Source organism: Amycolatopsis plumensis, assembly GCF_042652605.1.
Lineage (GTDB): Bacteria > Actinomycetota > Actinomycetes > Mycobacteriales > Pseudonocardiaceae > Amycolatopsis > Amycolatopsis plumensis.
The window spans coordinates 4793441-5245185 of sequence record NZ_JBHSJY010000001.1; the positions used below are offsets into that span (position 1 = coordinate 4793441).

Consider the following 451745-nt stretch of genomic DNA (forward strand, 5'->3'; position numbering starts at 1 on the left):
TCATCGTCGGCCTGTTCCTCGTGCAGCGACGCGGTACCGCCGCCGTCGGCCGGGTGTTCGGGCCGGTCATGATCGCCTGGTTCGTGACGATCGGCGCGTTCGGCGTGGCCGGCGTCGCCGGGCACCCCGACATCCTCAAGGCGCTCTCGCCGACCTACGCCATCGGATTCATGGCCGGCCACTTCGATATCGCGTTCTTCGCACTGGCGGCGGTCGTGCTCTCGGTCACCGGCGCCGAGGCCCTGTACGCCGACATGGGCCACTTCGGCCGGCGGGCGATCACCCGCGGCTGGCTGCTGCTGGTGCTGCCCGCGTGCGTGCTCAGCTACCTCGGCCAAGGCGCGCTGATCCTCGACAACCCGGCGAACATCAGCAGCCCGTTCTTCCTGCTCGTCCCCTCCTGGGCGCGGCTGCCGCTGGTGGTGCTCGCCACGGCGGCGACAGTGATCGCGTCCCAGGCGGTGATCACCGGCGCCTACTCGGTCGCCGCCCAGGCCGCCCAGCTCGGCTACCTGCCCCGGCTGCGCATCGCCCACACCTCGGAGACCGAGCGGGGCCAGATCTACGTCCCGTGGATCAACTGGCTGCTCATGGTTTCGGTGCTCACGCTGGTGTTCGCGTTCCGCAGTTCGGCGGCGCTGGCGTTCGCGTTCGGCATGGCGGTGACCGGCACGATCACGATCACGACGCTGCTGTTCCTCTACATCGCGCGGTCGCGGTGGGGCACCCCGGCGTGGCTGATCGGCCTCGGCGCGTCCGTGCTGCTGCTCGTGGACCTGCTGTTCGTCGCGGCCAACCTGACCAAGCTGGTGCACGGAGCGTGGCTGCCGCTGCTGATCGGCCTGACGGCGTTCACGATCATGACGACCTGGCAGCGCGGCCGGCGGATCGTCACCGCCGAGCGGGAACGCCGTGAGGGTCCGCTCCCGGAGTTCATCGAGAACCTGCGCGGAACGCCGGTGCAGCGGGTCCCCGGCACGGCCGTCTTCCTCAACCGCGGCGGGCAGACCGCCCCGCTGGCGCTGCGGGCGAACGCCGAGCACAACCACGTGCGGCACGACCAGGTCGTCATCCTGTCCCTGGAGACCGAGCCGGTGCCGCGGGTGCCGGTCGAGCAGAGGGCGACCGTCGAAGACCTGGGCCACACCGACGACGGCATCGTCTTCGTCACCGCCCGCTACGGCTACATGGAGACACCGGACGTCCCGGGCGCGCTGGCCCGGCTCGACCCGGCCCAGACCGAGGGGCGGCTGCAACTGGACGAGGCGTCCTACTTCCTGTCCAAGATCGAGCTGCAGCGCGGCCCGGAACCGACCATGGCGGGCTGGCGCAAACGGCTGTTCATCGCCACCTCCTACATCACCGCGGACGCCGCTGAGTACTTCGGCCTGCCCCGCGATCGCACGGTCATCATGGGCTCCCACATCGACCTGTGAGCCACGACCGCGCCTTCTGTGGCTCTTGTCCCTGTCCACGCCGTCATGGACCGCGAAGTACCCGGATTGTTGCCGGACGCCGCCCGAGGCGAGATCACGCCTCGAGCGAGTGTCGTGGCGTTGGGTGTCGGGGGACTTCGGCGATGAACCGGTAGCGGTACATCATCGATCCATCTCGGGTTCTGGCTGACAGCGGTTATTCGACGATCTTGATGCCGGATGTGCCGCAGTGGCAGCCGGCGCCGGGGCCGGCGCTCGCGGTGGCGGCGACGATCACCGGGTTACGTGTGTACCTGGCGTACGCGTCTCCGATCCGGCCCGCGTGAATCACCGCGTGGGAGGCCCGTCCGTGCTCACCGCGCTGGCCGCGAGGGTAGGCGTTAACACGCCGGTGGCAGCGTCGGTGTGCGCGACCGACCGTCGACGGTATGCGACAGCCCCGGTCGGCCGAACCGGCCGCGAGTCAGCGAGTCGGCAGGTCGATTTCGGTGTGGCGGGTCGCCAGCGTCGATGCCACGTCGGCCAGCTTGACGTTGAGGTCCTGCGAAGTGCGCCGCAGGACGTCAAAGGCTGTTTCCGCCGAGACGCCGCGGCGGGCCATGATGATGCCCTTGGCCTGGCCGATGACATCGCGGCTTTCGATCGCTCTGCGCAGGTGTGCGGCCTGGAGTTCGGCGCGGGTGACGGCGTCGGTGGTGGCCAGGGCCAGCGACGCGTGTGTGGCCAGCAGCAGGAGAACGTCCCGGTCGGCGTCGCCCAGGCCGCCGGCGGTTTTCGAGAACACGTTGAGAGCGCCGACGGAACTGCCGCTTGGCGCGCCGGGCAGCAGGGCGGTGGCGATGACGGAGCGGATGCCCAGGCCGATCGCGGCCGGAGCCCACCGTGGCCAGCGCGGCTCGTGGGCCAGATCCGGGCAGATGGCCACCGCGGGGCCGTCCGGGACGGCCGCCGCGACGCAGGGGCCCTCACGGAAGCGGTACTGCAGCACGTCCAGGTCGGTGGCCAGGTCCTGCGTTTGGGCGGGGGTGTGGAAGCCGCCGTCGGGGTCGAGCAGAGTGAAGCTGGCGACGTCGGCGGCCGGGACCATCACGGTGGTGGCGTCCAGGACCCGCTGAAGCACGTCCTTGACCGAGGGAGCGGCCAGCAACGTAGCCGTCAGCTGGGCGAACTGCGCAGCCAGAGAATTGTCGACCTGCCGATCACGCGCACCGGTCATGCCCATCCTCCTGATGACTCACGAAGGATGGCTGCCTGCTCAACCATCGTCGTCACCAATCTAACCCCACGTGCGCCGATGCCCGGGGCCACCACCGGGGTCGCCGGCACGATGCCCTGACACGCGTCACGGGCCAGTTCATCGGGATGATCATCTGGCAGGCGGGCGCCGTCCATGACGGCAAACCACTACGGTCCATGACATGTGTTTCGGTGGGTGGACTCGAGGGTAACGGGTTGATGGATCCGGATCTCCCGTACGGGCTCCTTCGGATCTAGGGCCTGTATCGAAGTGGGTCAGAGCCATTCGTTGATCGCGGCGACGTGCACGGTGGCTTCGTAGCGGACGGCGAGTTTGTCGTAGCGGGTGGCCACGCCACGGTGGCGTTTGAGCCGGTTGATGCCGCATTCCACGGCGTGCCGCTGTTTGTAGGTTTCGGGGTCGAAGGCCGGTGGCCGGCCGCCCTTCGACCCCTTGGCCTTGCGGTGCGCGTCCTGATCAGCCTTGCTCGGAATGGTCGCCTTGATCCCACGTCCGCGCAGGTGAGCCCGGTTGGCTTTTGAGGTGTAAGCCTTGTCCGCCAGGACCCGGTCCGGACGCGTCCGCGGCCGCCCACCACCGGTCAGCCGAGGCACCCGGATCCCGGCCAGGACGGGGATGAACTGCGGGCTGTCGCCGCGCTGCCCGGCGGTCAGCACGATCGACAACGGCTTCTGGCCCTGCTCACAGCCCAGATGCAGCTTCGTGGTCAGGCCACCGCGAGACCGGCCCAACGCATGATCCTCCGGCTCGACGGTGACCCCGCCCGGCGGCTCGACCTGCAGATCCCCCTTTTCCGCGCCCCCGCGGCATGCTGATGAGCCCGCGCGATCGTGGAATCCACGCTGACATCCCACGTGATCCGCCCCTGGGCTTCGGCCAGAGCCTGCAACGCGGTCAAAATCCGCTGCCAGACCCCCGCCCGCTGCCACCGCCGAAACAACCCATAAACCGCCGCCCACGACCCATAAACCTCGGGCATGTCCCGCCACGGCGCACCGGTGCGCACCCGCCACCGGATCCCATCGATCAACTGCCGTCTGCTCCACAACGACGGCCGACCCGGCCGCGACGGCACCGGCAGCAACGGCTCCAGCACCGCCCACTGCTCGTCAGTCAGGTCGAACCGCCCCGCCACCGCTAAGGTGTCCACGAGGTCTCCGGTAGTACTTAGGTTCTTCTTGGTCGACGAACCAACTACCGGAGACCTCACCCATTTCCGGTCACCAACACGCCCAACCCAGCCGACTCCAGCTCAACTGCCCGAGCCGACTTCGATACAGGCCCTAGACCCTGTCGGCTCCAAACCGAGGGGCCGACAGGGTCGACTTCCGTGATCAAGCTGCACCGACCTGGCGGGCCGCCGGCTCCGAACACCTTTGTGTGGATGCCCCAACCAGCGAATCGCGGCAGAATGCTGACGCCCGGCAGGCGAGCATGAGAGGCCTTGAGTGCGTTCTGAAGCTGCTGACGGCAGTCCGTTGAGCGAGGTGTTCGCCGCCGACGACGAGATCGGGCGTGACCTGGCGCGGGTGGATTGGACGTCGACGCCGCTGGGCGCACCGGCGGCCTGGCCGCAGAGCTTGCGGACCGCCGTGAGCATCCTGCTGTCGTCGCGGTTTTCGATGTGGATGGCCTGGGGCCCGGACCTGACGTTCTTCTGCAACGCCGCCTATCGCCGGGACACCCTGGGCCGGAAGTACCCGTGGGCGCTGGGCCGGCCGGCGAGTGAGGTGTGGGCGGAGATCTGGGACGACATCGGTCCCCGGATCCAGACGGTGCTCTCCACCGGCAAGGCGACCTGGGACGAGGCGTTGCTGCTGTTCCTGGAGCGCTCGGGCTATCCGGAGGAGACCTACCACACGTTCTCCTACAGCCCGCTGCGCGACGACACCGGCCAGGTGGTCGGCATGCTCTGCGTCGTCGCCGAGGAAACCGAGCGGGTCATCGGCGAGCGCCGGATGGCGTTGCTGCGGGACCTCGGCTCGGACCCCAGCGTCGTGCAGACCGAACAGCAGGTACTCGCCTTCGCCGGCCGACAGCTTCACCAGGATCTGCGCGACCTGCCGTTCACCCTGATCTACCTCTTCGACGGCCCGGACGCGGTGCTCGCCTCGGCGACCGGCATCGAGTCCAGTCCTGCGGCCACCGCGTGGCCGGTCGAGGCCGTGGCCGAGGGAGAGGCGGTGCTGGTCGAGCTGGACAGCGCGGTCCTGCCGGAGCTGCCGACCGGTGCGTGGCCGGAGCCGCCCACCCGCGCGCTGGTCGTGCCGTTGCGGCAGCAGGGCAGCCGTCCCTACGGGTTCCTGGTGGCGGCGTTGAACCGGTACCGCGAACTGGACGCCGGCTACCGCGGCTTCATCGATCTGGTGGCCGGGCACATCGCCGCCGGGATCGCCAGCGCCCGCAGCTACCAGGCCCAGCAGCGCCGTGCGGAAGAACTGGCGGAGCTGGACCGGGCGAAGACGACGTTCTTCTCCAACATCAGCCACGAGTTCCGCACGCCCTTGACTCTGATCATGGGTCCGGTGCAGGAGCTGCGTGGCCGTTGGGCCGAAGGCGACGAGCGGGCCCGCGAAGAGCTCGAGGTCGTGCACCGCAACAGCCTCCGGTTGAGCAAGCTGGTCAACACCCTGCTGGACTTCTCCCGCATCGAAGCCGGCCGCATGCAGGCGCGGTACGAGCCGGTCGACCTGGCCGCGGTCACCGCCGAGCTCGCGAGCGTGTTCCGGTCGGCCGTCGAACGAGCCGGGCTGACGTTCACCGTCGAGTGCCCGCCGCTGCGCGAGCCGGTGTACCTGGACCGCGGGATGTGGGAGAGGGTGGTCTTCAACCTGCTCAGCAACGCCCTCAAGTTCACCTTCGACGGCTCGGTCACCGTCAGCGTCGGCCACGATGACGAACGCGCCGTCGTGAAAGTGACCGACACCGGCGTCGGCGTGCCCACCGCGGAGATGCCGCGGCTGTTCGAGCGGTTCCACCGGATCGAGAACATCCGCGCCCGCTCCGGCGAGGGCAGCGGTATCGGGCTGGCCCTGGTCCGGGAGCTGGTCGAGCTGCTCGGCGGCACGATCGCTGCCGACAGCACCGAAGGCGCGGGCACCACGTTCGTCATCCGGCTGCCGTTCGGCTCCGCCCACCTGCCCGCCGAGGCCATCGCACCGGCCGCGGCCCGGGACGCGCCCTCTGCCATCGCCGACCAGTACGTCCAAGAAGCTTTGCGCTGGCTCCCGGACGAGGTTCGCTCCGACGATGCGCCGGACCCGGCGCAGACCGGCGCTGCCGTTCCCGCGCGCGTCCTGGTCGCCGACGACAACGCCGACATGCGCGAATACCTGACCCGTCTGCTGACCGACGCCGGATATCTGGTCACCACCGTCGTCGACGGCAGGAAGGCACTCGAGGCCGCCCGTATCGATCCGCCGGATCTGGTGATCAGCGACGTGATGATGCCGGCGTTGGACGGCCTCGCCCTGGTGGCTGAGCTGCGCCGGGATGCGCGCACGACGGCTGTGCCTGTTCTCCTTCTGTCTGCCCGCGCCGGGCAGGAAGCTTCCATCGAAGGACTGCAGGCCGGGGCCGATGACTACCTCGTCAAGCCGTTCGCCGCCGCTGAACTGCTGGCTCGGGTCCGGGCCAACGTCGAACTCGCGCGCCTGCGCAATCACCACGCCCGCTGGCGCACCGCATTGGTGGATTCGCTGCAAGAGGCGTTCTTCGTCTGCGACGAGAACGGCTCGGTCATCGAGATCAACGCGACGTTCACCGACATTCTCGGGTTCGGCCCGGAAGGCCTGCCCTACGAGCCGCTCCACCCCTGGTGGCCGGACGCCGCCACCGACCCGGACGCTCACGAACAGGCTGGCGAGGCGTTCGCCATGTTGGTGGGCGATCCGCACGGCAGCTACACCGTTCCGGTCACCCATCGTGACGGGCACCGGGTGTGGGTCACAGCGAATTTCAACCACGTCGATGATCCGGAAACCGGCCGCCAGGTGACGGTGGGCACATTCCGCGATGTCACCGCCGAGCACTACACGGTGCAGCGCCAGGCCGCGCTGTCCGCGCTCGGCCAGCAGCTCGCGCAAGCCGACACGGTGGCCGATGCGGTGACGGCATCGGCTGAGGAGCTGTGCCGCGTGTGGAAGGCACGGCGCGTCGTCGCTGTGAGGTTCGCCGAGTCCGCCGCCGAAGGCGCCGAGCCACAGCTGGTGTGCGCCGGTGAGCCGGCCAGCTGGACCGAGCTCACGCCCAAGGCGCGGGAGACGATCGAGGCGTTGCGCGGGGGTGACCTGCTCACCCCCGCCGCCGGCGATCCCAAGGCCGTCGGCATCGCGCTGCAACATCCCACCGGGGTGCTGGTCCTGTGGCTGGAACTGGCCGAGCGGCGGCGGGTCACCTCGGAGGACGAGACGTTGCTGACGGTGCTCGCCGGCCGGCTCGGCCAGGGGCTTTCGCGGGTCCACCAGCACGACCAGCAGCGGGAAACCGCGCTGGCGCTGCAGCACGCCATCCTGGGCCCGCAGCAGCTGCCGGGTGGTTTCGCCGTGCGGTACCAGCGGCCACGCGGCCCCTCCAGGTGGGCGGCGACTGGTACGACTTGGTCGACCTCGACGGCGGACGCATCGCCCTGGTCGTCGGCGACTGCGTGGGGCACGGCTTGGCCGCGGCCACGGTCATGGGACAGCTGCGCAGCGCCTGCCGCGCCCTGCTGCTCGAGCACCCCACGCCGGCCGCGGCCTTGGCCGCCCTGGACCGGTTCGCCGCGAGGCTGCCCGGGGCCACCTGCACCACCGCCTTTTGCGCGGTACTCACCCCGGAAACCGGCGAGCTGGCTTACTCCAGCGCGGGCCACCCGCCGCCGGTCCTGGTCCACGCCGATCGCACCACCCAGCTGCTGGAGGACGGCCACTCCATCCCCCTCGGGGTGCGCACCGGACTGGACCGGCCGGAAGCGCGAGTCGTCATCCCGCCCCGCGGCACCCTGCTGCTCTACACCGACGGCCTCGTGGAACGCCGGCGCGACCCGCTCGACGAAGGCATCACCCGCGTCGCCGAGCTCCTCGAAAACAGCGCCTCCGCGACGCCGGACGAACTGGCCGACAAGCTCATGACCAGCCTGGCGCCCGCGGCGGGCTACGAAGACGACGTCGCTGTACTCCTCTACCGCCAGCCCGGCCCGTTGGAGATCGGGTTCCCGGCCGACGCCGGGCAGCTGGCTCCGACCCGCCGGGCCCTGCGCGGCTGGCTCGACCGATGCGGCCTGGGCGCCGAACAGGTCCAGAACGTCCTGGTCGCCACCGGCGAAGCCGTGGCCAACGCCATCGAACACGGCCACCGGGACACCCCCGGAGGTCCCATCCGGCTGAACGCGATCGCCCTCGCCGACCGGGTGCACGTGACCGTCAACGACACCGGCACGTGGAAGCCACCGCAGGCCGCCGCGACCTTCCGGCGCGGCCGCGGCATGATGCTGATGCGGGAACTGGTGACCGAGGTCGACGTGCACCAGACCACTGATGGCACCACCGTCCACCTGCACGCGAGGATAACCGCATGACGACACCGCTCGCGCTGGAGACATCCCGCCGCGACGACGGCCACCGCGTGCTGACCGCGACCGGCGAAATCGACCTCAGCAACATCGCCGACTTCAGCCGCGCCCTCGATGACGCCACAGCCGACGGCCCGCTCATCGTCGACCTGAGTGCGGTGGGATACCTCGACAGCGGCGCGATCAACGCCCTCTTCGCCCACGCCGACCAGGTGAGCCTCATCATCAACCCGGTGCTCAAACCCGTGCTCACCATCAGCGGCCTCACTTCACTGGTGCACGTCGAACAGTCACCCGATTGAGTCCGTTCCGCAGCGGGTATTCCGCCCCGGTCCCACGGGAACGAGGGTGAGAAGGGGGACGACATGCCGTCAGGGGCTTTGCTGGACACGATCGGGGCGCGTCCTGCCTTCCAGGCGGCGCGTGCGCCCTATCTCGTTCTGGACACCGACTTGCGTATTCACGCGGCGAACGCGGCCTATACCGCGGCGACCTTCACCACCGAGGCCGACCTCGCCGGGGCGTACATCTTCGACGCGTTTCCCGACAACCCGGCCGACCCGGACGCCGACGGAACGACGAACCTGTCGGCCTCGCTCGAGCAGGTGCTGCGCAGCGGCCGCCGTCATCACATGGGCATTCAGCGCTATGACGTGCCCGACGCCGACCACCGCGGCCGCTTCGTCAAGAAGATCTGGTCGCCGCTGAACGTGCCGCTGACCGACGCCGACGGCCACCTCGTCGGAGTGCTTCACCACGTCGAAGACATCACCGATCTCGACGCCCTCCTCGCCGCCGACGACAGCACCGCCCTCGACGCGGCCGCGGCCGACCCCACCGGTGAGGCCGTACTGGCCGAAAACCGCAACCTGCGAGCGGCTCTGCGCACCCGCGGAGTCATCGAGCAAGCCAAAGGCATCCTGATTGCACAACGAGGCTGTACGCCAGACGAGGCGTTCATGCTGCTCGTCGGCCTGTCACAGGACACGAACACCAAGCTCCACATCGTGGCGCAGACCCTCATCGACGACACACTCCGCCGCGCCGGCAACCGGTGACTGCGCCGTCAACCGAGAGGTAGTCGGTGGCCGCACGACCGCGCGGGCCGGCCGCCGGCAACCGCCCGGGAGTGATCCGGCGGTGACGGCGGCCGGCGGAACGCCGCCGCTTTCGGCGTCCCCCAACGGCGGCTCTCCTGCAGCCCGCCGCCGGTCGGAGCCACCCGCGTCCCGCTTGGGGACGTTCGGTGGATGTAGCACGGCCGCCGCAACTCCTTCGTGGGCTGGAGTCGCGGCGGCCGCACGTCCGGGCCTCCCGCGGAGGAAGGGTGTGTGCCCGGCGGTCGGTGCTACTTGTTGGTGCCGGGGGTGAGGACCTTATCGATGACGAAGACGGTGGCGTTCTTCGTGGGGATGTTGCCGCACAGGATCTTCGCGCCGTTGATCGTCATGTTCTCGCCCGAGCCCTCAATCTTCACCGGGCCGCCGGCGGTGTTGAGCGTCTCGACCGAGCCGGCCGCGGCAAGACCCTTGGCGTCGTAGCGCTTGCCGACGACGTGGTACTGCAGGATCGGCGCCAGCTCGGCGGGCTTGCCGGCCAGCTCGTTGAACTTGGCGTCACCCAGGGCGGCAAACGCCGGGTCGGCCGGGGCGAACACGGTGATGGCCTGCTGGCTGTTGAGGGTGTCGACCAGGTTGGTGGCCTTGACCGCGGCGACGAGCTTGGTCAGCAGCGGGTTGGTCGACGCGGCGGAGGCGACCGGCTGCGGGCCCATCGAGTCCAGCGAACCGGGCGCGGAGCCCTGCGGCAGCTGCGAACAGGCCGGACCGAAGACGTCCGCGTTGGTGGTCACGCCGTCGGGGGACCCGGTCGAGCCGGCGCTGGTCATCGGGGCGGACATCGACGACGACGGCGCCATCGAGCTGCTGCTGGCGTTGCTCGACGAGCCGGAGTCGTTGCCGCACGCGGTCAGGGTCAGCGCGGCGGCCGCGGTGATGCCGACGCCGGCGACACGAAGCTTGTTCACAAAAATCACTCCATCGAGAGCGGCTTGCACATTCCGAGGCGGAAGTGTCTGTCACCGGTCATTCGGTTCTGACGAGGACGCGGATTGGTGATACACCCCATTGGGTGATACCGGTGGTGCGACGTTTGCCCCGTCAGGTCAGGTAAACGGAGGTGACCGCCGGGCTTGTGGGTTCACGGGAACCACCAACCGGTTCGACAGTGATGGCCACATACTTGGTACCGACAGGGATATCGGCGACCATGGGACCCGGAGGGACGGATTCGCAGCATCGCCGACCATCCACAATTGATACACATGCTGTGGATCGAGAACAGGCAGAGAGCCGGCGAGGAATACGGCCCGCCGCTGACTGCGGGAGACGATGACGGTGGCCGCGGTGGTTCGTCCGTCGCCGGCTGGTGCGGTCACTGTTTTTGCGTCCGGCGCGGTCAGCACGGATTCCACGCTGTGGTCCTGTTGCGCGCTCGGAAACTGCCGATCCGACGAGATGGCTTGCACGCCCAGCACCACGCTGACGACCGCGGCGGCCGCCGCGACGAGCCACGCGATCCACTGTCCCCGCCCGCGGCCGGCTTTCCGACCGGCGATGTGCGGCGGCCGCTGCCGGGTGTGCGTGACCCCGGCCAGTACTGCAGAGCGCAACCGCGGCGAGGGCTCAACCCGCACGGCGATGCCCAGGTGAGCCGCAGTGGCCTGAAGTTCCCCGACTTCCAGACGGCACGCGTCGCATTCGCCGAGGTGCCGTTCGAATCCGATACGTTCCAGGTCCGACAGTGCGTTCACCGCGTACGCCCCGGTGAGGGTGTGCAGATCGGCGGTCGTCATTCCACCCCCAGGCAGTCTCGCAGCCGGATCCAGCCGTCGCGGATCCGGGTTTTCCCGGTGCTCGGGGCCACCTTCAACACGGCGGCGACCTCCGTATAGGTGTAGCCGTTGAAGCAGGCCAGAAAGGCGGACTCGCATTGCAGGTCGGGAAAAGCCCCCAGCATTGCTGCACACGGTGACGGTCGAGCCTGGTGAACGTGGATTCGGAGACGTCGTCGAACGGTCGGCGCGCAATCATCCGGCCGGCTCGGTCTTCCCGGTCGGCTCGGGCTTGCTCGGGGCGAACCCGGTCCACCGCGCGGCGGTGGGCGATGGTCAGGAACCATGTGGTCGCGGTGCCTCGAGCAGCGGCGAACTGCGAGGCTTTTGTCCTCGCGGGGCCGGTCTTGGGGCTCGCGACCCGGGTACTGCGCAACCGGCCCAGCAGGCCTTCCGGGCGGTTTACCGTCGCGGGCGTGCCGCCCGGGTGTAGCCGCAGCAGTCCACGCTCACCCACGCCTCGACCTCCTCCGCGCACGCAATTACTCCTTCAGAGCCAGTTCGTAACCCCTGGCTGAGCGGACTGGTCCACAGCGTCGTTGTCCGGCGTATCCCTCGATCGGACGCCCATCCGTTCCCCCGAAGGTGACGAACATGAATCAGGTGGAGTGGAAGGAAGCGACGGCGTGACGTTCAACGACAATCGTGGAAACGGGCCGATGGCAGGATCAACGGTGGATGTGACGATCAATTTGACCGGCCGCCCGGATCTGCGGCAGGTCCGGGCGGCGATGACCGAGGCGTTGCTGCCGGGCGCTGAGCCTGACGACCGGTTCGGTGCGGTGTTGCTGGTGGTCGACGAGCTCGTCGGCAACGCCTATCGTCATGCGAGGTCACCGAAGTGGCTGCGGGCCGGCCGGACGTCGGAGAACGTGCTGGTCGAGGTGAACGACGGTGACGCGGTGGCGGGCGCGGTGCGGGTCGTCGCCTTGCGGTACGGGCTGCGGCTGGTGGGCCAGTTGTCGCTGGATTGGGGTGTCCGCACCGACAGCCGCGGCAAGGTGGTGTGGGCGCTGGTGCCGGTGAAGGTCTTCCCAGCTGAACTGTAGGCCGGCGGGTATATGTCAGTTGGCGGTGATGGTGGCGCTGTGCCAGCCGGTGGCGCCGTCGGGAACGGTGCCGGCGCGGTCGGCGGTCTGGGTGTAGCCGGATCGGTCGGTGGCCCGGCACTCGATCTGGTGCACGCCTTTGCCGAGTTCGAATTCGATCCACCACATGCGCCAGGTGTTGACGTTGACTTCGTGGGAGAGGGTGGCTTCTTGCCACGGTCCTTGGTCGGCGCGGACTTCGACTTTGGCGATTCCGGTGTGCTGGGCCCACGCCGTCCCGGCCACCCGTACGGTGCCTGCGGGGATGGTCGCGAATCCTTTCGGGGTGTCGATGCGCGACTCGGTCTTGATCGGCGCTTCCTGGCTCCAGCCGCGCTTGAGCCAGTACGCCTGCTTGGCCGCCCAGGTGGTGACCTCCAGATCGATGACCCACTTGGTCGCCGAGACGTAGCCGAACAGGCCGGGGGTGACCAGCCGGGCGGGGAATCCGTGTTCCAGCGGCAGGGGTTCGCCGTTCATGCCGATCGCCAGCATCGCGCCGCGGCCACGGTCCATGACTGCGGCCACCGGGGTGCCGGAGGTCCAGCCGTCGACGCTGGTGGAGAACAACTGCTCCGCGTCGGCCTGCACGCCGGCTTCTTCGAGCAGGTCCGCCAGGTCGATCCCGATGAAGTTCGACGTGGACACGTAGTCTCCACCGACCTCATTGGACACACACGTCATGGTGATCGTGCGTTCCACCAGAGGCCGATTGCGGATGTCGCTGTAGCGGTATCGGCGTTCGTGGCCGACCATGCCGTGGATGCGCAGACTCCAGTCCTCGGTGCGCACCTGCGGTACCGACAACGCGGTGTCGACCCGGTAGAAGCGGGAGTTAGGGGTCAGGAACGTCGGCGTGCCGAGTTTGGCGAAGTCGGCATCGGCCGGGATCGCCGGGGCGGTCCGCGCCGGCACGAGCTTCCCGACCGCCTCCCGGGAAGCGGTCGCGTTACGGGTGCCGCTGAGCAGCTGCCCACCAGTGCCGAGCACACCCGCGCCGACGGCGACACCGGCACCACCGATCAGGAAGGCCCGCCGCGGAGTGCCCGTCTTGGCACCGGTGTCGGGGTCGCGGCGCACCCGTGACGCGAGGCGGTGCAGCAGCACGAACACCGCGACGCCGACGACGAGGCTGGCCAGCGGGGCCAGCAACGCCACCGCGGTCAAATCCGGACGTGCGTAGACGGCAACGAGCCCGACCACGCCGAACAACGTGATCACGACGACCCCGGGCCACCGGGATCGCAGTGACAACAGGGCGGCGACTGCGGCGGCCAGGACCATCACCACGGCCATGCCCGAGAGCAGCACTAGCTTGTCGTAGACGCCGAAGGTACGGACCGCGAAGTCCTTCAACTCGACCGGGGTCAGGTCGATCGCGCCGTTGCCCACCGCCAGATACGGGGAAGCGTTGATGTTGACGAAACCGGCGACCAGGTGTCCGGCAGCCAGAGCGGCAGCCAATGCGAGCACTCCGGCTGCGGCCGCGGACATCGCGCGCAGCCGTGGCCGCTGCGGTGGCGATGTCGCGGGCGAGGAAATTTCAGTGGCAGCCATATCCGGAATTCGAATCCGGGGCCTGTCCGTCTTGGTCTTGGGAAGCGTGTCACACGAAAACCACCCGGCAGGGTGGCGATGGACGTCCTCGTGACTCCCGGAGGAGACGGCGCTCGTCGATAGGAGGACTGCGGCTTGGCGTCAGCTCGCGGTACGTGCGGACGCCAAGCCGCCGGGATATTCGTTCAGCGCCGAACCTGCGGGGCCGGCAGGCGGCCGCTGATCAGGCCGAGGGCGATCATCCCGACGCCGAGGCCGAAGTGCAGCCAGTTGTCGGCGGTGTTGACCGGGACGAAGTTGGCCGCGCTCATCTGGTCAATGACCAGCCCGTAGATCCAGAGCACGAGATACACGATGCCGCCGCCGATGAGGAAGCCGCGGGCACCGCGGTGGGTGCGGGCGAGCGCGAAACCGGCCACGCCGAACAGCAGGTGGACGATGTTGTGCAGAACCGACACCATGAACAGCCCGAGCAGCATCGCCATCGAGTCGTGTCCGGCGAAGCTGAGCTGGTCGTAGTGGGTGGTCAAGCCGGGGATGAAGCCGAGGATTCCGACCAGGAGGAAAACCGCGGCCACCGCGATGGCGACGATTTGTGCTGCGGAGCGGTTCGTCCGGGTCGCTGAGGATGCCGACATGTTCTTGCCCTGCCTTTCGCGGGCTGTTCGTGGGGGATCTGGGTGGGGCAGCCGGGCCGCGCCAGGTGCAGCCCCGGCGCGGCCCGGCGCCCGATCAGCCGTTGCCGGCGCTGGTGTTGACGTCGCCGTTGACGCCCTGGGGGAAGAAGCCGCCGGAGGTCGCTGCCTTCGGGGTCAGGTAGACGATGTTGAGAACCTGGCCGGGGCTACGGCTGTAGGCGATGCCGTTGGCGTCGGTGGGGACGATGTTGGCGTTGCCGCGGTTGTCGATGACGCCCTGATCGTCGTCGGCGGGTCCGTCGAGGCTGTCGCGGGCGTTGGACAGCTTGACGCTGGCTTCGCGCAGGTCGCGGCCGAGCAGGCCGAGGCCGAGGATGCCGCCGCGGCGCTCGTAGAGTTGCGAGCGGATGTTGCCGGCGTGGTAGGCCTCCACCGCGAGGATCCCGGCGGCGGCTTCGAGGTAGGCCTTGTTGGAAATCAGCGGAGCGGCGCCCTTGTAAGCGGTGACACCGACATCTTCGAACAGGAACGCCGCGAGCAGGAAGTTCTCTTCGCAAGCGAAGGCGTCGAAGCTGTGCCCGGGCTTGACCAGACCAGCGGCCTGGGCGGCGGCGGTGAAACTGGACTGCAGGTCGATCGCCGGGCGCGCGACCGCGGCCGAGCCGAGGGCCGAGCGCAGGAACTGGACGTGGTCCTTTTCGTCGGCGGCGATCTCCCGGGCGTACTGGCGAACCGTCTTGCTTTCGAAGCGGACCGCACGGCCCCCGGTGACGCCGCCACGGAGGCCGGTGCCGGTGGTCATGGAGTCGGCCAGCCCGCGGCCGGTGACCGCGTGCAGGTAGAACTCGGCTTCCAGGTACTCGAGGTTGAGGGCGAAGTTGAGGACCGCCCCGTCGCTGACCTCGGCGGCGGCTGCTGCAGCCGCGGGCCGGGCGGTGGCCGCGGCGGCCGGACCGGCGGTGAGACCACCGAGGGCACTGGCGCCGACGACGCCGAGGCCGGTCATGCCGGCGGCTTTGAGGAAACGCCGGCGATCCTGATCGTTCTCCGCGCTCCGGGTGATCATCGAAGCGGCATAGCGCTTGCCAAACACGGACGAACTCCTCCCCGCCCGCGCGCGTACGGCGGGCGTCACCCACCACCGAGAGTCCCGGCGCTGGGACGGATCCTTCCTGGACACCTCCCGTTCGAGGCCGGTCGGGCAACGGATGGGTGGATGCTCCGCCCAACTGGCCGACGTTGTCCCGGGGTACGAACAAAACCTCCGCGTTTACCCGCTACTGAGCGATAACAAACCCGCTTCGGGAAAAGAAAAAAATTCGAATTACACCCAATCCGGTGAGGTCTTCGGCCCCGAAACACGACTGACGGTGAAGTTCACACCCGAAAGGGGGTGAGATGGATGAATACTTCCCAGACGGACACCGCGCCGGCGCAGCATCCGGTTGTGCTTCGGGTGCTGGTCGTGGCCGGTGCGTTGTTCGGGTTCACGGTGCTGGCGCTGCTCGCGTCGCACACTGCGGACGCCTCCGAGGAGCCGCCGCCGGATCGGCCGGGGTTGCTGACGGGCGCGGGCCCGGCTGTACACGATCCGCTCAAGCCAGGCACGGAGCGCGTCAACGGTGTGCTCAAGCCGGTGGAGGCGGTGTTGACGCCGGTTTCCGAGCCGGTTCATGCGTTGTCGGCGGAGGCGGCACGGGTGGTGCAGCCGGTGAAGGATGTACTCGAGCCGGCGGTCGCTCCGCTGACGCGTCCGGTGCTGCGGACGGCGGAGCCGGTGTTGTCGGCTTTGCGGCCGGTCACGGAGCCGGTTTTGTCCGTGCTGGAGCCGGTGACGGATCCGGTGCGGAGGGCCGCGGCTCCGGTGACCGACCCGCTGGCGCGTGCGGTCGGAGCCGATCGGATGCGGGCGGTGGTCGGAGATCCGGCCGGCCTGCGCCCGCGCGAGGACATCACGGCCGCGGCCGTGGTCCAAACGCCCGATCGAGCCGTTCCGGTGGCCGACCACGGGCAGCCGCAGGTAGCCGACGGTGCATCGGTCGGCATCTTGCACGTCGACGGGCATCAAGCGGCGCAGGCCGTCAGCACTGGCGACCCTATGCGCGGGTCCGGCAATGGCGGTACGCCGGCGGGCCCGTCCGGGCTGGCCGGTTCGACGTCGGCGAGCCCGGGCGATGCGCACGGCGGTGAACTGGTCGTGACACCGACCGGAGCACGCGGAATCGGACCCGACCGGGCTTGGCGGGCACCGCCAGGCGGCCGCACGTCGCTGTACTGGCTGGTCTTCTACGGCAACGACCATCCGAGCTGACGGACCCTTTCCACCCCTCAACTCCACATTGGACAGAAGGTCTAAGGAAAGGGAAGTTCATGCACAAGTACGTGCGACGCGGCCTGACCGCCGCGTTCATCTCCGGTGGGTTCGTCCTGCTGGGATCAGCGGTGGCCAGTGCGGACACCGGCGACTCGGGCCCGCTGGGCGGGCTCGGCACCACGCTGCACTCCGTGGTCTCCGGCGCCTCTGCCGGCGGCGCCGGCGGGGACTCCGGTTCCGGCGGGAACGCGCACAGCGGCAACACCGCGGTGAGCGGGGACTCCGGCAACTCGGGCGACTCCGGCTCGACCGGGCACAACAGCGCCTACGGCGTCTGCGTGCTCGCCAAGTGCAGCACTTCGGTGTCCTCGGGCAATTCCGGGAACACGGGCGCGACCGGTTCGACCGGGAACGCCTCGAATACCAGCACCACCACCGGCGGCAGCTCCGGGAACGCCGGTCACGGCGGCTCCGGGGCCACCGCGGCCACGGGCAAGAACAACGCAGGCGGGAACTCCTCGCGAAGCGGGATCCTCGGCTCCGTGCTCGGGACTGCCAAGGGCGGCAACGGTGGCGATTCCGGTGACGCCGGGAACGCCACCAGTGGCAATTCGGCAGTCTCGGGGAACTCCGGCAACTCGGGGAACTCGGGCTCGACCGGCGGTAACAGCGCCTACGGCCTGTGCGTGCTGGCCCAGTGCGACACGACGGTGACCTCGGGAAATTCCGGGAACACCGGCGCCACCGGCTCGACCGGTGACGCGACCAACACCAGCACCACCACCGGCGGGAACTCCGGCAGTGCGGGCCACGGCGGCGACGCCACCACGGCCGCGTCCGGCGACAACTCCGCCACGAACACCGGTGGCGACAGCTGGGGCCGGCACCACCAGGGTGGCGGCATTACAGGTGTTGTGGGCTGGGTCATCGGGACCGCGAAGGGCGGCAACGGGGGCGACTCCGGCGACGCCGGAAACGCCACCAGCGGCAACAACGCGGTGACCGGTCACTCCGGCAACTCGGGCGACTCCGGCTCCACGGGCGGCAACACCGCGATCGTGTGGACCATCGGCGGCGAGCGCGACGGCCGCGGCCACGACGACTGCGGCTGGAACCACCACGAAAACGGCACCACGTCGGCCACCACGGTGACCTCGGGCCACTCCGGGGACACCGGTGAAACCGGGATGACCGGTGACGCGACCAACACCAGCACCACCACCGGCGGGAACTCCGGCTGGGCAGGCCACGGCGGCGACGCCGCCGTCGTCTCCACCGGCCAGAACACCGCCACGAACACCGGTGGCCACAGCTGGGGCCGGCACCACCAGGGCGGTAACTCCGGTGTCCTGGGCACGGTTCTCGGCACCGCGAAGGGCGGCAACGGTGGCGACTCCGGCGACGCCGGAAACGCCACCAGCCACAACAACGCGGTGACCGGCGCGTCCGGTGACTCGGGCAACTCGGGCTCGACCGGCGGCAACACCGCCGTCACCTCGACCCGCGGGCACGAGCAGCAGGGCCGCCACCACGGCGGCTGGCAGCACGAGAACGCCACGACGTCGCACACCGCGGTGACCTCGGGCAACTCGGGTGACACCGGCGCCACCGGGGCCACCGGCGACGCCGGCAACGACAGCACCACCACCGGCGGGAACTCCGGCTGGGGCGGCAACGGCGGCAACGCCGACGTGACCGCGTCGAGCTGGAACACCGTCGCGCACACCCCGCACACCGTCTGACGGTCTGCGGCTCGATCGAGGAGCGGGGGCACCGGATTCCGGTGCCCCCGCTTTGCCGTGCACCGGGAAGCCGCCGGTCAGCCGGCAGGTTCTACGCTGCTGTAGGACGAGAGTGCGAGGTCACTCGGCGCGCCACCGGAACGGTCAGGAAGGGTATGAGGGTGACACCAAAGGCCAGCGATATCGGTAGGGCGGTCGGCGTGCTGCGCGCCGGGGGACTGGTCGCCGTTCCGACGGAGACGGTGTACGGGCTGGGGGCCAACGCCGAGGACCCCGTTGCCGTGGCGCGCGTGTTCCAGGTCAAGGGCCGCCCGCCGACGCACCCGCTGATCATCCACCTCGCCGACGCCACGCAGCTGGGTGACTGGGTTGCCGACGTGCCCGAGGCGGCGCTGGCGCTGGCCGGGCACTTCTGGCCCGGGCCGCTCACGCTCGTCCTGCGCCGCGGTTCCAGGGTGCCGCTGGAAGCGACCGGCGGGCTGGAGACGGTGGCGGTGCGGGTGCCCGCCCACCCTGTCGCGCTCGAGCTGCTGTCGGCCTTCGGCGGCGGTGTCGCGGCGCCGTCGGCCAACCGCTTCGGCTCGGTCAGCCCCACCACAGCGGACCACGTCCGCGCCGAACTCGGCGACGCCGTCGACTTCGTACTCGACGGCGGCCCCTGCAACGTGGGCGTCGAGTCGACCATCGTCGACGCCACCGGCGACACCCCGAACATCCTGCGGCCCGGCGGGGTGACACCGGAGGAACTGGAAGCAGTGCTCGGCCGCCCGGTTTCGGCCGTATCGACGAGCCGCATCCGGGTCCCCGGCCAGCATCCGTCGCACTACGCGCCCCGCGCGCGGGTCGTCCTCGTCGAGCCGGAGGAGATCGCCGCCGAAGCGCAGGCCGCGCAGGAACGGGGGCACCAGGTGGGTGTCTTCCTCCCACCCTCCTGCGCTGACGTTCCGGTGAAGGCGCACGCCGCGGTGGCGATACCGGAGTCGATGGCCGACTACGCGCGCGGGCTGTACGGGTTCCTCCGGGAGCTGGACGAGCTGGGATGCGACCTCATCGTCGCGTCCGTACCGGTCGAGGAAGGACTGGGCCTGGCGATCGCCAACCGGCTTCGCCGCGCGGCAGGGCCACGCGAAACGCATCGACCAGCGCCGGAGACCGTCAGGATGCGGTGACTTCGAGGCCGCGGGCCGCCACCACGTCCGCGCGGCCGTCGGCCAGCCGGTAGCACAGGCCCACGACCGCGGCCTGGCCCGCGTCGACCCGGTCGGCGAGCACCCGGGAGCGCTCCAGCAGCAGGTCAACCGTGCGCCGGACGTGCTCGGCGAGGATCTCGTCCGGTTCTGCCCGCCCGGCGGCCCGGGCCGCCAGCACGCTGGGCGTCACGCGCTCGACGACGTCCCGGATGTACCCGCCGGGCGTCACCCCGTCCTCCAGCGCGGCCGACGCGGCGCCGACCGCGCCACAGGAGTCATGGCCGAGGACCACCACCAACGGGCAGTCCAGCACCGCCACGCCGTACTCGATGCTGCCCAGCACCTCCGAGCCGGCCACGTGCCCCGCCGTGCGGACGACGAACAGGTCACCCAGACCGCGATCAAAAATGATCTCGGCGGCCAGCCGGGAGTCAGAACATCCGAACAGCACCGCGAACGGGCGCTGGCCGGGCGTCACCTCGGCGCGGCGTGCCGCGTCCTGGTTCGGGTGCTCCGGGGCGCCGGCGACGAAGCGGCGGTTGCCGGCGAGCAGCAACTCGAACGCTTCAGCAGGGGGCAACGATTCGATCTTGGGCATGGCCGAAGCCTAGGCCAAGACCGGTGCAGCGGCCGATCCCCGCGGTGGTGTGCCGGTGGATCACCGGCCCTGGCTGAATGGGAAAGCGGTAGCCCCGCACCGGGAACGGCTCAGAGCGGGAGGCCCGGACCAGCACGATCAGCCACACGGTGCCCGCGATGGCGATGAGCGCCTGGCCGACGAAGGCGGGCAGGAGGCGCCCGGTCAGCAGGAAGTGCTCCGGGTGCTGCGGGAGAACAGCACCGCCGAGGACCGCGGTCCACAGGCCGTGACCGAACAGGGCGAGCAGCCCGCGCAGCAGTTCGGTGCTGACCAGGTTCGTGAGGGACAGTCCGAGTTCGGCGACGGCGGCGGTCAACGCGTATCCGGCGGGCTCGGTGACGGGGCAGCAACGCCAGCGCGCCGAGCTTGACCGCCTCCTCGATCGACTCTGGTCGAAACCCCGGGTCATCGCCATTGTCGACGGACGCCGTCCGGCTACGCGGTTATCCCGCCGACAGGCCGCATCACCTGTTGGAGGCTGTCACGGCCGAATCCGGCGATTGCTGTAACTGCGGGCGTGCGGACGACGACTGACAGCCCGTGCTGATTCAGTTGAGTGGACACATGGATCGGGTGACCGGATGACCGAGATGACCCACCCGGAGGACGTGGGCTCGGGCGGGGCGGCTTCGGGCCGCCTCGTGGTCGGCTTCGCGGATCTCGCGCGGGAAGTCGTCGCCGAGGTGGCGCCCGACCAGTTGCCTTACCTTGCGCTGGTCACGGCCGAGTGGGCGGCGGGAAAGGACTCTCGCAAGCCTGCCGGCGCCTGGACCGGCGGCGAGGTCGGCCTGGGCGGAACCGATCCCTCGGTGCTCAGCGACATCATCTACCCGTTGCTGACCGGAACCGCTGCGCAGGTACTAGGCGCGGCGGGGTTCGCCGGTCTGCAGCGCCGCCGATGGTGGCGCCGCCGCTCGAGAACGACGAAGCCGGCGCAACTGGCCTTGGACGTCGACCGGATCGACGAGGTCCGGGGTGTGTGCCTCGTCCATGGGCAGACGTTGGGCCTGAATGAGGCTGAGGCGGCGTTGCTGGCCGATGCTGTGGAGGCTGCGCTGCGCCGAGCCGCGAAGGGCGAACGCCGTTGATTGCCGGTGTACCCGTGGCTCTGGATGAGCCCGCGTTCTTGCGTCCGGTGCCCGCGCCACCACGCCTTTGGTGGGTGTACGTGCTGGTCATGCTCGCTCTGGCGGTCACCGGCGCGGGCGCCGCGGAAGCCCTGTTCGTGACCCACGACTTCGGCGATTACACCGCGGCGCAGGCTTGCCTGGCTCGCAACGGCATCTCCGTCTCCGACGTGCAGCCGACCGCTTCGATCGGTCCGCTCTACACCGCCTGCACCCACGACTACGACGAGCGACTGGGCTTCACCAGCCTCGCCGGGGCCGTCGCGCTTCCGGTGACGGCGTGGCTGCTGATGATCATCGGCAGCCTGGGCACGCGTCGGCGGCTGCGCAAGCGTCGGCTTGGCGGGGTACCGCCGTCTGACCTCGACCGGCTCACCCGGCGCTTCACGATGTTGTGCGACAGCCAGGGACTGCCCGAGCGCCGACGGCCAAGACTGGTTCTCGCTCCGCCCGCAACGGGCGTGAGGGATGCATTCACCACGGGCCTTCCGGGCGCGCGGCCGTGGGTTGTCGTGCCGCAGGCCTACGCTTATACCGACCGGGCCGCGTTCGACGCCGTCGCGCTGCACGAACTGGGGCACGTCCGTGCCCGGGATGTCCGGTGGGCGTCGGCTGTCTGGTGGGCCGGCTGGTTGACACTGCCGGCTTTGGTCCTGGCGCTGGTGCCGATCCTGAACGCGCCCGCGACGATGTGGACCTTCTACGGCGGATCGCTGGTCGTCGCCGCGGTCACCGCCGTGTCTCTGCTGGTGGTCCGCGCGGCCCTGTTACGCCGGCGTGAGCTGGCTGCCGACCGGCACGCGGCCGATGCGACCGGAGACCCGGACGCCATGGCCGTCGTCCTCGACTCCGCAAGCAGCCGGATTTCGTGGATTCACCGAGTTTTCGCCACGCACCCGTCGGCGTCGGACCGGCTCGCCCCAGATGGCCGCGACGGGAACTGGGACGGCGGTTTTGTCTACACGGCTGTCGCCGGGATCGTGGCGATGTTGACTTACCACGGGGTTCACGCCGTGCTCGGGAACCTCCTCGGGTCCCTCGACGCCGGTTCCCGGCTGGCGGCCGATGTGGCGATGGCCGTGGCGGCGGTGCTCTGGACCTCGGTCGTGCTCCCGGCGTGGACGCGCCGGGCAGCGCTGACGAAGCCTGGATGGCCGTCTTCCTGGGCGGGTGCGGTGTTCGGGCTGGTCGCCGGATTCTGCCTGCAGGCGCCGGGTGCGTCCGCGGCGCTCACCGCGTTCTTCGCCCCGGAACGGCCGCTGCTGGTCCTCGCCCTGTCCGTGACTGCGTTCGCGATCAGTGTGCTGACGTCAGCGACGGCGACTGGTCTCTCCGTGCCGGCGGACAGCCTGCTGCGTCGGCGGGTGAGCTGGGTCGGCGCCGTGCTCACGGTCGTGGTGGCACTGACCGCCGCCGTCAGCGGGACGGTGTCCTCGGTGACGACCTACCTGCTGTTCCGCGACCCGGCGCTCGTGCGCGGTCATGTCCTGGGACTCGGCAGCGATCGGGCGTGGCAGTACGCCCCGGTCCTGATTCTGTCCGGGCTCGTCTTCGTCGGCGCGCGGCCGCGGTGGCGCCGGCCCCGGCCGGTCGTTGTGGCGGTGGCCGGGGTAAGCGCGGTGGCCGGAGGCGCGGCCGCGGCTTTGTCCGGGCTCCTGCGCCTGCAAGCCGGCCAGAGCAACGATGTCCGGTATGTGCTGGCTTACCAGCGATGGTGGATCTGTGCGTTTGCCGGCTTGGTTGCGGTGGTCGCCGTCGTTGTCGCGACCCGGCGTCGGGGCGCAATCCTGGCCGGTGTGCCGACGGCTGCGGTGAGCGGGCTGCTCGTCACCGCCGTGGCCGGGGCCATTCAGTACACGGCTGTCCGGATCGCCGGCTACGCCAGGGAATCATCGGTGTTTCAGCAGTCGGTGCAAGTGCCCGGCTGGTTGCTGCTGGTCACGCTGATCGCCACGCTTCCGGTGACGTCACTGCTCGTCCTGATTCGGGCACGTTCTGACTTGCGGCGCGGAGCGACGTCATGGGCTTTGGGCGCCGGTTCTGCCACTTCGCTGCTCGCAGTGGTCCTGGTCGGCGGGCAGCTCTCGGCGGTGACCGTTGCGGAGCAGGACTACGCAGCCGGGCAAGCGGTTGTCGCGCCGCCTGCGCCGACGCCGACGCCGACGCCGGCGCCGGTCTCCCCGGTGGCGGTGGTGGACCATGGTCGCCCGCTGGACGAATCGGCCGCCACTGCGGCACTCGGCCGCCTGCCCGCCGTTCTCCCACCCGATGCGAAACCCGAGGACAACGAACCTTCGACCTCGGGAACGGTGACTCCTCCGGCCTGCGACGCAGCGGACAAGAAGTTCGCCGCAATGGAGAAGGCGATGCCGCGGACCGCCGATGTCGAGCGCAGCTTCGCCTTCGCCGCCGACGGCACCGTCGGCGGAGGACACGTGTCGGCCTCGGTCACCTCCTATACCGGCGTCGAGGACTTGTTCGTCCCCATGGACGAAGCCACGCGCGCGTGCGCCCAGTTCCGTATGCAGCAGAAGATCTATGACGGCGGATATCTCGACGGTGTTCTCACTTCGGGACCGGTATCCGCGTTGCCCTACCCGGCTCGTACGCGCAACCGGTCGTTCACCGGTCGATTCCACGGGAAACCCGCGGTGGTGGTCAGCCGGGAATTCAGCGTCCGCATTGGACATAATCTCGTCGACGTCGAGGTGTTCTTCGGATACATCCAGACACCGCCGCCGCAGGCCGTCCTGGAACGGACCGACCGGATCCTGACCGACGTGGTGACCGAACTCGCCGGAGCACTGTAAGCGCGTCGACCAGCGAGCCCGTCGGCGGCAGCTGAGCGGCTGTGCGGGTCGGCGATTCCTAGAAGGGCGTGGTCCAGGGCCCGACGGGGTTGAGAGCCGGACCGGGTGGGTAGGTCATCAATACTCGGGACGGGGTCTCGGGAAGAAGCGGCGGCGGCACGCGCTTCTCACATTGTCGGTGCTCCTTGGAGACGTGACACCGCGGCGAATCCATGCAAGATGTGCTCATCAGCGATTAGTCGCCGTGTCCGGAGACCGCGTCGCAGAGGGCAGGCGGTGAAGGACACGGGTGAGAGCCGACAAGCTTGGGTAGTTGGTGGATGAGGCTCGCGACTACGGGGGCGCGAGCAGCTGAGGGAAGGAGTAGATCGTGCGACGACATGCTCCCGAACCGCGAATGAAAAGGAGCGACGCCACCAGTGCCGACCGGGTCTCTGCCGGTTTCAGCACGCCGATCGATCCATCGGTCCGGTCGCGCTTCGAAGAACTCGTTCCGGCATCACTGCGCGAGGCGGCCGTGCTGCGCCGGAAGCTGGGAGACTGGCTGGGGGAGCTGCCGCTGGATGCCGGCAGCAGCTATGACATCTTGCTCGCCACGTACGAGGCGTTGGCCAATGTCGCGGCGCACGCGTATCCCGATCGGGATGGGTGGGTCCGGCTGTACGCCGATTGGGCCGGTGACACGGTCACGACCACCGTCACGGACACAGGCTGCGGGATTGCCGCGGAGGGGCACCGGCCTCCGACCTCAGGCGGCCGCGGCCTACGCCTGATCGACGAGGTCACCGACCGGATGACGGTCGACACCGGCGAGCACGGCACGCAGGTGACGATGATCTGGCGTCCGGCCGCGCTGCGGCAGCACTCCGCGTCCTGATCTTCGGCCGCTACCGCTGCCGGACGGCAGCGAATTTCACTGCGACGTGCCGGGCACTGTCATCGATGCAGTGGTGCCGGCGTCCGGCAGCGGTGTCGGCCCGAACCAGTCCAGGCACACCACCATCGCGTCGTCCTCGGCCTGTCCGCCGTGGCGGCGTGTGCTCAATTCCCGAAGCATCGCACCGGGCACGTGCGCGGCGGGCAGGTCCGCGGTGGCCGTCACGGCTTCGCTCAGCTCGCGGTCGCCATAGCGGTCCCCGTGCGGGCCGGCAGCGTTGTAGACGCCGTCGCTGACGAAGACGAACCGGTCTCCGTCGAGGGCCTGGAGCTGGTGGACGGCGTACACGGTGTCTTCGAACGCGCCCAGCGGCAACTGCTCCTCGAACAGGACGCGTTCGGCTTTGCCGTCGCGCAGCCGCCACAGCCGCGGAGAACCTGCGTCGACAACGTCGACCTGACCGGTGCCGAGGTCGAATTGCAGCAGCAATGCCGCGACGTGCTGGCTGCCGCGGTAGTGGGAATAGAGGGCCTGGTCGGCGAGTTCGGCTTGGGCGTCGAGCTGGACTCCGGCGCGGCGGGCGTTGCGCAGGGCGTTGACCGCGAGATTGGTCAGCAGCGCGGCTTCGCTGCCGTCGCCCATGCCGTTGATCAGGGTGACGGCAAGGCTGTGTGCGGAGGCCGACCAGTCGAAGCAGTCGCCGTAGATGGCGTAGGCGGGTTCCAGCTGGCCGCCGAGGGCGAACTCGGCGCGGGTGCAGGCCCGGCCGGGCAGCAGCTGCCACTGCATCTCCGCGGCCAGCGTCAGCCGCGAAGACCGCCGGGCCTGGGTGTAGAGGTCGGTGTCCCGGTCGGCGACGAGCAGCTCGTGGGCCACCGCCTCGGCGATCCGCTCAAGTTCCGCCCAGACGGGTGGCTCGGGTTCAGTCGGCAGGGTGACGGCCAGGATGCCGAGGCGGTCGCCGCGGACGCTGACCGGCAGGTACCCGGTCACGCCCGAACCGTTGTGCTCGAAGGTGGCGGCCTGGGCAACGAACGCGTCGCCGGGCGTGGTGCTCTGTACCGGGATGGGTTCGTTCGTGTACGGCAGGGTGCTGACCTGGCACAGCTCGGTCAGGGCGTAGTCGGCCATGAGCAGCTCGACCGCCTCGGCGCCGAAGTGCTCGGACAGCGCCGAGCGCAGTGCAGCGGGGAGGTCGTGGGGCGGAACGTCGCGCAACCGGCGTTCGACCGCCAGAGATCTGTCCACGACTTGCCTCCTGCTCACGGGACCGTGGGCGGAGAGGCTCACGATCAGTCTGTCGAGTGTGCGCCGCTCCGGCGTTGCCGGTCTACGGCGGGTCGCGTGAGCTGTGCTGCGGGTTCAGCATAGGGATACCACTGTGGAGTCGGCGGATCGATCCTGCGGGCAGCCCGCCCGGGCCGGGTAGTGGGCGGCGGCGTCGGAGCACCGGCCGCCATGGAATGGGACGCCGACGGGTCCGCGTGTAGCCGCGGACTTGTCCTCGGTAGTCTCAACCATTGTCATATGACAAACAAGCCACAGGCGTACGGCGGAGCGCCGTGCTCGCCCTCACTCGGACCGGATCACCTGATGCACCCTGAACTCGCCCGGCTCCGTCGAGAGCTGCGCGCCGCCTGCGGCGAAGCGGGTCTGCCGGCCGGTGAGCGTGCTCGCCTGGTCCTCGCGGCGACCCTGCTCGCCGAACCAGCTATCGAGACCGGTCAGGAGATGTCCCTCGAGACCGCCATGGCGGATCGTCGGCTGGCCGTCACCTTCCGGCTCCCCGAGCCGGTCGAGCAGGTCCGGCGCAACACCCTTCCGCTACTGCCCGGCGCCGGAGACGGTGCCACTCTCTCCTGGCACCTGACCGCGGGACTCAGTCCTCAACCGGCGCCTCTGGAAGACGATGCGGCGACCCGTGAGGAGATGCTCGCGTTGATCGCCCGCGCCGACGCCCTCGCTCAGGAGCAGCGGGAGCTCAAGCACGAACTCGCCGAAACCAACAGCGGCGTACTGGCGATGTACGTCGAACTCGAGGAGCGGGACGAGCAGCTCCGCCGCGCGCACACGGTGATCTTCCGTGAACTGGAGGACGCGCTACGCCCGCGGCCGCCGGCGGTGCCGAGCTGGGAGCTGGCTGTCCAGTACTCGCCGACCGGTACCGGCTCCCCGACCGGAGGTGACCTCTACGACTGGTTCGTCCTGCCTGACGGGCACCTGCACGTGACCGTGGTCGACGCGGTCGGCCACGGCGTCACTTCCACCCGGCACGCCCTCACCGTCACCCACGCCATCCGGACCCTCGCGCTCGAAGGCCACCCGTTCGCCGGCCTCATCGCCCGCACCGCCACTACCCTCGCCACGATCGAGCCGGACCTGATGGCCACCGTGCTCCTGGCTCGCCTCGACCCCGCATCCGGGAAAATGGTTCTCGCCAACGGAAGTCGCCCGCCGCCGGTGCTGGTCACCGCGGCCGGCGACGCCCGGCTGCTGCGCGCCCCGGTCGTCGGCCGTGGCGTCGGCTTCCCCGATCCCGGCAGTCCCGAGCTGATCCAGCACACGCTCGGCCAGGGGGATGCCGTGCTGCTCTACACCGACGGTCTCATCGAAAGCCGCCGCGACCTCGAAGAAGGCCAGATCCGGCTCCTGGGTCACGCCCGTGCGCTTGCCGGCCACCCGATCGACACGCTACCGGCGGAGCTGGTGACCCGCATGCACGACGTCGTCCTGGACGCTGATGACACCGTCGTGCTCGCCATTCGCCGAACCACCACGAACGCTCTGGACGTCAACCGGGGTCGGCCACCACACCGCTGAACTCCGTGAAGAGCGAAACGGCGCGATTACCGCTGGCTGTCGCCGATTTCCGGGTGGCGGGGACCCGGAAACTCCGGCGCGCCGAGGTGTTCGACGGCGGCGTCCACGGTGGGATGGATGTCGAACAGGTCGTCGACCCGGGTGAGCGCCAGCGGCCTCAGCACACTGCGCTGGGTCGCCACCAGAGTGACTTCGATGCCCGCCTCCCCGGCGGCTCCGTGCAGCCAGGCCAGTGCGGAGAGACCGGCCGAGGCGAAGAACGCCACGCGGCTCAGGTCGACCACCAGCGCCCGAGGGCCGCGGGCGAGAGCCGCCGCCATGGCCGCACGCAGCATGGTCCGCACGACGTGGTCCACGTCGCCGTCCGCTTCGAGGACCGCGATGTCGCCGATCGATCGCACGGCGACCGCCAGTGTCGGCGGGGTTGGGGGTTCCATGAGCTGTGCTCCGAGTGAAGACCGGTTCGATCGACCGGGAACGACGACTGCGTGCTGCACGTCATGGCTGACGGCTGAACCGCGACGTGAGAACGACCTGGCGCAGCGGAGGACCCGTCACGTCAGTTGTCGTATGACAACAGTGACCCTACTGTCCCGCTGCGCGGTTGTCATCCTCGGCGAGATCACGATTGGCTGCGGCCTGGAACGCGCGTAGCCCGCTCGCAAGAGCGTCTCGTTCCTCGGTGGTCAGTGCGGCGAGAACGGTGTGCAGGCTTTCCCTGCGACGCGCACGCAGGTCCTGCAGATAGGCGCGGCCGCTGTCGGACAGGCGCAGGGCCAGTTCCCGGCGATTCTGGGAATGGGGAAGCCGTTCGATGAAGCCCACGGCTTCCAGACGGTCACACAGCCGGCTGGCCAGCGGCGGGGTGGATCCGAGCAGTTCCGCCAAGGTCCGAAGGTTCAGTCCTTCGTAACGGTCGAGTGCGACGACGGCTCGCACCTGCGACACCGACAGCGGCCTGGGAGAGGCGTCGCGGGCTTGCTCGAAGAGGATTTCGAGCAGTTCGGCGGTGTCAGCCACCGCCGCGGCCACCTGGTCGGCAGCGCGCGTCCTGCGCGAACGGTTCACTGTGGCATCCCTCGGTCGAGCCGTCGGCGCAGCCTACCGCGCACTGTCACCGGATCGGAGTGGCATCCGACCCGGATCGAGGCCCATCGAGGGCGATCCATATCCGACTGTTGTCACACGACAACAGTTGTCGTACGGTATCCGCGTGGTCAGGAATCTACTCCTCGCCCGCGGCGAGCGGCGGCGCGAAACGCGGTCAGCCCGGCGAACAGCGCCTCACGGGCTTCAGGAGACAGCGCGGCGAGCACGGCCGCGATGTGCTTCTTCCGACGCGCGCGCACCCGGCTCAGGTGGGCCCGCCCGCGTTCACTCAGGCGTAGCGACAGCTCGCGCCGGCTGTGCTTGCTGAGCGTGCGTTCGACGAACCCGGCGGCCTGGAGGCGGTCGCACAGGCGGCTGGCCAATGGCGGCGTGGTCCCGAGCAGCCCGGCCAGCGAGCTCAGGTTGATGCCTTCGTGGTGATCGAGCACCACCAGGGCCCGGAACTGCGAGGCCGGTAAGGAGTCGTCGGAAACCTGCCGGGCGTAATCCCACAGGAATTCGAACGAGTCGCTCAGGTCGGCAGGCTCGGCCGCGACGGCATCAGCCTGCCAACGTCTCGACCGGTCCACAGATCCGATTTTCGCATCCGAACCACCATTCAGCAGCGCCACCAACGATCTTCGACGCTCTGACGAGCGGACATAACATCGACAGGAGCCCGGAACCTCGGGTTCCAAGGAGGACACACCGCGGTGAAGACGACGGCGGTCGACCGGCTGCTGCGCGAAGCCGCGCCGCACGAACTACTCGCGGTGCTGCGAGCCGTCCTGACCGCGGGATGGGACGCCCAGGCCGTCGAGCTGCTGCTCGCCGACTACGGCATGACCGAACTGCAGCCGGTGGCAGACCTTCCCTACAGCCGGGAGCCGATGCCGGTGCACGGCACGGTCGCGGGCGCGGCGTTCGCCGGTCAGCAGGTGACGTTCGAAACGACCGCGCGCACGGTCGCCGCGTACGTCCCGGTTTCGGTGCGCGGTGACCGCCTGGGCGTCCTGGCGGTCAGTTTCGCGGCGGCTCCGGACCCGGCGGTACAATTCGAACTGTCCCGGATCGCTGAAGCGCTCGCCCACGAGCTCCTGGTCGCCGGCCGGGACACTGATCTGTACCTGCAGGCGCAACGGACCAGCCGGCTCACCCTGGCCGCGGAGATGCAGTGGCAGCTGCTGCCGGGCCGCTCCTGTACCAGGCCCGAGTTCGCCCTCGGTGGGCAGCTCGAGCCTGCCTACGCCGTCCACGGCGACAGCTTCGACTGGTCCGCAACAGCCAGGTCGCTGGCCGTCACGCTGGTCAACGGCATGGGACACGGTGTCGACGCGGCCACGGTGACCCATCTCGCGGTCAACGCCCTGCGCAACGCCCGCCGCGCCGGCGTGCCCCTGACAGTCCAAGCCGAACTCACCGACCAAGCCCTGCACGGCCACTACGACGGACGCGAATACGTCACCGCCCTGCTCCTGCAGCTCGACTTGGTCACCGGCGCACTCGATGTCGTCGACACCGGCTCGCCGCGCGTGTGGCTGCTGCGCGACGGCGATGCCCGCCGCGTCTCCTTCGACGAACAGCTGCCCTTGGGCGCCTTCGGCGACACCGACTACGTCACTCAGCGCCTGCAGGTCAATCCCGGTGACCGGCTGGTCTTCGTCAGCGACGGCGTTTACGACGCCATCGGCCCCACCGGCGACCTCTACGGCGACTCCGGCCTCGCCGACACAGTCATCGACACCGCCGAACTCACCGCCGCGCAAGTTCCGGGCGCGGTCCTGGCCGACCTCGCCCTTCGTCGCGCAGCCGCCGGGACCACCGACGACGCCATGGTGGTTTGCCTCGACTGGTTCGGCCCCGACCCGAGCCGCAATACCGCGCCGTCGAACGGTGGATAACCCGAGGGCCGAACCGCCTCAGGACGACCTGCGGCTCGTCTTCATGTCGTTGCGCTGGGTGCCGAGCGGTCGCTCGCGGTGAACGCGGTCAGTTCTTCGGTGGCGGCTGCAGAGCGACGACACCGGCAACGCCCAGCAGCACCAATTTCCGCTGCACGGAGTCCGACGGACGCAGTACCAGCCGGCTGCCGTCCAGCGTGGCCGCGCGAGCGCGACGCAACAACACCGCGACGACCTCATTCGTCACCACCTGGGCGGCGGTGGCGTCGACCAGGACAGTCCCGCCCGCACACCGCGCCGCCGCCACGTCCAGCGCGGCAGCCAAAGCATCAGCCTCATCGAGATCGCCGGTTCGGACGGTGATGGTGACCGTCCCGTCGACGGCGGGGCTGACCTCGACGACGTGGCGCCATGCCACATCGGGCTCAGCCGGTTCAGGAGCGGCCGGATCGGCAATGGCGCTCAACGTGGACGACCTTTCGCCGATGCTCCGGGTGGGCCTGCACTCGGGGTGTCGTGAACCGAGCGGTGTTCGTTAGCACGCGCGACGAGCGCGTGTGAGGGGCCGATGCCGGGCGTGAGCCGATGAGCCTCGAGTCGCCGCCCGGCCGAACCGCACTGTCCAGGTGACGCGGGGACGTCGTCCATCCACCGGGCGGCAACGCTGGAGACGATCTCACCCGCCGATGTCACGCGAGCGCACATGCAGACCGAGCCGGTTCACGACCACGTTTGCTTGCGATGTAGCCGTTAGATGGGCCGCTGCTGACCCAGGTGAGCGCGTCATCTGGCATCCGTGCCCGGTACAGCCCCTCTCGTTGGGAGGAGTGGTGTGCTTCACACGATCGGGTCGTGACGATCTTCCGAACCGGGTGTCTGTCCTGTGTGGAGGAAACAATCGAAGCTGGTTCCTCTGCCACCGCAAGACATCCGATTTGTGCGAAGGAGACACCACGATGACCGCTGCAGCCACCAAGGTTCCCGCGCAGACCACCTCGTCTCAGCCCGCGAAGACCGAAGGCGCGCTGGTGAGCGCTCAGGGCTCGACGTCGATCTCCGACGTCGTGGTGCAGAAGATCGCCGGCCTGGCCACCCGCGAAATCCCTGGCGTGCACGCCCTCGGCGGCGGCGCCGCGCGGGCGTTCTCGGCCATCCGTGAGCGCATCCCGGGCGCGACCGCTTCGGCGGGTCAGGGCGTGTCGGTGGAGGTGGGCGAGAAGCAGGCCGCCGTCGACCTGCAGATCGTCGTCGAATATGGCGTCTCCATCGCCGACCTCTCGCGCTCGGTGCGCCGTAACGTGATCACCGCGGTCGAGCAGATGACCGGCCTGGAGGTGGTCGAGGTCAACATCCACGTCGGCGACCTGCACCTGCCGTCGGACGACGAGGGCGAGAACACCGACACCGGCCGGGTGCAGTGACCTCCGAACCCGACGCCGCCCGGATCGCCGCCGCCGTGCTGGCCGTGCCCGGCGTGGCCGGCCTGCACGGCGGCCGGTTCGGGGAGATCGCCACCCTCGACCCGCCGCGGCGGGTCAAGGGCGTCCGGGTCCGTGAGGGGGACGTCACCGTCGCCGTCACCGCGCACTTCCCGGTGGTGGCCGCTGAACTCGCCGCGGCGATCCGGGCCGCGGCCGGTGTCACCGGGAGGGCCGTGCACGTCGTGCTGGCGGACCTCGCCGAACAGTCCGTTCTGGAGCAGCAAGCGAAGGAGAAGGTGTCGTGAATTCCACCCAGCTCGGCCTCTTGACCGGCCTCGTGCTCGGCCTGGCCGTCGCCTTCGGCGGGTTCGGCGCGTTCGCCGCCGTCGCCGTCCTCGGCGCGATCGGGTTCCTGGTCGGCCGCGTCCTCGACGGCAAGCTCGACCTGTCCCAGCTGTCCGGGCGCGACCGGGGCTGAGCACCGTGACCGCCACCCTCGAACGCGGCACGCTGACCATCGCCGACCAGGCCGTGCAGCGCCTGGCCGCCCACGCGGTGCGGGAAATCGACGAGGTCGGGGGCGCCGCCGGCCGGGTGCTCGGTGTCAGCCTCGGTGCCGAAGACCCCGACCGGTCCGCCAAGGTCACCGCCCACGTCACCGGCGGCGGCGTGACGCTGGACGTGCGCCTCTCGATCACCTACCCGGCCTCGGTGGCCCGGACGACCGAGCGGGCTCGCGAGCACCTCGAGCGACGCGTCGAGGAGCTGACCGGGCTCACCGTCACCCGCGTCGACATCACCGTCACCGCCCTGCACACGCCCGTCGCCAAGTCCCGGAGGGTCGAATGAAACGCCGCCCGCGCCGCAGCGTCCCGGCCCTGCTGAGCGCGGTCGTGCTGCTGGGCTTGTGCGTGCTCGTCGCCGTGAGCGCCATCCAGCGCCTCCTCGGCGAACGCGCCTGGATCAGCTACGACACCGTCGCCGCCACGCTGCACGACCTGCGTTGGACCGACGTCGCGACCGCCGTCGCCGGAGGTGTTCTCGCGTTGGCCGGAGTGGTGCTGCTGCTGGCCGCGATCCTGCCCGGGGCGGCCACTGTGCTGCCGCTGGCCGGGCGCTTCGATTCCGGCGTCGCCCGCGGCGGCTACCGCACGACCCTGCGCACCGCTGCGGCTGGCGTCGACGGCGTCGCCGCGGCCCGGGTGAAGCTTGGCCGGCGGCGGGTCAAGGTCTGCGTCGACACCGCCCGCACCCGTCCCGATGGCCTCGCCGACGCCGTCCGCGCCGCGGTCGCCGACCGGCTGGACCGGATCGGCCCGGCCACCCACCCTGCGGTGGCAGTGCGGGTCCGCGCCCCGAGGAGGACGACATGACCGACTTCAACCGTCCGGCGCGCCTCAACCGCACGGTCCTGGCCCTGCTCGGGCTGCTCCTGCTGGCCGCCGGCGGATTCACGATGGCGACGCACTTCGGGCGCCTGCGCGTGCTCGACCCGGCCGCGACGCTGGTGCCCGGCACGGCCGCGCCGCCGACGTGGGTCTGGTACGTCACCGCCGCGGTCGCGGTGCTGCTGGGGTTGCTGGCGCTGCGCTGGATCCTCGCCCAGCTGACCCGCCGGCCACCGACCCGGACCTGGCGCTTCGACACCGACCCGGACCGCGGCCGCACCGAACTGGCCGCCGACACCGCCGTCGTCCCGTTCACCGAAGAACTGCGTGCTCACCCCGGCGTCCACCAGGCTCGTGCGACGCTGGCGGGAACCCGCGAAGCCCCGAGGCTCGCCTTGGTCGTCACCTTGGCCCACGACGGCGACCCGCAGGAGATCCGGGAACACCTGGCGACGGAGGCCCTACCCCGGTTGCACCAGGCGCTCGACCTGGAAGCTTTCCCGGTGAGCGTGGAGTTCCGCTTCGCCGCGACCACCGGGCGCAGCCTCCGCTGATGGGACGCGGGCAACGGCCTGGCGAGGTGCCAACTGTGAAGGCGGTGGCCGGAGGGCTGGTTGTTCAACCGTCCGGCCACCTCGTGTCCTTTACCCGCCGATCAACGTGCCAATCGTGTGCATCGGGCACCCATCGTTCCAGCCGTCCGAGACGGCGCGGGAAAGCCGGAATCGATGCGGAATCGCTCGATTGTCCGGTCGGCGCATCGGGCGATGCCGGCTTCAGCGGCCTCGCGTCGCGGTGCCTGGTGGGGCTGGATGAGGTGAAATGAGCGCATGACGTCGTGGAGATCCCCGGACAACCCGGCCGACGAGCTGGCCCAGCTGCGGGACGCCCTCGACACGCAGCCGGTCATCGAGCAAGCCAAAGGCATGCTGATGCTGGTGCGCGGCTGGAACGCCGCGACCGCCTTCACCGCGCTGCGCACCATCTCCCAGCGCACCAACGTCAAGTTGCACGAGGTCGCCGCGGTCGTGGTCGCGGCAGGCAGCCGCACCGAAGCCGGCACCGTGAGTGCGGAAACCTTCGCCGTGGTCCTCGACCAGCTGCGGCAGCACGTGCTCGGGTCGGCCTTCGACACCGCCAACCAGGAAGATCAGTCCGAGGCCGGTTGAGCGGGCGGCCGGATGGGCTGTACGTGTCTGGCCCGGTCCGTGTTCTGCGCGCCATCCGGGCCGTGGCGCTTCGCTGCAGTACCCGGTGTCGGCCGGGGTGCGGTGCGGCGTCGCGGTTGAGACCACCAGCCGCCACCGAACCGGAGTTCGGCCTGCCCACCGGCAGCCCGGCACCGCGGGGGCACGGCACATCCGGCTCCCCCGCGTCGACGAGGAGGCCACCACATGCGCGCCACCGTCAACCCCGGCAGTCGCCGTGACATCCACACCGTCCCTCTTGCGGGTACCCGCTTCACCGTGACGACCACGGCCGACGCGGCCATGGTCGCGGTCATCATCGATCTCACCGCGGTCGGGTTCTGCTCTTCCGGCGGCCTGTCGGTCCTGGTCAACGCTGTGACCAACGCTCATTCACGTGGCATCGCCTGCGCCGTCATCGCCAGCCAGCGCGCCGTGGTCCGCCCGATCAAGTTGCTGCTCCTTGACCGCATCCTGCCTGTCCATGCCGACCGGGCCGACGCCGAGGAGTGGTTGTCTCTGGTGGCGCGGCTGCGCTGATCAAAAGTCCTGGTTAACCAATCGGCTATTCGGGTACTCGTCGGCGCCGCGGAAGTGGCTGCCGCTGGTTGGGGTGCCCGGAGAAGGGAACGAGCTGATGGCCAGGAGATCGGAAACGCGCCGGTGAACGACGACGTCGCCGACCACACCCAGATCGACGACGCCCTGCGGCTCTCTTTGCGCGAGGAGGCATCCTCGGGGGCGCTGGTACTTGCCGCGGCGGGCGAAGTTGATCTCCTTACCGCCGACCAGCTGACCGACGCGGTCGCCGCCGCACTCGCCCAGCGACCCGCCGTGCTCGTGATCGACCTGACCGCGGTGACCTTCCTCGACTCCTCCGGCCTGTCGGTGCTGGCCAAGGCCCACGCCACCGGCGGGCAGCGCACCACGGTGCGGGTCGCCACGATCTCCGACAGCTTGGCCCACCGCGCCATCACCCTTACCGGGATGGATCAGCTGCTCCCGGTCTTCCCCAGCCGGACGGACGCGCTGGCCGCAGATCACTCGCGATGACCTGCGCCGCCGACAGCTCAGCCGACGACACCGCCACCGCGCCGGATCTGCTGCACGAGGACGTGCCTGCCGAGCCGGCCCGGATCAGCCCCCTGCGCGACCAGCTCGCCGGCTGGGCCACCAGTACCGGCTTGGCGCCGGAACGAGTGCAAGATCTGCTGTTGGCGGTGTACGAAGCCATGGCCAACGTCGTGGTCCACGCCTACCCAGATCGGCCCGGCTCCTTCACCGTGCACGCCCGCCACGTAGGTGGCGCTGTGACCGTCACCATCCGCGACTCCGGTCAGTGGCAAGCGGTTCCGCGCTCGTCCCTGCTCGGCGGCCGCGGATTGCCCCTGATACACACCCTGGCCGACCAGGCGCTGGTCGAGACGAGCGTGGCCGGCACCACCGTCACCATGACCTGGACGCGTAACGATCAGCCCGCAATGCCTGCCGCCGATTCTCCAGCCGGGTGAACGGGAAACCCTAGTCGGCGACGATGTGCGCGCGGAGCTGTTCGAGGGTCTTGGCCAGCAGCCGCGAGATATGCATCTGGGACACGCCGATCCGCTTCGCGATCTCGCGCTGCGGCAGCTCATCGACGAACCGCATCTTGACGATCGCGCGTTCCCGGGCCGGCAACTTCGCCAGCGCAGCCTGCAACGCGACACGGTTGTCAAAACGGCTGAACCCGGATTCCTCGACCGCGAGCTGGTCAGCGACCGTCACCGTGTCCTCGGCGCCGCGAACGGGAGCGTCGATCGAATGTGGCCGGTACGCCTCCGCCGCCAGCAGGCCTTCCCGCACGAAGTCGACGCCCATCCCCAGGTGCGCCGCCAGCTCGCTCGGCGTGGGCGCCCGGCCCAGGTCGCGCGCGAGGGTGTCGGTCGCCGTGCTGAGCTTCTGCTGCAGCTCCTTCAAGGAGCGAGGAACACGCATCGACCAGCCGGTGTCGCGGAAATGGCGGCGAACTTCGCCCATGACCGTCGGCACCGCGAAGGACAAGAAGTCCGCGCCCCGCTCGGGATCGTAGCGGTCGACGGCCCGGATCAGGCCGGTCCGCGCGACCTGCAGCAGATCGTCGAACGGTTCGCCGCGGCCGCTGAAGCGCCGGGCGATGTGTTCGGCCAGCGGGAGGTGCTCGGTGATCAACCGCGCCCGCAGTTCGCTGCGCCGAGTGTTCTCGTCGCCGAGCCGGCTCCGTTCGGCGAACAGCGGAACACAGTGGGAGTACTCGTCGGAACGGCGCTGGGACTGCACAGTGGGTGTCGCGACAGACGGATTTCGTTCGGGCGCTTGGACAACCATGCGCTCCTGGTACCCAATCGCTGGCGAAACCACACGATCCGCTACTCCTTCGCCCAACATTACGGCTCCAAAAGGAAAGCTGACTACGTTTGCCGCCGAGACCGGGACCCGAGCCGGACACGCGAACGGCGCAGGCGCCGGATCATCAGGTTCCGTTGTACGGGATCAGACCGCGCGGTGCTGCATTGTGTGCTCGTCGGTTGTACGGTCAGTGTCCAACGGCTCAGTCCGGTGGCCATCGCACCTCATCGACCCGGGTGCCGTGGGGCCCAAAGCGCAGCGGCAGTGAGTCTTGCCAATGGTTCGAGGAGGCCCGAGGTCGTTGCCAACACCATCGACCTGATCGTCCACGTCGACCTCGCGTACGAGCCCGGCCGTCTCGATCGCCACGTTGCCGAAGTCGTCGCTGTCGAGCCGGGGGAGTACGGCCGTCCGGCCCGGACCTTCCTGTTCACCCCGGAGGACGGCCGACGTTCCGTGCCGACCGGCAACCTGCCGACTGACATCGAGGACTACGAGCGCGGCGGCTTCGACCGCAGTTGGCTGACCAGCAGCGGCGACGGCGGCTGGCTGACCGATCGGAGCCCGCGATGACCGAGTTCGTCCTGACGCTGGCCGGCGCAGGTGCCGGCCTGGGCCTCACCTTGGCCTTCATCGGCCTTCACGGTCTTGAGCCGAACGGTCTGCCGACGTTCCGGCGCGGCCGGTGGCTTCTGGCCTGGTGGTCGACCAGGCGCCGCAGCTCCGCGCGATGGACTGTGGCCTGCGGCGCGGGTGCGCTCGTCTGGCTGGTCAGCGGCTGGCCGGTCGCCGGACTTGCCATCGCCGCAGCCGGCGTCTTCCTGCCGTGGCTGTTCGGCGCAGGCAAGCTCGCCACCGAGCGCATCGAGCGGCTGGAGGCGCTCGAGGACTGGCTGCGACGCCTTGCCGACGTTCTGCGCGCAGGCAACGCCGGCCTCGTCGGCGCGCTGCAAGGGGCCGCCCATGAGGCCTCGCCGGCGATCAGCGCCGAGGTCACCGCGCTCGGGCAGCGCCTGCGCACCTGGCACGTCGCCGACGCCCTCCTGCGGTTCGCTGACGACCTCGACGACCAGATCGGTGACGCTGCCGCGGCGGGACTGTGCGTTGCACACCGGCAGGGGACCGGCACCGCCGAACTGTTGACCACCCTTGCCCGCCAGATCGCCGCCGACGTCGCGGCGCGCCGGGACGCGGAGACCGAACGGGCTCGGAGGCGGTCCGCGGCGCGGATCCTGCTCGGCCTCTGGGCCGTGATGTTCGTCGGCTTCGCCGCCTTCGGCAGCGACAGCTACACCTCGGTCTACAACTCGGTCGGCGGGCAGCTGGTGCTCGCTGTCGTGCTGGGCGTCGTCGGCGTCGCGATGGTGTGGTTGCGACGGCTCGGTGTCGAGCCCGCGGCCCCGCGGTTCCTTCGCGAACGGTCATGAACACCGAAGCGGCGCTGATCATCCTCGCCATCACGGCCGCGATCGGCGTGACGCTGGCCGTGGCGGCCTTCGCGCCGACGCGGCCACGGCTTGCCGACGTTCTTCACGAGAGGCCGCAGAAGCCTGCGCCATGGTCTCGTCGTGCGGGCAGACCGGATGAAGCTGATCGCGAAACCCGCTGACCTGGCGCTGGTCGGGCAGTCTCGGGAATCGTTCGTGGTCCAGCGGGTCGGCTTTCTGATCGTCGGCGCCTTGTGGATCCCGGTCCTGACCGTTCTCTTGGCGATGATCGGCGCGGTGCCGCCGATCGTGCTGACCGGTGCGGCGTCCGTGGGGTGCGCGCTTCTCGGCTGGCAGCTGCCGGTGATCGTGCTGAAGAGCAAGGTCAAGCACGCCCGGGCAGCGTTCGCCGGCGCACTCGCGGCCTACTGCCGGCTTGTCGCGCTGGGGCGGCTCGGCGACCGCGGCCCGACGGCCGCCTCATCGTTGAAACCACGATTACCCGGCCGACTGTCTTCCTCGGCTCGATCGGCGTCTCCGAGTTCACCGTCCACGGCACCGGAGCGGCGGTCGTGGTGTCCGCAGGATAGGAGGAAGTGCGATGCGAACCGCGAGACTGTTGGTCGGCGTCGCCACACTGATCGCGATCATCGCGGCGCCACCGACGGCATTGTGGCACTTCCGGTCCGCCTACCTGCCCGACCACCTGCCCTCGATGTCAGAGGTCGCCGAGTGGCTGACCAGTGAAGACACTGGCCAGGTCTTCCTTCTGCTGCTAGTCGGCGCGGGCTTCGTCGCGTGGCTCCAGCTGGTGATCGCGATCGCGCTGGAAGCGGTTGCCCGGCTCCGCGGCGCCACCGTGCCCCGGCTCCCTGGCTTCGCATGGGCACATCGCATCGCTGCCGCCTTGGTGCTTTGCGTGCTGACCGGCACGGCGGCCGAGGCCGCGGAGCCTACCGGCGACGGAACTCCGTCCACGCACGTGGTCATCCCCGGCGACAGCCTGACGAAGATCGCCGCCGGCGAACTCGGCAGCGCGGCCCGCTACCAGGAGATCTACGACCTCAACCGCGGCGCCCGCCAGCCTGACGGCCGCTCCCTCCAGAACCCTGGCCTGCTGCGGCCCGGTTGGGTCCTGCGCTTGCCGCACGACTCCGACTGTGAAGAAGTCGTCGTGCGGCCTGGTCAGACGCTGACCCAGATTGCCCGCGAACAGCTCAGCGACGCTCGACGGTACCGCGAGATCTTCGACCTCAACCGCGAACGACCTCAGCCGACCGGACACCGGCTGGACGACCCCGACGCCATCCACCCCGGCGACGTCCTGCGCATACCCCGCCCACCGAAACCCGCCGCCGGGGGTGGTGGCGCTCCGTCCGCCGCCGTATTCGTCCGCGGCCCCGAGTCGTGCCAGACCACCGAGCCACCGGCGCCTCCGCCCGTGCCCGTGCAACCGCCGAAGCCACCTGACGTGCGGACCCCCGCACCGCTCTCGACGGCGATGACGCCGGCCGTCGAGGATGGGTCCTCGATCGCGCTGACGAGTGTTGGCGGTGTCCTCGCCGCCGGTCTGCTCACCTTGCTGGCGGTCCGGCTACGCCGCGCGCAGCGGCGCCGCCGTCCCGGCTACCGGATTCGGCCCAGGGAGCCCGGCCCGCTCGAACAGGCGCTCCACGCCGCCGCCCAACCCGCCACAGTCGGCGATCTCGACCTTGCGCTGCGAACTTTCGCGGGACACCACAAGGGCGACCTGCCGCGACTGCGGGCCGTCAAGATCGACTCTGAGGGAATCAGGCTGCAGCTCACCGAGGCGAGCGAGCCGAGCGAGCCGTTCGTCGAATCGGGACCGGCCGAGTGGAAGCTGAACCCGTCGGCGAGCCTCGACGGCGACGACGTCCCACCGCCGTACCCGGCCCTCGTGTCCCTCGGCCACACCATGAATCGCGACCTCGTGCTGATCGATCTGCGCGAAGCCGGTGTGGTCACCTTGGCCGGAGGTCGGGACGCCATCGAGGCCGTGGTGCTGGCGATGGCCTGGGATCTGGCGGCAGCTCCGTGGGCCGCGCGGACGCGGGTCACCCTGGTGGCCGTCGGCCGGATGTCGGCCGAGCGCCATCCGGGCCGGATTCGGTACGCGGCAGGATGGGACGAAGCCATCGCTGGGCTGGAGCCGCAGCCAAACAGGCCTCAGGTGCTGTTGTCGGCCATCCCGTTGAGCGAAGACGTCACTCAACGGCTTCTGCAGTGCGGGCCGGACGCCGTCGTGGCGGCTCACCACCCCGACGTCTTGTTGCCGGGGGCCTGGTGCCTTGACGTCCGAGGCCCTCGCACCGCTGTAGAGGACCTCGGCGTGGACGTGGAACTGCAAAGGCTTTCGCCGGAGCAGCTCGACGAACTCGTCGCGGCTTTGGCCGACGCTGATGACCCCGTCGAAGTCGTGGCCGACGAGTACCGGAACGTCCCGCCGGAAGAGAGCGGCGTGCCAGAACCTCTCGCGGCGCGAGGACCGACGGTCTCGGTCAGGCCGCGCCCTCTCACTCCGGCGGCGCCCTCGCTCCTGTTGCTGGGGCCCGTTCGGCTGGTCGGAGCCGACCCGCAGGCCGTGGAGGGCAAGAAGCTCAACCGCCTGACGGAGCTGGCTGCGTCCCTTTCTCTCGACCCGGGAGTGACGGCCGACGAGATCTCCCGCCGACTCGGCACGGATGCGCAACCCTGGTCGGCGGCAACCCGGCAGGGGTACATCTCCCGCCTGCGGACCTGGCTCGGCCGGGACGAGAACGACGAGCTGTACGTACCGAACGTCGACGCGCGACATGGCGGATACCGGATGGCGGGCTCGTTCACCTCCGACTGGCAGGCGTTCCGGGACCTTGCGCAGCGCGGTCTCGCTGAGCGGGAGTGCGTCGTCGAGCATCTGCAGGAAGCACTGGAACTGGTCCGGGGGACGCCGTTCGCCAACGTCCCGCCCGGCAGGTACGCATGGAGTTCCTGGCTGCAGCGGGAGATGCTCGACGCGATCGTGGACGTGGCCCACACCTTGGCCGACGCCTGCCAGAAGGCGGGCGACCTCGTGGCCGCGCGCCGGGCGACGATGCGCGGTCTGCTGGCCGAGCCCCTAAGCGAACTCCTGTACCGGGACCTGCTCCGGATCGAGTACCGCGCCGGAAACCACACCGGGGTGCGGGAGACGGCGGACAAGCTCACCGTGCTCGCGGTGTCCCTCGACGTGGAGCTGGACGAGGAAACCACCGCCCTGGTGGGGGTGTTGCTGGCGCGTCGGCCATAGAACGGTTGTGGCTAAGAGTATTTCTTCGATGAAGTGTCGATCATGTGTTCGAGTTTCTGATCGTCCTGTCCGGACGGTCGTGGTATCCGGCACATGTCCTATGAGGACCGTTTGGCTTACAATGGCATTGGTAATACGCTGTGCGCTGTCGGCCGTGATGGGCCTGACTGGTGGTTCCACTTTGGAGGACTGGAATGACGAACAAGGCCCAGCTGATCGAGGCGCTGTCGGAGCGTCTGGGCGATGACAAGAAGGTGGCTGCGCAGGCCGTGGACGGTCTGGTGGACATCATCATCCGGACGGTCAATAAGGGCGAGAAGGTCAACATCACCGGGTTCGGGGTGTTCGAGAAGCGCGCTCGCGCGGCTCGCACGGCGCGGAACCCGCGTACCGGTGAGGCCGTGAAGGTGAAGAAGACCAACGTGCCCGCGTTCCGTGCCGGCACCACGTTCAAGGACGTCATCTCCGGCACGAAGAAGCTCCCGAAGGCGACCCCGGTCAAGCGCGCGGCGGCTTCGACGTCGACGCGTGCGACGGCGACCAAGACCGCGGCGGCCGCTGCTCCGGCGAAGGCGGCGACGACCCGCACCACGCGGGCGGCGGCGGCGAAGCCGGCCGCGACGACCACGCGGACCCGCGCGACCGCGGCGAAGCCGGCGGCCAAGGCGACCACGGCGACGAAGGCGGCCCTGAAGACCACGGCGGCCAAGACGACGGCGGCCAAGGCCACCACGGCGAAGGCGACCCCGGCGAAGGCGGCCACCACGCGCACCCGGACTGCTGCCGCCAAGCCGGCCGCGGCCAAGACCACCGCGGCGAAGGCCCCGGCGGCGAAGGCCCCGGCCAGGCGGACTTCCGCGGCCAAGAAGAAGTAACCGGATCCTTCCGGCGAAGGGCCCCGCACCGAGTGGTGCGGGGCCCTTCCGGTCAGCGGCGGCGGAGAGCCCGCGGTAAACAAGCCAGGATGGAACCGAACACAAGCCAGCCGAAGGCGTTGATGAGCGTGACCACCCATTGGCTGGTGCCCTCGATGAACGTCCACTTGCCGTCCTGGCCGAGGTCGATGATGGGTAGCGCCAGATCCGCAGTGAAGACGAGGGGGTTCCAGGTGATGGAGTCCTCGGAAATCGAGTGCGGAGGGGGCTGAGCAACGAAGAAGATCGTTCCCATCACGACGACGAAGAGGAGCCAGTTCAGGGCTCTTGCCGGCCGGTACCCGTAGCCGACGAACGACCGGAGTATCCAACTCCAGGCACGCACGACGGGTCCCGCCACGAGCAAGCTGTCGGCGCGGGCCGCGTAACGCTGATGCTCCTTCTCCATCAGAACGAGTTCGGAGTCAGTCTCGTACCCTTCGTCGTAGTACGCAGCCGCGAGCCGGTCATAGTGCCTTGGGATGAACCGTGGGCTGCGGCGGCGTAACTCCTTCAAGCTCTCCCTGGCGGGAACGTAGTTTTCCCGGGAAGTCGCGGCGTCGACGCGAACTGGCTCGCCCGTCGCTGTCGGCAGCCGTAGTTCAGGAGCAGTGCCGCTGGTGAAGGCGGCGTTGCGGACGAGGGCCAAGTGCCCGGCGGTGTCCTTGGTCTGCTGGTGAGGTTTCGGCAGGCCTGCACGGACCAGCAGGTTGTGCAGATATGGGAATAGGTAGGAGCATGTCAGGAACTCCGGCCCACCGATGACGCCGCCGCGCAGGAGCTGCAGGAAGACGTCAGTGAACGCCGTGAACTCAGCGCCGTCCAGTACGCGAGCGGCTTGACTCGGGCCGGAGGCCGTCAGCACGTGCGTTCCCTCGATGTCGACCTGGTTCAGCGCCGCGGTCACGCCGCCGCCGCCGAGTCTGCCCAGCCTGGTCATCGCCTGGCCACTATGGCAGCAGTCGAGTACGAGGATCCTCGTCTTGGCGGGGCTGTCGAGGAAGGCTCGTTTGATCCAGGCGAAGGGGACCCCGGTCCGGTGGATCCGGTTCTCGTCGCTGCTCGCGACGGTCAGGTACAGCTCTTCGTCCTCGCCGACGCGTCCGTGGCCCGCGTAGTACACCAGCAGTAGGTCTTCGGCCTCGCGCACGATCGGCTCGAGCCACTCGTCGAGCTGCGCGGGCGTCTCCGGATCGAGCAGCATCGCGACTGCCGCTCGGGGCATACCGCCGAGCTCGGGATCGACGAAGATCTCCTTCAACGCGGCGAGGTTGTTCGCGATGGCCGGCACGTCCGCCAAGGAGCCATCTGCATAGGTCGACGTGCCGATAAGCGCGATCCGCGATGTCGTAGCGTCGCCCAGCCGCATCAGCCCGCATCCTCCTCCAGGAAGCCTTTGATCTGTTCGAGAATCTTGGTCGCGTCATCAGGGCTGCTTGCGTCGAGGCTAAGCTCCTTGCCCTTCCGCTTGAGGCGGAGCTTGACGGTCCTTCTCCGAGTCGTCAGCCAGGTGGTCAGTACGCCGGCGACACCGGCGATCACCTTGGGGTCGATCGCGACCCGGATGACCTCCTCGGCGACACCCAGTGTCCCCGGCGCCGGTTGTCCCCGGATCAGCTCCGGGACGACTCCCCGAAGGTCATCGTCCCGCAGGGCGGCCAGCAACGACCGGAGCTGCGCGAACTGCTCGTCAGCCGTGACCTCGAGATCGAGCGAATCCAATTGCCTCTCCCTTGCCCGGGCGTCAAGTAATCGTTGATTTAGAGGGCTCTGTTACTCGCAGGACGCGACCGGGGGCCGTCTACCAGGTGACGTCATCAAGGGCAGGGTTCAGGTGTGTCTCCTGGTTCGTCGGTGGTCCCGAGTACGCCGTCGCATCCGCCTGCAAAGCGTCGAGGGCTCCTGGCAGCTCGGTGCTCGCCGTGACCAGCGCGGTCGATCTGCTCGCGTCGAGACGCCATCGGACACGCCGAGCCGGGTTGGCCGTCAGACGGCCTGGCCGGCGAGCTTCCCGAGCGCGCTCAGGAATGCGTCCTCGGAGACCACCGGGACACCGCATTCGCGGGCTCGCTTGGCCTTGCCCGACATGGAGTCCGGGTCGGCCGCGGCCACGACTCTCGTCTGCCTGCTGACTGATCCGATGACCCGGATGCCTGCTGCGGCGGCTTCAGCCACGATGTCGGCCCGCTCGCGTTTCATGTTGCCGGTGAGTACGACCTTGTCTCCCGGTCGCAGGACGAGTCCGCCGACCTTCCGCGCCTGCGCTGGTGCCGGCGCCTGCGCAGCGTCGCGTTCCTCGTCGAGGATCGTCTCGACGACCGTTGGGTCGAGCGCCAAGAGGGTGGCGACCGTGAGCAGGTCGTTACGTTCCTCGTCGGTGATCACCTGGTCGGCCCACGCTTCCCGCGCCAGGTCGCGCAGGTAGCTCAGGTGCAGGGCCACCACCTCGTTCTTGTGCAGTCCAAGGTCGTGCGCAACTTCGACGAGCGCGTCGCCTTCGGTAGCCGAGATCTGCCGGTCGAGCAGGGCGGCGTCGAGCATGGCGTAGTACGCGTCGACCGCCGGTTCGCCGTCGCGCGGCATCCGCTCGACGAGTCTTGCGAGGAAGTGCGGCTCGACGTGACCGACCGCAGCCCTGCGAACGGCGCGGACGCGACCTCGCTCGAGTCTCGGCCAGGCCCAGCTCGCGGCTCGCAGCTGGGTATCGGTGACACGCACGGAGTCGGGAGCGTGCCGCAGGAGGAAGCCGAGCAGTTCGCCAGCTCCTCGTGCGTCGTCCAGTGCGGTGTGCCAGGAACGTCCAGGCAGGCCCGCGGCCGCGCAGCAGTCGATGAGGGAGCGCCCCGAACTGAGCCTCGCTCGACCCGCGGCTCGCATGGTGCACAGGCCGGCGTCCGGTTCGAACGGCGTGTCGATGCCCAGACGGCCGAACTCCGCGCGGAGGTGCATCGCATCGAACGTCCAATTGTGGGCCACCACCACGCGCCCCCTGAGGCGCTCCACGAGCTCACCGGCGAGCCGCTCGAACCGGGGTGCCCGGCGTGCGTTCGCGGCGCGGATGCCGTGGATGGCCTGCGGGCCGAGATCGCGGTCGGGATTGACGAGCGTCACCCACTCGTCGGTGACCTGCCCGTCCGGGGCCACGTGGACGACCGCGATCTCCGCGATGCGGTGGTGCCAGCCGGTGAGGATCCCGGTGGTCTCGGTGTCGATGACGGCGTAGCCGTGCGTGCTCTTCACAGCGGCAGCCGGTTGGTGCTGGCGGCCTGGACCGCGGCCAGCCACTGGGGAGGCAGTGGATCGGGCTCTCCGTGCTCGTCCCGAACGTAGCGGCGCCGGTTCTTCACCTGCTCGGTTTCCGCCCAGACCGAGACCAGCCACCGCAGGGTGCGGGCGATCGAGAGGACCTCGGAGACCACCGGCGTTCCCGGCGCGTCCGAGATGCGCGCCGCCCGCTGTACCGAAGCGAACTCCTCGACATCGGTCTCGTCGGCCAAGTCGTGCGTCCACTCCAGCGGAGTGATCGATTTGGTGGTCTCGCGCGCGGCCTCGGCCGTCCGGACATACCGCTGCCGTCGCTCAGCCGTTTCGCGGTACGCGTCCACCGGCGAGAACAGCTGCCGTTTCCACCAGCCGTCTTCGACCTGTACCTCGGCTGCGATGGTCAAGCGCTCGAGCGATTTCTCCAGGCCTTGTGAGTGGATGGCCGCGATCGCGCGCCGTTCGACAAGCGTCAGGAGCCGTCGCGCGACCTCCCGGGAGCTGAAGGCCCCGTCGGCGGGAACGATCCAGGCGCCGGTCGCGGCGCCGGCAGGACTGACGTGCCAGACGGCCACCGACTCGAGATCGTCTTGACCTGAACCGACGCAGAGCACGGCGGTCCCCGGCGCCCGCAACGCCGCCAGCTCCTCGAGCGGTTCTACTGCAGTCAGGTCTGTCATCGACTGCCTCCTTCGTCGTCGACCAACATCAAGTCGTCGACATTCGGCAGCTGTTACACCGTCGCGGGCGAATTGCGCGGTGTCAGAGCGTGAAGTCTCAATATGCGGACGTTCTTCGCAGGACGTCTGGAAGGCGCGGGGTCCGGAACCCATCGGTGATGTCACGACGTGCACGCTGACACGGCGCGATTGAAGGGTAACGCTCGGCTCTTCCCTAGCGATTTGATGTAGGTGTGTCAGCAACGATCGACTACGTGGGGTGTGGACGTGACTTCGGAACAACACCAGGAAGTCTTGGAAGTCGAACCCGGAGAACTTACGGAGATCCGACGTCTCGCCGAGGAAAATGGCGTCGAGCTCCAGGACGTGGAGGTCGACGGTCTTGAGTTGGTCACGGCGGCCCTTGTGGTGCTGGTGGGAGTTCCCGCAGCAGTGCACAAGGTCCTTCGTGAGATTGACTACTGGCGAGGCGGGCAGGTAATCGACCGCCGGGAGGGTGCTGAGCGGGTCGTGTACCGTACGCGCTCCCTGCGACACGATCTCCTGGTGGTGCTCGCGAACGACGGCGACGTCAAGATTCAGTACCTGCGCAGTGATGGAACCCCAACGCGAACGATGGAATCTTTGACCAAGGTTATCTTGAGCCTGCGCTCGGCCGATTCGGAGACTATCGTCGGGGTTGCCGAGTCTGTGATGGGCTCGGCGGCTTCCGTTACTATGTCACCTGCGGGCGCAGAACTTCCGGCGGCCACTGAATGAATCACCCGTCATCTTTGGCTCGCGGCGTCATTAATCAGATTCAGCGCAGGCAGTACCGCAAACTCGGATGGCTGCCCCGACCTATCGGGGAAATCGACTTGGACTTGCGTGTGGTCCTGAGTCAGTACACTGGTGCCAGGGCTCAAAGAATGCGCGAATACGGGGATGAAATAAAGAAGATCTCGACTCTGATAACGGAGTATGAGCATCCTGCGTCCTACTGGTACCTCAGTTCCGTGATGCGGGACATCAACTCGGTTGCCCCTCGAGTCGACGTCGACCTTGGGGCTGGTGCGTTGCCGGCGACTCTTCCGCTGGGTGAAGTCAACGCAATGACGGTGAAGCTTCCAGTAACCGGCGAACGAATCATTTTTCTAGACAGCGGACTCGTCATGTTCGCACACATCATGGCCGAGGCTGTCGCCAGGGCGATGCCTGCAAAACGTAATGAGGTCGGTCAGCCATACCTTGACCTTGGCGCCGGGGGTGCGGACGAAATCGGTCAACGGCTCGCATCCGTAGATCAGGCACGTCAGGCGATCGCCCGAGCGGTGATCATTTACGCTACGGATCCGCAACCACGGCGACTCCTTGAACTTGCGGTTGCCGGCCTGCGCGAGACTGAGAATCGGCCAACTGTCAGCCTGCTATTCGAGGGCGCGATCGGATTCGTTGTGGGACACGAATATGGCCACATAGTTCAAGGGTATGCGTCCCATGATAATTGGGAAAATGAGGCTATGGCGGATGCTTATGGTGTTTTACTTTCCACTGCCGCGATGCACGAAACCGGTGGACATGACGTCAGAATAGCTTCGATCGGCGTCGATTTTTTCTTTGGGTGCCTTGATCTCGTGTACCGGGCGGTTTCCATTCTGCGTTATGGCGATGAGGATCACTTGTCAAGTCGGACTCACCCGGATCCGGCCACGAGGCTCGCTCATCATCGCGCTATGATGAGGAAGAATCCTGACAAGGAAGCAACTGCGGCGGTCACTACTGTCGGCCGGAGTATTGAACGCATGCTCTGGGTGGTTTGGGAGAACATGCGACTGGAGGTCATGGCTATGCGGGCCGCCGGAGTTCGGCCGAGCTCGATCTGGCATCTGTAGTCGGAATGTCTGGTGAAGTCCTTCCGCAGCGCAGTCTGCTCGCTGGCTTCGCCCGCGTTCCGATGAACTGAAGGTCTGAATATCTACGATTACGCTCAGTCCTGTGGATAACCGCGGATCAGGGTTGCGCCGACATTGGTGAGGAGCGTGTGGCCAAGAGCGCTGTGGCCAGAGCTTCATCCGATCCGACCGCGAACCACGACTGCTTGACCTGCGACTCTGTCTTCCGGTGTCAAGAGGTCGACCCACTCGTCTCGGCCAGGGCCGAATGAGGGGTGCAAGATCGTGGCGAAACGCCTCGTCAGGTTCCTGAGGTCGACGGATGTGCGGTCCGGCCCGAACCGTAGCCACTCAGTGGCATCCGCAAGCGGCTCGGTGATTTGCGGTCCGAGTGAGTTGTCCGACGAATCCACCGCGAAGAACCAGGCCAGCGGCGGGAACACCACGTCGGCGAACGAGAAATGTACGCAGCGCTCGGTCAGCACACGCATCGTCCACACACCGCTGGAAAGCAACGCCTGGTGCCGGGCCGCGGGGTGAGTCAGCCCCACGCGAAGCGTGGCTTTCGTGGGCAATTGGAGCGAAGCGCTGTCGGCGGCTAGATCGCGCGCAGTTTCCGGCAGGATCAAGCGGAGCCGCGGGTTGATGCCGAACATGCCGAACAGCACGCATTGGGCGACGAGCCTGGGGGCGAAGAACACGGGTGGCGGCTCATGAGGCATCACCTGAAGTGCGCGTGCGATCGGCGTCGAGGTGCGAGCGACCTGGCGGGCGAAGTCCGCATACGCTGCATCGAACTTGGAGCCCGACAGGTTGTTGCAGGTAGCGCACAGTCCGCGCACCCACATGCCCCCGCCTTGCCAGCGACCGGGCCGACGCACTCGGTGCGCATCGATAACCTCGGGCGCTCGACGCACCGCCGCGCCATTTCCCGCGGCCTGCGGCGGGACGTGAGTCCGAGAGAGGCTTTCAACTCTTCCGCACAGCCCGCAGGGGCGAGCGCCCTTCGCTGCCAGGGGACTCCCAATGGTGCTGAGCGTAGTCATCGAACTCCTACTGGATCATGGTAATTCCTGCCGCAGGTCCGACCGAGCCGGTGTCGAGCATAACGATCGTACATCGATCCGCTGTAGGCCTTGTGGTGCGGCGCCATCGTCACAGGAGGCGACCAGGGGGTTCACGTGGCTGGCTGGCCACCCCTCTGCGGTGACCCGTCCGCTCGCGCGCCACTTGCGCAGGATCCGGCGACCGTAGTTGTGCGTTCCTGCGAGTCTGTCCAGCTCGGCGCCTGAGGGAGTATGGCCACGGCGGCTCGCCGCGTCGTAGAACTCCCACATGCGCTGCTCAGCGGTTTGCTCCACAGGCTCGTCCGCACCTGTGGACAATTCACTCGGGTCCAGCATCTCGATGTTCGCTGTAGCCGGAATCGGCGTCGCCCGGTGGCGTTTCAACGCCCGGTTGAGTAACTCGACCGCCAGGAGCAGGGCCAGCGGTGGGCAGGCCGCGACCATGATGCCAAAGGCACTCAGCTCGGCCGCCGAGGCGATGTTGGCGCAGAGGGAGAGCGAGATCCCGAAGACGAAGGCGAGCCAGGCCTGCCACCGGCTGCCGCTGCCGGACTTCCACAGCTCGACCGTGGCGATCGTGAGCAGACCGTCGACGATGAGGGGCCAGATCCAGGCCGTCGTCTCGTCGGCGCCGAAGCGGAGGGCGAAACGGAGTCCGTGCCGGTAGGAGGCGAAGGCCGCGCCGAGCGCGACGAGCACGGTGAAGAAGCACTGGACGCTGAGGGCGACGCCGTCGCGGGATGGCTTCGTCACCGCCGCCTCCGGCCGTACTCGACGAGCGTTAGGGTGGCAGAAATCTGCAGTTCAGAGGCAGGTGAAGCCGGGTGGTTGCTGTCCGTACCCGGTCGGGGGTACCAGCAGTAGCACCGGAGCGGGACTGACCAGGTCAGTCCCGCTTTTTGCTGTCCGGATGCCCTGCGGCCGAGCCCGAGGAAGATCGCAGCGTTTCCGCCGCTCGAGGGGTGAGCATGACGACGGCGGCCTGCTGCGATGACCGTCGAGCCCAACACCGCCCCGACGGTGCGAGGCGGTCATCCCGGCAGGCCGCCGTCTCGTTCCCGAGACCCCGTCCCGAGTACTGGGGAACTACCCAGCCGGGCTGGGCGTCAATCGCTCCGGAGCGAATCGGCTGGAACCGGTCGACGCCGCTGCGGATCGCCTCGACGATCGACGAGTACCCGTTGCCAGCCGCCACTTTGTACACATTGGACGCTCACCGCAGCGGTTCTCGCGTGGCCTCGGGCCCTTCGGCGGCCAGGGGCGGCGACCTTCGCGGTCGGACAGAAAGCGCTTTCTGGCCCGCTGCGCGACGGCGCTCCGGCTCCGCAAAGTCGATCAATTGTTCGAATTCCCCGGCTGTCCTGTCTGGACGCCGGTGGCGTCGGGCGCACGGCTCGCGCGTTCGCCTTCGGTTCGGGCGGCAACCCGTGCGACACAACAGGGTTGAGGTCCTGCCCCTGTTTGGATTTGCGCGGTGCTGGTAATAGTCTATGGCGTGTCGGCCGTGATGGGCCTGACTGGTAGTTCCACTTTGGAGGACTGGAATGACGAACAAGGCCCAGCTGATCGAGGCGCTGTCGGAGCGCCTGGGCGATGACAAGAAGGTGGCTGCGCAGGCCGTGGACGGTCTGGTGGACATCATCATCCGGACGGTCAACAAGGGCGAGAAGGTCAACATCACCGGCTTCGGGGTGTTCGAGAAGCGCGCTCGCGCGGCTCGCACGGCGCGCAACCCGCGTACCGGTGAGGCCGTGAAGGTGAAGAAGACCAACGTGCCCGCCTTCCGTGCCGGCACCACCTTCAAGGACGTCATCTCCGGCACCAAGAAGCTCCCGAAGGCCACGCCGGTCAAGCGCGCCACCACCGCGACCCGGGCCACGGCCACGAAGACCGCGGCCGCCGCGGCTCCGGCCAAGGCGACCACGACCCGCACCACCCGCGCCGCCGCGGCGAAGCCGGCCGCGACGACCACGCGGACCCGCGCCACCGCCGCGAAGCCGGCCGCCAAGGCCGCCACCGCCACCAAGGCGGCCCCGAAGACCGCCGCGAAGACCACGGCGGCCAAGGCCACCACCGCCAAGGCCACCACCGCGAAGGCGGCCACGGCGAAGGCGACCACCACGCGTGCCAAGACCGCCGCCGCCAAGCCGGCCGCGACCAAGACCGCCGCGGCCAAGGCCCCGGCCAAGCGCACGTCGGCCGCCAAGAAGAAGTAACACCGCTTCACCACCGAAGGGCCCCGCACCGGATCCGGTGCGGGGCCCTTCGGCGTCTCGTCGCCTGGACGACGTCTGCGACGCCCGTCCACTGTGGACTCCCGAGAGAGGCTTGACAGCCGCCGGTCGTCATTCATACATTCGGTGTCTCTTTGTATGAATGACGGGAGTTGATCCGCATGCGGCTCGGCAAGACCGCCGTCGTCCTCGGGGGCAGTGCCGCCGGTCTTTGCGCGGCCGGCGCGCTCGCCCCGCACTTCGACCGCGTGCTGGTGCTGGAACGCGACGAACTGCCCGACGGCGCCGAACACCGGCGCGGCGTCCCGCAGAGCAAGCACCCGCACTTCCTGCTCAACTCGGGCCGGCGCGCGATCGGCGCGCTGTTCCCCGGCTTCGAGGACGACCTCATCGCGGCGGGCGGGCTGCTGCTGATGCCGTCCATGGACGCCGCCTACCTCGACGGGCCGGGCTGGTCGGCCCGCAAGCGCAGCGCCATGACGATGATCTACGGCTCGCGGATCCTCATCGAACGCGTCCTGCGGGACAAGGTCCGGGAGCTGGCGAACGTCGACGTCCGCGAAGGGATCTCCGTGCGCGGCCTGACCATCGCCGACGGGGAAATCACCGGCGTCGGCTTCAGCGCCGCCGACGGCGAAGAGCACGTCGACGCCGACTTCGTCGTGGACGCGATGGGCCGCGGGTCCCCGGTTTCCGGGTGGCTCGCGGCGGCCGGCTGGCCCGAATCGGAGGTGCAGACGCTCGACGCCAAGGTCACCTACACCTCGCGCTGGTACGACCTGCCTGCCGAACGTCCCGCGTCCTGGTGGTGGCGGCACCTGGTGATCATGCCGACGCCCGACAAGGGCGAGCACCCCGCCGAGCACGAGTTCCTGGTCAACTTCTTCCCGATCGAGGGCAACCGCGTCATCGCCTGCATGGGCTCGTGGGGACTGGAGATGCCCAGCACCACCGACGCGTTCCTCGAGACGGCGCGCCGGGTGCGGACGCCGTTGTTCGCCGAAGCCATGGACCGGTGCGCTCCCGCCTCGCCGGTCCACCTCACCCGCTCGACCGGCAACAAGTGGCGGCGCTACGACCGCCTGCGCACGCGGCCGCGGCGGCTGGTGTTCGTCGGCGACTCGATCTGCGCGTTCAACCCCTTCTACGCCCAGGGCATCAGCTCCGCGTCGGCCTCGGCGTTGCTGCTGCGCGAGCACCTGTCCCGCGCCGAGCGGCTCGACGCGAAGTTCTCCGCGCGCTTCTTCACCGCACAACGCGGATTGCTGCGCGTGCCGTGGCGCCTGGCGATGGCCCGCGACCAGGGCTACGCGTGCGCGGTGGGCACCGAACGGCTGCCGGAGTGGCGGCGGCGCCTCGTCGCGGCGATGTCGGCGCCGGCGTTCAGCCTCGTCGTCGGCGCGGCCCGCGAGGACGACGTGGTCGACGAGCACTTCGCGAAGGTGTTCAACCTGGACGAATCGCTGGGGCAGATGCTGCGCAACCCGCGGGTGCTCGCGGGCCTGGTGCGCTACCGCGTCCGCGCGGCGCTGGGACGGCACCGCGTGCCGTTCGGGTTCGACCCCCAGGCGGAACCGCCGGCCACGGACTACTCGCCGGCGACGGCGACCCCGCGATGAGCGCGGCGTGCGGGCCGGACGCCGAAGCCGTCACCCGCGGACTCGGCTTCGACTGCCACGACGTCGCGCCGGTGGTTTCGGTCCGGCCGCCGTGGGCGCTCGCCCACTGGACGATGCCGCTGCTGGAGGTGCTGATCGTCGGCGGCGCGGTGTTCGCTCTGGTGCACGCGCTGCGCCGTCGCCGCGAGGGCGATCCGGTGAACCTGGCGCTGTGGTGGGCTTCGCTGGTCTACCTCTTCGTCACCGAGCCGCCGCTGTACTTCCCGGAGTGGTTCGGGCTCGACCGGCTCTACGGCTTCATCTTCGCCCACAACCTCTTCACCGTGCAGTTCATGGGGGACCGGCTGCCGCTCTACATCGTGGCGTTCTACCCGGTGATCAGCCAGCTCGCCTACGAGCTCGTGCGCTCGCTCGGGCTCTTCCGGCGCGGTGCGCTGCGGGGTGCGGTGGCCGTCGCCTTCGTCTGCCAGGTGTTCTACGAGGTCTTCGACCACCTCGGCCCGCAGCTGAAGTGGTGGGCGTGGAACCCGGCCAACGCGATCGTCAACCACCCGGCGCTGGCGTCGGTGCCGCTGAACAGCATGCTGCTGTTCGCTTCCGTCTCGATGGCCGCCATGACCTACCTCGTCGTGCGGCTGACCGGTGGGCCGCCGCGGCGCCGGCTGACCCCGCGGATCCTGCTGGCCGGCGTGCTCACGCCGCCGACCATGGCGATCGCCGGAATCCCGTCGAGCCTCGCCGGTGACGACACCACCGCGCGGGCGTGGATCCTCGGCGTCGAACTCGGCCTGCTGTGGCTGGCCGGTGCCTGGATCGTCGTCGCGCACCTGCGTGCCGGGGAGCCGCGCGAGCCGCTGTCGGCGTTCACGCGGGTCTATCCCGCTGTTTACCTCGGCGGGATGGCGGTGTTCTGGCTCGGCGCGCTTCCGGGCCACCTGGCCGCGAAGGACGGTGTCACCGCGGACGGCACCCCGGTCGGCAGCGGGCTGTACGCGCTCGCCTGCTTCGCCGGAGCCGGCCTGCTGGTGCTCGCGCTGTACCGGCGTGAGCGCGCCCCTGTCCCCGGCTGAGCGCGCCGCTCGGGGAAGATGGCGGGATGGGGCACCACGGCTGGCAGGGCAACCCGCCCGAAACCGAAGACGAGGCACGCCGCCGGATCGTCGAGGCGGCGACGGCGTGCCTCGACCGGGCGGGCCTGGCCAAGACGAGCCTTTCCGACGTCGCCGCCGAGGCGGGCGTCACCCGGCAGACCGTCTACCGCTACTTCCCGGGCCTGAAGGACATCCTGCGCGCGGTCGCGCTGGCCGGCGTCGAGGAGTTCGCCGGGCGGATGGAGCGGCACCTGGCCGCGTTCGGCACGGCGGCGGAAGCGGCGGTGGAGTCGGTGGTGTTCGCCGTCCGGACGCTGCCCGGCGAGCCGCACATGGGCCTGCTGCTGCAGGCGGGCGAAGCGGACTTCTTCACCGACGGCGTCATTTCGCCGCTGGCGTTTTCGTACGGCGCGCGGATCCTCCGCAACCTGCCGGTCGACTGGGCGGCCGCCGGGATCGCGACCGACGAAGAGCTGCGTGGCCTCGCCGAGGTCCTGATGCGGCTGTTCCTGTCGTTCCTGCAGTACCCCTCGACCCCGCCGCTCACCGACGACGAGCTGCGCGCCCTGGTCCGCCGCTGGATCGGCCCGGCGCTGCGCGGGTGAGTTTCCGGAAAACGCCTGCCCGGAATGCGCTGACAATTCCTGACAACGCGGGCGTGTGATGCCTCCCACGTCCGGCCCGCAAAAAGCCGACGGCGGTGGCGGGGGACGTTCCGCCCCCGCCACCGCCGCTGCGGTGATCTCTCCCCAGTGATCTCCCGGCCACCGGGGTTACTTCTTGGCGGCGGCGACCTTCTTGCGGGGGGCACGCTTGCGCGGCGGCGCGGCGGGCGTCTCGGCCTCTTCGACCTGGGCCTGCTCGTAGGCGGCGATCACCTCGGAGGACAGGCGTCCCCGCTCGGAGACCTCGTAGCCGTTCGCGTTGGCCCAGGCACGAATCTGCTGGTTGCGCTCGCGGTCGGTCGTGCTGGTCGTGGTCGACTGCCCGGTGGCGACGCGGACCTTGCGGCCGCCGATGCGCCGTCCGGCCGCGATGTAGCGGGCCAGTTCGTCGCGCAGGGCGGTGGCGTTCTCGTCCGAAAGGTCGATTTCGTAGGTGACGCCGTCGAGGCCGAACTGAACGGTCTGGGCGGCGGTGCTGCCGTCGATGTCGTCCAGGATCTCGACGAGGACTTTCTGGGCCACGGGAATGCTCCTCAGCTGGATGTGCGTCCGGGGGAACGCGACGTGTGACAAGTTGCACAATGGTCGGCGTTCTTCGGTGGAGTGTATCCACCCGAGGAGAGGTACGGCAATTTCCTGCCGGACGCGCGGAACGGCGGCGGCCCGGGGTGGTCCTGATAGGACCGGCTGCCGCCGTTCCGGCGGGGTCGTGGCATTCGCCCGGCACCGGCCGCGGCGACGGCAATACCGGCGTAAATGCGGCCCGGAATCTACGTTCCGGACGGCGTGGAGCCCTGCTCGCCGTGGTGGTAGGGCGGATCCGTGACGAGCGCCTCGTCGGCGGCCCCCTCCGCGGGGTCGGCCAAGTGGGCCTCCGCGGCGGCTTCTTTCGCCTCTTTGATGAGCTGCCGGCTGTGGTCGAGGTCCGCTTCGGGCCGGTTTTCGTTCTCCGTCATCGCGACTCCTTGCGGTCGGATTGCGTTCCGTGCCGGAGGGCTACCCGCGAAGGCTCGAAGGCAACCGTCGGCGTTCACCCCAAGGAGTGGCCGCGGTGCATTGTTCGGCCGTCGGCGGGGGACCGGGTGCGGGATTACCGGGACCGGTTCCGCGGGTGGGGAATCCGCGGTGGAATCGGTGGCGGGCGGGTTCAAGCCGACGGAGAGCGGTTCGGGCCGATCGGTGGCCCCGAGACGGCTCAGGCCGCCCGGGAAGCCGTGAGCGGCGATTTGAGGCTGGTTTGCGCGCACTCGGGTCTGCCGCGGTCCCGAGTGGTCGCCGGGCTCGGCCGCGCGGCGATCCGCCCGCGGGGACCCGGAACGCCGGAAGGGCCCCGCACCAGGCAGGTGCGGGGCCCTTCCGAGTCGCCAGAGGGGTGTTACTTCTTCTTGGCGGCCGACGTGCGCTTGGCCGGGGCCTTGGCCGCGGTGGTCTTCTTCGCCGCGGCGGTCTTGGTCGCGGCCGGCTTGGCGGCGGCGGTCTTGGCCCGCGTGGTGGTCGCCTTCGCCGTGGTGGCCTTGGCCGCCGTGGTCTTGGCGGCGGTCTTCGGGGCCGCCTTGGTGGCGGTGGTGGCCTTGGCGGCCGGCTTCGCCGCGGTGGCGCGGGTCCGCGTGGTCGTCGAGCGCGTGGTGGCCGGCTTGGCCGCCGCCGCGCGGGTGGTGCGGGTCGTCGTCGCCTTGGCCGGCGCGGCGGTGGCGGCGGTCTTGGTGGCCGTCGCCCGCGTGCTGGTGGCGGCGGTGGCGCGCTTGACCGGGGTCGCCTTCGGGAGCTTCTTGGTGCCGGAGATGACGTCCTTGAAGGTGGTGCCGGCGCGGAAGGCGGGCACGTTGGTCTTCTTCACCTTCACGGCCTCACCGGTGCGCGGGTTGCGGGCGGTGCGAGCGGCGCGGGCGCGCTTCTCGAACACCCCGAAGCCGGTGATGTTGACCTTTTCGCCCTTGTTGACCGTCCGGATGATGATGTCCACCAGACCGTCGACGGCCTGCGAAGCCACCTTCTTGTCGCCCAGACGCTCCGACAGCGCCTCGATCAGCTGGGCCTTGTTCGTCATTCCAGTCCTCCATAGTGGAACTACTAGTCACGGCCCATCTCGGCCGACACTGCACACGGTATTACCAATACCGCACAAAATCCAACCGGGGGTCGAAATATTTCCTTGTACGAGGGCGGGTTCCGCCGCCTTCGCGGGGGCCGCCGGAAGTCGGCCGGAACGCGGGCCGGACCCTCGCCATGCCTCTGAGCAGGCAAAATACCGGGTGAGGGCCGTCCACAGTGGTCGTCCATAAAGGACCCGAGGCCCTTCCGGAGAACTTTTTGCGCGACACGCCGGGTTGGGGGTGTCGCGGCGTGTGGGGGAGGCCACCCGGCCCCGATCCTGCGCCACGGCGGGGGATCACGGGCCCCTCCCGGCGCGCTTCGCCGTGGGAGCCAGCGGAAGCGGCGCCCGTGACGCCGCGGCCGTCCGGCCCGCCCCCGCGGCACGGCGTTGCGGCGCAACCGGTCCGCCCCCGGCGAAGGCCCGCGCCGGGGGCGCAAGAGCCTCCCCGACGGGTGAGCTCACTCGTTCGGCGCAGTCCCGGCCTGCGGTGACGCCGGTGGCGCACCGTCGTGTTGGACGCGGGACTGTCGTACCGGCGGGCTAGTCTGCCGCGGGAGGAAGCGCCGGGCGAACAGGGAGAACCGTGGACCAGGAGACGCTCACCACCGTGGTCGGACGGGTGGCAGGCACCGAGGATTCGACGCCGCTGCAGTTCTGCGTGGCCATCGATCCGGAGGCCTACCTGCAGCTCGACGACGTCGTCGTGACCCGGCGGGAACTGCCCGGGCTGGGCCAAGTCACCTCCTACGGCGTCGTCACGCAGGTGACCGCGCGGCACGAAGGCGCCAGCTTCGGCAGCGACGTCTTCCTGATCTCCGACGGGGTCCTGCCCGCCCAGGTGCAGGAGATCGCCGAGATCGCCACCACCCGCGTCGAGCCCGAGTGCTACGTGCCGCCGAAGCCGGGCAGCCGGGTCGAGCGGGCCGTGGGAGAGGATCGCGCACAGGCGCTGTACTTCGACAACATGACCCGCCGGGTGGCGGTCGGCCTCGGCCGCGACGGCGAACCCGTCTACCTCAACATGGACTTCCTCGACGGCACCCGCGGCGCGCACGTCAGCATCAGCGGCGTCTCCGGCGTGGCCACGAAGACGTCGTTCGCGTTGTTCCTGCTGCACTCGATCTTCCGCGGCGGTGCCCTGCCCAACGCCCACAACGCCAAGGCCCTCGTCTTCTCGGTCAAGGGCGAGGACCTGCTGTTCCTCGACACGCCCAACCGCGCTCTCGACGAAAACCTCAAGGCCGAGTACGCCAAGCTCGGCCTGCCCGCGGAGCCCTTCGCGTCCGTCGGCTTCTACGCCCCGCCGACGCCGTCGGACACCACGGGGAAGCCTTACGTGACCGGGCGGACCTCGGGCGTGGGCGCGTTCTGGTGGACCATCGCGGAGTTCTGCGCCAAGGACCTGCTGCCCTACGTCTTCGCCGACGCCGAGGACGAGCGCAACCAGTACACGATGGTCATCCACCAGGTCGCGAACCGCCTGCGCCTCGACAGCACCCCGGCGGGCAAGGACGGCGCGGCGAACGTCGACGGCGTCCTGTGCCGTACCTACGCCGAGCTCGTCGACGTCATCTGCGAGCGCGTCACCGACGAGGAAACCCGCGCGAGCTGGGCGGGTGCGGTCACCGGCGCGGGCACGGTCAACGCCTTCATCCGCCGCCTGCGCTCGAGCCAGCGCGCCCTCTCCGGCCTCATCCGCGGCGACCTCGCCGACCACCCCGCACGCCAGTTGTCCACGGAGAACCAGCAGGTGACCGTGGTGGACATCCACAACCTCGTCGAGCGCGCGCAGCGGTTCGTCGTCGGCGTGACGCTCGCCGCGGAGACCGCGCGCAAGGAGGCAGCCGGCCCGGGCGGGCTGCTGTTCACCATGCTGGACGAGCTCAACAAGTACGCGCCGCGCGAAGGGAGCAGCCCGATCAAGGAGGTGCTGCTGGACATCGCCGAGCGCGGCCGTTCCCTGGGCGTCATCCTGATCGGCGCGCAGCAGACCGCCAGCGAGGTCGAGCGCCGGATCGTCAGCAACAGCTCGGTGCGCATCGTCGGCCGGCTCGACGCCGCCGAGGCGTCGCGGCCGGAGTACGGCTTCCTCCCGGCCAGCCAGCGGGTCCGCGCGACCCTCGCCACGCCGGGCACGATGTTCGTGAGCCAGCCGGAGATCCCGGTGCCGATCGCCGTCGGGTTCCCGTTCCCGGCCTGGGCCACGCGGCTTTCCGAGGCCGGGCAGGTCCCGGCCACCGCAGGGCCGTCCACGTCGAAGAAGAGCGATCCCTTCGCCGGCCTCCCGTCCCGCGGCAGCGACCCGTTCGGCGACGACCCGCCGCCGTTCTGAGCCCACCGCCCACCACCCGAACGGAAGGACGAAGGGTGAAGTTCCTGCACACCTCCGACTGGCACATCGGCAAGACGCTCAAGGGGCGCAACCGCCTCGACGAGCAGCGGGCCGTGCTCGGCGAGATCGTCCGGATCGCGCGGGACGGGCAGTTCGACGCGATCCTCGTCGCGGGTGACCTCTACGAGACGTCGGCGCCGTCGGCGGCCGCGCAGGAACTCGTGGTTCGGGCGCTGATGGCGCTGCGTGAAACCGGTGCCGAGGTGCTCGCCATCGCCGGGAACCACGACCACGCCGCGACGTTCGAGGCGTACCGGCCGTTGCTCAAGGCCGCGGGCATCCAGCTCACCGGCGACCCGCGCCCGGTCCACGACGGCGGTGTCGTCTCGTTCGACGCGCGTTCGACGGGCGAGCGCGTCAACGTCGCGGTGCTGCCCTTCCTTTCCCAGCGCTACGCGGTCCGCGCCGCGGAGCTGCTCGCCGGGACCCCGGCCGACAACGTCGGCCAGTACGACCAGCGCGTGCGCGACATCCTGGAGCACCTCAAGTCCGGGTTCACCCCGGGCGCGGTGAACCTCGTCATGGCGCACCTGACGGTGACCGGCGGGACGATGGGCGGCGGCGAACGCGCGGCGCAGTCCATCTTCGAGTACCACGTGCCAGCCACGGCGTTCGGCGCCGATCCGCACTACGTGGCGCTGGGCCACCTGCACCGGCGCCAGTCGCTGCCCGCCCCGTGCCCGGTGCACTACAGCGGTTCGCCGTTCGCCGTCGACTTCGGCGAGCAGGACAACACCAGCGTCGTGCTGTCGGTGGAGGTGAGTCCCACCACGCCCGCGAAGATCACCGACATTCCGCTGACCGCGGGCCGGAAACTGCGGACCGTCCACGGCACGGTGGCGGAACTGACCGGCCGCGCCGCGGAGTTCGGTGAGGACTACCTCCGGGTGTACATCCGCGAAGCGACCAGGGCGGGGCTGCGCGAGGAGATCCAGGAAGCCCTGCCGAACGCCCTGGAGATCCGCATCGACCCGGAGTTCGCCGCGCCGGTGACGACCTCGGGCGGCGACCGCGCGGTCGCGGACCGTTCGCCGGGGGAGCTGTTCGCGAGCTACTGCGCGGAACGCACGATCGAGGACAAGCGCGTGCAGGCGCTCTTCGCGCGGCTGCACGACGAAGAGACGAGCGGGGTGTGACATGCGGCCAGTGCTGCTGGAGATGACCGGCTTCGCGTCCTTCCGCGAGAAGACCGAGATCAGCTTCGAAGACACCGATTACTTCGCGCTCGTCGGGCCGACCGGTGCGGGCAAGAGCACGGTCATCGACGCGCTCACCTTCGCGTTGTACGGGTCCGTCGCCCGGTGGGACCACGAAGGCCTGGTCGCCCCCGCGCTCGCGCCGACGGTGAACCGCGCGACCGTGCGGCTGGTCTTCGACGCCGGCGGCGCGCGCTACCACGTCGTGCGGGAAGTCCGGCGCAGCGGCGGCAAGAAACCCACGGTCAGCGTCAAGAACGTCCGCCTGGAACGGCTGATCGACCCCGCCGCGCTCGGCGGCCCCGAAGACGACGCCGACGCCGTCGCCGCGGACTCCGAGGTCACCCCGGCGGTCGAGCGCCTGCTCGGGTTGACGTTCAAGCACTTCTGCACCTGCGTGGCGCTGCCGCAGGGCGACTTCGCCGAGTTCCTGCACGCGAAGGCCGCCGACCGGCAGAAGATCCTCATCAAGCTGCTGGGCCTGGAGGTCTACGAGCGGATCGGCCGCCGGGCCGGGGTGACGGCGGAGCAGCAGAAGCAGCGTGCCGCCGTCCTCACCGAACAGCTCGGCAGCTACGCCGACGCCACCGAGGAAGCCGTCGCGGAGCTGGCCACCCGGGTGACGGCCCTGGAGGAGCTGGACGCGCGGGTGAACGCGGCCCTGCCGGCGTTGAACGACGCCACCCGCGCACACGACGAAGCCCGCCAACGCGTCGCCACCCTCACCGCGGAGCTGAGAGTCCTCGACGCCGTCGAACGCCCGGACGGCGTCGAAGACCTCGAAACCCGGCGCCGCGACGCAGTGGACGCGGCCACCGCCGCCCGGCGCGCGCTGGAGACGGCGGAAACGGCGGACGAAGCAGCTCGCGCCGCCCTCGCCGCGGCGCCCGAGCGCGGTGGACTGGAACGGATCCGCGCCGACCGCACCGAACTCGAGGCCACCGAGAAGGCCCTCCCGCGGCTCGAAGAAGCGGCGAAAGCGGCGAAGGAGGCGAAGGAAACTGCCGCCACGGCAGCGCGCGAAGCGGTGTCCGTGCTCGACGCGGCCCGCGAGAACCGCGACAAGCTGGCCCGGGCAGCGGAGGACACGGCCGCCGAAGCCGCCCGCGCCCGGCAGGACCGGGATCGCCTCGCCGGCCTGCGGCCACCGGCGGAGCTCGAGGACCTGTCGGCGGAATCGGCGCGGGTGGCGAAGCGCACGGCGGCCGCCGACACGCGCCTGCGGGCCGCCGAGGCTGCCGACGCCGAAGCACGCCAGGCCCTGGAAGCGCAGCCCGACGTGGCTCCGCTCGCGGCCGCCCGGTCCGACGCCCGCACGCTGTACACGATCTGCGACGCGCAGCGCAAAGCCGCGCCGGAGCAGACCGCCCGCCGGGCCGAGCTCGCGGCGGCGCGCACGGCCCTCGCCGCGGCCGACGCCGAACTCGCCGCGGCGAAGGCCGCGCTGGCGGAAGCCGAGCAGACCGGGCAGGCGCTGGTGCTGCGGGCCGGGCTCGCCGTCGGGCACCCGTGCCCGGTGTGCGAGCAGGAGGTCGCCACGCTGCCGGACGCCGGTGGGCACGCGCACCTGGCCGAGGCGCGCGAACGCGTCGACCACGCCGAACGCGATCGCGCGGCGGCCGAAGCGGGCGTGCGCAAGCTGGAGCGGGCCGTGGACCGCGACGCCGACTCGGCCGCGTCGGCGGCCGCCCAGGCGGAAGAACTGCGCGTGGTGCTGGCGGAAGTGGCCGGTCCGCCCGAGTCCGCGGTGCTGCGGCGGCCGGTCGAGGCGGCTTTCTCCGAGCAGGACTACGCCGAACTCGTCGCCGCCGTCCGCGAACGCGGCGAATGGCTTTCCGCGACGATCGACCGCCGCGCCCGCGTCGCCGAGGCCGCCCGCGCCGCCGACGCGGAACTGGCCGCGGCCCGGGCCGAACGCGCGGCGGCACAGCAAGACGCCGATGTCGTGGCGAAGTCGTTCACGGCGGCGCGCGAGGCCCTGCGGGCGGCGCGCGATCCCCTGGTGGAACTGGGGGCGCCCGCTCTCGACGGCGACGACGTCCCGGCGGGGTGGCAGCGCCTCACCACCTGGGCGGCCGCCGCACTGGAGGAACGGCGCACCGTGCTGGCCGCGCTCGAAGCGGCCGCCGAAGCCGCGGGCAAGGAAGCCGTCGTCGCGGCGGAGGAGTTCCGGACCGCCGAGCGGGACGCCGAGCAGCGGCGCACCCGCGCGGTGGACACGGGGCTGGCCGAGCAGTCGGCGAGCACCGAACTGGCGACCGCCCGGCGACGGCAGGCGGAACTGACCGCGGCCCTCGACGGCGCACCGTCCGCCGAGGTGGTCGCCGAGCAACTGGCGAAGGTCGCTTCCCTCGAAGAAACCGCGAAGCAGGCGGACGCGGCCTTGCGGGCCGCCCGCGCGGCCGCGAAGCAAGCCCTCGACAACCAAGCGGGCATCGCGAAGGAGGTCGACGCCGAACGCCAGAGGCTGTCCCGAGCCCGCGATCCACTCGTTGGCCTTGGCGCTCCGCCGATCGACGGCGAAGGCCTCCTCGTTGCCTGGACCGCGCTCACGGATTGGGCCGCCGGCCAGGCGAAGTCCCACCGCGAGCAGTTGGCCGTCGCGAAGACCGCCGAAGGCGAAGCCGCCGAAGCGTTGCAGGCGGCCGAACGCGCGGTCGCCGTCGACGTCACCGCGCTCGGGGTCGTCCTGCCGGAGGGGCCGGTGCGCGACCGCGTCCCGGTCGCCGTCGCGGCCGCCCGGGCCCGCGCCGAAGCCGACCGCACCGACATGGAACGGCGGGTGGCCCGGGTGGCCGGGCTGCACGCCGACATCGCGGCCGCGGAGTCCGACGCCCAGGTCGCGCGGCTGCTCGCGGATCAGCTGCGGTCGGACAAGTTCCCGCGCTGGCTGATCGCCGGCGCGCTCGACACGCTGGTCGCGGAGGCGTCGGCGTCGCTGCTGGAACTGTCGGGCGGCCAGTTCGAGCTGACCCACGACAAGGGCGACTTCCTGGTGGTGGACCACAACGAGGCCGACGCCCGGCGCCCGGTCAAGACACTGTCCGGCGGCGAGACGTTCCAGGCGTCGCTCGCCCTGGCCCTGGCGCTGTCTTCGCAGCTGGGGGCCCTCGCGGCGGAAGGCGCGACCCGGCTGGAGTCGATCTTCCTCGACGAGGGTTTCGGGACGCTGGACGAGGCCACCCTCGACGTCGTGGCGTCCACTTTGGAAAACCTCGCCGCGTCCGGCTCCCGGATGGTCGGGGTGATCACGCACGTGCCGGCGCTCGCCGAGCGCGTCCCGGTGCGGTTCCTGGTCACCCGGGACGGCACCGGCTCGCACATCGCCAGGGAGGGCGCATGACCGTTCCCCCGTTCGACACGGTGGCCGGGATGAACTTCAGCATCGACGCCTGGGACCCGGGCTACGGCAGCTCGATGGAGGCCGAGGAGCTCGGCCGCTCCCAGGCCGAGGTCGAACTCGACGTCGAGGTCCCCGAGGCGGAGTGGGCGCCGATCGACCCGTCGCCGGTGTCGCCGCCGGAAGCCGTGCTGTTCGTCGACGGCGTCCGCCGGATCGACGCGCGCGTCTGGATCGACGACCCGGCCGGGACGAACTCGGCGTCCATCGGGATCTGCGCGTCCTACGCGGCGGGCGTCGTGTGCTGCTGCGAGGGGCAGGCGCACGTCGTCGGCACCGACGTCCGGCGGGGGCTGTTCACCGTCGCTCCGCAGGCGGACGACATCGTCACCCCGGCCGGGATCTACACCGCGCACCGGGCGGCGGCCAAGGAGGACAAGCCGCTGCCGGTGGTGCTGTCGTCGGCGCTGCAGGAGCAGCTGGCCGAAACCGAGCTGGACACCGCGATCCGAGCGCGCACGGCGATCGCCGGTCACGTGGGCGACGACCTGCTCGTCGTGGACGGCCCGCTGCGCGGCCGCGCGCACCTCGACCGGGCCGTCGGGTTCATCAAGAGCCACCAGACGACGTACCTGCCCGGCGAGCTCAACGCCATGGTCGGCCGGCTCGGCCCGCACCAGCGCACGCCGGTGTTCCTGATGGGCACGACGTGGGTGCGGCACTCGTGGTACCTGCGGCTGCCGTCGGTGGGCGGGCCGCCGTGGTCGGGCGTCGTGCGGGTGGAGGCGGCCCCGCACCTCGGGCGCGACCAGGTCGCCGAGCTGGCGAACGTCACCCAGTCGGTGCTGGGCCGGTTCGCGTCGGTCGCCTACAAGGACTCGCGGGCGCCGCAGAACCTCTACCCGATCGCGGGGCTGGAGCGCGACCTGCGCCACCGGCTCGGCGACCAGCAGTTCGTCTACCGGGCACTGCGCCTGGCCGCGACCCGCGGCTAAGACCCCTGCCGCGGCCGGTCGTGAGTGGTAAGGAGGGTTCTAACCCTCCTTACCACTCACGACGGTGGGCCTGCGGTGTCCTTTGTGGAGGATCAACTCCGGGAGCCGTCCCCGGTCTGCGGCGCTCCCGCCGGCTTGGCCGCGACCTGCGGTTTCGCCGGTTTCGCGGGCTTCGACGGCTTCGGCTTCGGCTGGGTGGCCGGCGGCTTGGGCTTCGTCGTCGGGTCCGGCGGCGGCGTGCCCAGGATCGTGAAGGTGAGGGTCGGCGACCGGCCGTCCGAGCACGGGTAGGAAGCGGTGTACTTGCCGGGGCGCTTGATCGCCGTCGTGCTGCCGCCCATGTGCCCCCAGTTGCCCATGCCGACCATCTTGATCGGAGCGGTGAAGCCCGCCGACGTGACCGGCCCGGTCGGCGTGCACGCCGAGTGGCCCAGCCCGGTGTACACGTCGGCGTCGATCCGGCCGCCCGGCTCGACCTTCGAGGTGAGGCTCCACCCGCCTTCGTCGGCCGCACTCGCCGGGGCCCACAGCGCGAGCGTCGCCGCGCTCGCCGCCGTTAGGCCGATCAGGGTTTTCTTGACCATGACCCGTCCCCTCTCGTTGGTGCCCCTCCCACGCTTGAGCCGGGGAAATGGTTGAGTCCAATTCCTGTTCAAGTACGTGAACGTAAATCGAGTCTATGTTTTGTTGTCACGTATGGATTAGCTTGGCCGGATGCGCAGAAGCCCGCTCGTTCTCGTGGTGGTCCTGGGGTTGTCGCTGGCCGCACCGGCGGCCGCGCAGGCGCAACCCTGGCGCGACGCCCGGCAGTCACCCGATCGCCGGGCCGCCGCCCTCGTCGCGGCGATGACGCTCGACGAGAAGATCTCCCAGCTGCACCTGCAGCCCGACGCCGAGCACCAGCGGTTCGTGCCGCCGATCCCGCGGCTGGGCGTGCCGGGGTTCCGCATCGCCAACGGCCCGGCGGGCATGGGCCCGGCCGACGACAAACCGCAGAAACCGGCGACCGCGCTGCCGGCCACCATGGCGCTGGCGTCGACGTTCGACACCGGTCTCGCCCGCCGGTACGGCCGGCTGATCGGCAGCGAAACCCGCGCGCTCGCCCACCACGTCTCCGAGGCGCCGGACATCAACATCGCCCGCGTCCCGCGCAACGGCCGGACGTTCGAAGGCATGGGCGAGGACCCCTTCCTCGTCGGCGCGCTGGCCGCCGCCGACATCCGCGGGATCCAGGAGAACGGCACGATCGCCGAGGTCAAGCACTACGCGGCCAACAATCAGGAGACCCAGCGCTTCACCATCGACGAGCACATCGACGAGCGCACCCTCAACGAGATCTACCTGCCGCACTTCGAGCAGGCCGTCACCGAGGGCCGCGCGGGCTCGGTGATGTGCGCCTTCCCCAAGATCAACGGCGTGTTCATGTGCGAGAACCCGGCGCTGCTGCAGGGCAAGTTGCGCGACGACTGGGGCTTCAGGGGGTTCGTCCAGTCGGACTGGGGGGCCGCGCACAGCACGCTCGGGTCGGTGAACGCGGGCATGAACCTGGAAATGATCGACGGCACCTGGTACGGCGACAAGCTGAAGCAGGCCGTGCTGGCCGGGCAGGTGACCGAACAGCGCGTCGACGAGCTGCTGCTGCCGCGGTTCCGCACGATGTTCGCCTTCGGGCAGTTCGACCACCCGCCGGTGCTTTCGCCGTTGCCCACCGCGCAGCACGACGCCGCCGCGAAGGAGTTCGCCGAACGCGGCATGGTGCTGCTGCGCAACGAGCACGCGCAGCTCCCGCTCGACGCGGGCGTGCGGTCGATCGCCCTCATCGGGCCGTTCGCGACCATGGCCAAGACCGGCGGTGGCGGCAGTTCGGCCGTCATCCCGACGTCCACAGTGGACCCGCTGCCGGGCCTGCGGCAGCGCGTGCCCGGTGCGCTGGTGACCCTCGACGACGGCAGCGACGTGGCGCGCGCGGCCGCGCTGGCCCGGACCGCCGAGGTCAGCGTGGTGATGGTCGGGGACAACGAGACCGAGGGCAAGGACCGGCCGAGCCTGGCGCTGGACGGCGACCAGGACGCCCTGGTGACCGCCGTCGCCGAGGCCAATCCGCACACGGTCGTCGTCGTGAAGAGCGGCGGCCCGGTGCTCATGCCGTGGGTCTCGCGCGTGCCGGCGATCCTGCAGGCGTGGTACCCCGGCCAGCAGGACGGCGCGGCGGTGGCGGGCGTGCTCTTCGGCGACGTCAACCCGTCGGCGAAGCTGCCCATCACGTTCCCCGCCGCGGACGCCGACACGCCGGCGAACACGCCCCAGCAGTTCCCCGGTGTCGACGGCGTGGCGACGTACTCCGAGGGCCTGCAGGTCGGTTACCGGTGGTTCGACGCGCAGGGGCGTGCGCCGCTGTTCCCGTTCGGCCACGGCCTGTCGTACACGACGTTCGCCTACTCGGGTCTGTCGGTGCGCAACACCGGCGACGGCGCCACGGCGACGTTCACGGTCCGGAACACCGGGCCGCGGGCGGGCGCCGAGGTCGCCCAGCTGTACCTGGGCTTCCCGGCGGCCGCGGGCGAGCCGCCACGGCAGCTCAAGGGCTTCGAGCGGGTCGCGCTGGCACCCGGGCAGGCCCGGCGGGTGACGATCCGGCTGGACGCGCGCGCATTCTCCGTCGGGGACACGGCGGCCCACGCGTGGCAGCCCACGCGCGGGACGTTCACCGTGTCCGTCGGCGGCTCGTCGCGGTCCCTGCCGGTGCAGGCCCCGCTGGTGCGGCGCTGAGGTTTCAGGCCTTACAGCCGGGCGCCGTGGCGGCGGCGCGCATCAGCTCCGGGGACGCCGTGATGGCCCCGACCGGGTCGTAGGTGCCGTCGATGTCCCGCTGCGCCTGTTCGATGGCCTGGGCGGCGGGGCCCTGGGAAGCCTGGTTGCCCGGCTTCGCGCGGTCGAGCTCGGCCTTCGCACCGGCCGCGCGGTCCCGGGCCTTGGTGAACTTCGCGACGAACCCCTGGCGCACGGTGTCGCCGAGCGGAACCGGCGCGGGCGGCAGCGCGGCGAGCTTGCCGGCCGCCTCGCCGGTGCGGGCCGCGATGCCGCCGAGTTCCGCGCTGAGCGCCTTCTGCGCTTCGGCGACGGTGCCGGGCGTCGGCGGCGTGAGCTCGGCTTCCCGGTTGGTGCGTTCCCGGTAGTCGTGGATGGCGGTGCAGAAGCCGTCCACCCAGCGCACGGCGGCCGGATCGGCGGACGGCGAGGACGTGACGGTTTCGACCGGGCTCAGGCTCCGGGACGGCGGTGCCTGGGCCGGCGTCGTGCCCCCGCACGCGGTCAGCAACAGGCAGGTGCCGAGCAAAGCAGCGGCAATCTTCATGGCTCCCCCTCGCGTTTGCCGGGTACACGCGTGAGCGGGCCCGCGGGTTGCGTCACGCGGCGGCGAGGGTGCCGCCCAGCACCCGCAGGCCCTCGGTGGTGAGCTCGGCCCGCGTCCACTGGCCGACGGCGACGGCCCGCACGGGCCGGATCAGGCCGGCCCGGGCCAGCTGGTGCGCGGTCGCCTGGTCGCAGCAGGGCAGGCCGTCGACCCGCAGGTCGGGTTCGCAGCTGCAGGTGAGTTCGGCCCGCCCGGCCCCGACGGCCCGCAGCATCGCCATCGCCCGGCGGTTCAGTTCGGTGTGCATGGTGGTCATCCCCCTCTGGTGGTGCTGACTAAGAGGAGACGTGGCCGCCGTCACCGAATACGCGAGTTCGCCGACGGTCACCCGAACGGCGCTACTTCCCCCACCGCTGGTCGTCCGGCTCCTCGCCCCGCGCGACGGCTTCCAGGTAGGCCCGGTCGACGGCGAGCCGGGCGGCGATCTCCGGTTTCCCGGCGACGGCGCCGTGGCCGGGAATGAGGACGTCGACGTGCCGGGCGGCCTCCTCCAGCCGGTCGAGCGAGGCCAGGTAGGAGGCGGGCGGCTCGCCACGGCGGCGGTCGAGGAGCGGGATCAGGACATCGGAGAGCATGTCCCCGGCGATGAGCACACCCCGATCGGCGAGGAGCAGGGCGGCGTGGCCCACGGCGTGCGCGTCGTGCTCGATGACCTCACCGGGGATGGGCCCGTGGTCTTCGGGCAGCGGGGTGAGGAGCGCGATCGGTTCAAGAGGGATGTCGGGCGCGGTTTCCTTCGCCATGGCCTGGGCTCGTTCGCGGGCTTCCCCGGCGATGCGGGCGTTCGCGGCGGTGGCGTACCGGGGGACGTCGCCGAAGCGGGGGTGCCAGAGCAGGTGGTCGAAGTGCGGATGGGTGGAGAACCCGGCGACGACGGGGATCCCGAGCCGGTCGAGGTCGTCGGCGAGCTGCTCGAGTTCGGAGCCGCGGATCCCGGGATCGACGAGAACGAGACCGGCGTCCGTTTCGACGACGGTGGTGTTGCTCCAGACCCACTCGCTCTGCCGCACCCAGACACCGTCGGCCACTTGATTCAGCATCGGGCCACGGTGCCAGGTGGACCTGCCGGGCGCAATCGGTTGCGGGTTTGCCGCCGCCGCCCCGGGGGCGCCCCCCGGGTCCAGCGTATCGGCCGCGCCGACAAGATTGCCGGGAAAGCCGCTGTCCGGGGTTGTTTGTCCACATCCGGACCGGGCTGGGGAAAGCCGGGCGAAACCTCAGATGCGCTCCTGCGGATCGTCCACATCCGGACCAGCCTGAGGGACCGGACCCGGCGAACTTCAGAGCCGCTCCTGCAGAGCGTCCACATCTGGACCAGCTGGGAAACCAGGCTCGGCCAACACCGGAGGCGGTCTTGCAGAGCGTCCACATCCGGACCAGCCCAAGGGAACCGGACCCGGCAAATTTCAGAGCCGCTCCTGCAGAGCGTCCGTCGCGGCGAGAAGGTCCGCTGCCCATCGGGCTTTCGGCCGATCCGCTCGATCAGCCCCCGCACTCAAATCGCCGCCGCCGCCCCGGGGGCGCCCCCCGGGTCCAGCGTATCGGCCGCGGCCGACAACATTGCCGGAAATCCCGCCGCCCAGGCCCGTTTGTCCACATCAGGACCGGCCTGGGGACAACCGGGCAAACCTCAGAGGCGCTCCTGCAGAGCGTCCGCCGCGGCAAGAAGGTCCGCCGCCCACCGGGCTCCCGGCTTCCGGCCGATCCGCTCGATCGGCCCCGACACCGAAACCGCCGCCACGACCGTGCCCGCGGAATCCCGCACCGGCGCCGAGATGCTCGCCACACCCGGCTCGCGCTCCGCCACGCTCTGCGCCCAGCCCCGCCGCCGGACTTCGAGGAGCGTCCGCTCGCCGAAGACCGCGTCCGCCAGGATCGTGCGCTGCGTGTGCGGGTCCGCCCAGGCCGCGAGCACCTTCGCGCCCGATCCGGCCGTCATCGGCAGGCGCGAACCCACCGGCACCGTGTCGCGCAGGCCACTCGGCGGCTCCGCCGTCGCGACGCATACGCGCTGCACGCCGTCGCGCCGGTATACCTGGACACTCTCGCCCGTGACGTCGCGCAGCTTCGGCAGCACCACGCCCGCGGCGTCGAGCAGCGGGTCCGTCGAACCGCCCGCGAGCTCGGCCAGCGCCGTACCGGGGCGCCAGCGCCCGTCCGGACCGCGGCGCAGCAGCCGGTGCACCTCCAGGCCGACCGCGAGCCGGTGTGCGGTGGCCCGGGGGAGGCCGGTCCGCGTGCACAGTTCCGCGAGGCCGCAGGGGTCGTCCGCGACCGCCTGCAGGACGGCCACTGCTTTGTCCAGTACTCCGATACCGCTATGCTGTCCCACGAACCGATACTAGCGTCCCGCACTTTGGGAAGTCCAGTATCTGGGAAAACCCTGAACTCGAGCTGCGCCCTCCTTCGCGGCTCGCACCCGATCACGCAGGTGCGCGCCCGAGTTCGTCGACGAACCGTGGAAGGAGCCGGAGATGACCAGCCCGACCGGCAAGGCCCGCACGCTGGCGGAGAAGGTGTGGGAAAGCCACCTCGTGCGCCGAGGCGAAGGCGCCGAACCGGATCTGCTCTACATCGACCTCCACCTGCTGCACGAAGTCACCAGCCCGCAGGCCTTCGACGGCCTCCGCCTGGCCGGGCGGCAGCTGCGCCGCCCCGACCTGACCATCGCGACCGAGGACCACAACGTCCCGACCGTGGACATCGAGCTCCCCATCGCCGATCCGGTCTCGCGCACCCAGGTCGACACCCTTCGTCGCAACTGCAAGGAGTTCGGGGTCCGGCTGCACCCCATGGGTGACGCCGAGCAGGGCATCGTGCACGTCATCGGCCCCCAGCTCGGCCTGACCCAGCCCGGCATGACCGTGGTCTGCGGCGACAGCCACACCTCGACGCACGGCGCGTTCGGCGCCATCGCCTTCGGCATCGGCACGTCCGAGGTCGAGCACGTCATGGCCACCCAGACGCTGCCGCTGCGTCCGTTCAAGACGATGGCGATCACCGTCGACGGCGAGCTGCGCCCCGGCGTCACGGCCAAGGACATCATCCTCGCGGTGATCGCCAAGATCGGCACCGGCGGCGGCCAGGGCTACGTCCTGGAGTACCGCGGCAAGGCCATCGAGGCCCTCTCGATGGAGGCCCGGATGACCATCTGCAACATGTCGATCGAGGCCGGCGCCCGCGCCGGGATGATCGCGCCGGACGACACGACGTTCGAGTACCTGAAGGGCCGTCCGCACGCGCCGCAGGGCGCGGACTGGGACGCGGCGGTCGAGAACTGGCGGCAGCTGCGCACCGACGACGGCGCCGAGTTCGACGCCGAGGTGCACCTCGACGCGAGCGCGCTGACGCCGTTCGTGACCTGGGGCACCAACCCCGGCCAGGGGCTCCCGCTGGGCGCCGAGGTGCCCGACCCGGAGCAGATCCCGGACGAGAACGACCGCATCGCCGCTGAGAAAGCCCTGTCCTACATGGACTTGAAGCCCGGCACGCCGCTGCGCGAGATCGCCGTCGACACCGTCTTCCTCGGCTCCTGCACCAACGGCCGGATCGAGGACCTGCGGGCCGCGGCCGAGGTATTGCGTGGTCGGAAAGTGGCGGACTCGGTCCGGATGCTGGTGGTTCCCGGCTCGATGCGCGTCCGCAAGGCCGCCGAGGCCGAGGGGCTCGACCAGGTCTTCACCGAGGCGGGTGCCGAGTGGCGCCAGGCCGGCTGCTCGATGTGCCTGGGCATGAACCCGGACCAGCTGAAGCCGGGCGAGCGCAGCGCGTCGACGTCGAACCGCAACTTCGAGGGCCGGCAGGGCAAGGGCGGCCGGACGCACCTGGTCTCGCCGCTCGTGGCCGCCGCCACGGCCGTGCGGGGCACGCTGTCGTCGCCGGAAGACCTGCTGACCGCCGCCCGCTGACCACCCGAGGAGCTACAGCCATGGAACCGTTCACCCAGCACACCGGCGTCGGCGTCCCGCTGCGCCGGTCCAACGTGGACACCGACCAGATCATCCCGGCGGTCTACCTCAAGCGAGTGACCCGGACCGGGTTCGAGGACGGCCTGTTCGCCGCCTGGCGCGGCGACGAGGACTTCATCCTCAACCAGGAGCCGTTCCGGAACGGGAGCGTGCTGGTCGCGGGACCGGACTTCGGAACCGGTTCCTCCCGCGAGCACGCCGTCTGGGCGCTGATGGACTACGGCTTCAAGGTCGTCATCTCCGCCCGGTTCGCCGACATCTTCCGCGGGAACTCCGGCAAGGGCGGCCTGGTGGCCGCGCAGTGCGAGCAGCACGACGTCGAGCTGCTCTGGAAGCTGCTGGAAAACGAGCCCGGCACGGAGGTCACGGTCGACCTCGAAACCAAGACCGTGCGCGCCAAGGACTTCACCGCGCCCTTCCAGATCGACGACTACGTCCGCTGGCGGCTGCTGGAAGGTCTCGACGACATCGCGCTGACGTTGCGCCATGCCGGTGAGATCGACAGCTTCGAGGCGAGCCGCCCGTCCTGGAAGCCGACGACGACTCCGGTGGTGGCGAGCTAGCCTGGTTCCGGGGCGGAATCCTTTGTGTCACAGAGGGATTCCGCCCCTTTTTGTTTTCCGGACTGTCCTCTGGCCGGGGTGAGGGGCGAGGCGGAACCCGTCCCGGCGCAAGGGAAAGTTCCGCGGGCCGGTTGGATTTGCGCTGGCGTGGTAATACCGTGTCGCTAGTCGGCCGACGCGGCCGTGGATCCTTCCTGGAGGACTGGACATGGCCAACAAGGCCCAGCTGATCGAGGCGCTGACCGAGCGCCTGGGCGACAAGAAGGCCGCCGCGGAGGCGGTCGACGGTCTGGTCGACATCATCATCCGGACGGTCAATAAGGGCGAAAAGGTCAACATCACCGGCTTCGGGGTGTTCGAGAAGCGCGCCCGCGCGGCCCGGACGGCCCGCAACCCGCGCACGGGCGAAGCGGTGCGGGTGAAGAAGACGAATGTGCCCGCGTTCCGCGCCGGCACCACCTTCAGGGACGTCGTTTCCGGAGCGAAGAAGCTGCCGAAGGCCACCCCGGCCAGGCGCACGACGAGCAGTTCCCGGACCGCTGCGGCGCCGAAGCCGGCGACCACGCGAACTGGTTCGGCGGCGGCGAAGCCGACGGCCACGAGGACTCGCGCCACGGCAGCGAAGCCGGCCACGACCAAGACGACGGCCGCCAAGACGACGGCCGCCAAGACGACGGCCGCCAAGACGACGGCCGCGAAGAGCGCTGCCGCGAAGTCCCCGGCTGCGAAGAGCACTACCGCGAAGAGCACCGCCGCGAAGACGACCGCGACGCGCAAGGCCCCGGCCAGGACCACCGCGGCCAAGACCACCACTGCTGCCAAGTCCACCGCGGCAAAGACCACCACCGGAACAAAGACCACCGCGGCAAAGACCCCGGCCAGGCGAACCTCGGCGGCGGCGAAGAAGGACTGAGCCGCCCAAAACTGTCGTACCCCTGCGGTAACGTGAATTCCGGGGGACCCCCAGGGGGCGACCCCCAGCTGAACGAGCTTTCCGGCAGGGCCCCGCGCGACATGCGCCGGGGCCCTGCCGCATGTCCGGGCTGCGGCAGAAGTGATCCGACCCTCGAAAGACAAAAGCCGACCGTCCAGGTACGCAAGCCGACCGCCGGGGTACGCAGACCGACCCTCCCGGTACGCGAGCCGACTGTCCGGGCTCGCGAACGGACTCTCGCGATACGCGAGCCGACTGCCCAGGTACACCCTCCGACCGTCCCGGTACGCGAGCCCGACCGTTCCGGTAGAGCGACCGCCGCGTCCGGCGACCGTAGGCGGGTGGCAAGTCACCCACTGCCGACCGCAGCCTCCCGAATGGACACCCCGCGTCACCCACCTGGCGCAACCCCCGGCCCGGGACCGGCTCCGTCCAATTTCGCAAAGTTGCTTGAGCGCCCGGCCGAGTGATGCCACGCTGCGTTCCTCGGGGCCCGCATGCGGCGTGGGCCCGGCGGTGCGCGACGGCTTACCTGGGGGCGACCACCATCGACATCCGGCTGCTCGGCCCGTTCCAGGTGCTCGTCGACGGTTCGCCGGTCGTGCTGACCAGTTCCCGCCAGCGTGCGCTGCTCGCGACGCTCGCGCTCGCCGCCGGCCGTCTCGTGTCGATCGATGCCCTCGCGCGCGGGGTCTGGGGCGAGACCCCGCCCGCGCACATCCGGGGCAGCCTGCAGACCTACGTGATGCGCCTGCGCCGGCTCTGCGGCGAAGACACCGTCGTCACCGAACCGGACGGCTACCGGCTGGTCGTCGACCCGTCCCGGGTGGACGCCCTGCGCTTCCTCCAGACCCTCGACCAGGCCGCCGCCGCGACGGAACCCGCCCGGCGCCGCGATCTGCTCACCAGCGCGCTCGACGGCTGGGGCGGGGTCCCCCTCGAAGGCGTCGGCTCACCCACCCTGGCCGCCGAATGGGAGCCGCTGCTGACCGAGCGGTACCTCTTCGCCGTCGAGCAGCGGATCGACCTCGACGCCGGGCTCGTCCCCGACGCGCGGCTGATCGCCGAACTCACCGACCTCGTCGCCCAGCACCCGCTGCGGGAGTCGTTGTGGGAACGGCTGGTGCGCACCCTCGCCCGGGCCGGGCGCCGCGCCGAAGCGCTGGCCCGCTATGCCGGCCTGCGGGCGTTGCTGGCCGACGAACTGGGCGTCGAACCCGGCGAAGACCTCCGTCGCCTGCACGCCGAACTGCTCGCCGCCGATGCCGATCCGGCCGTCCACACCGTGCCGCGACAACTGCCTTTCGACGTCGCCGGCTTCACCGGCCGCGGCCCCGAACTCGCCGAACTCGACCGGCTGCCGCCCGGCGGCGCGTCCGGCATCGTCGTCATCGAAGGCACCGCCGGCGTCGGGAAGACGTCCCTGGCCGTGCACTGGTCCCACCGGGTCCGCGACCGCTTCCCCGGCGGCCAGCTGTTCCTCGACCTGCGCGGCCACTCCGCGGACACCCCGGTCACACCCGGCGCCGCCCTGGCCGGCTTCCTGCGCGCCCTCGGCGTCCCGGCCGAGACCCTGCCCTCCACCGTGGAGGAACGCTCGGCGCTGCTGCGCAGCAGGCTGGCGGGCAGCCGCACCCTCATGCTCCTCGACAACGCCCGCGACGCCGACCAGGTCCGCCCGCTCCTGCCGGGGCCCGGCAACCTCGTCGTCGTGACCAGCCGAAACCAGCTGCGCGGTCTCGTCGCCCGCGACGGCGCCCGCCGCATCGCCCTGCGCTCCTTCGACGACCGCGACGCGACCGCGCTGCTCGCCGGGAGCGTCGGGTCGCAGCGCCTCGCCGCCGAACCCGGCGCCGTCGCCGAACTCGTGCAGCTCTGCGGCCGCCTGCCGCTGGCACTGGCGCTGGCCGGGGAACGCGCTTCCCGGTTTTCCGGCGTCTCGCTCGCCGGCATCGTCGAAGAACTCCGCGACCAGCGGCTGCGGCTTGACACCCTCCGCGACCCGCAGGACGCCGGGACCGACCTCCGGGCCGCGTTCTCCTGGTCGTACAAGGCACTGCGCCCGGCCGCGGCCCGCTTCTTCCGGCTGCTCGGCCTGCACCCCGGCCACGGCTTCAGCCTCTCCTCGGCCGCCGCGCTCGCCGGTGCGGACCTGCGTGAAGCGCGCGAACTCGCCGACCAGCTCGCCGCCGCCCACCTGCTCAACCAGCCCGGCACCGACCGCTACCAGTTCCACGACCTCCTGCGCGTCTACGCGGGCGAACTCGTCGAAACCGAAACGACGGAGGCCGAGCGCGCGGCGGCGCTGCGCCGGCTCGTCGACTGGTACCTCGCCAGCGTCGCCGAGGCGAACAAACTGGTCCGTCCCGACCTGCTCACCGACGACATCACGCTCGACCCCCCGCCGCTGCCGCCCGTCGGGTTCGCGCAGCACGAGCAGACGATCGCCTGGTACACCACCGAACGCCAAGCCCTCACGGCGCTCGTCGGCATCGCCGCCGGTCGCGGGTGGACCGCGCACGCCTGGAAACTCGCCTGGCTCCTGCGCGGCTTCTTCGCCGAGCGCCACGACCGCGACGACTGGATCACCACCGCACGCGCGGCCGTCGCCGCCACGCGGGAGGCCGGCGACGGGATGGGGCTGCAGTACAGCGCCAACAACCTCGGTTCGGCCTACCTGCGCACCCTCCAGCCCGACAAGGCGATCGAAGCGCTGGAGGAAGCGCGGGCGGCGTCCGAGGGCGGCGACGGCACCGCGTTGACGGTGGCGATCCTGTCCAACCTCGCCGGCGCCTACTACGTCCGTGCCGAATACGCCGAAGCCGAGCGCTACGCCCTCAAAGCCGTCCACCTCGCGCGCGACCACGGTCAGCGCACGTTCGTGCCGCACGCGCTCCTCAACGTCAGCGCCAGCCGCATCGGCCTCCGCGACTACGACCACGCCGCCGAAGCCGCCCAGGCAGCCCATGAAGCCTTCGCCGAACTCGGCGATCGCTATCACGCGGCGCTCGCGCTGGGGAACGTCGCCGAGGCGCTCGAAGGAGCCGGCCGACACGGCGAAGCGGAGCGGGCGGGGCTCGACGCGCTCGCCGAGCTGAAGGAGCTGAACGCCGACTACGGGACGATCGACGTCCACATCACCCTCGGCCGGCTGAAGCGCCGCACCGGCCGCTCGGACGAGGCCGGTGGCCATTGGGCCGAGGCGCTGACGGTCAGCCAGCGCCTCGGCGACCCCCGCGCCGCGGAGGTCCAGGCCCTGTTGGCCACGGTGCCGACAGAAACCCCCTCGCCCGGGGATGCGCCGTACCCCTAGCCCGGCGCAGCCCAGCGGGACCCGGGACAAGTACACCAAGATCGACTGTCATGCCGCTGTCTTGTCGTGACAGCGGGGTTCTTGGGGAGGGTTTCGGCGAAGTCGGTCGCTGTTGCGGTGGTGAGTGGGGGGCTGCTGGTTGGGCTCGGTCTGAATGTGCGGCTGAGCTGGGTGGTGTCAGGTCGCCTTGGGCGATGAGCCGGGGTGCCTTGGCCGATGGTAGGTGGGTGCCCACCACCCCGAGCCACAATTGTGACGACGGCCGGCAGTACCGCGTCAAGGCGGGAAAGCGTGCCTTGACCCGGCACTGCCGGCCGTGTTGTGGCTTCGGATCGGGGCGGTGGGGAGGTCTGGGTGGGGTGCAGGTTCGGGCGGCAGCGTCCCGTTCACGGCGGTGAAGCCGCAAAGCAGGCCCGGAAGCTCCCCCACCCTCTCCGGGGGGCGTCCCCAGGTCCAGTCTATCGGTGGTGGGCGACGAAACCGGCGGATCGGCCTCTGTTGGCCGGAGCTGTCCACAGCATCGGCTGGATGTGGACAGACGGCTCGGAGTGGCTGGGGGACAGACGGCTCGGAGTGGCTGGGGGACAGACGGCTCGGAGTGGCTGGGGGACAGACGGCTCGGGAGTGGCTGGGACAGACGGCTCAGGAGTGGCTGGGGGAGGGGGCCGGGAGGGCGCTCGGGTGGTAGTCCGCCGCCAGGAGCACCGGGCCTTCCGAGTCCGTTGGCGGGCGGAACGACAACACCCAGAACGAGCCCTTCTTGCTCGGCACCACCCCGCCGCGCGCCGCCGACAGCTTCACCCCGTCGCGGTCCGCCAGGGCGCTCACCAGGTCCGGGATCACTCCGCCTTGGCTGCAGACCACCGGTGTTCCGCCGTCTCCGGCCACCGCCAGGAGCCGCGCTATGCCCAGGACCGGGTCCGGCCAATAGCCCTCTTCCGAGAACAACGGCTCGTGGCGGACCTCGGCCGTGACGTCCTCCGCCACTCCGTGAACCGTCTGCACGCAGCGCAGCCTCGGCGCCGACAGCACGCGGTCCGGGCCGAACAACGACAGGACCCGGCGCAGCGCCACCGCCTGGCGCTGACCCGCCTCGGACAACGGCCGGAGGTCGTCGTCGCCGGACCACTCGTCGCGCTTGCCCGCCTTGGCGTGCCGCACCAGCAACAGCGTCGTCAACCCCACCGGCAGCTCGCCGAACGCCCGCAGCACCCGGACGTCCTCCGGCCGCGTCAGCAGCTTTTCCGCCGCCATCGGGTCGAGCCAGCGCAGCTCGTCGACCTCGTCGTTCGCCTCGAACTCGCCGGAGACCGCTTCCGCCGCGAAGTAGTCGACCGTCTTCGGCACCGTGCCGGAGCCGGTGCGCGACGGCACCCGGTACGCCGTGCGGGCCAGGGAACGGCCGAGGACCGCCGTGAACCCGGTCTCCTCCCGCACTTCGCGCACCGCGGCCTCGGCGATCGTCTCGCCCGGGTCGAGTTTGCCCTTCGGAAACGACCAGTCGTCGTACCGCGGGCGGTGCACCAGCGCGACCTCCGTCGCGCCGCCGGCGACGCGCCACAGCACCGCGCCGGCCGCCCGTACCTCCTGGGTCATCCGGCGGCCCCGTGCAGCTTCGCCAGCTCCAGCTGGTGGTCACGCACGCGCGAGCCCTCGGCCGGGAACGGCGACCACTCGCCGCTCGCGGTCAGCACCCAGCAGCGCGTCTCCGGATCCAGCGCCGAGTCGAAGATGTTGTCGAGCTGCGCGGTGAGCTTCGGGTCCTTGACGCGCACCAGCGCCTCGATCCGCCGGTCCAGGTTGCGGTGCATCATGTCCGCGCTGCCGATCCAGTGCGTCCCGCCCGCGCGGAAGTTGAAGATCCGCGAGTGCTCCAGGAACCGGCCGAGGATGGACCGGACGTGGATGTTCTCCGACAGCCCTTCGACGCCGGGTTTGAGCGTGCAGATCCCGCGCACCACGATCTCGACCGGCACCCCGGCCTGCGACGCGTGGTAGAGCGCGTCGATGACCTGCTCGTCGACCAGGGAGTTGCACTTGATCCGGATCCCGGCGGCCTGCCCGGCCCGCGCCAGCTCGATCTCCTCGCCGATCGCGCGCACGATGCCGCGGCGGATGCCGTGCGGCGACGTCAGGATCGTGCGGTACGTGTCCTGCCGCGAGTAGCCGGTGAGCACGTTGAACAGGTCCGTGACGTCCGCGCCGATGCTCGGGTCGGCGGTGAACAGGCCGATGTCCTCGTACAGCCGCGCTGTCTTCGGGTTGTAGTTGCCGGTGCCGATGTGGCAGTAGCGGCGGATGGTCGAGCCCTCCTGGCGCACGATCATCGACACCTTGCAGTGGGTCTTCAACCCGACCAGGCCGTACACGACGTGCACGCCCGCGCGCTCCAGCGTCCGCGCCCAGGTGATGTTCGCCTGCTCGTCGAACCGCGCCTTGATCTCCACCAGCGCGACGACCTGCTTGCCCGCCTCCGCCGCGTCGATCAGCGCGTCGACGATCGGGGAGTCACCCGACGTCCGGTACAGCGTCTGCTTGATCGCCAGCACCTTCGAGTCGGCCGCCGCCTGCTCGATGAAGCGCTGCACGCTGGTCGAGAACGAGTCGTACGGGTGGTGGACCAGCACGTCGCCCTCGCGCAGCGTCGCGAAGACGCTCTTGGGCGTCTCGCGCTCGCCGAACGCCGGGTGCGTCGCCGGGACGAACGCCCGGTCCTTCAGCTCCTTGCGGTCCACAGCGGACAGCTGGTGCAGGCAGGTCAGGTCGAGCAGGCCGGGCACCTCGACGACGTCGGCCGGGTCGACGTCCAGCTCGCGAAGCAGCAGCTCGAGCATGTGCTCGCTCATGTCCTGCGCGACTTCCAGGCGCACCGGCGGGCCGAAGCGGCGCTGCGCCAGTTCGCGCTCGAGGGCCTGGAGGAGGTCCTCGTCACGGTCTTCGTCGACCTCGAAGTCGGCGTTGCGGGTGACGCGGAAGACGTGGTGCTCGGTGACGTCCATGCCGGTGAACAGCTCGCCCAGGTGCGCGGCGATGAGCTCTTCGAGCGGCAGGAACGTCGCCGTCCGGCTGGTGCGCTCGGTCTCGACGCGCATCAGGCGCGGCACGTTGCTCGGCACCTTCACCCTGGCGAAGCGCTCGGTGCCGCCCTCCGGGTCGCGGACCGTCACCGCGAGGTTGAGGGAGAGGCCCGAAATGTAGGGGAACGGGTGCGCCGGGTCGACGGCCAGTGGCGTCAGCACCGGGAAGATCTGCTCGGAGAAGTAGCTGGACAGCCGCAGCTGGTCGGCGCCGGCCAGGTCGGCCCAGCCGACGATGTGGATGTCCTCCTCGGCCAGCCGCGGGCGCAGGTGCTTCTCGAAGGCGCCGGTTTGCCGCTCGACGAGGTCCTGGTTGCGCTTGGCGATGTAGCCGAGCTGCTCGCGCGGGGTGAGCCCGTCCGCGCTGCGCACCAGCAGGCCGGTCTCGTCGCGGCGCTTCAGGCCGGCGACGCGGACCATGTAGAACTCGTCCAGATTGGACGCGAAGATGGCGAGGAACTTCGCCCGCTCCAGCAGCGGCTGCGACTCGTCCTCGGCCAGCGCGAGCACGCGCGCGTTGAAGTCCTGCCACGACAGCTCGCGGTTGAAGTACCGGTCGTCGGGCAGCGTCTCGACGGCTGTCGGCGCCGCGGTGACCGCGGGCGGCGCCGACGGGACGGCCCGGAACTCCTCTGCGCCGCGCGGGTTGCCCTGCGTGGAGCTGCGGCGCCGCGTGGTCGTCGCCGCCGGGGACGTGGTCTTGCGGGTGCGGGCCTTGCCGGCGGTGGCACGGGCGGCGGTGTCGCGTGCGGTGGACTTCGACGGGACCTTCTTGGCGGTCGCCGGTTTGGCGGTGGTGGACTTCTTCGCCGTCTCGGAAGATCCGCTGGCCGGGTTCCGTCGCCTCCGCGGTGCGGGCGTGCCGCCGTCGTCTGTGCTCACGGCCCCCATTCTTCACTACGTGAAGCGGAATTGCGCGGACCGCGGTGAAGGTCAGATGAACAGCTCAGCGCGGTATGCCGAGGTGTGTTTGCCGACACCCAGGGCGCGGACGTGAGCGAGATCATCCGGGGTGTCGACGTCACTGCGCAGGGTCGGCAGCGCTTGGCTCAGCGGGACCGCCCCGGACTCGGCGTGCTTGCGGGCCGAGCCGGGCCCGAACCGGGGCTCGAGGGGCGCGCCGGATGCAGCGAGCAGCAGGGTGGTGCCGGTGCCCTGCCGATCGGCGACGAAGGCCCTGCGCCCCGCGGCCTCGGCGAGGGCCGCGGTGAGATCCCCGGCGCGCAGGGCGGGCAGGTCGGCTTGGAGGGCGCCGACGACGGCGGCCGGGTCGTCGGCTTTGAGCAGGGCTTCGCCGTGGCGGAAGGCGGCGTTGAGGGACTTTTCGGCGGGTTCTTCGACGATCTCGACGCCGAGTTCGGCCAGCTCGGCGACGGCTCGGGGATCGGCGGCGACGAGCAGGACCCGCCTGATCTGCGCGCTGGAGGTCACGGCGGCGAGGGTGTCTTTGGCGAGGGCGAGGACCAGGCCGGGGTGGTGCTCGGTTTCGACGGCACCACGCAGCCGCGACTTGCCGTCGCGGGGGTGCTTCAGGGGTACGACCAGATCGACGTCCACGTGTCCATCTTTACCCGAAAGCCGGGCGGGCCGGGGGCGGGTGGGGCGGGTTGTCCACAGGCGACGGGTGTTGTGGACAGGGGCAAGGGTGGGTGGGTTTTGCGTGGGGTTTTGTCGGGTGGGGGCGATAGCGTCGAAATCGGGGGTTCCCCGTTGGGGGATGGTGGCCCCCTTGGGTGGGCGGGTTGTGTGGGTGGGCGGGTTGTGTGGGTGGGCGGGCTGTGGCGTTCGAACTCCGCGGCCACGCCCAGCTGACAGCGGCACGCCGGTTCAGGCGAACTCGCCCCGAACCCGGCAGGGGAGCGCCGGACCCGGAAGTACCCCTGGTCAAAACCCCGCGACCATCGCTGAACCGGCCCGTCGCCAGCGCACCACAAGCCCTGGTGAGACCGTTTTGTCCGGTTGGCCGACCCTCTGGCCTCCCGCCGTGACCACGACAGCCGAAACGCCCCCAGCCTGGTCACACCGCTCAACCGACCCTCCCTGGACCGCCCCGAGCCCGGCGCGGCAGGATCAACCCCGGACGTGACCTGAGCTAGGAGGAGATCGTGGCCCGGCGTGAGAAGGGCGGCTTCTGGGTGGGGCTCGCCGCCGTACTGTTCTACCCGCTCACCCACATCGGACGGCGGGTCTACGTCGGTGCCGAAAAGATTCCGCGGCAGGGGCCCGCTCTGCTGGTCATGAACCACATCTCGCACTTCGATCCCGCCGTCGACGCCGTGTTCGTGCACCGGCAGAAGCGCGTGCCGCGGTTCCTCTTCAAGGAGAGCCTGACGCGCGCGCCGATCCTCGGGCCGATCGTCTCCGGGTCCGGGCAGATCCCCGTCTCGCGGGGGTCGGCCGCCGCCGGGGACTCTCTCAAGGCCGCTCACCAGGCTCTCGAAGAAGGCAAGATCGTCGTCATCTACCCCGAGGGCACCATCACCAAGGATCCCGACGGCTGGCCGAAGGAGTCCTTCACCGGCGCCGCGCGGCTCGCGCTGCAGAACGACGTCCCGGTCATCCCCGTCGCCCGGTGGGGCACCAGCCAGATCTTCAACGGCTACACGAAGAAGTTCACGCCGTTCCCGCGCAAGACCATCACCCACTCCGTCGGCGACCCGATCGACCTGTCCGCCTACCGCGGCGGCAACACCCGCAGCGCGACGAAGCTGCGCGAGGTCACCAAGGTCATGATGGACGAGGTGACCCGGCTCCTCGCCGAGATCCGGCACGAGGAACCGCCGGCCACGAAGCCGGAGGACCCCGCCTGATGCGCGCCGACGTGCAGCGGGTCACCGTGCTCGGGGCCGGCTCGTGGGGCACCGCCTTCGCCAAGGTGCTCGGCGACGCCGGGCGGGACGTCACGATGTGGGCGCGCCGCGAGCAGGTCGCCGAGGACATCCGGGACCGGCACACCAACAGCGCCTACCTGCCCGGCGTGACCCTGCCCGAGAACATCACCGCCACCAGCGACCCCGCGGAAGCGACGAAGAGTGCCGAAGCCGTCGTCCTGGCCGTGCCCAGCCAGAGCCTCCGTGCGAACCTGACCGCGTGGCGTGGGCTGCTGCCGAAGGACGCCATCCTCGTCAGCCTGGCCAAGGGCGTCGAACTCGGCACGCTCAAGCGGATGAGCGAGGTGATCGGCGAGATCGTCGGCATCGCCGCCGACGACGTCGTGGTCGTCACCGGGCCGAACCTGGCCAAGGAGATCGCCGCCGGGCAGCCGTCCGCCTCCGTGCTGGCCTGCGCCGACCACGAACGCGCCGTCGCGATCCAGCGCGCCTGCGCCAACTCCTACTTCCGCCCCTACACCAACACCGACGTCGTCGGCTGCGAGCTCGGCGGCGCCTGCAAGAACGTCATCGCGCTCAGTACCGGGATGGCCGCGGGCCTGGGCCTCGGCACCAACACGATGGCGACGCTCATCACCCGCGGCCTGGCCGAGATGGCCCGGCTCGGCGCGAAGCTCGGCGCCGACCCGCTGACCTTCGCCGGGCTCGCCGGCGTCGGCGACCTGGTCGCGACCTGCTCGTCGCCGCTTTCGCGCAACCGCACCTTCGGCGAACGCCTCGGCCGCGGCGAGACGCTCGAACAGGCGCAGGCGGCGGCCGGCGGGCAGGTCGCCGAGGGCGTGATGTCGTGCTCGTCGATCCGGGCGCTGGCCCGGAGCCTGGGTGTCGACATGCCGATCACCGACGCCATGCACCGCGTCTGCCACGAGGGCGTGGACCCCCGCCAGGCCGGAGCCGAGCTGCTCGGGCGGTCCCAGAAGCACGAGTGGTCCTGACCTCCCGTCAGGTGAGACGTCTTGACCGCGCGGGAGGCGGCTGCGACTCTTGTCGCATGTTCGCGTACGCCGTGTCCGAGTCGTGGGGCCTGATGAGCCTCCGCTCGAGCGTGCGCGCGTGTCGCTGTTGTCGGTGAACCCAGCCCCGGCCCAGCTCGACACCCTTTCTTCTGCGTGAGGACCCTCATGTTCGCCGTTCCGGACAACACCCTGCTGCGTCCCGAAAACCCCGCGCTGCGCCACCCGGTGCGCGTCGCCATCGAGGTCGCCGCCGATCGCGACCGCTGGCGCCACCTGCTGCGCTACGACCCCGACGAGCGCTTCGCGACGCTCGTGTCGAGCGACGACCAGCAGGAAGTGTGGCTGATGAGCTGGCTGCCCGGCCAGCGCACCGACCTGCACGACCACGCGTTCGCCAGCGGCGCGTTCACCGTGGTCGGCGGCCACCTGACCGAGGCGGTGGCGCGCCGCGCGCCGGACGGCCGGGCGGTCACCGAGCTGCACGCCCTGTCGGCGGGGCAGTCGCGGGTCTTCGGGCCGGGGTACGTGCACGAGGTCCGCAACGACGGCCCGGACCCGGCGATCTCGATCCACGTCTACCGTGACGCCGGCCGCGCGATGCGCCCGTACCACCTGGACCCGGTCGACGGCCCGATCCGGGACTAACGGTCCAGGTCGCCGCGAGCCCGGAACTCCTGCTCGATCCGGGCCCGGTCCGCGCCGGAGGCCAGCAGCGCGTGCAGCAGGATCCGCGACTTCCGCGCGTCGAGCCAGCCCGCCATGGTCGCGCCGATCGCGATCAGGCTCGACTCCGAACCGTGGAAGCCGTACGTCGAGCGCAGCGTCGGACCGGCCCCGGTCCGCGAAGCGACGACCACCGGCAAGGACGTCACCAGCCGCGAGATCACGTCGGCCGTGCCGGACGAAACGTGCCCGACGCCCGTCGCGGCGATCACAACGCCGCGCACGTCCGGCTGCGAAGCCGCGTGCTCGAGGAACGCGCCCGAGTCGTCCAGACCGGTTTCGACCACCGGGACCAGGCCGCCGAAGTCGCCGCCGTCGAGGAACGGCAGCCGCGGCGGCGACGGGTGGAACCAGTGCACCGCGTGCTCGACGACCATGCCCAGCGGTCCGGCCGGCGCCGACGAGAACGCCTCGAGGTGGCTCGAATGCGCCTTCCGCACCCAGCGCGCGGCGTGGACGTCGTCGTTCAGCGTGACCAGCACGCCCCGCCCGCGGCTGCGCGGATCGGCGGCGACGGTCAGCGCGTTGCGCAGGTTCGCCGGGCCGTCCGGGCTGAACAGGCCGGCGTTGCGCATCGCCCCGGTGACCACCACCGGGGTCTCCGACGGCCAGTGCAGGTCCAGGAAGTAGGCGGTTTCCTCGAGCGTGTCCGTGCCCTGGACGACGACGAACCCGTCGGCGTCCTGGCGCAGGCCCCATTCGCGGCACCGCAGCAGCGTCGCGAAGTCCAGCGACGCGCTGCCGATCCCGGCCAGGGTTTCGGCCAGGACGTCCATCGGGACGTCGCCGAGCCCGCCGAGCAGCTCGGCCGCGCCGAGCCGCGGGACGGCGCCGCCTCCGCCGCCGACGGGAGCCATCGAGATGGTGCCGCCCAGCGTGGCGACGGCGATCAGGGGACGTGCCATGCCCGCCACCCTATTCAGCCGGGTTTGACCGCCGGCGAGTCCGTCACGAAGTCGCCGCGCGCTCGGCCGCGCTGCGCAGCACGCAGAATTCGTTGCCCTCCGGGTCGGCGAGCACCACCCAGCCCGTGCCGTCCGGGTTGCGGAGGTCGTCGTACAGCGTCGCGCCGAGGCCGAGGAGCCGCTCGACTTCCTCGTCGCGCGGGACGTCCGGCTGCAGGCACAGGTGGAGGCGGTTCTTCACCGTCTTCGGCTCGGGTACGCGGATGAACAGCAGGTTCGTCCCGTCGTTCAGCTCGAAGCCGACCTCTTCGTCGCCGGGCTGGTCGGTGTCGGGCATCGGTTTGCCGGTGACCTGGCTCCAGAACCGGCACAGCGTGTACGGGTCGGCGCAGTCGACGGTGACGTTCAGCACGGACGACGGCATGGCACTCCTCGATGTCGGGTGGGCCCGAGTCTGGCCCAGCTGCCCGAGGAGGGCGAACCGATTTACGACGCCAGTGCCAGCCCCGCCGTCCGGTGCACGCGGCGGCTGTCGTCGACGATGAGGATCTCGCAGTCCGGCCGGTCGGCCGCCCAGGTGATGCCCTCCGCGCCCATCGCGAACGCCGCCGTGGCCAGTGCGTCCGCCGTCACCAGGTCGCCGGCCACGACCGTGACGCTCATCAGGCCCGTTGCCGGGGTGCCCGAACGGCCGTCGAGGATGTGGGAGCCGCGCTCGTACGCCGCCGACGTCGCGATCGCGCCGTTGCGCGACTCCAGGACCGCGCACACGGCCAGGGGCTGCTCGGGGTGGCGCACGCCGACCCGCCACGGCCGTCCCGGCTCGGGCTCGCCCGCGGTGACGACGTCGCCGCCGGCGTTGAGGCAGAACGTCGCCGCGCCCTCGGCCTTCAGCATGTCGGCCGCGCGCTGCACCGCCCAGCCCTTGACGACCGCGCACGGGTCGAGGCCACGGCCGGGCAGCCGCGCGCGGAACGCGCCGCCGGAGAGCTGCTCGTAGTACGCGCAGAGCTCCAGCACCTCCAGGAGGTCGTCGCTCAGCTCGGCCGCCGTCAGCTCGCCGCGGTCGTACCGGCTGACCTCGCTGTCCTCCTTGAACGGGCTGAACCGGGCGTCGACGTCCCGGAACCACGCGAACACGTCGTCGACGACCTCGGCGAAGTCGCCCTCGTCCCGCAGGTCGAGCGAGATCGGCAGGCCCATCACCTGTTCGACGCGGGTGGTCATCGCTGCTTCCCCCTCGCGTCGATCGCGGCCTGCAAAGACGTCTTGTACGACTCGCTGGTCTCGGTGGCCCCGGTCACCGTGTCGATGTCGGCGCTCTGCGCCTTGATCGCCTCTTCCTGCAGCTTCGGGAGCGCGGTCAGCGACCGGCCGCCGTCCGGGGCCTGCAGCAGGGTGATGACGGCGATCCGCGAGCCGGTGAACGTCACCTGCACCTGCACGGTGCCGTACCGGCTCGACTCGGCGCTGCCCTGCGTGGTCACCGGCTCGTTCGTGGTGTCCCTGGTGGCCGGAACCTCCGAAGTGGACGGAGCGGGCGAGGTGGCCGACGACGGCGATGTGTCCGAAGTGGACGGTGGCGCCGAAGTGGCCGGCGTGGACGTGACCGGGGCGGGCGGCGGCGCCTGTGCGACGGCGGAAGTGTTGTGCGCCGGCCCCGGCTCGAACCGCCAGACCGAGATGAACCCGGCGATCGACAGCGCGACGACGAAAATGGTCTTCTTCACAACGATCCCCTAGGCCGCAAGGCTGAAACGTTCGGCGTGCACCTGTGCGCTCGGCACCTTCAGCTCGCGCAGGCTGCGCAGCACGGCCGAGGTCATCCCCGGCGGGCCGCAGACGAACACGTCCCGCTCGTGCACGTCCGGCACCATCATGTGCAGGTTCGCCGGCCCGAGCATCACCCCGCGCGGCCCGACCGCCTGGTCCGGTCCGGTGAGGACACTGACGCTGGCGCCGCGGGCCTTGGCGAGCTCGTTCAGCTCCGGCAGCAGCACCGCGTCGGCCTGCGAGCGCACCCGGTACAGCACGACGACGTGGCCGTCGATGTCCTCCAGCAGCGCGCGGATCGGCGTGATCCCGACGCCGCCCGCCACGAGCAGCGCGTTGGGCCGTCGCTGGTGGATCGTCGTGAAGGCGCCGTACGGTCCTTCGGCGAACACGCGCGTTCCGACGCGCAAGTTCCGCAGCCCGGCGCTGGAATCGCCGAGCGCCTTCGCGGTCAGCCGCAGGGAACGGCCGTCGGGCGCGGCCGACAGCGAGAACGGGTTCGCCTGCCACCACCGGTCCTTGGTCAGGAACCGCCACAGGAAGAACTGCCCGGCCTTGGCCGGCATCTTGTCCAGGTGCTTGCCGGACATGTACACCGAAACGACGTCCGGGGACTCGGAAACCACCGCCGTCACCCGCAGCTGGTGGCGCAGGTTCCGCCACAGCGGCAGCACGACCCGCCCGGCCAGCACGGCCGCGCCGGCGCCGAGCCAGAGCGTCCACCAGTACGCCTTCGCCGGTTCCGAGCCGGCGAACGACTGCCCCAGCGCGATCTGGTGGGTGAAGGCCAGCAGCACCGCGGCGTAGGTGTAGAGGTGGATGAAGTGCCACGTTTCGTAGGCGAGACGCTTGCGCGCGAACTTGGCCGAGGCGGCGCCGACGATGAGGATCACGGCGAAGGCGACCAGTGCCCGCAGGATCCCCTCCAGGGTGTTGGCCATCTCGACCAGCTCGTCGACGACGCCCTTGTCCGAGACCTCCGCGTAGCCCATGGTGATGAACACCAGGTGCGCCAGCAGGGTCCAGAGGATCGTGAAACCGGTCCAGCGGTGCCAGGTGGTCAGCCGGTCCATCCCGAGCCGGCGGTCCAGCCAGGGCAGCCGGGCCACCAGCAGCAGCTGGAACGCCATCGCCAGCGCGCCGTACATCCCGGCGAGCCTGCCGATCGTGATCAGCACGTTCTGCGAAACCCCGGCCTGCACGAACAGGACGGTGACGGCGGCCACGTTGGCGCCGAGGAAGAGGAAGAGGCCGGATTTTGCGGCGATCCGGGGGCGGATCGCCGGGCGCGCGGCCTCGGCGGTCTGCGTCATGGTGGTCACACGGATCCCCCTTCGGTTCGGTTCACGAAGGCCAGCCTCGCCGCCCGTCCTGTGGCGAATCTGGGTGCCGGCTGTCGGATTCCTGTCGGCCGCCGCCTCGGCTCGCCCGGCGCGCCCGCGGCGGGAGAAGATGCGGGGGTGCAGACTCCCGACCAGGTGCGCCTGCTCGTCGTCGACGACGAGCCGCACATCGCCGACCTCGTCGCCACCGTCGCCCGGTACGAGGGCTGGCAGGCGGTCACGGCCGGCACCGGGCAGGCCGCGCTCAACCGGGCTGCGGAGTTCGGGCCGGACATCGTCGTGCTCGACCTGATGCTGCCCGACCTCGACGGCTTCACCGTGCTCGACCGCCTGCGGGCGGGCGGCAACGCGGTGCCCGTGGTGTTCCTCACGGCCAAGGACGCGACGGCCGACCGGATCGCCGGGCTCACCCGCGGGGGTGACGACTACCTCGTGAAACCGTTTTCGGTCGAGGAGCTGATGGCGCGGCTGCGGGCGGTGCTGCGGCGCAGCGCCGGTGTCGCGCACCAGCCCGAGGCGCGCGGCGCGGTGCTGCGGGTCGGTGACCTGACCCTGGACGAGGACACCCGCGAGGTCCGCCGTGGCGACCGCCTGGCCGAGCTGACGCCGACCGAGTACGAGCTGCTGCGCTACCTCATGCGCCGCTCGCCCGCAGTGTTGACCAAGGCCCAGATCCTCGACCACGTCTGGGAGTACGACTTCGGCGGCCGGTCCAATGTAGTCGAGCTGGTCATCTCGCACCTGCGGCGCAAGGTCGACGCGGGCGGCGGCGAGCCGCTGATCCACACCGTCCGCGGCGTCGGGTACGTCGTGCGGCAGGCGCACCGGTGAAGGGGTTCTTCACCCGGTGGTACGGGGCCTGGCAGCGCACCCGGCTGGGCACCCGGATCACCCTCGGCCTCGGCGCGCTCGCCCTGGTGGTGTTCGCGGCCGTCGGCGTCACGACCGTCGGGATCATGCACGGCTACCTCGACCGGCGGCTCGACGAGCAGCTGTCCAAGACGCAGAACACGCAGCTGCCGCTGCTGCGCGAGACGCACGGCTCGCCGCAGTCGGTGTACTCCTGGTACTCGGCGCTGTACAAGGTCACCGACGGGGTCGCCGTCCCCGAGCCGGGCGGCCAGCTGCCGGGCGACGCCAAGCAGCTGGCGAAGATCGCCGCCGAAGCGGTGGGCGGCGACGTCACCCGGACCATCTACCTGCGCGACGACGGCCCGTACCGGGTGCGGGCGTGCCCGGTCGACACCGACTCGGTGCTGCTGTCGGCCGCGCCGCAGAAGGACCTCGACGGCACGGTCCGGCAGCTGATCGGGGTCGAGGTCGCCGCCTTCGCGCTCGCGCTGGGCGTGCTGGTGGTCGTGGGACGGCTGGTGCTGCGCCGCGGCCTGCGCCCGCTGGCCGACATGGCCGGCACCGCGCACGACATCGCCTCGCACGACCTCACCGCCAACCCGGACCTGCCGGTGCGCGCGGCGGGCACCGGCGGCGGCGCCGAAGTCGAAGAGCTGCGGACGGCGTTCAACGTGATGCTGGCCCACATCGACACGTCACTGGCGGCGAAGACCGAGGCCAACGAGCGGCTGCGCCGGTTCGTCGCGGACGCCTCGCACGAGCTGCGCACACCGCTGACGTCGATCCGCGGGTACGCCGACCTCTTCCGCTACGCCGCCGCGAACGAGCCGGCCGAGCGCGAGGCGCACCTGGCGAAGATCCGCGAGGAGACCGCCCGGATGACCGTGCTCGTCGACGACCTCCTGCTGCTGGCCCGGCTCGACGCGCGGGCCGCCGAGACGCCGTTGCGGCCCGAGCGCGTCGACCTGGCCGAGCTGGCCGGGGACGCGGCGGACGCGTTCGCCGCCGGACGGCCCGACCACCCGCTGACCACGTCGTTCTCGACGGCGTTCGTGGACGCCGATCCGGTGCGGCTGCGGCAGGTGCTGGACAACCTGCTGGCCAACGCGGCCGTGCACACCCCGCCCGGGACGTCGGTGCACGTCTCGGTGACGGCTTCGGACGGTCACGCCGTGGTGCAGGTGACCGACACCGGGCCGGGTATCGCGGTGGCAGACCAGGAGCGGATCTTCGACCGGTTCTTCCGCGTCGACGACTCCCGCACCCGCGGCAACGGCGGCACCGGGCTCGGGCTGTCGGTGGTCCATTCCCTGGTCACCGCGCACGGCGGCACGGTCTCGGTGGCTTCGGAGCCGGGCCGGACAACGTTTACCGTCCACCTCCCGCTCGCCCCGTCGTGAGTGGTAAGGCGGGTTAGAACCCTCCTTACCACTCACGACCGGTGACGTGCGGGGGTGTCGTCCAGCCGGGGGAGAGGTCTTTGGACGGCTCGGGTTCGCCGTAGACGGTCCGGACCGGGAGGACGCCCGCCCAGGCGGTGTCGGCCTCGACGTCTTCGGGCTCGTCGTCCGGGCCTTCGGCGCGCATCTTCACCGACGCTTCGGCGAGGTCCAGCGCGAGCACGGACACCGCGGCGAACTCCTTGGCGTTGACCTCGCGTGCGTGTTCCCAGGAGCCGGGCGCGAGATGGTCGGTGAGCACCTTCAGGCCGTGCATCTTCGCTTCGGCGTCGAAGACCGGCTTCGCTTGGCCGAGGATGACGGCGCTGCGGTAGTTCATCGAGTGGTTGTTGACCGAGCGCGAGTAGACGATGCCGTCGAGGAGGGTGACGGTCACGCAGACGTCGAGGCCGTGCGCCGCGGTGCGGAGGCTGGTGGCGCCGGTGGAGCCGTGCAGGTAGAGCGTGTCGCCGTCGCGGCCGTAGCCGGTCGGCAGGACCAGCGGCACGCCGTCGCGGACGATCCCGAGGTGGCAGATCAGGCCTTCGTCCAGGACGGCGTGCAGCGCGGAGCGGTCGGTCACGGCGCGGTGCTTCTTGCGGCCGAGCGTGGTGCGGGGCGTCGTCGACAACATGCGACCAGCGTCTCCCGAAATAGTGGCATGGCAAAACGTCCACTTCTCGTACACTTGTGAAGTCCACTTCCGGCGGAGGAGGTTCCGTGTCCGACACCGCGCTCCCGGTCAGCCTGGATCGTGCGGCGGTGACCCCGCTGGCGGTGCAGCTGGCGGACGCGCTGCGCGAAGCGGCGGCGAGCGGCCACCTGCGCGGCGGCGACCGGCTGCCGTCGACGCGGGCGCTGGCCGGACGCCTCGGCGTCAGCCGCACGGTGACGTCGGCGGCGTACGAGCAGCTGCACGCGGAGGGCTGGATCGCCGGGCGGCACGGCTCGGGCACCTACGTGACGACGCCGCCTTCTTCTTCGGCTTCCTCGGTTCCGGCGCCTTCTGTCCCGGCGCCCGAGGCTGTTTCCCCGGTGCTGCTGGACCTCGGGCCGGGCACGCCGTGGGCGGCGGGGCTGGACCGCGCGGCCTGGCGCCGCGCGTGGCGGGCGGCGGCGGACCCGGAGCCGCTGGTCCGGGCCCACCGGGCGGGCCTGCCGGAGTACCGCGCGGCGGTGTCGGAGCACCTCCTGCGCCACCGCGGTCTCGCGGCCGGATCGGTCCTGGCGACCGGAGGCACGACGGCGGCGGTCGTGGAGCTGGCGGCAGCGGTGCTGGAACGCGGGGACGTCGTCGCCGTCGAGGAGCCGGGATACCAGCGGGCGGTGCAGGCGTTCCTCCGCGCGGGGATGCGGGTCGTGGGTGTGCCGGTGGACGACGAAGGTCTGCGGCCTTCGGCGATTCCGGCGGGCGCGCGGGCGGTGTACTGCTCGCCGGCGCACCAGTACCCGATGGGCAGCAGGCTGAGCGCGGCCCGGCGGGTCTCGCTGGTGGAGCGGGCGCGTTCGTCGGGCATGCTGGTCATCGAGGACGACTACGACGGCGAGCTGCGGTTCGACGTCGCGCCGCTGCCGATGCTGGCTTCGCTGGCGCCGGACGTCGTGGCACACCTGGGGACGACGTCGAAGATCCTCACGCCGACGTTGGGGGCGGGGTGGATGGTGGCACCGGAGGCGATCACGTCGGCGGTGCTGGCGTACCGGGATTCGACGGGTACGCGCCCGTCGCCGGCGGGACAGCGGGTGTTGCACGAATTCGCGCGGAACGGGGATCTGGGCCGTCACCTGCGAAAACTGCGGCGGGAGATGGCGGAGCGGCGGACCTTGCTGGCGGGGGCGTTGTCGGCGGCGGGGATTCCGGTGCGGGGTGACGACGCCGGGGCGCACCTGGTGGTGCCGTTCTCGTCGGCTTCGGTGGAGGCGTCGGTGATCGCTTCCGCTGAGCGGCGGGGGATCCGGCTGGACGGGCTGGCGCGGCATTTCGCCGGACCGCCGTCTGCGCACGGGGTGGCGATCGGGTACGCGGGGTGTTCGCGGGAGGCCTTGGTGGCGGCTTTGCCGACGTTGGTGGCTTTGCTGCGCTGAGGCTTGTCCACAGTGCGCCTGTGCTGTGGACAACGTGGGCACGGGAGGGCTTTTCCGGGCTTTGGTGTCCGGTGAGGGCGATATTGTCAATTCGGTGGTGGTTCCCCTTGGGAGGGCGGGTGCTGTCTCGGGTTCCGGGTCGCAGCGCCTCAGGCGCCCCATCGCCGTGAACGGGACGCTGAGGGCATGACTGGCACCCCGCCCAGACCTCCCCCGCCACCCCGATCCGAAGCCTGCTCGCGGACGGTGGTGCCGGGTCAAGGCACGCTTTCCCGCCTTGACGCGGTACCACCGTCCGTAGTGACAATCGGGCTTCGGGGTGGTGGGTCGACCAGCGCTGTCTCTTTGCCGAAGCCCTGCCTGGAGGGCGGGGGATGGTGGGCTTCTCGGCGGGTTCCGCCCGTCGGACGTGATCAAGCGACTGGGCTTGGCGCATCCGGTCCGCCGAATTCGCTTGGCGTCGCGCGGTGGGCTCGGCCGAGCGACGCCGAGCCCGGAGGGCTTGGCTGTGCGGGACGTGGCTTCGGCGGACTCAGCCCGGCGGACTCACCGCAGCCGGCTCGGCCGGGCAGACCCGGCCCGCCGGGCCCACCGCAGCCGGGCAGACCTGCCTCAGCGAACCAGCCACCAAACCCCAGAACCCGCCAGCCCCACAACCCACGAAAACCCCTCGACTCACCAGACGTGCCAACCCCGTCACCGGTTGCGTTCACCGCTCCCCACCGTCCGCCCGCCGTACCGGGCTGGGCTGTTCCGCGAGGTCACCGGGTACGGTGGCTCACCATGAGCGAGAAGATCCGGGTGGCCGTCGTGTTCGGTGGGCGCAGCAGCGAGCACACCATCTCGTGCCTTTCCGCCGGCAGCGTCCTCGGCCACCTCGACCCCGAACGCTTCGAGGCCGTCCCGGTCGGGATCACCCGGGAAGGCCGGTGGGTGCTCGGCACCGGCGACTCCGCCCAGCTCGCCATCCGCGGCCGGGAACTGCCCTCCGTCGACGACGGCAAGGGCCTCGTCCTCGCCGGGGACCCGTCCAGTCAAGGCCTCGTCGCCGCGGAACCGGGGCGGGAAAGCGAGATGCTGTCGCGGGTCGACGTCGTCTTCCCCGTCCTGCACGGGGCCTTCGGCGAAGACGGCACCATCCAGGGCCTGCTCGAACTCGCCGGCATCCCCTACGTCGGGCCCGGCGTGCTCGCCAGCGCCGCCGCCATGGACAAGGAAACCGCCAAGAAACTCCTCGCCGCCGAGGGGCTTCCGGTCGGGACCTACTCCGCGCTCAAGCGGGGACAGTCCACTTTGGACGAGCGAACCAAGGAGACCCTCGGCCTCCCCGTCTTCGTCAAGCCGTCGCGGGCGGGCAGCTCCGTCGGCATCTCGCGCGTCGCCGCCTGGGACGAGCTGGACGCCGCCATCGAACTCGCGCGCGCCACCGATCCCAAGGTCCTCGTCGAGGCCGCCGTCGTCGGGCGGGAGGTCGAATGCGGGGTCCTCGAGTTCCCCGACGGCCGCGTCGAAGCCTCGCTGCCCGCCGAGATCCGCGTGCTCTCCGAAGACGAGAACGCCTGGTACGACTTCGAAACCAAGTACCTCGGCGACGACGCCGAACTCGACATCCCAGCCAAGCTCGACGACGCCCTCACCGAGAAGCTCCGCGCGATGGCCGTCGAAGCGTTCCGGGCGCTGGACTGCCAGGGGCTGGCCCGCGTCGACTTCTTCGTCACCGAAGACCACGAGCTGATCATCAACGAGGTCAACACCATGCCGGGCTTCACGACGAAGTCCGCCTACCCGAAGATGTGGGAGGTCACCGGCATGGACTACGCCACGCTGCTGACCACCCTCGTCGAGACGGCCATCGCCCGCGGAACAGGACTGCGTTAGCCGAACCGCAGCGGCTGCGGAGCCAGCTTCGCGGCCACCGCGTCCGAAACGGCCTGCAGCGGCCCGGTCCCGGCGCTGTCCGGCACCGTCAGCGCCGCGTAGACCTCCCGGTCCACCACGTACCACGTCGACGCGCCCTCGCCCGGCACCTGCAGCCACTGCACCTTGTCCACCAGCCGCAGCTGCGCCGTCGGCGTCAGCTCCGGGGGCCGGTCGAGGCCGCAGCGCAACACCACGGGATCACCGGCACCCCAGGCCACCGTCGCGGGCGGCGCCGGCGCGGCCAGGGAACGCACCTTCAAAGAAGTCCCGTTCGAGGTCAGCTCGGTCGGCACCGCGCCCAGCAGCGTCGTGCAGCCCGGCGACCCCGCGGCCGGCGCCGGCACGGCGACCAGCGGCAGCGGGCCCGCGGAGTCCGCGGGGGACGGCCGGGTCAGCGCGAAGACGGCGACGGCGACCGCCAGCGCCACGGCGAGCGCGGCCGCGGTGACGAGGACCACCCGGGGTGGCGCACCGGTGTCGGAGTCAGGCACCGGACCACTACACCATTGCTCAGAGGTGGACCACCGGGCAGGTCAGCGTCCGCGTGATGCCCTCCACGTTCTGCACCTTCGCGACCACGAGCTGACCCAGCTGGTCCACGTTGTCGGCGGCCGCGCGGACGATCACGTCGTACGGTCCGGTGACATCCTCCGAGCTGGTCACACCCGGGATGCTGGAGATCTCGGCAGCCACCGCGGCCGCCTTGCCGACCTCGGTCTGGATGAGGATGTATGCGTGGACCACGGCGCGCCCTTTCGTCGGGATCGGAGGCTCAAGGTAGGAACGTCTTCAGCAACGTATCGCCAGCTCACGGAAAAACATAGGGCATCCGACTATCGGTGATCGATCTTTGTCCCGGTAGAGAAAGCAGAGGTGACCGGTGTCACCGAACAACGGAACGGTCGCCGAGACCGGGGAGTTCGCGCTCATCCGCGCCGTCACCGAAGGACGGCGCCAGCCCCCGGGCACGCTGCTCGGCCCGGGCGACGACGCCGCCGTTGTCGCCGCCCCGGACGGCCGCGTGGTCGCCAGCACCGACGTGCTCGTCCAGGGTGTCCACTTCCGGCTCGACTGGTCCTCGCCTGAGCACGTCGGGCGCAAGGCCGTCGCGGTCAACCTGGCCGACATCGCGGCCATGGGCGCCACCCCGACGACCGTCCTGGTCGGACTCGCCTGCCCGCCCGACACCCCGAGCGAGGTGGTGAAGGGGCTCACCGACGGCATGTGGGCCGAAGCCGAACGCGCCGGGGTCGGCGTCTCCGGCGGCGACATGGTCCGCGCCGACCAGCTCGTGATCAGCGTCACGGCGCTGGGCGACCTCGGCGACCGCGAGCCGGTGACGCGCTCGGGCGCCCGGCCCGGTGACGTCCTCGCGGTGAACGGGCGGCTCGGCTGGGCCGCGGCCGGCCTGGCCGTGCTCGGCCGCGGCTTCCGGTCGCCGGTGGGTGTCGTCAACGCCCAGCGCTGCCCGGAACCGCCCTACGAAGCCGGGCCGCGGGCCGCGCTCGCCGGGGCCACGGCGATGATCGACGTCTCCGACGGCCTGCTCGCCGACCTGGGCCACATCGGCGAGGCCTCCGGCGTGGGCATCGACGTCCGCACCGCCGACCTCGACATCCCCGCCCGGCTCACCGAGGTCGGCGCCGCCCTCGGCGCGGACCCCCTGGACTGGGTGCTCACCGGCGGCGAGGACCACGCACTGGCCGCGACCTTTCCGCCGTTCGCCGAGCTCCCGGACGGCTGGCGCACCATCGGCGTGGTCACCATGGCCGGCTCCGGGATCACCGTCGACGGGAAACCGTTTTCGCGAGAAGGCGGATGGACGCACTGGCGCTGATCTAGGCTCCGGAAGCGTGAGAATCGTTCCAGTCCCCTACGACCACCCCGACGCGGCCCAGCTCATGGCCGCGGTGCAGCAGGTCTACGTCGAGCGCTACGGCAGCGAGGACGCCACCCCGATGAGCCCCGCGGACTTCGATCCGCCGGAGGGCCTGTTCCTCGTCGGCTACCAGGGCGACGAAGCGGTCGCCTGCGGGGCCTGGCGCGCCCACGACGGCCCCGCGCCGGACTTCCAGGACGGCGACGCCGAGTTCAAGCGCATGTACGTCGCCGATTCCGCGCGCGGCCGCGGGTTCGCGCGGATGATCCTGTTCGAGCTGGAGCGCACGGCGGCGCTGTGCGGCCGCAAGCGCGCGGTCCTGGAAACCGGCACCAAGCAGCCGGAAGCGATCGCGCTCTACACGTCGTCGGGGTACGTCGAGATCCCGAAGTTCGGCGTCTACAAGAACGAGCCGGAAAGCCGCTGCTTCGGCAAGGACCTCACCTCGGCGTGAGCTTCAGCAGGACCGCCGCGTGGGGCCGCAGGGTCGCCGACACGGCGGTCCCGACCTCCCGATGGGCCCACAGGTCGCGGACGTTCCACGAACCCGGGATCGACGCGGAGACGGTCGCGGTGGTGCTGCCGGTGTTCAGCAGCACCACCGCGAAACCGCCGTCGCTCAACGGCTTTCCCCACACCTGGTAGCCGGGGCCCGCGTCGAGCTGCCGCCCCTGGCTGCCCGCGAAGTCCTGGTCGACGGCGATCGCCTCGGCGTTGCCCAGCGTCGCGAGGTCGGTGCCGCTCAGCTTCGCCGGGTCGGTGCCGGCGAACAGCGGCGCGTTCAGCACGGCCCAGACGCTGAAGTGCGCCCGCGACTCGTCGGCGGTCAGCGTCCCGTTGCCGACCTGCAGCATGTCCGGGTCGTTCCAGCCGCCCGGGGCGCCGCTGTGGACGGCGACGCCGGCCTGCCGGTCGATCGTCTCGAGCACCGACTCCCAGGTCGGGACCAGGTCGTAGGTGGTGCGCCACAGGTTCGCCACCGGCCGGGCCCAGGTCCAGGGGCTCGAGACGCCGTACTCGGAGATCGCGTAGGCGATCGGGCGGGGCAGCGCGGCCAGTTCGTCGCGCATCTTCTCGAACGCGGTCTTCCGGTCGAGGCCGTCGACGGTGTCGGCGTTGCACCAGTCGTACTTGAGGTAGTCGACGCCCCAGCGGTCGAACGTCTCGGCGTCCTGGCGCTCGTGGCCCAGCGAGCCGATGCCCGAGGCCGGGTAGGCGTCGTTCGCCATGGCGCAGGTCCGGCTGCCGGGCACGGCGTAGATGCCGAACAGCAGACCCCGCGAGTGCACGTAGTCGGCGAGGTCGGTGATGCCGTGCGGGAACCGCTTCGGGTCCGCCTGCAGCGACCCGTCGGCGGCCCGCGTGGGTGCCTGCCAGCAGTCGTCGACGACGACGTACTGGTAACCCGCGTCACGCAGGCCGGTGTCGGCGAGCGCGTCGGCGGCGTTGCGCACGACGTCTTCGGTGAGGTCGTAGCAGCGGACCTGGTTCCAGCTGTTCCAGCCCATCGGCGGGGTGCCGGCCAGGCCGTTCGCGAGCGCGGGCGCGGCGACCGGCAGGCTGAGCAGCCAGGTCAGCACGACGAGGAGGAGCACGAGTGCCGTGCTTCCCGGACGGGTCTGTGGCTGAGCGGCGATGCCGTGATCCAATCGCACGGGAAGTGAAACCGCGGTCACCCGGAGGCGGCATGCCGATCTACGCACTCGGTTCGCTCGAGCCGACGATCCACCCCGACGCCTACGTCCACCCGGACGCGACGGTCATCGGCGACGTCCGGATCGGCGCGCACGCGTCGGTGTGGCCGCAGACCGTCCTGCGCGGCGACCACGGGTACATCGAGATCGGCGAGCGCTCGAACGTCCAGGACGGCTGCGTCCTGCACTGCACCGGGCGGCACCCGACGATCCTCGGACCGTCGTCGGCGATCGGGCACGCGGTGCACGTCGAAGGCGCGACGATCGGTACCGGCTGCCTGATCGCGTCCGGCTCGGTGGTGCTCAACGGCTCCGTGATCGAGGACGGCGGCATGGTCGGCGCGGGCGCGGTGCTCTCGTACGGCTTCCACGTCAAGACCGGGGAAATCGCCCTCGGCGTCCCGGCGAGGGTGCGGGAGAACAAGTCGTTCGGGCCGGAGAACATCGCGATGGTGGTGGAGTCCTACGTCGAGCGCGGCCGCCGGTTCAAGGCGGAGCTGAGGCGGCTCGACCCGCTCGGGTGACGCCGGCCACGCCCGGTAGGCTTGCGCGCCGTGACCGCACGACCGCTGCAGGACATCGTCGAGGCAGGCTGGGCGAAAGCCCTCGAACCGGTGGCGCCGCAGGTCGCCGCGATGGGGGAGTTCCTCCGCGCGGAGATCGCCGCGGGCCGGACCTACCTGCCGGCGGGGGAGCACGTGCTGCGGGCGTTCAAGCAGCCGTTCCACGACGTGCGCGTGCTGATCGTCGGCCAGGACCCGTACCCGACGCCGGGGCACGCGGTGGGCCTGAGCTTCTCGGTGGCGCCGGACGTCCGGCCGATCCCGAAGAGCCTGATCAACATCTACAAGGAGTACTGCGACGACCTCGGCCACCCGCTGCCGTCCAACGGCGACCTGACGCCGTGGGCCGAGCAGGGCGTGCTGCTGCTCAACCGGTCGCTGACCGTGCAGCCGGGGAAGTCGAACTCGCACCAGGGCAAGGGCTGGGAAGCGGTCACCGAGCAGGCGATCAAGGCCCTCGCGGCCCGCTCCGAGCCGATGGTGGCGATCCTGTGGGGCCGCAACGCCCGCAACCTGCGGCCGATGCTGGGGGACGTCCCGTGCATCGAGTCCGCGCACCCGAGCCCGCTCTCGGCGCACAACGGCTTCTTCGGCTCGCGCCCGTTCAGCCGGGCCAACCAGCTCCTGGAGTCCCAAGGTGCGGCGCCGGTGGACTGGAAACTGCCGTAGGTTCGGTGTCCGGATCCGCGTGACGGCTCCGACCAAGGGGAAACGCACCCTTTCCGGAGGAAACCATGAACGTCACCTCGGCCGACGGCACGACCATCTTCTTCGAGCAGCGCGGCGACGGCCCGCCGGTGATCCTGATCGGCGGCGCGTTCAACGACCGCACGACCACGGTGGGCCTGGCGGAGGTCCTGGCCGGCGACTTCACGGTGGTCAACTACGACCGCCGGGGCCGCGGTGACTCCGGTGACGCTTCTTCGTATGCCGTCGAGCGCGAGATCGAGGACCTGGCGGCGCTGATCGCCCACATGGGTGGGACGGCGTCGGTGTTCGGGCACTCCTCGGGCGCGGTCCTGGCCCTCGAGGCAGCCGCGGCGGGCATCGGGATCGATCGCGTGGTGGCGTACGAGCCGCCGTACGCGACCGACGAGCACCCGCGGGCCGACGTCGTCGACGAGGTGCGCGCCCGGCTGGCGGCGGGGGACCGGGATGGTGCGGTGGCGACGTTCCTGCAGGTGGCGGGCACCCCGGCGGAGATGATCGAGGGGATGAAGCAGGCTCCGGTGTGGGGCTGGTTCACGGCGCTGGCGCACACGCTGCCGTACGACCTGACGATCTGCGGCCCGGACGCCCGCCCTTCGCAGAACCTGGCCCGCATCCAGGTGCCGACCCTGGTGATCGGCGGCGGCGCGAGCGACGACGCCCTCCAGGCTGGCGCCCGCGCGGCGGCCGCGGCAGTGCCGGGGGCCCGTCACGAGACCCTGGAGGGCCAGGACCACGGCGTCCTCCAGTACCCGGAGACACTCAAGGAGCTGCTGACCGGCTTCCTGAAGTAGCCCCGGCACTTGCAGTGAATGACTCATTCCTGGCGTCCGACGCCAGGAATGAGTCATTCACTGCGTCCGGCGCCGGGCATGAAAATGGCGGGTGCTCCGAGAAGCACCCGCCATCCCAAACTTCGCTTCAGCGTCAGCCTCGAACGACCTTGCCCGCCTTGATGCAGGAGGTGCACACGTTCAGGCGCTTGCGCTGGGACACACCCACCTTGGCGTGGACGGTCTGGATGTTCGGGTTCCACCGGCGGTTGGTACGGCGGTGGGAGTGCGAGACCGCCTTGCCGAAGCCCGGTCCCTTGCCACAGACGTCGCACACGGCAGCCACGTCGAACTCCTTTGGATCTGGGTCATAGAAATGAGCCCAGATGCACTGGGCAACTCGACCATAGTAACTACTGCGTTCCGGCCCCCCGGCACCGGGTCGATACGCTGCCCGGGAACCGGGTAGGAGGTTACGGGGTGCGGGTGCTGGACACGGCGGCGGTGTCGGCCTGGGCTGCGGGTTGTGTGCGCAGCCTGGCGAGCCTGCGGCCGGCCATCGACGAGATCAACGTCTACCCCGTGGCGGACTCAGACACCGGCTCCAACATGCTTTTCACGATGACCGGCGCGGCCCGGGAACTCTCCGAAGCGACCCCGGAAACAGCGGCCGACGCGCTGAAGATCCTCGCGCGCGGCGCGGTCGCCTCCGCCAAGGGGAACTCGGGCGTGATCCTCTCCCAGGTCGTGCGCGGGCTCGCCGACCGCGCCGAAGGCGAGCTGGACGGCGCGTGGCTGGCGGACGCGCTGGGGCACGCCGACGAGGTCGCCACCGGGGCCGTCAGCCGCCCGGTCGCCGGGACCATCCTCACCGTCCTGCACGCCGTCGCCCTCGCCGTCCGCGGCGACACGAGCCCGCTGCCCGAAATCGCCGCGAAAGCCGCGAAAGAGGCCGCGCACGCCCTCGAGAAGACGCCCGAGCAGCTGCCCGCGCTGGCCAGGGCCGGAGTCGTCGACGCCGGAGCGCGCGGCCTCGTCGCCGTGCTCGACGCTCTCGTCGGCGTGCTCACCGGGGCCCCCGTCGAGCACGACCACGCCCTCGAGGCCCCCGCGCACGCCGAGGCCTACGCGTGGGAGGTCATGTACCTCCTCGACGGCGTCGACGAGGCGAGCCTGCCGACCCTGCGCAAGGAGCTGAGCGGCCTCGGCGACAGCGTCACGGTGGCCGGCGACGGTTCGGGCAGCCACGCCGTGCACGTCCACTGCGCCGACATCGGCGCCGCCATCGAGGCCGGGCTGGCGCTGGGCCGCCCGCGCAAGATCCGCGTCGAACCCCTGCTCACGCCGACGCCGATCGAGCCGGGCGGCGGGATCGACCGCACGGTCGTCGCCGTCGTCCACGGCGGGGCCCTGGCCGAGCTGCTGCGTGCCGAAAGCATTCCGGTGCTGGCCGTGCCCGAGGGCGGGACGCCGAGCGTCGAGGACATGATCGGCCTGCTCAACGAGGCCGCCGGGCAGCAGGTGACCGTGCTGCCCGGCAGTGTCGCGCTCACCGCCGCGGCCGACGCCGCGGCCGGGCACGCGATGGCCGCCGACCGGGACGTCGTGGTCATCCCGTGCGCGTCGCCGGTGCAGGTGCTGGCCGCCCTCGCCGTGCACGACGCCGGGCGCCGCACCAACGACGACGTCGTCGCGATGGCCGAAGCGGCCGCCGCGACCAGGCGTGGCGAACTGCGGATCGCCCGGGAGGAGTCGCTAACCTGGGTGGGCCGGGCCCAGTCCGGCGACGTGGTCGGCCTGGTCGACGACGAGGTGGTGCTGATCGAGCCCGCGCCCGCGTCCGAGACGAACCTGGTCGCGGCCGCGATGAAGGTGCTGAACCGGATGCTGGCGCTCGGCGGCGAACTGGTGACGGTGCTCAGCGGGGCGGCGGCCCCGCCGGGGATCGCCGAGGAGCTCGAAGAGCAGCTGCGGGTCGAGCACCCGGAGGTGGAACTGACCAGCTACGCCAGCGGCCAGACCGGCGCCGTGCTGCTGATGGGAGTCGAATAGCCGATGGCCGGACTGCGCGACAAGCTGCCGTTGCTGCTGGGCGCCAAGACGGCGAAGGCGCTCGCCACGTCGCTGGGCATCGAGACGGTCAGCGACCTGCTGCGCCACTACCCGCGCCGCTACGCCGAGCGCGGCGAGCTCACCGACATCCACGGCCTCGAGCTGGGCGAGCACGCCACCGTGCTGGCGCGCATCGAAAAGGTGAGCAAGCGGCGGATGAAGGCACGCAACGGGACCATCCTCGACATGGTCATCACCGACGGAAAGCGGCGGCTGACCTGCGCGTTCTTCAACCAGGCCTGGCGGGAGAAGGAGCTCGTCCCCGGCAAGACCGGCCTGTTCGCCGGCAAGGTGTCCGCTTTCCGCGACACCCTGCAGCTGACCAACCCGGAGTACGAGCTGTTCGAGGCCGACCGCGCCGAGGAGGCGATGGACGACTTCCTCGCCGCGATCATCCCGGTCTACCCGGCGGCGCAGGGCATGCCGACCTGGTCGATCGCCAAGTGCGTGCGCCAGGTCCTCGACGTCCTCGAGGTCGACGACGACCCGATGCCCGCCGAGCTGCGGAGGCTGCACAAGCTCGCCGACCTCGACAACGCGCTGCGCGGCATCCACCGCCCGGAGAACTGGGCGCACCTGGAGGCGTCGAAGAAGCGGCTCAAGTGGGACGAAGCCATGGCCGTCCAGCTGATCTTCGCGCAGCGGCGCCACTCGGCCATCTCGCGCCCGGCGAAGGCGAACCCGCACGTCAGCGGCGGCCTGCTCGACGCCTTCGACAAGCGGCTGCCCTTCGACCTCACCGCCGGGCAGCGGGGGATCGGCGACGAGATCGCCGCGGACCTGGCCTCCGAGCACCCGATGAACCGGCTGCTGCAGGGCGAGGTCGGCTCGGGCAAGACGGTCGTCGCGCTGCGGGCGATGCTGCAGGTCGTCGACAACGGGCGGCAGGCCGCCATGCTGGCACCGACCGAGGTCCTGGCCGCGCAGCACGCGCGGTCGCTGCGGGAAATGCTCGGCGACCTCGGCCAGGCGGGCGAGCTGGGCGCGGCGGAGAACGCCACGCGCGTGACCCTGCTGACCGGGTCGATGGGGGCGAAGGAGCGCAAGAAGTCGCTGCTGGAGATCGTCAGCGGCGAGGCGGGCATCGTCGTCGGCACGCACGCGCTGATCCAGGACCACGTCGAGTTCGCCGACCTCGGCCTCGCCGTCGTCGACGAGCAGCACCGCTTCGGCGTCGAGCAGCGGGACGCGCTGCGCACCCGCGGCGCCGGCGACACCAGCCCGCACGTCCTCGTCATGACGGCGACGCCGATCCCGCGCACGGTCGCCATGACCGTGTACGGCGACCTGGAGGTCTCGGCGCTGCGCGAGATGCCGGTCGGGCGGTCGCCGATCGCCACCACGGTCGTGCCGGTCGCCGAGAAGCCCGCGTGGTTCGAGCGGATCTGGCAGCGCGTGCGCGAAGAGGTCGGCAAGGGACACCAGGCGTATGTCGTGTGCCCGCGGATCGGCGACGAACCGCCGTCGGACAAGAGCGACAAGCGGCCGCCGCTCGCGGTCCTCGAAGTCGCGCCCGAGCTGGAGCACGGCCCGCTGCAGGGGCTGAAGATCGGCGTGCTGCACGGCCGGATGCCGCCCGACGACAAGGACGCCGTGATGCGGGCGTTCTCGGCGGCCCAGCTGGACGTCCTCGTGGCCACGACGGTGATCGAGGTCGGCGTGAACGTGCCGAACGCGACCGCGATGGTGATCATGGACGCCGACCGGTTCGGCGTCAGCCAGCTGCACCAGCTGCGTGGCCGCGTCGGCCGGGGCAGCGTGCCGGGGCTGTGCCTGCTGGTCACCGAGGCCCTCGACGGCACGGCGACCCGCGAACGGCTGGCGGCGGTCGAGTCCACGACGGACGGTTTCGAGCTGTCCCGCCTCGACCTGGAGCTGCGCCGCGAAGGCGACATCCTGGGCGCCGCGCAGTCCGGGAAGCGGTCCACGCTGAAGCTGCTGTCGCTGCTGCGCGACGAGGACGTGATCGCCGCGTCGCGGGCGTTGGCGCAGGAACTCGTCGGCAAGGACCCGGAGCTGACGAAGTACCGCGGCCTGGCGCAGATGGTCGCCGACGTCGTCGACGTCGAGCGCGCGGAGTACCTGGAGAAGAGTTGATCCGCCCGGCCACGGTGGCCGAAGGCACCGGGCCGGTGCCGGTCGTCGTGGTCAGTCGTTCGTCGCCGTGAACACCCCGGCTTTGGCCGCCGCGGCGGCCGCGGCGGCGGCGACTCCGGCGTCCCGCGGGGTGACGCCTTCGCGGGAGACGAACAGGCGGTAGAAGATCGGCCCGCAGGCCACGCGCACCGGCTCCACGGGATCGGTGCCGGGCGGGACCTCGCCGCGCTCGATCGCCCGGGTCACGGCGGCCGCCGAACGGGCGTGGCGGTCGACGTAGAACTCGCGCAGGGCGTCGGCCGCGCGCGGGGAGAGGAACGCCGCCGAGATCGACGCCGTGGGCAGCTCGCGCTCGCCCGGGGTGGTGAAGTAGCGCACCAGCTCCAGGTTGATCGCGCGCAGGTCGCCTTCGAGGGAACCGGTGTCCGGCACCGCCCACTCCTGCTCGGCGCCCATCAGCAGGGCGGCCGCGACCAGGCCCTCGGCGGACTCCCAGCGCCGGTACAGCGTGGTTTTGTGCACGCCGGAGCGTTCGGCGACCGCCTCGACGGTCAGCTCCGCGTACCCGCGTTCGCCGAGCAGTTCGAGGGTGGCCTCGAGTGCGGCGAGACGGGTCCGCTCGGTGCGGCCGCCCGGACGCTTCGTCCCGGAAATCTCGGTTGCCAACTGCTACTCCTGTTGCGTTAGTGTGCCCAGTATGACAGGAACCGTCGCCGTTGCCGAGATCGCCGAGCTGGTCGGCGACGCCGAAGTCGTCGCCATCGGCGAGAACAACCATCACATCCGCGAGTTCGGCGTGCTGCGCGACCGCCTCCTGCGTCACCTCGTCACCGAGTGCGGGTTCACCGTCCTCGGGTTCGAAGGCGGCTTCCCCGAGGGGCACCTGGTCGACGCCTGGCTGCAAGGCGGGCCGGGCGAGGTCGCCGACATCGCGCGTGACGGCTTCACCTTCGGCCTCGGCGACTCCGCCGAGGTGCACGAGATGCTGACCTGGCTGCACGGCCGCGGGGTCCGGTTCTTCGGGCTGGACGTGCCGAGCTCGGCGGGGTCACCGATGCCGGCGCTGCAGGCGGTGCGCGAAGTCTTGACGCGGGTGGATCCCGCCAATGTGTCCGTGGTGGACAACGCGGTGGCGGCCTGCGAACCGTACGCGTCGGTGAGCAGTGCGGTCGCGCCGGGCCGGTACGGGGAGCTGAGCGTCGCGGCGCGGGACGCGGCCACCGTGGCGCTGACCGTCCTCAAAGGACACGTGGAGTCGCTGGCGCCCGAAGCGGCGCACCACGCGGAAGGTGCCCTGCGCGTCGATCTGTACCTTCGGGAGCTCGACGCGCTCATGGCGGGCCGCGCGCCCGAGCCGCAGAGTTCGTCGCGGGACACCTACATGGCGGCCACCGTGCGGATGCTGCGGCGGCGGTTCCCCGGCGAGAAGATCGTGCTGATGATCCACAACGGACACCTCCAGCGCGTCCCGTTCTCGCCGATGCCGGGCATGACGGCGCCGTCGGCGGGGACGCACCTGGCCGCGGAGCTGGGGGACAAGTACTTCGCGCTGGCCCTGACCGCTGTCTCCGGGACGACGACCGGCCTGGCGCCCGACCCGGCGTTCCCGCTGGGGTTCCGGATGTTCGAGCAGACTTTGGAAGATCCGGCGGAAGGCAGCGTCGAGGCGGTGCTGGCTTCGCGGGCGCCGTGCGTGGTCGCGCACCCGGCGGCGACGGGCGTCCGGCACGCGCACATGGCGGTTCCGGTCGATGTCGCCTCGGCGTTCGACGCGGTGGTGTGCCTGGAGAAGCAGGAAACGATTTTCGGCGGCGCGGCCGGGTAGGTCTGCCCGTTCGGCTGATTGCCGTAGTACCGGCCGTGGGCGTTTCCTACCGGTATGGCCGGGCGGAGGCGCGCGCTGATCGTCGCCAACGGCGAGTACGACAACGCGGGGCTGCAGCGGCTGGGCTCGCCCGCGGCGGACGCCGACGCCCTGGCCGGGGTGCTCGCCGACCGGGCGATCAGCGACTTCGCCGTGTCCGTCGTGCGGAACGAGACCGCGCACGTGGTGCAGGCGGAGATCGAGGACCTCTGTCTCGAGGGCAAGCCCGACGACGTCCTGCTGCTGCACTTCTCCTGCCACGGTCTCAAGGACGACGCGGGCGGGCTGTACTTCGCCGCCCGCAACACGCGGCCGGACCGCCTGCGGTCGACGGCGGTGTCCGCGGAGTTCGTGCAGCAGTGCATCCGGCAGAGCCGCTCGCGCAGCATCGTCCTGCTGCTGGACTGCTGCTACGGCGGGGCGTTCAGCCAGGGCGTGGCGGTCCGGGCGTCGGGCGAGGCGAACGTGCTCGACAGCTTCCGCGGCGGCCGCGGCCGGGCGGTGATCACGGCGTCGAACTCGATCGAGTACGCGTTCGAGGGCGCGACACTGGCCTCGGACGGGCCGGCCCAGCCGTCGGTGTTCACCGCGGCGCTGGTGGAGGGCCTGCGCACGGGCGAAGCGGACCGCGACGAGGACGGCTGGATCGCGCTGGGCGAGCTGTACGAGTACTTGTTCGACCGGGTCCGCGAGCGCAACCCGAAGCAGACGCCGAGCCGCGACATCGAGATGCAGGGCGAGCTGTACCTGGCGAAGAGCCGGCGCCGCCGCATCAAGCCGTCCGCGATCCCGCCGGACCTGGCCGCGGCGATCGGGGCGGAGAACCCGTTCACCAGGCTGGGCGCGGTGGCGGAGCTGAGGCGCCGGTTGTCGAGCGCGAACCTGCCGGTGGCGATGGGGGCGTTCGAGGCACTGCGAGCAATGGCCGCGACGGACATCGAGCACGTGGCTGCGGCGGCTTCGGACGCGATGGCGTTCGCGGCGGTGCGGGCGGACGAGGGTGCGTTGCGCTTCACGGGGGACGTGGTTCGCCGGCGGATCCGGTTGCTGGGGCCGCCGGTGGCGCGGGCCTGCCGGTTCGAGGCTTCGGCGGGGTGGATCCAGGTCCGGGAGGTCGGCGGGGGAGCCGAGGTGACGGTGCGGTCGGGTGCGGAGGCCCGGCAGGGGAAGGTGGTGGTGACGGGCCCGACGGGCGAGACGGCAGTGGAGATCGAAGCGGCGCCGGACGCTGCCGCCGAGGCTGGGGTGGCGGGCCCGGAGTCGGGTGCGGTGGCTGAGCCGGGGTCGGCTGCCGAGGTCGGTGTGGCATCGGCTGGGGTGGCGGACCCGGTGGCTGAGCCGGGGTCGGCTGCCGAGGTCGGTGTGGCATCGGCCGGGGTGGCGGGTCCGGAGCCGGCCACGGTGGCTGAGCCGGGGTCGGCCGCTGCCGAATCCGCGAAGGCCGAGCCGGAGCCGGCAGTGCCGGCCGAAGTCTCGAACCCCATTGCCGCCCAGACCGCCGCGGGGAGTGCGCCGCCCGCTTCTCGGCCCACCGCGACCCGCGATCCCGCCGCCACCCTCCTCGGGCTCCTCGCCGTCGGCGGTGGTGCCCTGATGGCCGCCAGTCTCGCCTTCGAATACCAGTACAACCTGAGCGACTACAGCCACACGCTCGCCGGCGCGCTCCCCGGCCTCGAGTGGTACGTCTGGCCCCTCGCCCTCGTCGCGATCGTCTCCGGCGTCCTCGACACCGCGTCGGCCGCCGCCTCCGGCCGGACCGCCGGAGTCGCCGTGGCCGCCCTGTGGGGTCTTGTCATGACCTACGCGACCGGTCGCTCCCTCACCGTCGAAGACGGGCACCACCTCGGGGCCGCGTTCGGGTTCCTCTTCGCCGGGTTGCTCGCCGTCTTCGCGGCCGGAGCCGGGGGTGCCTGGCTCGTCCGGCGGCAGATCGGGTTCCGGCGGCCCGGCCGGGTCGGCTGGGCCGCGATGACGCTCGGCCTGCTCGGGGCGATCGGCCTTGTCGTCCAGTACGCCGCCGACAGCAGCGCCGGCGCGTCAGGCATTGGCGGCACCTTCGCGCTCACTGCCGTCCTCACCGTCGCCGTGCCGGTGGTGGCCGGCGTGACCGGGGCCGGCCGGTTCGCCGTCGGCTGGTCGGTCGGCGCGCTGGGCGTGGTGGTCGCCATCGCCCGGTCCGAACCCGAAGGCGCCCACCTCACCGGGCTGATCGTCTTCGGGAGCTCGCTCGTCCTCGGGGTCGTGGCCGGCGCCCTGCTCGCACGGGATCAGCCGAACGAGCGACGTCTCTGAGTTGTCGCCCGGGCAGCGCAGGGGTACCACGACGATCATGAGGATGCTTCTCGCGGCCGTGGCCGTGCTCGCCGGGCAGGTCTCGAGCGGCGGGGTGCAGCCCGACCCGCCCAGCTGGGGGCTCGACCGGATCGACCAGCGGACCGGCCTCGACCACGCCTACCACTACGCGAGTGACGGCTCGGGCGTCACGATCTACGTGATCGACAGCGGCGTCGACGCGAAGCACCCCGACTTCCAGGGCCGCGTCGCACCCGGGCGCGACTTCCTCAACGGCGGTTCCGACACCTCGGACCTGAACGGCCACGGCACCCGCCTGGCCGGCATCGCGGCGGGCAAGGCCTACGGCGTCGCGAAGGGCGCGCAGGTCGTGCCGGTGCGGGTGCTCGACAAGGACGGCGGCGGCGCGACCGACCAGATCATCGCGGGGATCGACTGGGTCGCGCAGAACGCCCAGCAGCCCGCGGTCGCCCTCCTCGGCATCGGCGGGGCGCCGAACGACCAGCTCGACGCGGCGGTCCGGCGGCTGGCGACGGTGGTGCCGATCGCGGTGCCGGCGGGCAGCGAGACGGCCGACGCGAGCGGCTTCTCGCCGGGCCGCGTGCCGGAGGCGCTGACGGTCGCGGCCTCCGACGCCCAGGACCACCCGGACAAGACGTCGAACTCGGGGGAGGACGTCGACCTGTACGCCCCGGGCGCCGACATCCCGTCCCCGATCGCGGGCGGCACGGGCGCCGGGCCGGAATCGGGGACGTCGATGGCGGCGGCGTTCGCGGCCGGGGCGGCGGCGCTGTACCGGGGGCAGCACCCGGCGGACACCCCGGCCCAGGTGGACGACGCCCTGATCCGCGCGGCGACGCCGGATGTGCTGAAGGGGGTGCCGGTGGGGACGGCCAACCGGTTGCTCTACGCGGCGCCGGGCGGGTGAGGCGGCGGGTGCTCTACGTGCTGCGGGATGGGTGACTCGCCGGTTGTCTTGTGCGCTTGGTGGCGGAGGTGCCGGTTGTGCACAACTCAGCCGGGGTGTGGACAGGCGGCCTGATCTGCGGCTTTTCCGGCTTTTGGGTCGGCCGGGCGCGATAGGATGGACACGGGATGGTCCCCCTGGGAGGGTGGGCGCTGCTCTGGGGCTGTCGGTGTGCACAGGCCTCCCCGCGGGCGTTGGCCACGGCGGGCAGACCCGGCCAAACCGGCGGTGCTCGGGCTCTGGCGTTCGGGCGCACCGGCCGCTCGCGCCGCACAGCGTCCGGCCGCACCGGGGCCCGGCCACGTCGGCGAGATTTTGATCCAAGTCACCCACCCAGTTGCGCCCCGCGCCATCTGGCGGCCGCAGCCGGACTCCGGAAAGCTGGTCCCGGAGGAGGTGCGCCATGCCCGGGTTCCCGTTCGAACGTCGGCGGCCCTCGTTCGACCCGGCCGAACTGATCGGCCGGAAAACCGAGGACGCCAGGCAGCGCTGCGAGCGCGAGGGCTTCGAGGTGCAGGTCGCCGACCTCGGGCGGCGCTCGTGGGTCACCCTGGAGCTCAAGCCGAACCGCATCCGGCTGACCGTGCGCCGAGGTGTCGTCGAGGACTGCCACCAGGGGTGACCACTGAACCTCCTGGTCCGCATGATGTCCATCACCCGGGACTGAACTCCCGCAGAGCGGGAAGAACCGGGTAACGTGCGTTGACTTACCGATCCAAGAGGGAAGGACCGGGCATGTTCCGCAAGGTTCTGGTGGCCAACCGCGGGGAGATCGCGATCCGGGCGTTCCGCGCCGGCTACGAACTCGGTGCCGGCACGGTTGCCGTGTTTCCGCACGAAGACCGCAACTCGCTGCACCGGCTGAAGGCCGACGAGGCGTACGAGATCGGCGAACCCGGTCACCCCGTGCGCGCCTACCTCTCGGTCGACGAGATCGTCGCCGCCGCCAAGAAGGCGAAAGCCGATGCCGTCTACCCCGGCTACGGCTTCCTCTCCGAGAACCCCGATCTCGCGCGCGCGTGCGAGGAAGCGGGCATCACCTTCGTCGGGCCGAGCGCCGACATTCTCGAACTCACCGGTAACAAGGCTCGCGCGGTCAAGGCCGCGCGCGAGGCCGGTGTGCCCGTGCTCGGGTCGTCCGAACCCTCCAGTGACGTCGACGCGCTGGTCGCCGCGGCCGATGACCTCGGTTTCCCGGTCTTCGTCAAGGCCGTCGCCGGGGGTGGCGGGCGCGGGATGCGCCGGGTCGAGGACCCCGCCCTGCTGCGCGAGTCCATCGAGGCCGCCGCGCGCGAGGCCGAGTCCGCCTTCGGCGATCCGACCGTCTTCCTGGAGAAGGCCGTCGTCGAGCCGCGGCACATCGAGGTGCAGATCCTCGCCGACGGCGAAGGCAACGTCATCCACCTCTACGAGCGCGACTGCTCGGTGCAGCGGCGCCACCAGAAGGTCGTCGAGCTCGCTCCGGCGCCGAACCTCGACCCCGAGTTGCGCGACCGCATCTGCGCGGACGCCGTCAAGTTCGCCCGCCAGATCGGCTACCGCAACGCCGGCACCGTCGAGTTCCTGCTCGACAAGCAGGGCAAGCACGTCTTCATCGAGATGAACCCGCGCATCCAGGTCGAGCACACGGTCACCGAAGAGGTCACCGACGTCGACCTCGTGCAGTCTCAGCTGCGGATCGCCTCCGGCGAGACCCTCGACGACCTCGGCCTGAGCCAGGACAAGATCTACCTGCGCGGCGCCGCCCTGCAATGCCGCATCACCACCGAGGACCCGGCCAACGGCTTCCGCCCGGACACCGGGATGATCTCCGCCTACCGCTCGCCGGGCGGCTCGGGCATCCGGCTCGACGGCGGCACCGCCTTCTCCGGCACCGAGATCAGCGCCCACTTCGACTCGCTGCTGGTCAAGCTCACCTGCCGCGGCCGCGACTTCAAGACCGCCGTCGGCCGCGCGCGCCGCGCCGTCGCCGAGTTCCGGATCCGCGGGGTCGCCACCAACATCCCGTTCCTGCAGGCCGTCCTCGACGACCCGGACTTCCGCGCCGGCCGCGTCACGACGTCGTTCATCGAAGAGCGTCCGCACCTGCTCACCGCGCGCACCTCCGCCGACCGCGGCACGAAGCTGCTGACCTACCTCGCCGACCAGACGGTCAACAAGCCGCACGGCGAGCGCCCGAAGACGCCGGACGCCACGCTCAAGCTGCCGAAGCTCCCGAAGGACGCCCAGCCGGCGCCGGGCTCCAAGCAGAAGCTCGTCGAGCTGGGCCCGGCCGGGTTCGCGCGCTGGCTGCGGGAGTCGCCGCACATCGGCGTCACCGACACGACGTTCCGCGACGCCCACCAGTCGCTGCTCGCCACCCGCGTGCGCACGAAGGACCTCCTCGCGGTGGCGCCGGTCGTCGCGAACACGCTGCCCGAACTGCTGTCGCTGGAGTGCTGGGGCGGCGCGACCTACGACGTGGCGCTGCGGTTCCTCGCTGAGGACCCGTGGGAGCGGCTGGCCGCGCTGCGCGAGGCCGTGCCCAACATCTGCCTGCAGATGCTGCTGCGCGGGCGCAACACCGTCGGGTACACGCCGTACCCGACCGAGGTGACCACCGCCTTCGTCGAGGAGGCCACGAAGACCGGCATCGACATCTTCCGGATCTTCGACGCGCTCAACGACGTCGAGCAGATGCGCCCGGCCATCGAAGCCGTGCGCGAGACCGGGACCGCCGTCGCCGAGGTGGCGCTCTGCTACACCTCGGACCTGTCCGACCCGGGCGAGAAGCTCTACACGCTCGACTACTACCTCAAGCTGGCCGAGCAGATCGTCGGCGCCGGGGCGCACGTCCTGGCGATCAAGGACATGGCCGGGCTGCTGCGCGCGCCCGCGGCGACCAAGCTGGTCACCGCGCTGCGCAAGGAGTTCGACCTGCCGGTGCACATCCACACCCACGACACCGCGGGCGGCCAGCTGGCCACCTACCTCGCGGCGATCAACGCGGGCGCGGACGCCGTCGACGGCGCCGTCTCGTCGATGGCGGGCACGACGTCGCAGCCGTCGCTGTCGTCGATCGTGGCGGCCACGGACCACTCCGCGCGCACCACGGGTCTGGACCTGCGGGCGATCGGTGACCTGGAGCCGTACTGGGAGAGCGTGCGCAAGATCTACGCGCCCTTCGAGGCCGGGCTCGCGTCGCCGACCGGGCGCGTCTACGACCACGAAATCCCCGGCGGGCAGCTGTCGAACCTGCGCACCCAGGCCATCGCGCTGGGCCTGGGCGACCGGTTCGAGGACATCGAGGCGATGTACGCCGCCGCGGACAAGATCCTCGGCCACCTGGTGAAGGTGACGCCGTCGTCGAAGGTCGTCGGCGACCTCGCGCTGCACCTGGTCGGCGCGGGCGTCTCGCCGGCCGACTTCGAGGCCGAGCCGAACAAGTTCGACATCCCCGATTCGGTGATCGGCTTCCTGCGCGGCGAGCTGGGCGACCCGCCCGGTGGCTGGCCGGAGCCGTTCCGCACCAAGGCCCTGGAGGGCCGCGCGGCCGCGAAGCCGGTCGTCGAACTGTCCGAAGAGGACCGGGCCGCGCTGGCGGCGGAACCGCGCCGGACGCTGAACCGGCTGCTGTTCCCCGGGCCGACGAAGGAGTTCGAGGCGCACCGCGAGGCCTACGGCGACACGTCGGTGCTGGCCAGCAAGGACTTCTTCTACGGGCTGCGCCCGGGGGAGGAGTATCCGGTCGACCTCGAGCCGGGCGTGCGGCTGCTCATCGAGCTGGAGGCCATCGGCGAGGCCGACGAGCGCGGCGTCCGCACGGTGATGTCGACGCTGAACGGCCAGCTGCGCCCGATCCAGATCCGCGACCGCTCGATCGCCTCGGACGTCCCGGCGACGGAGAAGGCCGAGAAGGGCAACCCGAAGCAGATCGCGGCGCCGTTCGCAGGCGTGGTGACGCTGCAGGTCGCCGAGGGCGACGCGGTCGAGGCCGGTGCGACGGTTGCGACGATCGAGGCGATGAAGATGGAGGCCTCGATCACCGCGTCCACCGGCGGCAAGGTGACCCGGCGGGCGATCACCGCGGTGCAGCAGGTCGAAGGCGGCGACCTCCTGCTCGTCCTCGAGTGAACTGCAGTGAATGACTCATTCCTGGCGCCGGACGCCAGGAATGAGTCATTCACTGCGTTGCGGTGAGCGATACGCTCGGCGGATGCTGATCAACGCGGTACCGCAACGACAGGGCGCGGTGGGGCCGCGCGCGGCGGAGCTGCCGGACGGCTGCCTGGCGCTCGCGGAGCTGGCCGGGCACGTGCTCGGCCGGCCCGTCCACCACGTCCGGCAGACGCGTGCGGTGTCCGAAGTGGACCGTGGAATCGCCTCGCGCGCCGTCCTGACCGGCGAGAACCGGGCGGCCCAGCTGGCGGCCCTCGAGGCCCCGGGCGGCCCGGTCCTGACGGTCGGCGGCGACTGCGGTGTCGAGCTGATCCCGATCGGGGTCGCGCGGTTCCGGCACGGGCCCGGTCTGGGCGTGGCGTGGTTCGACGCCCACCCGGACCTCAACACGGCGGAGTCGTCGCCGTCGGGGGCGTTCCACGGGATGGTGCTGCGCTCGCTGCTCGGCGAGGGCGACCCGGAGTTCGCGGCTTCGCCGGCCGTAGAGCCCGGCCGGGTGCTCCTCGCCGGGACGCGCGTGTTCGACCCGGAAGAAGAGGCGGCGGTTTCACGCGGCCTGGCGGTGACGTCGGCCGACGCGCTGAAGGGCGTGGAGAAGCTGTACGTGCACGTGGACCTGGACGTGCTGGACCCGGGCGAGTTCACAGGGCTCAACTACCCGGAACCGGACGGCTGGACGATCGAGCGGCTGGTGTCCGAGCTGGACGCGCTGGCCCGGTTCGAGGTCGTCGGCGCGGGGATCACCGAGTGCGTGGGCACGCCGCGCGAGGTCGAGGTTCTGGAGCCCGTCCTGGCCGCGCTGGGCCGGCTGCTCGTGAGTGGCAAGTAGGGTTCTAACCCGCTTTACCACTCACGAGCGGTAGGCCGCGCGGACGGCGTCGAGGGTGGTGGTCAGGTCGGCGCCGAGGTCGCGGGCCTGGGCCGCGAACTCCGCGGCCGCCGCGGCCAGCAGGGCCTCGCGGTCCGGGCGGCCCGACGGGACCGTCACCACCGTGCCGCGCGCCCGGGCCGTCGCCACCCAGCCCGCCGCCTCCAGCTCGCGGTACGCGCGGGCCACCGTGCCCGAGGCCAGGCCCAGGTCCCGCGCCAGCTGGCGGATCGGCGGCAGCCGGGTGCCCTCCGGCAGCGCTCCCGCCGTCACCGCCCGGATCACCTGGTCGTGCACCTGCCGCCACGGCGGCACCCCGTTCTCGGTGTCGACGACGATCTTCACGCCGCCGCCGGCAGCCGTTTCGCCGGGGCCGTCACCGCCAGGAACGCCGCCAGGCCGGCCACGACCGCCAGGAACGAGACGAAGTCGCCCACCGGCCAGCCGACCGACGTGCACGCGCCGATGCCCAGGCCGACCGCCACCCGCGCACTGCGGCAGCGCAGCGCCAGGTCGGCGCGCGGGGCACCAACCGGCGGACGGCGCACCGCCAGCAGCGTGATCGCCGCGCTGACCAGAACCGTGCCCGCGGCCACCGCCAGCAGCTTCCACTGCGCCGTGAGGCCCAGGTGCAGCAGCGATCCCGCGGCCGCCAGCCCGCCCAGCACCAGGATCCACGCCGGGACGACGCCCAGCAGCGTCCGCGGCGCCAGCTCGGCCTCGCGGCGCGGGCCGCGGGACGGGCGCTGCGCCAGCAGCTCGGCGATCAGGGCGCCCAGCAGCAGCGTGGCGAGGATCGAGCCCATTCCGCCGTTGTCGAGCAGCGGCGGGATCGCGAGGAACAGCCACGGGTACCAGAGCCGGCGCCGCTTGAGGTAGCGGACGGCCAGCGCGACCTCCCCGGCGTCGGGGTCGGCGACGCCCCAGCGGGTGAGCAAGCGCTTTCCGTGCTTCTCGCCCGGCCAGAGCACGATCAGGATCGCCAGGCCGACCAGTCCCATGACGGCCGCGACCCAGAACAGGTTGTCGAGCTGCAGCATCGCCGCTCCTCTCGCTTGTATCAACCACACGATACAAGATCCAGGCGTAACCGCAGCGCGGGCCGGTCGTTGGAGGTTCGTCCGTTCGTACGCACGTGAAGGTGCAGTCGGCGGGACACTTGTCAGCTGATCGCAGCCGGACCTCGTGAAATTGTCACCGAGATGACAAGAAATCGGTTTTCCTTCACGGGGGTGACACGTTTGGCGTTAGTTTTTCGATGTGTCGGTTGTCACCCGGCAACAGGTTCGGGTGCCCGGCCGCGGGGTGCCCGCGGCCGGAGTCCCGGGGCGGAGCGAAGGAGCTGCGATGTCGGTGGAGCGCGGATTCGATCAGGCTGCGCCGCCGCCGACCGCCGCCCTGCCGCGCAAGCTGGCCGACATCCTGCGGCCCGAGCTCGCCAGCCTCGCTGCCGAAATCGTCGAAGAAATCCGCGCGACCATCCCGGCGTACGCGCGTCCGCTCGACGGGCCCTACGGCAAGTCGATCCGGGCCGGCGTCGAATACGCGATCACGCTGTTCGTCGCGCAGATCGCCGACCCGACGGTGTCGAAGGAACAGTCCCACGAGGTGCACCACCGGCTGGGGCAGAACGAAATGCGCGAAGGCCGCAGCCTCGACACGCTGCAGTCGGCCTACCGCGTCGGCGCGCGCGTGTCGTGGCGCCGCATCATGCGCGTCGGGCGCCGCAGCGGCCTCTCGTCGGCGGTGATGTCCCAGCTGGCCGACGCGATGCTGGCGTTCATGGACGAGCTCGCCTCCGTCGCGCTCGACGGCTACCTGGAGGCGAAGGCGCGCACGGCGGGCGCGCTGGACACCTGGCGCCGCAAGCTGCTCCACCTGCTCCTCGAGACGCCGCCGGCGTCCCCGAAAGCGATTGCCGAGCTGGCCCAGCTGATCGGCTGGCCGGTGCCGGTGGACGCGACGCCGGTGGCGGTCCACCCGGCCGGCGGCGTCGCCCCCGCCCGCCGGCACGCCGGGCTGGACGCGGACGTCCTCGCGGAGCTCGACACCGCCGACCCGAAACTGGTCGTCCCGGGCGAGCTGAGCGGCCCCCGCCTGGCGGCGCTGCAGGTGGCGCTGCCGGACTGCCGCCTGGCGATCGGCCCGTGCGTCCCGCTCGCTTCGGTCGCGGATTCCCTGCGCTGGGCCCGGAATTCGCTGCAGCTGGCCGAGCGCGGCGTGCTGGCGGCGCGCCCGGTGCTGCGCGCGGAGGAGCACCTGGCGACGTTGCTGGTCAATTCCGACACGGGGCTGGTCGGCACGCTGCGGCACCGCCTGTTCGCGCCGCTGGCGGAGATGACGGGCAAGCAGCAGGAGCGGCTGCTGGAGACGCTGCGGGCGTGGCTGGACAGCCAGGGCAACGTGGTGGAGATCGCCGAGCGCCTCGGCGTCCACCCGCAGACGGTCCGTTATCGCATGCGCCAGCTGCAGGCGACCTTCGGCGAGAGCCTGAAGGATCCGGCGGCGCGGTTCGAGATGGAGCTGGCCCTGCGCGCGGGCGCGGCGCCGATGCCGCTGCGGTTCCCGGTCAGCGAACTGCTGCCGTCCCCGCGGTCGGGCGGGTCGCGTCCACAGTGGACGTCGCCGTAGCCGGGGTTCGCGCGGACCCCGGCCACGGCGGGCGTCACGGGGCGTCGACCAGCCAGGAAGCATCCGCCGCGTAGCCGTTCGGGGTGTCGTAGGGGTGGCTGCCGCCGGTGTCCGCCGCCCAGACTCCGGTGGCGTACTGGCGCAGGAACTTTCCCCGGGCGCTGTAGGACTCCAGCGTGACGCCGGTGCCGGACAACCCGGCCTTCGAGCACCAGGTCGCGTCCGCGCGGAACCCGTCGGTACCGTCGGATGGGGCGAGCACGGCGCGCAGGCCCTGCTGCCGCAGGTAGTACTCGGGGTGGGCCACCGATTCGAAGGAGTGGCAGCTCGCGTCGGCCTTGCCGGGCACGACCCGCCAAGCCGTGTCGGGTCCGGCGCCCGCGCCGACGACGGCGTCGGTCAAGCCGCGCAGGTACCAGCCCTGCGCCCCCGCGCTCTGCGAGCGGAGGGACTGGACGAGTGCGGTGTCCTCGTACTGGCCCAGGCGCAGGAATTGCGCGACGTCGTTGTCGGTGCCGGCCATGGCGGCGTTCGCCCCGGCGACGAGCGCGGGGTGTACCCGGCTCTGCTCGGCGCGCGTCCGCAGCTCGAACAGCAGCCGGCGGTCCGCTTCGCCCTTCTTCCGGACCCAGATGAGCCAGTCCTGCAGGGCCGCGCTCTGGATGCCGGTGTCGATGTAGGCCCGCAGCTGCGCGGGGTCCATCGTCCGCAGCGCCCGTTCGGCCGCCGCCTGCACCTCGGTGCCCGCCTTGGCCGCCTGCCAGAGGTCCAGCACGAAGTTCACGTCCGGTTCGATGAGCTGGCCTTCGGTGGGCTGGAGGGCGACCCACGCGGCGGCGCGGATCCGGGCGTTCCGCGCCGCGTCGGCCGCTTTTCGCGCGGCGTCCTTGGTGGCGTCGGCGTCGATCAGGTCCTGCTGGTCGGCCGCACGGGCGGTGAAGATGCCGGTGAGGATGAAGTCCTTCTGCGCGGCGGCGTCGCCCTGGTAGGCCGCCAGCGCCGCGGCCTTCAGCTTCGGCCCGGAAGCGTGCTCCCACATGGCGAAGGCGAACTCCTGGTCGCTCTGGATGAGCAGCACCGGCGACGCGACGATTTCGTTGACCAGCGCCGCCCGCTGCTTGGCCTCCCGGGCCACCCGCGCGGCTTCGGCGTCCCGCTGGATGTGGGCCTGGTCGCGGGCGTTGGCGTCGCGGATCCCGGTCTTGATCCACTGCGTCCATTCCGGCGCGGTGCCGGCGTAGGCGAGTTCGGCCGACGCCCGCACCTCGGTGCCGGTCGCCCGCTGCCACAAGGCGAACACGAAGTTCCGGTCGGTGAGGATCAGCAGGTCGGGGCCCGCGACGATGCCGATCTCCTGCGCGGCCCGGACTTTGTCGTCCTGGGTGGCGCTGCGCGGCGTGTCCGCCGTGGCCGCGGCTTCCGCCCGCGGCGCGAGGGCCGGGGCCACGGACCCGAGGAGCGCGAGAGCCGCGGCGCCCGCCGCCAGCCCCAGCCGGGTTCTGCCTGTCATCGTCGGCTCCTTCAGCTCGCCGGGTACACGGTCGCCACACCGGTGGCCGTGTCGTAGTCGATGCGGCCGCGTTCGAACGTGCTGCGGCGGCCGCCGGGGATGGCGACCTCGTCGGAGGTCGGGTAGCCGAGGGTGGACTTCTCCCCGCCGAGGGAGAGCCACTTGGTGCGGATCGCGCCGAAGACGGCGTGCGCACCGGCGCGGTCGATCGAATAGATCGAGCCGCCGCCCGCGAGGTTCACGAACCGGCCGGCCTTGTCGGATGTGCAGGCCTCGTCCGTGACCGGCACGCCGAGCGCGGGATGGCCGCCGAGACGCAGGTAGACGGCCAGGATCTCCGGCGACGCGCAGGCCGTGCCGCGTCCCGTCGTGAGCGGGTGGACCGCGCCGCCGCGGCTCCAGTAGCTGCGGAAGGCGACCTGCCCCGGCGCGGTCCGGCGCTGGAAGTCCCGGTACCGCACGGTACCGTCGATCTGCTCCGGCCCCAGCGGCGAGACCAGCAGGTCGGTGTAGGGGTCGTAGTCGGGCAGGTACTTGTTCAGCCAGTTCACCGTGATCTCGGTCGAGTCCGGCAGCGGTTCGGTGACCCACCAGTAGAACTCGATGCCCACGCCGGCGCGGCCGTCGGCTTGGCGGGTCAGGAAGTCGGCGCCGCCCCGGAGGGTCACCCCGGCGCCGGGCAGGATGTTGTCGACGCACCACGTGGCGTTCCAGCCGAAGTCGACGGTCCCGTCGGTGGGCAGCACGGCGACCTGCGTCTTCTTGCCGTCGTAGTACCGCGCGAGGTAGTGGTTCGGTTTCGTGGGCGACTCCAGCGAGAAACAGCCTTCGCCCGCCTGCCCGGCGACGACCCGCCAGGTCGCGTCGAGCCCCTCACCCGGCGCGGGCTCCGCCGCCCCCGGCTTGACGACCACCCCGTCGGCGGTCTCACGCAGGTACTGCCCGGCGATGTTGCCGTTGATGGCGTTGCGGCTGAACGACTGCGTCAGCGTGTCGTACTGCCCTTGGTCGAGGAAGGACTGGACGCCGCCGACCCCTTCGGCGAGAGCCCGCTCGGCGGCCCGCGCCAGCCGCGGCTGGATGCCGCCCACGACGGCCTTGTGCCGGATCTCGTCGACCAGCGCCCGGTCCGCCTCGGCCTTCCGAGCCAGCACGGCAGCGACGTCCCGCCAGTTGGCCTCGTAGACGTCGGTGTCGATGAAGCGCTTCCAGTCCGCCCGGACGCGGCTGCGCAGTGCGGCGACCGCGGCCTTCTCGATCTCGCTGCCCGGGCGGGCGCCGTCGGCGATGACGCGGAGGACGTCGTCGTCGGGCAGGCTCACGATCTCCGGCGTGGGGACCACCAGCACCACGCTGACGGCCCGGCCGCGGGCACCCTCGGCGGCGTCGCGGGCTTTCTCGGCTTCGGTGGCCTCCGTCTTGGCGTCGATGGCGTCCTGCTGGTCCTGGGCGTGCGCGGCCCGGGCACCGTTGGCGATGAACTCCTTCTGCGCGGCGGCGGGCGCCCCGAACGCGACGAGCGCGGCGGCCCTGACCCGGGCCCCGCCCGCCCGTTGCGTGATCTGGTAGATGAAGTCCCGGTCGCTCTGGATCACCAGCTCGTCGTCGGGAGCGATCCCGACGACGATGGCGGCCTGCTCCTTGGCCTCCCGGGCGACCCGCGCGGCTTCGGCGTCCCGCATCCGCTGAGCCTGGTCCCGTTCGTTCGCCGAGAGGATTCCGGACTTGATCCACTCGGTGCAGGCGAGATCGGTGCCGGCGAAGGCGAGTTCGGCCGAGGCCCGGACTTCGGGGCCGGTGGCCTGCCGCCAGAGCGCGATGACGAACTCCTTGTCCCGCAGGAGCAGCATGGCGTCGGTGGGCACGATGCCGAGGGTCCGCGCGGCGCGGAGTTTCTCGGGCTCGCTGGCGACGGGTGGGACTTCGGCGGCCGCGGTGGCGGCGGGCGCTGGGGTGGCGGCCGCGGTGGTGACCGGGACGGTGAACGCCGACGCCGACGCCGCCACGACGGCGACGGCCAGGGTGGTGAGCGCTCTCACGGTGTCTCCTGTTCCTCGGCCGGGGACTGGCCGGTGCCATGGTGTTCGTCCCCTCGTGGCCAAGGGGTTCGCTCGGATTCCGGGACGCCGCTCGACCGGCTGAGGACGTCCTGCCAGGCTCGGTAGGTGTCGAGATCGGGACCGGGTGGGAAGAGGTGCTCCACCCGGCGCAACTGGGGCATCAGCAGCATCGGCAGGTGCAGTTCGGGAAGACCGGTGCCGAGCCGCGGCTCGGCTTCCGCCGGCGAGTACGGGAAGCCGTCCAGGAAGGCACGCAGGAGGCGTGCCGGATCGGTCAGGGGAACCTCGATCCGGGGTCCTGCTTCCAGGAGTAGCTCGGTGAAGAGGTGGAACCGCCTGCTCCGGGCATGCCACGGCGACAACCCGCCGTGGGACACCACCAAGGCCGAAAGCTCGTCAGCGACTTCGGCGCACTCCCGCCACCCGGCGCTGTCGAGTGTCCGCCAGCGGGTGAGGAACTCGGTGCGGAACCGTTGTTCCAGCAGCAGCCAGTAGCCCTCGTGCGGTGGCGGGGACAGGCGAGCCGGGTCGAGTCCCCGGAGCCGGCCGGCCAGCTGCCGGAGGTCCAGTCGCTTCCATTCGCGGATTTCGGGGATCACGGGAAGACGTACCCCAGCACCAGGAACGCGTCCTTGCCGATGGCCAGATAGCCGCGGCCGCGGGAACCGCTCATCGGTGGCAGGTAGTGGCCGCTGTGCAGGTCGATGTAGCGGGGAACGATCTTTCCGTCGACGATGTCGAACGTACACTGACCGGCGGATCGGACCTTCTCATTACCGCTCAGGACGGCGTGGGTGATCTCCTGGCCCTTGACGCGTTCCGGAGTCACCACCAGCGAGCCGTCCATCTTCACCACCCACTTCACCACACCGGGCCCGGACCGGACCATCGTGATGAATTCCGGTGAGTTGACCGCGATCGGCTTGGCCCCGACGGACAGGGCGCGAGCCAGTTCTTCGGGGTAGGTTTCCCAGCCGAGGTTGGGAAGGGGGTCGCACTGGAACCGGGGCGCCATCGCGGTGGCGGCCGGCGGTTTGCCGCCCGGGTGCGCCGGCGGGCCGGTCCGGGCCGGTGTCCCGCTCGGAGAAGCGGCGGCGTGGAATCCCGGAGCAATCTGGCAGACCCGCCGCAGCCGATCGAGCAGAACGGTCATCTTCTCGGTGAGCTGCGCGATCTTCTCGGACTTGGCGAGGTACTTGCCGATGTTCGCGACAACGGCCCCGATCGCCTTGACGATCGCCTTGCCCTTGACGAACGGCAGAACCAGCCCGACGACGTTGACGACACTCCAAAGGCAGGCCTCGATGTCGCCGGAGCCGAAACAACGCTTGAGGTCGGGGATTCCGATGAACTCGAGGAGCACTTCACCACCGGCCTCGGCGAGGAAGCTGATGACGTCCTCGCCGTTCATGCACCCCTGCTGGGCCGACCGGTACTCCGTGAGGGCCGCTTCGCTCACCGGCTCGGCGACGAGCTCGTCGATGTCCTCGACCGAAAGGCCGGGCAGGCAGCCCGCCAGCACCATCGCCTTGGTCTGCTGGATCTCCGCGTCCCGTTGCCGTTGGTCAGCTTCGGCCTTGTCCGCGGCACGCTGCGCATCCGCGGCGGCGTCGCGGGCCCGCTGGGCCGCGTTCGACGTCTCCTGCGCGTGGGCCCTCGCCCGTTCCGCCGCCGCCGCGGCTTCGGCCGCGTAGGTCTCGGCCTGCGCCGCTGCCGCGTGCGCTGCCGTCGCGTCGGTTTCCGCCTGGGTGGCCGCGCTGCGCGCCGCCGCTGCCTGGCCTTCGGCGGCGTCCGCGGCCAGTCCCGCGATCGCCGCGTCGGCGTTCGCTTCGTTCGCCTTCTGACGAGCCTTGACCGCGTTCTCGTGCGCTTGGACGTCGTAGCCGTTGGCCATGTCCGCCGCCGATCGGGCACTGTCCGCCGCCGACGCCGCGGTGGCTGCTGCCCGCGCCGCCTCCGCCACCGATTGCGCGGCCTGCGATGCCGACTTGGCCGCGTTGGCCGCCGCCTGGAACGCCGCCTTCGTGTCGGCCGCGGCGTTGTCTGCCGCCTGCTGGGCTTGGTCGGCGGCCGACTTCGCCTCGTCCGCCCGGGTCTGCGCGGCCTGTGCCTGCTCGTCGCCCGCGGCCTGGGCCTGCGCCGCGACCTCGGAGACGAAGTCGGCGTCGAGGTCGGCTCCGGTGAAGGGCGCGACCACGACGATCGCCGTGTTCGCCGGTGCCGTGATGGCGGCTGACGACGACCTTGCGGCCAGCGCGGCCCGGCCGGCGAGACCTGCCTGGGTCGCGGCGGAAACGGCTTCGCGGAACGACTCGCCGGTGTTCTGACCCGCTCTCGTGGCGGCAACCGTGGCCTGCCGCGCTTGTTCCGTCGCCTGCTCGGCGAGCGCGGCGGCGTTGCGGGCGTTGGCCGCGGCCTTGACCTCTTCCGCCGTCGCGGTGGCGGCCGCGGCGTTCGCGCGGGTGGCGGACGCGTGGGTGTCGGCCGCGGCGGATTCGGTGTTGTCCGCGGCCAGGTCCGCGTTGGCCGCGGCGTGCTGTGCCTCTTCCGCCGCGGCACGGGACGCGGCGGCGGCCGCAGTGGCCTTGGTCGCCGCTTCGCGGGCCCGGGCGGCGGCGCCGGTCGCCCGGTTGGCGGCATCCCGCGCGGCCCCGGCGGCGCTCGCCGCGGCGCCTGCGTCGGCGCGGGCTTCCCGCGCCGCGGCCCAGGCCGGTGCTTCCTGCTCGGTTCCCCGCGCAGCCGCCGCGGACGCCTCGAGCGCCTGGGCGCGTGCCTCGGCAGCGTTCCCCTGGCGCTGTGCTTCCCACGCCAGGTCACGCGCGGTCTTGGCGTTCGACTCCTCCCGCCGGGCGGTGTCTTCGCACCCGGCGGCGATGTCTTCCTGGGCACGGGCGCGCGCCAGGTAGGCGGCGGCTTCGCGCTTCTTCGCCTCCGCCTCGCCTCGCGCCTTTCTCGCCTCGGCCGCGGCCTGGTCGGCCTGCTCGCGGTAGCGGGCCGCCTCGTCACGCCGGCGCTCGGCTTCCATGCGGGCCGTGCGGGCGTTCCCCGCTTCCTGCTCCGCCGTGTGGAGGGCGTCGTAGGTGCGTTGCAGGTCCTGGAAGGCCTGGTCACGAGCCGTGTAGGCGGCCACCCGGGCCTGGCTCGCGCGTTCGGCCGCGTCCTTCGCTGCCTTGGCCTGGTCGGCGGCCGCCGCGGCCAGGGCCGCGGCCTGGCGGGCGTGCTCGTCCGCGTGCAACCGCCACTGCCGGGCTTCCTCCGCCCGGGCCGTCGCCTCGTCGTGGTGGCCGATGGCCGCGTCCGTGGCCGTCGTCGCCTCGACGGCGTGCTGCGCGGTCTGGCTCGCGAGCGCCGCCGCCTGCGCGGCCGAGGACATGCCCTGGGCCAAGCGGGCCCAGTCGGCGCCGTAGGGCAGGCCCACCTCGATCAGGATGTTCGCTTCGGCGGTCGCCGCGACAGAGGCGCTCTGGGCCTCGGACGCCGCCTGGCCGGCGAAGTCCAGCTGCCGCTGCACCTCCTGGCGGACCAGGCTGAACGACCCGGGGGAGTGGTGGCCGCCCGCGGTGTTCGCCGCGAGGATCTGGGCGGCCTGGCGGGCCGCGGTGCCTGCCGAGACCATCGCGTTCGCCGCGTGCTGCAGCGACCGGATGCCCCGGCCGTTCGCCACCAGCAGGTTCTGCCGGGCCCGCGACGCGCGGGCCGCCCGCTGGGCGAGGTCGCTGGCCGCCTCGGCGGCCTTGTTCCGCTCTTCGAGGTCCTTCAGGTACTGCTCGCGGGCCGCGGCGTCCCGCTGCGCGGCCGCGAGGTAGCCGCCGTTGAAGAAGGCCACGATGGCCGCATCCCCGGCCGCCAGTGCCTGCTGTGCGGCGAGCTTGACCTCCGGGCCCGCCGAGCCGGACAGCGCCGTCACCCGCGCCCGCAGCTCGTCGGCGCGGGCCTGGGTGTTGCGCCGGGTGCGCTCGTCCCGCTCGGCGGCGATGCCGCGGCCGTAGTCGAGGAACGCGGCCCGGTCGGCGTCTGAGCCGGCCAGCACGCGCTCGACCTCGGCGTTGAAGATCGGGCCGCCGGTGCCGCGGAGGTTCAGCACGGCTTCGCGGTTCAGCCGGGCCGTCTCGTCGCGGCGAGCCTGGGCGCGTTGCTGCGCTTCGACCTCGCCGGTGTCGAGGAACTCCCAGATCGCGTCCTCGGTGCCGGCGTCCAGCGCGGCCTGCGCCGCCGTCCGGACCTCGGGCTCCTCGGAGAGCTGGGCGATGTCGGAGACCAGCTTCCACAGCCGCGGGTCGAGCGGCTCGCCCATCCCGGTCTCGCCGTCCCAGCCGGGGTACTCGGTGTGCGGAATCGGGCGCGTGCCGGTCGGTGGTGGGTCGTCGGCGGTGACCGAAACGGGTGCCGGGGTGACCACATCGACGTCGGTCGTGGCGAACACGGTGCACGCCAGCATGAGCGCGAACACCTTCGTGACGAATCCATGCGCCATTTCGGCGTCCTCCGGGAGCGGTTCGGACAAATAAATGGAAAGCGCTTACTTGTTCGCCGGATTCCGCATCCGGGTTTCCCCGTCGACGGCTTGGGCGAGCAGGTCGTTCCAGAAACCGGCCTGCTCGGCCGCCCAGCTCTGTTCGGCCGCCCAGGCGGCCCGGACGGGATCGGCCGCGTCGCGCACGGCCTGCCAGTTGGGCCCGGTGGCGGCCTGCGCCGCCGCGGCGACCGCGGCCCAGTTCGCGGCCTGGTCGCGAGCGACCTGCGCCGCATCCGCCCAGGCCACGCGCGGCGCGCCGGTCTGGGCGCCGACCCGCTGCCACGCCCGGGCGGCGGCCTCCCGCAGCTGGACCTCGAGCTCGCCGGCGGCTTCGAGCGCGGCCCGTTCCGCCTCCCGCGCGTCGACGACGAGCCGTCGGACCGCAGCCAGCCAGCGGGCTTCCTGGTCCGCATCCCGCAGGCGGTGGGCTTCCAGGTCGAGCTCCGCGCCGGTCGCCCAGCCGTAGGCGAAGAACTCGACGACGTCCGCGTCGGTGGCTCCTGACCTGATCGCCCACCCGGCAGCGGCGCGGACCTGCGCGCCGGGGTCGTGCATGGCGAGCGTGCGGACGTACTGGCGATCCGCTTCGGCGAGGGCTTCCCGCTGGCTGCCGTTCGCCTCCCTGGCGAGCCGGTCGCGTTGCTCCGCGGCCGCGAATCCCTGGCGCACGAACAGGTCCCGGTCCGAGTCGGTGCCCAGCAGCGCGCGTTGCGCGGCGGCGTTGACCTCGGGCGCGTACGCCGCGGTGTAGGTCGCCAGGATCCGGCGGCAGAAGTCCGCGTTCACCGCCGCGGTTTCCGCCGCGCGTTGCTCCGCGGCGGCGAGCCCGTGGTCGAGGAACTCGAAGACGACGTCGTCGTTCTCGTCGGCCCACGCCACCCACGCGTCGGCCCGCACCGCGGCCCGCGGGTCCTTGCCGGCCAGCCGCCGGACGAGTTTGCGGGCGGTGGTGGCGGGATCGGCAGCGAGCACGGAAGAGTCCGAAGTGGACGAAGCGACGGCGGGAACCTCGCCGAGCCCGGTGATCGCGGCGGCGGCCAGTGCACCGCTCAGCAGGACGCGCAGCCTTGACATCGTTGCCTCCCCCATGGCGATCGGGCGGGGCAAAACGCCCAATCGGTGTCAACGTAACACCGCGGTGAAGGGGTGATCAATCGACCGTTCGGCCCCACGTTCGTTTTTTGTCGTGATCCGATGAAAGAGCGGAATTGCCTTGTCCGCCCGTCGATTTTGTGGTTAGCCTCCGATAAGAACGATTCCGAGGGGGAGTCACGGTGGAACCCGTATTCAAAAGACGCTCCGCGCTGCGCGGAGCGGCGGTGCTCGCCGCGGGCGCGGCCATGCCGGCAGGCGCCGTCGCGGCCGCCGACGAGTTCCCGGAGCTCACCTGGCGGGCCAGCGGACCCGCGGCCAGCCCGCCGCCGTTCCGGGTGCGGATCATCTCCGGAATTCCCGCCGTCGTCGGCTACGGGACGATCGTGACGCTCGGTCCGGTCATCGTGCAGGCGATCAGCGACCGGGCCTTCCCGCTGTTGCTCCGGACCGCCGGATACAGCTCACTGACCGTGACAGTGACCGGCACGGTCATGGTGGCCGACTCCCGGGGCCTCTCCGGACGCCTGCCGGTGACGATCGTCTTCCCGCGGGTCACGATGCCGACGACCGCCGTCGAGACCGTGCTGACCGGTACCGCCACCTTGACCGGATCGCCTCAGCTTCCCGCGGTTCGCAATCCCGGGACGATGACGATCAAGGCGGAGTCCGGCGCCAAGGGCGCCGTCACGGTCTTCAAGGACAGCGGGGTCAGTACTTCGTTCCCCACCACCATCAACCTCATGGGACCCAGCCCGGTTCCCCCGGTCGCGACGATCGAGGTGCGCTGACCGTGCGCATGGACGCGAGAACGGCGGCCGCGCTCGACGCGGCGAAGGCCCGGCTGGCCGAGGACCACCTGACCGACCCGAACGTGGTCGGCGTCGCGAAGGGCTTCCGCACCCGCGGCGGCGAGCTCACCGACGAGCCGGTCGTGATCGCCCTGGTCCGCAAGAAGCGCCGCGCCGCCTTGGTTTCCCGGAGCCGATTGCTGCCGGCCACGATCGGCGGCCACGGTGTGGACGTCGTCGAGACGGGGGAGTTCCGGTTCTCCGGCGCCACCAAGGCGGCCGCGCCGTCGCCGATCGCCGAGCGCTTCCGGCCTCCGCTGCAGGGCGCCGGCCTCGGTTCGCTCGCCGACGGCACCCTGGGCACCCTCGGCTGCCTGGTCCGCGACCGCACCGACGGCTCAATTTGCGTGCTGTCGGCCAACCACGTCCTGGCGAACTTCGGCGCCACCGCACCGGGTACCGCCATCCTGCAGCCCGCCCCGCTCGACGGCGGCGCGGACGCCGGGAACACCATCGCCCGGTTCAAGCGGTCCATCCCGCTCGTCAAGGGCGTCGCGAACAGCGCCGACGCCGCCATCGCCCAGCTGGAGCCGGGCATCGGCGTCAGCTCGACGGTGGCCCGCAATCTGATGGCGCCGATCTCCCCGACGCACCGGGCGATCGGGCTGGCGTTCCTCGCCAGCGTCCACGGCGGCACTTTCATGGCCAAGATCGACACCGTGCTGGCGCAACTGGACGTCGAGCTGCTCACGGCGGACTCGACCACCCAGGTGGTGGAGGGCAGCCGGATCGAGAAGGTGGGCCGCAGTTCGGGGTACACGTCGAGCGTAGTGCTGGACACGACCGCGAGCGTGTTCGTCGACGGCTACCACTTCACCGACTTGATCTACGCGCAGCGGTTCTCGCTCGTCGGCGACTCCGGTGCGGTCGTGTGTGAAGGTGGCAATGGCAAGACCTACACGCCGATGCCGGCGATCGCCTGCCGGATGCTCGGTGCGGCCGGTTCGCTGTACGACCTGCCGCTGGCGAACGACAACGGGTACGTCGACCAGGCCCGGGACGAGTTCTTCGGCCAGAGCGTCGTCGGCAACCTGGTCGTCCAGCTCGTCTACCGGAACCTCGACGTCGCGGTGAACCGGCTCGAGGCGGCGACCGTGAGCCCGGAGGAAAAGGCCGAGGCGCGGCGGTACTACGACAAGTACCGCGCGCTCGTCATCGGCCTGCTCGGTGATCCCGGCTCGACCGTGCAGCTGACCCAGGAGAACGTGGACGACGTGCGCGCGGTCTTCGCCGGGCTGTCCCCCGAACTGGTCACCCTGCCGGAGAAGCAGGGGCTGTGGGTGATCTTCGACGACGTCATCGCGCCTTCGGTCGGCCGCACGCGCGCCCAGCTGCTCGACTACATGAACGACCTGGCGGTGTACCAGCGGGTGGTGAACGCGCTCCGGCAGATCCCCGGTCTCGAAGTCGACGAGACCTTCGGGTTCTCCTCGCGGTGACCTCGGCCGCGGACCCGGTCCGGTACCACCTCGTGCGGCTCGTCGGCGGCCTTTCCGCGCCACTGCGCGACACCGTCGGCGGGCTCGTCGACCGGCCGGGGAAGCTGGTGCGGTCGCGGCTGCTCACCGCCTGCGCCGAGTTCGGACGGCCCGACGCCGGGCGGGTGGCGCGGCTCGGTGCGGTCGTCGAGCTCGTGCACCTGGCTTCGCTGGTGCACGACGACGTGATCGACCGAGCGGCGATCCGGCGGGGCGGACCCGCGGTGCACCGGGCCGCCGGACCGGAACTGGCGGTGCTCGCCGGACTCGCCTGCCTGTCGGCGGCCGGGATGGAGGCGGCGGACCTCGGCGAGGGTGTCGCCACGGCCGTGAGCCGGACGGTGGCCGAGCTGGCCCACGGCGAGCTGCTCGACGTCGAACGCGGCTTCGACACCGGGCTGCCCCTGCCGGACTACGTGGATCTCGTGCGGCGCAAGACCGGCGTGCTGTTCCGACTGTGCTGTCTGCTCGGAGCCGTGGAGTCCGGGGTGGACAGCGCGGCCGTCGCCGCGCTCGCCGAGTTCGGCGTGGAGTGGGGGATCGCCTTCCAGGTCCTCGACGACTGCCTCGACCTCGAAGCCGCGGGAGACGACAAGCCGGCGGGCACCGACCACCTGCTCGGCCTGTTCGGCGCGCCGACCTTGGCCGCCCTGCGCAGGGACACCACGGGAGAACTGCACCGGCTCCTGCTCACGCCGTCGTTCTCCGGCGGCGACCTGCCGCGGGTGCGGGAGCTGGTCACCGCGCACGGCGGGCTGCGAGCCGCGCGCACGCTCGCCGACGTCCACTTCGGACGCGCGCTGGCGGCACTGGGCCGCACTCCGGACGGTCCCGCGCGCCGGGCGCTGGTGCGGATGCTCGAAGCGAGCCGTCCTTGAGCCACGCCGTCGTCGTCGGTGCCGGACCGGCCGGTGCGGTGGCCGCCGCCGTGCTGGCGCGCGGCGGCATGCCGGTCGTGCTGGCCGGGCGCGACGACGACGAGCCGCGGTACGACGTCCTGCTCAGCGGCCCGGCGCGCGAGATCCTGCGCTCGATCGGCGTGGCCGTCGACGGCTGGCCGGTTCACCCGGTGACGATCGCCTTCGACGCCACCGTTTCCCACGCCGTTCCCGAAGCGGGATACGCCGTTGTGGACAGTTCCGTGCTCCGGGACACCCTGCGGGACCACGCCGTCCGGTGCGGTACCGACTACCGGACGACGGTGCCGGACGCCCCGCACGTGGTGCTGGCCGGCGGCGCGGGTCACCTCGGCGAGCCGCCGGCGGAAAGCACCGGCGTGAGCTGTGCGCGACGGTTCACCGGACCCCTCGCGGGAGACGGGGTCGTGTTGAGGTTGCTCGCGCCGCCCGCGGACGACCCCCGGGGGCGGCCCCGCTGTGCGTGGCTCGCTCCCGTGCCCGGCGGTTGCACGATCGGCGCGTCGGCCCTCGGCGCCGTTTCCGCCGATGCCCTGATGGACGAGGCGGTCGCGGCCTTGGCCGAACTCGATCCCCGCGTGCGGGACTGCGTTCCGGCTGGTCCTCCGGTTTCCGGCCCGCTGTCCTGCGGGTTCGGCCCTGGTTCGGCGGCCGGCCCGGGCGGGCTGCGGGTCGGGGACGCGGCGGGCCTGGTCAACCCGTTCACCGGCGAGGGGCTCAGCGGCGCCGTCCAATCAGGACGGCTCGCCGCCCGGGCCGTCCTGGCCGCCCGCGACGATCCCGCCGCCGCCCGCCGGGAATACCGGCAGCTGCTGGAATCCTCGTTCGTCGGCTACTTCGAGACGGCGCGGCACGCGGCCCGCCGGTACCACCTCGCCTGGCGTGTGCTCGCGGCCGGCGCGGGCAGCGAGCACCCCTTCCACGCGAAGGGTCGGCGGGCCGTGGTGCTGCCCGAAGGCGTGTCGGCGCTCGCCGGAACCGAACCCCTGGACCTGCCGCCCGCCACCCGTGTCCGGCTGCTGCCGTTCCTCGCCGCCTGCGACGAGGTGTGCCTGTCGCTCGTCCGGGGCGATTGGCCGTTCCTGGCCCGGATGTTCACCGCCGACCGGGAGGACAAGCTGCTGCTGCGGCCCGCGATCGGGTTCTTCGCGGCCCTCGTGGCGGGCGGGGATGTCCCGGCGCGCGGGGCCGCGACGGTCGCCGCGGCGATCGAGCTCGCCACGCTCGGTGCGCTGGCTTTCCTCGGTCCCGCGGTCACGCCGCGGGAAGTGCGTGGCGTGGACTGGGACTCCGCGACGACCGTCCTCGCCGGTGACTACCTGCTCGGCCAGGCGTCCCGGCTGATCGCCGAGGCGGCGCCCGGGCTTTCCTGGTCCTTTTCGGACTGGCTGGGCGAGCTGACCTCGCTGCGGGCCGCCGTCGTGACGACGGGCGCCGGCGCGGAGGCGGTCTTCGCCTCGCTGTTCGAGTTCCCGCTGCGCATCGGGGCGGCCCTCGGCGGGGCCGACGCCGAGGCGTTCCGGGCCTGCGGCGCGACCCTGGGCCGGTTGTTCCTCCGCCTCGAAGACGTCCTGGCCCTGCGGGGCGACCGGACGAGGCTCGACGCCACCCTCCCCGACCTGCTCGACGGCCGGATCTCGGCACTGCCCGAGCTGCTCGCCGTGCCGGGCCTGACGGCCGGGGCGCTTCCGCCGCACGCGCGGCCGGCCGCCGTGGCGGCGGCTCGGGACGCTTCCGCGGAGTTCGAGCGGGAGTGCGATCGGCTCCCGGACCCGTTCGCCCGGAGCCTGTTGAGCGCCGTGGGGGCCTGGGTGGCCGCACCGGCGAAGTGCCCGTGACCTGTCCGGGCGCTCAGCGGCTCTTGCGGAAGGTCTCCGGCGGGATCTGCGCGACCGGCGGGCACTTGCGGTGGTCCGCTTCCGCGCACAGCGGGATGATCGTGAGCCGTGCCGAAGCCTGGTTGCCGGGGCCGGAGTTCTGCCCGGTGAACAGGGAGCTCAGCTTCTCCGCCGCCCCGCAGTTCTTGAACGGCGGCAGGGTGAATCCCCGGAACTTCGGGTCGGGGTTCTTCGGGTCGGTTTGGATGAAGCCACCGCCGAACGGGTCGTACTCGCCGATCATGTCGATCGCCATCGGCGTCTCCGACACGCAGTCCGGACCGGCGTCCAGCGGGACACCGTTCACCTTGACGTTGCTTAGCCGCGAGACCACGTCGAGGTGGTTGCGCAGCAACCCGTCCAGCAGCGTGCCGAAGGAGTGGATCATCGTGCTGCGCTGGTAGTCGACCGGAAGGAACTCCACGGTCGCGCTGATCGGCAAGAAGCCGTAGCCCAGGTAGGACACCGTCACCGGGGCGAAGGCCAGCTCACCGGTGACCTCGCTGCGGACGGGGAATCCCTCGGCGTCGGTGATGTTCAGCCAGACCCCGTTCGCCAGCGCGGCGGGCTTGCTGCGGATCGTGGCGCCGGTCTTGGCGATCGTGCTCGTGTTGTCGACCTGGTTCGGCTGCAGCGGCAGCACCATCGTGGTGGTGTCGTCCGGCGGCGGTTCTTCGGCGATCAGCGAGTGCTTCTGCGGGCCGGCCGGCCGCGGACCCGGCGCGGCCTTCTTCTCCGGTGCCGGCTCGTCCGCCGCGGGAGGGCCGGCCGCCAGGACCGCCACCGAGCCGAACGAGAGGTCCTGGCCGCCGTCGGCCGAGCAGGTCACCTGCTCGGCGGGCTGCTCCGGGGGCGCGCCGGTGACGCCGAGCGCGAGTTTCGGTGCGGTCACCCGGATTCGCAGCACGCCGGCGGCGGATGGGGAAAACGCCGGGAGCTTTCCGGTCGCGACCAGGGAAAGATCGCCTTCGCCGGGCAACCCGGTGGCGGCGATGGTCATCGGGACGGTGAGGGCGTCCTTGACCTTCCCCTGCTCCAGCAGCAGCTGGAAGGTCAGGCCGCCTTCGAGGGTGCTGCCGGTGCCGAGCAGCTGCTGGGCGGCGGCGCGCGGGAGGGAGAACGACACGACCAGGCCGTCGATGGTCACCGGCTGCCCCACGGTCATCGAGGCCGGCAGCGACGCGGTCGTCTTCGCGGCGAGCTCGAGCGGCCCGACGGGGTCGGCGAACGGGCACGTCGTGGCCAGTGTCTTGGTCAGCTCGTGCCGTCCGGACGCCGCGTCGCCGTCCGGTTCGCCCGGTGCGGCGGAACCGATGCCGGTGAACGCGCCGGTGGTGACCGATACGACGCACATCAGCGCGATCGCGCCGCGGGTCGCCGTCCGCCGGGTCAGCCGCAAGGCCATGCCGTACTCCTGTCAGTGCCGCTGGGGAACGAACCGTAGGGATGGCCGGGGCCCCGGCCATCCCTACGGCTGCTTCACCCGGTGATCAGGGGGTGATGACGAAGTCCGGCGAGAACGCCGGGTTCTGCGCCGGGGTGGTGGTCTTCAGGGTGCAGGTCATGTTCCAGTTCGCCCAGGTGTCGTTGGACTTCTTGTGGAACTGCAGCGCCGCGGTGATCGGCGAGACGAGGGACAGCGTGTCCGTGCCGTCGGTCGCCGGGGCGGTGTAGGTCGGGATGGTCGAGTTCGCGTCCTGGGCGATGTTGACGGTGATCGGCCCGCCGGCCGGGTAGATCGTCTCCGGGATGTCCAGGCCGGCCGCCGGTCCGGACACCGAGCCGCGGGCGGCGGCGACCGGGACGGTCGCCTTGCCGCGGATGCCGTCGTAGCCGACCGCGGTCAGCAGCGAGTGGACCGCGGCGGAGATCGTCGCGGTGCCGCCGACGTTGGTCGGCACCGCGGTGCCGTTGACCGGGATCGAGTCCGGACCGGTCAGGAACGCGGTGATCGCCACGTCCTGCTGCGGGATGCCGGGGAACGTGCACCGGTGCGTGGCCGAGGCGGTGTAGGCCGTGTCGGCCGCCGCGACACCCGCGGTGAGCAGACCCACGGTGCTGACGATGGCTGCGGTGGTGACTGCCTTGAGGGACAAGGTCCTGAGTCGGGTCATGACTGTCAATCTCCTTCGATCATCCAGTTGACGTCTTGGCGCCGGCGCGGCCCACGCGCCTCGCGGACCGATCGGTACCGCGAATTCCCCCGGTATTTCCGTGGCTCAGCCCTGACCCTCGCGAGGTGGCTGTGAGAAATAAGGTTACTCGCCAGTCGGTTGCGCAACAAGCGTGTGACGTACCGGACCCGGCGGTGGTCCTCACGGCCACGTTTTTTGTCAACAGCGGAGTATGTGCGGAGGACTCTTGGTTGACGCTTGACAAAGAACTCGACGGGTGTCGTCCGGCGATTCTCCGGGTTAGTATCTGAGTGCGCGCGTGCACCCTAACCGCGCGAATCGATTCAGCGAAAGAAGATACCCGTGGCCGAAGTCTTCCGTTTCCGGAGCGCATCCCGGCGGTCCGCCGTGCTGGCGGCCGCGGCACTGGTCGCCGCCCCGTTCGTGCCGTCCGCGGCCGCTTCGGCCGAGGACACCGGCGGTGTCCTGGAGTGGGGTTACTCGAACTACATCTCGGGGCCGTCGCCGGACGCTCTCGAGGGCGTGACCGCGGTGTCCATGGGCAGTATGGACGCGATGGCCCTCAAGGGCGGCGGGGTCCTGGTGTGGGGCGACAACAACTTCGGCCAGACGGAGGTACCGCCGGCGGCGGCGTCCGGCGTCAGCGCGATCGCCGCCGGCTGGGCCCACGAGCTCGCGCTCAAGAACGGTGGCGTGCTGGCCTGGGGAAACGACTGGTACGGCCAGACGGACGTGCCCGAGGAGGCGAAGTCCGGCGTCGTCGCCATCTCCACCAGCGCCATGCACAGCCTCGCGCTCAAGGCGGGCGGCCGCGTCGTCAGCTGGGGCCTGCGGTCGGACGTCCCGGCCGCGGCGACGTCCGGCGTCACCGCCGTTTCCGCCGGTGGTGACCACAGTCTCGCCCTGAAGAACGGCGAGGTCCTCGCGTGGGGCAGCGACAACTTCGGCCAGTCGGACGTCCCGGCCGACGCGAAATCGGGTGTCACCGCCGTTTCCGCCGGTCACCAGCACAGCCTCGCGCTCAAGGACGGCCGGGTGATCGCCTGGGGCCGCAACGACAACCACCAGGCCGAGGTCCCGGACACCGCGCTGTCCGACGTCGTCGCGATCGACGCGGGCTGGACGTTCAACCTCGCGCTCAAGAGCAACGGCGACATCGTCGGCTGGGGGTCCAACGACCAGCTGGAGAGCGACCCGCTGAGCAACGGCATCTGCGGCCCGCTGCAGGCGGTCTCCGCCGGTGACCGGTTCAGCGTCGTGCTCAAGGCGGATCCGTCCGCACCCTGCTGACCAGGCACGGAAAAAGTGGGGCTTCCCGGCCGGGAAGCCCCACTTTCCGTCCGGTGGATCAGCCTTCGGTCTTGGCCGCCAGGTCCAGCGAGATCGTGTTGCCCGGCCCGGAGACCAGTGCGCCCAGCGCCAGGTCGGCGATGAAGCAGTTCTTGAACTCCGGGATGGTGTAGGTGCCGGTGACGGTGAACTTCGGGGCGAAGATGTCGACGTCCTTGGCGCTCAGGTCGAGATCGAGCGGCTTGCTCGCCTTGCAGCTGCCCGGGATCGTCGGCAGCGGGATCACCGGAACCAGCAGGCCGGCCCAGATGTCGTAGATCTCCATGTTCGCCTGGGCGTGCGTGGTCAGCGTGCCGTCGGCGAGGGTGCCGGTGGCCGGGCCGGTCGGGGTGATCTTGACCTTCGCCTTGATCTTGAACAGGCCCGACACCAGGGAGATGTTCGCCTGCGACGGCGGCAGCGCCAGGTTCGCGTTGAGGCCGACCGAGCCGGTCTGGTCGTCGATGATCAGGTTGCCGTCGAGGGTGCCCGGGCCGAGGGTCATCGCGCTGCCGGTCTTCTTGACCACCGTGTTGCCGGTGACCGTGTAGCCGACCGGGATCTCGACCACGTCGGCCGAGGCGGGTACGGCGGTGACGACGCTCATCGCGGCGCCCGCGGCCGCCACGACCGCAGCCGCGCGTGCCCATTTCCGGCCGTTCTTCCGAGTGCGCAACAAAGTGGGCATGCCAACTCTCCTTCGAATTGTGCAGCGTGCTGAAAACTGGGGTCAGCGGGGGGTGAGGCCGGTAATCTTCCAGGTATTGCCCTCGCGTTCCGCGGTCACCGAAAGCTGCGCGGCCGCGGAACTGCTGGAATTGTTGTCCGCGCGGGTGGCGAACTGGTCGAGGAACACGAGAAGCCGGGCGCGGCCGTCGCGTAGATCCTGCACTGCGGAAGACGTCACCCGCGTGGTCAGCACCAGTTTCTGGGCCGGTGCTTTGTCCTTCACCTGGGCGAACAGCCGGTCGTAGGTGGTGCGGGCGTCACCGCGCAGGACGTCTTGGGCGGCCTGGCCGGTGACGTCGGTCTTGTCGTAGGAGTAGGAGAAGATCCGGTTGAGCGCCAGCGTCACCGCCGAGGTGACGTCGGCGGTGGCCCCGACGTCGGTGAGCGCGTGGTTGGCCGCGGCCGGTTCGCCGGCCGCGGAGTGCGCCGCCACGGTGAACACCACGCCCGCCGCGGCCAGCAGCACCGAGACGGCGATCAGCAGGGGGAGCAGGATCGGCCGCCGCCGCGGCCGTTCGGCGTCCTCCGGGATCTCCGGAGCGGGTGCGCCGGTGTCGTCATCCGAAGGGGAGGTGGTCACTTCGGGCTCTTCTTCGGTGGCGGCCGGGGCGTCGGTGGTGCTCATCGGGCCCCCACCGGCAGCTCGTCGAGCGCGCTGAGCTTCCAGCCGTCGTCGGTCCGCGTCAGTCCCGCCGCGAAGCGGTTGCGCTTGGTCGCCGGGGCGACGCCGTCCTTCTGGGCGGTGATCTCCACCGAGGCCAGCAGCTTCGCGGTGCCGGCGTGCTCGTCGAGCTCGCTCAGGGCCGCGTCCAGCACCTTGCCGGTGGACACCGTCGCGTCCTGGGCGAGGGTCTTCTTCGTGGTGTCGTCGGTGTGGGCCAGCCGGTCGTGCAGCGGGCCGGTCGACGCGTCGAGCCACTGCGCCAGCCCCTGGTCCAGCCGGTGGTAGTCCAGGGTGCACAGCCGGGCGACCAGCTCCCGGCCGCTGGCCAGCGCCTCGTCGCGGGCGGTGCCGTAGGTCAGTTCGGCGCTGTGCGCGGTGCGGTACCAGGACAACCCCGCCCAGCCCGCGAAGGCGGCGGTGACGACGACCGCGAGCACGGCGGCCCGCAGCGGCCACTTCACTTTCCCAGCCACAGCATCTCCTCGATCGTCGGGGACACCGCCAGGCCGGGCGACGCGGGCAGCGGAGCACCGGAGGCGGGCGCCGTGAGGGACGGCACCGGCGGGTGCGGCACGTTCTGCGAGCCCCGCACCGACGTCGCGTCGCCCTTTTCGAGCGTGCAGGACGCACTGGTGTTGAACGGCAGCGGCGAGGTGTCCGTACTGGGCCGGTACCGCGTGCTCTCGTACCCGGCCCGGCAGGGGACGGGGTCGTAGTACGTCAGCGCCATGGCGAGGTTGCCGTCTCCCCCGGGGAAGGCCGTCGACGTCGCCGCGACCATCTTCGGCGTCGCCACCAGCAGCTGCTCCAGCTGGCCGGTGCGGGCCTGGATCACCTGCGCCGTGGTGAGCAGGTTGGCCAGCAGGATCGGCAGCCCGGGGTCGGTCTCCCGCAGCAGGGTGCCCAGCTCGGTCGCGGCCGGCGGTGCGGTGGCGATCAGCCGCCGCAGATCACCGTCCGAATCGGACAGCTGGGCGGCGAACAGCTTGGCGTTGCCGGCGAACGAGCGCCACTCGGCGGACGAGTCGAGCTGGGTGCGCAGCACGGTCGAGCCGTCGTCGATCAGCTTCGTCGTCTGCGGCAGGTTGGCCGACGCGTCGTTCGTGAACGACGTCGCGGTGTCCAGCAGCACCTGCAGATCCGGCCCGGTGCCGCGCAGCGCGTCGTCGAGCTCGTCGACGACCGTGCGCAGGTCGCCGGTGGGCACGGACGCGGTCAGCGAGTCGAGGTCGCCGAGCAGGTTCTGCACCGGCATCGGCAGCGTGGTCTTCTCCCGCGGGATGACCGAGTCGCCGTCCAGGAACGGGCCGTCCGACGTGCGGGGCTGGAGGTCGACGTACTGCTCGCCCACCGCGGACCGGTTGGCCACCACGGCCTGCGTGTTCGCCGGGATCGGCGGGGCCGAGCGGTCGATGATCAGGTCCGCCTCCGTCCCGGACGGCGTCAGCCGCAGTTCCCCGATCCGCCCGACGGCGACGCCGCGGTAGGTCACTTCGCCGTTGGTGAAGATGCCGCCGCCCTCGGCGAGCTCCAGCTTGACGGTGTACCCGTCGTTGCCGATGAGCCGGCCGATCCCGGCGTAGTTCGCGCCGACGAACGCGACGGTGACGAGCGAGATCACGACGAACGCGATGACCTGGACCCGGACTCTGGTGGTCAGCATCAGCGCCCTCCCGGTGTGGTGACCTGGCCGGCGGCCGGGAGCGGAAGCGGCGGCAGGGTCGGGAGGCAGGGCGGGTTGTTGCCCGTGGCACCCGGCTGGCAGACGGGTGGGACGCCTTCGCCCTGGTTCGGCAGCGGCACGCCCGGCGCCGGGATGACCGACAGGTAGACGTTGAGGTAGTCGCCCTTGATCGCCGGCAGCACCGCGTCGGTGTACGGGAAGGACGGCAGGATCTCCAGCGCCTTCGGCAGCGACGCTCCGGCGTCGGCCAGCCGCTGCAGGATCGGCGCGAGCGCCCGCAGGTCGGCGACGAGGTCGGCCTGGCTCTTGTGGATGACATCGGTGGCGACGCCGGAGAGGTCGTCGAGCGACTGGAGCATCGCCACGAGCTGGGTGCGCTGGTCGGTCAGCGTGCGCAGGCCCGGCGTGAGGTCGGTGAGCGCCCCGGACACCTGCTCGTCGCGGTCGGCCAGCGTCGTGGCCAGCCGGTTGACGCCTTCGAGGGCCGCGGTGATGTCCTGGCGGTGTGCGTCGAGGTCGGTGGTCAGGGTGTTGACGCCGGCGAGGAACGAGCGGATCTGCGTCTCGTTGCCGGTCATCACCTTGCCGAGCTCGCGGTTGATCGTCTGCAGCTGCCCGATGCCGCCGCCGTTGAGCAGCAGCGAAAGCGCGCCGAAGACCTCCTCGACCTCCGGGTTGCGGTTGGTGCGCGACACCGGGATCACCGCGTTGTCGGCCAACCGGGCCCGGTCCTTCGCCTGGCCGTCGGGTGCGGCGAGTTCGACGAACTTCTCGCCGAGGAGGCTGGACTGCCGCAGCCGGGCGACGGCGTCGGCGGGCAGCACGACGTCGCCGTTGACCTCGACGACGGCTTCGGCGGTCCAGCCGTCCGCGCCGAGGCGGATGGTCTGGACCCGGCCGACCGGGACGTCGCCGACCTTCACCGCGGCCTGCGGGACCAGGTCGAGGACGTCGGCGAACTGGACGGTGACGTGGTACGGGTGGTCGCCGACGTCGGCGCCGCCGGGCAGGGACAGGTCGTAGACGCCCTTGAACTCGCCGGAGCAGCCGGTCAGCACCAGGCAGCAGCCGGCCGCCAGCGCCGTGACGCGTCGCAGTCTTCTCATTTGCCGCCCGCCTCGTTCGTGTAGACGTCCCCGGTCACCGGCAGCGGCAGGTAGTCGATCAGGTCGGTGCGGGTCTGCAACGTGCCGGTGGCGGGGTCGACCGTCTGGATGAGGTTGGTCGCGGCCAGCGGCGCGGTTTCGAGGTACTCGGCCAGCGACGCGCGCTGGTCGACGAGCGTCTGCGTGGTCACCGCCAACTTGTCCACATTGGACTTGATCATGGCTCGGTTGTCCTTGAGGAAACCCTGGATGTCGCCGAGGGCACTTCCGAGCGAGCGCAGCGCCGAGGCCAGCTCGTCGCGGTTGGCGGACAGCGTTCCGGACACCGACGCGAGCTGCTGGTTCACCTGCGTCACCTGCTCGTCGTTGGCGGCCAGCATGCTGGTGAACTGCTGCAGCTCCCGGACGGTGGCGAACAGGTCGCCGGAGTTGCCGGAGAGGGTCCGGGCCAGCTGCGCGAGCTGCTTGACGGAGTCGTTGAACGCGGTTCCGTTGCCCCGCAGGTTGTTCGCGCCGGTGGTGAGCAGGTCCGACAGGGCGCCGTTCTTGTTCGCCCCGTCGGGGCCCAGCGCCTTGGTCAGCGAGTCGAGGCTGGCGTACAGCTGGTCCAGCTCGACCGGGGTCGCGCTGCGGTCCAGGCCGATGGTCGCGTTGTTCACCAACCGGGGCCCGCCGCGGGCCGGCTTGGAGAACTGGACGTACCGGTCGGCGACGACGCTGGGGGCGATGACGACCACGTCGGTGTCGGCCGCGATCGGTGCGGAGCCGTCGTAGGTCAGCGTCACCTCGACCTGCTCGCCGCGCGGGGTCACCGACTCGACCTGGCCGATCCGGACGCCGAGCAGCCGGACGTCGGAGCCGCTGTAGACGCCGACCGCGCGGGAGAAGAGCACGGTGGCGCGGTCGAGGCCGGTGCCGGAGAAGATCCACCACAGCGCGGCCACGACGACGAGCGTCAGCACGAGTGCGGTGGAGAGGAACCGGTACGTGCGGGTGTCGTTCACTTCGGGGCTCCCGTCTGCTTCGGCGGCACACACGGGTCACGGTTTTCGGGCAGCAGGCCGCAGAGGTAGGAGTCCAGCCACCGGCCGTTGCCCAGCGCGTTGTTGGCGAGCCGGAAGTACGGCCCGGCGGCGGCCAGGCTCTTGGCCAGGTTGTCGTTCTGCCGGGTCAGCAGGTCGGTCACGGTGTTGAGCTGGCTCAACGCCGGCTTGAGCGCGCCGGTGTTGTCCGCCACCAGGGCGGAGAGCTGGGTCGCCAGCGTCTGCGCGCCGGTCAGCAGGTCGTGGATGGCCTGGCGGCGCCGGTCGAGCTCGCCCAGAAGCAGGTGGCCGTCGGAGAGCAGCTGCTCGAAGTCCTGGTTCGAGTTCGCCAGTGTCGTGGTGATCTTCTTGGCGTTGGCCAGCAGGCCGGCGAGCTGGTCGTCGCGGGAGGACACGGTCTTCGACAGCGCGGACAGCCCGTCGAGCGTGGTGCGCACGTGGGCCGGGGCGTTGCGGAAGGTGTCGCTGATCGCGGTGAAGCTGTCCGCGAGCTGCCCGGTGTCGATCGAGCCGGCGGTGTTCGCGAGGCCGTTGAACGCTTCGGTGACGTCGTACGGGGTGACCGTCCGCGTGCGCGGGATCGTCCGACCTGGGTCCTGCACGGCGTCGCCGGTCGGCTTGAGCGCGAGGAACTTGCGGCCCAGCAGCGTCTTGATCCGGATCTCCGCCGACGTCCGGTCGCCGACCCAGGCGTTCTTGACGCGGAAGGTGACGAGCACGTGGTCGTCGGCCAGTTCGACGTCGCGGACCTCGCCGACCTTGATGCCGGCGACGCGGACCTCGTCGTCGGGCTGCAGCCCGGCCGCTTCCGAGAACTCGGCGCGGTAGGTGGTGCCGCCGCCGACGACCGGCAGGTTGTCGTAGTTGAACGTCACGGTCAGCAGCGCCGCGAGGACGACGCTCCCGGCGACGCCGAGGACGAGCGGATTGCGTTCCTTGAAGGACTTCACGAGCCGCACCTCTCGGCGGTCACGGGCGTTCCGCGGGGCGGCTGGGTCCGGAGGACGGCGCTGCAGACGTAGAAGTTCATCCACGAGCCGTAGGAGCTGATCCGGCCGAGGCTGTTCAGCTTCTCCGGAAGCGTGCTCAGCGTCTGCTCCAGGCCGGGCAGCGTCTGCTCGTCCGCGAGGTTCTTCGTGACGCCGTCGAGGCCGGTGATGCTGTCCTTCAGCGGGGTCCGCACGTCGCCGAGCAGTCCCGCGGTGGCCGTGGAGAGATCGCCGATGCCGCCGATCGCGTCGCCGATCACGACGCGGTCGGCGGCCAAGCCGGAAACGAGCTCGCGCAGCGTCGAAATCAACGTCGTCAGTGCGGTTCCCTTGCTGTTCACCGTGCCGAGCACGTGGTTGAGGTTGGTGATCACTTCGCCGATCAGGTGGTCGCGGCTCGCGAGCGTCGAGGTCAGCGAGCCGGTGTGCGCGAGCAGCTCTTCGACGGTGCCGCCCTCGCCCTGCAGCACCTGCACGATCTCGCCGGAGAGCTGGTTGACGTCGGTGGGCGAAAGCGCCTGGAACAGCGGCTTGAAGCCGTTGAACAGGTCGGTCAGGTCCAGCGCGGGGGTGGTGCGGTTCAGCGGGATTTCCCCGCCGGCCGGGAGGGTGCCCTGGCCGCCGGCGCCGCGTTCGAGCGCGATGTAGCGCTGCCCGACCATGTTGCGGTACTTGATGACCGCGCCGACGTCGGCGGGCAGCTGCCGCCCGGCGTCGAGGGAGAACCTGACGTGGGCCAGGCTGTGGTCGGCGATCTCGAGTTCCTCGACCTGCCCGACGCGGACCCCGGAGATCCGCACGTCGTCGCCGACGTTCAGCGAAGTCGCATCGGTGAAGGTGGCGCCGTAGAGGTCGGTGCGGCCGAAGCCCGTGTTGGCGATCGAGACCGCCAGCAGCGCGGTCGCGGCCGTGGTGACCAGGACGAAGATCAGGCTCTTGAGCAGCGGGGCGGCGAACTTCCTCACTTCAGCGTCACCTCCGTGCCGCGGTAGAGCGGGCCGACGAGCACGCTGCTCCAGTCGGCGACCTCCCCGGTCGGCACGCCCAGCTGCGGGGCGAGCACCGTGGCCAGCAGCTCCCGCTCCTGCGGGGAGTTCGCGACGCCGAGGTCGTCCTGGGTGCCGACCAGCAGCGGGTGCTGGGGCGTGCCGGGCGCGACCGCGGCGGTGCCGGTCGTCGGGGCGACGCCGCTGGGGTAGCAGCGCGGGCCGCCGGCCGCCGGGTACGCCGGGTCGTCCTTGCCGGGCACGTACTTGCCGCGGGACTGGGTGACGGTGACGGCGGCGTGCATGCCGGGCTGGTTCGTGCCCTTGCCGAGCGCTTCGTCGACCGGCTTGCGCAACGCGTCCATCGCCTTCAGGGTGCAGGGGAAGCTGGGAGAGTACGCCGCCGCGACCTCCAGCGCCGAGCGGCTGTCGGCCGACAGGGCGATGAGGTTGTTCTTGTTGCGGTTCAGGAACTGCTGGACCTCGCCCGCCGAGCTCCGCACCTCCTGGTAGACCGAGGCGAGTTCGGGTGCCTTGTCGTGCACCGTGCCCAGCGTGACGGCCGAGTCGGTGAGCGCGTCCAGCAGGTCCGGGGCGATGTCACCGTAGAGCCGGGAGACCGAAGCGAGGTCCTGGACGTCCTTGGTGAACTTCGGCAGTTGCGGGTTCAAGCCGGTGAGGTAGTCGGCGGTGGTGGACAGCGTCCGGCCGAGCTGCTCGCCGCGCCCTTCCAGGGCCGTCGACACCGCGGTGAGCGTCGTCGCCAGCTTCTGCGGCTGGACCGCTTTCAGCAGCGGCAGGAGGCTGTCGAAGACCCGTTCCAGCTCGACCGCGTTCGCCGAGCGGTCCTGCTCGATGACGTCCCCGGCGACCAGGTGCGGGGCCCGGGCACCGTCCGGGATGGACAGCTGGACGTACCGCTCGCCGAACAGCGTCTTCGGCACGAGCAGCGCGGAGACGTTGCGGGGCAGCATGTCCACCTTGCCCGGCTCGAGAGCAAGCGCTATCTCGGCGCCCTGCGGCGTCGCCCGGACGTCGCGGATCTCGCCGACGAGCACGCCACGGGCCTTGACCTGACCGCCGGGGGAGAGCTGGTTGCCGATCCGGCTCGCCTTGAGTGTCACCGGGACCGTGGTGACGAAGTCCTTGTCGTAGACCTTGATCGACAGCGTCACCAGCACGCCCATCACCACGAGGAACAGCACGCCCGCGGTGCGGACCCCGGCCTTGCGGCGGGTTTCGCGTCTCATCCGGCCACCTGCACGGTCGTCGTCGCGCCCCAGATCGCCAGGGACAGGAAGAAGTCGAGGACGCTGATCGCGACGATCGCGGTGCGCACCGCGCGGCCCACCGCGACGCCGACGCCGGCCGGGCCGCCGCTCGCGCGGAAGCCGTAGTAGCAGTGGGCCAGGACCACCACGACGCTGAACACCAGGACCTTCCCGAACGACCACAGCACGTCGCCGGGGGGCAGGAACAGCAGGAAGTAGTGGTCGTAGGTGCCGGCGGACTGGCCGAAGAACCACACGGTGACCTGCCGCGAAGCAAGGTAGCTCGACAGCAGCCCGATCGCGTAGAGCGGGATGACGGCGAGGAAGCCGGCGATCACCCGGGTCGTCACCAGGTACGGGACGCTGGGGATGCCCATGACTTCGAGGGCGTCGATCTCTTCGGAGATCCGCATCGCGCCGAGCTGCGCGGTGAAGCCGCAGCCGACCGTGGCACTCAGGGCGAGACCGGAGACGAGCGGGGCGATTTCACGGGTGTTGAAGTAGGCGGAGACGAACCCGGCGAACGCCGACGTCCCGACCTGGTTCAGCGCGGAGTAGCCCTGGAGGCCGACGACCGTGCCGGTGGCGACGGTCATCCCGATCATCACGCCGATCGTGCCGCCGATGACGGCCAGCGCGCCGCTGCCGAAGCTGACCTCGGCCAGCAGGCGGACGACCTCGCGCAGGTAGCGGTGCAGGGCCCGCGGGGTCCAGGCGATCGCGCGGAGGAAGAAGAGGATCTGGTCGCCGAGGGTGTCGAGGAAGCCGAACCGGCGGTCGACGGCCTCGCGTACCCGCGCGGCTCTCGGGAGTTCCGTGGTCGTCACTTCAGCTCCCCTTGGGCGGAACGAGTTGCAGGTAGACGGTGGTGAGGATCAGGTTCAGCACGAACAGCAGCAGGAACGTGATGACCACGGACTGGTTGACCGCGTCGCCCACGCCCTTCGGGCCGCCCTTGGGGTTGAGGCCGCGGTAGGAGGCGACGACCCCGGCGACGAAGCCGAAGATGATCGCCTTGATCTCGCTGATCCACAGGTCGGGCAGCTGGGCCAGGGCCGAGAAGCTGGCCAGGTAGGCACCCGGGGTGCCGTGCTGCATGATCACGTTGAAGAAGTAGCCGCCGAGCACGCCGACCACGCTGACCATGCCGTTGAGGAAGACCGCGACGCCCATCGCGGCGAGCACCCGCGGCACGATCAGGCGCTGCACGGGCGAGACGCCGAGCACCTCCATCGCGTCGATCTCTTCGCGGATGGTGCGGGAGCCGAGGTCGGCGCACATCGCGCTGCCGCCGGCGCCGGCGATGAGCAGCGCCGTGACGATCGGGCTGGCCTGCTGGATGATCGCCAGCACGCTCGCCGCGCCGGTGAAGGACTGGGCGCCGATCTGCGTGGTCAGCGAGCCGATGTGCAGCGCGATCACCGCGCCGAACGGGATCGAGACCAGCGCCGTCGGCAGGATCGACACGCTCGCGATGAACCAGAACTGCTGGATCAGCTCCCGCACCTGGAACGGGCGGCGGAAGGTCAGCCGGACGACGTCGAGGCCGAGCCCGTAGAGCCGTCCGGTCTGCCGCAGTGCGGCCGCCCCCGGGAACGACGCCGTCGTCGTCCGTTCGGCCATTCGTGTGCCTCCAGCGGTTTCGGCGGCACGACGAATACGCCCGAGAAGGCCAATGGGAAATGGTCCGAATGGGTCAACGAATTCCGGCCATTCACGGTCTCGGGGGCACCGTGCCGTTTCCTACTGGTCGGTACGCTAACGACGGCCCTGCTGGGAGACAAGAACTTGAGCAGGATCACGGGGTCACGGGCTGGTAACCCCACATTTCTTGTCCGGTGCTGACAAACGGGTCCGATCTTGTTGTCAGCGAGGGAAAAGAAACGCGGTCCCGCGGGCGGTGGCTGCCCATTCGGCCCAACCGGAACGGACGGTGCGTCCCCGTCCGTTCCGGGGCCCGGTCAGGATTTGAGGTCGGCGAGGAGTTCGTAGGAGCGGACGCGGTCGGCGTGGCCGTGGACCATCGTGGTGACCATCAGCTCGTTCGCGCCGGTGTCGGCCAGGAGCTGCTCGAGTCCCTTTTGGACGGTCTCCGGCGAGCCGACGACGCTGGACCCGAAGCGCTCGGCCAGGAACGCGCGGTCCATCTCGGTGTACGGGTACTCCGCGGCCTCTTCCGGTGTCGGCAGCGCGATCGGGCGGCCGCGGCGGAGGCTGAGGAACGTCAGCCCGGACGGCCCGGCCAGGAAGCGGGCGCGCTCGTCGGTTTCCGCGGCGACCACGGACACGCCGAGCATCACGTACGGCTCGTCGAGCACCCCGGGCCGGAAGTTCTCGCGGTACAGCTGCACGGCCGGGATGGTGTTCTCCGCGGCGAAGTGGTGCGCGAAGGAGAACGGCAGCCCGAGCCGTCCGGCCAGCTGGGCGCTGAAACCACTCGAACCGAGCAGCCACACCGGCGGCTGGTTGCCCTCGGCCACCACCGCGTTGACCCCGCGGGCCTCCGAGTGGGTGAAGTAGCCGATCAGCTCCTGCAGGTGCTCCGGGAAGTTCTCCGCCGACAGCCCGCCTGGGCCGCGCAGGGCGAGGGCCGTGCGCTGGTCGGTCCCGGGCGCGCGGCCGATGCCGAGGTCGATCCGGCCCGGGTGGAACGCCTCCAGGGTGCCGAACTGCTCGGCGACGACCAGCGGTGCGTGGTTGGGCAGCATGATCCCGCCCGAGCCGACGCGGATGCGCTCGGTGGCGTCGGCGACGTGCCCGATCAGCACGACCGTGGCCGAGCTGGCGATGCCGGGCATGTTGTGGTGCTCGGCGAGCCAGTAGCGGTGGTAGCCCAGCCGTTCCGCGGCGCGGGCGAGGTCCAGGGTGTTGCGCAGTGTCTCGCCGACGGTGTTCCCCTCCGAAACGGGGGACAGGTCGAGCACGGACAGCGGCACGTCAGGCAGTGAGCTCACAACCGGGGTCAACGCCCCGGTGCCGCCAATGCTTCCCGGAGCGACGCCGGATCGTCGCCGCTGAACGTCACAACGCCGTCCGGGCGCACCAGGAGCGCGTCGGCCGGGGCGTCCGGGCAGGACGCCGTGACGATCTTCACGTCCGGTCCGGCGGCGTCCCGCAGGTCGGCGCGGTCGGCGAAGTCGAACAGCACGGTCCGCGCGGCACGCATGATTTCCGCCACGCGGGTCGGCTCGCCGTCGACCGTCAGCGGCAGGTCGGTGACGTAGGGCAGCTCGTCGGCGTCCCGCAGGAGCTCGCCGAGGTGCCGGCTCGCGTCGGGGAACGCGGCCAGCTCGCCGAAGAGCGTCCGCAGGGCATCGCCGTCCTCGCCGGTCTGGCGGTCGAGCAGGGCCTGGACGCGGGTCTGCGTCAACGTCCGGGCCGCCACCGGGTGGCGTTCGGCGTGGTAGCTGTCGAGGAGGCTCTCCGGAGCCGAACCGCGCACGACGGCGGCGAGCTTCCAGCCGAGGTTGACCGCGTCGAGCAGCCCGACGTTGAGCGACGACCCACCGGCGGGGAAGAGGTGCGCGGCGTCGCCGGCCAGGAACACGCGGCCGGCCCGGTACCGCTCGGCGAGCCGGGCGGAGCTGACCGTCCGCGACAGCCAGAGCGGTTCGCCGAGCGGCAGGTCTTCGCCGAGGACCCGGCGGATCGCGGCGCGGAACTCCGCCAAGGTCGGCTCGCCGGCCGGCTCGGGCGCCATCTCACGGACACCGGCGACCACCACGCCGGGTGCCAGCGACGTCACCAGCACGCGGCCGCCGGGACGACGGTTCCAGCCGCGCGCCAGCCCGGAGCCGAACAGCGGAAGGTCCCCGCGGAAGTGCCCGAGGCGCATCAGCTCGCCGTCGGTGGTGCCGGGGAAGCCGATGCCGGCCAGTTCGCGGACCCGGCTGCGCGCGCCGTCGCAGCCGACGACGTACCGCGCGTCGAGGCGGTATTCACCGTCCGGACCTCGCACGGTGTCGAGAGCGACGAGTTCGTGCCCGCGCCGGATTTCGGCGCCGAGTTCGCGGGCGCGTCCGGTCAGCAGCGCCTCCATCCGCGGCTGCTGCAGCATCAGCCCGGGCACGGGCGTGGTCACCGGCACCGGCCCGAACGGCAGGCCGGGGAACGGCCCGGTGAACGCCGCTTCGGCCCGGAACCGCTCCAGGAGCCCGCGGTGGTCGAGCTGCTCGACGATCCGGCCGACGAGGCCGTTGGCCCGCGGCCGCTCGTCCGGCGCCGCCCGCCGGTCGAACACCACCACCTCGGCCCCGCCGAGCCGCAGCTCCGCCGCCAGCATCAGGCCCACCGGGCCCGCTCCGATCACCGCGATCTCCATGACACCCTCCCTGTCTGTCAGTTCAAACTGACGTTCATGTCAGGCTAGACTGACACACCGTGAAAGCGGAAGAGGTTTCGGGACGCGTCTCGGAAACGGACCCGGCGGTGGCGCTGCGGGCGGTGGGCGCCCTGCACCGGCTCGCCGAGCAGGTGGAAGCGGCGGCCGTCGCGCACGCGCGCGAGCGCGGCTGGTCGTGGGAGCAGATCGGGGACGCGCTCGGCGTCGCCCGCCAGTCCGTGCACGCGAAGTACGGGAAGTGAGGTGCCCGTGCTCGACCGGCTGATCGCCAAGAGCCCGTTCGCCGCGGTGGTGACGGCGGCGCTGGAGGAGTCGCGCCGCCGCGGCGACCGACGGCTCGGCACCGAACACCTGCTGCTGGGCCTCCTGCACGACCCGGACTGCGCGCGGGCGCTCGGCACGGACCTGGCGGACGCCCGCGCGGCACTGGACCGGCTGGACCGGGCCGCGCTGGCCGCGCTCGGCATCGACGTGGAAGGCCTCCGCCCGGCCGGAATCCCGGCGAGGCGCGGGAAGCTGACCCCGGGCGCGCTGACGTCGGGGGCGCGCGCGGTCGTCAACGAAGCCCTCCGCGGGACGCCGCGGCCCCGCGATCCGGCGCGGCTGCTGCGGGTGCTGGTGCGGCTGGCTCCACCGGACCCGGCGGCCGCGCTCCTGGCGGAGCTGGGGGTCGACCGGGAGGCGGTTCGCCGGTCTTTCGATTCGCCCACCTGACCGCGCGTCATTGGCTACGGTGGGCAAATCGGAAAATGAACAACAGGAGGACCGGGTGCCGCGTCCCGAGCGACCCTTGGATCCCGGGGACGATCTGCTGACCGAATTCGCCGCCGATCTGCGGCGGCTGCGCGAGAGCGCCGGAAATCCGACCTACCGCGAGCTCGGGCGCCGGGCGCACTACTCGGCCGGGACGCTGTCCGAAGCCGCCGGCGGGCGGAAACTCCCCAGCTTGGCGGTCACCTTGGCCTACGTCCGGGCCTGCGGCGGCGTACCCGGGGAATGGGAGGAGCGCTGGCACGCCGTCGCCGAAGAGTCGCGCACCGGCGGTGCCGATTCACCGCCCGAGCCGGAATCCGGGGAAATTCCGCCGTACGTCGGGCTGGCCGCTTTCACGCCCGCCGACGCCGGTCGATTTTTCGGCCGCGAACGACTTGTCGAAAAACTTGTCGAACGCCTCGCGAGACAACGTTTTCTCGCCGTCCTCGGTGCGTCCGGCTCCGGGAAGTCGTCGCTGTTGCGGGCCGGTCTGCTGCCTTCGGTGAAGGGGCCGGTCGTGCTGCTCACGCCCGGGCCCCGGCCGCTGCAGGAGTGCGCGGTCAAGTTCGCCGCCGCGCTCGGCGTCGCCCCGGGCGCCCTGCTCGACGACTTCGCCGCGCACCCGCGCAACCTCGGTCTCGCCGCCCGTCAGCTGGCCGACCGCGAGGAAGAAGACGTCGTGCTGGTCGTCGACCAGTTCGAAGAGGTCTTCACGCTCTGCCAGGACGACCGGGAGCGCGCCCGGTTCCTCGACGCGCTCGTCACCGCGACCACCGAACCGGGCAGCCGCACCCGGGTGGTCCTCGGCATCCGCACCGACTTCTACACCCACTGCGCGCGGCACGCCGAACTCGCCGAGGCCATGCAGGACGCCCAGGTCCTGGTCGGCCCGATGACGACCGAGGAACTCCGGCAGGCCATCTCGCGGCCCGCCGTCGACACCGGGTACCGCGTCGAGAACGCCCTGGTCTCCCGGCTGGTCGCGGACGCCACCGGCCAGCCCGGCGTGCTGCCGCTGCTTTCGCACGCGCTGCTGGAGACGTGGCGGCGGCGCCGCGGCACCACGCTGACCCTCGCCGGGTACGAGTCCACCGGCGGCATCGAGCGGGCCATCGCGCAGACGTCCGAACGCACCTTCGCGAAGCTTTCCCCGCGGCAGCAACGGCTGGCGCGGCAGATCTTCCTCCGGATGACCGCGCTCGGCGAAGGCACCGAGGACACCAAGCGGCGCATCGCCCGCGCCGAGCTCGACACGGGTGAGGACACCGCCGTCGTCCTCGGCGAGCTGGCCGCGGCGCGGCTGGTCACCCTCGACGACACCGGCATCGAGATCGCCCACGAAGCCCTCATCCGCGGCTGGCCGCGGCTGCGCGAGTGGCTCACCGAAGACCGCGAAGGCCTGCGCGTCCACCGGCAGCTCACCGAGGCGACCGGCGCCTGGGAAGCCGTCGATGAGGATCCCGGCTGGCTCTACCGCGGCACCCGGCTGGCCATCGCCCGGGAATGGGCCGCGCGCCAGGACTCGGCGCTGTCACGGCGTGAACGGCGCTTCCTCGACGCGAGCCTCGCCGTCGAGCACGCCGAGCGGGAACGCGACCGCCGTCGCACCCGGCGCCTGCGCCAGCTGGTCGCGCTGCTCGCGGTGCTGCTGGTCTTCGCCGTGGCCGCCACCGCCTACGCGGTGCGCGCCGAAACCACGGCCACCGAGCAGCGCAACGACGCACTGGCCCAGAAGGTCGCCGGCCAGGCGCTGGCCATGCGCGCCACGAACCCCGCGCTGGCCGCGCAGCTCGCGCTCGCCGCCTACCGCCTCGATCCCGGGGCCGAGGAGCGCAGCGGCCTGCTCGGCATGTTCGGCTCGCCGTACGCGACCCGGCTCACCGGGCACACCGGCCGGGTCAACACCGTCGCCCTCCGCCCCGACGGGCAGGTCATCGCCACGGCCAGCTGGGACGGCACGGCCCGGCTCTGGGACGTCCACGACCCGCACCACCCGGTGCCGCTGGGCGTGCTCGCCGGGCACGAAGGCAACGTGAACAACGTCGCCTTCGCGGCCGACGGCCGGACCGTCGCCACCGCGGGCTACGACGGCACCGTCCGCGTCTGGGACGTCGCCGACCCGGCGCGGCCGGGGCCCGGCACGACGATCGAGCGGCACGAGGGCAAGGCCTACGCCGTCGCGTTCAGCCCCGCCGGGCCGCTGCTGGCCACCGCCGACGTCCAGGGCACGATCCGGCTCTACGACACGACCGACCCCGCCCACCCGCGGCCGTCGGGGGAGCTGACCGGCCACACCTCCTACGTCAACAACCTCGCCTTCAGCGGGGACGGCCGGCTGCTCGCCTCGGCGTCGGCGGACAAGACCGCGCGCGTCTGGGACGTCGCTTCGCGGAGCCAGCTCGGGGTCGTGGCGGGGCACACCGACGTCGTGCACTCGGTCGCGTTCAGCCCCGGCGGGCCGGTCCTGGCCACGGCGAGCCAGGACCAGACCGCGCGGCTGTGGGACATCGCGGACCCGGGCCGCCCGGCGCCGCTGGCGTCGCTGACCACGCACAAGGCGATCGTGCGCTCGGTGGCGTTCACCGCCGACGGCCGCACGCTGGCCACCACCGGCTTCGACCGCACGGCCCGGCTGTGGGACGTCGCCGACCCGAAGCAGCCGCGCGAGCTGCAGTCGCTGCCCGGGCACACCGGCGCGGTCGTCTCCGCGGTGTTCACCCGCGACGGCCGCACCCTCGCCACGGCCAGCGACGACCAGTCCGCCCGGCTCTGGGACCTGCCCGGCCCCGCCGTCTCCGCGCACACGGCCGAGGCGTGCCACGTCGCCTTCGGGCCCGGGGGCAAGCTGCTGGTCACCGGCAGCTACGACCAAACCGTCCGGCTGCACGACCTCACCGACCGGCGCGCGCCGCGGGCGCTGGCCACCATCGACGGCTTCGGCGACGCGGTCTGCGGCGTCGCCGTCAGCCCGGACGGCCGGACACTGGCCACCGGCAGCTGGGACCACACGATGACGCTGCGGGACATCACCGACCCGGCCGCGCCGGGGCCGCCGGTGGTGTTCAACCGGCTCCACGACGACGTCGACGCGGTCGCCTTCAGCCCGGACGGCCGGCTGCTGGCCACCGCGGGCGACGGCCACACCGCCCGGCTCTGGGACCTGGCCGACCGCCTGCGTCCGGTGGAGATCGCGAAGCTCGAGGGCCACGACGACGACGTCCACACCCTCGCCTTCAGCCCCGACGGCCGGACGCTGGCCACCGCGGGCTGGGACCACACCGCCCGGCTCTGGGACATCTCGGCGCCCCGGGCCCCACGGCCGCTCGCGAAGCTGGCGGGGCACACCGACACGATCTTTTCGATCGCCTACAGTCCCGACGGCCGGCACGTCGCCACGGCGAGCGCCGACCGGATGGTGCGCCTCTGGGACGTCACGGACCCGGCGCACGTGCCGCCCCCGGTGGTCCTGGACGGCCACGCCGACGTGGCCGTGTCGGTGTCCTTCAGCGGCGACGGCCGGACGCTGGCGTCCGGCAGCTACGACCGGACGATCCGGCTGTGGGATGTCGCCACGGTCACGCCGTACGCGGTGCTGCCCGAGCAGCGCGACCGCGTGTACGCCGCGCAGTACGCCCCGGACGGCCACACCCTGGCCGGCGCGGGCGCGGACGGCACCGTGCGCTTCTGGGAGGCCGATCCCGGGCGGGCGGCCGAGCGGATCTGCGCGGCGGTGTCGCCGCGGATCACCGAGGCCGAGTGGACCGAGAGCTTCCCGGACCTCGACTACACGCCGCCCTGCCCCTGACCGGGTTGTTCGGCGTTGTTGTTCGGTGGGTGAGCGCGGACACCGAACAACCCGGATCGACTAGACATGCCCTCGGACGGTGTCGTCCCACGACGTTCATTTCACCGGGGGTCTGAAGGGCTCCTTCGAGGGCACGGGAACCCGCCTCCCCGCCTCGCGAAGGGGCCCTTCAGCGTGTCCAGGCGACGGGCCCGGCCGTCTTGAATGACTCATTCCTGGCGTCGGACGCCAGGAATGAGTCATTCACTGCACCCGGAGCCGCACCCGGGGCCGAGGTCAGGCGGCCGGGATCCAGTCCGGGTTCGAAGCCAGCACGATCAGCTGCTGCGTCGCCCGGGTCAGGGCCACGTACAGCACCCGCCGCCCGGTCGTCGACTCGGTGATCAGGTCGTTCGGCTCGACGAGCACCACCGCGTCGTACTCCAGGCCCTTCGAGTCCAGGCTGCCCACGACCTTCAGCCGCTCGTCCGCCTGCCCGGCCAGCCAGCCCGCGATCTCCGGCACCCGGTCCATCGCCGTGATGACGCCGACCGTGCCCTCCACCGCGCCCAGCAGCTCCTTCACCGCCGCCTGCGTCGCCGCGGCCAGGCCGGCCGCCTCCACCGGGCGGACCTCCGGCTCCACCCCGGTGCGGCGGACCGCCACCGGCAGCTCGCCGGCCTCCGCGTGCCCCGCCACCACCTTCGCCGCCAGGTCGAAGATCTCCGCCGAGTTGCGGTAGTTCGTGCGCAGCGTGTACCGCCGCCGGGCCGTCTTGGCGCCGAACGCCTGGTCGCGCGCCGAAGCCGCCTCCGCCGGGTCCGGCCAGGAGCTCTGCACCGGGTCGCCGACCACCGTCCAGCTCGCGTACTTGCCGCGCCGGCCCACCATCCGCCACTGCATCGGCGAAAGGTCCTGCGACTCGTCGACGACCACGTGCGAGTACTCGTCGTAGTGCTCCGGCCGGGTCGGCGCCCCGCCCGAGCGCTCCGGCTCGACCTCGATCACCTGACGCCGCTTGCGCTTCGGCGGCGGCCCGATCAGCACGCGCAGCTCGTCCAGCAGCGCCACGTCCGCGATCGACCAGCCCCGCGACCGGTCCGCGAAGTCCGCGGCCAGCATCGAGATCTCCTGCCGGTTCAGCACGCCCTTGGCCGCCGACGCCAGCCGCTTCTCCTCGCCCAGCCACTTGAGGATCTGCGCCGGGTACAGCACCGGCCACCACACCACCAGGAAGCGGTGGAAGTCGATCCGCTCGCCCAGGTCGGTGATCAGCTCGGCGCGGTCGAGCTGCCTGCCGTCGTCCTTCGCGTGCTCCTCGGCCTTCGCGGCGAGGGCGTCCAGCAGCATTTCGGCCGCCCGGATCCGCGACCGGTTCGGCGGCGCGCCCTGCGTGTGGGCCTTGCGCCGGATCTTCTCCAGCTCCCGCGCGTTCAGCTTCAGGACCTCGCCGCGGTAGACGATCCGCATCTCCTCCGGGGCCTCCGGCGGCGTGTCGCGCAGCGCCCGCAGCAGGACCTTGCGCATCCGCAGCGACCCCTTGACGGCGGCGAGCGGCGCCGCGTCCTGCCGCGTCGCCTCCAGGCCGTCGAGGACCTCGCCGAGGGCGCGCAGCTCGACGTTCGTCTCACCCATCGAGGGGAGAACCCGCGAGATGTAGCTGGTGAACACCCCGGACGGCCCGATGACCAGCACGCCGGCCCCGCCGAGCTGCCGCCGGTAGCGGTAGAGCAGGTAGGCGGCGCGGTGCAGCGCGACGGCGGTCTTGCCGGTGCCCGGCCCGCCGGTGATCTCGGTGACACCCCGCCAGGGCGCCCGGATGACCTCGTCCTGCTCCTTCTGGATGGTCGCGACGATGTCGCGCATCTTCTCGCCGCGCGAGCGCCCCAGCGCGGCCATCAGCGCGCCTTCGCCGACGATCTGCATGTCCTCGGGCACGGCGTCGGCGATCAGGACGTCGTCGTCGACGTCGAGGACGTTCTGGCCCGAGCACCGGATCACGCGCCGCCGCACGACGTCCATCGGTTCCTCGGCGGTGGCCTGGTAGAACGCCGCCGCGGCGGGCGCGCGCCAGTCCGTGACGAGGTTGTCGAACTCGGCGTCGCGGATGCCGAGCCTGCCGACGTAGGTGCGTTCCCCCTGCCGGTCGTCGAGCCGTCCGAAGACGAGGCCTTCGTACTCGGCGTCGAGCGTCTGCAGCGTCTGGTTGGCGTGGTAGACCATCATGTCGCGCTCGAACAGCATCGACGCCTGCTCGAAGATCGCCTCGCGCTGCGCCCCCTGGCCGATCTCGTAGCCCTTCGTGCGCATGGCCTCGGCCTGGACCCGCAGTTCGTCCAGACGGGTGTACACGCGATCGACGTGGGCTTGCTCGATGGCGATCTCGGCCCGTCTGACCCGAGGTTCGGACACGCATGGCTCCTTGACAGCTTTGGGATCGCCTCCGAGGGCGAAGAACGACTCTACGCGGTGGTCCCGGCGGGGACACCCGTGTCCCGGTCATCCGCGCGGTGCGCCTTCCCCGCACAATCGGGGGGTGACCAGGATCGTGGCCGGGACGGCGGGCGGGCGGCGGCTGAAGGTGCCGCCGAAGGGCACCCGGCCGACGTCGGAACGCGTGCGGGAAGCCCTGTTCAACGCCCTGGAGACGGCGGGCGAGCTGGACGGCGCCCGCGTCCTGGACCTCTACGCCGGGTCCGGCGCGCTCGGCCTCGAAGCCCTTTCCCGCGGCGCCGCGGACGCCCTGTTCGTGGAGGCCGACCGGCGGGCCGTCGACGTCCTGCGCGGCAACGTCGCGGCGCTGGGCCTGGGCGGCACGGTTCGGGCCGGGCAGGTCGAGGCGGTGGTCGCGGCACCCGCACCCGGTCCGTTCGACCTGGTGCTGGCCGACCCGCCGTACGCCGTGGACGCGGCGGCGCTCGGGTCCGTGCTGGCGGCGCTGGCCGCGGGCGGCTGGCTGGGGTCGTCGGCCCTGGTGGTGATCGAGCGCGCCGCCCGCGACGGCGAGCCGGACTGGCCGCCGGGCTTCGAGCCGACGCGCGCGAAGAAGTACGGCGACACCGCCGTCTTCTGGGCGGAGTACGCGGCTGTGGCGTGAGCCACGCGGCGGAGACCGGGCCCGGCACGGTAGCGTCCGCGCCATGCGGCGTGCGGTCTGTCCCGGTTCCTACGATCCGGCCACCAACGGGCACCTCGACATCATCGAACGGGCCAGCCGGCTGTTCGACGAGGTCGTCGTCGCGGTGGGGGTGAACAAGAACAAGAAGGGCCTCTTCGAGATCGAGGAGCGGCTGGAAATCCTGCGGGAGATCACCGCGAAGCTGCCGAACGTGCGGGTCGATTCGTGGGAGGGCCTGCTCGTCGACTACTGCCGCGACAACGACATCGTGGCGGTCGCCAAGGGCCTGCGCTCGGTCAGCGACTTCGACTACGAGCTGCAGATGGCGCAGATGAACCGCGAGCTCACCGGCGTCGAGACGCTGCTGATGGCGAACAACCCGGCGTACGGCTTCGTGTCCAGCTCGCTGGTCAAGGAGGTCGCGGCACTCGGCGGCGACATCGAGCCGTTCGTGCCGCCGACCGTCTACGAGCGGCTTTCGGAGAAGTTCCCCAAGCTCGGGCGCTGACCCTCTACAGAGGAGTGTCCGGTTCCCGTCGTTCGGCCCCCTCCGTTCGTCGGGACTTCGGCCCGGAGCTGCGGGAGTTCACGTCGTCGTCTCCTGACGATCACCCGGCCGGGTTACGGTCCGAAAATGACCAACTACCGATCGCGCCTGACTGCCGTCCTGGTGGCGCTCTTGGCGACGCTGTTCGCCGGGGTCACCGCGCCGTCTTCCGCCGTCGCCGCGCAGAACGCCTGCGGCAACCTCTCCGGCTTCTCGCACACGACGCTCTCGGCGCTCCCGGCCGAAGCGACGACGACGTACCGCCTGATCCAGACGGACGGCCCGTTCCCGTACCCGAAGAACGACGGCGTCGTCTTCGACAACCGCGAAGGGGTGCTCCCGGCGTGCGCGTCGGGCTACTACCACGAGTACACGGTGCCGACGCCGGGCTCGAGCACTCGCGGCACGCGCCGCATCGTGACCGGCAGCGCGGGCGAGTACTTCTACACCGGCGACCACTACGCGACCTTCAAGGTCATCGACGTCGGCGGTGGCACGACGCACGCCTGCGGCGACCTCTCGGGCCTGGCGAAGATCGGCTACTCGCAGCTGTCGTCGGCGGCGAAGACCGTCGTGAACAACGTGCGGAACGGCACGTCCGCGGGGACGACGTACGAGAACCGGGAGGGCGTGCTCCCGGCCTGCGCGTCCGGCTACTACAAGCTCTTCGCCGTCGGCACGAACGACCGCGTGATCTCCGGTAAGGCGGGCGAGCTGGCCTACACGCCCGACCGCTACGCCACCTTCGAGCGGATCGACCCGAATTCCTGACCCGCGCGCCGGGCGTGGTCCCGGGGGACACGCCCGGCGCCGGTGGCGTTCACCGCTTCGGCGCCCGATGCGGGCAGACTGGGCACAGCGACAGGGGATTGGAGTTGCCGTGTACCGGGTTTTCGAGGCGCTCGACGAGCTCGTCACCATCGTCGAGGAGGCGCGCGGCGTCCCGATGACGGCCAGCTGCGTCGTGCCCCGCGGCGACGTGCTCGAACTCCTCGACGACGTCCGCGACGCACTGCCGGCCGAGATTGACGACGCCCAGGACGTCCTCGACAAGCGCGACGACCTCATCCACGCGGCCCGCAAGGAGGCAGGCGAGACGGTCGCGGGCGCGAACGCCGAGGCCGAGCGCACGATCGCGGAAGCGACGGACGAAGCGGAGCGCATCCTCGCCGACGCGCGCGCCCGCGCGGAGCAGATGCTCGCCGACGCGCACGACCAGGCCGACCGCACGGTGGCGGCGGGCCAGGCGGAGTACCAGAACCTCACCGACCGCTCCCGAGCCGAGTCCGAGCGCATGATCCAGGCGGGCCGCGACGCCTACGATCGCGCCATCGAGGACGGCCGTGCCGAGCAGGCCCGCTTGGTCGCGCAGACCGAGGTCGTCCAGGCGGCCCACGCGGAGTCGGCCCGGATCGTCGACGAGGCCCACGCGGAGGCCGACCGCCAGCGCGCGGACTGCGACGCGTACGTGGACGGCAAGCTGGCGGAGTTCTCGGAGCTCCTGGCCACGACGCTGCGAACGGTGGACTCGGGCCGCAACCACCTGCGCTCCCCGGCGAACCTCCCCAGCTCGAGCGGCCGGCCGACGCTCTACGACTACCAGGTGTGACGAGGTTCTCAGGCTACTGAGGGGGTGGGCTCGCTCGCGAGCTTCGGCGGTTGTCCACATCGCTGACCCGGTGTGGACAAACCCTGCCTGACGTGCGGTTTTCCGGCTTTTCGTGGGGCGGCCTCGATAGACTGGAAGCGGGGGCAGCCCCCAGGGAGGGCGGGCCGTGTCCGGGCCAGTCGCAGCGCCCTCCTCGGGCCCCGCAGGCCTAACGGGACGCTGACGCCCGACCCCGCACCCCACCCAGACCCCTCCCTGCACCCCGATACGAAGCCAGAACACGGCCGGCAGTGCCGGGTCAAGGCACGCTTTCCCGCCTTGACGCGGTGCTGCCGGCCGTAGTCACAATCGCGGCTTCGGGGTGGTGGGCACCAAGCTTGCCGGCCACAAAGCCCTGGACCCACCCAGGCCAGCCGCACCTGAGGATCAAACCCAACCAGCAGCCCCCGGCTTCCACCACGGAAACGCCACAACACGACCGACTTTGCCGGGTGGCCGACGTACCCAGACGGTCGGTTTGCGTACCCAGAGGGTCGGCTTGCGTACCTGGACAGTCGGATCCCCGCGGGGGAGCTTCCGGCTCGGCCTTCTCCCGCAAAGGGCGACTTCCGCTCGCCGTCGTGGTCACCGCAAGCCCGTAGCAAGCCACTGAACTGGGCAAACCGGCCCCGAACGGGTCTCGCAGCGTGCCAGTAACGCCATGAATGACCCATTCACTGCGTCTGACGCCAGGAATGGGTCATTCACGACGCCGCCCAGGCCCCGCCCAGCTCAAAAGCGGTGGCGGAGCGTGCGTACCCTGGACTGGATGTCCGAGAACAAGACCCCCCAGCTCGACGACCGCAGCCCGTGGGTGATCGACACCCGCGAGCTCGGCCGTCACGCCGGCCTCAGCCGCGCCGTCAAGCGCAGCGTGCCGGTGGAGACGCCGCTCGGCGTCCCCGATGTCATCACCATCGAAGCCGGCTCCGAGCTGGAACTCGACCTGCTCCTCGAGTCGGTCGTCGAAGGCGTGCTCGTGAGCGGCACCGCGAAGGCCACGGCCAAGGGCACCTGCGCCCGCTGCCTCGACCCGCTGACCGAAGAGGTCGAGGTCGAGGTCCAGGAGCTGTTCGCCTACCCGGGGTCGGCCACCGAGGAGACCACGGACGAGGACGAGATCCCCCGGCTGGTCGACGACCGGATCGACCTCGAACCCATCGTCCGCGACGCCGTCGTGCTGGCCCTGCCGCTGGCTCCGCTGTGCACCGAGGACTGCGCCGGCCTCTGCACGGACTGCGGCGTCAAGTGGGCCGATCTCGAGCCCGGACACGGGCATGAGAAGATAGACCCTCGGTGGGCCGCACTCGTGGAGCGATTCGACGAGAACGCGGGCGAAAAGCCTGCGCAGGGCCCAGCTGAGCAAGCCTGACGAGCGTCCAGCTCGTTCCGGAGGAAAGTTCGCTCGCACGACCGCGAGCAGACCGTCATAAGGAGATCTACTCGTGGCCGTCCCGAAGCGGAAGATGTCGCGATCCAACACGCGCTCCCGCCGCAGCCAGTGGAAGGCGGCTCCGGTGCAGCTGGTGCCCTGCTCCAACCGCGCCTGCAAGCAGCCGAAGCTCCAGCACGTCGCGTGCCCCTCGTGCGGCCAGCACAACGGCCGCCAGGTCGTCGAGCCCGCCTGATCGGCTAGCCGATATGGGGGGCAAGACGCCCAGGGGACCCGCAGCCGATCCGGCGCCGTTGCTCGAAGCGCTCGGGGTCACTCTCGACCCCGAGCTGCTCCGGCTTTCGCTGACCCACCGTTCGTACGCGTACGAAAACGGGGGGCTGCCGCCGAACGAACGGCTGGAGTTCCTCGGTGATGCCGTGCTCAGCCTCGTCGTCACCGATCACCTGTACAACACGCATTCCGACCTGCCAGAAGGTCAGCTCGCGAAGCTCCGCGCCAGCGTCGTCAACATGCACGCCCTGGCGCGGGTGGCCCGCGGGCTCGGCGAGGGCGGGCTCGGGGCGCACCTGCTGCTCGGCAAGGGCGAAGAGCTCACCGGCGGCCGGGACAAGGCGAGCATCCTCGCCGACGGGCTGGAGGCGGTGATCGGTGCCGCGTACATCGAGCACGGCATCGAGATCGCGCGCAAGCTCGTGCACCACCTCTTCGACGGCCTGCTCGCCGAAGCGCCGCTGCGCGGGGCCGGGCTCGACTGGAAGACGAGCCTGCAGGAGCTGACCGCGTCGGCCGGGCTCGGCGTGCCCGAGTACAAGGTCGAGGACACCGGGCCGGACCACCGCAAGGAGTTCACGGCCACGGTGCTCATCGCCGGCCGCCCGCTGGGCCACGGCACCGGGTCGACGAAGAAGGAAGCCGAACAGAAGGCCGCCGAGACGGCCTGGCGTTCGCTGTCCGCCGAACTCGAGGCGCAGAAGCAGGCCGAACCGGAGTCCTGATCAGCGGGAACCCCCGTTGACGGCGCCGTCCTCCTCTCCGTAGCGTGGTGATCATCCGCCGCGTTCGTACTCAATGGAGAGGCAGGGCGGATGCGTCTGTTCTTCGTACCCCTGATCGCCGCGGCGCTCGTCATCGTGCCCGGCTCGCCGGCGTCGGCCGCGCAGATCCGCGTCACCTCGCTGGCGGCCCTGCAGTCCGCGATGGACAAGGCGAACCCGGGTGACACGATCGCCCTCGCGGACGGGAGCTACTCCGCGGGCGCGACGCTTTCGATCAAGCGGTCCGGCACCGGCTCGGCACCCGTGACGATCGCGGCCGAGCACACCGGGCAGGCCACCCTCACCGGCTCGAAAACCTTCGCCTTCGCGAGCGGCGTCTCGAACGTCGTGCTGCGCGGGTTCAAGTTCCGGGGGAGCGCGACGCTGAGCGTGCCGGCCGGCGCGCCGGGCAACCGCCTGACCCGCAACGACTTCCAGCTCGCGACCGACGGCAACTGGGTCACGGTCAGCGGCGACGACACGGTGGTGGACCGCAACGTCTTCCAGAACCGCACCAGCGAGGGCGTGTTCCTGCAGATCCTCGGTCCGTCCGGCGCCATGGCGAAGCGCGTCCACGTGCACCATAACAGCGGGTCGAACGGCGGCGAGTCGATCCGGCTCGGGCTGAGCGACCGCCAGTCGTACTCGGCGAACGCCCTGATCGAGAACAACCTCTTCGAGAAGGCCGACGGCGACAGCGAGGCGATCTCCGTCAAGTCGTCCGACAACGTGGTGCGCTACAACACGATCCGGGACAGCCGGGGCTACCTCGTGCTGCGCCACGGCAACCGCAGCACCGTCGAGGGCAACGTCCTCTTCGGCTCGGGCATCCGGTTCCACGGCAACGACCACCGGATCGTCAACAACTACGTGGCGAACTCCGGCGACCGGGCGATCGTCTTCGGCTCCGGCGACGAAGCCGACAGCGGCCCCACGAGCAAGCTCCACGACCGGCCCGACCGGGTGACCGTCGCCTACAACACAGTGCTGGGGTCGAACAGCGTGATCGACGGCGACGGCGGGGACTTCAAGCCGAAGGACTGCGTGGTCGCGGACAACATCGTCAAGGGCACCTCGGGGACGCTGGTCACGCTGCCCGGCGGGTCGACGGTGAAGTACGAGGGCAACATCACCTTCGGCGGCACGGCGGGCATCCCGTCGAAGTCCGTCGACCCGAAGCTGGTCAAGGACACCGCCGGGCTCTACCGGCTGGCGGCGGGCAGCCCGGCGATCAACGCGGGTGTCGGCTCGTACCCGTCCGCGGCGAAGGACTTCGACCTGCAGGCCCGCTCGGGCGTCTTCGACGTCGGCGCGGACGAGTACTTCGCCTCGGGGACCACCCGGGTTCCGCTGACGAAGGCCGACGTCGGACCCACCGCTCCGTAGGTGCCTTTTCCAAAACTGTCGGACCCCCCGGGCACAATGGCCGCATGCCCGAACTTCCCGAGGTCGAAGTCGTCCGCCTGGGCCTGCAGGCGCACGTCGCGGGGCGGACCATCCGCGATGCGGAGGTCATGCACCCGCGCGCCATCCGCCGGCACGCCCTGGGCGCGGAGGACTTCACGCAGCGGCTGGCCGGCACCCGCGTCGAGGCGGCGCGGCGGCGGGGCAAGTACCTGTGGCTGGAGCTGTCCGACAAGGAGGCGCTGCTGGCCCACCTGGGGATGAGCGGGCAGATGCTCGTCCAGCCGGAGGGCGCGCCGGACGAGAAGCACCTGCGGGTGCGGCTGCGCTTCGAAGACGACGGGCCCGAGCTGCGGTTCGTCGACCAGCGCACGTTCGGCGGCCTGGCGCTCGACGACCTCAGCGACATCGGCGGCGACATCCTGCTGCCGGACACGATCGCGCACATCGCGCGCGACCCGATGGACCCGGAGTTCGACCTCGACGCGGCGGTGCGCGCGCTGCGGTCGCGGCGCACCGAGGTCAAACGGGCGCTGCTCGACCAGACGCTGGTTTCGGGCATCGGCAACATCTACGCGGACGAAGCGTTGTGGCGCGCTCGCCTGCACTGGGCCCGGCCGACCGAAAAGCTGACCCTGGCCAAGGGCCGCGAGCTGCTGTCCGCGGCGTCGGACGTGATGAACGAGGCGCTGGGCGCGGGCGGAACGTCGTTCGATGCCCTGTACGTGAACGTCAACGGGCAGTCGGGGTACTTCGACCGCTCGCTGGACGCGTACGGCCAGGAGGGGATGCCGTGCCACCGGTGCGGCACGGCGATCCGCCGGGAGCCGTTCATGAACCGTTCGTCGTTCTCGTGCCCGCGGTGCCAGCCGCGGCCGAGGGCGAACTCGGGTAGATAAAGGGGGTTTGCCTTTCAGCTAGGATGAATACGCCTGGTAGCTGAGGGAGAGCATCGTGGTCAAGGAGCCTGGGAAGTCGACGCTGGCCGACAAGATCGACCGGCTGTTCCACGTGGTCCGCAGGCCCGACCGCGAGCCGTACAGCAACGAAGAGGTCGCCAAGGCCTGCCGCGAAGCCACCGGCGAGAGCTTTTCGACGACGTACTTGTGGCAGCTGCGCACGGGCCGCCGCGACAACCCGACCAAGCGGCACCTCGAGGCGCTGGCGCAGTTCTTCGGAGTGCCCCCGGCGTACTTCTTCGACGACGAGCAGAGCAGGAAGATCGCGGAGGAGCTGGCCTTGCTGGGCGCACTGCGCGACGCGGGAGTGCGGGATCTGGCGTTGCGAGCGGTGACGCTGTCCTCGGACGGCCTCGACACGATCAGCGACATGATCGACGCGATCGCCCGGAGGGAGGCCGGCCGCGGCGGCCCGAAGAAGGAGAGCTGAGGGTGGCAGGTGCCTTGACCCCCGAGGGGTGCGAGGTGGCCGGGGTGCGAGCCCGGACGGCGGCGGTGATCAGGTGCGGCCCTGCGCTTGCGGGAAGTGCGGCAGGTCCGGTGCGGCCCGGCAGGGCGCGCGACCGGATTTCGAAGTTTTCGCGCCAGGCGCGTAACTCCGCCGGACCCGCCGCGTTGAACCAGCCGTTCGGCCGCGGCGCGGGGAAGGAGGGCTGAGGTGGCGCGACCAGCGTGGCGCCGGCGACCGGCCCGCTCGCTCTGGCAGCGAGCCCGTCAGGTCGCCGACGGCGTCAGCCTGCCCGAACCGTTCGACGCCGAGGGTTTCGTCGCGGGCCTGGCCGCCGAACGCGGGCGCCCCATCGAACTCATGCCGGTCAGTGCGCCCGAAGGCGCGCCGTGCGGGCTGCTGATGAGCACCGAGCGCGCCGACTACATCCTCTACCCGACCAACACGACCGCCCTGCACCGGCGGCACATCCTGCTGCACGAGGTCGGACACCTGCTGTGCGGCCACGTCGGCGCCGACGTGGGCGCCGACGGGGTGGCCATCGACGCCGCCGCCGGGCGGCAGCTCATGCCGCACCTTTCCCCCGAGCTCGTCAAGCGGGTGCTCGGGCGCACCACCTACTCCGAGGTCGACGAGCGCGAAGCCGAACTCGTCGCGAGCCTGCTCGCGCAGCGCGTCGTCCGGCCCGCCGAGCCGCGCGGGCCCGAGCCGGGGATCCCGGACGGCGTGCGGCGCTTCGATTCCCTGTTCGGCCGCCGCACGCCGTGATCGAAACCTTCGCCTACTACCTCTGTACGGCGGGCTTCGCCGGGTTCGGCTATAAGCTGATCGAAGCGCGGCGCAGCCAGCCGGTGCGCACGATGTGGTTCCTCGCCGGCTTCGGCATCTGCATCGCCACCGGCATCCTGGTGCTGACCCCGGCGATGTCGGCCCTCGCCGGTCCGGGCCCGGTCGCCGAGTGGGTCCTGAGCCTGGCCGGCGACGAGCTGAAGCTGGGCGCGATCGGGTTCGCGGTGGCCTTCACGCAGTCGGTGTGGCGCGGCGAAGGCGCGCGGCTCGCACCGCATGCCCTGTTCACCGCGGCGACGATGGCGCTGCTGGCGGTGTGCTTCGCGCTTTCCGCGCCACAGCGGGTGGGCGACGACACGGTCTTCCCGGCCGCCGGCCTGCCGTTCGCACTGGCCGACAAGGTGCTGTTCCTGGTGTACAGCCTGATCAGCCTCGGCCTGCTGTTCGCGGTGTTCGTCCGCAGCGCGTGGCACGCGGCGCCGGGGCCGCTGCGGGCGGGGTTGTGGCTGCTGGTCGTCGGGGTGGGCGGGGCGGCCGCGTGGACGTTCTGGGACGTCGACGACGTCGTGCAGCTGGCCCGCACGGCCCGGATCGGCGCCCGCGAAGACGTGCCGTCGTCAGTGCTCGCGGCGGTGACGATCGGATTCGTGGCGGCCGGGGCGACCCTCAGCGCGTGGTCGCCGGCGGTGTCGTCGGTGATCGGCCGGTTCCGCGCGTACCGGGCGTACCGCCGCATCGAGCCACTGTGGACGGCGTTGCGCACGGCGGTCCCGGGGATCGCCCTCGACCCGGGCCGCGAGCTGGCCGGGGGAGCGGAGTTCGCGCTGTACCGCAGGGTCATCGAAATCCGCGACGGCCACCTGGCGCTGCGCGCCCACTTCGACCCGGACCTCCCGGCCCGGGCCGAGGCGGCGGCCCGCCGGGCGGGAGTCCGCGAGGCCGAGGTGGCGGCGACGGTGGAGGCGGTCACCCTGGCGGCGGCGATCGAGGCGGGCCGGGCGGGCCGCCGCTTCGACCGCGAACCCGACCCCGTGGCGGAACCGGACACGGAAGCGGACGTGGCCGCCGAGGCGGCTTGGCTGGTCCAGGTCAGCCGCGCCTGGCGCCGCAGGGAGGCAGTGGCCGAGCGGGTGGAGGCGGCCACGCCCGGCTGATCGCCGCGATCAGCTCGCGTGGTGGCCGGGGTGGCGGTTCCGCCGCGGTCACCGCACCTGGCCCGCTTCTCAGCGCGGGTACCGAGCCCCGTTCACCGTCACCCTCAGCGTGTACACCGAGCTCGAAGCCGTGATGAACAGCTCGTTCCCGCGCGCGCCGCCGAACGTGAAGTTCGAGCAGATCTCCGGGATCCGGAGCTTGCCGATCCTCGTCCCGTCCGAAGCGAAACAGTGCAGGCCGTCGTGGGCCGCGGCCCAGACCTGCCCTTCGCTGTCCACCCTCACGCCGTCGAAGCCGCCGCTGTCGCTGGTCGCGAAGATGTCGCCGCCCGTCAGCTTTCCTTCGGGGCCGACCGAAAACACGCGGAGGTGGCTCGGCGTCTGCCGCGTGTCGGCGATGTACAACCGCGACTCGTCCGCGGAAAACGCCAGGCCGTTCGGCCGGCTGAAGTCGTCCGCGACGATCTCCACCGAGCCGTCCGGAGCCGCCCGGTACACGTGGCAGGCGCCGATCTCGCTCTCCGCCCGGTACCCCTCGTAATCGCTGTCGATGCCGTAACTCGGGTCGGTGAACCAGATCGACCCGTCCGAGTGCTCGACCACGTCGTTCGGGCTGTTGAGCCGCTTCCCCCGGTACTCCGACGCGAGCACCGTGATCGAGCCGTCGTGCTCGGTGCGCGTCACGCGGCGGGTGCCCTGTTCGCAGCTGATCAGCCGGCCCCGCCGGTCGACCGTGTGGCCGTTCGCGTAGTTCGACGGCTGCCGGAAGACGCCGACCCGGCCGGTCGTCTCGTCCCAGCGCAGCGTGCGGTCGTTCGGGATGTCGCTGAACACGAGGTAGCGGCCCGCCGGGAAGTACGCCGGTCCCTCCGTCCAGCGGCAGCCGGTGTGCAGGCGCTGCGTCCACTCGTCGCCGTTGACGCGGGTGAACCGCTCGTCCAGCACTTCGAAGTCCGTCTTGATCTGGTCCATCAGCCGCTCCTCATGAGATTCTGCGAAAAGCATGGTGCACCGAACTTGATATGGTCAATCCGTGGACGACGTAGATCGCATTCTGCTCACTGAACTCCAGCGTGACGCGACGCAGGCGTACGCCGCCCTCGGCAAGGCCGTCGGGCTCTCCGCGGGCGCGGCCCACGAGCGCGTGCGCAAGCTGCGGGACCAGGAGGTCATCCGGCGGACCACCGTGGACGTCGACCCGGCCGCGGTCGGCCGCGGGGTCGCGGCCTTCGTGCTCGTCGAAGCGAACGCCTGGATGGGCGACCACCCGGTGCGCGAAGCCCTCGAAGCGCTGCCCGAGGTCGTGGAGGCCCACGTCATCGCCGGCCCGGCGTCGCTGCTGGTCAAGGTGCGGACGGCGACGACCGAAGACCTCCAGGCGTCGCTGCGCCGGCTCTTCGCGATCGACGGCGTCACCGGCACGCAGACGATCGTGGTCCTCGAATCCTTCTTCGAGCGGCCGGTCGACACCCGCGGCTGAACACCAGGGCACGCGCATGACCCCCGCCGTGCACACTACTGTGCAATGCGTGGTACCTTTCCAAGCGTAAGACTGGAGGGTGCAGTGGAGATCAGTCAGCTGCTCAAGGGTGTGCTCGATCTGGCCGTCCTCGCGGTGCTCCGCGAAGAAGACGGCTACGGGTACGACGTACTGCGAAGACTCCGGGCCGCCGGCCTGGACGAGGTGGGGGACGCGTCGGTGTACGGGACGTTGCGCAGGCTCTACAAGGCCGGGCTGCTGACCTCGTACGTCGTGCCCAGCGAAGAGGGGCCCCACCGCAAGTACTACAGCCTGAACGAGCCGGGCCGGGCGCGGCTCGCGGAGTCGGGCAAGACGTGGCAGAGCTTCGCATCGACGATGAACGGGCTTTTGGGAGAGGCAGCATGAGCGACAAGCCGACCGCCGTGCGGGTGTATCTGGCGCGGGTCCGGACCGCGCTCGCCGACCTGCCCGCGAGCGAGATCGAAGAGATCCTCGAGGACGTCCGCCCGCACCTGGCCGAACTCGAGGCCGAGCTCGGGGCGGGCGCCCGCGTCGAGGCCCTGATCGAACGGCTCGGCTCGCCGGAGAGCTACGCCGCCGAGCTGCGGGCGTCCGGCGGGTACCCGGCGCCGAGCGAAGGCGCCACGCAGGTGCTCGCGACGGCCGCCGCGCCCAGCCTGGCCAAGCCGCGGATCGCCCTGTGGGGCCTGGTGCTCTGCGGGCTGGCGGTCGCGCTGCTCGCGTTCGGGGCCGGCGTTTCCATCCACGCCGAAGTGCTGGCGGGCCTGCTGCTGTTCGCGCCGGTGTTCCTCGTCAGCCTGGTGCTCCTGCTGCGAGGCGGGGTCGAGCCGGTGCTGGCGCTGCCGGAAGTCGTCTGGCTGCGCTCCACGCTGGCCAAGGGCCGCGAGCAGGACGACACCGGCAAGCTCCTGCGCTACCTCGGTTCGCTCAAGCCGGCGTGGTGGGTGTTCTGCGCGATCGTGCTCGTCGGCTTCGGGCTGCTGCTCATGCTGCGGGAACGGGACGCGGTGATCCTGCTGCCGTTCCTGATCCTCGCGGCCGTCGCGGCGGTGTGGGCCGGCCCGCGGGTGCGCGCCGACCGGCGGCTGCTGTGGGTGGCCGTGCCGATCTCGGCGTTCGTCATCGGCGGCGCGCTGGGCGGCTTCGGCGCCGCGGTCGACGTCCTCACCCGCAACGCCTACGCGGGCCCCTCGTCGTACTACCCGTCTTCGGCCGACAGCTACGGCAACGACCAGTTGACCTACGGCGGCCGCGACGTCGACAACGTCTACGCCTTCGACGCCGAGGGCAAGCCGCTGACGGAGGTCTACCTCTACGACGAAGAGGGCAGGCCGATCACGATCACCCGCTACGGCTGCGAGCGTTCGAGCGGCAGCCGGCAGAAGATCGGCGAGGACAACCGGTTCCCCCGGCCGAAGATCGAGCAGGGTGTCACCGACGACCAGGGCAACTACAACGGTTACAACGGCTACCGCGGCGCCTGCCGCGAGCTGGCGGGGGTGCCGTTCAGCGCGGCGATCCCGAAGGTGACCGTGCCGCTCACGACGACCACCGCGCCGCCGGCGTCACCGTCGGCGACACCGACCAGGTAGGGGGACGGGAGCGGTCGGGGCCGCTCCCGTCGTTCACCTGATCCGAACGCGCCCGAAACGTTCCGCCAACGCGGGCCTGGTGAGCTGGGCCGGTGCTTCCGGAAGCCTTCGCCCCGCGGACCCGGGTGGTCCACGGCTACGAGCGCGCCTACCGGATGGCCGGGCGCGGGCCCGTGCTGCTCTTCCTGCACGGCATCGGCGACGACTCGTCGACGTGGCTGGAGCTGCTGGAGTCGCTGGCGGACGACTTCACGGTCATCGCGCCCGACCTGCTCGGCCACGGCTCTTCGGCGAAACCCCGTGCGGACTACTCGGTCGCCGCCTACGCCTGCGGCATGCGCGACCTGCTGACCACCCTCGACGTCGACCGGGTGACGGTGATCGGGCACTCCCTCGGCGGCGGCGTCGCGATGCAGTTCGCCTACCAGTTCCCGGAACGCTGCGAACGCCTGGTCCTGGTGGGCTCGGGCGGGGTCGGTGCGAGCGTCCACCCGCTGCTGCGGCTGGCCGCGGCGCCGGGGGCGGGGCTGCTGCTGCCGCTGCTGGGAGCGCAGCCGGCGTTGCCGGTGCTGCGCAAGCTGGCCGAGTCGCTGCGGATCTCCGACGACCTCGACTACGTGGTCGCCCGCTACCTCCGCCTCGTCGAGCCGGGCACGCGGTCGGCGTTCCTGCGGACGCTGCGCTCGGTCGTCGACTGGCGCGGGCAGGTCGTCAACATGCTGGACCGGTGCTACCTCACCCAGGGGATCCCGACGCTGCTGGTGTGGGGCACGGAGGACCGGGTGGTGCCGAGCGGCCACGCGCTGCGCGCGCACCGGGCGATGCCGGGCAGCCGGCTGGTGCTCTTCGAAGGGGTGGGCCACTTCCCGCACCGCTCGGCCCCGGAGGAGTTCCTGGAGGTCCTGCGCGAGTTCTTGGGGTCGACACCCCCGGCGGAGTACGACCGGACCCGCTGGGGCGAGCTGCTGCGGGCGGGCCGCCCGGTCGAGCAGCCGCCACCGGCGGAGATCCCCGGCGCGCCGACGGTGTCCTCGGGCACCTGAGCGGACACGGCGAAGGCCGCCTCCCGCAGGAGACGGCCTTCGCGGACTACCGGATCAGTGGCCGGACGAGCTGCCGGATCAGTGACCGAACGCGCTGCGCGCCGCGAGGTCGGCCAGCAGCGCGCGGCCCTTCTCGGCGTTGCGCGGCTGGGACAGGACGTCGTAGCGGCGGGCCACCAGCTGGCTCTGCGAGATGAACCCGCGCTTGTTGCGGTTCACCGCGTAGCCCAGCGCGCCGAAGAGCAGGTTGAACCCGAGACCGGCGACGAGGCCGATCACGATCGGGACCAGGCCGGCGCCGGGGTTCAGCAGGCTGAGCATCAGGCCGAGGAACAGGCCGAACAGCGCACCGGACGTCGCCGCGCTGCCGAGGACCTTGCCCCACGACATCTTGCCCGCGACCCGCTCGACGAGCATCGGTTCCACGCCCACGATCGTGACGTCGGTGACGGGGAAGTCCGCGCCCGCGAGGTGGTCGACCGCTCGCTGTGCCTGCTCGTAGGACTCGTACGAACCGATCGGCCAGCCGGTGGGCAGGGTCGGCAGCTGGGGCCGGGCCTGCGGCTGTCCGATCGTGGTCTGCTGCGTGAATGCTGTGGTCATCGATCTCACCTCTCTTGTCCCGTTCAACGTGCGGGCACCCTCGTTTTCCTCCCGGTCGGGCGAATTCACAGGCTCTTCTCAGCCGGGCATCCCGGACAATCCGCCGCGCGCGGCCCGAGCCGGCGGGACCTTCCCCGGCGGCCGCTCGCCCACCGCGGTGAATGACTCATTCACGGCTTCCGACGCCAGGAATGAGTCATTCACTGCACCGCTGCCGTCGAGCGGACGCCCGCCGCTGCAATGGGTCAAAAAGATACCTTTGTTCCGGTTGACCCTGCGCGGCTCGCCGGGTAGGAAGAACCGGCAAAGGATTCATACCAAACCTTTGGGGCGACGATGGCACGCAGGCGAGGCATGCTCACGCTCGACGAACTCCGCGCGCGCGTGGACGCGGGCACGATCGACACCGTGCTCGTCGCGATCACCGACATGCAGGGTAGGTTGCAGGGCAAGCGCTGCTCGGCGGAGTACTTCCTGGACGAAGTCGTCGGCCACGCCACCGAGGCCTGCAACTATCTCCTCGCCGTCGACGTCGACATGAACACGGTCGGCGGCTACGCCCTCTCCTCGTGGGACAGCGGCTACGGCGACTTCGTGCTGCGCCCCGACCTCGAGACGCTGCGCGAGATCCCCTGGCACGAGGGCACCGCGCTCGTCCTCGCCGACGTCGAACGCGTGCAGGGCGGCCCGGTCTCGGTGTCGCCGCGGCAGATCCTGCGCCGCCAGCTCGACCGGCTCGCCGAGCGCGGGCTGACCGCGTTCGTCGGCACCGAGCTCGAATTCATCGTCTTCGACGACACCTTCGAGACCGCCTGGGACAAGCGCTACCACGGCCTCAAGCCCGCCAACCAGTACAACGTCGACTACTCGATGCTCGGCACCGCGCGGCTGGAACCGCTGCTGCGCCGCATCCGCAACGACATGGCCGGCGCCGGGCTCTACCCCGAGTCCGCCAAGGGCGAGTGCAACCCCGGCCAGCAGGAGATCGCCTTCCGCTACACCGACGCGCTCGCCACCTGCGACAACCACAGCGTTTACAAGAACGGCGCCAAGGAGATCGCCGCGCAGGAGGGCAAGAGCCTCACCTTCATGGCGAAGTACAACGAGCGCGAGGGCAACTCCTGCCACATCCACATCAGCCTGCGCTCCACCGAGGGCCGCGCCGTCCTGGCCGGGGACGGCGAGCACGGCTTCTCGAAGCTGATGGAGCAGTTCCTCGCCGGCCAGCTCGCCGGGCTGCACGAGCTGACGTACTTCTTCGCGCCCAACATCAACTCCTACAAGCGGTTCGTGCCCGGCAGCTTCGCCCCGACCGCCATCGCCTGGGGCACCGACAACCGCACCTGCGCGCTGCGCGTGGTCGGGCACGGTGAGTCGCTGCGCGTGGAGAACCGCGTGCCGGGCGGGGACGTCAACCCGTACCTCGCCGTCGCCGCGCTCATCGCCGCCGGGCTGCACGGCATCGAGAACGAGCTGGAGCTGGAAGAGCCGTTCACCGGCAACGCCTACCACTCCGACCGCGGAACCGTGCCGACCACGCTGCCCGAGGCCGCCGCGGCCCTGGCGGAGAGCGACCTGGCGCGGGCGGCCTTCGGCGACGACGTCGTCGACCACTACCTCAACGCGGCGAAGATCGAGATCGACGCCTACAACGCCGCCGTCACCGACTGGGAGCTGATCCGTGGCTTCGAACGGCTCTGAGCCCGTCATCGGGCTGACCTCCTACCTGGAACCCGCGAAGTTCCTGGTCTGGGACACCGAAGCCGTGCTGCTGCACCGCGTCTACGTCGACTGCGTCGTCGCGGCGGGCGGTATCCCGGTGCTGCTGCCCCCGGTCTCCGACGCGTACGAGAAGCTAGTGTCCACTGTGGACGGGCTCGTGCTCACCGGCGGCGCCGACGTCGAACCCGGGCGCTACGGCGCCGAGCCGCACCCGGCCACCTACGTCCGGCCGGAACGCGACGCCTTCGAGTTCGGCTTGTTCGCCGCCGCGCGCCGAGCGGGTAAGCCGGTGCTCGGCGTGTGCCGCGGCCTGCAGGTGATGAGCGTCGCCCTCGGCGGCACGCTCACCCAGCACCTGCCGGAAACCAAGGGAACGACCGACCATCAGCCCGCCCCCGCGACGTTCGGCCGGGGGACCGTGACGTTGGCCGAGGGCAGCCGGGCGGCGGCGATCCTCGGGCCCGAGACCAAGACCCTCTGCTACCACCACCAGGCGATCGACCGGCTCGGCGCCGGGCTGGAGCCGGTCGGGTGGGCCGCCGACGGCACGATCGAGGCCGCTGAACTACCTGGTGAGTTCACCCTCGGCGTCCAGTGGCACCCCGAGCAGGACAGCGACGACGTCCGGCTGTTCCAAGCTCTCGTCGAAGCGAGCAAGGAGACCCGATGACCACGAGTTTCGACGTCCTGAACCCGGCCACCGAGGAGGTGGTGCGGACCGTCCCCCTGACCAGCGCCGAAGAGACGGACGCGGCGATCGCCCGCGCCCACGCGGCCTTCCCGGCCTGGCGTGACGTCACCCCGGGCGACCGCGCGCGGCTGCTGCGCCGCTTCGCCGACGCCGTCGAGGCCGACATCGAGCACCTCGCCCGGCTGGAGGTCGAGAACTCCGGGCACACCATCGGCAACGCCCGCTGGGAGGCGGGCAACGTCCGGGACGTCCTCAACTACTACTCCGCCGCCCCGGAACGCCTGATCGGCAAGCAGATCCCGGTGCCCGGCGGCATCAACGTCACCTTCCAGGAGCCCCTGGGCGTGGTCGGCGTGATCGTGCCGTGGAACTTCCCGATGCCGATCGCCGGCTGGGGCTTCGCGCCCGCGCTCGCCGCGGGGAACACCGTCGTCCTCAAACCCGCCGAGCTGACCCCGCTGACCGCCATCAGGCTGGCCGAGCTGGCGCGCGAAGCGGGCATCCCGGAGGACGTCTTCCAGGTGCTGCCCGGCAAGGGGTCCGTCGTCGGGCAGCGGTTCGTCGACCACGGGGGAGTGCGCAAGGTCGTCTTCACCGGCTCCACCGAGGTCGGCAAGCAGATCATGGCGGGCTGCGCGGCGCAGGTGAAGCGCGTGACGCTGGAGCTGGGCGGCAAGAACGCGAACATCGTCTTCGCCGACTCCGACCTGGAAAAAGCCGCCGCGACCGCGCCCTACGGCGTCTTCGACAACGCCGGCCAGGACTGCTGCGCGCGGTCGCTGATCCTGGTGCAGGCGAGCGTGTACGACCGGTTCATGGAGCTGCTGGAACCCGCGGTGCACGGCGTCGTCGTCGGCGACCCGGGCGACGAGAAGACCGAGATGGGCCCGCTGATCTCGGCCGCGCACCGGGCGAAGGTCGCCTCCTACGTGCCGGACGACGCGCCGGTCGCGTTCCGCGGCACTGCGCCCGAGGGCCGCGGCTTCTGGTTCCCGCCGACCGTCGTCACCCCGCCCGACCTGCGGCACCCGGTCGCCGCGGAGGAGGTCTTCGGCCCGGTCGTCGCCGTCGTGCCGTTCGCGGAGGAGGCCGACGCGATCCGGATGGCCAACGCGACCGAGTACGGCCTGTCCGGGTCGATCTGGACCCGCGACGCCGGCCGCGCGTTCCGGGTTGCGCGCGGCGTCGAATCCGGCAACCTCTCGGTGAACTCGCACTCGTCGGTGCGCTACTGGACGCCGTTCGGCGGCTTCAAGCAGTCCGGCCTCGGCCGCGAGCTCGGCCCGGACGCCGCCGCGGCGTTCACCGAAACCAAGAACGTCTTTCTCAGCACGGAGGAGTAATGGTCCAGCGTTTCGAAGGCCGCGTCGCGGTCATCACCGGCGGCGCCAGCGGCATCGGGCTCGCCTCGGCCCGGCGCCTGGCGAGCGAAGGCGCGAAGGTCGTCATCGGGGACCTGACGCCGGACTCGGGCAAGGCCGCGGCCGACGAGATCGGCGGCGCGTTCATCCAGACCGACGTCACCGACGCCGAGCAGGTCGAGAACCTGTTCCACAGCACGGTGGAGCAGTTCGGCTCGGTCGACGTCGCGTTCAACAACGCCGGCATCTCGCCGCCGGAAGACGACTCCATCCTCACCACCGGCATCGAGGCGTGGGAGCGCGTGCAGCGGGTCAACCTGACGTCGGTGTACCACTGCTGCAAGGCCGTCCTGCCGCACATGCAGCGCCAGGGCAAGGGCTCGATCATCAACACGGCGTCGTTCGTGGCGGTGATGGGCGCGGCGACGTCGCAGATCTCCTACACCGCGTCCAAGGGTGGCGTGCTCGCGATGAGCCGCGAGCTCGGCGTGCAGTTCGCGCGGGAGAACATCCGCGTCAACGCCCTGTGCCCGGGACCGGTGAACACCCCGCTGCTCAAGGAGCTGTTCGCCAAGGACCCGGAACGCGCGGCCCGCCGCCTGGTCCACGTCCCGGTCGGCCGGTTCGCCGAGCCGGAGGAGATCGCGGCCGCGGTCGCCTTCCTGGCCAGCGACGACGCCAGCTTCATCACCGCGTCGCAGTTCCTGGTCGACGGCGGCATCTCCGGCGCGTACGTCACCCCGCTCTAACGGCGCGTCTTGACGCCGTAGACGTCCTTGAGGAACTTCCAGGCGGCGTTGAGGCGCTTGCGTTCCTCGGAGATCGCTTTCTCGCGCCGGCGAAGGACGCGGGTGGCGACTTCGGAGGCGAGGAAGGCACCGGCGGCGAAGGTCAGGACGCCGACGATCAGGGTGAGGGCGATGACGGTGGTGGTCATGGTGACCAGCGTCGGAGCGCCGTGGGCGGGTTGTCCCTGCGCAAAGCTAGCGGGTTTCGTTAGCTTTGTGAGGTGACGCACTGGCGCGCCGGCGAGTGGGCGGAAGCGGTCCGGACGGGCATCCGCTCGCGGGGCCTGTCCCTGGACGAGGCCGCGCGGCGCATCGGCGTTCCGACGTCGACGTTGCGCAGCTGGATCGAGCACCGGCACGCGCCGAAGGTGACGGTGTTCGACCACTGGGCGCAGCTCGCCGAGGTCACCGGGCTCGGGGAGGCCGAGCTGCTGCGCGTCGCCGGCGTCCTGCCGGATTCGCTGGCTTCGCCGGTGCACGTCGCCCAGGCGGCGAAGGCGCTGCGGGAGGGCATCGACCGGGCCGGGCAGTTCCTCCGGCAGGCCACCGCGCTCGTCTACTCCTCGCCCGGCACGCAGGTCGCCAACGCGATCGCGGCGTCGCCGATCGACTGGGAGATGCGGATCCGCTCGGCCACCCGCGGCGACGAGGTCCGCGTCACCTACCACCACTACGTCGGGATCGTGCCGCCGCGGGACTTCCCCCACGACGACGCCGAGGTGCGCCGCATCATCGAGCACGACGTCCTCGGCGAGCTCTGGCGGCCGCTCGGGCTGTACTGGCGGGTCGCCGAGGTGCACGACTGGCACGAGCCGCCGCGGCTGGTCATCCAGGTGCCCGAGCAGGAGGCGACGCGGCCGTCGGTGCCGTCGCCGGTCGTCGCCGCGCCGCCGGTGGTCGTGCTGTCGCCGATCTGGGGGTACGGCGAGCTGCTGGCCTCGCTGATCGCCGACGGCCTCGGGTTCGGCAACGTCGACTTCCGCTACTTCGGCCTCCCCGACGCGATGGCCGACCGGGTCCGGATCACCGCGCGCGAGCTGGCCGAACCCGCGCCGCGGCTGGTGCACTCGGTGCCGCCGATCATGCTGCTGCACGGCCTGGCCGTGCCGGACCTGACCGGACGGCTCCCGGTCGTCGTCCGCTACGGCCCGCGGATGCGCGCGCGAGCGGCCCGCATCTACCGGTCGGCGCTGCGTGAGGCGGGGTTCGAGGACCCGCTGGAGGGGGCCCGGGCGATCGAGGAGGCGGTCGCGGTCCCGCCGGGCTGCGCGCACTTCGAGGTGACCCTGGCCGACGAGGACGTCTTCGACGGCGACCGGCCGTCCCTGGACCGGCTCAACGACTCGGTGGCCTGGCACGCCGAGCAGATCGTCGAGCAGGTCCTGCTGGGCGCGGGCCTCCCGCCGGTGCCGCTCGGCGGCCCGCTGAAGCGCCTGGTGCTGCCCTCCGGCCGGGTCCGGCGGCCGCCGGTGCTGGCGGGAAGCGTGGTGCGTCGCGTCGCCGGAACGCAGTGAATGACTCATTCCTGGCGTCCGACGCCAGGAATGAGTCATTCACTGCATGGGGGGCGCGCCGTCGAGCCGCGCTCGAAGACTGATGTGGTGTTGCCCGGGTGAAGTAGACGGCCGCGGGAAGCGGCAGGTACCGTGACCGTCACAACTGCAGATCGGGCCGTCGAGCCGAGGCGGGAGAGCCCTCACGAAGTCGGTGGGGCACCGAAGGAGCAAACTCCCCGGAATCTCTCAGGTACCTGCTACCGCTTCGCGCGAGGCCACTCTGGAAAGCAGGCGCACCCGCGCCTCACCCAAGGTGAAAGCCGCTGCACAGGCGGTGAAACTCTCAGGTGCCATGACAGAGGGGGAGTTCCCAGCGCACCGTTCTGCCCGGTGCCCGGCCCGAGGAGCTCCCCATCACTTCCACGCAGTTCGACGCCCGCCACATCGGCCCGTCCGAGGCCGAACGCGCGAAGATGCTGGCCGAGTGCGGCTACGGCAGCCTGGACGCCCTCGTCGGGGCCGCTGTCCCGAGCGCCATCCGCGCCACCCGTGACCTGCGGCTCCCGCCCGCCGCGTCCGAAGAGGACGCCACCGCGGAGCTGCGCGCCCTCGCCGCGCGCAACCGGCCGATGACGCAGATGATCGGCCTCGGCTACTCCGACACCGTGACCCCCGGCGTGATCCGCCGCAACGTCCTCGAGAACCCGGCCTGGTACACCGCGTACACGCCCTACCAGCCGGAAATCTCCCAGGGCCGTCTCGAAGCCCTCCTCAACTTCCAGACCATGGTCGCCGACCTGACCGGCCTGGCCACCGCGAACGCCTCGCTGCTGGACGAGTCGACCGCCGTCGCCGAAGCCGTTACGCTGATGCGCCGCGCGTCGAAGTCGAAGTCCAACAAGGTCGTCCTCGACGCCGAGTGCCTGCCGCAGACCATCGCCGTCGTGCGCACCCGCGTCGAGGCCCTGGGCATCGAGGTCGAGGTCCGCGACCTGCTCACCGGCCTGCCCGAGGACTTCTTCGGCGTCGTCGTCCAGTACCCGGGCGCGTCCGGCGTGCTGCGCGGCCGCGGCTTCTACCACGCGATTTCCGAGTCGGCGAAGGCCGCGGGGGCGCTGTTCACCGTGGCCGCCGACCTCCTCGCGCTCACCCTGATCACCTCGCCCGGCGAGTTCGGAGCCGACGTCGCCGCCGGCTCGACCCAGCGCTTCGGCGTCCCGCTCGGCTACGGCGGCCCGCACGCCGGGTACATGTCCGTCCGCGCCGGGCTCGAGCGCTCGCTGCCGGGTCGCCTGGTCGGCGTCTCGGTCGACGCCGACGGCAGCGCCGCCTACCGCCTCGCCCTGCAGACCCGTGAGCAGCACATCCGCCGCGAGAAGGCGACGTCCAACATCTGCACCGCGCAGGTCCTCCCGGCGGTGCTGGCCGCGATGTACGCGGTCTACCACGGCCCGGACGGCCTGAAGAAGATCGCCCAGCGCGTCCACGGCCTCGCCGCGGGCTTCGCGGACGCCCTGCGCCGGACCGGCGTCGAGGTCGTGCACGAGTCCTTCTTCGACACGGTCGTCGCGCGCGTCCCGGGTCAGGCCGCCGAGGTCCACGCGGCCGCCCGCGCGGCCGGGATCAACCTCGGTCACGTCGACGGCGACCACGTCCGCGTCGCCTTCGACGAGGTCAGCACCCCCGCGATCACCGCGAAGGTCCTCCGCGCGTTCGGCGTCGAAGAAGAGGTCAGCGATGGTGTCGCGCTGCCGAACGGCCTGGCCCGCGAGAGCGGCTTCATGGGCCACGAGGTCTTCGGCACCCACCGCTCCGAGACGGCGATGCTGCGCTACCTGCGGAAGCTGTCCGACCTGGACTACGCGCTCGACCGCGGCATGATCCCGCTCGGCTCCTGCACGATGAAGCTCAACGCCACCACGGAGATGGAGCCGATCAGCTGGCGCGAGTTCGCGGGCATCCACCCGTTCGCGCCGGCCGAGGACGCCGAGGGCTACCACGTCCTCGTCGCGCAGCTGGCCGAGTGGCTGGCCGAGGTGACCGGCTACGACAAGGTGTCGCTCCAGCCGAACGCGGGCAGCCAGGGCGAACTCGCCGGCCTCCTCGCGATCCGCGCGTACCACCGCGCGAACGGTGACGAAGCTCGTGACGTCTGCCTGATCCCGTCGTCCGCGCACGGCACCAACGCCGCGTCCGCGGTGCTCGCCGGGATGCGCGTGGTCGTCGTCAAGTGCACCGACGAGGGCAACGTCGACCTCGCCGACCTGCGGTCCAAGGTGGACACCCATCGCGACACCCTGGCCGCGATCATGGTCACCTACCCGTCCACGCACGGCGTGTACGAGCACGACATCGACGAGCTGGCCAAGATCGTCCACGACGGCGGTGGCCAGGTCTATGTCGACGGTGCGAACCTCAACGCCCTGCTGGGCCTGGCGAAGCCGGGCGAGTTCGGCGGCGACGTCTCCCACCTGAACCTGCACAAGACGTTCTGCATCCCGCACGGCGGTGGCGGCCCCGGTGTCGGCCCGGTCGCGGTGCGCGCGCACCTGGCGCCCTACCTGCCGAACCACCCGCTGCTCGACGCCGCCGGCCCGGAAACCGGCGTCGGCCCGATCAGCGGCGCGCCCTACGGCTCGGCGTCGATCCTGCCGATCTCCTGGGCCTACGTCCGGATGATGGGCGCGCCCGGCCTGACCGCGGCCACGAAGGTCGCCGTGCTGGCCGCGAACTACGTCGCTTCGCGGCTCGCCCCGCACTACCCGGTGCTCTACACGGGCCAGGACGGCCTGGTCGCCCACGAGTGCATCCTCGACCTGCGCCAGCTCACCAAGGAGACCGGCGTGACGGTCGACGACGTCGCCAAGCGGCTCATCGACTACGGCTTCCACGCGCCGACGATGTCGTTCCCGGTCGCCGGCACGCTGATGGTGGAGCCGACCGAGTCCGAGGACCTGGGCGAGATCGACCGGTTCTGCGACGCGATGATCGCCATCCGCGCCGAGATCGACGAGGTCGCTTCCGGGAAGTGGACTGCCGAGGAATCGCCGCTGCGGGGTGCCCCGCACACCGCGGAGACGCTGGTCGGCGAGTGGGACAAGCGCTACGACCGCGAGCTGGCCGTGTACCCGGCGGGTGTTTCGCGCAAGAACAAGTACTGGCCCCCGGTGCGTCGCATCGACGGCGCCCGCGGCGACCGTAACCTCGTGTGCTCCTGCCCGCCCCTCAGCGAGTACGGCTCGTGAGTGTGAAACAGGGTTAGAACACTGTTTCTCACTCACGACCACCTACGGAAGGCGACCTTTTCCCCATGTCTCGCGAAACCTCGCTGCACGGAGTCCACAAGGGACTCGGTGCGCTGTTCACCGACTTCGCCGGCTGGTCCATGCCGGTCCGCTACGCCAGTGAGCTGGCCGAGCACAAGGCCGTCCGCGAGGCGGCCGGGCTGTTCGACCTCTCGCACATGGCCGAGATCCACGTCACCGGCAAGCAGGCGGCCGACGTCCTGGACTTCGCGCTGGTCGGCAACCTCACCGGCGTCAAGGCGGGCCGGGCGCGGTACACGATGATCTGCAATGCCGAAGGCGGTGTCCTGGACGACCTCGTCGTCTACCGCCTGGCCGACGAGCACTACCTCGTCGTCGCGAACGCGGGCAACGCGCAGGTCGTCGCGGACGCCCTCGCCGAGCGGGTCGCGGGCTTCGACGCGAAAGTCGACGACAAGTCCGAGACCACCGCGCTGATCGCCGTCCAGGGCCCGAAGGCCGTCGAGATCCTGGGCGCGGTCACCGACGCCGACCTGGACGCGCTGAAGTACTACGCCAGCGTCCCGACCTCGGTGAAGGGCCACGACGTGCTGCTGGCCCGCACCGGCTACACCGGCGAAGACGGCTTCGAGCTGTTCGTCGACGCCGACGAGGCACCGGCGCTGTGGCGCCTGCTGCTGGAGGCCGGCGAGCCGCACGGCCTGGTCCCGGCCGGCCTGGCCTGCCGCGACACGCTGCGGCTCGAAGCCGGGATGCCGTTGTACGGCAACGAACTCACGGTCGAGCAGAGCCCCTTCGAGGCGGGACTGGGCCGCGTCGTCAAGTTCGAGAAGCCGGGCGACTTCGTCGGCCGCGCGGCGCTCGAAGAGCGGTCCAAGGCCGACGTCCCGCGCGTGCGGGTCGGGCTCAAGGGCGCCGGTCGCCGCGCCCCGCGCCACGGCTACGCGGTGCTGGCCGACGGCACCGAGATCGGCGAGGTCACCAGCGGCGCGCTGTCGCCCACCCTCGGTTACCCGATCGCCATGGCGTACGTCGATCGGGCGTACGCCGAGCCCGGCACCGAGCTCTCCGTCGACATCCGGGGCAGGATCGAGCCCGTCGAGGTCGTCGCCCTGCCCTTCTACTCCCGCGCGTAAGGACTGAACGAACCGTGAGCATCCCCGAGAACCTGCAGTACACCAAGGAACACGAGTGGCTGAAGGTCGAGGACGGCATCGCCACCGTCGGCATCACCGCCTTCGCCGCCGAGTCGCTCGGTGACATCGTGTTCGTCCAGCTGCCCGACGCGGGCTCGGCGATCACCGCCGGCGAGGTGTTCGGCGAGGTCGAGTCGACCAAGTCGGTCAGCGAGCTGTACGCGCCGGTCTCCGGCGAGGTCGTCGAGGTGAACGGCACCACATCGGACACCCCCGAGGTCATCAACTCCGACCCGTACACCGAAGGATGGCTCCTGAAGGTGCGTCTGACCGGGGACGTGCCGGACCTGCTCGACGCCGCCGCCTACGCCGCGCACACCCAGGAGAACTGATGACGACGTTCGACCAGCACCTGTCCGAAGTCGACCCCGAGGTCGCCGCGGCCGTCGCGGACGAGCTGAACCGCCAGCAGTCGACCCTGGAGATGATCGCCTCCGAGAACTTCGCCCCGGTGGGCGTGCTCGAGGCGCAGGGCTCGGTGCTGACCAACAAGTACGCCGAGGGCTACCCCGGCCGCCGCTACTACGGCGGCTGCGAGCACGTCGACGTCGTCGAGCAGCTCGCGATCGACCGCGCGAAGGCCTCTTCGGCGCCGAGCACGCCAACGTCCAGCCGCACTCGGGCGCGCAGGCCAACGCGGCCGCGATGTTCGCCGTGCTCAAGCCGGGCGACACGATCCTCGGCCTCGACCTGGCCCACGGCGGTCACCTGACGCACGGGATGAAGATCAACTTCTCGGGCAAGCTCTACAACGTCGTCGCCTACCACGTCGACAAGGAAACCGGGATCGTCGACCTCGCCGAGATCGAGCGGCTGGCCGTCGAGCACGAGCCGAAGCTGATCATCGCCGGCTGGTCGGCCTACCCGCGTCAGCTCGACTTCGCCGAGTTCCGCCGGATCGCGGACAAGGTCGGCGCTCGCCTCATGGTCGACATGGCGCACTTCGCCGGGCTGGTCGCGGCCGGGCTGCACCCGTCGCCGGTGCCGCACGCCGACATCGTCACCACGACCACGCACAAGACCCTCGGCGGCCCGCGCGGCGGACTCATCCTGTGCCGCGAGGAGCTGGCCAAGAAGATCAACTCGGCGGTGTTCCCGGGCCAGCAGGGCGGACCGCTCGAACACGTCATCGCGGCCAAGGCCGTCGCGCTGAAGATCGCCGCGAGCGAGGAGTTCAAGGAGCGCCAGCAGCGCACTCTGGAGGGCTCGCGGATCCTGGCCGAGCGGCTGTCCCAGTCGGACTGTGCCGACGCCGGTGTCCGAGTGCTGACCGGCGGCACCGACGTCCACCTGGTGCTCGTCGACCTCGTCCAGTCCACCCTGGACGGCCAGCAGGCCGAGGACCGGCTGCACGAGGTCGGCATCACGGTCAACCGCAACGCCGTCCCGTTCGACCCGCGCCCGCCGATGATCACCTCCGGCCTGCGCATCGGCACGCCCGCCCTGGCCACCCGCGGTTTCGAAGCCGAGGACTTCGCCGAGGTCGCCGACGTCATCGCCGAGGCGCTGAAGCCGGACTTCGACGACGCCGTGCGGGCGAAGCTGCGCGACCGCGTCGAGACCCTCGCGAAGAAGCACCCGCTGTACGCGGACCTTTCCCGATGAGCGCCCAGCCCGAGGGCCGGAAGCTGCTGCGTCTCGAGGTGCGTAACAGTGAGACGCCGATCGAGAAGAAGCCGTCGTGGATCAAGACGCGGGTGCGGATGGGGCCGGAGTTCACCGAGCTCAAGGGTCTGGTGCGTCGCGAGGGTCTGCACACGGTGTGTGAAGAGGCGGGTTGTCCCAACATTTACGAGTGCTGGGAGGACCGGGAGGCGACGTTCCTGATCGGTGGGGATCAGTGCACCCGGCGGTGTGACTTCTGTCAGATCGACACGGGCAAGCCCGCCGCTCTCGACCGCACGGAACCCCGGAAGGTCGCGGAGTCGGTGCAGGCCATGGGCTTGCGGTACTCCACGGTCACCGGTGTCGCCCGGGACGACCTTGAGGACGGCGGCGCCTGGCTGTACGCGGAGACTGTCCGGCAGATCCACGCTCTCAATCCGGGTACCGGCGTCGAGCTGCTGATCCCGGACTTCAACGCCGACCCGGAGCAGTTGGCGGAGGTGTTCGGGTCGCGGCCGGAGGTGCTGGCGCACAACGTGGAGACGGTGCCGCGGATTTTCAAGCGGATCCGGCCTGGTTTCCGGTATGCGCGGTCGCTGGAGGTCATCACGAAGGCTCGTGAGGCTGGTTTGGTGACGAAGTCGAACCTGATCCTCGGCATGGGTGAGACGCCCGACGAGGTGGCTCCGGCGATGCAGGACCTGGTCGACGCCGGGTGCGAGATCCTGACGATCACGCAGTATCTGCGTCCGTCGCCGCGGCATCACCCGGTGGACCGGTGGGTGAAGCCGGAGGAGTTCGTCGAGCACTCGAAGGCGGCCGAGGCGATGGGTTTCGCCGGGGTGATGGCCGGGCCGCTGGTGCGCTCGTCGTACCGCGCGGGACGGCTCTACGCGCAGACCAAGCGTTACCGTGGAGAAGAGCTGCCGGAGAACCTGGCCCACCTCGCCGACCAGGGCCCGGCTTCGCAAGAGGCCAGCTCGCTGCTGGCCCGATAGGAAGGGGCGGATCAATGGCGATCAGCGTCTTCGACCTGTTTTCCATCGGCATCGGCCCGTCGAGTTCCCACACCGTCGGGCCGATGCGGGCGGCACTGACCTTTGTGGACGGACTCGGCGACGACCTCGCGCGGACCTCCCGGGTCCAGGCCGAGCTGTTCGGCTCGCTCGGCGCGACCGGGTTCGGCCACGGCAGCGACAAGGCCGTCCTGCTCGGGCTGTCCGGTGAGCGTCCCGAAGAGATCGACACGGACACCGTGCCGGGCCGCATCTCGTCGATCCGCGAGTCGGGCCGGTTGCTGCTGGCCGGCACGCACGAAATCGCGTTCGACGAGGACACCGACCTCACCATGCACCGCCGCAAGTCGCTGCCCGCCCACCCGAACGGCATGGTCTTCCGCGCCTTCGACGCCGAGGGTGCGCTGCTGCGCGAGCGGACGTACTACTCGGTCGGCGGCGGTTTCGTCCGCGACGAGTCGTACGAGACGGACACGGTGTTCGTCGAGGACTCCACGCCGGTGCCGTACCCGTTCCGCACGGGTGCCGACCTGCTCGCGCACTGCGCGTCGACGGGCCTGCCCATCAGCGAAATCATGCTGGCGAACGAACTGTCCTGGCGCACCGCGGACGAGGTGCGGTCGGGGCTGCTGGACATCTGGGCGGTCATGGCGGAGTGCGTCCGCAACGGCTGCACCCACGAAGGGGTGCTGCCAGGCGGCCTGAAGGTCCCGCGGCGGGCGCGGGCGCTGCACGAGAAGCTGCTGGCCGAGGACGGCGCGGACGACCCGCTGTACGCGATGGACTGGGTGAGCCTGTACGCCCTCGCCGTCAACGAGGAGAACGCCGCGGGCGGCCGGGTGGTGACGGCCCCGACCAACGGCGCGGCCGGGATCATCCCGGCGGTGCTGCACTACTACCAGCGCTTCATCCGCCATTCGAACGACGACGGCATCGTGACGTTCCTGCTCACCGCGGGCGCGATCGGCTCGATCCTCAAGCAGACGGGCTCGATCTCGGGCGCGGAGGTCGGCTGCCAGGGCGAGGTCGGTTCGGCCTCGGCCATGGCGGCGGCGGGCCTGACCGAGGTGCTGGGCGGAACCCCGGCGCAGGTCGAGAACGCGGCCGAGATTGGGGTCGAGCACCACCTGGGCCTGACGTGCGACCCGGTGGGCGGCCTGGTCCAGATCCCGTGCATCGAGCGCAACGCGGTGGGAGCGTCGAAGGCGATCCACGCGGCGAGGATGGCGATGCGCGGCGACGGCAGCCACGTGGTGACCCTGGACAAGGCGATCAAGACGATGCGCGAGACGGGCGCGGACATGAGCGTCAAGTACAAGGAAACGGCCCGCGGCGGCCTGGCGGTGAACGTCATCGAGTGCTGAGACCGCACTTTCCCTACGAAAGTGACGCCAGGGAGCGCTGGGACCGCACTTTCCCTATGAAAGTGACGTGTCAGACCCGTAGTCCTCCGGCTCCACGGCCAGCTTCAGCCCGACCGCCACGAGCGTCCACCCGAGCTGCTGCTTCCTCGTGCCCGCGCGGCGGCGAGGGGTCGCGCGGCCCGGCGGGCGGTTGCGGACGCCGTGGCGCAGCTCGTTCTCGCGTTCGTGGACCAGGTCCTCGGCCATCAGAAAGTGCACCGGATCGCCCCCTGCGTCGATGTTCGGTGTCGGTGGTCCCATGGTCGCCGAGAGTGCCCGCCGTGGCCACCGGTTTTCCGCACCGCGAACACAGGGTGAGGGCCACCCCGGCGCCGCGGCCTAGACTCGCGGGATGGAGTCGACCTCGGTGGTGAACGCCGGCGAAGCGCTGTTCCGGCCGGTGCGCACCGGCAACGCCTTCGAGGAGACCGTCGAGCGGCTGCTGCAGGCGATCCGGCTGGGTGTCGTCGGCGCGGGGGAGCGGCTGCCGTCCGAACGCGAGCTCGCCGAACGGCTCGGCGTCAGCCGCGTCACGCTGCGCGAGGCCATCCGCGCCCTCTCCGACGCCGGTTACGTGGAGTCACGACGGGGCCGGTACGGCGGCACGTTCGTGCACGACACCCTGCCCGCCCCGCCCGAGCCGGGCGGCGAGGTCGACGCCGTCTCGCTGGAAGACGCGCTGAGCCTCCGCTACGTCCTCGAGACCGGCGCCGCCGAGATGGCCGCCGCGCGGTCGCTGAGCCCGGCCGACCGCCAGCACCTCACCGGCACGCTCGCCGAGGCCGCCGGCGCGGAGCTCGCCGACTACCGCCGCAAGGACTCCCGGCTGCACCTGGCCATCGCCGAGGTCACCGCGTCGGGCTCGCTGACCACGGCGGTCGCCGACGCCCGCAGCCGCGTCAACCAGCTGCTCGACCGGATCCCCTTGCTCCCGCCCAACCTCGAGCACTCGAACGCCCAGCACGAAGCGATCGTGGACGCGATACTGGCCGGCGACGCGCCCGCCGCCCGCCGGGCGATGGCGGAACACATCGAGGGCACGGCCTCGCTGCTGCGGGCCTTCTTGTCCTGAGCTTGTCCGGCTCCTTCACAGGATTCGAACAACCTCCGTTGCTTTTCCACCGAACTTTGTCCCCCGTCCGGTCGTCATCCGTTCGTGACCTTGCCGACCGAGAACGAAGACAAGCCCGGCCACCCGCGATGGCGCCGCGCCCGGCGGATCACCGGCTGGACGCTCGGCGTCCTCCTCGGCGGGCCGCTGATCGCGTTCTGGGTCGCCTACCTGGTGCTCGACGTCCGCAGCCCCCAGGAAGTCCTGGCCGGGCTCGACAAGACCGTCGTCCTGCAGTACGCGGACGGGTCCGAGCTGCTCAAGGTGACCCCGGCCGACGGCGACCGGACGTTCGTTCCCTACTCGCAGGTGCCGTCGAAGCTGCGGGACGCGATCATCGCCACCGAGGACCCGACCTTCTGGGACAACCAGGGCTTCGACCCGACCGGCATCGGCCGCGCGTTCCTCACCGGCGTCGGCGGCGGGTCCGGGATCACCCAGCAGTACATCAAGAAGTCCACCGGCGACGAAGACGCGACGCTCGGGCGCAAGTTCGCCGAGCTGGTGCTGGCCACGAAGATCACCCAGGAGCAGGGCAAGGAGCAGATCTTCGAGAGCTACGTCAACATCATTTCCTTCGGCCGCGGCACGTTCGGGCCCGCCGCGGCGATGAACGCCTACTTCGGCCGGAAGCTCGACGACTCGATCACCTGGAGCGAAGCCGCCTTCCTCGCCGGGATGATCCAGTCCCCGTCGGTGCACGACCCCGCCGCCTCGGGCGATCTCCACGCGAGCCGGCGCTGGCAGTACGTGCGCGACAAGCTCGTGAGCCGCGGGTACGTCGGCGGTGACGAGCCGATGGCCTACCCCGGCGGCGAGATCCAGCCGCCGTCGGAGACCCGCGCCGGCCGCGTCACCTACGACGAGTTCCACGTCAAGCAGCAGGTCCTCGCCGAGCTCGAACAGGACGGCTTCCCGCTCGGCCGGCTCCAGCAGGGCAACCTGACCGTCGAGACGACGCTGGACCGCGGGATGCAGGACGCCGCGAAGAAGGCGTTGCGGGACAAGCTGAACGACGAGCCGAAGGAGTTCCGAGGCGCCGTCGTCGCGGTCGACCCCGGTACCGGGGCCGTCCGCGCCTACCAGGGCGGTGACCAGGGCGTCCGCGACTACGCGAGCACCCCGCACGCGCTCGGCTCGGCGTTCCACCCGTTCACGTTCACCGCGGCGCTGCTCCACGGCTTCGGCCCCGATCAGCCGATGCCGGGGTTCTCGAAGGTCGACTTCCTCGGCGAGACCTTCCAGTACCCGGACCCCTGCGGCAAGAAGTGCACCCCGCGCCGGGCGGTCGAAACGCACGCCGCCGCCACCCTGGTCGCGCTGGCGAAGAAACTCGGCCCGGAGGCGGTGAGCGACGCCGCCCGGCGGGCCGGCATCCCGGACGCCGTGGACGGCGTCCCGACCCTGCGCGAGAAGGACGGCTTCCTCATCGGGCCGGGCATCGCGATCGGCCGGTACCCGTTGCGGCCGCTGGACGTCGCGGGCGCCTACGGGACCTTCGCCGCCGGTGGCCGGCGCAGCACCCCGCACCTGGTGGCGAAGATCCGCGACGAAAGCGGCGCGGTCGTCTGGGCGCACCAGGACACCGCGAACCCGGCGTTCGGCGACGACGGCACCAGCCGCCGCGTCGCCGCGGAAGTCACCGCGACCCTGCGCACCGGCGGCGGCCCGGCGGCGCTGTCCACCGGCGAGGCGGAGCACGGCACCAGCCCGGACTACCAGGACGCCTGGGCCGTCGGCTACACCCCGCAGCTGGCGACGGCGGTCTGGATCGGCTCCGACGACGAGCGGCGGCTCAAGGACGCGAGCGGCCGGAAGCTGACCGGCGACGTCGTCCCCGCCGACGTCTGGCGGGCGTTCACGACGGCCGTCCGGCCGCGCTGACTCACCGCACCAGGGCCAGCACGAACCCGTCGTACCCTTTGCCGCCGACGGTCTGGACCGCGGTCGCGTCGATCCGGTCCTCGGCGGCGAGCAGCTCGAACATCTCGCGGGCGCCGCGGACGTTCGGGTCGTCGATGCCCGCGTCGGCCACCCGGCCCTGCCGGACGACGTTGTCCACGACGATCGCCGTGCCCGGCCGCGCCAGCTCCAGCGAGGCGCGGACGTAGTTCGCGAGGTTGACCTTGTCGGCGTCGATGAAGACGAAGTCGAACGGCCCGCTCAGCGTCGGCAGCGTGTCGAGCGCGGGGCCGACGCGGATGTCCACGACGTCCTCGCCGAAGCCCGCCCGCGCCAGGTTGGCCTTCGCGACTTCGGCGTGTTTCGGCTCGTATTCGCAGGTCACCAGCTTGCCGCCGGCCGGCAGCGCGCGGGCGAGCCAGATCGTGCTGTACCCGCCGAGCGTGCCGATCTCCAGGATCGTGCGTGCCCCGGCCAGCCGGGCCAGCAGGTGGAGCAGCTTGCCCTGGTTGGGCGCGACGGCGATGTGCGGGAGCCCGGCGGCGTCGGCGTCGGCCAGCGCCGAGTCGAGCACCGGGTCGGGGGCGAGCAGCGCGCCGGCGAGGTAGTCGTCGACGGCGGTCCAGGTCTGGTCGGTCATGGCACCTCCACGGCCAACATAGCCCGGGTGGGATCATGCTCGCCGACGGCGTTTCCCGGCGGGAAGGTGAGCATGGACGACTACCGCGTCGTCGCCGACGCCATCGCCGCCGACATCGAAGCCGGCCGCCTCCGCCCCGGCGACCGGCTGCCGCCCCAGCGCCGCTTCGCGCGGCAGCGGGGCATCGCCGGCTCCACGGCCGCGCGCGTCTACGGCGAACTCGTCCGGCGCGGCCTGGCCGTCGGCGAGGTCGGCCGCGGCACGTTCGTCCGTGCGGCGAAGCCACCGCCCGAACCCGCGCTCGCCGAGCCCGGCGAAGCCCGCGTCGACCTCGAGCTCAACTTCGCCGTCCTGCCGGAGGAGTCGGCGCGGCTGGCGCGCGCACTGGAGCCGTTGCTGCGCGACGACGTCCTGACCGCGGCTCTGCACCCGATCGGCGCGGCGGGCACGCGAGCGGCCCGCGAGGCGGCGGCCGGGCTGCTCGCCCGCGGCGACTGGCGCCCGGACCCGGCGACGGTGCTGTTCACCGGCAACGGCAGGCAGGCGCTCGCCGCTTCGATCGCCGCGTTCGTTCCGGTCGGCGAGCGGCTCGCGGTGGAGTCGCTGACCTACCCGGTGGTGAAGGCACTGGCGTCGCGGCTCGGCGTGGAGCTCGTGCCGATCGAAACCGACGAGTCCGGCCTGGTCCCGGCGGCCCTGGAAGCGGCCGGGCCGGTGCGCGCGCTCTACGTCCAGCCGACGCTGCACAACCCGCTCGGCACGACGATGCCGCCGCAGCGCCGTGCCGAGCTCGCCGAGGTGGTGGGCCGCCTGGACCTACCGGTAATCGAGGACGGGATCTACACGTTCCTGCGCGACGACGTACGCCCCTTCGCCGCGTACGCGCCGGAGCGCACGATGTTCGTCGACAGCCTCTCCAAGCGCGTCGCACCCGGTTTGACGGCGGGGTTCCTCGTCTCGCCCCCGGCTTGGACGGCGCGTCTGGTGTCGTCGGTGCGCTCGGGTGCCTGGGCGGCGTCCCGGTTCGCCGTCGAGGCGGCGACGCAGTGGATCGTGACGGGCACCATCGCCAGCATCGAGGCGGCGAAACGCCGTGACGCGGCCGCCCGCGCGGTCGTCGTGGCCGAACGGCTGCCGGGCCTGCGCGGCGACCCGGCGTCGTACCACCGCTGGTGGGAGCTGCCGGAGCGCTGGCGGGCGGAGACGTTCGTCGCGGCGGCGGCCCGCCGGGGGATCGCGCTGTCCCCGGCGGCGGCGTTCGCGGTCCTGCCGGGCCACGCGCCGAACGCGGTCCGGATCGCGGTGTCGGCCCCACCGGTGGAGACCCTCGCCGCGGCGCTCGACGTGCTGGCCGGCCTGGCCGCCGGCAGCCCGGACGACCTGCTGGCCGACTGACAGCGCCTGGCAGCGCGTGCCAGCATCGCGTCAGCCGGGTGTGCGCCCGGCGCCAGCGATCTTCGCCAGCCTTCGGGAGTCACACCGAAACCCGGAGGAGCAACGCATGCACGTCACGATCGTCGGCGCCGGCCTCGGCGGCCTCACTCTCGCCCGCGTCCTGCACGTCCACGGCATCCCGGCCGAGGTCTACGAAGCCGAGCCGTCCCCGACGGCGCGGAGCCAGGGCGGGATGCTCGACATCCACGACTACAACGGGCAGGTCGCCGTCGAAGCGGCGGAGCTGATGGAGGAGTTCCGCGCCCTGATCCTGCCGGGCAGGCAGGCGATGCGGGTCCTCGACCGGCACGGAACCGTGCTGTTCGAAGAGCCCGACGACGGCACAGGCGGTCGCCCCGAAGTGCAGCGCGCCGATCTGCGGCGGATGCTGCTCGACGCGCTGCCGGACGGCACTGTCCACTGGGGACACAAGGTGACCGGTGCCCGCGCTCTCGGCGACGGCCGCCACGAGGTCACCTTCGCCGGCGGTGGCACCGTCGTCACGGGGCTGCTGGTCGGGGCCGACGGCGCGTGGTCGCGGATCCGGCCCCTGCTCACCGACGCGACGCCCGCGTACGCCGGCGAAGCCTTCGTCGAGACCTACCTGTACGACGCGGACACCCGGCACCCCGCCGCCGCGAAGGCGGTGGGCGGCGGCTCGCTGATGGTGCCCTCGGCCGACAAGGGCATCCACGCCCACCGGGAGAGCGGGGACACCCTCCACACCTACGTGTCGCTGATCCGGCCGCTGGAGTGGTTCGACGCGCTCGACTTCACCGAGCCCGCCGCGGCCGCCGCGCGGGTCGCGGCGGAGTTCGACGGCTGGGCGCCCGAACTCACCGCGCTGATCACCGACGGCGACACCGCGCCCGTCCTGCGGCCGCTCCGCACCCTGCCGATCGGGCACCGCTGGGCGCGCGTTCCGGGGGTGACGCTCGTCGGCGACGCGGCCCACCTCATGCCGGCCAACGGCGAAGGCGCCAACCTCGCCATGCTCGACGGAGCCGAGCTCGGCCTCGCCCTCGCCGCGCACCCCGGTGCCGTCGAAACCGCGCTCGCGGAGTACGAGGAAGCCATGTTCCCGCGCAGCGCCAAGGTCGGCCAGGAAGGAAAGCGGTTCGACGAACTCCTCGTCGGCGTCGCGGAGGACGACGTCCCGCGGGTCTTGATCGACGCGTTCCGGGAGTTCACCGGCGCGGTGCGGGAGTCCTAGGGGGCGTACTTCCCGACGAAGCTGCCGCAGGTCACGACGCGGCCCGTGAGCCGGGCCTGGATCGCCTTCTCCAGCCCCAGGTAGTCGAACACCGGCGTGTCGGCCGGGATCGACTCCGGCACCGGGCCGCCCGTCGCCAGCATCCGGTACGAATCCGTCTGGAACAGCACCAGGTAGCCGCCCTCGCGGTTCAGCCGGTCCGCCGTCGCGAGCATGCGCCCGGGTGCGTCGCCGACGATCTCCAGCGGCAGCGGCCACTCGAGGGGGAACGGGTTGCGCAGGCCGAACGCGGGGTAGGCGAACGGGCTGTCCGGCAGGATCGCCGTCCGCGCGGCCGGGAAGCGGTCCAGGCAGGCGCGGATCTGCCGGACGAAGGCGAACGTCGACGGGTTCGTGCGGATCCCGGCCATCGCCGGGGTGACCGCGCCGAGGTCCTCGGTCAGCCGGTCGTGGCTGACGTCGAGGTAGGCCGCCTGGTCGTGGCGCGCCACGACGACCCAGCCGCAGACCGCCACCGCCAGCAAGCCCGCTGTCGCCGTCACCGCGCTGTGCCGGCTCGGTCGCGGGCGAGCCGGGACCAGCTGGCCCAGCAGCAGCAACGTCGTCAGCGCGAGGGTGCCGCAGAGCAGCGTCGGGGTGTCGTTGCCCCACGACAGGCTCGTCATGAACCCGGTGGCGAGCACGAGCAGCCCCGCCCACGGCACTTGCCGCCGCACGGCCGCGTGCACCGGCACGCTGACCGCGACGATCCACCACAGGACGTCGGCCCAGCGCGTGGACCCGGTGAGCCGGCCGTCGACGACGGTCCACACCACCGCCGTGGCGCCGGCGAGCACCAGCACCCAGGACGCCACCCGCCCGGCCGCGCCCAGCCGGTCACCCGGGAGCCGGACGGCCAGCAGCACCACGGCGATCGCGGCGAAGAAGCCCAGCTCCCGCACCGGCGGCCGGGTCAGCACCTCGGGGTCGTCGAGCCACAGCCCGAGCAGCCGCTCGCCGTACGCGGGCAGGCCGCCGGTGAGCTGCCCGACCATCTCCGTGAAGCCGCCGCCGAGGCTCACCCACGCCACGTACGCCATCCCGGGCGCGCCGAGCGCGAGGAGGTCGAGAACCAGCCGGACCGCGCGGCGCGTGCCGGTCCGCGTCGCCGGGTGCAGCAGCAGCCAGCCGAGGCCGATCACCGCGGCCGGCGCGAAGCTCTGCTTGACGAGCACCGCGCAGCCGAGCAGCACCAGCCCGCCGCGGCGGGCGAAGACGTGGCCGCCGCGCAGGCCGGCGTCCAGGGCCCAGGCGCCGCACGCGGTGAGGAAGATGCCGTCCACGGTGTGCCAGGCCATCAGCGGGAAGGCGTTGAGGTTGAGCAGCGACGCGGCCGCGACCAGCGCCGTCAGCCCCGGGCCCCACTCGAGCACCCGGCGCCGGGTGACCAGCGTGGCGAACGCGATGGTGGCCACGACGAGCTCGATCATGGCCAGGAAGCCGGAGCCGAAGAACAGCGGCATCGGCAGCGCGTAGTCGGCGACGTGCAGCACCGCCGAGCCCAGCGGGCGGGCGGAGATGATGTCGGCGTGCGGGACTTCGCCGTGGAGCACGCGCCACGCCTGGGCGAGGATGAAGCCCTGATCGGAGGGGTGGAAGCCGAAGCGGCCGACGCGGAACTCGGTGGCCAGCGCGAGCACGAGCACCCAGCTCGCGTGGAGGCTCCAGCGCAGCAGCGGCCGGGTCTGCCGGGGTGGTGCGGTCGCGACGGGCGCAGGACTCATCACGTCCACGCCGTGCCGCCTTCCGTGTCCGATCACGCCCGGAAGCGATGGTAGCGGCCGGGTGCCGCCCTCGCGGGACCGGTGCGGACGCCGCCCCGGCGGACCGGGGCGGCGTCCGCCGGGCTCACCTCGCGGTGCCGATCACGGCCGTCTTGTCGGCGCTGCGATGCCCGCCGCTGAACACGCTGGATACGCTGAATACCGGCATTTCGAACTCCCCAGTCAGAGCCCGTACGGGTGTACGGGACTCGCGCGAGGGTAGAAGTACCGTCGCGTCCGTGCCAGCGTTTCGGCGGAATTCGCGGGAATCAGGCACGACGGCGCCAGATCAGCCGGGTCACCGCCCCCGCGACCGACGACGGCGCGGACCGGCGGGGCAGGCCGCGGGCCTCGGGCGCGGACTCCGGCGTCGCCCGGTAGGCCAGGTGCGCGGCGAACCGGGCCAGCCGCGGCGCGGCGAGCGTCGCCAGTTCGGCGGCGCGGCCTTCGGGGAGGCTCAGGATCTCCGGCCGCTCCTCGCACGCCTTCACCACCAGCGCGGCGGCCCGCTCCGGGCTGCTGGACGGGATCCCGCGGTAGCCGGTCGGCGCGATCATCGGCGTCCGGACCAGCGGCATCCGCACCGACGTGAAGGTGACGCCGTCGGAGAGCGTCTCCCGCCCGGCCGTCAGCCCGAACTCTTCGAGCGCCGCCTTCGAGGCCAGGTAGGCCGAGAACCGCGGGGTGTCGGTCTGCAGGCCCTGGGTCGTCACGTTGACGACGTGGCCGAACCCGCGCTCGGTCATCGACGGCAGGAAGCCGAGGATCAGCCGCACCGGCCCGAAGTAGTTGATCGCCATCGTGCGCTCGAAGTCGTGGAACCGCTGCGTGGACAGCGTGACCGAGCGCCGGATCGACCGGCCGGCGTTGTTCACCAGGACGTCCACCGCGCCGTGGTCGCCGAGCACGTCCTTGACCAGCGCGTCGACGGCGTCGCCGTCGGTGAGGTCGCACGGGTACGCCGCGGCGGTGCCGCCGGCCGCGACGATCTCGGCCCGCACCTCTTCGAGCTCGGAGGCGCGCCGGGCCACGAGGATCACCTTCGCACCCTTGCGCGCCACGGCCAGCGCCGACGCGCGGCCGATCCCGGAGGACGCGCCGGTGATCAGCACCGTGCGCCCGGCCAGGCCGTGGGTGCGGCGCGCGCGGTCGGGGTCGAGGTGGGCCTGCCAGTACCGGTAGAGCGGCGCCGCGTAGTCCCGCAGCTCCGGGAGCTCGATGCCGCTGCCGAACAACGCCGTCGTGGTGCGCGCGGTGTCGAAGACGACGTCCATGGTCAGGTGCGGCAGCACGGCAAGGGGGACGCCGAGCTCGTCGAGGACGGCCGCGCGGGCGCCCCGGCCGCCGGGGACGCGGTCGATCCCGGCCGCGGCCGCGTGCGCCAAGCGGGCACCCACCCGCCGGAGCGCGCCGGACGGCTTCTCCGGGAGCACGGCCCGGATCGTCGGACCGCCGGCGGCGCGCGCGAAGGCGTTGTAGACGGAGTTGAGCGGCTGCGGGCGCGCGGCGGCGAGGTGGTAGGTCGTCCCCGAAGGCGCGTCCTGGTGCATCAGGTGGTCCATCGCCTCGACGACGTAGTCGACCGGCACCAGGTTCGTCGCGCCCAGATCGGGGGCGGCCAGGGGCAGGCGTGCGGGCAGGGCCGCCAGCCGCGAAATGGCCGGGAGGAAGTAGTAGGGCCCGTCGACCTTGTCCATCTCGCCGGTGCGCGAGTCGCCGACGACGGCGGAGGGCCGGTAGACGCGGAAGGGCAGCAACTGCTCGCGGACGAGCTTTTCGGCCTGGAACTTCGTCGCGTGGTACGGCGAGCCGAAGCGCTGGCCGAGGTCGAAGTCGGCTTCGGTGAACCGCCCGGCGTGGTCGCCCGCCACGGCGATCGACGACACGTGGTGCACCAGCTCGGCCCGCGCCGCGGCGGCGAAGGCCAGCAGGTGCCGGGTGCCCTCGACGTTGGCCCGCCGGTTGGCTTCCTCGTCGGCGGTCAGGTCGTAGATCGCGCCCAGGTGGACGACGTGGTCGAGGTGGGGGAGGCCGGTGGGGTCGGCGCCGAGCCGGGGTTCGGCGAGGTCGCCGGGCACCGGGTGCAGCTTGTCCGCGCCGGGCCAGTCCCGCGCCAGGCCGGCCAGTCGTTCGCGGGAGGTCTCCCGCACCAGCGCGTACACCGCGGACGTCTCCGGCCGCTGCAGCAGCCGGGCGACCAGGCGTTTCCCGATGAAGCCCGTCGCGCCCGTCACGAAGTAGGTCGTCATGGCCGGTCCCTTCTCGTCGGGCCCGACTCTAACCTACTGGAAAGTAGGAACGGTAGTTGTCAGCTTTCTTCTTCGTCGGCCGTCGCGACGACGGCGTCCCGCAGGGCGGCCCGCAGCCGTCCGACGTCGAGCGGCCCGAGCACCGCCGCCTCGCCCGGCGGCGCGACCAGCACCACCTTGTCGTTGCTGACGAACACCGTCACGTCCCTGCGCCTGCCGGCCAGATCCCGGCAGCCGATCGACCACTCGCCCCGACTCATGGTCGCCGCCCTCGCTTCCTCGTCGTGGTCGTGCTCCGTGCGAGGGTGGGAGCGGACCCCGGCGGCGCTATGACGCGGGTTCACCCGATCTGCCTACTCGCGGGTTTTGTCTTGCGTTCTGCGGGTTTTCGGCGTACTCCCCGGTCGTGGCGCGGCCCGCTCGGGAGTAGCGTCCGGTGCACGAGCCGTCCTCGGGAGGTCTGGATGTCGGAGCCGCGGAAGATCGTCATCGTCGGTGCGGGCCTGGGTGGGGCCTCCGCGGCGGCCGCGGTGCGCGAACGCGGTTACGGTGGCGAAATCCTGCTGCTGGGCTCGGAACCGCACCGCCCGTACGAGCTGCCGCCGCTGTCGAAGGGCGTACTGCTGGGCAACGCCGACGAACCCGACTGGGTGCACGAAGAGAAGTTCTACGCCGAGAAGGACATCCGCTTCGGCGCCGGCGTCACGGCGACCCGCATCGAGCTCGGCGCCCGCCGGGTTGTCGACGACGCGGGCGGCGAGCACCATTACGACCGGCTGCTGCTGGCCACCGGCTCCCGCCCGCGCCGTCTGCCGGTCCCCGGCGGCGATCTTCCCGGGCTGTACACGCTGCGCACCCTGGACGACGCGCTCAAGCTCCGCTCGGCGTTCGCCGCGGCCGAGCGCGTGCTGATCGTGGGCGCCGGCTGGCTAGGCTCCGAAGCGGCCGCGGCGGCCCGCACGCACCACGCGGAGGTGACGGTCGTCGACCCGGTGCCGGTGCCGCTGGCGAACGTGGTCGGCGAGACGGTCGGCGCGGTCTTCCGCGACCTGCACATCTCGAACGGCGTCCAGTACCGCCTGGGCCAGCAGGTCGCGGAGATCACGGGCGGCCCGGACGGCGTCCGCGGCGTCCGTCTCGGCACCGGCGAAGAGCTGACGGCGGACGTGGTCCTGATCGCGGTGGGCGCGGCCCCGCGCGTGGAGCTGGCCCACGCGGCGGGCCTGGAGCTCTCCGACAACGGCGGCGTGGCGGTGGACGCGGCCCTGCGCACGGCGGCGCCCGAGGTCTACGCGGTGGGCGACATCGCGGCCCACTTCCACCCGCGGTTCGGCCGCCGAATCCGTGTGGAGCACTGGGCGAACGCGAAGGACCAGGGCACGCACGTGGCACAGAACCTCCTGGGCGGCGACGAACCCTTCCTGGCCTCGCCGTACTTCTTCACCGACCAGTACGACCTGGGCTGCGAGTACCGCGGCCTCGCCGACCCGGCGGCGGACGAACTGGTGATCCGCGGCGACCTGACCGCCCGCGAGTTCACAGCGTTCTGGCTGCGCGAGGGCGAAGTGGCAGCGGCGATGAACGTGAACATGTGGGACGACGGAGACGCACTGGGAGCCCTGGTAGACGGCCACACGAAGGTAACGGCGGACCAGCTCAGGACGGCGGACCTGGCGTCCCTGGTGTAGAGCCGAAAGGCCGCGGCAGAGAACCCCGACCGCGGCAGAAGACCACGGCAGCACCCCGACCGGAGGCCGTAGTCACAATCGGGCGTCGGGGTGGCGAAATCCCAGACGTTCCCGCACCAGCAAATCGACCCGCCGCCAGGCAGGCGAAGACGCATTAACCGCCCCCTGCACCAACGCCGGAATCGCCGAACCCCGCTCATAAGCAGGCAACTCACCGCCGTACCGCGCCCGGGTAGCCGAAACAAGCTTCAAAGCCAGAGCGTCAACCCGCGGGTCCTCCGAATCGAGATCATGCACCCGGTCATACTCGAGAACCAGCGAGAGCAGCTCCGGACTGTCGAGCATCCCCGCCTGATCGCGGAAGTTCCTCCGAGCCGTCTCCGGATGGGTGGCGAACACAAGAGTCCACAGATCGTTCTGCAGCGCCACCCACCGTTCGCTGAACCCGAGCCCCGGCAACCGGTCGAGGTAGGCCACCACCTCATCCGGCAGAGGCGACAACCGCCCAGAAGCCAGCCGCCGCAGCCGGGAGCGAGTGGCCTGCAACCCGGCAATCCGGGCAGCGAGGTCGTCGTCAATCTGCCGAAGCGCCGCAGCGAACCCCTCCCCGGCGCGGAGTTCGCGGATACGGGCCAAGGGGACACCGGCCTCGGCGAGCGTACGGATCTTGATCAGCTCGACCGCGTCGGAAGCGCGATACCGGCGATACCCGGACCTGTCGCGCTCCGGCTCGGGAAGCAGGCCCTTCGCGTGGTAGACGCGAATCGTCTTGGCCGTCACCCCGACGTACCCGGCAAGCTGTCCGATGGTGAGCACCCGGCCATCCTCGCACTTGACCTTGCCCCAGGGGCAAGGTTGCACGCTGGCGGCATGACCGATCACGAGACCCTGCGCGCGCTGGCCGACGAAGGCAACGAAACCGCACTGGACCGCCTCGCCGACCTCGCCGACACGCGCGGCGACGTCGAGGAGCTGAGCGAGCTGCTGGACGAAGGCTCCAACCGGGCCGGCGAGCTGCTCACCCGCCGCGCGGTCGCCGCAAAGGACCTCCTGGAACTACAGCGCATCGCCGACGCAGGCCACGAACCAGCCGCCGCCGAACTGGAGCGCCTCCTCGCACGCCCCTCGTGAGTGGTAAGGCGGGTTCTAACCCGCCTTACCACTCACGAGGGGGCGGGCGAGGGTGAGGTAGGCGACCAGCGCCAGGGCGGCGAACCCGGCCATGGTCGCGGCCATCGGTACCGCCGTCCCCGAGCCGCCCAGGCCGACCAGCGGTGTCGCCACCGCGCCCACCACGAACTGCAGCACGCCCAGCAACGCCGACGCCGCTCCGGCCGAACGCGCGTGTGCGGCCAGCGCCAGCGAACTCGCGTTCGGCATGACCAGGCCGATGCTCGACACCAGCAGGAACAGCGGCACCAGCAGCAGCGCGAGCGGCCACCGCGCCCACGCGGACAGCAGGACCAGCGCCCCGCCCGTCACCCCGAGCAGCAGCCCGGACAACAGCAACGCCCGCTCCCGGACACGCCCGACGAGACGGCCGTTGAGCTGCCCCGCCAGCACGATCCCGACGCCGTTCACCCCGAACACCACGCTGTACGCCTGCGGGCTGAGCCCGTACACGCCCTGCAGCGCGAACGACGACCCCGAGATGTAGGCGAACATCGCCGCGAACAGCAGGCCCGACGCCAGCGCGTACCCCGCGAACGAACGGTCGACCACCAGGCGCCCGTAGGTGCGCATCACCCGGCCGAGCCGCAGCGAAGACCGCGCCGCCGACGGCTCCGGCAGGAAGAACACCACCACGGCCAGCAGCAGCGCGCCGAACGCCGTCAGCACGACGAACACCCCGCGCCACGACGTCCAGGTCAGCAGCTGCCCGCCGAGCAGCGGCGCCAGGATCGGTGCCAGCCCGCTGACCAGCATCAACGTCGAGAAGAACTTCGTCATCGCGGTGCCTTCGAACAGGTCCCGCACGGTGGCGCGCGCGATCACGATGCCCGCCGCCGCGCCGAGGGACTGCACGAGCCGCGCCGCGACCAGCAGCCACGCGTCCGGGCTCACCGCGCACAGCACCGAGCCCACGACGTACAGCGCGAGCCCCGCGAGCAGCGGGCGGCGGCGGCCCAGCGCGTCCGAAAGCGGGCCGATCACCAGCTGGCCCAGGGCCAGCCCGGCGATGAACGCGCTGAGCGTCAGCTGGATCGTGCTGTCCGCGGCGTGCAGGTCGGTCGCCATCCGGGGCAGCGCGGGCAGGTACATGTCGATCGAGAGGGGCCCGAACGCCGTGAGGCCGCCCAGCACCAGGACGAACTTCAGCTGCGCGCGCCGGCTCGGCGCGGTACGTTCCGCCGTGGAGGTCATGCACGTCCTTTCGTTCCCTCACCGGGACCAGCGGGCCGAGCGGCGGCGCTATTCCGGCTGTGATCGGTGACACCCCGTGGTCACCCGAGCCGGAACCGACACTGATCCGACCAATTTTGCCACCGTTTCGGCGATGACTCTGGATCGACGGTCACTCGTGCGATATACATCGGATGTCTGGTCGGTGTGGGTGAAGGGAAACATCCGTGCAGCTTGTGCGCCTCGGAGAGCCGGGAAGTGAGCGCCCGTTCGTGCGCGCCGGTGACGGCACGACCTACGAACTGGGCGGCCTCACCGCCGACATCGACGGCGGCTTCCTCGCCGCGGACGGGATCGCGCGGACCGCCGCCGCCCTCGTCGCCGGGGAGCTGCCGAGAGCCGACGTCCAAGGCGTGCGCGTCGGTGCCCCGATCGCCCAGCCGGGCAAGGTCGTCTGCATCGGCATGAACTACCGCCGCCACGCCGAGGAGACCGGCGCGACCCCGCCCACCGAGCCCGTCGTCTTCATGAAGGCGCCGGACGTCGTGGTCGGCCCGGCCGACGACGTCCTCATCCCGCGCGGCTCGGTCAGCACCGACTGGGAGGTCGAGCTCGGCGTCGTCATCGGCAAGACCGCCCGCTACCTCGAGAGCGTCGAGGAAGCCCTGGAGTACGTCGCCGGCTACGTCGTCTCGAACGACGTCTCCGAGCGCGAACTCCAGTTCCGCACCGCCCAGTGGGACAAGGGCAAGTCCTGCGAGAACTTCAACCCGCTCGGCCCGGCGCTGGTCCCCGCGAGCGAGGTGCCCGACCCCCAGGACCTCGGCCTGCGGCTGTGGATCAACGGCGAGAAAAAGCAGGACTCGTCCACGAAGGACATGATCTTCAGCGTCGCCGAGATCGTGCACCACCTGTCCCAGGTGATGGTGCTGCGGCCGGGCGACCTGATCAACACCGGCACCCCGGAGGGCGTCGCGCTCGGGCAGCCCGATCCGAAACCGTACCTGCGCGACGGCGACGTCATCGAGCTCGAGATCGACGGCCTCGGGCGGCAGCGCCAGACCGCGAGGCAGGCCTGACCATGGCGAAGATCATCGGCATGGAGGTCCTCGACGTCCGGTTCCCGACGTCGAAGGAGCTCGACGGCTCGGACGCGATGAACCCCGACCCCGACTACTCGGCCGCGTACGTCGTGCTGCACGCCGACGAGGGCCCGGACGGCTACGGCCTCGCGTTCACCATCGGCCGCGGCAACGACGTCCAGGCCGCCGCGATCCGCGCGCTCGCCCCGCACGTCGTCGGCCGGGACGTCCCGGAGGACGCGGCCGCGCTCGGCGACCTGTCCCGCACGCTCGTCGGCGACTCGCAGTTCCGGTGGCTGGGCCCGGAAAAGGGCGTCGCGCACATGGCCGTCGGCGCGATCGTCAACGCCGCCTGGGACCTCGCCGCCCGCCGCGCGGGCCTGCCGGTCTGGCGGTTCGCCGCGCGGATGACGCCCGAAGAACTCGTGTCCCTGGTCGACTTCCGGTACCTGACCGACGCGCTCACCGAAGCCGAGGCCCTCGACATCCTCCGCCGCGCGGAACCCGGCCGCGCCGAACGCGCGAAGCAGCTGGAGGAGAAGGGCTACCGCGCCTACAGCACGTCTCCCGGCTGGCTCGGGTACGCGGACGCCAAGCTTGTGCGGCTCGCCGAGCAGGCCGTCGCCGACGGCTTCGAGATGATCAAGCTCAAGGTCGGCGGCAACCTGGAGGACGACGTCCGCCGGATGAAACTGGCGCGGGAGACCGTCGGCCAGGACGTCCGGATCGCCGTCGACGCCAACCAGCGCTGGGACGTCTCCGCCGCGGTCACCTGGATGACCGCGCTGGCGCCGTACGACCCGTACTGGATCGAGGAACCCACGTCCCCGGACGACGTCCTCGGGCACGCGGCGATCGCGAAGGCCCTCGCGCCGATCAAGATCGCCACCGGGGAGCACGTCCAGAACCGCGTGATCTTCAAGCAGCTCCTGCAGGCGGACGCCATTTCGGTGCTCCAGCTCGACGCCGCCCGCGTCGGCGGCTTCAACGAAAACCTCGCCATCCTGCTGCTGGCCGCCAAGTTCGGCGTCCCGGTGTGCCCGCACGCCGGCGGCGTCGGCCTCTGCGAGCTCGTCCGGCACCTTTCGATGTTCGACTTCGTGGCCGTGTCCGGCACCGACGCGGACCGCTCGATCGAGTGGGTCGACCACCTGCACGAGCACTTCACCGACCCGGCCGTCGTCGAGCGCGGCCGCTACCTCGCCCCGACCGCCCCCGGGTTCTCCGCGCGCATGCACGACGCCACGCTGCGCCGGTTCCGGTTCCCGGACGGTCCCGAGTGGACGGAGACGGCCAGTGAGTGAATTCGAGGGCCTGGTGGCCGCCGTCACCGGGGGCGCCTCGGGCATCGGCAAGGCGGCCGCGGACCTGCTGGCCGAGCGCGGCGCCCAGGTGGCGATCCTGGACCTGAATCCCGGTGACGACGGTTTCCGCTGCGACGTCTCCTCCGATCAGGAAGTGCGCGAAGCCATCGACGCCGTCGTGGCACGCTTCGGACGCCTCGACATCCTCGTGAACAACGCCGGGATCGGCGCCCAGGGTGACGTCACCGGCAACGACGACGACGAGTGGCACCGCGTGTTCGACGTCAACGTCGTCGGCATGGTCCGGCTCGCCCGGGCCGCGCTGCCGCACCTGAAGAACTCGCCGTCCGCGGCGATCGTCAACACCTGCTCCATCGCGGCCTGGGCGGGCCTGCCCAACCGCGCTCTCTACTCGGCCAGCAAGGGCGCGGTGCTCTCGCTGACCCTGGCCATGGCGACCGACCACCTGCCCGATGGGATCCGCGTCAACTGCGTCTGCCCGGGCACGGCGGACACCCCGTGGGTGGGCCGGCTGCTCGACGCCGCCGAAGACCCGGCGGCCGAACGCGCGGCCCTCGCGGCCCGCCAGCCGATGGGCCGGCTGGTCACCGCCGGCGAGGTCGCGAACGCGATCGCCTACCTGGCGAGCCCCCTTTCCGCCTCGACCACCGGCACCGCGCTCGCGGTCGACGGTGGCATGTACGGCCTGCGTCCTCGCGGCCCCGTTCACCACGACTAAAAGACTTTCCCCGCCGTCATCAAGGAGGATGCTGTGCGCACTGTGCCGTTCGGTAAGAGGGTGATCAAGGTGGCCGCCGTCGCCGCCTGCGGCCTGGTACTGGCCGCCTGCGGGTCCACGAAGGACAACGCTTCGGCGCCCGCGGCGGGCGGCGGCGCGGGCGGCAAGGTCGGCGCGACCCTGCCGCTGCTGACCTCGCCGTTCTGGCAGGCCTACAACAACTACGTGCCCAAGATGGCCAAGGAAGAGGGCGTCGACGTCCTCCCGACGGTCAACGCCGACAGCGACCCCGCGAAGCTGATCACCGACATCGGCACCTTCCTCAACCAGGGCGTCAAGGGCCTGGTCGTGACGCCGCTGGACTCCGCGGCCATCGTCGCCGGGCTCAAGCAGGCCGAGAACAAGGGCGTGCCGGTGGTCGCGGTCGACGTCGCTCCCGAGAGCGGCAAGGTCGCCATGGTGGTGCGGGCCGACAACAAGGCCTACGGCACCAAGGCGTGCGACGCGATCGGCGAGAAGGTCAAGTCCGGCAAGGTCGTGCAGATCATGGGCGACCTGGCCTCGGTCAACGGCCGCGACCGCTCGGAGGCCTTCCGCGACTGCATGAAGCAGAAGTACCCCGGCATCCAGGTGCTGGAGATCCCGGCCGAGTGGAAGGCCGACAAGGCGTCCTCCGGCCTGGACAGCATGCTCACCGCCAACCCGGACATCAAGGGCGTCTACATGCAGGCCGGCGGCGTCTACCTGGCCCCGACCGAGCAGGCGCTCAAGCGCAAGAACCTGTTCTTCCCGGTCGGGGACCCGAAGCACGTCGTGCTCGTCTCCAACGACGGCATCCCGCAGGAGCTGGCCGCGATCCGCGCCGGTGAGCTGGACGCCACCGTGTCCCAGCCGGCCGACGCGTACGCGAAGTACGGCCTGTACTGGCTGAAGAAGGCCATGGCAGGCGAGACGTTCGAGGCCGGGCCGACCGACCACGGCAGCACCATCGTGGAGATCAGCCCCGGCATCCTCGAGGACCAGCTGCCCGCGCCCGTCATCACCAAGGACAACGTGGACGACAAGGCCCTCTGGGGGAACAACCTGTGACCGCGCTGCCCGCCGGCGAATCCGCCGTCCCGGTGGTCAGCGCGCACGGTGTCGGGAAGCGCTACGGCCCGACCGTGGCGCTGCACGACGTCAGCCTCACCGTGCACCCCGGCGAGTCGCACGCGCTCGTCGGGCGCAACGGGGCCGGCAAGTCGACGCTCGTCTCCATCCTCACCGGCCTGTCCGCCACGGACACCGGGCACGTCGAGTTCGGCGGCGAGCCGGCCCCACCACTGTCCAAACAGGACTACTGGAAGGCTCGTGTGGCCTGCGTGTACCAGCACGCGATGGTCGTCCCGCAGCTCACCGTGGCCGAGAACCTGTTCCTCAACCGGCAGTCCGGCGGCGGGTTCTCGATCGGCTGGAAGTCGTTGCGGCGCAAGGCTCGCGACCTGCTGGAATCGTGGGACGTGCACGTCGACGTCGACACGCCGGCGGGGGAGCTGTCGGTCGAGGACCGGCAGTTCGTCGAGATCGCCCGCGCGCTGTCCTACGGCGCCCGGTTCATCGTCCTCGACGAGCCCACCGCGCAGCTGGACAGCCAGGCCATCGAGCGGCTCTTCGAGCGCATGCGCCAGATGCAGGCGGGCGGGGTGACGTTCCTGTTCATCTCCCACCACCTGCACGAGGTCTACGAGGTCTGCCAGGCGGTGACGGTGCTGCGGGACGCGAAGCACGTGCTCACCGCGCCGGTGTCCGAAGTCGGCAAGGCCCAGCTGGTCGACGCGATGACCGGCGAACCGGGCGGCCTCTCGGTGCGTGACGCCGCTTCCCGGGAGTCGCTCGAAGCGGACGCGGCGGAGATCCTGTCGGTCGAGGGGCTCTCCGGCGACGGCTTCCGAGATGTCTCGTTCCGGCTCCGGCGGGGCGAGGTCGTCGGGCTCGCGGGCAGCAACGCCAGCGGGAAGCACCAGGTCGCCGAGACCGTCTACGGTCTGCGGTCACCGTCGGCGGGCACGATCCGCGTCGACGGCTCGCCGCTGCGGCCCGGGGACATCCCGGCCGCGCTGAAGGCGGGCATCGGCTGCGTGCCGCGCGACCGGCACCACGAAGGGCTGGTCCTGGAGCACTCGATCGCCGACAACGCCACCATGTCCATTCTGGACAAGCTGGGCCGCGGCGGGATCGCGTCCCCGTCGACGCGGTACGCGAAGGCGTCGCAGGCCTTGAAGGACTACGACATCGTGGCCGCGGGGGCCGACCAGCCGGTCTCCGACCTGTCCGGCGGCAACCAGCAGAAGGTCGTGCTGGCGCGGGCGTTGCTGAGCGATCCGCGGGTGGTCGTGCTGATCAACCCGACCGCGGGCGTGGACGTGAAGTCGAAGGAGGCGCTGCTCGCGGTGGTCGACCGGGTGCGCGCCGAGGGCAAGGCGGTGCTGATCGTCAGCGACGAGCTCGACGACCTGCGCCTGAGCGACCGGGTCCTGGTGCTGCGCGCCGGGGCCGTGGTCGCCGAACACCAGGCCGGGTGGTCCGACGGCGACCTCGTGGCCGACATCGAAGGAGTCGAGCTTTCGTGACCGACGTGATGACCTCCCCGCAGACGCAGCTGCCCGCCCCACCCCGGCGCCGGAAAGCCGTCTGGCTGCGCGAACTCGCGCTCCTGCCCGCCCTGGTCGTCGTGTTCGTCATCGGCGGCCTGGTCGACGACACGTTCGTCGGCTGGAGCAACATCGTCAGCATCCTGACCGCGTCGGCCGCGCTGTCGCTGGTCGTGCTCGGCGAGTCGCTGGTGCTGATCACCGGGAAGTTCGACCTGTCGCTGGAATCGACGATGGGCCTGGCGCCCGCGCTGGGCGCGATGGTCGTGATCCCGGCGGCGTCGGCGGGCTTCGGTGTGGAGCTGCCCGCCGCGGTCGGGCTGCTGATCATCCCGCTGTGCGGGGCGCTGGTCGGGTTCGTCAACGGCTTCCTGATCGTGAAGCTGAAGCTGAACGCCTTCATCGTCACCCTCGCCATGCTCACCGTGCTCCGCGGGGTGCAGGTCGGCTCGACCAAGGGCAAGACGCTGTTCAACCTGCCGGACTCGTTCACGAACCTGGCGACGACGACGTTCGCCGGGCTGCCGATGTCGGTGTGGCTGGCGGCGCTGCTGTTCGCCGTGGCGGGCTGGGTGCTGCGCTACCACCGCGTCGGCCGCGCGCTGTACGCGATCGGCGGCAACCGCGAAGCCGCGCGGGCGGCGGGGGTGCGCGTCGACCGGATCGCGTGGGCGGTCTTCGTCGTCGCGGGGATCCTCGCCGCGATCGGCGGGCTCGCGTACACCGGTTACGTCGGGGCCTTGGGCGCGAACCAGGGATCCGGGATGATCCTGCAGGTGTTCGCGGCGGCGGTGATCGGCGGCGTCTCCCTCGACGGCGGCAAGGGCACGCTCGTCGGGGCGTTGACCGGCGTCCTGCTGCTGTCGTCGGTGTCCAGCCTGCTCAACTACGCGCACGTCACGGCGGAGTGGCAGGGGGCGATCTACGGCGCCATCATCCTGGTCGCGCTGATCATCGCCCGGTACGCGGGCGGAAAGCCCCAAACCTGACGCCCGCCCGGTGAAGATCCGACGTGTTCCGAGTCTGCCGCGGCACCTCGTGAGTGGTAAGGCGGGTTAGAACCCGCCTTACCACTCACGAGGGCGAGGAGGTGGTGAGTGGTGCTACGAGGCTTCGGCGGCGGGTTCGTCGGTCGAGTCGGGCACGGTCGGGTCGTCCGCGGTGCCCAGGGCGTTGCGCAGCCACTGCTCCACGCCCGCGACGTGCACGGTCGCCCACGAACGGGCCAGTTCCGGCTCGCGCGCGGCGATGGCCTCGTAGATCGCCGTGTGCTGTTCGCGGGTCTTCGCGACCGCGCCTTCCTGGGTCAGCCCGCGCCAGATCCGGGCGCGGGCGGTCGGCCCGGAGAGGCTGTCGAGCAGCGAGCAGAGCACCGGGTTGCCGGAGCCGTCGGCGATCTTGCGGTGGAACTGCAGGTCGTTGGCGACCAGCGCTTCCACGGTCGGCGAGTCCTCCAGCTCGTGGAGCAGCGTGCCCAGCTCCGCGATGTCCGCGTCGCTCATGTGCAGCGCGGCCAGCGCGGTCGCGGCCGGCTCCAGGATCCGCCGCACAGCCAGGAAGTCGAGCACGGTGTCGTCGCGGTGGAAGTCGACCACGAACGTCATGGCGTCCAGCAGCAGGTTGGGCTCGAGGCTGGTGACGTACGTGCCGTCGCCCTGCCGGACGTCGAGGACCCTGATCAGGCACAGCGCCTTGACGGCCTCGCGCAGGGAGCTGCGCGAAAGCCCGAGCCGCTGGGCCAGTTCGGCTTCCTTGGGCAGCCGGTCGCCCGGCGTCAGCTCGCCGGAGATGATCATGTCCTTGATCTTGTCGATCGCGACATCGGTGACGGGCATCGCGTCCGCCCTCCCTGCAACAGACCTCGGATGTTTCGTGGTACTGCCCAGCGTGCCATGTCTCGGCGGAGGAAGGGCGATGACCCACCAGCGCACACCACAACGAGTGGCCCCCGTAACGGTCCCGGCCTCTTCCACGTCCTCGAAGACACCGGCGTCGGGCCGGTCCGCGAACGGCCGGTGAAGGAGTGACGGCGTTGGAACTCTCCCTGTCCCCGCTCGGGCTCGGCTGCGCTCAGCTGGGCAACCTGTACCACGCGATCAGCGACGAGACCGCGGCCGCGACCGTCCGGCGCGCCTGGGACGAGGGCGTCCGCTACTTCGACACCGCGCCGCACTACGGCCTCGGCCTGTCGGAGGCGCGGCTGGGCACGGCCCTGCGCTCGTACCCGCGGGAGGAGTACGTGCTCTCGACGAAGGTCGGCCGGGTGCTGGAACCGAACCCCGGCGGCGCCGGTGACCGGGACGACCAGGGCTTCGCCGTCCCGGCCGCCTACAAGCGCCGGTGGGACTTCAGCCGCGACGGCGTCCTGCGGTCCCTGGAGGACAGCTTGACGCGGCTCGGGCTCGACCGCGTCGACATCGTCTACGTCCACGACCCCGACGACCACTTCGAGGAGGCGCTCTCGGGGGCGTTCCCCGCCCTGCGCGAGCTGCGGGAGCAGGGCGTGATCGGCGGGTTCGGCGCCGGGATGAACCAGGCGCCGATGCTGGCCGAGTTCGTCCGCCGCACCGACCTGGACGTGCTGCTGGTGGCCGGCCGCTACACGCTGCTCGACCAGCCCGCGCTGGACGAGCTGTTCCCGCTGTGCGCCGAGCGGGACGTCCGGGTCGTGGTCGGGGGCGCGTTCAACGGCGGAATCCTGGCCACGGCCGAACCGGGCCGGGTCTACGACTACGCCGAAGCGCCGGCGGAGCTGGTCGAGCGGGCCGGGCGGATCGCGGAGGTCTGCGCGCGCCACGGCGTCGAGCTGCCCGAAGCCGCGCTGGCGCTGCCGATGGCGCACCCCGTGGTGGCGTCGGTGGTCGTCGGCGCGCACGATCCGGAGCAGGTCACCGTCAACGCGCGGCGGGCCCGCGCGGTCGTGCCACCGGCGTTGTGGACCGAACTGGCCGACGCGGGACTGCTGCGCGCCGACGTCGTCATCGCCGAAGGAGTCTCATGATCGACGCGCACCACCACCTGTGGGACCCCTCGCGACGCGAGTACCCGTGGATGGCGGGGGAGGCGATGGACCCGATCCGCCGCCCGTACACCGTCGAGGACCTGCGCGCGGTGACGAAGGCGGCGGGCGTGCACGCGACCGTCCTGGTCCAGACGGTGTCCTCGGACGAGGAGACGGCGGAGTTCCTCGCGACCGCGGCCGCGGAGCCGGTGATCGCGGGCGTGATCGGCTGGGCGGACCTCACGGCACCGGACCTCGCCGACCGGCTGGCCGCGCTCGACGGCCCGCTGGTCGGGCTCCGGCACCAGGTGGAGGGCGAGCCGGACGACGACTGGCTGCTGCGTCCCGAAGTGGTGGCCGGGCTGAGCACGGTGGCGGCGGCGGGGCTGGCGTTCGACCTGCTGGTCCGCCCCTCGCAGCTGCCGGCCGCGACCGAGGTGGCGTTGCGCCTGCCGGAGCTGCGCCTGGTTCTCGACCACGCGGCGAAGCCCCCGATCGCGGCGGGGGAGTGGGAGCCGTGGGCGTCCGGCGTGGCGGCGCTGGCGGCGCGCGAAAACGTCGTGTGCAAGCTGTCCGGGCTGGTCACCGAAGCCGACTGGCCGGGGTGGGAGGTCGCGCACCTGCGCCGGTACGTCGACCACGTCCTGGACGTGTTCGGCCCGGACCGGCTGCTGTTCGGCTCGGACTGGCCGGTCTGCGAACTGGCGGCGTCCTACGAGCTGGTCCTCGACGCGGCGATCGCGCTGACGGGCTCGCTGTCGGACGCCGAGCGCCTGGCCGTCTTCGAGCACAACGCCCGCACGGCCTACCGGCTGGATGCGGGCGGGGCGACCTCCTCCAGGGGGTAAAAGAAGTCACCCCGCCCGCCCGCGATGTGGTCTGTCAGAACTCTTCGTCGCGGATCATGCCGCGCAGCCGGGTGAGGGCGCGGTGCTGCGTCACGCGGACGTTGCCCGGGGAGATCCCGAGCGCTTCGGCGGTTTCGGTCGCCGAGAAGCCGACGGCGATGCGCAGGGTCAGGATCTCCTGCTGCACGCGGGGCAGGGAGGCGAGCAGCCGGCCGAGGCGGGCGCCGAGGTCGAGGTGCAGCGCGTGCGACTCCGGTTCGTTGCCGGCGACCAGCGGGCGCTCCGGGAGCTCGGGGACGGGCTCGGAGCGGTCGCGGGCGACGGCGCGGTAGGCGTCGGCGACCTTGTTGGCCGCGATGGCGTGGACCAGGTAGAGGAAGGAGCCGCCGCGGTCCTGGTAGTCGGGCAGGGCCTTGAGCACGGCGAGGCAGACTTCCTGGGCGACGTCGTCGGCCGACAGGTAGGACAGGTCGCGGCCGCCCATGCGCGCGCGGCAGTAGCGGACCACCACCGGCTCGATCATCTGCAGCAGCGAGTGGATCGCCGCCGGGTTGCCCTCGCCCGCGTCCTTGACCAGGGGGTCGAGGTCCTCCTTGGTGAGGCGTCCGCCCGGGCGGGGCAGAGTCTCGGGGGTGCGATAATCGCGAAGGCTGGAAGCGGATTCTTCGGTGGTCCTCGGCGGTGCTGTCATGGTCGTCTCCCCGGCCGACCCTCGACCGTCGCTGCCGGGGGTTCAACACTCCGTAACTGATCCATCGCAGATGCTCCGGTGGATCGGGGCCGATCTGCGGTCCGTGCGACGCAGGGTAATCGTAAGCACCTCCAGGCGGGTCAGTCCAGATTTCAACGACCAATACCCCGTTAGCAGTATCGACCGTGATGTTCCCGCGACCCTCGCCCGCACATTGCGATTAATCGGTTTCAGGATGTGTCGAGTTCACTCGTCAGTGGAAGACGAGCACGGAAGCGGCTGTCGCGATCACGGCCAGCGACGCGATCGCGGGCAGCAGGCGGCTCGGAGGCCCCGGTTCGGCGGCGCGCAAGGCCCGTTCGCGGTGCCTTCCGATGGCCGCTAGCAGGGCTGATGTGCCTGCGGCGAGCAAAACCGGGATCAGCGTGCCACCCCAATGGCGCTGGGCGGCGGAGTGCAGGAGCAGTACCGTGCAGGCGGCGGACGAGAGTGCCGTCCGCCGCCAGGCGAGGCCGGTTCGCTCGGCCTGAGCGCCGCGAGGGGTGGTCACGGCCGGATCTCGGAGGGTGTGTCGGCATTTTTGACGTCACGATAATCGCGAACCGGCGGTATTCGCGTCCGGTGCGACTCCTCGTCCGGGGTCGGCGAGCCGGCTTGCCGGGACGCCCGCCCGGCCGGACCGGTTTTCCCGGCCGTCACCGTCCGCTGCCTTCCGTGTCACTCACGAGACCACCAGCAGCACGGCCGCGGCGACGATGAGCGCCAGCAGGCCGCCCGTCAGCGCCAGGATCATCCGGCTGGGCGGCAGCGGTTCGCCGGCCCGCATCGCGATCTGCACCCGCCGCCACCGCGGATAGGCGGTCGCGGCGAGGATCGCGGCCAGTGCGACGCACAACCCGGCGAGCACCGCACTCGCGGCGGCCGGCGACGGCACCAGCTGGTGCACCGCCACGCCGCCGGCGAGCAGGCCGAGGGCGGTGCGGAGCCAGGCGAGGAAGGTGCGTTCGTTGGCCAGCGTGAACCGGTAGTCCGGTTCGGTGCCGCCCGAGTGCGGCTTGATGTCGTCCCGCTCGATGTCGTCCCCGGCCACGTCCGCAGACGCTAGCCGGTGTGGGCCGCCGCGGCCGGTTCGGTGCGGTGCGCGAAGACCCACCAGCGCAGCACGGCGAACCGCACGAACCCGCCGACCAGGCTGGCCAGCAGCAGCGTGCCGGTCTCCTCCCACGACGTCGGCCGGTCGACGAAGGCGTCGAGGAGGGCCAGCACGGCCGAGCCGTACAGGGCGTAGAAGGCGAAGGTGAGCACGTCCTGCAAGTGCCGCTTCCCGGCGTTGCTGGGACGACCGGCGAAGGTGACCCGGCGGTGGAATTCGGTGTTCCCGACCGTGGTGAGCGCGATCGCGACCAGGTTCGCCACCTGGGAGCCGAGTTCGTCGCGCAGGAGGAGGAACAGGACGGCCTGGACGCCGGTGGTGACCACGCCGGCCACGACGTACCACGCCGCGTGGGTGCCGAGTTCGTGGTGGCGGTCCGGGTCGGTGGCGAGCAGCCGGTGCTCCGGTGCGCACCTGGTGGTGGCCATGATCCCAACCTACCCGCATTTACAAAATTGTGAATGTGTTAAACCCTGTGATCCCTGCGACACCGCGGGGTTTCGCCGCCCCGCCGCCCGGGGTAGGTCACCGGCGTGAGATGTTCCCGACGCGCCAGGAGGGCCAGTGAGTGACCGTGACTCGGCCGAACCGCAGAGCTTGAGCCCCAGCGAGGCGCTGGACGAGGACGAGCTGCGGGTGGACTCGCTCGAGGAGGGCATGGAGCCGCCCGAGCACTGGAGTGCCGCCGACCGGTACGGCACCACGCCGCGGGAGATCCGCGAAGGCGAGCCGATGGACTTGCGCCTGGCCGAAGAGGTGCCTGACGCCGAGCCGGAGCCGGTCCCGGAGCGCCCGCTCGCGGCGACGCCGGCGGCGGAGCTCGACGAGTCGATCGAGGACGCCCCGCCGGACTTTGAGCCCGTGGTGCCGGAGGACACCGTGCCGCGTCGCCATTCGAACCAGGGCAGGCGCGAGACCACGGACTACGCCGGCGAATCGGTGGCGGACGCCATTCGCGCGGCACGCGAGGGCTGATCCGCTCAGACTGCACGTCCGTTCGGGCGCCCCTAGCGTGGGGGAAATTATCGGACCGCGACGAAGGGAAGGCCGAAAATGCTGACCGTGACCGAAGCCGCCGCCGAGGCGATCACCGCACTGACCAGCCAGGGGGACGGCGAGGCCGGGCTGCGCCTGGCCGTCCAGGACGCCGACGGCGAGAGCGCCCAGCTGGCGCTGTCGGTGGCCCCCGAGCCGGCCGAGGGCGACAGCGTGCTGGGCGAGGCCGAGGGACCGAAGGTGTTCCTCGAGCCCCAGGCGGCCGCGCTGCTGGACGACAAGGTGCTCGACGTCCAGGAGGACCAGTCGGGCGGCGTGGCGTTCGCCGTGCTGCCCCAGCACACGAGCTGACCGCGGCGGACGGGCCTTTCGCGCCTCGGGTGCGGAAGGCCCGTCCGCTCGCGCGGCGGACGGCGGGGCAGGTCGTCGGGTTCGGCCCGGATGCCTCTGGTTCCCCGCCGCCCGAAGCCCGTCCGCTATTTGTCCCGCCAGGCGCGAACCAGCTCCGCCGCCCGTTTCCGCAGCAGCTCCGCCGCGTGCTTCCGCGCGTGATCCAGCGAAGGGGCGTGGTCGATCAGCGCGCTGCTCCCCACCACCCCCAACCGCGCCAGCCCCGCCGCGTCGAGCTGGATCCGTCCGGCCAGCGCCAGCAGCGGCACCCCGCGCGGCCGCGCCCGGTCCGCGATTCCCGCTGGGGCCTTGCCGTTCAAGCTCTGCTCGTCCAGCGATCCCTCGCCGGTGATGACCAGATCCGCGCCCTCCAGCGCCTGATCGACTCCGGTCAGCCCCGCGATCAGATCGAACCCGGACTCGACACTCGCGCCGAGGGCGATCGCGGCCGCCGCCACCCCGCCGCCGGCGCCCGATCCCGGCACCCGCGTGACGTCCGGCGCGCCGCCCACCTGCAGCGCGTGCGCCCACCGGCCCAGCCCCTCGTCGAGCAGCGCCACCTCTTCGGGCCCGGCTCCCTTCTGCGGCCCGAACACCGCCGCCGCGCCTTCCGGGCCCAGCAGCGGATTCGTCACGTCGGTCGCGACCGCCACCCGCACGCCGTCCAGCCGCTCCCGCACCGGCGCCAGCTCCGTCGAGGCCACCCGCGTCAGCGTCCCGCCGCCCAGGCCGACCGGCGCACCGAACGCGTCGAGCACCCCGGCGCCGAGCGCCCCCAGCATCCCGGCCCCGCCGTCGGTGCTGGCCGTGCCGCCGACCGTGAGCACGAGCCGCTTCGCGCCGTGCACCAGCGCGTCCGCCAAGAGCTCGCCGACACCCCAGGTGTGCGCGGCCAGCGCCGTCGACGGCGAAGGTTCGACGAATTCGATGCCACACGCGCGCGCCGACTCCACGTACGCGGTGCCGTCCAGCACCGCGTACCGCGCCCGGACCGATTCCTCGAGCGGCCCGCGAACCGTCATCCGCACGATGTGCGCGCCCGCCGCCTCGAGCACGTCCAGCGTGCCTTCGCCGCCGTCGGCGATCGGGCAGGTGACGATTTCCGCGTCCGGCAAGGCATCGCGCACGCCGAGCGCGATCGCCTCCGCGGCCTCGACCGCGGTGAGACTGCCCTTGAACTTGTCGGGCGCGATGACGACCCGGGTCACGGCTTCACCTCCGTCAGCGGGGGACGCCCGGCGAGCACCGCCGCGACGTTGCGCGCGGCCAGCACGGCCATCGCGGTGCGGGTTTCGACCGTCGCGGACCCCAGGTGCGGGCTGAGCACGACGTCGTCCCGGCCGAGCAACCGCGGTTCGACCTCGGGTTCCTTCTCGAACACGTCGAGCGCGGCGCCGGCGATCTCCCCGGCTTCCAGTGCGTCGGCCAGCGCGGCTTCGTCGACGACCGGGCCGCGGGTGGTGTTCACCAGGTACGCCCCGGGTTTCATGGCGCGCAACGCGGCGGCGTCGATGAGGTGCCGCGTCTCGGGTGTCAGCGGGCAGTGCAGCGAGACGACGTCCGAACGTGCCAGCAGCTCCTCGAAGGACACGTACTCGGCCTCCGTGTCCTGTTTGGACCGTCCGGAGTAGACGACGGACATCCCGAACGCCGCGGCCCGGTGCGCCACCGCCCGCCCGATCTGCCCGAACCCGACGATGCCCAGCGTCTTGCCCTGCAGCCCGGAGCCGAGCAGGAAGCCGAGGTGGAACGACCACGGCGTGCGCGACCGCAGCAGCCGTTCGCCCTCGCCGAGCCGCCGCGTGACGGCGAGCAGCAGCCCGAAGGTGAGATCGGCTGTGGCGTCGGTGAGCACACCGGGTGTGTTGGTGACGACGACCCCGCGCGACGCCAGCGCGGCGACGTCCACGTTGTCGTACCCGACGGCGACGTTCGCGACCACCTTCAACTGCGGCCCGGCGGCGTCGGCCAGCGCGCCGTCGAGCCGGTCGTGCAGCATCCCGACGACCGCCGACGCGCCGCCGACGAACTCGTGCAGTTCCGCAGGCGTCAGCGGACGATCGGCGGGGGAGACCTCCACGTCGCCTGCTTCGGCGAGGAGCTTCACCGCGTCGTCGGGAATCCATCGGGTCACCGCGATCTTGGCCACGACGACAGCCTAAATCAAGGCACCGACAGTTTTCGGGGGTTCGGGTGGCGGAGCCCCCGACCTGGGGCGAAGCCCCAGATGTCACCGACAATTCAGCCCACCCGCGTCAGCCGCACCACCGCGCTCGCGTACCCGCTGCCGGGGAACTCGAGGTCCCATCCGTGGCTCAGCAACACCGCGCCGTAGTGCACCACTCCGTCCTGATCGCGGTACAGCCCGGCCGGATCCAGCCCCGCGAGCCGTGGCGGCGTGAACGGCCGCGCGAACTCGGTGGGCCGCCGCCAGAAGAACACGACCACGGAATCGCCAAGGACGTACTGCACGGCCGTCAGCGCCGAGACCGCCGGATCCGCCAGCCGGTACAGCGTGCCGTGCTGCACCACCGGCCGGATCTCCTTGTACAGCGCCACGAGCGACGCCGCTTCGGCGAGTTCGTCCGGTGTCCAGCGCGGCAGATCGCCGCCCAGGCCGAGCACGCCCGCCATCGCCACGTGGAACCGGAAGCTCAGCGGTGCCTCCCGCCGGGTCGCCGGGTTCGGGCTGTCGGTCACCCAGGCCGACATCGTGCCCGCCGGGTAGATCTGGCCGTAGCCGTGCTGGATGGTGATCCGGTCGGCCGCGTCGGTGTTGTCCGACGCCCAGATCTCGTCGGTGCGCGCGAGGATCCCCAGGTCGGTGCGTCCGCCACCGCCCGCGCAGCCCTGGATCCGCAGGTTCGGGTGGTCGGCGCGCAGCCGGTCCAGGATTGCGTACACCGCGCGGATGTGCCCGGTCCACAGCCGCTGCGCGTCCGGCCCCGCCTCCGGCCAGCCGGCCTCGGTGAACGCGCGGTTCATGTCCCACTTGAGGTAGTCGATGCCGTGCTCGCCGACCAGCTCGTCGAGCCACCGGTGGGCCCAGTCCGCGACGTCCGGCCGCGCGAAGTTCAGGACGAGCTGGTTGCGCAAGGTCGTTCGCGACCGGTTGGCCATGTGCAGCACCCAGTCCGGGTGTGCGCGGTAGAGGTCGCTGTCCGGGTTGACCATCTCCGGCTCGACCCACAGCCCGAACTGCATCCCGTGCGCGTGCACGGCGTCGACCAGTGGCCGCAGCCCGCGCGGGAAGCGCCGGTCGTTGGCGATCCAGTCGCCGAGCCCGGCGGAGTCGCCGGTGCGGGCGCCGAACCAGCCGTCGTCCATGACGAACAGTTCCGCGCCGAGCTTCGCGGCCGCCGCGGCGAGCTCGGTCTCGGTGCGCTCGTCGACGTCCCAGCCGGTGGCTTCCCAGGAGTTGTAGACGACCGGCCGCACTTCGTCCGGGTGCGGCTGGACGAACTCGCGGACATACGCGTGCCACCGGCGGCTGGTGCCGCCGAAGCCGTCGGCCGCGTAGAGCCCGGCGAACACCGGCGTCTCCCACGTCTCGCCCGGGTGCAGCCGCCAGGCGACGTGCTCGTGGCCGAACCCGCCGGTCCACGTGACGCGCCCGGTGTGCGTGCGCTCGACGGTGATCCGCCAGCTGCCGCTCCAGGCCAGTGCGCTGCTCCACACCTCTCCTGCGCTCTCCGTCGCGTCGCCGTCGTCGAGCATCACCCACGGGTTGGCCTGGTGGCTGGAGGAGCCGCGGCGGCTGGTGAGCGTGGTTTCGCCGACCGGCAGCGGTTCGCGCAGCACGCGGTACTCGGCGTTCCACGCGCCGGAGGTGTGGCTCAGCCGCGCGCCGTCACGCCGGGGGAGCGTCCACGATGCGGAATCCGTGCGCAGCAAGGCGATCGGCTCTTCGGAGCCGGTGTGCCGCAGCGACGTCCACCGCTCGACGACGTCGCCGCGGACGCGGTAGTGCAGGGACAGGGCGAGCGGGTAGTGCCGGTCGGTGAGGCGTACGACGAGCGTGTCGTCTTCGAACGCGAAGCCGTCGTAACGCCACTCGAGCGCCGAAGTCCCGTCGGCGTACCGGACGGCCAGCGCCGCGACGCCGAAGAACGCGCCGCCCTCGGCCGGGAGCTCCTGCCGCTCGTCGCCGGGCTCGTCGAAGCTGCTGTCGGCCGGGTTGCGCCGCGCGGCGACCTGCGTGGCCTGCTCCAGGGTCAGCGGCGGGCCCCAGTGGACGTGCTGCGGGCGGTCGTCGGCGTCCAGCCGGAAGGCGTACGAGCTTTCGGGCGTGCGCAGCAGCCAAAGCCGGCGCGCGGGGTCGTGTTCGACGAGCGACATGCCCGACAGCGTAGAGCCGACCAGGGCAAAAATAAATTCTTGACGAAGTTAATTAAATCTACTTACCCTTCCGGCCATGCCTCGCAGTGCACCGGCAAGGGCGCCGATCACCAGCCCCGCGGCCGCGACCGTGTTCACCACTGTCCTGACCGAAGGGCCGGTGTCCCGCGTCGACGTCGCCCGCCGCACCGGCCTCTCCTCCGCCGCGGTCACCAAGGCCGCCCGGCCCTTCATCGAAGCCGGTTACCTCGAGGAACTCGCCTCCGAAGGGCGTACCGCGCCGGGGGCGGGCCGTCCGGCGAACCCTCTGGCCATCCGGCCGGACCGCGAGTACTTCGTCGGCGTCAAGATCACCGGTGACGACCTGATCGGCGTGGTCACCGACCTGCGTGCCGATGTCCGGGCCGGCGCCCGCCACGCGTTGACGAGCCACGACGTCGGTCACGTCGTGCAGGCGCTGGCCGACCTCGTCGGCGAGCTGCTGACCGGCGCGCTTCGCGAGCGCGCCTACTGCCTGGGGATCGCGGTGTCGGGCGACGTCGACCGGGCGTCCGGCGTCGTCCGGTACTCGCCGTTCCTCGGCTGGCGGGACGTGCCGCTGGCCGAACTCCTCGAGGAGGCCACGGGGCTGACCGTGACCTTGGAAAACGACGTCAAGGCCCTCGCCGTCGCCGAGCAGTGGTTCGGGGAAGGCGTCGGGGTGTCGTCGTTCGCGCTGGTCACGGTGGGGACCGGTATCGGCAGCGCGCTGGTCGTCAACGGCGATCTCGTCCGCGGCGCCCACGGTGTCGCCGGGGAGATCGGGCACGTCCCGGTCGCCGACGGCGGCCCGTCGTGCCACTGCGGTGGCCGGGACTGCGTCGAGGCGATCGCGTCCACCGAAGCAATTCTGACGCGCGCCCGGCAGGTCACCGGCGAGCCCGGGTTGTCGATGGACGACGCCGTGACGCGCGCCCGCGGCGGCGACGAGCCGCTCCGGGAGGTCTTCGCCGGGGCGGGGCATGCGATCGGCCTGGGGCTGGCCGCGCTGGTCAACTTGTTCGGGCCGGAGCGGGTGGTCGTCTCCGGGGAAGGCGTCGCCGCCTACGACCTGTTCGAAGACCGGATCCGCCGGACCTTCGCGGTCCAGGCGTTCGGCAGCGCCGCCCGGTGCGGCCTGGTCATCCGGCCGCTGCCGTTCGAGGAGTGGGCGCGGGGCGCGGCCGCCGTCGCCATCCAAAGCCTTTTCGTCGCCGGGAGCGGCTGAAAAGCCCCTTCCGCCTGCCTTCGTCATCCATTGGGTGGAAGACGTCTGGTCGGGGCCCGAGCCACCGTGCTATGTTCGGTTGCAGAACGAGTGTGCGTAATGCGAACGGATGCGGAGCGTGGGATGGCGGAGCTGCTGTCACTGGAGGAGGCCGTGGCCCGGCTGGTGCACGACGGCGACACCGTCGCGCTCGAAGGGTTCACGCACCTCATCCCGGTCGCGGCCGGGCACGAGATCATCCGGCAGCGCAAGCGTGACCTCACGCTGGTGCGGATGACCCCGGACATCGTCTACGACCAGCTGATCGGCGCCGGCTGCGCGCGCAAGCTGATCTTTTCGTGGGGCGGCAACCCGGGAGTCGGCTCCCTGCACCGGTTCCGGGACGCCGTCCAGCACGACTGGCCGGTGCCGTTGGAGATCGAGGAACACAGTCACGCGGGCATGGCGAACCGGTACGTGGCCGGCGCGTCCGGCCTGCCGTTCGCGGTGCTGCGCGGCTACACCGGCACCGACCTGCCGGCGCAGACGGCCACGATCAAGCCGATCACCTGCCCGTTCACCGGCGAGCGGCTGACGGCGGTGCCGGCGCTGAACCCGGACGTCTCGATCATCCACGCGCAGCGCGCCGACCGCGGCGGCAACGTCCAGCTGTGGGGCATCACGGGGGTCCAGAAGGAAGCGGTCCTGGCGGCGAAGCGGTCGATCGTGACGGTCGAGGAAGTCGTCGACGAGCTGGAACCCCGCCCCGGCGCGGTGGTCCTCCCGGCGTGGGTCGTCACGGCGGTGGCCGAAGTGCCCGGTGGCGCGAAGCCGTCGTACGCGGCGGGGTACTACGAGCGGGACAACTCGGCGTACCAGGCGTGGGACGAGGTCGGGCGCGACCGCGAGGAGTTCACGAAGTGGCTGAACGAGCTGACCGGGGTGACGGCATGAGCGCGGGGTACACCTCCGACGAGATGATGAGCGTCGCGGCCGCCCGCGCCCTCGGCGACGGCATGTCCTGCTTCGTCGGCATCGGCCTGCCGAGCAAGGCGGCCAACCTGGCCCGCCGCGCGCACGCGCCGAACCTGACGCTGATCTACGAATCCGGCTGCCTGGGCGCCAAGCCGTCCCGCCTGCCGCTGTCGATCGGCGACGGCGAGCTGGCCGAGACCGCGGACGCGGTGATCAGCGTGCCGGAGGTGTTCAATTACTGGCTCCAGCCCGGCCGCATCGACGTGGGCTTCCTCGGCGCGGCCCAGCTGGACAAGTTCGGCAACATCAACACCACGGTGATCGGCTCGGACTACCACGACCCCAAGGTCAGGTTGCCGGGCGCGGGCGGCGCCCCGGAGATCGCCGCCTCGTGCGGCGAGGTGTTCATCGTGCTGCGCCAGAACCCCCGGGCGTTCGTGGAGAAGGTGGACTTCGTGACGTCGCTCGGTCACGGGACGGGCAAGGGCGACCGCGAGAAGCTGGGCCTCCCCGGCCGCGGCCCGACGCTGGTGGTGACCGACCTGGGCCTCCTGCGCCCCGACCCGGAGACGGCCGAGCTGACGTTGACGCAGCTCCACCCCGGCGTGGACCTCGACAGCGCCATCGCGGCCACGGGGTGGAAACTGAAGGTGTCCGACGACCTCGAGACCACCCCGGCCCCCACGGAGCAGGAGCTGACCCTCCTGCGAGACCTGGAGAAGGCGAGCGCATGACCGACGTCTACATCCTCGACGCGATCCGCACCCCGTTCGGCCGCTACGGCGGCGCACTGGCCGGTGTCCGTCCCGACGACCTCGCCGCCGGCGTGCTCAAGGCGCTCCAGCAGCGCAACGACCTCGACCCGTCCACAGTGGACGAGGTCACCCTCGGCGACGCGAACGGCGCGGGCGAGGACAACCGCAACGTCGCCCGCATGGCCGCCCTCCTCGCGGGCTGGCCGACGACCGTCCCCGGCAGCACGGTCAACCGCCTCTGCGGCTCCGGCCTCGACGCCGTCATCCAGGCCAGCCGCGCGATCCAGACCGGCGACGCCTCCCTCGTCGTCGCGGGCGGCGTCGAGTCCATGACCCGCTCGCCGCTGGTCATGCCGAAGCCGGAAAAGGCTTTCCCCACCGGCAACCAGACCCTCTACAACACCGCGCTCGGCTGGCGCATGGTCAACCCGGCGATGCCGTCGCAGTGGACGATCTCCCTCGGCGAGTCCACCGAGCAGCTCGCCGAGCGCTACGGCATCGGCCGCGACGAGCAGGACGCCTTCGCCGCCCGCAGCCACGTCAACGCCGCCAAGGCCTGGGACGAAGGCTTCTACGACGACCTGGTCGTCCCGGTCGAAGGCGTCGAACTGGCCCGCGACGAAGGCATCCGCGCGGACTCCAGCCCCGAGAAGCTCGCCAAGCTGAAGCCCGCGTTCCGCAAGGAAAACGGCACCGTCACCGCGGGCAACGCCTCCCCGCTGAACGACGGCGCCTCGGCCCTCCTGCTCGGCGACGAAGCCGCCGCGGGCCGGCTCAACGCGACCCCGCTCGCCCGGATCGCCGGCCGCGGCGCGGCGGGCGTCGACCCGGACGTCTTCGGCATCGGCCCGGTGCGCGCGGCGGAGATCGCCCTCGAGCGCGCCGGGATCGGCTGGGACGACCTGGCCGCGGTCGAGCTCAACGAGGCCTTCGCCGCGCAGTCGCTGGCCTGCCTGCGCGACTGGAAGGACCTCGACCCGGAGATCGTGAACACCCACGGCGGCGCGATCGCCATCGGGCACCCGCTCGGCGCGTCCGGCGGCCGGATCCTCGGCACCCTGGCGCACGACCTGCACCGCCGCGGCGGGGGCTGGGGACTCGCCGCCATCTGCATCGGCGTCGGCCAAGGGCTGGCCGTCGTGCTCGAAGGCCGGTAAGGGAGAAGAGAACGTGGCCACTCCGACCGAATTCAGGCTGCCGCGCTACGGGCAAGATCCCGAAGGCACCCACCCGCCCCTCGACTCCAGCGGCTACCGCTCCACGGCGCTGCGGCACCCCAAGCAGGACCTCGTCCTGCTCCCGCAGATGCTGACCGAGGTCACCGGCCCGCTGCTCGGGCCCGGCCGCCTCGGCGAGCACGACAACGACCTCACCCGCCAGCACGCCGGCGAGCCGCAGGGCCAGCGCATCATCGTCACCGGACGGCTCCTAGACGGTGACGGCCACCCGGTGCGCGACTCCCTCGTCGAGATCTGGCAGGCGAACGCGGGCGGCCGCTACCGGCACACCGGCGACCGCTGGCCGTCCCCGCTCGACCCCAACTTCGACGGCGTCGGCCGCACCCTGACCGACAGCGACGGCCGCTACACCTTCACCACCATCAAGCCCGGCGCGTACCCGTGGAAGAACCACGACAACGCCTGGCGCCCGGCGCACATCCACTTCTCGGTGTTCGGCTCGGCGTTCACCCAGCGGCTGGTCACCCAGATGTACTTCCCGGACGATCCGCTGTTCTCGCAGGACCCGATCTTCAACTCGATCCCGGACGAGAAGGCCCGGCAGCGGATGGTCTCGCGCTACGACCACGACATCACGCAGGCGGAGTGGGCACTGGGCTTCCAGTTCGACATCGTGCTGCGCGGGCGCGACGCGTCGGTGTTCGAGGACGAGGAGGACGAGGACGAATGACCAAGCTGCTGCCCACCCCCTCGCAGACCGTCGGCCCGTACCTGTCGATCGGGCTGCCCTGGCCCGACGGCCCGCACGTCGTGCCCGAGGGCACGCCCGGTGCGTTCTGGATCCGCGGGACCGTCCGCGACGGCAACGGCGACCCGGTCCCGGACGCCATGATCGAGACCTGGCAGGCCGACCCCGAGGGCGGCTTCCGCCACCCGGACGACCCGCGCGGCGCGGCGAACGGCGAGTTCCGCGGCTTCGGCCGCTGCCCGACGGAGACCGACGGCACCTACGGGATCTTCACCGTGCTCCCGGGCGTGGTGCCCGGCGAGGGCGGCACCACGCAGGCCCGGCACATCGACGTCTCGGTGTTCGCGCGCGGCCTGCTCAACCGGGTCGTCACGCGGATCTACTTCGAGGACCAGGACAACACCGGTGACCCGGTGCTGGCGACGGTCCCGGAGGAGCGGCGGGGCACCCTGATCGCGGCGAAGACCGAAGACGGGTACCGCTTCGACGTGCGGCTGCAGGGAGACGGCGAAACCGTCTTCTTCCGGGTATGAGCGCCGTGAAGCTGCACCGGGTCGCGGAAGGCCCGGAAGACGGGCCGGTGGTCGTGTTCGGGGGGTCGCTCGGCAGCGACCTGCGGATGTGGGAACCCCAGGTCGCGCCGCTGGTCGAGCGCGGGTTCCGGGTGGTCCGGTACGACGCGCGCGGGCACGGCGGGTCGCCGGTCCCGCCGGGGCCGTACGAGCTCGAAGACCTGGGCACCGACGTCCTGGCGCTGCTCGACGAGCTCGGCGTCGAGCAGGCGCACCACGTGGGCCTGTCGCTCGGCGGCATGACGGGGATGTGGCTCGGCATCCACGCGCCGGACCGGATCGCGAGCCTGGTGCTGTGCTGCACGTCCGCCAAGCTCGGCCCCCCGTCGATGTGGGTGGAGCGGGCCCGCACGGTCCGCGCCGAGGGCACCGCGGCGGTGGCCGAGGCGGGGGTGCAACGCTGGCTGACCCCGGGCTACCGCATACAGCACCCGGACCGGGCGGAGTTCCTCCGGGCGATGATCGCGGCGGTCCCGGCCGAGGGCTACGCGGCCTGCTGCGGCGCGATCGAGCGGATGGACCTGCTCGACCTGCTCCCGAAGATCACCGCGCCCACCCTGGTCATCGCGGGCGAGCACGACCCGGCCACCTCGCCCGGCGAGCACGCCCGGCCGATCGCCGAGGGCATCCCCGGCGCGCGGCTGGAGATCGTGGCGGACGCCGCGCACCTGGGCAGCTACGAGCAGCCGGCGGAGTTCACCCGGCTGATCCTGGACCACTTGGAGCGAACGTGACGGACCGCCACGAGCAGGGCATGAAGGTGCGGCGGGAGGTCCTCGGCGACGAGCACGTCGACCGCGCGGTCGCGGGCACCACGGACTTCAGCCGCCCGTTCCAGGACTACATCACCGAGGGCGCGTGGGGATCGGTGTGGGCCCGCGACGGCCTGGACCGCCGCACGCGCAGCTGCGTGACGCTGGCCGCGCTCACGGCGCTGCAGGCGCACAACGAGCTGGCGATGCACGTCCGGGCGGCGGTCCGCAACGGCCTGACGGCGGCGGAGATCGGCGAGGTCCTGCTCCACACGGCGGTCTACGCCGGAGCACCGGCGGCGAACGCGGCGTTCGCCATCGCCCAGCGCACCCTGGCCGAGCTCGGCGAGCCGAGCGCGGTGCCGAAGGACGCCGGATAGGGTGCCGGGCATGGACGTGACGAGGCCGCCGTTGGACGTCCGGCTGGACAGCGAACCGGCGCACCGTGGAGCCCACCACGTGCAGTCGCTGGAGCGCGGGCTGGCCGTGATCAAGGCGTTCCACGCGGGCGCGTCCGAGCTGACCCTGAGCGACGTGGCCCGCGCGACGGGCCTCACCCGCGCGGCGGCGAGGAGGTTCCTCCTGACCCTGGCCGACCTGGGCTACGTCCGCACCGACGGCAAGTACTTCTCGCTGACGGCCCGCGTGCTGGAGCTGGGCTACGCGTACCTGTCGAGCATGACGCTGCCGGAGGTCGCCCAGCCCCACCTGGAAGAGCTGTCGGCGCGGGTCCACGAGTCGAGCTCGGTCTCGGTGCTGGAGGGCACCGACATCGTGTACGTCGCGCGGGTGGCGGTGTCCCGGATCATGACGGTGAGCATCAACGTGGGCACCCGCTTCCCGGCGTACGCGACGTCGATGGGCCACGTCCTGCTCGCGGGACTCGGCGAGGCGGACCTGGAGGCGTATTTCGAGGTGGCGAGCCTCGACCGCCTGACGGACCACACGGTGACGGCCCCCGCCCACCTCCGCCGGGAGCTGGCCAAGGTGGCCGGCCAGGGCTGGGCGATGGTGGACCAGGAGCTGGAGGAAGGCCTCCGCTCGGTGGCGGCCCCGATCCGCAGCCGCACGGGCCAGGTGGTGGCGGCGGTCAACCTCTCCACCCACGCCAGCCGCACGACGGCCGAGTCGGTGCGGGAGGACCTGGTCCCCCCGCTCCTGGAGACGGCCAGGGCGATCGAAGCGGACTTGGCGGTCGGAGCCCCGGACCGTGCCCGTGGCTGACCCGCCGTACGGCACGCACCAGGCGCGAGTAGCCGACAAGCTCCATCAAGCAACGGCGGGGCTGTTGAGCGAGTCGCTTCAGCGCGCCGGACAAGTGGCCGTGCTGCTCGCGATCGCGGCAGGCTTGTTCTCATGACCGCCTCCCCGCCCGTCGCCGGGCTGTTGCTCGCCGCCGGTGCAGGCAGACGGTTCGGCGGCCCGAAGGCCCTCGTCCGAATCCACGGCGAACCCCTCGTCCTCCGGGCCCTTCGCACCCTCACCGCCGCCGGGTGTGAGCCCGTCCGGGTTGTCGTCGGGGCCTCCGCCGACGAAGTGCGCGCCCTCCTGCCCGACCCGGCCCAGGCCGTCACCGCCGAAGACTGGGCCACCGGCATGGGCGCCTCGCTCCGTGCCGGGCTCGCCGCCCTCGAAGCCACCGATCGGTCCGCCGCGCTCGTGCACCTCGTCGATCTGCCATGGGTCGGCTCCGACATCCTCGCCCGTGTCGCCGCCCGCGCCACCTCCGAAACCGTGGCCCGCGCCGCCTACGATGGCGTTCCCGGTCACCCCGTGCTGCTCGGCCGCCGGTGGTGGGGGGAGGTCACGAACAGCGCCCAGGGCGATCGCGGTGCCCGGGACTGGCTCGCCACCCGCGCCGACCTGACCTTGATCGAGTGCGGTGACCTCGGCAGCGGCCGGGACGTCGACCGCCCCGGCGATCTGGCGGGCCCCGCGTGAAGACCTACGATCGACAGCGTGACGGACTCGCCCGAAGACCTCGCCGCCGCGCTCGACGCGACCGGTTACCTCGCCGATGACGGGCTGGCGACCGCCGGCTTCCTCGCCCTGCGGATGGGCCGCCCGCTCTTCTGCGAGGGCGAGCCCGGCACCGGCAAGACGTCCCTCGCCCTGGCCCTGGCCACCGCGCTGGACCGGCCGCTCGTCCGCCTCCAGTGCCACGAAGGCATCGACGCCGCCCAGGCCCTCTACGAATGGGACTTCCCGCGCCAGCTCCTGCACCTGCGCGCGCTCGAGGCGGCCGGTGGCGGGCAGCTCGACGTCGAGGCCGCGGAACGCTCGCTCTACACCGAGCGGTTCCTCCTGGCCCGGCCGCTGCTGCAGGCCCTGATCACCGCCCCCTGCGTCCTGCTGATCGACGAAATCGACCGCGCCGACGACGAGTTCGAAGCCTTTCTGCTGCAATTGCTCGACGAATACGCCGTGGCCATCCCCGAATTCGGCGAAATCCGCGCCGACCAACCGCCGCTGGTCGTCCTCACTTCCAACCGGACCCGCGAGGTGCACGACGCGCTGAAACGCCGGTGCCTCTACCACTGGCTCGAACACCCGGACCTGGTGCGGGAGGTCGCCATCCTGCGCCGTAGGATTCCGCGGATAAGTGAAGATCTGGCTCGGCAAATTGCCGAGGCGGTGCACCGGCTCCGTGAAATGGATTTGCTGAAACCACCGGGAGTGGCGGAATCACTCGATTGGGCGCGGGCGCTGTTCACCCTTCAGCGTGACGAGCTGGACGCGGCAACGGCGGCGCGAACACTCGGCGCCGTCCTGAAATACAGCGAAGACCTCGACCGGGTCCGGGCGAAACTCGACGCCTTGTTCGCCTGACCGCCCCGGTCGGGGGGCCGGGCGTGGCGATGCGAGGGGAGAACCTGTCGATGAGCGTGGCGGAGACGACGGAGACGAGGCCGCCGTCCGAGGTGGAGCCGGAGCGGCCGGCCGGTCCGCCGGCCACCCGGCCGGGGTGGCGGGGCAAGCTCGCCGCGGTGGCCGCGGTGCTCGGCGGCACCGCGCTGATCGCCGTGCACGCCGCCCTCTACGGCCACTGGATGATCGACGACGCGGCCATCACGTTCGCCTACTCGCGCAACGTCGCCGACGGCTTCGGGCCGGTGCTGCAGCCCGGTGCCGCGCCGGTCGAGGGATATTCCAACCCGACCTGGATGATCCTGCTGGCCCTCGGCAAGCTCGTCGGCCTGTTCGACCACGGCACGCTCTTCGGGGTCTCCGACCAGATCCTCTTCCCGAAGGCGCTCGCGCTCGCCTGCTGCGCGGGCATCCTCGTGCTGTTCTACTTCGGGGCGAAGGTGCTGAGCCGCCGACCGGCCCTGATCACCTTCGTCGCCGGGGCCGCGCTCGCCGCGATCCCGTCGTTCGTCATCTGGTGCTTCTCCGGGCTGGAGAACTCCTTCTACGCCCTCACGGTCGCCGCGCTCGCGGTGGTGATCGTGCGCGCGACCCACAGCGGCCGGCTGCTGGACACCCAGGTCGCCCTCGGCACCGGGCTGATCGCCGTGCTCGCCGCGCTGACCCGGCCCGACGGGATCATCTACGCCGGTGCGTACCCAATCGTCCTCCTGCTGTTCCTCAAGCGGGACCTGCTCGGCCGCAGCGTCCGCGCGGCCGTCGTCTCGGTCGCCGCTTTCGCCGTCCCGTTCGGCGCCTACATGATCTTCCGCTGGTTCGAGTTCGGCCGCCTGGTGCCGAACACGGCCGTCGCGAAGGGGCAGGAGCCGCCGACGGTCGAGGACCTCGCCCGCCCCGGCGAAATCGTCTCCTACGTGGGCTGGCTGATCGTCGCGGTCGCCGTCGCGTGCCTGGTGCTGCTGATGGTCCGGCCGTCGCGCTTGCGCACCGGGCTGATCGCGCTGATGGTGCCGTTCGGGCTCACCGTGGTGGCCTACATCGTCCTCGAGTTCGACTGGATGGGGCAGCTGCGCTTCGCCACGCCGGTGTGGACGCTCGGCGCGTTCGGCGGCGCGATCGTCGTCGTCGAGGCGCTGGCCGCGGCCCGGCTGCGCGGCCGGATCGTGCTCGCGTGCCTGCTCGTGGTGGCGCTGGTCAGCTCGGTGAGCGGGCTCTACGACCAGGGCACGTCCTACCGCGCCAACGTCAAGACCGCGTTCTGCATCGTGGCCGAGCGCGACGCCCGGACCATCAACGGCCTCGCGGACATCCTGAAGCTGCCCGACTCGGCCCAGGTCGGCCTGATCGACCTCGGCGGAACGTCGCTGGGCAGCCGCCTCCGGGTGCTCGACCTGGCCGGCCTCGGCGACAAGCAGGTCGCCGACTACCTGCACGAGTCCGACGTGACCGGCGTCCGCAACCTCGTCTTCACCAAGGCCAAGCCCGAGCTGATCACGTTCATCGGCTCGTGGATCGCCACGCTGGGCTTCGACCAGGACCCGCGGTTCGAGCGCGAATACGCGACGATCTTCGTCAACCCGCCGATCGGCAACCTGACCGTCGATTCGCGCAACTGGGTCAGCTACCACGTCCGGCGCGACCTGGTCGACGACGCGAAGCTCGCGGAACTCAAGGCCTACACGCAGAAGACGCTGCCGCCGCTGCTGGAGCTGAACAAGGGGGCCGGTCTGCGCGGCTGCGCGAACGTCCAGCCCGGCTTCAAGGCCGCCGCCTGACCCGAGAACCCGGCGCCCGCCTCGATGGTCCACAAAGGACTGCCGAGGCGGGCGTTTTAATTGCGTTGCCCCGCCTGCGGGACTGAGGCATTCTTTTCCCAGCAGAACCGAGACCACCGAGAGGAGGAGATCGTGACCCGACGGCAAGACCGGAACCCCTGCGGCGCGATCTCCCGCGTCGTTCGCTGAAATTCCCTTTTCTTTCCGAAGAGCTCTTCGCGCCCACCCGCCGCTACCTTGGGTCGGCCGCGGCGAAGAGCGCGGTCTGCGCGTCTGCCCGGGGAGGGGCGGGCGTGCAGACCGCCCCGTTCCGGTAGCTCAGCTGGAGAGAGCGCGGCGCTACGAACGCCGAGGTCCGAGGTTCGAATCCTCGCCGGAACGCCGAAGAGGCGCACAATGGAAGTGTGACCACTGCCGCCGATCCCGTAGCCGGGTACGCCGGGTTCGCCGCCGCGCTGCGCGAAGCCGGTGTCGCCTGCGATGCGCACCGCGTGCAGGCGTACCTCACCGCGGTGGCCGAGATCGACGTCGCCGAACCCACCCAGCTCTACTGGGCCGGGCGGCTGACCCTCTGCTCCAGCCCGGACGACCTCCCGTACTACGAAGAGGCCTTCAGCCAGTGGTTTTCCATCGAGACCACCACGCCGAAGCGGGCGACGTCCGCCGCGCCCAAGAAGGCCCGCATCGCCCCGCTCGCCGACGCCGCAGGCACGGACGCCGAGGGCGGCGAAGGCGCCGACCAGCTGAAAGTCGCCGCCAGCGCCCACGAAGTCCTGCGTCACCGTGACCTCGCCGAGCTCACAACCGCCGAGCGCGAACACCTCCGCGAGCTGCTGGCCACCCTGAAGCCCGCGCTCCCGCAGCGCCCGGCCGCCCGGCGGACGCCGTCGCGGCGCGGCCGCCTCGACCCGTCGCGGACGCTGCGCGCCATGCTGGCCAGCGGCGGCGAACCCCTCCACCTCGTGCACGCCCGGCGCGGCAGGAGGCCACGGCGGGTGGTGCTGCTCATCGACGTCTCCGGCTCGATGAGCCCGTACGCCGACGCGCTGCTGCGGTTCGCCCACGTCCTGACGCGGTCCGCGCCGCCGTCGGTCGAGGTGTTCACGCTCGGCACGCGGCTCACCCGGGTGTCGCGCCAGCTGCGGCAGCGCGACCCGGAACGCGCGATGCTCGCGGCGGGCTCGGCCGTCCCGGACTTCGCCGGCGGGACCCGGCTGGGGGAGACGCTCCAGGCGTTCCTCGACCGGTGGGGACGCCGTGGGGTCGCGCGCCGCGCCGTGGTCACGGTGTTCTCCGACGGCTGGGAACGCGGCGACACCGGCCTGCTCGGCGAGCAGCTCGCACACCTGCGCCGGCTCGCGCACGCCGTGTTCTGGGTGAACCCGCACGCCGGCCGTGCGGGGTACGCTCCGGTCCAGTCGGGCATCGTGGCCGCGCTGCCCCACATCGACCGGCTCCTGGCCGGGCACACCCTGGCCACCTTGGAACGACTGCTCGGGGAGATTTCCGATGCGTGACGTACTGGACGACGTGTTCCGCCGCTGGTCCGCGGGCGAAACCGTGGGGCTCGGCACCGTGGTCGCCACCTTCTCGTCGGCGCCGCGCGCGCCCGGCGCCGCGATGGTCGTCGCGCCGGACGGCACCGTCGCCGGCAGCGTGTCCGGCGGTTGCGTCGAAGGCGCGGTCTACGAGCTCGCGCGGGAGGTCGTCGCCGAGCGCAAGCCGGTGCTGCAGCGCTACGGCGTCAGCGACGACGACGCCTTCGCGGTCGGCCTGACCTGCGGCGGGATCATCGACATCTACGTCGAAGCGGTCGACCGCGAGTCGATGCCGGAGCTCGGCGAGGTCGTCGAGTCGGTGCGCGGCGGCGAGCCGGTCGCGGTCGTCACGATCATCGAGCACGAACACGAAGGCCTGGTCGGCGAGCACATGATCGTGTGGCCGGACCGCACCGCGGGTTCGCTGGGGTCGTCGCGGATGGACGACGCCGTGGCCGACGACGCGCGCGGCCTGCTGGCCAGCGGCCGCACCGGCACCCTGCACTACGGCCCGGACGGCCAGCGCCGCGGCGAGGGCATGGCCGTGTTCGTCAACTCCTTCGAGCCGCCGCCCCGGCTGCTGGTCTTCGGGGCGATCGACTTCGCCGCCGCGATGGCGCGCATGGGCGCCTACCTCGGCTACCAGGTCACGGTGTGCGACGCGCGGCCGGTGTTCGCCACCACCAGCCGGTTCCCGGACGCGCACGACGTCGTCGTCGACTGGCCCCACCGCTACCTGCAGGCGGAGGCCGAGGCGGGCCGGATCGACCGGCGCACGGCGGTCGCGGTGCTCACCCACGACCCGAAGTTCGACGTGCCGCTGCTGGAGGTCGCGCTGCGCCTGGACGTCGGGTACGTCGGCGCGATGGGGTCCCGCAAGACCCACGACGACCGGTTCGCCCGCCTGCGCGAAGCGGGGATCACCGAGGCGGAGCTGGACAGGCTGGCGTCGCCGATCGGGCTCGACCTGGGTGCGCGCACGCCGGAGGAGACGGCCGTGTCGATCGCCGCGGAGATCATCGCGCTGCGGTGGGGCGGCGGGGGCAAGCGGCTCGCGGAGCTCTCGGGGAGGATTCACGGCTGAGCCGCCGGGTGGGCCACAAAGTTCACCCATCCGGACCCTCGCAGATTCGGTTTCCCGGCGCGGATTTTCCCGCATCTGCGGAACAGGTAGTTGAACGTGTGACATCAGGGCTTGTCCGCGCGAAGGTCGCGTAGCACGCTCGGGGATTGTGAGCCCGATCACGGTCGGGCGGGCCGTTCCCGAACCGGCTTTTGGAGGCCTGATGCGCATCACCGTCACCGTCGACGGGACGAAATACACCGACGAAGTCGAGCCCCGCACGCTCCTTGTGCACCACCTACGGGAAAAACTCGGCAAGGTCGGCACCGTCGTCGGCTGCGACACCAGCAACTGCGGCGCCTGCACCGTCCACCTCGACGGGCACAGCGTGAAGTCCTGCTCCGTGCTGGCCGTGCAGGCCGACGGCTGCGAGGTCACCACCGTCGAAGGCCTCGCCCGCGACGGCAAGCTGCACCCGGTGCAGCAGGCTTTTCACGACAACCACGCGCTGCAGTGCGGGTTCTGCACGCCGGGGATGATCATGCAGTCGATCGACCTGCTGGCCGACAACCCCGACCCGGACGAGCAGGCCGTCCGCGAGGGCCTCGAAGGCAACCTGTGCCGCTGCACCGGCTACCAGAACATCGTCCGCGCGGTCCGCGATGCCGCCCAGCACATGAGCCCGGGCGCCGGACCCGAAGCGGAGCGGATCGCCGAGAACAAGCACGTCGGCGTGGGTGGTGACTGATGACCGCCACGATCGAACCGGAGGTCGGGAAGTCCCGTCGCCGCAAGGAGGACGAGCGGCTGATCACCGGCCGCACCCGCTGGACCGACAACATCGCGCTGCCCGGGATGCTGCACCTGGCCGTGCTGCGCAGCCCGTTCGCGCACGCCAAGATCGTCTCGATCGACACGGCCGCGGCGAAGAGCGCGCCCGGCGTCATCGCCGTCTACACCGCGCAGGACCTCGACCCGGACGGCTCGATCGGCATGCCGTGCGCGTGGCCGATCACGCCGGACATGAAGGCGCCACGCCGTCCGGTGCTCGCCGCCGGGACGGTCAACTTCGCCGGTGAAGGTGTCGCCGTCGTCGTCGCGCGCTCGTCCGCCGAAGCGCACGACGCGCTCGAGGAGATCGACGTCGAGTACGACGAGCTGCCGGTCATCCTCGACATGGAAGCCGCCATCGCCGACGGCGCGCCGCTGGTCCACAAGGACCTCGGCACCAACACGAGCGCGGTCTGGAAGTTCGACTCCGCCGAGGCCGGCACCGGCGGCAACGTCGAGGACGCGATCAGCTCGTCGGAGGTCGTGCTCAAGCGCCGCTTCCGCCAGCAGCGGCTCGTCCCGGCGTTCATGGAGCCGCGCGCCTGCGTCGTCGACCCGACCGGCACGCAGATCACCATGTGGTCGGCCACGCAGATCCCGCACATCCTGCGCGTGATGTCGGCGCTGACGCTCGGCATCCCCGAGCACAAGCTGCGCGTGATCGCCCCGGACGTCGGTGGCGGCTTCGGCGGCAAGATCGGCGTCCTGCCGGAAGAGATGATGGCGCTGCTGGTCGCGCAGAAGCTCGGCAAGCCGGTCAAGTGGAACGAGACGCGCTCGGAGACGATGCTCGCCGCGCACCACGGCCGCGACCAGATCCAGGACATCACCATCTCGGCGACCCGCGACGGCCAGGTCACCGGCCTCAAGGTCGAGCTGCTCGCCAACCTCGGCGCCTACAACGGCCTGGTCGGGCCGGGCGTGCCGATCCTCGGCGCGTTCATGTTCAACGCGATCTACAAGATCCCGGCGTACCACTTCGCGTGCACCAACGTGTACACGACGACGACGCTGACCGACGCCTACCGCGGCGCCGGCCGCCCGGAGGCGACGTTCGCGATCGAGCGGATCATGGACGAGCTCGCCGTCGAGCTCGGCATGGACCCCCTGGAGCTGCGCGAGAAGAACTGGATCAAGCACGAGGAATTCCCGTTCACGACCGTGTGCGGGCTGACCTACGACTCCGGCAACTACGAGGCCGCCACCGAGAAGGCGAAGCAGCTCTTCGACTACGAGGGCCTGCGCGCCGAGCAGGAGAAGCGCCGCACGTCGAAGGACAAGGTCCAGCTCGGCATCGGCATCTCGACGTTCACCGAGATGTGCGGGCTCGCGCCGTCGCGGGTGCTCGGCTCGCTGGACTACGGCGCCGGCGGCTGGGAGTACGCGTCGATCCGGATGCTGCCCACCGGGAAGGTCGAGGTCACCACCGGCGCGTCCGCGCACGGCCAGGGCCACGAGACGGCGTGGAGCCAGATCGTCGCCGACCAGCTCGGTGTCGCGTTCGAGGACGTCGAGATCCTGCACGGCGACACGCAGTCGTCGCACAAGGGCCTGGACACCTACGGTTCGCGGTCGCTGGTCGTCGGCGGGATCGCCATCGTCAAGGCCGCGGAGAAGGTCGTCGCCAAGGCCAAGCCGATCGCGGCGCACCTGCTCGAATGCGCCGAGGACGACCTCGAGTTCGCGAACGGCAAGTTCACCGTTCGCGGCACCGAGACGGCCACGACGATCGGTGACGTCGCGCTCGCGGTGTTCGCGGCGCACAACCTGCCCGACGGCGTCGAGCCGTCGCTCGACTCGGACGCGACGTTCGACCCGGAGAACTTCTCGTTCCCGCACGGCACGCACCTGTGCGCCGCCGAGGTGGACACCGAGACGGGCCGGATCAAGCTGCGCTCGTACGTCTGCGTCGACGACGTCGGGGTCGCGGTGAACCCGCTGATCGTGGAGGGCCAGGTGCACGGCGGGCTCGCGCAGGGCATCGCGCAGGCGCTGTTCGAGGGCACCGAGCACGACGAGAGCGGCACGCTGACGACCGGCACGTTCGCCGACTACCTGCTGCCGTCGGCGGCCGACCTGCCGTCGTTCACCACCGACCGCACGGAGACGCCGTCGACGACGAACCCGCTCGGCGCCAAGGGCGTCGGCGAGGCGGGGACCATCGCGTCCACCCCCGCGGTGGTCAACGCGGTGATCGACGCCGTGCGGCCCTTCGGCGTGAACGACATCGAGATGCCGTTGACCCCGATGCGGGTGTGGCACGCCATCCAGCACGGCACCACCGACGCGGGCGGCCCCGGCCGCGGCGAAGCCGGTGGTGGCCTCGGTTCGATCGACGCCACCGGAGGTGCGCAGTGATCCCGGCTCCCTTCGACTACGTCCACCCGTCCACAGTGGACGAAGCGGTCCAGGCGCTGGCGGCGGCGGGCGAGGACGCCAAGGTGCTGGCGGGCGGGCAGAGCCTGCTGCCGGTGCTGCGGATGCGGCTCGCGGCGCCGACCACGCTGATCGACCTCGGGCGCGTCGCCGAACTGCGCGGCGTCCGCGAGGAGAGTGACGACCTGGTGATCGGCGCGATGACCACGCACTACGACGTCCAGCGGGACGCCTTGGTGGCCTCGCACGCGGCGTTGCTCAAGGAGGCGACGGACACGGTCGCCGACCCGCAGATCCGCCACCGCGGGACGTTGGGCGGAGCAATCGCCCACGCCGACCCGGCCGGCGACCTGCTGGCGCCGGTGCTGGCGCTGGACGCCTCGCTCGTGGTGGCCGGGCCGCAGGGACGCCGGACGGTCCCGGCCGCGGACTTCTTCCGCGACCTGTTCACCACCGCGCTGGCACCCGACGAACTGCTGGTCGAGGTCCGCATCCCCAAGCACACGGGGTGGCGGGCGCACTACGAGAAGTTCAACCGCGTCGCCCAGGCGTGGTCGATGGTCGCGGTCGCGGTCACCGTCCGCACCGAAGCGGGGGTCATCGAGGAGGCCCGGGTCGCGCTGACGAATATGGGCTCGACACCGGTCCGCGCCTCGGGTGTCGAGGCGGCACTGGTCGGCGTCCGAGCCTCGGCCGATTCGATCACGGCGGCGGCTTCGCACGCGGCGGAGGGCACGAATCCGCCGGTCGACAGCAATGCCGACGTCGAATACCGCCGTCACCTCGCGGAAGTCCTGACGGGCCGCGCGATCGCGGCGGCCGCGGGAGCCTGACGCTTCACCCTGGCCGCCGCTTCGGCGGCGGCTAGGGTGGGCAGCGGACCCGTCCGCTTTCAGGAAGGAGGTCGGCCCGTGCGGCTCGACCACGAATTCACCGTCCCGGCTCCGATCGGCGAGGTCTGGCAGGCGGTCGTCGACCCCGAGCGCGTCGCCCCGTGCATGCCGGGTGCCACGCTGACCAAGGTCGAAGGGGACAAGTTCAGCGGAACGGTGAAGGTCAAGCTGGGGCCGATTTCGTTGTTGTACAAGGGGAACGGTGAGTTCCTGGAGAAGGACGAAGCCGCGCACAAGGTGACGATCAAGGCCTCGGGCAAGGACTCCCGCGGAGCAGGCACGGCGGCGGCCACGGTGACGCTGACGTTGACGGAGACGGACGGCGGAACCCGCGGAGCGGTGGCGACCGACCTGGCGATCACGGGCAAGCCGGCCCAGTTCGGCCGCGGTTTGATCAGCGAGGTGGGCGGCAAGATCCTGGACACGTTCGCGGGCTGCCTGTCGGGCAAGCTCGCCCCGGCGAAGGAAGCGGCGGCCTCGCAGGCTTCGGCGGGACAGGCAACCGCCCAGGCTGCACCGCCCGAGACGGCGGCGAAGGGCGGTTCGGCTCAGGCCGCGACCGGGAGCGCCGGGGCGAAGGGCGGTCCCGCCCAGCCTGCGCCGGCCGAGACGGCGGCGAAGGGTGGTTCCGCTCAGGCCGCCCCGGCTGAGGACGCACCGGCGGAGGGCGGTCCCGCTCAGGCCGCGAGCGGGAGTGCCGCGGCTAAGGGCGGTTCCGCTCCGGGCGCGTCGGCTCGGGGTGCGTCGGCGAAGGGCGCTCCCGCTGAAGCCGCGTCGGCGAAGGAAGCCTCCTCGGCTGCCGCCGGGGGTGTGCCGGTGGCTGAGGCGGCTGCGAAGCCGGTGGCGGAGCAGGGCACGCCGGCGGCTGCGGGCGAGCCGGTGGCCAAGCCGCAGCCCGCGGTCAAGCCGGCGCCGACCACTCCGGAGATCAACACCGAGCCGAAGGCCAAGGCGGCGGAGCGGCCCGCGCTGCACAGCGTCCCGGCGCCGCCCGAGACCGAAGCGATCGACCTGCTCGACTACGCGGGGCAGTCCGTGCTCAAGCGGGTGGTCCCGGTGCTGGTCGCCGTTACCGCGGTGGCCGGGCTGGTGGCGGTCGTCCGCGCGCTGCGCAAGTGACCGGCCCGCGGCCGGAGGCGCGATTCGGCCTACCCCGATGGTGAGCGGCGCTGACCTGCGCCGATCTACTTAGCGCGGGTCTTCGGGTCGGGGCAATGCCCGCAATTCGCCCGGACTGGCGACGCGGCACGCCGGAACGGCTACGCTGGGCTACCTGGTCGGCCGAACTTCGCGCAAGGGGTACGTCACGATGCCGGTTCGTCACGTCTGTGGCCTCGGCTCTTGAGAGCCCAGGCCGCCGTGCGCCGGGATGCGCTTTCCACCTGGCCGGGCTGGCCTGCGCGATGGGCGATGTGGGGCGGGGCGAAAACCCGCTGGATCGCCTACGCCCTCGGCTGCGAGCTGCTCGCCGTCGTCGCGACCGGTGCCGCGCTGGCGACCGGGTTCGGTGGGCCGGTGCGCCCGGGTTGGTTCGCCGTGCTGGTCGCGCTCGGGGTGGTGCAGGCCGAGATGTCGCGCCGCATCGAGCGGCTGCGCCGGTGGATGAGCGGGCAGACGCACATCAACGTCACGTCCGTCTGGTACCTCGCCGGTGTCGTCCTGCTCCCGCCGGCCTGGGTGGCGCTGCTCGCCGTGGTGCTCTACTCGCACCTGTGGGTGCGGGTGTGGCGGCAGGTGCGGACGCGGCCCGCGCACCGGTTCGTGGCAAGTACGGCCTGGGCGATGCTCTCGTGTTTCGCTGCTTCCTCCGTTCTCGCGGTGCTGGGATTGCACGGAACGCCGTTGCAGACGCCACGCGGGTTGTTCGCGCTCTGCCTGGCGGCCGCGGTGTTCGAGCTGGTGAACGTCGGCCTCGTGGCGGCCGGCATCTACCTGTACACCAGCAAGCGCTCGGCAGCCGACCTGATCGGCACGTGGGAGGACAACGCCTTCGAGCTCGCGACCCTCTGCCTCGGTGGGCTCGCCGCGCTCGCGCTGGTCGAGCAGCCGGTGCTGGTCGTATTCGTCGTGGCGCCGTTGCTGCTGCTGCACCGGTACCTGCTGTTGAAGCAGCAGTTGCAGGTCGCGGCCGTCACGGACGAGAAGACCGGGCTGCTCAACACCGCGGGCTGGCACGAATCCGCGACGCGCGAGCACGCCCGCGTCCAGCGCCGCGGCACCGGCGGGGGTTTCGCGGTGCTGATGATCGACTTGGACCACTTCAAGCGGATCAACGACACGTACGGCCACCTGACCGGCGACGACGTGCTGGCGGCGGTCGCGGTGGCGATTTCGAATTCGGTGCGCCAGGGCGACACGGTCGGCCGGTTCGGCGGTGAAGAGTTCGTGGTGCTGCTGCCGGGTATCGGCCGCGCGGACGTGCTGGCGATCGCCGAGCGGGTGCGGGTGGCGGTGGGGGAGCTGAACGTGGTGATTTCGACGGGCACGGGGACGGTCCGGGTGAGTGGCCTTTCGGTGTCGATCGGGGTGGCGCGGTATCCGGACGCCGGGCCGGCGCTCGATGATGTGCTCCGCACCGCTGATGCCGCGCTGTACCGGGCCAAGGAGGCCGGGCGGAACCAGGTCGCGGTGTAGGACGACCGGATGCGCGAGTGGGTGGCTCGCGGTGGCGAGTCGCGGTGCGCGCGGTGCGCGCGGTGCGGAGGCTGGTCACGACCGGGCTGGGGTTTCGGTCCGCTCGGGTGTGCTGTGGGGGCCTTGCGTTGGCGCGGTTGGTTGGCGCCACCCGGTGTGGAAGGCGGCGAAGGGTGATCGGCGCGATGTGTGCGGGGCGGAGATGCGGTCGCGATAAGCGAGGACGGGTAGACGGCCCGAGCGAGGATGTTGGCCGCGGCTGGTGAGGGTGCGGTTCTAGCTGCGGAGCGAAGGGGCCGGCCTGACCGCGGCCGCTGTGACGTAGGGCGCGAAATACCCCGCCGCGGTGGTCGTTGGACCCTTTATGAGCGGCGCGGATCACGAGACGGATGTTGTGGTCATCGGGGCCGGGCAGGCCGGGTTGTCCGCCGCCTATCACCTGCGGCGGGCCGGGTTCGGGAACCGGAGCGGGTTCGTTGTGCTCGACCACGGGAAGCGGGCCGGGGGTGCCTGGCAGTACCGGTGGCCGTCGCTGGTTCTGGGGAAGGTGCACGGCATCCATGACCTTCCCGGGATGGCTTTCGGCACTCCGGACGTGACGCGTCCCGCCTCCGAAGTCGTCTCCGAGTACTTTGCGCGCTTCGAAAGCGTCTACGACCTTCCCGTGCTCCGGCCCGTCGACGTCCAGTCCGTGACGCGGGCGGGGGAGCGGCTCCTCGTCTCCAGCCCGGCCGAATCGTGGGCCGCGCGGGCCGTCATCAGTGCCACCGGAACCTGGGACCGTCCTTTCTGGCCGCGCTATCCCGGCCAGGAGACCTTCGCCGGGCGGCAGCTGCACACCGCCGACTACGCGGGGCCCGAAGACTTTCGCGATCGACGAGTGGTCGTGGTCGGCGGGGGCGCCTCCGCCGGTCAGCTGCTCATGGAGTTCGCCCCGCTCGCCCGGGCGACCGCCTGGGTCACGCGCCGGCCGCCCGTGTGGCGGGACGAGCCCTTCAGCGAGAACTGGGGACGCAGTGCGGTCGCCAAGGTGGCCGAGCGCGTCCGCGCCGGACTGCCGCCCGAAAGCGTGGTCAGCGTGACGGACCTGGCTGTGACGCCGGAAGTGCGCGCCGCCCGCGCCGCCGGGATCCTCGACCGGCGGCCGATGTTCGAGCGGATCACGCCCGCAGGCGTCGTCTGGGCGGACGGCGAACGGTTCGACGCCGACGTGATCCTGTGGGCCACCGGCTTCCGCGCGGCGATCGATCACCTCGCGCCGCTGCACATCCGGGAGCCCGGTGGCGGGGTCAAAATGGACGGCACGCGGGTGGTGCTCGAGCCACGCCTGCACCTCGTCGGGTACGGGCCCTCGGCGAGCACGGTCGGCGCCAACCGGGCCGGCCGGACCGCGGTGGCGGAGATCCGGAAAATGCTGGGCTGAGGGTCTTCGCCGAAGAGCGAAGTTGCGGGTCGAAGGAGCCATAAACCCAAGCTACCGAACATCTGTGCGAACGCCATCGCTGAATCGGGTGATCGTCGGAATCCGTTGCGCCGCAACGGAAACTCAAGTACAGGAGATCCGCGTAAGCCTTATCGGCGCCGGAACCGGCCGCATCGATTCTCCGCAAGCCAACGATGAGGCATGATCGGAGCATGACCGACGGGACGTACGGCACCCAGCGCAAAGCCGCCGCGCGCAACCGTGTCGCGATCATCGAAGCCGCCCACGAGCTGTTCGCCCAGAACCCGCTGGTGCCGCTGAGCGAAGTCGCCAAGCGCGCCGGGGTCGGCGCGGGAACCCTCTACCGCCACTTCCCGACCCGCGAAGACCTCATCCTCGCCGCCTACCAGCACGACATCGAACGCCTGACCGCCACGGCCGACGAAGTGCTGGCCCGCCATTCGTCCGCGAAGGCCGCCTTCGTCGAGTGGTTCGAGACCCTCGCCGCCTACATCCGCATCAAGCACGGCCTCGGCGACGCGCTGCACAGCGCCGCGGCCCAGGAGCTGATCGACGCTTCCTGGGGGCCGACCTCCGCGGCGGTCAAGAAGCTCGTCGACGCGTGCGTGGCCGAGGGCACCATCGCACCCGGGCACGATCCCGCCGACATCATCATGCTCATGAGCTTCCTGTGGCGGGTCGCGAACAACGACGACGGCGCGGCCCAGGGGCGGCGGCTGATCGCGGCCGTCTTCCACGGCCTCCAGGCGCCGCCGCAGGCCGGCTGACCACCGCCGGTCCCGCGCCACGGAGCAGTATGCCGCTCACCGGCACACGCGCTGAGCTGTGGAAACCGTGAAAAACTCACCCTCTTGACCGATTCAAGGGCAAGACAAGTCTTGTCAGCCGGAACAGGGTCTCGTTACAGTCCGCTTAGTTAGGAAAGTTTCCTAACTGATTCCGACGCCGCAGCCCACCAGCCACCGCCAGGCCCGTAAGGAGCGCGACGTGCCGTCGACCCGACTACGTCCTTTAGCCCGACTCACCCCGGTGATCGCCGCCGTGGTTCTGCTGCCCTCCGCGATCGCCGCGGCCGCCACCACCCAGGCCGCCGATGTCCTGCTGTCCCAGGGAAAGCCCGTCGCCACCTCGACGGTCGAAAGCTCGTCGTACACCGGCGCCAAGGCCGTCGACGGCAGCACCACCACCCGCTGGGCCAGCGCCGAGGGCTCCGACCCGCAGTGGCTGCGGATCGACCTCGGCCAGCCGGCGACCATCCACCGCGTCGTCCTCAACTGGGAGGCCGCGTACGCGAAGAAGTACCGCATCGAGGTCTCCGACGACGGCACGACGTTCACCACCGCCGCCACCATCGACACCGGCGACGGCAAGATCGACGACCTCGGCGGCCTCACCGCCCGCGGCCGTTTCGTGCGCTTCGTCGGCCTCACCCGCGGCACCAGCTACGGGTACTCCTTCTGGGAGATGCAGGTCTTCGGCACCGCGGACTCCTCCGGCGACACCCAGGCCCCGACCACCCCGGCCGGCCTCACCGCGGGCACGGCGACCGCCACAAGCGTCCCGCTGACCTGGGGCGCCGCCACGGACAACGTCGGCGTCACCGGGTACGACATCCTCCGCAACGGCAGCGCGGTCGCCACCAGCGCGACGACGTCCTACACCGACACCGGGCTCGCACCGGCCACGAGCTACACCTACGCGGTCCGCGCCCGCGACGCCGCGGGGAACGTCTCCGCCGCCAGCACGCCCATCACCGTCAAGACCGCCGCCGGGAGCGCGGGGTTCGTCCTCGCCGCGGCCGGTGACATCGCCGAACAGTGCACCGCGAGCAGCTCCAGCTGCGTGCACCCGAAGACCGCGAAGCTCGTCGAAAACATGAACCCCGCGGCCGTGATCACCATGGGCGACAACCAGTACGACGAGCCCACCCTGTCGGACTTCAAGAACTACTACGACAAGACCTGGGGCAAGTTCAAGAGCATCACCCACCCGATCCCGGGCAACCACGAGTCCTACTCCGGGTTCACCGGCTACGACCAGTACTTCGGCGCCATCGCCAAGCCGCAGGGTCAGCGCTACTACAGCTGGGAAATGGGCAACTGGCACTTCATCGCCCTCGACTCCAACGACTTCGTCACCCACGACGAATTCGCCGAGCCGCCCCAGATCACCTGGCTGAAGCAGGACCTGGCCAACAACAAGAAGGGCTGTGTCGCCGCGTACTACCACCACCCGCGGTGGAGCTCCGGCGACCACGGGGACAACACCGACAGCACCGAGCTGTGGAACCTCCTGGTGGACAACAAGGCCGACCTCGTCCTCAACGGCCACGACCACGACTACGAGCGGTTCGTGCCGCAGAACGCCGACGGCAAGGCGGACGCCAACGGGCCGGTCGAGATCGTCGGCGGCAGCGGCGGCGCCAACCTGTACGACCTGAGCCCGGCGCACCCGACCACGGCCAAGCTGCTGAAGACCTTCGGCGTCCTCAAGCTGTCGATGACGGACACCACGTTCCAGACGCAGCTTATCGGCGTCGACGGCAAGGTCCTCGACAGCAGCCCGACCTACACCTGCCACTAGGAGGCCCGGGCATGTACATCGCGGCGAGCCGTACCTCGGACCTGGCGTCCGGGACCGACCGCAAACCGGCGCTGAAGCGGGTGTCCGCCAACGTGGTGGCGCTCGGGATGGTCAGCCTGGTCACCGACGTCTCGTCGGAGATGGTCACCGCCGTCCTCCCGCTCTACCTGGTGCTCGGCCTGGGCCTGAACCCGCTGCAGTTCGGGCTGCTCGACGGGCTCTACGCCGGCGCCACCGCGGTCGTGCGGGTGCTCGGCGGCCACCTCGCCGACCGGTGGCGGCGGCTCAAGGCGGTCGCCGGGTTCGGGTACGGCTTGTCCGCGGTGTGCAAGCTCGGCCTGGTCGCCGCCGGTTCGTCGGTCGCGGCCATCGGCCTGGTCCTCGCCGCCGACCGCACCGGCAAGGGGCTGCGCACCGGCCCGCGTGACGCGCTCATCTCGCTGTCCAGCGAGCCGGCGACCCTCGGCCGGTCGTTCGGGGTGCACCGGGCGATGGACACCGTCGGCGCGTTCCTCGGCCCGCTGGTGGCGATGGCGGTGCTCGCGCTGAGCCTCGGCAGCTACACCAGCGTGTTCTTCACCAGCTTCTGCATCGCGGCCATCGCGGTCCTGCTGCTGGCCCTGTTCGTCCGCGACCGGCCCGGCAGCGTCGACCGCGCGGCGGTGTCCGCACGAGCCGCGTTCGGCCTGCTGAAGCAGCAGGACTTCCGGCGCGTGGCGCTCTGGGCGGCCCTACTGGGCCTGGTCACGGTCGGCGACTCGTTCGTCTACCTGATCCTGCAGCGCCGCTGGGAGATCGCGGCGACGTACTTCCCGCTGCTGCCACTGGGCACGGCCGGGGTCTACCTGCTGCTGGCCGTGCCGCTCGGCAAGCTCGCCGACCGCGTCGGCCGCTGGCCGGTGTTCCTCGGCGGGCACGCGGCCCTGTGCCTGGCCCTGGTGCTGCTCTGCGGCCCGCGGGCGGGGCTGTGGCTCGCCGTCGTCGCGCTCGGCCTGCACGGCGTGTTCTACGCGGCCACCGACGGCGTCCTGATGGCCGCGGCCGGTCCGCTCATCCCGGCCGGCCTGCGCGCCACCGGGCTGGCCGTGGTGCAGACGGGCCAGGCCGTGGCCCGGATGCTCTCCTCCGTCCTCTTCGGACTGGCGTGGACGCTTTGGGACCTGCGGCCCGCGGTGCTCATCGCCGCGGTCTGCCTGGCCGCCGTCGCCCTCGCCGCCGCCTTGGCGAAACCGGTGCGCCCGTGAAGAAACTCGTCCTCGCCCTCGCGGGTTCGGCCCTCCTGGTCGCCGCGGCCGTCACCTACGCGGTCAGCGCCCGGCACGACACCGCGGCGGCCGAACCCGCCGCCGCGGTGACCCTGGCGCCCGGCCAGTTGCTGTTCCGCGACACGGCGACCGGCCGCGTCGGCGCCGTCCCCCTCGGTCTGCCTGATAAGAAACCGCAGCTCAGCGGCCTGAAATGCGATCGCTTCGCGGTGGCGAAGCAGACGGCGGTGTGCCTGGCCGTCCGGCCCGGCACGCTCCCGGCCATCACCGACGTCTCCGTCCTCGACGACCACCTCGCCGTCCGCCACACCGAAGCCCTGCCCGGCACGCCGAGCCGCGCGCGTGTTTCGCCGGACGGCAAACGCGTCTACTGGACGCTGTTCGTCACGGGTGACTCCTACGCCCAGACCGGTTTCTCGACCCGCGCCGGGCTCTACGACGTCGAGACCGGGCGCCTGGTCAAGACGATCGAAGAGCTGCCGGTCTTCAAGGACGGCAACCGCTACTTCGCGGCCGACGTCAACTACTGGGGCATCACCTTCGCCCCCGACGGCAACCGCTTCTACGCCACCCTCGGCAGCAAGGGCCGGACCTACCTCGTCGAAGCCGACTTCGGGCGGTACCGGGGCAAAACCCTCCGCGAGAACGTCGAATGCCCGTCGCTGTCCCCGGACGGCAAGCGGATCGCCTTCAAGAAGAAGGTCGGCGACGGCGTCTGGCGGCTGTCGGTGCTGGACCTCGCGAGCATGAAGGAAACCGAGCTCGCCGAGGCCCGCAGCGTCGACGACCAAGCTCTCTGGCAGGACGACCGCACAATCCTCTACGGGCTGGACAACGCCGTCTGGGCGGTCCCGGCCGACGGCTCCGGCGCGCCGCGGCAGCTCCACGCCGGAGCGGCGTCGCCGGCCGTCACTCAGGACCCGAGGTAACGCACCTGGCCGCCCTTTCCGCGCTCGTACTCGTCGCGCCCGGCCAGGTGCTCCGGCACGCCGACCTCCCACCAGGCCCCGGCTTCGGTCCAGGTCGACGGCTGCGTCTTCACCACGACGACGGCCGGGCGCCGCTCCGCGACCGCCGCCTCACGAGCCGACGCGTAGGCCGATCGCAGTGAATCCACAGTGGACGCCGTGAACACCAGGCAGCCCAGGGATTCCGCGTGGCGGGCGAAGTCGACTCGCGGCGGCGAAGCGTGCGAAGTGGTGCAGTCGGCGTAGAAGTTGTTGAACGGCTTGCCGCCCTGGCCCTGCTGGAGACGGGCGATCACCGCGTACCCGTCGTTGTCGCACACCACCGCGACGAACGGATGGCCCGCGAACGCGGCCGAGAACAGCTCCGAGTTCAGCATCAGGTACGAGCCGTCACCCAGCAGGGTCGTCACCAGGCCCGGGTGGGCGATCGCCGCGCCCCACGCGCCGGACAGCTCGTAGCCCATGCAGGAAAACCCGTACTCGACGTCCATCGAGACCGAGCCGGACCCGCGCCAACCGCCGATCAGCTCACCGGGCAGCCCGCCGGAGGCCGTCATGACGTAGTCGTGGTCGTCTGACAGCGTGTTCACGACGCCGATCACCTGCGCGTACGACGGCAGCTCGCCCGAAGGGGAGCGCAGCGAGTCGATGTGCGCGTCCCAAGACGCCCGCTCGGCGGCGGCCCGGGACGTCCATTCCGCGTCCACGCGCCAGCTCTCCAGCTGGGCGGCCAGGTCGGCCAGGCCCGCGTCGGCGTCGCCGACCACCGACAGGGCGCCGTGCTTCACCGCGTCGAACCGGGCCGCGTTGAGCGACACCAGCCGGACGTCGGGGGCGAAGACGGTCCAGGACGCCGTCGTAAAGTCCTGCAGCCGCGTCCCCACCGCGAACACGACGTCCGCGGCCGCCGCGACGACGTTCGCCGACGTCGAGCCGGTGATGCCCAGCGGCCCGGCGTGCAGCGGATGCTCGTGCGGCACCAGCGTCCGGCCCGCCGTGGTCTCCACGAGCGGGATTCCGTGGCGCTCGGCGAACTCGAGCGCGCGCTGTCCGGCGCCGGAGTACCGGACGCCGCCGCCGAGCACCAGCAGCGGCCGCTTCGCCGCCCGCAACACCCCGGCCGCCTCGGTGACCGCACGCCGGTCCGGGCGGGGGCGCAGCGGGCGGTGCGTCACCGGCTCGAACAGCGCGTCCGGGAAGTCGTAGGTCTCGGCCTGGACGTCCTGCGGCAGGGCGAGGGTCACCGGTCCGGCGTCGGCCGGGTCCGTGAGCACCCGCGCGACCTGCGGAAACGTCGAAATCAGCTGTTCGGGCCGGGTGATCCGGTCGAAGTAGCGCGAGACCGCGCGGAAGGCGTCGTTGACCGTTGCCGTCGCATCGCCGAACGGTTCAATCTGCTGCAGCACCGGGTCCGGCGCCCGGTTGGTGAACGTGTCGCCCGGCAGCAGCAGCACCGGCAGCCGGTTCGCGTGGGCGACGCCGGCCGCGGTGACCATGTTCAGGGCGCCCGGCCCGATCGACGACGTCACGACGCCGACCTGCCGCCGGTGCGTGGCCTTCGCGTACCCGACCGCGGCCAGGGCCATGCCCTGCTCGGTGTGCCCGCGCCAGACCGGGAGGTCGCCGCGGTGTTCCTCCAGCGCGGTGCCGAGGCCGAGGACGTTGCCGTGCCCGAAGATCGCGAACACGCCGGGGAACAGCGGGACTTCGCGCCCGTCGAGGGTTTCCGAGCGCTGGGCGAGGATCCAGCGGACCAGCGCCTGAGCCGTCGTCAGCTTCACTGAACACGTCCTTCGTGACTCGTGACGGGACAACGCGGGTCGAAGTCCTGCGTTGCCCACGTGTCGCGGACCCAGCCGTGCGCGGGGTCGTCGCAGAACGCCATGGACCGCTCTTCGGCCGGCCCGGCCAGGACGTTCAGGTAGTACATCGGGTAACCCGGCGCGGCCACGCACGGCCCGTGGTAGCCGCGCGGGATGAGGAAGACGTCGTGGTCGCGCACGGCGACGTCCTCGTCCAGCTCGCCGTCGGCGGTGTACGTCCGGTGCAGGCCGAAGCCTTCTCGGGACGGTGTCACGCCGTCGCGGCCGGCGATGCGGAAGTAGTAGATCTCTTCGTTGACGACCTCGCACTCGGTCGCTTCGTCGTGCTTGTGCGGCGGGTAGGACGACCAGTTGCCGCCCGGCGTGATCAGCTCGCACGCGTTGAGCTTGTCGGCGTGGTCCCACACGCCGGGCACGCCGAAGTTGGTGACCTGCCGCGTCGCCTGCCCGGCGCCGCGCACCTCCACCGGCACGTCTTCGGCGGGGCCGTACTTCGGGTCGAGACGCCGGGTGCAGCGCGCCATCGGCAGGGCGACTTCCAAGCCCTCCTTTGTCGACAACTCGACTTCGGCCTCCCGGGGGACGTACGCGAAGTCCGTCACGCGCGTGAAGACCGAGTCGCGGCCGCGGAGTTCGAAGACCTGGCCGTCGACCCGGACGGTCGCGGACCCGGCCAGGGGCAGCACGAAGGCTTCGAACTCGCCGGTGTGCAGAAGTCGCGTCTCGCCGGGGGCCAGGGAGAGCACCCGCAGCCCGGAGTACCGCCACCCGGCGGTGTCCGGGGTCAGCCGGACCGGGTCGGCGTCGTCGGACAGTGTTCCGAGTGGACGGTGCAGCTTGCTCACTTCGCGGCCTCCAGAGCTTTCGCGGCAGCTTCGACATTTCCCGCAGTCGTCCCGGGTGCGGACGCGAGAGTGACCGACGGCGCCAGGGCCTCCGGCAGCTCGATCAGGGCGACCAGACCGTACGCGGCCAGCTCGGTGACCGCGTCGGCGCAGGCCTGCCGGACCGCGCCCGGGTTCGTGGCGCGGACGTGCAGGAGCTCCTGTCACCGCTCGTCCGTGAGGATCACAGCAGTTCCTCGATCTCCCCGGCGGTCGGCATGGCGTCGGCGCAGGCCAGCCGGGACGCGACGAGCGCGCCCGCGGCGTTCGCGTACTCCGCGATCCGCACCGGGTCCCAGCCCGACAGCAGACCGTGGATCAGCGCGCCACCGAAACCGTCGCCGGCACCGAGGCCGCAGACGACCTCGACGCGCTGCGGCGGCACCGTCCAGCGGCCGTCCGGGGTCGCCACGAGGACGCCTTCGGCGCCCTTCTTGATCACCGCCAGGCGCAGCCCGCGCGCCAGCATCCGGTCCGCGGCCTCGTCCGGGTCCGCGGTGCCGACGGCGACCTCAGCCTCGGTGCGGTTGCCGACCGCGACCGTGACGTGGTCGAGCAGCCCGCCGATCTCGGCGCGCGCCTGCTCGACCGACGGCCAGAACATCGGCCGGTAGTCCAGGTCCAGGACGGTGTGCTCCCGCCGCCCGCGGGCCTCGAGGATCTTTCGCTGGGTCGCCCGCGCGGGCTCCACGGAGACGCCGGTGCCGGTGACCCACAGCAGCGGCACCGACTCGACGACGTCCCAGGGCACGTCCTCGTCGGTCAGCGTGAGGTCGGGCGCGATCGGGGAGCGGTAGAACAGCAGCGGCGGGTCCGCGGGCGGGTTCAGCTCGCAGAACACGACCGGCGTCTGCAGGTCCGGCGAGGTGCCCACGAACTCCGGCGAGACGCCGAAGCCGTCGAGGGCCTGCCGCACGTAGTCGCCGAAGCCGTCCGGGCCGACCTTGGTGAGCACCGCCGTGCGCCGGCCGAGCCGCGCGGCGGCGACCGCGACGTTGGTCGCGGTCCCGCCGAGCGACTTGGCGAACGTGCTGACCCCGGCCAGCGGGACGCCGCTCTGCTCGGGGTACAGGTCGACCCCCACCCGGCCGATCGTCAGCGCTTCGAGACTCACGCCTTCTCCACCTGCCGCAGCTCGTGTTCGAGGGCTTCCAGTTCGGCACCGCCCGCCATCTGCCGGGTCAGCTCGTTGATGTCGATCTCGGACTTCTCGTAGTGCCCGAGCGCGGCACCCCGCTTGAGCAGCAGGAACCGGTCGGCGACCGGGTACGCGTGGTGCGGGTTGTGCGTGATGAGCACGACGCCGAGGCCGCGATCCCGGGCCTGGGCGACGTACTTCAGCACGACCCCGGCCTGCTTGACCCCGAGGGCCGCCGTCGGCTCGTCGAGGATCAGCACCTTCGCGCCGAAGTACACCGCCCGCGCGATCGCGACGCACTGGCGCTCGCCACCCGAGAGCGTGCCGACCGGCTGCTCGACGTCACGCAGGTCGATGCCCATGTCGGACAACGCCTTCTTCGTCGTCTCACGGCCCTTCTTCCGGTCGAGCATCTTGAAGGGTCCGAACCCGGTCGTCGGCTCGGAGCCGAGGAAGAAGTTGCGCCAGACGCTCATCAGCGGCACCACGGCGAGGTCCTGGTACACGGTCGCGATGCCGCGGTCGAGGGCCTCCCGCGGCGAGGAGAACCGCACCGGCTCGCCCTCGACGAGGAACTCGCCGCGGTCGTGCTGGTGCACCCCGGCCAGGATCTTGATCAGCGTGGACTTCCCGGCGCCGTTGTCGCCGAGCACGCAAGTGACCTCGCCCGCATTGACCACTGTGGACACATCGCGCAGCGCGATCACGCTGCCGTACGTCTTCCCGATGTCGCGGACTTCCAGCAGGCTCATCGGCGTACCCTCTCCGCGCGGCGCCGGAACGCGTTGTTGACCAGGACCGCGGCCAGCAGCATGACGCCGAGGAACAGCATGAACCAGTCGCTGTTCCACTGCGCGAACACGATGCCCTGGCGCGCCATGCCGAAGATCAGCGCGCCGATCGCCGCGCCCACCGCCGAGCCGAACCCGCCGGTGAGCAGGCAGCCGCCGATCACCGCCGCGATGATGTACTGGAACTCCAGCCCGATGCCCTGGTTCGCCTGCACGCTGGCGAAGCGCAGGATGTTGATCGAGCCGACCAGCCACGCGCCGAGCGCGGTGCCCATGAACAGCAGGATCTTCGTGCGCACCACCGGAACGCCGACCGAACGGGCCGACACCTGCGACCCGCCGACCGCGAAGATCCAGTTGCCGAACCGGGTCCGCACCAGCAGCCACGCGGCGATCGCGGTGACCACGATCCACCAGACGATCGAGGACTGGAATTCCGTGCCGCCGATGGCGAACGTCGAGGCGAACAGCCCGCCGGCCGACTCGTAGCCGCTGGTCGAGCGCATGCCCGAAACCTGGACGGTGTTGGTGACCAGCCGCGTCACGCCGAGGTTGAGCCCCTGCAGGGCCAGGAACGAGCCGAGCGTGACGATGAAGCTGGGCAGCCCCGTCTTCATCACCAGCCAGCCGTTGAACGCGCCGACGCCGAGCGCGAAGGCCAGCGACGCCAGCAGCGCGAGCCAGACGTTCCAGCCCGCCTGCGTCGCCAGGATCGCGGTGACCAGCGACGTCGACGCCGTCATCACGCCCGCCGAGAGGTCGAACTCGCCGCCGACCATGAGCAGCGCGACCACGACGGCCATGATGCCCAGCGTCGAGGAGTCGTCGAGCCAGGTCGCCACGCCCAGCGGGCTGAGGAACTGGCCGGTGACCACGGAGAAGAAGACGAAGACCAGCACGGCTCCGAGGAGCGCGCCGATTTCGGGGCGGACGACCAGGCGGTCGGTCAGCCCTTTCTTGGCGACGCGCTCGTCGGGCTGTGCCTGGATAGCTGCGGTCATCGCGTGCCGCGCTGCGCGTACGGGGCGATGGTGTCGATGTTGGTCTTGTCGACGAAGCCCGGGCCGGTCTGGACGGGCTTGCCGCCGCCGATGGTGTTGCCGTTTTCCTTGTACAGCTTCAGGAACACGATCGGCAGGTAGCCCTGCTCGTACTGCTGCTGGTCGACGGCGAAGAGGATGCTGCCGTCCTTGATGGCCGCCACGACGTCGGCGTTCAGGTCGAAGGTGGCCACCTGGGCCTTGGAGCTCGCTTCCTTCGCGGCGGCGACGGCACGGGCCGCGACCTGCGAGTTCAGCGCCAGCACGGCGTCGATCGACGGGTCGGACTGCAGCGCACCGCGGATCCGCGCTTGCGCGTCGGTCGGGTTGGAGATGTCGACCTGCAGCGTCGTGACGTCGCCGAAGGCCTGCTTCGCGCCGTCGCAGCGCTGGTTCTGGCCGATGTTGCCGGCTTCGTGGATGACGCACAGCAGCTTGGTCTTGCCTGCCGCCTTGAGCCGCTGGCCGGCGCCCTGGCCCGCCAGGCCTTCGCTCTGCCCGACGTGCGCGATCGCGCCGAACTGGGCGCTGAAGTCCTCACCGGAGTTGATGGTGATGACCGGGATGCCCGCCTTCACCGCGTTCTGGATCGACGTCTGCAGGGCCTGGGGGTTCGCCATCGAGACGACCAGGCCGCCGACCTTCTGCGCGACCGCGTTGTCGATCAGCCGGGCCTGGTTGCCCGGGTCGCCGTCGGCGAAGTAGTCGACGCCGACGTTCAGATCCTTGCCCGCCTGCTCGGCGCCGTTCTTGACGACGTTCCAGAAGGCGTCGCCGGCGCTGCCGTGGGTGACCACGGCGACCTTCAGCGGGCCGCCCGCGTTCGGGGCCGCGGCGGTCGCGGAGCTGGGGCTGCTGCTCTTCGAGTTGTCGGCGGTGGGGCCGCTGCAGGCGGCGAGGACGAGCCCGGCGGCGGCGATCGCCGCCACACCGGCCAGCTTCTTGAGAGGGAACACAGTCACTCCTTTGGGACCAGGATTCAGAGGGAGTCGGTGATCTTCGCGAGGTGGGCCAGGCTGCGCTCGGTGTCCCGCCGGGGTACGTCGTCGGGGCTCTCCTCGCCGAGGGCGGTGTCCTGTTCGAGGACGTACCAGCCGTCGTAGCCGGCGGCCTGGACGGAGCGCACCATCGCCGCCACGTCCACGTCGCCCTCGCCGAGCGGGGTGTACATGCCCCGCCCGACCGCGTCGGTGTAGGCCAGCCGGCCCGCGCGGACCTCGGCCGCCAGGTCTTCCCGGACGTCCTTGAGATGCACGTGTCCCACCCGTTCGGGGTACCGCTTCGCCAGCTCCACCGGATCCGTCCCGCCGATCATCAGGTGCCCGGTGTCGAGGCACAACCCGAGATCGGAATCGGCGAGGAAGCGCTCGACCTCGGCCTGCTGCTCCACGTGCGTCCCGACGTGCGGGTGCAGCACCGTGCGCAGGCCGTGGGCGGTGGCGATGTCGCGGATCTTGCCGGCCGTCTCGACGAGCGTCGCCCATTCGGCGTCGCTGAGCCGCGGGCGCTCGTCGTAGCCGTCGAGGCCGGTCGCGGCGGCGAGGACCAGGACGTCACCCCCGCAGGCGGCGAAGAGCGCGGCGGACTCTTCGGCTTCCTCGAGGGCGTTCTGCTGGTTCTCGTGGAGGACGACGGCGAGAAAACCGCCGACGAGCGTCAAGTCGTACCCGGCGAGCAGCTCGCGCAGGGCGGCGGGCTCGCGCGGGAGGTACCCGGGCGGCCCCAGCTCGGTGGCCTGGACGCCGAGCGCCGCCATCTCGCCGAGCACGGTGGCCGCGTCCAGCACCCGGCCCCAGCCCGGGACTTCGCAGACACCCCAGGAGATCGGCGCGGCCGCTACTCGGATCGTCGCTGTCACAAGGGGCCTCCGTTGGTCCGTTGGAGCGCTCTATTGATTAGAGCGCTCTAATCTTGTAGCGTCCGTCACAGCAAAGTCAAGGCCGAGTTTTCCGAGATCAGGGGAGGTGCGCGTGGTCCGTCCGACCATGGAGGACGTCGCCGAACGGGCGGGAGTTTCCCGCGCGCTGGTCTCCCTGGTGATGAACAATTCACCGAAGGTCTCCGAAGCCCGGCGGGCGGCGGTGCTGCGCGCGGCCGAAGAACTCGGCTACCAGCCGCACGTGATGGCGCGGTCGTTGGCCAGCCGGACCTCGACCGTGCTCGGCGTGATGGTCAACGACCTGCGCAACGCCTTCTTCGCCGACGTCGTCGAGGGGCTCGACGCGGCCGCGCAGGCCGCGGGCTTCGACCTGATCCTCAACACCGGCGGCCGCAGTCCCACCCGCGAGTGGAACGCCCTGCACAACCTGCTTTCCTTCCGCCCGGCGGGGATCATCCTGCTTTCGCCGGTCGTTCCGGCGGCGTCGATCCAGGTCGCGGCCAAGCAGTGCCCGGTCGTGCTCGTCTCGCGGACGATCCGTGCGTCCACAGTGGACACGGTCAACGACGACGGCGAGGCGGGCTCCGCGCTGGCCGTCGACCACCTCGTCGGCCTCGGGCACCGGCGCATCGCCCACCTCGACGGCGGCGGCGCGGCCGGTGCGGCCCAGCGCCGCCGCGGCTTCGAGGCGGCGATGCGGCGGCACGGACTGGAGCCGATCGTCGTGCGCAGCGAGCACACCGACACCGGCGGGGAGAAGTCGGTGCGCGAGCTGCTGGCGACGTACTCGCGCGCCGAGCTGCCCACGGGTTTGGTGGCGGGCAACGACTTCAACGCCGTCGGGGCGATCTCGGCCCTGGAGGAAGCCGGGTTGCGCGTGCCGGAAGACGTGTCGGTCGTGGGGTACGACAACACGTCGCTGGCGGCGCTGCGGCACCTTTCCCTGACCACGGTGGACCAGCCGCGCACCGAGATGGGGCGGCTGGCCTTCGAGGCGCTCATCGAGCGCGTCCGCGGGGAGCGCACGGAGCCGGTCCGGCACCTGCTGCACCCGTCACTGGTGGTCCGCGCGACCACCGCCGAGTTTTCTGCGACAGGAGGAGCTTCACGATGAGGTTGGGACTTGCGGGCACCGGCCGGATCGGTACCGCGCACGCGGAGACGCTGAAGGGCTTCGACGAGGTCGAGTCGGTCGTGGTGGCCGACGTCGACACCGCGCGAGCCGCGTCCGCCGCCGCGAAGCTCGGCGTCGAGTCGGTTCCCCTCGGCGACCTGTTCGCCGCGGGGCTCGACGGCCTGGTCGTCACGGCGGCCACGGACGCGCACCCCGGCCTGATCATCGCGGCGGTCGACGCGGGCATCCCGGTGTTCTGCGAGAAGCCGGTGGCCGCGGACATCCCGGGCACCCTGGCGGTCATCGATCGCATCGGCGCCTCGGACATCCCGGTGCAGATCGGCTTCCAGCGCCGGTTCGACGCCGGTTACGCGGCGGCCCGGGCGGCGGTCGCGTCCGGCGAGCTGGGCTGGCTGCACACGCTGCGCGCGACGACGTTCGACCCGGCACCCCCGCCGGCGGAGTACGTCGCCCATTCGGGTGGGTTGTTCCGCGACTGCGGCGTGCACGACTTCGACATCATCCGCTGGGTGAGCGGCCGCGAGGTCGAAGAGGTGTACGCGATCGGCGCGAACCGCGGCGAGCAGTTCTTCGCCGACGCGGGCGACGTCGACACGGCGGCGGCCACGCTGACCCTGGACGACGGCACCCTGGCCACGGTGTCGCTGACCCGCTACAACGGCGCGGGGTACGACGTGCGCCTGGATGTGCTGGGTTCGGTGTCGGGTGTGGTGGTCGGCCTGGACGACCGGGCGCCGCTGCGGTCGGTGGAGCCGGGAGTGGCGCCGCTGCCGGGGCCGGCGTACCCGGGCTTCATGGAACGGTTCCGCCCGGCGTACACGACGGAGCTGAAGGCGTTCCTGGACGTCGTCGCGGGCCGGGCCCCTTCGCCGTGCGGCGCGGCGGACGCCTTGGAGGCGTTCTACATCGCGGAGGCGTGCGAGGTCTCACGGCGCGAGCGGCGTCCGGTGAAGCTGGCGGAGGTCCGCCGCTAGTTACGGCCCTGATCGCGGGGGTCACGGGCGAAGAAGTTTGCGCACCGTGCGTTCGACCAGGGTGGCGGCCTTCGGCGGGGGAGTGCGGCCGGTCGAGAGGTAGCGGTGGACGACCGCGCGCGGAATCTCGACCAGGGCGAGCACGACTTCCTCGTCCGTGGCGCCGGTGAGCGGCGGCAGGTTCAGCGTGGCGCGCTTCAGCACGTCGTGCAGTTCCTGTTCCGCTTCGGCGAGGGCCGTGACCGTTTCGGCCGACCAGTCGGCCGGGCCGAAGGCCTGCTTGCCCGCGTCGAGGACCCGGGCGCCGTCGGGGTGCTTGCGGCACCAGTGGACGACACTCGCCGCGGCCGCGACCGCCGCTTCGACGTCGGTCGCGTCGCCGAGCGCCGCCGTGAACGTGTCCTGGAAGCCGCGCAGAGTGCGGAGCCAGAGCCGCGCCAGCAGCGCCGGACGGTCCGGGAAGCGGTGGTAGATCGAGCCGTTCGGGGCGCCGGTGGCCTTCGCCGTCGCGGCCATCGTGACCGCGCGGGCACCCCCGGCGGCGAACAACGCCGCCGCGGCGTCGAGGAACTGCGCTGTGGTGTGCGTCGCGGGCCGGCCCATGTTGTAGAGGTTATGCTCTAAGAGCTTGTCTCATGTGGTGAGTTTGCGGAGTTTCTTGTAGCAGATGAGGCTGGCTCCGAGGAGGAGGAAGGCGAGGAAGTGTTCGGCTTTGCGTTCGTAGCGCAACGTGAGGCGGCGGTATCCGGTGAGCCAGGCCACGGTTCGTTCGATCACCCAGCGGTGCCGGCCGAGTTTGTCCTTGGCTTCGATGCCTTTGCGGGCGATGCGGACCTTGATGCCGCGGTCGCGGACCCAGCGGCGCAGGCCGGGCTGGTCGTAGGCCTTGTCGGCGTGGAGCTTGGCCGGCTTGCGCCGGCGCGGGCCACGGCGTGATTTGATCGCCGGGATCGCCATCACCAGCGGTTTGAGCGCGGCCGAGTCGTGCGTGTTCGCGGCGGAGACCGCGACGGCCAGCGGCAGTCCGGCGCGGTCGGACAGGGCGTGAATCTTCGAACCGGGCTTGCCGCGATCCACCGGGCTCGGACCGGTCAAAGATCCCCCCTTTTGGCCCGCACGCAGGCACCGTCCACGATCGCCCGGCTCCAGTCGATGAGGCCCTGGCTGCCGAGCTCGTCCAGCAGCGCGTGATGCAAGCGCCGCCACAGCCCGGCTTTCGTCCACTGACTGAAGCGGCGGTGCGCGGTCTGAAACGGCACCCCGAACGACGGCGGCAGATCCCGCCACGCACAACCGCTGGTCAGCACGTACACGATCGCCGTGAACACCGCACGAGCATCCACCGGCGCCGTGCCACCACCCTGCGGACGCGGCGCGAACACCGGAATCAACGGCTCCACCAACGCCCACAGCTCATCCGGCACCAACCGCAACGACAACCGATCAACCACAGCAAAGATCATCGCTCACCAGCGACCGATCACCACGTAAGACACGCTCTAATACGTTCTGGAGGACAGTCTCCAGGAAGCGAGGGCGCCACCATGGTCCGCAACGTGCACACCCGCCGGTTCCCGGGAGCCCGGGCCGAACTCGCCGGGCTGCTGGACACGCTCGGCACCCCGGGCGACCGCCTGTGGCCGGTGGCGGACTGGCCGCCGACCCGCCTCGACGGCCCCCGCGTCCCGGGCACGCCGGCCGGCCACGGCCCGGTCCGGTACGTGCTCGAGGACGCCGCCCCCGACCGGCTGCGGTTCCGGTTCACCGCGCCCGCGGGCGTCCACGGCCACCACGAGTTCACCCTCGACGGCGACGCCCTGACGCACGTCCTCGTCGCCTCCCTGCACGGCTGGGCCCGGCTGACCTGGCCGTTGTTCTTCCGCCCGCTGCACGACGCGCTGCTGGAGCAGCTGCTCGACCGGGCGGAGCTGGCCGTGACCGGGCGGGTCGAGCGGCCGGTCCGCTGGTCGCCGTACGTCCGCTTCCTGCGCGGGCTGGGCAAAATCGGCTCGCGCGGGAAGCGTCCGGACGTGAGACTGCGAGCGTGACCAGCCTGACGCCGTTGGACGAGGCCGCCTTGGCGCGGCTGCTCGAAGCCGCCGAAGCGGGCGCCGACCCCCTGGAGGTCATGCCCCCGGTCGACGGTCCGCCCGGCTGGACACCGGCGCGCCGTGAAGCGTTCCTGGCGTTCCACCGCGCCCGGTCACTCGACCCCGTGACGGCGGTGGAACGCACCTGGGTGATCGACACCGACGGCACGGCGGTCGGGGCGGCCCGCCTCGAGCCGCACGGCGACGCGGTCGAGGCCGGCATCTGGCTGGCCCGCGCCGCGCGCGGCCGCGGCATCGGCAGGCAGGTGACGGCGCTGCTGCTGGCCGAAGCCCGGGCCGGGGGCGCGGCGAGGTTCATCGCCTCGACCACGGCGGGCAACCGTGGCGCCCGCGCCCTGCTGAGCGGCGTGGGCGCGGCGCTCACCACCGAAGGGGACGAGGTCGCCGCCGTGCTGCCACTCAGGCCGTGACGCGCCAGTGCTCGACGATCCGGCCGTCCCGCAGCCGCTCGATCTGCATCTGCCGGGCCGGCTCCGGCCCGAAGCCGTGCACCAGCAAGTGCGCGGCCACGAACTCGCCGTCGGCCAGCAGGTGGACCTCTTCGAACCGCAGGTCCGGTGCCTGCCGCCGCAGGTCCTCGACGATCGGCTTCAGACCGGCCGGCCCGCGTGGCAGGTCCGGCAGGCTCGGGCTGTGGTTGACGTACCCGGGGTCGATCAGCTCGTCGAACGCGGCGAGGTCGCCGCGGTTGAAGGCGTCCAAGTAGCGGCGGACGACGTCGATGTTGGTCATGGCACCAGGCAACCAGCGCCGCGGCCGGAGCGGAAATACGCCATCTATGCTGGATGCGCATGAATGGGTTCGAGGCTTTCGTCGCGGTCGCCGAGGAACTGCACTTCGGCCGGGCCGCCGACCGGCTGGGCGTCAGCCAGCCGACGCTCTCGCGGGCGGTCGGCGGGCTCGAGCGGACGCTCGGCGTGACGCTCTTCGAACGCACCACCCGCCGCGTCGCCCTGACGCCCGAAGGCGAGGCGATGCTGCCCGACGCCCGCACCGCGGTGGCCGCGACCCAGGCGGCGCGACGCCGGGCGCGGCGCGCGGGCGGCCTGGTCGTGGTGTCCAAACCGGACGGTGACGGCGGGCTCCTGCCGGGCATCCTCGCGGCCCTGACCGAGCCCGCGGAACTGCTGTTCGCGACCACGGGCGACGAGGCGGCGGCCATGCTGCGCGACGGCCGCGCGGACGTCGCGCTGGTGGCCGCGCCCTTCGACCGCGCCGGCCTGGATGTCGAGCAGGTCGCGGCCGAGCCGCGCGTGGCGGCCCAGCCGCGCGGCCGAGAAGCGACGACGTTGCGTGAAGTGCTCGCGCGCCCGGCCGTCACGTGGCCCGGCGTGGACGAGCGGCTGGACGCCTACTACCGCGCCCGGGATCCCCGTACGGTCGTCGCCGATCCGCCGCCCGCCCGGCTCGGTCCACCCGCCAAGGACCTCGCCGAGGCGTTGCGGCTGGTCGAGCTGGGCCAGGCGGTGACGTTCGTGCCCCGGTCGGTCGCCGGCCGCTATCCCCGCGAAGGCGTTGCCTACCGCGAGTTCGACGGCCTCAGCGGGGCACGGCTGCAGGTGGCCTGGCCGGAGACCTCCCGCTCGCCGCGCGTGGCCGCCTTCGTGCGGGCGGCCACGCGCGGGCGGTGACTCAGGCGAGCTGCAGCTCCGGGGAGTACATCTCGATCCAGTGGTACAGGTCGAGCAGCCGGTCCAGGCCGATCCGCATGGCCGGGTCCATGGTCGCCGAGTCCAATTCGGACGCTCGGTGCGCCCACGCGCGGTCGACCAGGTCGAACACCTGGTGGCGCGGCTCGGCCAGGACCTCCTTGGCCTGCTGCTGCAGCGCCGCCGCGTAGCCCGGGTCCTGCGTCGACGGGTACGGGCTCTTCACGCGGTCGCGCACCGAGTCCGGCAGGACGTGCTTGGTTGCGTGCCGCAGGAGGCTCTTCTCGCGGCCGTCGAACGTCTTCAGCGACCACGGCGTGTTGTACACGTACTCCACCAGCCGGTGGTCGCAGAACGGGACGCGCACCTCCAGGCCCACCGCCATCGACGCGCGGTCCTTGCGGTCCAGCAGCATCCGCACGAACCGGGTCAGGTGCAGGTGGCAGATCGTCCGCATCCGCGCCTCCTGGGCAGACTCGCCGTCCAGGTGCTCCACGCCGGCGACCGCGGTGGCGTACTGGTCGGCGATGTAGGACTCGACGTCGAGCTTCTTCACCAGCTCCGGCGTGTACAGCGACGAGCGCTCGTCCATCATCGACGTGCGGAACGCCAGCCACGGGAACGTGTCCGCGTTGACCGCCTTCTCGTCGTGGAACCAGCGGTAGCCGCCGAACACCTCGTCGGCCGACTCGCCCGACAGCGCCACCGTCGACTCGCCGCGGATCGCCTTGAACAGCAGGTACAGCGACGTGTCCATGTCGCCGAGGCCGGCCGGGATGTCCCGTGCCCGCAGCACCGCGCGCCGCACCTCGGGGTCGGTCAGCTCGGCCGGGTTGAGCACGACGTCCTGGTGCGCGGAATTCACCATGGCGGCGACGTCGCGGACGAACGGCGAGTCCGCCGTGTCGCGCATCTCGTCCGGTTTGAAGTTCTCCTCCTGGCCGAAGAAGTCCACGGAGAACGTCCGCAGCTGCTCACCCTGCTCCGCCAGGTGCGCGGCCGCGAGCCCGGTGACGGCGCTCGAGTCGAGGCCTCCGGAGAGCAGGACGCACCGCGGGACGTCGGCGACGAGCTGCCGGTGGACGATGTCGGTCATCAGCTCCCGGACGCGGGCGACCGTGGTCTCCTGGTCGTCGGTGTGCTGCTTCGCGTCCAGCTTCCAGTAGGTACGGGTCTTGATGCCCTCGCGGGACACCGTGACGATCGTGCCCGGCTGGACCTCTTCCATGTCCTTCCACAGCGACCAGCCCGGCCGCTTGGTGAAACCGGCGAGCTCGCGCAAGCCGTCGAGGTCGACGACCTTCTTGGCCAGCGGGTTCGCCAGGATCGCCTTCGGCTCCGAGCCGAACAGCACGCCGTCGCGCGTCGGGTAGTAGTAGAACGGCTTGATGCCCATCCGGTCGCGGATCATGACCAGGCGGTCGTCGCGCTCGTCCCAGATCGCGAAGGCGTACATGCCGTTGAGGTGGTCGACGACCGCGTCGCCCCACTGCAGGTAGCCGTGCAGGACCACTTCGGTGTCGCTGTCGGTTTCCCAGGTGTGGCCGAGCTTCGTCAGCTCTTCCTTCAGTTCGGTGAAGTTGTAGGCCTCACCGCTGTAGACCATCGCGATGGCGCCGTTCGGCGTGGACACCGTCATCGGCTGACGGCCGCCGGGCAGGTCGATGATGGCCAGGCGCCGGTGCCCCAGCGCGACGTGCGTGCGGACCCACGTCCCGGAGTCGTCCGGCCCGCGGCAGGCCATGGTCCCGGTCATGGCGTCGACCACGTCCTGGCGGCGGGTGAGGTCGGCGTCGTAGGAAACCCAGCCGGCGATACCGCACATAGGTGATCCCCTCTCCCAAAGATTTGCTTAGCCGATACAACTATCGGTAACACAGGTGTAACACGCACCGAAGATCTTGTCTGCCCGAATTGCACGTTCCGCACTTGTTCGGTCACGCGTTGTGTCGCGAGTCACTCACCAACTGCATGCGGTGACATCGAGGCAAACGTTTGCGTGATCGCCGCCACCAGCCATCAAGGCGCCGTAAAGGCGTGTCAGGACCGCATCAAGAGGCCGTCAGCCGGGAGCCGGGACGAGGTTCCGGAACCGCACAGTGAACGTCGTCCGGTCCCCGAACCCGGTGACCCGTCTTGAGAGGTGCTTGTGGCCGACTTGCTCTACGCCGTGCTGCTGATCGGCGTTTTCGTGGTGCTGGCGCTGGTGCTGCGCGGCTTGGAGAAGCTGTGAGCGGCGCCGGAACCCTGGCCAACGTCGTCGGCGGGCTGCTGGCGCTGGGCTTGCTCGTGTACCTCTTCGTCGCGCTGATCAAGCCGGAGAAATTCTGATGTCCGACACGACGGCCGGGCTGATCCAGCTCGGCCTGCTCCTCGCTGCCCTCGCCGCGGTCTACCGGCCGCTCGGCGACTACCTGGCGCGCGTCTTCTCCACCGAGAAGCACCTCAAGCTCGAGAAGGGCCTCTACCGGCTCTTCCGCGTCAACCCGGACGCCGAGCAGCGGTGGCCGACCTACGCCGCGGGCGTGCTCGGCTTCTCGTTCGTCTCGGTCGTCCTGCTCTTCCTGCTGCAGCGCCTGCAGCCGCTGCTGCCGTGGAGCCTGGGCCGCGGCTCGGTGAGCCCGGCCGTCGCCTTCAACACGGCGATCTCCTTCGTCACCAACACGAACTGGCAGTCCTACGTCCCCGAGACGACGATGGGCCACTTCGTGCAGATGGCCGGCCTGACCGTGCAGAACTTCCTGTCGGCGGCCGTCGGCTTGGCCGTGGCCATCGCGGTGACGCGCGGGTTCGTCCGGGCGAAGACCGACCGGCTCGGCAACTTCTGGGTCGACCTCACGCGCGGCACGGTCCGCGTGCTGCTGCCGATGGCGTTCGTGTTCGCCGTCGTGCTGGTCGCGCTCGGCGTCGTGCAGAGCCTCAAGGCCGGTGTCGCCGTCACCCACCCCGACGGCAGCCCCGGCACCGTCGCCCTCGCCCCGGCGGCGAGCCAGGAGGCGATCAAGGAACTGGGCACGAACGGCGGCGGCATCTTCAACGCCAACTCCGCGCACCCCCTGGAAAACCCCAACGCCTGGACGAACCTCGTCGAGCTGTTCCTCATCCTCGTGATCCCGGTCAGCCTGACCCGCGCGTTCGGCACGCTGGTCGGTCACCGCCGCCAGGGGTACGTCCTGCTGAGCGTGATGGGCCTGCTGTGGGCGGCTTCGCTGGCGCTCATCTGGTTCTCCGAGGCCAACGCGGACAACCCGGCGGCGCTGGCCGCGGGCGCGAGCATGGAGGGCAAGGAACAGCGGTTCGGCATCGGGCTGACGTCGCTCTTCGCCGACACCACCACCGGGACGTCCACCGGCGCGGTCAACGGCGCCCACGACAGTCTCTCCGGACTCGGTGGCGGGGGACCGCTGCTGAACATGCTCTACGGCGAGATCTCGCCCGGCGGCGTCGGCACCGGCCTGTACGGCATCCTCGTGCTGGCGATCATCGCGATGTTCCTGGCCGGGCTGATGGTCGGGCGCACCCCGGAGTACCTGGGCAAGAAGCTCGGCAGGCGCGAGGTCACCTGCGCGGCCATCGCGATGCTGGCGATGCCGACCGTCGTGCTGCTCGGCTCGGGGATCGCCCTGCTGCTGCCGGGCACGGCGGGCGCGCTGGGCAACACCGGCGCGCACGGGCTGTCCGAGATCCTCTACGGCTACGCGTCCACCGGCAACAACAACGGCAGCGCGTTCGGCGGCCTGACCGCCACGAACGACTGGTTCCAGTCTTCGTTCGGCGTCGCCATGGCGTTCGGCCGGTTCGTGCCGATCCTCGCCGTGCTCTGCCTGGCCGGGTCACTGGCCGCCCAGCGCAAGGTGCCCGAGACCGCGGGCACCCTGCCCACCACCGGGCCGCTGTTCGCCACCCTGCTCACCGGCACGGTGGTGCTCGTCGCGGCCCTCACGTTCATCCCGGCGCTCGCGCTCGGGCCCATCGCGGAGGCACTCGCATGACCGTCGGCGCCGGGGTGTTCAGCCCCCGCCAGCTCTGGACGTCGCTCCCGGAGGCGTTCCGGAAGCTCAACCCGAAGCACCAGCTCGGCAACCCGGTGATGTTCGTGGTGTGGGTGGGTTCCGCGCTCACCACAGTTTTCGCGGTCACCGACCCGAGCGTGTTCACCGTCCTGATCGCCGTCTGGCTGTGGTTCACGGTCCTGTTCGCGAACCTCGCCGAGGCCGTCGCCGAGGGCCGCGGCAAGGCCCAGGCCGAGAGCCTGCGGCGGTCGAAGAAGGAGACCGTCGCCCGCCGGCTCACCGAAACCGGCTCCGAGGAACAGGTGCCCGGCGTCGAGCTGAAGATCGGCGACCTGGTCGTCGTCGAGGCGGGCCAGGTGATCCCGGGTGACGGCGACGTCGTCGAGGGCATCGCGACCGTCGACGAATCCGCCATCACCGGCGAGTCCGCCCCGGTCATCCGCGAGTCCGGCGGCGACCGCAGTGCCGTCACCGGCGGCACGACGGTGCTGAGCGACCGCATCGTCGTGCGGATCACCACCAAGCCCGGCGAGTCCTTCGTGGACCGCATGATCGCGCTGGTGGAAGGCGCTTCCCGGCAGAAGACGCCGAACGAGATCGCGCTGACCATCCTGCTCTCGACGTTGACGATCATCTTCCTGCTCGCCGTCGTCGCGCTGCAGCCGATGGCCCGCTACTCCGGCTCCGAGCAGTCCGTGATCGTGCTGACCGCGCTCCTGGTCTGCCTGATCCCGACCACGATCGGCGCGCTGCTGTCCGCCATCGGCATCGCGGGCATGGATCGCCTGGTCCAGCGCAACGTCCTGGCCACCAGCGGCCGCGCGGTCGAGGCCGCCGGCGACGTTTCGACGCTGCTGCTCGACAAGACCGGCACGATCACCTTCGGCAACCGCCGCGCCACCGAGCTGATCCCGGTCGGACCGTCCACACCGGACGAACTCGCCCGGGCCGCCCGGCTGGCGAGCCTGGCCGACGAAACCCCCGAGGGGCGCAGCGTCGTCGAGCTGACCGCGGAGTACGCGGCCGAGGACGAGCACGGCGAGTTCGTCCCCTTCACCGCGCAGACCCGGATGAGCGGCCTGGACATCGGAACCCGGCGCATCCGCAAGGGCGCGGCTTCCGCGGTCCGGGCCTGGGTGCGCGACAACGGCGGCGAGTTCCCCGACGAGACCGAGCGGGTGGTCGACGACATCAGCGCTCAGGGCGGAACCCCGCTGGTCGTCGCCGAAGACACGGTGGTGCGCGGCGTGATCCGGCTGTCCGACGTCGTCAAGCCCGGCATGAAGGAACGCTTCGAAGAACTGCGCTCGATGGGCATCAAGACGGTGATGATCACCGGCGACAACCCGCTCACCGCCAAGGCCATCGCCGCGGACGCCGGCGTCGACGACTTCCTCGCCGAAGCCAAGCCCGAGGACAAGATGGCGCTCATCAAGCAGGAGCAGGAAGGCGGGCGGCTGGTCGCGATGACCGGCGACGGCACCAACGACGCTCCCGCGCTCGCGCAGGCCGACGTCGGCGTCGCGATGAACACCGGTACCTCGGCGGCCAAGGAAGCCGGGAACATGGTCGACCTCGACAGCGACCCCACGAAACTGATCGAGATCGTCGAAATCGGCAAGCAGCTGCTGATCACCCGCGGCGCGCTGACCACGTTCAGCGTCGCCAACGACCTGGCCAAGTACTTCGCGATCCTGCCCGCCATGTTCACCGGCATCTACGCCCAGCTCGGCGGGCTGAACATCATGCACCTGGCCACACCGAAGTCGGCGATCCTGTCGGCGGTCGTGTTCAACGCGCTGATCATCGTCGTGCTCATCCCGCTGGCCCTGCGGGGCGTGCGGTACAAGCCGTCGTCGGCCTCGGCCCTGCTGCGCCGCAACCTGCTCGTCTACGGCCTCGGCGGGATCGTCAGCCCCTTCCTCGGGATCTGGCTGATCGACCTGCTCGTGCGCCTCATCCCCGGAATCGGGTGAACTTAGTGAACACGCTCGTCAAACAGACCTGGGCCGGGCTGCGCGTCCTGCTCGTCATGACCGTCCTGCTCGGCGTCCTCTACCCGCTGGGCGTCTGGGCCGTCGCCCGCATCCCCGGGCTGGCGGGCCCCGCCGAAGGCTCGATCGTCACGCAGGACGGCCGGGCCGTCGGCTCGTCGCTCATCGGCGTCGACCCGGTGCCCGCCGACCCCGCGCACGACCCCTGGTTCCACACCCGGCCCACGGTGGTCACCCCCGATCTGCCGTCCGGGGCGTCGAACAAGGGCCCGTACGACGAAGACCTCGTGAAGACCATCGGGGAGCGCAAGGAAGCCGTCGCGAAACGCGAAGGCGTGACGCCCGATCAGGTACCGCCGGACGCCGTGACGGCGTCGGGGTCGGGCCTCGACCCGGACATCAGCGTCGCCTACGCCGAGCTCCAGGCCGCGCGGGTCGCGCGGAACACCGGCCTGCCCCTCGACCGGGTGAAGCAGCTGATCGAGCAGAACACGAGCGGGGCGGGGATCGGCGTCCCCGGCGTGGCTGTGCTCCCGCTCAACTTGGCCGTGCGCGCGGCGGCCGGAGGGGCACACTGACAGCGTGACCACGGAGAACGCACCCGCGAAGCCGCGCCGAGGGGAGCTGAGGATCTACCTCGGCGCGGCTCCGGGCGTCGGCAAGACCTTCGCCGTGCTCGGCGAGGCGCGGCGCCGCCTGGACCGCGGCACCGACGTCGTCGTCGGCCTGGTGGAGACGCACGGCCGCGAGAAGACCGCGGCGCTGCTCGACGGCCTGGAGGTCGTCCCGCGGCGGCGCGCCGAGCACCGCGGCCGCGCGTTCGAGGAGATGGACGTCGACGCCGTCCTGGCCCGCGCGCCCGAGGTCGCCGTCGTCGACGAACTGGCGCACACCAACGTGCCGGGGTCGCGCAACGCCAAGCGCTGGCAGGACGTCGAAGAACTCCTGGAAGCCGGGATCGACGTGCTCTCCACGGTCAACGTGCAGCACCTGCAGAGCCTCAACGACGTCGTCGAGCGGATCACCGGGGTCACCCAGCAGGAAACCGTGCCGGACGAGGTCGTCCGCCGCGCCGAGCAACTGGAGCTGGTCGACATCACGCCCGAGGCGCTGCGGCGGCGGCTCGCGCACGGCAACGTCTACCCGGCCGAGCGGATCGACGCCGCGCTCGGCAACTACTTCCGCCCCGGCAACCTCACCGCGCTGCGGGAACTGGCGCTGCTCTGGGTGGCCGACCAGGTCGACGTCGCCCTGCAGCGCTACCGCGCCGAGCAGCGGATCACCGACACGTGGGAGGCGCGCGAACGCGTCGTCGCCTCGATCACCGGCGGCCCGGAGAGCGAGACGCTCATCCGCCGGGCCAGCCGGGTCGCCACCCGCGCCGGCGCCGAGCTGCAGGTGGTCCACATCCTGCGTGGCGACGGACTGGCGGGGATCAGCCCGGCCGCGATGGCCCGCTACCGCAAGCTCGCCGAGGAGGTCGGAGCGACGTTCCACACGGTCGTCGGCGACGACGTTCCCAGCGCCCTCCTCGACTTCGCCCGCGGCGTCAACGCGACCCAGCTGGTGCTCGGCACTTCGCGGCGCTCGCGGGTGGCGCGGCTGTTCGACGAGGGCATCGGCGCGGCGGTGGTCCGCCGGTCGGGGCCGATCGACGTGCACATGGTCACCCACTCCGAGGCCGGCGGGCGGCTGCGGACGGGGCTGACCGCGAGCCCGCTGGGGGTCTCGCGGCTGGTGACGGGCTGGGTGCTGGGCATCGTCTTGCCGGTGCTGGTCACCCTCGTCGGCGTCTCCCTGCCAAGCGGGCTCGACTTCGCCACGGACGTCATCGCCTACGTCCTGGTCACGGTCGTCGTCGCCCTGGTCGGCGGGCTCGGCCCGGCGCTGGTCGCGGCCGTGCTCGGCGCCGGGCTGCTCAACTTCTTCTTCACGCCCCCGCTGTACACGCTCAACGTCCACACGCCGCAGAACCTCGTGACGCTGATCGCGATGGTCGTGGTCGCGGTGCTGGTCGCGCTGGTCGTCGACCAGGCCGCGCGCCGGGCGGCGCAGGCGGCGCGGGCGCGGACCGAGGCGGCGCTGCTGGCCTCCTACGCCCGGACCGTGCTCACCCACGCGAACCCGATCGAGCGGCTGCTGGCGAAGGTGCGCGAGAACTTCGCGCTGACGTCGGTGACGCTGCTGGAGAAGCAGGACGGCGTGTGGCAGTGCGTGGCGACCGCGGGGGAGCACCCGTGCGCCGATCCGGACGAGGCCGACGCCGACATCGCCGTCACCGCCGACGTCCACCTGACCCTGCGCGGCCGGGCGCTGCCCGCCGCCGACCGGCGGGTGCTGGAAGCCGTGGCGGGGCAGGCGTTCCTGGCCCTGCGGCAGCAACGGGCCGCGGCCGCGGCGGCGCGCGCCGAGCGCAAGGCAGAGGCGACCGAGCTGCGCACGACGCTGCTCTCGGCCGTGGGGCACGACCTGCGGACGCCGCTGACGTCGATCAAGGCGTCGATCGGTAGCCTGCGTGCGGCCGACCTGGAGCTGTCCGAAGAGGACACCGCGGAGCTGATGGAGGCCATCGAGCTGTCCGCCGACCGGCTCGCCGGGCTGATCGACAACCTCCTCGACTCGTCGCGGCTGGCCACCGGCGCGGTCCGGCCGCACCTGCGCCCGGTGGGCTACGACGAGGTCGTCGCGCACGCGCTGTCCAATGTGGACAACTCGGACGACGTGGTGGTCGCGGTCGACGACCGGCTCCCGTCGGTGCTCGCCGACCCCGGCCTGCTGGAACGGGTGGTGGCGAACGTGCTGGACAACGCGCTGCGCCACGGCGCCGCGCCGGTGTCGGCCCGGGCCAGCGCGCACTCCGGGCAGGTCGAGCTGCGGATCGTCGACCACGGCAAGGGGCTGCGCAAGGGGGCCGCGGACTCGGCGTTCGCGCCGTTCCAGCGGCTCGGCGGCGACCGGGACACGACACCGGGCGTCGGGCTCGGGCTGTCGGTGGCGAAGGGGTTCACCGAGGCGATGGGCGGGACGATCCGCGCCGAGGACACCCCGGGCGGCGGGCTCACGATCGTGTTGTCCCTGCCCGCGTTCAGTGTGGAGTACGAAGAAGAGGGGGTGCGATGAGCGACCCGGGTGCCACCGTGCTGGTGGTGGACGACGAGCCGCAGATCGTGCGGGCACTGCGGATCAACCTGACCGCCCGCGGCTACAAGGTGATCACCGCGCACGACGGCACGGCCGCGCTGAAAGCCGTGGCCGAGACCAAGCCGGACGTGGTGGTCCTGGACCTCGGCCTGCCGGACCTCGACGGCACGGAGGTGATCGCGGGCCTGCGCGGCTGGACGACGGTCCCGATCATCGTGCTCTCGGCCCGCGGCGACTCGGCGGACAAGGTCGAGGCCCTCGACGCGGGCGCCGACGACTACGTGACGAAGCCGTTCGGCATGGACGAACTGCTGGCCCGGCTGCGTGCGGCGGTCCGCCGTTCGGCGGTGGCGGGCGCGGACGGCGCGGACGCGGTGGTGGACACGGCGTCGTTCAGCGTCGACCTGGCGGCGAAGAAGGTCCGCCGCCACGACGGCGTGGAAGTCCACCTGACGAAGACGGAGTGGGGCGTGCTGGAGCTGCTGGTCCGCAACCGCGGCCGGCTGGTGGCGCAGAAGCAGCTCCTGCACGAGGTGTGGGGCCCGTCGTACGAGACGGAGTCCCACTACCTGCGGGTGTACCTGGCCCAGCTGCGGCGCAAGCTGGAGCGGGAGCCTTCGCGGCCGCGGCACCTGCTCACCGAACCGGGAATGGGCTACCGCTTCGAGGTCTGACCCCCGGGTCGTGAGTGAATAACAGTGTTCTAACCCTCTTTTTCACTCACGACGGCTGCGGCAGGCCGTCTGAAGGCGGGGGCGGGCGGGTAGTCCTCCCGCATGACCACTGGGGTGCGGAAGAAGAACGTGTGGGGCAGAACCGCGGTACTGCTGGTGCTGGTGGCCGCCGGCTACCTCGTGGGCGTGGGGGTGGCGGCGGTGCTGGGCAGTGCCGACCCCTGGAGCTTCGGACTGATCGGGGTCGGCCCGGCCGTCGCCGGGTACTTCGCCGACGACCTGCGCCGCCGCGTCCGCGGTGGCTAGAACCAGAAGGTCGGCTGCTCGATCCCGAAGCGCAGCTTCGCGTACCGCTTCGACGCCGCGGCCGAGAAGTAGATGTGCTGGGCCGCCGCGTGGAGGTCGCGGAAGCAGCGCTGCATCGGCTGGACCGCGTGCAGCGCGCCCGCCCCCGCGTACCCGGCCGCGATGCTCACCGCGCTCCCCAGCGGCCGGTGAGGGCGAACTTGCCGTGGCCGTCCGGAGTGAGGCGGCCCATCGGGGCGAACACGCCGCCGCCGATCGGGTCGGGGGGCGGGCCACCAGGTCCGCCGCGACGGCCGGGTCGACCCAGGCGACGAACGCCGGGGCGGTGGCCTTCGGGACGGCTCGCGTCACTGCGCGTGCGTGGGGCTCCCGGTCGAGCCGGACGGCGCTTCGCTGGACGTGCCTGTCGGCGCGCCACCGGTGCTCGGGTTGCCTCCGCTGGGCGTCGTCGGCGTGGTCGTCGCCGCCGGAGTGGTCGTCGCCGCGGTGGACGATGACGGCGGCTTCGAATCCGAACTCGGGGGAGGCGTCGGCGTCGACTGGGTGGCCGGCGGCGGGTTGCCGCCGGTGTCGATGCGGGGCGGCGGGGGCGGCGCGGGCTGGGTGACGACCGTGGTGGTCGTCTTGCCGTCCGGGCTCACCGACACGACCGTCGTCGGCACGCTCGGCGACGTCGGGTTCGACGGGGCCGGGGCGCCGCTGGAGGTCGCCGGATCGGTCGACGACGGCGTGGCCGGCAGCGTCCGGACCCCGGCCGGGACGGTGCCCTGGCCGCCGGGGCCGCCCGTGCCGCCCGCGGTGGAGGCGGGGACCGGCCCGGCGAGCTCGGCCACGGCGGCGAACGCGGTCGCGACGACCAGCCCGGCCACCCCGAGCACGACGTACCCGGTGCGGTTCGGTTTGCTGCTCTTGGGCGGCGCGGTGTCGATCCTGGTGATCCGAGAGCTCGAATCCGACCCGGCGGGGCGGGGCATACGGGGCTCCTTGGGGAATTCGGGGAGGCGCGGTGCTGAGGCCGGCAATCGGGCGTGTCTCGTCAAACCGAACGAGCACGGCCACGGCGGGGGAGCGACCTCGGCGGCGAGGTTATCACCGGCGTGCGGGTATTCGCCCAGGTAGTGGCCTTGATCCGTTACTGTGCGCGGTCGGTTGACCCGGAAGGGAGGAAGTACGTGAGTGAGGAAGAAACCCACACCCGGCTGACGGCGTGGGTGCGCGGCCGCGTCCAGGGCGTCGGTTTCCGCTGGTGGACGCGCAGCCGTGCGCTGGAACTCGGGCTGGTCGGAAGCGCGAGCAACCTGGCCGACGGCCGTGTCGAGGTGATAGCGGAAGGTAGTCGTGACCACTGTGAGCGGTTGTTGGCCGCGTTACGGTCGGGAGAATCACCCGGAAGTGTGGAGCACGTCGCCGAGCGCTGGTCCGACCCGAAAGGGGGACTCCGGGGCTTCGTCGAGCGGTAGGCCGTCCGGGGCCGGTGTGGCTCCTGGTGTTGCTGGGGCCGCCTCGGGTGTGCTAGGCGCGCCGAGGAGGGGGCGCGTCCGGCGGGTCCCGGACGCCGCCGGGTAGCCTGGGACGATTGAACCGCCCGTACCCGCGGCCAGAGGGGTCAGCAGCACGTGCACCTGAAAAGCCTGACGCTCAAGGGCTTCAAGTCCTTCGCCTCGGCCACCACGCTGCGCTTCGAGCCGGGGATCACCTGCGTGGTCGGGCCGAACGGCTCGGGCAAGTCCAACGTGCTCGACGCCCTGCGCTGGGTCATGGGCACCCAGGGCGCCAAGGACCTGCGCGGCGGCAAGATGGAGGACGTCATCTTCGCCGGCACCGCGGGCCGCGCCCCGCTCGGCCGCGCCGAGGTCACCCTCACCATCGACAACGCCGACGGCGCCCTGCCGATCGAGTACTCCGAGGTCTCGATCACCCGCCGGATGTTCCGCGACGGCGCCAGCGAGTACGAGATCAACGGCGACCGCTGCCGCCTGATGGACGTCCAGGAACTGCTGTCCGACTCCGGTATCGGCCGCGAAATGCACGTCATCGTCGGCCAGGGCCAGCTCTCGGCGATCCTCGAGTCCAAGCCCGAAGAGCGCCGCGCCTTCATTGAAGAGGCCGCCGGTGTCCTCAAGCACCGCAAGCGCAAGGAACAGACCCTGCGCAAGCTGGCCAACATGCAGGGCAACCTCGACCGCCTCGGCGACCTGACGACCGAGCTGCGCCGCCAGCTCAAGCCGCTGGGCAAGCAGGCCGAGATCGCCCGCAAGGCCCAGTCGGTGCAGTCCGAGCTGCGCGACTCCCGCCTGCGCCTGCTCGCCGACGACCTGGTCACCCAGCGCGACGCGATCGCGCGCGAGGAGGCCGACGAGCGCACCGCCCGCCAGCGCCGCGCCGAAGTCGAGCAGCACCTGGAGCTCGTCTCCGCCGAAGAAGCCGAGCTGGAGGCCTCGCTCGCCGAGGACGCGCCGCTGCTGCAGACCGCCCAGGAGACCTGGTACAAGCTGTCCGCACTGGCCGAGCGCCTGCGCGGCACCGTCCGCCTGGCCATCGAGCGCCAGCGGCACCTCTCCGCCGACGTCTCGACGAACACCGGCGGCCGCGACCCCGAAGAGCTCCTCGAAGAGGCCGAGCGCGTCGCCGAGCAGGAAGAAGAGCTCAACGAGGCCGTCATGGAGGCCCGGGAGCTGCTGGCCCAGACCGTGCTGCGGCGCGAAGACCTCGAACAGCGCGTCCAGGCCGCCGAGCGCGCGCACTGGGCCGCCGTCCGCGCCATCGCCGACCGCCGTGAGGGCATGGCCAAGCTGACCGGCCAGGTCGAAGCGCTGCGCAGCAAGAACGGCGCCACCACCGACGAAATCGACCGGCTCAGCGTCTCGATCGAGGAAGCCGCCGAGCGCGCCGAGATCGCCGTCGAGGAACTCGAGATGGCCCAGGCCGAAGGCGGCGCGGAGGAGTCCGACGACGCCGGCCTGATGGACCGGCACGACCGCGCGGTCGAGGCCAACAACGCCGCCAAGGCGCGCGTCGAAGAACTGGTCAAGGCCGAACGCGCGGCCGAGCGCGAGATCGCGTCGGAAAGGGCGCGCGTCGAGGCGTTGTCCATGGGTCTCAAGCGCAAGGACGGCGCGGGCGCGCTGCTCGGCGCGTCCCACGAGCTGCCCGGCCTGCTGGGTTCGGTCGCCGCGCTGCTGACCGTCGAGCCCGGGTACGAGGTCGCGCTGGCCGCGGCGCTCGGCCCGGTGGCCGACGCCGTCGCCGTCACCGGCGGCGAAGACGCCCTGCGCGCGCTGAAGTACTTGAAGGAGACGGATTCCGGCCGAGCGGGCATCCTGCTCGGCGGTCCCGAGTCCACTGTGGACACGTATTCGTGGCCGTCGCTGCCCGAAGGCGCGCGCTGGGCCCGCGAGGTCGTCACCGCACCGGCGCAGCTGCGGCCCGCCGTCGAGCAGGCGCTCGACAAGCTGGCCATCGTCCGCGACCTCGACGCGGCGCGCCACCTCGTCGCGGTGCACCCCGACGTCCGCGCGGTCACCGCCGAGGGCGACGTCTTCGGTGCCCGGTGGGCGATCGGCGGCTCCGGCAAGCGCGAGAGCGTGATCGAGGTCCAGGCCGCCGTCGACGAGGCGGGCGAGCGGCTCCGCCTGGCCGAACGCTCGCTGGAGCGGTACGCGGCCGAGCTGGAAGGCGCCCGCGCCGAGCAGCAGGCGCGCCGCGAAGAGGTCTCGCAGGCCAAGGACGCCCTCGGCGAGGCGAAGGTTCGCAAAGCCCGCTCGTCGGAGCGGCTCAACCGGCTGCAGCAGGCCGCCCGCCAGGCGCAGGCCGAGGTCGAACGGCTGTCCGGGCAGCGCGCGAAGGTCGAGCAGAGCCGCGTCCAGGCGCTCGCCCAGCTCGCCGAGCTGGAGGAACGGCTCGCCGCCGTCGCCGAGCAGCCGGTCGAGGACGACCCGGACACCGCCGAGCGCGACCAGGCCGTCGAAGAACTGGCCGTCGTGCGGCAGGAGGAGATGGAGGCGCGGCTCGCGCAGCGCACCTCCGAAGAACGCGCCCGCAGCATCGCGGGCAAGGCCGAAGGCCTCCGCCGTGCCGCCCACGCCGAGCAGCAGGCCCGCGAGCGCGCCGAGCGCGCCGCCGCGGCTCGCAAGCGCGGCGCCGAGATCGCCAACGCCGTCGTCAACGCCGGCGAGATCGCGCTGGAGCGCATCGAGCACTCGGTGCAGCGCGCCGCCGCCGAGCGCGACGAGGTCCAGGCCCGCCGCCAAAGCCGCGAGCAGGCGCTGACCGGTGTCCGCGCCAAGGTCCGCGAGCTGACCGGCGAGCTGGAGAAGCTGACCGACGCCGTCCACCGCGACGAGGTGCTGCGCGCCGAGCAGCGGCTGCGGCTGGAGACCCTGGAAGCCAAGATCGCCGAAGACTTCGGCATGGGGCTGGAGGACCTCGTCCGCGAGTACGGCCCGGACGTCCCGGTCCCGCCGAGCGCGGGCGAGATGGCCGAGTACGAGGCGGCCAAGGAGCGCGGCGAAGACGTCACCCCGCCGCCGCCGATGCCCTACGACCGCGACACTCAGGCCCGCCGCGCCAAGCGCGCGGAGAAGGACCTGTCGTTGCTGGGCAAGGTGAACCCGCTGGCGCTGGAGGAGTTCGCGGCGCTGGAGGAGCGGTACAAGTTCCTCTCCACGCAGCTGGAGGACCTCAAGGACACCCGCAAGGACCTCGAGGCCGTCATCAAGCAGGTCGACGAGAAGATCCTCGAGGTCTTCGCCTCGGCGTACGCGGACGTCGCCCGCGAGTTCGAGACGGTGTTCGGCGTCCTCTTCCCGGGCGGCGAGGGCCGGATGGTCCTCACCGAGCCGGACGACCTGCTCAGCACCGGCGTCGACGTCGAAGCGCGCCCGCCGGGCAAGAAGGTCAAGCGGCTGTCGCTGCTGTCCGGTGGCGAGAAGTCGCTGGTCGCGGTGGGCATGCTGGTCGCGATCTTCCGCGCCCGGCCCTCACCCTTCTACGTCATGGACGAGGTCGAGGCGGCGCTCGACGACACCAACATGCGCCGGCTGATCGGGCTGCTGGAGCAGCTGCGCGACTCGTCGCAGCTGATCATCATCACCCACCAGAAGCCGACCATGGAGATCGCCGACGCCCTCTACGGCGTGAGCATGCAGGGCGACGGCATCACCAAGGTGATCTCGCAGCGCCTGCGCACGACCGAGGAAGACCCGGTCCCGGTCAGCTGACCTCCCGCCAAGCCGTCGTGAGTGGTAAGGCGGGTTAGAACCCGCTTTACCACTCACGACGCCGCGGCAGACTGCCCGCGGGTCGGGGCGCTTGTCAGCCGGCGACCCAGAAGGCGTAGTCGGCCGAGTAGCGCACCGCGGTCTGGGCGCCGTCCGTGCACGTCCCGGCCGGGGCCACGCCGCCGCGGGTGTTCAGGCGCTGGATGTAGGTCACGTGGGCGAAGATCCCGTCGCCGGTGTTGAGGTTCGCCTTGAGCAGCAGTTCCGGGATCGCGCCGTCGCGCGGCGAGTTGGCCGCCGCCGCCGCGCCGACCGTGCTGCCGTCCACGATGGACGTCCAAACCGGGCCCTTGCTGTGCAGCGCCACCGGCTTGCCGTGCCTCGACAGCACCGCCGCGGGCTGGATCAGCGTCCACGCCCCGGCCGTGCACCCGTAGATCTGCACGCCTTCGGCGGGGAAGCTCGCCAGCGCGACGTTGCCCGCCGGGACCTTGATCGCGTCCGGAACCTTCGGCGCCGCCGGGGTGGCCGAAGCCGTCGCCGCGCCGCCGACCAGGAGGGCGCCGATCGCGAGCGCCACCGTCATCCGCTTCATGGAATCCACCTTCGAAATCCTCCCGCCGCTTTTCGGCGGGCTCCCGACCATCGACACGGGAGCCCGCCGGAAACGGTTCAGACGGATCAGGCGGCGGGCACCTCCGCGGTTTCGCCGACGGCTTCGGCCTCGGCCGCCTTCGGGTCCGGGGTGCGGTGCCGCAGCGCCAGCAAGCCGCCCACCACCAGCGTGATGACCACGCCCATCAGCGTGTACCACGGGTAGGCGAGCGCCACCTTGTCCCCGGCCGCCTTGCTGAAGTCGACGCCGATCAGGCCACCGGTCTTCGCGTTGAACTTGACCCCGAGGATGACGAACGCCATCACCACGACCGTGACGACGAACGCGATGATCGCGTCCACCTGCCGCGCCTTCTTGATCAGCAGGCCGAGCAGGAACGACCCGAGCAGCGCGCCGTAGGTGTAGCCGGTGATGGCCAGGCCGAGCTCGATCACCGAGTTCTTCGTGGTGGAGAACAGCGAGGCGAACACGGCGAACACGACGGCCCAGATCAGTGTCCACATGCGACCGTGCCGCAGCAGCTTCGAGTCCTCCGGGGAGCGGTGGGTGAACCGCTGGTAGAGGTCGGCCACGGTGGACGTCGAGAGGGCGTTCAACGCCGAAGCCAGCGCGCCCATGGTCGAGGCCAGCACCCCCGCGATGAGCAGGCCGGACACCCCGACCGGCAGGTCGTCGATGATGAACCGCGAGAACACGTCGTCCGGGCTCTGCAGCCCCAGCTGCGCCACGGACTTGCGCCCGTTGAACACCCACAGCATCGCGCCCACCAGCAGGAACAACGCGAACTGGATGGTGACGATGATGCCGCTGCCGATGAGCGCCTTCTGGCCGTCGCGCAGGCTGCGCGTGGCCAGCAGCCGCTGCGCGATCAGCTGGTCGGCACCGTGCGAGGCCATCGACAGCGCCGCGCCGCCGAGTACCGCCGTGACGAAGGCGTACGGGCTGGTCAGCAGGTTCTTCGTGAAGTCGACGAGCATGAACTTGCCGTCCGCGGACGCCTGCGACGCCCAGTCGGCGGGCAGCTTGTTCAGCAGCACGATCGCGGCCACCGCGGCCCCGCCGAGGTACAGCGACAGCTGGATGACGTCGACCCAGACGACCGCCTTGATCCCGCCGATGTAGGCGTAGACCAGCGTCAACGCGGTGAGGATGACGACGATCACCCAGTAGTCCAGGTGGATGCCGTAGTGGCCGAGGATCACCTTGATCGGGATCGCGCCGGCGAACAGGCGCACCCCCTCGGCGAGCAGCCGCGTGATCACGAACGTCACCGACGCGGTGCCCTGCAGCCCGGAGCCGAACCGCTTGCCGAGGAACGCGTACGCGCTCACGAGGTTGCCCCGGAAGTACCGCGGCAGCAGGACGAACGCGGCGATCGTCCGGCCGATGATGTAGCCGAAGGCCAGCTGCAGGAACAGGAACGCGTTGCCGAAGACCAGCCCGGGCGTGCTGATCACGGTGAGCGTCGAGGTTTCCGTGGCCACCACGGACAGCATCACCGCCCCCCACGGGAGGCTGCGCTCGCCGACGAAGTAGTCGGCCGCCGACCGTTGCCTCCGGCCGACGAGCACGCCGATCAGCGGCATCGCCGCCAGGTAGACCACGATGATGGCGAGGTCAACACCGCGCATGGATCACTCCTACCGTCATCCGAGCTTCTCCGCGACTCGCAACCGCGTCACGGTGCCCCCCAGCGGGGCGGGAAGGATCAAGGGGCCGTCGCCCGGGACCAGCGCGCCGAGCACGCGCGGCCCGCGAGCGCCGGTCGCCGACGGCACGGTACCGGGCACGCCACACCAGGTGAGCCAGCCGAGCAGCGCGGTGAGGTACGCCTCCTTGCCGGCGCCGGGCAGGCCGAGGTCGTCACTGGTCTTGACCACCGCCGAGGGCAGCGCGCGGACCAGCGCGGCCATCAGCGCCGGGTTCGCCACGCCGCCACCCGAGGCGATGACCGTGGTGACGCCGTGGCGGCGGCACTGGCCGGCGACGGTGACGGCGGTGAGTTCGGTCAGCGTCGCGAGCAGGTCCGCGGGCTCGACCGTGTCCAGGCCGGTCAGCGCGCGGTCGAGGTAGTCCCCGTTGAAGTGCTCCTTGCCGGTGGACTTCGGCGGCGCGGCGGCGAAGTACGGGTCGGCCAGCAGCCGGCCGAGCAGGTCGGCGCGCACCGACCCGCCGCGGGCGAGCCGGCCGTCGACGTCGCTGCGCTGCCCCGAGACGCGGTGGGCCGCGAGGTCCAGCAGGGCGTTGGCGGGCCCGGTGTCGTAGGCGATCACCGGCTCGCCTTCGGCGACGACGGTGATGTTCGCGATGCCGCCGAGGTTCAGCGCGGCGACCGGCCGTCCGGTGTCCTCCGCCAGCCCGCGCAGCCACAGCCGGTCGAGCGTGCTCGCCAGGGGCGCGCCGTGGCCGCCCGCGGCGACGTCGCGGGCCCGCAGGTCGGCGATCACCGGCAGCCCGGTTCGTTCGGCGATCCAAGCGGGCTGGCCGAGCTGGAGGGTGCCGCGGACGTGCCCGTCCTCGACCCAGTGAAACACCGTCTGGCCCAGGGAAGCGACTAGGTCCGCGTGGCCGGCCAGCTCGTCGACCCCGCGCGCGGCCGCGTCGGCGAAAGCCTGCCCGACGCCGGTGTCCAGCCGCGTCAGCTCACCGGCGGTGCACGGGTTCGGCGGCAACGCGGCGAGCAGGGCCTCCCGCAGCGGCTCGGGGTAGGGGACCTCGAGCTCGCCCAGCGGCGTCAGCACGACGGTGCCGTCCTCGGCGTGCAGGTCGGCGGCGGCCACGTCGATCCCGTCGAGCGACGTGCCCGAGAGCAGGCCGATCACCCGGAAGCCGTGGCTGCCTTTTTTCCCCATCCGGAGGGGTTTAGTGGAGCCTCCGGTGTGACGCAACCCACTTGGTGAAGTCTTGGCCCAATTGCGACCAAGGTGGTGACGAATTGCCTGTGCGGACGGGGTGTCCGGCGCGGGGGAGGGCGGATGAAAGGATGGGCCCGTGTCGAGCACCTGGTTCCTGTTCGTAGTCGTCGCCGTCGTCGTCCTGGTCGCCCTGCTGGTGACCGGCCTGCTGATCGCACGCAGGCGGCGGATCACCCTGGACAGCCGGCGTGAGGTCGAGGAGAAGCCGAAGGGCGGCTCGTACGCGGCCAGCGGGGGCATCGCCCTCGCGCCCGGCGGCACGGCTCCGGAAGTCGAGCACCCGGTCGAGGAACGGCCGGAGACCGACGGCCAGCCCGCGGTCGGCGACGACGCGGCGGTCCCGCGCGACTCGGCGCAGCGCACGGTCCGCGACGTCAAGCTGCCGGAGGCCGAGGTCGTCGAACCGGCCCCGGTCGCCGAGGCGATCGAACCGGCGGCGGGCCGCCTGGAGCGGCTGCGCGGCCGCCTGACGAAGTCGCGCTCGATGTTCGGCACGAGCCTGCTGGGCCTGCTCGGCGCGGGTGACCTCGACGAGGACTCCTGGCAGGACGTCGAGGACACGCTGCTGATGGCCGACCTGGGCGCGGCCACGACGAACCAGATCGTCGAGCGCCTGCGCGACGAGCTCTCCCGGCGCGCGGTGCGCTCGTCGGCCGAGGCGCGCGAAGTGCTGCACGAGGTGCTGACCGCCCAGCTGTCCACCGACGGCCACCGGGCGGTGCGGGCGCTGCCGCACACCGTCGACGGCAGGAAGCAGCCTGCGGTGGTGCTGGTGGCGGGGGTCAACGGCACGGGCAAGACGACGACCACGGGCAAGCTCGCCCGCGTCCTGGTGGCCCAGGGCGGCACGGTGCTGCTGGGCGCGGCGGACACGTTCCGCGCGGCGGCGGCCGACCAGCTGCAGACCTGGGCCGAACGCGTGGGCGCGGAGGTCGTCCGCGGCAAGGAAGGCGCGGACCCGGCGGCGGTGGCGTTCGACGCGGTCAAGCGCGGCGTGGACACCGGCGTCGACGCGGTCCTGGTCGACACGGCGGGCCGGCTGCACACGAAGACCGGCCTGATGGACGAGCTGGGCAAGGTCAAGCGCGTCGTGGAGAAGCAGGCGAAGGTCGACGAGGTCCTGCTGGTCCTGGACGCGACCACGGGCCAGAACGGGCTCATGCAGGCCCGCGTGTTCGCCGAGGTCATCGACGTGACGGGGATCGTCCTGACGAAGCTGGACGGCACGGCCAAGGGCGGCATCGTGTTCCAGGTCCAGAAGGAACTGGGGGTCCCGGTGAAGCTGGTCGGGCTCGGCGAGGGGCCGGACGACCTGGCCCCGTTCGAGCCGGGCGCCTTCGTGGACGCCCTGCTCGGTTAACGGACCTTCGCCGGCGGCTCCAGCCGGAACAGCGGCGTCCCGTCCGCCTTCCGCAGCCCGAGTTGCAGGATCACCGGTGCGGACGGGCGGTTCGCCGGGATCAGGCACGGGGACGTCCCGCGGGCCGGCACGGTCAGGTGGGACCAGCCGATGCCCTGCAGGGTGCGGCGAGCCGGGTCGACCACCATCGCCGCGCTGAAGTAGCGGCCGCTGGGGACCGCGATGCGGGCCGTGTGGCCGAGGATCGCCGAGAACGCCGTGCCGGTGCGGCCGCCGTCTTCCTGCATCGTGAGGATCACCGGTGTCCGGCGGCCCTTCGCGGCGAGGTGGTGGCGGACGCTGATCTCGACCGTCCCGGCCGGGGTCTTGGCCGGGCGCGGCCAGGCCGGCGGTGCGGCGGGCCCGTCGAGCGCGCGGTCGACGAGCCGGTCCAGGAGGTTCGAAGCGGCGCCCTGGGCGAGCCAGGCCAAGGCTCCGGTGTGCGGGTCCATGCGGTCCTCCCGCGATATTCGGATGACGGCGGCGGCGACGTGAGCGCAGAATCCGGGCATGCCCGGTTGACGCCCGCGTGCCCCTCCTCGTGGAAGACGCCCCGAAGCCGTCGTTCGCTACGAGAGAGGACCAGCATGACCGCCATTTCCGGCGATCGGGTGCGCTTGCGCCCGATCGGCCCAGCCGACCGCGTCCGGGTGCGCGCAATCCTCGCCACCCCGGAGGTCGCCCGCTGGTGGGGCGACCCGGATCGGGAGACCGAAGGCCTGTACGAGGTCGAAGAGGGTTACACCGTCTACGTGATCGAGTTCGGCGGCGAAGTCGTCGGCCTGATCCAGAGCTGCGAGGAGCTGGACCCGCAGTACCGCCACGCGGGCATCGACATCTCGGTGCACCCGGACTTCCACGGCCGCGGCCTCGGCACGGACGCGATCCGGGCACTCGCCGCGCACCTGTTCGCCCAGGGCCACCACCGGCTGACGATCGACCCGGCGGCGGCCAACGAGACGGCGATCCGGGTGTACACGAAGGTGGGTTTCCGGCCGGTCGGGGTGCTGCGGAACTACGAACGCGCCCCGGACGGCACCTGGCACGACGGGCTGCTGATGGACCTCCTGGACGGCGAGCTGACGTAGGCCCTCAGACGGTGACGGCCTGCGACAGGCTCGCCCCCAGCGCGTCCGCCACCCGCTGCACCGCCGGGGCGATGTGCGCCACCGCCTCGGCGGTCAGCCGCCCGGACGGCCCCGAGACCGACACCGCCGCCGGCACCGGCGCGCCGGGCACCGCCACCGCGACGCACCGCACGCCGAGCTCCTGCTCCGCCTCGTCCAGCGCATAGCCCTGCGAAGCGATCCGCTCCAGCTCCACCGCCAGCGCGTCCGGATCCGTGAACGTGTGCTCGGTGTACGCGGGCATGCCCGTCCGCGACAGCAGCTCACGGACGTCGGAAGAGGGCAGGTGGGCCAGCATCGCCTTGCCCACGCCCGTCCCGTGCGGCAGCAACCGCCGCCCGACCTCGGTGAACATCCGCATCGAGTGCTTCGACGGCACCTGGGCCACGTACACGACCTCGTCGCGCTCCAGGACCGCCAAGTTCGCCGTCTCGCCGACCTCCTCCACGAGCTCCGCCAGCAGCGGCCGCGCCCACGCGCCGAACTGCATGCTCGCGTTCTCGCCAAGCCGGATCAGGCGCGCGCCGAGCGCGTACCGGCGGTTCGTGTTCTGGCGGACGTACCCCAGGTCGACCAGGGTGCGGATGAGCCGGTGGATCGTCGGCATCGGCAGCCCGGACAGGCTCGCCAGCTCGGACAGGCTGGCCTCGCCGCCGGTGTCCGCGAGGTGTTCCAGCAGCTCGAAGGCGCGCTGCAGGGACTGGACGCCGCCGTCGCGACCGTTCTTCTCCGCCGGCACGGTGGCCCTCCTTACGTCGGCGTTGAGCTTCCGCTATGCAGAAACTATAGTCCGGCTGGTAGAAAACCGTAGGGCCGTTATCCAAAGATCCGAACCCTCGAGGTGTTTCCCCATGTCTTCTGAAGTCCAGGTGCTGGGCGACCCGGTCGAGCGCGGCGACGAGATCCTCACGCCGGAGGCGCTCGCCTTCCTCGCCGGCCTCCACGACGCCTTCGCCGGCCGCCGCGACGAGCTGCTCCAGGCGCGGAGCAAGCGCCGCGAGGAGGCCCGGACCACCGGCAGGCTCGACTTCCTGCCGGAGACCAAGGAGATCCGCGAAGGCGACTGGCAGGTCGCCGGCGCGCCGCCCGCGCTGCGGGACCGCCGCGTCGAGATCACCGGGCCGACCGACCGCAAGATGACCATCAACGCGCTCAACTCCGGCGCGAAGGTGTGGCTGGCCGACCTCGAGGACGCCAACACGCCGCACTGGAAGAACGTCGTCTCCGGCCAGGTCAACCTCTACGACGCCATCCGCGAGACGATCACCCTGGAGAGCGGCGGCAAGAGCTACGCGCTGAAGGACGACGTCGAGCACGCCACCATCGTGGTCCGCCCGCGTGGCTGGCACCTGCCCGAGAGCCACCTGAAGTTCGGCGACCGCGAGGGTGTCGGCGCGCTCGTCGACTTCGGCCTGCACTTCTTCCACAACGCGGCCGAGCTGCTCAAGCGCGGCAAGGGCCCGTACTACTACCTGCCGAAGATGGAGAGCCACCTCGAAGCGCGGCTCTGGAACGACGTCTTCACCCACGCCGAGAAGGCACTCGGCATCGAGCACGGCACCGTCCGCGCCACCGTGCTGATCGAGACCATCCCGGCCGCCTTCGAGATGGAGGAGATCCTCTACGAGCTGCGCGAACACGCCTCCGGCCTCAACGCGGGCCGCTGGGACTACCTGTTCAGCGTCATCAAGTACTTCCGCGACGCGGGCGAGAAGTTCGTGCTGCCGGACCGCAACTCCGTCACCATGACCGCGCCGTTCATGCGCGCCTACACCGAGCTGCTGGTGCGCACCTGCCACAAGCGCGGCGCCTTCGCGATCGGCGGCATGGCCGCGTTCATCCCGAGCAAGGACCCCGAGACCAACAAGGGCGCCTTCGAGAAGGTCCACGCGGACAAGTCCCGCGAGGCCGGCGACGGCTTCGACGGCTCGTGGGTCGCGCACCCGGGCATGGTCGAGCTCTGCAAGGAGGAGTTCGACAAGGTGCTCGGCGAGAAGCCGAACCAGCTCGACCGGACCCGCGACGAGGTCAGCGTCACCGCCGACCAGCTGCTGGACGTCGCTTCGACGCCGGGCGGCGCGACGGCGGCCGGCCTGCGCGCCGCGGTCGACGTCGGCGTCCGCTACATCGCCTCCTGGCTGGGCGGCAACGGCGCGGCGGCCATCCACAACCTGATGGAGGACGCCGCCACCGCCGAGATCTCGCGCTCGCAGATCTGGCAGTGGGTCAAGAACGGGACCACTTTGGACAGTGGGGACACGGTCACGGCGGAGCTGGTGCGCGGCGTGCTGGCCGACGTCCGCGGCGAGCTGGCCGGCGAGCTCAAGCCGGAGCTGCTGGAGCCCGCGGTGGAGCTGTTCGAGCAGGTCGCGCTGGCCGACGAGTTCCCGGACTTCCTGACGCTGCCCGCGTACGAGAAGATCAAGTAGTGCGCCTGCCCGAGGACGTCTACGAAGCCGCCGACGCGCGCCTGGCTGCGGCCGACGCGCGCGTCGCGGCGTCGTACCCGGGGGAGCGGCCGGGACGGCAACCCGTGCACACGGTCTACGTCCCGGCGTCGCAGTACAAGACGCGCCTGGTGGCCGACTGGGGCAAGCAGGCGATGCGCGTGTTCATCGAGCACGGCGACCTCCTCGGCGTCGGCGCGGACGTGTACGAGCGCGTCCGCGCGAAGCTGCTGACCGAGCCGATCGAGGACCTGCGGATCGACTTCGAGGACGGCTACGGCCGCGTACCGGACGACGTCGAGGACGCCGCCGCCCGGGCGGCCGGGCAGACACTGGCGACGACCGGCGGGACACCGTTCTGCGGCATCCGCTTCAAGAGCTTCGAAGCGGCGACGCGCCGGCGTGGCATCCGCACCCTGGATTTGTTCCTGGGTTCGTTGCTCGACCACGGGCCGCTGCCGCCGGGATTCGTCGTCACGCTGCCGAAGGTGACGGCGGTCGAGCAGGTCGCGGTGGCCGCGGAGGTCCTCTCGCGGCTGGAATCCGCGTACGGGCTCGCCTCGGGAGTCTTGCGCTTCGAGGTCCAGATCGAGACCTCGCAGTCCATTGTGGATACCGACGGGACGCTGTCGGTGGCGCGGATCGTGCAGGCCGCTGCGGGCCGCTGTTCGGGCCTGCACTACGGGACGTACGACTACAGCGCGGGCCTCGGCATCGCGGCGGCGTACCAGAGCATGGAGCACCCGGCGGCGGACCTGGCCAAGGGCCTGATGCAGGTCGCGGCGGCGGGCACCGGCGTCCGCCTCTCGGACGGCTCGACGAACCGGCTCCCGATCGGCGACGCGCTGCCCTCGGCGTGGGCCGAACACCTCCGGCTGGTCAGGCGGTCCCTGGAGCGCGGCTTCTACCAGGGCTGGGACCTGCACCCCCACCAGCTGCCAACTCGCTTCGCGGCGACGTACGCGTTCTACCGCGCGGGGTTCCCGGAGGCGGTGGAGCGGTTGCGCGCGTACGCGGAGAAGACGGCCGGAGGAGTGCTGGACGAGCCGGCGACGGCTCAGGCGCTGGCGGTGTACCTGCTGCGGGGTCTGGATTGCGGGGCCCTCGACGAAGGCGAGCTGCCGTTCGGACGGCCGGAGCTGGAGAAGTACGCGCGGCGCGAAGTGTGAGGGTCAGTCGCTGAGGCGGGCGCGGTCGGCGGCGGCGCGGCCCGCACCCCAGCCTTCGTGGCTGCGCACGGTCACCGACTTGTTCACCACTTCGGGGAACAGCTCGGTGAACGCCGCGGCCACGGTCTTCTCGTGGGAAGCCAGCACCGGCAGCAGCTCCGGCGATTCCGCGATCGTCGCTTCCGCCGCCCGCTCGAGCCGCTCGCCGATGCGGGTGGCGTAGGAGACGAGGAACGACTTCCGGAACGGCCGCGACCGCCCCGCCGGGTCGGCGATCATCGCCCGCGTCGCCTGGACGAGCAAGGACGTCGTCAGCAGCTCGACGGAGTCCAGGTCGTCTTCGTCGCCGATGACCGTGACGAACTCCCAGCGCGGGTCGAAGACCGCGCGGCAGCGGTTGGCCTGCGCGACCACGTGGACCAGCAGCGACTTCGCGTCGGTGTACGGCGTGTCGAGCCAGATCCGGCGGGCCGCGGGCCGCTCGGGCGCCGCTTCGGCGGCCTCGGCCAGCACGCGGTCGAGCGCGTGGCGGGTCATCAGCTCCTGCGCCTTCGCCGAAAGCGCCTCGGCTTCCTCTGGGAACGTGCTCGACTCGGCCTTGGCCAGCAGGGCGCGGACCCGGCTCAGCTTCTTTTCGTCGACGTGGTGCCGCGCCGGACGCTCCAGCGGCGTCCCCGGCGGCGGCAGCACGACAGTCACCGCCGGCAGCGTCTTCAGCAGGCCGAACGCGTCGATGACCGCTGCCACGGCTTCGGACGGCGTGAGGATGTGTTTCGCCGCCCACTGCGGCAGGTGCGGTTCGGTCTCCGTCCACCAGCGGACGGCGCCCGCCGCGTCGAGCTGGGCCCGCCAGTCCGGGGGCACGACCGGGAACTGCCCGGCGTAGGCGGCGAGCGCGTCGAGCAGGTACGAGCCGGCGAACTCGTCGAGGCGGCGCCCGGCCGCCTGACGGAGGTCCTCGGGCAGCCAGCCGCCCCGGCACGCCCGGCCGATCAGCTGCCGCCCGACCCGGTCCGCGGCTTCGGCGAGTTCGGCAGGCACGGTGAACCCCGGCGCGAGCCGGTCGGCGTCACCCGGTGCGGCGGCGAGCAGCGCGTCGCCGAACTCCCCGGCCGTCGTCGGCGGCGGGCCGACGGGAACCCGCTTCCGCTTGCCCACCCCGCCAGTCTGCCGTAGCGCCTTCGAGGGGACGCCGGGGCGTCACGGCACCGGGGTCTAGCGCAGCCGCGGGAGCGCGTCCCGCGCGAAGTGGCTCAACGTCCGCAGGTCTTCGGCGAACCGCTCCCGGTGGTCCTCGGGCAGCGGCCCGAAGAAGAACTGCTCGATGTTCGCCACGTGCAGGCGGCTGGCCCGCACGGTGGTCTCCTCGCCGAGCGCGGTCAGCCGGACGAGCTGGACTCGCCGGTCGCTCGGGGAAGCCGTGCGGGTCACCAGCCCGACCGCCACCATCCGGTCGACCAGCCGGGTCGCCCCGCCGGTGGTGAGCACCTGTTCCTGGGCGATCGAGCGCATGGTCAGCCCGTCTTCACCGGTGCGGCCGACGATCAGCAGCACTTCGTACATCAGGTTCGTGATCCCGCATTCGCGCTCCAGGGCCCGCCCGAGCAGGTACCCGAGCCGGTGCGCCGCGCCCTGCAGCCGCCCGAAGGCCAGCACGCGGGCGTCGTCCGCCGCCTGCCGCGCCGACGCGATTTCGGGGTCCACCGCCTCATCCTCCCCCCTGCACCCGGTCACGCAACGCGAGACGGCGGCCGGTGGGGTGCGAGGCACGCCTGCTGCGCCGAGCGGTGTCCTAGTCGTCGGCGCGCAACGCGAGGTAGACGTCGAGCTGATCGGTGAACTCCGTCAGATCTGCGCCGAGCAGCTCGCCCGCGCGCCCGATGCGGTACCGCAGCGTGTTGACGTGGACGTGCAACGCCTTCGCCGCCCGGGTCGGCGAGCCCGAGCACTCCAGGAACACCCGGACCGTGTGCACGAGGTCCGTGTGCTGCTCCGCGTCGTAAGCCAGCAGCGGCCCGAGCACCCGGCGGCGCAGGGCCGCGCGCAGTCCGTCGGGCGCGCCGGCCAGCAGCAGCTCGTGCACGTCGACCTCGCCGGCCCGGACCACCGCCACCCGGCCCGGGCGCCGCGCCGCCACCTCCACCGCGTACCGCGCGCTCTCGATGCTTTCCTCGCGGGGGCCGGGATCGCCGACACCGCAGAGAATCCGCGTGGCCCGCAGCAGCGGCTCCACAGTGGACAGACCCGTTACCGAGGGCCGCGCCGCAGCCGCGTACGACGTGTCTCCCGCGGAATCGAGCAGCAGCGCGTCCGGCAGCAGCTCGCTCAGGACGTCCCGGCTCTCGTCGCTGCCTTCGGTCCGCAACGCGACGACGCACACCTCCGCGGGCAACGACACGTCAGGCCGCGGGGCCCGCGCCCGCGTGACCCCGACCAGCCCGGCGACCTCCTCGGCCAGCTCGGTCTGCGCGGTGCTCAGCGAGCCGCCCACGGCGATCAGCCACGGCACGGCGTGCCGCCCTTCGACCGGGAGCACCGTCAGCGGTCCGGGCTCGCGGGCCGCGTACCGGCGGACGACGTCCTCGGGCGGCATCGGCAGCGGGGCCGTCCCGGCGACCAGCCGGCCCAGGCCCGACACCACCCAGCAAGGCAGCCCGAGTTCGGCCGAAGCGCGCTCCACCAGCGTCTCGACCGGTGCCTCCGCGGCGGCCTGCAAACGTTTGCGCGCGCTGTCCGACGCGGCCGCCAACGCCAGCACGACCTGCTCGGTGATCACCGAGAACGACAGGTCGGCCGGCACCTCCAGCAGCGGGATCCGGTGCCGGACGCAGGCGTCGACGACGTCGTCCGGTATCCCGCCCGAGTCGGCGCCGGACGCGGCCAGCGCCGCCGCGCCGGAGCGGGCCAGTGCGGCCACGAACGGCTCGGCGTCGCCCGGGGCGTGCCACCAGAGCAGGCCGGACAGCACCAGCTCGCCGGCCGACAGGTACCGTCCGGGGTCGGACAGCTCCGTGACGTAGATGCGCGTCACCGGCCGGTCGAGCAGGTCGGTCCCGGTCCGCGGGCGCAGCCGCAGGCCGGGGAGGCCCAGCAGAGTTTTCACGGTCGTCATGAGGCTTGTAGGAAAGCACAAACGGCCCCCGCTCCGCTCCTGTGCGTTTCATGCGTGGTGCCGTTGCCGCCCGGCCGTGATCCGTCGTCTACTGGGCTATCGCCCCCACGAAGGAGCAACCAGTGGAGTTCCTGCGTCCCGCGACGCTCGCCGAGGCACTGGCCCTCAAGGCCGAGCGGCCCGGCGCGGTGCCGATCGCCGGCGGCACCGACGTCATGGTCGAGCTGAACTTCGACCACCGCCGTCCCGAGGCCCTGCTGGACCTGACCCGGGTCGGAGAGCTGACGGAGTGGTCCACTGTGGAGGACGGCACGGTCCGGCTCGGCGCCGGCGTCCCGTACTCCCGGGTCATCACCGAACTGGGTGAATCCGTCCCCGCGCTGGCCATGGCGTCGCGCACGGTCGGGTCCCCGCAGATCCGCAACCGCGGCACGGTCGGCGGCAACCTCGGCGCCGCCTCGCCCGCCGGCGACACCCACCCGGTGCTGCTCGCCCTGGATGCGCGGATCGAGGTGGCCTCCGTCCGGGGGACCCGCCTCCTGGCCGCGGAGGAGTTCTACGTCGGTGTGAAACGCCACGCCCTCGAGCCGGACGAGCTGATCACCGCCGTCCACCTGCCGGCGCACGCCGGGCCGCAGCAGTTCGCCAAGGTCGGCACGCGCAACGCGATGGTCATCGCGGTCTGCTCCTTCGCGCTGGCGCTGCGGAACGGCCGGGTCGGCGCCGCGATCGGGTCCGCCGCCCCGACTCCGCGCCGCGCCCGTGCCGCCGAGGAGTTCCTGGCCGCCGAGCTGCCGTGGGGCTCTTCCGAAGCGTTGCCCGACTCGCTGAAGCGGCGCTTCGGCGACCTGGTGGCCGAAGCGACGTCGCCGATCGACGACGTCCGCGGCAGCGCCGCGTATCGGAAGCACGCTTTGGGGGTACTAGCGCGGCGTACGTTGACCTGGGCCTGGGACGAACACCGGACGGGAGAGCGCGCATGCGCCTGAATGTCACGATCAACGGCGAGCCGCGGCAGGCGGACGACGTCTGGGAAGGCGAAAGCCTGCTGTACGTGCTGCGGGAACGGCTCGGGCTGCCGGGCTCGAAGAACGCCTGCGAGCAGGGCGAATGCGGCTCGTGCACGGTCTACCTCGACGACGTCCCGGTGTGCGCCTGCCTGGTCGCGGCCGGCCAGGCGGAAGGCCGCGGGGTCCGGACGGTCGAGGGGCTGGCCGACGGCGACACCCTCGACCCCGTCCAGCAGTCCTTTGTGGACGCGGGCGCGGTGCAGTGCGGGTTCTGCACGCCGGGCCTGGTCGTCGCCGCGCACGACCTGCTGAACCGCGTCCCCGATCCCGGTGACGAGGAGATCCGCGAGGCGCTGGCCGGCAACCTCTGCCGCTGCACCGGCTACGAGAAGATCCTCGACGCGGTCCGTGCCGTCGCGAAGGGAGGCGTGGCGTGAGGACGCTCATCGCGAACGCGGCCATCGCCACCGTCAGCGGCGAGGAGTACGCGAGCGGGCACGTCGTCGTCGAGAACGACCGGATCGCCGAGGTCGGCGAAGGCGTGTACACCGGCGAGTTCGACGAACGCGTCGAGGCCGAAGGCTGCCTGGTCACGCCGGGCCTGATCAACACCCACCACCACCTCTACCAGTGGGCCACGCGCGGGCTGGCCGCCGACCACACGCTGTTCGAGTGGCTCAAGCAGCTCTACCCGGTCTGGGGCCGCCTCGACGACGAGATCACGCACGCCGCGGGCACCGCCGGGATGGCCCGGCTGGCGCTGACCGGCTGCAGCACCGTCGCCGATCACCACTACGTCTTCCCCCGCGACGGCGGCGACCAGGTCGCGGCGCTGGCCGCGGCCCGCCAGCGCATCGGCGTCCGGCTGCACGTCGTGCGCGGCTCGATGGACCGCGGCGAGTCCGACGGCGGCCTGCCGCCGGACAACCTGGTCGAGTCGACCGAGGACGCGCTGACCGGCACCGAAGCGGTGATCGCCCGCTTCCACGACGACTCGCCCGGCGCCCACCTGCAGATCGCCGTCGGCCCGTGCTCGCCGTTCTCGGTCACCGAACGCCTGATGTCGGGCGCGGCCGAGCTGGCCCGGAGCAAGGGTGTCCGCCTGCACACCCACCTCGCCGAAACCCTCGACGAGGAGCAGCAGTGCCTCGCCGAAGCCGGCTGCACACCCGCCGAGTACGCCGACAAGCTCGGCTGGCTCGCCGACGACGTCTGGCTGGCCCACACCGTCCACCTCGCCCCCGAAGCCATCCGCCGCTTCGGCGCGACCGGCACCGGCTCGGCGCACTGCCCGACGTCCAACGGCCGGCTCGGCTCCGGCATCGCCCCGGTTCGTGACCTGCTGGACGCCGGGGTCGCGGTCGGCTTGGGTGTCGACGGGGCCGCGTCCAGCGAGTCCGGTGGCCTCGCCGAGGAGCTGCACCAGGCGCTTCTGCAGGCCCGCCAGCGCGGCGGACCCCGCGGCCTGACCACGCGGGAAGCGCTGTGGATGGGCACGATGGGCGGCGCCCGCTGCCTCGGCCGCGCGGACGACCTGGGGTCCCTGGAGCCCGGGAAGCTCGCCGACCTGGCCGTTTGGGACCTGACCGGCCTGAACCACGCCGGCATCACCGACCCGGTCGCCGCGCTGGTGCTCGGCACCCCGCCCCCGCTGCGCCGTCTGTTCGTCGGCGGCAAGGCCGTCGTCGAGGACGGCACCCTGCGCGAAGCCGACGAATCCGCCATCGCCCGCGAGCTGGCCGCCGCGAGTGCGCGGCTGAGGGAGGGCAGATGACCACTTCCGTCACGACGCAGACCACGAACGGCGTCGGGACGTCGCCACGGCGGCCCGACGGCACGGTGAAGGTCCGCGGCGAGTTCGCCTACTCCTCGGACCTCTGGCACGAAGACATGGTCTGGGGCGTGACGCTGCGCAGCCCGCACCCGTACGCCCGGATCACCGGCATCGACATCGCGGAAGCGCTGGCCGTGCCCGGCGTATACGCGGTGCTGACGCACGAAGACGTCCCGGGCGTCAACCGGTACGGCCTCGAGCACGCCGACCAGCCGGTGCTCGCCTCCGACGTCGTGCGCTACCAGGGCGAGCCGGTGGCGCTGGTCGCCGCCGATCACCCGGAGACCGCGCGCCGGGCGATGAAGCGGATCGTCGTCTCCTACGAAGAGCTGTCTCCCGTGACGGACTCCGAAGCGGCTGTCGCGGGCGAAGGGCCTTCGCTACACGAAGGCGGCAACGTCGTCCGGCACGTCAAGATCCGCCGCGGCCCGCAGGACCTCGACGCCGACGTCGTCGTCTCCGGTGTCTACGAGGTCGGCATGCAGGACCAGGCCTTCCTCGGCCCGGAGTCCGGGCTCGCCGTGCCGGACACCGAAGGCGGCGTCGATCTCTACGTCGCGACGCAGTGGCTGCACGTCGACCAGCAGCAGATCGTCGCCGCACTGGGGCTCCCCGTGGAGAAGGTGCGGTTGACCCTCGGTGGTGTCGGCGGCGCGTTCGGCGGCCGGGAAGACCTGTCGATGCAGGTCCACGCCTGCCTGCTGGCCCTGCACACCGGCAAGCCGGTGAAGATGGTCTACAACCGCGAAGAGTCCTTCTACGGGCACGTCCACCGCCACCCGGCGAAGATGTACTACGAGCACGGCGCCACCCGCGACGGGCACCTGGTGTACGTCAAGACGCGGTTGTTCCTGGACGGCGGCGCGTACGCCTCCTCGACCGGCGCGGTCGTCGCGAACGCGGCCACGCTCGGCGTCGGACCGTACAAAGTGGACAGTGTGGCGGTGGACTGCTGGGGCACGTACACGAACAACCCGCCGTGCGGCGCCATGCGCGGCTTCGGCGCGGTCCAGGCGGCCTTCGGGTACGAGTCGCAGATGGACAAGCTCGCCGCGGCCTGCGGCCTCGACCCGGTGGAGATCCGCGTCCGCAACGCGATGAGCGAGGGCGATCTCATGCCGACCGGCCAGGTCGTCGACGCGGAAGCCCCGGTCGCCGAGCTGCTTTCACGCGTGCGGGACATGCCGATGCCGCCGGAGCGGCCGTTCGACCTGCGGCACATGCCGGGCGGGGTGTCCAACACGACGCACGGTGAAGGGGTCGTCCGCGGGATCGGGTACGCCGTCGGGATCAAGAACGTCTGCTTCTCCGAAGGCTTCGACGACTACTCGACCGCGCGCGTGCGCCTGCAGCTGGTCGGCGGCGAACCGGCGGCGACCGTGCACACCGCGGCCTGCGAAGTCGGCCAGGGGCTGGTGACGATCATGCAGCAGATCGTCCGCACCGAGCTGGGCGTCGACCAGGTGACGATCCTGCCGATGGACACCTCGATCGGCAACGGCGGCTCGACGTCGGCGTCGCGCCAGACCTACGTGACCGGCGGTGCGGTGCAGGCCGCCTGCGCGGCGGTGCGGGCGCGGCTGCTGTCCCGGTTCGACCAGCGGGTTCGGGTCGTCGGCGGCAAGCTCGTCGCGGCCGACGGCCAGGTGGTCGCGGATCTGGGGGACGTCCTCGGCGACGACGTCTACGACGAGACGGTGGAGTGGCGCCACCGGCCGACGGCCGCTCTGGACCCGGAGACCGGGCAGGGGACCGCGCACGTGCAGTACGCGTTCGCCGCGCACCGGGCGGTCGTCGACGTCGACACCGAGCTGGGCCTGGTCAAGGTGGTCGCGCTGGACTGTGCCCAGGACGTCGGCAAGGCGCTGAACCCGCAGGCGGTGCTGGGCCAGATCCAGGGCGGCTCGGCGCAGGGGCTCGGGCTCGCGGTGATGGAGGAGATCCAGACCTCCGGCGGGAAGATCCGGAACCCCTCCTTCACCGACTACCTCATCCCGACGGTGCTGGACATGCCGCCGATGCGCATCGACGTCCTCGAGCGCCCGGACCCGCACGCGCCCTACGGCCTGCGCGGGGTGGGCGAGCCGCCGACGATCTCGTCGACCCCGGCGATCGTGGCCGCGATCCGGGCCGCGACCGGGCTCGCGCTCACCCGCGTCCCGGTGCGGCCGGAGCACCTCACCGGTACCTGAGCTACCTGAGCGTCCAGTTCTGGTTGGCCTCGTCGTTGCAGCCCCAGAGCTCGAGGGGGACGCCGTTGACGTTGCCGGCGGGCTTGTCGCCGCCGGTGACGTCGACGCACAGCCCGGCCTGGGTGATCGAGCCGCCGGCCTCGAGCCGGAACTTCTGGTTCGCGCCGCCGTGGCAGCCCCAGACGATGAGCTTCGTCCCGGACGCGCTGGTGCCGCCGCTCGCGTCGAGGCAGAGGCCGCCCGCCTTGAGCTCACCGGCGCCGGTGAACGTCCAGGCCTGGACCGGGCCGCCGCCGCAGTCCCAGATGTCGACCGGGGTGCCCGGTGTCGTCGCGCCGCCGCTGACGTCGATGCACCGCGCCGAGGAGACGCCCTGGATCGGCTGCGTGGCGTCGGTGCTGGTGCCGTGCGCGCCGGCTGTCACGCGGTAGGCGACCGTGCTGCGCGGCGGGACGTTCGCGCTGATCGCGCCGGTGGTCGTGGAGACCTCCTTGGACCACAGGTTGGTGAGCCGGTAGCTCGACGCGGCCGCCAGCCCGGCCGCGGCGGTGGTCGTCGAGATGGTGTTCGTGGTGTTGTTCTCGTTGAACAGCACCACGGCGACGTCACCGCCACGGAGGGGTTTCGCGAGGACGTCCAGCCCGTTGCCGGTGGCGATCCGCCGGGCCTGCTTGCCGAGCGTGTCCTGGTCGATGGCGATGACGTCCGCGTTGAGGTAGGTGGAGAAGGTGGCGACGCTCGCGGAGCGCAGATCGGCGCCCGCGATCAGCGGCGCGGCCATCGCCGCCCACAGCGTGAAGTGCGCGCGGTCCTCTTTGAAGCCCATGCCGTTGCCGACCTCGAGCATGTCGGGGTCGTTCCAGGCGCCCGGCTTCGCGGCGGAGGCGAGCCCGACGTTCTGGCGGTAGATCGCGTCGACGGTGCCCCAGTTGTTGGTGATGTCGCCGGTGGTGCGCCACAGGTTGCCGACGTCGGCCGCCCAGGTCGCGGGGGCGAAGTCACCCCATTCGCAGATGCTGAAGACGATCGGGCGGCCGGTGGCCTGCAGCGCGTCGCGCATCGCCGAGTAGCGCCGGATGTAGTCCTCCTGGCTGTTGCTGCCGTTGTTGAAGCAGTTGTCGTACTTGAGGTAGTCGACGCCCCAGCTCGCGAAGAGGTTCGCGTCGGCCTGTTCGTGGCCGAGGCTGCCGGGGTAGCTCTGGCACGTCATCGTGCCGGCGCTTTCGTAGATGCCGAACTTCATGCCGCGGGCGTGGATGTAGTCGCCGAGCGCCTTGAGGCCACCGGGGAACTTCGCGGGATCGGCGACGAGGTTGCCCGCGCTGTCGCGGGAGCGGGTCATCCAGCAGTCGTCGAGGTTGACGTAGGTGTAGCCGCGGTCGCGCATCCCGGAGCTGACCATCAGGTCGGTGGTCTGCTTGACCAGGGTTTCGTTGATGTTGCACTCGAAGGTGTTCCAGGTGTTCCAGCCCATCGGCGGGGTGCGGGCCAGTCCGTTCTCGAGGGCATCGGCGGGAATGGGGATCGAGACGGCGGCTGCGACGGCGGCGGCAGCGGCGAGGGCGCGGCGCATGGCGACTCCAACCGGACGGCGCTGTGAGGCAGGAGGACTAGACCAAAATCAGGATCAGTGGTGGATCCCCACGAGGTCAAGCGCCATGTTGGTAACTTTTGTTCCGGTGCGGCCAGGGTTACGGGTGCTCGCCGAGGAGCCGCCTGGCCACCTCGACGGTCGCGGCCCCGGCGACGGCCATGGCTTCGGTGTCCCGCAGCGAGCGGCAGAGGACGAACGCGCCTTCGAGGTTGTTGACCGCGGTGATGGTGAGGGTTCGGGCGGCGTCCCGCGGCAGCCCGAACTTCGCGAACTTCTCGGTCCCGGCGTCGATCCAGGCGGTGAAGACGTCGGCGGTGGCCTGCCGCAGCGGCTCGTTGGTGGAGGCGACCTCGAGGGCGACGGTCGCGATCGGACAGCCTTCGACGTAATCGGTGGCTTCGAGGGTCGCGATCCCGGCGGCGAAGAAGGCTTCGATGCCGCTGACGACATCTTCGGCCGGCGCGATGAAGAGGTCGAAGAGGGCGATGTAGGCGAGCCCGGAGGTGCGGATGACCTCGGCACCGAGTTGCTCCTTGCCGCCGGGGAAGAAGTGGTAGAGGGACCCGAAGGGCGCGTTCGCCTCGGCGACGACCTGCTTCAGGCCGGTACCGGCGTAGCCGTTGCGCCGGAAGAGCTCGGCGCCGGCGGCCATGATGCGTTCCTTGGTCCCTGCCACCCCTCGATGATAGAGCGTTCTATCAACTCAGTGGATGTCCCAGGCCGGCCCCGGGTCTTCGGCGTCGTCGCGCAGGATCGTGCCCTCGATCAGCCCGTACGGCCGGTCCGCCGCGTAGAACACCTCGTTGTCGTTCTTCAGCCCGAACGGGCTCAGGTCCACCAGGAAATGGTGCTTGTTCGGCAGCGACAGCCGCACTTCGGCGACCTCGGGCCGCTTCTCGAGCACCGCTTCACCCATGGCGTACAGCGTCTGCTGCAGCGAAAGGCTGTGCTTCGTCGCGAACGTCTCCAGCATCACCCGCCGGATCTCGGTGTGCGAAGCCGCCCAGTCGATGTCCTCGCCCTGGTAGCGCCACTTCGCCGTGACGGCGGTCGCCAGGATGCGGTCGCTCGTCTCGGCGAGGGTCGTGTACCGGTCGCGTGGGAAGCCGTGGAACTCCGAGCCGGTCGACTTCAGCAGCGTCAGGCCGTCGATGCCGGAGACGACCCACGCGCGGTCGCCCTGGACCGTCACCGCCGTGGTGCGCCGCTCGTCGCCGGATCGGCTGAACGCGTGGTCGTGCGGCGCGCCGCCGACCGCGATGCGGTCCCAGCCGTGCTCGTCGATCTTGATACGCGCACCCGTGATGTTCTCCTGCGTGCCGGTGAAGTGGCGGGCCAGCCGCAGGCCGAAGTCCTCGATCTCGCCGACCGGCGCTTCCTTCGCGAAGGCGTACACGGTGTTCTTCTGCGTGTCGGTGGCCAGCACCCCGGCGTTGTCGCCGGTCAGGTGCGTCGCGGCCAATTCGCCGCGCAGCGACGTCGACACCGTCAGGTCCTTCACGTGGTGCACCGGGCCGTCGCGGCGCACCGTCACCAGGCGGACCTCCGCCTTGCCGTACTGGTTGGGGCCCAGGGTGATGGCCACGGTCAGCTCCCTCGGTAGGTCGAATAGGCGAACGGGCTGAGCAGGAGCGGCACGTGGTGGTGCGCGGTACCGTCCGTGATCCGGAAGGTCAGCGTGACCTCCGGGAAGAACGCGTCCGGGCCCAGGTAGGCGCCGGTGTCGAAGATCAGGTGGTACACGCCCGGCGCCAGGGTTTCGGGGCCGAGGTCGCGGATGCGGCCGTCGTCGTCGGTGCGGCCTTCGGCGATCGGCGTCCCGTCGGCGGTCTCGAAGCGGACGGCGATCCCCTCGGCCGGGCGTCCGGCCGCCGTGTCGAGGACGTGGGTGGTCACGAGGCTCACGCGGTCACCGCTTTCGCGAGTCGGAGTTCGGCGATCTTGATCAGTTCCCGCCCGGCGACGGCCAGCTCGGTCGCCGGGTCGTTGGCCAGCCGCTCGCGCAGGATTTCCAGCAGTTCGTCGCCGCTGCGGCCGCTCGCGCAGACCAGGTAGACGTGCCCGAACTTGGCTTCGTACTCGGCGTTCGCCGCGGCGAACGCGCCGGGGTTGTCCACACCGGACTGTTCGGACCGCGCGAAGCCGCCCGCCGGCTTTTCGCCGATCCGCGGGTGCGCGGCCATGGCCTGGCGGATCTCGTCGCTGGTCAACGGCAGGTCCGCGGCGGCTTTCAAGGCATCGACGTCGGCGTACGGCCGCCCGGCGAGCACGGCATCGACCCAGCGCGGCACGGCGAGGCAGTCCGTCAGCAGCGGGCGGACGTCGGCGGTGTTGAACTCGGAGAGCAGCACGGGCTGACCGTACGTCGGCGGCGGGATTCCGTCAACATTTTGTTGAAACCGCTGGTCAGTCGGCTTCCCGGTTGAGGTAGTTGTAGACGGTGAACCGGGTGACCCCCAGCGCGTCGGCGACCGAGGAGACGGATTTCCGCAGGCCGAAGGCGCCGCGTTCGCGCAGCAGCCGCACCGCGCGCTGCTTGCCCGTGCGGTCGAGTTCGCCCAGCTTGGCGCCCAGTTCGCGCTCGACGTCGGCGATCAGCCGGGCCAGCGCGTCGTTCAGCTCGACGACGGGCGCGCCGCCGGGGTCGTCGGCTCGGCGCAGCTGCAGCGTGACCCGCGTGGCGCCGCCTTCGAGGGCCGCCTTCGCGATCGCCGGGAGGGCTTCGAGGAGCTCCTTCGCCTCGCCGCGGGCGAGGGTGCCGAGCGGCCCGAAATCCGTGTCCAGACCGGCTTCCGTCGCGGCGTCGCGCGCGGCGACGGCGTGCTCGGGCGGCGAACCTTCGCCGTGGAACGGTTCGCTGGTGAACTCCGCTTCAAGCCGCACGAGGATGACCGTAACGCGCGACGTCCGTCGTTGACGAGCGGCGCGCGCCGTGGTTACTGTCGTTGTGCGAAACCGTCTTTCCGGTCTGTGAAATCGGCGGTGTTCTTCCTCCCGACGAAGGGTTTCGGATGGATCTTGTGGTGCGCGCCGCCCGGGCCGTGACGGCCGAGGGCGAAGTCCCGGCGACCGTCGGCGTCGACGGCGGCCGGATCGTCGCGGTCGAACCCGGCGGTGCGGCGCTGACCGGCGACCGCGTCCTCGACCTCGGTGCCGACGTCGTGCTGCTGCCGGGCCTGGTCGACACGCACGTCCACGTCAACGACCCGGGCCGCGCCGAGTGGGAGGGCTTCGAGACCGCGACCCGCGCGGCCGCGGCGGGCGGGGTGACCACGATCGTGGACATGCCGCTCAACAGCCTGCCGCCGACCGTCGACGTCGCGGCGCTGGAGGTCAAGCGCAAGGCGGCGGCGGGCCGGGTGCACGTCGACGTCGGGTTCTGGGGCGGCGCGATCCCGGGCAACGTGGGCGAGCTGCGCGGCCTGCACGACGCCGGGGTGTTCGGCTTCAAGTGCTTCCTGCTGCACTCCGGCGTCGACGAGTTCCCGCCGCTGGACCCGGCCGGGCTCGACGAAGCCTTGGGGGAGCTGAGTTCCTTCGACGCGCTGATGATCGTGCACGCCGAGGACGCGCACGAGATCGAGGCCGCGCCGGAGCCGCACGGCGGTCGCTATGTCGACTTTCTGCACTCCCGGCCGCGTGAGGCCGAGAACCTCGCCATCTCGCACGTCATCGAGGCGGCCCGCCGCCATTCCGCGCGGGCGCACATCCTGCATCTGTCCTCTTCGGACGCTCTGCCGCTGATCGCTTCCGCGCGCCGCGACGGCGTCCGGCTGTCGGCGGAGACCTGCCCGCACTACTTGAGTTTCGTCGCCGAGGAGATCCGGGACGGGGCAACGCAGTTCAAGTGCTGCCCGCCGATCCGGGAGGCGGCCAACCGCGAGCTGCTCTGGCAAGGGCTCGCCGACGGCGTCATCGACACGATCGTCAGTGACCACTCGCCGTGCACGCCGGAGCTGAAACGCTTCGACAGCGGCGACTTCGGCCAGGCGTGGGGCGGGATTTCCAGCCTCCAGCTGGGCCTGCCGGCGATCTGGACGCAGGCGCGCCAGCGCGGGTTCGCGCTCGCCGACGTCGTGCGCTGGATGGCCGAGCGCCCGGCCGCGCAGGCCGGGATGCGCCGCAAGGGGCACCTGGCGGTGGGGTACGACGCGGACTTCTGCGTGTTCGCGCCGGACGAGGCGTTCGTGGTCGACGTCGCGAAACTGAAGCACCGCAACCCGGTCAGCGCGTACGACCGGCGCCCGCTCGCCGGCGTCGTGCGCTCGACCTGGCTGCGGGGCACCGAAATCACCGGTGACGAGCCGCGCGGCGCGCTGCTGACCCGGGGGAACTGCTGAAATGGAGGCTCGGTGACCGACCGTCCGGAGTGGACAGAACTGCCCGACCTGGCGTCCCGCCGTTTCGGCGGGACGGTGATGTGGGCGACCGACGAGCTGTTCGCCGAGAAGGAGAACCTCGTCAACCCGTGGGTGCCGGCGCACCGCGCGGAGACGTTCGGGCCGAAGGGCCAGGTCTACGACGGCTGGGAGACCCGCCGCCACCGCGAACCGGGTGACGACCAGGCCATCGTGCGGCTCGGCCTGGCCGGCACGATCACCGGCGTCATCGTCGACACGGCGTTCTTCAAGGGCAACTACCCGCCGTTCGTCTCGGTCGAAGCGACGTCGCTCCCGGGCTACCCCTCGGCGGCGGAGGTGGCCGAGGCCGAGTGGGACGTCCTGGTCGACCGCGCCTCGGCCGCGGGCCACACGGAGAACTTCTACGCGGTCAACGGTTCCCGGCGCTACACGCACGTCCGGCTGACGCAGCACCCGGACGGGGGAGTGGCCCGCCTGCGTGTCCACGGCGCCCCGATCCCGGACCCGGCGCTGCTGGACCTGGACGCGCTCGACCTGGCGGCGCTGGAGAACGGCGCGATCGTCACGGGCTGCAGCAACCGGTTCTATTCATCGCCGAACAACATCCTCTCGCCGGGGCTGGCGGCCCACCAGGCGGAGGGCTGGGAGACGGCTCGCCGCCGCGACGACGGCAACGACTGGGTGACGCTGCGGCTGGCCGGCGCCGGGATCGTCCGGTTCGTGGAACTGGACACGAGCAACCTGAAGGGCAACGCGCCGGGCTGGGCCTCGGTGAGTGGCCGGGAGACGTACGGGGAGTGGGTCCCGTTGCTGCCGAAGACCCGCTTGCAGCCGGACACGCGGCACCGGTTCGCGCTCCCGGACGGCCCGGAGGTGACGGAGGCCCGCCTCGACATCTACCCGGACGGCGGCTTGGCTCGGTTGCGGCTGTTCGGACGGCTCACGGAAGCGGGCCGGGCGAACCTCAAGGCGCGGTTCGACAAGACGCGTTAATTCACGGTGCTGTCGACGACGTAGACGGACCGCAGCGGAAGGAGCCGCTTGTACTCGAGGCTGAACTTGCCGTAGTGCTCGAAGATCAGCTTGACCAGTTGACGGCCGTTGATGAGCCGGAGGTTCTGGCGGTGCCGTTCTTCGTGCTGCGCGTCGGCGGAGTAGCTGCCCAGCGTCACGAACAGGCCGAGTTCGGATCCGCCGGCCGCCAGCGCCCCGGTCAGCTGCTGCACCTCCGGGCGGCCGATCGACGAAGTCGTGCGCTTGCACTGGACCTTGATGATCGGCGGCTTCAGCAGGAGAGGATCGTGCGAGGCGATGATGTCGTAGCCGCCGTCGCGTGATGGGCTGGTCACCTCGGTCCGATACCCCATGGCCTCGAGGAGATGCGCGACGAAATGCTCGAAGTCGACTCCTTCCAGCTTTTTCATCAGGGTGTCGATGACGAAGTCGTGGGTGTAGGTCTCGATCCGTTCGGCGTCCGGTTGATCCGCCGCTTCGTCGGCGGCGGCCTCCGGTTCGGCCTCGGCGGAACCGGTCGACGTCGGCAGCCCCTTCAGGAAATCGAGGAATTCCTGTCTGTGCTGCTTGACCTGGAAGACCGTGACGGCCGAGCCGATCTCGTAGCGAGCGCTCTGGGAGAAGGTCGTCCTGGGAACGCCGGTTCGCAGCCACTCCACCGGTCGCCGGTTGGCGTGGAGCGAGACGCCGGCCTGGAAGTAGTAGTCACCCGTGATGCGGCCGAAGTTGACGGTGCTGTCCGGCTTGTACGGGTAGATGACGATGTCGCCGGGCTGCATCCGATGCCGGAAGGAGAGCAGCGTTCCCGCGGTGACCGGGATGGCTCCCGGTTTCAGGTCCGGGAGCCCCCGGGCGACCCGCTCCTTGGCGTCGTCGCGGTCATCCTTCAGATCCGAGAGGTCACCGAGGTCGTCCCAGCCGATCGAGACGAACCCGTTCCCGACCAGGTCGAGTTGCGGCTGGTCGTTGTGAACGCCCCAGATCGTCGTCATGGCGTGACGTCAGTTCGCGCCGGGCCGGTTGAGGTACGCGGAGGCCAGTGACAGCACACACGCGCAGCCGATGATCGCGCTGACCCACCACTGCATGCCGACGACGACACTCCAGACGAATCCCGCCGCCGCGAGGGCGGCGACGAGGATGTTCCGGAACTGCAGCGGGGTCGGCTTGGCCATGCCGTCACCCTCTCACGACCCCGCCCCGGACCCACGCTCCGCCCCAGGTCGTGAGTGGTAAGGAGGGTTCTAACCCGCCTTACCACTCACGACCAGCCGCGGCAGACCTCGGAGCGCCCGGGTCAGACCTCTGCGCGTTGCCCGGGCTCCAGGAGGACGAGGCGGTCATCCAGCCCCGCCGCCTCGAAGGCCTCCCGCAGCGTGTCCGGCCCCTCGCTGAAGTGCCCCCAGCCCCGGAAGTGCAGCGGAACCACCTTCCCTGCCCCGAGCACCTGAGCCGCCTCGACCGCGTCGGCGCTGGTCAGCGTCAGGGGTGCGCCGTCGAAGAACACCGTCCGGGCCGCGCCGGCGAACAGCACCGCGACGTCCACCCGGAACCGCCCGGCGATCTCGCGCACCAGGTCCACCGAGGCGTTGTCCCCGCTCACGTACACCGTCGGCAGTCCGTCGCCGGTCAGCACGAACCCCGTCACGTCCCCGGTCAGCCGCGACGCCCCGGCCGGCCCGTGCAACGCCGGAACCGCCGTCACCGTCAGGGGCCCGACTGGCGTCGACTCCCACGGCTCCAGCCCGCGGGCCGTCCCGCCGAGCCGCGCAGCGCCGCTCGGCGTGATCAGCGTCAGCGGCACCGTCGCGAGATACGCGCGGCCGCGGTCGTCCAGGTTGTCGGGGTGCTGGTCATGGGACAGCAGGACGGCGTCCACCTCCCCGACCGCCTCTTCGGTCAGCGCCGATTCCTCGGTCTTGACCAGCACGCGCGGACCGCTCGGGTGGTCGCCGGGCGGGTCGAAGGTCGGGTCGGTGAGCAGCCGGACGCCGCCCAGTTCCAGCAGGGCGGTCGGGCCGCCGGAGAACGTGATCCCCAAGGTCATACCCGGGCCAACCCCGGGAACGCCCGTTCTCTTCCCGGATCAGGGCGCCGACTGCCGCCGCGAGCTGATCACGCCGGTGTTGAACCCGGCCAGGTGCAGCCCGCCCGCGAAGCGCGCGTGCTCGATCTTCACGCACCGGTTCATCACGACGTCCAGCCCGGCCGCCAGCGCCCGGTCGGCCACCGGCTCGTGCCACAACCCGAGTTGCAGCCACAGCGTCCGCGCGCCGGCGTCGATGACCTCCTCGGCGACCTGCGGCAGGTCGTCGTGCTTGCGGAACACGCTGACCAGGTCCGGTTCACCCGGGACGTCCTTCAAAGACGCGTACACCGGCTTCCCGAACAGCGTGTCCAGCCGCGGATTGACGAAGTTGACCTCGTAGCGCGTCGACGAGAGCAGGTAGGTCGCGACGAAGTAGCTGGGCCGCGCCGGGTTGGCCGACGCGCCGACCAGCGTCACCGACCTCGTCCGCCGCAGGATCGCCCGGCGCTCGACGGCGCCGACGTCATGGCTCATCCGGCCACCGCCTTGCCGAGCGCCTGGTCGAGGTCCCAGAGGATGTCCTCGACGTCCTCCAGCCCGACCGACAGCCGGATCAGGTCGGGCCCGACACCCGCGGCCGCGAGCTGCTCCTCGGACAGCTGTGCGTGCGTGGTCGACGCCGGGTGGATGACGAGCGTCCGCGCGTCCCCGACGTTCGCCAGGTGCGACAGCAGCTCCACCGACTCGACGAACTTCTCGCCGGCCGCGCGCCCGCCGTCGATGCCGAACGAGAACACCGCCCCCGGCCCGTCCGGCAGATAGCGGCGCGCCAGGTCGTGGTGCGGGTGCGACGGCAGCCCGGCGTACGACACCCACGCCACCCGCGGGTCCGCGTGCAGGTGTTCGGCGACGGCGCGTGCGTTCGCCACGTGCGCGTCCATCCGCTGCGGGAGCGTCTCCACCCCTTGCAGCAGAAGGAAAGCCGAGTGCGGCGACAGGACCGCGCCGATGTCTCTCAGCTGCTCGGCCCGCAGCCGGGTGCAGAACGCGTATTCGCCGAAGTTCTCCCAATAGCGCAGGCCGCCGTAGCTGTCGACGGTCTCGGTCATCCGCGGGAACTTCCCGTTGCCCCAGTCGAACCTCCCGGACTCGACGACGATCCCGCCGAGGGTCGTCCCGTGCCCGCCGAGGAACTTCGTCGCCGAGTGCAGCACGATGTCGGCGCCGTGCTCGATCGGGCGGCACAGGTACGGCGTGGCGAGGGTGGCGTCGACGACGAGCGGGATGTCGTGGGCGTGCGCGAGGTCGGCCAGCGCGGCGAGGTCGGCGATGCCGCCGCCGGGGTTGCCGATGACCTCGGTGTAGAGCAGCCGCGTCCGGTCGGTGATGGCGGCGGCGTAGTCGTCGATGCCGCCGCTGACGAAGGTCGTCTCGACGCCGAAGCGCCGGAGCGTGCCGGTGAGCTGGGTGACGGTCCCGCCGTACAGGCCGCTCGCGGACACGATGTGGTCGCCGGCCTCGGTGAGCGCGCTGAAGGTGAGGAACTCGGCGGCCTGCCCGCTCGCGGTGGCGACCCCGCCGATCGCGCCTTCGAGGCTGGCGATCCGCTCCTCGAAGGCGGCCACGGTCGGGTTCCCGATCCGGCTGTAGACGTTCCCGTACTTCTGCAGCGCGAAGAGGTTCGCGGCGTCGGCGGCGTCTTCGAAGACGAAGCTCGTGGTCTGGTAGATGGGCACGGCCCGCGCGCCGGTCGCCGGGTCGGGCGTGCCGCCCGCGTGCAGGGCGCGGGTGCGGAAGCCCCAGCTGCGTTCACTCATCGGAGCCCACGGTAACCGCAGCATCCCCCGGATGACACGCGCTCCCAGGGCGTGGGCGCGGCTACGCTCCACCCCGTGACGGTGCGCTGGAGCGTGACGATCGACTGCGCGGACCCCCGCGCGCTGGCCAGGTTCTGGGCGGTGGCCCTCGGCTACATCGAGCGCCCGCCCCCGCCGGGGTTCGCGAGCTGGGAAGCGTGGTTCACCCAGCACGGCGTTCCCGAGGACGAGTGGGACGACGGCGCCTACCTGACCGATCCGGAAGGCGTCCTGCCGAGCCTGAGCTTCCTCAAGGTCCCCGAGGCGAAGGTCGCGAAAAACCGGCTCCACCTGGACGTCCAGGCCGGTGGCGGGCGCGAGGTGCCGTGGGAGACGCGCTGGGAGCGGGTCGTGGAGGCGGTCGCCCGGCTGACCGCCGCGGGGGCGACCGTCCTGCGGGAGGACGAGCTGGACGGCCGCCCCGATCACTTCGTGATGGCGGATCCGGAGGGCAACGAGTTCTGCGTGCTGTGAATCAGCTCCGCCAGGGCAGCACCCGGCCGAACCGGACCAGTTCGCCGTAGGTCGCCGGGTCGACGTCGGCGAACACCAGGTCCAGCACGGCCCGCGCGGCTTCGTCCGGGGTCTGGGCCTGGCTGAAGTCGCTGAACCACGGCCGCGACGCCCGGGTGTCGACCAGGCCCGGGCAGACCGCCGCCACCAGGGTGCCGGCGGCGAGGTCGGCGTCTCGGCGTTCGGCCGCCACCGCGCGGACCGCGGCGACCTGCGCGACCTTGGACGGCACGTTGATCCACTCCGGCCAGCCCGCCTCGGCGGCCGTGCCGTCGTGGATCGCCGTGCGCCAGTCCTCGACCGCCTTCTCGACGTCGTCCAGCGAGACGCCGTCGAACCGCGGCCGCAGCGGCTCGGGCAGGTGGCCCAGGGTGCCCAGCGAGCTGGCGACGACCAGCAGCCGCCCGCCCGGCCGCAGGACCGGCCCGAACGAGCGCAGCACCGCGTGGGTGCCCCCGTTCGCGACGTCCAGGAACACGTCGGCCTGTTCGGCCTGGGAGCGGCCGGGGTCGAGCGGGCCGATGGCGTTCGAGATCACGATGTCGGCCGGCTCGGCGAAGCGGGCCACCGCGGCCGCGTCGGAGACGTCGAGGACGCGGCCTTCCACTCGGCTGCGCGTCGCCGGGTCGGCGGCGACGGCGGCGGCCGCCGAGGCCACCCGGCCGGCGTCGCGGCCGGTGAGCAGGACGAGGTCTTCGGGAAGCAGGCGGGCGGCGAGGCCGCGGACGAGGGCGAAGCCGAGGCCCTGGTTGGCCCCGGTCACCACGGCGATGCGTGTCATACCGGCCACGTTAGGTCCGCCGCGGCCATGCAAAAAGCGAGAATCGGACAACCCTGGTATGCGTGAACGTCATGGACTTCGGTGACGTCTCCCTGGTCGCCCTGCGCGTGTTCCGCGAGGTCGCCGAACGCGGCACCCTGACCGCGGCCGCGGCGGCACTCGGCTACACGCAGTCGGCGGTGTCGCGGCAGATCGCCTCCCTCGAACGGGTGGCCGGAACTTCCGTGCTCGAGCGGCGGCCGGACGGCGTCCGGCTCACCGCCGCGGGGACCATCGTGCTGCGCCGGGCGATCGCGGTGCTCGGCGAGATCGACGCCGCCGGGCGCGAGCTGGCCGGGCTGCCCGCCGAGGCCGGCACCGTCCGCCTCGGCTGGTTCCCCAGCGCGGGCGCGGTGCTGGTCCCGCGCGCGGTCGCCGAGCTGCGGCGGACGCACGCGGGCGTCACCGTGATCACGCGGGAGGGCACCACGCCGGTGCTCGTCCGGGCGTTGCGCGCGGGCACGCTCGACCTGGCCGTCCTCGGTTCGGTCCCGCCGTTCCGGCCGCCGGACGCCGAGACCCCGGCGCTGCGCCTGGAGACGCTCGCCGAACGCACCCTCCGCCTCGCGGTGCCCGCGGGCCACCCCCTGGCCGGCGCGGGCCCGGTCGACGTCGCGGACCTGCGCGGGCAGCGCTGGATCGCCGGGCCGTCGGCGGGGGAGGAGACGCTGATGGGCGTGTGGCCGGGGCTGGACGAGCGGCCCGAGATCGCCCACACCGCCCGCGACTGGCTGGCGAAGCTGAGCCTGGTCGCCGCCGGCTGCGGCCTGACGACGGTGCCCGCTTCGCTCGCCGGGGCCGTGCCACCGGGGGTGCGGGTGCTGGAGGTGCGCGGCGGCCCGGCGGAGCGGCGGCGGGTGGTGCTGGCCCGCCTGCCGGGCCCGCCGGCCGAACCGGCGGCCCTGCTGGCCGAGGTCCTGCGCCGCACCGCCGCCGGATGACGCGGATCACGTGCATTCCGGTCACATCGGCCGTCGCCGCGGGGTCTACTGCTACGAGGCACGGCGGAAGGATCAGGACACAGTGGACGCGCTGACCGAGCGGTTCGAGCAGGAGCGGCCGCGGCTGCGGGCGGTCGCCTACCGGATGCTGGGCTCGGCCGCCGAAGCCGACGACGCCGTCCAGGAGGCCTGGCTGCGGTTCCACCGGACCGAGGCCGGCGAGATCGACAACATCCCCGCCTGGCTGACCACCGTGGTCGCCCGGATCTGCCTGTCCCTGCTGCGCACGCGCCGCAACCACCGCGAAGAGCCCCTCGACGCCCAACCCGAGCCGGACGACGACCGCCGCGACCCCGGGCAGGAGGCGGAGCTGGCCGACACCGTCGGGCTGGCGCTGCTGGTGGTCCTCGACGCGCTGGGCCCGGCCGAGCGCGTCGCGTTCGTGCTGCACGACATGTTCGCCGTGCCCTTCGACGAGATCGCGCCGGTGATCGGCAAGACCCCGGCCGCCACCCGGCAGCTGGCGAGCCGGGCCCGCCGCCGGGTGCGGGGCGGGACCCCGGCGGACGCGGACCTGCCCCGGCGGCGCAAGGTCGTCGAAGCGTTCCTGGCGGCCTCTCGCGGCGGCGACTTCGAAGCGTTGCTCGCGCTGCTCGACCCGGACGTGGTGCTGCACGCCGACCGGTTCGTCGGCCCGAGCCCCGCGCCGATCGAGCTGCGGGGTGTCGAGAGCGTGCGCCGCGGCGCGATCCTGGCGTCCGAGCGGGCCCGCGCGAGCGAGCTCGCTCTGGTCGACGGCGCCCCCGGCCTGCTCATGGTGCGCGAGGGCCGGTTGGCGGTGGTCCTGGCGTTCCGGGTCGACGGCGACCGCATCACCGGCATCGACGTCATCGCCGACCCGGAGCGGCTGCGCGAGCTGGAGCTGGCGGTTCTCTAACCCAGGGCCGCGCGAAGCCGGGCTTCGCGCTCTGACGGCGTCTGACGCGGGCAGCTGACGCACTTCGGGTTGCCGACTTCGTAGATCAGGCAGCACGAAGCACGCCGTACGGCGGGGGTGCGGCCGACGCGCACGAAACGTGGCTTCGGCAGGTCCAGGCTGATCGCGGCGACCAGGGGCTCGGCGAGGGTGATCGCGCGCTCCGAGTCGGGCGTCCACAGCAGCCGGTTGCCGAGGGAGTCGGTGGCGATCGCGCCGAGCGCCCGCTTCCGGGCCCCGCTGACCTCGGCGATGGTGCTGATCGCGGTGCCGAGGGCGCCGGTGAGCGCGGCACCCAGTTCGGGGAGGCCGCCGTCGAGGGCACGGGTGGACCGGGCGCCCAGGAACCGCCCGTCGGCGACGAGGTCGAGTTCCATCGCGTCCAGCGACGGATCGACCGGCGTCCCGGCCACCAGGCCCTCCACCGCGGGGGCCACGAGGACCGACGACAGCGAGTACCACCAGATCGTGCCCAGCACCTCCGGCCGCGCGCAGCCGTACAGCTTCGCGGCGCCGCCGATGCGGGCCCGCACCCACTCGGCGTCCGCGAGCCGGGTCGCGGACGCGGTCCAGTCCGGCTTCATTCCTTTCTCCGGTACGAGGAGACCGTGAACGACACCGTGACGACCTGGGACTCGCTCAGCGCGTCCAGGCGCTCCCGGCGGCCGTCCCGGTCCAGGTGGAACCCCGCCGGCCCCATCTCGACGGCCTGGCGCACCTGCCGCGGCGTCAGCTCCACCTCGCGCCGGACCTCCGTGCGCTCCGCGCGCGTGAAGTACTCGCCGAGGGTGGCGTCCAGGCGTTCGTCCTTGCGCTCGTCGACGGCCAGCACCAGGTCGCCCAGCTCGCGGAGGTGGTCGGGGGCCGGCGCCGCGACGACCAGGAGGCCGTCGGGCCGCAGCACGCGGTGGAACTCCGGCCCGTTGCGCGGCGCGAAGACGTTCAGCACGACCGACGCCACGCCGTCGCCGACCGGCCACGGCTCCCACAGGTTCCACACCGCCGCGCCCACCCGCGGGTGGGCCCGCGCCGCCCGCCGCAGCGCGACCGCCGAGACGTCCAGCGCGAGGCCGAACGCCTCCGACGTCTCCAGCACGCGAGCGAGGTAGTACCCGGTGCCCGCACCGGCGTCGACGACGAGGCCGCCGGCTCCCGCACAGACGCGGGCGAGCTCGTCGGCCAGTGGCTCGTAGGCGCCCGACGCGAGGAAGTCCGCGCGGGCCGCGACCATCGGCGCGGTGTCCGCCGTCCCGGCCGGGATTCGCGCGTGCAACAGGTTCACGTAACCCTGGCGAGCTAGATCGAAAGAGTGGCGGTTCCCGCAACGCAGGGTGCGTCCCGCTGCGCCGATCGGGTCACCGCACACCGAACACCGCAGGGCCGCGACGACCGGGGGTGGCAGTGGGTCATTCCCGTGGTCGGCCGGTGTCATGGGGATATTCGACCACGACGTTTCGCAACCGGACACTCCAGGAGGGGTCCCGGGAAACCTGGCCGTAACAACCGGGCGCGGACAGTTCACGCGGGCGAAACCTCGCAAGCCGCCTGGTGAAACACCGCGCGCCAAAACTGCCAACGCACGAACCCAGGGCACGGGAGGACGATTGTGCTGAACGCAGGAGACACCGCGTGGGTATTGGCCAGCGCCGCGCTGGTCATGCTCATGACCCCAGGACTGGCGTTCTTCTATGGCGGCATGGTCCGCGCGAAGAGCGTCCTGAACATGCTGATGATGAACTTCATCGCGCTGGCCGTGGTGGGGGTGCTGTGGGCCCTGTACGGCTTCTCGATGTCGTTCGGCGACGACGCCTTCGGCGGCCTCCTCGGTAACTTCCACTTCGCCGGCCTCGAAAACACCTTCGGCAAGCTCGCCGGGTTCGCGGTCGCCGCCACCGACACCTCGCCGGCGGTCGCCTGGCCCGGTTCGGACGCGCTGCCCGTCCTGGCGTTCGTGATGTTCCAGCTGATGTTCGCGATCATCACGCCCGCGCTGATCTCCGGCGCCATCGCCGACCGCGCGAAGTTCTGGGGCTGGACGCTGTTCGTCGTCATCTGGGTGACGGTCGTGTACTTCCCGGTCGCGCACTGGGTGTTCTCCTTCAACGGCTTCATCGGCGAGAACGCCGTCGGCGGCTGGATCGCCAACAACCTCAAGGCCCTCGACTTCGCCGGTGGCACCGCGGTCCACATCAACGCCGGTGCCGCGGGTCTCGCGCTGGCGATCGTGCTCGGCAAGCGCAAGGGCTGGCCGAAGGACACCGGCCGCCCGCACAACGTGCCGTTCGTGCTGCTCGGTGCTTCGCTGCTGTGGTTCGGCTGGTACGGCTTCAACGCCGGTTCGGCGCTGGCCGCGAACGACCTCGCCGCCGTCGCGTTCACCAACACCACCGTCGCCACCGCCGCCGCCGTCCTCGGCTGGCTGCTGGTCGAACAGATCAAGTTCGGCAAGCCGACCACCCTCGGCGCGGCTTCCGGCGCGGTCGCCGGCCTGGTCGCCATCACCCCGGCCTGTGGTTTCGTGAGCCCGATCGGGGCCATCGCGATCGGCCTCATCGCCGGTGCGGTCTGCGCGCTGGCCATCTCGCTCAAGTTCAAGTTCGGCTTCGACGACTCGCTCGACGTCGTGGGCGTCCACCTGGTCGGCGGCATCGTCGGCACGCTGCTGATCGGCTTCTTCGGCACCACGAGCGTCAACTCGCTCGGCGCTGACGGCCTGTTCTACGGCGGCGGGTTCACCCAGCTGGGCCGTCAGGCCGCGGCCGCCGGTGCGGTGCTCGCGTACTCCTTCGTGCTGTCCTTCATCATCGGCTTCGTGATCAAGAAGGCCGGCGGCTTCCGCGTCAGCACCGAGGACGAGGTCAGCGGCATCGACGAAGCCCAGCACGCGGAAAGCGCGTACGACTTCACCGGGACCGGCGGGGGCCTCGGCCACCCGAACACCATCCCGGTCAAGTCCGCCACCCCGGCCGCGAAACTCGAGGAGAGCAAGGCATGAAGCTCATCACGGCGATTGTGAAGCCGTTCACGCTCGACGACGTCCGCTCCGCGCTGGAGCAGCTGGGCGTGCTGGGCATGACGGTCAGCGAGGTCCAGGGCTACGGCCGGCAGAAGGGCCACACCGAGGTCTACCGCGGCGCGGAGTACTCGGTCGACTTCGTGGCCAAGCTGAAGGTCGAGGTCGTCACCGACGACACCAACGTGGAGAAGGTCCTCGAGGCCATCACCACGGCCGCGCACACCGGCAAGATCGGCGACGGCAAGGTGTGGGTGACGCCGGTGGAGACCGTGATCCGGGTCCGGACCGGCGAGCGCGGCACGGACGCCCTATAAGGCCACGGGAATGGCCGACGGGGGCGAACTGGTCAAGGCCACCGAGCGACTGCTCGAGGGCAGGCACGGGAGGCTGGGGGCGTCCGCACTGCGGGCGGCCCTGGTCGACCTCTACGAGTTCTGGCTGGGCAGGGGAGCCTCGGCGGCCGGCGTCGACACCGCGGAACCGGGTGTCGCGCTGGTCGCCGTGGGCGGGCTCGGCCGGCGGGAACTGGTGCCGTTCTCCGATCTCGACCTGCTGCTGGTGCACAACGGCAACAGCGGCGTCGGCGAGATCGCGGACGCGCTCTGGTATCCCTTGTGGGACGCGAAGATCGGGCTCGACCACTCGGTCCGCACACCGGGTGAAGCGCTGAAGGTCGCTTCGGAGGACCTGCGCGTGGCGATGGGCCTGCTCGACGCCCGGCACCTCGCCGGGGACGCCGAACTGAGCGGCCGCCTGGTTTCCGCGGCGCGGGACCAGTGGCGGCGCACCGCGCGCAAGCAGATCCCGGACATGACGGCGTCGGTCCGGCAGCGCTGGGCCCGCAGCGGCGAAATCGCGCAGTCCGCCGAGCCCGACCTCAAGCACGGGCGAGGCGGGCTGCGGGACTTCGCCGTCCTGGAAGCCCTCGCCGCGGCGCAGCTCACCGCGCGTCCGGGCGAGGAACTCCTGGAAGCGAAGGGACTCCTCCTCGACGTCCGCACGGAGCTGCGGCGCGAGATCCGGCGTGAACGGGACGTCCTGTCCGCGCCGGAAGCGGAGCTGGTCGCCGCCGAGCTCGGCTTCGGCGACCGGTTCACGCTGGCCCGCAAGCTTTCCGGAGCGGGCCGCACGATCGCGTACGCGCTCGACGTGGCCCTGCGGTCCACTGTGGAGCCTCCGCGGTCACGGTTCGGGCGGCGTCCTTCGCGGACACCGCTCGCGGAAAATGTGGTGCTGCACGGCAACGAGGTCGCCCTGGCCCGCGACGCCGTCCCGGCCAAGGACCCGGCGCTGCTGCTGCGGGTCGCGGCGGCGTCGGCGCGCACGGGCAAGCCGATCGCGCTCGGCACGCTCAAGGCACTGGCCGAATCGGCGCCGGAGCTGCGCGCGCCCTGGCCGGCCGAGGCGCTGAACGCGCTGGTCGAGCTGCTGGGCGCGGGGGAGGGCCTGGTCGACGCGGTCGAGTCCCTGGACCGGACCGGCCTGTGGTCCCGGCTGTTCCCGGAGTGGGGCGCGGTCCGCGACCTGCCGCCGCGCTCGCCGGTGCACCAGTGGACGGTCGACCGGCACCTGATCCGCACGTGCGTCGAAGCGGCGAAGCTGACCACGACGGTGTCGCGGCCGGACCTGCTGCTGATCGGCGCGCTGCTGCACGACATCGGCAAGGGCCGCGACGCCGACCACTCGGAGCTGGGCGCCAAGATCTCCGCCCAGGTCGCGACCCGGCTCGGGCTTTCGGCCGCCGACGCGGCCACGGTGTCGGCGATGGTCCGCCACCACCTCCTGCTGCCGCACACGGCCACGCGGCGCGACATCGGCGAACCGGCCACGGTGGCCCGGGTGGTGAAGACCCTGGACAGCGACATCGTCCTGGTCGAGCTGCTGCACGCGCTGACCCAGGCCGACTCGCTGGCCACCGGCCCGGGTGTGTGGACGGACTGGAAGGCCCGCCTGCTGGCGGAGCTCGTGTCGGGCTGCGAGGAAGTGCTGCACGGCAAGGGGTTCACCGCCCCTTCCCCGATGGACGACGAACAACGCGAGCTCGTCGCATCGGCGGTGGCCTCGGGCACGGGCGAGATCCGGATCAGCTCGCACGGCAAGGTGGTCACGGTCCTGCTGGCGGTCCCGGCCCGGGCGGAGCTGCTGGCCCCGGCGGCGGGTGTGCTGGCGCTGAACTCCCTGGAGGTCCACTCGGCGGTCCTGCGCGGCCACGACGGCGGCCGCGCGGGGGTGTTCACGGCGTCGCCGAAGTTCGGTTCCCTGCCGGACGCGACGCTGCTGCGCGAGCAGTTCGCCCGCGCGGTGGCGGGCACGTTGCCGCTCACCCAGCGGCTGGCGGCGAAGGAGCGCGACTACGGCTCACCGGCCGAGGCGCCGGTCGCGCCGAAGGTGCTGTGGTTCGACGACGAGACGACGGGCCCGGACACGGTGGTCCTGGAACTGCGCGCGGCCGACCGGATCGGCCTGCTGTTCCGGGTGGCGGGCGCGCTGCGCCGGTGCGACGCGGAGGTCCGCTGGGCCAAGGCGTCGACCCTGGGTGGCGCGGTGGTGGACTCCTTCGCGGTGACCCCCCGCAGCGGCCGCATCGAACCGGGGTGGCGCCGCGAAGTGGAACAGGCCGTCCTCGCCGCGGCTTCCTGACCCGCTCACCCCAAGCGCCCCAATGTGGCCTTCGGTGCGTGAGACGCACCGAAGGCCGCCTTGGGTGCGTGAGACGCACCGAAGGCCGCCTTGGGGCGCTTGGGCGGGCGGGTTCTAGGCGGGCGCTCCGAACCAGCGGTGGAGCGCCTCGTCCAGGCCCGGGCCGCCGTCCCACGCGACGTACCCGTCGGGCCGGACGAGCCGAGGTGCCGCCCCCTCGCGGCCCTCGACCCGTCCGGTCCACCCGGCCGGCACGGTCGCGCCGACCAGGACCGCGCGGCCGTCCGGGCTGGCCGGGACGTCGGTCGCGCGGCCGGTGATCCCCGGGTACGTCACCCCGAGGCCCGACAGCTCCGCGGCCACCGCCCGGCGCGCCTCGGGGACGGCCAGCAGCTCCGTGAACACCGCCCGGACGGCCACCGCGTCCGGGTCGGGAACGCCGAGGACCGCCTGGGCCCGGGTGCTGACCAGCACGCGGGCCGCGATCGGGTGGCGCTCGTCGTGGTAGGTGTCGAGCAGCCCGGCCGGCGCCGTGCCGCGGACCGTCGCGGCCAGCTTCCAGCCCAGGTTCACCGCGTCCTGCAGGCCCAGGTTGAGCCCCTGGCCGCCGACCGGGAGGTGGACGTGCGCGGCGTCGCCGGCGAACAGCACCCGGCCGTGGCGGTACTGCTCCAGCATCCGGGACGCGTCGCCGAAGCGGGACGCCCACAGCACTTCGCCCACGACGATCCCGGGTCCGTGCGCGGCGGTCAGCGCGCGCTGCACTTCGCCGGCGGTGACCGGGGCGTCGCGGTCGAGCTGCTGCTGTTCCTCGCCGAAGACGATCGTGCGGTAGCGGCCGCCGGACAGCGGCAGCAGGTACCCCGACCCCGAGGACGGCAGCTGCCAGTCCTCCGCCAGCCCGGCCGGCTTGGCGGCCAGGGTGAGGTCCGCGACGACCAGCGAGATCCGCGCCGGGCGGCCGGGGAACGCCGCGCCCAGCAGCGTCCGGACCGTGCTGTGCCCGCCGTCGGCGGCGACCAGCCAGCCGGCCCGGTGTTCGCGGCCGCCCGCGGTGACCGTGACGCCTTCGTCGTCCTGCGCCACCGCGGTGACGGCCGCGTCGCGCAGCACCGGCGTGCGCAGCCGCGCTTCGATCGCCGCGGCGACGTGGGCCTGTTCCACGCCGAGCTGGTACGGGAAGGACGTCGGCAGGTCGGTGTAGTCGATCGGGACGCCGGAGAAGTGCCCGGCGGGCAGCTTCGCCTGCACGTACGGCTCGATCGCGGCGAGCAGGCCGCGGTCGGCGAGCACCTCGACCGAGCGGGGCTGCAGGCCGAGCGCCTTCGACTGCGTGGTGGGCTCGGCGTCGCGCTCGAGAACCAGGACGTCGACGCCGGCGCGTTCCAGCTCGAACGCGGTCAGCAGGCCGGTCGGGCCCGCGCCCGCGACCAGGACGTCAGGCATCGAGGTTTTCCTTGCGCAGGTACCAGACGTGCCAGGTGATCAGCAGGGCCAGCGCGCCGAACCAGGCCACGTTGGTGACCAGCGCGAGGAGGTCGATCGGCAGCGTGTAGACGAGCACGACGTGGACGATCGCGCTGCCCAGCAGCACCGCACCCCACGCGGCCGTGTTGATTCGCAGGCCGCGCCGGAACCGGGCGTCGGTGTCCCAGCGGCCCGCCCACGCGTCCGCCCCTTCGGCGCCGCGCTTGACCTCGGCGATGGTGCGGCCGAGCGTCAGCTGCGCCGGGCGGCCGAGGAAGACCGTCACCAGCATCCACGCGCCGAACAGGCCACCCAGCGCCGCCGTCCAGCCTTCGCGGATCACCAGCGTGCGCGGGTCGTCCGACAGCAGGCCGAGCACGACCGACAGCACCAGGACGCTCAGCGTGACCAGGGCGACGAGGTCGACCTTGCGGGTGCGGGCGATGGTCCAGAGCACGTACGGCGCGGCCACCAGGACGCCCGCCATCAGCGCCCACCACTGGCTCACTCCGGCGGCGCGCAGGCCGTAGAACAGCGCCATCGGCACGATCACTTCGAACACGACGTTCCGCACGTTGGCGCGCACGAGCCGGCGCAGGCCGGCGTCGGGTTCGGTCTTCTGCTCGATCATCATCCGGGTTCCCCAGTGGCTTCGGGTGCGGTCGCCCGCACGTACAGGTCGGCGAGTTCGCGGCCGATGCGCGTGAGTTCGGCGGGTTCGGGCACGTCGGCCGCCGCGGTGGCGACGACGGCGTCGAGGCCGGCGGTGAAGGAGAGCGCCGCGGTCCGGGCGTCGAAGGAGCCGAAGGCGCCGGCCGCCTGCCCGGTGCGGAAGTGCTCTTCGAACAGGGCGAGCCGCCCGCTGACGGCGTCGCTCCGCGAACCGGCGTTCCTGACCAGGTCGATCAGCGCCCGGACCTCGGTGGCGTGCTTGCCGACGAGCTCGACGTTCGCCTCGACGTAGGCCCGCAGCTGGGCGACGTGCCCGACGGCGGCGTCGATGCGCGGCTGCATGAACGCCCCGGTGATCTCTTCGATCTCGGTGACGCAGGCGGCGAGCAGGTCGTCCTTGCCGGCGAAGTGGTAGCTGATCATCCCGGTGCTCGACAGGCCCGCGTGCTTCGCGATCCGGCTGAACGACGCCTTGAGGTAACCGGCTTCGGCGATCACGGCGATCGCGGCCCGCACGATCTGCGCCCGCCTGCCGGACTCGGTGAACGTTCTTGCTCGCATGAGCAAAATTTAGCTCAGTCGAGCAAATCTGACAAGTCGCCAGGTCAGCGGCGGATTTGGAGGTGGGTCAGGCGGACGCGGTGCCTTCGACGACCTGGTTGCGGCCCGCGTCCTTGGCCCGGTACAGGGCCTTGTCGGCGGCCTGGAGCAGCCGGTCGACGGCCGTGCCGCCGTCCGGGTAGGTCGCGACGCCGATGGAGGCGGACAGGCCGTCGATCGCGCGGACGCCGGTGCCGTCCTCGTACTCGACCCGCAGCGATTCGATGGCCGACCGGATGCGTTCGGCCACCGCGAGCACGGCCGCCGGTCCGATGTCCGGCAGCAGGACCACGAACTCCTCACCGCCGAAGCGGCCCACCGAGTCGTAGTCGCGGACGGCGCTCTTGATCGTCGCCGCGACCGCGCGCAGCACGGTGTCGCCCGCGAGGTGACCGTGTTCGTCGTTGATCAGCTTGAAGTAGTCCAGGTCGATCATCAGCACGCCGAACGTGCTGTGCCTGCTGCGCTGGGCGCGGGCGAGTTCGCGCGAAGCGAGCAGGTGCCACCCGGTCGTGTTGAACAGCCCGGTCTTCTCGTCGGTGGTCGCGGCGATCTCCAGCTGCTTGATCAGCACCGCCCGGTGCAGCACCAGCAACGGCGGCACGATCGCCACGGCGAGCGCGGGCAGCGTCGCCAGCGTCAACGCCGTGAGCAGGCCCAGGCAGAGCGTCGCCACTTCGAGGAGGTTGTCGCCGAGGCCGCCGAAGAACGCCTTGACCGTGCGCTTGGTGATCGTCAGCGCCGGCACGATGGTGATCGCCGCGACCAGGAAGTACGTCACCGCGGCCAGCGTGATGGCCGTGACGCCGCGCCAGCCCGCCGTCAGCGCGGCGTACATGTTCGGGACACCGAGGCGGCTCAGGACGAGCTCGGCCGAGAAGCAGGTGATGACGACCAGCGTCGCGTTCAGGGTGGTCCGGAACGGCGGAACGCGCTTGATCCGCGCGAGGCTGCGCGTGGCGAGGTGCAGGTAGAGGACGGCGACCAGCCCGGTGACGAGCGCGGGCGGCAGGAGCAGCACGCCGGCGAACGTCCAGACCGACGTCAGGTTGATGTGCGGGGTGTCGGACACCAGCCGCCGGACCCGTTCGATCTTGCGGCCCAGTTCGGCCTGCAGCACGCCGAGGCCGGCAAGGACGGCGAAGACGGCGAAGTCCCACCCGCGCGCGGGCACGGCCACGGCGGCCCAGATGGTGGCGGCGAGCGCGACCGGCTCGACGAGCAAGCAGTAGAAGATCAGCGACCCGCGCTGCCGCCAGAGGGTCCAGAGAGCAGGATTCAGCGCCCCACGGATCCGTCCCGTGCGGGGTTGGGCCGGACGGGCGCCGTCCATACTCAAGGCGGTGCAACTCCCCTGGGTGATCCGACGATCCACATCCACCCCACCACACCGGGCGGCCGCGATCGATGATTGCCACACGTTCGGAGCAGTGAAGGGAGGCCGCCGCCATGCGCAACCGCGAATCCTGAGCCGCTGAGCCGCTGTGCCCCCGAAGTCCGCGCGAAGCGCCGGAGGGAGGCTGTCGTGCGCAACCGCGAGTCCTGAGCCGAGGGGCCCTTTGTCCACCTTGTGGTCGAGAGGAGAGCTGCCGTGCGCAACCGCGAGTCCTGAGCTGTCGTGATCTCCGTTCATCCGCGCCCGGAAAGGAGTGCTGCTGTGCGTAACCGCGAGTCCTGAACCCGATGCCCGCCCGCCCGATCGCGCCGGAAGGAGAGGTGCCGTGCGTAACCGTGAGTCCTGAGCCGAGGCGCCGTGTTCATCCCGCGTTGAAAGGAGAGCCGTCGTGCGTAATCGCGAGTCCTGAGCTGCCGTGATCCCCGTTCGTCCGCGCCCGGAAGGAGAGCCGCCATGCGCAACCGCGAGTCCTGAACCCCATGTCCGCCGTCCGATCGCGCCGGAAGGAGAGGTGCTGTGCGCAACCGCGAGTCGTGACCCCGTCGTGGACCCCGTCCGTCCTGCCCGAGAGAGGAATCGTCACCATGCGCAACCGTGAGTCGTGAACCCGCGCCGGAGGAGGATCCGGCCCACCCTCAACCGCGGGCCCGGGTGGGGCCGCTCAGGCGGTCGCGCCGCCGTCGACCACCAGGTCGTGCCCCACGGTGAACGCGGCTTCGTCCGAAGCCAGCCACAGCACCGCGGCCGCCACTTCGGCGGTGGCACCCACCCGGCCCAGCGGGATCGCGTCCTTCAGCCGCGCGGCGCGGTCGGCGTCCGTCTCGCCGGGGCGCCGCGACATGTCCGTGTCGGTCGCGCCCGGGCTGACGGCGTTGATGCGCACGCCATCGGCGATGTGGTCGCGCGCCGCCGTCCTGGTCAGCGCGCTCACCGCGGCCTTCGACGCCGCGTAGGCCGCCATGTTCGGCAGCCTGCCGTGCGCGCCGATGTTCGACGCCATGTTGACGATCGCGCCCCCGCCGTGCGCCCGCATGTGCGCGACCTCGTGCTTGAGGCACAGCCACGTCCCGGTGACGTTCGTGTCCAGCACCGCGCCGAAGCCGTCCTCGTCGAGGTCCGCGACCGGCGCCGGCGACCCGAGGATGCCGGCGTTGTTGAACGCGACGTCCAGCCCGCCGTGCCGCGCGACGACCGTCTCCACCATCCGCGCCACGTCCGCGGACTCGGTCACGTCGACGGTCACCGCGCTCGCGTCGCCGCCGATCTCCGCCACCGCGGACGCCAGCCGCCGCTCGTCGCGCCCGGCGACGACCACCGTCGCGCCTTCGCCCGCGAACGCCCGCGCCGTCGCCCGTCCGATGCCCGAGCCGCCGCCCGTCACCAGGACGACCTTGCCCGCAAAACGTGCCCCCATCGTGTACCTTCTTTCTGGTCCGATCAGTCTTGAATGAGCAGGCGCATGGCTTGGGAGACGGCCGCGCCCACCCGGCTCGCCGCATCGCTGCCCTTGCCGAGGACGCGCAGCCCCTGCAGCACGGTGAGCAGGAAACGCGCCAGTGTCGCCGGGTCGCTTCCCGCGGGGAGTTCGTCCTGGGCCCTGGCGCGCTCCAGCGCCATGGTGAGGGCGACCTCGAGGGTGTCCCAGCTGCGCTCCACGACCCGGGCGACGTCCGGGTCGTGGGGGAGCAGCTCGACCGCCGCGTTGACCACGAAGCAGCCCATTTTCGTGTCGTCGCCGAGGATTTCCGCGGTGTAGCCGTCGAAGAGCCGGCGCACCGCGGCCACCCCGGAACCCGGCTCCGACAGCTGGGCCATCACCCGTGCGTCGGTCCGTTCGGCGTACCGCTTCAACGCCGTGACGTACAGGTCGTGCTTCGTGCCGAAGGTGGCGTACAGGCTGGCCTTCGCGACGCCGAGGTGCGTGACGAGGTCGCTGACCGACGTCGCCTCGTACCCCTGGCGCCGGAAGAGCGTGAGGGCGCCGTCGCAGGCTTCGCCGACGTCGAACTCCTTGACCCGGGACATGATCGAAACCTTAGCCGTATCGAGAACGATCGGTCAAATATGTGGGCGGCGGTGTGTCGCGTTCGGTCACGGCGCGTGCGGTGGCACTATGGCTGCTTCGACCGGCCCGAGGGGGTGAGCGATGCAGGATCGGCTGACGCTGCCGCCGACCGTCGTCGCCACCCACCTGCGCTCCTGCGCCGAGGAACTCGCCGCCGGCCTGCGCTGCGGTGGGCCGGGCGCCACGACGGCCGAGCTCACAGACGTCGTCGCCCAGCTGGTCGCCGGTCAGGAAGCGATCTCCCACGCCCTCGCCGGCCTCGCCGCCCGGGTTGAAGGCGGTTCGGCCGCCCTCGCCGCGGCCCCGCCGCTCGACGTCGAGGTCGTCACCGAGGTGCTCCGCGCGGCCGCGATCGCGTCCCGGTGCTCGGCGGAGGCGCTCGACGAGGTCACGCCGTCCTTCGAATGTGTGAGCGAATCCGTCTCGCCTGACACCCGTTTGTAGCTGTCGATGCGCCGTAGCCGCTGTCTAGCCTGGGAGCTGCGGAGGTGGCACGGATGCGCGCAGTGTGGACGGGCACGATCGGGTTCGGCAGTTACGCCATCCCGGTGAAGGCGTACAGCGCCACCGAGGAGCGGGAGATCCCGCTGCACCAGGTGCACGAGACCGACGGCGGCCGCATCCGGGTCAAGCGCGTGTGCGAGATCGACGGCGACGAGGTGCCGCCCGAGGAGATGGTCCGCGGCTACCCCGTCCCCGGCGGCGACGTCGTCCTGCTGTCCGACCACGAGCTGGCGTCGCTCCCGATGCCGGGCCGCACGATCGCCATCCGCGGGTTCGCCCCGGCGCCCGACGTCGATCCGCTCTGGTTCGCCAAGAGCTACTACCTCGAACCCGAGCCGGCGGGGACGAAGCCGTACGTGCTCTTCAGCGAGGCCCTCCAGCAGTCGGGCCGGCTCGCGCTGGTCACCGTCGCGCTGCGCCGCCGCGAAACGCTCGGCGCGCTACGCGTGCGCGACCAGGTGATCGTGCTGGAGACGATGCGGTGGCCGGACGAGGTGCGCACCCCCGACTTCCCGTTCCGGCACGCCGACGTCGACATCCGGCCCGGCGAGCTGCGGCGCGCGGTGAACCTGGTCGAGGAACTGACCGGCGAGTTCGACCCCGGCCGGTACCCCGACCGTTACCGCGAAGCCTTCGAAGCGTTGGTCCAGGCGAAGATCGACGGCGCCGAGGTCGTCCAGCCGACGGCCGCCGAACAGGCCGAGGGAGTAACCCGCTTGCTGGCGGCGTTGCAGGAGAGCGCCGCCGAAGCGGAGGATGCGCGCAACGCGGCCGTCACGAAGGCCAAGGCCGCCGCGTCGAGGGCCGCGAAGGCGCGGACGACGGCGAAGCGAGCCGCGACCCGCAGCCGCACGAAGACGCCTTGAGTATTACTACCCACGGGTAATTGAGGGTTCTCACACTCAACCCGCCACCCGCGGCGCGGCAGACTTCCTCCTGTCAGCGGATACCGGATCGCTGACGAGGGGGGAAGTCCGGACGGCCCCTGGGGAGGTGAGCCGTCCAGACGCCAGGGTTCCGGGGCGGGCCGAAGGAGGAGCGGCCCGTTTCCGGAACCCGTTCCGCACCGCGGGGAGGCGGCGCGGAACTCCAAGGGGGTGTCCGAAGGCTGCCGTGGAGGGATCGAGGGGTCTCCACGGCAGCCTTCAGGCGTCCGCGACCCGGATCAGCAGGTCGGCGGCCAGCCGGAGCAGTTGCTGCTCGGTCGGCGAGAGCGTCGACTCGAGGGCCCCGGCCAGCCAGCGTTCGCGTTGGGTGCTGTACCGGCGCAGGACGGCCAGGCCCTCGTCGGTGATGCTGACCCGTGACCGGCGCCCGTCGTCGGGGTCCGGCGTTCGCTCGATGTGGCCGCGGACGTCGAGCGAGGCCAGGATGCGGGTGAGCGACTGCGGCTGCAGCCGTTCCGCTTCGGCCAGCTCGGTCGGCGTCTGCGTGCCCGCGCGGTAGAGCCGGCTCAGCACCGCGAGCACCGCCGGTCCAGGGATGTGCCGGTCGGCTTCCGCGCGCATCCGCCAGTTCAGCCGCCCGACGCCTTCGCGCACCCGCCGGGACAGGTCGGCGAGTTCGGCGTCCGCGGTGACCCGCGCGGCGGTCTCGTCCAGGGTCCGGGCCGGTTCGGTGTGCATGGCCCCAGATTAGGCGGTTCCGCGGACCAGCCGGGCATAACGCCCGTCGCGCGCCAGCAGTTCGTCGTGTGTCCCCCTTTCGGCGATCCGGCCCTCGTCCAGCACCACGATCTGGTCGGCGTGCTCCACAGTGGACAACCGGTGGGCGATCGTCAGCGTCGTGCGGCCCGCGGCGAGCCGGTCGAGTTCGGCCTGCACCGAGCGCTCGGTGCGGGTGTCGAGCGCGCTGGTCGCCTCGTCGAGGATGAGCACGGGTGGGTTGCGCAGCAGGATCCGGGCGATCGCCATCCGCTGCTTCTCGCCGCCGGAGAACCGGTACCCGCGCTGGCCGACGACCGTGTCGTACCCCTCCGGCAGCCCGGCGAGGGTGTCGTGGATGTGCGCGGCCTTCGCCGCCCGCTCGATCTCGTCGTCGGTCGCGTCCGGCTTGGCGAAGCGCAGGTTCTCCCGCACGGTGTCGTGGAAGAGGTAGGTCTCCTGCGACACCAGCCCGACACCGGCCGCGAGGGAAGCCAGCGTGACGTCCCGGACGTCGGTGCCGTCGATCGTCACCGAACCACTGCTCACCTCGTACAGCCGGGCGACCAGGTAGGCGAGCGTCGTCTTGCCCGAGCCGGTCGAGCCGACCAGTGCCGTCGTCGTCCCGGCCGGCACGTCGAGGTCGATCTCGTGCAGCGTCGGCGGGCCGTCGGCGTCGTAGCGGAACGACACGCCGCGCATCGCGATGTCGCCGCGGCGCACCTCCAGCACCCGCGCACCCGGCTTGTCCGCGATCTCCACCGGAAGGTCCAGGACCTCGAAGATGCGGCCGAACAACGCCTTCGACGTCGCCACGTTCTGCCCGATGCTCTGCATCGCGCTCGCCGGCGCCACCAGCCGGTTGAGCATGCTGGTGAAGGCCACGACGGTGCCGAGCGAGATCGGCGACGCACCGCCGGCCAGCGCCAGCCCGGCGATCCAGTAGACCAGCGCCGGGATCACCGTCAGGCTCATCGCCCGCGACGCCGTCTGCCAGCGGCCGGCCAGCGCGGCCGCCCGTTCCAGCGAGGCGATCTCCCGCGATTCGGCCCCGAACCGCTCGCGCATGGCTCGTTCGTTGCCCATCGTTTTGGCGAGCAGCACCCCGGTGACCGACAGCGACTCCTCGACCATCGTCGTCAGCCGGGCCATCCGGCGGGTCCGGCCGCGGGCCAGGGTCCGCCGCTTCTTCCCCAGCCGCAGGGTGAACAGGAGGAACAGCGGCACGACGACGAGCGACAGCGCCGCGAGCTGCCAGTCGAGCGCGACCAAGGCCACCGCGATGGCGATCGTCGTGGTCGCGTTCTGCACCATCGACCCGGCCGTCGTGGTGATCACGTTGTCCACCCCGCCGATGTCGTTGAACACCCGCGAGAGCACTTCGCCGCTCTTCGTCCGCGTGAAGAAGCCAAGCGACATCCGCTGCAGGTGGCCGTAGACGGAGACGCGCAGCTCGTTCATGACCCGTTGCCCGATGGTGTTGGACAGCCCGGTGGTGGCGACGCCGAGCGAGCCGCTGCCGACCGCGCAGCCGATCATCCCGGCCGCCAGCAGGCTGATCAGGAGGGTGTCCCGGTGGGGCAGGGCGTCGTCGAGGATCTCGCGCAGCAGGAACGGCGAGACGACGCCGAGGCTGGCCTGGACGACGATCAGCGCGAACAGTGCGGCGAGCGGCCCGCGGTGCGGGCGGAACAGGCCGGCGATCCGCCGCAGCGGCACCGGTTCGTCGGTGTCGCCGGCCGGTTCGCGCAGGACGGGGACTGAGGTCATGCACCTATGTTTACTAAAATTCGGCCGATGCGCCACTGATTTTGCGATATCCACTCGGAAGTGCGTCGAACATTGGTTAACGTATGCGTACTACCGAGCGCACACCCGCGAAGGGAAGGAGCCGGAGCGACTACCCTCGACAAAGCCGGCCGAGTCCGGCGCGCCACCATCGACCCAGCTGGAGCGTGCACACCCGTGTTCGACACCCTCTCCGATCGGCTCACCGCCGCCCTGCAGACGCTCACGCGCAAGGGCAGGCTGTCCGACGCCGACATCGACGCCACCGCGCGCGAGATCCGCATCGCGCTGCTGGAGGCGGACGTCGCCCTCGGCGTGGTCAAGACCTTCATCGCGAGGATCAAGGAGCGGGCGAAGGGTGCCGAGGTCTCCCAGGCGCTCAACCCCGCGCAGCAGGTCGTCAAGATCGTCAACGAGGAGCTCGTCGGGATCCTCGGCGGCGAGACGCGCCGGCTCAACCTGGCCAAGACCCCGCCGACCGTGATCATGCTCGCCGGTCTGCAAGGTGCCGGCAAGACGACGCTGGCCGGCAAGCTCGCGCTGTGGCTGAAGAAGCAGGGCCACGCGCCGATGCTGGTCGCCTGCGACCTCCAGCGCCCGAACGCCGTCACGCAGCTGCAGGTCGTCGGCGAGCGCGCCGGCGTCGTCACCTTCGCGCCCGAGCCGGGCAACGGCGTCGGCGACCCGGTCGATGTCGCCCGCCGCGCCATCGCCGAGGCCAAGCACGCGCAGCACGACGTCGTCGTGGTCGACACCGCGGGCCGCCTGGGTGTCGACGAAGAGCTGATGAAGCAGGCCGCCGACATCCGCGACGCGGTCGAGCCCGACGAGGTCCTGTTCGTCGTCGACGCGATGATCGGCCAGGACGCCGTGACCACGGCGCAGGCGTTCCAGGACGGCGTCGGCTTCAGCGGCGTCGTGCTCACCAAGCTCGACGGCGACGCCCGCGGTGGTGCCGCGCTGAGCGTTCGCGAGATCACCGGCCAGCCGATCCTCTTCGCCTCCAACGGCGAGAAGCTCGAGGACTTCGACACCTTCCACCCGGACCGGATGGCGTCGCGGATCCTCGGCATGGGTGACGTGCTCACCCTGATCGAGCAGGCCGAGCAGGCCTTCGACCAGAAGCAGGCCGAGAAGGCCGCCGAGAAGCTCTCCAGCGGCCAGCTCACCCTGGAGGACTTCCTCGAGCAGATGCTCGCGGTCCGCAAGATGGGCCCGATCGGCAACCTGCTCGGCATGCTCCCGGGCGCCGGCCAGATGAAGGACCAGCTCGCCCAGGTCGACGACAAGCACCTCGACAAGCTGCAGGCGATCATCCGCGGCATGACCCCGGCCGAACGCGAAGACCCGAAGCTGATCAACGGGTCGCGCCGCCTGCGCATCGCGAACGGCTCGGGCGTCACCGTCCGCGAGGTCAACGACCTGGTCAACCGGTTCTTCGAGGCCCGCAAGATGATGGCCCAGATGGCCGGCCGCTTCGGCTTCGGCGGCGGGGGCGGCGGCTCCAAGCGCAAGGGCAAGAAGGGCAAGAAGGGCCGCGGTCCCACGCCCCCCAAGGTCCGCGGCGGCTTCCCCGGCGGCATGCCGATGCTGCCCCCCGGCGGGCAGATGCCGGGCGGGATGCCCGACCTGTCGCAGCTGGGCGGCATGAACGACGTCCCGGGCTTCGACCCGACGAAGTTCAAGCTGCCGAAGAACCCCAAGGACAATTGAGCACCGCGCTCCACGCCGCCGGGGTGATCCTGCCCGGCGGCGAGCCGGGGGAGCTGTGGATCACCGGCGGCCGGATCTCGTTCGAGCCGGTGCCGGACGCCGAGAGCCTGGGCCGGGACGTCTTCCTCGTGCCCGGGCTGGTCGACGCGCACTGCCACCCCGGCATCGGCGTCGGCGGCCCCGTTTCGCTGGACGAGGCCACCGAGCAGGCGATCACCGACCGCAACGCCGGCACGCTGCTCATCCGCGACTGCGGACTCCCCATCGACGTGCGTCCGCTGCAGCAGCGGGCCGACCTGCCGACGATCATCCGCGCCGGGCGGCACCTCGCGCTGACCAAGCGGTACATCCCCGGTCTGGGCCTCGAGCTCGACGACCCCGCCCAGCTGCCGGAGGCCGTCGCCGAGCAGGCCCGTGACGGCGACGGCTGGGTCAAGCTCGTCGGCGACTGGATCGACCGCGGCGTGGGCGACCTGGCGCCGCTGTGGCCGGACGACGTCCTGGCCGAAGCCGTCAAGGTGGCGCACGACCACGGCGCCCGCGTCACCGCGCACGTGTTCGGCGAAGCGGCGCTGCCGGGACTGATCGCGTCCGGCATCGACTGCCTCGAGCACGGCACCGGCCTGAGCGCCGATCAGCTGGCCGAGCTGGCGCGCCACGACGTCGCTCTGGTCCCGACATTGATCAACATCGAGAACTTCCCGGGCATCGCGGACAAGGCGGGCAAGTACCCGGCGTACGCCGCGCACATGCGGGCGTTGCACGCCGGCGTCGGCGAGATGGTCGCCGCGGCCATCGAAGCCGGCGTACGCGTCTTCGCGGGCAGCGACGCCGGGGGCATGGTCGAGCACGGCAGGCTCGTCGACGAGATCGAGGCGCTCCACCGCGCCGGCATGACGCGGGAGCAGGCCCTCGCGTGCGCGTCCTGGGCCGCCCGCGACTGGCTCGGCCACCCCGGCATCGCCGACGGCGCACCCGCCGACCTGCTGGTCTACCCGGCCGATCCGCGGGAGGACCTGGGCGTCCTCCGGCATCCTTCGCACATCGTGCTCGGCGGCGTCGTCCACACCTAGACCCCGCTGATTTCCTTGCAGGGGCGGCACTTTAGCGTGGGACGCGTGACGGACGACGACGGCGCACGGCGCGTGCTCGGGGCGCACTGGTGTTTCGTGGCGTTCTTCGCGGGCATCGCCGGCTACTACCTGACCAACCTGATCATCGCCGCGGCGGTCAACCGCAACGTCGGCGAGTTCGACCCCCTCGAGCTGCACGACATCGGCCCGCTCCTGCTGCTGGCGTTCGTGCCCAACCTGCTGCTCGGCCTCGGCCCGGCGGCCGGCTCGTGGCTCTGGGGCGAGGGGCTGCGCGCGGACTTCGGCCTCAAGCCCACCTGGCGCGACGTCCGGATCGGCCTCGCCTGCGGCGTGCTCGCGCTGGTCGTCGGCTACCTGCTGAACCTGATGCTGATCGCGGTCTACGGCGCCGACGACGTCTCCGACAGCCCGCTGACCGACCTCGCCGACACCTTCGACGGCGACACGGTGTGGCTGGTCCTCGCGGCGGTGATCGTCATCGCCGGCGCCCCGATCACCGAGGAACTGCTGGTCCGCGGCACGCTGTGGAACGCGCTGTCGTTCCACCGGGTCCCGCCGTGGGCGGTGCTCGTGCTGACTTCGCTCGTGTTCGCCCAGCTGCACGGCGAGCCGACCCGCACCATCGCGCTGTTCGGGCAGGGCATCGCGATGGGACTGGCCCGGTACCTGTCCGGCCGGGTCAGCGCCGGGGTGATCGCCCACGCGGCGAACAACCTCCCGCCCGCGGTGCTCCTGTTCGTCGCGCATTAGACTTTGCGAAGATCGATGGACAGTAGCTGGACGGATACTGTGCGATCACATCCCGGCGGCTAGGCTCGAGGCAGGAGCCGAGCGACGCGGAGGGCAAGGCGTGACCACTTCCCAGCCCCGGGACCCGGCCGCCGACGCCACGCCGTTCCCCGAGCCCGAGGAGCCCGCCGCGACCGCCTTCCTGCCGCCCGCGCCGAGGCACCGGTGGGGTTTCGGGGCCTTCCTGCTCGTCGAAGCCGTGCTGCTGGCGTCCGCGGCCTTCGTGTCGGTCCTGGTCGGCGACACCGGGCCCGGCCCGCTGCCGATGCGCGTCGTGCTGCTCGGCACCATGCTGCCGACGATGATCGCGGCCGGTGTCGCGGTGCTGATCACCTTCGTCCGCGGCAACGGGCCCGTGTCCGACCTGCGGCTCGAGTGGCGCTGGGCCGACGTGAAGACCGGGCTGCGGTACGGCTGCGTCGGGCTCGTCTTCACCACCCTCGCCGCCTACCTGTGGACGCGGCTGGTCGGCGACGCGAACGCGACGTCGGCGATCAGCGCGCTGGTCGAAGACCGCCGGATGTCGATTTCGGCGGCGCTGGTGATGTTCGTCTACCTCTGGCTGCTCGGCCCGATCTGCGAGGAGATCATCTACCGCGGCCTGCTCTGGGGAGCCGCGGAGCAGTTGCAGTGGCGCAGCGAGCGCTGGGGCCGGATCGCGGCGTTCCTGCTGTCAACTGCGGTGTTCGCGGCCAGCCACCTCGAGCCGCTGCGGACGACGTTGCTGCTGGTCATCGCGGTGCCGATCGGCCTGGTGCGGCTGGTCACCGGCCGCCTGCCGGGCAGTATCGTCGCGCACCAGGTGAACAACTTCCTGCCGGCGCTGACCATCCTGCTCGGGGCGCTCGGGGTGGCCTCTTTCTAGGTGCGCGGGTGCCGTCTGGCAGAATGGGTCACTGCCTGCTTCCGCCGGACCCTCTCACCGTGCGAAAGCTCCTGACCTTCGGGTGCCCGCGTCCGTGTCCCCACTCGGCCCGCGTGCGCCCAGCCCAGCACCAGAGAGACTCGAGGAGAACCCACACCCGTGGCCGTCAAGATCAAGCTGCAGCGCCTCGGCAAGATCCGTGCGCCGTACTACCGCATCATCGTCGCCGACGCGCGCACCCGCCGGGACGGCAAGGCCATCGAGACGATCGGCAAGTACCACCCGAAGGAAGAGCCGAGCCTGATCGAGGTCGTCTCCGAGCGCGCCCAGTACTGGCTGGGTGTCGGCGCGCAGCCGACCGAGCCGGTCCAGCGCCTGCTGGAGATCACCGGTGACTGGCAGAAGTTCAAGGGCCTGCCGGGCGCCGAGGGCACCCTGAAGGTGGCCGAGCCGAAGCCGTCCAAGCAGGACCTGTTCAACGCGGCGCTGGCCGCGGCCGGCGAGGAGCCCACCACCGAGGCCACCACGCCGAAGAAGAAGTCCGCCCCGAAGAAGGCCGAGGCCGAGAAGGCGGAGGCCGCTGAGGGCGAGAAGTCCGAGTGAGTTTCCTCGCGGACTCCCTCGAGCACCTGGTGCGCGGGATCGTCGACAACCCGGACGAGGTCCGGGTCGAGCTGCTGACCACGCGCCGTGGCCGCACGCTCGAGGTGCACGTGCACCCCGACGACCTCGGCAAGGTGATCGGCCGGGGTGGTCGCACGGCGACCGCCCTGCGCACCGTCATGGGTGGCATCGGTGGCCGCGGCGTCCGGGTGGACGTCGTCGACACCGACCGCTGAGCCTTTCGGAAGCACGGTCAGGATGGACGTCGTAGTCGGCCGCATCGCGAAGGCGCACGGCATCCGCGGGGAACTCGCGGTGGACGTGCGCACGGACTCGCCGGACGAGCGGTTCAAGGTCGGTGCGGCCGTCACGACGAAGCTGCGTGACGGCAGCAAGAGGGAACTCACCATCGCAGCCGCCCGCGAACACAGCGGGCGGCTGCTGGTGCGTTTCGAGGAGGTCTTGACCCGCGACGTCGCCGAGACGCTGCGCGGTGCCCTCCTGCTCGCCGACACCGACACGCTGCCGCCGACTTCGGACCCCGACGAGTTCTACGACCACGAGCTGGCCGGCCTGCGAGCCGAGCTGGCCGACGGCACGGTCGTGGGCAAGGTCGTCGAGGTCGTCCACTCACCCGCGGGCGAGCTGCTGGAACTGGACGTCGACGGCCGGTCGGCGCTGGTGCCTTTCGTCCGCGCGATCGTCCCCACGGTGGACGTCGCCGGCGGCCGGGTCGTGCTCGACCCGCCGGAAGGGCTCCTGGACGCCTGACATGCGGATCGACGTCGTCACGATCTTCCCCGAGTACCTCGACCCGCTGCGCGCCGCGCTGCTGGGCCGGGCGATCGACCGCGGCCTCATCGAGGTCGGCGTGCACGACCTGCGCGACTGGACTCACGACGTGCACCGCGCGGTCGACGACGCGCCGTACGGCGGCGGGCCGGGCATGGTCATGAAGCCGCAGATCTGGGGCCCGGCGCTGGACGACGTCTGCACGTCCGAGACGCGGCTCGTCGTGCCGACGCCGGCGGGGAAGCCGTTCACCCAGGAGCTGGCGCACGCCTACGCGGCGGAGAAGCACCTGGTCTTCGCCTGCGGTCGCTACGAAGGCATCGACCAGCGGGTCGTCGACGACGCGGCCCGCCGGATGCCCGTCGACGAGGTGTCGATCGGCGACTACGTCCTGGTCGGCGGCGAGGCGGCGGTGCTGGTCATCGTCGAAGCCGTCGTGCGGCTGCTGCCGGGGGTGCTGGGCAACGCGCGGTCGGCCGCCGAGGACTCGTTCTCCGACGGCCTGCTCGAAGGACCTAGCTACACGCGCCCGGAGGTGTGGCGGGACCTGGCGGTGCCGGACGTGCTGCGGTCGGGCAACCACGCGCTGATCGACCGCTGGCGGCGTGACCAGGCCCTGGAGCGCACGGCCCGCCGCCGCCCCGATCTACTGGCGCGGCTGCCGGAAGGTAGTCTCGACAAGCACGATCGCGGGGTCCTGGAGGGCCTGGACCCCGAGCAGGCCGAGGGCCGGTTCTTCCGGCCCGATCCCGGTCTGTAAACTTGACCGGTGCCGTGGGCATGAGTACAGCCCACCAACAGCCCCCTGGTCGCCCGCAGCGGCACCGTTGCGCGCCCGGGATCTGTACGCAAGCCATACCGAAGACGAGGACGGACCACCGATGAACACCCTGGACGCGCTGGACAAGCAGTCGCTGCGTTCCGACATCCCGGACTTCCGCCCGGGCGACACGCTCAAGGTGCACGTCCGCGTCATCGAGGGCAACCGCGAGCGCAACCAGGTCTTCCAGGGCGTGGTCATCCGCCGTCAGGGCGGTGGCATCCGGGAGACCTTCACCGTGCGCAAGGTTTCGTTCGGCGTCGGCGTCGAGCGCACCTTCCCGGTGCACTCGCCGAACCTCGCCGAGATCGAGGTCCACAAGCGCGGCGACGTGCGGCGCGCGAAGCTGTACTACCTGCGCGACCTCCGCGGCAAGAAGGCCAAGATCAAGGAGCGGCGCGAAAACCGCGAGACGGCCTCGGCTAACTGAGTCACCACCCGGTTACCGGTAGCCTGACGACGTGGCCGAACCCGTGTCCCAGAACGCTCCCGAGGATGACCCCGATCGCTCCGAAGAGGACAAGCCAAGGCTGTCCCGTTCCGAGGAGCGCGGGGGATCCCGTCGGCGGCGAGCCAAGCCCGCCAAGAAACGGTCGTTCTGGAAGGAACTGCCGATCCTGCTCGTGATCGCTCTGGTGCTCACGATCCTGATCCAGACATTCCTCGCGAAGGTCTTCATGATCCCGTCGGGTTCCATGGAGGCCACCCTGCACGGGTGCCCCGGGTGCACCGGGGACCGGATCCTGGTCGACCGGGTCACCTACGACTTCACCGAGCCCTCCCCGGGTGACGTGATCGTCTTCAAGGGCCCGCAGGCGTGGATCAACAACGAGATCGCCCCGCAGGAGTCGAGCAACGTCGTCGTCCAGGCCCTGCGCGGTCTCGGCTCGCTGGTCGGGTTCGCCCCGCCGGACGAGCGGGACTTCGTCAAGCGGGTGATCGCGGTCGGCGGGCAGACCGTCCAGTGCTGCGACCCGCAGGGCCGCGTGATCGTGGACGGCAAGGCGCTCGACGAGCCGTACATCTACTGGGACACGTCCATCCAGGAGCAGAAGGCCTTCGAGCCGGTGAAGGTTCCGGCCGGGATGCTCTGGGTGATGGGCGACAACCGCAACAACTCCGACGACTCCCGGTTCCAGGGCGGCGGCGGCGTGAACGGCGTGGTTCCGGTGGAGAACGTCATCGGCAAGGCGCGGATCATCGTCCTGCCGCCGAGCCGGTGGGGCGGGATCACCGACCACAACCCGCAGGAGTCGGCGCAGCCGGTGGCACTGGGTGCGCCGGCCTGGCAGAGCGGGCTCCCGCTCGGCGCCGGGATCGCGGCGGCGTGGCCGGCGTTGTTCGTCGGGCGCAAGCTCAAGTCCGGACTGCGCCGGGCGGCCGGGCGGAAACCCTAGCCTTTTCCGGCAGACGGGTGATCCAGCTTTGATACTTCCCGTTCCCCTGACGGCGGCCGAGCCGATCCGGCCACCGCGAGCCGTGGTGCGCGGCGACCTCTTCTGGGGTCTGCAGGGCGCGCTCGACCGCCGTGGCCTCGGCCCGGTCGCCGGCGTGGACGAAGCCGGCGCCGGCGCGTGCGCGGGGCCGCTCGTGGTCGCGGCCTGCGTGCTCAAGCAGGGCGACGCGGCAAAGCTGACCGAGCTGACGGACTCGAAGATGATGACCGCCAAGGCGCGGGACCGGGTCTACGACCTGGTCCTCGCCCGGGCCGTCGACTACTCGGTGATCGTCATCCCGACCGAAGAGGTCGACCTCTACGGCATCCGGGTGATGAACCTGGAGGGCATGCGCCGCGCCGCGGCGGCCCTGCGCGTGCAGCCGGGGTACATCCTCACCGACGGTTTCCGCGTCCCGGGCCTGACGGCCCCGAACGCGGCGGTCATCAAGGGCGACCGTTCGGTGGCCTGCATCGCGGCCGCGTCGGTGCTGGCGAAGGTGACGCGAGACCGCATCATGGCGGGCTACCACGACGACTTCCCGCACTACGGGTTCGACGTGCACAAGGGCTACAGCACGTCCGACCACCTGGCGGCGCTGCGCGAGCACGGGCCCAGCAACGTCCACCGCTGGTCGTACACGAACGTGGCCACGGTGGCCGTCAAGCACGGCCTGCGCCCGGCGCGGCCGGTCCTGCTGACGTACGCGGCGCTGGAAAAGGCCATGGGCGCGCCGGGCGCGGCCGGCCTGGCCACGGTCCTCGACGAGGCATTGGAACCGCAACTCAGCCTGCCGCTGCATGCCCCGGCCGCGGGTGTGGGTCACAATGAACGCTCCGCCGGCGGAGTAGCAGAACGATCCCGAGGAGGGGCGCGGATTTCATGAGCGCAGAGGATCTCGAGAAGTACGAGACCGAGATGGAGCTCTCGCTGTACCGCGAGTACCGCGACATAGTGGGTCAGTTCTCGTACGTGGTGGAGACCGAGCGGCGGTTCTACCTGGCGAACGCGGTCGACGTCCAGGTCCGCGACGGCGGCGGCGAGGTGTACTTCGAGGTCCGCATGTCCGACGCGTGGGTCTGGGACATGTACCGCCCGGCCCGGTTCGTCAAGCACGTCCGGGTCATCACGTTCAAGGACGTCAACGTGGAGGAACTGGACAAGCCGGACCTCCGCCTGCCCGAAGACGGCCCGTTCTCGGGCTAGCCTCCGTTTCCCACCGCGCCGGCTCATCCTCGTGGGATGGGCCGGCGCGGTGCTGTCCGCATCCGACCCTCCAGGTACGCAAGCCGACCTTCCAGGTACGCGAGTCGTCCGGTCCTGTAGCACGTCCCGCCGACATTTCGGGTGGTCCGGTGGCCTTCCGTGGACCCGTTGTCCACAACACCCCGGTTGTCCACAGCTCCACGATCCGGGTCTGGTGAGCCCCGTCCGCCCGCTGGCATCGTCGAAGGCACACGCACCGTGACCGAACGGCTGCGAACCGACGAGGGGGCGAACACGATGACGGGCACCGACGAGCTCGCAAGACACCGCCGAGATCTGGGCGCCTGGGGCGAGGACATCGCCCTCGGCTACCTCCGCGAGCGCGGCCTTGTCCTGCTGGCCCGCAACTGGCGCTGCCGCGAAGGCGAACTGGACCTCGTCTTCACCGACCGCACCCGCATCATCGTGTGCGAGGTGAAGACCCGCTCCGGCACCGAATTCGGCCTCCCGACGGAGACGGTTACCGAGGAGAAAGCCGGTCGCGTCCGCCGCGCCGCCCAGCGCTGGCTTCGCGAGTTCCGCCTCGGCTGGTGTCCCGTCCGCTACGACGTCGTCACGATCCTCGCCGAGCCGGGCACCCGGCCGCAGCTCCAGCACATCGAGGCGGCGTTCTGATGCCCATCGCCAAAGCATGGTCGGCCGGTCTCCTCGGCATCAACGGCCGGGTGATCGAGATCGAGGCCGACCTCGGTGGCGGCCTGAGCCGGATCACCCTGGTGGGCCTGCCCGACGCCGGGTTGCGCGAGGCCAAGGACCGCGTCCGGTCCGCCGTCCGCAATTCCGGGCAGCCGTGGCCCGACGGCAAGGTCACGCTCGGCCTGTCCCCGGCGAACCTGCCCAAGATGGGCTCCGCCTTCGACCTCGGCATCGCGGCGGCGGTGCTCGCGGCATCGGGGGCGGTCCCGGCGACCCGGCTGCTCGGCACGGTGTTGCTCGGTGAACTCGCCTTGGACGGCCGAATCCGCGCGGTCCGCGGCATCCTCCCCGGCCTGCTGGCGGCCCGGGCTGCGGGGTACGGACGAGCCGTCGTGCCGACGGACTCCCTCGTCGAGGCCGCCCTCGTGGACGGCATCGAAGTGGCGGGCGCCCCGCATCTGCGGGACTTCGTGGCGTGGCTGAATCGCGAAGCCGAGCTGGCCCACCCGGAGCCACCCGGCCCGGTGACCCCGCCGGACGTGCCGGACCTCGCGGACGTCGTCGGCCAGCCGGAGGCGCGATGGGCTCTGGAGGTCGCCGCGGCGGGCGGGCACCACCTGCTCCTCACCGGTCCGCCCGGGGTGGGCAAGACGATGCTGGCGAAGCGGCTGCCCGGACTCCTCCCGCAGCTGACGCCGGAGGAGTCCCTGGAGGTCACCGCGGTCCACTCGGTCGACGGTTCGCTGTCGAAGTCCTCGCCACTGGTCACGATCCCGCCGTTCGTCGCCCCGCACTATTCGATCTCCGTACCGGCGCTGATCGGCGGCGGCAGCGGACTCGCCGCGCCGGGCGCGATCAGCCGGGCCCACCGCGGCGTGTTGTTCCTCGACGAGGTCTGCGAGTTCGGCAGCCAGTGCCTCGAGTCGCTCCGGACGGTCCTCGAAGAGGGCGAAGTGCGCATTTCCCGGGTCAAGGGATCGATCACCTACCCCGCGCGGTTCCAGCTGGTCCTCGCGACCAACCCGTGCGCGTGCGCGCCGCCGAAGGATGCGGACTGCGTGTGTTCGCCGAGCGCCCGCCGCCGCTACCTCGCGAAGCTCTCGGGACCGCTGCTCGACCGCGTCGACCTGAGGGTCCGGCTGAACCCGTTGAGTGCGATCACCGCGCACGACACCGGCGCGGCGGAGTCATCGGAGACGGTGCGCCAGCGAGTTTTCACAGCTCGCGAACGAGCAGCCCACCGTTGGCGCGAGCACGGCTGGCTGTCCAACTCGGAGGTGCCCGGGCCGGCCCTCCGCCGCCAGTTCGCCCTGCCCGCCGACGCAACGGTCGTGCTGGACCGCGCAATGGACCGAGGCGCCCTGAGCGGCCGCGGCGCCGACCGCTGCTTGCGCATCGCCTGGACCCTGGCCGACCTGGACGGCGAGCCCCGCCCGAGCGCCGACCAAGTCAGCTCGGCCCTGGCCTTCCGAGAGCGAGTGGCGGCATGAGCACCCCCACCTCGCGGCGGCCCGGAGTCTCCCTGCCGCACGTCGCCGACCCACCGACGCCTGCCGCCGTCACTGAGCGGCTGGTTGCGGTCGAATTCGAGCGGACGCCGGCTTTCCCGTTGCGGGTGGCCGAGTCACCGGCAGCGGCCGCGATTGCTTTCGCCGCCGAGTGCACCGCTGGGGATGAGTTGGAGCGAGCGCGGAGTCTCCCGCTGCGGGTGGCTCCCCCGCCTGCAACTGCTGCGGTTGCCTTCGATCCCGAGCAGGGGTTGTGGTCTCTCCAAGATCGGGCGGTAAAGCCACCAGCGTCGGCTGGTGTCGTGTCCTTCGGCGCCTGCAGACCGGCGCCGATGTCGGCCGTCGGAGAGCGGGTGGCGGCATGAGTTCGGATGAATTGCGGCGGGCTCGCGCGTACCTGCTGCGGGTGGCCGAACCACCGGCGCCGGCCCTCGTCGCCTTCGTTGACAAACATAAGCCGATCGAGGCCGCCGCGCGGGTTCGGCGGGGTGACTGCCCGGACGAGGTGCTCAAGGCGACCGAGGCGCGACGGGACTACGACCTCGTCAGCCAGGACTTCAGCCGGGCCGCCGCGGTCGGCGCTCGTCTGGTCGTGCCTGAGGACGCCGAGTGGCCGGCCTGGCCGCTGCACGCGATTGACCTCGCGGCGGGGCATGGCGTCGCCGAAGCCGTGCAGCCTTTGGCGTTGTGGGTTGCCGGTGATGTTGCGCTCGGCACCGCTGCCGATCGGGCTGTGGCCATCGTCGGTGCCCGTGCCGCGACCGATTACGGCGAACACCACGCCGCCGAGTTCGCCTACGGGCTGGCCGGCCGGGGTGTGCCCGTTTTCTCGGGTGCCGCCTACGGCATCGACGGCGCGGCGCACCGGGGCGCGCTCGCCGCGGAGGGCGTCACCGTCGCGGTGTTGGGATGCGGTGTCGATGGCGGCTATCCGGCGGGGCACGTCGGGCTGCTGAACCGGATCGTCCGCTCCGGCGGCGCCGTCGTCAGCGAGTACCCGCCCGGCACCACGCCGGCGCGGCACCGCTTCCTCGTCCGCAACCGGCTCATCGCCGCCCTCACCGAGGGCACCCTGGTGGTCGAGGCGGGACGGCGCAGCGGCGCTCGCAACACCGCCGGCACCGCCGGTGCCTTCGGCAAGGTGGTGATGGCCCTGCCCGGGCCGGTGTCGTCGGGGATGTCCATCGGTTGTCACGACCTGATCCGCGACGCCAAAGCGACGCTGGTCTCGACCGTCGACGAAGTCCTCGAGACCGTCGGACTGTTCGGCGTCGCCGAGGACACCGCGTCGGACCGGCCGAAACGGCGTACCGACCGGCTAGGGCCCGACGCGTTGCGCGCCTTCGAAGCACTGGCCGTGCGCGCCGACCGGTCCGACATCGAGGTCGCGGCCGAATCCGGCCTTCCGTTGCGGCGGGTGCGGGCGCTGCTGCCCGCACTGGAAATCGACGGATTCGCCGTCCGCGGGGAGTCCGGCTGGCGACGACGGAAGGAAAGCGCGTGACCACGACGAAATCCGGGCGAAATCGTCGACGGCGTTCGGCCGGTCCGGTGGGCCCGCGTGGCGATCCTTGACCGAAGGCGGTTGTTCGCGCAGCGTGACATCCATGCCGCCACCACGCTCCGGCCGGGCCCGCCGTCCCGACCTGCGCGCGCTCCGGGCCGCGTTGCCCGAGCCCGTGCGGGCCGTCGTCACCGCCTACGAACGGCACCTCAGGCTCGAACGCGGGCTGTCCGCGCACACCGTCCGGGCGTACGTCGGCGATGCGGTGTCGCTGCTGGGCTTCGTCGTGGACGGTGGAAGCGAGGTCGCGGAGCTGGACCTCGCTCGGCTGCGGGCGTGGCTCGCCGCCCAGCAGTCCGGCGGGGCGAGCCGGACGACGCTCGCCCGGCGGGCCGCGTCGGCCCGGACGTTCACCGCGTGGGCACACCGCACCGGTGTCCTGGCCACGGACCCCGGTGGCCGGCTCGCGGCGCCGCGAGCGCACCGGACCCTGCCCGGGGTGCTGCGCGCCGGGCAGGCGGGGGAGGTCATGCAGGCGTCGGCCGCCGGCGCGGCGCAACGCGATCCGGTCGCCCTGCGTGATCGCGCGATCGTCGAGCTGCTCTACGCCACCGGCATCCGCGTGTCCGAGTTGTGCGGGCTGGACGTCGGCGGGGCCGACTTCTCCCGTCGTGTCGTGACGGTGCTGGGGAAGGGCGGCAAGGAACGCGTCGTCCCGTTCGGCGTTCCGGCGGCGGGGGCGCTCACGGACTGGATCGACGAGGGGCGGCCGAAGATCATCGCCGAAAGCGGTGGTGAGAGCGCCGAGCGCGCGCTTTTCCTGGGTGTCCGGGGCAAACGCGTCGATCCGCGCGCGGTGCGGCGCGTCGTGCACGACGCCGTCACGGCCGTGCCCGGAGCACTCGACATGGGGCCGCACGGCCTGCGGCATTCCGCCGCGACGCATCTGCTCGAAGGGGGTGCCGATCTGAGGAGCGTTCAGGAACTGCTTGGTCACGCTACGCTTGCCACGACGCAGCTCTACACTCATGTGACCGTCGATCGGTTGAAAGCGATCCATGACCGAGCGCACCCCAGGGCCTGAGGCGGTCCGGGGAGGCTCGCCGGGGTCGTCACCAGCAGGACCGGCGGCGCACGCGCATCCGCACGAGCACGGAGACAACACTGAGCCGCATGCCGAGAACGACTGTGCGATGACCGCAGGCCCGCACGTGACCGAAGCCGCCGGAGTGACCACTCACGGTGAGGCTGCCGCGCCCGCGGAAGCCCGGGCCGGCTACGACGTCGACGCCGGGATCGCCGCTCTGTGGCAGCAGTTCGCCGACAGCCCGGACCAGGCGTCGCGTGATCGGCTCGTGCTGCACTACGCCCCGCTCGTCAAGTACGTCGCCGGCCGGGTCGGCACCGGGCTGCCCACTCACATCGACGTGGGCGACCTCGTGCAGTCGGGCATCTTCGGGCTCGTCGACGCGATCGAGAAGTTCGACCCCGAGCGCGGCCTGCGCTTCGAGACGTACGCGATGCAGCGCATCCGCGGCGCGATCCTCGACGACCTCCGTTCGCAGGACTGGGTGCCGCGCGCGGTCCGCAGCAAGGCCAAGGAGGCCGAGCGCGCGATGGAGCGCCTCGGCGCTCGCCTGCACCGCACCCCGACCGACGCGGAACTCGCCGCCGAACTCGGCATCGGCCTCGACGACCTGCGTGACTTCTACGGCCAGCTGCAGCTGACCAGCGTCGTCGCGCTGGAGGACCTGGTGGCCGCGGGCAAGGACAGCGGCTCGCTGGTCGACACGCTGCCCGACGACGACGCCGTCGACCCGGTGGCGGTGCTCGTCGACCAGGACAACCGCCGCCAGCTCGCCCAGGCGATCGCGCAGCTGACCGAGCGGGACAAGATCGTGGTCAGCCTCTACTACTTCGAAAGCCTGACCCTCGCCGAGATCGGCAAGGTCCTGGGCGTCACGGAGTCGCGGGTGAGTCAGCTGCACACGCGGGCGGTCATGCGGCTGCGCGCCAAGCTGGTCGAGCAGACCGGCGCCTGATCACCGACCACCTCCCCACGGCTTGAGCCGGTATTCGCCGACCTCGCCGGTCAGTGCGAGGGGATCGACGTACTCCTCGCCCCGCCGTACGCCCCAGTGCAGGCAGGCCGCCACCGTGCAGCCGGGATGTCCGGCGAGGACGGTGCCGAGCACCTGGCCTCGGTAGACCTGCTCGCCCACGGCCACTTTCGGGACAACTGGCTCGTAGGTGGTCCGCAGCCCACCGTCGTGGTCGACGGAGAGCACGGGCCGCCCGCCCACCGAACCGGCGAAGACGACGACACCCGCATCGGCGGCCAGCACGTCCTGCCCGGGGACGGCGGCCAGGTCGACTCCGCGGTGGCCGGGGCCGAACGGCGTTTCGGGGGCGTCGAAGTACTTGGTGATCACCGGAACGGGTGATAACGGCCAGGAAAGCCGCGATTGCCGCGCGAGAAGACGGCTGGTCTCGGCTTCGCCCGCGACTGAGGGTGGCCACGGTGGGGCGGCCATGAGCGCCATCTCCCACGGCACGGCCGGCGCAGGGAGCCTCGAGCCTGGCTCCGGTCGCGCCGGGTCGCTCGCTGGTGGCCCGGGTGGTGGTGCGGGGTCGCCCGTTGGTGGCCCAAGCGGTGGTGCCAGGCCGCCCGTTCGCAAGCCGGGCGATGCCCGTGGGCGCGGGAATTCGCCCGTCCGGGTCGCACCTGTCCCCAGCCCCGCCGATGCCTGCACTTCACCCCGCCAACCCGCCGCGCCCGGTGCTCGCACGCCTACGTCTCCACTCGTGAACTCCCCTCCGAAAACCGCCATGACCAGCGCCATCGCGCCCAACACCCACGCCGGTACCCGCCGGCGGACACGCATGATCGACTCCATGACTCCAGCGTGCGGTACCGCGGGCCGCCGTGGGGAGCTCGCGCCGAATCTGTGGATAACCGGAGCCGATGTGGACAACTGCGTCGGCCAGTGGCCGCCGGTGGGGGAGGAGGTGGTGGGAGGGGGTAGAATCTTCTGCGCAGTCCGTTTCAGCGGGCTGACTTCGCGTGCACGTGCGCGTTCCCCCTTCTGGACACAGCCGGGGGAGCGCACGGGGTCCGGCGGTCCTCGGAGGTTTTCGACCAACTCCGAGGTCCGGACACCGGCACGGGCACCAGGGCGAACGGCCACCCGGCCGCGAGCGACAAACCGAGCAGCGCGCCAGCGGAAGCGAAGCGCGCACTACACAGAAGAGGTGTGATTCCGGCAATGGCCGTCGTCACCATGAAGCAGCTGCTCGACAGCGGCGTGCACTTCGGGCACCAGACCCGCCGGTGGAACCCGAAGATGAAGCGCTACATCTTCACCGAGCGCAACGGCATCTACATCATCGACCTGCAGCAGACGCTGACCTACATCGACCGTGCGTACGAGTTCATCAAGGAAACCGTCGCGCACGGCGGCACCATCATGTTCGTCGGCACCAAGAAGCAGGCTCAGGAAGCCATCGCCAACGAGGCCGCGCGCGTGGGCATGCCCTACGTCAACCAGCGCTGGCTCGGCGGCATGCTGACCAACTTCCAGACCGTGCACAAGCGCCTCCTCCGCCTGAAGGAGCTCGAGTCGCAGGAGCAGACCGGCGGCTTCGCCGGCCTCACCAAGCGCGAGATCCTTACGCTGACCCGCGAGAAGGACAAGCTCGAGAAGACCCTCGGCGGCATCCGCGACATGTCGAAGGTCCCGAGCGCGGTGTGGATCGTCGACACGAAGAAGGAGCACATCGCCGTCGGCGAGGCTCGGAAGCTGAACATCCCGGTCGTCGCGATCCTGGACACCAACTGCGACCCGGACGAGGTCGACTACCCGATCCCGGGCAACGACGACGCGATCCGCTCGGCCGCGCTGCTGACCAAGGTCGTCGCCGAGGCCGCGGCCGCCGGTCTGATGGCGCGCTCCAGCCGCAACGGTGCGTCCGCCGACGCGAAGCCGGAGCCGGGCGTCGCCTCCGACGAGCCGCTGGCCGAGTGGGAGAAGGAGCTGCTCGCCGGCTCCGAGACCGCCGCCGCCGACGCGACCGAGGCCGCTGCCGCGACCGAAGCCGCCACCGAGCAGGCGACCGCCTCCTCCTGATGCTCCACCGCCCGTGCGGCCGCGCCCCCGGGGCCCGGCCGCACGGGTGTAGCAACCCACAGATTTCCTGCAAAGGACGGATTTACCAGAATGGCGAACTACACCGCCGCTGACGTGAAGCGCCTGCGCGAGATGACCGGCGCCGGCATGATGGACTGCAAGAAGGCCCTCGAGGAGAACGGCGGCGACTTCGACAAGGCCGTCGAGTTCCTCCGCATCAAGGGCGCCAAGGACGTCGGCAAGCGCGCCGAGCGCGCCACCGCCGAGGGCCTGGTCACCGGCGACGGCGGCGTCCTCATCGAGCTCGACTCCGAGACCGACTTCGTCGCGAAGAACGCCGACTTCCAGGCGCTCGCCGCGAAGATCGTCGAGGTCGCGAAGACCCTGAAGACCTCCGACGTCGAGGCGCTCAAGGGTGCCGAGCTCGACGGCAAGACCGTCAACGAGGTCGTCCAGGAGCTGTCGGCCCGCATCGGCGAGAAGCTCGAGCTGCGCCGCGTCGTGGCCTTCGAGGGCCAGACCGCGACCTACCTGCACCGCCGCGGCTCCGACCTGCCGCCGGCCGTCGGTGTGCTCGTCGAGTTCACCGGTGACGACGCCGAGGCCGCCCGCGGTGCCGCCATGCAGGTCGCCGCGCTGCGCGCCAAGTACCTGACCCGCGACGAGGTGCCGGCCGAGATCGTCGAGAACGAGCGCCGCATCGCCGAGCAGACCGCCCGCGAGGAAGGCAAGCCGGAGCAGGCCATGCCGAAGATCATCGAGGGCAAGGTCAACGCCTACTACAAGGACAACGTCCTGCTCGAGCAGCCGTCGGTCAAGGACAACAAGAAGACCGTCAAGGCCCTGCTCGACGAGGCCGGCGTGACGCTGACCAAGTTCGCGCGCTTCGAGGTCGGCCAGGCCTGAGGCCAGGTCCGGGCGTAGGTTTCACCCAGTGCCCCGTCTCCGTCCAATCGGGGACGGGGCACTGTCAGGTCTGGATATGACAAAAACAGGTCGAGAGGCCTAGGAGGCGACATAGATGGGTGACCGGGTCGAAGGTGGCTACCGGCGGGTGCTGCTGAAACTGGGCGGCGAGATGTTCGGCGGTGGTTCGATCGGTGTCGATCCGGACGTCGTCCACTCGGTCGCGCAGCAGATCGCCGACGTCGCCCGCACCGGTGTCCAGGTCGCGGTCGTGATCGGCGGCGGCAACTACTTCCGGGGCGCGGAGCTGTCGCAGCGCGGCATGGACCGCGACCGCGCCGACTACATGGCGATGCTGGGCACCGTGATGAACTGCCTGGCGCTGCAGGACTTCCTCGAGAAGGAGGGCCTGCCCACCCGCGTGCAGACCGCCATCACGATGGGCCAGGTCGCCGAGCCCTACATCCCGCGCCGCGCCGAGCGGCACCTGGAGAAGGGCCGCGTCGTGATCTTCGGCGCCGGAGTCGGCATGCCGTACTTCTCCACCGACACCGCGGCCGCGCAGCGGGCGCTCGAGCTGGGCTGCGAAGCCGTGCTGATGGCGAAGGCCGTCGACGGCGTCTACACCGCGGACCCGAAGGCCGACCCCACCGCCGAGATGTTCCGCGAGATCACCCACCGCGAGGTGCTGGAGCGGGACCTCAAGGTCGCCGACGCGACGGCGTTCAGCCTCTGCATGGACAACAACATGCCGATCATCGTGTTCAACCTGCTCACCGAGGGGAACATCGCCCGCGCGGTGAGTGGTGAAAGAATCGGCACGTTGGTCAGCACCCCCACTGCCGGGGTGCCGGCCTAGACCTGCTGGGATCAGCAAGCGCCACCCATCACAACTACGGGAGTGACCGTGATCGACGAGACCCTCCTCGATGCCGAGGAGAAGATGGAAAAAGCGGTGTCCGTCGCCAAGGACGAGCTGCAGTCGGTTCGCACCGGCCGGGCTTCGTCGGCGATGTTCTCGCGGATCGTCGTCGAGTACTACGGCTCGCCGACCCCGCTGAACCAGCTGGCCAGCGTGAACGTGCCGGAAGCCCGCATGGCGCTCATCAAGCCCTACGACCAGTCGCAGCTCGGCGCGATCGAGAAGGCGATCCGGGAATCGGACCTCGGGGTCAACCCGAGCAACGACGGCCAGGTCATCCGCATCGTCATCCCGCAGCTCACCGAGGAGCGGCGCAAGGAGATGGTGAAGGTCGCCAAGGGCAAGGGCGAGGACGCCCGGGTCTCGATCCGCAGCATCCGCCGCAAGGCCAAGGACGAGCTCGACCGCATCGCCAAGGACGGCGAAGCCGGTGAGGACGACGTGGCGCGCGCGGAGAAGGAACTGCAGAACCTGACCGACACCTACGTGCACAAGGTCGACGAGCTGGTCAAGCACAAGGAAGCCGAGCTGCTCGAGGTCTGATGGCACAGGTGAGCGAGGAACGCGAGGACCGGGTGGACGCCACCGGAGCACACCCGGCGGCTGCGCCCGGGACGCCGGAACCGGGCGAGGGCGGGGTTTCGGCGACCGCGGAAACCGGCCGGGCGGCGGAGACGCCGGTCGTGCCGGAGACCTCGGGCACCGGCGAAGCGGCCCGGTTGTCGGCCGCCGGCTCCGCCACGGCGGACACGCCGGTGGTCTCGCGGACAAGCGAGGCGGGCGGCGCTCCGGCGTCGTCGGCCACCGGCGCGGCGGCCGACGACGCCGAATCTGGTGCGTCGGACACGCCGGCGCCGCCGGAGGCCGTCAAGAAGGCCTCCAAGGCCGGGCGGAACCTGCCCGCGGCCATCGGCGTCGCCCTGCTGCTCGGTGCCGCGATCATCGTTTCCCTGCTCACCGTTCGCTACCTGTTCATCGGGATCATCGCGATCGCGATCGCGGTCGGCACCTTCGAATTCGCCGGGGTGCTGCGCCGGGTCGCCGACATCCGGGTCGCGATGATCCCGGTGCTCGTCGGCGGGCAGGCGATGATCTGGCTCGCCTGGCCGTTCGGGCGGGAAGGCGCGCTCACCGCGTTCGTCCTCACCGTGCTCGCCTGCCTGCTGTGGCGGCTGCCCGGCGGCGCGAAGGGCTACCTGCGCGACATCAGCGCGTCCACCTTCGCCGCTGCCTACCTGCCGCTCTTCGGTGCCTTCGCGGCGATGCTCGTGCCGCCGGAGGACGGCGTCGGCCGGGTGCTCACCTTCCTGATCGGCGTCGTCGCCTCGGACACCGGGGGCTACATCGCCGGCGTGCTCGGCGGCAAGCACCCGATGGCGCCCACCATCAGCCCGAAGAAGACCTGGGAAGGCTTCGCGGGCTCGGTGATCGGCGGCGTCGTGGCCGGGGCGCTGACCCTCAGCCTGATGCTCGACGGCCACGTCTGGCAGGGCGTGATCTTCGGTGTCGCCATCGTGCTGACCGCGACCCTGGGCGACCTCGTCGAATCGCTGATCAAGCGCGACCTCGGCGTCAAGGACATGGGGACGCTGCTGCCCGGGCACGGCGGGATCATGGACCGCCTCGACTCGCTGCTGCCCTCGGCCGTCGTGTCCTGGCTGCTGCTTTCGGCGTTCGTCCCGGTCTAGTCGTCGTAGGGGTCGTCGACTTCCGCGCGGCCCCAGCCTTCGGTGACGCGGGAGTGGTCGATCACCGCGAACACCGCGCCCTCGGGGTCGGCGAGGATCGCCATCCGGCCGAACGGGGTGTCGTAGGGCTGGATCACCACGGTGCCGCCGTGCATGAGCGCCTCGCCCGCGACCGCGTCGACCCCGCGGGCCGGGTCGATGTCGAAGTACACGAGCCAGTGCGGCGGGGTGTCCAGGCTGTACTCCGAGCCCATCACGTACCGGTACAGCACCGGCTCGTGCTCGATGAGCCATTCGACGTAGTCGAGCATCTCGCCGTCGCCGATCTGGTGGCTGGAGTAGGTGAACAGCTTGGTGTAGAAGTGATCCGCCGCGACGCCGTCGTGGGTGTTGAGGTCCGCGCCGCTGAAGGTGTTCGGGATCCCGGTGACGAACTCCCAGTTGGGCGGCACCTCCCAGAACACCACCGGCGCGCCGCAGGCGTCGACGGCGTGCATGATCGTGCCGCGGTCCGGGATCGCCACCGGCCCGAGGGTGATCCGCCCGCCGAGGTGTTCCACCCACTCGGCCGCGCTCGCGGTGTGCGGCACGGAGATGTGCGGCATCCACCCCAGCGGCGCGCCCTGGGCCGCGCGGTAGAGCCCGCCGACCGGGAGGCCGTTGAGCGCGCCGATGGCGTAGCGGCCGTCGGACGTCGCCGGGTCCCGTTGAGTGGTGAACTCCCAGCCGAAGAGGGCACCGTAGAATCGTTCCGCCACGGCCTGCTCGCGACAGGCCAGCTCGATCCAGCACGGAATTCCGGCCGGGACCGGGGACGGGGTACTGGACGGGTCGATGGCCATGGGTGCTCCTCCCGATACCCACCGGATTCTAGGCGTGATCCGTGAGTTTTCCGCCAAGAATTCGCCACCGTGCGAGCACGGCCCGGCGACGAGGACCCGGAAGGAGCAGCGGGGGTGCGGTGGTCGTCCCGGCGCGCGGAGGTCGTGCCGAGCCCCAACATCTGGTACTACCAGGCCGATTACGAGCTGGAGAACCGCGCGCAGGACAGCGGCGGCGAGATCTGGCGTGTGCTGCGCGAGGAGCACGACTGGACCGGCCTGGACGTGCTCGACGTCGGCTGCGGTGACGGGTTTCACTTGCCGCGCTTCGCCCGGGACGCGCGATCGGTGCTCGGGGTCGAGCCGCACGAGCCGTTGGTGCGAAGCGCGCTGAAGCGTGTCGAGGGACTGTCGAACGTGGACGTCCGGATGGGCCGGGCCCAGCGGCTGCCGGTCCGCAGCGCGAGCGTCGACGTCGTGCACGCGCGCACGGCCTACTTCTTCGGGCCCGGGTGTGAGCCCGGGCTGGCGGAGGCGGAACGGGTGCTGCGGCCGGGCGGCGCGATCCTGATCGTCGACCTCGACGTGACCAGCGAGCCCTACGGACGGTGGATGCGCGCCGACCTACCGCACTACGACCCGGGCGCGGTGGAACGGTTCTTCGCCCGGGCCGGGTTCGGCTGCCGCCGCGTCGCCACCGAATGGCGGTTTGCGACCGCCGCGGACCTGGAAGCCGTGCTGAAGATCGAGTTCAGCCGGCCGGTCGCCGAACAGGCGATCACGGAGTCCTTGCAGCGTAACGGGAATCGCGGCCACGACCTGACGCTGCCGGTGGGCTACCGCGTCCACACGCGGGTCAAGCCCACCGGCCTCGTCCTGCCTGGTCACTCCGCCGTCTCCGGCGCGGAGGACTCGTCTTCGTCCTCGCCGAGGATGCCGTAGAGCGAGCGCCGGGCGTCGTTGAGGACCTCGGCCGCGCGGGCCTGCTGGCTCTCGGTGCCCGCGCGCATGATCTGCACGACGGCGGCGGCGAGGTTCTTGCCCGCTTTCGCGAGCCCGACCTCGACCGGGTCGACGTCCTGCGCGATCTGCTCCCACGGCGGGGTGCTGTCCTGCTGCTCCGCGGCGGTGCGGCCGGCGTCGGTGAGCTCGAACAGCTTCTTGCCGTGCTCGTCCTTGCTGATCACCAGGCCTTCGTCGGCCAGCAGCTGCAGCGTCGGGTAGACCGAGCCGGGGCTGGGCCGCCAGAAGCCGCCGGAGCGCTCGCCGATCTCGCGGATGATCTCGTAGCCGTGCCGGGGCTGCTCGGCGAGCAGCGCCAGGATCGCGGCGCGGACGTCACCGCGGCGGCTGCGCCGTCCGCCGTGACCCCGCCGGTGCGGGCCGTGGCCGCGACCGCGTCCACCGGGGCCGAAGCCCGGGGGGAACTCGCCGAAACCGCCGAAGGGCCCGAAAGGTGCGCGCCCACGTTCGTGAGCGAAGGGGTGTCGTTGCCTACGCATGTCATGTTCCTTTCTCGAACTGTTGCGACACGTTCACGATATATCGGAAACGGTCGGCTGGCAACCGGTCTTCGGTGACGCCGGTCACCTGGGAAGATCGGCGGGTGCCGGAAACCATCGACGAAATCGACGCGCGCCTGCTGGAAGCGCTGGGGGAGGACCCCCGGGCCACGGCGGTCGCGCTGGCCGAGCGGCTGGGCCTGTCCCGCAACACGGTGCAGGCCCGGCTCGCGCGGCTCGAGCAGCGCGGCGTCCTCCGGTCGTTCGAACGCCGCATCGATCCGGCGCGGCTGGGCTATCCGATGCGGGCCTTCGTCAACGCGCAGGTCGACCAGCGGCGCCTCGCCGAGGTCGGCACCGCCCTCGCCGCGATCCCCGAGGTGACCGAGGTGTGCGGGCTGACCGGGGCGAGCGACCTGATGGTGCAGGTGGTCGCCGTCGACGCCGACGACCTGTACCGGATCGCCGGGCGCATCCTGGCCTCGCCCGGGGTGGAGCGGACGAACATCTCGCTCGTCATGCGCGAGCTCGTCCCGTACCGGCTGGCGCCCCTGCTGGAGCGCGTGCATTCTGCGCAGCCGGAGGCCTGAGCTCGCGGCGTTCGATGCGCATTCTGCGCACTTCCGACGGCATCGGTTGTGCGATGCGTCCACCAGTGTTGTCCTGGTGCGCGCTTCCTGCACGAAAGGTGTCGACGATGACCCAGGCCCCCGCGACCGCCCCGGCGCTCACCGCGATCGAGCAGCGGGTCCTCTGGCTCGCCACCGCGATCGTGCACCAGGCCAACCGGGTCCGGCCGAATCCCTCCGGGCTGAAGGTCGGCGGCCACCAGGCGTCCTGCGCGTCGCTGGTGTCGATCATGACGTCGCTGTGGTTCCGGCACCTGCGTCCCGAGGACCGCATCTCGGTGAAGCCGCACGCGTCCCCGGTACTCCACGCGATCAACTACCTGCTCGGCGAGCTGGACGAGGCCTACCTGCCGACCCTGCGCGAGTTCGGCGGTCTGCAGAGCTACCCGAGCCGCGCCAAGGACCCCGATCCCGTCGACTACTCGACCGGCTCGGTCGGCATCGGCGCGACCGCCCCGATCTGGGGCGCGCTGGCCCGCCGGTACCTGACCACCCGGGGCTCGGACGCCGGCACCGGCCGCCAGTACTCGCTGGTCGGCGACGCCGAGCTGGACGAGGGTGCGATCTGGGAGGCCATCCTCGACCCGGCCGTCGCGGAACTGGGCGAGATCGTCTGGATCGTCGACCTCAACCGCCAGTCGCTCGACCGGGTCGTCCCGAACATCGCGGCCGGGCGGCTGCAGGGCATGTTCGACGCGGCCGGCTGGCAGGTCCTGACGCTGAAGTACGGGCGGCTGCTGGAGGAGCTGTTCACCCGGCCCGGCGGTGCCGAGCTGCGCGCCCGCATCGACGGGATGCCGAACCCGGAGTACCAGCGCCTGCTGCGCTGCGACGCCGACCAGGTGCGCGACCGGCTGCCCGCGGGAAACGCCGCCCTCGCCGAGCTGGTGGCGTCGCTGGACGACGAGACGCTGCTGGCCGCGATCCGCAACCTCGGCGGCCACGACCTCGGTTCGCTGGACGAGGTCTTCGCGTCCATTGCCGACGATCGGCCGACGGTGATCTTCTGCTACACGGTCAAGGGCCGCGGCCTGCCGACGCAGGGGCACCCGCAGAACCACTCGTCGCTGCTGACCGTGGCGCAGATGGAAGAGCTGGCCGCTTCGCTGGGCACTGATCTCGCTTCGCCGTGGGAAGGCTTCACTCCCGGGTCGCCTGAAGCTGCGTTGTGCGCCGAAGTGGCTTCACGCCTTCGCCGTCCGGACGTTCCTTCGGTGCCTTCGCTGCACCTGCCCGTCGACATCGGGCGTACGCCCTCCGGGACCGCGACGACGCAGGCGGCGCTCGGCCGCGTGCTGCTCGACCTGACCCGCGAAGCGCCCGAAGCGGCGAAGCGCGTGGTGACGGTCAGCCCCGACGTCAGCTCGACGACCAACCTCGGCGGCTGGGTCAACAAGGTCGGCGTCTGGTCGGCCACCGAGCGCCGCGACTGGTTCGAGGACGACCCCGAGACGATCATGCACTGGCGGGAGAAGCCGACGGGCCAGCACGTCGAGCTGGGCATCGCCGAGACGAACCTGGTCGGCCTGCTGGGCGAGCTGGGGGCGACCTGGAGCCGGTGGGGCGAGCCGCTGCTGCCCATCGGCGTCATGTACGACCCGTTCGTCGAGCGCGCGCTGGAGCCGTGGTCGTTCGGCATCTACGCGGGCGGGCAGTCGATCCTGATCGGGACGCCGTCCGGCGTCACGCTCGCCCCGGAGGGCGGCGCGCACCAGTCGATCACCACGCCGTCCATCGGGATCGAGCAGCCCGGCTGCGTCAGCTACGAACCGGCGTTCGCGATCGACACCGAGTGGACGCTGCTGGCCGCGCTCGGCCGGCTCGGCAAGCCGGGCGGGACGGCGTCGTATTTCCGGCTCTCGACCCGTCCGGTCGACCAGACCCTGGCCGCGGTGCCGACGGACCCGGCCGCCCGCGAACGCCGTCGCCGCCAGGTCGTGGCGGGCGCGTACCTGCTGCGGCGCGCTGCTTCCCCCGCCGTCACGCTGGCGGCGATGGGCGCGCTGGTGCCGGACGCCCTGGCCGCGGCCGAGCGGCTCGCCCAGGTCGGCGTCGAGGCCGACGTCGTGTGCGTGACCAGCCCGGGCCTGCTGTTCGAGGCGCTCCAGGCCCGGTCCGGCCGGGGTCGCGGCGAGACGTGGATCCTGGACCAGGTCTTCCCGGCCTCGCGGGCGAAGCCGCTGGTCACGGTGCTCGACGGCCATCCGCACACGCTGGCGTTCCTGGCCGGGATCAACCGGGTGCCCTCGGTCGCGCTCGGCGTCACCCGCTTCGGGCAGTCGGGGTCGCTGGAGGACGTCTACCGGTACCACGGCATCGACACGGACGCGATCATCCGGGCCGCGCTCGACGCCGTCAGCTGAAGGTGGCGCCGGCGAGCAGGTTGTCCATCTTGGCGTCCCAGCCGGGGAAGGACCCGTACTGGACGATCAGGATCCGGCTCGTCGGCAGCCACCACATCCGGACCTGGTTGTTCTGCGCCGAGTTCTCGCAGGTGACCTTCCAGCGGCCGTACTCGGCCTTCTTGGGCCCGATCGGCGCGAAGCCGGAGTCGACGAGGGTGCTGCCGGTGGCCGGCGCGGCCTTCCCAGGCGGGGACGCGGGCGTGATGCACGTCGGCAGGTCCGTGCCGGTGTACCAGCCGAAGGGGCGTTTCGTGCTCGGCAGGTTGATCGGCGCCTCCGGGTCCGCCTTGCGCAGGTCGAGGACCCTCGCTTCGCAGACCGCGGCGCCCTCGGAGATGCAGCCGTCCAGCAGGCCGTCCGGGCTGTGCTCGGTGTAGGCGGCCCCCGGCGGCAACGGCAGGCGCAGGGACCCGACGGTGGCGTGCGGCCCGCTCGGCGCGGGCGGCGGGGCCGGGGCCGGGGTGCTGCAGCCGGCGACGCCCAGGGCGATCGCGACCACCAGGACAAGGTGCCGGAAGGACACGCGCTCACCTCTTTCGTCGGACGCCGCTTCACGGTGGATCATCCCTGTGGGTGACACGGCCGCACCGACCGGGGCTGGTGACCTGGCGTACACCTGGTGGGGGCGCCACGGGCGGCCCGGGTGGGCGCGTGGGACACTGGTCCGGTTATGACTGCCCTTCCCCTCGTCTTCGACGCGCCCAAGCGCGGCCTGCCGCCGCGCCACCTCGCCGACCTTTCGGTGTCCGAGCGCGCGGCCGCCGTCGCCGAGCTGGGGGAGAAGCCGTTTCGCGCGAAGCAGCTGTCGAACCACTACTTCTCCCGCCTGACGGTGGACCCATCGGAGATGACCGACATCCCGGCGGCTTCGCGGGACAGGCTGGTCGAGTCGTTGATGCCGACGCTGCTGACCGAGGTCCGCGCCCTGGCGGCGGACGACGGCGCGACGCGCAAGACGCTGTGGCGCGCCCACGACGGCACGCTCCTGGAGAGCGTCCTGATGCGCTACCCGGACCGCGCGACGCTATGCATCTCGAGCCAGGCGGGCTGCGGCATGGCGTGCCCGTTCTGCGCGACCGGCCAGGGCGGCCTCGACCGCAACCTGTCGACGGCGGAGATCGTCGACCAGGTCCGTTCGGCGGCGGCGGTCATGCGCGACGGCACGATGCCGGGTGGCCCGGGCCGGCTGTCGAACATCGTCTTCATGGGGATGGGCGAGCCGCTGGCCAACTACAAGCGCGTGGTGGCCGCGGTGCGCCGGATCACCGATCCCGCGCCGGGTGGTCTGGGGATCGGCCAGCGGTCGGTGACGGTGTCGACGGTGGGTTTGGCGCCGGCGATCCGGAAGCTGGCGGACGAGAAGATGCAGGTGCGGCTGGCGGTGTCGCTGCACACGCCGGACGACGAGCTGCGGGACACGCTGGTGCCGGTGAACAACCGGTGGTCGGTGGACGAAGTTCTTTCGGCGGCCCGGTACTACGCGGACACGTCGGGTCGGCGGGTGTCGATCGAGTACGCGTTGATCCGGGACATCAACGACCAGCCGTGGCGGGCGGAGTTGCTGGCCAAGCGGCTGCGTAAGCACTTGGGTCAGCTGGTGCACGTGAACGTGATTCCGCTGAACCCGACGCCGGGTTCGAAGTGGGATGCGTCGCCGAAGCCGGTGGAGCGGGAGTTCGTGCGGCTCGTGAACGCCGGCGGAGTAGCGTGCACGGTGCGGGACACCCGCGGCCAGGAGATCGCCGCCGCCTGTGGGCAGCTGGCTGCCGAAGGCTGAGTTTTCGTTTCGGTTATGGAGAAATCGTCGTGATGTATGCGCCCAGCCTGCTGGACCCGGCTGCGGAATCGTTGAAGCTGTCCGACTTCACCGGCGCGACGCAGGTCGCCCGGGAGGCGCGGACGTTGCTGGGTGAGCGGTTCAGCTCGGTGACGTTCATGTATGTCCTGATGCGCGCGTTCGAGGTCGAGTACACCGCGGCTTGTGATGCTGCCCGGTGGCATGAGTTTCATGGTGGGCCGCGGGCTCTTTCGGACGCCGATCTGGAGAAGCTGCTCGCTCCGTGGCTCGACCGCTGAGTTAGCCCGTGACCTCCGGAGCTGGGCACCGGCTCCTCGAATTCCTCGGCGAATTACGGGCGACCACCGCCTGGACGGTGGTGGTCACCGACGAGATCGACGCCTTGTCGCGGTGGCGGCTGAGCGGATCGACCTGGCAAGCCGTCGTGACGGTGGAGCCGCGGCGCTGGCTCGGCCTGGAGTTCGAGGCGGGGGACCCGGTGACCGGCAAGCGCGCCACCTACGACATCGACACCGACCTCTACGACATTTCGCGGGACGACCAGCGCGGATTCGCCGAGGAAATCGAACGGGACATCATCGAATTCCTCGACGACCTGAGGAAGGGCGTCGTGCTGCGCGGGAACGACGGGACGAAATTCGTGCTCGTCTTCCCGCTGAACGGTTCCCATGTCCGCGTGATCCGGGGCCGCGTCATGACCAGCGTTTCCACGCACGCCGACCTGGCAGGTGCACGGCAGGGCGGTGACTTCGTCCCGCTGGAATGAACAGCGCTGCGCCACCCGGACGCCGCCGATCGGCCGCCGAACGTGCGTAAATGGTGGCAGACAGTGCCCGTTCGCGGTGTTAGAACGGTAGCCATGACGCATCGGATGTCTCGGTACGCCGTGATCGCCGTCGGAGTCCTTGCGCTGAGCGGTGCCGGAGTTGCTCCCGCGCAGGCCGTCAGTGGCCCGATCCAGAGCTTCACTTTCAACGGGACCACGCTGACCGCGGTCAACCAGTACTCCTACTTCCCGCTCGGGCCCATCATCCCGTTGCCCGTCTCGATTTCACGGGTGGTCGACGGGACCGCGCAGGTCGTGGCGAGCGGCAAGGGCGTGGTGCGGTACCCGTGCAACGGGACGGCGATCAACACCTACACCGCCAACGGCGTCCAGCTCTCCGTGCCCTGCGGCTGACCGGTCAGCCCGCCAGGGACTCGGACAACGCGACCAGTTCGCGGGCGTCGTCGTCGAGGCTGCCGTTCTCCGGGACCGCGATCGGCATCGGCTCCTCCGGGACCGGCTCGCGGCGGGCGTGCGCGCGCAGCGCCTCCGTCAGCCGATCCGGCAGGGGACCGTCCAGGCGGGCGACGTACGGGCTGATCCGGACCAGCCCGTCGCGGCATTCGATCACCCGCCGGTAGTAGCGGCGGTGGACGCCCAGCAAGCTCAGCGCGTCCCACCGGCCCGGCGGGGTGCGGCTCAGCGCGTCCTCCGGGAAGGCCTCGTGCAGGGTCGTCCACAGTGGACGGAGGCGGTGGTACGTGCGCAGGTGCTGCCACCACACGCGGGCCGCCGCCAGGCGGGTGGCGACGCCGGGGTAGGACAGGCCGACCACGAGCAGGATCGCGCTCGGGAACACCAGGAACACCGTCGCCTGCACCAGCAGCGAGGGGATCGCCGCGCCCGCCCAGTGCACCAGCACCACCGCGATCAGGGTCGCCCCGCCCACCGCGCCGAACGCGAACCCCAGCGACGCCACCGTCAGCCCGCGGGCCAGCCGGGGCGCCGCCCCGCGCGCGTAGCGACGTGCGAAGAAGCAGGCACTCGCGATGCCGTAGGTGAGGTACAGGTCGGCCGCGAGGTAGAACACCGAGACCCCGGTGCGGGGGTACTGCGCCGGCGGGACGTCCGGCATGAGCACCGTGACGGCCGCCATCACCAGGATCGCCGCGCCCAGCGGGACCGCTTCGAGCCGGGCCCGCCGTCGGGCCCGGTCGGCAGGCAGGGCCGAGAACAGGAAGAAGCACGCCAGGGAGAAGACCAGCCCGCAGAGGAAGATGTGCTGGAACAGCAGCGGCACGATCCGCCCGGGGTACGGCTGGTTGACGTCGCCCGCCAGCAGGCCCAGCGGGTAGGCGGCCGCGAAGCAGGCCAGGCAGGCGGTGACCATCCAGCGCGCCACGTCGCGCGGGGCGCGGGAGAGCTGGTAGCTCTTCCACAGCAGCGCGGGGAACAGGATCACTCCCTGGACCACGATGAGCGTGATCTTGCTGTTCACAGCCAGCCCAGCCGTTCGTCCAGCGCGGCGTCGATCCGCCGCGCGGCACCCTCGTCGGACGACGGCGGGGCGACCCGGTCGAGGACCGACGCCCACTCCAGGATGATCGTCGCCACCGTCTCGGCCTCCCGTTCGTGGTCGGTGTCGTAGGAGGTGCGCAGCAGGGCGCGCCGGACCGCCTCCGGTTCCAGGCCGGGCACCAGCCGGTCCACCAGGTCGGGGTTGTCCGCGGTGGCGCCGTGCCCGGCCAGCATGTGGCCCAGTTCGTGCAGGATGATGTGGCGCTGGTGGGCCTTGCTCGTGTCCTGCTGGTAGACGATGTAGTCGGCCTGCGCGGTGGCGATCCAGGCGCCGAACGGCCCCGGCACCGGGATCCGGTGCGGGATCAGCCGGATCGGGCGGCCGCGCTGGTCGCCGACGCTGCGGCACAGCTCGAGGACGTCGAGGGGTGGCCGGATGCCCAGTTCGTTCAGCAGCCGCCTGCAGCGGCGCCGCAACTCGCGTTCCTTCACCAGCCGCCTTGCCATCGATGTCCGTCGGACGACCACGGCCGGTAGCGACCCGGCCCCGTTCCGCCCTTACGGTAGACGACGCCGTCCCGGACGATCATCGGCCGCCTGAAGACTCGGAGCTTCCCGTGTGATTTCACACAGCGACGCGCGCAGGAGTGAACTGCCGCTCACCGGGTCGCTCGGGCCCTGGCCCAGCACGAGGTTGAGGTTGGCGCTGCCCTCGCCCGCGACCGGGTAGCCCGGCTCGCCGAGCCCGGCCGCCGGTTGCCACCAGCCGTGCTGGCCGCACACCACGCCCGGGTCGAGGTTGACGTTGAACTTCGCCCGGGCGCGGACGCTGCCCCGGGGTGTCTCCAGCCGCACCCAGTCGCCGGCGGTGATGCCGCGCGCCGCCGCCGCGTCGGGGTGCAGCTCGACCTGCGGATCGGGGGCGGACTTGCGCAGGCTCGTGATCGCGCGGTGCTGGGTCTCGCAGAAGAACAGCGACTTGGCGCAGGTGAGGACCAGCGGGTAGCGGGCCGCGAGGTCCGGCCGGGAAAGGGGGCTGAGCGACGGCTCGTCGTAGCCGGGCAGCGGCGGGTGTCCCGCCCTGAGCAGGGCCTCGGAGTACAGCTCGACCACGCCGGACGGCGTGCGGAAGCCGTGCCGTTCGTACTTGCGGTGGACCGTCCGCAGCGGCAGGCGGATGCCCTCCGGCGCGGCCCGCAGCTGCTCGAGGGTGAGCCCGGCGGGCGCGAGCTGGTGACGCCAGGCCGCTTCGATGTCGCCGTCGAAGAAGTGCTCACCCAGCCCGAGCGCGAGCGCGAGGTCGAAGATGATCCGGAGGTCCGGGCGGGCTTCGCCGCGCGGGGCGACCAGGGGACGCCGCAGCTGGACGGTGGCTTGCGCGTCCTGGCTGGTCTCGAAGCCGATCCGCAACGCCTCGGCTTCCCACGCGCTCGTCGCCGGCAGCACGATGTCGGCCTGCTCGGCCGTCGGGTTCAGGAACAGGTCCGTGTGCACGAAGAAGTCCAGCGCGCTGAGCGCGTCCCGGCCGCGCGCGCTGTCGCCGTGCGCCAGCACCAGGTTGGCGCCGAAGTTGACCAGCGCCCTGGCCCGGTACGGGACGCCGTCGAGTGCCGCCCGGTAGAAGTCCTCTCCGGTGACGAACTCGAACCGCGCCGGGCCGAGCGGCCGCTCGGCGGCGCCGATGGCCTTGGCCCGCTGCCCGGGCGGCAGCAGCGCCGCCCCGTCGACCGGGTTCGTCCGGACGGGGGTGAACAGGACGTTCCCGCCCGGCACGTCGAGGCAGCCGGTGAGCGCGTACAGCTGGCTGATGGCCCGCACGGTCTGCGTCGCGTTGCTGTGCTGCTCGAGCCCGCTCCAGGTGTAGAACGCCACCGGCCGCGCCTCCCACAGCAGCCGGGCCACGGCGGTGATCCGGTCCGCGGGCACGCCGGTGATCCGCTCGGCGACGCCGGGGGCGAACCGGGCGCACTCTTCGGCGATGAGGTCCCAGACCCGGCGCGTCGCCACCCCACCGGGCACCGGGGCGCCGGGCGACAGCAGCTCGCCGGTGTCGGCGCGGACCGCCCACGACGCATTGGTCCACCGGTCCACGAACTCTCTGTCGTACCAGCCGTTTTCGATCATTTCGTGCGTGATCGCCAGCGCCAGCGCGGCGTCCGTGCCGGGCCGGACCCGCAGCCAGTGGTCGGCCTTGCTCGCCAGGCCGGCCCGGCGCGGATCCACCACGACGAGCTTCGCGCCCCGCCGCAGTGCGGCCGTGGTCGCCGTGGCGTGCGCGAGCCGGGACACCGACGGGTTGTAGCCCCAGTAGAGGACGCAGCCGGCGTGCTCGAGGTCGGGCAGGTAGGCGCCGGGCACCGGCTCGCCCCAGGTGTAGGTGGTGGTCAGGTAGCGGCCCCAGCCGCACAGCTCCATGTAGCTGACGAGGTTCGGGCTGCCGAAGGCCCGCCGCAGCCGCGTCAGCCAGTCGACCGAGTCGGACATGGCCGACGTCGACGGCGAGGCGCTGCCGAACACGACCGCTTCCGGCCCGGACTCGGCGGCGATCGCCGTCAGCCGGGCCGCGACGGTGGCCAGTGCCTCGTCCCAGCCGATGCGCTCCCAGCCGGGGTCGGCCGCGCCCTTCGGAGCGGTCCGCCGCAGCGGGTGCAGCAGCCGGCCGGGGTGCGCGACGATCTCCGGCGCGGCCTTGCCCTTGACGCAGAGTGCCTGCCCGGTGGGGTGGCCGGGCAGCGGGCGCAGGGCCAGCAGGCGCCCGTCCTCGACGGTCGCGGTGGCCCCGCACCGGGACACGCACAGCGGGCAGAACGTCGCCACTTCGGTCGCCATCGGCGCCTCCATCCGGAGCATTCATCGTGGCACCGGCGCGCTCCGGCGGCGCACTACAAGTTGATAAAGGAAATTCCGTGGGAAATTCCCGTCCCGGTAATTCGGTGGCGCGGCCGGGGTGGACGGAGTTCAGTCGGCTCCCATGGTGCACGGAAGGTGCGACGAGCGGTTCGGAGAAGTGCGCGACGCGCTCGCGGAGTCGTTGGCCAAGGACGACGTCGGAGCTTCGGTCGCGGTCGTCGTCGACGGCGAGTGCGTGGCCGATCTCTGGGGCGGGTACGCCGATGCGGCGAAAACCGTGGCCTGGGAAGAAAACACGATCACCAACGTCTTTTCCAGCACCAAGACGATGCTCGCCCTGTGCGCTTTGGTCCTCGCCGATCGGGGCGAGCTCGACCTCGACGCGCCGCTCGTCCGGTACTGGCCCGAGTTCGGCGCCGCGGACGTGCGGGTGCGGCACGTTCTGTCGCACACCGCGGGACTTCCGGTCTGGGACACGCCGATCACCTTCGACGACCTGGCCGACTCGCCCAAGGTCACCGCGCTGCTCGCCGCGCAGGAGCCGCGGTGGACGCCCGGGGAAATCGGCTGCTATCACGCGCTCACGCAAGGGTTTCTGCTCGGTGAGGTCGTCCGCCGGATCACCGGCCGGACCATCGGGGCGTTCTTCGCGGCGGAAGTCGCCGAGCCGCTGGGCGCCGATTTCCACATCGGACTGCCCGACCGCCTTCACGACCGCGTCGCGCCGACCCTCGCGCCGCACGGCGGGCTGACCGTGCCGCCGCCCACCGAGCTCTTCGACGCCGCCCCGAACCCGGTGTTCGTGCCGGAGGACACGAACACGGCGGCGTGGCGGCGCGCGGAGATCCCGTCGGGCGCCGGCTACGGCAACGCCCGGTCGGTGGCGGCCGTCCAGTCGGTCCTCACGTCCGGCGGTGCGGGGCTGCTGTCGCGGGCCGGGTGCGAGCGGGCCCTGGAGGAGCAGTACCACGGCCTCGACCACGGCCTGGGCGTCCCGATGCGGTACGGCCTGGGCTACGGCATCAGCGGCCGCACGTGCTTCTGGGGCGGCATGGGCGGTTCCCTCGTGTTCAACGACCTCGACGCCGGTCTCACCGTCGCCTACGCGATGAACCGGATGCTCGACGCGGTCGTCGGCGACGGCCGCGGCATGACCATGGTCGCCGCGGCCTACAGCGGCCTGGGGTAGGCGTCAGCCGATCCGGTACAGGTGCCCGTCGCGGACGGCCAGCACGGTGAGCGGCCCGGTCGTCGGGCTCGCCGTCGCCTGCCAGGCCGTCGCGCCCGGTGCCGCGGCCTGGCCCGCGGTGAGCGGCAGGCCCGCGCTGCCGCCGCCGGTCACCGTGCCGGCCGGGTCGGTGACGAGGATGCAGTCCGGCCGGCCGCCGTCGAGGGTCACCCAGCCGGTGACGATCGCGCCGGGGTCGGTGGCCGGGGCGTCGAGTGCTCCGCGCGCCGGCCGGGCCGTGCCGAGGTCGACGTGGCTGCCGAGCTCGGGACCGTGGCAGTCCAAGGTGAACGCGCTGTTGAACGGGTACGCCTGCAGCGCGCGGGCGGCGGGACCGGCGGCGCGCTGGATGTGCAGGGCCTCCAGCGCCGCGGGCGCGTCGACGCGCAGCGCGATCGCGGACAGGCTGAGCGGGGCGTAGCTGCGGCGGACCTGGTCGGCCTTGCCGCCGCCGATCGCGTGCGTCACCAGCGCCAGGGTGACGACGGCCGCGACGACGTACCGGTGTGGCCACTGTGGACGGTGCAGGACGGCCAGCACCGTCAGCGCGCTCGTCGCCAGCGCCGCGACCAGGACGTACCGGCTGATGAGCCCGACGTTGCCGCCGGGCACGTCCGCCGTCGTGCGGCCGAGTGCGAGCATCGACGCCAGCGCGAAGGCGTAGAGCGCCAGCCCGGCCCAGCCCGCGTCGGCCACCGGCCGGGTGGTGACCGTCCGCCGCAGCAGCAGGCCGAGCCCGGCGATCGTGAGCCCGCCGCCGATCACCGCGACGACGGCGATGTCGACCGACCACAGCCCGCCGACGGCGGCGGCGACGACGGAGAGGCGCCCGTCCGGGTCGAAGGCCGCCGAAGCGCCCGACTGCGACCCGGCGGGCTTGGTGAGCCACCACGCGCCGAGGACCACCACACCGGCCGCGGCCGGGAGTGCGACCCGCAGCCGGGATTCCCGCCGCAGCCAGGCCACGAAGGCGAGCACGAACCAGATCGGCAGGGCGGCGCCGAAGCAGAGGCAGCCCACGACGGCGGCCGCGGACGCGCCGGCCAGGCGGCCGCGGTGAGCGCAGGCGACGGCGATCGTGCACGCCGTCACCGCGGGGACCCAGCTGATGCCGTTGGTGCCCTGCTCCCAGAGTTCGGTGGCGTGGGAGGAGAACAGCAGCCACGAGACGGCGGCCGTCAGCGGGCCACGGGCGGGGTGTTCGGGCAGCATCGTGCGCAGCGCCAGCACGGCGACCCCGAGCAGGACGACCGTCAGGACGGTCAGGACGCGGTTGTCGCCGCCGAACCACGCCGCGTCGGCGTAGAAGAGCAGCGACGGCACGACGAACGGCTGGTCGAGGTGGTAGGTGAAGACCTGCCCGAGCAGGAGCCGGCCGTCGTCGTCGGTGATCTTGGCGAAGACGTGCCAGTAGTCGAGCAGCACGGCCATCCGCGGCGCCCGCACGGCGGCCAGCAGCGCCAGGCCGGCGGGCAGGGCGGCGAAGAGCCACCACGCGAGGTCCGGCAGCCGCCGGGTCGCGCGCCCGGCCGGGGAGGCGACCCGCGGGATCGGCGCGGTGACGTCCGGTCCGGCGGCGTCGGCGAGCGCTGGCTGCGTCATGGATCTCCTGCCGGGAGCGGTGGGGGCCGCCGAAATGGTAGCCGCGGCCGTCGTCAGTGCGGCTCGGCCGGCGCCCACAGCCCGTCCGCGTCACCGGCCTCCAGCCGGCCCCGGTAGACGCCGATCTTCCGGTCGATCAGCTTCAGGTTCTCCTCCAGCTCCGCCAGCCTCGCCAATACGTCGGCGCGGTGCTCTTCCAGCAGCGCCAGGCGTTCCGCCTCGTTGCCGCGGCCGGCGGCGACCAGCTCCGCGTAGCGGCGGATCGTCTTGATCGGCATGCCGGTCGCGCGGAGCTTGGTGCAGATCTTGATCCAGTCGAGGTCCAGCTGCCGGTAGCGCCGCCGTCCGCCGCTGGTGCGGTCGACGCGGGTCACCACCAGGCCCGCCCGTTCGTAGTAGCGCAGCGTGTGCGCGCTGACCCCGGTGCGGCGGGCCGCGTCCGCGATGGTCAGCCCCTCCGCGGGGATCGGGTTGACTTCGAGCACGCTCTAAATCCTAGCGTCGAAGGCATGACCACCAACCGTCCCGGCCTCGTGCTCGCGATCTGCTGCGCCAGCATCGTCGTCGTGGTGATGGACATCTCGATCGTCACCGTCGCCCTGCCCTCGATCCGCCGTGACCTGGGCGCTTCCGTCTCCGGCCTGCAGTGGACCGTCGACGCCTACACGCTGGTGCTGGCCGCTTTCCTGGTGCTCGCCGGGTCCGCCGCCGACCGGTTCGGCCGCAAGCGGGTCTTCCGGTGCGGGCTCGCGCTGTTCGGCCTCGGCTCGCTGCTGTGCAGCCTGGCGCCGGGCATCGGCTGGCTGATCGCCGCCCGCGCGCTGCAGGCCGTCGGCGGCACCATGCTGAACCCGGTCGCGATGGCCATCGTCGCCACCACCTTCCCCGCGCCGGCCGAGCGCGCCCGCGCCATCGGTGTGTTCGGCTCGATGTCCGGCCTGGCCCTGGCGCTCGGGCCGATCCTCGGCGGCGTGCTCGTCGACGGCTTCGGCTGGCGGGCCGTCTTCTGGGTCAACGTCCCGATCATCGCCGCCGCGCTCGTCGCCACGACGCTGTTCGTGCCCGAGTCGCGGGCGCCGCGGGCGCGCCGCTTCGACCCGGTGGGGCAGGTGCTCGTGCTGCTGGTGCTCGGCAGCGTCGTCGCCGCCCTCATCGAGTCGCACCGGCTGGGCTGGACGTCACCGTGGATCCTCGGCCTGCTCGCCCTCGCCGGGCTCGGCGTGCTCGGCATCGTGGCCTACGAGCCGCGCCGCGCCGACCCGCTGCTCGAACTGCGGCTGTTCCGCAGCGTGTCCTTCAGCGCGGCGATCGTCATGGCGCTGTTCGCGCTCTGCGGGTTCGGCGCCTTCCTCTTCGTGACGACGCAGTACCTCCAGGACGTCCGGGGCATGACCCCACTGACGGCGGGCCTGTGCCTCCTGCCGGTCGGCGTGCTCGTGCTGCTTCTGTCGCCGCGGACCGGGCGGTTCGTCGGCACGCGCGGGCCGCGCCGGCCGCTGGTCGTCGCCGGTGCCGCGCTCGCCGCGGGCGGCGCCGCCTCGGCGTTCCTCGGCCCGGCGACGCCGCTGCCCGTCGTGCTCGCCACCTTCCTGCTGTTCGGCGTGTTCCTCGGCACGGTGAACCCGCCGATCACCAACACCGCCGTCTCGGGGATGCCGGCGTCGATGGCCGGGGTGGCCGCGTCGCTGGCCTCCGCCGGACGGCAGACCGGTACCACCCTGGGGGTCGCGCTCTCGAGCCTGGGCCACGGCGTGTGGTGGCTGGTCGCCGGGCTCGGCGCCGGCGTCCTGGTCCTGGCGCTGCTCAGCACCGGACGCCGGGCGGCCGCGACGGCCGACCGGGCGGCGGCGCTGTTCGACGAGCTCAGCCTCCCGCGACCGACGGGATGATCTGCACCTCGGCGTCCTCGCGCAGCACCGTCGCCGGGCCGTCGCGGCGGCGGCACTCCTCGCCGTCGACGTAGAAGTTGACGTACCGGCGCAGCCCCGCCTGCTCGTCGCGCAACCGCCGTTCCAGCGCCGGGTACCGCTCGGCGAGCGCGTCGAGCAGGGCACCCAGCGTGGCCGGCTCGGCGACCTCGACGTCCAGCCGGGCTTCGCCGCCGGCCTTCTCCCGCAGCGTTCCGGGCAGCAGCACGGTGATCCGCACGGTCACACCCTCGCGGCGCGGACGCTCAGCACGTCGGGCAGGTGCGCCGCGACGAGCTGCCAGCTGTCGCCGTCGTCGCGGCTGGCGTAGACGTCGCCGGTCCGCGAGCCGAAGTACACCCCGGCCGGGTCGGCGTCGTCGGTGCACATCGCGTCCCGCATGACGGCGGCCCAGTACCCGTCCGGCAGGCCGGGGCCCAGCGCCTCCCACGACTTCCCGGCGTCCTCGCTGCGGTACACGCGGCAGTGGCCCTCCGGCGGGAACCGCATCGCGTCGGCGGCCAGCGGGAACGTGTAGATCACCTCGGGCCGGTTCGGGTGGACGACCATCGGGAAGCCGAAGTCGCTGGGCAGGCCGTCGGCGATCGACTGCCAGGTCGCGCCCGCGTCGTCGCTGCGGTAGACGCCGTGGTGCACCTGCGCGAACAGCCTGTCCGGCTCCGCGGGGTGCCGGGCGACCTTGTGCACGCAGTGGCCGTATTCGGGATACGGGTCGGGCACATGGACCGCCTTGATGCCGGTGTTGCTGGCTTTCCAGGACTCGCCGCCGTCTTCGGTGCGGTAGACGCCGCCGGTGGACATGGCCACGGTGACGCGCCGGGGGTCGGTGGGGTGCGGGAGCACGGTGTGGATGGCCTTGCCGCCGCCTCCGGGCGTCCAGTGCGCGCGGTGCGGGTGGTCCCACAGGCCGCGGACGAACTCGTAGGTGCGGCCGCCGTCGGTGGAGCGGAAGAGGGCGGACGGCTCGGTGCCGGCGTAGACGACGTCCGGCTCGCTCGCCGGGCCCGGCACGAGCTGCCAGGCCCTGGCCAGTGACTCGCCGGTGTCGGCCGGGAACGCGATCGGGGCGTGGTCGGGTTCGGCCCAGGTCTCGCCCAGGTCGTCGCTGGTGGCCACGCTCGGCCCGTAGTGCTCGCTGGTAACCCCGGCCAGCAGCCGCGGGGTGGCGCGCCGGGTGTCGATGCCGACCGCGTACACCTCGGTCATCGGGTGGTGCGGGCCGGTCACCTCCCAGGTGACCCGGTCGTCCGTGCTGGTGGCCAGCCACAGACCCTTGCGCGTTCCGATCGCGAGCAGGACGGACATCGAACCCCCTCTCCGTAGTGATGCAGGTCACAGATACTCTGCCCGAAAAATTGCCCCGGGGAAATGTCGAACACCGGACCGGTGCGTTCGACGCGGGGGTGAAGGCCGGTCACCGCGTCCGGGAACGCACCGGACCCCGGCCGACGAACACAGGGAGCAGACCATGCGGTTTCTCATGATGCACCGGGTCGACGAGCACGACCCCCGGTCGTGGAACCCGAGCGAGGACTTCATCGCGAAGATGGGCGGGTTCATCCAGGAGGCGGCGGAGAAGGGCATCCTGATCACCGCGGAGGGCGTCCACCCGACGGAGAAGGGCTCGCTGGTCCGCAAGGCGCGCGGCGCCGCGATCCGCGTGACCGACGGGCCGTTCGCCGAGGCCAAGGAGGTCATCGGCGGGTTCGCGCTGATCAACGCGGCGGACCGGGCGGAGGCCGTCGAGTTCGCCAAGCGGTACGTCGAGCTGTTCGACCAGGAGATCGAGGTGGAAATCCGCCAGGTCGTCGAGTTCGACGAGCTGCCGACGCAGGACTGACGTCGTCCGGTGGCGCTAGGCTGACCGGAACCGTTCTCCTGGGGGTTCGAACGATGTTCCTGGTCACCGGCGCCACCGGCAATGTCGGCGCGGAAGTGGTTTCGGCACTCGCGGCGGCGGGCGCCCCGGTCCGGGCGCTGGTGCGCCGTCCGGACGTCCGGCTGCCGGACGGCGTCGAAGCCGCGGTGGGCGATCTCAACTCGCCCGAAAGCCTCACGGACGCCTTGAAAGGTGTCGAGGGCGTCTTCCTGCTGTCCGGCTACGAGGACATGTCCGGCTTGCTGCGGGAGGCCGGGGTGCGGCGGGTCGTGCTGCTGTCCGGGGGCTCGGCGGCGCTGGAGGACCTGGACAACGCCGTCTCCCGGTACATGACGCTGTCCGAGCGCGCGCTGCGGGAATCGGGCCTGGACTGGACGTTCCTGCGGCCGCGCGCGTTCATGTCGAACGCCCTCCGCTGGCTGCCGCAGCTGCGCGCGGGCGACACGGTCCGCGTCCAGTTCCCGGACGTCCCGGTGGCCTGCATCGACCCGGCCGACATCGCGGCGGTGGCGGCGCTCGCGTTGGCCGGCGGGCACGAAGGGCTGGTGCACGAGCTGACCGGGCCGGTGGCGATGCGGCCGGTGGAGCAGGTGTCGGTGTTGGGTTCGGTGCTGGGGCGCGATCTGCGGTTCGTGGGGCTGTCGAACGAGGAGACGCGGGCGGAGCTCGAGGCGGGCATGCCGCGCGAGTACGTCGACGCGTTCTGGAACTTCTACGTCGACGGGACCCTGGACGAGGCGACCGTGCACCCGACGGTGCCGGAGGTGACCGGGCGCCCGGCGCGGACGTTCGGCGAGTGGGCCGAGGCGCACGCGGGCGCCTTCCGCTGATTTCCGCCCGGCGCCTGTCCAACGGGCCGGTCGTCGTTCGTAGTGCTGGCGTACGGCTACCGAGCCAGGAGGAACCATGAAGTACCTGATGCTGATCAACGCCGCTCTCGACGCCGACGGCGCGCCCACCGGCTGCAGCATGCCCGAGGACTGGATGCTGTTCGACAAGTCCCTCAAGGAAGCCGGGGTGTACGTCGGCGGCGACTCGGTCGCCGACTTCACCACGGCCGCCTCGGTGCGGGTCGACGAGCGCGGCGAGCGGCTCGTCACCGACGGCCCGTTCGCCGAATCACGGGAGGTGCTCGGCGGCTACTTCGTCGTCGACGTGCCGGATCTCGACGTCGCGCTCGACTGGGCGGCCCGCTGCCCGGGGGCCCGCGACGGCGGGTCGATCGTGGTGCGGCCGCTCGCCGGCTACGAAGGCTGACGGTGGTGGCGGGGCGGGTGGACGCCTCGATCGAGGCGGTGTTCCGGGAGGAGCGCGGGCTGCTGCTCGCCGCGCTCGTGCGCCGGTTCGGCGACCTCGACCTGGCCGAGGAGGTGACGTCCGAGGCGATCGAGGCGGCGCTGGTGCACTGGCCGGCCGAGGGCGTGCCGCCGAAGCCGGGCGCCTGGCTGATGACGACGGCCCGGCGCAAGGCCGTCGACCGGCTCCGCCGCGACCAGGCCTACGCGGCCCGGCTCGCGGTGCTGCAGGTCGAGGCCGACCGCGCGGCGCCTGCCCCGCCCCTGTCGGACGGCGACCTGCCGGACGAGCGGTTGCAGCTGTTCTTCACGTGCGCCCACCCGGCGCTGCCTGCCGAGGACCGCACGGCGCTGACGTTGCGCTGCCTCGCCGGGCTGACGACACCGGAGGTGGCGCGGGCGTTCCTGGTCCCGAGCGCGACGATGGGCAAGCGGATCGTGCGCGCGAAGAACCGGATCCGCACGCTGCGGATTCCGTTCCGCGTGCCGGACGCGGACGAGCTGCCCGGGCGGCTGCCGGGTGTGCTGCAGGTCGTCTATTCGATCTTCACCGAGGGGTACGCGGCCAGCTCGGGCCCGGACCTGCAGCGGCTCGACCTGGCGGAGGAGGCCATCCGCTTGGCTCGCATCCTCCGGCGGTTGCTGCCGGGGGAACGGGAGGTCGCGGGCCTGCTGGCCTTGCTGCTGCTGGTCCACGCCCGCCGCGACGCCCGCACCGGCCCGGCCGGCGACCTGGTGCTGCTGGACGACCAGGACCGCGGCCGCTGGGACCAGGCGCTGATCGCCGAGGGGACGGACCTGGTGACAGTGGCCCTGACCGGCGGACCCCCGGGTTGGTACGGAGTCCAGGCGGCGATCGCGGCCCTGCACGACGAGGCGGCGGACGTGGCGGGTACGGACTGGCCGCAGATCGTGGCGCTGTACGACGTGCTGCTGGGGCTGGCGCCGTCACCGGTGGTGGAGCTGAACCGCGCGGTGGCGGTGGCGATGCGCGACGGCCCGGCGGCGGGACTGGCGTTGCTGGACGGCCTGGCGGGGGAGCCGAAGTTGCGCGGGTACAGCCCGTTCCCGGCGGCTCGGGGTGACTTGCTCAGCCGGCTCGGGCGGCACGAGGAGGCGGCTGCGGCGTATCGGGAGGCGTTGTCGCTGGCCGGAACCGAGCCCGAGCGGGCCCATTTGCGGGGGCGGCTGGGGGAGTGAGGCGCTGTTCCGGGGTGCGGATAGTCGCATGTGGACTTACCTGATCGAGTGATGACATGTGTTCGAATCTCGGTAGCTTGGAGGTATGACCAGCGACGCGACTGTGTGTTCCTCGGAGGCGGTGGCTTTTGCCGACCGCATCGGGGAGTTCGTCGCGTCCATGCGGGCCGCTGAAGCCGGATTCGGTGCGCTGCTGGTGGAGATTGAGCAGCGTGGGGTGATGGAGGTGTTCGGGTATCGGTCTGTTGCGCGGTTGTTGGAACATCTCGCCGATATTCTCAAGGCTGCTGCTGAACGGTTGGTGAAGCGGGCTCGTTTGCTGAATCCGGGCCGTAACCTTGATGGCAGTCCGATCCCCGCTTTGGCACCCGCAACGGGAGCCGCTGCCCGCGCTGGGCAGTTGAGCAATCCGATGATCGATGTGATCACGGGTGTGCTCGCCGATGTTCCTTGCGAGCACCGGGAGAGCGCCGAGGCCAACCTGCTGGCTTTCGCCGAGGAGGCCGGACACAAGCAGGTCGCCGCGCTCGGCGCCCGCATCCTCGCCCACCTCAACCCCGACGGTTCCGAACCCACCGACACCGAACCCGCCGCGCCGACCCGAGAACTGTTCCTGCGCCGCAAGCGATCCGGGTTCTGGGAGTTGAGCGGCAGGTTCGATGACGAGACGGGTACCCGAGCCAGTGCCTTATTGGATGCGCTGGCCGAACGCCGGACCGGTGATGAGGGTCCGGACTTGCGGACACTGCCGCAGCGGTACGGGGATGCTTTCTCCGACGCGGTCGACCTGGCTTTGAACTCTCCGGAGTTGCCGATGCAGGCCGGGGAACGAGCCCACGTCATGGTCACGGTCTCCTTGGAAGACCTGAAGTCCGGAGTCGGCACGGCCACCCTCGGCGACACCGGCACCCTCTCGGCCGCCGAAGCCCGGGTGCACGCCTGCGACGCCATGATCATCCCCGCGGTCCTGGGCGCGAAGAGCGAACCCCTCAACCTTGGCCGTCTGCGCCGCCTGATCTCCGCGGGGCTGCGGAGGGCGTTGTTCCTGCGGGACCGGGGTTGCGCGTTCCCGGGCTGCCACCGGCCACCCCGGCACTGCCAAGGGCACCACATCCGCCACTGGGCTGACGGCGGCGCCACCAACCTGAGAAATCTGGTCCTGATGTGCGCCCACCATCACCGGCTCCTGCACCGCTCAGGATGGGAAGTCCGCATCGCCGCCGATGGCCTACCGGAGTTCCTTCCGCCAGAGTTCATCGACCGCCGCCGAAAACCTCGGCGCAACAACCTCCACGAACCACTGCCCTTCGCAGCCTGAACACGGGACAGGCCCGCAGCCACAACGGCTGCGGGCCCAAACCCATGCCTTCGATCCACGCTGCCGGCTCCACAACCACCGCCGACCCGACCGTGACGATCGGCAGCAACGGCTCAACCTGCTTGCGGCAGCGTCAAAACCGCCTCAGCCCCAAGCGGCTCGCACTCTCTCGCGCACCTCGCTACAGGCACGTCTTGGCGCTCGATCCGGCCGCCCACGGGAGCTGCCCGCGCGGTCGCTTTTCGCCGCTCGCTCCCGTCGCTCGCCGGAAACTGTCGGTGGTGGCCGGTAAGCTGGATACCGGGGGCCGGAGGCCTACCCCGCCGCCCGCAAAGCCGCCACCGCCGGTGCGAACATCGTCTCCTTGATCGCGCCCAGCGTTCCGCGGTCCTTGCCCGCCAGCACCGCCACTCGCTCGTGCGCCACCTTCACCACTTCGCCCTCGGCCGCGACCTCGTCCACCAACCCGATCTCCGCCGCCTCGGGGCCGCCGAAGCGGCGGGCCGTCGTCATCGATGCGACCGCCGCCGAGGGGGTCAGCTTGCCCTGGATCAGTGCCGCCATGCCCGGGGTGAACGGGATGTTGATGTCCGCCTCCGGGAAGCAGAAATAACCCCGGTCCGCGCGCATCACGCGGAAGTCGTGCGCCATCGCCAGCATCGCTCCCGCGCCGAACGCGTGGCCGTTGATCGCCGCGACCGTGGGGACCGGCAGCGTCAGCACGCGCGCCAGCAGCTCCTGCACCTCCGCCACGTACTCGGACGCCTGCTCACTGTGGGCGGTCAGCCATTCGAGGTCGAGGCCGTTCGAGTAGAACTTGCCGCCTCCGGTGGTCACCAGGGCGCCCTCGACTCCGTCCAAAAAGGAATGGACGCGCTGCAGCCAGTCCGGGGAAAAGCGGTTTTCGCCGTCGCCCCAATCGAGCACGGAAACGGTCACGGTCGGTCCTTTTCTCGAGGGGGCACGGTCAGCACCGCCCGCACCGCGGCGGCCAGCCTTTCCCGCACCAGCGGATCGGTGATGTCGCGCCGGAAGAACGCGGTCGGCAGATCGACGACGCACGTCGTGATCACCTCGACCGCCAGGCCGTCCCCGCGGTCCCACAGCTGCCGGGCGAGCCGGATCAGCAGGGCGACCAAGCGCTTGTCCACCGCGTGCAGGGCGTCCGCCAGCTCGTCGGGCAGCTCCGGCCCGAACAGCCGGTCGCCCCGCACCTTCAGCAGCATCCGCGCGCCGTCGGGACGCAGCAACGCGAACTCCGCGGGCGTGTCCGCGGCCGCGACGACCGCCTCCACCGGGGAGGCCGCCTGGTCCACGAGTGAGGTCTGGAGGTCGAGGAACGCCGTCGCCGCGCGCAGCCAGACCCGAGCCAGCAGGGCGCTGAGTGACCCGAAGGCGTGGTAGATCGTCCCGTTCGGGACACCCGCGGCCGCCGCCAGGCCACGGACCGTCACCTCCGTCGAGGAGGCGACGAGCCGCTCGGCGACGTCGAGGAGCGCGTCGAGGTCGTGGACGCGGGGGCGAGGCATGGCGCGACCGTAACAGAACACGTGCTCCAAAACCAGCGCGGTAGGCTGCCGCCGTGGAAATCTGGATCAACCCGGCGTGCTCGAAGTGCCGGTCCGCGGTGTCGCTGCTCGACGAGGCCGGCGCGGAGTACACCGTGCGCCGCTACCTCGAGGACCCGCCGACGGTGGCCGAACTCGAAGCCGTCCTGGCGCGCTTGGGCCTCGAACCGTGGGACATCACGCGCACCGCCGAGCCCGTCGCGAAGGAGCTCGGCCTCAAGACCTGGGGCCGCACGCCCGAGGACCGGCCGAAGTGGATCGAGGCGCTGGCCGAGCACCCGAAGCTCATCCAGCGGCCGATCATCACGGCCGACGACGGCACGACGGTCGTCGCCCGCGACCCCGAAACGGTGCGGTCGGTCCTTTAGGGGATCGCGTCCGTCTTGGCCAGGAGCGGGACGTCGAGGGGCACCGTCTCCGGGTACTTGATCCCGGCGCCGGTGTTGAGCACGACGACGTCTTCGTCGCCTTCGAGCCACCCTGATTCGCGAAGGTGCTTCAGCGCGGCGAAGCACGCTCCGCCTTCCGGGCAGACGAAGGTGCCCTCGTAAGAGGTCAGTTCGCGTTGCGCCGCGAGCAGTTCTTCGTCGGTGACGGCGATCGCGGTGCCCCCGGTCGCGTACACGGCGTCGAGCACGAGGAAGTCGCCCAGCGCCTTGGGCACCGTGATGCCGAAGGCGACCGTCCGGGCGTCCGGGAACGGCTTGCTTTCCCGCTCACCGCGCTCGAAGGCCGTGACGATCGGTGCGCACCCGGTGGCCTGGACGGCGACCAGCCGCGGCAGCGGACCGGAAACCCAGCCCAGCTCCCGCATCTCCAGCAACGCCTTGTGGATCCCGATGATGCCGACGCCGCCGCCGGTGGGGTAGAGGATGACGTCGGGCAGCCGCCAGCCGAACTGCTCGGCGATCTCGTACCCCATCGTCTTCTTGCCCTCGATGCGGTACGGCTCCTTCAGCGTCGAGACGTCCTGCACGCCGGGTCGCCGCCCGACCGCCGCCGCGACGAGCTTGCCCGCGTCCCCGATGAGACCGTCCACCCGGTACAGCTCGGCCCCGGCGGCGACGCACTCGCGCATGGTGATCGCCGGGGCGTCGTCCGGCATCGCCACCAGGCTCGACAGCCCCGTGCGCGCCGCGTACAGCGCCCACGCTGCGCCGGCGTTGCCGTTCGTCGGCATCGCGATCCCGCGCACGCCCAGCTCGGCCGCCCGCGAGACGCCGACCGCGGCGCCGCGGGCCTTGAACGTGCCGGTCGGGACCAGCCCTTCGTCCTTCATCCACAGGCGTGACAGGCCCAGCTCGCGGCCGTAGCGCGGCAGCCGCAGCAACGGCGTCATGCCCTCGCCGAGGCTGACGACGTGCTCGGCCGAGCGCACGGGCAGCACCTCGTGGTAGCGCCACAGCGTCGGCTCGCGCCCGGCGATCTCCTTCGGCGTCACGGCTTCGCGGACGCGGTCGAGGTCGTAGCGCGCGAGCAGCGGCGCACCCGCCGGGGAGAGGCCCTGGACGGTGTCGGCATCCAAGCGTTCGCCCGTCCGGGAACATTCCAGGTGGCTGAGGAACGAGTAGGGCACATCGCCGATCCTAGGTCCTAAAGTGAGCACATGGACGCGCTGTGGGTGTGCCTGTTCGTCTTCGCCGGGATGACGCTCGGTACCTGGCTGGCCTCCGTGCTGACCAGGGAGTACTCCTGGGTCGACCGGATCTGGTCGATTGTGCCGGTGGCCTACGTGGGGATCTTCGCCGGCGCCGCCGGGTTCGCCGACGCGCGGCTCGACGTGATGTTCGCGCTGGTGGCGCTGTGGGGTGCCCGCCTGACGTTCAACTTCGCCCGCAAGGGCGGGTACGCGCCCGGCGGCGAAGACTACCGGTGGGCGGTGCTGCGCGAGCGGATGGCGCCGTGGCAGTTCCAGCTGTTCAACTTCTTCTTCATCTCGCTGTACCAGAACGTGATCCTCCTGCTGATCACGCTGCCCGCGCTGACCGCGCTGGAACACCCCGGCGGGTTCGGCGTGGCGGACGTCGTCGTCGCGGTGGTGTTCGCCGGCTTCCTGGTGGGGGAGACGGTCGCCGACCAGCAGCAGTGGGCGTTCCACCGCGAGAAGCACGCGGGCCGGGCGCCGACGCGGTTCCTGCAGACCGGGCTGTTCCGCTACTCGCGGCACCCGAACTTCTTCTTCGAGCAGGCGCAGTGGTGGGCGATCGCCGCGTTCGGCGTCGTCGCCGGCGGTCTGCAGTGGACGGTCGCCGGCGCCGTCCTGCTGACCCTGCTGTTCGTGGGCTCGACGCGGTTCACCGAGAGCATCACGAAGTCGCGGTACCCCGAATACGCGGACTACCAGCGGCGGACGTCGGCGGTCGTCCCGTGGCCGGTCCGCGGATGACGGTCGTCGCCGCGCTGCAGGTCGCCACCGGCGTCCCGGTCGACTCGTGGAGTACTTCCGCGCCGCCGTGACGGTGCCCGGGCCCGAGTCACCGAGCTGGCCGGGCGCGCCGCGCGACCCTGGTCGTCGGCGTCATCGAGCGCGACGGCTCGACGCTGTACAGCACGGTGGTGTTCCTCGACCCGGCCCTCGGGCTGGTCGCCAAGCACCGCAAGCTCGTCCCGACGGCCCGCGAACGCCTGTTTTGGGGCCGCGGCGACGGTTCGACGCTCCCGGCGGCCCGACGGCGGACGACCGCGACGTCTGGCAGGCGTCGATGCGTCACATCGCCGACGAAGGCCGCTGTTTCGTGGTTTCGGCGTGCCCGTACGAGACCGACGGCGACGACCCGTTCCGCGGCGGAAGCGTGATCGTCGGCCCGCTCGGCGACGTGCTGGCCGGCCCGCTGCACGACGCTGAAGGCGTGATCACGGCGGAGATCGACCTGGCGGAGATCGTCGAGGCGCGCAAGAGCCTCGACGTCTCGGGGCACTACGCGCGGCCGGACGTGTTCGCGCTGACGGTGGACGAACGCTCCCGGGACGGCGTCACCTTCTTGAAGTGACGCCGTCCCGCGAGGGCTCACACCGCCAAGCGGCCCCCGTCCACCGGCAGCACCGCGCCTTGGACGAAGCTCGCGTCACCCGTGGCCAGGAACGTGATCGCCGCCGCGATCTCCTCCGGGGAGGCCACTCGGCCGGCCGGGCCTGCCGCCGCCAGCTCGTCCAGGCCGTCGCCGAACGCCGCCGTGCCTTCGGTGCGGGTCGGGCCCGGGCTGACCGCGTTGACCCGGACGCCGGACGGCCCGAACTCCGCCGCCCACGCCTTCGTCATCAGCTCGACTGCCGACTTCGACGCGCCGTACACCGCCATGCCCGCCATGCCGCGCACCGCGACCATCGTGGACACGTTGACGATCGCGCCGTGGCCGCGCGCCGCCATCTCCGGCGCCAAGGCGGCGACCAGGAAGAACGGCACCTTCACGTTCGTCGTGAAGACCGCGTCGAAGTCCGCCTCGGCGAAGGATTCGGTCGGGCCGGTCGGGAAGATCCCGGCGTTGTTGACCAGCACGTCGATCGGCCCGCCCAGCTCCCGCGCGCGATCCACGAGTGCGCGCGCCGACGCGGCATCGACGAGGTCTGCCGCGACGAAGTCCGCCTTGCCGCCCGCCGCGCGGATCGCCGCGACGACGTCGGCGCCGCGCCCGGCGTCCCGGCCCGACAGCACGACGTGCGCGCCCAGCCCGGCCAGTGCGACGGCCGTCGCGCGGCCGATCCCGCTCGTCCCGCCGGTCACCAGTGCCGTCGACCCGGACAGTTCTGCAGTCATCGTTCAAACTCCTTCGAATTCTCGGTCGAAGGGTTCAAGCGAGATCTCCCGGAGAAGGCTTCCGGAACCGGGTTCGGCCCTCCTTATACCTCCGATCCGTTCCGCCGATGGTCTTCCAGCGCCGCGACGAACTCGGCGACGTCCCGCCGACGCGACGCCGCCGGCCACACCGCCCAGGTCCGCCGGACGATCGGGTTCCCGGCCAGCGGCACCCACCGGACGGTGTCCGGCAGCGGGTACGGCCACTCGGGCGGCGCGAACGCGTACGCCCCGCCCGCGCTGACCGCCGGGATCTTCAGCTCGACGATCAGCCGCTGCTCCTCCGGCACCTCCGGGCCGACGTCGAGGCCGTGACTGCGCAGGATCGCGGCCAGCTCGTCGTACCAGGCCGGGCTGCCCGCCCGCGGGAAGGCGAACCACTCCAGGCCGGCCAGGTCCTCCAGCCGGACCGGCGAGCCCAGCTTCTCGACCAGGTCCGCGGCCAGCAGGACGCCGACGTCCTCGGTCACCACGAGCGCCGCGTCCAGATCCGGTCCGGCCGGGCGCTCGCGGACCAGCCCGACGTCCAGCTCGCCGGCCCGCAGCGCGGCCACCTGCGCCACGGACGACAGGTGCCGGGCCTGGACCCGCGTGTCCGGCAGCCGCGCGAGCGCCGAGGGCAGCAGGTCCGGCGGCAGTTCCAGCGGGACGCCGACGCGCAGCACGCCGCCGCCGGCCGCGGTGTGCCGGGCCATGGCCGCGAGTGCCTGGTCGTGGCGCGCCAGCACCGCGCGGGCCTCGCCGAGCAGTGTCGTCCCGGCGTCGGTGACCTGGACGCCGGTGCTCGTGCGCACCAGCAGCCGGACGCCGAGCCGCCGCTCGAGGGCCGTGATCGTCTGGGACAGCGCCGGCTGGCTGACGTGCAGCTGCCGGGCCGCCTTCGACATCGCGCCCGCCTCGACGACCGCGACGAACGCCTTCAGCTCGCGGATCTCCATCAGCGGCCCCACCGGATCGGCAGTGACTTGAGGCCGTTCTGGAAGTTCGACCGCAGCCGCACGGGTTCTCCGGCGAGCTCCACGAACCCGAGCAGGTCGAGCACCGCGTCGAACATCGCCCGCAGCTGCACTCGCGCGAGGTGCGCGCCGAGGCAGAAGTGCGGGCCGTGGCCGAAGGTCAGGTGGTCGTTCGGTGTCCGGCCGATGTCGAAGGTGTCCGGGTCGGGGAACACCGCAGGATCCCGGTTGGCGGAAGAGAACCACACCACGACCTTGTCCCCGGCCGCAATGTCCACACCGGACAGACGGACGTCGGACGCGGCCGTGCGCCGGAAGTGCATGACCGGCGTCCACCAGCGCAACATCTCTTCGACCGCCGAGGAAAGCAGCGACCGGTCGGCCAGCAACCGGCGGTATTCCGCGGGGTGGGAGAGCAGCGCGAACAGCCCGCCGGGCAGGCCGTTGCGCAGAGTTTCGTTGCCCGCCACGGAAAACAGCCAGAACAGGTTCTCGAACTCGGCGAGCGAGACGCGGCCGCCGTCGTCGCCGACGTGCCGCATCAGGTTGCTCATCACGTCGTCGCCCGGGTGCTCACGCTTGTACTCGCCGAGGGCGTTCGCGTACGCGTAGAGATCCGGCATGCCCGCGCGCGTCCGCGGGTCCGGCATCGACCCGTCCGGCCCCGGTGACGGCCGGACGGCGAGCGCCGCCCGGGCGAGGTCGCTCACCTCGGCCAGGGACACCGTCGAGCTGACCGCGTACTCGGCGTCCTGGTAGCCGATCACCCGGTTGCTCCAGTCGTACATCAGCCGCCGGTCCTGTTCCGGCACGCCGAACACCCCGGCCAGCGTCAGCAGCGGAAGATCGGCCGCCACGGCCGCGAAGTCGCACTCCCCGCGATCGGCGACCGCCGCAACCAGGTCCCGCGCCCAGCCTTCGATCTGCGAAGTGAGCTTCGAGATCGCGCGCGGGGTGAACGCCTTCGTGAGCAGCCCGCGCAGCCGGCCGTGCTCCGGCGGGTCCATGTTCAGCATCATCCGGCGCACGTACGCGAGGTCGGCCGCGTCGCGGATCTGCGTTTCGCCGAGCTGCGAGGAGAACACCGCCGGATTCCGCAGTACCCGCCGCACCTCGGCGTGCCCGAGCACGGCCCAGAAGTCGTCGACGCGCACCACCGGGCCGGCGCGCCGCAGCCGCGCCAGCTCCTCGTACGGGACACCTCGCACGTAGGTGTCCGGATCGGTGATCGTCACGGCCCGACCCTAGCCGCGTGCACCGACAATTTGGGAGGCTGCGCGGATGGACACGCTCAACATGCGCATCGGCGGCAAGGGCGAACCGGCCGTCCTCCTCCTGCACGGCCTCGGCGCGACCGGCGCCGTCTGGAACCATTTCGCCGTCCAGGTCGACCGGCGCGTCCTGGTGCCCGACCTGCCCGGCCACGGCCCGTCCGCGCCGCTGCCGCACTACAGCTTCGCCACGCTCGCCGAGGCGGTCGCCCGGGCGCTGCCGGACGGCGGGCCGCTGATCGTCGCCGGGCACTCGCTCGGCGGCGTCCTCGCGCTGGAGCTGGCGTCCGGCCGGTACGGCGTCGAGGTCGACGGCGTGCTGGCCGTCGGAGTGAAGGTCGAGTGGAGCCAGGACGACCTGAACCGGGCGGCGTCCTTCGCGGCCAAGCCACCGCGGGTGTTCGCGACGCGGGTGGACGCCGAGCAGGCGTACCTGAAGGTGTCCGGACTGCTCGGGATCGCGCCGGCCGACCCGGCCGGGCTTCGCGAGACCGAGGGAGGTTGGCGCCTCGCGATGGACCCGGCCGCGTTCGGCCTCGGCGCACCGGACATGCCGGCCCTGCTGGCCGGGGCGCGCTGCCCGGTCGTGCTCGCCGCGGGCGAGAACGATCCGATGAGCCGTCCGGAGCAGCTGCGGGCGCTCGATCCCGGCGCCGTCACGCTCGCCGGTCTCGGGCACAACGCCCACGTCGAGGACCCGGCCGCCGTGCGGGCCCTGCTCGAGCGCTTCGGGGTGTGAAGGAGCGGGTGCAGCCGTCGTACCCCACTCGACGGCTGCTCCGCCAACCCCTCGCCACCATCGGACGCGAACAGCCTAGGAAAGGGCGGTGGACGAGCGCCTGTACTCCCGTTCCCCGCCGCCGTCACGGTCCGTACCTGCGGAAACGGTTATCTTCGCCGATCGGTGGTACAGCTCGGGCGGCACGATCGTGATGCTGGAGAGGTACGTTCCGCTCGGGGGACGCAGGAGAGGACGCCTGTGGACGAAGGCCCGTCGTTCGCCGGATGGCTGCGGGACCGCCGCGTGCTCGCCGGGCTCACCCAGGCGCAGCTCGCCGAGCGCGCGGGAGTGAGCCTGCGCGCGGTGCGCAACGCCGAGCTCGGCAGCGTCCGGCGGCCCCGGCCGGAGACGGCCCGCAAGCTGCGGGAAGCGCTCGCCGAAGCCCCGCCGGAGCCCGTGCGGCTCGGCGTCCTGGGCCCGCTGACGGTGACGCGCGGCACCGAAGAAGTGGAGATCGGGGCGGAGAAACAGCGCCTGCTGCTGGCGCTGCTGGCCCTGCAGCCGAACCGGACCGTGCGGCGCGAGGACCTCGTCGACGTCATCTGGGACGAGCCGCCGCCGTCGTGCCTGGAGCTGCTCCACACCTACGTCGCGCGGCTGCGGCGGGCGCTGCGGCCCGCCGACCTGATCGTCACGGACAAGGGCGGCTACCGGCTCGCGGCCGGCGAGGACGAGCTCGACCTGCTGCGCTTCGAAGCCCTTCTCGCGCGGGACGCCTACGCCGAGGCGCTCGACCTCTGGCGCGGCCCCGCGCTCGCCGACGTCGAACGGCTGCGCCAGCACCCCGCCCGGCTCGGGCTGGCGATGCGGCGCGCCAAGGCCGTGCTGGCCTACGCCGAGGTCGCCGCGCCGGAAGACGCGGCCGTGCAGCTGCGGGTGCTGACCGCCGAGGAGCCGCTGAACGAGTCCGCGCACGCCAAGCTGATGCTGGCGCTCGCCGCGTCCGGGCGGCAGGCCGCCGCGCTGGACGTCTTCGACGAGGTGCGCCGGCGGCTGGCCGGCGAGCTCGGCCTGGAACCCGGTCCCGAGCTGCGGGCGGCCCAGCGGCAGGTGCTGCGGCAGGACTTCGCCGCGCCGGAGCCACCGGCCCGGGTGCCGGCCCAGCTGCCCGCGGACGTGCCCGGCTTCCGCGGCCGCGCCGCCCAGCTGGCCGAGCTGGACGCGCTGCTGCGTCGCGAAGAAGGCGACACGAGCGCGCGCATCGCCGTTCTCTCCGGCACCGGCGGGGTCGGCAAGACCGCGCTCGCCGTCCACTGGGCGCAGCGCGTGCCGGGGGAGTTCCCGGACGGCCAGCTCTACCTCGACCTGCACGGCTACGGCACGGTCCGGCCGGTCGACCCGGGTGACGCGCTGTCGGGGTTCCTGCGCGCTCTCGGCGTCGCGGGCGCGGACATCCCCGCCGAGCCGGACGAGCGCGCCGCGAAGTTCCGCACCGCGCTCACCGGGCGGCGGATGCTGCTGGTGCTGGACAACGCGAACGCGGTCGGGCAGGTCCGCCCGCTGCTGCCCGGCTCGCCGACCTGCCTGGTGCTGGTGACCAGCCGGGACGCGCTGCCCGGGCTGGTCGCCCGGCACGGCGCCCGCCGGGTGCTCGTCGACCTGCTCACCGAGGCCGAGGCCCGTGACCTGCTGCGGGCGCTGCTCGGCTCGCGCGTCGACGACGAACCCGAGGCCGCCGCGGCGCTGATCGGCTACGCGGCCCGGCTGCCGCTGGCCCTGCGGCTGGTCGCGGAGCTGGCGCTGAGCCGCCCGGGGGAGCGGCTGGCCGCGCTCGCCGACGAGCTCGCCGACGAACGGCGGCGGCTCGACCTGCTCGACGGCGGCGGCGACCCGCTGACCGCGGTCCGTGCGGTGTTCTCCTGGTCCTACCGCAACCTCGCGGCCGACGCCGCGCGCGTGTTCCGGCTCTGCGGCCTGCACCCCGGCCGTGACCTGACGCCGCCCGCGCTGGCCGCGCTCGCCGGGGTCCCGCTGCCGGAGGCCGAACGGCTGGCCGGCGCCCTGGTGCGCGCCCACCTGGCCCAGCAGACCGGCGACGACCGCATTCAGCTGCACGACCTGCTGCGCGTCTACGCCGCCGAACTCGCGGCCGAGGACGCGGCCGAGAGCCGCGAGGCACAGCAGCGGCTGTTCGACTTCTACGTCTCCTCGGCCGGGCAGGCGATGGACGTCGTCCTGCCCCAGGAGCGGCACCTGCGGCCGCGCGTGCCGGACCCCGACGTCAAGGTGCTCGACGCGCCCGCGTGGCTGGAGGTCGAGCGCCGCAACCTGCTGGCGGTCGCCGCGCACGCGACCCGGCACGGCTGGCCCGACCACCTCCGGCTGCTGTCCGGGATCCTGTGGCACTACCTCGACGTCGGCGGCTACCACGAGGAAGCGCTGGTGCTGCACACGCACGCCTCGGCGCTGGCCCACCACACCGGCGACCGGGCGGCCGAGGCCGAACCGCTCATCCTGATCGCGCTGGGCCACTGGCGCGTCGGCCGGTCGCCGGAGGCCCTGCGGTACCTGGAGGAGGCGCTCGTGCTGGCCCGGGAGACCGGCGACTGGCGCACCGAAATCCACTCGGTCAACACGCTGGGGCTCGTGTGCCGCGCGCTGGGCCGGTTCGCCGACGGGATCCGGTACTCCACGGAAGCGCTGGCCCTGGCCAGGAAAACGGGCGACCGCACCAGCGAGGGCCTGGTCCTGGTGGTGCTCGGCTGTTCCTGCCGCGGCATCGGCCGCTACGGCGAAGCGATCGGCCACCTGGAAGAGGCGCTCGCCTTGGCACGCGACATCGCCGACCGCACGAGCGAGGGCTACGCGCTGGTCAACCTGGGCGACGCGCTGTCGGCGCTGGGCCGGCACGACGAAGCGGTCCGCGTCCTGGAAGAGGGGCTGGGGCACCTGCGGGCCATGGGTGTCCGGGTGAGCGAGGGGTACGCCCTGGGCATCTTGGGCGACGTCGAGCACGCGCGCGGCCGGTACGCCGAAGCCGCGGAACACCTGGAGCGCGCGCTGGAAATCGCGCAGGAGACCGGCAGCCCGCCCAACCGCAGTGTCGCGCTGAAGCACCTCGGCGACGTGCGGCTGGCGCAGGGCCGCCACGCGGAAGCGGCCCAGCACCTCGAAGAAGCGCTGAGCCTGGCCCGCGAATGCGGTGACCGCGGCGTGGAATCCCGCGTGCTCAACAGCCTGGGCAGCCTCGCCGCGGCGCGCGGTGCCTCCGCGGACGCGCTGCGGTACCACCGCGCAGCACTGGCCGTGGCCAAGGAAACGGGCTGCCGTCCCGAACAGGGCCGGGCCCACTGCGGGCTCGGGGAAGTCCACAGTGGACTCGGCAGTCCGGAGGCCGCGCGCGAGCACTGGGAACGCGCGCTGGCCTGTTACGCCGGGGAGCGCGTACCCGGCGCGATCCGCGTCCGCAACCACCTGACGGCCTTGGAGTGCGTCGCGGGGTAGCCGGGCTCGAGGGCGGCCAGGTCGTGTGCCAGCCGTTCGAGGTCGCGGTCGACGACGTCAGTGCTGCCCGCGAGCCGGGGCCGGGGCTTCACGGCCTGCTCCCGGTGGCCTTGAAGAACGTGTAGCAGAAGGTGCCGTCTTCGCGGGTCGTCCGGTGCAGGTCCGCGACACCGAGGTCCCAGCGGTCCTGCGTGATCAGCCCGCGGGCGACGGCGGTTTCGCCCACGCCTTCGACCATCGCGGTGAAGGTGTCGCGGGTGAACCCGGCGACGAGCGTGGGCCGGGACGCGTCGGCGTAGACGGTCCGCGGTGCCACGCTGACATCGCCGAACCCGGCGCCGGTCAGCAGCGGGTGGAGGCGGCGGCCGATGAGCGCGTCGCCGCCGGCGTCGGCCTGCAGGCGGACGAGGCAGTCGACCGCGGCCTGGGCGTGCTCGCTGCGCGGGTGGAAGAACGCCGAACCGTGGTCGCCCTCGATGACCGTGATCGTGCCGCCGGGCCGCAGCAGGGTCTTCAGGTGCGCGAGGGCTTTTTCCGGCTCCGCCAGGTGTTCCAGCACGAAGCAGACGAAGACGTGGTCGTATTCGCCGTCCAGGTCGAACAGGTCGGCCTGCCGGAAGTCGACGCCGCGCACCCGGGCTTTCGCCTGCCGCAGCGATGCCGCGGAGACGTCGACCGCGGTCAGGTGCGCGCCGGGGCTGCGGGCCATTAGGTGGACGGTCTGGGCGCCGACGCCGCAGCCGGCCTCGAGCACGCGGGAGCCGGCGGGGTAGGCCGTGCCCGCGTGCAGGAGGTCGGCGAGGGTGTCGGCCTGGTCGCCGAGGCGGCGGGTCTCGGGTTCGGTGTATCCGTGCACGTAAGCGGTGTCCATGAGGCCAGCGTCCTGCGACAATGGTCCGATGGACAGAGCCAAAACCACGTCTGCGGAGGGGTCCATAGGGTCGGACTTCCTCCAGCTGGACGTCCGGTCGGCGCCGCCGGGCGGACTCGCGGACTGGCTCGCCGGGCAGCTGCGCGCCGCGGTCGCCGACGGCAGGCTCCCGATCGGCGGCCGGCTGCCCGCGTCCCGGGTGCTGGCCGCCGAGCTGCGCGTCTCGCGAGGGGTGGTCACCGAGGCCTACCAGCGGCTGATCGACGACGGCCACGCCGCGGGCCGTGGCCGGGCGGGGACGGTCATCGTCGCCGCGCCCGTGCTGCCGCCGTCCCCGTCGCCGGACTTTCTCCCTGCGAAAGTGATCACGCCGCTGCCCGGAGCGGAAGTCTTCGACGCGGTCCGCGCGGCGCCGGCCCGGATCGACCTGACGCCGGGCGTCCCGGACCTGACGGCGTTCCCGCGGGCGGCGTGGCTGCGTGCCGAGCGGGCGGTGCTGGACGAGCTGGAGCCGTCCCACTTCGGCTACGGCGACCCGCGCGGTGCGCCGTCGATGCGGCTGGCGGTGTCGCGCTGGCTGGCCCGCAACCGCGGCATCCGGGTGGACCCGGGCGAGATCATCGTGGTGTCCGGGGTGGCGCAGGCCCTGACGCTGCTGGGGGAGGTGCTGCGGCAGCACGGCGTGACCGCGGTGGCCGTCGAGGACCCGGGGTCGCTCGGCGCCCGCCAGCACCTGCACCACTGCGGCCTGGCGACGCCGCCGGTGCCGGTGGACGACGACGGCGTGCAGGTCGCCGGCCTGGACGCGCCCGCGGTGCTGCTGACGCCGGCCCACCAGTTCCCGACGGGCGTGGTGCTGGGCGGCTCGCGGCGCCGGGAGCTGCTGCGCTGGGCGGCGGACGGCGGCATCGTGCTCGAGGACGATTACGACGCTGAGCACCGGTACGACCGGGCGCCGGTGCCCGCGGTCCGGTCGATGCTGCCGGAGGTGTGCTACATGGGCAGCGTGTCGAAGCTGCTGGCGCCCGCGCTGCGGGTGGGCTGGCTGCTGGCGCCGCCGCGGTTCTTCGCCGATCTCGTGGCCGCCAAGCGGTTCGCCGACCTGGGGAACGCGGTACTGGCGCAGCTGGTGCTGGCCCGGCTGATGGAGACGGGCGAGCTGGAGCGGCAGCTGCGGGTGGTGCGGGGGCGCCACCGCCGTCGCCGGGACGCGATGATCCAGGCGTTATCGGCGTCTCTGCCGGGCGCGGTGGTCCACGGCGCGGCGGCGGGGCTGCACTTGACGGTGACCTTCGAAGCCGAGGTGGACGACGTCGCGGTGGCGGCGGCCGCGCTGGCGGAGGGGGTGAAGGTCCAGCCGCTGTCGTGGCACCGGCAACGCCCGGGACGGCCGGGGCTGGTGCTGGGGTATGCGGCGCGGACGGCGACGGAAATCGCCGAGGGTGTGGCCGTGCTGGGGCGGCTGGTGCGACCGCTGGTCGGCCCGGGTAACGGCGTATCCGAACGCAGTGAATGACTCATTCCTGACGTCCGACGCCAGGAATGAGTCATTCACTGCACCCCGGGACAGCTGCCGCCCGGTAAATAGTCCTCAAAGGACAGTCAAGCGACTGTGATCATGCTCTCCCAGGCAATCCGCGCTGTTGGTTGCCATACGCAAGCAAGTTGCTTAGCCTAGCTAAGGGACTGGGCGAGCAGAGAGGTTGCACAGTGGCGCAACGCCGGACGTATTCGATCGCGGAACTGGGGCCGCGGTACAAGTGGATCGCGCTGTCCAACACGACGCTGGGCATGCTGATCGCCACGATCAACTCCTCGATCGTGCTGATCGCGCTGCCCGACATCTTCAAGGGCATCGGCATCAACCCCCTGGAACCGGCCAACACGAGCTACCTGCTGTGGATGATCATGGGCTTCCTCGTGGTCACCGCGGTGCTGGTGGTGAGCTTCGGCAGGCTCGGCGACATGTACGGCCGCGCGAGGATGTACAACCTCGGCTTCGCCGTCTTCACCGTTTCTTCCATCATGCTGGCCGTCACCTGGTTCGACGGCGACGCCGCCGCGTTGTGGCTGATCGGCTGGCGGATCGTGCAGGGCGTCGGCGGCGCCTTCCTGATGGCGAACTCCTCGGCGATCCTCACCGACGCCTTCCCGGCCAACCAGCGCGGGCTCGCGCTCGGCATGAACGGCGTCGCGGCCATCGCGGGTTCGTTCCTCGGCCTGGTCGTGGGCGGGGTGCTCGCGCCGGTCGACTGGAACCTGATCTTCCTCGTGTCGGTGCCGTTCGGCGTGATCGGCACGATCTGGGCCTACCTCAAGCTGCACGACACCGGCGTCCGCAAGCACGCGCGGATGGACTGGTGGGGCAACATCACCTTCGCCGTCGGCCTGATCGCCGTGCTGATCGGCATCACCTACGGCATCCAGCCCTACGGCTCGTCCCCGACCGGCTGGGGCAGCCCGTTCGTGCTCACCTGCCTGATCGGCGGGCTCGCGGTGCTGGTGGCGTTCGTGGTCATCGAGTCGAAGGTGGACAACCCGCTGTTCCGCATGTCGCTGTTCCGGATCCGCTCGTTCACCTGGGGCAACGTCGCCAACCTGACGGCGTCGCTCGGCCGCGGCGGCCTGCAGTTCATCCTGATCATCTGGCTGCAGGGCATCTGGCTCCCGCAGCACGGCTACACGTTCGAGCAGACGCCGCTGTGGGCGGGCATCTACATGCTCCCGATGACGGTCGGCTTCCTGCTGGCCGCCCCGACGTCGGGCATCCTCGCGGACCGCATCGGCAGCCGCCTGCTCGCCTCGAGCGGCCTGCTGATCACGGCGATCACGTTCCTGCTGCTGATCATCCTGCCGGTCAACTTCGACTACTGGGCGTTCGCGGCGATCCTGCTCGTCAACGGCATCGGCATGGGCATGTTCTCCTCGCCCAACCGCGCCGAGGTGATGAACAGCCTGCCGGCCGACGCCCGGGGCTCGGGCGCGGGCATGATGACGACCTTCCAGAACGCGGCGATGGTCCTGTCGATCGGCTTCTTCTTCAGCTTGATCATCGCGGGCCTGTCTTCGAGCCTGCCGTCGACGATGAGTGCGGGCCTGACCGAACACGGCGTCCCGGCGGCGTCGGCGGCCCAGATCGCGAACCTCCCGGCGGTGGCGGTGCTGTTCGCGGCGTTCCTCGGCTACAACCCGATCCAGCAGCTCCTCGGTGGCCAGCTGGCGTCGCTGCCGCCGGACCAGGCGTCGTTCCTGACCGGCCGGAGCTTCTTCCCGAACCTGATCTCGGGCCCCTTCCAGTCGGGCCTGGCGGTGGCCTTCGGGTTCGCGATCGTGGTGTGCCTGATCGGCGCGGTGGCGTCGCTGCTGACGAAGAGCAAGCGCACCCCGGACGGCGAGTCGGTCGGTGAGGAACTGGCCGCGGTGGCCGGGGAGTCGAGCGGCGGCCCGAGCGAACTGGTGTCGCCTTCGAGCGAGCGCTGAATCTTCGCCCCACGGGCCGGGTGTCACCAAACGGTGGCATCCGGCCGATGGCGTCCTGCCGGATGGCACACTTCCCCCGTGGACGATTTCGACCTCGGACGGTTGAGCCCTTACGACTTCGAAACGGTGTGCCGCGATCTTTTCGAGCAGATCTTGGGGCTGCCTCTCGAAATTTTTTCGGAGGGACCAGACCGCGGAATCGATCTTCGCCACGTCGCGGAGGACGGAAGCACGACGATTGTCCAGTGCAAGCACTGGCCACGCGCGAGCTCGGCCCGCCTCGTGAGGATGATGCTGAGGGAAGAACTGCCGAAGATCTCAGCACTCCAACCCGACCGGTACCTGCTCGCGACCAGCGTGTCACTGACGGCGGCGGCCAAAGACAAGCTCGTCGCCGGTCTCGCGCCGCATGTCATCGGCCCAGGCGACCTTTACGGCGCTGAGCAGCTCGTGGCAGAGCTGGGGAAACGCCAGGAGATCGTCGAACGGCACTTCCGGTTGTGGCTGAGCAGCACCGGAGTGCTTCAGTCGCTTCTGCGCAAGGAAAGCTTGGTCCGCTCCGCGGATCTGCGCGCCGACATCGAGAAGTGCGCCTTGACCTTCGTGCCGACTCCGGCGTTCGCCGAGGCGGAGCGACGGCTGGCGGAGCAAGACGTCTGCATCGTGACCGGCGGGCCGGGCGTCGGCAAGACCACGATCGCCAAGATGCTGGCCGCGAAGTACGGGTTCCAAGGGTATGAACTGGTTGCCGTTTCGCCTGACGTCGACGAGATCAACGCGGCCTGGCGGGACGACGTCCCCCAGTTCTTCTACTACGACGACTTCCTGGGTCGGAGTACGTTCGGTGACAAGCTTAAGAAGAACGAAGACAGCCGTCTCCTGCAGATCATCGAACGCGTCCGGCGGACGCCGGGGAAGCGGCTCGTTCTGACGACCCGTGACTACCTCTTCAGGCAAGCCGAGAGAATGTATGGCACTCTGCAAGACGCCGTACTCTCGCCGATCCTGTACTTCGTGAACCCGGCGGGGTTCGACGCCGATCTGGCTGCACAGCTGCTCTACAGCATTGTCCACCATTCCGCGATTCCCGCCGCCGAGAAGCGCCGCTTCGGCGAACGGGGTACCTGGACGCGGCTGGTGTACAGCGAGAACTTCAATCCGCGGCTGGCCGAGCGGACGCTCGGCCTCAGCGGATTCTTTGGAACTCCGACCGAGCAGGTCGCCGAGCAGATGCTGGCGAACTTCGAGGAGCCGGAGCGAGTCTGGGAAGAGGTGGTGGAGGGAGAACTGGACGACGCCTGTCTGCACGTTCTCGAAGTGCTCAGTGTGCTGGACGTCGACTCGGGCGTTTCGGTGTCCGAATTGGCCGAGATCTGGCAGCGGTACACGCGGGCCATCGGGACTCCGCACACCCTGCCGGTTCTCCACCGGGCACTGAAGGTGCTCGACGGAGCTTTGCTGACGATCTGGGGCCACGGTGCCGAGGACCTGTGGGTGGGTGTGCACAACGCGTCGGTTCTGGAGTACCTCGAAGGCCGGTTGCACCGGGGCCGGTGTGATCTCGATGCGCTGATCGACAGCTTCACGGATCCGGAGCACCTGGCCCGGCTGCACGTCATCGGGTCGAACCTGCTGGACGGCCGGATCAACCGGAAACTGCGCGAACGCGCGCAAGCGATGGCGGACGTGGTGCTCGAGTGCCTGGTCGCGCCGTGTCCCTACTCGAGCCGGTTCTCCAATCGGACCTACAGCATCGGCCGTACCAGCTGGATCGCGCACGTGACGGACGTGCTCGCACACGCCGAGAGCCTGCGGTCGGCGCCGCTCGTCGAGCACGCGGTCGGCGACTTGGAAGAGCTCGACGACTTCCGTCCAGGCGACGCCGGAACCTTCGTGGAGCTCGCCGAGCTGCTGGCCACGGTCCAGGTGTCCGTCCTGGTGCCGCGTCCGCTCTTCACGCGGCTGCAGGCGTTCGTGGTGGGCTGTGCGCGTGATCTGCTCCGCGGCTTCGCGCGCGAGGGCTTTGCGGGTTGGAGCAGATTCGATTTGTCCTGGGCCGTCAACGTCATCAAAGAGCACGCACCGGGCGACGATCCGCGGTCGTTGGAGGCTGCCGAGCTGGCCGTGGCTGCTTGGCGCCGTCAGGACGACGAGGCGTTCGCCCGCAAGGTCGAGGCTCGCCGGACCGCCGCCGGGGCCGACGATGTGGGTGGTGTGGAGGAAAGCCCTTCGGCAGTGATCGAACGGCTGCGGGTGCTGCTGGCGTCCACGCCGGATGACTGAAACCGGGGGAGGGGCTTACCAGCCGACCGTGGCGCGCTGGATCTTCACCGGGTGCGCCGGAGCCCCGTCCAGCGGCCCGTTCGGATCGGTCGGGATGATCCCGTCCGCCACCATCCGGTCGATCGCGGACATCCCCCGGATGACCCGTCCCATGACCGAATACTGAGCCGGGATGTTGGCGAACGAGTGCACGATGAAGAACTCCGACCCGTTCGTCCCCGGCCCCTGGTTCCCCATCGCGATCGTCCCGCGCGGATAAGTCTCGGTGCCCGAAACCTCGTCGGGGAACTTGTACCCCGGCCCGCCCTTCTCGACCTCGTAGATGTCCCCGCACTGCAGGACACCAAGACGAGCGGAGTTGGACAACCGCCAGCACTGGGACCGGTCGTAGAACCGCTGCAGGACCAGCGAGACCATGTTGTGCACCGCGCACGGCGCAGCCCCGGCGCGGTCCAGCCGCACGGTCACCGGCCCGTAGTTGAACCGGAACGTCACGTCGACTGTTCCGCGGGTCAACGCCACAGAAGAAGGACGCACCACCGGTCGCGCCGCCGGGTTGTCGGGCGTCGGCGTGAAGGTGCACCGGACCAGCGGCACCGAAGCCGACGCCGGAGAGGCGGGCACCACCAGGGCACCCAGCACAGCGAACAGAGCCAGTCCCCAGCGCAGCTTCATGCCGGGGACGTTAGCGAATGACGAACTACTTGCGCCAGGCCGTGCGCTGCTTGCGGATGTCGAGCACCAGCAGCAGGACGAGGAACGCCGCCAAGCCGACCAGCCAGACGTTCTCGGTGTTGTTCTCGTGGTTGCCCTTGATCATCACCAGCAGGATGATCGCGCTGACCCAGCCGGCGATGCGGGTGGCCTTCGGGAACGAGCCGTGCCAGCCCCAGGCCGCGGACGGCTCGTCGCGCGGGTCGACCTCGGGCCGCCTCTTCTCGACCGCCTTGCCTGCCACGATGAACTCCTCAAACCCCGTGAACCTCGGACCCGCCGATGATCCCACACCTCCGGGTGCGCCGCGGAGACGCCCCGCGCGACAATGACCGGCGATGACTACCTCGCGAAGCGTTCTCGTGCTCGGCTCGACCGGGTCCATCGGCGTGCAGGCCCTCGACGTCGCCGCGCGCAACCCGCACCTGTTCCAGGTGGCCGGGATCGCCGCGGGCGGGGCGGATCCGGCCGCGCTCGCCGCGCAGGCGATCGCCCACGGTGTCGAAGCCGTCGCCGTGACGAAGGCCACGGCCGTCGAAGACGTCCAGCTCGCGCTGTACGCCGAGGCCCAGAAGCGCGGGTACGCCCGTGGCGACTTCAAGCTCCCGAGGCTCTTCGCGGGCTCCGACGCCGTCACCGAGCTGATCGACGCCGTTCCCGTCGACACGGTCCTCAACGCCCTGCCGGGCTCCCGCGGCCTCGAGCCGACGCTCAAAGCACTCGCCACCGGTGCCACCCTCGCCCTGGCCAACAAGGAGTCGCTCATCGCCGGCGGGCCGCTGGTGCTCGCCGCCGCCAAGCCCGGGCAGCTCGTGCCGGTCGACTCCGAGCACTCCGCCATCGCGCAGGCGTTGCGAGCCGGAAAGGAAAGCGAAGTCGCCCGGCTCGTGCTCACCGCCTCCGGCGGCCCGTTCCGCGGCCGCAAGCGCGCGGAGCTGGCCGGCGTCACCGTCGAGCAGGCGATGGCGCACCCGACCTGGTCCATGGGCCCGCTCATCACGATCAACTCCGCCACCCTGGTCAACAAGGGCCTGGAGCTGATCGAGGCGGCCCTGCTGTTCGCCATCGCGCCGGAGAAGATCGACGTCACCGTGCACCCGCAGTCGATCGTGCACTCGATGGTGACCTTCACCGACGGCTCGACGATCGCCCAGGCCAGCCCGCCCGACATGCGGCTGCCGATCGCGCTCGCGCTGCACTGGCCCGATCGGGTGCCCGGCGCCGCCGCCGCGTGCACCTGGGACACGGCCGCGACCTGGACCTTCGAGCCGCTGGACGACGAGGCCTTCCCGGCCGTGGAGCTGGCCCGCCACTGCGGCGGCGTCGGCGGCTGCCTGCCCGCGGTCTACAACGCCGCGAACGAGGAGCTCGTGGCGGCGTTCCTGGCGCAGAACACCAGCTTCACGTCGATAGTGGACACTGTTTCCGAGGTGGTGGGAGCCGCCGACGAATGGCGTCGCGAACCACGCGACGTCGAGGACGTTCTCGCGGCCGAGCGCTGGGCTCGTGCGCGGGCCGGTTCGATCATCGAGGGGAAGTAGCGGGTGCTCGCCTACATCATCGGTGTGGTGCTCTTCGCGCTGGGGATCTGTGTCTCGGTCGCACTGCACGAGGCCGGCCACATGTTCACCGCGAAGGCCTTCGGCATGAAGGTCCGCCGGTACTTCGTGGGCTTCGGGCCCACGGTGTTCTCCTGGCGCCGCGGCGAGACCGAGTACGGCCTGAAGTGGATCCCGCTCGGCGGGTTCTGCGACATCGCCGGCATGACCGCGCTCGACGAGGTGACCCCGGACGAGGCGCCGCGCGCGATGTGGCGGTTCAAGACCTGGAAGCGCACCGTCGTGATGTCGGCCGGGTCGATCACCCACTTCATCCTCGGGTTCGTGGTCCTCTACCTGATGGCCGTGACCATGGGCCTGCCGAACCTCAACGCCGGCCCGACCGTCCCGGTGCTGGACTCGACCTCCTGCGCCCGCCCGACCATGTCGAAGGAACAGGCCGAGGCCCAGGCCAACGCCCCCTGCCCGAAGGAGGCCCTGACCCCGGCGGCGACGGCGGGGCTGCGGCCCGGCGACCGGGTGCTCGCCGTCGGCGGCAAGCCGGTCGCGACCTGGGACGAGATGCTCACCGCCGTGCAGGCCACCAGCGGCAAGACGGTGTTCGAGGTGCAGCGCGGCACCCAGCAACTGTGGCTCGTCGTCGACGTGCCGAAGGTGCCCCGCTGGAACGGCGAGGACGTCAAGGAGGTCGGCATGATCGGCGCCTCCCCGAAGATGGAATCGCCGACCGTCCAGTACGGCCCGGTCGCCGCGGTCGGCGCCACCGTCAGCTTCACCGGCACGATGTTCGCCGAGACGGCGCAGCGGCTCGTCCAGTTCCCCGAGCGCATCCCCGCCGTCGTCACCGCGATCTTCGGCGGCGAACGCGACAAGAACACCCCGGTCAGCGTCGTCGGCGCCAGCCGGATCGGCGGCGAGGCCGTCGAGCGGGGCATCTGGGTGCTGTTCTTCTTCCTGCTGGCCAGCCTGAACTTCTTCATCGGCGTGTTCAACCTGCTGCCGCTGCTGCCGCTGGACGGCGGGCACATCGCGGTCGTCTGGTACGAGCGCGTCCGCGACTGGATCCGCGCCCGGCGGGGCAAGGCGGCCGGCGGCCCGGTGGACTACACGAGGCTGTCCGGGATCACGATGGTCCTGGTGCTCATCGGCGGCGCCGTGACGCTACTCACAGTGACCGCGGACATCGTCAACCCGATCCGGCTGCAGTAGCTACCGGCCACGGAGGGGTTCCCGCCCCTCCGTGGCGCCTCATACCCGCCGTAACGCTGCTCACCGTGACGGTTGACATGGTGACGGTGGCCCAGTAGGGGTAGGTACGCTGGAAGCCGTGACCGTCGCACTCGGTATGCCCGCCCTGCCCCCGCCCGTCCTGTCCGAGCGCCGCAAGACCCGCCAGCTCCAGGTGGGTCCGGTCGGTGTCGGCAGCGACCACCCGATCTCCGTCCAGTCGATGACGACGACGCTCACCTCCGACGTCAACGCGACCCTGCAGCAGATCGCCGAGCTGACCGCCGCGGGCTGCGACATCGTCCGCGTGGCGTGCCCGTCGGCCGACGATGCCGAGGCGCTGCCCGCGATCGCGAAGAAGTCGCAGATCCCGGTGATCGCCGACATTCACTTCCAGCCGAAGTACGTCTTCGCCGCGATCGAGGCCGGCTGCGCGGCGGTGCGCGTCAACCCGGGCAACATCCGCAAGTTCGACGACCAGGTCAAGGAGATCGCGCAGGCCGCGAAGGACCACGGCACGCCGATCCGGATCGGCGTCAACGCCGGCTCGCTCGACAAGCGGATCATGGACAAGTACGGCAAGGCCACCCCGGAGGCGCTGGCGGAGTCGGCGCTGTGGGAGGCGTCGCTGTTCGCCGAGCACGACTTCCACGACATCAAGATCTCGGTGAAGCACAACGACCCGGTGGTCATGGTGCGCGCCTACGAGATCCTCGCCGAGCAGTGCGACTACCCGCTGCACCTCGGCGTCACCGAGGCCGGCCCGGCGTTCCAGGGCACGATCAAGTCGGCCGTCGCGTTCGGTGCGCTGCTGCGCCAGGGCATCGGCGACACGATCCGCGTTTCGCTGTCCGCGCCGCCGGTCGAAGAGGTCAAGGTCGGCATCCAGATCCTGCAGTCGCTGAACCTGCGGCAGCGCAAGCTGGAGATCGTGTCGTGCCCGTCGTGCGGGCGCGCGCAGGTCGACGTCTACACGCTTGCCGAGCAGGTCACGGCCGGGCTCGAGGGCATGGAGATCCCGCTGCGCGTGGCTGTCATGGGCTGCGTCGTCAACGGCCCCGGCGAGGCCCGCGAGGCCGACCTGGGCGTGGCGTCGGGCAACGGCAAGGGTCAGATCTTCGTCAAGGGCGAGGTCATCAAGACCGTGCCGGAGCACGCGATCGTCGAGACGCTCATCGAAGAGGCCATGCGCATCGCCGAAGAGGCGGGCGAGTCCCTCGGCGAGGGTGCCCCGGTGGTCACCGCCGGCTGAATTCGCTGCCGCCAAAGCCCTCCTCACCCTCGGGCGAGGAGGGCTTCAGCGTGTCGTCAGCCTTGGAGGTGGTGCTGGGCGGCGTCGCGGATCTGCAGGCGGACGTTCTCCAGCGCGGCCGCGACCTCGTCGATCTGCTGCGAAGCGAGCTGGATGGCGCCTTGGATCGCGGTCGCCGTGGACGTCTCGCCGAGCAGGCCGAGCACCTGGGCCTGGAGGTCTTCGAGGTCGCTCTTCGTGGCGAGCGCGATGCCGGTCGGCACCTGGTCGGCGAGCAGCTCCAGCTGCTGCGCCTGCTCCTGGATCGTCATCGGGTGGTTCCTTCCGCGGTGGGGACGCACCGTCCGTGTTATCAGACCCGAAACTGTCGGTGGTCACGATTACGCTGGCTTTCGTGACCGTGACCTGGGCGATTCGCGAGCCGCACCCCGTGGTGCGGCCCCTGGTCACGCGCTATGTCGGGTATGCGCAGGAGGACGTCACGCTGGCCGTCCACCGCGGCCTGCCGTCCCGGCATGTGACGCTCGTCATCAGCCTCGCCGGGCCGGTGCGGATGGGCGGGCAGAGTTTCCAGGCCCTGGTCGGCGGGCTCCACACGCGCGCGGTGCTGATCCGGCAGGACCGCGTGCAGGAGGGCCTCCAGCTGGAGCTCGACCCGCTGGGCGTGCGGACGCTGTTCGGGGTGACCGCGGCCGAGCTGAGCGGCGAGGTGGCCGACCTCGCCGACTTCGGCCTCGGCTGGTTGCCGGAGAAGCTGCGGGAGCTGTCGTGGCGCGAGCGGTTCGCGCTGCTGGACGACGTCCTGGCCGCCCGGGCCGTCGAGCCGGTGGTGCCGCCGCCCGAGCTGGGGGAGGCGTGGCGCCGGATGCGGGGCGCGGATGGCCGGGTGCGCGTGGCGGACCTGGCGGACGAGGTCGGCTGGAGCCGTCGCCACCTGGGCGAGCGCTTCCGCACGGAGCTGGGGCTGGCCCCGAAGCAGGCGGCGCGGGTGCTGCGGTTCGAGCGGGCCGGGCGGCTGCTGCGGCGCGGGCACACGGACCTGGCGGCGCTGGCGGCCGAGTGCGGGTTCTACGACCAGGCCCACCTGACCAACGAGTGGCGCGCGCTGGCCGGCTGCACGCCGGGGACGTGGATCGCCGAGGAGCTCCCGTTCCTCCAAGACCAGGAGGCGGAGGTGGCGCGAAGCTGACGCCATGACTCCTGAACCGAACGTCTGGCCCGCCCTCCGGTACGACGACGCCCCGGCCGCGGTCCGCTTCCTCGTCGACGTCCTGGGCTTCACCGAGGCGCTGGTGGTGCCCGAGGGCGAGCTGATCGCGCACGCCGAGCTGCGCTGGCCCGAGGGGGGTGCGGTGATGCTGGGCAGCGTCCGGCCGCCGGACGGCGTCCACGACGCGATGAAGCCGGGCGCCTCCGCGGTGTACGTCGTGTCGGACAAGGTGGACGAGATCTACGCGCGCGCGAAGGACGCGGGCGCGGAGATCACGGCCGAGCTGACCGACACCGACTACGGCTCCCACACGTTCAGCCTGCGCGACCCGGAGGGCAACTCCTGGACGATCGGCAGCTACCGCGGCGCGGCGTGACCAGCCGTGCCGCCCCGCGCCGCCGGAATCACCTGCGCCCTGGTCCGGGTCGTGAGTGGTAAGGCGGGTTCTAACCCTCCTTGCCACTCACGACCGGCGTGAGGGCGTCGGCTACTGCACCGGGCGCTCGAAGGTGACCAGCAAGCCGTCGACTCCGCCGGGGCCGACCCGGCCCTTGACCTCGGTGGCGGTGATTGCCTTCAGCTGCCACCCGTCGGCGGCGTGGTCGTTCAGCAGTTTCTCGAGCTTGGCCCCCGACATCTTGCCGCCGACCAGCTTCTCCCGGACCTCGACCACCTTGTACGTGTACCGCTGCATGCCCCCGATTCTGCCCGGGAGGCCCGGCCGGGGTGTTCATCTCACCGTGTCGACGGCCTCGCGTTCCGTTTACCGGCCGAATCTGGCACCCTGGAGCCCGTGTTGCGGCTTGCAGGTGCACGGCTGCTCGATGATCGGGACTATCCGGCGGTCCGTGCCGCGCTGGCCGCGGACCCGGTGGGCAGCTGCATGGTCAGCGCCCGGGTCGAGGCGGCCGGTCTCGACCCGTGGCGGCTCGGTGGTGAGCTCTGGGCCGCCGACAGCCGTCCGGTTCGCGCCGGACGGCTCCAAGGGCTGTGCTTCTCCGGGCCCAACCTCATCCCGCTCCGCGGCAACGCGCCCGCGTTGCGCTCCTTCGCCGACCGCGCACTGAGAAGGCAACGCACCTGCTCCTCGCTCGTCGGCCCGGCCGAGCAGGTCCTCGGCCTGTGGGACGAGCTCGAAGGGGAGTGGGGCCCCGCCCGCGAGGTCCGCGGCGACCAGCCGCTGATGGCCCTGGACAGCACCCCGCTCGTCGCCGCCGATCCGCTGGTCCGGCCCGTCCGGCCCGACGAGCTCGAGCGGTACCTGCCCGCCGCCGTCTCGATGTTCATCGAGGAGGTCGGCGTCGACCCGCGCAGCGGCGACGGCGGGGCCAGCTACCGCGCCCGGGTCACCGAGCTGATCGGGGCCGGCCGCGCGTTCGCCCGCTTCGAGGACGGCGAGGTCGTCTTCAAGGCCGAGATCGGCGCCATGTCGGCCACCGTCGGGCAGATCCAGGGGGTCTGGGTGCACCCCGACCGCCGCGGCGACGGGCTCGGCACGGCCGGCACCGCCGCGGTGGTGAACCGGCTCGTCCGCGGCCTGGGCCGCACCGCCAGCCTCTACGTCAACGCCTTCAACACCCCCGCCCTCGCGGCCTACCGCAAGATCGGCTTCGAACAGGTCGGCCAGTACGCGACGGTGCTGTTCTAACCACTCTTCCGTGGCGGTGTTTCGCCGGCCGCCACACCGCTCTGACCAGGCATCATCCGGCCATGAGCGCACGTCGACACCGTGCTCTCGCGGTGCTGCTGCTGCTCGTCGCCGCGACCACGGCCGGGTGCTCGGGCGACGGTCCCGAGGACGCCCTCTCCGCCTTCCTGGACGCCGTCGCGTCCGGGGACGTCGCGGCCGCGGCGGCGAACACCGACTCGCCCGAAGCCGCGAAGACCGTGCTGAGCCAGGTGCGCGGGGTGCTCGAGCCCGAAGCGCTCGACGTCGACGACGAAGAGGTGAAGCAGCCGGACGGCGACGTCGTGTCGGCCGGCTACCGGCTCACCTGGCACCTGCCGCACGGGCGCACCTGGTCCTACCGCGCCGACGCCCAGCTGCGGGCGGCCGAGAGCGGCTGGCAGGTGCACTGGCAGCCGACGGTCGTGCACCCCCAGCTGGCCGTCGGGCAGACCCTCGGCCTGCTCCCGCAGCTGCCCGAGACCGCGCCGGTCCTCGACCGCGACGGCGTGGCGCTGATGCGCCCGCAGACCGTGATCGGCGTGGTCGTCGACCCGCAGAAAGCCGGCAACGCGAACGCCGTCGCCGGGACACTGGCCAAGGCGCTGCACCGGTACGAGCCCTCGGTCACCGGCCGGTCGGTGCTGGACGGGATGAGCAAGACCAAGCCCGGCGACGCCTACCCGGTGATCACCCTGCGGGCCGGCGACTACCAGCGGGTCAAGCCCGCGATCTACGACCTGCCGGGCGTCCGCTTCGCCAGCCAGGAGCGGCTGCTGCCGGTGACGCGCGGATCCGGGCAGCAGGTGCTGCCCGGCATCCGCGCGCTGGTCGAACAGCAGCTGGCCGGGGCGGCGGGCTGGCGGATCGTCACCCGTGACGTCACCGGCGGCGAGGCCGCGGAGCTCAAGGCCGAGCCGCCGCGGCCCGCGCCCGCCGTCACCAGCACGCTCAGCGCGAAGATCCAGGCCGCCGCCGAGAAGGCCCTCGAACCCGAGCCGTACTCCGCCGCGCTGGTGGCGATCCAGCCCTCGAGCGGGGACATCCTGGCCGTGGCGCAGAACGACGCCGCCGACGAGGAGGGCTCGCTGGCCCTGTCCGGGCGCTACCCGCCGGGGTCGACGTTCAAGATCGTCACGGCGGCGGCCGCGCTGTCGGCGGGGGAAGTCGACGCGGGCAGCCCGGTCGACTGCCCGGGGACCACGACGATCGAAAACCGGGTCGTGCCGAACGAAGGCCGCTTCGACCTGGGCCGGGTGCCGCTGAAGACGGCGTTCGCGCGGTCCTGCAACACGACCTTCGCCCGGCTCGCCGCCGGCCTCGGCGGGTCGTCTCTCACCGACACGGCCCGGTCCTTCGGCCTCGGCGCCGACTTCGTCGTCCCGGGCCTCACCACGGTCACCGGCGACGTCCCGGCCAGCGACTCCGCCGTCCAGCGGGCGGAAAACGGCTTCGGCCAGGGCCGGGTGCTGACCAGCCCGTTCGGCATGGCGCTGGTCGCGGCCACCGTGCAGGCCGGGAAGGTGCCGTCGCCGTCGATCGTCAAGGGCCTGCCGGCGACGACGAAGAACGTCGGCGACCCGCCGTCGCCGGAGGTCCTCGACGCGCTGCGCGGGATGATGCGGGAGGTCGTCACCACCGGCACCGCGACCGGGCTGCGGGACATCCCCGACGTGGCGGGCAAGACCGGCACCGCTCAGTTCGGCGACGGCTCCCACTCGCACGGGTGGTTTGTCGGCTACCGCGGCGACCTGGCGTTCGCCGTGCTCCTCACCGACGCCGGGTCGTCCAAACCGGCGGTGCAGGCCGCCCACCGGTTCCTGGCGGGGATCGGCTGAGCGGACCGTCGTAAGGTGGGGGCATGTCCGTTCGTGCCCCGCTCGTTCCCGGCGTCCAGACGCCGCGCCGTGACGTCCCCAGTTCCATCGCCCGTCCCGAGTACGTGGACAAGCCGGCGCCGAAGCGGGACACCGGCAACGGCGTGCGCACGCCCGAGGTGATCGAGGCGATGCGGGTCGCGAGCCGCATCGCGGCCCAGGCGCTGGAGGAGGGCGGCAAGGCCGTCAAGCCGGGCGCCACCACGGACGACATCGACAAGGTGGTGCACGAGTTCCTGCTCGACCACCACGCCTACCCCTCGACGCTGGGCTACCGCCGCTTCCCGAAGTCGTGCTGCACCTCGCTCAACGAGGTGATCTGCCACGGCATCCCGGACTCGACGGTGATCGAGGACGGCGACATCTGCAACATCGACGTCACCGCCTACATCGGCGGCGTCCACGGCGACACGAACGCGACCTTCCTGGCCGGCGATGTCTCCGAGGAGGCCCGCCTGCTGGTGGAGCGCACCCGCGAGGCGACCATGCGGGCGATCAAGGCGGTCCGCCCGGGCCGTCAGCTGAACGTGATCGGCCGGGTCATCGAGTCCTACGCCAAGCGCTTCGGCTACGGCGTGGTCCGCGACTTCACCGGCCACGGCGTCGGCCCGGCGTTCCACACGCCGCCGACGATCCTGCACTACGAAGAGCCCTCCGTCGACACGGTCATCGAGGAGGGCATGACCTTCACGATCGAGCCGATGATCACCCTGGGCACCATCGACTACGACATCTGGGCCGACGACTGGACCGTCACCACGAAGGACAAGAAGTGGACGGCCCAGTTCGAGCACACCCTCGTGGTGACGGCCGACGGCAGCGAAATCCTCACGCTGCCCTGAGCGTCAGTGGCTGGTGGCCTTCTTGTAGCAGCGCACCGAAAGCGGCACGAAGATCGCCAGCAGCAGCGCGATCCACAGCACCGAGGCGAGCACGGCGTGCTGCATCGGCCAGGCGGCGTGCACCGGCATGGCCGCGCTCGTGTTGCCGAACAGCTCCCGTGACGCCTGGGTGATCGCCGAAACCGGGTTCCAGTCGGCGATCACCCGCAGCGGGGTGGGCAGGCGCCCGCTGTCGACGAACGTGTTGGCCAGGAACGTGAGCGGGAAGATCGCCACGCTCGAGACGTTGTTGAACACCTCGGGCTTGCGCACGGCCAGGCCGAGCGTCCCCATCACCCACGACAGCGCGTAGGCGAAGGCCAGCAGCAGGAGCACGCCGCCGAGGGCCTCGAAGACACCGGTGTGGATGCGCCAGCCGACCAGCAGGCCGACCAAGCCCATGATCAGCAGGCTCGTCACGTTCAGGATCAGGTCCGCGGTGGTGCGGCCGATCAGCACCGCGGCCGGGGACATCGGCAGGGACCGGAACCGGTCGATGATGCCCTTCTGCAGGTCGTCGGTCAGCCCGTAGCCGGTGACGATGCTGCCCATCGCCACGGCGAGGACGAAGATCCCCGGGAGCATGAACTCGCGGTAGGACATCCCGGGGATGTCGATCACGCTGCCGAACACGTAGCCGAAGAGCAGCACGAACATCACCGGCATGAACACGATGGACCCGAGCAGGTCCAGCGACCGGACGATCTTGATCGAGTTGCGCTTGGCGACGGTCACGCCGTCGGTGACGGCCATCTGCACCGCGTTCATCACACGGCCTCCTTCGCGGGTTCGGCCGTCTCGTGGCCGGTCAGGGTGAGGAAAACGTCGTCGAGGGTGGGACGGCGGACACCGACGTCGCGGACGTCGACGCCTTCGGCGGCCAGCAGCGCCAGGGCTTCGGTAAGCGCTTTCGCGCCGTGGGTCACGGGGACGGTGAGCCGGAACGCCTCGGCCTGCGGCTCGCCGCTGGCCAGCCGGGCCAGGGCGCGGCGGGCCACGAGCACGTCGTCGTGGGTGCCGACGGTCAGCTCGATCCGCTCGCCGCCCACCAGGTCCTTGAGCTCGTCGGCGGTGCCGCGGGCGATCACGCGGCCGTGGTCGACGACGGCGATGCTGTCGGCCAGCCGGTCGGCTTCTTCCAGGTATTGCGTGGTCAGCAGCAGCGTGGTGCCGCCCGCGACCAGCTCGGTGATGACGTCCCACAGCTCGGTGCGGGCCCGCGGGTCGAGCCCGGTGGTGGGCTCGTCGAGGAACAGCACCGGCGGGTTGGCCACGAGCGCGCCCGCCAGGTCGAGGCGGCGCCGCATGCCGCCGGAGTAGCCCTTCACCGGGCGGTCGGCGGCGTCTTCCAGGCTGAACCGGGCGAGCAGCTCCCGGCCGCGGGCCTTGGCCCGCTTGGTGCCCAGGTGGTAGAGCCGGCCGACCATCTCGAGGTTCTCGGCCCCGGTCAGTTCCTGGTCGACGGCGGCGTACTGCCCCGAGGCGCCGATGTGCGAGCGCAGCTCGTGCGCGTCCTCGACGACGTCGAACCCGGCGACGGTCGCGTGGCCCGCGTCCGGCTTCTGCAGCGTCGTGAGGATCTGGACGGTGGTGGTCTTCCCGGCGCCGTTCGGCCCCAGCACCCCCAGCACCGTGCCTTCCGGAACGGCCAGTGTCATTCCGTCGAGCGCGGTGACCTTCCCGTACTTCTTGACCAATCCCTCGGCCACGATGGCGTCCGGCATGGATTTCCCCTGTCTTCGGTGTGGGTGTTCAGGCCCGGCGGATGACGATGTCGCCGGTGTAGGTGTGGGCTTTGACCTCGACGGTCTCGGTGGTGTCGCCCGGTCCGTCGGACGGTGTGAGCGTGTTGCGCACGGACCCGGTCAGCGAGTTCAGCTCGAGCCACGCGGCACTGCCGTCGCGGATGCCGACCTCGATCTCGCCGACCGCGGTCTCGAGGACGACCCGGTCGCGCACGACCTCGCCGAGCCGGATGTCCCCGGACGCGGTCTTGGCGTGCACGCCCGCGTGGGCCAGGTCGACGACGATGTCGCCGTTGGCGGTGTTGACGCGCAAGTCGCCGGTCACTTCGCCGACCCGGGTCTCGCCGTTGGAGTTCTTCAGCACGGCGGTGCCGTCGATCTCGCGGATCCGCAGCTCGCCGGAGCCGGTGCCGACCTCGGCGTGCCCGGTGGCGCGCTCGACGGTGACGTCGCCGGTCGCGGTGCTCGCCTCGAGCCGGGCGGCTTCGTCGAGGTGGATGTCGCCGACGGAGGTCTTGAAGCGGCTCGGGCCGACCCGGCCGGCGACGCGGAAGTCGCCCATCGCGGCGGTACCGGTGATCTGCGAGCCCGACGGCAGCTCGATGGTCACGTGCAGGGCGCCGCTCTTGCCCCAGAGCTTGGTGACGTACTTCGGGCCCTTGACCAGCAGTTCACCGCCGGCGAACTCGACGCGGGTCTTCGCGACGGCCTTGACGTCCTCGTTGTCGGCCGGGTCGGCCGGGGTGACCTCGACCGTCGTTTCTGCGCGGTCACCGGCGACGATCCGGACGTCGGCGACGCTCACGTCGATCGTGGCCGTGATCGGCTCGGGGGTGGGGAAAACAGGCATGGCTGCGCCCTCCTGGGGTGCTGGGAACGTGTTTTGGCTGGTCAGAAGAGGTGGGTCAGCGAACCCAGCCGGTGTACTTCTCGCCGAAAACGGAACGGCGGTGCGGGGGACGGCTCGCGTCGGCGCCGAGTGCGGTGTTCGCGGCCCGGACGAGCCAGGCGTTGATGGAGAGCCGGTCGCGGCTCGCGGCCTCCTCGATCCGCTGCTTCAGCTGGTCGGGGAGCCGGAGGTTGATCCGGGAGACGGCGCCGTCGTCGGCCTCCGGCGGCGGGGCTTCCGCCGGAGCCGGTTCGGGCGCCGTGGGCAGGGAGACCGCGAACTCCGCTTCGCGACGGCGAAGGCGCACTTCGACGGAGCCGGGAGCGAGATCCCGGGTGATCTCGTCGGCCGCGGCCGACAGCGCGTCGAGCAAGGTGAGCCGGATGGCGGACTCCAGCGGGGAGGCCAGCCGCTCGGCCAGGGTGACAGCGTCCTCGCCGGCCGCCTCGGCGGCTACCGCGAACTCGCGGCGGAGGCTGTCCACGAAGGGTGTCAGGTCCATGGCACTAATGTGGCACCACGGTGGTGCCACGACAACCCTGAAATGGCACCCTTAGGGGTCATCGATGAGTGAAACCGCAGGTCAGGCCGATTCGATGCGCTCCAGGAGCTCGTCGAGGAACCCGCAGGCCTCGGCGGCCGCGCGGTCCGGGTCGCGGTCGGCGATGGCTTCGGCGAGACCTTCGTGACCGATTTCCGGCACGTGGTCCGCGCCCGGCGCGATGCTGGCCGTGGTCGCGATGCTGGCCGCGATGACCTCCGTCAGCCCGCGGTAGAGCTCGGTCAGCAGCCGGTTGTGCCCGGCGGCGACCACCGCGCAGTGGAACTCGGCGTCCGTGCGGGCGAAGTCCTGCCAGCGGCCGGCCCGCAGGTCGGTCTCGCGGCGGGCGAGCAGGGCGCGCAGGTCGGCGACTTCTTCCTCGGTCCGCTCGACGGCGGCGAGCCGCGCGCCTTCGACCTCCAGGGTGCGCCGGACCTGCAGCACTTCCCGCAGTTCCGAGCCGCAGAGCCGGCGGATCGCGCCGGAGACCTCGCTGGTCGCGCGGACGTAGGTGCCGTCGCCCTGCCGGACTTCGAGGAGCCCGGTGTGCGCGAGCGCGCGGACGGCTTCGCGGACGGTGTTGCGCCCGACGCCGAGCTGTTCGACGAGCTCGGCCTCGGTGGGGATGCGTTCGCCGATCGGCCATTCGCCCTGCGTGACCGCGGTCCGCAGCTGCTCGATGACCTGGTCGACGAGGCCGGCCCGGCGCGTGGTGGCCAGAGGCACAGGATTATCCCTTCATCCAATCATCCTACGTATGCGATAGTAGCGGGCATGCGCGTCGAACACCGTGAACCCGAACTGGACGCCGCCGTCGAGGTCCGGGCGCCGGGGGTGGTCGCCGCCGGGGCGCTGCTCGCGGTCGCGGTGGTGCTCACCGCCCTCAACCTGCGTCCGGCCATCACCGGCGTCGGGCCCATGCTCGCCGAAATGCGCCAGGACCTGGGTGTTTCGGTCGTCTGGGCCGGCGTGCTCACGACGTTGCCGACACTCTGCTTCGCCGGCGCGGGGCTGGCCGCGCCGCTGCTCGCGCGCCGGGCCGGGATCGGCGCCGCCATCGCGCTCGCGCTGGCCGCCCTCGCCGCCGGGCTCCTGCTGCGCGTGCTCGACGGCCCGGCCGTGGTGCTCGGCGGCACCCTCGTCGCCACCGCCGGGATCGCCCTGATCAACGTGCTCATCCCGGTCGTCATCAAGGACTCCTTCCCGGCCCGGATCGGCGTGCTGACCGGCGTCTACACCGCCGCGCTGCAGGGCGGCGGCGCCCTCGGCTCGGCCGTCACCCCGCGACTCGGCGACACGCTCGGCGGCTGGCGCCCGGCCCTGGGCAGCTGGGCGGTGCTCGCCGTCGTCGCGCTGCTGGCCTGGATCCTCGCAGCCCGCGGCACCGGCCGGGCCCCACGACCCGCCGACGGCGCCGGACGCGGTCGTTCGCTGCTGCGCAACCGGCTGGCCTGGATCGTCACGGCGTACTTCGGCCTGCAGGCCTTCTACGCCTACGCGGCCATGGGCTGGTTCCCGCAGGTGCTGATGGACGCGGGCGTGGCGCGCGACGACGCCGGGCTGCTGTTCGGCCTGGTCTCGCTGATCGCCGTGCCGATCAGCCTCGTCGTCGCGCCGATGGCGGCCCGGCGGCGCGGCCAGAGCCCGTGGATCGTGGGCTTGAGCGTGTTCGGCGTCGCCGGGACCATCGGGCTGATGCTCGCGCCGTCGTGGTCACCGCTGCTGTGGAGCATCCTGGTCGGGCTCGGGATGAGCACGTTTTCCCTGGCTCTGACCGTGATCGCGCTGCGCGCGCGGACCGGCGCGGACACCGCCCGGCTGTCCGGGATGGCGCAGGGCTTCGGTTACCTGTTCGCCGCGCTCGGGCCGTTCCTGTTCGGCCTGCTGCACGACCTCGCGCACGGCTGGACCGTGCCGCTGGCCATGCTGCTCGGCCTGCTCGGCGTCCAGATCGTGTTCGGCGCCCTCGCCGGCCGCCACCGCTTCGTCTGAGCGGGCCTCAGTCCAGGGGCAGGTTGAGCAGCGCGTTCTCGATCAGCTCCGGCATGGCCGGGTGGATCCAGTACTGGCCGCGCGCCATGCTCCGCGCGTCGAGGCCGAAGCTCATCGCCTGGATGAGCGGCTGGATCACCGACGACGCCTGCGGGCCGATGATGTGCGCGCCGAGCAGCTGCCCGGTCGCCGGGTCGGCCAGGAGCTTCGCGAAGCCCGTGGTGTCCTCCATGGCCCAGCCGTAGGCGATCCCGGCGTAGTCCTGCTTCGAGACCACATAGGACACCCCGAGCTCGCGCGCCTTCTGCTCGGTGAGCCCGACCGAGGCCACCTGCGGGTGCGTGAACACCGCGTGCGGCACGAACCGGTGATCCGCGGTGATCCGCTCGTCCGGGTGCAGGAGGTTGTGCTGCACCACGCGGGCTTCGTGGTTCGCGACGTGCTTGAGCTCGTGCGGCGAGGACAGGTCGCCGAGGGCGTAGATACCCTCGACCGCCGTCTGCTGGTAGTCGTCGACCACGACGTGCCCACTGTCCATTGTGGTCACGCCGGTGGCGGCGACGTCCAGCAGGTCCGAGTTCGGACGACGGCCGGTGGCGATCAGCAGCACGCCGCCCTCGACGGTTTCGGCGCCCTGCGGTCCCTCGAGGTCCAGCGCGACGCCGCGTTCGGTCTTGCGCGCCCGCACGGTCTTGCGGTCGAGGCGGACGTCGAACCGCTCGGTGGCCAGCTCGGTGAAGCGCGCGCTGACGTCCTCGTCCTCCGAGCGCAGCAGCCGCCCGGACCGGTTGACCAGCGTGACCTGCACACCGAAGGACGCGAAGACGTGCGCGAACTCGGCCGCGATGTAGCCGCCGCCCAGGATGACGATCCGCTCGGGCAGCTCGTCGAGCCGCATCACCGTGTCGGACGTGTAGTACTCGACGTCGTCCAGGCCGGGGATCTCCGGGATGACCGGACGGCCGCCCGCGGCCAGCACGAACCGGTCGGCGGTCAGCACCTCGTCGGGGCGCCCGTCGGGGAAGCTGACGCGCAGCTCCTTGTGGCCGGTGAACCGGCCCGCGCCCTCGTAGACGTCGACGTTCGCGTTGTCCTCGTGGCTGCGGCGGTACTCCGCGCCGCCCTCGGCGATCGGGTCGATCCGGCCGAAGATGCGGTCACGGATGTCGCGCCAGCGCACGCCCTTCAGCTCTTCGTCGACGCCGTACTTGGCGCTGTGCGAAGGCGTGTACGCCACGTCGGCGGCGTACACGAACATCTTGGTCGGGATGCAGCCCACGTTGAGGCAGGTGCCGCCGAAGGTGCCCTTCTCCACGATCGCCGTCTTCTTGCCGGCGAAACCGGGGCCGAGGATGGAGTTCCCCGATCCCGTCCCGACGATCACCAGGTCGTAGTGGGGCACTGCATCCTCCGCGGGGTCCGGTTCCGGTCGTTTCACCCTAGCCAACCGTCCCCGCGGACCGCGTGTTCCCTGTTGTGCTCAACGTCGTATCACGTGGTCAGTGGCCGGTCGCCGTGAAGTGCATCCGATCCTTCGGGCTGGTCCAGGCGCCACCCCAGCTCCAGCCGATCGCCGCGAACGCGCGCACGGTCGCGTCGCCGGCCTGGACCATGCCGGGCCGCTCGCGCGCGCGGTCGACGTACGCCGAGGCCAGCTCGGGCAGCACGAGGTCGCCCTGGGTGTAGGGGTTGCAGAACGGGTTGACGTCCACGGCGAGCCCGGAGGCGTGCGCCGACCAGGTCGTCTGCCCGCGGGCCGGGCGGCAGACGAACGCGCTGGTCGCGTTGCCGTCCCCGGTCGGCGGTGCGGTGAGCTCGGCCGGGGCGGTCACGCGCATCTCCTCGAGCGGGAAGCGCGCGGCGAACAGCTGCCCGAAGACCTTCGTGATGCCCGCCGCGCCGCGGGCGTTCACCAACATTTCGCCGGTGTGCGCACGGCCGTCGAAGCCCCAGAAGGACATCGTCAGGTAGCGGAGATCGCCCGCCTCGACGGGGCAGGCGGGCTGCCACGTGCTGCGCGCGAGGACGTCGGCGGGCACGGCGCTGATCGTCGAGGCGTAGGCGTTCCCCGCGGGCGGCGGCAAGAGGTCTTTTGTCGGAAGTGCCCGATTCACCAGTTCGGGTGGAGTCGGCTCGACCTCGCCGAAGCCGTCCGGACGGCGGGGGAGCGGCCGGGCGCCCACCCGCCAGGGGGCGGCGGGTGCGCTCGACGCCGTCACCGGTGCGGCCGTGGTGCTCGCCGCGCTCGTTGTGCTCGCCGGGCTCGTCGACGGCGATGGCGCAGGTGAGGGCGGTGGTTCCGCGGAGCACGCGCTCATGGCGAGGGCCAGTGCCGCCCACGCCGCCGCCCTTCGCCACATCCGGTCAGCTTGGCAGAAGCGGGCCGAACGCGGAGACCACCCGTTCCAGTGACACCGTTTTGGGCCCCCTCGGCTTAGGGTATTGAGCGCACGTCGTTCACGCACCGGAGTTGTCCGGGTGCCGAGTGCTCAGCTCCGTGCTGCGTCGAAAAGGGGAAGTCCCATGTCCGTGAAGTCCCGCCGATCCCTGCTGTTCGTGAGCGGCGCGCTCCTCGCGGTCGCCGCGGTCGCCGTCCCGGTCGTGGCGGGCACGGCGGCGGCGGACCCGGCTTCGGCCAACCAGCCGCGGATCGTCGGCGGCGAGAAGGCTTCGCTGTCGGACCACCCGTACGCGGTGTACCTGACCGACGCGGGCGGCAACCAGTTCTGCGGCGCGGTGATCGTCAGCTCCACGGCGGTCGCGACGGCGGCGCACTGCGCCAAAGCGGTGGCGAAGCAGGACATCCGCGTGGTGGCCGGCCGCGAGGACAAGCGCACCACCGACGGCCAGGTCTTGAGCGTCTCGAAGGTCTGGGTCGGCCAGGGCTACAGCGACCCGACGAAGGGCACCGACATCGCGGTGCTGACCGTCCGCGGCCAGTTCGACCAACGGCCCGCGAAGCTGCCCGACAGCGGTGACGCGGGGCTGTACGCGAAGGGCACCCAGGCGACCGTGCTCGGCTGGGGCCGCATCGCCGACGGCGGCGCCCGGTCCGACTACCTGCGCAGCGCCGAAGTCCCGCTGGTCTCGGACACCGAATGCAAAACCGACTACAGCGTCTACGACCAGCGGACCATGGTGTGCGCGGGCTACGCCGAGGGCGGCGTCGACGCCTGCCAGGGCGACTCCGGCGGCCCGCTCGTGGTCGGCGACACGCTGATCGGCATCGTCTCCTTCGGCGACGGCTGCGCGAAGGCCAACAAGCCGGGCGTGTACACGCGCGTCTCCACGTATTCCGACGACATCAAGGCCCAGGCCAAGCCCCGCCTCCTCGGCTGAGCGTGCTAAGCAGAGGTATGCCGACCCTGCACGACGCCACCGGTCCCGAGCTGACCGCCGCCGAGCTCCACGACATCCTGCGCCTGCGCGTCGACGTGTTCGTCGTGGAGCAGAAGGCCGCGTACCCGGAGCTCGACGGCCGCGACCTGCTCCCGGACACCCGCCACCTGTGGTTCGAGGACGGCGGCGCGGTCCTGGCGTACCTGCGCGTCCTGCTCGACCCGGGCGGCATCCGCCGCATCGGCCGCGTGGTGACGGCGGCCCCCGCCCGCGGCGCCGGCCTCGCGGCCCGCCTGATGGACGCGGCCCTGACCATCCCGGGCGAGTACGTCCTCGACGCCCAAACGTACGTCCAGGGCTTCTACGCCCGCTACGGCTTCGTCGCAGAAGGCCAGGAGTACCTCGACGACGACGGAATCCCCCACATCAAAATGCGCCGCCGCCCGTGATCAGCGGGTCAACTCGCGTGATTGAAGAGTCAACTCGCGTGATTGGAGCGACGACACGGCATGCACTCCGCCAGCGCCGTGTCGACCCTTTAATCACGCGTGTCGACTCTCCAATCACGTGTGTCGACTCTGGAATCACGTGTGTCGGACTTTTCCGCACGGCTCAGCTGATCGCGCCCCGCGGGGCCGTCGCGGTGATCACCTTCACCGCCCGGTCCACATCGGACTCCGTGAGGTCGGCCCGCGCGGTCAGCCGCAGCCGCGAGATCCCGTCCGGCACCGACGGCGGCCGGAAGCACCCGACCCGGATGCCCTGCTCGGCACACGCCGCGGCCCACGCCACCGCCGTCTCCGCGGACGGCGCCTGAACCGAGATCACGGCGGCGTCCGGCACGCTCGCCTTCAACCCGTTCGCCTTCAACGACATCGCCAGGTTGCCCGCGTTCTCGACCACCTTCGCCGCGAGCCCCGGCTCCTCCTTGAGCGCGTGCAACGCCGCCAACGCGGCTGCAGCGCTCGCGGGCGCCAGCGCGGTGTCGAAGATGAAGCTCCGCGCGGTGTCGACCAGGTGCTTGATCACGCGACGCGGCCCCACCACCGCGCCACCTTGCGCGCCGAGGGACTTCGACAGCGTCAACGTCGTGACGACGTCGGGCGCGCCCGACAGCCCGGCCGCGTGGACCGCGCCGCGGCCGCCTTCGCCCAGGACGCCGAAGCCGTGCGCGTCGTCCACCAGCAGCGCCGCGCCGTGCGCCCGGCAGATCCCGGCCAGCTCCTCGAGCGGCGCGAGGTCGCCGTCGACCGAGAACACCGAGTCCGTCACCACCAGCGCCCGCGGCTTGCGCCGGGTCGCCAGCGCGTGCTTGATCGCCGACGGCGTCGAGTGCGCGACCGCGGCGACGTCGGCCCGCGACAGCCGGCAGCCTTCGATCAGCGACGCGTGAATGTACTTGTCGGTGACGATCGCCGACTCCGACCCGGACAACGCCGTCACCGCACCGAGGTTCGCGGCGAAGCCGGAGGAGAACACGAGCGCCGCCTGCGCGCCGCAGAACCGGGCGAGCTCCAGCTCCAGCTCGGTGTGCAGCTCGGTCGATCCGGTGACCAGCCGCGACCCGGTCGACCCGGCGCCCCAGCGCAACGCGGCGGCCGCCGCGGCCCCGGCGACGCGCTTGTCGCGCGCCAGCCCGAGGTAGTCGTTGCCGGCCAGGTCGAGTTCGTCGGCCTGCGCGGGACGCGGCCGCAGCTGCCGCACGAGTCCCGCGTTCGCCCGCTTCTCCGCCTCGGCGTCGAGCCAATCGAAAACCTCGTCGGGCGGGGGCGTCGGCGGCGTAGTCACGTCCCGCAGTCTCCCATCCGGCCCCCGCGCCACCGCCAAGCGGGCCCGGAAACGCCGGAAGCCCCGGACCGCGTGGTCCGGGGCTTCCGAAGGAGAAACTCAGCTGTCGTAGCCGCGACGCGGGCCACGGCTCGGACGGCCGTAGCCACCGCCGTTGCCCGAGCGGGGCTGACGGCCGCGGCCGCCGAAGCCGCCGGGATGGCCTTCGCGGTCGCCGCCGCGGTAACCACCCCGGTCGCCACCGCGCTCGCCGCCGCGGTCACGGTCGCCGTAGCTGCGCTCACCGCGGTAGGACCCGCCGCGCTCGCCGCCCCGGCTGCCGCCGAAGCCGCGGTCGCCGCGGAAGCCACCGCCGCCGCGGCGCGGGTTCTCGCGCCGCCGCTCGACGACCGGCTCGCCGCTGGGCTCCTGGGCACCGGTGATGCGGGACAGCTCGGCGTCGCCCGGGCGGACCGTCGTCGACTCCGCGCGCACGCCGGCGCGGTCGGTCAGCCGGCGGACCATCCGGCGCTGGTCGTGCGTCGCCAGCGTGACGACCACACCGGACGCCCCGGCGCGCGCGGTCCGGCCGGCGCGGTGCAGGTAGTCCTTGTGGTCGGCGGCCGGGTCGACGTGCAGCACCAGCGAGATGTCGTCGACGTGGATGCCGCGCGCGGCGACGTCCGTGGCGACCAGCACCGGGGTGTGGCCGTCCTTGAAGTCGGCGAGGACGCGGTTGCGCTGCCCCTGCGTCTTGCCGCCGTGCAGCGCCGCCGCGTGCACGCCCTGCTCGCGCAGCCGCTCGGTGAGGCGGTCGACGTGGTGCTTGGTGCGCACGAACATGATCGTGCGGCCCTCGCGGGCGCCGATCTGCGTGATGACGTCCTGCTTGTCCTGGTGCGAGACCTGGAGCACGTGGTGGTCCATGGTCGTCACGCTGGCGGTCGACGGCGCGACCGAGTGCGTGACCGGGTCGGTCAGGTACTGCTTCACCAGGCGGTTGACGTCACCGTCGAGGGTGGCCGAGAACAGCAGCCGCTGCCCGCCCGGCGGGGTCAGGTCGAGGATCTCGCGGACCTGCGGCATGAAGCCCATGTCCGCCATCTGGTCGGCCTCGTCGAGGGCGATGAAGTTGCAGTCGCCCAGGTGCGCGGTGCCCTGGCGGACGTGGTCCGACAGCCGGCCCGGCGTGGCGATCAGCAGGTCGACACCGCGGGACAGCGCGTCCGCCTGGCGGGCGAAAGCCATCCCGCCGACGGCCGTGCGGCACCACAGGCCGAGTGCCTTGGCCAGCGGGGTCAGCGAGTCGGCGACCTGCATGGCCAGCTCGCGGGTCGGCACCAGGATCAGCGCGCGGGGACGCTTCGGGCGGGCCTTGCCGCCGTCGAGCCGGGCCAGCATGGCCAGGCCGAAGGCGAGGGTCTTGCCGGAGCCGGTCTGGGCGCGGCCCAGCACGTCGCGGCCGGCCAGCGCGTCCGGGATGGTCGCGGACTGGATGGGGAAGGGCTGGTTGATGCCCGCGTCGGCCAGGGCACGGAGCAGCGGCTCCGGCAGGCCAAGCTGGGCGAACGTCTTGGTGACCACGGTCTCGACGGCGTCGTCGCGCAGCATGTCGCCGCCCGCAGGCCGCTGGCGCGGCTTGTGGTCGGGGCGGCCCGCGCGGGCGGACGTCGAGGAGTGGCCGGAGTTGAACGTGACTGTCACAAATGCCTCTCGGACGTGGTTCGTCGCAAGGGAGGCCCGGGCTGCCCGCGCGCAGGCAGGGCAAGATGGTGTGCGATGGGCGTTCACAGGGACGGACCCGGCACACCGTGTCATCGCTTGCCGACACTGCGCGCCGCTGGGATTACTTCGGATCACCGCGAGCCATTGCTTGGCTCTGGAGGCGACGGACACCAACTCATCCACGCCGCCGGTTGCGGTCTGTGTTCACTGTACCCGAACCGGAGCCAGGACTACTCATCGAGGTCACCGGTTGTGGGCGGCGTCGCAGCGGTGTTCCGCACCACAGCCGCGACGCCGCCGCGGATTCACGTCAAACCGGCCGCCGAAACGAGCTCGGCCAGCAGTTCTTCCGTGTTCGTGACGTGCTCGCCGAGGCCGCGTCCGTGGAACCAGCCGGCCAGGTTGCGCACGTCCCGCGCCAGGAATTCGACGCCGCCGGGGTTGGCCACCACGTCGACGACCTGCGGCAGGTCGATCACCATCAGCCTGCCCCGGTGCACCAGCAGGTTGTACGCCGAGAGGTCGCCGTGCGCGAGCCCCTGGGAGGCGAGCAGCTCGAGCGCGGCGGTGGCCTGGAACCACAGGTCCGTCAGCTCGCCGGGGTCCGGGCGGACCTGGGCCAGCCGGGGCGCGGCCGTGCCGTCCTCCTCGCCGAGGAACTCGAGCAGCAGTTCCGTGCCCTCGCGCTGCACCGGGTAGGGCACCGGCGCGCCGAGTGTCCACAGGCGACTCAGCGCGGCGAACTCCGCGACCGCCCACTGTTCGGCGATGAGGTTGCGGCCGAACGCGCTGCGCTGCGCCATCGCCCGCATCTCACGCGACCGGCGCATCCGCCGGCCTTCGAGGTAGCCCGCGTCGCGGTGGAACAGCTTGTGCTCGTCGCTGCGGTAGCGCTTCGCGGCGAGCAGCACGCCCGGCGTGCCGGGCAGCCCGCGCCGCAGGAGGTGGACGTCGGCCTCCTTGCCGGTCTTGAGGACGCCGAGGTCCGTGTCGACCGCGGCGAGCTCGGTGACGACCCACTCCGGCCGGGGCGACGGGCCGTGTTCGGCGTCGTCCCAGGTGGACCACCGGTCGGCACCATCGGGCAACTGGTTTTCGGTGTAGGCGTCGTCGCGCAGTTTCGTGAGGCGGACGCGTTCGGCTTCGGTCAGCCGCCCGCTGCGCGTGGGTTCCGGTTCGTCGAACCGCCCGCGGCGGCGGGTCCGGGCCTGGCGGCGCAGGGGCTGGTCGTCGTAAAGGTCTTCGTAGTCGTGCTGACGCACTGGTGGGTTCTCCTCGATCAGGGATGCCCCACCGGGCGCGTGGTCAGCCTCGGGGGGCGGGTGGGTGAGGGCGCGAAAGGGCCCGGACAGTCATCACTTCAGGCACCTCCCGTTCTCACCGCACCGGCTCCCTGCCGGGTGCGCACAGGATGTCGGACTCCTCCGGCCCCGCGCAACCGAATTAGCGGGGGTGCCGCGAAAGGAGTATTCCGGCGGATTCCTTGAATTCGGCCCGGCGGCATGGTCACGTTGAAAGGGCAGGCCGAACCAAGGAAGGCGGCGGATGAACAGCTACGACGTGGTGATCGTCGGCGGCGGGCACAACGGCCTGGTGGCGGCCGCGTACCTGGCGCGGGCGGGCCGGTCGGTGCTCGTGCTCGAACGGCGGGAGGAGACCGGTGGCGCCGCCGTCTCGTTCCGGGCGTTCGAGGGCGTGGACGTCCGGCTTTCGCGCTACTCGTACCTGGTCAGCCTGCTGCCGAAGAAGATCGTGGCCGACCTCGGCCTCGACGTGGAGCTGCGACGGCGCCGGATGTCGTCCTACACCCCGTCCGGCGGTTCCGGTCTGCTTGTCGACAACGACGACGCCGTCCGGACGGCGTCGTCGTTCCGCGCGGTCACCGGGTCCACTTCGGACTTCTCGGCCTGGCAACGGTTCTACGAGCTGACCGAGCGTGTCGCCGGGCGCGCGTTCGGCACGCTCACCGAACCACTCCTGTCCGAAGTGGACTTCCGCGAACGCGTCGGCGACGCCGAGGCGTGGTCCGTGCTGTTCGAACGGCCGATCGGCGAAGCGCTCACGTCGTGGTTCGGCCACGACACGGTGCGCGGCGTGGTGCTCACCGACGCGCTGATCGGCACGTTCGCCCCGGCGGACGGCGAGGACCTGCGGCAGAACCGGTGCCTGCTCTACCACGTGATCGGCAACGGCACCGGCGACTGGGACGTCCCGGTCGGCGGCATGGGCGCGGTCACCCGTTCGCTCGCGGCGGTCGCCGCCGCGGCGGGCGCGCGCCTGACGACCGGCGCGGAAGTGCTCGCGATCGACCCGGACGGCGAGGTGCGTTACCGGCGTGACGACACCGAATTCGTCGTCCGGGGTGGGCACGTCCTGGCGAACGTCGCGCCGGCGACGCTCGCGCGGCTGCTGGGCGAGGAACCGGCGGAACGCCCGGAAGGCGCGCAGCTGAAGGTGAACATGGTGCTGACTCGGCTGCCGAGGCTGCGTGACCCGGCCGTCGATCCGGCCGACGCGTTCGGGGGCACCTTCCACGTCAACGAGAGCTACCGGCAGCTGGAGACGGCGTACCGCGAGGCGGCGGCGGGGCGGATCCCCTCGCTGCCACCGTGCGAGATCTATTGCCACTCGTTGACCGATCCGTCGATCCTCGGCCCGGCCGAACGCTCGGCCGGCACGCACACGCTCACCCTGTTCGGCCTGCACATGCCGGCCCGCCTCTTCGAGGGGCGCAACGAAGAGGCACGCGAAGAGGCGTTGCGCGCGACGCTGGCTTCGCTCGACAGCGTGCTGGCCGAGCCGATCGAGGACTGCCTGCTGACCGCGCCGGACGGCAGGCCCTGCGTGGAGGCGAAGACCCCGCTGGACCTGGAAGCCGAGCTAGGCCTCCCGGCGGGGCACATCTTCCACCGGGACCTGTCGTGGCCGTTCGCCGAAGACCCGGCCCAGGCCGGCCGATGGGGCGTCGAGACCGCCCACGAACGCATTCTGTTGTGCGGCGCGGGTGCCGCGAGAGGAGGTGGTGTCAGCGGCATCCCCGGCCACAACGCGGCGATGGCGGTGCTCGGCGCCGGGTGAACCGGGTCAGGCGTCGTGTTCGGTGCACAGGCACGCGACGCCCGGCTCGATCCACTCCCGGCCGGCCCAGTCCGGGTGGCGCTCGAGGAGCAGCGCACGGACTTCGGCGGTGATTTCGTCCACGCCCATCGCCGAATCCCGGCGTCGCCAGGTCTCGTCCCGCAGTTCCCGCAGGTAGGCGCGGACGTCGGTGAGCACCGCCCCGCTACCGACCTCTCCGTGCCCGGGAACCACCACCCGGTGCCCGGCGGCGATCAGCCGGTCCAGGACGGCGAGCCAGCCGACGCCCGAGACGTCCGTGTCGTGCGGCGGGAACCACGGGAAAATCGCAAACTGCCCGGTCTCGGCCAGGTCGCCGGTGAACAGCACGCCGGCGTCCGGCACCTCGACGACCTGGTCGCCCGCGGTGTGCCCGCGGCCGGTCGGGCGCAGCCGGACGGTCCGGCCGCCGAGGTCGAGCGTGTGCTCGTCGTAGACCACGTCGGGCGTGGGCACGCGGACGCCGTCGAGGCGGCGGGCGATCGTCTCGCCCAGGCCGCGGAACATCTCCAGGTAGCCCGGGCCCTTGGTGGCCAGGTCTTCGGCCTGGCCGCGGTTGACCAGGTAGGTGGCCTCGCCGGCGAACACCTGCGCGCCGAACGCGTGCTCCGGGTGGAAGTGCGTCGTGGTCAGGTACAGGCGCCGGCCCTTCGCCACTTCGCGGGCGAAGGCGAGGACCTGCGCCGCGTTGGCGGTGCCGATGCCCGTGTCGACGACGAGGACGGCCTCCGTGCCGCCGACGACCCCGATGTTGGGCACCAGGTCGACGTGGTCGTTCGGGATCACCAGCAGGTCGGGGGCGATCTCCCGGGCGCCGGAGACGCGCACCGCGGGATCGGTCAGCTCGGTCATGCCCCGATTCCACCGCTGGTCGCGCGCGGGCGTCCAAGACCGGTTCGGTGCTGCCGATACCGGGCGAATATCGTCGCCGGTCATGGAGCTGCGCACGCTGCGGTACTTCGTCGCGGTCGCCGAGGAACTCCACTTCGGCCGGGCCGCGGCGCGGCTGCACATGAGCCAGCCGCCGCTGAGCCGCGCGATCAAGCAGCTGGAAACCGACGTCGGGGCCGTCCTGTTGCTGCGGTCCGCCGCGGGCGTCACGCTCACCCCGGCCGGGACGGCGCTGCTGGCCGAGGCGCGGGCGCTGCTCGAACAGGCCGACCGGGCCCGCGTGCGCGTCGCCACGGCGGCGGGCGCGCCGGTCCTCACCGTCGGCATCCTCGGCGACGGCGCGGACCCGGCCGCGAACCGCCTCGCCGACGCCTACCGGCGGCAGCACCCGGACGTCGAGGTCCGCGTCCGCGAGACCGACCTCACCGACCCCACCTGCGGCCTGCGGGCCGGGCTGGTCGACGTCGCGCTGACCCGCGGGCCCTTCGACGAGGCCGGCCTGACCGTGCACGAGCTGCGGGCCGACCCGGTGGGCGCGGTGCTGCGCGCCGACGACCCCCTCGCCGGCCGCGACCGGCTCACGCTCGCCGACCTGGCCGGACGGCGCTGGTTCCGGTTCCCGGACGGCACGGACCCGGTCTGGCAGGCGTACTGGCACGGCGGCGAACCCCGCGAAGGGCCGGTGGTGCGGGCGGTGCAGGAGTGCCTGCAGGCCGTGCTGTGGAACGGCACGGTCGGGCTGATGCCGCTCGGGCACCGGCCGCCGGGGGAGCTGGTGGTGGTGCCGCTGGCCGATCTGGCGCCGAGCCCGGTGGTGGTCGCCTGGAAGGACGCCGGGCCGCTGGTCCGGTCGTTCGTGCGGCTGGCGGTGGGTGTCTACCGGGCCTGAGTCCTGGCGTCGGGTTTCGGGTTGCGGGGTTCGCGGTGGCCGCCTTCCGGGCCTGAGTCCCCGGCGCCGGACCTCAGGCCGTGCGGTCGCGCGGCGTCGGCAGCCGGAACAGGCCTCGGAGGCGGCGCAGTGCCGTGCGGTCGCCGGAGGCCGTGGCGGCGCCCGTCTCGATCGCCTTCGCCAGCGTCAGGGTTCCGCCCGTCACTTCGAGGAACGCCGCCTCTCCGATCGTGATGGTGGCGTCGGGGTGCTGGGCCGGGCCGTGGAGCGCCTCGATCGTCCCGTGGTCGACGCGGGCGTGGAACACCTCGTCGCCGATGCGGAATTCGTACACCGCGCGCAGGTCGCCGGCGGCCTCGGCGTCGAAGCACGCCCGCAGCCCGAGCACGGCCCAGCCGGGGTGGAACGTCTCGGTCTCGCGGCGTTCGCCCATCGCCCACTTCAGGCCCCAGCGCGCCAGGGCCAGCACCGCCGGGCCGAGCTCTTCGCCGGCTTCGGTGAGCGCGTACGCCGGGGTCCGGGCCGGCGGCGGCAGCGTGACCTTGCGCGCCAGCCCGTCGCGTTCCAGGTGCTTGAGGCGGGCGGCGAGCAGCCCGGTGCCGAGGCCGCGGAGGCTCGCCTGCAGGTCGCCGAAGCGCTTGGGCCCGGTCAGCAGTTCGCGGATGAGCAGCAGCGTCCAGCGTTCGCCGACGAGGTCGAGCGTGCGCGCGGTCGCGCAGTACTGGTTGTACGTCCGCTGGTCCACTTCATCACTTTAAACGTCACGCTTCCGCTTCTTGAAGCAGCAGCCGGGCGAGTGGCTCGGGGTGGGTGAGCATGACGTCGTGCGGCGCGTCCAGCGGGATCGTCCGGTAACCGACAGCCTCGCCGAACTCCTCGAACGCGTACGTCTTCGGCCGGCACCAGACGGCCGTGCCCGGAATCCGGTCGACGGCCCCGCTCAGCCGGGTGGTCTCGGTGAACGAGCGCACGGACTGCGGGACCAGCCGCGGCGCCAGCCACGCCACGTCGTCCGGATCGGTGACGCCGTAGGCCGCCGGGGGCGGCGCGGGGATCGCCGAGCCACTTCCGGCGGCGCCGAGGAGGGCCTGCACGGTGGTCTCGGGCGCGAGGCCGAACAGGCTGCTGCCGTCGGGACCGGCCCAGCCGTCGACGAGGACAACGCGCCCGACGGTGTCCGGGCGGGTGTCGGCCGCTTCGCGGACGACCAGGCCCGCGTAGCTGTGCCCCACCAGCACGATGTCCTCGCCGCGAACGGTGTCGAGTGCGGTGACAACGGCTTCGGCGTGGTCGTGGAGGCCGTCGGACGCGCCCAGTCCTGGGGTCAGCGTGCGCGCCCCGGCGGCGTGCAGCAGCGGGACGAGCCGGTCCCAAGCCCACCGGCCGTGCCAGGCGCCGTGCACGAGAACGAACGTGGTCATGGCGGAAGGCTAGCGCATCGACTTCCTGTTTTTGAAGTAGCAAGTTCTCCTTCGAGAAGTGCTCAGACCACCGGCGGGCGGCGGACGTCGTAGAGGTCCCAGTCCAGTTGCCAGAAACTGTCGATGCCGTGCTCGCGGATGTACTTCCGCTCGGTGTCGTGCACCGGGTAGCAGCCCGCGATGCTGATCGGGGCGCCGCCGACGTCGATCAGCGTGTACTGGTGCGCGTCGAGGCCTGCCGGCGCCGAAACGGCGAACGCCGTCATCGACGACTCCGGCGCGATCGGCTGGCCGAAGTCGATGGTGTCGCCGTAGACGAACGGGCACGTGCCGCGCAGCTGCTCGGCGAGGTAACCGATGGCCAGCGCCCAGACCGGGTCGTCGGACCGGACGCTGATCCACAGCTCCGGCCGCACCCCGTGCCAGTCCGGGTGGTCGGCCAGGGAAAGCCCGTAGGTCGCGCCGGTCAGGTAGCGCGGCTCGGGTTCGTCGGCGTAGACGACCGCGATGACGTCGTCGAGCCCGGGCTGCGTCGACGGGATGGGCTGCAGCCGGGGCGCGGCGGACCCGGTCAGGGTGTCGAGATGGGCGAGATACCGCTCGGCACGGCTCGGCATGGCGCGCAGCATACGACCGGCCGGGCGCCGGTGTGGATCATCTCGCTGGCCGCGGCGCGGCAAGATCGGGCAGGGTGGGGGAATGCGAGTGCTCGTGATCGGCAGCGGAATCGGCGGCGCGGCGACGGCCTGGCACCTCGCGGGCCGCGGCGCGGAAGTGATCGTGGCCGACGCGGCCCGCCCGGGGACGGCGACCGAAGCCGGCGCCGGCATCGTCAGCCCGTGGACATCGCAGTGGGACGACGCGCTGTACCCGCTCGCGGCGGCGGCCGCCCGGTACTACCGGGAGTTCACCGCGGAGCTGGCGGGGTCGTCGTTCGAGGTGGTCGGCGGCATGGTGGTCTCGGCCGACGACGCGGAACTGGCCGAGGCACACGAGCGGCTGACGTCCCGGGCGGCGGACGCGCCCGAGATCGGCGAGGTGCGGCGCCTCGACCCGGCGCAGGCCCGCGAGCTGTTCCCGGCACTGGCACCCGGGCTGGGCGCGGTGCACTTCGCGGGCGCCGGCCGCGTCGACGGCCACCTGCTGCGCCGTGCCCTGCTGGCGGCCGCCGAGCGCCGGGGCGCGAAGTTCGCCGAGGGCGAGGTCGCCTTCCGCGCGGACGGCACGGTGGCGGGCCCGGACGGTCCCCTGGAAGCGGACAGCGTGGTGGTGGCGGCCGGCGCGTGGAGCCGCGAGCTGCTGGCCCCGTTGGGCATCGACCTGCCGGTGACGCCGCACCGCGGCCAGATCAGCCACTTCGACCTGCCGGGCACGGAGACGGCGGCGTGGCCGGTGGTCCTGCCGCGCCCCGGCAGCCACTACCTCCTCGCCTTCGGTGGCGGCCGGGTGGTGGCGGGCGCGACGCGCGAGGCGGACGCGGGCTTCGACTACCGCGTCACGGCGGCCGGGCAGCGTGAGGTGCTGGACAACGCGCTGGCGGTGGCACCGGGCCTGGCGGACGCCACCCTCGCGGAGACCCGGGTCGGCTTCCGCCCGGGCACGCCGGACGGTCTTCCGGTGCTGGGTTCGATCAGGCCGGGCTTGGCGGTGTCGACGGGCTTCGGCGCGGGCGGGCTGACGAACGCGCCCTTCGCGGGAAAGCTGGTCGCGGCGGTGGCGCTGGGGGAGGACCCGGGCTTCGACCTGAGCCCGTTCGCCCCGGACCGGTTCTGAGGGAGTCCCGGCCCTCGCTAGCGGTCGTGGTGGCAGACGGCTTCCAGCTTGAGGCCGAACGGGTCGAGCCAGAACAGCGCGAAGTAGGGCGGCGGGTACTGCGGGAAGTCCCGCGGCTCGTGCAGCACCGTGTCCCCGGTCGAGCGGACGTGGTCGTGCACGGCGTGGACGGCCGCGCGGGTCTTGACCATGAACGCCAGGTGCTGCAGCCCCGTCCGTTCCGCGCGGTGGACACCGCCGTCGGGCGCCGGGTAGAAGAACAGGAACGTGCCCGGCTTGCCGCCCGCGGGCCGGTACGCGAACTGGTCGCCGGCGCTCAGGAACGGCTCGAAGCCGACCAGCGGCATCAGGGCGTCGTAGTACCGCTTGGCCGCGCCGAGGTCCGGCACGTTGATCCCCAGGTGACCGAGCACCCCCCGACCTTAACCGGCCTCCGGCCCGTCAGCCCTCGGTGACCAGCTCCAGCGCGTGCTCGCCGGTGCGCTCGACCACCAGGCCGGCCTTGGTGATCACCTTGGCCAGCTGGTCCACAGTGGACGGCTCGGCCCGGGTGGCCGCCAGTACGTGCGCCAGCCGTCCCTTGTACGCCTTGTTGAAGTGGCTGACCGTGACGCGCTCGCCGCGGGCGTTCTCCGTCACCACGCGGACCGTCACCGCGTCCGGGCGCAGCTTCGCGAACGCCGAGTACGTCCCCGAGCGCAGGTCCACCACCAGGCCCTCCACCTCCCGCAGCACCGGCTCGAGGACCGGCTTCCACAGCCCGCGGACGGTGCCCAGCGCCGGCAGCGAGTTGCCGCCCGAGAGGCGGTACGCCGGGATCGGGTCGGTCGCCGACACCACGCCGAACAGCGACGACGTCACCGCCAGCCGCCGGTGGGCCTTCTCCAGCCCCGCCTTCGTGAAGCTCTTCACGTCCAGCGCGTCGTACAGCACGCCGGTGTAGCGGCGCAGCGCCGGCATCGTCGGGGACGTCCACAGCTGCGCGTTGCGCGCCACCTCGCCCGCCTGCCGCTCGGTGATGCCGAGGGCCGCGATGCTCGCGGGGACGTCGGCGGCCAGCTCGGCCAGCGCGTCGGCGAGCTTCGCGCGCGTCGAGTTCAGCTCGGGGAACGACAGCGCGTCGAGGTCGAGCGGGGCACCGCGGCCGCCGTCGGCCTTGGTCTCGGAAGGGGGGAGGAGCACCAGCACACCGCGAGCGTAAATCGGGGTGCACCGGCGCCGCCGTCCGGCCTAGCCTCGCGGGATGGACCTGACCTGGCGCCCGCTGACCCTGGACGACGCTCCCGCCCTCGCCCGGCTGTACGCGGCCGCCGAGGAAGTCGACCGGACGGGTGAGCACTTCAGCGCGGAAGACCTCCGCGAGGAGCTGGCCGGCCCCAACGTCGACCTGGCCCGCGCCACCGTCGGCGCCTGGGCCGGCGACGACCTGGTCGGCTACGGCCTGGCCCGCCGCCGCGACGCCGCCGAACCGGTGCACATGATCCGGATCCAGTCGGTCGTGCACCCGGACCACCGGACCGACGCCGTCGGCACTCACCTGGTCGAGTGGTTCGCGCGCGCGAGCCGCGAGGTCCACGAGCGCGCCTTCCCGGGCGCGCCGCTCGAACTCCACCACGGCAGCCACCAGAACGAACGCTGGATCGCCGGCGTCCTCGCCCGCGCCGGCTACACCCACCGCCGGACGATGGTCAACATGCGTGTCAGCCTCGCCGACCTGCCGCCGCAGCCCCCGTTGCCGGACGGCATCGAGGCGGTGCCGTTCGACTTCGAGCACGACCTCGCCGCCCTCGACGCCCGCAACGACACCTTCGCCGGCCACTGGGGCAGCACGGTCTACGGGCCCGACGCCTGGCGCCACCTGGTCACCGGCTCGAAGGACTTCCGCCCGGACCTGTCGTTCCTGGTCCTCGACGGCGACAAGGTGCTGGCGTTCGTCCTGAGCCACCACTACGCGTCCGAAACCGAGGCGACGGGCATCCGCGAGCATTACGCCACCTGGGTGGGAACGCGGGCGGTGCTGCGCGGCCGCGGCGTCGCGTCCGGGCTGCTGGGGCACACGCTGCGGGCGGCGAAGAACGCGGGATTCGACCGGTCCGCCCTCAACGTCGACGTCGACAATGCGCACCGCGCGCTGGGGTTTACGAACGGTGCGGATATCGCGTCGACGACGAATGGCACGTGTACGTGCTGTCCTGAATGTGGGACGCCCCACCGCCGATCGGGGAATGGACGGCATTCGTACCATCACGACATGAAGCCGACTTCCACCTCGCCCGGTTCGAGGGCATTGGCCGCTTCGCTGCGTGAAGTGCGGATAGCGCGGGGAAAAGGGCTGCGCGAACTCGCCCGGATGGTCCGGATTTTGCCGCAGTTGCTGTCGGCGTGGGAAAAGGGACAGCGGGTGCCGCAGCCCGAAGACGTGGCGAGGCTGCTGGGCGCGCTGCGGGTCGACGACGTGACCTACGACCGCATGATGCGCCTGGCCAGGCACGCCCGCGACGACAACTGGCTCGACTCGAATCCGTCGGACCTGCCGCCCGCGCTGAGCGGAATCGTCGAGTACGAGCGCACCGCCACCCGCATCACGAACTGGGAACTGGCGATCGTGCCGGGCCTTCTGCAGACACCGGACTATGCGAGGGCGATCCTGACCAATTCGGAGATCGATCTGCCGCAAGCCGACGCGAGGCTGGTCGCGCGGCTGGATCGGCAGGGAATTCTCACGAGGCCGGATCCGGTGCGGCTCGCTGCTTTGGTGAGCGAAATCGCGATCCGCGAAGAAATCGGCAGTGCCGAGGTGATGTCGGACCAGGTGGATCATCTGCTCGCGATGATGGGGCGGCAGAACATTTCGCTGCGGATCGTGCCCGCGAACATCGGCTACCACCGGGGGTTGATGGGATCATTTGTGCTGTACGAGTTCGCGGGTCTGCCGCCGATCGTGCACCTGGAAAACTCGCACGCCACCGCATTCCTTCACGAAGACGATGTAGTCCGCAGCTACCGGACCCAGGCTAAGATCCTGGCTGGCAAGGCACTGAGTGAAGACGACACCCGAGCTATGCTTCGGGAGGTCGCGCGATAGCCCGGGAGGCCTCGGCGTGAGGGATATGGTCTGGCGCAAGTCCAGCTACAGCGGTGCCGAGTCCAACTGCGTCGAGGTGAAGCTCGACCGCTCGATCGCCATCCGGGACACGAAGGCCCGGGAGCACGGCGAACTGACCGTCTCGCGCGCCGCGTGGGCCGCCGCCGTCAGCTCTCTACGAGGTTGAGCAGCTCCTCGCCCTTCACGTACCTCCGCAACTGCTCCGCCACCAGCTTCTTCGCGCGCGGATAGAACGACGCCGACCCGCCCGCGATGTGCGGGGTGATCACCACACCAGGAACCGTCCACAGTGGATGGTCCGCGGGCAGTGGCTCCGGCTCCACGACGTCGAGACCGGCGCGGAGGCGCCCGGTGCTCGTCTCGGCGAGCAGCGCTTGCGTGTCGATCGCCGTGCCGCGGCCGACGTTGATCACCAGGGCGTCGTCGGGCAGGGCGGCCAGCTCGTCCGGGCCGAGGAGACCTCGCGTGGCCGGGGTGTCGGGCAGGACCAGCACCACGATGTCGGCCTCGGGCAGCAGCGCGGGCAGCTCGGCGACCCCGTGGACGTCCTCATCCGGCCGGGGGCGGCTCGCCACCCTCGTCACCACGGCCTCGGCGGCGACCAGCTGGCGCTCGATGGCCTGCCCGATGGAGCCGTACCCGACGAGGAGCACCCGGCTGTCGGCCAGCGACCGCGTGTGCTCGCGCGCCCACTCGCCGCGCGCCTGCTGCGCGAACCACCGGGGCAGGTCCCGCTGCGCCGCGTGGATGAGCGCGAGGGCGTGCTCGGCGACGCTCAGGTCGTGCAGCCCGCGCCCGTTCGCCAGCCGCACGCCGTCGGGCAGCAGCGGCACGAGCGTCTCGACCCCGGCCGACAACGACTGCACCACCCGCAGCGACGGCAGCTCCCCGATCAGCTTCGGCGGCTCCGGCCCGCGGTCGTAGGGCAGCACGTAGACCTCGACGTCGCCGAGGTCCGCCGGAGGGGCTCCGACGCCGTCGTAGTACGCGGCGCCGAGCTCCCCCGGCACGTCGATGTCGGTCCACGGCAGCAGTACGCGAGCGCTCATGCCGTCTTTCTACCCGCTACCGCGTGCAGTAGCCCTCCGTCGGTCGGCCCGCGTCAGTGCACCTCCGCCGACACGCAGAACTCGTTGCCCTCCGGATCGGTCAGCACCGTCCACGCCAGGCCCGGCACCTCGTGCTCCGCCACCTCCTTCGCGCCCAGCTCCACCAGCCGCTTCACCTCCGCCAAGCGATCGTCGCCGCCGAAATCGACGTGGACCCGGTTCTTGCCCGCCCTCGGCTCCGGCACGCGTTGCAGCGCCAGGGGCAACCCGCCCTCCTGCGGCGCGAGGATGAGGAACTCGCCCTCGTAGTCCTGCGCCACCGTCGTGCCCAGCGCCGCCGTCCAGAACCGCGCCAGCCCCCGCGGGTCCGCGCAGTCGATCGTGATCATGCCCATGTGGATCGCCATGCCACGAAGCTAGCGGGCACCACCGACAAAAACGGGCCGCCGAGTAACCCGTTGGAGTCACGGTGGGGGGATTGACTACCCTGAGCGGGACTTTCACACCCGCCCGGCGCAGGGAGCCCCGCAGTGATCACCAGGACTTCGTCGTTGTTCCTTCGCACGTTGCGCGAGGATCCGGCGGACGCCGAGGTACCGAGCCACCGGCTCCTGGTACGTGCCGGCTACGTCCGCCGGGTCGCCCCGGGCGGGTACTCCTGGCTGCCGCTCGGCCTGCGCGTGCTGCGCCGCATCGAGGCGGTCGTCCGCGAGGAGATGAACGCCATCGGCGCGCAGGAGATCCAATTCCCCGCGCTGCTGCCGAAGGAGCCCTACGAGGCCACCGGCCGCTGGACCGAGTACGGCGACGGCCTCTTCCGCCTCAAGGACCGCAAGGGCGCCGACTACCTCCTCGGCCCGACGCACGAGGAGCTCTTCGCGCTCACCGTGAAGGGCGAGTACAGCTCGTACCGCGACTACCCGGTCACGCTGTACCAGATCCAGACCAAGTACCGCGACGAAGCGCGCCCCCGCGCCGGCATCCTGCGCGGCCGCGAGTTCGTCATGAAGGACTCCTACTCCTTCGACCTCGACGACGAGGGCCTCGCCCGCTCCTACCAGGCCCACCGCGACGCCTACACCAAGCTGTTCGACCGCCTCGGCCTCGAGTACGTCGTGGTGAAGGCGACGTCGGGCGCCATGGGCGGCTCGGCGTCCGAGGAGTTCCTCGCGGTCGCCGAAACGGGCGAGGACACCTACGTCCGCAGCACCGAGTCCGGGTACGCGGCGAACGTCGAGGCCGTCGTCACGCCCGCGCCGCCCGCGCAGCCGATCGAGGGCCGTCCCGAGGCGCAGGTGCACCACACGCCGAACACGCCCACCATCGAGACGCTCGTCGACTTCCTCAACAACGCCGGCCTGGGCCGCACGTTCACCGCCGCGGACACGCTGAAGAACGTCATGCTCAAGACGCGCCAGCCGGGCTCGGACGAGTGGACGCTCGTCTGCGTCGCCGTCCCGGGCGACCGCGAAGTGGACATGAAGCGCCTCGAAGCGTCGCTGGAGCCGGCCGAGGTCGCGCTGCTCGACGAGGCCGACTTCGCGAAGAACCCGTTCCTGGTCAAGGGCTACATCGGCCCGAAGGCACTGCAGGACAACGGCGTGCGCTACCTCGCCGACCCGCGGATCGTCCCCGGCACCGCCTGGGTCACCGGGGCCGACAAGGTCGACCACCACGTCGTCGACCTGCTGGCCGGCCGCGACTTCACCCCGGACGGCACCATCGAGGCCGCCGAGGTCCGCGAGGGCGACGCGTCGCCGGACGGGCACGGCACCCTGGTCGCCGCGCGCGGCATCGAGATCGGGCACATCTTCCAGCTCGGGCGCAAGTACACCGACGCCTTCGAGGTCGACGCGCTCGGCCCCGACTCCAAGCCGATCCGGATCACGATGGGCTCCTACGGCGTCGGCGTCTCGCGGCTGGTCGGCGTGCTCGCCGAGCAGAACCACGACGACCTCGGCCTGATCTGGCCGCGCGTGGTCTCGCCGTTCGACGTGCACATCGTCATCGCGGGCAAGGACGAGACGGTCGCGGCCGGCGCCGAGAAGATCGCCGCCGAGCTGGACGCGGCCGGCGTCGAGGTCATCCTCGACGACCGCAAGGCGACCCCGGGCGTCAAGTTCGCCGACGCCGAGCTGGTCGGCGTGCCGACCATCCTGGTCGTCGGGCGCGGCCTGGCCAACGGCGTCGTCGAGGTCAAGGACCGGCGTTCGGGCGAGCGCGAGGAGATCGCGGTCGACGCCGTCGTCGAGCACCTGGTCAAGCTCGTCCGCTCCTGATGGGCGTGTTCTCCCGGCGCTCCGAAGACCCGGCGCCGGGGTATGAGGACAACGCGGCGCTTCGCGGGTTCGGTGGTTACGAGCCCGCGGACGCGCCACGCGCCCGGCCGAAGCGCATCCGCGCGAGGCCGAAGCCGCTGAAGTGGCGGCGGGCGCCGTGGTTCGGCCTGGTGTTCATCGCCCTGGTCGCGGGCGTGCTGAACGCGCTGGGCGTCGGCAAGCAGCACCCGGCGTCCTCTTCGCCGCCGCCCGCGCCGGTGGTGGTGACGCCCTCGCCGCGCGCGGCGGTGCCGGCGGCGGTCGCGGGCTGGCAGTCCGTGGCGGGCCGCGACGGCTCGTACGCCTACGACGTCCCGCCGAACTGGGAGCCGTCGCCCGGCACGCAGCACGGCTGGGACGGGATCCGGCTCATCACGAGCGCGTTCCTGGCCAAGTGCGGCGGTGCGGGCGTGACGACCGAGCCGCTGACGGACCTCGACGCGGCCGCCCGCACGGCGGCGACGGACCTGGCCACGGCCGCGTACGGCGGATCACCCCAGGTCGGCCCCGGTGCGGACGCGCAGGTCACGAAGGCCGACGGCACGGCGATTCCCGCTCGGGTCGTGGTCGCCGAGGTGACGCCGGCGGCACCCGGGGAGTGCGCGACCCGGCACGCCGTGGTGGCGACGCTGGCTTTCGGCGGGAATTCGGGGACCTCCGGCGTGGTGGTGGCGTACGCGGACAGCGACCGTTCCGCGCGGGAAGAACTGGAGCGGATCGTGCGCAGCTACCGGTTCGTCCCGGTGACGGACCGCAGCACGACCACTCCGCCGCCCACCACCTACCGCTGATCGCCGGAATTCGGCAGGCTGTGTCCCCATGACGGGTGGGGATGCGGAGAGACGGCTCAGGCGGATCAGATCCGCCGCGTTCGGGGTGCTCGCGGTTTCCGGCGTGCTGCTCCTCTTCGGACCGTTGCTGGCCAAGGCCTGGGGCTGGCTCGTCGAGCCGCGGGATCCGGACTGGTGGGGTGCCTCCGGCCAGTGGGTCGGGGGCATCGGCACGATCGGCGCCGTCGTGGTCGCGTTGTGGATCGCCATCCGCGACGGGCGGATCGCGCAGGCCGACCGGCGGGAACGGGACCTGCGGGAGCGGCAGGAACAGGCCGCGAAGGTCACCGCGTGGGTCGAGGACGGCTACATGGTGGTCTCCAACGCGAACGCCGAGGCGGTCAACCACGTCGTCGTCTCGTTCGACCTCGTGCACAACCTGCCGATGACCGGGTCCACCCTGCACCGGGGGCCGATCGTCGAGGACGACGAGTACCTCTACGCCATCCTGCCGCCCGGCAAGTGGCGGATGCCGATCCGCGAGGAGTGGCAGCGCCCGGGCATGACCCCGGGGGTGATGCTCGCCTTCACCGACTCGCGGAACGGCCACTGGCTCCGCCTGACCGACGGACGGCTGATCCCGAAGGAGCAGAACGTCGTGACCAGGCGGAAAATCCGGTTCCCGCAGCGGATCAGCGTGCCCGAGAGCTACTGACCAGCTTCGCCAGCTGCCGCAGCCGGACGTCCGGCAGGTAGGCCCGGCTCAGCGCCAGCCCGATCCGCGGCAGGTCGGCCGCGTCGCGGAAAGCCAGGTACAGCGGGACGTGCCGCGGCTGGAACTTCGCCTTGAACGCGTGCAGGGAACGGAATCCGTAGTACGGCTCCATCACGCGGCCCAGCGACTCCAGCGCCCGGTCCACCGGACGCGCCGGGAACCCGTCGCCGCTGCGGGCCAGCGGTGCCCCCGACAGCGAGACGAACCGCGCCCCTTCGTCGCGGAACGCCAGGCACGCCGAGGCGATGAGGAACTCCATCACCGGGCGGAAACCGTGGGCGCTGCGGCGCATGATGTCCAGCGTCCAGCCGCCGATCTTGCCCGCGCCCGTGTGGACCGGCAGCCACGACGTCACGCCGTGGACCGTGCCCTCCGCGTCGACCGCCAGGCCGACCCGGGTCGCCGGGTCCATCGCCTCGTCGAGACCGCCGAGGGTGAAGCCCATCTCCGGCATGGCCTTGCCGGACATCCACTCTTCCGACAGCGCCCGGACCTGCGCGAGGATCGGCTCGGGCTGGTCGGCCAGGCGGACCAACCGGAACTCGATGTCCTGCTTGGCCGCCTTGTTCAGCGCCGAGCGAACGTCCTGCCACGCCTTGCCGCGGAACTCGAGGTCGTCGAGGTCCAGCACGTTGTCCTCGGCCACCTGGACGTGCTGCCAGCCGAGCTCGCGCGTCGCCGCGACGGTGGCTTCCGTCGCCGAGAACACGCACGGCACCAGCCCGGAGTTTTCGCACATCGCGGCGAATTCGGTGACCGTGGCGGCCGCGGTGCCGTCCGGGGCGATCGGGTCGCCGAGCGCGACCGCGACGCCCGCGTGGCGGCGGTAGGCGAGGTAGGACCGGCCGTCCTCGCGGACGAAGTAGGTGTTGCGCGGCCAGGTCGTCATCCACGACAGGGTGCTGCCGCCGTGGCGCCCCAGCAGGCTGCGGGCCAGCGCCGGCCCCGGACCCTGCGCGTGGCGCCGCAGCCTGCGTCGCGAAGGGACGCGGAACGCATGCCGCGCGGCGATCAGCACCGCCAGCTCGACCGTCCACAGGAGATTGTCCACGAAGAACAGCGGCAGGCCCGCGGTGTCGTAGTCCCCGCCGAAGACGTCGGCCAGCCCGACGAGCGTGGCGACGGCGAGCCCCTGCAGCGTCACGAACGCCGACAGCGCGACGGCCCAGCGCCACGCGACCCGGCCGCCCTTGCGCAGGCCGTTGAGCATCGGCACCACCAGCAGGACCAGGACGACGAGCTCCGGTGCCGACAGCGAAACGCCGTCGTCGGAACCGAACGGGCCGTCGCCGGGCACCAGGAACATCACGATCTCGGCGATGGTGAGCAGCAGCAGGCCCGCCACCACCAGCACCCGCCATTCCCGCAGGTTCGGGGTCGCCTGCGTCCCGGCCCGCCGCGTGCCGACCAGGCGCTTGCCCAGCGGGAGCGCCAGCAGCAGCGCGAAGAAGTGCACGAGGTCGGCCAGCGTGCCGACGTAGACGATCGCGACCCCGGCGTACACGCACAGTCCGGCCCGCAGGCGCAACGCCCACGGCGGCCGCAGGGTCGCACTGGCGACCGCCACCGCGGCGAGCGCGCCGCCGGAGAACCCGACGTCGAGGCTGCCCGCGACCCGCTCGGCCCACAGCCAGCCGGAGTTGCGGCACAGCGCGAGGAACTGGGTCGCGACGAGCACCGAAACGAACTGGCCGCCGATGGTCACGGCCATCGCGCGCCGCGTCCCCAGCCTCCATTCGGCGAAGCCGGCGAAGAGCGCGAAGCTGCCGACCATCGGGACGTAGTACCAAGGGATGACGGCGAAGAACGGCCCGGTGAACATGGTCCACCACCGGCCCGCCTCCAGCGACGGCAGCCCGTAGGCGACGAACGGGTACACCGCCCGATCCTCGGCCGCGTTCCAGAGCGCCCCGGTCGCGACGGCCAGCACGAGCATCGCGAGCGTGACGCCACTGGTGAACGGCAACCGCTGTCGGAGTACGGCCACCGTGCTCCGGATACGTCCCCCTCCGGCGGGCCTGCCCGCCGCCCCTGCGTGAGTCATGGGGAAGAGTCTGTCGAGTTCGCGGCACCGCCGACATCAGGCAAGGGAACGAGATTTCCCCTAGGGGTGTCGTACTTTCGGCTGAGGGTTTACCCCTCCCAAGGTGGATGCGCGCAGGTCAGCGGCCGCTCAGCCGAGGACCGCGCGCCGGACCGCCTCGGTGTCGGTCAGGTCGGGCAGCACCGTGTGCGCGCCCTCCGCCAGCAGTTCCTCGGCCGAATAGTGCCCGGTGGCCACGGCGACGGAGACCACGCCGTTGTCCACCGCGGCCCGCACGTCGTTCGGTGTGTCGCCGATGACCACCACCGCGTCCGCGGCGAACTCGGTGCCGTGCTTGGCCGCCGCCCGTTCCACCGCGTGCGGCACCAGGTCGGGGCGGTGCACCGACAGCGTGCCGTAGCCGCCGATCTCCAGGTCGAGGTGCTCGTCCAGGCCGAAGGGGACGAGCTTGTGCCGGGAGATCTCCGGCAGGTTGCCGGTGACGAGCGTCTGCACGACGTCGCCGCCGGCGGCGAACGCGGTCAGCGCCTCGGCCGCGCCCGGCAGTGCGCGGGCCGTCTCCGCGAACGTGTGCCGGTGGCGTTCCGACTCCGCCACCAGGGCCTCGAACAGCGCCTGGATCGTCTCTTCCGTGGCCTCGAAACCGTTCGCGGTGAGCAGGTCGGTCGTCGTCGCGCGTTCGGTGCGGCCGCCGAACACCGGGTGCACGCGCAGGGTCGCCCCGGTCGCGGTCGTGAACGCGGTCCCGTACCAGGCCGCGCCCAGTTCGGAGAAGTCCACGAGCGTGTGGTCGATGTCCCAGAGCACCAGCCGCTTCTTCTCCATCCATGCCCCCGCCGCCACCCTCAACGGAGGCGCTTCGCGCCCAGTCTTTCCCATGGGACCGAGGCTACCGGGACGGCTATTCAACGCGCGTTGACTTTTCGGCGACCAGGTCGTACCTTGAGGCGTAATTCAACATGTGACGAATAAGTGGAGGCAGTGATGACCCGTCCCGCAGGGGCACTCGCCCTGGTCGCCGCCCTGGCCGGCGCGCTGGTGGCGGTGGTGCTCGGATTCCTCACCTTCGGCGCGCAGGCCACCGTCGCGCCCGACGGCGTTCCGGTCGCCGTCGCCGCGCCGCCGGAGATCGCGCAGCGGATCGCCGCGCACGGCGGCGGCCAGCTCGCCTGGACCGTCGCGGCCCCGGCCGAAGCGCGGCAGCTCCTGGAAGACAAGAAGGTCTACGGCGTGCTCGAACTCGCGCCGGGGCCGTCCGCCACCGTCGTGACTTCGGGGGCGGTCAACCCGGCCGGCACCCAGGTCGCGCAGCAGGCGCTGACCGGCGCCGCCACCGCGCTGGCCGGCCCGCCGAAGCAAGAGGTCCTGCACCCGGTGGGGCTCGCGGGCCGGGTCGCGCCGCTGGCCGCGAGTGCGCTGGCGTGGATCGGCGCGCTCCTCGCGGGCCTCGCGCTGATCCAGCTCGCGAAGCGGACGGGCCGGACGGTCGGGGCCGGCGCCCGGTTCCTGCAGGTCATCGGGGCCGGCGTGCTGATCACGGCGGTGGTGGCCGGGTTCTTCGCGCTGTGGGATTCGACGCTGCCGCTGACCGCGGAGGTCCTCGGCTTCGTCTTCCTCGCGGCCACGGCGTTCGCGGCGCTGCAGGCCGGGCTGCTGCGCCTGCTGGGCCTGCGCGCGATGGCCGTCCTCGCGCCGCTGTACCTGGTCGCGCCCGCGGTGGCCGGGCAGGTGCCGGAGCTGCTGAACCCGGCCTACCGCGCGCTGCTGTGGTCGTGGACGCCGTTCCGGTTCTCCACCGAAGGCCTGCGCAGCCTGCTGCAGGGCGTGCCGGACGCCCCGGACGTGACGACCGCCCTGTGGGTGCTCGGTGCCCTGTTGGCCGCGGGCCTGCTGGTGGCGCTGTGGCCGGCCCGGTCAGCCCGCCAGGAGGCTGAACCGCACCTTGCGGACGGGGTTGTCGAGGTTGGTGTCCACTAGGCAGATCGACTGCCAGGTGCCCAGTGCGAGGACGCCGCCGAGCACCGGGATCGTCGCGTAGGGCGGCACCAGCGCCGGGAGCACGTGGTCACGGCCGTGACCCGGGCTCCCGTGCCGGTGCCGCCAGCGGCCGTCGCGGGGGAGCAGCTCGTCGAGCGCGGTCAGCAGGTCCTCGTCGCTGCCGGCGCCGGTTTCCAGGACGGCCAGCCCGGCGGTGGCGTGCGGGACCCAGACGTGCAGCAGCCCGTCGGTCGCGTCGGCGTCGCGCAGGAAGGCCTCGGCCTCGTGGGTGAGGTCGTGGACGACGGCTTCGGAGCCGGTGCGGACCTCGATCTCGGTGGAGTACATGCGGTCCAGCCTAGGCTCAGGATTCGAGGTAGCGCAGCACCGCGAGCACCCGGCGGTTGTCCCCTTCGGACGGTGGCAGGCCGAGCTTGCCGAAGATCGACGTCACGTACTTCTCGACCGAGCCGGGCGAGAGGAACAGCCCGGTCGCGATCGCGGAGTTCGACCGGCCTTCCGCCATCAGGCCCAGCACCTCGCGCTCCCGCGGGGTGAGACCGCCGAGCGCGTCGGTCCGGCGCGTCGCCGAGAACAGCTGGCTGACGACTTCGGGATCGAGGACCGTTTCGCCGTCCGCGACCCGGCGCAGCGCGTCGAGGAAGTCCGAGACCTCGGCGACGCGGTCCTTGAGCAGGTAGCCGACGCCGCCCGCGCGGCCGGCCAGCAGCTGGGCCGCGTACTTCGTCTCGACGTACTGGGAGAACAGCAGGAGCGCGCAGCCGGGGAGCTCGCGGCGCAGCGCGATCGCCGCCCGCAGGCCTTCGTCGGTGTGCGTCGGCGGCATCCGGATGTCCACAATGGACACATCGGGGGTGTGGCCGGTGACCGCCTCGCGCAGGGCGTCGGCGTCCTTCACCGCGGCGACGACCTCGTGGCCGCGGAAGGTCAGCAGCTCGACGAGGCCCTGGCGCAGGATGGTGGAGTCCTCCGCGATGACGATCCGCATGACGCGACCCTAGCGGGGCAGTGGCACCCGCGCGGTCACTTCGGTCGGTCCACCCGGCGGGCTGGTGACGGTCAGTTCGCCGTCGACCGTCCGCAGCCGTTCCGCGACGCCGGCCAGCCCGCCGCCCGGCACGATCCGGGCGCCGCCGGGGCCGCTGTCGCGCACCCGCAGCTGGAGGCGGTCCCGGGTTTCGGTGACTTCGACGAGTGTCGTCCCGCCGTGCTTCGCGGCGTTCGTGAGCAGCTCGGCGGCGCTGAAGTAGACGATCGTCTCGAGCGAGGGCGGTGGGCGGCGCGGCAGGTCGACCGCGACCCGCGCGTCGATGCCGGACGTCGCGACGAGCGTGGCGAGGGCGACGTCGAGGCCCGCGTCCAGGGCGGCCGGGTGGATGCCGCGGGCGAGGTCGCGCAGCTCGGTGAGGGCTTGCTTGGCGTTCGCGTGCGCGGCGGTGACCAGCTCCTTGACCTGCGGGAGGTCGACGTCGGCCAGTTCGTCCTTGGCGAGGCCGAGCTTCATGGCCAGCGCGACGAGCTGGGCCTGGGCGCCGTCGTGGAGGTCACGTTCGATGCGCCGCAGCCGCAGGGCGGCGTCCTCGACCGCCGTCGCGCGGCTCGCTTCGAGGTCGCGGACGCGTTCGGACAGCTCGCGTTCGCCGAGCAGCCCGACGACCAGCAGCCGGTCGAGGGCGGCGAAGGCGTGCGTCAGGCGGGGCAGCGCGGCCAGCACGAGCAGCCCGGACGCCGACCAGGCCAGCGCGCCGGCCCAGTTGTCGGCGTGGATGCCGAAGACGGGCAGCCGGCGTTCGCCCATGGGGAACCAGAAGAAGGAGTAGGGGGTGGCGGCGAAGCTGTAGAGGGTCGCGGCGAAGACGGTGAGGACCCCGGCGAGGGTCAGCGGCAGCCGCAGGAGCAGGTAACCGGCGGCCCGCCAGCCCGCGGGATCGCCGACGCGCGCTCTGAACCAGCTCCACAGCCCGGGCTTGAGTTCGGGCCGCCGCGGGGCGGGGACGCTGACGCCGAGCAGGCCTTTCGCGAGCCGGCGGTGGGCGGCGCCGAGGCCGCGGGCGTAGAAGACGGCACCGGCGAGGACGAGGAAGCCCAGCAGCACGGGGGTGAGCCAGAGGCCGAGCACGAGGACGGCGAGGAAGCTGAGCAGCGAGAAGGCGGTGAGCGGGGCGGCGAGCCAGAGCCAGAGGTACTCGGCCCGGAAGTCCCGCGTGGCGAGGGGGCCGAAGACGCGGCGCAGCGGGTGGGGTGGGTCGAGGGTGGTCACGGGTTCAGTGTTGCCCGGGGTGGGCGGTGGGCCCATCCGGTTTTCCCCCGGCTTCGGCCTGGGAAGGCCCCGAGATGGCTGGGGTTGCGATGAGATGGCGCTGGGGATTGGGTGCGAAGGCCGGGCTGCGGGCTTCCGCGGACAACCCGCGCGCGCGGGGGCGCCCCCCGGTTTCCACTCTACCGGTGGGCACCGACAATTCCCGGGCCGAGCCGGGGCTGCCCCGTCTTGAATGACTCATTCAGGTCATCAGAGGTCATGAATGAGTCATTCAAGACACTCGGGGGTCGCGCACTCCGGGTCAGGGCGTGTCCGGGTCGTCCTCCCGGGCCCGCTGCGCGGCTTCCCGCATCTCGATCACGTCGGTGAGCCACTCGCCCGTCTCCCGCGCGATGTCGCGGATCGCGCCCGTGACGATGCTCGCTATGTTGCCGACGTGCGTCGCCGCTGATTCGGTGATCACCTGCAGGGTGTCCTTCTCGCGTTCGAACTGGCCCACCATGTCACCCTCACGCTGCTCGGAGCTGCCGGTCGGGTTCCACGGTAGCCGGGGACTGCGGGGCGGGCAGGGCCAGCTTCACGATCTTCTTCGCCACCGACCACAGCTGCTTGCGCAGCGGCCCGGTGTGGTACGGCAGCCCGTACTTCTCGCAGATCTCGCGCACCTCGCCGGCGATCTGCGGGTACCGCCGCGCCGGGATGTCCGGGAACAGGTGGTGCTCGATCTGGTGGGACAGGTTGCCGCTCAGGATGTGGAACAGGGGACCGCCGGTGATGTTCGCCGAGCCCAGGATCTGGCGCAGGTACCACTGGCCGCGCGACTCCGACTCCGTCTCCTCTTCCGTGAAGCTCTCGACGTCCGCCGGGAAGTGGCCGCAGAAGATGATCGCGAACGCCCACAGGTTGCGGGTCAGGTTCGCCGTCGCGTTGCCGAGGAACGTCAGCGGGGCCAGCGGGCCGGTCAGCAGCGGGAACAGGACGTAGTCCTTGCCGATCTGCCGGGAGGCCTTGCGCACGATGCGCCGCAGCACCGGCACGTTGTCCGCCCACGACCGCTGACCCTTGACGACGTTCTCGACCTCGAGGTCGTGCAGCATGACGCCCCACTGGAAGAAGATCGCCAGCAGCGTCGCGTACACCGGGTTGCCCAGGTAGTACGGGTGCCACTTCTGGGCGGTGTCCATCCGCAGGATGCCGTAGCCGACGTCGCGGTCCTTGTCGACGATGTTCGTGTACGTGTGGTGGATGTAGTTGTGCGAGTGCCGCCAGTTCTCCGCGGGCGCCACCGTGTCCCACTCGAACCGCTGCGAGCTCAGCGCCGGGTCGCGCGTCCAGTCGTACTGGCCGTGCATGACGTTGTGGCCGATCTCCATGTTGTCGAGGATCTTGGCCAGCGACAGCGCGCCGACGCCGGCCAGCCAGGCCGGCGGGAAGAACCCGGCGAACAGCAGCGCCCGCCCGGCGACCTCCAGGCCGCGCTGGGTCTTGATGATGTTGTGGATGTAGTCGACGTCCTCCTGCCCCAGATCGTCGACGATCCGCTGCCGCAGCGCGTCGAGCTCGCGGCCGAACTCCTCGACCTGGTGCGGGGTCAGGCGGTCCTGCAGACCGGTCATGGTGAAACTCCCTACGCGTCGATCTCGACGTCCCCGACCGGGACGGAGATGCAGAGCTGGATTTCTTCGTCTTCGTCGCCGGAAACCTCACCGGTCCGCGCGTTGCGGACCCGGCCGGCGGTCTTCAGCTGGGTGCAGGAGAAGCAGATGCCCATCCGGCAGCCGTGCTCCGGCGACAGCCCGGCTTCCTCGGCCTGCTCCAGCAACGGTTTCCCCGAGTTGGCGCATTCGCGGCCGCTGCGCTTGAACCGCACCCGGCCTTCGGCGTCCGCGGTGTCGAAGGTCAGCGCCGGCGGCGTGAACTCTTCGGTGTGCACCCGTTCACCGAGTTCGGCCCGGACGGCGTCCATCAGCGGCTTCGGGCCGCAGACGAACGTCTCCGCGTCGCGGAACCGCGGCTCGACGTGCTCGGCCGAGAAGAACCCGGTGAGGTCGCCGCCCGGGGTGTGGGTGTAGGCGTGCACGACCCGCAGGCCGGGGTGCCGGGCGGCCAGCTCGGCCAGTTCGGTGCGGTACAGCACGTCGGCCGGGCCGTTCGAGTAGTGCAGGAACACGATCTCGCCCGGGTGGCCCTCCGCGACCAGGGTGCGGGCCATGGCGAGCACCGGCGTGATGCCGCTGCCGCCGCTGATCAGCAGCACGCGGTCCGGGCGCGCCGCGGGCAGCGTGAACGAACCGTCCGGAGTGGACAGATTGACCACCGAGCCGACGCCGATCGCGCGGTTCAGGTGCCCGGAGACCAGGCCCTGCTCCTTGACCGTGAACTCCAGTTCGCGGTCGTACTGCGAACCGCACGGCGAATAGCAGCGCGTGCGCCGGACGCCGTCGATCTCGACCTGCATGCGGACGTACTGGCCGGCGGTGAAGCCGGGCCACGCGCGGCTGGGCCGGACGGTGAGGGTGACGGTGTCCGGCGTCTGCTTGCGCACGGCCGTGACCAGCCCGCGGATCTCGCGGCGGACCAGCATCGGGTCGACGAGCTCCAGGTACCGGTCCATCCCGTGCGGCGTCAGCAGCGCCTCGGCCAGCGAGGCGAGGCCGCGCACCCGCCGGGGGATGAGCGCCGTCATCTCCGAACCTCCTCGGTTACAGTGAACGACTGTACACTCAATAGTGCACTGCAGGAGTGGACGCCCTGTCAACGCGAGACCCGAAGGATGTGACGTGAGCAACGCGGTGGACATCCGTACGCTGGACGACGTGTCCGAACCACTGACGCCGGTGAGCCGCCAGGAGCGCAAACTGCGCACCCGCCAGGCGTTGCTGGACACCGCCCTCGAACTGCTGGCCGACCGCCCGTTCGCCACGCTCTCCCTGCGCGAAGTCGCGAAGGGCGCCGGCATCGTCCCGACGGCCTTCTACCGGCACTTCGCCACGATGGAGGACCTCGGCGTCGCCCTCGTCGAAGAGGCGACGCGCACGCTGCGCGGCATGATGCGCTCCGCCCGCACGGATCCGGACACCTACCAGGGGATGATCAGCGCCTCGGTGGCCACCGTGCACCAATTCGTCCGGGCGCACGAGGACCACTTCCGGTTCCTCACGCGCGAGCGGTACGCCGGCGGGCCACTTGCCCAGGCGATCGGCGTCGAACTGCGGATGTTTTCCGGCGACCTCGCGATCGACCTCGCGCGGTTCGCGCCGCTGCGGTCGTGGAGCACCGAAGACCTGCACATGCTGGCCGACTTGATCGTTTCCGTGATGCTGACGACCATTGTCGAACTGCTGGAAGCCCGCCCAGGTGAAGACGCGAAAATCACCGGAACGGCGGAAAAACGGCTGCGGCTGGTCCTGCTCGGCGTCCCGCACTGGAAAACGACCTGAACGTTTCCCCGACGGCGCTCGTATTTCCCGGCACAACCGGCAGACTTGCGACCCAGGTCACTGGGGACTGTCGGTCCGGCGTGGTACAACCCTCGGATCGTGCCTCGCCGATGAGGAGGTCGTGTGACGGACAGCGAACAGAGTCAGCAGCTCACCGTGGGTGTGGTGGCCGAATCACGCCCCGGGGAGCGGCGGGTCGCCCTGGTGCCCAAGCTCGTCGGGCGGCTCGCGCAGCGCGGGCTGCGCGTGGTCGTCGAGCCGGGCGCCGGATCCGGTGCGCACCTGAGTGACGACGCGTACACCCAAGCCGGCGCCGAACTCGGCGACGCCTGGGGCGCGCCGATCGTCGTGAAGGTCAACCCGCCATCGCCGGAGGAGGTCGCGAAGCTGAGCCGGGGTGCCGTGCTCGTCGGGTTCCTCGATCCGCGCGGCAATCCGGAGGGGCTCGCGAAGCTCGAAGAAGCGGGGTTGCGCGCCTTCGCGATGGAGGCGATCCCGCGGATCTCCCGCGCGCAGGCGATGGACGCGCTGTCGTCACAGGCCAGCATCGGCGGCTACCGCGCGGTGCTGCTCGCCGCGCAGAAGCTCCCGCGGTTCTTCCCGATGCTCACCACCGCGGCGGGCACCGTCCCGCCGGCCAAGGTGCTGGTGCTCGGCGCCGGTGTCGCCGGCCTGCAGGCACTGGCCACGGCGAAACGGCTCGGCGCGCAGACCACCGGCTACGACGTCCGCCCGGAGGTCGCCGAGCAGGTCAAGTCGCTCGGCGCGCAGTTCCTCGACCTCGGCATCGAGGCGGTCGGCGAAGGCGGGTACGCCCGCGAGCTCACGCCGGAAGAGCGCGAGGAGCAGCAGCGGCGCCTCACCGAAGCCATCACGAAGTTCGACGTCGTGATCACCACCGCGCTGGTGCCGGGCCGCAAGGCGCCGACGTTGGTCACCGCGGACGCCGTGAAGGGCATGCCCGCCGGGTCGGTCGTGGTCGACCTCGCGGGGGAGACCGGCGGCAACTGCGAGCTGACCAAGCCGGGCGAGGACGTCGTGGAGCACGACGTCACCATCTCGTCCCCGCTGAACCTGCCCGCCGAAATGCCTTCGCACGCCAGCGAGCTGTACGCGCGCAACGTCGTCGAGCTGCTGGAGCTGCTCGTGACGAAGGAAGGCGCGCTGGAGCTGAACTTCGAAGACGAGATCGTCGCCGGTGCCTGCGTGGCCGGGCGCGAAGGGAGCCCGGCATGAGTCCCCTGGTGCAGAACCTCGCGGTGCTGGTGCTCGCCGGGTTCGTCGGCTTCGCCGTCATCTCCAAGGTGCCCAACACGCTGCACACGCCGCTGATGTCGGGCACCAACGCCATCCACGGCATCGTGCTGCTGGGCGGGCTGGTCGTGCTCGGCCTCGGCGTCGACGGCGTGTTCAACAAGATCCTGCTGGTGATCGCGATCGCCTTCGGCACGATCAACGTCGTCGGCGGGTTCCTGGTCACCGACCGGATGCTGTCGATGTTCAAGGCCAAGAAGCCCGCCCCGGCCGACGAGGAGGACGCGAAGTGACCGACTTCATCGCGATCCTCTACATCATCGCGTTCGCCCTCTTCATCTACGGCCTGATGGGCCTCACCGGCCCGCGCACCGCGGTCCGCGGCAACTGGATCGCCGCGGTCGGCATGGGCATCGCCGTGATCGCGACGCTGCTCACCCCGGGGATGGGCAATTGGGTGCTCATCGCCCTCGGCGTCGGGATCGGCGTGGTCGTCGGCGTCCCGTCGGCGCGCAAGGTCAAGATGACGGCGATGCCGCAGATGGTGGCGCTGTTCAACGGCGTCGGCGGCGGCGCGGTCGCGCTCATCGCGTGGGTGGAGTTCAACTCCACCGACGGCTACGCGCACGAGCCGGCGTACATCGCGATCGCGTCGCTGTTCGCCGCCATCATCGGGTCGATCTCCTTCTGGGGCTCGAACGTCGCCTTCGGCAAGCTCCAGGAGCTGATCAGCGGCCGCCCGATCACCCTCGGCAAGCTCCAGCAGCCGGTCAACCTGCTGCTGCTGGCCATCGCGGTGGTGTGCGCGGTGCTCATCATCGCGGGCAACGACAACGAGCTGCTGATCATCGGGCTGCTGGTCGCGGCGGGCATCCTCGGCCTCACCGTGGTGCTGCCGATCGGCGGCGCGGACATGCCGGTGGTCATCTCGCTGCTCAACGCCTTCACCGGGCTCTCGGCCGCGGCGATGGGCCTGGCGCTGGACAACACGGCGCTGATCGTGGCCGGCATGATCGTCGGCGCGTCCGGCTCGATCCTGACCAACCTGATGGCCAAGGCGATGAACCGGTCCATCCCGGCGATCGTCGCGGGCGGCTTCGGCGGCGGCCCGGCGGTGGCGGCCGGCGGCGGGGAGAAGGAAGCCCGGCCGGTGCGTTCGACCAGCGCGGCCGACACCGCGATCCAGATGGCGTACGCCAGCAAGGTCGTGGTGGTGCCGGGGTACGGCATGGCTGTGGCCCAGGCGCAGCACACCGTCCGCGAGATGGCGAAGCTGCTGGAGAAGAAGGGCATCACGGTCGCGTACGCGATCCACCCGGTCGCGGGCCGGATGCCCGGGCACATGAACGTGCTGCTCGCCGAGGCCGACGTGCCCTACGAGCAGCTCAAGGAGATGGACGAGATCAACTCCGAGTTCGCCCAGACCGATGTCGCGCTGGTGATCGGCGCGAACGACGTCACGAACCCGGCCGCGCAGACCGACCCGAGTTCGCCGATCTACGGGATGCCGATCCTGAAGGTCAACGAGAGCCGGTCCGTGATCGTCTTGAAACGCGGGATGGCCTCCGGGTTCGCCGGCATCGACAACGACCTGTTCTACGATCCGAAGACCAGCATGCTCTTCGGGGACGCCAAGTCGTCGGTGGGCGAGATCGTGGAGGAACTCAAGGCGCTATGACGACCGGGTCGGATGTGCGTGCGGCGTTCACGGATCCGGCCGAGAATCTCGCTTTCGACGAAGCGCTCCTCCGGGTTGCGCCGGAGTCACCAGTGCTGTGGCTCTGGCGCAACCCGGTGTGCGTCGTGGTGGGACGTGGGCAGCGGATCGCCCGCGAGGTGCGCGTTCCGGAATGCGAGCGCGACGGCGTCCCGGTGCTGCGGCGGGCCAGCGGCGGCGGCACGGTGTTCCACGACCCCGGCAACCTGAACGTGACCCTGGTCCTGCCCGGCCCGGCGGACCGGCCCCTGGAGGCGCTCGGTCAGGTGATGAGCGCCGCCGTCGACCAGCTCGGGCTGGTGCCGCGGATCGGCGACCGCGGGCTGTTCGTCGACGACGCGAAGCTGTGCGGATTCGCCGTGTTCCGCACCAGGACCGGCCTGCTGGCCCATTCGACGCTGCTGGTCGAGACGTCGGCGGGGCTCGTCGGCCGGTACCTGACCAGCGCGCCGCCGGACCCGCGCCCGCTCGACTCGCACCGAAGCCCGGTGGCGTCGCTGGCCGAGCACGGCCTGCGGCCCGGGTTCCCGGCGGTCGAGGCCGCGGTGCGCGCGGCGGCGTCGCAGCTGCTCGGGACGTTCGTGCCCCGCCCGCCGTCGGCGGCCGAGCTGGCGCGGCAGCGGGCGTTGCTGCACACCCGCTACCGCTACCCGTCCTGGCACGCCGACGGCGCCCAGCGCGCGGCCTGACCCGCCCGATCCCACCCTCTGCCGCGCCCGGACCCGTCCGGTCCCACCCTCTGCCGCGGCCGGTCGTGAGTGGTAAGGAGGGTTAGAACCCGCCTCACCACTCACGACCCGGGGTGAGCGTGTCTACTGTGGACTTACTCGGCCGCCGAGAACGTGACGGTCGGGACCTTGCGGGCGGCTGTCCGGGTGGTGGTCTTCGGCTCCGCGGGCTTCCTGGTGCGGGTGGGCTTCGCGGGCTCGGCCTTCGCCGTGGTCGCCTTGGCCTTGGCGGGCGCGGCCTTGGTGGCCGGTTTCGGGGCGGCCTTCGCGGGCGCGGTTCTCTTGGGCGGGGTCTTCTTCGCGCCGGGGACGATCCGCGGCCGGTTCCGGCGGCCGCCGGTGCGGCGCCCGGCGTCGGCGTACCGCTGCAGGAGCCCGCGCAACGCCTCGGCGTTGGCGAAGGAGAGGTCGATGTCGTAATCGATGCCGTCGAGGCCGAAGCCGACGGTCTCCGCCGCGGGCTCACCGGTCAGATCATCCAGCACCTGCACAGCCGTGTTCCTGGCCACGACAAACCTCCCGTGCTTCGAACGTGTGACGTGTTCGCGAGCACCGGGCCGGCGGCACGCGGTGCCGCCGAAAACTTGCAGCTTCCTGACGGAGGATAGCCGCTGGCTTGCGTGATCCCGCGTGGTGGTGTGACCTGATGCCATGGCTGGAGAGACTTTTGACGTAGTGGTGATCGGCGCGGGTCCGGTGGGGGAGGTGGCCGCCGAGCGGGCGGCCCGCGGAGGCCTGAAGGTCGCCCTCGTCGAGCACGAACGCTTCGGCGGCGAGTGCTCCTATTGGGCCTGCATCCCGAGCAAGGCGTTGCTGCGGCCGGGAAATCTCCTCGCCGCCGCCAAGCGGGTGCCCGGCGTGCCGGTCGGCGACCGGATCGACCCCGCGGCGGTGTTCGCGCGCCGTGACTGGTTCACCGGCAAGGGTGACGACTCGGGACAGGTCGACTGGGCGCGCGGCGCGGGCATCGAGCCGATCCGCGGGCACGGCGAGATCACCGGGGAGAAGGAGGTGACCGTCGGCGGCGACCGGGTGCTCACCGCGCGGCACGCCGTGATCGTCTGCACCGGCAGCGTGCCGAGCACGCCGTCGATCCCCGGCCTCGACACGATCCGGCCGTGGGGTTCCCGGGAAGCGACGTCGGCGTCTTCCGTGCCGCCGCGGCTCGGTGTCCTCGGCGGTGGCGTGGTCGGCGTCGAGATGGCGCAGGCGTTCGCGTCGCTCGGGTCGGAGGTCCACCTGGTGATCACCGGCCCGCGGCCGCTGCCGCGCAACGCGTCGTTCGCGGGCGAGCTCGTGCTGGCGGGGCTGCGTGAAGCCGGCGTCGTCGTGCACACGGACTCGGGTGTTTCGCAGGTGGCCGCCGGGCAGTTCGGGACCGAGCTGACGCTGAAGGACGGTTCGGCGCTGGTCGTCGACGAGTTCCTGGTGGCGACCGGCCGCCGTCCCGCGACGGCCGGGCTCGGGCTCGAGCGCTTCGGGATCGAGCCCGGGCGCCCGCTGGAGACCGACGACACCGGCCGGGTGTCCGCAGTGGACGGTGGCTGGCTGTTCGCGGCCGGCGACGTCACCGGCCGGGCGCCGCTCACCCACCAGGGCAAGTACGGCGCCCGCGCGGCGGGGGACACGGTCGCGGCGCTGGCCACGGGTGCTCCGGTCTCGTCCGAGCCGTGGAGCCGCTTCACGGCCACGGCCGACCACCACGCCGTACCGCAGGTGGTGTTCACCGACCCGGAGGTGGCGGCGGTCGGCCTGGCGGACGCGCGGCCGGGGTCCGCCGACCGGGTCGTCGACATCGACATCGCGGTGGCGGGCTCGTCGCTGCACGCGGACGGCTACACGGGCAAGGCCCGGATGGTCGTCGACACCGAGCGGAACGTGCTCCTGGGTGTGACGTTCGTCGGCCAGGACGTCTCGGAGCTGCTGCACTCGGCGACGATCGCGATCGTCGGCGAGGTGCCCCTGGACCGGCTGTGGCACGCGGTGCCGTCGTTCCCGACGATCAGCGAGGTGTGGCTGCGGCTGCTGGAGGCGTACGGGCTCTGAACGTCACTGAACGGGCAGGTCGAGGGCGGCCTGGGCGGCCCTGACCAGGCCGGGATCGTCCGGAGTGGACGGTCCCGGCGCCCAGACGGCCTGCACGAGCCGGACGGAGGAGCCGTCGAGCTTGCTGGCGTAGGCGGCGTTCTCGAAGCGCGGGGCGGGCGTGGCGCCCCACTGGCCGGTCTCGGTGGCGAGGTCGAGGACGCCCCCGCCGCCGGGGGTGTCGACAACGGCCTTGAAGGCGGCGGCCTGGGCGGCATCGGGGAAGGCGACGACCCCGATGGTGACGGCCCCGGCACGGCCGTCGACGGTGGCGGCGTAGCTGGCGCGGCTGACGCCGGAGCAGCTGGTCTGCTGCAGGCTGGCTTGGGCATCCCCGAAGGCGTGGGAAGCACACCGCTGATCCCCGCCGGCGGCGCGCAGGGCGAACTGGAGGCTGCGCACGGGGGCGGGCTGGGAAGTGCTGACGGCCGTCGTCGTTGTCGGCGCCGCCGTCGTCGGGGCGGGGGCGGCGGCGGTGCCGTCACCGGTGGTGGCGACCGCGATGGCGGCCACGCCGAGCAGCACGAGGACGGCGATGGCACCGAGAGGCAGCCACCGGACGGTGCGCGGGGCGGTTGAGGCGGGTTCGGGCTTCGGCCGTGGACGGGGGAAGGGTTGCGGGGCGGCCGCGGGGAGCGGGGCGCTTTGCGGCTGGGGTTCGCTCGGGTGGGGTTGCGGTTCGGTGGGCTGCGGCGCGGCCGCGAGGCGCGGAGAGCCTTGGGGTTCGGTCGGTCCGGAGCCAGTTGGCTCGGGCTGCGGTTCGGTGGGCTGCGCGGGGCGCGGGGAGCTTTGCGGCTCGGGTTCGGTCGGTTGGGAGCCGGTCGGCTGCGGTTCGGCCTCGGCACCGGCCTTGGTTTCGGCTTCGCTCGGGAGAGTGCCGGGCGACTCGGCTTCGGCCAGTGGCGCGGGAGTTTCCGGCGCTCGCCCGGCTTCGGCGGAGAGGGTTTCGGTCCGCTCGGCCTCGGCGGCGGCGGATTCAGCCGGGTCCGGCTCCGCGGCGGGGGCGGGCTCCGGGGGCTGGGGTCGCTCCGCAGTCTCGGCGCCGGGGAAGACCGGTCGCGTGGTGGGGTCCGGTTCCGGCTGGCCCGGGGAAGGGAGTGCTTCGGCGGGCGGGGGAGTGGTTTCGGTGCCGGGGAAGGCCGGTGCGGCGGGCTTGCCCGGTTCCTGTTGGGCAGGTGCCGGGAGAGTTTCGGTGCGTTCGGCAGCCGGGGAAGTGGTCTCCGTGTCCGCGGGAGGCTCCGGCTCGGCCTCGGCGGCCGGAGAACTGCTCTCCGCAGGCTGCTCCGGCTGGGCTTCGACCGGGGTCTCGCTCCGCCAGGCGGCGGTGCCCGCTGTGGCCGGGGTGGCTGCCGCGGCTGCGGTGCCTGCGGTGGCCGCCGTGCCTGCGGTGCCCGCGGTGCCTGCGATGTCCATCCCGGCCGAGGCGTCCGGACCCGCCGCAGAACCTGCCGCGCTCTGCGGCTCCTCCGCCGGATCGTCCCAAAGGGACTCCGGCGGCGAGTCGTCCGTCAACCTGCTGAAGCCCTCTCCCAGCAGGACCTCGTCCGAAAACTCCGGTGCCGACGGCGCCAGTCCGCGGATCAGGGCCCGCACCTGGTCCACCGATCGGGGCCGGTGGGCCGTCGCCAAGGACACCGTGGCCGCCAGCATCGTCGTCGGGGTGGGGTGCAGGACGCGGACCGGGCCCGCGAGGTCGGCCGCCGGCTGGTCGACCGTCTCCACGTACGGGCCCACCGCGATGATCGTGCCCACCGGGGCCGTCCCCGGGACCAGCGAAGCGATCAGCCGTTCGCACGCCTGGGAAACGTCCAGGGCCTCCGTGGCCGGGTTCACCGAATCGTCGTCGGCGACCAGGGGCCAGCCGTCCGCCTTCCAGGGGCCTCCCAACGGCGCCTCCAGGCGGAGGGCCGGGTCCGGGAGATCCACTCCGATGACGATGATCACTCCGTGGGGGAGCAAGACCACCGCCTCGATCGGGCGCTCGGCCACCCCGCCCACGCCCACCAGTGCGATCCCGCCGATCACGGTGCTGCCGCGGCCCAGGGACGCCAGTGCCGCCCGGATGTCGTCCGCCACCCGGGACTGCTGCCGCTCCAGGCGCACCAGTCGCACCGCTTCCCTCCCTGCTCGTCGGTCCGGGTCAACACGCTAGCGCGCGCAGCGCAATGATCCGCGCGACACGGGCGCGCCGCGGCCGCTTGCCCTCCGAAAGTGGTGCCGCGGGTGACTTGTGGTGTTCATGTGGCCAAACGGCACGGTTGGGGTGCAGAATGTGCTACAACGCATCGGAGGCGGCATTCGGGAGCCGCGCTGAGGCCCGCGCTGCAGCTCGAAGTAGGGCGTAGGGGAAGACGTCCCTCGTCGAGCAAGCGGAGGTAGCAGTGAGCACCCGTGGCAGCACCCGAGGTGTGGTGTACGTCCACTCGTCGCCGTCTGCGGTGTGTCCGCACGTCGAGTGGGCCATTTCGGGCACCCTGGGTGCCCGCGTTGACCTGAAGTGGACGGCGCAGCCGGCCAGTCCGGGTCAGCTTCGCGCCGAATGCGGCTGGCGCGCGCCCGCGGGCACCGGCGCCAAACTGGCGTCCGCCCTCAAGGCGTGGCCGATGATTCGGTTCGAAGTCACCGAAGAGCCCAGTGCGGGCGTCGACGGCGAACGGTTCTGCTTCGCGCCCGGCCTCGGCCTGTGGCACGGCCGGACCAGCGCCAACGGCGACATCGTGGTGGGCGAGGACCAGCTCCGCGCGCTCGTCAGCATGACCCGCGGGGGCGAGTCCCTCGCGCACAAGCTGGACGAACTCCTGGCCGCGAGCTGGGACGAAGCGCTCGAGCCCTTCCGCCACGCCGGTGATGGCGCGCCGGTGACCTGGCTGCACCAGGTCGGCTGAGCCCCGGGACGGGGGCCGGTACGCTCTCCGGCGTGACCACCCCCGCCCCCAGCTCTCGCCAGCGCTGGCTGGTGCCCGTCGTGGTCGTGGTGCTGTCCGTGACCGTCGGCGGCGGCCTGCTCGCGCGCGAAATCTACCGCCGGCCCGACCAGCCGGCCGACGACGCCTCCAGCGCGGTGCCGACGACGGCGCCGTCCAGCAGCGGCGCGCCGGCCGCGGTGGACGACGACGTCCGGATGACCGACGACGCGCGGGCGCACCCGCAGGCCGACGCCGTCCGCAAGGTGCTGAAGAAGTATTTCGAGGCCATCAACACCAAGCAGTACCCGCAGTGGACCGCCGTGGTCACCGACGAGCGGGCCGCCGGCCAGTCGCAGGGCGACTGGAAGAAGGGCGTTCGGAGCACAAAGGACAGCGATGCCCTCGTCTACCGGATCGAGCGCTCGTCCGGGAACTCGCTGCGGGTCCTGGTCGGGTTCACCAGCCGGCAGGACATCGAGGACGCCCCGCCGTTCTTCCGCGAGCCGTGCATCAAGTGGCGGCTCGTCATGCCGCTGGTGGTCGACGACGGGACCCTGAAGGTCGCCGCCGTCGACGGGGGGCCACCGCCCGAACACGAAAAGTGCTGAAACGGAGAAGGGCCCGGCCGAAGCCGGGCCCTTCTTCAGTTGCGGGACGTTCAGGCCGCCGGGGTGAACAGCAGCGCGGTGTTGTGGCCGCCGAACCCGAACGAGTTGCTGATCGCCGCGGTCAGCTCGACCTTGCGGGGTTCGCCCGCGACGACGTCGAGCTGCACCCGCGGGTCCAGGTCGGTCAGGTTCCGGGTGGCCGGCACCAGGCCGTGGTAGAGCGAAAGGATCGTGATGATCCCCTCGACCGCGCCCGCCCCGCCGACGAGGTGGCCGAGCGAAGCCTTCGGCGCCGTCACGACCACGTGCTCGCCGATCGCGTTGCGGATCGCCGCCGCCTCGCCGATGTCACCGACCACAGTGGACGTGGCGTGCGCGTTCACGTGCCCGACGTCCGCCGCGGTGACGCCGGCCATCTTCATCGCCGCGCGCATCGCGGCGATCTGGCCGATGCCCTCGGGGTGGTTGCCCGTGATGTGGTAGGCGTCCGAGGTGATGCCGTGGCCGGCGATCGTCGCGTAGACGCGCGCTCCGCGGGCCTTCGCCAGGTCCGCGCGCTCCAGGATGACCACGCCGGCGCCCTCGCCGAGGACGAAGCCGTCGCGGTTGGCGTCGAACGGCCGCGACGCGGCCGCCGGGTCGTCGTTGCGCGTGGAGACCGTGCGGGCCTGGGCGAACCCGGCCAGCGTGATCGGGTGGATGCACGCTTCGGCACCCCCGGCGATCACGACGTCGGCGCGTCCGGAGCGGATCATCTCCACCCCGCTGGCGATGCCCTCGGCACCCGAGGCACAGGCCGAGGCCGGGGAGTGCACCCCGGCCCGCGCCTTGAGGTCGATGCCGACGTGCGCGGCCGGGCCGTTCGGCATCAGCATCGGCACGGTCAGCGGCGACACCTTGCGGAGACCCTGCTGGTGCAACAGGTCGTTCTGGGTGAGCAGGGTGACCGGGCCGCCGACGCCGGTGCCGATCGACACGCCGAGGCGGTCGGGGTCGACGTCGGTGTGCTCGTCGGTCGGCTCGGTGTACCCGGCGTCGGCCCACGCCTGCCGGGCGGCGATCAGCGCGACCTGCTCGCAGCGGTCCATCCGGCGGGCCTGCACCCGGGGGAGGACCTCCGAGGGATCGACGGCCAGCTGACCGCCGATCTTGACGGGCAGCTGCAGCTCCTCGACCCAGTCGGCCTCGATCGCGCGAACCCCGCTCTTCCCGGCCAGCAGACCGTCCCAGGTGGACGTGACGTCCCCGCCGAGCGGTGTGGTGGCGCCGAGACCGGTGATCACGACGTCGATGTTGCTCATGGGAGTCTCCTCAAGGAGGGAAGAGGACTTACTTCGAGTTGGCCGACACGTAGTTCACCGCGTCGCCCACGGTCTTGAGGTTGGCGAGCTCGTCGTCCGGGATCTTGACGCCGAACTTGTCCTCGGCCTGCACGGCGATCTCGACCATCGACAGCGAGTCGATGTCCAGGTCGTCCACGAACGACTTCTCGGCGGTGACGTCGTCCTGAGCCACACCGGCGACCTCTTCGACGATCTCGGCGAGGCCGGCGAGGATCTCAGCGTTGTCAGCCATGGGGGTGTTCCCTTCTCGGTCTTACTGGGGTCTGTTTCCCTCGGGCGAATGCCCGCGGGGAGCGTAACGGTGGTCAGGGGCAGATGAACGCCTGCCCGGCGTAGGACAGGCCCGCGCCGAACCCGACCGCCAGCACCACGTCGCCGGGCTTGGCCGTCCCGGCCTTGCGCATGTGGTCCAGCGCGAGGGGGATGGACGCCGACGAGGTGTTGCCGGAGTACCTGATGTCGTCGGCGACGACCATGTCGTCGCGGGCGCCGTTGGCCCGCAGCTTCTTGGCGATTGCCTCGACGATGCGCAGGTTCGCCTGGTGCGGGATCAGCACGTCCACATCGGACGGCTTCAGCCCGGCGACGTCGAGCGCGCGCAGCGCGATCGGCGCGATCTGGGTGGTCGCCCACCGGAAGACCGACTGGCCCTCCTGGTAGATGTACTTCTGGTCGCGCATGTAGATCAGATCGACCAGGTCGCCCGCGCTGCCCCACGAGACCGGGCCGATCTCCGGCTCGTCGGACGCGCCGACCACCGCCGCACCCGCGCCGTCGGCGAAGATGATCGCGTTGGCCCGGTCGACCGGGTCGACGGAGTCGGTGAGCTTCTCCGCGCCGATGACCAGGACCTTCTTCGCCGAGCCGGCCCGGATCAGGTCCGAGGCGACACCGAGGCCGTAGCAGAACCCGGCGCACGCGGCGTTGAGGTCGAACGCGCCGGGGCTGGGGATCCCGATCCGGGCCGCCACCTGCGCGGCGGCGTTCGGGATGAGCGTCGGCATCGTGCAGTTCGGCAGGATCACCGTGTCCACTTCGGACGGGTCGACGCCGGCGTCCTCGAGCGCGGCCTTGCCGGCGGCGACGGCGAAGTCGGTCAGCGACTCGTCCTTCTCGGCGAAGCGCCGCTCGACGATGCCGACGCGCGCCTGGATCCACTCGTCGCTGGTGTCCATGATCTTCGAGAGGTCGTCGTTGGTGACGATCTTCTCCGGCTGCGCGCTGCCGATACCCAGCACGCGGCTGCCGCGGGAGCCGATGTTGAGGCTCAGGGCCGGTCGGTCGGTCACGAGGCGTCCTCCTGGCGCAGCGCGGCCAGCTCGGCCGGCGTCTTCAGCGCGGTGGTAGTGGTGACGACACCCTTGAGCTGCCGCTTGACCAGGCCGGTCAGCGTGCCCGCGGGCGCGAGTTCGATCGTGCGGGTGACGCCGAGGGAGACCAGGCCGTCCATCGTCAGGTCCCAGCGGACCGGGCGGGTGACCTGGGAGACCAGGCGCGCCAGGTACTCGGCGCCGCTGGTGACGACGGCACCGTCCGCGTTGGACAGCAGCGGACGGACCGGGTCGGCCGGGGTCAGCTCGGCGGCGTGGGCGCGCATCGCCTCTTCGGCGGGCGCCATGTAGTGCGTGTGGAACGCCCCGGCGACCTTGAGGGCGCGGATCTTCGTGCCTTCGAGGGGCTCGGCGACGATCTTCTCGATCGTGTCGGCGGCACCGGAGGCGACGATCTGCCCCGCGCCGTTGCGGTTCGCCGCGGTCAGGCCCTGCCCTTCGAGCCACGCGACGACCTGCTCGGGGTCCCCGAGCATGACCGCGGCCATCGACGTCGGTTCCAGCGCGCACGCCTTCGCCATCTCGGCACCGCGGACGGCGGCGAGCGCGACGGCGTCTTCCGGCCGCAGCACCCCGGCGATCGCGGCGGCCGCGAGCTCGCCGACGGAGTGGCCGGCGACCGGCGCGTCCGCGGGTACCGGGGCGGTGGCCTGGAGGTGCTCGAAGGTGAGCAGCGACAGCGCGACGATCAGCGGCTGGGCGATCGCGGTGTCCTGGATCTCGTCGGCCTCCGCCTCGGTGCCGAGGCGGAGCAGGTCGAGCCCCGCGCGCTCGGACCACTGCGCGACGCGCTCGCGCGCGCCGTCGAGGTCGAGCCAGGGCGTGAACATACCGGGGGCCTGGGACCCCTGACCGGGAGCGAGGACTGCTGCTGTCACCCTTCAAGACAACACGGCGAACGGGGTTTCCCGGGATGCCGACGTTCACAGTGTCTGTGCGGCGTCTTTGTCGGAACCCTCCAAAGATGCGGCGTGGAAGCTCGCGCGTAACCCGGATGCCTTGTCGGGTTCAATCACCTTTCGCTGTTAAGTCCATCACGTGACGCCCGTCTCGGGAAGCGCCCCAAAGCCACATTGGGGCCCTGGGAGCCGGGTCGTCACCAGAGGCCGCGAGCGCGAGCCAGCCGTCCGACGGTCAAGGCGATCCGCAGCACCAGCGCGTCCCGCGGGTCGGTGGCCTGGCAGCCGGTCAGGTCCGCCGCCTTGCGCAGGCGGTACCGGACCGTGTTCGGGTGGACGAACAGCGTCTTCGCGCACGTCTCCAGCACGCCGCCGCTCTCCAGGTACGCCTCCACCGTGCGCTGCAGCGTCGGCCCGGCCTCTTCCAACGGCCGGGCGATCGTGTCCACCAGCAGGCGCTCGGCCTCCGCGTCGCCCGACAGCGCACGCTCGGGCAGCAGGTCGCCCGAGCGCACCGGGCGGGGCGCGCCCGGCCAGCCGACCACCGCGCGCAGCCCCGACAACGCCTCCGTCGCGCTGTGGTGGGCCTCCGCCAGCGTCGGCACCGTCGGGCCGGCGACCACCGGGCCCTCGGCGAACGCCACCGACATCCGGGTCAGGATCTCCCGCTCCTTCACCCCGCCGTCGGTCGGGCCGCCGACCACGACCACCAGCCGCGAACCCTGCACCGACAGCAGCACCGGACGCCCGACGCGGGCCGCGCGGCTGCGGACCTCGAACACCACCGTCGGCGGGTCCTCCGACGGCGGGTTGCCGACGAGGACCGTGGCGGCGGCCGAGGGCTCCCAGCCCAGCGCCGTGGCCCGCGAAAGCACCGACTCCTCGGCGTCGCCGCGGACGATGCCGTCGACGACCAGCGCCTCCAGCCGGGCGTCCCATGCGCCGCGCGCCTCCGCCGCGGCGGCGTAGGAATTGGCCGCCGCGAACGCGATTTCCCGGCCGTAGCGCAGGATTCCCTCGATCAGCGCGGCGCGTTCCGCCTCGGTCGCCGCGAACTCGGGCAGCTGCTCCTCGAACACCTCGATGGCCAGCCGCACCATGCCGACCGCCTGGCGCAGGCTGATCCACCGCGACAGCTCGGCCGGCGCGTCGCGGAACGCCTCGGTCGTGAGCTTGAGGGCCTCTTTGGAGTCCCGCAGCCAGGAAACGAACCCGGCGGCCCCGGCCTGGGTGATCAGCAGGACGCTCGCGCGCTGGTCGGCGGGCAGCCGGGCGAACCAGGGCAGCCGCCGCTCCATCACCGCGATGCTCGCGCTCGCCAGGCTGCCGGACGCGTGCTCCAGCCGCCGGAGCGTCTTCGCGGACAGTCCGTGGTGCTTCGGCACCCGGCGCGGGGTGGGGGTTCCATCCATGGCGCCCGCGATCCTACGTGCCCGCAACTTTGGTAGCCCCTCGCGGCAACGCGCGAGGGTAGGCGGTGCGTGTACGCACTGCCTAGGATCGGGGCCACACGAGAACGGGGGAACCGGAATGACCGGTTTGGAAATAGACGGGATATCCAAACGCTACGGCGACGTGGTCGCTCTGCGGGAGATGAAGTTCGACGTCCGGCCGGGGGAGCTGTTCGGGTTCGTCGGCAGCAACGGCGCCGGCAAGACCACGACCATGCGGATCGCGCTCGGCGTGCTGTCCGCCGACTCCGGCGAAGTCCGCTACGAAGGCGCGCCGGTGACGCACGAAACGCGCCGCCACATCGGCTACATGCCCGAAGAACGCGGCCTCTACCCGAAGATGAAGGTGGCCGAGCAGCTGACGTACCTCGCGCGGCTGCACGGCATGCCCGCCGCCGACGCGCAGGCGTCGGCGCAGCGGTGGACCGAACGGCTGGGGGTCGCCGGCCGTCGCGACGACGAGGTGCAGAAGCTGTCGCTGGGCAACCAGCAGCGCGTGCAGCTGGCCGCGGCGCTGGTGCACGAGCCGCGGATCCTGGTGCTCGACGAGCCGTTCTCCGGCCTCGACCCGGTCGCGGTCGACGTGATGAGCCAGGTGCTCAAGGAAAAGGCGGCCGAGGGCGTGCCGGTCGTGTTCTCCAGCCACCAGCTCGATCTGGTCGAGCGGCTCTGCGACCGGGTCGGGATCGTCCGCAGTGGACAGATGGTGGCCGTCGGCACGGTCGGCGACCTGCGGGCCGGCGGTGCGGTGCGGCTGCGGGTCGACGTCCCCGAGGCCGAAGCCGGGTGGGCCGACGGCCTGCCCGGGGTGAAGGTGCTCGGCCGGACGGGCTCGGTGACCGAGCTCGAACTGGGCGAGGACGCCGACGACCAGGCCGTGCTCAAGGCGGCGCTGGCCACCGGGCCGGTCCGCGAGTTCGCCCGTGAGCAACCGTCGCTGACCGAGCTGTTCCGGTCCGTCGTCTCGACCGAGGAGGTCCCCGCATGAGCACCCCCGACGTCCGGATGAGCCCGGCGGCCGCGGTGGGCCTGGTCGCCTCCCGCGAGATCAGCACCCGCGTGAAGTCGAAGGCCTACCGCATCAGCACCGCGGTCACGCTGCTGCTGATCGTGGTCGGCATCCTGGCGGTCAAGCTGTTCGCCGGTGACGGCGCCGACGCGAAGGTCGGTTTCACCGCCGCCACCGCCGGCTTCTCGGCGCCGCTGACGGCGACCGGGAAGACCCTCGACGAGAACATCGAGACCACGCAGGTTCCCGACGAAGCCGCCGGGCGGGCGAAACTGGCCGACGGCTCGCTCGACGCGCTGCTCACCGGGGACGGCCGGAGCCTGCACGTCCAGGTGAAGAAGGACCTCGACGGCATGCTCGCGAACGTCCTGCAGGTGCTCGCCCAGCAGGTGGCGGTCAACCAGCAGGTCGCCGCGCTGGGCGGGGACCCCGCCCGGTTCCAGGCCGCGATCGCCTCGGCGAAGTTCGTCGAGGACCCGCCGCTGGAGCAGCCCTACGACTACAACGGCCAGCAGCTCGTGCTGGGCATCATCGCGGGCATCCTGATCTACATGTCGCTGCTGCTGAACGGCCAGACCGTCGCGCAGGGCGTCGTCGAGGAGAAGACCTCGCGGGTGGTCGAGCTGCTGCTGTCGACGATCAAGCCGTGGCAGCTGATGGCGGGCAAGGTGCTCGGCATCGGCCTGGTCGGGCTGATCCAGATGGTCGTGATCGGCATCGGCGGGGTGGTGACCGGGCTGGCGACGGGCGTGCTGACGATCTCGGTCTCGGCCGCCGTGGGCACGGTCGCCTGGCTGATCGTGTGGTACCTGCTCGGGTTCTTGATGTACTCGATCGTGTTCGCCGCGCTCGGGGCGCTGGTTTCGCGCCAGGAAGACGTCGGCGGCGCGACGACGCCGGCGCTGATGTTCGTGATCGCCGGATACGTGATCGGCATTTCCGTGCTGCCGTCGGATCCGGGCAACACGTTCGTCGAAGTGCTTTCGGTGATTCCGGTGTTCTCGCCGACGTTGATGCCGATGCGGCTGGCGATGGGCGGAGTGCCCGTTTGGGAAGCCGTGGTGTCGGTGGGGCTCGTGGTGCTGATGATTCCGGGGCTGATCTGGTTCGCCGCGCGGATCTACCGGAACGCGGTCATGCGGACCGGCGCGAAAGTGAAGCTCCGGGACGCCCTGCGGGCCGCCTGAGGCATTTCGCCGGTGTAATGCTCGAGGCCGCCCGGCGCTTGCGGTTTACGCTGCGCCGGACGGCCTCGTCTCCCCGGTCCCCACCGGTAGAACCAGTATGGCCACGAGTGATCTTCGCGCGCCAGTCGTCTCACTCGATCGTGGGGCGCACGAGTTGCCGCCCCTGGGTACTTGATCGACGATCCGGTGCAAATCCGTGGAGGGAGTCGGTATGGGCGAGCAACTCAAGGACGGGCTCGGGCAGGCGTGGGCCATGGTGGCCACGTTCGTCCCGAAACTCGTGGGATTCCTGGTCATCCTGCTGATCGGCTGGTTGATCGCGAAAGCCGTCTCGAAAGGGCTGGCGCTCGTGCTCGGGAAAGCCGGATTCGGGAAACTGGTCGAACGGACCGGGCTGAGCGGGAAGATCGGCCAGCAGAAGTTCGACGCGACCGGGATCCTCGTCAAATTGGTGTATTACTTCATTCTCCTGATCGCGCTGCAGCTGGCTTTCGGCGTGTTCGGGCCGACCAACCCGGTGAGCCAGCTGCTCAACGACATCATCGCGTTCCTGCCGCGGATCGTGGTGGCACTGGTGCTCGTCGTGGTGGCCGCGGCGATCGCGAAGGTGGTGCGGGACGTCGTCGCGTCCGCGCTGTCCGGCCGCGGCGCGGCGCGCCCGCTGTCGCTGGCGGCCTACTGGCTGATCATGGCGTTCGGCATCATCGCGGCGCTCGGCCAGGTGAACATCGCGACGGCGATCACCGGCCCGATCCTGATCGCGGTGCTGGCGACGATCGGCGGCGTGATCGTCGTCGGCTTCGGCGGCGGCCTGATCAAGCCGGCCCAGGACCGCTGGCGCGGCTGGATGGCGAGCATGGAGCACCAGCTGGAGACCCCGGCGCAGCGCACGGGCGAGATGGGCACCGGCCCGGCGGCCCCGCGCGCGACGGTCGACAGCACGCCGACCTCGCCGGTCGGCACCCCGCGCCCGCAGGGCTGAGGCCGGAGGAGCGGCGCGGGCCCGGCGGACGGGGATGCCGCCGGGCCCGCGCCGTTCGCTCGCTCGGGTCCCCGGTCCGGCGGGCCCCACCGCGCTCCGGAGGTCATGAATGACTCATTCCTGACCTCCGAAGACCTGAATGAGTCATTCAAGGCGCCCCGCTACCCTCACCGCATGGGGGTCGTCGCGGCGCTCTGGCGCTATCCGGTGAAGTCGATGGTGGGCGAACGCCTGACCGAGGCCAAGGTCGGCGAACGCGGCTTCGACGGTGATCGCCTCTACGCGGTCCGCGATCCGGACGGCAAGTTCGGCAGCGGCAAGAACACCCGCCGCTTCCGGCGGATGCCCGGCCTGAACACCTTCGCCGCGCGGTACGCCGGTGACGTCCCGGTGATCACCCTCCCGGACGGTCGCACCGCCCGCGGCGACGCCGACCTCGCGGCCGCCCTCGGCCGCCCCGGCGTCGCGTTGACCAAGGAAGCGGACGTCCCGCACCACGACGAGGCCGCCGTCCACTTGCTGACGACGTCATCGCTGGCCTGGCTCGCCGAGCGCGCGCCCGAGGCCGAGATCGACGCCCGGCGGCTGCGGCCCAACCTCCTGCTCGACACCGGCCCGGCGCCGGAACTCACCGAGGACACCTGGGTGGGCGAGCGCATCCGGATCGGCGAGGTCGAGCTGGAGATCCTGCGCAAGGCCGTCCGCTGCGTGATGGTCGACCTGCCCTGGGACGGGCTCCCGACCGCACCGGGGCTGCTCAAGACGATCACCGCCGCGAACGGCATGACGCTCGGCGTGCACGCCCGGGTCGTCCGCGGCGGCACGCTGCACGTCGGCGACGTCCACAGCATGGGATGTTCCACCGCTCACGCTCCCTAGGGAATGCGTCCGTCAGCGAGCATGTTGGGAGCGGTAGGACGAAAGGGGCGTGACGTGGACTTCCTGCTGCACCACGGGATCACCGTGCTCGGCCAGTGGATTTCGATCGCGGAGCTCGCCGGGCAGGTGTTCGCGCTCGCCGTCGTGTTCCTCGCGCAGCGTCGCACCCTGTGGACGTGGCCGGTTCAGGTCGGGGCCACCGTGCTGCTGTTCGCCGTCTACGTCTCCGCGCACCTCGGCGGGCTCGCCGCCCGGCAGGTCGCCATCCTCGCCATCTCCGTCTACGGCTGGTGGGCCTGGACCCGCCGCCAGGACCCGGTCTTCGGCGTCGTCGTCCGCAAGGGCCGGCTCGCCGAACGGCTGGCGATGCTCGGCGCCTTCGTCGTCGGCACCACCGTGATGGCGCTGGTCCTCGACGCCCTCCACGCGTCCTGGGCGCCCTGGCCCGACGCCGCCATCTTCGTCGGCACCCTCGTCGCCTTCGGGGCGCAGGGGCTCGGGCTGGTCGAGTTCTGGCTGGTCTGGCTGGCCGTCGACGCGATCGGCGTCCCGCTGCAGATCTCCTCCGGGCTCTACTTCTCGGCCGCGATCTACATCGTCTTCGCCGGGCTCGTCGTGCACGGCTGGTGGAGCTGGAACCGCTCCGCGAAGCGCGTCGAGGCGCGGGTCATGGCAGCATCCAGCTGAGCGCCGCCGTGCTCTGACCCCACACGATCAGGCACAGCACCAGCAGCAGCCCGACGCTCCACGGCAGCACCTTTCGCAGCAGCTTGCCCTCTTCGCCGGGCAGGTTCGCCGCCACGCAGGCGATGGTGAGGTTCTGCGGCGACACCATCTTGCCGAGGACGCCGCCGGAGCTGTTCGCCGCGGCCAGCAGGTTCGCCGGCAGGCCGGTCTGGTGCGCCGCCGTCACCTGCAGGGCGCCGAACAGCGCGTTCGCCGAGGTGTCGGAGCCGGAGACGGCGACGCCGAACCAGCCCAGCACCGGGGAGAGGAACGCCAGCCCGGCGCCCGCGGCGGCGATGAACGTGCCGATCGTCGACGTCTGGCCGGACAGGTTCATCACGTAGGCGAGCGCGAGCACGCCGGTGACGGTGAGGATCGCGAACCGCAGCTCCTTGACCGTGGCGAGCCACTCGCTCGCGGCGCCGCCCGCCTTCACCGCCAGCAGCGCCGCCGTGATCACGCCGGCCAGCAGGACCAGTGTCCCGCCGGTGTTGAGGACCGGCAGCGAGAACGTGTTGCCGGACACCGGTTTCCCGTTCGGCGCGGCGACGTTCAGGCCGGGCCAGTGGAACTTCCAGGTCGCCTTGTCCAGCAGGCGCTTGACCGGCGGGAGCACGGCGATCGAGAAGATCACGATGATGAGCAGGTACGGCAGGTACGCCTTGACGACGTCGCCGCGCGCGTCTTCCGGCGGTGTTTCGGCCGACGCCGTGCCCCCGTTGCCGATCCGGACGGCCTCGGGCACCGGCCGCCGGGTCTGGGGCAGGGCCACCAGCGCGGCCGCGCCGGCCAGCGCGGCGCCGATGTCGGCCAGCTGCGGTGACACGTAGTTCGAGGCGAGGAACTGGACGAGCCCGAACGCGACCCCGCAGACGAGCGCGGGCAGCCAGGTGTCCTTGAAGCCGCGCTTGCCGTCGACGATGATCACCAGCAGCAGCGGGACGACCAGGGCCAGCAGCGGCGTCTGGCGGCCGACGATCGAGGAAACCTCCTGCAGCGGCAGGCCGGTGACCTGGGCGAGGGTGACGACCGGGGTGCCCATGGCGCCGAAGGCGACCGGCGCGGTGTTCGCGACCAGCGCGACCACGGCCGCCTTGACCGGGTGGAACCCGACGGCCACGAGCATCACGGCGCTGATCGCGACCGGCGCCCCGAACCCGGCCAGCGCCTCCATCAGCGCGCCGAAGCAGAAGGCGATGATCAGCGCCTGGATGCGCGGGTCGTCGGAGATCCGGCCGAACGAGCGGCGCAGCACGTCGAAGTGCCCGGTCCGCACGGTGAGCCGGTAGATCCACAGCGCGTTGACGACGATCCACATGATCGGCCACAGCCCGAACGCGGCGCCCTGCAGCGCCCCGGAGACGGCCTGCACGACCGGCATCCCGTACGCGGCGATGCCGACGACGAGCGCGACGAGCAGCCCGATGAGCGCGGCGTGGTGCGCCCGCATCCGGACGGCCCCGAGCAGGACGAGGACGGTGGCGAGGGGCAGCACGGCGACCAGCGCGGACAGGCCGAGTGAGCCGAGGGGAGTCAGATCCTGCACGAACACGGGCGACCTCCGTTTCCACGATGCGAAAACGGCCTTTCGGCGGGTGCCCGAGATCTTCGTCACAAACCAGGCGGTCCGTCAAGAACTTGAGACCGGTTGGCCCAGCGCGTCAGTGCTTCACGGCTTCGGCAGCACGGCGAGCGCGGTCTCGGCGATGGCTCGGATGCGGTCCGGCTCGACGCCGCCCTTGCCCAGGGCCTCGAGGCCGCGCAGGACCGCCAGCACCAGCCCGGCGAGGTGGGCGGGGTCGTGGCCGGTGGCGAGGTCGCCCGCGCGCTGGGCGCCTGCGATGCACGCCGTCAGGTAGTCCTGCAGGGTGTGGAAGGCCCGCGCGGTCCGCGTGGCGACGGCCTCGTCGTGCTCCGCGCATTCGGCGGCGCCCTTCGCCATCAGGCAGCCGCGGTGCTCCCGGTCGGCGACGACCGACTCGGCGATCGCGCGCACGTGGTTCTCCAGCCGCCGGTACGCGGTGTCGTCGGGGCCTTCGAGCTGGTGCCGCACGCCGTCGGTCGCTTCGGTGCAGTAGTAGTCGTAGACGCGCAGGTAAAGCGCGTGCTTGTCGCCGAAGGCGCCGTACAGGCTGCCCTTTCCGAGGCCGGTCGCGGCGGCGAGGTCGTCGACCTTCGTGCCGGCGTACCCGTGTTCCCAGAACTGGTCCCTGGCCGCGCGCAGGACCGCTGTCTCGTCGAAGCTCCGGGGTCTCGCCATGAGATCAGGCTAACCGTTCTTGACTATCTCGTCCAGAACGGCGTACGTTCTGGACGAGATAGTCAAGAACTGGGAGGGCATCGTGAACCTGGAGAACAAGACCGCGGTCGTGACCGGTGGCAGCACCGGCATCGGGCTCGCCATCGCGAAGCGCTTCGCGGCCGAAGGCGCGCACGTGTTCGTCACGGGCCGGCGCAAGGAGGCCCTCGACGACGCGGTCGCCGAGATCGGCGGCAGCGTGACGGCGGTCCGGGCGGACTCGGCGAACCTCGCCGACCTCGACGAGCTCTACCGCGCGGTGGCCGAGCGCGGCCGCGGCCTCGACGTCCTGGTGGCCAACTCCGGCGGCGGCAGCTTCGCCCCGCTCGGCGAAATCACCGAGGAGCAGTTCGACAGCACGTTCGCCACGAACGTCAAGGGGGTCGTCTTCGCCGTCCAGAAGGCGCTGCCGCTGCTGAACGCGAACGCGTCGATCATCCTCACCGGCTCGACGGCGTCGACCCGGGTCGACCCGGCCTTCAGCGTCTACGGGGCGACGAAGGCGGCGGTGCGCAACCTCGCCCGCGGCTGGGCGGTCGACCTGAAGGGGACCGGGACGCGGGTCAACGTCCTGGCTCCGGGACCCACGCGCACCCCCGGCCTGCTCGGCCTCGTCGCCGAGGACGAGCAGCAGGGTCTGCTCGACAACCTCGCGGCGCAGGTCCCGCTCGGCCGGGTCGG

The 451745-nt window shown here is 71.5% G+C and carries 439 protein-coding genes, 1 tRNA gene, 4 pseudogenes and 1 riboswitch (2 of these 445 running past the window's edge); of the genes and pseudogenes, 256 read left to right on the forward strand and 188 right to left on the reverse strand.

What is annotated here, in order from left to right; genetic code table 11:
* Positions 1 to 1436: the 3' portion of a potassium transporter Kup gene (locus ACFPLC_RS23215; protein WP_378207602.1), read on the forward strand. Its footprint begins 496 nt before the window's first position; the window shows 1436 of its 1932 coding nt (coding positions 497-1932); the start codon falls outside the window, past its left edge; its stop codon occupies positions 1434 to 1436.
* A gap of 463 nt (positions 1437 to 1899) precedes the next feature.
* Here the strand turns inward: ACFPLC_RS23215 and ACFPLC_RS23220 are convergent, their stop codons facing one another.
* Together ACFPLC_RS23220 and ACFPLC_RS23225 are read right to left on the reverse strand one after the other, a co-directional pair.
* Complete coding sequence (locus ACFPLC_RS23220; protein ID WP_378207605.1) at positions 1900 to 2652, reverse strand: GAF and ANTAR domain-containing protein; 753 nt, start codon at positions 2650 to 2652, stop codon at positions 1900 to 1902.
* A gap of 296 nt (positions 2653 to 2948) precedes the next feature.
* Positions 2949 to 3829 (reverse strand): IS5 family transposase gene (locus tag ACFPLC_RS23225; RefSeq protein ID WP_417281639.1). Its coding sequence is split into 2 segments (ribosomal slippage): positions 2949 to 3436 and positions 3436 to 3829, totalling 882 coding nucleotides; the frame shifts between segments, so codons are not numbered across the junction.
* Between the two features lie 493 nt (positions 3830 to 4322).
* Between ACFPLC_RS23225 and ACFPLC_RS23230 the strand changes: the two are divergent.
* The 4 genes and pseudogenes from ACFPLC_RS23230 to ACFPLC_RS23245 form a co-directional block, all read left to right on the forward strand.
* Positions 4323 to 6674 (forward strand): annotated as a pseudogene (locus tag ACFPLC_RS23230) (hybrid sensor histidine kinase/response regulator); the annotation flags it as partial.
* 665 nt (positions 6675 to 7339) lie between these two features.
* Positions 7340 to 8251 (forward strand): SpoIIE family protein phosphatase, encoded by a 912-nt coding sequence (locus ACFPLC_RS23235; RefSeq protein ID WP_378235911.1) that lies wholly within the window; start codon positions 7340 to 7342, stop codon positions 8249 to 8251.
* On the forward strand, positions 8248 to 8547 hold the full coding sequence (locus ACFPLC_RS23240) for an STAS domain-containing protein (RefSeq protein WP_378201140.1): 300 nt from the start codon (positions 8248 to 8250) through the stop codon (positions 8545 to 8547). The genes ACFPLC_RS23235 and ACFPLC_RS23240 overlap by 4 nt, the downstream gene beginning before the upstream one ends.
* A gap of 78 nt (positions 8548 to 8625) precedes the next feature.
* Positions 8626 to 9303, forward strand: a complete 678-nt coding sequence (locus ACFPLC_RS23245) for an ANTAR domain-containing protein (RefSeq protein ID WP_378201137.1) — start codon at positions 8626 to 8628, stop codon at positions 9301 to 9303.
* Between the two features lie 8 nt (positions 9304 to 9311).
* Here ACFPLC_RS23245 and ACFPLC_RS23250 read toward each other — a convergent pair whose 3' ends face one another.
* The 4 genes from ACFPLC_RS23250 to ACFPLC_RS23265 all read right to left on the reverse strand — a co-directional run bounded on the left by ACFPLC_RS23250 (position 9312) and on the right by ACFPLC_RS23265 (position 11263).
* Positions 9312 to 9467, reverse strand: coding sequence for a hypothetical protein (locus ACFPLC_RS23250; protein ID WP_378235912.1), 156 nt, complete (start codon positions 9465 to 9467; stop codon positions 9312 to 9314).
* 126 nt (positions 9468 to 9593) lie between these two features.
* Positions 9594 to 10271 carry a fasciclin domain-containing protein gene (locus ACFPLC_RS23255; protein ID WP_378201134.1) on the reverse strand — a complete coding sequence of 226 codons (678 nt, stop codon included), beginning with the start codon at positions 10269 to 10271 and terminating at the stop codon, positions 9594 to 9596.
* A gap of 138 nt (positions 10272 to 10409) precedes the next feature.
* Positions 10410 to 11099: an anti-sigma factor gene (locus tag ACFPLC_RS23260; RefSeq protein ID WP_378201131.1), complete on the reverse strand. Its 690-nt coding sequence runs from the start codon at positions 11097 to 11099 to the stop codon at positions 10410 to 10412.
* Positions 11096 to 11263, reverse strand: a complete 168-nt coding sequence (locus ACFPLC_RS23265) for a sigma-70 family RNA polymerase sigma factor (protein WP_378201128.1) — start codon at positions 11261 to 11263, stop codon at positions 11096 to 11098. Before ACFPLC_RS23265 ends, ACFPLC_RS23260 begins: the two co-directional genes overlap by 4 nt.
* A 549-nt stretch (positions 11264 to 11812) precedes the next feature.
* On the opposite strand from ACFPLC_RS23265, the gene ACFPLC_RS23270 reads away from it, so the two are divergent.
* Positions 11813 to 12187: an ATP-binding protein gene (locus tag ACFPLC_RS23270; protein ID WP_378235913.1), complete on the forward strand. Its 375-nt coding sequence runs from the start codon at positions 11813 to 11815 to the stop codon at positions 12185 to 12187.
* 15 nt (positions 12188 to 12202) lie between these two features.
* On the opposite strand, the gene ACFPLC_RS23275 is transcribed toward ACFPLC_RS23270, so the two are convergent.
* The 3 genes from ACFPLC_RS23275 to ACFPLC_RS23285 all read right to left on the reverse strand — a co-directional run bounded on the left by ACFPLC_RS23275 (position 12203) and on the right by ACFPLC_RS23285 (position 15514).
* Positions 12203 to 13783: a molybdopterin-dependent oxidoreductase gene (locus ACFPLC_RS23275; protein WP_378201122.1), complete on the reverse strand. Its 1581-nt coding sequence runs from the start codon at positions 13781 to 13783 to the stop codon at positions 12203 to 12205.
* 185 nt (positions 13784 to 13968) lie between these two features.
* Complete coding sequence (locus ACFPLC_RS23280) at positions 13969 to 14421, reverse strand: DUF4383 domain-containing protein (protein ID WP_378201121.1); 453 nt, start codon at positions 14419 to 14421, stop codon at positions 13969 to 13971.
* A gap of 94 nt (positions 14422 to 14515) precedes the next feature.
* On the reverse strand, positions 14516 to 15514 hold the full coding sequence (locus ACFPLC_RS23285; RefSeq protein WP_378201118.1) for a ferritin-like domain-containing protein: 999 nt from the start codon (positions 15512 to 15514) through the stop codon (positions 14516 to 14518).
* Positions 15515 to 16132: 618 nt separating this feature from the next.
* Here ACFPLC_RS23285 and ACFPLC_RS23290 point away from each other — a divergent pair.
* From ACFPLC_RS23290 to ACFPLC_RS23300, 3 genes are all read left to right on the forward strand, one after another.
* On the forward strand, positions 16133 to 16732 hold the full coding sequence (locus ACFPLC_RS23290) for a hypothetical protein (RefSeq protein ID WP_378235914.1): 600 nt from the start codon (positions 16133 to 16135) through the stop codon (positions 16730 to 16732).
* 59 nt (positions 16733 to 16791) lie between these two features.
* Positions 16792 to 18477: a hypothetical protein gene (locus ACFPLC_RS23295; RefSeq protein WP_378235915.1), complete on the forward strand. Its 1686-nt coding sequence runs from the start codon at positions 16792 to 16794 to the stop codon at positions 18475 to 18477.
* A 155-nt stretch (positions 18478 to 18632) separates the two neighbouring features.
* Positions 18633 to 19646, forward strand: coding sequence for an L-threonylcarbamoyladenylate synthase (locus ACFPLC_RS23300; protein ID WP_378201109.1), 1014 nt, complete (start codon positions 18633 to 18635; stop codon positions 19644 to 19646).
* Here ACFPLC_RS23300 and ACFPLC_RS23305 read toward each other — a convergent pair.
* Both ACFPLC_RS23305 and ACFPLC_RS23310 read right to left on the reverse strand, forming a co-directional pair.
* Complete coding sequence (locus ACFPLC_RS23305) at positions 19633 to 20265, reverse strand: carbonic anhydrase (RefSeq protein ID WP_378201106.1); 633 nt, start codon at positions 20263 to 20265, stop codon at positions 19633 to 19635. The genes ACFPLC_RS23300 and ACFPLC_RS23305 overlap by 14 nt on opposite strands.
* Entirely contained in the window at positions 20234 to 20623 is a 390-nt protein-coding gene (locus ACFPLC_RS23310) for a hypothetical protein (RefSeq protein ID WP_378201103.1), read from the reverse strand. Before ACFPLC_RS23310 ends, ACFPLC_RS23305 begins: the two co-directional genes overlap by 32 nt.
* Positions 20624 to 21005: 382 nt before the next feature.
* Here ACFPLC_RS23310 and ACFPLC_RS23315 point away from each other — a divergent pair, with 382 nt between their 5' ends.
* From ACFPLC_RS23315 to ACFPLC_RS23325, 3 genes are all read left to right on the forward strand, one after another.
* Positions 21006 to 21395, forward strand: coding sequence for a hypothetical protein (locus ACFPLC_RS23315; RefSeq protein ID WP_378235916.1), 390 nt, complete (start codon positions 21006 to 21008; stop codon positions 21393 to 21395).
* Between the two features lie 329 nt (positions 21396 to 21724).
* Complete coding sequence (locus ACFPLC_RS23320; RefSeq protein ID WP_378236278.1) at positions 21725 to 24244, forward strand: M48 family metallopeptidase; 2520 nt, start codon at positions 21725 to 21727, stop codon at positions 24242 to 24244.
* Positions 24245 to 24641: 397 nt separating this feature from the next.
* Complete coding sequence (locus tag ACFPLC_RS23325; RefSeq protein ID WP_378236279.1) at positions 24642 to 25121, forward strand: ATP-binding protein; 480 nt, start codon at positions 24642 to 24644, stop codon at positions 25119 to 25121.
* A gap of 36 nt (positions 25122 to 25157) precedes the next feature.
* On the opposite strand, the gene ACFPLC_RS23330 is transcribed toward ACFPLC_RS23325, so the two are convergent.
* Positions 25158 to 26369 carry a PP2C family protein-serine/threonine phosphatase gene (locus ACFPLC_RS23330; protein ID WP_378201092.1) on the reverse strand — a complete coding sequence of 404 codons (1212 nt, stop codon included), beginning with the start codon at positions 26367 to 26369 and terminating at the stop codon, positions 25158 to 25160.
* Between the two features lie 279 nt (positions 26370 to 26648).
* Here ACFPLC_RS23330 and ACFPLC_RS23335 point away from each other — a divergent pair, with 279 nt between their 5' ends.
* The gene (locus ACFPLC_RS23335; protein WP_378235917.1) at positions 26649 to 27941 is read left to right on the forward strand and encodes a PP2C family protein-serine/threonine phosphatase; all 1293 of its coding nucleotides are present in this window, start codon (positions 26649 to 26651) and stop codon (positions 27939 to 27941) included.
* A gap of 26 nt (positions 27942 to 27967) precedes the next feature.
* Here the strand turns inward: ACFPLC_RS23335 and ACFPLC_RS23340 are convergent, their stop codons facing one another.
* The 3 genes from ACFPLC_RS23340 to ACFPLC_RS23350 form a co-directional block, all read right to left on the reverse strand.
* Positions 27968 to 28378 carry an STAS domain-containing protein gene (locus tag ACFPLC_RS23340; protein WP_378201086.1) on the reverse strand — a complete coding sequence of 137 codons (411 nt, stop codon included), beginning with the start codon at positions 28376 to 28378 and terminating at the stop codon, positions 27968 to 27970.
* Between the two features lie 148 nt (positions 28379 to 28526).
* Positions 28527 to 29009, reverse strand: coding sequence for a MarR family transcriptional regulator (locus tag ACFPLC_RS23345; protein WP_378201083.1), 483 nt, complete (start codon positions 29007 to 29009; stop codon positions 28527 to 28529).
* A gap of 149 nt (positions 29010 to 29158) precedes the next feature.
* On the reverse strand, positions 29159 to 29620 hold the full coding sequence (locus ACFPLC_RS23350) for a MarR family winged helix-turn-helix transcriptional regulator (protein WP_378235918.1): 462 nt from the start codon (positions 29618 to 29620) through the stop codon (positions 29159 to 29161).
* A 123-nt stretch (positions 29621 to 29743) separates the two neighbouring features.
* Here ACFPLC_RS23350 and ACFPLC_RS23355 point away from each other — a divergent pair, with 123 nt between their 5' ends.
* Complete coding sequence (locus ACFPLC_RS23355; RefSeq protein WP_378201078.1) at positions 29744 to 30931, forward strand: PP2C family protein-serine/threonine phosphatase; 1188 nt, start codon at positions 29744 to 29746, stop codon at positions 30929 to 30931.
* Positions 30932 to 31019: 88 nt separating this feature from the next.
* Here the strand turns inward: ACFPLC_RS23355 and ACFPLC_RS23360 are convergent, their stop codons facing one another.
* The gene (locus ACFPLC_RS23360; RefSeq protein ID WP_378201075.1) at positions 31020 to 31397 is read right to left on the reverse strand and encodes a hypothetical protein; all 378 of its coding nucleotides are present in this window, start codon (positions 31395 to 31397) and stop codon (positions 31020 to 31022) included.
* 490 nt (positions 31398 to 31887) lie between these two features.
* Between ACFPLC_RS23360 and ACFPLC_RS23365 the strand changes: the two genes are divergently transcribed.
* From ACFPLC_RS23365 to ACFPLC_RS23410, 10 genes are all read left to right on the forward strand, one after another.
* Positions 31888 to 32352 carry an Asp23/Gls24 family envelope stress response protein gene (locus tag ACFPLC_RS23365; protein ID WP_378201072.1) on the forward strand — a complete coding sequence of 155 codons (465 nt, stop codon included), beginning with the start codon at positions 31888 to 31890 and terminating at the stop codon, positions 32350 to 32352.
* Entirely contained in the window at positions 32349 to 32657 is a 309-nt protein-coding gene (locus ACFPLC_RS23370) for a hypothetical protein (protein ID WP_378235919.1), read from the forward strand. Before ACFPLC_RS23365 ends, ACFPLC_RS23370 begins: the two co-directional genes overlap by 4 nt.
* Positions 32654 to 32830, forward strand: coding sequence for a hypothetical protein (locus ACFPLC_RS23375; RefSeq protein WP_176170605.1), 177 nt, complete (start codon positions 32654 to 32656; stop codon positions 32828 to 32830). Before ACFPLC_RS23370 ends, ACFPLC_RS23375 begins: the two co-directional genes overlap by 4 nt.
* Positions 32827 to 33201: an Asp23/Gls24 family envelope stress response protein gene (locus tag ACFPLC_RS23380; RefSeq protein ID WP_378201158.1), complete on the forward strand. Its 375-nt coding sequence runs from the start codon at positions 32827 to 32829 to the stop codon at positions 33199 to 33201. Before ACFPLC_RS23375 ends, ACFPLC_RS23380 begins: the two co-directional genes overlap by 4 nt.
* Positions 33198 to 33725 carry a DUF6286 domain-containing protein gene (locus ACFPLC_RS23385; protein ID WP_378201066.1) on the forward strand — a complete coding sequence of 176 codons (528 nt, stop codon included), beginning with the start codon at positions 33198 to 33200 and terminating at the stop codon, positions 33723 to 33725. The genes ACFPLC_RS23380 and ACFPLC_RS23385 overlap by 4 nt, the downstream gene beginning before the upstream one ends.
* Positions 33722 to 34294 (forward strand): alkaline shock response membrane anchor protein AmaP, encoded by a 573-nt coding sequence (gene amaP / locus ACFPLC_RS23390; protein ID WP_378201063.1) that lies wholly within the window; start codon positions 33722 to 33724, stop codon positions 34292 to 34294. Before ACFPLC_RS23385 ends, amaP begins: the two co-directional genes overlap by 4 nt.
* A gap of 276 nt (positions 34295 to 34570) precedes the next feature.
* Complete coding sequence (locus ACFPLC_RS23395; RefSeq protein ID WP_378201060.1) at positions 34571 to 34909, forward strand: ANTAR domain-containing protein; 339 nt, start codon at positions 34571 to 34573, stop codon at positions 34907 to 34909.
* Positions 34910 to 35134: 225 nt separating this feature from the next.
* On the forward strand, positions 35135 to 35467 hold the full coding sequence (locus ACFPLC_RS23400; protein ID WP_378201057.1) for an STAS domain-containing protein: 333 nt from the start codon (positions 35135 to 35137) through the stop codon (positions 35465 to 35467).
* Between the two features lie 123 nt (positions 35468 to 35590).
* Positions 35591 to 35980 (forward strand): STAS domain-containing protein, encoded by a 390-nt coding sequence (locus ACFPLC_RS23405; protein WP_378201054.1) that lies wholly within the window; start codon positions 35591 to 35593, stop codon positions 35978 to 35980.
* The gene (locus ACFPLC_RS23410) at positions 35977 to 36438 is read left to right on the forward strand and encodes an ATP-binding protein (RefSeq protein ID WP_378201051.1); all 462 of its coding nucleotides are present in this window, start codon (positions 35977 to 35979) and stop codon (positions 36436 to 36438) included. The genes ACFPLC_RS23405 and ACFPLC_RS23410 overlap by 4 nt, the downstream gene beginning before the upstream one ends.
* Positions 36439 to 36448: 10 nt before the next feature.
* Here ACFPLC_RS23410 and ACFPLC_RS23415 read toward each other — a convergent pair whose 3' ends face one another.
* Positions 36449 to 37270: a SigB/SigF/SigG family RNA polymerase sigma factor gene (locus ACFPLC_RS23415; protein ID WP_378201155.1), complete on the reverse strand. Its 822-nt coding sequence runs from the start codon at positions 37268 to 37270 to the stop codon at positions 36449 to 36451.
* Positions 37271 to 37555: 285 nt separating this feature from the next.
* Between ACFPLC_RS23415 and ACFPLC_RS23420 the strand changes: the two genes are divergently transcribed.
* The 6 genes from ACFPLC_RS23420 (at position 37556) to ACFPLC_RS23445 (ending at position 42879) form a co-directional block, all read left to right on the forward strand.
* Positions 37556 to 37864, forward strand: coding sequence for a hypothetical protein (locus ACFPLC_RS23420; protein ID WP_378201048.1), 309 nt, complete (start codon positions 37556 to 37558; stop codon positions 37862 to 37864).
* Positions 37861 to 38718, forward strand: a complete 858-nt coding sequence (locus ACFPLC_RS23425) for a type II secretion system F family protein (protein WP_378201045.1) — start codon at positions 37861 to 37863, stop codon at positions 38716 to 38718. Before ACFPLC_RS23420 ends, ACFPLC_RS23425 begins: the two co-directional genes overlap by 4 nt.
* Entirely contained in the window at positions 38715 to 38900 is a 186-nt protein-coding gene (locus ACFPLC_RS23430) for a hypothetical protein (protein ID WP_378201042.1), read from the forward strand. Before ACFPLC_RS23425 ends, ACFPLC_RS23430 begins: the two co-directional genes overlap by 4 nt.
* Positions 38875 to 39465, forward strand: coding sequence for a hypothetical protein (locus ACFPLC_RS23435; protein WP_378201039.1), 591 nt, complete (start codon positions 38875 to 38877; stop codon positions 39463 to 39465). The genes ACFPLC_RS23430 and ACFPLC_RS23435 overlap by 26 nt, the downstream gene beginning before the upstream one ends.
* Complete coding sequence (locus ACFPLC_RS23440) at positions 39368 to 42004, forward strand: LysM peptidoglycan-binding domain-containing protein (protein ID WP_378236280.1); 2637 nt, start codon at positions 39368 to 39370, stop codon at positions 42002 to 42004. Before ACFPLC_RS23435 ends, ACFPLC_RS23440 begins: the two co-directional genes overlap by 98 nt.
* Before the next feature lie 194 nt (positions 42005 to 42198).
* The gene (locus ACFPLC_RS23445) at positions 42199 to 42879 is read left to right on the forward strand and encodes an HU family DNA-binding protein (RefSeq protein ID WP_378201036.1); all 681 of its coding nucleotides are present in this window, start codon (positions 42199 to 42201) and stop codon (positions 42877 to 42879) included.
* A gap of 52 nt (positions 42880 to 42931) precedes the next feature.
* On the opposite strand, the gene ACFPLC_RS23450 is transcribed toward ACFPLC_RS23445, so the two are convergent.
* The 4 genes from ACFPLC_RS23450 to ACFPLC_RS23465 form a co-directional block, all read right to left on the reverse strand.
* Positions 42932 to 44287: a caspase family protein gene (locus ACFPLC_RS23450; RefSeq protein ID WP_378201033.1), complete on the reverse strand. Its 1356-nt coding sequence runs from the start codon at positions 44285 to 44287 to the stop codon at positions 42932 to 42934.
* The gene (locus ACFPLC_RS23455) at positions 44287 to 44640 is read right to left on the reverse strand and encodes an effector-associated constant component EACC1 (RefSeq protein ID WP_378201030.1); all 354 of its coding nucleotides are present in this window, start codon (positions 44638 to 44640) and stop codon (positions 44287 to 44289) included. Before ACFPLC_RS23455 ends, ACFPLC_RS23450 begins: the two co-directional genes overlap by 1 nt.
* A 264-nt stretch (positions 44641 to 44904) precedes the next feature.
* A complete protein-coding gene (locus ACFPLC_RS23460) occupies positions 44905 to 46158 on the reverse strand; it encodes an exonuclease domain-containing protein (protein WP_378201027.1) in 1254 nt (417 codons plus the stop codon).
* A complete protein-coding gene (locus ACFPLC_RS23465; protein WP_378235920.1) occupies positions 46155 to 46859 on the reverse strand; it encodes a DUF6218 family protein in 705 nt (234 codons plus the stop codon). Before ACFPLC_RS23465 ends, ACFPLC_RS23460 begins: the two co-directional genes overlap by 4 nt.
* Before the next feature lie 267 nt (positions 46860 to 47126).
* Here ACFPLC_RS23465 and ACFPLC_RS23470 point away from each other — a divergent pair, with 267 nt between their 5' ends.
* Both ACFPLC_RS23470 and ACFPLC_RS23475 read left to right on the forward strand, forming a co-directional pair.
* A complete protein-coding gene (locus ACFPLC_RS23470; protein ID WP_378201021.1) occupies positions 47127 to 47618 on the forward strand; it encodes a hypothetical protein in 492 nt (163 codons plus the stop codon).
* 98 nt (positions 47619 to 47716) lie between these two features.
* Positions 47717 to 48730 carry a M48 family metalloprotease gene (locus ACFPLC_RS23475; protein WP_378235921.1) on the forward strand — a complete coding sequence of 338 codons (1014 nt, stop codon included), beginning with the start codon at positions 47717 to 47719 and terminating at the stop codon, positions 48728 to 48730.
* Positions 48731 to 48906: 176 nt separating this feature from the next.
* Here the strand turns inward: ACFPLC_RS23475 and ACFPLC_RS23480 are convergent, their stop codons facing one another.
* Together ACFPLC_RS23480 and ACFPLC_RS23485 are read right to left on the reverse strand one after the other, a co-directional pair.
* Positions 48907 to 49578, reverse strand: coding sequence for a hypothetical protein (locus tag ACFPLC_RS23480; protein ID WP_378201015.1), 672 nt, complete (start codon positions 49576 to 49578; stop codon positions 48907 to 48909).
* A gap of 213 nt (positions 49579 to 49791) precedes the next feature.
* Positions 49792 to 50550 (reverse strand): DUF2637 domain-containing protein, encoded by a 759-nt coding sequence (locus tag ACFPLC_RS23485; protein ID WP_378201012.1) that lies wholly within the window; start codon positions 50548 to 50550, stop codon positions 49792 to 49794.
* A gap of 791 nt (positions 50551 to 51341) precedes the next feature.
* Here ACFPLC_RS23485 and ACFPLC_RS23490 point away from each other — a divergent pair.
* The 4 genes from ACFPLC_RS23490 to ACFPLC_RS23505 all read left to right on the forward strand — a co-directional run bounded on the left by ACFPLC_RS23490 (position 51342) and on the right by ACFPLC_RS23505 (position 55346).
* A complete protein-coding gene (locus tag ACFPLC_RS23490; protein ID WP_378201009.1) occupies positions 51342 to 52013 on the forward strand; it encodes an HU family DNA-binding protein in 672 nt (223 codons plus the stop codon).
* Between the two features lie 179 nt (positions 52014 to 52192).
* A complete protein-coding gene (locus ACFPLC_RS23495; protein WP_378201006.1) occupies positions 52193 to 53650 on the forward strand; it encodes an NAD(P)/FAD-dependent oxidoreductase in 1458 nt (485 codons plus the stop codon).
* The gene (locus ACFPLC_RS23500; protein WP_378201004.1) at positions 53647 to 54720 is read left to right on the forward strand and encodes a hypothetical protein; all 1074 of its coding nucleotides are present in this window, start codon (positions 53647 to 53649) and stop codon (positions 54718 to 54720) included. The genes ACFPLC_RS23495 and ACFPLC_RS23500 overlap by 4 nt, the downstream gene beginning before the upstream one ends.
* 26 nt (positions 54721 to 54746) lie before the next feature.
* The gene (locus tag ACFPLC_RS23505; RefSeq protein ID WP_378201001.1) at positions 54747 to 55346 is read left to right on the forward strand and encodes a TetR/AcrR family transcriptional regulator; all 600 of its coding nucleotides are present in this window, start codon (positions 54747 to 54749) and stop codon (positions 55344 to 55346) included.
* A gap of 168 nt (positions 55347 to 55514) precedes the next feature.
* On the opposite strand, the gene ACFPLC_RS23510 is transcribed toward ACFPLC_RS23505, so the two are convergent.
* The 3 genes from ACFPLC_RS23510 to ACFPLC_RS23520 all read right to left on the reverse strand — a co-directional run bounded on the left by ACFPLC_RS23510 (position 55515) and on the right by ACFPLC_RS23520 (position 57453).
* Complete coding sequence (locus ACFPLC_RS23510) at positions 55515 to 55928, reverse strand: histone-like nucleoid-structuring protein Lsr2 (RefSeq protein ID WP_191313805.1); 414 nt, start codon at positions 55926 to 55928, stop codon at positions 55515 to 55517.
* A 248-nt stretch (positions 55929 to 56176) separates the two neighbouring features.
* On the reverse strand, positions 56177 to 56362 hold the full coding sequence (locus ACFPLC_RS23515) for a hypothetical protein (protein WP_191313804.1): 186 nt from the start codon (positions 56360 to 56362) through the stop codon (positions 56177 to 56179).
* A gap of 419 nt (positions 56363 to 56781) precedes the next feature.
* Positions 56782 to 57453, reverse strand: coding sequence for an HU family DNA-binding protein (locus ACFPLC_RS23520; RefSeq protein WP_378200996.1), 672 nt, complete (start codon positions 57451 to 57453; stop codon positions 56782 to 56784).
* Between the two features lie 631 nt (positions 57454 to 58084).
* On the opposite strand from ACFPLC_RS23520, the gene ACFPLC_RS23525 reads away from it, so the two are divergent.
* From ACFPLC_RS23525 to ACFPLC_RS23540, 4 genes are read left to right on the forward strand one after another with little or no spacing between them, the layout of a single operon-like run.
* A complete protein-coding gene (locus ACFPLC_RS23525) occupies positions 58085 to 59833 on the forward strand; it encodes an ATP-binding protein (protein WP_378200994.1) in 1749 nt (582 codons plus the stop codon).
* Between the two features lie 35 nt (positions 59834 to 59868).
* Positions 59869 to 61029, forward strand: coding sequence for an exonuclease SbcCD subunit D (locus tag ACFPLC_RS23530; RefSeq protein WP_378200991.1), 1161 nt, complete (start codon positions 59869 to 59871; stop codon positions 61027 to 61029).
* Position 61030: 1 nt separating this feature from the next.
* Positions 61031 to 64432, forward strand: a complete 3402-nt coding sequence (locus ACFPLC_RS23535; RefSeq protein WP_378235922.1) for an AAA family ATPase — start codon at positions 61031 to 61033, stop codon at positions 64430 to 64432.
* Positions 64429 to 65424: a hypothetical protein gene (locus tag ACFPLC_RS23540; protein ID WP_378200985.1), complete on the forward strand. Its 996-nt coding sequence runs from the start codon at positions 64429 to 64431 to the stop codon at positions 65422 to 65424. Before ACFPLC_RS23535 ends, ACFPLC_RS23540 begins: the two co-directional genes overlap by 4 nt.
* Positions 65425 to 65516: 92 nt before the next feature.
* Here the strand turns inward: ACFPLC_RS23540 and ACFPLC_RS23545 are convergent, their stop codons facing one another.
* On the reverse strand, positions 65517 to 66008 hold the full coding sequence (locus tag ACFPLC_RS23545; protein ID WP_378200982.1) for a hypothetical protein: 492 nt from the start codon (positions 66006 to 66008) through the stop codon (positions 65517 to 65519).
* 130 nt (positions 66009 to 66138) lie between these two features.
* Here ACFPLC_RS23545 and ACFPLC_RS23550 point away from each other — a divergent pair, with 130 nt between their 5' ends.
* Positions 66139 to 68193 (forward strand): glycoside hydrolase family 3 C-terminal domain-containing protein, encoded by a 2055-nt coding sequence (locus ACFPLC_RS23550; RefSeq protein ID WP_378200979.1) that lies wholly within the window; start codon positions 66139 to 66141, stop codon positions 68191 to 68193.
* A gap of 4 nt (positions 68194 to 68197) precedes the next feature.
* On the opposite strand, the gene ACFPLC_RS23555 is transcribed toward ACFPLC_RS23550, so the two are convergent.
* The 4 genes from ACFPLC_RS23555 to ACFPLC_RS23570 all read right to left on the reverse strand — a co-directional run bounded on the left by ACFPLC_RS23555 (position 68198) and on the right by ACFPLC_RS23570 (position 71171).
* Complete coding sequence (locus ACFPLC_RS23555) at positions 68198 to 68779, reverse strand: hypothetical protein (RefSeq protein ID WP_378200976.1); 582 nt, start codon at positions 68777 to 68779, stop codon at positions 68198 to 68200.
* A gap of 52 nt (positions 68780 to 68831) precedes the next feature.
* Positions 68832 to 69086 (reverse strand): hypothetical protein, encoded by a 255-nt coding sequence (locus ACFPLC_RS23560; RefSeq protein ID WP_191313796.1) that lies wholly within the window; start codon positions 69084 to 69086, stop codon positions 68832 to 68834.
* A 91-nt stretch (positions 69087 to 69177) separates the two neighbouring features.
* Positions 69178 to 69879, reverse strand: coding sequence for an MBL fold metallo-hydrolase (locus ACFPLC_RS23565; protein WP_378200972.1), 702 nt, complete (start codon positions 69877 to 69879; stop codon positions 69178 to 69180).
* Between the two features lie 590 nt (positions 69880 to 70469).
* Entirely contained in the window at positions 70470 to 71171 is a 702-nt protein-coding gene (locus ACFPLC_RS23570) for an IclR family transcriptional regulator (protein WP_378200969.1), read from the reverse strand.
* A gap of 142 nt (positions 71172 to 71313) precedes the next feature.
* Between ACFPLC_RS23570 and leuC the strand changes: the two genes are divergently transcribed.
* The 4 genes from leuC to ACFPLC_RS23590 all read left to right on the forward strand — a co-directional run bounded on the left by leuC (position 71314) and on the right by ACFPLC_RS23590 (position 77617).
* Positions 71314 to 72747, forward strand: a complete 1434-nt coding sequence (leuC, locus tag ACFPLC_RS23575; RefSeq protein WP_191313794.1) for a 3-isopropylmalate dehydratase large subunit — start codon at positions 71314 to 71316, stop codon at positions 72745 to 72747.
* 20 nt (positions 72748 to 72767) lie between these two features.
* The gene (gene leuD / locus ACFPLC_RS23580; RefSeq protein WP_378200966.1) at positions 72768 to 73370 is read left to right on the forward strand and encodes a 3-isopropylmalate dehydratase small subunit; all 603 of its coding nucleotides are present in this window, start codon (positions 72768 to 72770) and stop codon (positions 73368 to 73370) included.
* A 208-nt stretch (positions 73371 to 73578) separates the two neighbouring features.
* Positions 73579 to 74283, forward strand: a complete 705-nt coding sequence (locus ACFPLC_RS23585; protein WP_378200963.1) for an HU family DNA-binding protein — start codon at positions 73579 to 73581, stop codon at positions 74281 to 74283.
* A 490-nt stretch (positions 74284 to 74773) separates the two neighbouring features.
* Positions 74774 to 77617 carry an AfsR/SARP family transcriptional regulator gene (locus ACFPLC_RS23590; RefSeq protein WP_378200960.1) on the forward strand — a complete coding sequence of 948 codons (2844 nt, stop codon included), beginning with the start codon at positions 74774 to 74776 and terminating at the stop codon, positions 77615 to 77617.
* Between the two features lie 642 nt (positions 77618 to 78259).
* On the opposite strand, the gene ACFPLC_RS23595 is transcribed toward ACFPLC_RS23590, so the two are convergent.
* Genes ACFPLC_RS23595 through cofC form a run of 3 tightly spaced genes read right to left on the reverse strand, consistent with a single transcriptional unit; the run spans position 78260 to position 82251 of the window.
* Entirely contained in the window at positions 78260 to 79213 is a 954-nt protein-coding gene (locus ACFPLC_RS23595) for an NUDIX hydrolase (protein WP_378200957.1), read from the reverse strand.
* Positions 79210 to 81585 carry an RNA degradosome polyphosphate kinase gene (locus tag ACFPLC_RS23600; RefSeq protein ID WP_378200954.1) on the reverse strand — a complete coding sequence of 792 codons (2376 nt, stop codon included), beginning with the start codon at positions 81583 to 81585 and terminating at the stop codon, positions 79210 to 79212. The genes ACFPLC_RS23595 and ACFPLC_RS23600 overlap by 4 nt, the downstream gene beginning before the upstream one ends.
* A 42-nt stretch (positions 81586 to 81627) precedes the next feature.
* Complete coding sequence (gene cofC, locus ACFPLC_RS23605) at positions 81628 to 82251, reverse strand: 2-phospho-L-lactate guanylyltransferase (protein ID WP_378200951.1); 624 nt, start codon at positions 82249 to 82251, stop codon at positions 81628 to 81630.
* A 548-nt stretch (positions 82252 to 82799) separates the two neighbouring features.
* Here cofC and ACFPLC_RS23610 point away from each other — a divergent pair.
* The 3 genes from ACFPLC_RS23610 (at position 82800) to ACFPLC_RS23620 (ending at position 85186) form a co-directional block, all read left to right on the forward strand.
* The gene (locus ACFPLC_RS23610) at positions 82800 to 83504 is read left to right on the forward strand and encodes a lysophospholipid acyltransferase family protein (RefSeq protein WP_191313788.1); all 705 of its coding nucleotides are present in this window, start codon (positions 82800 to 82802) and stop codon (positions 83502 to 83504) included.
* Positions 83504 to 84520: an NAD(P)H-dependent glycerol-3-phosphate dehydrogenase gene (locus ACFPLC_RS23615; RefSeq protein WP_191313787.1), complete on the forward strand. Its 1017-nt coding sequence runs from the start codon at positions 83504 to 83506 to the stop codon at positions 84518 to 84520. Before ACFPLC_RS23610 ends, ACFPLC_RS23615 begins: the two co-directional genes overlap by 1 nt.
* A 186-nt stretch (positions 84521 to 84706) precedes the next feature.
* A complete protein-coding gene (locus tag ACFPLC_RS23620; RefSeq protein ID WP_378201149.1) occupies positions 84707 to 85186 on the forward strand; it encodes a cysteine dioxygenase in 480 nt (159 codons plus the stop codon).
* Here the strand turns inward: ACFPLC_RS23620 and ACFPLC_RS23625 are convergent.
* From ACFPLC_RS23625 to ACFPLC_RS23645, 5 genes are all read right to left on the reverse strand, one after another.
* Complete coding sequence (locus ACFPLC_RS23625) at positions 85183 to 86169, reverse strand: asparaginase (protein ID WP_378200948.1); 987 nt, start codon at positions 86167 to 86169, stop codon at positions 85183 to 85185. The two genes, ACFPLC_RS23620 and ACFPLC_RS23625, sit on opposite strands and share 4 nt — an antisense overlap.
* A gap of 43 nt (positions 86170 to 86212) precedes the next feature.
* Positions 86213 to 86593: a VOC family protein gene (locus ACFPLC_RS23630; RefSeq protein WP_378200945.1), complete on the reverse strand. Its 381-nt coding sequence runs from the start codon at positions 86591 to 86593 to the stop codon at positions 86213 to 86215.
* Positions 86594 to 86655: 62 nt separating this feature from the next.
* Positions 86656 to 87396, reverse strand: a complete 741-nt coding sequence (locus tag ACFPLC_RS23635; protein WP_378200942.1) for an FAD:protein FMN transferase — start codon at positions 87394 to 87396, stop codon at positions 86656 to 86658.
* The gene (locus ACFPLC_RS23640; protein WP_378200939.1) at positions 87393 to 87899 is read right to left on the reverse strand and encodes an FMN-binding protein; all 507 of its coding nucleotides are present in this window, start codon (positions 87897 to 87899) and stop codon (positions 87393 to 87395) included. Before ACFPLC_RS23640 ends, ACFPLC_RS23635 begins: the two co-directional genes overlap by 4 nt.
* A 9-nt stretch (positions 87900 to 87908) precedes the next feature.
* Positions 87909 to 89255: a ferredoxin reductase family protein gene (locus ACFPLC_RS23645; RefSeq protein ID WP_378201146.1), complete on the reverse strand. Its 1347-nt coding sequence runs from the start codon at positions 89253 to 89255 to the stop codon at positions 87909 to 87911.
* A 147-nt stretch (positions 89256 to 89402) separates the two neighbouring features.
* Between ACFPLC_RS23645 and ACFPLC_RS23650 the strand changes: the two genes are divergently transcribed.
* Together ACFPLC_RS23650 and ACFPLC_RS23655 are read left to right on the forward strand one after the other, a co-directional pair.
* Complete coding sequence (locus tag ACFPLC_RS23650) at positions 89403 to 90116, forward strand: response regulator transcription factor (RefSeq protein WP_378200936.1); 714 nt, start codon at positions 89403 to 89405, stop codon at positions 90114 to 90116.
* Positions 90113 to 91537: a sensor histidine kinase gene (locus tag ACFPLC_RS23655; RefSeq protein ID WP_378200934.1), complete on the forward strand. Its 1425-nt coding sequence runs from the start codon at positions 90113 to 90115 to the stop codon at positions 91535 to 91537. Before ACFPLC_RS23650 ends, ACFPLC_RS23655 begins: the two co-directional genes overlap by 4 nt.
* A 25-nt stretch (positions 91538 to 91562) precedes the next feature.
* Here the strand turns inward: ACFPLC_RS23655 and ACFPLC_RS23660 are convergent, their stop codons facing one another.
* Complete coding sequence (locus ACFPLC_RS23660; RefSeq protein WP_378200931.1) at positions 91563 to 92210, reverse strand: pyridoxamine 5'-phosphate oxidase family protein; 648 nt, start codon at positions 92208 to 92210, stop codon at positions 91563 to 91565.
* Positions 92211 to 92296: 86 nt separating this feature from the next.
* Here ACFPLC_RS23660 and pdxR (ACFPLC_RS23665) point away from each other — a divergent pair, with 86 nt between their 5' ends.
* Both pdxR (ACFPLC_RS23665) and ACFPLC_RS23670 read left to right on the forward strand, forming a co-directional pair.
* Entirely contained in the window at positions 92297 to 93661 is a 1365-nt protein-coding gene (gene pdxR, locus ACFPLC_RS23665; protein WP_378200928.1) for a MocR-like pyridoxine biosynthesis transcription factor PdxR, read from the forward strand.
* A gap of 783 nt (positions 93662 to 94444) precedes the next feature.
* Positions 94445 to 95539 carry a D-alanine--D-alanine ligase family protein gene (locus tag ACFPLC_RS23670; RefSeq protein WP_378200925.1) on the forward strand — a complete coding sequence of 365 codons (1095 nt, stop codon included), beginning with the start codon at positions 94445 to 94447 and terminating at the stop codon, positions 95537 to 95539.
* On the opposite strand, the gene ACFPLC_RS23675 is transcribed toward ACFPLC_RS23670, so the two are convergent.
* Both ACFPLC_RS23675 and ACFPLC_RS23680 read right to left on the reverse strand, forming a co-directional pair.
* Positions 95536 to 96072 carry a DUF3515 domain-containing protein gene (locus tag ACFPLC_RS23675; RefSeq protein WP_378200922.1) on the reverse strand — a complete coding sequence of 179 codons (537 nt, stop codon included), beginning with the start codon at positions 96070 to 96072 and terminating at the stop codon, positions 95536 to 95538. The two genes, ACFPLC_RS23670 and ACFPLC_RS23675, sit on opposite strands and share 4 nt — an antisense overlap.
* A 19-nt stretch (positions 96073 to 96091) precedes the next feature.
* Positions 96092 to 96325 carry an Lrp/AsnC family transcriptional regulator gene (locus tag ACFPLC_RS23680; protein WP_003091994.1) on the reverse strand — a complete coding sequence of 78 codons (234 nt, stop codon included), beginning with the start codon at positions 96323 to 96325 and terminating at the stop codon, positions 96092 to 96094.
* A 136-nt stretch (positions 96326 to 96461) separates the two neighbouring features.
* Here ACFPLC_RS23680 and ACFPLC_RS23685 point away from each other — a divergent pair, with 136 nt between their 5' ends.
* Together ACFPLC_RS23685 and ACFPLC_RS23690 are read left to right on the forward strand one after the other, a co-directional pair.
* Positions 96462 to 97418: a thiamine-phosphate kinase gene (locus tag ACFPLC_RS23685; protein WP_378200919.1), complete on the forward strand. Its 957-nt coding sequence runs from the start codon at positions 96462 to 96464 to the stop codon at positions 97416 to 97418.
* A 16-nt stretch (positions 97419 to 97434) separates the two neighbouring features.
* Positions 97435 to 97914 carry a GNAT family N-acetyltransferase gene (locus ACFPLC_RS23690; protein ID WP_191313774.1) on the forward strand — a complete coding sequence of 160 codons (480 nt, stop codon included), beginning with the start codon at positions 97435 to 97437 and terminating at the stop codon, positions 97912 to 97914.
* On the opposite strand, the gene ACFPLC_RS23695 is transcribed toward ACFPLC_RS23690, so the two are convergent.
* The gene (locus ACFPLC_RS23695; protein ID WP_378200915.1) at positions 97901 to 99055 is read right to left on the reverse strand and encodes a glycoside hydrolase family 27 protein; all 1155 of its coding nucleotides are present in this window, start codon (positions 99053 to 99055) and stop codon (positions 97901 to 97903) included. The two genes, ACFPLC_RS23690 and ACFPLC_RS23695, sit on opposite strands and share 14 nt — an antisense overlap.
* A gap of 92 nt (positions 99056 to 99147) precedes the next feature.
* Between ACFPLC_RS23695 and ACFPLC_RS23700 the strand changes: the two genes are divergently transcribed.
* The 3 genes from ACFPLC_RS23700 (at position 99148) to ACFPLC_RS23710 (ending at position 101219) form a co-directional block, all read left to right on the forward strand.
* Positions 99148 to 99678 (forward strand): gamma carbonic anhydrase family protein, encoded by a 531-nt coding sequence (locus ACFPLC_RS23700; protein WP_378200912.1) that lies wholly within the window; start codon positions 99148 to 99150, stop codon positions 99676 to 99678.
* Between the two features lie 30 nt (positions 99679 to 99708).
* Positions 99709 to 100386: a uracil-DNA glycosylase gene (locus tag ACFPLC_RS23705; RefSeq protein WP_378200909.1), complete on the forward strand. Its 678-nt coding sequence runs from the start codon at positions 99709 to 99711 to the stop codon at positions 100384 to 100386.
* A gap of 65 nt (positions 100387 to 100451) precedes the next feature.
* Complete coding sequence (locus ACFPLC_RS23710; protein ID WP_378200906.1) at positions 100452 to 101219, forward strand: alpha/beta fold hydrolase; 768 nt, start codon at positions 100452 to 100454, stop codon at positions 101217 to 101219.
* A 133-nt stretch (positions 101220 to 101352) separates the two neighbouring features.
* Here ACFPLC_RS23710 and rpmB read toward each other — a convergent pair whose 3' ends face one another.
* A complete protein-coding gene (gene rpmB, locus ACFPLC_RS23715) occupies positions 101353 to 101544 on the reverse strand; it encodes a 50S ribosomal protein L28 (RefSeq protein WP_176172341.1) in 192 nt (63 codons plus the stop codon).
* A gap of 134 nt (positions 101545 to 101678) precedes the next feature.
* Here rpmB and ACFPLC_RS23720 point away from each other — a divergent pair, with 134 nt between their 5' ends.
* Together ACFPLC_RS23720 and recG are read left to right on the forward strand one after the other, a co-directional pair.
* Complete coding sequence (locus tag ACFPLC_RS23720; protein WP_378200901.1) at positions 101679 to 103250, forward strand: DAK2 domain-containing protein; 1572 nt, start codon at positions 101679 to 101681, stop codon at positions 103248 to 103250.
* Between the two features lie 3 nt (positions 103251 to 103253).
* Positions 103254 to 105407: an ATP-dependent DNA helicase RecG gene (gene recG / locus ACFPLC_RS23725; protein WP_378200898.1), complete on the forward strand. Its 2154-nt coding sequence runs from the start codon at positions 103254 to 103256 to the stop codon at positions 105405 to 105407.
* A 51-nt stretch (positions 105408 to 105458) separates the two neighbouring features.
* Here the strand turns inward: recG and ACFPLC_RS23730 are convergent, their stop codons facing one another.
* Positions 105459 to 106073, reverse strand: coding sequence for a TetR/AcrR family transcriptional regulator (locus ACFPLC_RS23730; RefSeq protein ID WP_378235923.1), 615 nt, complete (start codon positions 106071 to 106073; stop codon positions 105459 to 105461).
* 31 nt (positions 106074 to 106104) lie between these two features.
* Between ACFPLC_RS23730 and ACFPLC_RS23735 the strand changes: the two genes are divergently transcribed.
* From ACFPLC_RS23735 to ACFPLC_RS23760, 6 genes are all read left to right on the forward strand, one after another.
* Positions 106105 to 107232, forward strand: a complete 1128-nt coding sequence (locus tag ACFPLC_RS23735) for an erythromycin esterase family protein (protein ID WP_378200893.1) — start codon at positions 106105 to 106107, stop codon at positions 107230 to 107232.
* Positions 107233 to 107286: 54 nt separating this feature from the next.
* Positions 107287 to 109563: a caspase family protein gene (locus ACFPLC_RS23740; protein ID WP_378200890.1), complete on the forward strand. Its 2277-nt coding sequence runs from the start codon at positions 107287 to 107289 to the stop codon at positions 109561 to 109563.
* A gap of 43 nt (positions 109564 to 109606) precedes the next feature.
* Positions 109607 to 110491: a S8 family peptidase gene (locus ACFPLC_RS23745; protein ID WP_378201143.1), complete on the forward strand. Its 885-nt coding sequence runs from the start codon at positions 109607 to 109609 to the stop codon at positions 110489 to 110491.
* A 442-nt stretch (positions 110492 to 110933) separates the two neighbouring features.
* Entirely contained in the window at positions 110934 to 111152 is a 219-nt protein-coding gene (locus ACFPLC_RS23750; protein ID WP_378200887.1) for a hypothetical protein, read from the forward strand.
* Between the two features lie 113 nt (positions 111153 to 111265).
* Entirely contained in the window at positions 111266 to 114643 is a 3378-nt protein-coding gene (locus ACFPLC_RS23755; RefSeq protein WP_378200884.1) for a pyruvate carboxylase, read from the forward strand.
* 82 nt (positions 114644 to 114725) lie between these two features.
* Positions 114726 to 115517, forward strand: coding sequence for an arginase family protein (locus ACFPLC_RS23760; protein ID WP_378200881.1), 792 nt, complete (start codon positions 114726 to 114728; stop codon positions 115515 to 115517).
* A 21-nt stretch (positions 115518 to 115538) separates the two neighbouring features.
* Here ACFPLC_RS23760 and ACFPLC_RS23765 read toward each other — a convergent pair whose 3' ends face one another.
* Positions 115539 to 115901 carry a GntR family transcriptional regulator gene (locus tag ACFPLC_RS23765; RefSeq protein WP_378200878.1) on the reverse strand — a complete coding sequence of 121 codons (363 nt, stop codon included), beginning with the start codon at positions 115899 to 115901 and terminating at the stop codon, positions 115539 to 115541.
* On the reverse strand, positions 115898 to 116596 hold the full coding sequence (locus ACFPLC_RS23770; RefSeq protein ID WP_378200875.1) for a hypothetical protein: 699 nt from the start codon (positions 116594 to 116596) through the stop codon (positions 115898 to 115900). Before ACFPLC_RS23770 ends, ACFPLC_RS23765 begins: the two co-directional genes overlap by 4 nt.
* A 307-nt stretch (positions 116597 to 116903) precedes the next feature.
* Between ACFPLC_RS23770 and ACFPLC_RS23775 the strand changes: the two genes are divergently transcribed.
* Complete coding sequence (locus tag ACFPLC_RS23775) at positions 116904 to 118187, forward strand: PucR family transcriptional regulator (protein WP_378200872.1); 1284 nt, start codon at positions 116904 to 116906, stop codon at positions 118185 to 118187.
* 34 nt (positions 118188 to 118221) lie between these two features.
* Here the strand turns inward: ACFPLC_RS23775 and ACFPLC_RS23780 are convergent, their stop codons facing one another.
* The 5 genes from ACFPLC_RS23780 to ACFPLC_RS23800 are packed head-to-tail and all read right to left on the reverse strand — an operon-like array spanning position 118222 to position 127347.
* A complete protein-coding gene (locus ACFPLC_RS23780; RefSeq protein ID WP_378200869.1) occupies positions 118222 to 119697 on the reverse strand; it encodes an AbfB domain-containing protein in 1476 nt (491 codons plus the stop codon).
* Between the two features lie 11 nt (positions 119698 to 119708).
* Positions 119709 to 121736, reverse strand: coding sequence for an AbfB domain-containing protein (locus tag ACFPLC_RS23785; protein ID WP_378200866.1), 2028 nt, complete (start codon positions 121734 to 121736; stop codon positions 119709 to 119711).
* The gene (locus ACFPLC_RS23790; protein ID WP_378200864.1) at positions 121733 to 122356 is read right to left on the reverse strand and encodes a hypothetical protein; all 624 of its coding nucleotides are present in this window, start codon (positions 122354 to 122356) and stop codon (positions 121733 to 121735) included. The genes ACFPLC_RS23785 and ACFPLC_RS23790 overlap by 4 nt, the downstream gene beginning before the upstream one ends.
* Positions 122353 to 126231 (reverse strand): hypothetical protein, encoded by a 3879-nt coding sequence (locus tag ACFPLC_RS23795; protein ID WP_378235924.1) that lies wholly within the window; start codon positions 126229 to 126231, stop codon positions 122353 to 122355. Before ACFPLC_RS23795 ends, ACFPLC_RS23790 begins: the two co-directional genes overlap by 4 nt.
* A gap of 45 nt (positions 126232 to 126276) precedes the next feature.
* Positions 126277 to 127347, reverse strand: coding sequence for a hypothetical protein (locus ACFPLC_RS23800; protein WP_378207047.1), 1071 nt, complete (start codon positions 127345 to 127347; stop codon positions 126277 to 126279).
* A 200-nt stretch (positions 127348 to 127547) separates the two neighbouring features.
* Between ACFPLC_RS23800 and ACFPLC_RS23805 the strand changes: the two genes are divergently transcribed.
* From ACFPLC_RS23805 to ACFPLC_RS23820, 4 genes are read left to right on the forward strand one after another with little or no spacing between them, the layout of a single operon-like run.
* Positions 127548 to 128156 carry a hypothetical protein gene (locus tag ACFPLC_RS23805; protein ID WP_378207050.1) on the forward strand — a complete coding sequence of 203 codons (609 nt, stop codon included), beginning with the start codon at positions 127548 to 127550 and terminating at the stop codon, positions 128154 to 128156.
* An 8-nt stretch (positions 128157 to 128164) separates the two neighbouring features.
* Positions 128165 to 129655, forward strand: a complete 1491-nt coding sequence (locus ACFPLC_RS23810; RefSeq protein WP_378207052.1) for a chymotrypsin family serine protease — start codon at positions 128165 to 128167, stop codon at positions 129653 to 129655.
* A complete protein-coding gene (locus tag ACFPLC_RS23815; RefSeq protein ID WP_378207055.1) occupies positions 129652 to 130572 on the forward strand; it encodes a polyprenyl synthetase family protein in 921 nt (306 codons plus the stop codon). Before ACFPLC_RS23810 ends, ACFPLC_RS23815 begins: the two co-directional genes overlap by 4 nt.
* Positions 130569 to 132449 (forward strand): hypothetical protein, encoded by a 1881-nt coding sequence (locus ACFPLC_RS23820; RefSeq protein WP_378207057.1) that lies wholly within the window; start codon positions 130569 to 130571, stop codon positions 132447 to 132449. The genes ACFPLC_RS23815 and ACFPLC_RS23820 overlap by 4 nt, the downstream gene beginning before the upstream one ends.
* A gap of 13 nt (positions 132450 to 132462) precedes the next feature.
* On the opposite strand, the gene ACFPLC_RS23825 is transcribed toward ACFPLC_RS23820, so the two are convergent.
* Both ACFPLC_RS23825 and ACFPLC_RS23830 read right to left on the reverse strand, forming a co-directional pair.
* Complete coding sequence (locus ACFPLC_RS23825; RefSeq protein ID WP_378207060.1) at positions 132463 to 133893, reverse strand: DUF6801 domain-containing protein; 1431 nt, start codon at positions 133891 to 133893, stop codon at positions 132463 to 132465.
* Positions 133894 to 133978: 85 nt separating this feature from the next.
* Positions 133979 to 134602: a DUF6801 domain-containing protein gene (locus ACFPLC_RS23830; protein ID WP_378207062.1), complete on the reverse strand. Its 624-nt coding sequence runs from the start codon at positions 134600 to 134602 to the stop codon at positions 133979 to 133981.
* Between the two features lie 363 nt (positions 134603 to 134965).
* On the opposite strand from ACFPLC_RS23830, the gene ACFPLC_RS23835 reads away from it, so the two are divergent.
* On the forward strand, positions 134966 to 135913 hold the full coding sequence (locus ACFPLC_RS23835; RefSeq protein ID WP_378207065.1) for an RCC1 domain-containing protein: 948 nt from the start codon (positions 134966 to 134968) through the stop codon (positions 135911 to 135913).
* 58 nt (positions 135914 to 135971) lie between these two features.
* Here ACFPLC_RS23835 and ACFPLC_RS23840 read toward each other — a convergent pair whose 3' ends face one another.
* The 13 genes from ACFPLC_RS23840 to ACFPLC_RS23900 form a co-directional block, all read right to left on the reverse strand.
* Entirely contained in the window at positions 135972 to 136640 is a 669-nt protein-coding gene (locus ACFPLC_RS23840) for a hypothetical protein (RefSeq protein ID WP_378207068.1), read from the reverse strand.
* Between the two features lie 42 nt (positions 136641 to 136682).
* A complete protein-coding gene (locus ACFPLC_RS23845; RefSeq protein ID WP_378207070.1) occupies positions 136683 to 137306 on the reverse strand; it encodes a hypothetical protein in 624 nt (207 codons plus the stop codon).
* Complete coding sequence (locus ACFPLC_RS23850; RefSeq protein ID WP_378207072.1) at positions 137303 to 137818, reverse strand: hypothetical protein; 516 nt, start codon at positions 137816 to 137818, stop codon at positions 137303 to 137305. The genes ACFPLC_RS23845 and ACFPLC_RS23850 overlap by 4 nt, the downstream gene beginning before the upstream one ends.
* The gene (locus ACFPLC_RS23855) at positions 137803 to 139008 is read right to left on the reverse strand and encodes an MCE family protein (protein WP_378207075.1); all 1206 of its coding nucleotides are present in this window, start codon (positions 139006 to 139008) and stop codon (positions 137803 to 137805) included. Before ACFPLC_RS23855 ends, ACFPLC_RS23850 begins: the two co-directional genes overlap by 16 nt.
* Entirely contained in the window at positions 139008 to 140135 is a 1128-nt protein-coding gene (locus ACFPLC_RS23860) for an MCE family protein (RefSeq protein ID WP_378207077.1), read from the reverse strand. Before ACFPLC_RS23860 ends, ACFPLC_RS23855 begins: the two co-directional genes overlap by 1 nt.
* A complete protein-coding gene (locus tag ACFPLC_RS23865) occupies positions 140132 to 141139 on the reverse strand; it encodes an MCE family protein (protein WP_378207080.1) in 1008 nt (335 codons plus the stop codon). Before ACFPLC_RS23865 ends, ACFPLC_RS23860 begins: the two co-directional genes overlap by 4 nt.
* A complete protein-coding gene (locus ACFPLC_RS23870) occupies positions 141136 to 142128 on the reverse strand; it encodes an MCE family protein (protein ID WP_378207083.1) in 993 nt (330 codons plus the stop codon). The genes ACFPLC_RS23865 and ACFPLC_RS23870 overlap by 4 nt, the downstream gene beginning before the upstream one ends.
* Positions 142125 to 143132 (reverse strand): MCE family protein, encoded by a 1008-nt coding sequence (locus ACFPLC_RS23875; RefSeq protein WP_378207086.1) that lies wholly within the window; start codon positions 143130 to 143132, stop codon positions 142125 to 142127. The genes ACFPLC_RS23870 and ACFPLC_RS23875 overlap by 4 nt, the downstream gene beginning before the upstream one ends.
* Positions 143129 to 144403: an MCE family protein gene (locus ACFPLC_RS23880; RefSeq protein WP_378207089.1), complete on the reverse strand. Its 1275-nt coding sequence runs from the start codon at positions 144401 to 144403 to the stop codon at positions 143129 to 143131. Before ACFPLC_RS23880 ends, ACFPLC_RS23875 begins: the two co-directional genes overlap by 4 nt.
* Positions 144400 to 145251: an MlaE family ABC transporter permease gene (locus tag ACFPLC_RS23885; RefSeq protein ID WP_378207092.1), complete on the reverse strand. Its 852-nt coding sequence runs from the start codon at positions 145249 to 145251 to the stop codon at positions 144400 to 144402. Before ACFPLC_RS23885 ends, ACFPLC_RS23880 begins: the two co-directional genes overlap by 4 nt.
* A gap of 1 nt (position 145252) precedes the next feature.
* On the reverse strand, positions 145253 to 146047 hold the full coding sequence (locus ACFPLC_RS23890) for an MlaE family ABC transporter permease (protein WP_191313747.1): 795 nt from the start codon (positions 146045 to 146047) through the stop codon (positions 145253 to 145255).
* Positions 146048 to 146385: 338 nt separating this feature from the next.
* Positions 146386 to 147378 carry an LLM class flavin-dependent oxidoreductase gene (locus ACFPLC_RS23895; RefSeq protein WP_378207095.1) on the reverse strand — a complete coding sequence of 331 codons (993 nt, stop codon included), beginning with the start codon at positions 147376 to 147378 and terminating at the stop codon, positions 146386 to 146388.
* An 8-nt stretch (positions 147379 to 147386) separates the two neighbouring features.
* Positions 147387 to 148745 carry an FAD-dependent monooxygenase gene (locus ACFPLC_RS23900; RefSeq protein WP_378207098.1) on the reverse strand — a complete coding sequence of 453 codons (1359 nt, stop codon included), beginning with the start codon at positions 148743 to 148745 and terminating at the stop codon, positions 147387 to 147389.
* A gap of 59 nt (positions 148746 to 148804) precedes the next feature.
* Between ACFPLC_RS23900 and ACFPLC_RS23905 the strand changes: the two genes are divergently transcribed.
* From ACFPLC_RS23905 to ACFPLC_RS23915, 3 genes are read left to right on the forward strand one after another with little or no spacing between them, the layout of a single operon-like run.
* Positions 148805 to 149008, forward strand: coding sequence for a hypothetical protein (locus ACFPLC_RS23905; RefSeq protein ID WP_378207101.1), 204 nt, complete (start codon positions 148805 to 148807; stop codon positions 149006 to 149008).
* 1 nt (position 149009) lies between these two features.
* Entirely contained in the window at positions 149010 to 149480 is a 471-nt protein-coding gene (locus ACFPLC_RS23910) for a Clp protease N-terminal domain-containing protein (RefSeq protein ID WP_378207104.1), read from the forward strand.
* Between the two features lie 55 nt (positions 149481 to 149535).
* Positions 149536 to 153324 carry an nSTAND1 domain-containing NTPase gene (locus ACFPLC_RS23915; RefSeq protein ID WP_446681660.1) on the forward strand — a complete coding sequence of 1263 codons (3789 nt, stop codon included), beginning with the start codon at positions 149536 to 149538 and terminating at the stop codon, positions 153322 to 153324.
* A 276-nt stretch (positions 153325 to 153600) separates the two neighbouring features.
* Here ACFPLC_RS23915 and ACFPLC_RS23920 read toward each other — a convergent pair whose 3' ends face one another.
* Positions 153601 to 155715: a HelD family protein gene (locus ACFPLC_RS23920; RefSeq protein WP_378207107.1), complete on the reverse strand. Its 2115-nt coding sequence runs from the start codon at positions 155713 to 155715 to the stop codon at positions 153601 to 153603.
* A gap of 124 nt (positions 155716 to 155839) precedes the next feature.
* Between ACFPLC_RS23920 and rsmD the strand changes: the two genes are divergently transcribed.
* The 13 genes from rsmD (at position 155840) to ACFPLC_RS23985 (ending at position 165800) form a co-directional block, all read left to right on the forward strand.
* Positions 155840 to 156400: a 16S rRNA (guanine(966)-N(2))-methyltransferase RsmD gene (rsmD, locus tag ACFPLC_RS23925; protein WP_191313743.1), complete on the forward strand. Its 561-nt coding sequence runs from the start codon at positions 155840 to 155842 to the stop codon at positions 156398 to 156400.
* A gap of 43 nt (positions 156401 to 156443) precedes the next feature.
* A complete protein-coding gene (coaD, locus tag ACFPLC_RS23930; RefSeq protein ID WP_378207110.1) occupies positions 156444 to 156929 on the forward strand; it encodes a pantetheine-phosphate adenylyltransferase in 486 nt (161 codons plus the stop codon).
* Positions 156930 to 157055: 126 nt separating this feature from the next.
* A complete protein-coding gene (locus ACFPLC_RS23935) occupies positions 157056 to 157739 on the forward strand; it encodes a ribonuclease domain-containing protein (RefSeq protein WP_378207113.1) in 684 nt (227 codons plus the stop codon).
* 109 nt (positions 157740 to 157848) lie between these two features.
* On the forward strand, positions 157849 to 158577 hold the full coding sequence (locus ACFPLC_RS23940; protein ID WP_191313740.1) for a DivIVA domain-containing protein: 729 nt from the start codon (positions 157849 to 157851) through the stop codon (positions 158575 to 158577).
* An 808-nt stretch (positions 158578 to 159385) separates the two neighbouring features.
* Entirely contained in the window at positions 159386 to 159988 is a 603-nt protein-coding gene (locus ACFPLC_RS23945) for a YceD family protein (RefSeq protein WP_191313739.1), read from the forward strand.
* 73 nt (positions 159989 to 160061) lie between these two features.
* On the forward strand, positions 160062 to 160244 hold the full coding sequence (gene rpmF / locus ACFPLC_RS23950; protein WP_003090635.1) for a 50S ribosomal protein L32: 183 nt from the start codon (positions 160062 to 160064) through the stop codon (positions 160242 to 160244).
* A gap of 13 nt (positions 160245 to 160257) precedes the next feature.
* Positions 160258 to 161007, forward strand: coding sequence for a ribonuclease III (gene rnc, locus ACFPLC_RS23955; RefSeq protein WP_191313738.1), 750 nt, complete (start codon positions 160258 to 160260; stop codon positions 161005 to 161007).
* Between the two features lie 90 nt (positions 161008 to 161097).
* On the forward strand, positions 161098 to 162432 hold the full coding sequence (locus ACFPLC_RS23960; protein WP_378207658.1) for a polysaccharide lyase 6 family protein: 1335 nt from the start codon (positions 161098 to 161100) through the stop codon (positions 162430 to 162432).
* Positions 162433 to 162476: 44 nt separating this feature from the next.
* Entirely contained in the window at positions 162477 to 163349 is an 873-nt protein-coding gene (mutM, locus tag ACFPLC_RS23965) for a bifunctional DNA-formamidopyrimidine glycosylase/DNA-(apurinic or apyrimidinic site) lyase (RefSeq protein WP_378207661.1), read from the forward strand.
* Between the two features lie 55 nt (positions 163350 to 163404).
* Positions 163405 to 163839, forward strand: a complete 435-nt coding sequence (locus ACFPLC_RS23970) for a helix-turn-helix domain-containing protein (protein WP_013223693.1) — start codon at positions 163405 to 163407, stop codon at positions 163837 to 163839.
* A gap of 2 nt (positions 163840 to 163841) precedes the next feature.
* A complete protein-coding gene (locus ACFPLC_RS23975; protein WP_378235925.1) occupies positions 163842 to 164066 on the forward strand; it encodes a hypothetical protein in 225 nt (74 codons plus the stop codon).
* Between the two features lies 1 nt (position 164067).
* Complete coding sequence (locus tag ACFPLC_RS23980) at positions 164068 to 164625, forward strand: hypothetical protein (RefSeq protein WP_378207664.1); 558 nt, start codon at positions 164068 to 164070, stop codon at positions 164623 to 164625.
* Positions 164622 to 165800 carry an MAB_1171c family putative transporter gene (locus ACFPLC_RS23985; protein WP_378207666.1) on the forward strand — a complete coding sequence of 393 codons (1179 nt, stop codon included), beginning with the start codon at positions 164622 to 164624 and terminating at the stop codon, positions 165798 to 165800. Before ACFPLC_RS23980 ends, ACFPLC_RS23985 begins: the two co-directional genes overlap by 4 nt.
* 69 nt (positions 165801 to 165869) lie before the next feature.
* Here the strand turns inward: ACFPLC_RS23985 and ACFPLC_RS23990 are convergent, their stop codons facing one another.
* Positions 165870 to 166772, reverse strand: a complete 903-nt coding sequence (locus ACFPLC_RS23990) for an SMP-30/gluconolactonase/LRE family protein (protein ID WP_378207669.1) — start codon at positions 166770 to 166772, stop codon at positions 165870 to 165872.
* Positions 166773 to 166833: 61 nt separating this feature from the next.
* Here ACFPLC_RS23990 and ACFPLC_RS23995 point away from each other — a divergent pair, with 61 nt between their 5' ends.
* The 4 genes from ACFPLC_RS23995 (at position 166834) to ACFPLC_RS24010 (ending at position 169939) form a co-directional block, all read left to right on the forward strand.
* The gene (locus ACFPLC_RS23995; RefSeq protein ID WP_378207672.1) at positions 166834 to 167280 is read left to right on the forward strand and encodes an Lrp/AsnC family transcriptional regulator; all 447 of its coding nucleotides are present in this window, start codon (positions 166834 to 166836) and stop codon (positions 167278 to 167280) included.
* A gap of 84 nt (positions 167281 to 167364) precedes the next feature.
* Positions 167365 to 167688, forward strand: a complete 324-nt coding sequence (locus ACFPLC_RS24000) for a PadR family transcriptional regulator (protein WP_378207674.1) — start codon at positions 167365 to 167367, stop codon at positions 167686 to 167688.
* Positions 167685 to 168896: a DUF1700 domain-containing protein gene (locus tag ACFPLC_RS24005; protein ID WP_378207677.1), complete on the forward strand. Its 1212-nt coding sequence runs from the start codon at positions 167685 to 167687 to the stop codon at positions 168894 to 168896. Before ACFPLC_RS24000 ends, ACFPLC_RS24005 begins: the two co-directional genes overlap by 4 nt.
* A gap of 155 nt (positions 168897 to 169051) precedes the next feature.
* Positions 169052 to 169939 carry an alpha/beta fold hydrolase gene (locus ACFPLC_RS24010; RefSeq protein ID WP_378207704.1) on the forward strand — a complete coding sequence of 296 codons (888 nt, stop codon included), beginning with the start codon at positions 169052 to 169054 and terminating at the stop codon, positions 169937 to 169939.
* A 78-nt stretch (positions 169940 to 170017) separates the two neighbouring features.
* Here ACFPLC_RS24010 and ACFPLC_RS24015 read toward each other — a convergent pair whose 3' ends face one another.
* Entirely contained in the window at positions 170018 to 170542 is a 525-nt protein-coding gene (locus tag ACFPLC_RS24015; RefSeq protein WP_378207680.1) for a YflT domain-containing protein, read from the reverse strand.
* A 336-nt stretch (positions 170543 to 170878) separates the two neighbouring features.
* On the opposite strand from ACFPLC_RS24015, the gene ACFPLC_RS24020 reads away from it, so the two are divergent.
* The 4 genes from ACFPLC_RS24020 to ACFPLC_RS24035 are packed head-to-tail and all read left to right on the forward strand — an operon-like array spanning position 170879 to position 175065.
* A complete protein-coding gene (locus ACFPLC_RS24020; protein WP_378207683.1) occupies positions 170879 to 172243 on the forward strand; it encodes a glutamine synthetase family protein in 1365 nt (454 codons plus the stop codon).
* Entirely contained in the window at positions 172224 to 172934 is a 711-nt protein-coding gene (locus tag ACFPLC_RS24025; RefSeq protein WP_378207686.1) for a gamma-glutamyl-gamma-aminobutyrate hydrolase family protein, read from the forward strand. The genes ACFPLC_RS24020 and ACFPLC_RS24025 overlap by 20 nt, the downstream gene beginning before the upstream one ends.
* A complete protein-coding gene (locus ACFPLC_RS24030; protein ID WP_378207689.1) occupies positions 172931 to 174298 on the forward strand; it encodes an aldehyde dehydrogenase family protein in 1368 nt (455 codons plus the stop codon). Before ACFPLC_RS24025 ends, ACFPLC_RS24030 begins: the two co-directional genes overlap by 4 nt.
* Positions 174298 to 175065, forward strand: a complete 768-nt coding sequence (locus tag ACFPLC_RS24035) for a 3-oxoacyl-ACP reductase (protein ID WP_013223704.1) — start codon at positions 174298 to 174300, stop codon at positions 175063 to 175065. Before ACFPLC_RS24030 ends, ACFPLC_RS24035 begins: the two co-directional genes overlap by 1 nt.
* On the opposite strand, the gene ACFPLC_RS24040 is transcribed toward ACFPLC_RS24035, so the two are convergent.
* A complete protein-coding gene (locus ACFPLC_RS24040; RefSeq protein WP_191313729.1) occupies positions 175062 to 175253 on the reverse strand; it encodes a hypothetical protein in 192 nt (63 codons plus the stop codon). The genes ACFPLC_RS24035 and ACFPLC_RS24040 overlap by 4 nt on opposite strands.
* A gap of 72 nt (positions 175254 to 175325) precedes the next feature.
* Between ACFPLC_RS24040 and ACFPLC_RS24045 the strand changes: the two genes are divergently transcribed.
* The 7 genes and pseudogenes from ACFPLC_RS24045 (at position 175326) to ACFPLC_RS24075 (ending at position 185047) form a co-directional block, all read left to right on the forward strand.
* A complete protein-coding gene (locus ACFPLC_RS24045) occupies positions 175326 to 176618 on the forward strand; it encodes a helix-turn-helix domain-containing protein (RefSeq protein ID WP_378235926.1) in 1293 nt (430 codons plus the stop codon).
* A gap of 161 nt (positions 176619 to 176779) precedes the next feature.
* A riboswitch (glycine riboswitch) is annotated at positions 176780 to 176873 on the forward strand.
* A 140-nt stretch (positions 176874 to 177013) separates the two neighbouring features.
* Positions 177014 to 179845: an aminomethyl-transferring glycine dehydrogenase gene (gene gcvP / locus ACFPLC_RS24050; RefSeq protein WP_378207707.1), complete on the forward strand. Its 2832-nt coding sequence runs from the start codon at positions 177014 to 177016 to the stop codon at positions 179843 to 179845.
* 65 nt (positions 179846 to 179910) lie between these two features.
* Entirely contained in the window at positions 179911 to 181002 is a 1092-nt protein-coding gene (gene gcvT / locus ACFPLC_RS24055; RefSeq protein ID WP_378207696.1) for a glycine cleavage system aminomethyltransferase GcvT, read from the forward strand.
* A 14-nt stretch (positions 181003 to 181016) separates the two neighbouring features.
* Positions 181017 to 181394 carry a glycine cleavage system protein GcvH gene (gcvH, locus tag ACFPLC_RS24060; protein WP_378207699.1) on the forward strand — a complete coding sequence of 126 codons (378 nt, stop codon included), beginning with the start codon at positions 181017 to 181019 and terminating at the stop codon, positions 181392 to 181394.
* A pseudogene (gene glyA, locus ACFPLC_RS24065) lies at positions 181394 to 182667 on the forward strand (serine hydroxymethyltransferase). The gene gcvH and the pseudogene glyA overlap by 1 nt, the downstream one beginning before the upstream one ends.
* Positions 182664 to 183665 carry a lipoyl synthase gene (gene lipA, locus ACFPLC_RS24070; RefSeq protein ID WP_378235927.1) on the forward strand — a complete coding sequence of 334 codons (1002 nt, stop codon included), beginning with the start codon at positions 182664 to 182666 and terminating at the stop codon, positions 183663 to 183665. The pseudogene glyA and the gene lipA overlap by 4 nt, the downstream one beginning before the upstream one ends.
* A 14-nt stretch (positions 183666 to 183679) precedes the next feature.
* Entirely contained in the window at positions 183680 to 185047 is a 1368-nt protein-coding gene (locus tag ACFPLC_RS24075) for an L-serine ammonia-lyase (protein WP_378204355.1), read from the forward strand.
* A 54-nt stretch (positions 185048 to 185101) separates the two neighbouring features.
* Here ACFPLC_RS24075 and ACFPLC_RS24080 read toward each other — a convergent pair whose 3' ends face one another.
* Positions 185102 to 185347: a hypothetical protein gene (locus tag ACFPLC_RS24080; protein ID WP_378204359.1), complete on the reverse strand. Its 246-nt coding sequence runs from the start codon at positions 185345 to 185347 to the stop codon at positions 185102 to 185104.
* A 91-nt stretch (positions 185348 to 185438) separates the two neighbouring features.
* Here ACFPLC_RS24080 and ACFPLC_RS24085 point away from each other — a divergent pair, with 91 nt between their 5' ends.
* Together ACFPLC_RS24085 and ACFPLC_RS24090 are read left to right on the forward strand one after the other, a co-directional pair.
* Complete coding sequence (locus ACFPLC_RS24085) at positions 185439 to 186158, forward strand: FadR/GntR family transcriptional regulator (protein WP_378204362.1); 720 nt, start codon at positions 185439 to 185441, stop codon at positions 186156 to 186158.
* Positions 186159 to 186242: 84 nt separating this feature from the next.
* Positions 186243 to 188081 carry a transglycosylase domain-containing protein gene (locus ACFPLC_RS24090; protein WP_378204365.1) on the forward strand — a complete coding sequence of 613 codons (1839 nt, stop codon included), beginning with the start codon at positions 186243 to 186245 and terminating at the stop codon, positions 188079 to 188081.
* Between the two features lies 1 nt (position 188082).
* On the opposite strand, the gene ACFPLC_RS24095 is transcribed toward ACFPLC_RS24090, so the two are convergent.
* Positions 188083 to 188739, reverse strand: coding sequence for an O-methyltransferase (locus tag ACFPLC_RS24095; protein ID WP_378204368.1), 657 nt, complete (start codon positions 188737 to 188739; stop codon positions 188083 to 188085).
* A gap of 72 nt (positions 188740 to 188811) precedes the next feature.
* Here ACFPLC_RS24095 and ACFPLC_RS24100 point away from each other — a divergent pair, with 72 nt between their 5' ends.
* Positions 188812 to 190134, forward strand: a complete 1323-nt coding sequence (locus tag ACFPLC_RS24100) for an aminotransferase-like domain-containing protein (protein ID WP_378204371.1) — start codon at positions 188812 to 188814, stop codon at positions 190132 to 190134.
* A 106-nt stretch (positions 190135 to 190240) separates the two neighbouring features.
* Positions 190241 to 191386 carry an FAD-dependent oxidoreductase gene (locus tag ACFPLC_RS24105; protein ID WP_378204374.1) on the forward strand — a complete coding sequence of 382 codons (1146 nt, stop codon included), beginning with the start codon at positions 190241 to 190243 and terminating at the stop codon, positions 191384 to 191386.
* Here the strand turns inward: ACFPLC_RS24105 and ACFPLC_RS24110 are convergent.
* From ACFPLC_RS24110 to ACFPLC_RS24120, 3 genes are all read right to left on the reverse strand, one after another.
* Complete coding sequence (locus ACFPLC_RS24110) at positions 191383 to 193158, reverse strand: hypothetical protein (protein ID WP_378204377.1); 1776 nt, start codon at positions 193156 to 193158, stop codon at positions 191383 to 191385. The two genes, ACFPLC_RS24105 and ACFPLC_RS24110, sit on opposite strands and share 4 nt — an antisense overlap.
* A gap of 299 nt (positions 193159 to 193457) precedes the next feature.
* Positions 193458 to 195437, reverse strand: coding sequence for an SDR family oxidoreductase (locus tag ACFPLC_RS24115; protein WP_378204380.1), 1980 nt, complete (start codon positions 195435 to 195437; stop codon positions 193458 to 193460).
* 59 nt (positions 195438 to 195496) lie between these two features.
* Positions 195497 to 195697, reverse strand: a complete 201-nt coding sequence (locus ACFPLC_RS24120; RefSeq protein ID WP_013223722.1) for a hypothetical protein — start codon at positions 195695 to 195697, stop codon at positions 195497 to 195499.
* 204 nt (positions 195698 to 195901) lie between these two features.
* Between ACFPLC_RS24120 and ACFPLC_RS24125 the strand changes: the two genes are divergently transcribed.
* Entirely contained in the window at positions 195902 to 197125 is a 1224-nt protein-coding gene (locus ACFPLC_RS24125; RefSeq protein WP_378204384.1) for an NAD(P)/FAD-dependent oxidoreductase, read from the forward strand.
* 72 nt (positions 197126 to 197197) lie between these two features.
* Here the strand turns inward: ACFPLC_RS24125 and ACFPLC_RS24130 are convergent, their stop codons facing one another.
* Entirely contained in the window at positions 197198 to 197941 is a 744-nt protein-coding gene (locus tag ACFPLC_RS24130; protein ID WP_378204387.1) for a MerR family transcriptional regulator, read from the reverse strand.
* Positions 197942 to 197995: 54 nt separating this feature from the next.
* On the opposite strand from ACFPLC_RS24130, the gene ACFPLC_RS24135 reads away from it, so the two are divergent.
* Complete coding sequence (locus ACFPLC_RS24135; RefSeq protein WP_378204390.1) at positions 197996 to 198256, forward strand: hypothetical protein; 261 nt, start codon at positions 197996 to 197998, stop codon at positions 198254 to 198256.
* A 15-nt stretch (positions 198257 to 198271) separates the two neighbouring features.
* Here ACFPLC_RS24135 and ACFPLC_RS24140 read toward each other — a convergent pair whose 3' ends face one another.
* A complete protein-coding gene (locus ACFPLC_RS24140) occupies positions 198272 to 199489 on the reverse strand; it encodes a multidrug effflux MFS transporter (RefSeq protein WP_378204393.1) in 1218 nt (405 codons plus the stop codon).
* A gap of 206 nt (positions 199490 to 199695) precedes the next feature.
* On the opposite strand from ACFPLC_RS24140, the gene ACFPLC_RS24145 reads away from it, so the two are divergent.
* The 6 genes from ACFPLC_RS24145 to ACFPLC_RS24170 are packed head-to-tail and all read left to right on the forward strand — an operon-like array spanning position 199696 to position 206212.
* Complete coding sequence (locus tag ACFPLC_RS24145) at positions 199696 to 200547, forward strand: fumarylacetoacetate hydrolase family protein (RefSeq protein WP_378204396.1); 852 nt, start codon at positions 199696 to 199698, stop codon at positions 200545 to 200547.
* Positions 200548 to 200549: 2 nt separating this feature from the next.
* Positions 200550 to 201854 (forward strand): enolase C-terminal domain-like protein, encoded by a 1305-nt coding sequence (locus tag ACFPLC_RS24150; RefSeq protein WP_378204399.1) that lies wholly within the window; start codon positions 200550 to 200552, stop codon positions 201852 to 201854.
* The gene (locus ACFPLC_RS24155) at positions 201847 to 202593 is read left to right on the forward strand and encodes an SDR family NAD(P)-dependent oxidoreductase (RefSeq protein ID WP_378204402.1); all 747 of its coding nucleotides are present in this window, start codon (positions 201847 to 201849) and stop codon (positions 202591 to 202593) included. The genes ACFPLC_RS24150 and ACFPLC_RS24155 overlap by 8 nt, the downstream gene beginning before the upstream one ends.
* Before the next feature lie 60 nt (positions 202594 to 202653).
* Positions 202654 to 203682 (forward strand): sugar ABC transporter substrate-binding protein, encoded by a 1029-nt coding sequence (locus ACFPLC_RS24160; RefSeq protein WP_378204524.1) that lies wholly within the window; start codon positions 202654 to 202656, stop codon positions 203680 to 203682.
* Entirely contained in the window at positions 203679 to 205202 is a 1524-nt protein-coding gene (locus tag ACFPLC_RS24165) for a sugar ABC transporter ATP-binding protein (protein ID WP_378204405.1), read from the forward strand. The genes ACFPLC_RS24160 and ACFPLC_RS24165 overlap by 4 nt, the downstream gene beginning before the upstream one ends.
* Positions 205199 to 206212: an ABC transporter permease gene (locus ACFPLC_RS24170; RefSeq protein WP_191310477.1), complete on the forward strand. Its 1014-nt coding sequence runs from the start codon at positions 205199 to 205201 to the stop codon at positions 206210 to 206212. The genes ACFPLC_RS24165 and ACFPLC_RS24170 overlap by 4 nt, the downstream gene beginning before the upstream one ends.
* Positions 206213 to 206326: 114 nt before the next feature.
* On the opposite strand, the gene ACFPLC_RS24175 is transcribed toward ACFPLC_RS24170, so the two are convergent.
* On the reverse strand, positions 206327 to 207058 hold the full coding sequence (locus ACFPLC_RS24175; protein ID WP_378204408.1) for a FadR/GntR family transcriptional regulator: 732 nt from the start codon (positions 207056 to 207058) through the stop codon (positions 206327 to 206329).
* Between the two features lie 57 nt (positions 207059 to 207115).
* On the opposite strand from ACFPLC_RS24175, the gene ACFPLC_RS24180 reads away from it, so the two are divergent.
* From ACFPLC_RS24180 to ACFPLC_RS24190, 3 genes are read left to right on the forward strand one after another with little or no spacing between them, the layout of a single operon-like run.
* Positions 207116 to 207250, forward strand: a complete 135-nt coding sequence (locus ACFPLC_RS24180) for a hypothetical protein (protein WP_378235928.1) — start codon at positions 207116 to 207118, stop codon at positions 207248 to 207250.
* Between the two features lie 5 nt (positions 207251 to 207255).
* Positions 207256 to 208224: an aldo/keto reductase gene (locus ACFPLC_RS24185; protein ID WP_378204411.1), complete on the forward strand. Its 969-nt coding sequence runs from the start codon at positions 207256 to 207258 to the stop codon at positions 208222 to 208224.
* Complete coding sequence (locus tag ACFPLC_RS24190) at positions 208221 to 209072, forward strand: amidohydrolase family protein (RefSeq protein WP_378204414.1); 852 nt, start codon at positions 208221 to 208223, stop codon at positions 209070 to 209072. Before ACFPLC_RS24185 ends, ACFPLC_RS24190 begins: the two co-directional genes overlap by 4 nt.
* A gap of 34 nt (positions 209073 to 209106) precedes the next feature.
* On the opposite strand, the gene shbA is transcribed toward ACFPLC_RS24190, so the two are convergent.
* The 5 genes and pseudogenes from shbA to ACFPLC_RS24215 all read right to left on the reverse strand — a co-directional run bounded on the left by shbA (position 209107) and on the right by ACFPLC_RS24215 (position 211344).
* A complete protein-coding gene (gene shbA / locus ACFPLC_RS24195; protein ID WP_378204417.1) occupies positions 209107 to 209763 on the reverse strand; it encodes an RNA polymerase sigma factor ShbA in 657 nt (218 codons plus the stop codon).
* Positions 209764 to 210178: 415 nt separating this feature from the next.
* Positions 210179 to 210313: pseudogene (locus ACFPLC_RS24200) on the reverse strand (DUF202 domain-containing protein); the annotation flags it as partial.
* On the reverse strand, positions 210310 to 210462 hold the full coding sequence (locus tag ACFPLC_RS24205) for a hypothetical protein (protein ID WP_378235929.1): 153 nt from the start codon (positions 210460 to 210462) through the stop codon (positions 210310 to 210312). The gene ACFPLC_RS24205 and the pseudogene ACFPLC_RS24200, both read right to left, overlap by 4 nt.
* 22 nt (positions 210463 to 210484) lie before the next feature.
* Positions 210485 to 210838, reverse strand: coding sequence for a YidH family protein (locus ACFPLC_RS24210; RefSeq protein ID WP_378204527.1), 354 nt, complete (start codon positions 210836 to 210838; stop codon positions 210485 to 210487).
* A gap of 26 nt (positions 210839 to 210864) precedes the next feature.
* The gene (locus tag ACFPLC_RS24215) at positions 210865 to 211344 is read right to left on the reverse strand and encodes a GtrA family protein (protein WP_378204422.1); all 480 of its coding nucleotides are present in this window, start codon (positions 211342 to 211344) and stop codon (positions 210865 to 210867) included.
* A 136-nt stretch (positions 211345 to 211480) separates the two neighbouring features.
* Here ACFPLC_RS24215 and ACFPLC_RS24220 point away from each other — a divergent pair, with 136 nt between their 5' ends.
* Together ACFPLC_RS24220 and ACFPLC_RS24225 are read left to right on the forward strand one after the other, a co-directional pair.
* Positions 211481 to 211891 (forward strand): hypothetical protein, encoded by a 411-nt coding sequence (locus ACFPLC_RS24220; RefSeq protein ID WP_378204425.1) that lies wholly within the window; start codon positions 211481 to 211483, stop codon positions 211889 to 211891.
* 78 nt (positions 211892 to 211969) lie between these two features.
* A complete protein-coding gene (locus tag ACFPLC_RS24225; protein WP_378204428.1) occupies positions 211970 to 212263 on the forward strand; it encodes an iron-sulfur cluster biosynthesis family protein in 294 nt (97 codons plus the stop codon).
* 125 nt (positions 212264 to 212388) lie between these two features.
* Here ACFPLC_RS24225 and ACFPLC_RS24230 read toward each other — a convergent pair whose 3' ends face one another.
* The 3 genes from ACFPLC_RS24230 to ACFPLC_RS24240 form a co-directional block, all read right to left on the reverse strand.
* The gene (locus ACFPLC_RS24230) at positions 212389 to 213510 is read right to left on the reverse strand and encodes a glycerate kinase (RefSeq protein ID WP_378204431.1); all 1122 of its coding nucleotides are present in this window, start codon (positions 213508 to 213510) and stop codon (positions 212389 to 212391) included.
* Complete coding sequence (locus tag ACFPLC_RS24235) at positions 213507 to 214451, reverse strand: 2-hydroxyacid dehydrogenase (RefSeq protein ID WP_378204434.1); 945 nt, start codon at positions 214449 to 214451, stop codon at positions 213507 to 213509. The genes ACFPLC_RS24230 and ACFPLC_RS24235 overlap by 4 nt, the downstream gene beginning before the upstream one ends.
* 92 nt (positions 214452 to 214543) lie before the next feature.
* On the reverse strand, positions 214544 to 216640 hold the full coding sequence (locus tag ACFPLC_RS24240; protein WP_378204437.1) for an alpha-galactosidase: 2097 nt from the start codon (positions 216638 to 216640) through the stop codon (positions 214544 to 214546).
* Positions 216641 to 216716: 76 nt separating this feature from the next.
* Here ACFPLC_RS24240 and ACFPLC_RS24245 point away from each other — a divergent pair, with 76 nt between their 5' ends.
* The 25 genes from ACFPLC_RS24245 (at position 216717) to ACFPLC_RS24365 (ending at position 243044) form a co-directional block, all read left to right on the forward strand.
* Complete coding sequence (locus ACFPLC_RS24245) at positions 216717 to 217886, forward strand: ROK family protein (protein WP_378204440.1); 1170 nt, start codon at positions 216717 to 216719, stop codon at positions 217884 to 217886.
* 123 nt (positions 217887 to 218009) lie between these two features.
* A complete protein-coding gene (locus ACFPLC_RS24250) occupies positions 218010 to 218819 on the forward strand; it encodes a CoA transferase subunit A (protein WP_378204443.1) in 810 nt (269 codons plus the stop codon).
* Complete coding sequence (locus tag ACFPLC_RS24255; RefSeq protein WP_378204530.1) at positions 218816 to 219574, forward strand: CoA-transferase subunit beta; 759 nt, start codon at positions 218816 to 218818, stop codon at positions 219572 to 219574. The genes ACFPLC_RS24250 and ACFPLC_RS24255 overlap by 4 nt, the downstream gene beginning before the upstream one ends.
* On the forward strand, positions 219571 to 220752 hold the full coding sequence (locus tag ACFPLC_RS24260; protein WP_378204446.1) for a thiolase family protein: 1182 nt from the start codon (positions 219571 to 219573) through the stop codon (positions 220750 to 220752). The genes ACFPLC_RS24255 and ACFPLC_RS24260 overlap by 4 nt, the downstream gene beginning before the upstream one ends.
* Before the next feature lie 13 nt (positions 220753 to 220765).
* Positions 220766 to 221503 carry a protocatechuate 3,4-dioxygenase subunit beta gene (pcaH, locus tag ACFPLC_RS24265; protein WP_378204449.1) on the forward strand — a complete coding sequence of 246 codons (738 nt, stop codon included), beginning with the start codon at positions 220766 to 220768 and terminating at the stop codon, positions 221501 to 221503.
* On the forward strand, positions 221500 to 222054 hold the full coding sequence (gene pcaG / locus ACFPLC_RS24270; RefSeq protein ID WP_378204452.1) for a protocatechuate 3,4-dioxygenase subunit alpha: 555 nt from the start codon (positions 221500 to 221502) through the stop codon (positions 222052 to 222054). The genes pcaH and pcaG overlap by 4 nt, the downstream gene beginning before the upstream one ends.
* The gene (gene pcaD / locus ACFPLC_RS24275; RefSeq protein ID WP_378204455.1) at positions 222051 to 222827 is read left to right on the forward strand and encodes a 3-oxoadipate enol-lactonase; all 777 of its coding nucleotides are present in this window, start codon (positions 222051 to 222053) and stop codon (positions 222825 to 222827) included. Before pcaG ends, pcaD begins: the two co-directional genes overlap by 4 nt.
* Entirely contained in the window at positions 222824 to 223225 is a 402-nt protein-coding gene (pcaC, locus tag ACFPLC_RS24280) for a 4-carboxymuconolactone decarboxylase (RefSeq protein ID WP_378204457.1), read from the forward strand. Before pcaD ends, pcaC begins: the two co-directional genes overlap by 4 nt.
* Positions 223226 to 223235: 10 nt before the next feature.
* Positions 223236 to 224069, forward strand: coding sequence for an IclR family transcriptional regulator domain-containing protein (locus tag ACFPLC_RS24285; protein ID WP_378204460.1), 834 nt, complete (start codon positions 223236 to 223238; stop codon positions 224067 to 224069).
* Between the two features lie 132 nt (positions 224070 to 224201).
* A complete protein-coding gene (locus tag ACFPLC_RS24290) occupies positions 224202 to 224786 on the forward strand; it encodes a nucleotidyltransferase family protein (protein WP_378204463.1) in 585 nt (194 codons plus the stop codon).
* A gap of 18 nt (positions 224787 to 224804) precedes the next feature.
* Positions 224805 to 225674 (forward strand): AAA family ATPase, encoded by an 870-nt coding sequence (locus tag ACFPLC_RS24295; RefSeq protein ID WP_378204466.1) that lies wholly within the window; start codon positions 224805 to 224807, stop codon positions 225672 to 225674.
* A gap of 50 nt (positions 225675 to 225724) precedes the next feature.
* A complete protein-coding gene (locus tag ACFPLC_RS24300; RefSeq protein WP_378204533.1) occupies positions 225725 to 227488 on the forward strand; it encodes a hypothetical protein in 1764 nt (587 codons plus the stop codon).
* Between the two features lie 307 nt (positions 227489 to 227795).
* Positions 227796 to 227869: transfer RNA gene (locus ACFPLC_RS24305), tRNA-Arg, on the forward strand.
* Positions 227870 to 227892: 23 nt separating this feature from the next.
* The gene (locus ACFPLC_RS24310; RefSeq protein ID WP_378204468.1) at positions 227893 to 229005 is read left to right on the forward strand and encodes a vWA domain-containing protein; all 1113 of its coding nucleotides are present in this window, start codon (positions 227893 to 227895) and stop codon (positions 229003 to 229005) included.
* Positions 228998 to 230110, forward strand: coding sequence for an XdhC family protein (locus ACFPLC_RS24315; RefSeq protein ID WP_378204471.1), 1113 nt, complete (start codon positions 228998 to 229000; stop codon positions 230108 to 230110). Before ACFPLC_RS24310 ends, ACFPLC_RS24315 begins: the two co-directional genes overlap by 8 nt.
* 202 nt (positions 230111 to 230312) lie before the next feature.
* The gene (locus ACFPLC_RS24320; protein WP_325152881.1) at positions 230313 to 230837 is read left to right on the forward strand and encodes a (2Fe-2S)-binding protein; all 525 of its coding nucleotides are present in this window, start codon (positions 230313 to 230315) and stop codon (positions 230835 to 230837) included.
* Positions 230837 to 233278 (forward strand): xanthine dehydrogenase family protein molybdopterin-binding subunit, encoded by a 2442-nt coding sequence (locus tag ACFPLC_RS24325; RefSeq protein WP_378204474.1) that lies wholly within the window; start codon positions 230837 to 230839, stop codon positions 233276 to 233278. Before ACFPLC_RS24320 ends, ACFPLC_RS24325 begins: the two co-directional genes overlap by 1 nt.
* Positions 233275 to 234129, forward strand: a complete 855-nt coding sequence (locus tag ACFPLC_RS24330) for an FAD binding domain-containing protein (RefSeq protein ID WP_378204477.1) — start codon at positions 233275 to 233277, stop codon at positions 234127 to 234129. The genes ACFPLC_RS24325 and ACFPLC_RS24330 overlap by 4 nt, the downstream gene beginning before the upstream one ends.
* Before the next feature lie 78 nt (positions 234130 to 234207).
* Positions 234208 to 235308, forward strand: a complete 1101-nt coding sequence (locus ACFPLC_RS24335; RefSeq protein WP_378204480.1) for an SRPBCC family protein — start codon at positions 234208 to 234210, stop codon at positions 235306 to 235308.
* A gap of 291 nt (positions 235309 to 235599) precedes the next feature.
* Positions 235600 to 236823 carry a GGDEF domain-containing protein gene (locus ACFPLC_RS24340; RefSeq protein WP_378204536.1) on the forward strand — a complete coding sequence of 408 codons (1224 nt, stop codon included), beginning with the start codon at positions 235600 to 235602 and terminating at the stop codon, positions 236821 to 236823.
* 364 nt (positions 236824 to 237187) lie between these two features.
* A complete protein-coding gene (locus ACFPLC_RS24345; protein ID WP_378204483.1) occupies positions 237188 to 238246 on the forward strand; it encodes an NAD(P)-binding domain-containing protein in 1059 nt (352 codons plus the stop codon).
* Positions 238247 to 238458: 212 nt separating this feature from the next.
* The gene (locus ACFPLC_RS24350) at positions 238459 to 239034 is read left to right on the forward strand and encodes a TetR/AcrR family transcriptional regulator (RefSeq protein ID WP_378204486.1); all 576 of its coding nucleotides are present in this window, start codon (positions 238459 to 238461) and stop codon (positions 239032 to 239034) included.
* Between the two features lie 262 nt (positions 239035 to 239296).
* The gene (locus ACFPLC_RS24355) at positions 239297 to 240850 is read left to right on the forward strand and encodes a discoidin domain-containing protein (protein WP_378204489.1); all 1554 of its coding nucleotides are present in this window, start codon (positions 239297 to 239299) and stop codon (positions 240848 to 240850) included.
* Between the two features lie 11 nt (positions 240851 to 240861).
* A complete protein-coding gene (locus ACFPLC_RS24360) occupies positions 240862 to 242094 on the forward strand; it encodes an MFS transporter (RefSeq protein WP_378204491.1) in 1233 nt (410 codons plus the stop codon).
* A complete protein-coding gene (locus ACFPLC_RS24365; protein ID WP_378204494.1) occupies positions 242091 to 243044 on the forward strand; it encodes a TolB family protein in 954 nt (317 codons plus the stop codon). The genes ACFPLC_RS24360 and ACFPLC_RS24365 overlap by 4 nt, the downstream gene beginning before the upstream one ends.
* On the opposite strand, the gene iolD is transcribed toward ACFPLC_RS24365, so the two are convergent.
* The 7 genes from iolD to ACFPLC_RS24400 form a co-directional block, all read right to left on the reverse strand.
* Entirely contained in the window at positions 243029 to 244864 is a 1836-nt protein-coding gene (gene iolD, locus ACFPLC_RS24370; RefSeq protein WP_378204497.1) for a 3D-(3,5/4)-trihydroxycyclohexane-1,2-dione acylhydrolase (decyclizing), read from the reverse strand. The two genes, ACFPLC_RS24365 and iolD, sit on opposite strands and share 16 nt — an antisense overlap.
* Entirely contained in the window at positions 244861 to 245751 is an 891-nt protein-coding gene (iolB, locus tag ACFPLC_RS24375; RefSeq protein WP_378204500.1) for a 5-deoxy-glucuronate isomerase, read from the reverse strand. Before iolB ends, iolD begins: the two co-directional genes overlap by 4 nt.
* A gap of 223 nt (positions 245752 to 245974) precedes the next feature.
* Complete coding sequence (gene iolC, locus ACFPLC_RS24380; protein WP_378204503.1) at positions 245975 to 246904, reverse strand: 5-dehydro-2-deoxygluconokinase; 930 nt, start codon at positions 246902 to 246904, stop codon at positions 245975 to 245977.
* Positions 246901 to 247680 carry an ATP-binding cassette domain-containing protein gene (locus ACFPLC_RS24385; RefSeq protein ID WP_378204506.1) on the reverse strand — a complete coding sequence of 260 codons (780 nt, stop codon included), beginning with the start codon at positions 247678 to 247680 and terminating at the stop codon, positions 246901 to 246903. Before ACFPLC_RS24385 ends, iolC begins: the two co-directional genes overlap by 4 nt.
* Positions 247677 to 248720, reverse strand: coding sequence for an ABC transporter permease (locus tag ACFPLC_RS24390; RefSeq protein WP_191310396.1), 1044 nt, complete (start codon positions 248718 to 248720; stop codon positions 247677 to 247679). Before ACFPLC_RS24390 ends, ACFPLC_RS24385 begins: the two co-directional genes overlap by 4 nt.
* On the reverse strand, positions 248717 to 249715 hold the full coding sequence (locus ACFPLC_RS24395; RefSeq protein ID WP_378204509.1) for a sugar ABC transporter substrate-binding protein: 999 nt from the start codon (positions 249713 to 249715) through the stop codon (positions 248717 to 248719). The genes ACFPLC_RS24390 and ACFPLC_RS24395 overlap by 4 nt, the downstream gene beginning before the upstream one ends.
* Positions 249716 to 249738: 23 nt before the next feature.
* Positions 249739 to 250617 carry a TIM barrel protein gene (locus ACFPLC_RS24400; protein ID WP_378204512.1) on the reverse strand — a complete coding sequence of 293 codons (879 nt, stop codon included), beginning with the start codon at positions 250615 to 250617 and terminating at the stop codon, positions 249739 to 249741.
* A 112-nt stretch (positions 250618 to 250729) separates the two neighbouring features.
* Between ACFPLC_RS24400 and ACFPLC_RS24405 the strand changes: the two genes are divergently transcribed.
* Positions 250730 to 251752 (forward strand): LacI family DNA-binding transcriptional regulator, encoded by a 1023-nt coding sequence (locus ACFPLC_RS24405; protein ID WP_378235930.1) that lies wholly within the window; start codon positions 250730 to 250732, stop codon positions 251750 to 251752.
* Complete coding sequence (locus ACFPLC_RS24410) at positions 251749 to 252747, forward strand: Gfo/Idh/MocA family protein (RefSeq protein ID WP_378204518.1); 999 nt, start codon at positions 251749 to 251751, stop codon at positions 252745 to 252747. Before ACFPLC_RS24405 ends, ACFPLC_RS24410 begins: the two co-directional genes overlap by 4 nt.
* Positions 252748 to 252768: 21 nt before the next feature.
* Here the strand turns inward: ACFPLC_RS24410 and ACFPLC_RS24415 are convergent, their stop codons facing one another.
* Positions 252769 to 253350 (reverse strand): TetR/AcrR family transcriptional regulator, encoded by a 582-nt coding sequence (locus ACFPLC_RS24415; RefSeq protein WP_378204521.1) that lies wholly within the window; start codon positions 253348 to 253350, stop codon positions 252769 to 252771.
* Positions 253351 to 253380: 30 nt separating this feature from the next.
* Positions 253381 to 254210, reverse strand: a protein-coding gene (locus ACFPLC_RS24420; RefSeq protein WP_378235683.1) for an IS5 family transposase whose coding sequence is annotated in 2 segments (ribosomal slippage) — positions 253381 to 253856 and positions 253856 to 254210 — 831 coding nt in all. Because the reading frame shifts where the segments join, the coding sequence is not laid out codon by codon here.
* Between the two features lie 81 nt (positions 254211 to 254291).
* Here ACFPLC_RS24420 and ACFPLC_RS24425 point away from each other — a divergent pair.
* Both ACFPLC_RS24425 and ACFPLC_RS24430 read left to right on the forward strand, forming a co-directional pair.
* Entirely contained in the window at positions 254292 to 254795 is a 504-nt protein-coding gene (locus tag ACFPLC_RS24425) for an SRPBCC family protein (protein ID WP_378193715.1), read from the forward strand.
* Positions 254792 to 255268: a GNAT family N-acetyltransferase gene (locus ACFPLC_RS24430; protein ID WP_378193712.1), complete on the forward strand. Its 477-nt coding sequence runs from the start codon at positions 254792 to 254794 to the stop codon at positions 255266 to 255268. The genes ACFPLC_RS24425 and ACFPLC_RS24430 overlap by 4 nt, the downstream gene beginning before the upstream one ends.
* Here the strand turns inward: ACFPLC_RS24430 and ACFPLC_RS24435 are convergent.
* Entirely contained in the window at positions 255258 to 255590 is a 333-nt protein-coding gene (locus ACFPLC_RS24435) for an ester cyclase (protein ID WP_378193709.1), read from the reverse strand. The genes ACFPLC_RS24430 and ACFPLC_RS24435 overlap by 11 nt on opposite strands.
* Before the next feature lie 59 nt (positions 255591 to 255649).
* On the opposite strand from ACFPLC_RS24435, the gene ACFPLC_RS24440 reads away from it, so the two are divergent.
* On the forward strand, positions 255650 to 256489 hold the full coding sequence (locus ACFPLC_RS24440) for a LysR family transcriptional regulator (protein ID WP_378193706.1): 840 nt from the start codon (positions 255650 to 255652) through the stop codon (positions 256487 to 256489).
* A 1-nt stretch (position 256490) separates the two neighbouring features.
* Here ACFPLC_RS24440 and asnB read toward each other — a convergent pair whose 3' ends face one another.
* The gene (gene asnB / locus ACFPLC_RS24445) at positions 256491 to 258332 is read right to left on the reverse strand and encodes an asparagine synthase (glutamine-hydrolyzing) (protein ID WP_378193703.1); all 1842 of its coding nucleotides are present in this window, start codon (positions 258330 to 258332) and stop codon (positions 256491 to 256493) included.
* A 404-nt stretch (positions 258333 to 258736) separates the two neighbouring features.
* Between asnB and kdpF the strand changes: the two genes are divergently transcribed.
* The 7 genes from kdpF to ACFPLC_RS24480 all read left to right on the forward strand — a co-directional run bounded on the left by kdpF (position 258737) and on the right by ACFPLC_RS24480 (position 266635).
* On the forward strand, positions 258737 to 258838 hold the full coding sequence (kdpF, locus tag ACFPLC_RS24450; RefSeq protein WP_354808571.1) for a K(+)-transporting ATPase subunit F: 102 nt from the start codon (positions 258737 to 258739) through the stop codon (positions 258836 to 258838).
* Entirely contained in the window at positions 258838 to 260499 is a 1662-nt protein-coding gene (kdpA, locus tag ACFPLC_RS24455; protein ID WP_378193698.1) for a potassium-transporting ATPase subunit KdpA, read from the forward strand. Before kdpF ends, kdpA begins: the two co-directional genes overlap by 1 nt.
* Positions 260496 to 262496: a potassium-transporting ATPase subunit KdpB gene (gene kdpB, locus ACFPLC_RS24460; protein WP_378193695.1), complete on the forward strand. Its 2001-nt coding sequence runs from the start codon at positions 260496 to 260498 to the stop codon at positions 262494 to 262496. Before kdpA ends, kdpB begins: the two co-directional genes overlap by 4 nt.
* Positions 262497 to 262501: 5 nt before the next feature.
* On the forward strand, positions 262502 to 263092 hold the full coding sequence (locus ACFPLC_RS24465; RefSeq protein ID WP_378193692.1) for a potassium-transporting ATPase subunit C: 591 nt from the start codon (positions 262502 to 262504) through the stop codon (positions 263090 to 263092).
* A 4-nt stretch (positions 263093 to 263096) separates the two neighbouring features.
* Positions 263097 to 265634, forward strand: coding sequence for a sensor histidine kinase (locus ACFPLC_RS24470; protein ID WP_378193689.1), 2538 nt, complete (start codon positions 263097 to 263099; stop codon positions 265632 to 265634).
* Entirely contained in the window at positions 265631 to 266329 is a 699-nt protein-coding gene (locus ACFPLC_RS24475; protein ID WP_086837952.1) for a response regulator, read from the forward strand. The genes ACFPLC_RS24470 and ACFPLC_RS24475 overlap by 4 nt, the downstream gene beginning before the upstream one ends.
* A 102-nt stretch (positions 266330 to 266431) precedes the next feature.
* Positions 266432 to 266635, forward strand: a complete 204-nt coding sequence (locus ACFPLC_RS24480) for a hypothetical protein (RefSeq protein WP_378193686.1) — start codon at positions 266432 to 266434, stop codon at positions 266633 to 266635.
* Here ACFPLC_RS24480 and ACFPLC_RS24485 read toward each other — a convergent pair.
* A complete protein-coding gene (locus ACFPLC_RS24485; RefSeq protein WP_378193683.1) occupies positions 266632 to 266805 on the reverse strand; it encodes a hypothetical protein in 174 nt (57 codons plus the stop codon). The genes ACFPLC_RS24480 and ACFPLC_RS24485 overlap by 4 nt on opposite strands.
* A 177-nt stretch (positions 266806 to 266982) precedes the next feature.
* Positions 266983 to 267609: a hypothetical protein gene (locus tag ACFPLC_RS24490; protein WP_378193680.1), complete on the reverse strand. Its 627-nt coding sequence runs from the start codon at positions 267607 to 267609 to the stop codon at positions 266983 to 266985.
* A 198-nt stretch (positions 267610 to 267807) separates the two neighbouring features.
* On the opposite strand from ACFPLC_RS24490, the gene ACFPLC_RS24495 reads away from it, so the two are divergent.
* Positions 267808 to 268095, forward strand: a complete 288-nt coding sequence (locus tag ACFPLC_RS24495; RefSeq protein ID WP_378193677.1) for an acylphosphatase — start codon at positions 267808 to 267810, stop codon at positions 268093 to 268095.
* A gap of 156 nt (positions 268096 to 268251) precedes the next feature.
* Positions 268252 to 271854: a chromosome segregation protein SMC gene (gene smc / locus ACFPLC_RS24500; RefSeq protein ID WP_378193674.1), complete on the forward strand. Its 3603-nt coding sequence runs from the start codon at positions 268252 to 268254 to the stop codon at positions 271852 to 271854.
* 94 nt (positions 271855 to 271948) lie between these two features.
* On the opposite strand, the gene ACFPLC_RS24505 is transcribed toward smc, so the two are convergent.
* The 3 genes from ACFPLC_RS24505 to ACFPLC_RS24515 form a co-directional block, all read right to left on the reverse strand.
* Positions 271949 to 272449: a DUF3455 domain-containing protein gene (locus tag ACFPLC_RS24505; protein ID WP_378193671.1), complete on the reverse strand. Its 501-nt coding sequence runs from the start codon at positions 272447 to 272449 to the stop codon at positions 271949 to 271951.
* An 86-nt stretch (positions 272450 to 272535) separates the two neighbouring features.
* Positions 272536 to 274101: a sodium:solute symporter gene (locus tag ACFPLC_RS24510; RefSeq protein ID WP_378193668.1), complete on the reverse strand. Its 1566-nt coding sequence runs from the start codon at positions 274099 to 274101 to the stop codon at positions 272536 to 272538.
* A 15-nt stretch (positions 274102 to 274116) separates the two neighbouring features.
* Entirely contained in the window at positions 274117 to 275322 is a 1206-nt protein-coding gene (locus ACFPLC_RS24515) for an anhydro-N-acetylmuramic acid kinase (RefSeq protein WP_378193665.1), read from the reverse strand.
* Positions 275323 to 275461: 139 nt separating this feature from the next.
* Here ACFPLC_RS24515 and ftsY point away from each other — a divergent pair, with 139 nt between their 5' ends.
* On the forward strand, positions 275462 to 276745 hold the full coding sequence (gene ftsY / locus ACFPLC_RS24520; RefSeq protein ID WP_378193662.1) for a signal recognition particle-docking protein FtsY: 1284 nt from the start codon (positions 275462 to 275464) through the stop codon (positions 276743 to 276745).
* Here the strand turns inward: ftsY and ACFPLC_RS24525 are convergent.
* Entirely contained in the window at positions 276742 to 277296 is a 555-nt protein-coding gene (locus ACFPLC_RS24525; protein ID WP_378235931.1) for a hypothetical protein, read from the reverse strand. The two genes, ftsY and ACFPLC_RS24525, sit on opposite strands and share 4 nt — an antisense overlap.
* A 75-nt stretch (positions 277297 to 277371) precedes the next feature.
* On the opposite strand from ACFPLC_RS24525, the gene ACFPLC_RS24530 reads away from it, so the two are divergent.
* Positions 277372 to 277872 (forward strand): GNAT family N-acetyltransferase, encoded by a 501-nt coding sequence (locus ACFPLC_RS24530; protein WP_378193656.1) that lies wholly within the window; start codon positions 277372 to 277374, stop codon positions 277870 to 277872.
* 4 nt (positions 277873 to 277876) lie between these two features.
* Here ACFPLC_RS24530 and ACFPLC_RS24535 read toward each other — a convergent pair whose 3' ends face one another.
* The gene (locus ACFPLC_RS24535; protein ID WP_378193653.1) at positions 277877 to 278650 is read right to left on the reverse strand and encodes an IclR family transcriptional regulator; all 774 of its coding nucleotides are present in this window, start codon (positions 278648 to 278650) and stop codon (positions 277877 to 277879) included.
* A gap of 112 nt (positions 278651 to 278762) precedes the next feature.
* On the opposite strand from ACFPLC_RS24535, the gene aceB reads away from it, so the two are divergent.
* Together aceB and ACFPLC_RS24545 are read left to right on the forward strand one after the other, a co-directional pair.
* The gene (gene aceB / locus ACFPLC_RS24540; RefSeq protein ID WP_378193650.1) at positions 278763 to 280340 is read left to right on the forward strand and encodes a malate synthase A; all 1578 of its coding nucleotides are present in this window, start codon (positions 278763 to 278765) and stop codon (positions 280338 to 280340) included.
* Entirely contained in the window at positions 280340 to 281527 is a 1188-nt protein-coding gene (locus tag ACFPLC_RS24545; RefSeq protein WP_378193647.1) for a DUF6986 family protein, read from the forward strand. Before aceB ends, ACFPLC_RS24545 begins: the two co-directional genes overlap by 1 nt.
* Before the next feature lie 3 nt (positions 281528 to 281530).
* Here ACFPLC_RS24545 and ACFPLC_RS24550 read toward each other — a convergent pair whose 3' ends face one another.
* The 3 genes from ACFPLC_RS24550 to ACFPLC_RS24560 form a co-directional block, all read right to left on the reverse strand.
* Complete coding sequence (locus ACFPLC_RS24550) at positions 281531 to 282685, reverse strand: DUF2786 domain-containing protein (protein ID WP_378193644.1); 1155 nt, start codon at positions 282683 to 282685, stop codon at positions 281531 to 281533.
* 57 nt (positions 282686 to 282742) lie between these two features.
* Positions 282743 to 283231 (reverse strand): MarR family winged helix-turn-helix transcriptional regulator, encoded by a 489-nt coding sequence (locus ACFPLC_RS24555; RefSeq protein WP_378193641.1) that lies wholly within the window; start codon positions 283229 to 283231, stop codon positions 282743 to 282745.
* Positions 283232 to 283319: 88 nt separating this feature from the next.
* On the reverse strand, positions 283320 to 284639 hold the full coding sequence (locus ACFPLC_RS24560) for a helix-turn-helix domain-containing protein (RefSeq protein ID WP_378193638.1): 1320 nt from the start codon (positions 284637 to 284639) through the stop codon (positions 283320 to 283322).
* A gap of 122 nt (positions 284640 to 284761) precedes the next feature.
* Between ACFPLC_RS24560 and ACFPLC_RS24565 the strand changes: the two genes are divergently transcribed.
* From ACFPLC_RS24565 to pucD, 4 genes are read left to right on the forward strand one after another with little or no spacing between them, the layout of a single operon-like run.
* Complete coding sequence (locus ACFPLC_RS24565) at positions 284762 to 285628, forward strand: FAD binding domain-containing protein (protein WP_378193635.1); 867 nt, start codon at positions 284762 to 284764, stop codon at positions 285626 to 285628.
* On the forward strand, positions 285619 to 286086 hold the full coding sequence (locus tag ACFPLC_RS24570) for a (2Fe-2S)-binding protein (protein WP_378193632.1): 468 nt from the start codon (positions 285619 to 285621) through the stop codon (positions 286084 to 286086). The genes ACFPLC_RS24565 and ACFPLC_RS24570 overlap by 10 nt, the downstream gene beginning before the upstream one ends.
* Positions 286083 to 287423: an 8-oxoguanine deaminase gene (locus tag ACFPLC_RS24575; protein WP_378193630.1), complete on the forward strand. Its 1341-nt coding sequence runs from the start codon at positions 286083 to 286085 to the stop codon at positions 287421 to 287423. The genes ACFPLC_RS24570 and ACFPLC_RS24575 overlap by 4 nt, the downstream gene beginning before the upstream one ends.
* Positions 287420 to 289675 (forward strand): xanthine dehydrogenase subunit D, encoded by a 2256-nt coding sequence (pucD, locus tag ACFPLC_RS24580; RefSeq protein ID WP_378193627.1) that lies wholly within the window; start codon positions 287420 to 287422, stop codon positions 289673 to 289675. The genes ACFPLC_RS24575 and pucD overlap by 4 nt, the downstream gene beginning before the upstream one ends.
* A 1-nt stretch (position 289676) precedes the next feature.
* Here pucD and ACFPLC_RS24585 read toward each other — a convergent pair whose 3' ends face one another.
* The 6 genes from ACFPLC_RS24585 to ACFPLC_RS24610 all read right to left on the reverse strand — a co-directional run bounded on the left by ACFPLC_RS24585 (position 289677) and on the right by ACFPLC_RS24610 (position 294152).
* Positions 289677 to 291248 carry a glycoside hydrolase family 27 protein gene (locus ACFPLC_RS24585; protein ID WP_378193624.1) on the reverse strand — a complete coding sequence of 524 codons (1572 nt, stop codon included), beginning with the start codon at positions 291246 to 291248 and terminating at the stop codon, positions 289677 to 289679.
* A gap of 118 nt (positions 291249 to 291366) precedes the next feature.
* Entirely contained in the window at positions 291367 to 291945 is a 579-nt protein-coding gene (locus tag ACFPLC_RS24590) for a TetR/AcrR family transcriptional regulator (RefSeq protein ID WP_446681638.1), read from the reverse strand.
* Positions 291946 to 291972: 27 nt separating this feature from the next.
* Entirely contained in the window at positions 291973 to 292854 is an 882-nt protein-coding gene (gene pucL, locus ACFPLC_RS24595) for a factor-independent urate hydroxylase (protein WP_378193621.1), read from the reverse strand.
* A gap of 2 nt (positions 292855 to 292856) precedes the next feature.
* Complete coding sequence (gene uraH / locus ACFPLC_RS24600) at positions 292857 to 293174, reverse strand: hydroxyisourate hydrolase (RefSeq protein ID WP_378193618.1); 318 nt, start codon at positions 293172 to 293174, stop codon at positions 292857 to 292859.
* Positions 293171 to 293620 carry a 2-oxo-4-hydroxy-4-carboxy-5-ureidoimidazoline decarboxylase gene (uraD, locus tag ACFPLC_RS24605; RefSeq protein ID WP_378193615.1) on the reverse strand — a complete coding sequence of 150 codons (450 nt, stop codon included), beginning with the start codon at positions 293618 to 293620 and terminating at the stop codon, positions 293171 to 293173. The genes uraH and uraD overlap by 4 nt, the downstream gene beginning before the upstream one ends.
* A 55-nt stretch (positions 293621 to 293675) precedes the next feature.
* Positions 293676 to 294152 carry a helix-turn-helix domain-containing protein gene (locus tag ACFPLC_RS24610; protein WP_378193612.1) on the reverse strand — a complete coding sequence of 159 codons (477 nt, stop codon included), beginning with the start codon at positions 294150 to 294152 and terminating at the stop codon, positions 293676 to 293678.
* Between the two features lie 128 nt (positions 294153 to 294280).
* On the opposite strand from ACFPLC_RS24610, the gene allB reads away from it, so the two are divergent.
* A complete protein-coding gene (gene allB / locus ACFPLC_RS24615; RefSeq protein ID WP_378193609.1) occupies positions 294281 to 295609 on the forward strand; it encodes an allantoinase AllB in 1329 nt (442 codons plus the stop codon).
* Positions 295610 to 295621: 12 nt separating this feature from the next.
* Positions 295622 to 296623: an allantoicase gene (gene alc / locus ACFPLC_RS24620; protein WP_378193606.1), complete on the forward strand. Its 1002-nt coding sequence runs from the start codon at positions 295622 to 295624 to the stop codon at positions 296621 to 296623.
* Here alc and ACFPLC_RS24625 read toward each other — a convergent pair.
* From ACFPLC_RS24625 to ACFPLC_RS24645, 5 genes are all read right to left on the reverse strand, one after another.
* Positions 296620 to 297636 (reverse strand): restriction endonuclease, encoded by a 1017-nt coding sequence (locus tag ACFPLC_RS24625; RefSeq protein ID WP_378193603.1) that lies wholly within the window; start codon positions 297634 to 297636, stop codon positions 296620 to 296622. The genes alc and ACFPLC_RS24625 overlap by 4 nt on opposite strands.
* A gap of 9 nt (positions 297637 to 297645) precedes the next feature.
* Positions 297646 to 297819: a hypothetical protein gene (locus ACFPLC_RS24630; protein WP_167344380.1), complete on the reverse strand. Its 174-nt coding sequence runs from the start codon at positions 297817 to 297819 to the stop codon at positions 297646 to 297648.
* A 122-nt stretch (positions 297820 to 297941) separates the two neighbouring features.
* Positions 297942 to 298691, reverse strand: a complete 750-nt coding sequence (locus ACFPLC_RS24635) for an MBL fold metallo-hydrolase (protein ID WP_378193599.1) — start codon at positions 298689 to 298691, stop codon at positions 297942 to 297944.
* A 39-nt stretch (positions 298692 to 298730) separates the two neighbouring features.
* Complete coding sequence (locus ACFPLC_RS24640) at positions 298731 to 299207, reverse strand: CoA-binding protein (RefSeq protein WP_378193596.1); 477 nt, start codon at positions 299205 to 299207, stop codon at positions 298731 to 298733.
* Complete coding sequence (locus ACFPLC_RS24645; RefSeq protein WP_378193593.1) at positions 299204 to 300490, reverse strand: O-acetylhomoserine aminocarboxypropyltransferase/cysteine synthase family protein; 1287 nt, start codon at positions 300488 to 300490, stop codon at positions 299204 to 299206. Before ACFPLC_RS24645 ends, ACFPLC_RS24640 begins: the two co-directional genes overlap by 4 nt.
* A 75-nt stretch (positions 300491 to 300565) precedes the next feature.
* Between ACFPLC_RS24645 and ACFPLC_RS24650 the strand changes: the two genes are divergently transcribed.
* The gene (locus tag ACFPLC_RS24650; protein ID WP_378193590.1) at positions 300566 to 301003 is read left to right on the forward strand and encodes a VOC family protein; all 438 of its coding nucleotides are present in this window, start codon (positions 300566 to 300568) and stop codon (positions 301001 to 301003) included.
* Between the two features lies 1 nt (position 301004).
* Here ACFPLC_RS24650 and ACFPLC_RS24655 read toward each other — a convergent pair whose 3' ends face one another.
* Positions 301005 to 301823 carry an SDR family NAD(P)-dependent oxidoreductase gene (locus ACFPLC_RS24655; protein ID WP_378235932.1) on the reverse strand — a complete coding sequence of 273 codons (819 nt, stop codon included), beginning with the start codon at positions 301821 to 301823 and terminating at the stop codon, positions 301005 to 301007.
* A 71-nt stretch (positions 301824 to 301894) separates the two neighbouring features.
* On the opposite strand from ACFPLC_RS24655, the gene ACFPLC_RS24660 reads away from it, so the two are divergent.
* On the forward strand, positions 301895 to 302803 hold the full coding sequence (locus tag ACFPLC_RS24660) for a LysR family transcriptional regulator (RefSeq protein WP_378193740.1): 909 nt from the start codon (positions 301895 to 301897) through the stop codon (positions 302801 to 302803).
* Positions 302804 to 302885: 82 nt separating this feature from the next.
* The gene (locus ACFPLC_RS24665; protein WP_378193588.1) at positions 302886 to 303740 is read left to right on the forward strand and encodes a sigma-70 family RNA polymerase sigma factor; all 855 of its coding nucleotides are present in this window, start codon (positions 302886 to 302888) and stop codon (positions 303738 to 303740) included.
* Here the strand turns inward: ACFPLC_RS24665 and ACFPLC_RS24670 are convergent.
* Together ACFPLC_RS24670 and ACFPLC_RS24675 are read right to left on the reverse strand one after the other, a co-directional pair.
* Complete coding sequence (locus ACFPLC_RS24670; RefSeq protein ID WP_378193585.1) at positions 303737 to 304363, reverse strand: (2Fe-2S)-binding protein; 627 nt, start codon at positions 304361 to 304363, stop codon at positions 303737 to 303739. The genes ACFPLC_RS24665 and ACFPLC_RS24670 overlap by 4 nt on opposite strands.
* Positions 304360 to 305211 (reverse strand): putative RNA methyltransferase, encoded by an 852-nt coding sequence (locus tag ACFPLC_RS24675; protein ID WP_378193582.1) that lies wholly within the window; start codon positions 305209 to 305211, stop codon positions 304360 to 304362. The genes ACFPLC_RS24670 and ACFPLC_RS24675 overlap by 4 nt, the downstream gene beginning before the upstream one ends.
* Positions 305212 to 305385: 174 nt before the next feature.
* On the opposite strand from ACFPLC_RS24675, the gene ACFPLC_RS24680 reads away from it, so the two are divergent.
* The 3 genes from ACFPLC_RS24680 to ACFPLC_RS24690 are packed head-to-tail and all read left to right on the forward strand — an operon-like array spanning position 305386 to position 309435.
* Positions 305386 to 306774, forward strand: coding sequence for an ammonium transporter (locus tag ACFPLC_RS24680; RefSeq protein ID WP_378193579.1), 1389 nt, complete (start codon positions 305386 to 305388; stop codon positions 306772 to 306774).
* Positions 306771 to 307109, forward strand: coding sequence for a P-II family nitrogen regulator (locus ACFPLC_RS24685; protein ID WP_013223833.1), 339 nt, complete (start codon positions 306771 to 306773; stop codon positions 307107 to 307109). Before ACFPLC_RS24680 ends, ACFPLC_RS24685 begins: the two co-directional genes overlap by 4 nt.
* Before the next feature lie 10 nt (positions 307110 to 307119).
* Positions 307120 to 309435, forward strand: a complete 2316-nt coding sequence (locus ACFPLC_RS24690) for a [protein-PII] uridylyltransferase (RefSeq protein ID WP_378193576.1) — start codon at positions 307120 to 307122, stop codon at positions 309433 to 309435.
* 114 nt (positions 309436 to 309549) lie between these two features.
* Here ACFPLC_RS24690 and ACFPLC_RS24695 read toward each other — a convergent pair whose 3' ends face one another.
* The 6 genes from ACFPLC_RS24695 to ACFPLC_RS24720 form a co-directional block, all read right to left on the reverse strand.
* Positions 309550 to 310881 (reverse strand): FAD-dependent oxidoreductase, encoded by a 1332-nt coding sequence (locus tag ACFPLC_RS24695; protein ID WP_378193573.1) that lies wholly within the window; start codon positions 310879 to 310881, stop codon positions 309550 to 309552.
* Positions 310874 to 311536, reverse strand: coding sequence for a VC0807 family protein (locus ACFPLC_RS24700; RefSeq protein ID WP_378193570.1), 663 nt, complete (start codon positions 311534 to 311536; stop codon positions 310874 to 310876). Before ACFPLC_RS24700 ends, ACFPLC_RS24695 begins: the two co-directional genes overlap by 8 nt.
* Positions 311533 to 312135: a TetR family transcriptional regulator gene (locus ACFPLC_RS24705; RefSeq protein ID WP_378193567.1), complete on the reverse strand. Its 603-nt coding sequence runs from the start codon at positions 312133 to 312135 to the stop codon at positions 311533 to 311535. The genes ACFPLC_RS24700 and ACFPLC_RS24705 overlap by 4 nt, the downstream gene beginning before the upstream one ends.
* 67 nt (positions 312136 to 312202) lie before the next feature.
* Positions 312203 to 313507, reverse strand: a complete 1305-nt coding sequence (locus ACFPLC_RS24710; protein WP_378193565.1) for a GGDEF domain-containing protein — start codon at positions 313505 to 313507, stop codon at positions 312203 to 312205.
* A 724-nt stretch (positions 313508 to 314231) separates the two neighbouring features.
* Complete coding sequence (locus ACFPLC_RS24715; RefSeq protein WP_191310287.1) at positions 314232 to 314984, reverse strand: glucose 1-dehydrogenase; 753 nt, start codon at positions 314982 to 314984, stop codon at positions 314232 to 314234.
* A 23-nt stretch (positions 314985 to 315007) separates the two neighbouring features.
* Positions 315008 to 315595, reverse strand: a complete 588-nt coding sequence (locus ACFPLC_RS24720; protein WP_378193561.1) for a TetR/AcrR family transcriptional regulator — start codon at positions 315593 to 315595, stop codon at positions 315008 to 315010.
* A 121-nt stretch (positions 315596 to 315716) separates the two neighbouring features.
* On the opposite strand from ACFPLC_RS24720, the gene ACFPLC_RS24725 reads away from it, so the two are divergent.
* Both ACFPLC_RS24725 and ku read left to right on the forward strand, forming a co-directional pair.
* Complete coding sequence (locus ACFPLC_RS24725) at positions 315717 to 316079, forward strand: hypothetical protein (protein WP_013223841.1); 363 nt, start codon at positions 315717 to 315719, stop codon at positions 316077 to 316079.
* Between the two features lie 53 nt (positions 316080 to 316132).
* Positions 316133 to 317005 carry a non-homologous end joining protein Ku gene (ku, locus tag ACFPLC_RS24730; protein WP_378193558.1) on the forward strand — a complete coding sequence of 291 codons (873 nt, stop codon included), beginning with the start codon at positions 316133 to 316135 and terminating at the stop codon, positions 317003 to 317005.
* A gap of 279 nt (positions 317006 to 317284) precedes the next feature.
* Here the strand turns inward: ku and ACFPLC_RS24735 are convergent, their stop codons facing one another.
* Both ACFPLC_RS24735 and ACFPLC_RS24740 read right to left on the reverse strand, forming a co-directional pair.
* Positions 317285 to 317764, reverse strand: coding sequence for a MarR family winged helix-turn-helix transcriptional regulator (locus ACFPLC_RS24735; protein WP_191310280.1), 480 nt, complete (start codon positions 317762 to 317764; stop codon positions 317285 to 317287).
* Positions 317765 to 317773: 9 nt separating this feature from the next.
* Entirely contained in the window at positions 317774 to 319552 is a 1779-nt protein-coding gene (locus tag ACFPLC_RS24740) for an ABC transporter ATP-binding protein (protein WP_378193554.1), read from the reverse strand.
* Between the two features lie 195 nt (positions 319553 to 319747).
* On the opposite strand from ACFPLC_RS24740, the gene ffh reads away from it, so the two are divergent.
* The 17 genes from ffh (at position 319748) to ACFPLC_RS24825 (ending at position 334638) form a co-directional block, all read left to right on the forward strand.
* Positions 319748 to 321283, forward strand: a complete 1536-nt coding sequence (gene ffh / locus ACFPLC_RS24745; RefSeq protein WP_378193551.1) for a signal recognition particle protein — start codon at positions 319748 to 319750, stop codon at positions 321281 to 321283.
* Positions 321280 to 322356: an amidohydrolase family protein gene (locus ACFPLC_RS24750; protein WP_378193548.1), complete on the forward strand. Its 1077-nt coding sequence runs from the start codon at positions 321280 to 321282 to the stop codon at positions 322354 to 322356. Before ffh ends, ACFPLC_RS24750 begins: the two co-directional genes overlap by 4 nt.
* A 45-nt stretch (positions 322357 to 322401) precedes the next feature.
* On the forward strand, positions 322402 to 323127 hold the full coding sequence (locus ACFPLC_RS24755) for a CPBP family intramembrane glutamic endopeptidase (RefSeq protein ID WP_191310273.1): 726 nt from the start codon (positions 322402 to 322404) through the stop codon (positions 323125 to 323127).
* 100 nt (positions 323128 to 323227) lie between these two features.
* Positions 323228 to 324031 carry a CPBP family intramembrane glutamic endopeptidase gene (locus ACFPLC_RS24760; protein WP_378193545.1) on the forward strand — a complete coding sequence of 268 codons (804 nt, stop codon included), beginning with the start codon at positions 323228 to 323230 and terminating at the stop codon, positions 324029 to 324031.
* A gap of 159 nt (positions 324032 to 324190) precedes the next feature.
* Positions 324191 to 324634: a 30S ribosomal protein S16 gene (gene rpsP / locus ACFPLC_RS24765; RefSeq protein WP_191310269.1), complete on the forward strand. Its 444-nt coding sequence runs from the start codon at positions 324191 to 324193 to the stop codon at positions 324632 to 324634.
* Positions 324631 to 324870: an RNA-binding protein gene (locus ACFPLC_RS24770; protein WP_003103110.1), complete on the forward strand. Its 240-nt coding sequence runs from the start codon at positions 324631 to 324633 to the stop codon at positions 324868 to 324870. The genes rpsP and ACFPLC_RS24770 overlap by 4 nt, the downstream gene beginning before the upstream one ends.
* Before the next feature lie 22 nt (positions 324871 to 324892).
* Entirely contained in the window at positions 324893 to 325405 is a 513-nt protein-coding gene (gene rimM, locus ACFPLC_RS24775) for a ribosome maturation factor RimM (RefSeq protein ID WP_378193540.1), read from the forward strand.
* Position 325406: 1 nt separating this feature from the next.
* Complete coding sequence (trmD, locus tag ACFPLC_RS24780) at positions 325407 to 326186, forward strand: tRNA (guanosine(37)-N1)-methyltransferase TrmD (protein ID WP_378193537.1); 780 nt, start codon at positions 325407 to 325409, stop codon at positions 326184 to 326186.
* Between the two features lie 121 nt (positions 326187 to 326307).
* Positions 326308 to 326676, forward strand: a complete 369-nt coding sequence (gene rplS / locus ACFPLC_RS24785; RefSeq protein WP_013223853.1) for a 50S ribosomal protein L19 — start codon at positions 326308 to 326310, stop codon at positions 326674 to 326676.
* Positions 326677 to 326707: 31 nt separating this feature from the next.
* Positions 326708 to 327643, forward strand: coding sequence for a signal peptidase I (lepB, locus tag ACFPLC_RS24790; protein WP_191310264.1), 936 nt, complete (start codon positions 326708 to 326710; stop codon positions 327641 to 327643).
* Positions 327644 to 327725: 82 nt separating this feature from the next.
* The gene (locus ACFPLC_RS24795; RefSeq protein ID WP_378193737.1) at positions 327726 to 328568 is read left to right on the forward strand and encodes a ribonuclease HII; all 843 of its coding nucleotides are present in this window, start codon (positions 327726 to 327728) and stop codon (positions 328566 to 328568) included.
* Positions 328565 to 328888: a DUF2469 domain-containing protein gene (locus ACFPLC_RS24800; RefSeq protein WP_003096226.1), complete on the forward strand. Its 324-nt coding sequence runs from the start codon at positions 328565 to 328567 to the stop codon at positions 328886 to 328888. The genes ACFPLC_RS24795 and ACFPLC_RS24800 overlap by 4 nt, the downstream gene beginning before the upstream one ends.
* Before the next feature lie 297 nt (positions 328889 to 329185).
* Complete coding sequence (locus ACFPLC_RS24805) at positions 329186 to 329563, forward strand: YraN family protein (protein WP_378193735.1); 378 nt, start codon at positions 329186 to 329188, stop codon at positions 329561 to 329563.
* Positions 329563 to 331074: a YifB family Mg chelatase-like AAA ATPase gene (locus ACFPLC_RS24810; protein ID WP_378193533.1), complete on the forward strand. Its 1512-nt coding sequence runs from the start codon at positions 329563 to 329565 to the stop codon at positions 331072 to 331074. Before ACFPLC_RS24805 ends, ACFPLC_RS24810 begins: the two co-directional genes overlap by 1 nt.
* Positions 331075 to 331453: 379 nt before the next feature.
* Positions 331454 to 332596: a DNA-processing protein DprA gene (gene dprA, locus ACFPLC_RS24815; RefSeq protein WP_378193529.1), complete on the forward strand. Its 1143-nt coding sequence runs from the start codon at positions 331454 to 331456 to the stop codon at positions 332594 to 332596.
* Between the two features lie 103 nt (positions 332597 to 332699).
* Positions 332700 to 333680 (forward strand): tyrosine recombinase XerC, encoded by a 981-nt coding sequence (locus ACFPLC_RS24820; protein ID WP_378193526.1) that lies wholly within the window; start codon positions 332700 to 332702, stop codon positions 333678 to 333680.
* Between the two features lie 109 nt (positions 333681 to 333789).
* Positions 333790 to 334638 (forward strand): FliA/WhiG family RNA polymerase sigma factor, encoded by an 849-nt coding sequence (locus tag ACFPLC_RS24825; RefSeq protein WP_191310251.1) that lies wholly within the window; start codon positions 333790 to 333792, stop codon positions 334636 to 334638.
* Here the strand turns inward: ACFPLC_RS24825 and ACFPLC_RS24830 are convergent, their stop codons facing one another.
* Positions 334639 to 335130, reverse strand: a complete 492-nt coding sequence (locus tag ACFPLC_RS24830; RefSeq protein WP_378235933.1) for a M23 family metallopeptidase — start codon at positions 335128 to 335130, stop codon at positions 334639 to 334641.
* 732 nt (positions 335131 to 335862) lie between these two features.
* Here ACFPLC_RS24830 and rpsB point away from each other — a divergent pair.
* From rpsB to ACFPLC_RS24855, 5 genes are all read left to right on the forward strand, one after another.
* Positions 335863 to 336723, forward strand: a complete 861-nt coding sequence (gene rpsB, locus ACFPLC_RS24835; RefSeq protein WP_378193521.1) for a 30S ribosomal protein S2 — start codon at positions 335863 to 335865, stop codon at positions 336721 to 336723.
* A gap of 90 nt (positions 336724 to 336813) precedes the next feature.
* Entirely contained in the window at positions 336814 to 337629 is an 816-nt protein-coding gene (gene tsf / locus ACFPLC_RS24840; RefSeq protein ID WP_191310245.1) for a translation elongation factor Ts, read from the forward strand.
* Positions 337630 to 337744: 115 nt separating this feature from the next.
* The gene (pyrH, locus tag ACFPLC_RS24845; RefSeq protein ID WP_013223864.1) at positions 337745 to 338488 is read left to right on the forward strand and encodes a UMP kinase; all 744 of its coding nucleotides are present in this window, start codon (positions 337745 to 337747) and stop codon (positions 338486 to 338488) included.
* 48 nt (positions 338489 to 338536) lie between these two features.
* Positions 338537 to 339094 carry a ribosome recycling factor gene (gene frr / locus ACFPLC_RS24850; RefSeq protein WP_191310243.1) on the forward strand — a complete coding sequence of 186 codons (558 nt, stop codon included), beginning with the start codon at positions 338537 to 338539 and terminating at the stop codon, positions 339092 to 339094.
* Positions 339094 to 340239, forward strand: a complete 1146-nt coding sequence (locus ACFPLC_RS24855) for a phosphatidate cytidylyltransferase (RefSeq protein ID WP_378193515.1) — start codon at positions 339094 to 339096, stop codon at positions 340237 to 340239. Before frr ends, ACFPLC_RS24855 begins: the two co-directional genes overlap by 1 nt.
* On the opposite strand, the gene ACFPLC_RS24860 is transcribed toward ACFPLC_RS24855, so the two are convergent.
* Complete coding sequence (locus ACFPLC_RS24860) at positions 340236 to 341081, reverse strand: VOC family protein (protein ID WP_378193512.1); 846 nt, start codon at positions 341079 to 341081, stop codon at positions 340236 to 340238. The two genes, ACFPLC_RS24855 and ACFPLC_RS24860, sit on opposite strands and share 4 nt — an antisense overlap.
* 114 nt (positions 341082 to 341195) lie before the next feature.
* Here ACFPLC_RS24860 and ACFPLC_RS24865 point away from each other — a divergent pair, with 114 nt between their 5' ends.
* Positions 341196 to 342002, forward strand: a complete 807-nt coding sequence (locus ACFPLC_RS24865) for a class I SAM-dependent methyltransferase (protein WP_378193732.1) — start codon at positions 341196 to 341198, stop codon at positions 342000 to 342002.
* On the opposite strand, the gene ACFPLC_RS24870 is transcribed toward ACFPLC_RS24865, so the two are convergent.
* Positions 341945 to 342562, reverse strand: coding sequence for a PadR family transcriptional regulator (locus ACFPLC_RS24870; protein WP_378193509.1), 618 nt, complete (start codon positions 342560 to 342562; stop codon positions 341945 to 341947). The two genes, ACFPLC_RS24865 and ACFPLC_RS24870, sit on opposite strands and share 58 nt — an antisense overlap.
* Positions 342563 to 342666: 104 nt before the next feature.
* On the opposite strand from ACFPLC_RS24870, the gene ACFPLC_RS24875 reads away from it, so the two are divergent.
* Together ACFPLC_RS24875 and ACFPLC_RS24880 are read left to right on the forward strand one after the other, a co-directional pair.
* On the forward strand, positions 342667 to 343152 hold the full coding sequence (locus ACFPLC_RS24875) for an Lrp/AsnC family transcriptional regulator (protein WP_378193506.1): 486 nt from the start codon (positions 342667 to 342669) through the stop codon (positions 343150 to 343152).
* 107 nt (positions 343153 to 343259) lie between these two features.
* Positions 343260 to 345554, forward strand: a complete 2295-nt coding sequence (locus ACFPLC_RS24880) for a transketolase-like TK C-terminal-containing protein (RefSeq protein WP_378193503.1) — start codon at positions 343260 to 343262, stop codon at positions 345552 to 345554.
* Here ACFPLC_RS24880 and ACFPLC_RS24885 read toward each other — a convergent pair.
* Complete coding sequence (locus tag ACFPLC_RS24885) at positions 345547 to 346119, reverse strand: hypothetical protein (protein WP_378193500.1); 573 nt, start codon at positions 346117 to 346119, stop codon at positions 345547 to 345549. The two genes, ACFPLC_RS24880 and ACFPLC_RS24885, sit on opposite strands and share 8 nt — an antisense overlap.
* Positions 346120 to 346266: 147 nt before the next feature.
* Here ACFPLC_RS24885 and rlmN point away from each other — a divergent pair, with 147 nt between their 5' ends.
* From rlmN to ACFPLC_RS24905, 4 genes are all read left to right on the forward strand, one after another.
* Positions 346267 to 347373, forward strand: a complete 1107-nt coding sequence (gene rlmN / locus ACFPLC_RS24890; protein ID WP_191310227.1) for a dual-specificity RNA methyltransferase RlmN — start codon at positions 346267 to 346269, stop codon at positions 347371 to 347373.
* A gap of 32 nt (positions 347374 to 347405) precedes the next feature.
* Positions 347406 to 347672 carry a hypothetical protein gene (locus ACFPLC_RS24895; RefSeq protein WP_378193497.1) on the forward strand — a complete coding sequence of 89 codons (267 nt, stop codon included), beginning with the start codon at positions 347406 to 347408 and terminating at the stop codon, positions 347670 to 347672.
* Between the two features lie 8 nt (positions 347673 to 347680).
* A complete protein-coding gene (locus tag ACFPLC_RS24900) occupies positions 347681 to 348160 on the forward strand; it encodes a hypothetical protein (protein WP_378193494.1) in 480 nt (159 codons plus the stop codon).
* A 93-nt stretch (positions 348161 to 348253) separates the two neighbouring features.
* The gene (locus ACFPLC_RS24905; protein WP_378193491.1) at positions 348254 to 348574 is read left to right on the forward strand and encodes a hypothetical protein; all 321 of its coding nucleotides are present in this window, start codon (positions 348254 to 348256) and stop codon (positions 348572 to 348574) included.
* A gap of 4 nt (positions 348575 to 348578) precedes the next feature.
* On the opposite strand, the gene ACFPLC_RS24910 is transcribed toward ACFPLC_RS24905, so the two are convergent.
* The 3 genes from ACFPLC_RS24910 to ACFPLC_RS24920 form a co-directional block, all read right to left on the reverse strand.
* Entirely contained in the window at positions 348579 to 349658 is a 1080-nt protein-coding gene (locus tag ACFPLC_RS24910) for an MAB_1171c family putative transporter (RefSeq protein WP_378193488.1), read from the reverse strand.
* Positions 349655 to 350170: a hypothetical protein gene (locus tag ACFPLC_RS24915; protein WP_378193729.1), complete on the reverse strand. Its 516-nt coding sequence runs from the start codon at positions 350168 to 350170 to the stop codon at positions 349655 to 349657. Before ACFPLC_RS24915 ends, ACFPLC_RS24910 begins: the two co-directional genes overlap by 4 nt.
* 66 nt (positions 350171 to 350236) lie before the next feature.
* Complete coding sequence (locus tag ACFPLC_RS24920; RefSeq protein ID WP_378193485.1) at positions 350237 to 352507, reverse strand: molybdopterin-containing oxidoreductase family protein; 2271 nt, start codon at positions 352505 to 352507, stop codon at positions 350237 to 350239.
* A gap of 142 nt (positions 352508 to 352649) precedes the next feature.
* On the opposite strand from ACFPLC_RS24920, the gene ACFPLC_RS24925 reads away from it, so the two are divergent.
* Positions 352650 to 353717, forward strand: a complete 1068-nt coding sequence (locus ACFPLC_RS24925; protein WP_378193482.1) for a serine hydrolase domain-containing protein — start codon at positions 352650 to 352652, stop codon at positions 353715 to 353717.
* Positions 353718 to 353720: 3 nt separating this feature from the next.
* On the opposite strand, the gene ACFPLC_RS24930 is transcribed toward ACFPLC_RS24925, so the two are convergent.
* Positions 353721 to 355358 (reverse strand): DUF2079 domain-containing protein, encoded by a 1638-nt coding sequence (locus ACFPLC_RS24930; protein WP_378193479.1) that lies wholly within the window; start codon positions 355356 to 355358, stop codon positions 353721 to 353723.
* Positions 355359 to 355411: 53 nt separating this feature from the next.
* Positions 355412 to 355843: a MerR family transcriptional regulator gene (locus tag ACFPLC_RS24935; protein WP_378193476.1), complete on the reverse strand. Its 432-nt coding sequence runs from the start codon at positions 355841 to 355843 to the stop codon at positions 355412 to 355414.
* Between the two features lie 24 nt (positions 355844 to 355867).
* Here ACFPLC_RS24935 and ACFPLC_RS24940 point away from each other — a divergent pair, with 24 nt between their 5' ends.
* Complete coding sequence (locus ACFPLC_RS24940) at positions 355868 to 357247, forward strand: MFS transporter (RefSeq protein WP_378193473.1); 1380 nt, start codon at positions 355868 to 355870, stop codon at positions 357245 to 357247.
* Here the strand turns inward: ACFPLC_RS24940 and ACFPLC_RS24945 are convergent.
* The gene (locus ACFPLC_RS24945) at positions 357222 to 357506 is read right to left on the reverse strand and encodes a ubiquitin-like small modifier protein 1 (protein WP_191310208.1); all 285 of its coding nucleotides are present in this window, start codon (positions 357504 to 357506) and stop codon (positions 357222 to 357224) included. The two genes, ACFPLC_RS24940 and ACFPLC_RS24945, sit on opposite strands and share 26 nt — an antisense overlap.
* A gap of 2 nt (positions 357507 to 357508) precedes the next feature.
* Positions 357509 to 358591, reverse strand: coding sequence for an exo-alpha-sialidase (locus ACFPLC_RS24950; RefSeq protein WP_378193470.1), 1083 nt, complete (start codon positions 358589 to 358591; stop codon positions 357509 to 357511).
* Between the two features lie 163 nt (positions 358592 to 358754).
* Between ACFPLC_RS24950 and ACFPLC_RS24955 the strand changes: the two genes are divergently transcribed.
* The 5 genes from ACFPLC_RS24955 (at position 358755) to ACFPLC_RS24975 (ending at position 362978) form a co-directional block, all read left to right on the forward strand.
* The gene (locus ACFPLC_RS24955) at positions 358755 to 359126 is read left to right on the forward strand and encodes a YciI family protein (protein WP_378193467.1); all 372 of its coding nucleotides are present in this window, start codon (positions 358755 to 358757) and stop codon (positions 359124 to 359126) included.
* Positions 359127 to 359179: 53 nt separating this feature from the next.
* The gene (locus ACFPLC_RS24960; RefSeq protein ID WP_378193464.1) at positions 359180 to 359995 is read left to right on the forward strand and encodes an NAD(P)H-binding protein; all 816 of its coding nucleotides are present in this window, start codon (positions 359180 to 359182) and stop codon (positions 359993 to 359995) included.
* Positions 359996 to 360071: 76 nt separating this feature from the next.
* Positions 360072 to 360422, forward strand: coding sequence for a YciI family protein (locus ACFPLC_RS24965; RefSeq protein WP_378193461.1), 351 nt, complete (start codon positions 360072 to 360074; stop codon positions 360420 to 360422).
* A 5-nt stretch (positions 360423 to 360427) separates the two neighbouring features.
* Positions 360428 to 361660, forward strand: a complete 1233-nt coding sequence (locus ACFPLC_RS24970; protein WP_378193458.1) for an RNA polymerase sigma factor — start codon at positions 360428 to 360430, stop codon at positions 361658 to 361660.
* An 85-nt stretch (positions 361661 to 361745) separates the two neighbouring features.
* Positions 361746 to 362978, forward strand: a complete 1233-nt coding sequence (locus tag ACFPLC_RS24975) for an HNH endonuclease signature motif containing protein (RefSeq protein WP_378193455.1) — start codon at positions 361746 to 361748, stop codon at positions 362976 to 362978.
* Positions 362979 to 363293: 315 nt separating this feature from the next.
* Here the strand turns inward: ACFPLC_RS24975 and ACFPLC_RS24980 are convergent, their stop codons facing one another.
* Both ACFPLC_RS24980 and ACFPLC_RS24985 read right to left on the reverse strand, forming a co-directional pair.
* On the reverse strand, positions 363294 to 363917 hold the full coding sequence (locus tag ACFPLC_RS24980; RefSeq protein ID WP_378193454.1) for an enoyl-CoA hydratase/isomerase family protein: 624 nt from the start codon (positions 363915 to 363917) through the stop codon (positions 363294 to 363296).
* Positions 363914 to 364507 (reverse strand): TetR/AcrR family transcriptional regulator, encoded by a 594-nt coding sequence (locus ACFPLC_RS24985; protein ID WP_378193451.1) that lies wholly within the window; start codon positions 364505 to 364507, stop codon positions 363914 to 363916. The genes ACFPLC_RS24980 and ACFPLC_RS24985 overlap by 4 nt, the downstream gene beginning before the upstream one ends.
* A gap of 53 nt (positions 364508 to 364560) precedes the next feature.
* Here ACFPLC_RS24985 and ACFPLC_RS24990 point away from each other — a divergent pair, with 53 nt between their 5' ends.
* Positions 364561 to 364914, forward strand: coding sequence for an arsenate reductase family protein (locus ACFPLC_RS24990; protein WP_378193448.1), 354 nt, complete (start codon positions 364561 to 364563; stop codon positions 364912 to 364914).
* Here ACFPLC_RS24990 and ACFPLC_RS24995 read toward each other — a convergent pair.
* The gene (locus ACFPLC_RS24995) at positions 364911 to 366122 is read right to left on the reverse strand and encodes a threonine synthase (protein ID WP_378193445.1); all 1212 of its coding nucleotides are present in this window, start codon (positions 366120 to 366122) and stop codon (positions 364911 to 364913) included. The two genes, ACFPLC_RS24990 and ACFPLC_RS24995, sit on opposite strands and share 4 nt — an antisense overlap.
* Before the next feature lie 30 nt (positions 366123 to 366152).
* Between ACFPLC_RS24995 and ACFPLC_RS25000 the strand changes: the two genes are divergently transcribed.
* Both ACFPLC_RS25000 and ACFPLC_RS25005 read left to right on the forward strand, forming a co-directional pair.
* Entirely contained in the window at positions 366153 to 366932 is a 780-nt protein-coding gene (locus tag ACFPLC_RS25000) for a DUF1295 domain-containing protein (RefSeq protein WP_378193442.1), read from the forward strand.
* Positions 366933 to 367176: 244 nt separating this feature from the next.
* Positions 367177 to 367536 (forward strand): nitrilase-related carbon-nitrogen hydrolase, encoded by a 360-nt coding sequence (locus tag ACFPLC_RS25005; protein ID WP_378193439.1) that lies wholly within the window; start codon positions 367177 to 367179, stop codon positions 367534 to 367536.
* A 17-nt stretch (positions 367537 to 367553) separates the two neighbouring features.
* Here ACFPLC_RS25005 and ACFPLC_RS25010 read toward each other — a convergent pair whose 3' ends face one another.
* From ACFPLC_RS25010 to ACFPLC_RS25020, 3 genes are all read right to left on the reverse strand, one after another.
* Positions 367554 to 368300 carry an SDR family NAD(P)-dependent oxidoreductase gene (locus tag ACFPLC_RS25010; protein ID WP_378193436.1) on the reverse strand — a complete coding sequence of 249 codons (747 nt, stop codon included), beginning with the start codon at positions 368298 to 368300 and terminating at the stop codon, positions 367554 to 367556.
* Between the two features lie 83 nt (positions 368301 to 368383).
* Positions 368384 to 369277: a LysR family transcriptional regulator gene (locus ACFPLC_RS25015; protein WP_378193433.1), complete on the reverse strand. Its 894-nt coding sequence runs from the start codon at positions 369275 to 369277 to the stop codon at positions 368384 to 368386.
* Positions 369277 to 370530, reverse strand: a complete 1254-nt coding sequence (locus ACFPLC_RS25020) for a cytochrome P450 (protein WP_378193430.1) — start codon at positions 370528 to 370530, stop codon at positions 369277 to 369279. The genes ACFPLC_RS25015 and ACFPLC_RS25020 overlap by 1 nt, the downstream gene beginning before the upstream one ends.
* Before the next feature lie 46 nt (positions 370531 to 370576).
* Between ACFPLC_RS25020 and ACFPLC_RS25025 the strand changes: the two genes are divergently transcribed.
* From ACFPLC_RS25025 to ACFPLC_RS25035, 3 genes are all read left to right on the forward strand, one after another.
* A complete protein-coding gene (locus ACFPLC_RS25025; RefSeq protein ID WP_378193427.1) occupies positions 370577 to 371305 on the forward strand; it encodes an alpha/beta fold hydrolase in 729 nt (242 codons plus the stop codon).
* Between the two features lie 240 nt (positions 371306 to 371545).
* Positions 371546 to 374791, forward strand: coding sequence for a tetratricopeptide repeat protein (locus ACFPLC_RS25030; protein ID WP_378193424.1), 3246 nt, complete (start codon positions 371546 to 371548; stop codon positions 374789 to 374791).
* Positions 374776 to 374916, forward strand: a complete 141-nt coding sequence (locus ACFPLC_RS25035) for a hypothetical protein (protein WP_378235934.1) — start codon at positions 374776 to 374778, stop codon at positions 374914 to 374916. The genes ACFPLC_RS25030 and ACFPLC_RS25035 overlap by 16 nt, the downstream gene beginning before the upstream one ends.
* Here the strand turns inward: ACFPLC_RS25035 and ACFPLC_RS25040 are convergent.
* The gene (locus ACFPLC_RS25040; RefSeq protein ID WP_378193421.1) at positions 374880 to 375662 is read right to left on the reverse strand and encodes an L-histidine N(alpha)-methyltransferase; all 783 of its coding nucleotides are present in this window, start codon (positions 375660 to 375662) and stop codon (positions 374880 to 374882) included. The two genes, ACFPLC_RS25035 and ACFPLC_RS25040, sit on opposite strands and share 37 nt — an antisense overlap.
* Positions 375663 to 375690: 28 nt before the next feature.
* On the opposite strand from ACFPLC_RS25040, the gene pdxR (ACFPLC_RS25045) reads away from it, so the two are divergent.
* From pdxR (ACFPLC_RS25045) to ACFPLC_RS25055, 3 genes and pseudogenes are all read left to right on the forward strand, one after another.
* A complete protein-coding gene (gene pdxR / locus ACFPLC_RS25045) occupies positions 375691 to 377178 on the forward strand; it encodes a MocR-like pyridoxine biosynthesis transcription factor PdxR (protein WP_378193418.1) in 1488 nt (495 codons plus the stop codon).
* Positions 377179 to 377372: 194 nt separating this feature from the next.
* Positions 377373 to 379142: an MFS transporter gene (locus tag ACFPLC_RS25050; protein ID WP_378193415.1), complete on the forward strand. Its 1770-nt coding sequence runs from the start codon at positions 377373 to 377375 to the stop codon at positions 379140 to 379142.
* A gap of 126 nt (positions 379143 to 379268) precedes the next feature.
* A pseudogene (locus ACFPLC_RS25055) lies at positions 379269 to 379469 on the forward strand (hypothetical protein); the annotation flags it as partial.
* Positions 379470 to 379502: 33 nt separating this feature from the next.
* Here the strand turns inward: ACFPLC_RS25055 and ACFPLC_RS25060 are convergent.
* Positions 379503 to 379634 (reverse strand): hypothetical protein, encoded by a 132-nt coding sequence (locus ACFPLC_RS25060; RefSeq protein WP_378236311.1) that lies wholly within the window; start codon positions 379632 to 379634, stop codon positions 379503 to 379505.
* A 27-nt stretch (positions 379635 to 379661) separates the two neighbouring features.
* Between ACFPLC_RS25060 and ACFPLC_RS25065 the strand changes: the two genes are divergently transcribed.
* On the forward strand, positions 379662 to 381425 hold the full coding sequence (locus tag ACFPLC_RS25065; protein WP_378236281.1) for an nSTAND3 domain-containing NTPase: 1764 nt from the start codon (positions 379662 to 379664) through the stop codon (positions 381423 to 381425).
* 15 nt (positions 381426 to 381440) lie between these two features.
* On the opposite strand, the gene ACFPLC_RS25070 is transcribed toward ACFPLC_RS25065, so the two are convergent.
* Together ACFPLC_RS25070 and ACFPLC_RS25075 are read right to left on the reverse strand one after the other, a co-directional pair.
* The gene (locus ACFPLC_RS25070; protein ID WP_378193410.1) at positions 381441 to 382100 is read right to left on the reverse strand and encodes a peptidylprolyl isomerase; all 660 of its coding nucleotides are present in this window, start codon (positions 382098 to 382100) and stop codon (positions 381441 to 381443) included.
* Between the two features lie 25 nt (positions 382101 to 382125).
* Positions 382126 to 382383, reverse strand: a complete 258-nt coding sequence (locus ACFPLC_RS25075) for a DUF2631 domain-containing protein (RefSeq protein ID WP_043786955.1) — start codon at positions 382381 to 382383, stop codon at positions 382126 to 382128.
* A 94-nt stretch (positions 382384 to 382477) separates the two neighbouring features.
* Between ACFPLC_RS25075 and dxr the strand changes: the two genes are divergently transcribed.
* From dxr to ispG, 3 genes are all read left to right on the forward strand, one after another.
* Positions 382478 to 383680: a 1-deoxy-D-xylulose-5-phosphate reductoisomerase gene (gene dxr, locus ACFPLC_RS25080; RefSeq protein WP_378193407.1), complete on the forward strand. Its 1203-nt coding sequence runs from the start codon at positions 382478 to 382480 to the stop codon at positions 383678 to 383680.
* A gap of 3 nt (positions 383681 to 383683) precedes the next feature.
* Positions 383684 to 384907: a M50 family metallopeptidase gene (locus ACFPLC_RS25085; RefSeq protein ID WP_378193404.1), complete on the forward strand. Its 1224-nt coding sequence runs from the start codon at positions 383684 to 383686 to the stop codon at positions 384905 to 384907.
* Between the two features lie 118 nt (positions 384908 to 385025).
* The gene (gene ispG / locus ACFPLC_RS25090; protein WP_378193401.1) at positions 385026 to 386177 is read left to right on the forward strand and encodes a flavodoxin-dependent (E)-4-hydroxy-3-methylbut-2-enyl-diphosphate synthase; all 1152 of its coding nucleotides are present in this window, start codon (positions 385026 to 385028) and stop codon (positions 386175 to 386177) included.
* Positions 386178 to 386233: 56 nt separating this feature from the next.
* On the opposite strand, the gene ACFPLC_RS25095 is transcribed toward ispG, so the two are convergent.
* Positions 386234 to 386488 (reverse strand): hypothetical protein, encoded by a 255-nt coding sequence (locus tag ACFPLC_RS25095; protein WP_003057586.1) that lies wholly within the window; start codon positions 386486 to 386488, stop codon positions 386234 to 386236.
* 83 nt (positions 386489 to 386571) lie between these two features.
* Between ACFPLC_RS25095 and ACFPLC_RS25100 the strand changes: the two genes are divergently transcribed.
* Together ACFPLC_RS25100 and ACFPLC_RS25105 are read left to right on the forward strand one after the other, a co-directional pair.
* Positions 386572 to 387366, forward strand: a complete 795-nt coding sequence (locus ACFPLC_RS25100; protein ID WP_378193398.1) for a helix-turn-helix domain-containing protein — start codon at positions 386572 to 386574, stop codon at positions 387364 to 387366.
* Between the two features lie 4 nt (positions 387367 to 387370).
* The gene (locus ACFPLC_RS25105; RefSeq protein WP_378193395.1) at positions 387371 to 387763 is read left to right on the forward strand and encodes a VOC family protein; all 393 of its coding nucleotides are present in this window, start codon (positions 387371 to 387373) and stop codon (positions 387761 to 387763) included.
* Between the two features lie 111 nt (positions 387764 to 387874).
* On the opposite strand, the gene ACFPLC_RS25110 is transcribed toward ACFPLC_RS25105, so the two are convergent.
* Positions 387875 to 388081: a DUF4177 domain-containing protein gene (locus tag ACFPLC_RS25110; protein ID WP_091306935.1), complete on the reverse strand. Its 207-nt coding sequence runs from the start codon at positions 388079 to 388081 to the stop codon at positions 387875 to 387877.
* 99 nt (positions 388082 to 388180) lie between these two features.
* Between ACFPLC_RS25110 and ACFPLC_RS25115 the strand changes: the two genes are divergently transcribed.
* The 3 genes from ACFPLC_RS25115 to map all read left to right on the forward strand — a co-directional run bounded on the left by ACFPLC_RS25115 (position 388181) and on the right by map (position 391772).
* A complete protein-coding gene (locus ACFPLC_RS25115) occupies positions 388181 to 389035 on the forward strand; it encodes a GNAT family N-acetyltransferase (RefSeq protein ID WP_191315022.1) in 855 nt (284 codons plus the stop codon).
* 62 nt (positions 389036 to 389097) lie between these two features.
* Entirely contained in the window at positions 389098 to 390891 is a 1794-nt protein-coding gene (locus ACFPLC_RS25120) for a penicillin-binding transpeptidase domain-containing protein (protein WP_378193391.1), read from the forward strand.
* Positions 390892 to 390914: 23 nt separating this feature from the next.
* A complete protein-coding gene (map, locus tag ACFPLC_RS25125) occupies positions 390915 to 391772 on the forward strand; it encodes a type I methionyl aminopeptidase (protein ID WP_191315024.1) in 858 nt (285 codons plus the stop codon).
* 3 nt (positions 391773 to 391775) lie between these two features.
* On the opposite strand, the gene ACFPLC_RS25130 is transcribed toward map, so the two are convergent.
* The 5 genes from ACFPLC_RS25130 to ACFPLC_RS25150 form a co-directional block, all read right to left on the reverse strand.
* Positions 391776 to 392579, reverse strand: a complete 804-nt coding sequence (locus tag ACFPLC_RS25130) for an ABC transporter permease (RefSeq protein WP_191315025.1) — start codon at positions 392577 to 392579, stop codon at positions 391776 to 391778.
* Entirely contained in the window at positions 392579 to 393535 is a 957-nt protein-coding gene (locus ACFPLC_RS25135; protein WP_378193386.1) for an ATP-binding cassette domain-containing protein, read from the reverse strand. The genes ACFPLC_RS25130 and ACFPLC_RS25135 overlap by 1 nt, the downstream gene beginning before the upstream one ends.
* A 28-nt stretch (positions 393536 to 393563) precedes the next feature.
* Positions 393564 to 394406: a DUF4097 family beta strand repeat-containing protein gene (locus tag ACFPLC_RS25140; protein WP_378193383.1), complete on the reverse strand. Its 843-nt coding sequence runs from the start codon at positions 394404 to 394406 to the stop codon at positions 393564 to 393566.
* A 55-nt stretch (positions 394407 to 394461) separates the two neighbouring features.
* On the reverse strand, positions 394462 to 394947 hold the full coding sequence (locus ACFPLC_RS25145; RefSeq protein ID WP_378193380.1) for a hypothetical protein: 486 nt from the start codon (positions 394945 to 394947) through the stop codon (positions 394462 to 394464).
* A gap of 81 nt (positions 394948 to 395028) precedes the next feature.
* The gene (locus tag ACFPLC_RS25150) at positions 395029 to 395712 is read right to left on the reverse strand and encodes a FadR/GntR family transcriptional regulator (protein WP_378193377.1); all 684 of its coding nucleotides are present in this window, start codon (positions 395710 to 395712) and stop codon (positions 395029 to 395031) included.
* A gap of 48 nt (positions 395713 to 395760) precedes the next feature.
* Here ACFPLC_RS25150 and ACFPLC_RS25155 point away from each other — a divergent pair, with 48 nt between their 5' ends.
* Positions 395761 to 396978, forward strand: coding sequence for a CynX/NimT family MFS transporter (locus ACFPLC_RS25155; protein ID WP_378193374.1), 1218 nt, complete (start codon positions 395761 to 395763; stop codon positions 396976 to 396978).
* A 7-nt stretch (positions 396979 to 396985) separates the two neighbouring features.
* On the opposite strand, the gene ACFPLC_RS25160 is transcribed toward ACFPLC_RS25155, so the two are convergent.
* Both ACFPLC_RS25160 and ACFPLC_RS25165 read right to left on the reverse strand, forming a co-directional pair.
* Positions 396986 to 398380: a mycothione reductase gene (locus ACFPLC_RS25160; protein ID WP_378193372.1), complete on the reverse strand. Its 1395-nt coding sequence runs from the start codon at positions 398378 to 398380 to the stop codon at positions 396986 to 396988.
* Positions 398381 to 398477: 97 nt separating this feature from the next.
* Positions 398478 to 399338: a M15 family metallopeptidase gene (locus ACFPLC_RS25165; RefSeq protein ID WP_378193369.1), complete on the reverse strand. Its 861-nt coding sequence runs from the start codon at positions 399336 to 399338 to the stop codon at positions 398478 to 398480.
* A 163-nt stretch (positions 399339 to 399501) separates the two neighbouring features.
* Here ACFPLC_RS25165 and ACFPLC_RS25170 point away from each other — a divergent pair, with 163 nt between their 5' ends.
* Together ACFPLC_RS25170 and ACFPLC_RS25175 are read left to right on the forward strand one after the other, a co-directional pair.
* A complete protein-coding gene (locus tag ACFPLC_RS25170; RefSeq protein WP_378193366.1) occupies positions 399502 to 400317 on the forward strand; it encodes a S1 family peptidase in 816 nt (271 codons plus the stop codon).
* Positions 400318 to 400334: 17 nt separating this feature from the next.
* Complete coding sequence (locus ACFPLC_RS25175) at positions 400335 to 400766, forward strand: GNAT family N-acetyltransferase (RefSeq protein ID WP_191315033.1); 432 nt, start codon at positions 400335 to 400337, stop codon at positions 400764 to 400766.
* A gap of 163 nt (positions 400767 to 400929) precedes the next feature.
* On the opposite strand, the gene ACFPLC_RS25180 is transcribed toward ACFPLC_RS25175, so the two are convergent.
* From ACFPLC_RS25180 to ACFPLC_RS25190, 3 genes are all read right to left on the reverse strand, one after another.
* On the reverse strand, positions 400930 to 402105 hold the full coding sequence (locus ACFPLC_RS25180; protein WP_191315034.1) for an 8-amino-7-oxononanoate synthase: 1176 nt from the start codon (positions 402103 to 402105) through the stop codon (positions 400930 to 400932).
* Positions 402106 to 402204: 99 nt separating this feature from the next.
* On the reverse strand, positions 402205 to 403788 hold the full coding sequence (locus tag ACFPLC_RS25185) for a DEAD/DEAH box helicase (protein WP_378193362.1): 1584 nt from the start codon (positions 403786 to 403788) through the stop codon (positions 402205 to 402207).
* Between the two features lie 326 nt (positions 403789 to 404114).
* On the reverse strand, positions 404115 to 405071 hold the full coding sequence (locus tag ACFPLC_RS25190) for an RIO1 family regulatory kinase/ATPase domain-containing protein (RefSeq protein WP_378193359.1): 957 nt from the start codon (positions 405069 to 405071) through the stop codon (positions 404115 to 404117).
* Positions 405072 to 405354: 283 nt separating this feature from the next.
* On the opposite strand from ACFPLC_RS25190, the gene ACFPLC_RS25195 reads away from it, so the two are divergent.
* The gene (locus tag ACFPLC_RS25195) at positions 405355 to 406887 is read left to right on the forward strand and encodes a phytoene desaturase family protein (RefSeq protein WP_378193356.1); all 1533 of its coding nucleotides are present in this window, start codon (positions 405355 to 405357) and stop codon (positions 406885 to 406887) included.
* 6 nt (positions 406888 to 406893) lie between these two features.
* On the opposite strand, the gene ACFPLC_RS25200 is transcribed toward ACFPLC_RS25195, so the two are convergent.
* Complete coding sequence (locus ACFPLC_RS25200) at positions 406894 to 407778, reverse strand: MBL fold metallo-hydrolase (RefSeq protein WP_378193353.1); 885 nt, start codon at positions 407776 to 407778, stop codon at positions 406894 to 406896.
* Between the two features lie 82 nt (positions 407779 to 407860).
* Here ACFPLC_RS25200 and ACFPLC_RS25205 point away from each other — a divergent pair, with 82 nt between their 5' ends.
* On the forward strand, positions 407861 to 408706 hold the full coding sequence (locus ACFPLC_RS25205; protein ID WP_378193349.1) for a LysR family transcriptional regulator: 846 nt from the start codon (positions 407861 to 407863) through the stop codon (positions 408704 to 408706).
* A 73-nt stretch (positions 408707 to 408779) separates the two neighbouring features.
* Here the strand turns inward: ACFPLC_RS25205 and ACFPLC_RS25210 are convergent, their stop codons facing one another.
* The 3 genes from ACFPLC_RS25210 to ACFPLC_RS25220 all read right to left on the reverse strand — a co-directional run bounded on the left by ACFPLC_RS25210 (position 408780) and on the right by ACFPLC_RS25220 (position 410744).
* The gene (locus tag ACFPLC_RS25210; RefSeq protein WP_378193346.1) at positions 408780 to 409451 is read right to left on the reverse strand and encodes a winged helix-turn-helix transcriptional regulator; all 672 of its coding nucleotides are present in this window, start codon (positions 409449 to 409451) and stop codon (positions 408780 to 408782) included.
* A 16-nt stretch (positions 409452 to 409467) separates the two neighbouring features.
* Positions 409468 to 410127, reverse strand: a complete 660-nt coding sequence (locus ACFPLC_RS25215) for an alpha/beta fold hydrolase (RefSeq protein WP_378193343.1) — start codon at positions 410125 to 410127, stop codon at positions 409468 to 409470.
* Positions 410128 to 410189: 62 nt separating this feature from the next.
* On the reverse strand, positions 410190 to 410744 hold the full coding sequence (locus tag ACFPLC_RS25220) for a suppressor of fused domain protein (protein ID WP_229903021.1): 555 nt from the start codon (positions 410742 to 410744) through the stop codon (positions 410190 to 410192).
* A gap of 82 nt (positions 410745 to 410826) precedes the next feature.
* On the opposite strand from ACFPLC_RS25220, the gene ACFPLC_RS25225 reads away from it, so the two are divergent.
* On the forward strand, positions 410827 to 411900 hold the full coding sequence (locus ACFPLC_RS25225) for an NAD(P)/FAD-dependent oxidoreductase (protein WP_378193340.1): 1074 nt from the start codon (positions 410827 to 410829) through the stop codon (positions 411898 to 411900).
* A gap of 17 nt (positions 411901 to 411917) precedes the next feature.
* Here the strand turns inward: ACFPLC_RS25225 and ACFPLC_RS25230 are convergent, their stop codons facing one another.
* Together ACFPLC_RS25230 and yaaA are read right to left on the reverse strand one after the other, a co-directional pair.
* Positions 411918 to 412313 (reverse strand): VOC family protein, encoded by a 396-nt coding sequence (locus ACFPLC_RS25230; RefSeq protein ID WP_378193337.1) that lies wholly within the window; start codon positions 412311 to 412313, stop codon positions 411918 to 411920.
* 28 nt (positions 412314 to 412341) lie between these two features.
* Complete coding sequence (yaaA, locus tag ACFPLC_RS25235) at positions 412342 to 413088, reverse strand: peroxide stress protein YaaA (RefSeq protein WP_191315045.1); 747 nt, start codon at positions 413086 to 413088, stop codon at positions 412342 to 412344.
* 55 nt (positions 413089 to 413143) lie between these two features.
* Between yaaA and ACFPLC_RS25240 the strand changes: the two genes are divergently transcribed.
* Positions 413144 to 414985: a Scr1 family TA system antitoxin-like transcriptional regulator gene (locus ACFPLC_RS25240; RefSeq protein ID WP_378193334.1), complete on the forward strand. Its 1842-nt coding sequence runs from the start codon at positions 413144 to 413146 to the stop codon at positions 414983 to 414985.
* A gap of 25 nt (positions 414986 to 415010) precedes the next feature.
* The gene (locus ACFPLC_RS25245) at positions 415011 to 415172 is read left to right on the forward strand and encodes a DUF397 domain-containing protein (protein WP_378193726.1); all 162 of its coding nucleotides are present in this window, start codon (positions 415011 to 415013) and stop codon (positions 415170 to 415172) included.
* Here the strand turns inward: ACFPLC_RS25245 and ACFPLC_RS25250 are convergent.
* Both ACFPLC_RS25250 and ACFPLC_RS25255 read right to left on the reverse strand, forming a co-directional pair.
* Positions 415153 to 416055 (reverse strand): 2-hydroxyacid dehydrogenase, encoded by a 903-nt coding sequence (locus tag ACFPLC_RS25250; protein ID WP_378193331.1) that lies wholly within the window; start codon positions 416053 to 416055, stop codon positions 415153 to 415155. The two genes, ACFPLC_RS25245 and ACFPLC_RS25250, sit on opposite strands and share 20 nt — an antisense overlap.
* 53 nt (positions 416056 to 416108) lie before the next feature.
* Positions 416109 to 416462, reverse strand: coding sequence for a VOC family protein (locus ACFPLC_RS25255; protein WP_378193328.1), 354 nt, complete (start codon positions 416460 to 416462; stop codon positions 416109 to 416111).
* A 123-nt stretch (positions 416463 to 416585) separates the two neighbouring features.
* Here ACFPLC_RS25255 and ACFPLC_RS25260 point away from each other — a divergent pair, with 123 nt between their 5' ends.
* The 3 genes from ACFPLC_RS25260 to ACFPLC_RS25270 are packed head-to-tail and all read left to right on the forward strand — an operon-like array spanning position 416586 to position 419858.
* Positions 416586 to 418334 (forward strand): proline--tRNA ligase, encoded by a 1749-nt coding sequence (locus ACFPLC_RS25260; protein ID WP_378193325.1) that lies wholly within the window; start codon positions 416586 to 416588, stop codon positions 418332 to 418334.
* Positions 418334 to 419164 carry a DUF8017 domain-containing protein gene (locus ACFPLC_RS25265; protein WP_378193324.1) on the forward strand — a complete coding sequence of 277 codons (831 nt, stop codon included), beginning with the start codon at positions 418334 to 418336 and terminating at the stop codon, positions 419162 to 419164. The genes ACFPLC_RS25260 and ACFPLC_RS25265 overlap by 1 nt, the downstream gene beginning before the upstream one ends.
* Positions 419165 to 419192: 28 nt before the next feature.
* On the forward strand, positions 419193 to 419858 hold the full coding sequence (locus ACFPLC_RS25270) for a hypothetical protein (RefSeq protein WP_378193322.1): 666 nt from the start codon (positions 419193 to 419195) through the stop codon (positions 419856 to 419858).
* On the opposite strand, the gene ACFPLC_RS25275 is transcribed toward ACFPLC_RS25270, so the two are convergent.
* Together ACFPLC_RS25275 and ACFPLC_RS25280 are read right to left on the reverse strand one after the other, a co-directional pair.
* Positions 419836 to 421962 (reverse strand): bifunctional lysylphosphatidylglycerol flippase/synthetase MprF, encoded by a 2127-nt coding sequence (locus ACFPLC_RS25275; protein ID WP_378193319.1) that lies wholly within the window; start codon positions 421960 to 421962, stop codon positions 419836 to 419838. The genes ACFPLC_RS25270 and ACFPLC_RS25275 overlap by 23 nt on opposite strands.
* A gap of 129 nt (positions 421963 to 422091) precedes the next feature.
* Positions 422092 to 422787 carry an HAD family hydrolase gene (locus ACFPLC_RS25280; RefSeq protein WP_378193316.1) on the reverse strand — a complete coding sequence of 232 codons (696 nt, stop codon included), beginning with the start codon at positions 422785 to 422787 and terminating at the stop codon, positions 422092 to 422094.
* Between the two features lie 159 nt (positions 422788 to 422946).
* Here ACFPLC_RS25280 and ACFPLC_RS25285 point away from each other — a divergent pair, with 159 nt between their 5' ends.
* The gene (locus ACFPLC_RS25285) at positions 422947 to 423939 is read left to right on the forward strand and encodes a YhgE/Pip domain-containing protein (RefSeq protein ID WP_378193313.1); all 993 of its coding nucleotides are present in this window, start codon (positions 422947 to 422949) and stop codon (positions 423937 to 423939) included.
* On the opposite strand, the gene ACFPLC_RS25290 is transcribed toward ACFPLC_RS25285, so the two are convergent.
* From ACFPLC_RS25290 to ACFPLC_RS25315, 6 genes are all read right to left on the reverse strand, one after another.
* Entirely contained in the window at positions 423877 to 424287 is a 411-nt protein-coding gene (locus tag ACFPLC_RS25290; protein WP_310974331.1) for a secondary thiamine-phosphate synthase enzyme YjbQ, read from the reverse strand. The genes ACFPLC_RS25285 and ACFPLC_RS25290 overlap by 63 nt on opposite strands.
* Before the next feature lie 16 nt (positions 424288 to 424303).
* Positions 424304 to 424948, reverse strand: a complete 645-nt coding sequence (locus tag ACFPLC_RS25295; protein WP_378193309.1) for a response regulator transcription factor — start codon at positions 424946 to 424948, stop codon at positions 424304 to 424306.
* 9 nt (positions 424949 to 424957) lie between these two features.
* A complete protein-coding gene (locus ACFPLC_RS25300; protein ID WP_378193307.1) occupies positions 424958 to 426256 on the reverse strand; it encodes a sensor histidine kinase in 1299 nt (432 codons plus the stop codon).
* Positions 426257 to 426521: 265 nt separating this feature from the next.
* Complete coding sequence (locus tag ACFPLC_RS25305) at positions 426522 to 426722, reverse strand: hypothetical protein (RefSeq protein ID WP_191315063.1); 201 nt, start codon at positions 426720 to 426722, stop codon at positions 426522 to 426524.
* Between the two features lie 7 nt (positions 426723 to 426729).
* Entirely contained in the window at positions 426730 to 427836 is a 1107-nt protein-coding gene (locus tag ACFPLC_RS25310) for a fatty acid desaturase family protein (RefSeq protein ID WP_378193304.1), read from the reverse strand.
* A gap of 11 nt (positions 427837 to 427847) precedes the next feature.
* Positions 427848 to 428906, reverse strand: a complete 1059-nt coding sequence (locus ACFPLC_RS25315; protein WP_378193301.1) for a ferredoxin reductase — start codon at positions 428904 to 428906, stop codon at positions 427848 to 427850.
* 94 nt (positions 428907 to 429000) lie between these two features.
* Between ACFPLC_RS25315 and ACFPLC_RS25320 the strand changes: the two genes are divergently transcribed.
* The 5 genes from ACFPLC_RS25320 (at position 429001) to ACFPLC_RS25340 (ending at position 433320) form a co-directional block, all read left to right on the forward strand.
* Entirely contained in the window at positions 429001 to 429660 is a 660-nt protein-coding gene (locus ACFPLC_RS25320) for a TetR family transcriptional regulator (protein ID WP_378193298.1), read from the forward strand.
* Between the two features lie 123 nt (positions 429661 to 429783).
* A complete protein-coding gene (locus ACFPLC_RS25325; protein WP_378193296.1) occupies positions 429784 to 430896 on the forward strand; it encodes a Re/Si-specific NAD(P)(+) transhydrogenase subunit alpha in 1113 nt (370 codons plus the stop codon).
* The gene (locus ACFPLC_RS25330) at positions 430893 to 431207 is read left to right on the forward strand and encodes an NAD(P) transhydrogenase subunit alpha part 2 (protein WP_191315068.1); all 315 of its coding nucleotides are present in this window, start codon (positions 430893 to 430895) and stop codon (positions 431205 to 431207) included. The genes ACFPLC_RS25325 and ACFPLC_RS25330 overlap by 4 nt, the downstream gene beginning before the upstream one ends.
* Positions 431204 to 432592, forward strand: coding sequence for an NAD(P)(+) transhydrogenase (Re/Si-specific) subunit beta (locus ACFPLC_RS25335; protein ID WP_378193293.1), 1389 nt, complete (start codon positions 431204 to 431206; stop codon positions 432590 to 432592). Before ACFPLC_RS25330 ends, ACFPLC_RS25335 begins: the two co-directional genes overlap by 4 nt.
* A complete protein-coding gene (locus ACFPLC_RS25340) occupies positions 432589 to 433320 on the forward strand; it encodes a lipoate--protein ligase family protein (RefSeq protein ID WP_378193290.1) in 732 nt (243 codons plus the stop codon). Before ACFPLC_RS25335 ends, ACFPLC_RS25340 begins: the two co-directional genes overlap by 4 nt.
* Positions 433321 to 433454: 134 nt before the next feature.
* Here the strand turns inward: ACFPLC_RS25340 and ACFPLC_RS25345 are convergent, their stop codons facing one another.
* A complete protein-coding gene (locus ACFPLC_RS25345; RefSeq protein ID WP_378193287.1) occupies positions 433455 to 433868 on the reverse strand; it encodes an Lsr2 dimerization domain-containing protein in 414 nt (137 codons plus the stop codon).
* A gap of 142 nt (positions 433869 to 434010) precedes the next feature.
* Here ACFPLC_RS25345 and ACFPLC_RS25350 point away from each other — a divergent pair, with 142 nt between their 5' ends.
* Entirely contained in the window at positions 434011 to 435405 is a 1395-nt protein-coding gene (locus ACFPLC_RS25350) for a dihydrolipoyl dehydrogenase family protein (RefSeq protein ID WP_378193283.1), read from the forward strand.
* A 3-nt stretch (positions 435406 to 435408) separates the two neighbouring features.
* Here the strand turns inward: ACFPLC_RS25350 and ACFPLC_RS25355 are convergent, their stop codons facing one another.
* On the reverse strand, positions 435409 to 437556 hold the full coding sequence (locus ACFPLC_RS25355; RefSeq protein ID WP_378193280.1) for a hypothetical protein: 2148 nt from the start codon (positions 437554 to 437556) through the stop codon (positions 435409 to 435411).
* A gap of 269 nt (positions 437557 to 437825) precedes the next feature.
* Between ACFPLC_RS25355 and ACFPLC_RS25360 the strand changes: the two genes are divergently transcribed.
* Positions 437826 to 438329: a DUF3145 domain-containing protein gene (locus ACFPLC_RS25360; RefSeq protein ID WP_191315073.1), complete on the forward strand. Its 504-nt coding sequence runs from the start codon at positions 437826 to 437828 to the stop codon at positions 438327 to 438329.
* Positions 438330 to 438361: 32 nt separating this feature from the next.
* Complete coding sequence (locus ACFPLC_RS25365) at positions 438362 to 438958, forward strand: hypothetical protein (protein WP_378193277.1); 597 nt, start codon at positions 438362 to 438364, stop codon at positions 438956 to 438958.
* Between the two features lie 50 nt (positions 438959 to 439008).
* Here the strand turns inward: ACFPLC_RS25365 and ACFPLC_RS25370 are convergent, their stop codons facing one another.
* The 5 genes from ACFPLC_RS25370 to ACFPLC_RS25390 all read right to left on the reverse strand — a co-directional run bounded on the left by ACFPLC_RS25370 (position 439009) and on the right by ACFPLC_RS25390 (position 443943).
* On the reverse strand, positions 439009 to 440259 hold the full coding sequence (locus ACFPLC_RS25370; protein WP_378193274.1) for a beta-ketoacyl-[acyl-carrier-protein] synthase family protein: 1251 nt from the start codon (positions 440257 to 440259) through the stop codon (positions 439009 to 439011).
* Positions 440260 to 440287: 28 nt separating this feature from the next.
* Positions 440288 to 440533: an acyl carrier protein gene (locus ACFPLC_RS25375; RefSeq protein WP_004559006.1), complete on the reverse strand. Its 246-nt coding sequence runs from the start codon at positions 440531 to 440533 to the stop codon at positions 440288 to 440290.
* A 73-nt stretch (positions 440534 to 440606) separates the two neighbouring features.
* On the reverse strand, positions 440607 to 441590 hold the full coding sequence (locus ACFPLC_RS25380; protein WP_378193270.1) for a beta-ketoacyl-ACP synthase III: 984 nt from the start codon (positions 441588 to 441590) through the stop codon (positions 440607 to 440609).
* Positions 441587 to 442510 carry an ACP S-malonyltransferase gene (locus tag ACFPLC_RS25385; RefSeq protein ID WP_378193267.1) on the reverse strand — a complete coding sequence of 308 codons (924 nt, stop codon included), beginning with the start codon at positions 442508 to 442510 and terminating at the stop codon, positions 441587 to 441589. The genes ACFPLC_RS25380 and ACFPLC_RS25385 overlap by 4 nt, the downstream gene beginning before the upstream one ends.
* A gap of 218 nt (positions 442511 to 442728) precedes the next feature.
* Positions 442729 to 443943 (reverse strand): PucR family transcriptional regulator, encoded by a 1215-nt coding sequence (locus ACFPLC_RS25390; protein WP_378193264.1) that lies wholly within the window; start codon positions 443941 to 443943, stop codon positions 442729 to 442731.
* Between the two features lie 118 nt (positions 443944 to 444061).
* Between ACFPLC_RS25390 and ACFPLC_RS25395 the strand changes: the two genes are divergently transcribed.
* From ACFPLC_RS25395 to ACFPLC_RS25415, 5 genes are all read left to right on the forward strand, one after another.
* Positions 444062 to 444970, forward strand: a complete 909-nt coding sequence (locus tag ACFPLC_RS25395) for an ABC transporter ATP-binding protein (RefSeq protein ID WP_378193261.1) — start codon at positions 444062 to 444064, stop codon at positions 444968 to 444970.
* Positions 444967 to 446178, forward strand: a complete 1212-nt coding sequence (locus tag ACFPLC_RS25400) for an ABC transporter permease (protein ID WP_378193258.1) — start codon at positions 444967 to 444969, stop codon at positions 446176 to 446178. The genes ACFPLC_RS25395 and ACFPLC_RS25400 overlap by 4 nt, the downstream gene beginning before the upstream one ends.
* Positions 446179 to 446389: 211 nt before the next feature.
* Complete coding sequence (locus ACFPLC_RS25405) at positions 446390 to 447160, forward strand: mechanosensitive ion channel family protein (RefSeq protein WP_378193255.1); 771 nt, start codon at positions 446390 to 446392, stop codon at positions 447158 to 447160.
* Positions 447161 to 447334: 174 nt separating this feature from the next.
* Positions 447335 to 448039 (forward strand): MOSC domain-containing protein, encoded by a 705-nt coding sequence (locus tag ACFPLC_RS25410; protein ID WP_378193252.1) that lies wholly within the window; start codon positions 447335 to 447337, stop codon positions 448037 to 448039.
* Positions 448040 to 448093: 54 nt separating this feature from the next.
* Complete coding sequence (locus tag ACFPLC_RS25415; RefSeq protein WP_191316827.1) at positions 448094 to 448726, forward strand: nicotinamide mononucleotide transporter family protein; 633 nt, start codon at positions 448094 to 448096, stop codon at positions 448724 to 448726.
* Here ACFPLC_RS25415 and ACFPLC_RS25420 read toward each other — a convergent pair.
* Together ACFPLC_RS25420 and ACFPLC_RS25425 are read right to left on the reverse strand one after the other, a co-directional pair.
* Positions 448707 to 450317, reverse strand: a complete 1611-nt coding sequence (locus tag ACFPLC_RS25420; RefSeq protein ID WP_378193249.1) for an L-lactate permease — start codon at positions 450315 to 450317, stop codon at positions 448707 to 448709. The genes ACFPLC_RS25415 and ACFPLC_RS25420 overlap by 20 nt on opposite strands.
* Positions 450318 to 450434: 117 nt before the next feature.
* Positions 450435 to 451025, reverse strand: a complete 591-nt coding sequence (locus ACFPLC_RS25425) for a TetR/AcrR family transcriptional regulator (RefSeq protein ID WP_378193246.1) — start codon at positions 451023 to 451025, stop codon at positions 450435 to 450437.
* A gap of 79 nt (positions 451026 to 451104) precedes the next feature.
* Between ACFPLC_RS25425 and ACFPLC_RS25430 the strand changes: the two genes are divergently transcribed.
* On the forward strand, positions 451105 to 451745 hold the 5' portion of the coding sequence (locus ACFPLC_RS25430) for an SDR family NAD(P)-dependent oxidoreductase (protein ID WP_378193723.1). Its footprint extends 106 nt past the window's final position; only the first 641 of its 747 coding nucleotides appear in the window; its start codon is at positions 451105 to 451107; the stop codon falls past the right edge of the window.

Bases quoted from the DNA above. Each gene is read 5' to 3' on its own strand.
- ACFPLC_RS25375 (WP_004559006.1), bottom strand. From the start codon at position 440,533: ATGGCTGACAACGCTGAGATCCTCGCCGGCCTCGCCGAGATCGTCGAA.
- ACFPLC_RS23595 (WP_378200957.1), bottom strand. From the start codon at position 79,213: ATGACCCAGGAGGTACGGGCGGCCGGCGCGGTGCTGTGGCGCGTCGCC.
- ACFPLC_RS24805 (WP_378193735.1), top strand. From the start codon at position 329,186: ATGACGGGCACCGACGAGCTCGCAAGACACCGCCGAGATCTGGGCGCC.
- ACFPLC_RS23900 (WP_378207098.1), bottom strand. From the start codon at position 148,745: ATGGAGATCGCGGTGATCGGAGCGGGCCCGGTGGGCCTGATGCTGGCG.
- ACFPLC_RS24095 (WP_378204368.1), bottom strand. From the start codon at position 188,739: ATGACCGACCAGACCTGGACCGCCGTCGACGACTACCTCGCCGGCGCG.
- ACFPLC_RS24695 (WP_378193573.1), bottom strand. From the start codon at position 310,881: ATGCCTGACGTCCTGGTCGCGGGCGCGGGCCCGACCGGCCTGCTGACC.
- gcvT (WP_378207696.1), top strand. From the start codon at position 179,911: ATGTCTCGCGAAACCTCGCTGCACGGAGTCCACAAGGGACTCGGTGCG.
- ACFPLC_RS24655 (WP_378235932.1), bottom strand. From the start codon at position 301,823: ATGACACGCATCGCCGTGGTGACCGGGGCCAACCAGGGCCTCGGCTTC.
- ACFPLC_RS24245 (WP_378204440.1), top strand. From the start codon at position 216,717: ATGCCTCGCAGTGCACCGGCAAGGGCGCCGATCACCAGCCCCGCGGCC.
- ACFPLC_RS25410 (WP_378193252.1), top strand. From the start codon at position 447,335: ATGGGGGTCGTCGCGGCGCTCTGGCGCTATCCGGTGAAGTCGATGGTG.
- ACFPLC_RS25270 (WP_378193322.1), top strand. From the start codon at position 419,193: ATGACGGGTGGGGATGCGGAGAGACGGCTCAGGCGGATCAGATCCGCC.
- ACFPLC_RS24340 (WP_378204536.1), top strand. From the start codon at position 235,600: ATGTGGGGCGGGGCGAAAACCCGCTGGATCGCCTACGCCCTCGGCTGC.
- ACFPLC_RS23425 (WP_378201045.1), top strand. From the start codon at position 37,861: ATGACCGAGTTCGTCCTGACGCTGGCCGGCGCAGGTGCCGGCCTGGGC.
- ACFPLC_RS23340 (WP_378201086.1), bottom strand. From the start codon at position 28,378: ATGGAACCCCCAACCCCGCCGACACTGGCGGTCGCCGTGCGATCGATC.
- ACFPLC_RS23555 (WP_378200976.1), bottom strand. From the start codon at position 68,779: ATGAAGATTGCCGCTGCTTTGCTCGGCACCTGCCTGTTGCTGACCGCG.
- ACFPLC_RS24105 (WP_378204374.1), top strand. From the start codon at position 190,241: ATGCACGTCACGATCGTCGGCGCCGGCCTCGGCGGCCTCACTCTCGCC.
- ACFPLC_RS25290 (WP_310974331.1), bottom strand. From the start codon at position 424,287: ATGTACTCCACCGAGATCGAGGTCCGCACCGGCTCCGAAGCCGTCGTC.
- ACFPLC_RS23220 (WP_378207605.1), bottom strand. From the start codon at position 2,652: ATGACCGGTGCGCGTGATCGGCAGGTCGACAATTCTCTGGCTGCGCAG.
- ACFPLC_RS25425 (WP_378193246.1), bottom strand. From the start codon at position 451,025: ATGGCGAGACCCCGGAGCTTCGACGAGACAGCGGTCCTGCGCGCGGCC.
- ACFPLC_RS23860 (WP_378207077.1), bottom strand. From the start codon at position 140,135: ATGAGAAGACTGCGACGCGTCACGGCGCTGGCGGCCGGCTGCTGCCTG.
- ACFPLC_RS23700 (WP_378200912.1), top strand. From the start codon at position 99,148: ATGCCGATCTACGCACTCGGTTCGCTCGAGCCGACGATCCACCCCGAC.
- ACFPLC_RS24560 (WP_378193638.1), bottom strand. From the start codon at position 284,639: ATGACGACCGTGAAAACTCTGCTGGGCCTCCCCGGCCTGCGGCTGCGC.
- ACFPLC_RS23410 (WP_378201051.1), top strand. From the start codon at position 35,977: ATGACCTGCGCCGCCGACAGCTCAGCCGACGACACCGCCACCGCGCCG.
- ACFPLC_RS24075 (WP_378204355.1), top strand. From the start codon at position 183,680: ATGGCGATCAGCGTCTTCGACCTGTTTTCCATCGGCATCGGCCCGTCG.
- ACFPLC_RS23585 (WP_378200963.1), top strand. From the start codon at position 73,579: ATGGCCAACAAGGCCCAGCTGATCGAGGCGCTGACCGAGCGCCTGGGC.
- ACFPLC_RS23615 (WP_191313787.1), top strand. From the start codon at position 83,504: ATGCGCGCCGACGTGCAGCGGGTCACCGTGCTCGGGGCCGGCTCGTGG.
- ACFPLC_RS25010 (WP_378193436.1), bottom strand. From the start codon at position 368,300: ATGACTGCAGAACTGTCCGGGTCGACGGCACTGGTGACCGGCGGGACG.
- ACFPLC_RS24905 (WP_378193491.1), top strand. From the start codon at position 348,254: ATGACGCATCGGATGTCTCGGTACGCCGTGATCGCCGTCGGAGTCCTT.
- ACFPLC_RS23515 (WP_191313804.1), bottom strand. From the start codon at position 56,362: ATGACGGAGAACGAAAACCGGCCCGAAGCGGACCTCGACCACAGCCGG.
- ACFPLC_RS23600 (WP_378200954.1), bottom strand. From the start codon at position 81,585: ATGGGGGCCGTGAGCACAGACGACGGCGGCACGCCCGCACCGCGGAGG.
- ACFPLC_RS25025 (WP_378193427.1), top strand. From the start codon at position 370,577: ATGGACACGCTCAACATGCGCATCGGCGGCAAGGGCGAACCGGCCGTC.
- ACFPLC_RS24005 (WP_378207677.1), top strand. From the start codon at position 167,685: ATGAGCGACAAGCCGACCGCCGTGCGGGTGTATCTGGCGCGGGTCCGG.
- ACFPLC_RS23295 (WP_378235915.1), top strand. From the start codon at position 16,792: ATGCACAAGTACGTGCGACGCGGCCTGACCGCCGCGTTCATCTCCGGT.
- ACFPLC_RS23365 (WP_378201072.1), top strand. From the start codon at position 31,888: ATGACCGCTGCAGCCACCAAGGTTCCCGCGCAGACCACCTCGTCTCAG.
- ACFPLC_RS23535 (WP_378235922.1), top strand. From the start codon at position 61,031: ATGCGGCCAGTGCTGCTGGAGATGACCGGCTTCGCGTCCTTCCGCGAG.
- ACFPLC_RS24410 (WP_378204518.1), top strand. From the start codon at position 251,749: ATGAGGTTGGGACTTGCGGGCACCGGCCGGATCGGTACCGCGCACGCG.
- ACFPLC_RS24930 (WP_378193479.1), bottom strand. From the start codon at position 355,358: ATGACGCAGCCAGCGCTCGCCGACGCCGCCGGACCGGACGTCACCGCG.
- ACFPLC_RS24925 (WP_378193482.1), top strand. From the start codon at position 352,650: ATGGTGCACGGAAGGTGCGACGAGCGGTTCGGAGAAGTGCGCGACGCG.
- ACFPLC_RS23240 (WP_378201140.1), top strand. From the start codon at position 8,248: ATGACGACACCGCTCGCGCTGGAGACATCCCGCCGCGACGACGGCCAC.
- ACFPLC_RS25315 (WP_378193301.1), bottom strand. From the start codon at position 428,906: ATGACGGCGCTCATCCCCCGGCGGGTGCGCGGCCTCGCCTCGCTGGCC.
- rnc (WP_191313738.1), top strand. From the start codon at position 160,258: ATGGGGGGCAAGACGCCCAGGGGACCCGCAGCCGATCCGGCGCCGTTG.
- ACFPLC_RS24515 (WP_378193665.1), bottom strand. From the start codon at position 275,322: ATGGGGAAAAAAGGCAGCCACGGCTTCCGGGTGATCGGCCTGCTCTCG.
- ACFPLC_RS24015 (WP_378207680.1), bottom strand. From the start codon at position 170,542: ATGACCACAGCATTCACGCAGCAGACCACGATCGGACAGCCGCAGGCC.
- ACFPLC_RS23935 (WP_378207113.1), top strand. From the start codon at position 157,056: ATGACCAACTACCGATCGCGCCTGACTGCCGTCCTGGTGGCGCTCTTG.
- ACFPLC_RS24215 (WP_378204422.1), bottom strand. From the start codon at position 211,344: ATGGCCACCACCAGGTGCGCACCGGAGCACCGGCTGCTCGCCACCGAC.
- ACFPLC_RS23855 (WP_378207075.1), bottom strand. From the start codon at position 139,008: ATGCTGACCACCAGAGTCCGGGTCCAGGTCATCGCGTTCGTCGTGATC.
- ACFPLC_RS25215 (WP_378193343.1), bottom strand. From the start codon at position 410,127: ATGACCACGTTCGTTCTCGTGCACGGCGCCTGGCACGGCCGGTGGGCT.
- ACFPLC_RS25225 (WP_378193340.1), top strand. From the start codon at position 410,827: ATGCGAGTGCTCGTGATCGGCAGCGGAATCGGCGGCGCGGCGACGGCC.
- ACFPLC_RS25395 (WP_378193261.1), top strand. From the start codon at position 444,062: ATGACCGGTTTGGAAATAGACGGGATATCCAAACGCTACGGCGACGTG.
- asnB (WP_378193703.1), bottom strand. From the start codon at position 258,332: ATGTGCGGTATCGCCGGCTGGGTTTCCTACGACGCCGACCTCACCCGC.
- ACFPLC_RS23810 (WP_378207052.1), top strand. From the start codon at position 128,165: ATGGACGCGAGAACGGCGGCCGCGCTCGACGCGGCGAAGGCCCGGCTG.
- ACFPLC_RS23325 (WP_378236279.1), top strand. From the start codon at position 24,642: ATGAAAAGGAGCGACGCCACCAGTGCCGACCGGGTCTCTGCCGGTTTC.
- ACFPLC_RS25170 (WP_378193366.1), top strand. From the start codon at position 399,502: ATGTCCGTGAAGTCCCGCCGATCCCTGCTGTTCGTGAGCGGCGCGCTC.
- ACFPLC_RS24735 (WP_191310280.1), bottom strand. From the start codon at position 317,764: ATGCACACCGAACCGGCCCGGACCCTGGACGAGACCGCCGCGCGGGTC.
- ACFPLC_RS25110 (WP_091306935.1), bottom strand. From the start codon at position 388,081: ATGCAGCGGTACACGTACAAGGTGGTCGAGGTCCGGGAGAAGCTGGTC.
- ACFPLC_RS23635 (WP_378200942.1), bottom strand. From the start codon at position 87,396: ATGACCACCCGCGTCGAACAGGTGATGGGCCTGCCGATCTCGCTCGAC.
- ACFPLC_RS25200 (WP_378193353.1), bottom strand. From the start codon at position 407,778: ATGACCGAGCTGACCGATCCCGCGGTGCGCGTCTCCGGCGCCCGGGAG.
- dprA (WP_378193529.1), top strand. From the start codon at position 331,454: ATGAGTTCGGATGAATTGCGGCGGGCTCGCGCGTACCTGCTGCGGGTG.
- ACFPLC_RS24700 (WP_378193570.1), bottom strand. From the start codon at position 311,536: ATGATGATCGAGCAGAAGACCGAACCCGACGCCGGCCTGCGCCGGCTC.
- ACFPLC_RS23500 (WP_378201004.1), top strand. From the start codon at position 53,647: ATGAGCGCGGCGTGCGGGCCGGACGCCGAAGCCGTCACCCGCGGACTC.
- ACFPLC_RS23945 (WP_191313739.1), top strand. From the start codon at position 159,386: ATGTCCGAGAACAAGACCCCCCAGCTCGACGACCGCAGCCCGTGGGTG.
- ACFPLC_RS24020 (WP_378207683.1), top strand. From the start codon at position 170,879: ATGGCACGCAGGCGAGGCATGCTCACGCTCGACGAACTCCGCGCGCGC.
- rlmN (WP_191310227.1), top strand. From the start codon at position 346,267: ATGACTGCCCTTCCCCTCGTCTTCGACGCGCCCAAGCGCGGCCTGCCG.
- ACFPLC_RS24625 (WP_378193603.1), bottom strand. From the start codon at position 297,636: ATGACGACGATCTGGGGCGTTCACAACGACCAGCCGCAACTCGACCTG.
- ACFPLC_RS23755 (WP_378200884.1), top strand. From the start codon at position 111,266: ATGTTCCGCAAGGTTCTGGTGGCCAACCGCGGGGAGATCGCGATCCGG.
- ACFPLC_RS23845 (WP_378207070.1), bottom strand. From the start codon at position 137,306: ATGAGCACCACCGACGCCCCGGCCGCCACCGAAGAAGAGCCCGAAGTG.
- ACFPLC_RS25310 (WP_378193304.1), bottom strand. From the start codon at position 427,836: ATGACCGGTCTGCAGGACCGCCTGACCCCGCACCAGGTCGAGGAGTTC.
- ACFPLC_RS23590 (WP_378200960.1), top strand. From the start codon at position 74,774: ATGCCACGCTGCGTTCCTCGGGGCCCGCATGCGGCGTGGGCCCGGCGG.
- ACFPLC_RS24830 (WP_378235933.1), bottom strand. From the start codon at position 335,130: ATGGCCGCCCCACCGTGGCCACCCTCAGTCGCGGGCGAAGCCGAGACC.
- pcaD (WP_378204455.1), top strand. From the start codon at position 222,051: ATGAGCGCCGTGAAGCTGCACCGGGTCGCGGAAGGCCCGGAAGACGGG.
- ACFPLC_RS24255 (WP_378204530.1), top strand. From the start codon at position 218,816: ATGAGCGCGGGGTACACCTCCGACGAGATGATGAGCGTCGCGGCCGCC.
- pyrH (WP_013223864.1), top strand. From the start codon at position 337,745: ATGGGTGACCGGGTCGAAGGTGGCTACCGGCGGGTGCTGCTGAAACTG.
- ACFPLC_RS23275 (WP_378201122.1), bottom strand. From the start codon at position 13,783: ATGGCTGCCACTGAAATTTCCTCGCCCGCGACATCGCCACCGCAGCGG.
- ACFPLC_RS25040 (WP_378193421.1), bottom strand. From the start codon at position 375,662: ATGGACACCGCTTACGTGCACGGATACACCGAACCCGAGACCCGCCGC.
- ACFPLC_RS25280 (WP_378193316.1), bottom strand. From the start codon at position 422,787: ATGGAGAAGAAGCGGCTGGTGCTCTGGGACATCGACCACACGCTCGTG.
- ACFPLC_RS23620 (WP_378201149.1), top strand. From the start codon at position 84,707: ATGTTCGCCGTTCCGGACAACACCCTGCTGCGTCCCGAAAACCCCGCG.
- leuD (WP_378200966.1), top strand. From the start codon at position 72,768: ATGGAACCGTTCACCCAGCACACCGGCGTCGGCGTCCCGCTGCGCCGG.
- ACFPLC_RS23305 (WP_378201106.1), bottom strand. From the start codon at position 20,265: ATGCCCAAGATCGAATCGTTGCCCCCTGCTGAAGCGTTCGAGTTGCTG.
- ACFPLC_RS23770 (WP_378200875.1), bottom strand. From the start codon at position 116,596: ATGCTGCAGCTCGACAACCTGTTCTGGGTCGCGGCCGTCATGGGACTG.
- ACFPLC_RS23465 (WP_378235920.1), bottom strand. From the start codon at position 46,859: ATGACAGACCTGACTGCAGTAGAACCGCTCGAGGAGCTGGCGGCGTTG.
- ACFPLC_RS25240 (WP_378193334.1), top strand. From the start codon at position 413,144: ATGGACCTGACCTGGCGCCCGCTGACCCTGGACGACGCTCCCGCCCTC.
- ACFPLC_RS25015 (WP_378193433.1), bottom strand. From the start codon at position 369,277: ATGGAGATCCGCGAGCTGAAGGCGTTCGTCGCGGTCGTCGAGGCGGGC.
- ACFPLC_RS24960 (WP_378193464.1), top strand. From the start codon at position 359,180: ATGTTCCTGGTCACCGGCGCCACCGGCAATGTCGGCGCGGAAGTGGTT.
- recG (WP_378200898.1), top strand. From the start codon at position 103,254: ATGGCCGGACTGCGCGACAAGCTGCCGTTGCTGCTGGGCGCCAAGACG.
- ACFPLC_RS23660 (WP_378200931.1), bottom strand. From the start codon at position 92,210: ATGTTGTCGACGACGCCCCGCACCACGCTCGGCCGCAAGAAGCACCGC.
- ACFPLC_RS25155 (WP_378193374.1), top strand. From the start codon at position 395,761: ATGCGCGTCGAACACCGTGAACCCGAACTGGACGCCGCCGTCGAGGTC.
- ACFPLC_RS25140 (WP_378193383.1), bottom strand. From the start codon at position 394,406: ATGCCTGTTTTCCCCACCCCCGAGCCGATCACGGCCACGATCGACGTG.
- ACFPLC_RS23395 (WP_378201060.1), top strand. From the start codon at position 34,571: ATGACGTCGTGGAGATCCCCGGACAACCCGGCCGACGAGCTGGCCCAG.
- ACFPLC_RS24705 (WP_378193567.1), bottom strand. From the start codon at position 312,135: ATGCGAGCAAGAACGTTCACCGAGTCCGGCAGGCGGGCGCAGATCGTG.
- ACFPLC_RS24125 (WP_378204384.1), top strand. From the start codon at position 195,902: ATGTCGGAGCCGCGGAAGATCGTCATCGTCGGTGCGGGCCTGGGTGGG.
- ACFPLC_RS24135 (WP_378204390.1), top strand. From the start codon at position 197,996: ATGACCGATCACGAGACCCTGCGCGCGCTGGCCGACGAAGGCAACGAA.
- ACFPLC_RS24180 (WP_378235928.1), top strand. From the start codon at position 207,116: ATGTCTCGGCGGAGGAAGGGCGATGACCCACCAGCGCACACCACAACG.
- ACFPLC_RS24710 (WP_378193565.1), bottom strand. From the start codon at position 313,507: ATGGACGGCGCCCGTCCGGCCCAACCCCGCACGGGACGGATCCGTGGG.
- ACFPLC_RS24715 (WP_191310287.1), bottom strand. From the start codon at position 314,984: ATGGGGGCACGTTTTGCGGGCAAGGTCGTCCTGGTGACGGGCGGCGGC.
- ACFPLC_RS25275 (WP_378193319.1), bottom strand. From the start codon at position 421,962: ATGACTCACGCAGGGGCGGCGGGCAGGCCCGCCGGAGGGGGACGTATC.
- ACFPLC_RS24640 (WP_378193596.1), bottom strand. From the start codon at position 299,207: ATGAGCCATGACGTCGGCGCCGTCGAGCGCCGGGCGATCCTGCGGCGG.
- aceB (WP_378193650.1), top strand. From the start codon at position 278,763: ATGTCTTCTGAAGTCCAGGTGCTGGGCGACCCGGTCGAGCGCGGCGAC.
- pcaG (WP_378204452.1), top strand. From the start codon at position 221,500: ATGACCAAGCTGCTGCCCACCCCCTCGCAGACCGTCGGCCCGTACCTG.
- ACFPLC_RS23495 (WP_378201006.1), top strand. From the start codon at position 52,193: ATGCGGCTCGGCAAGACCGCCGTCGTCCTCGGGGGCAGTGCCGCCGGT.
- ACFPLC_RS25120 (WP_378193391.1), top strand. From the start codon at position 389,098: ATGAGCGCACGTCGACACCGTGCTCTCGCGGTGCTGCTGCTGCTCGTC.
- leuC (WP_191313794.1), top strand. From the start codon at position 71,314: ATGACCAGCCCGACCGGCAAGGCCCGCACGCTGGCGGAGAAGGTGTGG.
- ACFPLC_RS25195 (WP_378193356.1), top strand. From the start codon at position 405,355: ATGAACAGCTACGACGTGGTGATCGTCGGCGGCGGGCACAACGGCCTG.
- tsf (WP_191310245.1), top strand. From the start codon at position 336,814: ATGGCGAACTACACCGCCGCTGACGTGAAGCGCCTGCGCGAGATGACC.
- ACFPLC_RS24475 (WP_086837952.1), top strand. From the start codon at position 265,631: ATGAGCGACCCGGGTGCCACCGTGCTGGTGGTGGACGACGAGCCGCAG.
- ACFPLC_RS23320 (WP_378236278.1), top strand. From the start codon at position 21,725: ATGATCATCGGCAGCCTGGGCACGCGTCGGCGGCTGCGCAAGCGTCGG.
- ACFPLC_RS24800 (WP_003096226.1), top strand. From the start codon at position 328,565: ATGAGCGCAGAGGATCTCGAGAAGTACGAGACCGAGATGGAGCTCTCG.
- ACFPLC_RS24955 (WP_378193467.1), top strand. From the start codon at position 358,755: ATGCGGTTTCTCATGATGCACCGGGTCGACGAGCACGACCCCCGGTCG.
- ACFPLC_RS24725 (WP_013223841.1), top strand. From the start codon at position 315,717: ATGCAGGATCGGCTGACGCTGCCGCCGACCGTCGTCGCCACCCACCTG.
- ACFPLC_RS25145 (WP_378193380.1), bottom strand. From the start codon at position 394,947: ATGGACCTGACACCCTTCGTGGACAGCCTCCGCCGCGAGTTCGCGGTA.
- ACFPLC_RS25220 (WP_229903021.1), bottom strand. From the start codon at position 410,744: ATGCCGAGCCGTGCCGAGCGGTATCTCGCCCATCTCGACACCCTGACC.
- ACFPLC_RS24325 (WP_378204474.1), top strand. From the start codon at position 230,837: ATGACCGCCACGATCGAACCGGAGGTCGGGAAGTCCCGTCGCCGCAAG.
- ACFPLC_RS24150 (WP_378204399.1), top strand. From the start codon at position 200,550: ATGGCGAAGATCATCGGCATGGAGGTCCTCGACGTCCGGTTCCCGACG.
- ACFPLC_RS24660 (WP_378193740.1), top strand. From the start codon at position 301,895: ATGGACTTCGGTGACGTCTCCCTGGTCGCCCTGCGCGTGTTCCGCGAG.
- ACFPLC_RS24585 (WP_378193624.1), bottom strand. From the start codon at position 291,248: ATGCGCCGCGCCCTCGCCGCTGCCGCCGCCGTCGCAGCCGCCGTCTCG.
- amaP (WP_378201063.1), top strand. From the start codon at position 33,722: ATGACCGACTTCAACCGTCCGGCGCGCCTCAACCGCACGGTCCTGGCC.
- ACFPLC_RS25175 (WP_191315033.1), top strand. From the start codon at position 400,335: ATGCCGACCCTGCACGACGCCACCGGTCCCGAGCTGACCGCCGCCGAG.
- mutM (WP_378207661.1), top strand. From the start codon at position 162,477: ATGCCCGAACTTCCCGAGGTCGAAGTCGTCCGCCTGGGCCTGCAGGCG.
- ACFPLC_RS24415 (WP_378204521.1), bottom strand. From the start codon at position 253,350: ATGGGCCGGCCCGCGACGCACACCACAGCGCAGTTCCTCGACGCCGCG.
- rpsB (WP_378193521.1), top strand. From the start codon at position 335,863: ATGGCCGTCGTCACCATGAAGCAGCTGCTCGACAGCGGCGTGCACTTC.
- ACFPLC_RS25250 (WP_378193331.1), bottom strand. From the start codon at position 416,055: ATGAGCGCTCGCGTACTGCTGCCGTGGACCGACATCGACGTGCCGGGG.
- ACFPLC_RS23400 (WP_378201057.1), top strand. From the start codon at position 35,135: ATGCGCGCCACCGTCAACCCCGGCAGTCGCCGTGACATCCACACCGTC.
- ACFPLC_RS23385 (WP_378201066.1), top strand. From the start codon at position 33,198: ATGAAACGCCGCCCGCGCCGCAGCGTCCCGGCCCTGCTGAGCGCGGTC.
- pdxR (WP_378193418.1), top strand. From the start codon at position 375,691: ATGGACAGAGCCAAAACCACGTCTGCGGAGGGGTCCATAGGGTCGGAC.
- ACFPLC_RS24920 (WP_378193485.1), bottom strand. From the start codon at position 352,507: ATGGCGACCGAAGTGGCGACGTTCTGCCCGCTGTGCGTGTCCCGGTGC.
- ACFPLC_RS24965 (WP_378193461.1), top strand. From the start codon at position 360,072: ATGAAGTACCTGATGCTGATCAACGCCGCTCTCGACGCCGACGGCGCG.
- ACFPLC_RS24895 (WP_378193497.1), top strand. From the start codon at position 347,406: ATGTATGCGCCCAGCCTGCTGGACCCGGCTGCGGAATCGTTGAAGCTG.
- ACFPLC_RS23735 (WP_378200893.1), top strand. From the start codon at position 106,105: ATGACAGGAACCGTCGCCGTTGCCGAGATCGCCGAGCTGGTCGGCGAC.
- kdpA (WP_378193698.1), top strand. From the start codon at position 258,838: ATGTCCGACACGACGGCCGGGCTGATCCAGCTCGGCCTGCTCCTCGCT.
- ACFPLC_RS23520 (WP_378200996.1), bottom strand. From the start codon at position 57,453: ATGACGAACAAGGCCCAGCTGATCGAGGCGCTGTCGGAGCGTCTGGGC.
- shbA (WP_378204417.1), bottom strand. From the start codon at position 209,763: ATGACAGCACCGCCGAGGACCACCGAAGAATCCGCTTCCAGCCTTCGC.
- allB (WP_378193609.1), top strand. From the start codon at position 294,281: ATGGATCTTGTGGTGCGCGCCGCCCGGGCCGTGACGGCCGAGGGCGAA.
- ACFPLC_RS24140 (WP_378204393.1), bottom strand. From the start codon at position 199,489: ATGACCTCCACGGCGGAACGTACCGCGCCGAGCCGGCGCGCGCAGCTG.
- ACFPLC_RS24825 (WP_191310251.1), top strand. From the start codon at position 333,790: ATGACCGCAGGCCCGCACGTGACCGAAGCCGCCGGAGTGACCACTCAC.
- ACFPLC_RS23480 (WP_378201015.1), bottom strand. From the start codon at position 49,578: ATGTGGGTGCGCGGACTGTGCGCTACCTGCAACAACCTGTCGGGCTCC.
- ACFPLC_RS23280 (WP_378201121.1), bottom strand. From the start codon at position 14,421: ATGTCGGCATCCTCAGCGACCCGGACGAACCGCTCCGCAGCACAAATC.
- ACFPLC_RS23415 (WP_378201155.1), bottom strand. From the start codon at position 37,270: ATGGTTGTCCAAGCGCCCGAACGAAATCCGTCTGTCGCGACACCCACT.
- ACFPLC_RS24175 (WP_378204408.1), bottom strand. From the start codon at position 207,058: ATGCCCGTCACCGATGTCGCGATCGACAAGATCAAGGACATGATCATC.
- ACFPLC_RS23265 (WP_378201128.1), bottom strand. From the start codon at position 11,263: ATGCTGGGGGCTTTTCCCGACCTGCAATGCGAGTCCGCCTTTCTGGCC.
- ACFPLC_RS23450 (WP_378201033.1), bottom strand. From the start codon at position 44,287: ATGCGGCTGGGCGACGCTACGACATCGCGGATCGCGCTTATCGGCACG.
- ACFPLC_RS23745 (WP_378201143.1), top strand. From the start codon at position 109,607: ATGCTTCTCGCGGCCGTGGCCGTGCTCGCCGGGCAGGTCTCGAGCGGC.
- ACFPLC_RS23880 (WP_378207089.1), bottom strand. From the start codon at position 144,403: ATGAGACGCGAAACCCGCCGCAAGGCCGGGGTCCGCACCGCGGGCGTG.
- ACFPLC_RS23490 (WP_378201009.1), top strand. From the start codon at position 51,342: ATGACGAACAAGGCCCAGCTGATCGAGGCGCTGTCGGAGCGCCTGGGC.
- ACFPLC_RS24300 (WP_378204533.1), top strand. From the start codon at position 225,725: ATGAGCGTGGCGGAGACGACGGAGACGAGGCCGCCGTCCGAGGTGGAG.
- ACFPLC_RS24115 (WP_378204380.1), bottom strand. From the start codon at position 195,437: ATGACGACCTACTTCGTGACGGGCGCGACGGGCTTCATCGGGAAACGC.
- ACFPLC_RS23445 (WP_378201036.1), top strand. From the start codon at position 42,199: ATGACGAACAAGGCCCAGCTGATCGAGGCGCTGTCGGAGCGTCTGGGC.
- ACFPLC_RS23750 (WP_378200887.1), top strand. From the start codon at position 110,934: ATGCCCGGGTTCCCGTTCGAACGTCGGCGGCCCTCGTTCGACCCGGCC.
- ACFPLC_RS23760 (WP_378200881.1), top strand. From the start codon at position 114,726: ATGCTGATCAACGCGGTACCGCAACGACAGGGCGCGGTGGGGCCGCGC.
- kdpB (WP_378193695.1), top strand. From the start codon at position 260,496: ATGACCGTCGGCGCCGGGGTGTTCAGCCCCCGCCAGCTCTGGACGTCG.
- trmD (WP_378193537.1), top strand. From the start codon at position 325,407: ATGCGGATCGACGTCGTCACGATCTTCCCCGAGTACCTCGACCCGCTG.
- ACFPLC_RS24505 (WP_378193671.1), bottom strand. From the start codon at position 272,449: ATGAAGCGGATGACGGTGGCGCTCGCGATCGGCGCCCTCCTGGTCGGC.
- ACFPLC_RS24285 (WP_378204460.1), top strand. From the start codon at position 223,236: ATGGACGTGACGAGGCCGCCGTTGGACGTCCGGCTGGACAGCGAACCG.
- ACFPLC_RS24685 (WP_013223833.1), top strand. From the start codon at position 306,771: ATGAAGCTCATCACGGCGATTGTGAAGCCGTTCACGCTCGACGACGTC.
- ACFPLC_RS24345 (WP_378204483.1), top strand. From the start codon at position 237,188: ATGAGCGGCGCGGATCACGAGACGGATGTTGTGGTCATCGGGGCCGGG.
- ACFPLC_RS25400 (WP_378193258.1), top strand. From the start codon at position 444,967: ATGAGCACCCCCGACGTCCGGATGAGCCCGGCGGCCGCGGTGGGCCTG.
- ACFPLC_RS23840 (WP_378207068.1), bottom strand. From the start codon at position 136,640: ATGCCCACTTTGTTGCGCACTCGGAAGAACGGCCGGAAATGGGCACGC.
- ACFPLC_RS24675 (WP_378193582.1), bottom strand. From the start codon at position 305,211: ATGACACCGGCCGACCACGGGAATGACCCACTGCCACCCCCGGTCGTC.
- ACFPLC_RS23630 (WP_378200945.1), bottom strand. From the start codon at position 86,593: ATGCCGTCGTCCGTGCTGAACGTCACCGTCGACTGCGCCGACCCGTAC.
- ACFPLC_RS23430 (WP_378201042.1), top strand. From the start codon at position 38,715: ATGAACACCGAAGCGGCGCTGATCATCCTCGCCATCACGGCCGCGATC.
- ACFPLC_RS25130 (WP_191315025.1), bottom strand. From the start codon at position 392,579: ATGAACGCGGTGCAGATGGCCGTCACCGACGGCGTGACCGTCGCCAAG.
- ACFPLC_RS23565 (WP_378200972.1), bottom strand. From the start codon at position 69,879: ATGCTGAATCAAGTGGCCGACGGTGTCTGGGTGCGGCAGAGCGAGTGG.
- ACFPLC_RS23260 (WP_378201131.1), bottom strand. From the start codon at position 11,099: ATGACGACCGCCGATCTGCACACCCTCACCGGGGCGTACGCGGTGAAC.
- ACFPLC_RS24690 (WP_378193576.1), top strand. From the start codon at position 307,120: ATGGCCGACGGGGGCGAACTGGTCAAGGCCACCGAGCGACTGCTCGAG.
- ACFPLC_RS24940 (WP_378193473.1), top strand. From the start codon at position 355,868: ATGACCACCAACCGTCCCGGCCTCGTGCTCGCGATCTGCTGCGCCAGC.
- ACFPLC_RS23740 (WP_378200890.1), top strand. From the start codon at position 107,287: ATGGCCGGGCGGAGGCGCGCGCTGATCGTCGCCAACGGCGAGTACGAC.
- ACFPLC_RS24260 (WP_378204446.1), top strand. From the start codon at position 219,571: ATGACCGACGTCTACATCCTCGACGCGATCCGCACCCCGTTCGGCCGC.
- rimM (WP_378193540.1), top strand. From the start codon at position 324,893: ATGGACGTCGTAGTCGGCCGCATCGCGAAGGCGCACGGCATCCGCGGG.
- ACFPLC_RS24985 (WP_378193451.1), bottom strand. From the start codon at position 364,507: ATGCCTCGCCCCCGCGTCCACGACCTCGACGCGCTCCTCGACGTCGCC.
- ACFPLC_RS24435 (WP_378193709.1), bottom strand. From the start codon at position 255,590: ATGACCAACATCGACGTCGTCCGCCGCTACTTGGACGCCTTCAACCGC.
- ACFPLC_RS23890 (WP_191313747.1), bottom strand. From the start codon at position 146,047: ATGGCCGAACGGACGACGACGGCGTCGTTCCCGGGGGCGGCCGCACTG.
- ACFPLC_RS23625 (WP_378200948.1), bottom strand. From the start codon at position 86,169: ATGGCACGTCCCCTGATCGCCGTCGCCACGCTGGGCGGCACCATCTCG.
- ACFPLC_RS25205 (WP_378193349.1), top strand. From the start codon at position 407,861: ATGGAGCTGCGCACGCTGCGGTACTTCGTCGCGGTCGCCGAGGAACTC.
- ACFPLC_RS25305 (WP_191315063.1), bottom strand. From the start codon at position 426,722: ATGGTGGGCCAGTTCGAACGCGAGAAGGACACCCTGCAGGTGATCACC.
- ACFPLC_RS24225 (WP_378204428.1), top strand. From the start codon at position 211,970: ATGCTGACCGTGACCGAAGCCGCCGCCGAGGCGATCACCGCACTGACC.
- ACFPLC_RS23335 (WP_378235917.1), top strand. From the start codon at position 26,649: ATGACAAACAAGCCACAGGCGTACGGCGGAGCGCCGTGCTCGCCCTCA.
- ACFPLC_RS25350 (WP_378193283.1), top strand. From the start codon at position 434,011: ATGGCTGGAGAGACTTTTGACGTAGTGGTGATCGGCGCGGGTCCGGTG.
- ACFPLC_RS24030 (WP_378207689.1), top strand. From the start codon at position 172,931: ATGACCACGAGTTTCGACGTCCTGAACCCGGCCACCGAGGAGGTGGTG.
- ACFPLC_RS25405 (WP_378193255.1), top strand. From the start codon at position 446,390: ATGGGCGAGCAACTCAAGGACGGGCTCGGGCAGGCGTGGGCCATGGTG.
- pucD (WP_378193627.1), top strand. From the start codon at position 287,420: ATGACCACTTCCGTCACGACGCAGACCACGAACGGCGTCGGGACGTCG.
- ACFPLC_RS24490 (WP_378193680.1), bottom strand. From the start codon at position 267,609: ATGCCCCGCCCCGCCGGGTCGGATTCGAGCTCTCGGATCACCAGGATC.
- ACFPLC_RS24635 (WP_378193599.1), bottom strand. From the start codon at position 298,691: ATGACCTTGGGGATCACGTTCTCCGGCGGCCCGACCGCCCTGCTGGAA.
- ACFPLC_RS24810 (WP_378193533.1), top strand. From the start codon at position 329,563: ATGCCCATCGCCAAAGCATGGTCGGCCGGTCTCCTCGGCATCAACGGC.
- ACFPLC_RS23990 (WP_378207669.1), bottom strand. From the start codon at position 166,772: ATGGACCAGATCAAGACGGACTTCGAAGTGCTGGACGAGCGGTTCACC.
- ACFPLC_RS23560 (WP_191313796.1), bottom strand. From the start codon at position 69,086: ATGCACACCGAACTGAACCGCCGGGCGATGGCGATGCTGCGGGCCGTC.
- ACFPLC_RS24860 (WP_378193512.1), bottom strand. From the start codon at position 341,081: ATGGCCATCGACCCGTCCAGTACCCCGTCCCCGGTCCCGGCCGGAATT.
- ACFPLC_RS25135 (WP_378193386.1), bottom strand. From the start codon at position 393,535: ATGCCGGACGCCATCGTGGCCGAGGGATTGGTCAAGAAGTACGGGAAG.
- ACFPLC_RS23830 (WP_378207062.1), bottom strand. From the start codon at position 134,602: ATGACCCGACTCAGGACCTTGTCCCTCAAGGCAGTCACCACCGCAGCC.
- ACFPLC_RS25330 (WP_191315068.1), top strand. From the start codon at position 430,893: ATGAGTCCCCTGGTGCAGAACCTCGCGGTGCTGGTGCTCGCCGGGTTC.
- ACFPLC_RS24085 (WP_378204362.1), top strand. From the start codon at position 185,439: ATGGAGTCGACCTCGGTGGTGAACGCCGGCGAAGCGCTGTTCCGGCCG.
- ACFPLC_RS24425 (WP_378193715.1), top strand. From the start codon at position 254,292: ATGGTCCGCAACGTGCACACCCGCCGGTTCCCGGGAGCCCGGGCCGAA.
- ACFPLC_RS25095 (WP_003057586.1), bottom strand. From the start codon at position 386,488: ATGACGATCCAGGAGCAGGCGCAGCAGCTGGAGCTGCTCGCCGACCAG.
- ACFPLC_RS24080 (WP_378204359.1), bottom strand. From the start codon at position 185,347: ATGGGACCACCGACACCGAACATCGACGCAGGGGGCGATCCGGTGCAC.
- ACFPLC_RS24100 (WP_378204371.1), top strand. From the start codon at position 188,812: ATGGACGACTACCGCGTCGTCGCCGACGCCATCGCCGCCGACATCGAA.
- ACFPLC_RS25370 (WP_378193274.1), bottom strand. From the start codon at position 440,259: ATGAGCAACATCGACGTCGTGATCACCGGTCTCGGCGCCACCACACCG.
- ACFPLC_RS25000 (WP_378193442.1), top strand. From the start codon at position 366,153: ATGGACGCGCTGTGGGTGTGCCTGTTCGTCTTCGCCGGGATGACGCTC.
- ACFPLC_RS24315 (WP_378204471.1), top strand. From the start codon at position 228,998: ATGCGTGACGTACTGGACGACGTGTTCCGCCGCTGGTCCGCGGGCGAA.
- ACFPLC_RS24975 (WP_378193455.1), top strand. From the start codon at position 361,746: ATGACCAGCGACGCGACTGTGTGTTCCTCGGAGGCGGTGGCTTTTGCC.
- ACFPLC_RS23300 (WP_378201109.1), top strand. From the start codon at position 18,633: ATGAGGGTGACACCAAAGGCCAGCGATATCGGTAGGGCGGTCGGCGTG.
- ACFPLC_RS25105 (WP_378193395.1), top strand. From the start codon at position 387,371: ATGACTCCTGAACCGAACGTCTGGCCCGCCCTCCGGTACGACGACGCC.
- ACFPLC_RS25295 (WP_378193309.1), bottom strand. From the start codon at position 424,948: ATGCGGATCGTCATCGCGGAGGACTCCACCATCCTGCGCCAGGGCCTC.
- map (WP_191315024.1), top strand. From the start codon at position 390,915: ATGTCCGTTCGTGCCCCGCTCGTTCCCGGCGTCCAGACGCCGCGCCGT.
- ACFPLC_RS23780 (WP_378200869.1), bottom strand. From the start codon at position 119,697: ATGACAGGCAGAACCCGGCTGGGGCTGGCGGCGGGCGCCGCGGCTCTC.
- ACFPLC_RS24350 (WP_378204486.1), top strand. From the start codon at position 238,459: ATGACCGACGGGACGTACGGCACCCAGCGCAAAGCCGCCGCGCGCAAC.
- ACFPLC_RS23825 (WP_378207060.1), bottom strand. From the start codon at position 133,893: ATGGCCTTGCGGCTGACCCGGCGGACGGCGACCCGCGGCGCGATCGCG.
- ACFPLC_RS24720 (WP_378193561.1), bottom strand. From the start codon at position 315,595: ATGTCCCGGGTCAAGGAGTTCGACGTCGGCGAAGCCTGCGACGGCGCC.
- ACFPLC_RS23540 (WP_378200985.1), top strand. From the start codon at position 64,429: ATGACCGTTCCCCCGTTCGACACGGTGGCCGGGATGAACTTCAGCATC.
- ku (WP_378193558.1), top strand. From the start codon at position 316,133: ATGCGCGCAGTGTGGACGGGCACGATCGGGTTCGGCAGTTACGCCATC.
- ACFPLC_RS24510 (WP_378193668.1), bottom strand. From the start codon at position 274,101: ATGCGCGGTGTTGACCTCGCCATCATCGTGGTCTACCTGGCGGCGATG.
- rplS (WP_013223853.1), top strand. From the start codon at position 326,308: ATGAACACCCTGGACGCGCTGGACAAGCAGTCGCTGCGTTCCGACATC.
- ACFPLC_RS24190 (WP_378204414.1), top strand. From the start codon at position 208,221: ATGATCGACGCGCACCACCACCTGTGGGACCCCTCGCGACGCGAGTAC.
- ACFPLC_RS24670 (WP_378193585.1), bottom strand. From the start codon at position 304,363: ATGAAGCCGGACTGGACCGCGTCCGCGACCCGGCTCGCGGACGCCGAG.
- ACFPLC_RS25265 (WP_378193324.1), top strand. From the start codon at position 418,334: ATGGGCGTGTTCTCCCGGCGCTCCGAAGACCCGGCGCCGGGGTATGAG.
- ACFPLC_RS24530 (WP_378193656.1), top strand. From the start codon at position 277,372: ATGACCGCCATTTCCGGCGATCGGGTGCGCTTGCGCCCGATCGGCCCA.
- ACFPLC_RS24570 (WP_378193632.1), top strand. From the start codon at position 285,619: ATGCGCCTGAATGTCACGATCAACGGCGAGCCGCGGCAGGCGGACGAC.
- ACFPLC_RS23800 (WP_378207047.1), bottom strand. From the start codon at position 127,347: ATGTCAAGGCTGCGCGTCCTGCTGAGCGGTGCACTGGCCGCCGCCGCG.
- ACFPLC_RS24240 (WP_378204437.1), bottom strand. From the start codon at position 216,640: ATGTCGCTCGTCGAACACGACCCCGCGCGCCGGCTTTGGCTGCTGCGC.
- ACFPLC_RS25165 (WP_378193369.1), bottom strand. From the start codon at position 399,338: ATGTGGCGAAGGGCGGCGGCGTGGGCGGCACTGGCCCTCGCCATGAGC.
- ACFPLC_RS23550 (WP_378200979.1), top strand. From the start codon at position 66,139: ATGCGCAGAAGCCCGCTCGTTCTCGTGGTGGTCCTGGGGTTGTCGCTG.
- ACFPLC_RS23645 (WP_378201146.1), bottom strand. From the start codon at position 89,255: ATGACGCAGACCGCCGAGGCCGCGCGCCCGGCGATCCGCCCCCGGATC.
- dxr (WP_378193407.1), top strand. From the start codon at position 382,478: ATGACTACCTCGCGAAGCGTTCTCGTGCTCGGCTCGACCGGGTCCATC.
- ACFPLC_RS24480 (WP_378193686.1), top strand. From the start codon at position 266,432: ATGACCACTGGGGTGCGGAAGAAGAACGTGTGGGGCAGAACCGCGGTA.
- ACFPLC_RS23670 (WP_378200925.1), top strand. From the start codon at position 94,445: ATGAGCGAGAAGATCCGGGTGGCCGTCGTGTTCGGTGGGCGCAGCAGC.
- ACFPLC_RS25070 (WP_378193410.1), bottom strand. From the start codon at position 382,100: ATGAAGCTGCGCTGGGGACTGGCTCTGTTCGCTGTGCTGGGTGCCCTG.
- ACFPLC_RS23435 (WP_378201039.1), top strand. From the start codon at position 38,875: ATGAAGCTGATCGCGAAACCCGCTGACCTGGCGCTGGTCGGGCAGTCT.
- ACFPLC_RS24740 (WP_378193554.1), bottom strand. From the start codon at position 319,552: ATGACCTCAGTCCCCGTCCTGCGCGAACCGGCCGGCGACACCGACGAA.
- ACFPLC_RS24390 (WP_191310396.1), bottom strand. From the start codon at position 248,720: ATGACCGCAGCTATCCAGGCACAGCCCGACGAGCGCGTCGCCAAGAAA.
- ACFPLC_RS24870 (WP_378193509.1), bottom strand. From the start codon at position 342,562: ATGCGTAGGCAACGACACCCCTTCGCTCACGAACGTGGGCGCGCACCT.
- ACFPLC_RS24040 (WP_191313729.1), bottom strand. From the start codon at position 175,253: ATGACCACCACCGTCATCGCCCTCACCCTGATCGTCGGCGTCCTGACC.
- ACFPLC_RS25390 (WP_378193264.1), bottom strand. From the start codon at position 443,943: ATGGATGGAACCCCCACCCCGCGCCGGGTGCCGAAGCACCACGGACTG.
- ACFPLC_RS23775 (WP_378200872.1), top strand. From the start codon at position 116,904: ATGTCGGTGGAGCGCGGATTCGATCAGGCTGCGCCGCCGCCGACCGCC.
- ACFPLC_RS24010 (WP_378207704.1), top strand. From the start codon at position 169,052: ATGGCCGGGCGCGGGCCCGTGCTGCTCTTCCTGCACGGCATCGGCGAC.
- ACFPLC_RS24120 (WP_013223722.1), bottom strand. From the start codon at position 195,697: ATGAGTCGGGGCGAGTGGTCGATCGGCTGCCGGGATCTGGCCGGCAGG.
- ACFPLC_RS24360 (WP_378204491.1), top strand. From the start codon at position 240,862: ATGTACATCGCGGCGAGCCGTACCTCGGACCTGGCGTCCGGGACCGAC.
- ACFPLC_RS24320 (WP_325152881.1), top strand. From the start codon at position 230,313: ATGCGCATCACCGTCACCGTCGACGGGACGAAATACACCGACGAAGTC.
- ACFPLC_RS24855 (WP_378193515.1), top strand. From the start codon at position 339,094: ATGGCACAGGTGAGCGAGGAACGCGAGGACCGGGTGGACGCCACCGGA.
- ACFPLC_RS24820 (WP_378193526.1), top strand. From the start codon at position 332,700: ATGCCGCCACCACGCTCCGGCCGGGCCCGCCGTCCCGACCTGCGCGCG.
- ACFPLC_RS24290 (WP_378204463.1), top strand. From the start codon at position 224,202: ATGACCGCCTCCCCGCCCGTCGCCGGGCTGTTGCTCGCCGCCGGTGCA.
- ACFPLC_RS25340 (WP_378193290.1), top strand. From the start codon at position 432,589: ATGACGACCGGGTCGGATGTGCGTGCGGCGTTCACGGATCCGGCCGAG.
- ACFPLC_RS24440 (WP_378193706.1), top strand. From the start codon at position 255,650: ATGAATGGGTTCGAGGCTTTCGTCGCGGTCGCCGAGGAACTGCACTTC.
- ACFPLC_RS23505 (WP_378201001.1), top strand. From the start codon at position 54,747: ATGGGGCACCACGGCTGGCAGGGCAACCCGCCCGAAACCGAAGACGAG.
- coaD (WP_378207110.1), top strand. From the start codon at position 156,444: ATGCGGCGTGCGGTCTGTCCCGGTTCCTACGATCCGGCCACCAACGGG.
- lipA (WP_378235927.1), top strand. From the start codon at position 182,664: ATGAGCGCCCAGCCCGAGGGCCGGAAGCTGCTGCGTCTCGAGGTGCGT.
- ACFPLC_RS24950 (WP_378193470.1), bottom strand. From the start codon at position 358,591: ATGTCCGTCCTGCTCGCGATCGGAACGCGCAAGGGTCTGTGGCTGGCC.
- ACFPLC_RS23710 (WP_378200906.1), top strand. From the start codon at position 100,452: ATGAACGTCACCTCGGCCGACGGCACGACCATCTTCTTCGAGCAGCGC.
- ACFPLC_RS24630 (WP_167344380.1), bottom strand. From the start codon at position 297,819: ATGGCCAAGCCGACCCCGCTGCAGTTCCGGAACATCCTCGTCGCCGCC.
- ACFPLC_RS23960 (WP_378207658.1), top strand. From the start codon at position 161,098: ATGCGTCTGTTCTTCGTACCCCTGATCGCCGCGGCGCTCGTCATCGTG.
- ACFPLC_RS24385 (WP_378204506.1), bottom strand. From the start codon at position 247,680: ATGAGCCTGCTGGAAGTCCGCGACATCGGGAAGACGTACGGCAGCGTG.
- ACFPLC_RS24645 (WP_378193593.1), bottom strand. From the start codon at position 300,490: ATGAGTGAACGCAGCTGGGGCTTCCGCACCCGCGCCCTGCACGCGGGC.
- ACFPLC_RS24035 (WP_013223704.1), top strand. From the start codon at position 174,298: ATGGTCCAGCGTTTCGAAGGCCGCGTCGCGGTCATCACCGGCGGCGCC.
- ACFPLC_RS24250 (WP_378204443.1), top strand. From the start codon at position 218,010: ATGGCGGAGCTGCTGTCACTGGAGGAGGCCGTGGCCCGGCTGGTGCAC.
- ACFPLC_RS24880 (WP_378193503.1), top strand. From the start codon at position 343,260: ATGACCCAGGCCCCCGCGACCGCCCCGGCGCTCACCGCGATCGAGCAG.
- ACFPLC_RS25245 (WP_378193726.1), top strand. From the start codon at position 415,011: ATGGTCTGGCGCAAGTCCAGCTACAGCGGTGCCGAGTCCAACTGCGTC.
- ACFPLC_RS25285 (WP_378193313.1), top strand. From the start codon at position 422,947: ATGACCCGTCCCGCAGGGGCACTCGCCCTGGTCGCCGCCCTGGCCGGC.
- ACFPLC_RS25255 (WP_378193328.1), bottom strand. From the start codon at position 416,462: ATGGCGATCCACATGGGCATGATCACGATCGACTGCGCGGACCCGCGG.
- ACFPLC_RS23795 (WP_378235924.1), bottom strand. From the start codon at position 126,231: ATGGCGCATGGATTCGTCACGAAGGTGTTCGCGCTCATGCTGGCGTGC.
- ACFPLC_RS24525 (WP_378235931.1), bottom strand. From the start codon at position 277,296: ATGCCCGGATTCTGCGCTCACGTCGCCGCCGCCGTCATCCGAATATCG.
- ACFPLC_RS23545 (WP_378200982.1), bottom strand. From the start codon at position 66,008: ATGGTCAAGAAAACCCTGATCGGCCTAACGGCGGCGAGCGCGGCGACG.
- ACFPLC_RS25300 (WP_378193307.1), bottom strand. From the start codon at position 426,256: ATGGGCCCACCGCCCACCCCGGGCAACACTGAACCCGTGACCACCCTC.